This window comes from Flavobacterium endophyticum, assembly GCF_003634455.1.
GTDB classification, from domain to species: domain Bacteria; phylum Bacteroidota; class Bacteroidia; order Flavobacteriales; family Flavobacteriaceae; genus Flavobacterium; species Flavobacterium endophyticum.
Window position 1 is genome coordinate 1,692,417 of sequence record NZ_RBLC01000001.1, and the last position, 447,913, is coordinate 2,140,329.

Annotated in this window: 362 protein-coding genes, 7 tRNA genes, 3 pseudogenes and 1 riboswitch; of the genes and pseudogenes, 187 read left to right on the plus strand and 185 right to left on the minus strand. The window is 38.6% G+C overall.

Going from position 1 to position 447,913, the window contains the following annotated elements:
* From CLV94_RS07745 to CLV94_RS07755, 3 genes are all read right to left on the minus strand, one after another.
* The coding region (locus CLV94_RS07745; protein ID WP_121375829.1) for a beta strand repeat-containing protein at positions 1 to 10,386 on the minus strand (10,386 nt) is incomplete at its 3' end.
* A gap of 36 nt (positions 10,387 to 10,422) precedes the next feature.
* The gene (locus CLV94_RS07750) at positions 10,423 to 12,333 is read right to left on the minus strand and encodes a PorP/SprF family type IX secretion system membrane protein (RefSeq protein ID WP_121375830.1); all 1,911 of its coding nucleotides are present in this window, start codon (positions 12,331 to 12,333) and stop codon (positions 10,423 to 10,425) included.
* 4 nt (positions 12,334 to 12,337) lie between these two features.
* Positions 12,338 to 17,608, minus strand: a complete 5,271-nt coding sequence (locus CLV94_RS07755; RefSeq protein WP_121375831.1) for a T9SS type B sorting domain-containing protein — start codon at positions 17,606 to 17,608, stop codon at positions 12,338 to 12,340.
* Between the two features lie 434 nt (positions 17,609 to 18,042).
* On the opposite strand from CLV94_RS07755, the gene CLV94_RS07760 reads away from it, so the two are divergent.
* Entirely contained in the window at positions 18,043 to 19,917 is a 1,875-nt protein-coding gene (locus CLV94_RS07760; protein ID WP_121375832.1) for an ATP-binding protein, read from the plus strand.
* A gap of 36 nt (positions 19,918 to 19,953) precedes the next feature.
* On the opposite strand, the gene pdeM is transcribed toward CLV94_RS07760, so the two are convergent.
* The 5 genes from pdeM to CLV94_RS07785 all read right to left on the minus strand — a co-directional run bounded on the left by pdeM (position 19,954) and on the right by CLV94_RS07785 (position 25,963).
* Positions 19,954 to 20,598 carry a ligase-associated DNA damage response endonuclease PdeM gene (gene pdeM, locus CLV94_RS07765; protein ID WP_121375833.1) on the minus strand — a complete coding sequence of 215 codons (645 nt, stop codon included), beginning with the start codon at positions 20,596 to 20,598 and terminating at the stop codon, positions 19,954 to 19,956.
* A gap of 25 nt (positions 20,599 to 20,623) precedes the next feature.
* Positions 20,624 to 23,083 carry a ligase-associated DNA damage response DEXH box helicase gene (locus tag CLV94_RS07770; RefSeq protein WP_121375834.1) on the minus strand — a complete coding sequence of 820 codons (2,460 nt, stop codon included), beginning with the start codon at positions 23,081 to 23,083 and terminating at the stop codon, positions 20,624 to 20,626.
* A 14-nt stretch (positions 23,084 to 23,097) separates the two neighbouring features.
* Positions 23,098 to 24,702 (minus strand): ATP-dependent DNA ligase, encoded by a 1,605-nt coding sequence (locus CLV94_RS07775; protein WP_121375835.1) that lies wholly within the window; start codon positions 24,700 to 24,702, stop codon positions 23,098 to 23,100.
* Entirely contained in the window at positions 24,699 to 25,736 is a 1,038-nt protein-coding gene (locus tag CLV94_RS07780; protein WP_121375836.1) for a ligase-associated DNA damage response exonuclease, read from the minus strand. Before CLV94_RS07780 ends, CLV94_RS07775 begins: the two co-directional genes overlap by 4 nt.
* Positions 25,737 to 25,891: 155 nt before the next feature.
* Positions 25,892 to 25,963: transfer RNA gene (locus CLV94_RS07785), tRNA-Arg, on the minus strand.
* A gap of 176 nt (positions 25,964 to 26,139) precedes the next feature.
* Here CLV94_RS07785 and CLV94_RS07790 point away from each other — a divergent pair.
* Positions 26,140 to 26,697, plus strand: coding sequence for a helix-turn-helix domain-containing protein (locus CLV94_RS07790; RefSeq protein ID WP_121375837.1), 558 nt, complete (start codon positions 26,140 to 26,142; stop codon positions 26,695 to 26,697).
* An 18-nt stretch (positions 26,698 to 26,715) separates the two neighbouring features.
* Positions 26,716 to 27,168, plus strand: coding sequence for a response regulator (locus tag CLV94_RS07795; protein WP_121375838.1), 453 nt, complete (start codon positions 26,716 to 26,718; stop codon positions 27,166 to 27,168).
* 21 nt (positions 27,169 to 27,189) lie between these two features.
* On the opposite strand, the gene CLV94_RS07800 is transcribed toward CLV94_RS07795, so the two are convergent.
* From CLV94_RS07800 to CLV94_RS07825, 6 genes are all read right to left on the minus strand, one after another.
* Complete coding sequence (locus CLV94_RS07800; RefSeq protein WP_121376266.1) at positions 27,190 to 27,849, minus strand: DUF6766 family protein; 660 nt, start codon at positions 27,847 to 27,849, stop codon at positions 27,190 to 27,192.
* A gap of 139 nt (positions 27,850 to 27,988) precedes the next feature.
* On the minus strand, positions 27,989 to 28,270 hold the full coding sequence (locus tag CLV94_RS07805) for a hypothetical protein (protein WP_121375839.1): 282 nt from the start codon (positions 28,268 to 28,270) through the stop codon (positions 27,989 to 27,991).
* An 83-nt stretch (positions 28,271 to 28,353) separates the two neighbouring features.
* Positions 28,354 to 29,097: a hypothetical protein gene (locus tag CLV94_RS07810; RefSeq protein WP_245982490.1), complete on the minus strand. Its 744-nt coding sequence runs from the start codon at positions 29,095 to 29,097 to the stop codon at positions 28,354 to 28,356.
* 73 nt (positions 29,098 to 29,170) lie between these two features.
* Positions 29,171 to 30,100 carry a T9SS-dependent choice-of-anchor J family protein gene (locus CLV94_RS07815; RefSeq protein WP_121375841.1) on the minus strand — a complete coding sequence of 310 codons (930 nt, stop codon included), beginning with the start codon at positions 30,098 to 30,100 and terminating at the stop codon, positions 29,171 to 29,173.
* Positions 30,101 to 30,235: 135 nt separating this feature from the next.
* The gene (locus tag CLV94_RS07820; protein ID WP_121375842.1) at positions 30,236 to 33,517 is read right to left on the minus strand and encodes a TonB-dependent receptor; all 3,282 of its coding nucleotides are present in this window, start codon (positions 33,515 to 33,517) and stop codon (positions 30,236 to 30,238) included.
* A gap of 27 nt (positions 33,518 to 33,544) precedes the next feature.
* Entirely contained in the window at positions 33,545 to 34,573 is a 1,029-nt protein-coding gene (locus CLV94_RS07825) for a FecR family protein (RefSeq protein ID WP_121375843.1), read from the minus strand.
* 181 nt (positions 34,574 to 34,754) lie between these two features.
* Here CLV94_RS07825 and CLV94_RS07830 point away from each other — a divergent pair, with 181 nt between their 5' ends.
* Positions 34,755 to 35,384, plus strand: a complete 630-nt coding sequence (locus CLV94_RS07830) for an RNA polymerase sigma factor (RefSeq protein ID WP_121375844.1) — start codon at positions 34,755 to 34,757, stop codon at positions 35,382 to 35,384.
* A gap of 73 nt (positions 35,385 to 35,457) precedes the next feature.
* Here the strand turns inward: CLV94_RS07830 and CLV94_RS07835 are convergent, their stop codons facing one another.
* Positions 35,458 to 36,192, minus strand: coding sequence for a DUF6261 family protein (locus CLV94_RS07835; protein WP_121375845.1), 735 nt, complete (start codon positions 36,190 to 36,192; stop codon positions 35,458 to 35,460).
* Positions 36,193 to 37,130: 938 nt separating this feature from the next.
* Between CLV94_RS07835 and CLV94_RS07840 the strand changes: the two genes are divergently transcribed.
* Entirely contained in the window at positions 37,131 to 37,337 is a 207-nt protein-coding gene (locus CLV94_RS07840) for a helix-turn-helix domain-containing protein (protein WP_121375846.1), read from the plus strand.
* Positions 37,330 to 39,309 (plus strand): DUF2075 domain-containing protein, encoded by a 1,980-nt coding sequence (locus CLV94_RS07845; protein WP_121375847.1) that lies wholly within the window; start codon positions 37,330 to 37,332, stop codon positions 39,307 to 39,309. The genes CLV94_RS07840 and CLV94_RS07845 overlap by 8 nt, the downstream gene beginning before the upstream one ends.
* A 111-nt stretch (positions 39,310 to 39,420) precedes the next feature.
* Here CLV94_RS07845 and CLV94_RS07850 read toward each other — a convergent pair whose 3' ends face one another.
* The 3 genes from CLV94_RS07850 to rseP form a co-directional block, all read right to left on the minus strand.
* Complete coding sequence (locus CLV94_RS07850; protein ID WP_211331182.1) at positions 39,421 to 42,600, minus strand: T9SS type A sorting domain-containing protein; 3,180 nt, start codon at positions 42,598 to 42,600, stop codon at positions 39,421 to 39,423.
* Positions 42,601 to 42,749: 149 nt separating this feature from the next.
* Positions 42,750 to 42,823 (minus strand) — tRNA-Asn (locus tag CLV94_RS07855).
* A gap of 86 nt (positions 42,824 to 42,909) precedes the next feature.
* Positions 42,910 to 44,247, minus strand: coding sequence for an RIP metalloprotease RseP (rseP, locus tag CLV94_RS07860; protein WP_121375849.1), 1,338 nt, complete (start codon positions 44,245 to 44,247; stop codon positions 42,910 to 42,912).
* A gap of 224 nt (positions 44,248 to 44,471) precedes the next feature.
* On the opposite strand from rseP, the gene CLV94_RS07865 reads away from it, so the two are divergent.
* From CLV94_RS07865 to CLV94_RS07880, 4 genes are all read left to right on the plus strand, one after another.
* Entirely contained in the window at positions 44,472 to 45,515 is a 1,044-nt protein-coding gene (locus CLV94_RS07865; RefSeq protein ID WP_121375850.1) for a Gfo/Idh/MocA family oxidoreductase, read from the plus strand.
* Positions 45,516 to 45,580: 65 nt separating this feature from the next.
* Entirely contained in the window at positions 45,581 to 46,531 is a 951-nt protein-coding gene (locus CLV94_RS07870; RefSeq protein WP_121375851.1) for an aldo/keto reductase, read from the plus strand.
* A 126-nt stretch (positions 46,532 to 46,657) separates the two neighbouring features.
* Positions 46,658 to 47,644 carry a 2-hydroxyacid dehydrogenase gene (locus CLV94_RS07875; RefSeq protein ID WP_121375852.1) on the plus strand — a complete coding sequence of 329 codons (987 nt, stop codon included), beginning with the start codon at positions 46,658 to 46,660 and terminating at the stop codon, positions 47,642 to 47,644.
* Between the two features lie 72 nt (positions 47,645 to 47,716).
* A complete protein-coding gene (locus CLV94_RS07880; RefSeq protein WP_121375853.1) occupies positions 47,717 to 48,922 on the plus strand; it encodes an MFS transporter in 1,206 nt (401 codons plus the stop codon).
* Between the two features lie 72 nt (positions 48,923 to 48,994).
* Here the strand turns inward: CLV94_RS07880 and CLV94_RS07885 are convergent, their stop codons facing one another.
* Complete coding sequence (locus tag CLV94_RS07885) at positions 48,995 to 50,914, minus strand: M1 family aminopeptidase (RefSeq protein ID WP_121375854.1); 1,920 nt, start codon at positions 50,912 to 50,914, stop codon at positions 48,995 to 48,997.
* A gap of 160 nt (positions 50,915 to 51,074) precedes the next feature.
* Between CLV94_RS07885 and serS the strand changes: the two genes are divergently transcribed.
* The 8 genes and pseudogenes from serS (at position 51,075) to CLV94_RS07920 (ending at position 58,671) form a co-directional block, all read left to right on the plus strand.
* Positions 51,075 to 52,346: a serine--tRNA ligase gene (gene serS, locus CLV94_RS07890; protein ID WP_121375855.1), complete on the plus strand. Its 1,272-nt coding sequence runs from the start codon at positions 51,075 to 51,077 to the stop codon at positions 52,344 to 52,346.
* Positions 52,347 to 52,442: 96 nt separating this feature from the next.
* On the plus strand, positions 52,443 to 54,221 hold the full coding sequence (locus CLV94_RS07895) for a tetratricopeptide repeat protein (protein ID WP_121375856.1): 1,779 nt from the start codon (positions 52,443 to 52,445) through the stop codon (positions 54,219 to 54,221).
* A gap of 95 nt (positions 54,222 to 54,316) precedes the next feature.
* Entirely contained in the window at positions 54,317 to 54,637 is a 321-nt protein-coding gene (locus tag CLV94_RS07900; RefSeq protein ID WP_121375857.1) for a DUF4286 family protein, read from the plus strand.
* A gap of 36 nt (positions 54,638 to 54,673) precedes the next feature.
* Positions 54,674 to 55,453, plus strand: a complete 780-nt coding sequence (gene rsmA, locus CLV94_RS07905; protein ID WP_121375858.1) for a 16S rRNA (adenine(1518)-N(6)/adenine(1519)-N(6))-dimethyltransferase RsmA — start codon at positions 54,674 to 54,676, stop codon at positions 55,451 to 55,453.
* Entirely contained in the window at positions 55,443 to 56,795 is a 1,353-nt protein-coding gene (gene mgtE / locus CLV94_RS07910) for a magnesium transporter (protein ID WP_121375859.1), read from the plus strand. Before rsmA ends, mgtE begins: the two co-directional genes overlap by 11 nt.
* Positions 56,796 to 56,935: 140 nt before the next feature.
* Positions 56,936 to 57,892, plus strand: a pseudogene (locus CLV94_RS07915) (2-hydroxyacid dehydrogenase); the annotation flags it as partial.
* A 36-nt stretch (positions 57,893 to 57,928) separates the two neighbouring features.
* On the plus strand, positions 57,929 to 58,294 hold the full coding sequence (locus CLV94_RS17255) for a VOC family protein (RefSeq protein WP_394345738.1): 366 nt from the start codon (positions 57,929 to 57,931) through the stop codon (positions 58,292 to 58,294).
* 74 nt (positions 58,295 to 58,368) lie between these two features.
* On the plus strand, positions 58,369 to 58,671 hold the full coding sequence (locus CLV94_RS07920; RefSeq protein ID WP_121375860.1) for a TM2 domain-containing protein: 303 nt from the start codon (positions 58,369 to 58,371) through the stop codon (positions 58,669 to 58,671).
* 57 nt (positions 58,672 to 58,728) lie between these two features.
* On the opposite strand, the gene CLV94_RS07925 is transcribed toward CLV94_RS07920, so the two are convergent.
* Complete coding sequence (locus CLV94_RS07925) at positions 58,729 to 60,537, minus strand: GNAT family N-acyltransferase (RefSeq protein ID WP_121375861.1); 1,809 nt, start codon at positions 60,535 to 60,537, stop codon at positions 58,729 to 58,731.
* A gap of 147 nt (positions 60,538 to 60,684) precedes the next feature.
* Here CLV94_RS07925 and CLV94_RS07930 point away from each other — a divergent pair, with 147 nt between their 5' ends.
* From CLV94_RS07930 to CLV94_RS07940, 3 genes are all read left to right on the plus strand, one after another.
* Positions 60,685 to 61,446 (plus strand): exodeoxyribonuclease III, encoded by a 762-nt coding sequence (locus CLV94_RS07930; protein ID WP_121375862.1) that lies wholly within the window; start codon positions 60,685 to 60,687, stop codon positions 61,444 to 61,446.
* A gap of 42 nt (positions 61,447 to 61,488) precedes the next feature.
* Positions 61,489 to 62,448: an OmpA family protein gene (locus CLV94_RS07935; protein WP_121375863.1), complete on the plus strand. Its 960-nt coding sequence runs from the start codon at positions 61,489 to 61,491 to the stop codon at positions 62,446 to 62,448.
* A gap of 226 nt (positions 62,449 to 62,674) precedes the next feature.
* A complete protein-coding gene (locus tag CLV94_RS07940; RefSeq protein ID WP_121375864.1) occupies positions 62,675 to 63,712 on the plus strand; it encodes an NADP(H)-dependent aldo-keto reductase in 1,038 nt (345 codons plus the stop codon).
* Positions 63,713 to 63,784: 72 nt separating this feature from the next.
* Here CLV94_RS07940 and CLV94_RS07945 read toward each other — a convergent pair whose 3' ends face one another.
* From CLV94_RS07945 to CLV94_RS07960, 4 genes are all read right to left on the minus strand, one after another.
* Entirely contained in the window at positions 63,785 to 65,155 is a 1,371-nt protein-coding gene (locus tag CLV94_RS07945; protein WP_121375865.1) for a PQQ-dependent sugar dehydrogenase, read from the minus strand.
* Between the two features lie 133 nt (positions 65,156 to 65,288).
* Positions 65,289 to 66,899 (minus strand): DUF4139 domain-containing protein, encoded by a 1,611-nt coding sequence (locus tag CLV94_RS07950; protein WP_121375866.1) that lies wholly within the window; start codon positions 66,897 to 66,899, stop codon positions 65,289 to 65,291.
* Between the two features lie 122 nt (positions 66,900 to 67,021).
* A complete protein-coding gene (locus CLV94_RS07955; RefSeq protein WP_121375867.1) occupies positions 67,022 to 68,218 on the minus strand; it encodes a vWA domain-containing protein in 1,197 nt (398 codons plus the stop codon).
* A gap of 17 nt (positions 68,219 to 68,235) precedes the next feature.
* The gene (locus tag CLV94_RS07960) at positions 68,236 to 69,564 is read right to left on the minus strand and encodes a prenyltransferase/squalene oxidase repeat-containing protein (RefSeq protein ID WP_121375868.1); all 1,329 of its coding nucleotides are present in this window, start codon (positions 69,562 to 69,564) and stop codon (positions 68,236 to 68,238) included.
* Positions 69,565 to 69,711: 147 nt separating this feature from the next.
* On the opposite strand from CLV94_RS07960, the gene CLV94_RS07965 reads away from it, so the two are divergent.
* A complete protein-coding gene (locus CLV94_RS07965; RefSeq protein WP_245982497.1) occupies positions 69,712 to 71,532 on the plus strand; it encodes a tetratricopeptide repeat-containing sensor histidine kinase in 1,821 nt (606 codons plus the stop codon).
* Complete coding sequence (locus CLV94_RS07970) at positions 71,532 to 72,284, plus strand: LytR/AlgR family response regulator transcription factor (protein WP_211331183.1); 753 nt, start codon at positions 71,532 to 71,534, stop codon at positions 72,282 to 72,284. Before CLV94_RS07965 ends, CLV94_RS07970 begins: the two co-directional genes overlap by 1 nt.
* On the opposite strand, the gene CLV94_RS07975 is transcribed toward CLV94_RS07970, so the two are convergent.
* The 6 genes from CLV94_RS07975 to panC all read right to left on the minus strand — a co-directional run bounded on the left by CLV94_RS07975 (position 72,285) and on the right by panC (position 79,117).
* On the minus strand, positions 72,285 to 74,255 hold the full coding sequence (locus tag CLV94_RS07975; protein ID WP_121375871.1) for a transglycosylase domain-containing protein: 1,971 nt from the start codon (positions 74,253 to 74,255) through the stop codon (positions 72,285 to 72,287).
* A gap of 94 nt (positions 74,256 to 74,349) precedes the next feature.
* Positions 74,350 to 75,714 carry a DNA repair protein RadA gene (gene radA, locus CLV94_RS07980; protein WP_121375872.1) on the minus strand — a complete coding sequence of 455 codons (1,365 nt, stop codon included), beginning with the start codon at positions 75,712 to 75,714 and terminating at the stop codon, positions 74,350 to 74,352.
* Between the two features lie 4 nt (positions 75,715 to 75,718).
* Positions 75,719 to 76,861 (minus strand): alpha/beta hydrolase, encoded by a 1,143-nt coding sequence (locus CLV94_RS07985; protein WP_121375873.1) that lies wholly within the window; start codon positions 76,859 to 76,861, stop codon positions 75,719 to 75,721.
* Positions 76,862 to 76,927: 66 nt separating this feature from the next.
* Positions 76,928 to 77,890 (minus strand): lysylphosphatidylglycerol synthase transmembrane domain-containing protein, encoded by a 963-nt coding sequence (locus tag CLV94_RS07990; protein ID WP_121375874.1) that lies wholly within the window; start codon positions 77,888 to 77,890, stop codon positions 76,928 to 76,930.
* Positions 77,891 to 77,897: 7 nt separating this feature from the next.
* Positions 77,898 to 78,248, minus strand: a complete 351-nt coding sequence (gene panD / locus CLV94_RS07995) for an aspartate 1-decarboxylase (protein WP_121375875.1) — start codon at positions 78,246 to 78,248, stop codon at positions 77,898 to 77,900.
* A 20-nt stretch (positions 78,249 to 78,268) separates the two neighbouring features.
* Positions 78,269 to 79,117, minus strand: a complete 849-nt coding sequence (gene panC / locus CLV94_RS08000) for a pantoate--beta-alanine ligase (protein ID WP_121375876.1) — start codon at positions 79,115 to 79,117, stop codon at positions 78,269 to 78,271.
* A gap of 106 nt (positions 79,118 to 79,223) precedes the next feature.
* Between panC and CLV94_RS08005 the strand changes: the two genes are divergently transcribed.
* The 8 genes from CLV94_RS08005 to CLV94_RS08040 all read left to right on the plus strand — a co-directional run bounded on the left by CLV94_RS08005 (position 79,224) and on the right by CLV94_RS08040 (position 91,301).
* The gene (locus tag CLV94_RS08005) at positions 79,224 to 80,030 is read left to right on the plus strand and encodes a glycogen/starch synthase (RefSeq protein WP_121376267.1); all 807 of its coding nucleotides are present in this window, start codon (positions 79,224 to 79,226) and stop codon (positions 80,028 to 80,030) included.
* A gap of 18 nt (positions 80,031 to 80,048) precedes the next feature.
* Entirely contained in the window at positions 80,049 to 81,665 is a 1,617-nt protein-coding gene (locus tag CLV94_RS08010; protein ID WP_121375877.1) for a DUF4270 domain-containing protein, read from the plus strand.
* Between the two features lie 12 nt (positions 81,666 to 81,677).
* Positions 81,678 to 83,522, plus strand: a complete 1,845-nt coding sequence (glmS, locus tag CLV94_RS08015; RefSeq protein WP_121375878.1) for a glutamine--fructose-6-phosphate transaminase (isomerizing) — start codon at positions 81,678 to 81,680, stop codon at positions 83,520 to 83,522.
* Positions 83,523 to 83,628: 106 nt separating this feature from the next.
* Positions 83,629 to 86,436: a carboxypeptidase-like regulatory domain-containing protein gene (locus CLV94_RS08020; protein ID WP_121375879.1), complete on the plus strand. Its 2,808-nt coding sequence runs from the start codon at positions 83,629 to 83,631 to the stop codon at positions 86,434 to 86,436.
* 29 nt (positions 86,437 to 86,465) lie between these two features.
* Entirely contained in the window at positions 86,466 to 87,977 is a 1,512-nt protein-coding gene (locus CLV94_RS08025; RefSeq protein WP_121375880.1) for an SGNH/GDSL hydrolase family protein, read from the plus strand.
* Positions 87,978 to 88,205: 228 nt separating this feature from the next.
* Positions 88,206 to 89,717, plus strand: a complete 1,512-nt coding sequence (gene atpD / locus CLV94_RS08030; protein ID WP_121375881.1) for a F0F1 ATP synthase subunit beta — start codon at positions 88,206 to 88,208, stop codon at positions 89,715 to 89,717.
* Positions 89,718 to 89,764: 47 nt separating this feature from the next.
* Positions 89,765 to 90,046, plus strand: coding sequence for a FoF1 ATP synthase subunit delta/epsilon (locus CLV94_RS08035; RefSeq protein ID WP_121375882.1), 282 nt, complete (start codon positions 89,765 to 89,767; stop codon positions 90,044 to 90,046).
* Between the two features lie 109 nt (positions 90,047 to 90,155).
* The gene (locus CLV94_RS08040) at positions 90,156 to 91,301 is read left to right on the plus strand and encodes an aminotransferase class I/II-fold pyridoxal phosphate-dependent enzyme (RefSeq protein ID WP_121375883.1); all 1,146 of its coding nucleotides are present in this window, start codon (positions 90,156 to 90,158) and stop codon (positions 91,299 to 91,301) included.
* Here CLV94_RS08040 and CLV94_RS08045 read toward each other — a convergent pair.
* A complete protein-coding gene (locus CLV94_RS08045) occupies positions 91,285 to 92,376 on the minus strand; it encodes an AI-2E family transporter (protein ID WP_121375884.1) in 1,092 nt (363 codons plus the stop codon). The two genes, CLV94_RS08040 and CLV94_RS08045, sit on opposite strands and share 17 nt — an antisense overlap.
* Before the next feature lie 219 nt (positions 92,377 to 92,595).
* Between CLV94_RS08045 and bioD the strand changes: the two genes are divergently transcribed.
* From bioD to CLV94_RS08060, 3 genes are read left to right on the plus strand one after another with little or no spacing between them, the layout of a single operon-like run.
* Positions 92,596 to 93,213, plus strand: a complete 618-nt coding sequence (gene bioD / locus CLV94_RS08050; RefSeq protein ID WP_121375885.1) for a dethiobiotin synthase — start codon at positions 92,596 to 92,598, stop codon at positions 93,211 to 93,213.
* 18 nt (positions 93,214 to 93,231) lie between these two features.
* On the plus strand, positions 93,232 to 94,503 hold the full coding sequence (bioA, locus tag CLV94_RS08055; RefSeq protein WP_121375886.1) for an adenosylmethionine--8-amino-7-oxononanoate transaminase: 1,272 nt from the start codon (positions 93,232 to 93,234) through the stop codon (positions 94,501 to 94,503).
* Positions 94,504 to 94,563: 60 nt separating this feature from the next.
* A complete protein-coding gene (locus CLV94_RS08060) occupies positions 94,564 to 95,721 on the plus strand; it encodes a beta-ketoacyl synthase N-terminal-like domain-containing protein (RefSeq protein ID WP_121375887.1) in 1,158 nt (385 codons plus the stop codon).
* Positions 95,722 to 95,783: 62 nt separating this feature from the next.
* Here CLV94_RS08060 and CLV94_RS08065 read toward each other — a convergent pair whose 3' ends face one another.
* Positions 95,784 to 99,539 (minus strand): Ig-like domain-containing protein, encoded by a 3,756-nt coding sequence (locus CLV94_RS08065; RefSeq protein ID WP_121375888.1) that lies wholly within the window; start codon positions 99,537 to 99,539, stop codon positions 95,784 to 95,786.
* A gap of 209 nt (positions 99,540 to 99,748) precedes the next feature.
* The gene (locus CLV94_RS08070; RefSeq protein ID WP_121375889.1) at positions 99,749 to 100,234 is read right to left on the minus strand and encodes a regulatory protein RecX; all 486 of its coding nucleotides are present in this window, start codon (positions 100,232 to 100,234) and stop codon (positions 99,749 to 99,751) included.
* A 748-nt stretch (positions 100,235 to 100,982) separates the two neighbouring features.
* On the opposite strand from CLV94_RS08070, the gene CLV94_RS08080 reads away from it, so the two are divergent.
* The 13 genes and pseudogenes from CLV94_RS08080 (at position 100,983) to CLV94_RS08135 (ending at position 109,211) form a co-directional block, all read left to right on the plus strand.
* Positions 100,983 to 101,591, plus strand: coding sequence for a fibronectin type III domain-containing protein (locus CLV94_RS08080; RefSeq protein WP_121375891.1), 609 nt, complete (start codon positions 100,983 to 100,985; stop codon positions 101,589 to 101,591).
* Between the two features lie 254 nt (positions 101,592 to 101,845).
* Complete coding sequence (locus CLV94_RS08085) at positions 101,846 to 102,274, plus strand: helix-turn-helix domain-containing protein (protein ID WP_121375892.1); 429 nt, start codon at positions 101,846 to 101,848, stop codon at positions 102,272 to 102,274.
* 82 nt (positions 102,275 to 102,356) lie between these two features.
* On the plus strand, positions 102,357 to 103,034 hold the full coding sequence (locus tag CLV94_RS08090) for a DUF433 domain-containing protein (protein ID WP_121375893.1): 678 nt from the start codon (positions 102,357 to 102,359) through the stop codon (positions 103,032 to 103,034).
* A complete protein-coding gene (locus tag CLV94_RS08095) occupies positions 103,034 to 103,438 on the plus strand; it encodes a PIN-like domain-containing protein (RefSeq protein WP_121375894.1) in 405 nt (134 codons plus the stop codon). The genes CLV94_RS08090 and CLV94_RS08095 overlap by 1 nt, the downstream gene beginning before the upstream one ends.
* 153 nt (positions 103,439 to 103,591) lie before the next feature.
* Positions 103,592 to 104,260, plus strand: a complete 669-nt coding sequence (locus CLV94_RS17240; RefSeq protein ID WP_317125111.1) for a hypothetical protein — start codon at positions 103,592 to 103,594, stop codon at positions 104,258 to 104,260.
* Positions 104,261 to 104,339: 79 nt separating this feature from the next.
* Positions 104,340 to 104,429, plus strand: a pseudogene (locus CLV94_RS17155) (XRE family transcriptional regulator); the annotation flags it as partial.
* A gap of 78 nt (positions 104,430 to 104,507) precedes the next feature.
* Positions 104,508 to 105,386, plus strand: coding sequence for a T9SS type A sorting domain-containing protein (locus CLV94_RS08110; protein WP_121375895.1), 879 nt, complete (start codon positions 104,508 to 104,510; stop codon positions 105,384 to 105,386).
* 76 nt (positions 105,387 to 105,462) lie between these two features.
* The gene (locus tag CLV94_RS08115; RefSeq protein ID WP_121375896.1) at positions 105,463 to 107,025 is read left to right on the plus strand and encodes a T9SS type A sorting domain-containing protein; all 1,563 of its coding nucleotides are present in this window, start codon (positions 105,463 to 105,465) and stop codon (positions 107,023 to 107,025) included.
* A gap of 143 nt (positions 107,026 to 107,168) precedes the next feature.
* On the plus strand, positions 107,169 to 107,402 hold the full coding sequence (locus CLV94_RS08120; RefSeq protein WP_121375897.1) for a hypothetical protein: 234 nt from the start codon (positions 107,169 to 107,171) through the stop codon (positions 107,400 to 107,402).
* 264 nt (positions 107,403 to 107,666) lie between these two features.
* Positions 107,667 to 107,915: pseudogene (locus tag CLV94_RS17160) on the plus strand (DUF3667 domain-containing protein); the annotation flags it as partial.
* 27 nt (positions 107,916 to 107,942) lie between these two features.
* Entirely contained in the window at positions 107,943 to 108,296 is a 354-nt protein-coding gene (locus tag CLV94_RS17165; protein ID WP_245982510.1) for a hypothetical protein, read from the plus strand.
* Positions 108,297 to 108,503: 207 nt separating this feature from the next.
* Entirely contained in the window at positions 108,504 to 108,818 is a 315-nt protein-coding gene (locus CLV94_RS08130; RefSeq protein WP_121375899.1) for an aminoacyl-tRNA hydrolase, read from the plus strand.
* Between the two features lie 3 nt (positions 108,819 to 108,821).
* Positions 108,822 to 109,211, plus strand: coding sequence for a hypothetical protein (locus tag CLV94_RS08135; RefSeq protein WP_121375900.1), 390 nt, complete (start codon positions 108,822 to 108,824; stop codon positions 109,209 to 109,211).
* A gap of 107 nt (positions 109,212 to 109,318) precedes the next feature.
* Here the strand turns inward: CLV94_RS08135 and CLV94_RS08140 are convergent, their stop codons facing one another.
* The 7 genes from CLV94_RS08140 to CLV94_RS08170 all read right to left on the minus strand — a co-directional run bounded on the left by CLV94_RS08140 (position 109,319) and on the right by CLV94_RS08170 (position 118,675).
* Positions 109,319 to 110,191 (minus strand): cupin-like domain-containing protein, encoded by an 873-nt coding sequence (locus CLV94_RS08140; protein WP_121375901.1) that lies wholly within the window; start codon positions 110,189 to 110,191, stop codon positions 109,319 to 109,321.
* A gap of 147 nt (positions 110,192 to 110,338) precedes the next feature.
* On the minus strand, positions 110,339 to 112,642 hold the full coding sequence (locus CLV94_RS08145) for a VPS10 domain-containing protein (protein ID WP_170148765.1): 2,304 nt from the start codon (positions 112,640 to 112,642) through the stop codon (positions 110,339 to 110,341).
* Between the two features lie 107 nt (positions 112,643 to 112,749).
* On the minus strand, positions 112,750 to 114,414 hold the full coding sequence (locus CLV94_RS08150; RefSeq protein ID WP_121375903.1) for a tetratricopeptide repeat protein: 1,665 nt from the start codon (positions 114,412 to 114,414) through the stop codon (positions 112,750 to 112,752).
* Positions 114,415 to 114,544: 130 nt separating this feature from the next.
* Positions 114,545 to 115,630 carry a biotin synthase BioB gene (gene bioB / locus CLV94_RS08155; protein WP_121375904.1) on the minus strand — a complete coding sequence of 362 codons (1,086 nt, stop codon included), beginning with the start codon at positions 115,628 to 115,630 and terminating at the stop codon, positions 114,545 to 114,547.
* A gap of 155 nt (positions 115,631 to 115,785) precedes the next feature.
* On the minus strand, positions 115,786 to 116,238 hold the full coding sequence (locus CLV94_RS08160) for a hypothetical protein (protein WP_121375905.1): 453 nt from the start codon (positions 116,236 to 116,238) through the stop codon (positions 115,786 to 115,788).
* A gap of 185 nt (positions 116,239 to 116,423) precedes the next feature.
* Positions 116,424 to 117,746 (minus strand): HTTM domain-containing protein, encoded by a 1,323-nt coding sequence (locus tag CLV94_RS08165; protein WP_121375906.1) that lies wholly within the window; start codon positions 117,744 to 117,746, stop codon positions 116,424 to 116,426.
* Positions 117,743 to 118,675, minus strand: coding sequence for a bifunctional riboflavin kinase/FAD synthetase (locus CLV94_RS08170; protein WP_121375907.1), 933 nt, complete (start codon positions 118,673 to 118,675; stop codon positions 117,743 to 117,745). Before CLV94_RS08170 ends, CLV94_RS08165 begins: the two co-directional genes overlap by 4 nt.
* A 167-nt stretch (positions 118,676 to 118,842) precedes the next feature.
* On the opposite strand from CLV94_RS08170, the gene CLV94_RS08175 reads away from it, so the two are divergent.
* From CLV94_RS08175 to CLV94_RS08185, 3 genes are all read left to right on the plus strand, one after another.
* Positions 118,843 to 121,497, plus strand: a complete 2,655-nt coding sequence (locus CLV94_RS08175; RefSeq protein ID WP_121375908.1) for a zinc-dependent metalloprotease — start codon at positions 118,843 to 118,845, stop codon at positions 121,495 to 121,497.
* 116 nt (positions 121,498 to 121,613) lie between these two features.
* Complete coding sequence (locus tag CLV94_RS08180; protein ID WP_121375909.1) at positions 121,614 to 124,349, plus strand: reprolysin-like metallopeptidase; 2,736 nt, start codon at positions 121,614 to 121,616, stop codon at positions 124,347 to 124,349.
* A 115-nt stretch (positions 124,350 to 124,464) separates the two neighbouring features.
* Positions 124,465 to 127,131, plus strand: coding sequence for a zinc-dependent metalloprotease (locus CLV94_RS08185; protein ID WP_121375910.1), 2,667 nt, complete (start codon positions 124,465 to 124,467; stop codon positions 127,129 to 127,131).
* Between the two features lie 51 nt (positions 127,132 to 127,182).
* Here the strand turns inward: CLV94_RS08185 and CLV94_RS08190 are convergent, their stop codons facing one another.
* The 4 genes from CLV94_RS08190 to CLV94_RS08205 all read right to left on the minus strand — a co-directional run bounded on the left by CLV94_RS08190 (position 127,183) and on the right by CLV94_RS08205 (position 130,040).
* Positions 127,183 to 127,698, minus strand: coding sequence for a hypothetical protein (locus CLV94_RS08190; RefSeq protein ID WP_147406604.1), 516 nt, complete (start codon positions 127,696 to 127,698; stop codon positions 127,183 to 127,185).
* A 44-nt stretch (positions 127,699 to 127,742) separates the two neighbouring features.
* Positions 127,743 to 128,366 carry an aminoacyl-tRNA hydrolase gene (gene pth, locus CLV94_RS08195; protein ID WP_121375912.1) on the minus strand — a complete coding sequence of 208 codons (624 nt, stop codon included), beginning with the start codon at positions 128,364 to 128,366 and terminating at the stop codon, positions 127,743 to 127,745.
* 91 nt (positions 128,367 to 128,457) lie between these two features.
* Positions 128,458 to 129,069 carry a 50S ribosomal protein L25/general stress protein Ctc gene (locus CLV94_RS08200; RefSeq protein WP_121375913.1) on the minus strand — a complete coding sequence of 204 codons (612 nt, stop codon included), beginning with the start codon at positions 129,067 to 129,069 and terminating at the stop codon, positions 128,458 to 128,460.
* A gap of 29 nt (positions 129,070 to 129,098) precedes the next feature.
* Entirely contained in the window at positions 129,099 to 130,040 is a 942-nt protein-coding gene (locus CLV94_RS08205; RefSeq protein ID WP_121375914.1) for a ribose-phosphate pyrophosphokinase, read from the minus strand.
* Positions 130,041 to 130,198: 158 nt separating this feature from the next.
* Between CLV94_RS08205 and CLV94_RS08210 the strand changes: the two genes are divergently transcribed.
* Positions 130,199 to 130,278 (plus strand) — tRNA-Leu (locus CLV94_RS08210).
* A 36-nt stretch (positions 130,279 to 130,314) separates the two neighbouring features.
* Here CLV94_RS08210 and CLV94_RS08215 read toward each other — a convergent pair.
* From CLV94_RS08215 to CLV94_RS08320, 22 genes are all read right to left on the minus strand, one after another.
* The gene (locus tag CLV94_RS08215) at positions 130,315 to 130,764 is read right to left on the minus strand and encodes a LexA family protein (protein ID WP_121375915.1); all 450 of its coding nucleotides are present in this window, start codon (positions 130,762 to 130,764) and stop codon (positions 130,315 to 130,317) included.
* Positions 130,755 to 132,023, minus strand: a complete 1,269-nt coding sequence (locus tag CLV94_RS08220) for a Y-family DNA polymerase (RefSeq protein ID WP_121375916.1) — start codon at positions 132,021 to 132,023, stop codon at positions 130,755 to 130,757. Before CLV94_RS08220 ends, CLV94_RS08215 begins: the two co-directional genes overlap by 10 nt.
* Positions 132,024 to 132,159: 136 nt before the next feature.
* Positions 132,160 to 133,530, minus strand: a complete 1,371-nt coding sequence (locus CLV94_RS08225; RefSeq protein ID WP_121375917.1) for an NADH-quinone oxidoreductase subunit N — start codon at positions 133,528 to 133,530, stop codon at positions 132,160 to 132,162.
* A 16-nt stretch (positions 133,531 to 133,546) separates the two neighbouring features.
* A complete protein-coding gene (locus CLV94_RS08230; RefSeq protein ID WP_121375918.1) occupies positions 133,547 to 134,986 on the minus strand; it encodes a complex I subunit 4 family protein in 1,440 nt (479 codons plus the stop codon).
* Positions 134,987 to 134,996: 10 nt separating this feature from the next.
* A complete protein-coding gene (nuoL, locus tag CLV94_RS08235; protein ID WP_121375919.1) occupies positions 134,997 to 136,877 on the minus strand; it encodes an NADH-quinone oxidoreductase subunit L in 1,881 nt (626 codons plus the stop codon).
* 6 nt (positions 136,878 to 136,883) lie between these two features.
* Complete coding sequence (gene nuoK, locus CLV94_RS08240; RefSeq protein ID WP_121375920.1) at positions 136,884 to 137,204, minus strand: NADH-quinone oxidoreductase subunit NuoK; 321 nt, start codon at positions 137,202 to 137,204, stop codon at positions 136,884 to 136,886.
* A gap of 2 nt (positions 137,205 to 137,206) precedes the next feature.
* Positions 137,207 to 137,725: an NADH-quinone oxidoreductase subunit J family protein gene (locus CLV94_RS08245; RefSeq protein WP_121375921.1), complete on the minus strand. Its 519-nt coding sequence runs from the start codon at positions 137,723 to 137,725 to the stop codon at positions 137,207 to 137,209.
* A 1-nt stretch (position 137,726) separates the two neighbouring features.
* A complete protein-coding gene (gene nuoI, locus CLV94_RS08250; RefSeq protein WP_121375922.1) occupies positions 137,727 to 138,272 on the minus strand; it encodes an NADH-quinone oxidoreductase subunit NuoI in 546 nt (181 codons plus the stop codon).
* A 66-nt stretch (positions 138,273 to 138,338) separates the two neighbouring features.
* Positions 138,339 to 139,373 carry an NADH-quinone oxidoreductase subunit NuoH gene (gene nuoH, locus CLV94_RS08255; protein WP_121375923.1) on the minus strand — a complete coding sequence of 345 codons (1,035 nt, stop codon included), beginning with the start codon at positions 139,371 to 139,373 and terminating at the stop codon, positions 138,339 to 138,341.
* 5 nt (positions 139,374 to 139,378) lie between these two features.
* Complete coding sequence (locus tag CLV94_RS08260) at positions 139,379 to 140,428, minus strand: 2Fe-2S iron-sulfur cluster-binding protein (protein ID WP_121375924.1); 1,050 nt, start codon at positions 140,426 to 140,428, stop codon at positions 139,379 to 139,381.
* A 91-nt stretch (positions 140,429 to 140,519) separates the two neighbouring features.
* Entirely contained in the window at positions 140,520 to 141,887 is a 1,368-nt protein-coding gene (gene nuoF, locus CLV94_RS08265; protein ID WP_121375925.1) for an NADH-quinone oxidoreductase subunit NuoF, read from the minus strand.
* 1 nt (position 141,888) lies between these two features.
* The gene (locus CLV94_RS08270) at positions 141,889 to 142,419 is read right to left on the minus strand and encodes a complex I 24 kDa subunit family protein (RefSeq protein ID WP_121375926.1); all 531 of its coding nucleotides are present in this window, start codon (positions 142,417 to 142,419) and stop codon (positions 141,889 to 141,891) included.
* Positions 142,420 to 142,540: 121 nt separating this feature from the next.
* The gene (locus tag CLV94_RS08275; protein ID WP_121375927.1) at positions 142,541 to 143,776 is read right to left on the minus strand and encodes an NADH-quinone oxidoreductase subunit D; all 1,236 of its coding nucleotides are present in this window, start codon (positions 143,774 to 143,776) and stop codon (positions 142,541 to 142,543) included.
* A 25-nt stretch (positions 143,777 to 143,801) separates the two neighbouring features.
* The gene (locus CLV94_RS08280; RefSeq protein ID WP_121375928.1) at positions 143,802 to 144,323 is read right to left on the minus strand and encodes an NADH-quinone oxidoreductase subunit C; all 522 of its coding nucleotides are present in this window, start codon (positions 144,321 to 144,323) and stop codon (positions 143,802 to 143,804) included.
* A gap of 8 nt (positions 144,324 to 144,331) precedes the next feature.
* A complete protein-coding gene (locus CLV94_RS08285) occupies positions 144,332 to 144,880 on the minus strand; it encodes an NADH-quinone oxidoreductase subunit B (RefSeq protein WP_121375929.1) in 549 nt (182 codons plus the stop codon).
* Between the two features lie 118 nt (positions 144,881 to 144,998).
* A complete protein-coding gene (locus tag CLV94_RS08290) occupies positions 144,999 to 145,364 on the minus strand; it encodes an NADH-quinone oxidoreductase subunit A (RefSeq protein ID WP_121375930.1) in 366 nt (121 codons plus the stop codon).
* Positions 145,365 to 145,666: 302 nt separating this feature from the next.
* Complete coding sequence (locus tag CLV94_RS08295; protein ID WP_027310289.1) at positions 145,667 to 145,867, minus strand: cold-shock protein; 201 nt, start codon at positions 145,865 to 145,867, stop codon at positions 145,667 to 145,669.
* A 217-nt stretch (positions 145,868 to 146,084) separates the two neighbouring features.
* The gene (locus tag CLV94_RS08300; RefSeq protein WP_121375931.1) at positions 146,085 to 147,221 is read right to left on the minus strand and encodes a hypothetical protein; all 1,137 of its coding nucleotides are present in this window, start codon (positions 147,219 to 147,221) and stop codon (positions 146,085 to 146,087) included.
* Positions 147,222 to 147,241: 20 nt separating this feature from the next.
* Positions 147,242 to 147,691: a hypothetical protein gene (locus tag CLV94_RS08305; RefSeq protein ID WP_147406605.1), complete on the minus strand. Its 450-nt coding sequence runs from the start codon at positions 147,689 to 147,691 to the stop codon at positions 147,242 to 147,244.
* A 371-nt stretch (positions 147,692 to 148,062) separates the two neighbouring features.
* Positions 148,063 to 148,914, minus strand: a complete 852-nt coding sequence (locus CLV94_RS08310; RefSeq protein WP_147406606.1) for an HTTM domain-containing protein — start codon at positions 148,912 to 148,914, stop codon at positions 148,063 to 148,065.
* Positions 148,915 to 149,040: 126 nt separating this feature from the next.
* Positions 149,041 to 149,505, minus strand: coding sequence for a hypothetical protein (locus CLV94_RS08315; protein WP_147406607.1), 465 nt, complete (start codon positions 149,503 to 149,505; stop codon positions 149,041 to 149,043).
* 223 nt (positions 149,506 to 149,728) lie between these two features.
* Positions 149,729 to 150,454: a hypothetical protein gene (locus tag CLV94_RS08320; RefSeq protein ID WP_121375935.1), complete on the minus strand. Its 726-nt coding sequence runs from the start codon at positions 150,452 to 150,454 to the stop codon at positions 149,729 to 149,731.
* Positions 150,455 to 150,853: 399 nt separating this feature from the next.
* Here CLV94_RS08320 and CLV94_RS08325 point away from each other — a divergent pair, with 399 nt between their 5' ends.
* Positions 150,854 to 152,566 (plus strand): AraC family transcriptional regulator, encoded by a 1,713-nt coding sequence (locus CLV94_RS08325; RefSeq protein ID WP_170148766.1) that lies wholly within the window; start codon positions 150,854 to 150,856, stop codon positions 152,564 to 152,566.
* 30 nt (positions 152,567 to 152,596) lie between these two features.
* On the opposite strand, the gene aspS is transcribed toward CLV94_RS08325, so the two are convergent.
* Positions 152,597 to 154,342, minus strand: a complete 1,746-nt coding sequence (gene aspS / locus CLV94_RS08330; RefSeq protein WP_121375937.1) for an aspartate--tRNA ligase — start codon at positions 154,340 to 154,342, stop codon at positions 152,597 to 152,599.
* 293 nt (positions 154,343 to 154,635) lie between these two features.
* Here aspS and CLV94_RS08335 point away from each other — a divergent pair, with 293 nt between their 5' ends.
* Positions 154,636 to 154,983, plus strand: a complete 348-nt coding sequence (locus CLV94_RS08335) for a toxin-antitoxin system YwqK family antitoxin (protein WP_121375938.1) — start codon at positions 154,636 to 154,638, stop codon at positions 154,981 to 154,983.
* A 61-nt stretch (positions 154,984 to 155,044) separates the two neighbouring features.
* Here CLV94_RS08335 and CLV94_RS08340 read toward each other — a convergent pair whose 3' ends face one another.
* The 5 genes from CLV94_RS08340 to CLV94_RS08360 all read right to left on the minus strand — a co-directional run bounded on the left by CLV94_RS08340 (position 155,045) and on the right by CLV94_RS08360 (position 162,065).
* A complete protein-coding gene (locus CLV94_RS08340; protein ID WP_121375939.1) occupies positions 155,045 to 155,602 on the minus strand; it encodes a hypothetical protein in 558 nt (185 codons plus the stop codon).
* A 138-nt stretch (positions 155,603 to 155,740) separates the two neighbouring features.
* Positions 155,741 to 158,914, minus strand: coding sequence for an efflux RND transporter permease subunit (locus CLV94_RS08345; RefSeq protein ID WP_121375940.1), 3,174 nt, complete (start codon positions 158,912 to 158,914; stop codon positions 155,741 to 155,743).
* An 80-nt stretch (positions 158,915 to 158,994) separates the two neighbouring features.
* Positions 158,995 to 160,056 (minus strand): efflux RND transporter periplasmic adaptor subunit, encoded by a 1,062-nt coding sequence (locus CLV94_RS08350; protein ID WP_121375941.1) that lies wholly within the window; start codon positions 160,054 to 160,056, stop codon positions 158,995 to 158,997.
* A gap of 18 nt (positions 160,057 to 160,074) precedes the next feature.
* On the minus strand, positions 160,075 to 161,439 hold the full coding sequence (locus CLV94_RS08355; RefSeq protein ID WP_121375942.1) for a TolC family protein: 1,365 nt from the start codon (positions 161,437 to 161,439) through the stop codon (positions 160,075 to 160,077).
* Positions 161,440 to 161,468: 29 nt separating this feature from the next.
* Positions 161,469 to 162,065, minus strand: a complete 597-nt coding sequence (locus CLV94_RS08360) for a TetR/AcrR family transcriptional regulator (protein WP_121375943.1) — start codon at positions 162,063 to 162,065, stop codon at positions 161,469 to 161,471.
* A 170-nt stretch (positions 162,066 to 162,235) separates the two neighbouring features.
* Between CLV94_RS08360 and CLV94_RS08365 the strand changes: the two genes are divergently transcribed.
* Both CLV94_RS08365 and CLV94_RS08370 read left to right on the plus strand, forming a co-directional pair.
* On the plus strand, positions 162,236 to 163,210 hold the full coding sequence (locus tag CLV94_RS08365) for a polyprenyl synthetase family protein (protein WP_121375944.1): 975 nt from the start codon (positions 162,236 to 162,238) through the stop codon (positions 163,208 to 163,210).
* A gap of 61 nt (positions 163,211 to 163,271) precedes the next feature.
* Positions 163,272 to 163,628 (plus strand): hypothetical protein, encoded by a 357-nt coding sequence (locus tag CLV94_RS08370; protein WP_121375945.1) that lies wholly within the window; start codon positions 163,272 to 163,274, stop codon positions 163,626 to 163,628.
* A 413-nt stretch (positions 163,629 to 164,041) separates the two neighbouring features.
* Here CLV94_RS08370 and CLV94_RS08375 read toward each other — a convergent pair whose 3' ends face one another.
* The gene (locus tag CLV94_RS08375; protein WP_121375946.1) at positions 164,042 to 165,271 is read right to left on the minus strand and encodes a cation:dicarboxylate symporter family transporter; all 1,230 of its coding nucleotides are present in this window, start codon (positions 165,269 to 165,271) and stop codon (positions 164,042 to 164,044) included.
* A 175-nt stretch (positions 165,272 to 165,446) separates the two neighbouring features.
* The gene (locus tag CLV94_RS08380) at positions 165,447 to 165,980 is read right to left on the minus strand and encodes a hypothetical protein (protein WP_121375947.1); all 534 of its coding nucleotides are present in this window, start codon (positions 165,978 to 165,980) and stop codon (positions 165,447 to 165,449) included.
* A gap of 114 nt (positions 165,981 to 166,094) precedes the next feature.
* Here CLV94_RS08380 and CLV94_RS08385 point away from each other — a divergent pair, with 114 nt between their 5' ends.
* Complete coding sequence (locus CLV94_RS08385) at positions 166,095 to 168,878, plus strand: 2-oxoglutarate dehydrogenase E1 component (RefSeq protein ID WP_121375948.1); 2,784 nt, start codon at positions 166,095 to 166,097, stop codon at positions 168,876 to 168,878.
* A gap of 88 nt (positions 168,879 to 168,966) precedes the next feature.
* A complete protein-coding gene (gene odhB, locus CLV94_RS08390) occupies positions 168,967 to 170,208 on the plus strand; it encodes a 2-oxoglutarate dehydrogenase complex dihydrolipoyllysine-residue succinyltransferase (protein ID WP_121375949.1) in 1,242 nt (413 codons plus the stop codon).
* 68 nt (positions 170,209 to 170,276) lie between these two features.
* On the opposite strand, the gene CLV94_RS08395 is transcribed toward odhB, so the two are convergent.
* Positions 170,277 to 170,717: a retropepsin-like aspartic protease gene (locus tag CLV94_RS08395; protein ID WP_121375950.1), complete on the minus strand. Its 441-nt coding sequence runs from the start codon at positions 170,715 to 170,717 to the stop codon at positions 170,277 to 170,279.
* 146 nt (positions 170,718 to 170,863) lie between these two features.
* Here CLV94_RS08395 and CLV94_RS08400 point away from each other — a divergent pair, with 146 nt between their 5' ends.
* The 5 genes from CLV94_RS08400 (at position 170,864) to CLV94_RS08420 (ending at position 174,890) form a co-directional block, all read left to right on the plus strand.
* Positions 170,864 to 171,631, plus strand: a complete 768-nt coding sequence (locus CLV94_RS08400) for a TatD family hydrolase (RefSeq protein WP_121375951.1) — start codon at positions 170,864 to 170,866, stop codon at positions 171,629 to 171,631.
* Positions 171,632 to 171,697: 66 nt separating this feature from the next.
* Positions 171,698 to 172,834 (plus strand): 1-acyl-sn-glycerol-3-phosphate acyltransferase, encoded by a 1,137-nt coding sequence (locus CLV94_RS08405; protein WP_121375952.1) that lies wholly within the window; start codon positions 171,698 to 171,700, stop codon positions 172,832 to 172,834.
* Positions 172,824 to 173,852 (plus strand): asparaginase, encoded by a 1,029-nt coding sequence (locus tag CLV94_RS08410; protein ID WP_121375953.1) that lies wholly within the window; start codon positions 172,824 to 172,826, stop codon positions 173,850 to 173,852. Before CLV94_RS08405 ends, CLV94_RS08410 begins: the two co-directional genes overlap by 11 nt.
* 63 nt (positions 173,853 to 173,915) lie before the next feature.
* Positions 173,916 to 174,002 (plus strand) — tRNA-Ser (locus tag CLV94_RS08415).
* 63 nt (positions 174,003 to 174,065) lie between these two features.
* Positions 174,066 to 174,890, plus strand: coding sequence for a porin family protein (locus tag CLV94_RS08420; RefSeq protein WP_121375954.1), 825 nt, complete (start codon positions 174,066 to 174,068; stop codon positions 174,888 to 174,890).
* On the opposite strand, the gene CLV94_RS08425 is transcribed toward CLV94_RS08420, so the two are convergent.
* The 3 genes from CLV94_RS08425 to asnS all read right to left on the minus strand — a co-directional run bounded on the left by CLV94_RS08425 (position 174,885) and on the right by asnS (position 178,507).
* The gene (locus CLV94_RS08425) at positions 174,885 to 175,490 is read right to left on the minus strand and encodes a hypothetical protein (RefSeq protein ID WP_121375955.1); all 606 of its coding nucleotides are present in this window, start codon (positions 175,488 to 175,490) and stop codon (positions 174,885 to 174,887) included. The two genes, CLV94_RS08420 and CLV94_RS08425, sit on opposite strands and share 6 nt — an antisense overlap.
* Before the next feature lie 3 nt (positions 175,491 to 175,493).
* Positions 175,494 to 176,960 (minus strand): RNA polymerase factor sigma-54, encoded by a 1,467-nt coding sequence (gene rpoN / locus CLV94_RS08430; RefSeq protein WP_121375956.1) that lies wholly within the window; start codon positions 176,958 to 176,960, stop codon positions 175,494 to 175,496.
* 113 nt (positions 176,961 to 177,073) lie between these two features.
* Complete coding sequence (gene asnS / locus CLV94_RS08435; protein WP_121375957.1) at positions 177,074 to 178,507, minus strand: asparagine--tRNA ligase; 1,434 nt, start codon at positions 178,505 to 178,507, stop codon at positions 177,074 to 177,076.
* 187 nt (positions 178,508 to 178,694) lie between these two features.
* On the opposite strand from asnS, the gene CLV94_RS08440 reads away from it, so the two are divergent.
* From CLV94_RS08440 to CLV94_RS08450, 3 genes are all read left to right on the plus strand, one after another.
* Complete coding sequence (locus CLV94_RS08440) at positions 178,695 to 179,468, plus strand: sensor histidine kinase (protein WP_121375958.1); 774 nt, start codon at positions 178,695 to 178,697, stop codon at positions 179,466 to 179,468.
* Positions 179,431 to 180,150, plus strand: a complete 720-nt coding sequence (locus tag CLV94_RS08445) for a LytR/AlgR family response regulator transcription factor (protein WP_121375959.1) — start codon at positions 179,431 to 179,433, stop codon at positions 180,148 to 180,150. Before CLV94_RS08440 ends, CLV94_RS08445 begins: the two co-directional genes overlap by 38 nt.
* A 111-nt stretch (positions 180,151 to 180,261) precedes the next feature.
* Positions 180,262 to 182,532, plus strand: coding sequence for a cation:proton antiporter (locus CLV94_RS08450; RefSeq protein ID WP_121375960.1), 2,271 nt, complete (start codon positions 180,262 to 180,264; stop codon positions 182,530 to 182,532).
* Positions 182,533 to 182,659: 127 nt separating this feature from the next.
* Here CLV94_RS08450 and CLV94_RS08455 read toward each other — a convergent pair whose 3' ends face one another.
* The 3 genes from CLV94_RS08455 to pyrH form a co-directional block, all read right to left on the minus strand.
* Complete coding sequence (locus tag CLV94_RS08455) at positions 182,660 to 185,158, minus strand: DUF5686 and carboxypeptidase-like regulatory domain-containing protein (RefSeq protein WP_121375961.1); 2,499 nt, start codon at positions 185,156 to 185,158, stop codon at positions 182,660 to 182,662.
* Between the two features lie 177 nt (positions 185,159 to 185,335).
* Positions 185,336 to 185,899 (minus strand): ribosome recycling factor, encoded by a 564-nt coding sequence (frr, locus tag CLV94_RS08460; protein ID WP_121375962.1) that lies wholly within the window; start codon positions 185,897 to 185,899, stop codon positions 185,336 to 185,338.
* A 70-nt stretch (positions 185,900 to 185,969) separates the two neighbouring features.
* Complete coding sequence (gene pyrH / locus CLV94_RS08465) at positions 185,970 to 186,677, minus strand: UMP kinase (protein WP_121375963.1); 708 nt, start codon at positions 186,675 to 186,677, stop codon at positions 185,970 to 185,972.
* Positions 186,678 to 186,801: 124 nt separating this feature from the next.
* Here pyrH and CLV94_RS08470 point away from each other — a divergent pair, with 124 nt between their 5' ends.
* Together CLV94_RS08470 and CLV94_RS08475 are read left to right on the plus strand one after the other, a co-directional pair.
* Entirely contained in the window at positions 186,802 to 187,413 is a 612-nt protein-coding gene (locus tag CLV94_RS08470; protein WP_121375964.1) for a thioredoxin family protein, read from the plus strand.
* Positions 187,413 to 188,147, plus strand: coding sequence for a phytanoyl-CoA dioxygenase family protein (locus CLV94_RS08475; RefSeq protein WP_121375965.1), 735 nt, complete (start codon positions 187,413 to 187,415; stop codon positions 188,145 to 188,147). Before CLV94_RS08470 ends, CLV94_RS08475 begins: the two co-directional genes overlap by 1 nt.
* A gap of 1 nt (position 188,148) precedes the next feature.
* Here CLV94_RS08475 and CLV94_RS08480 read toward each other — a convergent pair whose 3' ends face one another.
* From CLV94_RS08480 to CLV94_RS08500, 5 genes are all read right to left on the minus strand, one after another.
* Positions 188,149 to 188,778, minus strand: coding sequence for a YiiX/YebB-like N1pC/P60 family cysteine hydrolase (locus CLV94_RS08480; protein ID WP_121375966.1), 630 nt, complete (start codon positions 188,776 to 188,778; stop codon positions 188,149 to 188,151).
* 3 nt (positions 188,779 to 188,781) lie between these two features.
* Entirely contained in the window at positions 188,782 to 189,480 is a 699-nt protein-coding gene (gene truB, locus CLV94_RS08485) for a tRNA pseudouridine(55) synthase TruB (protein WP_121375967.1), read from the minus strand.
* Between the two features lie 7 nt (positions 189,481 to 189,487).
* Entirely contained in the window at positions 189,488 to 190,297 is an 810-nt protein-coding gene (locus CLV94_RS08490; protein ID WP_121375968.1) for an undecaprenyl-diphosphate phosphatase, read from the minus strand.
* A gap of 61 nt (positions 190,298 to 190,358) precedes the next feature.
* Positions 190,359 to 190,607 carry a DUF3098 domain-containing protein gene (locus tag CLV94_RS08495; protein ID WP_121375969.1) on the minus strand — a complete coding sequence of 83 codons (249 nt, stop codon included), beginning with the start codon at positions 190,605 to 190,607 and terminating at the stop codon, positions 190,359 to 190,361.
* 51 nt (positions 190,608 to 190,658) lie between these two features.
* Positions 190,659 to 191,534, minus strand: a complete 876-nt coding sequence (locus CLV94_RS08500; protein WP_121375970.1) for a cell division protein FtsX — start codon at positions 191,532 to 191,534, stop codon at positions 190,659 to 190,661.
* A gap of 239 nt (positions 191,535 to 191,773) precedes the next feature.
* Here CLV94_RS08500 and leuS point away from each other — a divergent pair, with 239 nt between their 5' ends.
* Both leuS and CLV94_RS08510 read left to right on the plus strand, forming a co-directional pair.
* Positions 191,774 to 194,638, plus strand: coding sequence for a leucine--tRNA ligase (gene leuS, locus CLV94_RS08505; RefSeq protein WP_121375971.1), 2,865 nt, complete (start codon positions 191,774 to 191,776; stop codon positions 194,636 to 194,638).
* Positions 194,639 to 194,738: 100 nt separating this feature from the next.
* On the plus strand, positions 194,739 to 195,437 hold the full coding sequence (locus CLV94_RS08510; protein ID WP_121375972.1) for a zinc metallopeptidase: 699 nt from the start codon (positions 194,739 to 194,741) through the stop codon (positions 195,435 to 195,437).
* Positions 195,438 to 195,611: 174 nt separating this feature from the next.
* On the opposite strand, the gene CLV94_RS08515 is transcribed toward CLV94_RS08510, so the two are convergent.
* The gene (locus CLV94_RS08515; protein ID WP_121375973.1) at positions 195,612 to 196,082 is read right to left on the minus strand and encodes an Lrp/AsnC family transcriptional regulator; all 471 of its coding nucleotides are present in this window, start codon (positions 196,080 to 196,082) and stop codon (positions 195,612 to 195,614) included.
* Between the two features lie 118 nt (positions 196,083 to 196,200).
* Positions 196,201 to 197,571 carry a saccharopine dehydrogenase family protein gene (locus tag CLV94_RS08520; protein WP_121375974.1) on the minus strand — a complete coding sequence of 457 codons (1,371 nt, stop codon included), beginning with the start codon at positions 197,569 to 197,571 and terminating at the stop codon, positions 196,201 to 196,203.
* 123 nt (positions 197,572 to 197,694) lie between these two features.
* Here CLV94_RS08520 and CLV94_RS08525 point away from each other — a divergent pair, with 123 nt between their 5' ends.
* Both CLV94_RS08525 and pckA read left to right on the plus strand, forming a co-directional pair.
* A complete protein-coding gene (locus CLV94_RS08525) occupies positions 197,695 to 198,081 on the plus strand; it encodes a DUF423 domain-containing protein (protein ID WP_121375975.1) in 387 nt (128 codons plus the stop codon).
* Between the two features lie 78 nt (positions 198,082 to 198,159).
* The gene (gene pckA / locus CLV94_RS08530; protein ID WP_121375976.1) at positions 198,160 to 199,788 is read left to right on the plus strand and encodes a phosphoenolpyruvate carboxykinase (ATP); all 1,629 of its coding nucleotides are present in this window, start codon (positions 198,160 to 198,162) and stop codon (positions 199,786 to 199,788) included.
* Between the two features lie 68 nt (positions 199,789 to 199,856).
* On the opposite strand, the gene CLV94_RS08535 is transcribed toward pckA, so the two are convergent.
* The gene (locus tag CLV94_RS08535; RefSeq protein ID WP_121376268.1) at positions 199,857 to 200,615 is read right to left on the minus strand and encodes a uroporphyrinogen-III synthase; all 759 of its coding nucleotides are present in this window, start codon (positions 200,613 to 200,615) and stop codon (positions 199,857 to 199,859) included.
* Positions 200,616 to 200,635: 20 nt separating this feature from the next.
* Positions 200,636 to 201,301, minus strand: a complete 666-nt coding sequence (locus CLV94_RS08540) for a DUF4271 domain-containing protein (RefSeq protein ID WP_121375977.1) — start codon at positions 201,299 to 201,301, stop codon at positions 200,636 to 200,638.
* A 149-nt stretch (positions 201,302 to 201,450) separates the two neighbouring features.
* Here CLV94_RS08540 and CLV94_RS08545 point away from each other — a divergent pair, with 149 nt between their 5' ends.
* Genes CLV94_RS08545 through CLV94_RS08555 form a run of 3 tightly spaced genes read left to right on the plus strand, consistent with a single transcriptional unit; the run spans position 201,451 to position 203,952 of the window.
* On the plus strand, positions 201,451 to 202,176 hold the full coding sequence (locus CLV94_RS08545) for a polyprenol monophosphomannose synthase (RefSeq protein ID WP_121375978.1): 726 nt from the start codon (positions 201,451 to 201,453) through the stop codon (positions 202,174 to 202,176).
* Positions 202,177 to 202,227: 51 nt separating this feature from the next.
* The gene (locus CLV94_RS08550) at positions 202,228 to 203,568 is read left to right on the plus strand and encodes a dihydroorotase (RefSeq protein WP_121375979.1); all 1,341 of its coding nucleotides are present in this window, start codon (positions 202,228 to 202,230) and stop codon (positions 203,566 to 203,568) included.
* A gap of 9 nt (positions 203,569 to 203,577) precedes the next feature.
* A complete protein-coding gene (locus tag CLV94_RS08555; RefSeq protein WP_121375980.1) occupies positions 203,578 to 203,952 on the plus strand; it encodes a DUF4296 domain-containing protein in 375 nt (124 codons plus the stop codon).
* On the opposite strand, the gene CLV94_RS08560 is transcribed toward CLV94_RS08555, so the two are convergent.
* A complete protein-coding gene (locus tag CLV94_RS08560) occupies positions 203,945 to 204,937 on the minus strand; it encodes an NAD-dependent epimerase/dehydratase family protein (protein WP_121375981.1) in 993 nt (330 codons plus the stop codon). The genes CLV94_RS08555 and CLV94_RS08560 overlap by 8 nt on opposite strands.
* A 130-nt stretch (positions 204,938 to 205,067) precedes the next feature.
* Here CLV94_RS08560 and tyrS point away from each other — a divergent pair, with 130 nt between their 5' ends.
* On the plus strand, positions 205,068 to 206,363 hold the full coding sequence (gene tyrS, locus CLV94_RS08565; protein ID WP_121375982.1) for a tyrosine--tRNA ligase: 1,296 nt from the start codon (positions 205,068 to 205,070) through the stop codon (positions 206,361 to 206,363).
* 8 nt (positions 206,364 to 206,371) lie between these two features.
* Here tyrS and CLV94_RS08570 read toward each other — a convergent pair whose 3' ends face one another.
* From CLV94_RS08570 to CLV94_RS08590, 5 genes are all read right to left on the minus strand, one after another.
* Positions 206,372 to 207,352 (minus strand): LuxE/PaaK family acyltransferase, encoded by a 981-nt coding sequence (locus CLV94_RS08570; protein ID WP_121375983.1) that lies wholly within the window; start codon positions 207,350 to 207,352, stop codon positions 206,372 to 206,374.
* Positions 207,353 to 207,490: 138 nt separating this feature from the next.
* The gene (locus CLV94_RS17170; RefSeq protein ID WP_121375984.1) at positions 207,491 to 208,384 is read right to left on the minus strand and encodes a lamin tail domain-containing protein; all 894 of its coding nucleotides are present in this window, start codon (positions 208,382 to 208,384) and stop codon (positions 207,491 to 207,493) included.
* A 113-nt stretch (positions 208,385 to 208,497) separates the two neighbouring features.
* The gene (locus CLV94_RS08580) at positions 208,498 to 208,839 is read right to left on the minus strand and encodes a T9SS type A sorting domain-containing protein (protein WP_121375985.1); all 342 of its coding nucleotides are present in this window, start codon (positions 208,837 to 208,839) and stop codon (positions 208,498 to 208,500) included.
* A 103-nt stretch (positions 208,840 to 208,942) separates the two neighbouring features.
* Positions 208,943 to 210,076, minus strand: a complete 1,134-nt coding sequence (locus tag CLV94_RS08585) for a hypothetical protein (RefSeq protein WP_121375986.1) — start codon at positions 210,074 to 210,076, stop codon at positions 208,943 to 208,945.
* Between the two features lie 208 nt (positions 210,077 to 210,284).
* Positions 210,285 to 213,029, minus strand: coding sequence for a TonB-dependent receptor (locus CLV94_RS08590; RefSeq protein WP_121375987.1), 2,745 nt, complete (start codon positions 213,027 to 213,029; stop codon positions 210,285 to 210,287).
* 184 nt (positions 213,030 to 213,213) lie between these two features.
* Here CLV94_RS08590 and CLV94_RS08595 point away from each other — a divergent pair, with 184 nt between their 5' ends.
* Positions 213,214 to 213,897, plus strand: a complete 684-nt coding sequence (locus CLV94_RS08595) for a response regulator transcription factor (protein ID WP_121375988.1) — start codon at positions 213,214 to 213,216, stop codon at positions 213,895 to 213,897.
* Positions 213,898 to 213,900: 3 nt separating this feature from the next.
* On the plus strand, positions 213,901 to 214,944 hold the full coding sequence (locus CLV94_RS08600; protein WP_121375989.1) for a sensor histidine kinase: 1,044 nt from the start codon (positions 213,901 to 213,903) through the stop codon (positions 214,942 to 214,944).
* Here the strand turns inward: CLV94_RS08600 and CLV94_RS08605 are convergent.
* A complete protein-coding gene (locus CLV94_RS08605; RefSeq protein ID WP_121375990.1) occupies positions 214,918 to 215,976 on the minus strand; it encodes a glycosyltransferase in 1,059 nt (352 codons plus the stop codon). The two genes, CLV94_RS08600 and CLV94_RS08605, sit on opposite strands and share 27 nt — an antisense overlap.
* A 213-nt stretch (positions 215,977 to 216,189) precedes the next feature.
* Here CLV94_RS08605 and trmB point away from each other — a divergent pair, with 213 nt between their 5' ends.
* The 3 genes from trmB to CLV94_RS08620 are packed head-to-tail and all read left to right on the plus strand — an operon-like array spanning position 216,190 to position 217,832.
* The gene (trmB, locus tag CLV94_RS08610) at positions 216,190 to 216,864 is read left to right on the plus strand and encodes a tRNA (guanosine(46)-N7)-methyltransferase TrmB (protein ID WP_121375991.1); all 675 of its coding nucleotides are present in this window, start codon (positions 216,190 to 216,192) and stop codon (positions 216,862 to 216,864) included.
* Position 216,865: 1 nt separating this feature from the next.
* Positions 216,866 to 217,492 (plus strand): LysE family transporter, encoded by a 627-nt coding sequence (locus CLV94_RS08615; protein WP_121375992.1) that lies wholly within the window; start codon positions 216,866 to 216,868, stop codon positions 217,490 to 217,492.
* 10 nt (positions 217,493 to 217,502) lie between these two features.
* On the plus strand, positions 217,503 to 217,832 hold the full coding sequence (locus CLV94_RS08620) for an MGMT family protein (protein WP_121375993.1): 330 nt from the start codon (positions 217,503 to 217,505) through the stop codon (positions 217,830 to 217,832).
* A 37-nt stretch (positions 217,833 to 217,869) separates the two neighbouring features.
* Here the strand turns inward: CLV94_RS08620 and aqpZ are convergent, their stop codons facing one another.
* The 3 genes from aqpZ to CLV94_RS08635 form a co-directional block, all read right to left on the minus strand.
* Positions 217,870 to 218,574, minus strand: a complete 705-nt coding sequence (gene aqpZ, locus CLV94_RS08625; RefSeq protein ID WP_121375994.1) for an aquaporin Z — start codon at positions 218,572 to 218,574, stop codon at positions 217,870 to 217,872.
* Between the two features lie 102 nt (positions 218,575 to 218,676).
* A complete protein-coding gene (locus CLV94_RS08630) occupies positions 218,677 to 219,999 on the minus strand; it encodes a sensor histidine kinase (protein WP_121376269.1) in 1,323 nt (440 codons plus the stop codon).
* A gap of 1 nt (position 220,000) precedes the next feature.
* Positions 220,001 to 221,344, minus strand: coding sequence for a sigma-54-dependent transcriptional regulator (locus CLV94_RS08635; RefSeq protein WP_121376270.1), 1,344 nt, complete (start codon positions 221,342 to 221,344; stop codon positions 220,001 to 220,003).
* A gap of 142 nt (positions 221,345 to 221,486) precedes the next feature.
* Here CLV94_RS08635 and CLV94_RS08640 point away from each other — a divergent pair, with 142 nt between their 5' ends.
* From CLV94_RS08640 to CLV94_RS08685, 10 genes are all read left to right on the plus strand, one after another.
* Complete coding sequence (locus CLV94_RS08640; RefSeq protein ID WP_121375995.1) at positions 221,487 to 222,725, plus strand: efflux RND transporter periplasmic adaptor subunit; 1,239 nt, start codon at positions 221,487 to 221,489, stop codon at positions 222,723 to 222,725.
* A gap of 2 nt (positions 222,726 to 222,727) precedes the next feature.
* Positions 222,728 to 223,165: a hypothetical protein gene (locus CLV94_RS08645; RefSeq protein WP_121375996.1), complete on the plus strand. Its 438-nt coding sequence runs from the start codon at positions 222,728 to 222,730 to the stop codon at positions 223,163 to 223,165.
* A gap of 51 nt (positions 223,166 to 223,216) precedes the next feature.
* Positions 223,217 to 223,915 (plus strand): ABC transporter ATP-binding protein, encoded by a 699-nt coding sequence (locus CLV94_RS08650; protein ID WP_121375997.1) that lies wholly within the window; start codon positions 223,217 to 223,219, stop codon positions 223,913 to 223,915.
* An 89-nt stretch (positions 223,916 to 224,004) separates the two neighbouring features.
* A complete protein-coding gene (locus CLV94_RS08655; RefSeq protein ID WP_121375998.1) occupies positions 224,005 to 226,428 on the plus strand; it encodes an ABC transporter permease in 2,424 nt (807 codons plus the stop codon).
* A gap of 45 nt (positions 226,429 to 226,473) precedes the next feature.
* Positions 226,474 to 228,903, plus strand: coding sequence for an ABC transporter permease (locus tag CLV94_RS08660; protein WP_121375999.1), 2,430 nt, complete (start codon positions 226,474 to 226,476; stop codon positions 228,901 to 228,903).
* Entirely contained in the window at positions 228,896 to 230,200 is a 1,305-nt protein-coding gene (locus CLV94_RS08665) for a TolC family protein (RefSeq protein WP_121376000.1), read from the plus strand. The genes CLV94_RS08660 and CLV94_RS08665 overlap by 8 nt, the downstream gene beginning before the upstream one ends.
* A gap of 156 nt (positions 230,201 to 230,356) precedes the next feature.
* Positions 230,357 to 231,484: an Mrp/NBP35 family ATP-binding protein gene (locus CLV94_RS08670; protein WP_121376001.1), complete on the plus strand. Its 1,128-nt coding sequence runs from the start codon at positions 230,357 to 230,359 to the stop codon at positions 231,482 to 231,484.
* Positions 231,485 to 231,563: 79 nt separating this feature from the next.
* On the plus strand, positions 231,564 to 231,803 hold the full coding sequence (locus tag CLV94_RS08675) for a NifU family protein (protein WP_056071984.1): 240 nt from the start codon (positions 231,564 to 231,566) through the stop codon (positions 231,801 to 231,803).
* A 231-nt stretch (positions 231,804 to 232,034) separates the two neighbouring features.
* Complete coding sequence (locus CLV94_RS08680; RefSeq protein ID WP_121376271.1) at positions 232,035 to 233,087, plus strand: NAD(P)/FAD-dependent oxidoreductase; 1,053 nt, start codon at positions 232,035 to 232,037, stop codon at positions 233,085 to 233,087.
* Positions 233,088 to 233,090: 3 nt separating this feature from the next.
* Complete coding sequence (locus CLV94_RS08685) at positions 233,091 to 233,423, plus strand: 2Fe-2S iron-sulfur cluster-binding family protein (RefSeq protein ID WP_121376002.1); 333 nt, start codon at positions 233,091 to 233,093, stop codon at positions 233,421 to 233,423.
* A 49-nt stretch (positions 233,424 to 233,472) separates the two neighbouring features.
* On the opposite strand, the gene CLV94_RS08690 is transcribed toward CLV94_RS08685, so the two are convergent.
* The 3 genes from CLV94_RS08690 to CLV94_RS08700 form a co-directional block, all read right to left on the minus strand.
* Complete coding sequence (locus CLV94_RS08690; protein ID WP_121376003.1) at positions 233,473 to 234,867, minus strand: T9SS type A sorting domain-containing protein; 1,395 nt, start codon at positions 234,865 to 234,867, stop codon at positions 233,473 to 233,475.
* 344 nt (positions 234,868 to 235,211) lie between these two features.
* Entirely contained in the window at positions 235,212 to 235,994 is a 783-nt protein-coding gene (locus CLV94_RS08695) for a DUF3050 domain-containing protein (protein ID WP_121376004.1), read from the minus strand.
* 75 nt (positions 235,995 to 236,069) lie between these two features.
* Positions 236,070 to 237,248, minus strand: coding sequence for an acyl-CoA dehydrogenase family protein (locus tag CLV94_RS08700; protein ID WP_121376272.1), 1,179 nt, complete (start codon positions 237,246 to 237,248; stop codon positions 236,070 to 236,072).
* Between the two features lie 356 nt (positions 237,249 to 237,604).
* Here CLV94_RS08700 and CLV94_RS08705 point away from each other — a divergent pair, with 356 nt between their 5' ends.
* A complete protein-coding gene (locus CLV94_RS08705; protein ID WP_121376005.1) occupies positions 237,605 to 237,808 on the plus strand; it encodes a hypothetical protein in 204 nt (67 codons plus the stop codon).
* 73 nt (positions 237,809 to 237,881) lie between these two features.
* Here the strand turns inward: CLV94_RS08705 and CLV94_RS08710 are convergent, their stop codons facing one another.
* From CLV94_RS08710 to CLV94_RS08720, 3 genes are read right to left on the minus strand one after another with little or no spacing between them, the layout of a single operon-like run.
* On the minus strand, positions 237,882 to 238,589 hold the full coding sequence (locus CLV94_RS08710) for a tRNA1(Val) (adenine(37)-N6)-methyltransferase (protein ID WP_121376006.1): 708 nt from the start codon (positions 238,587 to 238,589) through the stop codon (positions 237,882 to 237,884).
* 38 nt (positions 238,590 to 238,627) lie between these two features.
* Entirely contained in the window at positions 238,628 to 239,152 is a 525-nt protein-coding gene (gene rimM, locus CLV94_RS08715) for a ribosome maturation factor RimM (protein ID WP_121376007.1), read from the minus strand.
* A gap of 13 nt (positions 239,153 to 239,165) precedes the next feature.
* Entirely contained in the window at positions 239,166 to 239,738 is a 573-nt protein-coding gene (locus CLV94_RS08720) for a 30S ribosomal protein S16 (protein WP_121376008.1), read from the minus strand.
* Between the two features lie 229 nt (positions 239,739 to 239,967).
* Here CLV94_RS08720 and CLV94_RS08725 point away from each other — a divergent pair, with 229 nt between their 5' ends.
* The 4 genes from CLV94_RS08725 (at position 239,968) to trxA (ending at position 246,133) form a co-directional block, all read left to right on the plus strand.
* Positions 239,968 to 240,435, plus strand: a complete 468-nt coding sequence (locus CLV94_RS08725) for a DUF6252 family protein (RefSeq protein WP_121376009.1) — start codon at positions 239,968 to 239,970, stop codon at positions 240,433 to 240,435.
* A gap of 203 nt (positions 240,436 to 240,638) precedes the next feature.
* On the plus strand, positions 240,639 to 241,022 hold the full coding sequence (locus tag CLV94_RS08730; RefSeq protein WP_121376010.1) for an RNA recognition motif domain-containing protein: 384 nt from the start codon (positions 240,639 to 240,641) through the stop codon (positions 241,020 to 241,022).
* A 175-nt stretch (positions 241,023 to 241,197) separates the two neighbouring features.
* The gene (gene dnaE / locus CLV94_RS08735; protein ID WP_121376011.1) at positions 241,198 to 245,697 is read left to right on the plus strand and encodes a DNA polymerase III subunit alpha; all 4,500 of its coding nucleotides are present in this window, start codon (positions 241,198 to 241,200) and stop codon (positions 245,695 to 245,697) included.
* A gap of 118 nt (positions 245,698 to 245,815) precedes the next feature.
* Positions 245,816 to 246,133: a thioredoxin gene (gene trxA, locus CLV94_RS08740; protein ID WP_121376012.1), complete on the plus strand. Its 318-nt coding sequence runs from the start codon at positions 245,816 to 245,818 to the stop codon at positions 246,131 to 246,133.
* A 54-nt stretch (positions 246,134 to 246,187) separates the two neighbouring features.
* Here trxA and CLV94_RS08745 read toward each other — a convergent pair whose 3' ends face one another.
* Both CLV94_RS08745 and CLV94_RS08750 read right to left on the minus strand, forming a co-directional pair.
* Entirely contained in the window at positions 246,188 to 248,173 is a 1,986-nt protein-coding gene (locus tag CLV94_RS08745; RefSeq protein ID WP_121376013.1) for a tetratricopeptide repeat-containing sensor histidine kinase, read from the minus strand.
* Positions 248,170 to 248,877: a LytR/AlgR family response regulator transcription factor gene (locus tag CLV94_RS08750; RefSeq protein ID WP_121376014.1), complete on the minus strand. Its 708-nt coding sequence runs from the start codon at positions 248,875 to 248,877 to the stop codon at positions 248,170 to 248,172. Before CLV94_RS08750 ends, CLV94_RS08745 begins: the two co-directional genes overlap by 4 nt.
* 167 nt (positions 248,878 to 249,044) lie before the next feature.
* Between CLV94_RS08750 and CLV94_RS08755 the strand changes: the two genes are divergently transcribed.
* The 3 genes from CLV94_RS08755 to CLV94_RS08765 all read left to right on the plus strand — a co-directional run bounded on the left by CLV94_RS08755 (position 249,045) and on the right by CLV94_RS08765 (position 251,068).
* Positions 249,045 to 249,617 carry a DUF4082 domain-containing protein gene (locus CLV94_RS08755; RefSeq protein ID WP_121376015.1) on the plus strand — a complete coding sequence of 191 codons (573 nt, stop codon included), beginning with the start codon at positions 249,045 to 249,047 and terminating at the stop codon, positions 249,615 to 249,617.
* Positions 249,618 to 249,981: 364 nt separating this feature from the next.
* Positions 249,982 to 250,908, plus strand: a complete 927-nt coding sequence (locus CLV94_RS08760) for a DUF58 domain-containing protein (protein ID WP_121376016.1) — start codon at positions 249,982 to 249,984, stop codon at positions 250,906 to 250,908.
* Between the two features lie 86 nt (positions 250,909 to 250,994).
* Positions 250,995 to 251,068 (plus strand) — tRNA-Asp (locus CLV94_RS08765).
* A 185-nt stretch (positions 251,069 to 251,253) separates the two neighbouring features.
* Here CLV94_RS08765 and CLV94_RS08770 read toward each other — a convergent pair.
* Complete coding sequence (locus CLV94_RS08770) at positions 251,254 to 251,754, minus strand: DUF456 domain-containing protein (RefSeq protein WP_121376017.1); 501 nt, start codon at positions 251,752 to 251,754, stop codon at positions 251,254 to 251,256.
* Between the two features lie 58 nt (positions 251,755 to 251,812).
* Here CLV94_RS08770 and CLV94_RS08775 point away from each other — a divergent pair, with 58 nt between their 5' ends.
* The gene (locus CLV94_RS08775) at positions 251,813 to 252,292 is read left to right on the plus strand and encodes a hypothetical protein (RefSeq protein WP_121376273.1); all 480 of its coding nucleotides are present in this window, start codon (positions 251,813 to 251,815) and stop codon (positions 252,290 to 252,292) included.
* A 5-nt stretch (positions 252,293 to 252,297) separates the two neighbouring features.
* Here CLV94_RS08775 and CLV94_RS08780 read toward each other — a convergent pair whose 3' ends face one another.
* Positions 252,298 to 253,419: a glycosyltransferase family 2 protein gene (locus CLV94_RS08780; protein ID WP_121376018.1), complete on the minus strand. Its 1,122-nt coding sequence runs from the start codon at positions 253,417 to 253,419 to the stop codon at positions 252,298 to 252,300.
* Entirely contained in the window at positions 253,407 to 254,351 is a 945-nt protein-coding gene (locus CLV94_RS08785; RefSeq protein WP_121376019.1) for a lysylphosphatidylglycerol synthase domain-containing protein, read from the minus strand. Before CLV94_RS08785 ends, CLV94_RS08780 begins: the two co-directional genes overlap by 13 nt.
* 22 nt (positions 254,352 to 254,373) lie before the next feature.
* Here CLV94_RS08785 and ruvC point away from each other — a divergent pair, with 22 nt between their 5' ends.
* Genes ruvC through CLV94_RS08810 form a run of 5 tightly spaced genes read left to right on the plus strand, consistent with a single transcriptional unit; the run spans position 254,374 to position 258,087 of the window.
* Entirely contained in the window at positions 254,374 to 254,928 is a 555-nt protein-coding gene (gene ruvC, locus CLV94_RS08790; RefSeq protein ID WP_121376020.1) for a crossover junction endodeoxyribonuclease RuvC, read from the plus strand.
* Between the two features lie 40 nt (positions 254,929 to 254,968).
* Complete coding sequence (gene hemW / locus CLV94_RS08795) at positions 254,969 to 256,108, plus strand: radical SAM family heme chaperone HemW (RefSeq protein WP_121376021.1); 1,140 nt, start codon at positions 254,969 to 254,971, stop codon at positions 256,106 to 256,108.
* A gap of 32 nt (positions 256,109 to 256,140) precedes the next feature.
* The gene (locus CLV94_RS08800) at positions 256,141 to 256,905 is read left to right on the plus strand and encodes a cyclase family protein (RefSeq protein WP_121376022.1); all 765 of its coding nucleotides are present in this window, start codon (positions 256,141 to 256,143) and stop codon (positions 256,903 to 256,905) included.
* Positions 256,906 to 256,910: 5 nt separating this feature from the next.
* The gene (locus tag CLV94_RS08805) at positions 256,911 to 257,282 is read left to right on the plus strand and encodes an MmcQ/YjbR family DNA-binding protein (RefSeq protein ID WP_121376023.1); all 372 of its coding nucleotides are present in this window, start codon (positions 256,911 to 256,913) and stop codon (positions 257,280 to 257,282) included.
* A 52-nt stretch (positions 257,283 to 257,334) separates the two neighbouring features.
* Positions 257,335 to 258,087 (plus strand): PH domain-containing protein, encoded by a 753-nt coding sequence (locus tag CLV94_RS08810; RefSeq protein WP_121376024.1) that lies wholly within the window; start codon positions 257,335 to 257,337, stop codon positions 258,085 to 258,087.
* Positions 258,088 to 258,209: 122 nt separating this feature from the next.
* On the opposite strand, the gene CLV94_RS08815 is transcribed toward CLV94_RS08810, so the two are convergent.
* From CLV94_RS08815 to CLV94_RS08835, 6 genes are all read right to left on the minus strand, one after another.
* Complete coding sequence (locus tag CLV94_RS08815) at positions 258,210 to 259,310, minus strand: DUF4407 domain-containing protein (protein WP_121376025.1); 1,101 nt, start codon at positions 259,308 to 259,310, stop codon at positions 258,210 to 258,212.
* A gap of 184 nt (positions 259,311 to 259,494) precedes the next feature.
* Positions 259,495 to 260,967, minus strand: coding sequence for a M56 family metallopeptidase (locus tag CLV94_RS08820; RefSeq protein WP_121376026.1), 1,473 nt, complete (start codon positions 260,965 to 260,967; stop codon positions 259,495 to 259,497).
* Complete coding sequence (locus tag CLV94_RS08825) at positions 260,964 to 261,335, minus strand: BlaI/MecI/CopY family transcriptional regulator (RefSeq protein ID WP_121376027.1); 372 nt, start codon at positions 261,333 to 261,335, stop codon at positions 260,964 to 260,966. Before CLV94_RS08825 ends, CLV94_RS08820 begins: the two co-directional genes overlap by 4 nt.
* Before the next feature lie 3 nt (positions 261,336 to 261,338).
* Positions 261,339 to 261,467, minus strand: coding sequence for a hypothetical protein (locus CLV94_RS17230; protein ID WP_262671878.1), 129 nt, complete (start codon positions 261,465 to 261,467; stop codon positions 261,339 to 261,341).
* A gap of 148 nt (positions 261,468 to 261,615) precedes the next feature.
* The gene (locus CLV94_RS08830) at positions 261,616 to 262,029 is read right to left on the minus strand and encodes an energy transducer TonB (RefSeq protein WP_121376028.1); all 414 of its coding nucleotides are present in this window, start codon (positions 262,027 to 262,029) and stop codon (positions 261,616 to 261,618) included.
* Complete coding sequence (locus CLV94_RS08835; protein ID WP_121376029.1) at positions 262,029 to 263,423, minus strand: dipeptidase; 1,395 nt, start codon at positions 263,421 to 263,423, stop codon at positions 262,029 to 262,031. The genes CLV94_RS08830 and CLV94_RS08835 overlap by 1 nt, the downstream gene beginning before the upstream one ends.
* A 138-nt stretch (positions 263,424 to 263,561) precedes the next feature.
* Here CLV94_RS08835 and CLV94_RS08840 point away from each other — a divergent pair.
* A tRNA-Leu gene (locus tag CLV94_RS08840) sits at positions 263,562 to 263,643 on the plus strand.
* Positions 263,644 to 263,774: 131 nt separating this feature from the next.
* Entirely contained in the window at positions 263,775 to 265,916 is a 2,142-nt protein-coding gene (locus tag CLV94_RS08845) for a M3 family metallopeptidase (RefSeq protein WP_121376030.1), read from the plus strand.
* 36 nt (positions 265,917 to 265,952) lie between these two features.
* Here the strand turns inward: CLV94_RS08845 and CLV94_RS08850 are convergent, their stop codons facing one another.
* The 5 genes from CLV94_RS08850 to CLV94_RS08870 all read right to left on the minus strand — a co-directional run bounded on the left by CLV94_RS08850 (position 265,953) and on the right by CLV94_RS08870 (position 270,532).
* Positions 265,953 to 266,315 carry a nuclear transport factor 2 family protein gene (locus tag CLV94_RS08850; RefSeq protein ID WP_121376031.1) on the minus strand — a complete coding sequence of 121 codons (363 nt, stop codon included), beginning with the start codon at positions 266,313 to 266,315 and terminating at the stop codon, positions 265,953 to 265,955.
* A gap of 100 nt (positions 266,316 to 266,415) precedes the next feature.
* Positions 266,416 to 267,327 (minus strand): pseudouridine synthase, encoded by a 912-nt coding sequence (locus tag CLV94_RS08855; RefSeq protein WP_121376032.1) that lies wholly within the window; start codon positions 267,325 to 267,327, stop codon positions 266,416 to 266,418.
* A 104-nt stretch (positions 267,328 to 267,431) separates the two neighbouring features.
* Complete coding sequence (locus tag CLV94_RS08860) at positions 267,432 to 268,391, minus strand: geranylgeranylglycerol-phosphate geranylgeranyltransferase (RefSeq protein ID WP_121376033.1); 960 nt, start codon at positions 268,389 to 268,391, stop codon at positions 267,432 to 267,434.
* Positions 268,392 to 268,486: 95 nt separating this feature from the next.
* Positions 268,487 to 269,425 carry a mevalonate kinase family protein gene (locus CLV94_RS08865; RefSeq protein WP_121376034.1) on the minus strand — a complete coding sequence of 313 codons (939 nt, stop codon included), beginning with the start codon at positions 269,423 to 269,425 and terminating at the stop codon, positions 268,487 to 268,489.
* A 24-nt stretch (positions 269,426 to 269,449) separates the two neighbouring features.
* Complete coding sequence (locus CLV94_RS08870) at positions 269,450 to 270,532, minus strand: diphosphomevalonate/mevalonate 3,5-bisphosphate decarboxylase family protein (RefSeq protein WP_121376035.1); 1,083 nt, start codon at positions 270,530 to 270,532, stop codon at positions 269,450 to 269,452.
* Between the two features lie 99 nt (positions 270,533 to 270,631).
* Here CLV94_RS08870 and CLV94_RS08875 point away from each other — a divergent pair, with 99 nt between their 5' ends.
* Positions 270,632 to 271,111 (plus strand): TspO/MBR family protein, encoded by a 480-nt coding sequence (locus CLV94_RS08875; RefSeq protein ID WP_121376274.1) that lies wholly within the window; start codon positions 270,632 to 270,634, stop codon positions 271,109 to 271,111.
* Position 271,112: 1 nt separating this feature from the next.
* Here the strand turns inward: CLV94_RS08875 and CLV94_RS08880 are convergent, their stop codons facing one another.
* The 9 genes from CLV94_RS08880 to CLV94_RS08920 form a co-directional block, all read right to left on the minus strand.
* Positions 271,113 to 272,333, minus strand: coding sequence for a BaiN/RdsA family NAD(P)/FAD-dependent oxidoreductase (locus CLV94_RS08880; protein WP_121376036.1), 1,221 nt, complete (start codon positions 272,331 to 272,333; stop codon positions 271,113 to 271,115).
* Positions 272,330 to 273,016, minus strand: coding sequence for a glycerophosphodiester phosphodiesterase (locus tag CLV94_RS08885; protein ID WP_121376037.1), 687 nt, complete (start codon positions 273,014 to 273,016; stop codon positions 272,330 to 272,332). The genes CLV94_RS08880 and CLV94_RS08885 overlap by 4 nt, the downstream gene beginning before the upstream one ends.
* A gap of 113 nt (positions 273,017 to 273,129) precedes the next feature.
* Entirely contained in the window at positions 273,130 to 273,993 is an 864-nt protein-coding gene (locus tag CLV94_RS08890) for a cupin-like domain-containing protein (protein WP_121376038.1), read from the minus strand.
* Between the two features lie 77 nt (positions 273,994 to 274,070).
* On the minus strand, positions 274,071 to 275,504 hold the full coding sequence (locus CLV94_RS08895) for an alpha-amylase family glycosyl hydrolase (RefSeq protein WP_121376039.1): 1,434 nt from the start codon (positions 275,502 to 275,504) through the stop codon (positions 274,071 to 274,073).
* A gap of 16 nt (positions 275,505 to 275,520) precedes the next feature.
* Positions 275,521 to 277,359: a glycoside hydrolase family 13 protein gene (locus tag CLV94_RS08900; protein ID WP_121376040.1), complete on the minus strand. Its 1,839-nt coding sequence runs from the start codon at positions 277,357 to 277,359 to the stop codon at positions 275,521 to 275,523.
* A gap of 61 nt (positions 277,360 to 277,420) precedes the next feature.
* On the minus strand, positions 277,421 to 279,730 hold the full coding sequence (locus tag CLV94_RS08905) for a glycoside hydrolase family 65 protein (protein ID WP_121376041.1): 2,310 nt from the start codon (positions 279,728 to 279,730) through the stop codon (positions 277,421 to 277,423).
* Between the two features lies 1 nt (position 279,731).
* Positions 279,732 to 280,388: a beta-phosphoglucomutase gene (gene pgmB, locus CLV94_RS08910; protein WP_121376042.1), complete on the minus strand. Its 657-nt coding sequence runs from the start codon at positions 280,386 to 280,388 to the stop codon at positions 279,732 to 279,734.
* Positions 280,389 to 280,392: 4 nt separating this feature from the next.
* Complete coding sequence (locus tag CLV94_RS08915) at positions 280,393 to 281,739, minus strand: MFS transporter (RefSeq protein WP_121376043.1); 1,347 nt, start codon at positions 281,737 to 281,739, stop codon at positions 280,393 to 280,395.
* A 203-nt stretch (positions 281,740 to 281,942) separates the two neighbouring features.
* Entirely contained in the window at positions 281,943 to 282,968 is a 1,026-nt protein-coding gene (locus tag CLV94_RS08920) for a LacI family DNA-binding transcriptional regulator (protein ID WP_121376044.1), read from the minus strand.
* 226 nt (positions 282,969 to 283,194) lie between these two features.
* On the opposite strand from CLV94_RS08920, the gene CLV94_RS08925 reads away from it, so the two are divergent.
* The 5 genes from CLV94_RS08925 (at position 283,195) to CLV94_RS08945 (ending at position 294,732) form a co-directional block, all read left to right on the plus strand.
* The gene (locus CLV94_RS08925; RefSeq protein WP_121376045.1) at positions 283,195 to 286,143 is read left to right on the plus strand and encodes a SusC/RagA family TonB-linked outer membrane protein; all 2,949 of its coding nucleotides are present in this window, start codon (positions 283,195 to 283,197) and stop codon (positions 286,141 to 286,143) included.
* A 12-nt stretch (positions 286,144 to 286,155) separates the two neighbouring features.
* Complete coding sequence (locus CLV94_RS08930; RefSeq protein WP_121376046.1) at positions 286,156 to 287,757, plus strand: RagB/SusD family nutrient uptake outer membrane protein; 1,602 nt, start codon at positions 286,156 to 286,158, stop codon at positions 287,755 to 287,757.
* Between the two features lie 19 nt (positions 287,758 to 287,776).
* A complete protein-coding gene (locus CLV94_RS08935) occupies positions 287,777 to 288,892 on the plus strand; it encodes a SusE domain-containing protein (protein ID WP_121376047.1) in 1,116 nt (371 codons plus the stop codon).
* A gap of 55 nt (positions 288,893 to 288,947) precedes the next feature.
* Complete coding sequence (locus CLV94_RS08940; protein WP_121376048.1) at positions 288,948 to 291,851, plus strand: alpha-amylase family glycosyl hydrolase; 2,904 nt, start codon at positions 288,948 to 288,950, stop codon at positions 291,849 to 291,851.
* A gap of 127 nt (positions 291,852 to 291,978) precedes the next feature.
* Positions 291,979 to 294,732 (plus strand): AsmA-like C-terminal region-containing protein, encoded by a 2,754-nt coding sequence (locus tag CLV94_RS08945; RefSeq protein WP_245982501.1) that lies wholly within the window; start codon positions 291,979 to 291,981, stop codon positions 294,730 to 294,732.
* A 1-nt stretch (position 294,733) separates the two neighbouring features.
* On the opposite strand, the gene CLV94_RS08950 is transcribed toward CLV94_RS08945, so the two are convergent.
* From CLV94_RS08950 to CLV94_RS09005, 12 genes are all read right to left on the minus strand, one after another.
* Positions 294,734 to 296,296, minus strand: coding sequence for a hypothetical protein (locus CLV94_RS08950; protein WP_121376049.1), 1,563 nt, complete (start codon positions 296,294 to 296,296; stop codon positions 294,734 to 294,736).
* A gap of 149 nt (positions 296,297 to 296,445) precedes the next feature.
* Positions 296,446 to 297,348 carry a hypothetical protein gene (locus CLV94_RS08955; protein WP_121376050.1) on the minus strand — a complete coding sequence of 301 codons (903 nt, stop codon included), beginning with the start codon at positions 297,346 to 297,348 and terminating at the stop codon, positions 296,446 to 296,448.
* Positions 297,335 to 298,432: an RNA polymerase sigma factor gene (locus CLV94_RS08960; protein WP_121376051.1), complete on the minus strand. Its 1,098-nt coding sequence runs from the start codon at positions 298,430 to 298,432 to the stop codon at positions 297,335 to 297,337. Before CLV94_RS08960 ends, CLV94_RS08955 begins: the two co-directional genes overlap by 14 nt.
* A 3-nt stretch (positions 298,433 to 298,435) precedes the next feature.
* Positions 298,436 to 299,428 (minus strand): hypothetical protein, encoded by a 993-nt coding sequence (locus CLV94_RS08965; RefSeq protein ID WP_121376052.1) that lies wholly within the window; start codon positions 299,426 to 299,428, stop codon positions 298,436 to 298,438.
* A gap of 177 nt (positions 299,429 to 299,605) precedes the next feature.
* Positions 299,606 to 300,214 carry a MarR family winged helix-turn-helix transcriptional regulator gene (locus tag CLV94_RS08970; RefSeq protein WP_121376053.1) on the minus strand — a complete coding sequence of 203 codons (609 nt, stop codon included), beginning with the start codon at positions 300,212 to 300,214 and terminating at the stop codon, positions 299,606 to 299,608.
* 167 nt (positions 300,215 to 300,381) lie between these two features.
* Complete coding sequence (locus CLV94_RS08975; protein ID WP_121376054.1) at positions 300,382 to 300,642, minus strand: DUF2024 family protein; 261 nt, start codon at positions 300,640 to 300,642, stop codon at positions 300,382 to 300,384.
* Positions 300,643 to 300,661: 19 nt separating this feature from the next.
* Positions 300,662 to 301,402 carry a hypothetical protein gene (locus CLV94_RS08980; protein ID WP_121376055.1) on the minus strand — a complete coding sequence of 247 codons (741 nt, stop codon included), beginning with the start codon at positions 301,400 to 301,402 and terminating at the stop codon, positions 300,662 to 300,664.
* 258 nt (positions 301,403 to 301,660) lie between these two features.
* The gene (locus CLV94_RS08985; protein ID WP_121376056.1) at positions 301,661 to 304,201 is read right to left on the minus strand and encodes a T9SS type A sorting domain-containing protein; all 2,541 of its coding nucleotides are present in this window, start codon (positions 304,199 to 304,201) and stop codon (positions 301,661 to 301,663) included.
* A 48-nt stretch (positions 304,202 to 304,249) separates the two neighbouring features.
* The gene (locus tag CLV94_RS08990) at positions 304,250 to 305,503 is read right to left on the minus strand and encodes a Ca2+-dependent phosphoinositide-specific phospholipase C (RefSeq protein ID WP_121376057.1); all 1,254 of its coding nucleotides are present in this window, start codon (positions 305,501 to 305,503) and stop codon (positions 304,250 to 304,252) included.
* Between the two features lie 97 nt (positions 305,504 to 305,600).
* Positions 305,601 to 306,251 (minus strand): response regulator transcription factor, encoded by a 651-nt coding sequence (locus CLV94_RS08995; RefSeq protein WP_121376058.1) that lies wholly within the window; start codon positions 306,249 to 306,251, stop codon positions 305,601 to 305,603.
* Positions 306,244 to 307,875: a sensor histidine kinase gene (locus CLV94_RS09000; RefSeq protein ID WP_147406608.1), complete on the minus strand. Its 1,632-nt coding sequence runs from the start codon at positions 307,873 to 307,875 to the stop codon at positions 306,244 to 306,246. The genes CLV94_RS08995 and CLV94_RS09000 overlap by 8 nt, the downstream gene beginning before the upstream one ends.
* Positions 307,876 to 308,234: 359 nt before the next feature.
* Positions 308,235 to 308,307 (minus strand) — tRNA-Phe (locus tag CLV94_RS09005).
* Positions 308,308 to 308,406: 99 nt separating this feature from the next.
* Here CLV94_RS09005 and CLV94_RS09010 point away from each other — a divergent pair.
* The 5 genes from CLV94_RS09010 to CLV94_RS09035 all read left to right on the plus strand — a co-directional run bounded on the left by CLV94_RS09010 (position 308,407) and on the right by CLV94_RS09035 (position 314,779).
* Entirely contained in the window at positions 308,407 to 309,141 is a 735-nt protein-coding gene (locus CLV94_RS09010) for a type III pantothenate kinase (protein WP_121376060.1), read from the plus strand.
* On the plus strand, positions 309,134 to 310,375 hold the full coding sequence (locus CLV94_RS09015) for a hypothetical protein (RefSeq protein WP_121376061.1): 1,242 nt from the start codon (positions 309,134 to 309,136) through the stop codon (positions 310,373 to 310,375). Before CLV94_RS09010 ends, CLV94_RS09015 begins: the two co-directional genes overlap by 8 nt.
* On the plus strand, positions 310,368 to 311,759 hold the full coding sequence (locus tag CLV94_RS09020; RefSeq protein WP_121376062.1) for a hypothetical protein: 1,392 nt from the start codon (positions 310,368 to 310,370) through the stop codon (positions 311,757 to 311,759). The genes CLV94_RS09015 and CLV94_RS09020 overlap by 8 nt, the downstream gene beginning before the upstream one ends.
* A gap of 1 nt (position 311,760) precedes the next feature.
* Positions 311,761 to 312,318, plus strand: a complete 558-nt coding sequence (gene lptC / locus CLV94_RS09025; RefSeq protein WP_121376063.1) for an LPS export ABC transporter periplasmic protein LptC — start codon at positions 311,761 to 311,763, stop codon at positions 312,316 to 312,318.
* Between the two features lie 367 nt (positions 312,319 to 312,685).
* Positions 312,686 to 314,779 (plus strand): peptidylprolyl isomerase, encoded by a 2,094-nt coding sequence (locus CLV94_RS09035; RefSeq protein ID WP_121376065.1) that lies wholly within the window; start codon positions 312,686 to 312,688, stop codon positions 314,777 to 314,779.
* A 50-nt stretch (positions 314,780 to 314,829) separates the two neighbouring features.
* On the opposite strand, the gene CLV94_RS09040 is transcribed toward CLV94_RS09035, so the two are convergent.
* The 3 genes from CLV94_RS09040 to CLV94_RS09050 form a co-directional block, all read right to left on the minus strand.
* Positions 314,830 to 315,744, minus strand: a complete 915-nt coding sequence (locus tag CLV94_RS09040; protein WP_121376066.1) for a GYDIA family GHMP kinase — start codon at positions 315,742 to 315,744, stop codon at positions 314,830 to 314,832.
* A 4-nt stretch (positions 315,745 to 315,748) separates the two neighbouring features.
* Positions 315,749 to 317,074 carry a hydroxymethylglutaryl-CoA reductase, degradative gene (locus tag CLV94_RS09045; protein ID WP_121376067.1) on the minus strand — a complete coding sequence of 442 codons (1,326 nt, stop codon included), beginning with the start codon at positions 317,072 to 317,074 and terminating at the stop codon, positions 315,749 to 315,751.
* Positions 317,075 to 317,171: 97 nt separating this feature from the next.
* Complete coding sequence (locus tag CLV94_RS09050) at positions 317,172 to 318,125, minus strand: YARHG domain-containing protein (protein WP_121376068.1); 954 nt, start codon at positions 318,123 to 318,125, stop codon at positions 317,172 to 317,174.
* A gap of 213 nt (positions 318,126 to 318,338) precedes the next feature.
* Here CLV94_RS09050 and CLV94_RS09055 point away from each other — a divergent pair, with 213 nt between their 5' ends.
* From CLV94_RS09055 to CLV94_RS09075, 5 genes are read left to right on the plus strand one after another with little or no spacing between them, the layout of a single operon-like run.
* Positions 318,339 to 320,507, plus strand: coding sequence for a S9 family peptidase (locus CLV94_RS09055; RefSeq protein ID WP_121376276.1), 2,169 nt, complete (start codon positions 318,339 to 318,341; stop codon positions 320,505 to 320,507).
* Positions 320,508 to 322,019, plus strand: a complete 1,512-nt coding sequence (locus CLV94_RS09060) for a peptide MFS transporter (protein WP_245982503.1) — start codon at positions 320,508 to 320,510, stop codon at positions 322,017 to 322,019. It abuts the gene before it with no gap.
* Positions 322,020 to 322,043: 24 nt separating this feature from the next.
* Entirely contained in the window at positions 322,044 to 324,188 is a 2,145-nt protein-coding gene (locus CLV94_RS09065) for a peptide MFS transporter (protein WP_121376069.1), read from the plus strand.
* 22 nt (positions 324,189 to 324,210) lie between these two features.
* Positions 324,211 to 325,926 (plus strand): peptide MFS transporter, encoded by a 1,716-nt coding sequence (locus CLV94_RS09070; RefSeq protein ID WP_121376070.1) that lies wholly within the window; start codon positions 324,211 to 324,213, stop codon positions 325,924 to 325,926.
* Between the two features lie 41 nt (positions 325,927 to 325,967).
* A complete protein-coding gene (locus CLV94_RS09075; protein ID WP_121376071.1) occupies positions 325,968 to 326,429 on the plus strand; it encodes a thioredoxin family protein in 462 nt (153 codons plus the stop codon).
* Between the two features lie 3 nt (positions 326,430 to 326,432).
* On the opposite strand, the gene CLV94_RS09080 is transcribed toward CLV94_RS09075, so the two are convergent.
* The 4 genes from CLV94_RS09080 to surE all read right to left on the minus strand — a co-directional run bounded on the left by CLV94_RS09080 (position 326,433) and on the right by surE (position 331,385).
* Positions 326,433 to 328,463: a ComEC/Rec2 family competence protein gene (locus CLV94_RS09080; RefSeq protein ID WP_121376072.1), complete on the minus strand. Its 2,031-nt coding sequence runs from the start codon at positions 328,461 to 328,463 to the stop codon at positions 326,433 to 326,435.
* Positions 328,464 to 328,499: 36 nt separating this feature from the next.
* On the minus strand, positions 328,500 to 329,165 hold the full coding sequence (locus CLV94_RS09085) for a C40 family peptidase (RefSeq protein ID WP_121376073.1): 666 nt from the start codon (positions 329,163 to 329,165) through the stop codon (positions 328,500 to 328,502).
* 293 nt (positions 329,166 to 329,458) lie between these two features.
* Positions 329,459 to 330,574 carry a lipid-A-disaccharide synthase gene (gene lpxB / locus CLV94_RS09090; protein ID WP_121376074.1) on the minus strand — a complete coding sequence of 372 codons (1,116 nt, stop codon included), beginning with the start codon at positions 330,572 to 330,574 and terminating at the stop codon, positions 329,459 to 329,461.
* Between the two features lie 28 nt (positions 330,575 to 330,602).
* Positions 330,603 to 331,385, minus strand: coding sequence for a 5'/3'-nucleotidase SurE (gene surE / locus CLV94_RS09095; RefSeq protein WP_121376075.1), 783 nt, complete (start codon positions 331,383 to 331,385; stop codon positions 330,603 to 330,605).
* 273 nt (positions 331,386 to 331,658) lie between these two features.
* Here surE and CLV94_RS09100 point away from each other — a divergent pair, with 273 nt between their 5' ends.
* The 5 genes from CLV94_RS09100 (at position 331,659) to CLV94_RS09120 (ending at position 340,763) form a co-directional block, all read left to right on the plus strand.
* On the plus strand, positions 331,659 to 333,899 hold the full coding sequence (locus tag CLV94_RS09100; RefSeq protein WP_121376076.1) for a carboxy terminal-processing peptidase: 2,241 nt from the start codon (positions 331,659 to 331,661) through the stop codon (positions 333,897 to 333,899).
* A gap of 19 nt (positions 333,900 to 333,918) precedes the next feature.
* A complete protein-coding gene (locus CLV94_RS09105; protein ID WP_121376077.1) occupies positions 333,919 to 335,025 on the plus strand; it encodes an ABC transporter permease in 1,107 nt (368 codons plus the stop codon).
* A 90-nt stretch (positions 335,026 to 335,115) separates the two neighbouring features.
* Complete coding sequence (locus CLV94_RS09110) at positions 335,116 to 337,755, plus strand: gliding motility-associated C-terminal domain-containing protein (RefSeq protein WP_121376078.1); 2,640 nt, start codon at positions 335,116 to 335,118, stop codon at positions 337,753 to 337,755.
* 25 nt (positions 337,756 to 337,780) lie between these two features.
* A complete protein-coding gene (locus CLV94_RS09115) occupies positions 337,781 to 338,716 on the plus strand; it encodes a PorP/SprF family type IX secretion system membrane protein (RefSeq protein ID WP_121376079.1) in 936 nt (311 codons plus the stop codon).
* A 10-nt stretch (positions 338,717 to 338,726) separates the two neighbouring features.
* Positions 338,727 to 340,763 carry an OmpA family protein gene (locus tag CLV94_RS09120; RefSeq protein WP_121376278.1) on the plus strand — a complete coding sequence of 679 codons (2,037 nt, stop codon included), beginning with the start codon at positions 338,727 to 338,729 and terminating at the stop codon, positions 340,761 to 340,763.
* Positions 340,764 to 340,796: 33 nt separating this feature from the next.
* On the opposite strand, the gene CLV94_RS09125 is transcribed toward CLV94_RS09120, so the two are convergent.
* Positions 340,797 to 341,174: a hypothetical protein gene (locus tag CLV94_RS09125; RefSeq protein ID WP_147406609.1), complete on the minus strand. Its 378-nt coding sequence runs from the start codon at positions 341,172 to 341,174 to the stop codon at positions 340,797 to 340,799.
* 239 nt (positions 341,175 to 341,413) lie between these two features.
* Here CLV94_RS09125 and CLV94_RS09130 point away from each other — a divergent pair, with 239 nt between their 5' ends.
* Complete coding sequence (locus tag CLV94_RS09130) at positions 341,414 to 342,250, plus strand: DNA/RNA non-specific endonuclease (protein WP_121376081.1); 837 nt, start codon at positions 341,414 to 341,416, stop codon at positions 342,248 to 342,250.
* A gap of 4 nt (positions 342,251 to 342,254) precedes the next feature.
* Here the strand turns inward: CLV94_RS09130 and rodA are convergent, their stop codons facing one another.
* From rodA to purH, 6 genes are read right to left on the minus strand one after another with little or no spacing between them, the layout of a single operon-like run.
* Positions 342,255 to 343,508 carry a rod shape-determining protein RodA gene (gene rodA / locus CLV94_RS09135; RefSeq protein WP_121376082.1) on the minus strand — a complete coding sequence of 418 codons (1,254 nt, stop codon included), beginning with the start codon at positions 343,506 to 343,508 and terminating at the stop codon, positions 342,255 to 342,257.
* Between the two features lie 4 nt (positions 343,509 to 343,512).
* On the minus strand, positions 343,513 to 345,369 hold the full coding sequence (mrdA, locus tag CLV94_RS09140) for a penicillin-binding protein 2 (protein WP_121376083.1): 1,857 nt from the start codon (positions 345,367 to 345,369) through the stop codon (positions 343,513 to 343,515).
* Positions 345,366 to 345,875: a rod shape-determining protein MreD gene (locus tag CLV94_RS09145; protein WP_121376084.1), complete on the minus strand. Its 510-nt coding sequence runs from the start codon at positions 345,873 to 345,875 to the stop codon at positions 345,366 to 345,368. Before CLV94_RS09145 ends, mrdA begins: the two co-directional genes overlap by 4 nt.
* A complete protein-coding gene (gene mreC / locus CLV94_RS09150; protein WP_121376085.1) occupies positions 345,868 to 346,698 on the minus strand; it encodes a rod shape-determining protein MreC in 831 nt (276 codons plus the stop codon). The genes CLV94_RS09145 and mreC overlap by 8 nt, the downstream gene beginning before the upstream one ends.
* 11 nt (positions 346,699 to 346,709) lie before the next feature.
* Entirely contained in the window at positions 346,710 to 347,738 is a 1,029-nt protein-coding gene (locus tag CLV94_RS09155; RefSeq protein ID WP_056072239.1) for a rod shape-determining protein, read from the minus strand.
* Between the two features lie 57 nt (positions 347,739 to 347,795).
* Positions 347,796 to 349,322 carry a bifunctional phosphoribosylaminoimidazolecarboxamide formyltransferase/IMP cyclohydrolase gene (gene purH / locus CLV94_RS09160; protein WP_121376086.1) on the minus strand — a complete coding sequence of 509 codons (1,527 nt, stop codon included), beginning with the start codon at positions 349,320 to 349,322 and terminating at the stop codon, positions 347,796 to 347,798.
* Positions 349,323 to 349,596: 274 nt separating this feature from the next.
* Between purH and CLV94_RS09165 the strand changes: the two genes are divergently transcribed.
* Complete coding sequence (locus CLV94_RS09165; protein ID WP_121376087.1) at positions 349,597 to 350,847, plus strand: ABC transporter permease; 1,251 nt, start codon at positions 349,597 to 349,599, stop codon at positions 350,845 to 350,847.
* Between the two features lie 56 nt (positions 350,848 to 350,903).
* Here the strand turns inward: CLV94_RS09165 and accD are convergent, their stop codons facing one another.
* The 3 genes from accD to tamL form a co-directional block, all read right to left on the minus strand.
* Complete coding sequence (gene accD / locus CLV94_RS09170) at positions 350,904 to 351,758, minus strand: acetyl-CoA carboxylase, carboxyltransferase subunit beta (RefSeq protein WP_121376088.1); 855 nt, start codon at positions 351,756 to 351,758, stop codon at positions 350,904 to 350,906.
* Positions 351,759 to 351,829: 71 nt separating this feature from the next.
* Complete coding sequence (gene fbaA, locus CLV94_RS09175) at positions 351,830 to 352,897, minus strand: class II fructose-bisphosphate aldolase (RefSeq protein WP_121376089.1); 1,068 nt, start codon at positions 352,895 to 352,897, stop codon at positions 351,830 to 351,832.
* Positions 352,898 to 352,946: 49 nt separating this feature from the next.
* The gene (gene tamL / locus CLV94_RS09180; RefSeq protein WP_121376279.1) at positions 352,947 to 355,511 is read right to left on the minus strand and encodes a translocation and assembly module lipoprotein TamL; all 2,565 of its coding nucleotides are present in this window, start codon (positions 355,509 to 355,511) and stop codon (positions 352,947 to 352,949) included.
* A gap of 36 nt (positions 355,512 to 355,547) precedes the next feature.
* On the opposite strand from tamL, the gene CLV94_RS09185 reads away from it, so the two are divergent.
* A complete protein-coding gene (locus tag CLV94_RS09185; RefSeq protein WP_121376090.1) occupies positions 355,548 to 356,273 on the plus strand; it encodes a TrmH family RNA methyltransferase in 726 nt (241 codons plus the stop codon).
* Positions 356,274 to 356,276: 3 nt separating this feature from the next.
* Here the strand turns inward: CLV94_RS09185 and porT are convergent, their stop codons facing one another.
* Both porT and ubiE read right to left on the minus strand, forming a co-directional pair.
* Positions 356,277 to 356,981 carry a type IX secretion/gliding motility protein PorT/SprT gene (gene porT / locus CLV94_RS09190; protein ID WP_121376091.1) on the minus strand — a complete coding sequence of 235 codons (705 nt, stop codon included), beginning with the start codon at positions 356,979 to 356,981 and terminating at the stop codon, positions 356,277 to 356,279.
* A 2-nt stretch (positions 356,982 to 356,983) separates the two neighbouring features.
* Complete coding sequence (ubiE, locus tag CLV94_RS09195) at positions 356,984 to 357,715, minus strand: bifunctional demethylmenaquinone methyltransferase/2-methoxy-6-polyprenyl-1,4-benzoquinol methylase UbiE (RefSeq protein ID WP_121376092.1); 732 nt, start codon at positions 357,713 to 357,715, stop codon at positions 356,984 to 356,986.
* Positions 357,716 to 357,914: 199 nt separating this feature from the next.
* On the opposite strand from ubiE, the gene CLV94_RS09200 reads away from it, so the two are divergent.
* Positions 357,915 to 358,232: a hypothetical protein gene (locus tag CLV94_RS09200; protein WP_220477633.1), complete on the plus strand. Its 318-nt coding sequence runs from the start codon at positions 357,915 to 357,917 to the stop codon at positions 358,230 to 358,232.
* A 70-nt stretch (positions 358,233 to 358,302) separates the two neighbouring features.
* Here CLV94_RS09200 and CLV94_RS09205 read toward each other — a convergent pair whose 3' ends face one another.
* The 7 genes from CLV94_RS09205 to CLV94_RS09235 form a co-directional block, all read right to left on the minus strand.
* Positions 358,303 to 358,785 carry a dihydrofolate reductase gene (locus CLV94_RS09205; RefSeq protein WP_121376093.1) on the minus strand — a complete coding sequence of 161 codons (483 nt, stop codon included), beginning with the start codon at positions 358,783 to 358,785 and terminating at the stop codon, positions 358,303 to 358,305.
* A 14-nt stretch (positions 358,786 to 358,799) separates the two neighbouring features.
* The gene (locus CLV94_RS09210; RefSeq protein WP_121376094.1) at positions 358,800 to 359,138 is read right to left on the minus strand and encodes a 2TM domain-containing protein; all 339 of its coding nucleotides are present in this window, start codon (positions 359,136 to 359,138) and stop codon (positions 358,800 to 358,802) included.
* 73 nt (positions 359,139 to 359,211) lie between these two features.
* Positions 359,212 to 360,150, minus strand: a complete 939-nt coding sequence (locus tag CLV94_RS09215) for an energy transducer TonB (protein ID WP_170148768.1) — start codon at positions 360,148 to 360,150, stop codon at positions 359,212 to 359,214.
* A gap of 19 nt (positions 360,151 to 360,169) precedes the next feature.
* On the minus strand, positions 360,170 to 360,994 hold the full coding sequence (locus CLV94_RS09220; protein WP_121376096.1) for a thymidylate synthase: 825 nt from the start codon (positions 360,992 to 360,994) through the stop codon (positions 360,170 to 360,172).
* 48 nt (positions 360,995 to 361,042) lie between these two features.
* The gene (locus CLV94_RS09225; RefSeq protein WP_121376097.1) at positions 361,043 to 361,669 is read right to left on the minus strand and encodes a bifunctional nuclease family protein; all 627 of its coding nucleotides are present in this window, start codon (positions 361,667 to 361,669) and stop codon (positions 361,043 to 361,045) included.
* A 154-nt stretch (positions 361,670 to 361,823) separates the two neighbouring features.
* Positions 361,824 to 362,792 (minus strand): electron transfer flavoprotein subunit alpha/FixB family protein, encoded by a 969-nt coding sequence (locus tag CLV94_RS09230; protein WP_121376098.1) that lies wholly within the window; start codon positions 362,790 to 362,792, stop codon positions 361,824 to 361,826.
* 105 nt (positions 362,793 to 362,897) lie between these two features.
* Positions 362,898 to 363,644 carry an electron transfer flavoprotein subunit beta/FixA family protein gene (locus CLV94_RS09235; protein ID WP_121376099.1) on the minus strand — a complete coding sequence of 249 codons (747 nt, stop codon included), beginning with the start codon at positions 363,642 to 363,644 and terminating at the stop codon, positions 362,898 to 362,900.
* Positions 363,645 to 363,852: 208 nt separating this feature from the next.
* Here CLV94_RS09235 and CLV94_RS09240 point away from each other — a divergent pair, with 208 nt between their 5' ends.
* Positions 363,853 to 365,037, plus strand: a complete 1,185-nt coding sequence (locus CLV94_RS09240) for an MFS transporter (protein WP_121376100.1) — start codon at positions 363,853 to 363,855, stop codon at positions 365,035 to 365,037.
* Positions 365,038 to 365,078: 41 nt separating this feature from the next.
* On the opposite strand, the gene CLV94_RS09245 is transcribed toward CLV94_RS09240, so the two are convergent.
* Positions 365,079 to 366,860 (minus strand): chondroitinase-B domain-containing protein, encoded by a 1,782-nt coding sequence (locus tag CLV94_RS09245; RefSeq protein ID WP_121376101.1) that lies wholly within the window; start codon positions 366,858 to 366,860, stop codon positions 365,079 to 365,081.
* Positions 366,861 to 367,250: 390 nt separating this feature from the next.
* Between CLV94_RS09245 and CLV94_RS09250 the strand changes: the two genes are divergently transcribed.
* The 4 genes from CLV94_RS09250 to CLV94_RS09265 all read left to right on the plus strand — a co-directional run bounded on the left by CLV94_RS09250 (position 367,251) and on the right by CLV94_RS09265 (position 374,055).
* Entirely contained in the window at positions 367,251 to 368,228 is a 978-nt protein-coding gene (locus tag CLV94_RS09250) for a pyruvate dehydrogenase complex E1 component subunit beta (protein ID WP_121376102.1), read from the plus strand.
* A 135-nt stretch (positions 368,229 to 368,363) separates the two neighbouring features.
* Positions 368,364 to 370,871, plus strand: coding sequence for a DUF5686 and carboxypeptidase-like regulatory domain-containing protein (locus tag CLV94_RS09255; RefSeq protein ID WP_121376103.1), 2,508 nt, complete (start codon positions 368,364 to 368,366; stop codon positions 370,869 to 370,871).
* A gap of 104 nt (positions 370,872 to 370,975) precedes the next feature.
* Entirely contained in the window at positions 370,976 to 371,506 is a 531-nt protein-coding gene (locus tag CLV94_RS09260) for an inorganic diphosphatase (RefSeq protein ID WP_121376104.1), read from the plus strand.
* Positions 371,507 to 371,619: 113 nt separating this feature from the next.
* The gene (locus tag CLV94_RS09265; RefSeq protein ID WP_121376105.1) at positions 371,620 to 374,055 is read left to right on the plus strand and encodes a sodium-translocating pyrophosphatase; all 2,436 of its coding nucleotides are present in this window, start codon (positions 371,620 to 371,622) and stop codon (positions 374,053 to 374,055) included.
* Positions 374,056 to 374,117: 62 nt separating this feature from the next.
* Here CLV94_RS09265 and CLV94_RS09270 read toward each other — a convergent pair whose 3' ends face one another.
* Both CLV94_RS09270 and CLV94_RS09275 read right to left on the minus strand, forming a co-directional pair.
* Positions 374,118 to 374,732, minus strand: coding sequence for a deoxynucleoside kinase (locus tag CLV94_RS09270; RefSeq protein ID WP_121376106.1), 615 nt, complete (start codon positions 374,730 to 374,732; stop codon positions 374,118 to 374,120).
* Positions 374,732 to 375,523: a hypothetical protein gene (locus CLV94_RS09275; RefSeq protein ID WP_121376107.1), complete on the minus strand. Its 792-nt coding sequence runs from the start codon at positions 375,521 to 375,523 to the stop codon at positions 374,732 to 374,734. The genes CLV94_RS09270 and CLV94_RS09275 overlap by 1 nt, the downstream gene beginning before the upstream one ends.
* Before the next feature lie 158 nt (positions 375,524 to 375,681).
* Here CLV94_RS09275 and CLV94_RS09280 point away from each other — a divergent pair, with 158 nt between their 5' ends.
* Positions 375,682 to 376,602, plus strand: coding sequence for a GLPGLI family protein (locus CLV94_RS09280; RefSeq protein ID WP_121376108.1), 921 nt, complete (start codon positions 375,682 to 375,684; stop codon positions 376,600 to 376,602).
* Between the two features lie 19 nt (positions 376,603 to 376,621).
* On the opposite strand, the gene CLV94_RS09285 is transcribed toward CLV94_RS09280, so the two are convergent.
* Complete coding sequence (locus CLV94_RS09285) at positions 376,622 to 377,302, minus strand: response regulator transcription factor (RefSeq protein ID WP_121376109.1); 681 nt, start codon at positions 377,300 to 377,302, stop codon at positions 376,622 to 376,624.
* The gene (locus tag CLV94_RS09290) at positions 377,295 to 378,893 is read right to left on the minus strand and encodes a sensor histidine kinase (protein WP_121376110.1); all 1,599 of its coding nucleotides are present in this window, start codon (positions 378,891 to 378,893) and stop codon (positions 377,295 to 377,297) included. The genes CLV94_RS09285 and CLV94_RS09290 overlap by 8 nt, the downstream gene beginning before the upstream one ends.
* A 123-nt stretch (positions 378,894 to 379,016) precedes the next feature.
* On the opposite strand from CLV94_RS09290, the gene CLV94_RS09295 reads away from it, so the two are divergent.
* From CLV94_RS09295 to CLV94_RS09305, 3 genes are all read left to right on the plus strand, one after another.
* Positions 379,017 to 379,862 carry a GLPGLI family protein gene (locus CLV94_RS09295; RefSeq protein ID WP_121376111.1) on the plus strand — a complete coding sequence of 282 codons (846 nt, stop codon included), beginning with the start codon at positions 379,017 to 379,019 and terminating at the stop codon, positions 379,860 to 379,862.
* 32 nt (positions 379,863 to 379,894) lie between these two features.
* Positions 379,895 to 382,579 (plus strand): carboxypeptidase-like regulatory domain-containing protein, encoded by a 2,685-nt coding sequence (locus CLV94_RS09300; protein ID WP_121376112.1) that lies wholly within the window; start codon positions 379,895 to 379,897, stop codon positions 382,577 to 382,579.
* A gap of 182 nt (positions 382,580 to 382,761) precedes the next feature.
* Positions 382,762 to 385,047 (plus strand): tetratricopeptide repeat protein, encoded by a 2,286-nt coding sequence (locus tag CLV94_RS09305; protein ID WP_121376113.1) that lies wholly within the window; start codon positions 382,762 to 382,764, stop codon positions 385,045 to 385,047.
* Between the two features lie 54 nt (positions 385,048 to 385,101).
* On the opposite strand, the gene metK is transcribed toward CLV94_RS09305, so the two are convergent.
* Entirely contained in the window at positions 385,102 to 386,352 is a 1,251-nt protein-coding gene (gene metK / locus CLV94_RS09310; RefSeq protein ID WP_121376114.1) for a methionine adenosyltransferase, read from the minus strand.
* A 307-nt stretch (positions 386,353 to 386,659) separates the two neighbouring features.
* On the opposite strand from metK, the gene CLV94_RS09315 reads away from it, so the two are divergent.
* The 10 genes from CLV94_RS09315 to CLV94_RS09360 all read left to right on the plus strand — a co-directional run bounded on the left by CLV94_RS09315 (position 386,660) and on the right by CLV94_RS09360 (position 398,819).
* The gene (locus CLV94_RS09315) at positions 386,660 to 387,559 is read left to right on the plus strand and encodes a T9SS-dependent choice-of-anchor J family protein (RefSeq protein ID WP_121376115.1); all 900 of its coding nucleotides are present in this window, start codon (positions 386,660 to 386,662) and stop codon (positions 387,557 to 387,559) included.
* A gap of 564 nt (positions 387,560 to 388,123) precedes the next feature.
* Positions 388,124 to 389,080: a T9SS-dependent choice-of-anchor J family protein gene (locus CLV94_RS09320; RefSeq protein WP_121376116.1), complete on the plus strand. Its 957-nt coding sequence runs from the start codon at positions 388,124 to 388,126 to the stop codon at positions 389,078 to 389,080.
* Between the two features lie 567 nt (positions 389,081 to 389,647).
* Entirely contained in the window at positions 389,648 to 390,070 is a 423-nt protein-coding gene (locus tag CLV94_RS09325; RefSeq protein ID WP_147406610.1) for an OsmC family protein, read from the plus strand.
* A gap of 109 nt (positions 390,071 to 390,179) precedes the next feature.
* The gene (locus tag CLV94_RS09330; RefSeq protein WP_121376118.1) at positions 390,180 to 390,707 is read left to right on the plus strand and encodes a hypothetical protein; all 528 of its coding nucleotides are present in this window, start codon (positions 390,180 to 390,182) and stop codon (positions 390,705 to 390,707) included.
* A 66-nt stretch (positions 390,708 to 390,773) separates the two neighbouring features.
* Positions 390,774 to 390,877: riboswitch (SAM riboswitch) on the plus strand.
* Positions 390,878 to 391,042: 165 nt separating this feature from the next.
* On the plus strand, positions 391,043 to 392,041 hold the full coding sequence (locus CLV94_RS09335) for a homocysteine S-methyltransferase family protein (RefSeq protein WP_121376281.1): 999 nt from the start codon (positions 391,043 to 391,045) through the stop codon (positions 392,039 to 392,041).
* 26 nt (positions 392,042 to 392,067) lie between these two features.
* Entirely contained in the window at positions 392,068 to 394,752 is a 2,685-nt protein-coding gene (gene metH, locus CLV94_RS09340) for a methionine synthase (RefSeq protein WP_121376119.1), read from the plus strand.
* An 80-nt stretch (positions 394,753 to 394,832) separates the two neighbouring features.
* Positions 394,833 to 395,789, plus strand: a complete 957-nt coding sequence (gene metF, locus CLV94_RS09345) for a methylenetetrahydrofolate reductase [NAD(P)H] (protein WP_121376120.1) — start codon at positions 394,833 to 394,835, stop codon at positions 395,787 to 395,789.
* 60 nt (positions 395,790 to 395,849) lie between these two features.
* Entirely contained in the window at positions 395,850 to 396,953 is a 1,104-nt protein-coding gene (locus CLV94_RS09350; protein WP_317125112.1) for an acyloxyacyl hydrolase, read from the plus strand.
* A gap of 15 nt (positions 396,954 to 396,968) precedes the next feature.
* Positions 396,969 to 398,057: an acyloxyacyl hydrolase gene (locus tag CLV94_RS09355; protein WP_121376121.1), complete on the plus strand. Its 1,089-nt coding sequence runs from the start codon at positions 396,969 to 396,971 to the stop codon at positions 398,055 to 398,057.
* Between the two features lie 12 nt (positions 398,058 to 398,069).
* On the plus strand, positions 398,070 to 398,819 hold the full coding sequence (locus CLV94_RS09360; protein WP_121376122.1) for a head GIN domain-containing protein: 750 nt from the start codon (positions 398,070 to 398,072) through the stop codon (positions 398,817 to 398,819).
* 1 nt (position 398,820) lies between these two features.
* On the opposite strand, the gene gldA is transcribed toward CLV94_RS09360, so the two are convergent.
* The gene (gene gldA / locus CLV94_RS09365) at positions 398,821 to 399,717 is read right to left on the minus strand and encodes a gliding motility-associated ABC transporter ATP-binding subunit GldA (RefSeq protein WP_121376123.1); all 897 of its coding nucleotides are present in this window, start codon (positions 399,715 to 399,717) and stop codon (positions 398,821 to 398,823) included.
* Between the two features lie 331 nt (positions 399,718 to 400,048).
* Between gldA and CLV94_RS09370 the strand changes: the two genes are divergently transcribed.
* From CLV94_RS09370 to CLV94_RS09430, 13 genes are all read left to right on the plus strand, one after another.
* The gene (locus CLV94_RS09370; protein WP_121376124.1) at positions 400,049 to 400,879 is read left to right on the plus strand and encodes a prephenate dehydratase; all 831 of its coding nucleotides are present in this window, start codon (positions 400,049 to 400,051) and stop codon (positions 400,877 to 400,879) included.
* Between the two features lie 11 nt (positions 400,880 to 400,890).
* On the plus strand, positions 400,891 to 402,060 hold the full coding sequence (locus CLV94_RS09375) for a pyridoxal phosphate-dependent aminotransferase (protein WP_121376125.1): 1,170 nt from the start codon (positions 400,891 to 400,893) through the stop codon (positions 402,058 to 402,060).
* Positions 402,061 to 402,118: 58 nt separating this feature from the next.
* Positions 402,119 to 403,201, plus strand: a complete 1,083-nt coding sequence (locus CLV94_RS09380) for a bifunctional 3-deoxy-7-phosphoheptulonate synthase/chorismate mutase type II (RefSeq protein WP_121376126.1) — start codon at positions 402,119 to 402,121, stop codon at positions 403,199 to 403,201.
* A 131-nt stretch (positions 403,202 to 403,332) separates the two neighbouring features.
* Entirely contained in the window at positions 403,333 to 404,316 is a 984-nt protein-coding gene (rsgA, locus tag CLV94_RS09385) for a ribosome small subunit-dependent GTPase A (protein ID WP_121376127.1), read from the plus strand.
* Positions 404,317 to 404,405: 89 nt separating this feature from the next.
* Positions 404,406 to 404,858 (plus strand): D-aminoacyl-tRNA deacylase, encoded by a 453-nt coding sequence (gene dtd / locus CLV94_RS09390; protein ID WP_121376128.1) that lies wholly within the window; start codon positions 404,406 to 404,408, stop codon positions 404,856 to 404,858.
* 50 nt (positions 404,859 to 404,908) lie between these two features.
* Positions 404,909 to 406,819 carry a DUF3857 domain-containing protein gene (locus CLV94_RS09395; protein ID WP_121376129.1) on the plus strand — a complete coding sequence of 637 codons (1,911 nt, stop codon included), beginning with the start codon at positions 404,909 to 404,911 and terminating at the stop codon, positions 406,817 to 406,819.
* A 12-nt stretch (positions 406,820 to 406,831) separates the two neighbouring features.
* The gene (locus CLV94_RS09400) at positions 406,832 to 408,781 is read left to right on the plus strand and encodes a DUF3857 domain-containing protein (RefSeq protein ID WP_121376130.1); all 1,950 of its coding nucleotides are present in this window, start codon (positions 406,832 to 406,834) and stop codon (positions 408,779 to 408,781) included.
* Between the two features lie 2 nt (positions 408,782 to 408,783).
* Entirely contained in the window at positions 408,784 to 409,110 is a 327-nt protein-coding gene (locus tag CLV94_RS09405; protein ID WP_121376131.1) for a nucleotide pyrophosphohydrolase, read from the plus strand.
* 56 nt (positions 409,111 to 409,166) lie between these two features.
* Entirely contained in the window at positions 409,167 to 411,113 is a 1,947-nt protein-coding gene (locus CLV94_RS09410; protein ID WP_121376132.1) for a transglutaminase domain-containing protein, read from the plus strand.
* A 42-nt stretch (positions 411,114 to 411,155) separates the two neighbouring features.
* Positions 411,156 to 412,385, plus strand: coding sequence for a 3-phosphoshikimate 1-carboxyvinyltransferase (gene aroA, locus CLV94_RS09415; RefSeq protein ID WP_121376133.1), 1,230 nt, complete (start codon positions 411,156 to 411,158; stop codon positions 412,383 to 412,385).
* Between the two features lie 177 nt (positions 412,386 to 412,562).
* Positions 412,563 to 413,612, plus strand: a complete 1,050-nt coding sequence (gene queA / locus CLV94_RS09420; protein WP_121376134.1) for a tRNA preQ1(34) S-adenosylmethionine ribosyltransferase-isomerase QueA — start codon at positions 412,563 to 412,565, stop codon at positions 413,610 to 413,612.
* A gap of 177 nt (positions 413,613 to 413,789) precedes the next feature.
* A complete protein-coding gene (kynU, locus tag CLV94_RS09425; protein WP_121376135.1) occupies positions 413,790 to 415,070 on the plus strand; it encodes a kynureninase in 1,281 nt (426 codons plus the stop codon).
* A gap of 61 nt (positions 415,071 to 415,131) precedes the next feature.
* A complete protein-coding gene (locus CLV94_RS09430) occupies positions 415,132 to 416,223 on the plus strand; it encodes an agmatinase family protein (RefSeq protein ID WP_121376136.1) in 1,092 nt (363 codons plus the stop codon).
* Between the two features lie 49 nt (positions 416,224 to 416,272).
* Here the strand turns inward: CLV94_RS09430 and CLV94_RS09435 are convergent, their stop codons facing one another.
* Positions 416,273 to 416,920 (minus strand): NAD(P)-dependent oxidoreductase, encoded by a 648-nt coding sequence (locus CLV94_RS09435; RefSeq protein WP_121376137.1) that lies wholly within the window; start codon positions 416,918 to 416,920, stop codon positions 416,273 to 416,275.
* Between the two features lie 190 nt (positions 416,921 to 417,110).
* Between CLV94_RS09435 and CLV94_RS09440 the strand changes: the two genes are divergently transcribed.
* The 10 genes from CLV94_RS09440 (at position 417,111) to CLV94_RS17050 (ending at position 427,577) form a co-directional block, all read left to right on the plus strand.
* The gene (locus CLV94_RS09440; protein ID WP_121376138.1) at positions 417,111 to 417,665 is read left to right on the plus strand and encodes a Crp/Fnr family transcriptional regulator; all 555 of its coding nucleotides are present in this window, start codon (positions 417,111 to 417,113) and stop codon (positions 417,663 to 417,665) included.
* Between the two features lie 50 nt (positions 417,666 to 417,715).
* Positions 417,716 to 418,270, plus strand: coding sequence for a DinB family protein (locus tag CLV94_RS09445; protein WP_121376139.1), 555 nt, complete (start codon positions 417,716 to 417,718; stop codon positions 418,268 to 418,270).
* Positions 418,271 to 418,431: 161 nt separating this feature from the next.
* Entirely contained in the window at positions 418,432 to 419,151 is a 720-nt protein-coding gene (locus CLV94_RS09450; protein WP_121376140.1) for a DUF4377 domain-containing protein, read from the plus strand.
* Between the two features lie 247 nt (positions 419,152 to 419,398).
* Entirely contained in the window at positions 419,399 to 420,118 is a 720-nt protein-coding gene (locus CLV94_RS09455) for a hypothetical protein (RefSeq protein WP_121376141.1), read from the plus strand.
* 207 nt (positions 420,119 to 420,325) lie between these two features.
* Complete coding sequence (locus CLV94_RS09460; RefSeq protein ID WP_121376142.1) at positions 420,326 to 420,895, plus strand: helix-turn-helix domain-containing protein; 570 nt, start codon at positions 420,326 to 420,328, stop codon at positions 420,893 to 420,895.
* Between the two features lie 87 nt (positions 420,896 to 420,982).
* Positions 420,983 to 422,482, plus strand: coding sequence for a serine hydrolase (locus tag CLV94_RS09465; protein WP_121376143.1), 1,500 nt, complete (start codon positions 420,983 to 420,985; stop codon positions 422,480 to 422,482).
* 835 nt (positions 422,483 to 423,317) lie between these two features.
* Complete coding sequence (locus tag CLV94_RS09470) at positions 423,318 to 426,371, plus strand: S8 family serine peptidase (protein WP_121376144.1); 3,054 nt, start codon at positions 423,318 to 423,320, stop codon at positions 426,369 to 426,371.
* 72 nt (positions 426,372 to 426,443) lie between these two features.
* Positions 426,444 to 426,890, plus strand: a complete 447-nt coding sequence (locus CLV94_RS09475) for a protease complex subunit PrcB family protein (RefSeq protein WP_121376145.1) — start codon at positions 426,444 to 426,446, stop codon at positions 426,888 to 426,890.
* Positions 426,891 to 426,921: 31 nt separating this feature from the next.
* Complete coding sequence (locus CLV94_RS09480; RefSeq protein WP_121376146.1) at positions 426,922 to 427,182, plus strand: hypothetical protein; 261 nt, start codon at positions 426,922 to 426,924, stop codon at positions 427,180 to 427,182.
* Positions 427,183 to 427,382: 200 nt separating this feature from the next.
* The gene (locus CLV94_RS17050; RefSeq protein ID WP_170148769.1) at positions 427,383 to 427,577 is read left to right on the plus strand and encodes a hypothetical protein; all 195 of its coding nucleotides are present in this window, start codon (positions 427,383 to 427,385) and stop codon (positions 427,575 to 427,577) included.
* 52 nt (positions 427,578 to 427,629) lie between these two features.
* Here the strand turns inward: CLV94_RS17050 and CLV94_RS09490 are convergent, their stop codons facing one another.
* Complete coding sequence (locus tag CLV94_RS09490; protein WP_121376148.1) at positions 427,630 to 428,508, minus strand: T9SS type A sorting domain-containing protein; 879 nt, start codon at positions 428,506 to 428,508, stop codon at positions 427,630 to 427,632.
* A 300-nt stretch (positions 428,509 to 428,808) separates the two neighbouring features.
* Here CLV94_RS09490 and CLV94_RS09495 point away from each other — a divergent pair, with 300 nt between their 5' ends.
* A complete protein-coding gene (locus CLV94_RS09495) occupies positions 428,809 to 430,152 on the plus strand; it encodes an FAD-dependent oxidoreductase (protein ID WP_121376149.1) in 1,344 nt (447 codons plus the stop codon).
* 76 nt (positions 430,153 to 430,228) lie between these two features.
* Here CLV94_RS09495 and CLV94_RS09500 read toward each other — a convergent pair whose 3' ends face one another.
* Genes CLV94_RS09500 through CLV94_RS09515 form a run of 4 tightly spaced genes read right to left on the minus strand, consistent with a single transcriptional unit; the run spans position 430,229 to position 433,794 of the window.
* Positions 430,229 to 431,497, minus strand: a complete 1,269-nt coding sequence (locus tag CLV94_RS09500; protein WP_121376150.1) for an NAD(P)/FAD-dependent oxidoreductase — start codon at positions 431,495 to 431,497, stop codon at positions 430,229 to 430,231.
* 41 nt (positions 431,498 to 431,538) lie between these two features.
* The gene (locus CLV94_RS09505; protein WP_121376151.1) at positions 431,539 to 431,901 is read right to left on the minus strand and encodes a cupin domain-containing protein; all 363 of its coding nucleotides are present in this window, start codon (positions 431,899 to 431,901) and stop codon (positions 431,539 to 431,541) included.
* Positions 431,901 to 432,269 carry a DMT family protein gene (locus CLV94_RS09510; RefSeq protein WP_121376152.1) on the minus strand — a complete coding sequence of 123 codons (369 nt, stop codon included), beginning with the start codon at positions 432,267 to 432,269 and terminating at the stop codon, positions 431,901 to 431,903. Before CLV94_RS09510 ends, CLV94_RS09505 begins: the two co-directional genes overlap by 1 nt.
* A 1-nt stretch (position 432,270) precedes the next feature.
* The gene (locus CLV94_RS09515) at positions 432,271 to 433,794 is read right to left on the minus strand and encodes a helicase HerA-like domain-containing protein (protein ID WP_121376153.1); all 1,524 of its coding nucleotides are present in this window, start codon (positions 433,792 to 433,794) and stop codon (positions 432,271 to 432,273) included.
* A 450-nt stretch (positions 433,795 to 434,244) separates the two neighbouring features.
* On the opposite strand from CLV94_RS09515, the gene CLV94_RS09520 reads away from it, so the two are divergent.
* From CLV94_RS09520 to CLV94_RS09570, 10 genes are all read left to right on the plus strand, one after another.
* Positions 434,245 to 435,075, plus strand: coding sequence for a MotA/TolQ/ExbB proton channel family protein (locus CLV94_RS09520; RefSeq protein ID WP_121376154.1), 831 nt, complete (start codon positions 434,245 to 434,247; stop codon positions 435,073 to 435,075).
* An 80-nt stretch (positions 435,076 to 435,155) separates the two neighbouring features.
* Positions 435,156 to 435,770 (plus strand): ExbD/TolR family protein, encoded by a 615-nt coding sequence (locus CLV94_RS09525; protein WP_121376155.1) that lies wholly within the window; start codon positions 435,156 to 435,158, stop codon positions 435,768 to 435,770.
* Positions 435,771 to 435,792: 22 nt separating this feature from the next.
* Complete coding sequence (locus CLV94_RS09530) at positions 435,793 to 436,365, plus strand: ExbD/TolR family protein (RefSeq protein ID WP_121376156.1); 573 nt, start codon at positions 435,793 to 435,795, stop codon at positions 436,363 to 436,365.
* Positions 436,366 to 436,397: 32 nt separating this feature from the next.
* Positions 436,398 to 437,216 carry an energy transducer TonB gene (locus CLV94_RS09535; RefSeq protein WP_121376157.1) on the plus strand — a complete coding sequence of 273 codons (819 nt, stop codon included), beginning with the start codon at positions 436,398 to 436,400 and terminating at the stop codon, positions 437,214 to 437,216.
* Between the two features lie 258 nt (positions 437,217 to 437,474).
* Entirely contained in the window at positions 437,475 to 438,392 is a 918-nt protein-coding gene (locus CLV94_RS09545; protein WP_121376159.1) for a PstS family phosphate ABC transporter substrate-binding protein, read from the plus strand.
* A 20-nt stretch (positions 438,393 to 438,412) separates the two neighbouring features.
* Positions 438,413 to 440,116 (plus strand): tetratricopeptide repeat protein, encoded by a 1,704-nt coding sequence (locus CLV94_RS09550; RefSeq protein ID WP_121376160.1) that lies wholly within the window; start codon positions 438,413 to 438,415, stop codon positions 440,114 to 440,116.
* 157 nt (positions 440,117 to 440,273) lie between these two features.
* Entirely contained in the window at positions 440,274 to 440,906 is a 633-nt protein-coding gene (locus tag CLV94_RS09555) for a 7-carboxy-7-deazaguanine synthase QueE (RefSeq protein WP_121376161.1), read from the plus strand.
* Positions 440,907 to 440,909: 3 nt separating this feature from the next.
* Positions 440,910 to 441,311 (plus strand): energy transducer TonB, encoded by a 402-nt coding sequence (locus tag CLV94_RS09560; RefSeq protein WP_121376162.1) that lies wholly within the window; start codon positions 440,910 to 440,912, stop codon positions 441,309 to 441,311.
* A gap of 27 nt (positions 441,312 to 441,338) precedes the next feature.
* Positions 441,339 to 441,743 (plus strand): DUF2059 domain-containing protein, encoded by a 405-nt coding sequence (locus CLV94_RS09565; protein WP_121376163.1) that lies wholly within the window; start codon positions 441,339 to 441,341, stop codon positions 441,741 to 441,743.
* Between the two features lie 65 nt (positions 441,744 to 441,808).
* Positions 441,809 to 442,966 (plus strand): aminotransferase class V-fold PLP-dependent enzyme, encoded by a 1,158-nt coding sequence (locus CLV94_RS09570; protein WP_121376164.1) that lies wholly within the window; start codon positions 441,809 to 441,811, stop codon positions 442,964 to 442,966.
* Positions 442,967 to 442,969: 3 nt separating this feature from the next.
* Here CLV94_RS09570 and CLV94_RS09575 read toward each other — a convergent pair whose 3' ends face one another.
* Positions 442,970 to 443,689: a class I SAM-dependent methyltransferase gene (locus CLV94_RS09575; RefSeq protein ID WP_121376165.1), complete on the minus strand. Its 720-nt coding sequence runs from the start codon at positions 443,687 to 443,689 to the stop codon at positions 442,970 to 442,972.
* 63 nt (positions 443,690 to 443,752) lie between these two features.
* Between CLV94_RS09575 and CLV94_RS09580 the strand changes: the two genes are divergently transcribed.
* Positions 443,753 to 444,247 carry a YkgJ family cysteine cluster protein gene (locus tag CLV94_RS09580; RefSeq protein WP_121376166.1) on the plus strand — a complete coding sequence of 165 codons (495 nt, stop codon included), beginning with the start codon at positions 443,753 to 443,755 and terminating at the stop codon, positions 444,245 to 444,247.
* An 11-nt stretch (positions 444,248 to 444,258) separates the two neighbouring features.
* Complete coding sequence (locus CLV94_RS09585) at positions 444,259 to 444,495, plus strand: hypothetical protein (protein ID WP_121376167.1); 237 nt, start codon at positions 444,259 to 444,261, stop codon at positions 444,493 to 444,495.
* An 11-nt stretch (positions 444,496 to 444,506) separates the two neighbouring features.
* On the opposite strand, the gene CLV94_RS09590 is transcribed toward CLV94_RS09585, so the two are convergent.
* Both CLV94_RS09590 and CLV94_RS09595 read right to left on the minus strand, forming a co-directional pair.
* The gene (locus CLV94_RS09590; protein ID WP_121376168.1) at positions 444,507 to 444,731 is read right to left on the minus strand and encodes a hypothetical protein; all 225 of its coding nucleotides are present in this window, start codon (positions 444,729 to 444,731) and stop codon (positions 444,507 to 444,509) included.
* Between the two features lie 78 nt (positions 444,732 to 444,809).
* Positions 444,810 to 446,039, minus strand: a complete 1,230-nt coding sequence (locus tag CLV94_RS09595; RefSeq protein WP_121376169.1) for an exo-beta-N-acetylmuramidase NamZ family protein — start codon at positions 446,037 to 446,039, stop codon at positions 444,810 to 444,812.
* Positions 446,040 to 446,045: 6 nt separating this feature from the next.
* Between CLV94_RS09595 and CLV94_RS09600 the strand changes: the two genes are divergently transcribed.
* Positions 446,046 to 447,299 carry an ABC transporter permease gene (locus tag CLV94_RS09600; protein ID WP_121376170.1) on the plus strand — a complete coding sequence of 418 codons (1,254 nt, stop codon included), beginning with the start codon at positions 446,046 to 446,048 and terminating at the stop codon, positions 447,297 to 447,299.
* Positions 447,300 to 447,913 lie beyond the last annotated feature (614 nt).

The window sequence follows — 447,913 nt, forward strand, 5'->3', positions numbered from 1 at the left end:
CGGCTGTGTTACGGTGATGTTCGACAATACGATTTCGCATCCTATCGCGTCCCTTACATTTATGGTATAAGTTCCGGCCGCAAGATTGCTGAAAGTGTCCGAAGTTCCATAAACAAAGGCTGGCGATATCGCATATTCTATCGTTCCGGTTCCTCCAGTCGCGGCTACTTCGATGCTTCCTGTCGATTGTCCGAAGCACAATACGTTTGCAGTCACATTTGCGGTTGCTGCGATCGGCTGCAGGTTATTGATGGTAAACGGAGCCGTTTTGGTACAGGTATTCTGGTGCTGTACGTAGGCGGTATAGTTTCCAGGCGCCAGATTGGTAAAGGTATTCGAAGCCACATAGGTTATTCCGTCCAAAGAGTACTGGACTTGTCCTATAACAGATGGGTCTACATTGATTGTTACCGTATTTCCAGGGACATTATTGGTACAGTTCGGCACCACCGTCGCGGTAGGCTGGATGTCTACGCCAGGATTTATCGTGAAAGTCAGCGGAGTTATAGAACATCCGTTGGCATCTTTTACGTAGATGGTGTAGGTCTGTCCTCCGTTCAGGTTCTGGTAGACAAAAAGGTCCTGTACAAAATCTGCAGCGTTGTTGGAATCGAGGCTCGTAAAATACGGAGCCGTTCCTCCTGCAGGCGTAATGGTAATCGTTCCGTCATTATTTCCAAGACAGGTCTCTGGCGTTCCGTTTACCGTTGCAGAAAGAGCCGCTGCCGGTTGTGTTACGGTGATGTTTGTAAGCTCGACTTCACATCCAATCGCATCTTTTACCCGTACAGAATAGATTCCTGCTGGAAGATTGCTGAAAGTGTTTGCCGTTCCATAAACGAAGGCTGGTGAGATGGCATATTCTATAGTTCCAGTTCCCCCGGTAGCAGTTACTTCGATGCTTCCAGTCGATTGGCCGAAGCACAATACATTTGCTGTTACAGTAGGCGTCGCCGTGATTGGCAGCAAATTATCAATCGTGAAAGTAGCCGTTTTGGTACATCCGTTTTGATGTTGGACGTAAGCGGTATAGTTGCCAGGCGCAAGGTTGGTAAATGTATTTGAAGTAACATAAGTTATTCCGTCCAACGAATATTGGACATCGCTTACGACTTCTGCATTTACGGTTACCGTTGCCACAGTTCCAGGAAGGTTATTCGTACAATTCGCTTGTACTGTAACGGCAGGGATTACTTCTACAGCAGGATCCATATATTGCTCCAACGGAGGATTTACGTTACAACCGTTAGAATCTCTTACATAAATCAGATATAAGGTATCGCCTACCAAATTGGTAAACGTATGCTGGTTGCCGATTACAGGCACGAATGTCACATTGTCAAGACTTACCAAATAGTCTCCAGTTCCTCCCGTGATGCTTATCGAAATCGAACCGTCGGCATCGTGAAGGCAGAGTTCTTGGCTTACGACATCTATTGTTGCTACGAGCGGAGCGGGTTCTAAAATATCAATCTCTAACAATTCAAAACAGCCTTTTTGGTCTTGTACGACAACTTCGTAGCTTCCCGGAGGCAATCCGTCGAATAGATTGTCTGTTACAAATTGGTTGAGGTTAGGGGAGATCGCATATTGAATGATTCCGGTTCCTCCTGTAGTATGAATTTCAATGCTTCCGTTGGCATCACCAAAGCATAATACGTCTCTTTTGGTATAAGTTACCGTCAGCTGCGCTGGATCGGTAATAGTAATGACTGAAGACGTTGCCGTACAATCACCGCTTACTACACGGACATAGTAATTTCCTGCCGGAAGGCCTGTAAAGCTATTTCCTACCTGAGGTCCGGTTAAGACATTGCTTGCTCCATCTAGCAGTTCATACATATAATTGCCCAATCCTCCGGTTGTATTAGCCGTAATAGCCGCAGTGGATTCACCTGAACAATTGATATTGGCACTGCTAAGATCTAAATTCAGCTGTAAAGCCGGAACAGGCAAAATGGTTACTTGGTTGGTCAATACGGCTTGGCAGCCATTGGCATCTCTGACATAGTATTGATACGTACCAGGCCCTACATTAAATACGGCTGTGTTTGAGTAGGCTGTTCCGTTTGTGCTAAATTGGTAAGGTGGCGTTCCTCCAGAACCTGAAACGGTAATCTCTGCCTGTGTCAAGCAGGTTATGTTGCTGGTTATAGACAAGAATCCTTGTACTGGTGTCGGTTCTGTTATGGTTATTGTTGGCGTTGTCAGGTCGCAATTCCAACCGTCTGTTATCGTAATGCTGTAAATTCCTGCTCCAAGTCCTGTGAATTGAGGATTTGTCTGAGGACCAGAACTTAATACTATGGTTGTTCCAGTGGCATCATAGTGGTTCAGGATATATTGATAACTTCCTTGTCCGCCTATTACATTTAGAACTTCGACTGTGGCCGTGTTGTCGCCAAAGCAAAGCACTTGTGTCGTTGAAGCGTTGATGTTTGCCGTGATAAGTGCAGGCTGCACTAATACAACCGTTTGGCTTACGATACATCCTCCCGAGTCTCTTACTGAAACAGTATAATTTCCTGCAGACAATCCTGTGAAAGTGCTATTTGCCGCATAAGCTTGTAGGGTTGTACTCGTAGTGGTATTTACCAATTCATACAAATACGTTCCCCAACCGCCAGTGGCAGAGGCTGTGATTTCTCCTTGGTTGTTATCGCAATTAACGTTAGCAGTCGGATTTGCTGTCAGGACCAAAGGACTGTCAGGCGAAGTCACGGTTACTGAATTAGAATCTTCGGTACAGAAAGGCGTGTCGGTTGCCGTAACAACTACATGAAGATTTCCTGCCGATAATCCTGTTATCGTAAATGGATTTACAGTCGTATTGCCAGTTCCTGTGGCTACTGTCGTTCCAGCCGCATTAAGGACTGTATACGAATACGCTCCGGTATATCCTGTTACGTTTATAACCAAACTTCCGTCAGAATCTCCGAAACACGTTACAGGAGTAGGGCTTGATGCGATTACTTCTATAGTATCAAAAGGAAGAATTTCATAAGGTACAGAAAGCATATAGCATCCTGTGACATTATCGGTTACTTGGAACGTATAACTTCCAGGCTGCGTAAGCGGCAATGTTGCTGTGTAGGTTCCTGCTCCTGGAGCTATGGAAGCCTGTGATCCTAATGGCAAGACATCGAAAGTAAAATCTCCCGATCCTCCGGTTACGGTTATCTGTACGGCTTCATCGTTTGTACAAGTAATTGCGGTTCCTTGAACAGCTGCAACTACCGTTATTTCTGGTAGCGGATTGATGGTTACTGTTGTCGTCTGCGTGCAATTATTGCTGTCTTTTACTGTTACGGTTATGTTCTGAATACTTCCGTTGTCTACAATGTCGAAGGCATTTGTAGGGAAGAAATTCGTTCCGTCAATGCTATACGAATATGGAGCCGTTCCTGAAGGATTTCCTGTTCCGTCATTCTCAACCGTTACCGTAAGTGTTGAAGTGGTTACCGTATTAGAAGCATTACAAGCAAAGGCTGTTGCCGTAGCGCTGATGTCTAAAAGTGATGGTTCTGTAATGATTACGGTTTGAGTATCCGAACAATTTTTGCCAGATGTTACCGTCACAGTATAAGTTCCTGCCGACAGTCCTGTAAATAGTGGATTGTTCTGCGTTATGGCAGGATCGGTTCCATTATTGACAGTATAAGTATACGGTGGATTGTCGTTTGATACAGGCAATGTTATGGTAATGACTCCATCTGAACCTGCGTTACAGCTTACGTTTTCTGAAGCTGTCGTAAAGGTTACTGGCGTTGGAACTTCTAGCGAAATTGTTGCTTGTTCGGTACATGTTGAAACGGTGTCATGGATTACTACAATATAGCTTCCTGCCGCCAAACCTGTAAAATTATTTGCTGTTTGGGAAGCGACAATCGTCGTACCGGTGCTATCCTGTAGTTCGTATTCATAAGTTCCAGAACCTCCAAAAGGCGTTACGGTAATTTCTCCGTCGTTGTTAGCACAGCTTGGCTGTACAGCTGCAACAGGAGTAAGATTCAGTGGCGCAAAAATCTGTAGGGTTACTGTGTTTCCGCAGCCATTGGCGTCTTTTATTTGTACTGTATAGCTTCCTGAGGCTAAATTGCTATAAGTAAACGATGCCGCAGCTTGGCTTTGGAAGGCTCCTCCGTTTAGGCTATAGGAATACGGTGCAATTCCGTCAACCGTTCTGTCTACTTGAATGGTGAAACTTCCTTCTGCCGTGTTACATTGATTGGCTACACTTGCAGTGATGATAGGAGCTGTGTCTGTTGGCAACGCAATCGGCGCTGCTTGGATACAGTTGTTAGCATCTTTGATATACACGGTGTAATTTCCTCCTTCAACATTGAAAACATTGGTAGCTGCTCCTGCCCAAGTGGCTACTGTAGGTGCTGGGTTTCCTCCAGCCACTAATTGGTATTGGTAAGGAGCGGTTCCGTATTGCCCTGTTGCTGTAATCTGCCCTGCATTTGCAGTACAATTGTCATTTTTAGTCACGGTAGCTGTGACTTGCAACAGATTAGTCGATTGGCTTATGGCAAAAGAAGGAGAGGCGTTCGTACATCCTGAAAACGCACCGCCTACTTCTGTAAACAGTATGTAATAATTTCCAGGGGCAAGCATACCAAAATTATTTACCGTCACGGGATTGCCAGATGCTGGTAATGGCGAGGTGCTACCTGTTATTCCTGTGCTCGTATTAGACTGTGCATTGAAAATTTCATAATTTACCTGCGATGCTCCAGTATCGTAGTTGCTAAAGGTAAATGAAACACTTCCGTTTCCACTTCCTGTACAAGAAACGTTGCTTACGACATTAAGCGCAGCCGTTAGGTTGGAAGGCGAATCGATCGGAAGGTCTGCGGATTTGAAATAGTAGCATTGCGTCACTACGTCATAAACCACAAAAGTATAAGTTACACCCGGAGTCAGTCCTGTGAAGGTTGAAGTTTCTGGAGTTCCCGGGTTGGCAGGTTGGTAATTGTTGGAATACGGAATCGTATTGTATTCTAAAATTGCAAACTGGAAGTTACCGCTGCTCACTGCCGAAGTCACTGTAATTTGTGCAGTTCCTCCGTTCAAACAGTCTGCCGTAACAGCAGAAACGTCTATGACTAAATCGTCTGGAGGCGAAGCGATTATGATATGGCTTCTCACTACAGAACATCCATTAGCATCGATCACATCGACCTGATAAATACCAAAGGCCAAAATCTGGAAAGAATGGTCTTCTCCTGCGGTAGTCACATAAGTGTCAGAATAGCCGAAGTTGTTGCTTACATGATACGTATATTGTCCGGTTCCTCCTGTAACATTTTGTACGATAATTTCACCGTACGATGTGCCACCAGGATTGTTACACGTAATATCTACAGTTGAAACGTTGTAGGTGATGGCAGCTGGCTGTGCCAAAGTAATGGTTGCTGTATCCGAACACGAATTGCTGTCGGTTATAGTGATTGTATAATTTCCTGCCGGTAAGCCTGAAGTCTGAGAACCGTAATTGGTTCCCGTTGTTGTATTTACCACAGAAATGGCTATAGGAGCCGTACCGACAGTAGTATCGATCACAACTGCAATCGCACCGCTATTGTCGCCGTTGCACAAGATATTCTGTGTTTGTGTTACAGAGGTTATTACAGGATTGGTTATTGGCGATATGGTCACTATGTTCGTCCCAATAATACATCCGATGTTATCTGTAATTTGGAATTGGTATGTTCCTGGTGCTGCTGTTGAATAGTTTATGGTTGATCCGGTTACTGCTGTAGCCGTGCCGTACGTTCCTCCGTTTACAGAAGTTTGGTAAGAATAAGGAGCCTGTCCGCCACTAATTGCAATATCAATCACGGCATTCGGACTCGCCGTACAATCCAAATCTTTATTCAATACAGAGATAGCCACAAGCTGCTGCCCGATGATTTGGGTGATAGTATCGGTACAGCCATTTGAATCGGTTACTTCAATAGTATACGTGCCCGGTGTCAGATTGGCAAACGTATTAGAAGCTTGACTTCCTGCTCCGTTTAAGGTATAAGAAAAAGGAGCCAGTCCGCCAGTTACGCTTACGGTTATAGAAGCACTGTTTGTAGTATCATAACAGATATCCGAAGTAGCTGCTATCGAAAGCGTAGGGCTTGTGACGGCACTTAGCGAGAATGTTTCGGTAACGGTACAATTGTTTGCGTCTTTTACCGAAATCGTATACGTTCCAGGTAATGTCAGGTTGTTAAAAACGGAGCTGGATTGAGGTCCAACAATCGTTCCGTTTGGCAATTGCAATTGGTATTGATAGCTTCCCCATCCGCCCACGGCCGGAGCAGTGACGTTTCCGGATCCAACACACGTAATCGGATTTACTGTTGGTGTCAAATCTAACGCTGCTGTCGGGCCATTGATTGCGACTACAGCTGTTGCCGTACAATTTGTTGCCGAATCAGTTACCGTAATCGTATAATTTCCAACAGGAAGATTATTGACTGGGATTGCCGTTGCTGTCGTGTTTGTTCCAGAAGCTACTGTTGTTCCTGAACCGTTTACGACAGTATAGCTGTATGTTGTTCCAAAACCGCTCACGGTATAATTTGCCGAGCCGTTTGCTTGGCCGAAACAAATAACATTGCTTACAGGCTGTCCGGTAACGGTAATCGGAGTCACCAGATTGATCGTGTAATTTTTAGTGAATGAACATCCATTGGCATCGGTTACTTCAAAAGTATATGTTCCTGGAGCCAATCCAGAAAATACAGGATTGCTTCCGTTGTTTGCTATGGCAGCCGCAGGAGCTGTTATTTCATAGACAAACGGACCTGTTCCGCCAGTCACTGTCAAGGTAACATTCGATGTCAGGGCTGGACAGCTCGGAGCAGTTGCCGCAAACTGAATGTTGGTAGGTGGAGACAATGGATTGATCGTGATGGCATTGGTGCTGAACGTACAGCCTTCAGCATCTCTTACTGTTACCGTATAGGTTCCAGCTGTCAGGCCGCTAAAAGAAGTGGCGCCGCCAAAATTGATACCGTCGATGCTGTATTGATACGGAGGCGTTCCCCCTGTTACGCTTCCTGCCGTCACGCTTATGGTTGCTCCTCCAGTGGTACAGTTATAAGGCTGTGTCTGGGTTACTGCTCCTGTTAGCGGTGCAGGCTGTGTTAGCGTGAATGTAGCTGGAAAAGAACAGCTTCCAGTAGTATTATTTTGTATGAAGTTGACGGTATAATTACCCGGAGCCAATCCGTTGAAGATACCAGAAGTGTTCGTGCGAATTACAGTGCCTGTTGCATCCAGCAATTCAAAAGAGTACGAAAAGCCATTAGCGTTGGTCACCGTATAGGTTATGCTTCCGTTGTTGGCACCGTTGCAGCTTATGTTTTCAAAACTGGTCGTGAATACCACATCTGGAAGATTCTGGATGGTTACCGGATTTGACAATACCGTACAGTTATTGTTGTCTACCATAATAAACACATATGTTCCTTGCTGGCCTATCGGGATTTCGAAGGTATCGATGTCTGTATAATCGCCAGCCGTTGGATTAAGTAGTGTTCCATTAAAGCTGTAGATAGCGAATACATATGGCGCTTCGCCACCTGACGGAGTCAATCGGATGCTGCCTGGCGTACAAGAGATGTTTTGGACAATCGTAGCATTTAAGCTTAAATTACTATTGTCTAAAATGGTTGTAGTGCTTGTGTACGTACATCCGTCATCTGTCCTCACCGTAACGGTGTACGTTCCTGGATTTAGATTTTGGAAGATATAATCGTTATCTGTCAGCGGTCCTACGTTTATCGTACTTGGTCCGGAAATAGAATAATAGTACTGCGGTCTTACATTTGAAGCTTGCAGCCTGATGCTTCCGAATCCGTTGCAGGAAGTATTTTTAGTAATGACGTTTACTTGGAAGTCCAAATCAGAAACTCCAATATCTGGAATCGTGAAAACGCAACCGTCTGTAACACCTTGCTGCCTGATCTGTACCAGATAAGAACCAGCTTGGCTTATCGGAAAGATGGGACTGCTCTGGTACCCTACCAAAACGGCGCCTGTGTTTTGATTGACCAATTGGAACTCATAAGTCGAAGGCACGTTGGTGACCGTAATCTGTCCCGCCGTGTTACAAGTAATATTTTGTACAATATACTGCGCATCCAAAAGGTTAGTGTAGACATTGAAATAATATCTGTTGAAACAGCCGTTCTGGTAGTTGATGACCACACGGTACTGTCCTGCAAGCGTCACATTGAAATTAGTTCCGGTTCCGAACTGATTCCAAGTACAGGCAAGATTTTTATTCGGACAGTCATCAATACCAACTGCTGGACAGCTGGCCTCATCCAGTTTTTCCCAGATGATGCTCACGGCGTCTGTAATGTTGGTTTGTATAAAACGACTGTCGTTCAATCCGCATAAGAAGATGTTCGGCAGCTGTTCCCCGTCATTCGGACAGATTACGATCTCGTCTGCGAATGGCAGTACCGGATTGGTCTGGTTGGTTCCGAATAGGGTTACGTTGATGTATTCCGTAATTCCGATACACGGCGGAGTCGGTGTATTGATTACATAATAGCTTCCTGGCGAAGTTACTGTAATGCTCTGCGTATTTCCAATAACGGCACCGCTGGCATTATGCCATTCATAAGAAGCATAACCAGAACCGGCAGTCAGGACAACGGAAGCACCACAAAGAATTTCGCTTCTGGTGAAAGCACATTCGTCAATATCGACAAGGAAATTTGCCGGTCCAGGAATTCCTAATCCGCAAGAATCCAATCCTGCATAACTTGGATCGTCTGAAATTGTATTGCTGTTCAATTCTCCTCGATACGTAGTATAAGCTAAATTCTGGATAATATTAGAACAGGCGTTTGTCAATTCGCTACAAGTGTTGACTACTTGGACGCGAATTTTTATCGTATATACAGGATCGCCAATTTCAACCAAGTTGTTAGGCACAGTAAACACCAATTGTCCTGTTCCGGCATTATAGGTATAGGTTGTTCCAGGAGCACCGCTTAAATCTACAGAGCCTGGACCATTAGTAAAGATGGTATTTTCTGGAAGGATATCTCGGATGCTGAGCGCTCTCGTGTTATCATTTCCAATATTTTGAAACGTAATTACATAGTCTAAAACCTGCCCTAGATTCACATCTGCACCGCCAATATCATTACCGCTGATGTCTCTAACAGTCTTGACCAGCTTGATTTCTGGCTCGATTACTTCTACTGCAAAGGAGGTAAGGAATGCACCATATCCGTCTCCTGATGTCAGCAGTCTTAGGGTTGCCCCTGTTTCATTATTGGGTATAATTCCATTCAATGGATTGGACAAGTTGAGCATGTCCAAATCAAGACCCAAGGTATTGGTTCCATAAGGACTCCTGTTCGGGACTTGCGCATTGTTATTGGTAATGGAAGAGTTGAAAAAGTTGTTAGCTGGATTCAGGGTATTGGAAACATCTGTAAAAGTAGCTACCGTATTTGCTTTGATTCTAAGCCTGTCATTCGTGATTCCAACGTCGCCTTCTAAAGCACCTACTCCTAGTTTTGCACGAACTGGGAAAGGGGCAGGAAGTGTTACAAAGCCGTTGATGTTGATGTCTGCCGTCACGTTTCCTTGTACACCGGCATATCCGTCAAAAGTAGAGATGAATTTTCCAGGCATGGTCGGGTTTTCATAAATGATGACCATTACCCAGCCTGCAGAACTCGCCCCGTCTCTTCGGCCTTTGGCAGCACGGAGGTTGGCCAGCGTATAGGTTCCGTTTGGATTTGCTAGTCCTCTCACGAGGCTGGTCACGTTTTTGTAGCACACAATCGGTGAATCCTTGAAAGAGGCAGAAATGTTTGCGGCATTGTATCCGTCAAAAATTATGGCATCTTCATCGCCTGCCGGATCGGCATTGTTGTCTGCCGACAGGTTTAGATAGGCGCCTCCAGGGAGCTTGAATTTGACTTGATTCCAGTCGTTAAACCTCGGCGTTCCTTGCCATTGCGAGTTTTGGTTCGTGCTTCGTTCATACGGATAGGTCGAAGCCCAATACAATCCGGCATAGATTACTTTGGAACAGCTGCTTCCCAAGGACAGATCTGCCGAACTGGAGCTGAATGTAGATGGGTCGCCGTCAATATCGATATATTCCATATTGAAGGAGTTGTTGTCGCTCGTGCCATTGTAAGGCGTGTTTGCTTCCGCTACATTGTTTGCAGCGGCCCTGTTAAGGATATTGTTTCCGACAAAAAGAATATCCCCTTTTACTTTTAAGCTCCCGTTCTGGAGCCTGGGTGAAAAAGGGACGGGTACTTGTGCCTGAGCGCTAAAACAGGCGAGGATAAGACATCCGAGCAGAACGATTGTCTTATGAACGTGATTTGGGAGCTGGTGCATTGTGTTTGTTTTTAGTGGTATTTGTTGTTTTGTTTTTTAATTGGTGTTAATGCTCATGATCCAGATGGGGTCAAAGTAGGTGTTGTCCGCATTTGAATAATAAGATACGAGGGCTTCTTTCCATGATGAATGCTTTCTCAAGTAGACATATCTGAAATTGTTTTTAGGGTTTATAAAATAGCTTGTTTCGACTCCCCGGCTCTTCATTTTTCGCATGAATTTTTCGGTGTTTTCCTGCTCGGCGAAGACATTGGCAATGATATAATAGCCTGTTTCAAGTCCTGCAACCGAGAGCTTGTTTCCTTTTTTAGGGGATTCTCTGATCTTGGCGGTTTTCTTGGAATAGAATTCCTTGATTTCTTCTTCTGTCTTGGCGCTTATTTCTCGTTGCGCTTTTTCGTCTTTCAGGATGTCCTCTACGGAGCCTTCCGTGCTTTTTTGTTGTTCATCGTTTTTGTTTTTGGAATTACTATCTGCGTTCTTGTGGTTCTCGTCCAGCCCGAGCTCGTCGGGATTGTCTACATGGATGATGTAGATGTCTTTTTCTTTGCCTGATGCTTTTTTCTTTTCGTAGGATTTCAAGGCTTCAGGAAGTGATTCGTATCGTTCTATGATAGGCGAACCGTCTTCTGATTTGGAAACGATATAGTATCCGTTTTCGGCATCTTTCAAGTCTTCCATCGTTTTTGGGACTATTTTCTTTCCAGGTTTCGACTTGCGAAGCACAATCGGCTTGGCATTGGCTTCCTTGGCGCTGTTCTCTCTTTTTACATAGTCCATCAGGTTTTTTACCTTCTGCTCGAATTCTGCCTTGCGGATAGTTTCGATAGAGTCTTCTTGCATCAGCATGTCCAACAGGTGCATGTTGCTATCGTCCATCTGTAGTTTCAGTTTTTCTAATTCAAGATCTTTATCGAAATCAGGTTTTCCTTTTTTGGACGCTTTTTTAGACGCCAGTTTTTTGTCTATGGCTTCAATTTGGTCTAAAGTATCTTTCGCAGTAAGGACTTTCTTTTTTGCCAAAAGCCTATCTTGGAACGAAAAGGCCATGGTGATTTCATGCGTAGGACCTAGATTAACGAGGCCTTCCTTAATGGTCCTTTCGTAAGTATAGCCTAAAGAAAGTCTTCTCGTAAAATGAAATCCGATGCCTACGCCTACGCCAAAAAAATCATCGATGCCAGTCTGTATCCATCCGAATTTTGGAAAATCGACCAGCAAGGAACCGCTCAATCCCAAATCACTTTCTTGGTTGACCTTGCCTCGGGCCGCAAGCCTGAAACTGCTGCCTTCGAATAGGTCTGTCAAGGAACTCATCTCATGCGAATACATGATATGGGCCGAAAAAGTCTTGTCGGAATAATCTTTAGCCAGCTTGCTCGATTTGAAATCGTAATCGATAAAATTTTCTGCATAAATTCCAAAATCGATATTGCCGTAGCTGAGGTTGAATCCGGGTTTGATGCTTAACAGCGAATTGTTTCTCATGGCTAGCAATATCGGATCGGGCTCTTCGGTAACGGTCCTATTGCGGTCAACGCCGCTGTTGTAATAGGCGAGGTTAAACCCGAAAGTCAGGTCCATTTTTTCGCTTAGCTTGACGTTGTACGAGTAGTTGGCAATTCCTCCAAAACTTACGATTACGCCTAGATTCTGTTGGTATAAACCAAAACCGAGTCCTGATCTGTCGGAGAATTTTCCTGTATAGGCCAGCATATATACTTTTGGAGAATCGTCAAACTGTATCCATTGGTTCCTGTGGTATAAGGAGATATAGGTATTGTCTTCGCGTACAAAAGAAAACGCAGGATTCTGCAAAAAGCGGTTAAACTTGAGATTGTTCTGCGACGGTAGGTTAAACGTGAGCACAGGGGCGTCCTGCGCGCTTAATTTCATAAAAGAAGCACTAAAAATAAAAAACGATAAGACAAGGTAGTTTTTTATCATCTAGTTATTTTACGATTGTTATTGAGCCACGTTTGGTAATCTTATTGCCTTCCATAATGGTATAATAGTACACGGGATTTTTTAGGGAATAGGTAAACGAGCTTTCCGGCCAGTTGTTCAGGTATCTGTTGGACCTAAAAACGATTGCCCCGTCGGGACCATAAATCACTACTTCCACATTTTCGTTATTGACGAATTTGGTCGGTAGGTTCCATGTGTCATTTACGCCGTCGTTATTTGGCGTTACTACATTGGGTATGGCCATCATGTTGTTTTCCATTCCGGTCACGATAAACTCTTTGGTCACTCGGCATTCTCCGACCTTGGCTATCAGCGTATAGGTTCCAGGTTCTTCTATTTCTATAGACGGACTGTTGGAAACCAGCTCTCCGTTGAAATACCATTCATACGATTGGGCACCGCTTGCTGTCAGCGTTATGGATGTTCCGATAATCAGTGTGATTTCTCTAGGAGAATCTACCGTTATCTGAGCCATGTCAAACGGTATGATTTCAAGCGAATTGGATGTAACGGTACAGTTTTCGTAGCTTACTACTAAGAAATAACTTCCTGCGCTGTTTACCGTCAGAGTACTTTCTGTCCCGATGATGGTCGAGCTTCCTTGCTTGTACCATTTGTAAGTGTATTCCGGATTGTTGATATTGCTTCTTATCGTAACATTGCTCTCAGAAGAACAAAGGATATCGTTCGTAGAAATCACCACTTCATTAGCAAAACTTAAGTTGATGGCAATGGTGTTAGACAGTATAATAGCATAACCAGGAATCGTAACCTGCAAGCTATAAGTACCGCTGTCATTAGGATTGCTTATGGCCAGAGTTGTAGAAGTAGCTCCCGCAATTGGCTGTCCGTTTTTAAGCCATTGGTATTGATAATTGAACGTATTGTTTAAAAGATTTACAGGACCTGATGGCACTACTGCGTTGAATGCGCTTATGCTCAGTTGGGCTGTCGTGCTGCCGCATTGCTGAAAATCGCCGTTTGCCGCAATAGTAACGGTCATCTCGCTCGGATAGTTTATGCGGAAGGCAACTTCTTTTGTGATGACACATCCTTGGGTTTGCCTTACGACGGCCTTGTACAATCCGTCTAGATTTACGGCAAAAGAACTGCTGTTGGAGTTGCTGATTAGTATATCGTTTCTGAACCAGTCAATCGTAGGCTGTAGCGCATCGGTAGTGACAGAAAGCGTTTTTATTTCCCCTGGGATAATAGTGTCAATCAGCGGACTGTTGGGCGTAAGCATAAAATCGCTTTCTCTGATTTCGAGCACGTTTGAGTTGAAAGTACATGTTCCAGTAGCTACAGTCAGCGTATAAGTTCCTGTTTCTGTCGCTGTATAATTGGGGTTGTTTCCACTGCTGATTTCGATACCGTTCTTTAGCCAAGTATAGGTGTATGAACTGTCTGAAATACTACTGCTGATGACCACCTGAGGGTTTTCTGGACACAGCTGTCCGACTGCAGTTATGGCCAATGGCTGTCCGGAAATTAAATTTACAATTATTTCATTCGAGAATACCGGCGCAAAATCAGGCAATGTAGTTCTCAGCTTATAGGTGTCGCTTTCTGTCGGACTGCTAAGTATTATGGTAGATGAAACGGCTCCAGACACTGGATTCCCATTCTTGAACCATTGGTAAGAATAGCTCGAAGTATTGGCAACGGTAATGTTTCCTGCCGGCGTAATTGCTGTCAGAGTTGAAAGGCTTAAAGTAATCGAAGTACTAGAGCATTGCTGATAATCCGAGTTGGCGGCGATAGTGCTTTCGAAGCCCGTCGGATATTCCAAGACAAATATTTTTTCTGCTATAGCATTACATCCTTGCATCTGGGTCACGACTACCTTATACGTGCCATTCTGAGTGGCTGCATAACTATTTTGGTTGGCTCCTGCAATAAGAATGTCGTTTCGGTACCATTGAAATTGAGGCTGAACAGCATCAGTAGTGACAGTTATTATTTTAGTTTCTCCTGGAAGGATAATATCTGTCAAAGGGGAAGTACTTGTTATATTGATTTGTCCGATTTCAAGAGTGATGGCGTCTGATTGTCTCGTACAGCCGCTATGGCTGATGATCAAGTAGTAGCTGCCTTCAGCATCGGCAGTATACGTGCTGGCGGTTGCTCCCGAAATAGGCAAGGTATTTTTATACCATTGATAAGAATAAACAGCATCGGTTATGCTAGAAGAAAGCAAGACAGTCGAGCCTTCGCAAAGCACTCCAGAACTGCTAATTGTTGGGTTTTCTGGCGTCAATTTTATAGCCACAGTATTAGAAAACACAGGAGCAAAATCAGGAAAGGTAATGCTTATCTTGTAGTCCCCGTTCTGCGTCGCGCTGCTTATAATGTGACTATTGCTTACGGCTCCTGCTACTGGACTATTGTCCTTATACCATTGGTAAGCATAAGCACTGTTGGAAGTATTGGTCAAGTCGATAACTCCTTGCGAAGTATTTGCAGTGAAGCTGGTTATTGCAAGTGCCAGAGGACCGTTACTGCAAGGCGTGTAAGAAGCATCCGGAGCGATGGTTATCTGGAAGCTGGTAGGATATTCCAGTACAAATATTTTTTCGGCTACAGCATTACATCCTTGGGTTTGAGTTACGACCACTTTGTAAGTTCCATTCTGAGTAGCGGCATAACTGCTCTGGTTGGCTCCGACAATCAAGATATCATTTCGGTACCATACAAATTGAGGTTGTACAGCATCTGTCGTGACAGAAAGCAATTTGGTTTCTCCAGGCAAGATAATGTCTGTAGCTGGAGAAGTACTGCTGATGCTGATCTGAGCTATGACAAGAGAAATCGGGTCAGACTGTCTTGTACAGTTGCTATTGCTAATTACAAGATAGTAGCTGCCTTCCGCATTTGCGGTATATGTACTGGATACCGCTCCGGGAATCGGCAGGCTATTTTTATGCCATTGATACGAATAAGCTGGATCGGTTATGCTGGAAGAAAGTAAGACAGTCGAGCCTTCGCATAGCACTCCCGAACTGCTGATGGTTACATTCTGCGGCGCCAGCTTTATGTCTATACTGTTCGAAAATACAGGAGCAAAGTCAGGCAGCGTAATGCTGATTTTGTAGCTTCCGTTCTGTGTCGCACTGTTTACGGTATGACTTCTGCCTACGGCTCCTGCCACAGGAATATCATTCTTATGCCATTGGTAAGAATAGGTGTTTGATCTGTTGGTCAGGTCAATGATTCCTTGAGAGGTGTGTGCAATGAAACTGGTTATCGCAAGAATTGCAGGCGCGCTGCCACAAGCGGCATAAGAGGCATCTGGAGCGATAGTTACTTCGAAACTCGTAGGATATTCCAGTACGAATATTTTTTCTTTCTGGACAAGACAGCCTTGGTTTTGAGTCACGACGACCTTGTATGTCCCATTCTGCACAGCATTATAGCTGTTTTGGTTGGCTCCAGCAATCAGGATATCATTTCTGTACCAAGCAAATTGCGGAGTTACGGCGTCTGTGGAAATAGAAAGTGTTTTCTGCTCGCCAGGAATCAATATGTCAAGACTTGGCGTTGTTGTAGTTATATTGAAAGTAGCTATCTGCAAAGCAAGCGTATTGGACTGTCGGGTACATGCGCCGCTCGTGATGACAAGATGATAGTTGCCTTCTGCGGAAGCAGTATAAGTATTCGAAACTGCGCCTGCAATCGCAATATCGTTTTTAAACCATTGGTAAGCGTAAGCTGGATTTGTTATGTTCGATGAAAGCAGGACCGTGCCATTTTCACAAAGGCTGCCTCCGCTGCTTATGACAGCATTTTCAATCGCCAGATTTACATCCAAAGCATTAGAAGTGACCACGCCAAAATCAGGAATGGTAATTTTAAGCACATAGCTTCCGTTTTGTGCGGGACTGTTAATAAGCAGCGATGGCGTTACTGCCCCTGCTACGGCGATGCTATTTTTGTACCATTGATACGTATAATTGTTGGTGCGTCCGATAAGATTTATAGGGTCATCTTCGGTAATGGCGTCAAACTGTGCTATAGACAGCGTTGTCGAGGAACTTACGCAAGAACTGTATCCGGCAGCTGCCTGAATTTCTACATCAAAGCCAAGAGGATAAACTACCGATACGGTGCTTTCTTTAACGATGTTGCAAGGCATGGCTTCGGTCACGACCACTTTGTAAGTCCCTGCCTGCGTAATGTTTAAAGAAGATTGGATAGCGCCTGGAATAGCAGGCCCGTTTTTATGCCACTGGAATTGCGGATTCTGCGCATCGGTTACAGTATTAACAGTTATGGTTTCTCCGGGAATCAATACTATCTCAGACGGAGTGCTGAGCGATAGATTGAAATCGATTATTTCTAACGTAATTGGATTCGATTCAAAAGTACAGCCGCCGACCGTGATTTCAAGATGGTAGACGCCTCCTTCTGATGCTTCATACGTAGAGGCATTGGCTCCGGGGATAAGGATGTTGTTCTTGTACCACTTATAAGAATAGCTGGCATTTTGAAGAACGCTTGTCAAAGTCCGCGTATCGTTAGGGCAGATAGCGGTCGAGTTGTCTTCGGCTTGGATGGTTGGCGACAGCACGCTCTGGGCTTGTACCTGTACGATATTAGAATACGAATTCATCACGCAGGTCCCGTAATCCACAACAACATAGTATGATCCTGGCTGGGTGACTCTAAGCGACGGCCCGTCTTCTCCCGGTATTTCGATAAAATTTTTATACCATATGTAATTCAGTGCTGGATAATACACAGGAGAGGCCGGAGTTCCGTTATTGTCAATCTGCAAAAGATAATCTTCGGCTCCGCACAAAGTCACGGTGCCATTGTTTCCATTAATCGAGAAAGGCTGGTTGTGCACAGCGTAGTAGGCCGCAAAGGCATTGCTGTTTGGGCTGACTTTTACAGGATTTGTACTTCTGACGCGGATACGGTAGCCTTCTCCATACGTATCTGGCGGCAGGCTAAAATTGCTGGTTACGGGTGAAGTGGTATTGGTGAGCGTCTTTACGATAACGGGACTTGCAAAACTTCCGTTTCTGTCGGAAAGCTCAACGATGAACTGGTTAGAGGCGCCCAGATTCTGTACCGGAAAGAAAGAGAATGAAAAATTGTAAGTATTGAAACTTGCCGAAGCACAGGCCTGCGTGAAAGCGATAGAAGGCGTCGAGATAGTTATCTGCGAATAACTAAAGCCTGCAAAGCCCAGCCCAACAAGGAAGCAGTAAAGCAAACACAGTTTTTTCCGCTGATTATATGTTTTCATGGCAAACCTTAAGTTATCAATACTCTGGCAATGCTATTAAATATACAGTTCCCCCAAATTGTATACTAATAACTATTAATGTTTCCCTTTTGTCTTATAATCACTTCTTCATTAAAAAATTTAAATAGCTTAAATTTTATCAAATATGAATTCCTACAATCCATCTCTTGTTTTAAGAGGTCTCAAAAATAGTAAAAAAATGTATTTAATCGATAAAAATTACACTTAATCGATTAAATTTTTTTTATTGAAATTTTAATCTTAGGAGAGCCGAGATAAAAAGAAGAAGATTTTTAAAGATTTGGCTCTTAAAGTAAAAATCATGTAATTACGGCGTCATTTTGGTTTTTAGAAACTCTGATTCCTGAAATAATGGTTTTGCTTTTGCATGCTTTTAATTGCTATTTTTACGTCAAATAAACTACCACAAAAAGATGCCCAGATTAGTACCCCTAAAATACGTTTTGCTTGCTACTTCATTCGTTTTATTTTCTCTTTCTTCTTATTCACAGACTCAAGAAATCAGATCGATACAAAAAAAACTACCTCATGTAAAGGACAGTATTTCCTATGTCAACAGTATCAACCGTATCGGGATGCTGATGCATCTCAAGAGTCCCGACAGCAGTTTGGTGTATGCCATGAATGCGCGTGCCGTTGCCGGAAGAATCGGCTATAAAAAAGGAGCCGTTGATGCCGAAAACGTAATCGGTATTGCGCTAGCCCTAAAAGGACTGAACAGAGAAGCTAATAAGATTTTTGGTGAAGTGCTTGCTTCTTATGAGGCGATGGGCGACAGGCCCAATACGGCCCAATTGTACATGAATTTCGCCAGCATCCAGATGCAGCTCGGAAATCCAAAGCGTGCTATCGAGTACAGCAGGAAAGCTTTGGAGATCGGTAGGGAAATCCCGAACGACAGTATCATGTCAAAAGTCTACGCCAATTACTGCATCGCCAATCCGGAGCTTTTTGAAGACAGCGTGCAATATTATCTAGGAAGATCCAATAAGATAGCAGAAAGATTAAAAGACGAGCAAGTGCTTATCGGAAATAAGCAAATTCTCGCGCTCTTTTATCTTCGAAGAGGATTGGGCACTATAGCGCTTCCGTTACTTGAAAGCTCTCTTGCAGAAGCCAGGGCTGTCAAATTGGAAAGACTGCAGTTGGTAAGCCTTAATTTTTTGGGTGAATACTATGCTGGCAATGGCAATCCAACACTTGCCCTGCATTATATGGAAGAGCAATTAAAGCTGGCAGAAGCGAATGGTTATGATGAATTGAAAGCTCCTGTACTGATGTCGGTGCTCCGTTTTGCCAAGATGCTCGGGAATTCTGAAAAAGAAAAAGAAATCACCGAGAAAATCATTGCGGCTCAGATGCAGCGCATGGTCAGCTTGGAAAAGTTTGTCGGCGATTACGTCCACTACAACCAAATACAGGAAAATAACAGAAATCTAGAACGATCGCAGAAAATATCCCGACAGACTATTGCAATTCTCGGCGGTTTTTCTCTTTTGTGTGCCGCCCTGTCGCTGCTTTTATGGCGTGCTTTTAGAAAAATCAGGCGCGATTCTAAAAAGAAGGCAGCGCTTTACGATATTATCGATAAAAAGAATGCTTCTCTTGAAGAAGCAGACAGCATGAAATCAAACCTGGTCTCCATCTTGGCGCACGACTTCCGTTCGCCTCTTATCTCTACCCTTTACATGGTGCGACTGCTTGAGCGTGATACGGAACTTACCCAAGCGGATAAAGATACTTTCTATCGCACGATTAGTGACGACATCAACGGCATCCTCGAAAATTTTGATGCTACGCTTCAGTGGATCAAGCGCCAGCTCGGCGAATTCAAGATCAATCCGGAGCCAGTCAATATGCGTGAGCTTCTTGATGAGGCCATCAGCGGCTATAGCATGCAGTTCAAGGAAAAAAACATTACCGTAATCAATAATGCTCCAGAAGCCATCTTGGCGGAATCGGACAAAGAAATGCTCCAATTTGTCAATCGAAATCTGCTGTCGAATGCCTTAAAATTCTCTCCCGAAAACAAGACCATCATCTTGGACGCGGCGAAGCAGGATTCTGAAATCGTCATTTCTGTAGAGGATGAAGGTACGGGTCTTTCTAATGCCCAATTGGAGAAGCTTTTTTCCATCAGCAGCAAAGGTGGAACGATGCACGATGGTGCAGGTATAGCCCTATCTTTCAGCAAGGACTTTATCGTCAAATTAGGCGGCAGGATATGGGCCGAAAACAGGGAAGCTGGAGGCAGTCTTTTCTCTTATGCCGTTCCGTCTAAAAATTAACTGTTGGCCTAAATCTCAGTAACTAGGGATACGTATTTAAAGTGCCTTTGAGATTTTTATTACTTCTTCTTTCGTGATGACATACGCCACATCGTCAGGCTTGAGTTCCATGACAGAAGTTCCCGTAAATTCGCCAAAAGCAGGCAAGATCATCTGTTCTCTCGATCGGAAAAAGCAAGGCAGTTTTAAAAACTGACGTCCTTGTCCTGTCAGCATAACCGAGGGATGGATGTGTCCCGAAAAGGTAAAAGCGCCTTCGCGTTCTTCTGGGAAATGAGTCAGCAGGAAACCATCTAGCAGCCATTCGCTTACTATAGGAATATGCAATTCTTCATATTTCTGCGGACTCACAATATCGTGGTTGCCGGCTATCAGGATAATAGGCAGCGCTGTACGGGCTACCCATTCTTCAAAGAAATGCCATTCCTTGTTTAAAGCACTGTGAAACAGGTCGCCCAAGAAGCAGATTTTTTCAGGAACAAAATACGCTACAAGTTCGTCGAGCCTGCTAAAATTCATAAAGATTGCCTTGGCAGGTAATGCCGATCCGTGTTTCCTGAAATGCGAGATCTTTCCCAGATGCGCATCCGAGATGAGGAGCATTTTCTTGCCAACCCAATAGAGCGCCCCGCTGTTGTGGAGCACAAAGGTTTGTCCGTTAATTTCTATTTCTAATGTCATGCAAGAATTTTTTAGTGGTAGCTCGTTATTTCATATAGCTGGCGGTCATCTTTTTTATGCGTTCTGCCAGCGTTTCGGTAGACAATCGTTCCCTCAGCCTGTCCGTGATTATTGGAAAGCTAAAGGGCGTCGGCTTCTCGCATGGCTTCCATACAATCTGCTGGTTTTGTATGCGCTCCAAGGCTTCAATGAGACGGCCTTCTTCCAGCTGGTGCTCAAATGTTTCCCGATAAGCTTGTTGCAATAATAAATTATCCGGTTCATAATCCCTGAACACTTCAAAAATTAGCTGGGACCCGCTTTGCAGGTGTTTGGTTTTTATAATCCTGCCGGGATATCCACTAAAAACCAGTCCTGCTATGACGGATATGTCCCTGAATTTTCTTCTGGCAATCTCAGTAGCATTCAAGCTTTTCTGAAGATCGTGATGCAAGTGCTCGGGCGTGAAAAGATTATTGTCTAATACCTGCTGTATGTCGATTTCAGTATCGCTCAAGAGTTCAAAGCCGTAATCATTATACGCAAGCGAAAAGGTAATCGGCGAAAGCAGGCTGATCCGATACGCCATCAGGCTTGCCAATGCCTCATGCACAAAACGGCCCTCAAAAGGATAAAACAAGGCATGATAGCCTTCGCGGGTCTTGAATGTTTCTATGAGGAATTCGTCTGCATCGGGCACAATAGATTCCTTGCGTTGGCGGGCAAAGAGAGGTGCAAGCGCATGCAGTTCTGGCGACCTGGCATGCGCATTGGCCGCATAAAGTTCCTGCCGCAAGAGCTCGCTCATCTGGGACGAAAGTGTCATCCTGCTTCCCATCCAACTCGCGTGCTGTGCTTTTGCAGACGGATTGGCCCTGCGGACCAAGACTTCCATGTTTTTTGTGCGGTACAGTTCTAGCTTGCGTCCGGCAAAAATAAAAACGTCTCCGGGATACAGTTTGGAGGCAAACGATTCTTCGATGCTGCCGATATAACCGCCGCCGAGAAATTTGACATTCATGACCGCATCGCCTACAATAGTGCCCATCTGCATGCGATGACGAAGCGCGACACTTCGACTGTTTACCTTAAAAAGCCCGTCGGATTCTATATCTACTTTTTTGTATTCGTCATAGGCTTCGAGGCTTTGGCTTCCTTTGGTAATAAAATTAAGCACCCACGTCCAATTTTCTTCTGTCATGGCTTGGTAACAGAAGGTGCTTTTTACCTCTTTATAAATCTCAGAAGGATAAAATCCGTCCGATACCGCTAAGGTCACGAGGTATTGTACCAAGACATCCCAGCTGTTCAGATAGGGAATGCGGTCTTCTACTACTGTTTCTTTGACAGCGCGCTTCAAGGCCGATGCTTCTACGAGCTCTATGGCATGCGTTGCCAGAAAATAAATGACGCTCTGCTGCCCGGGACGGTGACCGCTGCGTCCGGCACGCTGCAGGAACCGCGCCACGCTTTTGGGCCCGCCAATCTGTATGACGGTTTCGACAGGCGCAAAATCTACTCCGAGGTCAAGGCTGGAGGTGCAGATGACGGCCTTGAGCTGTTCATCGCGTACCGCCTGTTCTACCCACTGCCTTGTTTCGCGGCTGATGCTTCCGTGGTGCATGGCCATGTCGCCTGCAAATTCAGGATATTTTTCTAACAGGGCCTGAAACCAGATTTCGCATTGGGCCCTTACGTTGGTAAACACAAGGGTTGTCTTGCTGGCCTTGATGATTTTGGCCACTTCATCGATAAGATGGAGTCCCATGTGGCCTCTCCACGGATACGTGTCCATTTTTTCAGGGATGATCGACTGGACTTTTATCTTTTTATGGATATGCGCCTTGACAAGTGTCGAATTTTGGAACGCTTCAGATTCCGGCCCGAGCAATACTTCCCGCGCCTGATCAAGATTGCCGATGGTTGCCGATATTCCCCAAATGCGGAGCTTGGGTGCTATCGTCTTTAGCCTCGACAGCGCCAATTCGGTCTGTACGCCGCGCTTGGTACCTAAGAGCTCATGCCATTCGTCTATGATGATGGCAGCACAGCCTTTAAAAATAGTATCATAGCCTTTGGAAGCCAACATGAGCTGCAGGCTTTCGGGCGTGGTAACGAGCAGGTCGGGCATCTTGGTTTTCTGTTTGCTTTTTTCAGACGATGAGGTATCGCCGGTACGGATGCCTACTGTCAGGCCGGTTTCTAAATCGTAGGCAGCTCTTTCGGCGGCCTGTTTTATTTCGACAGACAAGGCTCGGAGCGGCGTCACCCATATCGCTTTTAGGCCTGGCGCGTGTTTTGTCTTGTACTGAGGGTTCTTTTTGATATAGTCGAGCATGATCGGTATCCACAGGGCATAGGTCTTGCCGCTGCCTGTCGGGGCATTGAGCAGGCCGTTCTTTCCTTGGAGGAAAGCTTCCCATGCCTGCAGCTGGAAGGCATAGGGTTTCCAACCTTTGCTAGCAAACCAGCCTTTGGCTATGTCAAAAAGTTCGTGCCTGTTCATGGTGTTTCTGACGTTTATTTCGGGATCATACTCTTTAAGTCTTCAATCGTGTTGGCGTCTTCTATTTTTTTATCGGTACGCCATCTCAATATACGCGGAAAACGCGTGGCTATGCCGCTTTTGTGTCGAGAGGAAAGCGCGATGCCTTCAAAACCGATTTCAAAAACCAGCTTGGGTGTCACGCTCCGCACGGGACCAAAACGTTCCAACGTGTTTTTCTTTATAAAATCGTCTACCATCCTGAACTCGGCGTCGGTCAGGCCGGAATAGGCCTTAGCAAAAGTGACGAGCTCTCGGGTTCCGTCTTCCTTATCTTGCCAAAGCGCAAAGGTATAATCGGTAAACAGGGTAGCCCTGCGGCCGCTGCCTCGCATGGCGTAGGTGAGCACTGCATCGATAGAGAAGGGCTCGAGCTTCCATTTCCACCAGTCGCCTTTTTTGCGGCCTACGAGATAAGGCGATGTCTTGCGTTTCAGCATTAGGCCTTCGCTGTTCAGTTCCCGGGCTCGCGCTCTTTCTTCGGCAACGGCTTTCCAATTGTCCAGTTCGATGCGTTCCGAAAGTTGCAAAGGGAGTCCATATCCTTTTATAGTGTCATACAGCTGTTCGAGCAGACGCCTTCTTTCTTCAAACGGGCGTTCCCGTAGGTCTTCGCCCTGCCATTCCAAAAGGTCGTATGCTTTAATGATAACTGGCGTTTTGAGAAGCAGCGCCTTGGATAGTGCCTTGCGCCCAATCCGTGTCTGAAGCTCGCTAAAGGAGCCTATCTTGCCTTCTTTATACGGCAGGATTTCACCGTCGATAACGGTACCGTCGGGAATGCTGCCGAGGAAGCTCTGGAACTCCGGATATTTGTCGGTAATCAATTCTTCGCCTCGACTCCAGAGATAGAGCTCTCCATTTCGGACAATGGTCTGCGACCGTATGCCGTCCCATTTGTGCTCAATGCTCCAGTCATTGCAGTCGCCCAAGTTTTCAGGTTCCGACTCTAGCGCATAGGCGAGGTAGAACGGGTAGGGCTTGGAGAGATAGTCTTGGCTTTTTTCTTCGAGTATCAGCTTTTGGAAAGTAATCTTTTTGGGATTCCAGTCGCCCATTAGTTTATAGGCCAATATGTCTTCATCAATAGCTACGGCTTTGGAAAGGGCACGCGTCATCAGTTTCTGGCTTACGCCGATACGGAAGCTGCCGGTAATTAATTTCGTAAAGACAAAGCGTTCGTAATAGTTGAGCATAAGCCAGTTTTCGTGGAGGTACTCCCGTTTTTCTGTATCGCTTTTTGTTTTTAGGGCAATCATTTCGCCTACGTATTCGCTCAGGCTTTTTTCGGAGTGTTCTTTAGCATCGGGTATGATGAGGGCTATGGTTTCGGCCAGATCGCCTACGATATGATAGGATTCTTCAAAGAGCCATAGCGGAATATGAGCAAGTTCAGAAGCCCACAGCCTGAGCAGGGTAGTATTGACCGGTCTCGGCGGACGCCGGTGCGATAGCAGTGCGATGGTCCATACCTTGTCAGGATCGCTGGCATTGCGGAAGTATTCCGTCAGGGCATCTACCTTGACGGATGTCTTGTTGGAGCTGTCCAGTGCTTTTATGAGTGCTGCAAAATTTCTCATAGCGCTTCTGGGTTTTCGGCTTCGTTTTCTTTGGCATCGCTTGGCTCTTCTTCATCACCTTGGTATTGGGTGTTTTCCGTAACGGCATCGTAGCCGATCTCGCGGAGGTAGGCACTGAATATCTCGCTGTAGCCATGCGTGCAAATTATTCTTTCGGCTCCGGTTGCCTGTACGCTTTCCAGCAATCCCTGCCAGTCGCAGTGGTCGCTGAGCGCAAAACCTTTATCAATCGCCCTGCGTCTTCGGGCACCGCGAAAGGCCATCCATCCGCTTGCGGAAGCGGTAACATAAGGTGCCATCTTCCGGATCCAGACGGTACCATGCGCACTCGGTGGTGCCAGCACCATGCTTCCAGGGAAGGCTTCTTTTTTGGTTTCTGGAGTAATGCGTATCGTAGCAGGAAAATCGACCATAGTCCGCAATACTTCGGTCATGTTTTCGACTGCTCCGTGGGTATAGATCGGGCCTATGTGCGGATCAAGATATTTCAGCAGGCGCTGTGCCTTGCCCAAGGTATATCCAAAAAGCACAGAGGTCTTGCCTTCTGCCTTGTTTTGCGCCCACCATTTGTTGATGTCGTCCATAACTTCGGCTTGCGGGAGCCATCTAAAGGCGGGAAGGCCAAAAGTATTTTCGGTAATCAGCGTATGGCATTTGATGGCTTCATAGGGTGTAGAAATGCCGTCGTCTTCGGTCTTATAATCTCCCGTGAATACCCATACTTCTCCTTTGTATTCTACTCGAACCTGCGAACTGCCAATGATATGGCCTGCTGGATGCAGCGAGAATTTGACGCCGTTTATCGTAAAGGTTTCTCCCCATTCTTTGCCTGTCACCACGATACTGCCCAAACGGTGCTTGATGATGGGCACGTTCATGTGGTGGGTAATATAGTGCTGGTGTCCCCATCGCGAGTGGTCGGCATGTCCGTGGGTGATGATGGCGTTCTTTACGGGCCGCCATGGATCAAGATATACATCAGCCTGCGGGCAATAGATGCCCTTGTCGTTAAATAGGAGCAACTTTTGTTTCATAGCAAAAGGGACAATAGCTAATGGAAGCCTTGTCTTATAAAGTTACAATCGTGAAGATGATTTTGAAAGCTGTTTCTGAGAAGTTTAACTTTTGTGGAAGGAAAAAAGGCTTCTCTATTTTGAGAAGCCTTTTTTTATTTAGGAATTATCGTTTGTAGCCTCGGCGGGGATCGAACCTGCATCAAAAGTTTAGGAAACTCCCATTCTATCCATTGAACTACGAGGCCATGGTGCAAAAATAAAACAATTAGCGGTTTATTAAAAAGTCTTCGTGCTTTTGTGGCTGTTTTTTTGCTTTTCGGTTTTTAACGGAATGGACTCACATGCTAAGGGTTTCCCAAAATTGTAGTTCGAAACCTTTTTATTATTATATTTATACGACCATTAAACCAAGCACTTATTTATGAAGAAGACCTACATTAAATATGATATTAATGCGGCCTGCCGTGCGATTATGCAAGAACAGCTGACAGGCCTGGGGATTGATTATGAGCTTGAAGAACTGGGCGAAATCGTAATCAAGAAAAAGGTACCTCCTGCCATTTTCATGACATTGCAGGCTAACTTGAAGCGCTACGGCATCGATATTCTCGATGACCAAAAGAGCCAGCTGATCCAGCGGATCAAGAATACGATTATCGATATGGTAGGGCGAGACAAGCTGCCAAGCTCCAAGATATCGCATTATCTGGCAGAACGGCTGCAGATGAACTACAATTATATATCTGCCGTATTTTCGGAGCATACGCATACGTCGATCGAGAATTATATCATACTCCAAAAAATAGAACGGGCCAAAAAGCTGCTGCTGCACGATTTGTCACTGACGGAAATATCGCACCTGCTCAGCTACAGCAGCGTTGCCCACCTGTCGGGACAGTTTAAAAAAATGACGGGGCTTTCGCCTTCCGCATTCAAGAAAATTATCAGTGAACGAAAAAAAATCGCACATACAAACTAACTTAATTAACTATTATCTATGGCAAAAGAAGGGAAAATGCATATCGTGCTGGCGGACGATGACCAAGATGACCGCGAGCTTTTTAGGGAGGCTATTGAGGAACTAAATCTGGATGTGGAATTAACTCTTTTCAAAAATGGGGATGAACTCCTGGATTACCTCCACGATCCAGGAAACGAAAAGTTGCCTCATATCTTGTTCCTCGACCTGAACATGTTATGTACAAAGTATGACGACTGCCTGACGGAAATACGTCGCCATAGTCGTTTCAAAGACTTGTCTATCGCCATTTATTCGTCTTCGAGTTCCGAAACCGACGTGCACGCTACTTTTGTTGGGGGTGCTAATATCTATATCAAAAAGCCCAACGATTTCGAAGTGCTAAAACAATCGCTACGCGAGGTGCTCAAGATCAACTGGCAGTTCCATACTTCGGGACTGGACAAGGGTACTTTCCTTTTCCGGATTTAGACGGAAAAGACCTTGTATTTTTTACGATCCTCCTGTTTCGCTATTCGGAGCATCTACAGGCTTAGACTGTGGCGATCCTTTCTGGCGCAAGAAGATGGAGAGGACGATGATTGCCAATACCGAAAGAAATTCGCTCTGCCAGTTCTGGAAGGATTCAAACCAGAATCTGGAATCGCCAAGATAGGCAAGCGGTGTTTGTTGTGGCAGTCCTTGTAAAGCCAGCTGTTCGTTTTCGTCTTTCAGGCTTCCGTAAAAATGCAGGACAAATGAGGCCAAAAAGAGCAGGAACAGGGCAATCGTCAGCGAGTTTTTGTAGAGTCCCATGATCCACCCGCCTGCCTTGACAGGCCAAGGTGCGTCTTTTCTTCTTTTTGAGGGCTCTCGGTCTACTTCTTCGGTCTTGTCAAAATCTTTGGATTCTGAAGAACCTTTCTGTTGCAGAAAGATGGCCAAGACTACAAATAGCGCCATCTGCAGGAATTCGCTTTCCCAGTTTTCGAAAGTCGCTTGGATAAAATGGCCTGTATGGAGGTATTCTGAGAGCGGTATTGGTGCGACACCGTCTTCGTGAAGTTCTTTGTTGTGTTCTCGATATCCAGTTAGCGTCTGCCCGACAAGCGATACTATAAAGAGGAGCAGGAACACTAAGGAGAGGCTGTTGTTACGTATGAATTTTTTCATAAGTATGTTTTTGTACGTATAAATGTCCGTTACTTTTTTGGATTGTGTCTTATACTTTTTTGGATAAATCTTATACAAACAAAAATCCAGACATTGCTGTCTGGATTAATTTTCTATGGGTGTATGTAAGAATACAAAACTATTTCTTCTTTCTGTTTATAGTATTCATTTTTCGAGCAGGCGGATATATCTTTGACTTTAAGGAGTTTCGGATGGAATGGTAGCTGCCGATGCACTTTTCAAGTTCCAGCACTAATATTTTGTAATAATCGTAGGTTCCTTGGAGCTCTGTCGCCTTATTTCTGATGGCTTGATCTTGTTCTTCAGAAATAGTACTATCTCCATATAGGTTGTGATATTCTTTATATCTGCCGTAAATCTCTACCAATTGTTCGTGGTCTTTGGTATCTATTTTTATCATTTGTACACTATTTGAACCGTGGCCGCCGGTTGTCTAGACAATTATTTTGTTTCTAAAAGCTGGCTTGCAATCCAGCCCACAGATTAATTCAAATAATCTGCAATATCGATATCCCCTTTGACCACCAGATTGCCGTTCTCTATTTTTTCCTGTAGCACAATCATATTGGCCCCAACGGTCTGGATGAGCTGCACTCGTATCGGAGCAGTACCCGCATAAGGCTCGGTCGTTCCTGGTTTATACAATTCTAAATACACCGGTGCCGTGGCGCTAAAAAAACTATAGACTTTTAGTTCCGAAAAATTCTCTTTCCCGATGTTCTCAAATTGTGCTAGCACCGTTCCGTTTTCTCTTTTCAGTACTCCCTTTACCGTTTCCAATCCGGAGCCCGAGAATTCTCCCAAATTCGGAAAAATAAATACAAAGCCTACTCTTCCGATATTTACGGTTGGCTTGACGGCATACGTCTCCAGAAAAATATCAGGCAGGTTAAAGAAATACAGCTCCTTGTAATCGTCAATGTTGTCATACGTGATGTCATACTTCGCCAATTCATTGCCCGTCTCGTTATCATAAATGCCCAACAGATCTCTTTCACCCCTGTCTAAAACAAACTGCAAGGTAGTTTCAATATTATTGGCATAGCTGCTCTGCTGGTTGATTATCACCGGCTCTCCGTTAAACCTGAACTGTACGGCATGAGGGCTCGAATAGCCTTTTATTTTTACCGTTCCTGGTTTTTGAGCGGCATCAACAGCATCGGTAAGCTCGCCTTCACAAGAAGCCAGAACCAACAATCCCATTATAAATACTAATGTCTTTTTCATTTAATTATGATTACATTTTATATTTCCCGCACCTGTTCGTTCCGGTGCGGGATATGTTTTTTGGCGTTGTTGCCTATTTCTTGATAAACTTAAGCCTATCTACCGTAGTGCCGTCAGTAATCGTAATCAGGTAGGTGCCATTTGCTAAAGACGCCACATCTGTGCGGGCCGCATACGGCATTGCCATTACTTTCTGACCTAACATCGTATATATCGTAACTGTTGTCTGTTCTGGTGCCAATGCCGGATTAAGCTCCAATACCAATTCTGATGCAGCAGGGTTTTGCAGTATCTTGGTAGCCGCGCCATTTTGGATATCTTTTGTGCCTAATGCCGTAGCATAAATGCCGATTTCGTCGATATTAATGTTCTGCACGTTTCTGCCGCCTGTCGTACCCGAACTGATTCTGTTTGACCATAGGCCGATGTAGATCTTTTTTCCAGCGAAGACCGAAATATCCTCAAGACTTTCCGCAAATTCTGTCAGGTCTTTAGGAAACGGAGTAGCACCCTGGCCCGCAACCATCTCATACGGGTAGTTTACTTGATTGCCATCGGCATCTACCGCCAGTGCTTGAAAATCGGATAGTTCAGGAACTTGTTTTTCTGGCGTGCTTACATAAATGTATACATACCTTCCCAACGAAACGTGGGTCGTTCTTTGTCTTCCGATATAGGCCGCAAGCGTTATCGTACCCGAAGCCGATGTCAGGTCGATTTCAGGAGAAATTACCCAGTCATTTTCGGTAGCAAAACCGGTTGCATTGCCAGAAGGCACGTTGCTGATAGAAAAACGAAGCACGCCCGATTCGCCATAGGCTAGCGATGTGCCGTTATAGTATATGTTTGGTCCCTGCATCCATTTATTTCCGTTGGCATTCAGGTCGTGAAAGGTCCAGCCCGCCATATCATCGGCAGAATCAAAGGAATTGACCCAGACCGGAAGTTGTCCATAAAATAGGTTTGAAAGCAATAAAGCTGCTACTAGTAATAGATTTTTCATTTTTTAATATTTTTTGTTGTGTTTCTCCGGCTGTGTTTCTTTTTGCTGTTTCATGCCTAGCGGAGTAAAGGCAGGGGACAGATTTATTTTTTGATGGGAGGTCTTGCGTATCGGGCTTATATCATAGGCATAGGTTTAAAAAGTTAGGCTGATGCTCATTCCGAAAGTTCTTCCGGTACGGGCACGGAAAATAATCTTGTCAATATCCTTATCATACTTGTCTGTTGCGCCAGGCAAGAGTCCTAAGCTTTCTCGTATCGTTCCGAACTCGCTCCCTACGCCTCGCGAAACCGTATAGGAATTGAAATTGTTATAGTATTCCTTTACGCGGTCAAAAAGGTTTTTGGCATTGAATTTTATCTCCAAGTTTTTCTTCTTTAAAAACTTAAAGGCAATCTGTGCGTCTGCTACGGCATAAGGGCGCTGTATTTCCTCGGCATTATAGGCGTAGCCTACCGTGATGTATTGGTCGCCTTTGGCATTGTATAAAAAGCTGGCTCCCAAACGGTCTCCTTCATACACCATTCCCAAGTTATACGCATAAGGCGTCTGCCCATACAAAGGCCTGTCCACTTTATATGTCTCTCCCTTATTGGTCGTATCATAGCGGTTTTTAAAAGCCGTAACTTGCGTTTCGTTATAGGTGAAATTCCCGCTGACAAAAAGATTTTCAAGAAAAGTGTTAGGATAAATAAAACCCAAGTTCTTTCTTACCTCTATCTCAAAGCCTTTTAGCCGTGCATTTTTTGAATTCCCGTTATAGAGGTACAGGTTTCCTTCGTTCGAAATATAGCCTTCGCGTTCAATCGGACGCTCGATATCTTTATAGTAGATCCCTGCCGAAAGGATTTCGCCCAGACCTGGAAACCACTCAAATTTAAAATCATAGTTGTTGATGACCGATGAGGTCATTTCTGTATTGTAGATCATCGCATTGGCAACAGGATCAATATACGGCAGGCCCGTTCGTTCATTAAATTGTGGACGTATGACCGATTTGTTGTATGCCAGCCTTACGTTCATGCTGTTGATTGGGTTGTACGTAAAATTAACCGACGGCATAAACTGCCACACCTTATCCTTAATAGGTTCTTTTAGTAAATTTCTAGAGTCGTTCGGGTCTAGTTGCTGCGAAATCAGGTCATACTTAAAATACTCTGCCCTTGCGCCCCACACCAGACGAAACTTGTTTTTCCAGCGGTTGTCAAACATGATATAAGGGGCATGCTGTTTTACTTCTCCCTCATATTTGGAATCCTTATACAGCGGCAGAGTCTGCCAGCCGATGCCTCCTTGCACATATTTTGAGCCGTCAAACCATTCGCTAAGCGGACCGACCATAAACAGGGAGTTCCTGTCGCTTGGCAGCACATCGGGCCTATTTTCGTCTACCCTCAAGAAAAACTTTTCTTGCTGGTTCGTATTGCTTTTCATCGTACCTGCATAACCCACTTTTATACCATTCTTAAACTCTCCCGCATCTAGGTTCCATTTGAAAGAAGCACCATAATTATAATCCGTTTCCATGCTCTCTATATAGGCTCTCGTAAAGTTATTTCCCGAGTTATAGATCTGGTGGTATTCCATGATCTCGCGGCCAATAAAACTATAATACGTCAGGTTCTGTGTCAGGTCTTTCGTATCCGAAGCCACGCTGGTTCGGGCAGCAAACCAGTCCAGCTCTATATCGCCTAGCTTATGGCTGCCTTCCAGCTTGTTCTGCAGCAAGGTCTGGTAGACCGGATAATTCACATTATCTGTATACGGCCTGTCTAATGAAGGGATGGTAGCCGGATCGTTGTTCGGGACTACGCCGTTATAAAAATAATCATAGGCCGCTTCTGCTGCTCCAGGCTGTCCGCTGCCTCCCGTATATTCATTCCAGCCGGTAATGGTGGTCAGCGTGTTGTCATACAGGTGCGTATACGAATTGCGAAACGACAGGCGGCTGTTGCCCAATTGTACCCCCGTATTAAACATCGCAGCCAGCGTCGAATTGTAGGTATACGACGCGCCTTTGTTTTTAAAGTCAAAGAAGCTTACGGGCGCTACGCCTGCTTCTTCCCAATTGCTTACGAAAGCGGCAGTATCTAGCCAGTTTCCTCTTCCGGTATGCTCTATATCTAGTTTGGTCTGCTCGTTTCGTAACGTAACGGCGGCGGCAAAACCCCATTTGTTGTTGTTTTTCATCTCAAAGCTTCGTCCCATAGCCAGCTGAAAGCTAGAGCCGGGATCGGCCTTTGAGTTGTAGGTGGTGAAATTATCGTTCGTAAAGCGTTTGGACTGTTCAAAAAACAGCGGATTGTCCCAACTGGTAGCGACCAGCCCTTTCGGAAAAGACCGCGTGCCGTCGTCGTACCCAAAATAATCCGCTTCGCCTCTTTGCCGCGATAAGAAATTTTTGAAAGTGGCCTCGGTATTGTACGAGGTGCCCCAGCTAAAAGAGAAAAAATCTTTTTCTGGAATATCTTTGGTGCGCACTTCTACATAGCCTCCTGCAAAGCTGGCATTCATGTCGGGAGTAGCGGTCTTGCTGACCACGACGCTCTCTACCATGGCAGTCGGAATAATATCAAACGAAAAGTTCTGGTTGTAGGCTTCCGTACTCGGCAGGTTGATGCCGTCCATGGCAGCGGTATTCCAGCGTTCTCCCATAGATCGAACGACTACATATTTGTTGTCTACTGTGGTAATTCCGGTAATTCTTTTTAATGTGGCCCCTACGTCGCTGTCGGGTGTTTTGGCAATCTGTTCGGCCGAAATACCGTCGCTCATCTGTGCGGCTCTCTTTTGCTGCATCAGCAGTCCTTGCGTAGAAGCAGCGTTATAGTCTACCGTGATGACTACTTCGTTCAATCCCATGGCATCGGATTTCAGGACTGCGTTAAGGTCTGTCACTTCGCCCGCTTTTACCTTCACTCCCGTGATGCGCTGCGTCTGGTATGAAATATAGCTTATCTCTAGATTGTGGATGCCTTCTTCTAGCGACAGCGAAAAACTTCCATTGTTGTCGGTCTGTACGCCTTGGGTTGTTCCTGCTACGGTGATGTTGGCTCCGGGAAGGGCAAGTCCGAAATCATCGACTACTTTTCCCTTTACCGTGCCGTTTTTTTTAGAAGCAGGAGCTGTTTTTGGCACAACGGCATAGTTGTTTCCGCTCTTTTTAAGCATAAAGTTGGTGCCGGAAAGGGAGGCTTCGAGGGCTTTTTCCCACGTTTGGTTTTTGGCGGCATAGGCAGGCACTTTTACGGCTCCTGTCTGCTTGTGGTCAAACGCAATGCTGATGTTGCTTAGTTTTTCGATACGCAGTATGCGCGATTCCAAAGTTTCTTCGGGAAAGGAGATGTCTTGCTGGGCATGTAAAGAGGGGGCAAAAAATAAGAGCACTAGTGCTGTAAATAGGAACCAATTTTTCATAATGTTCGTGCGAGCTGTTCGCTGCGTTTATTTGTATAGGGTTACGGTGTTGTTTTTAATTGTATAGCGCACGCTGTAGATGTCTGAGATCACATCGAGCATCGTTGGCAGGGAGGTTTCTTTTTCAAAAGAGGCGCTGAAATTGATGTCTTGCAAGAGGCCCGGCTGCATCTTGATGTCGATGTCAAAATGCTGTTCCATTCTAAGGAGCAGCTCGTCGGCATCAGAATGGTTGAGCGTCAGGTCGCCCGCTCGCCACGTCGCAATGTTTGAGGTTTCTATCTGGGATAGGCTGACAGCGTCTTTCTTTTTATCGATGATTGCTTTTTGTGATGGAAGGAGCGTGTGGATCTGGTTGTCTTTTCGCACTTCTACTTTTCCGGTGCGTACCGCCACGCTGCTTTTGTGCAGTTCGCCATAGGCCGTTACGCTGAAGGAGGTTCCTCTCACCACCACATCGGCCTCTTGCGTATGGATGATAAAGGGCTTGTGCGGATTCTTGGCTACTTCAAAAAAGACTTCGCCGTCTTCGAGCCAGATTTCTCTTTCCTTGCTGTTGAATTCGTCTTTTACAAAGGCGAGGGAAGTACTTCCGTTTAGCGTAATGATGGAGCCGTCGGGAAGGGTAAACTTTTTGACATCGCCTTTATCGGTCTGGTACCCCATCTTGTCCGAAAACAGATAGCCTAAGCTCTGCACCGTATCATAGGTGTTGTATTGATAAGCGGTGGCAGAAGCCATCAGCAGGACTACAATAGCGGCAGCATACGGCAGCAGCTGGCGGAGCCTGAATACTTTTACTGGCTGACGTTCTGGCGCGGCAAATCCGTATTGGGCCGATATCGTTTCCCATACCTTTTCGATTCCTTTTTTGACTTGGCTTTCGGAGGCTTCAAATGAAGAGCCGGTCAGCTTTTCGGGATTCCAGTTTTTAATGATCTCGATTTCTTTTTCGGTGGCCTGCTTGGTATAGTATCTGTGGAAGTAATCGTGCAGCCACAAAAACCAGAGGAGCTTTTTTTTGTCTTGTTCTTCTTGATTCAGCTTCTTATTCATGTGTTTTGTTCTTCTCTATAGATAATCGTAAGCAGTGCCTCCGATTTCTTATCGAAACTCATTATGAAAACATTAAGAATGCGTTAAGCCTTTTTTTATAAAATCAAGGGGGTCTTTTTTGTGATACATTTGCGCTGTTCTTCTTATTCAGCGTCTACAAAACTGTAGAAAATTGGACCAAATGAAAACTCCAGACCAAGTCCTTATCGAGAGGATTACGAATAAAGACAACGCGGCCTTTTATGAATTTTATAATCGCTACGCCGCCTTGCTTTATAGATGGGCCTATAATCGGGTAGGCAGTGAAGAGATCACCGAAGAGATTACTCAGGAATTCTGGGCGCAGTTTTGGCTGCATCCCCAGCAGATCAAAACGGATGCGTCGGGCAATGCGAAGAATTATCTGCTGCATTTTTTTACGTACCGCGTGCTGGATTACATCCGCGCGCATCTGAGCAAAAAGATAGTTTCCAATAGCGGGGATGATTTCGACCTGCTTTCGCGCACCTTGATCTATACGCATATTTCGGAAGAGATAGAGGAAAAGGAAATCTACACGCTTATTGACGAAATCATTGCTACGCTGCCCGACTTGACCCAAAAGGTGTTTAACCACCGGTGGAGGGATGACCTGTCGACCGAAGAGACGGCCAAATTGCTGGATATTGACGAAAAGGCGGTCTACAATAGAATGTATGTGGCCATTGGCGCGATACGAGAAAAGGTGTCCTTGATGCTTCAGGAAGGGGATAACATGAACAAGATAAAAACGATCAATGCGCTTGCCATTTGGTATAGCTTGATGCGCTAGCAGAAAAACAGGAAAGGTGATAAAACAGACAATCCCGGCATTATGTCGGGATTGTTTGTTGATTTATAGTTCGTTATATTCTCGGATCGGTACCCGCAGCCGTGCCTTTTCGGCGGGCGATCAGGTCAGAAAAATAGCTTCTTCCGGTGTTCAAGATCGTAAGCAGTTCTGCATAAAACGGCGTGTTTTTTCTTTTTGCCATCACTAGCACATATTCGGCCAGGTCTTTATAGGTTTCCAATATCTTTTTGCGGAGCGCCTTGGTATCAAAAACCTCGGTGGTGTTGATGTTGGTCGAACGGTTGCTGAACAGCGTCTTGAAGTTGGTATTCGCCATTTCCAGATTCATCAGGTGTTTTTCGAGTCCAAGCTTTGTGGCGGCCGCCGAAAACCGCGTGCTTCGTATTTCGGCGATAAAGTTGTCTAGTGCCAGGCTTTCGGCTTCAAAATTCATGTGTTCTACACGTTTATAGGTCCTGAGCAGGGTCATGAGGAGGTCGTAGGCTTTCTTTTCGTCTTCATCATCGGTGTGTCGGAACGTGCTGACCACAGTGCGTACCGTCGTCATCTTTCTGTCTCGGATGTAATCCAGATCCATCAGTTTTTTAGATTCGGCCCAGCTTTGGATCTGCATCAGTGCGCGGTCATAAATAGGGGATTGTTGCAGGAGGCTCTGGTAGAGGGCATTGAATTCGGCATCTTCTGTCGGTACCAGAGTAGAGTTCTTAAAGTCAGTCAGGAATCGGATGATAAATTGTCCGGATTCTACATACTGTAAATGACTTGTGTTTAATTTGTGAAGTTTCATGGCTATTATGTTTAAATTGTTAATAATACCGCTATAACGTATATAAAAACAAAATATTTTATTTTAATGTTATTTTTTATAATAAAATATAACAAATAATGTTGTTTTATATTAAAAATGATGGTTGATGGCTTCTTTCGGCTTAAAAAAAGCCGTCTAACATAGTTGACAGGCTAAAGTGAGGTCATTTTGAGGTGTCTAACACAGTTGACAGCTTCTTTCAGCTCGGGAGAAGCCGTCTAACAGAGTTGACAGGCTAAAGTGAGGTCGTTTTGAGGTGTCTAACACAGTTGACAGCTTCTTTCAGCTCGGGAGAAGCCGTCTAACACAGTTGACAGGCTAAAGTGAGGTCATTTTAAGGTGTCTAACACAGTTGACAGCTTCTTTCAACTCGGGAGAAGCCGTCTAACACAGTTGACAGGCTAAAGTGAGGTCGTTTTAAGATGTCTAACACAGTTGACAGCTTCTTTCAACTCGGGAGAAGCCGTCTAACACAGTTGACAGGCTAAAGTGAGGTCATTTTGAGGTGTCCAACACAGTTGACAGCTATAGTAAATTTGTTTTTAGGGGGTCATCGCGTTGAGTCTTGGAATTGAAATTTCCTTAAAACGATTCTGTAGTATATCGGAACGAATTAATGACAGAAGCTGACGGATATTCATTGTCCAAAATTTCCATTTTGTTTTGATGTATGTTTGGACTGAAATTTAAGATTACGACGCATAGCGGCGTAAATACCTTGAAGTGGTTAAGGGGTAAATATAGATTGGTTAATGAAAAGCCTGATATGAAAGTATTGGGCTTTTTTTTGTTAATCGTATGTTGTTGTTAAGGAAGGTTGGTGGAATGTCAGCTATTGATTTGATCAGTTTTATTTTTATAAAAAAGCAGACTGGACTCCGTTGTTTTATAGTCATCATTTTCCAATTTTTGTTAGTATGGATATAAAGCAAAAATTTGGGCTTAAGATAAAAGAACTTAGAAAACTAAGAGGACTGTCGCAAGAAAAGCTAGCTAATCTCGCGGAAATTGATAGAACCTATTTGCCAACTATTGAAAAGGGCGAAAGAAATGTTTCAATTGAGATTATTGAAAGGTTAGCTATTGCTCTTGGTGTTAAAATAAAAGACTTATTCGATGAATAGGGCTTTTTATTCAAATTTTGCAGACAAGTTTGTCTTAGAAAATTCTGATTCTATTTTTGGACAAATTACACGTAATTATGATTTGCACAAACTAAACATCCAACAAGCAAATGCGTGGAAAGAGCAAATTGTTATTTTAAAAAATTCCTTAGACAATTTATCAGGTAAAATATATTTTGAGTTTACTATCCCTAGAATGGGAAAGAGAGTTGATAATATATTGATTGTAGACAATTGCATTTTTATTTTAGAATTTAAAATAGGATCAAAGCTTTATGATAAATATGCAAAAGACCAAGTTTTTGATTATGGTCTAGATTTGAATAATTTTCATGAGGGAAGTCATAATAAGATAATTCTACCAATTCTAATATCGGATAAAGCGGTACCTATTGAACCACAGTTTAATCCAATCTATGAAAACTTATACGACACAATTGTTGCGAACTCCAATAACTTAAATAAGATTTTAAAACAATGTATTGTATATTTTAAGGATAAGGATAAAAAAATAGATATTTCGAATTGGGAAAATTCTATTTATAAACCAACCCCAACTATTATAGAGGCGGCGACAATATTATTCAAAAACCATTCTGTAGAAGATATTTCACGAAATGATGCTGGGGAAAATCTTACGGTAACTTCATCGAGGATTTCGGAAATTATAGATTCTTCTAAATTAAATAAGAAAAAATCAATTTGTTTCATAACCGGTGTTCCCGGAGCTGGGAAAACTTTGGCAGGTTTGAATATTGCGAATCTACGACTAAGTCATGAAGACGAAGAACATGCGGTTTTTCTTTCTGGGAATGTTCCTTTAGTTGAGGTTTTAAAAGCCGCATTAATTCAAGACAAATTTAAAAATCCTAAAGAAGAAGGTTTGCTTTCTAGAAAAAGTATCGAAAGTCAGCCAGTAAAAAAGCTTATACAAAACATACATCATTTTAGAGACGCTTATATCAAGGAAAAAAAAGCTCCGATTGAAAAAGTAGCCATTTTTGATGAAGCACAAAGAGCATGGACAAAAGAACAAGCCTCAAAATTCATGCGTACAAATAAAAATAATTTTGAGTTCAATATGTCTGAGCCGGAATTTCTTATTAAAGTAATGGATAGGCATGAGGATTGGTGTACTATTGTTTGTTTAGTTGGTGGAGGTCAAGAAATCAATACGGGCGAAATAGGTCTTGAAGGGTGGATTTTACCTTTCAAGAATAAGTTTCAAAATTGGAATATATATTATTCTTCAGAAATTGAAAAAGATACTACCTATATCAAGGATGAAAAAGTTTTAGAGATATTAAAGGAAAGAAAAGCAAAAAAAGAATCAGCGCTACATTTATCAGTTTCTCTACGATCGTTTAGAAGCGCCCAATTGTCAAATTTTGTTCATCAAATTGTAGCAAATGATTTAGATGAGGCCAAAAGAATTTATAAACAATCTATAGAAAAAGACTATCCTATAAAAATAACGAGAAATTTGGCTACTGCTAAAAATTGGCTTAAAGGTAAAGCCAAAGGTTCTGATAGGATAGGTATAGTAGCATCTTCTGGAGCACATAGATTAAAACCATTTGGTATTAATGCTAAAACAAAGATTTCTGCACCGCATTGGTTTTTAAATGGTAAAGAAGATGTCCGTTCTTCTTTTTTTCTAGAAGAAATTGCTACCGAGTTTTTTGTTCAAGGTCTTGAGCTGGATTACGTTTGTATTGCTTGGGATGGAAATTTCTTTTATAATGAAAATAAGTGGAATTTTAAGAAGTTTATAGGGACTCAATGGAATAACATAAATAATGAAGAAAAGAAAGGCTACTTGCTTAATTCTTATAGGGTCTTATTAACTAGAGCGAGACAAGGAATGGTAATTTTTATTCCCGAAGGAGATCGTGAAGATCATACTAGACCTTCAACAATATATGATGGGACTTTTGAATTTTTTAAAAATATTGGTATTGAGGAGATTTAGATGAAAAGTAAAAAATGATATTTACGAGATATCCTAAATCTAATGAAATAAAAAAGACGACCATTTCCGGTCGTCTTTTCTTTTACTCCCTCCCAGGCTCAAATCTATAAATTATTTAATAATGACTTTCTTCGTAAAAACTACGTTTTGTGAATTTACTGCTTTTAATATATAAACACCCTTTTGAATCCCCTTTATGTCTATAGTGGTGATTCCTTCGTTTAATTGAATGTTTTTTATGATTAGTTTTCCAGTTAAATCGAATAAGTTTCCTTCCAGAATACTGTTTTCTTGTGAAGAATAGACGTTTAGAAAATTATCGGCTGGATTTGGGAATACAGTAATGGTTTCTTTTGGAGTTTCTTTTGTAACCTTTGAGTTATTTCTTTCTTGATCAAGTTCTGAAAGCAATAAAATGGGTGCAGAATCAATCATGATCGTATTTGTAGAAACTACTTCTGTATTTCCATATAAATCTTTTTTGAAGCCAATTCCCCAATCCTGATTTATACTATATGAATTTGCTTGGTTTTTTTCATTCCATAAAATGTATTCGGAACTGTTGGTGGAAGGATTAAAAATTTTCACTACCCAGTTTCCGAGATGATCTATTGATTTATCCTGTATGCTTTTTCCAACAAGCCAATCGGTAAGATGGGCATAAGCAGTTCCTGCAATTGTTAAGACAGAATTTGTGCCGGAATTTGATACGCTTAGTGTAGTGCCGGAATTGACCCAATTTTCAGTAGAGGATATATACGGTTCCCAAAAATACCAATTGAAATTTTTGACATCATAAAGCCATTGAACAATATAGGCTCTTGAAACGGCGCCAATTCTTCTTTTTTGGCAAGCTACATCGCCGCTAGCGCAAGGACCGTCAAAGCCTTCGGTATTTGAACCTTCTGTATTCCAGATAGGGATGTTGTTGAGTCCGTAATTATCTAATAAATTTCTATAGCCAAAAAATATTCCGATATCGCTTTCGGGATTAGCCCCTGTATATTTATGAAATGAAAACACATCAAAATAATAATTGCCGTTACATTTAAAAAGAAAATCGCTAGCTCCGGTAGATGTAGTGAAATTAGGCGATAATATGATATTGTTTGGGTTTATTTCTTTTAAAATAGTATATGCCGATTCAGCAAGTTTGTTTAATGTTATTCCGCTATTGTCATTACCATTACCTTGATTAAAAAACACTTCAACCTCATTCCAAATTTCCCAGTACTTAATTTTGTTATTATACCTTTCCCCGATTTTCTGGACGTAGTCCTCCCATTGATATAGCATATTTCCCGATACCGATTGATACGCTGAAGGAATATAATCAGCAAAAGGAATGGTACTATTTGAAGCCCAATTAGGAGACATTCCAAGAGTATAAATAATTTCACAGCCAGGATCATTGTCGTTTCTCTTGTTAACATATAAATCAAGTCTGTCCCAATTTAATTGATCATCGGAAGGCTCAAGGTCAGACCATTTTGTACCGGTATCCCACATTCTTAGCATGCCAAAATTTACTGGAGGCCATACTTGATGTGCATTTGGATTATGTATCACATCTTCATCTGAACCTAATTTATTAATGTGCATGCCGAAAAATGATCGAGGGATAGCATGGCCTAATGTAGAAGCGGAAACATTTTTTTGTTTAATAATGTCAGTGACATCTACTACGCTAGCGTTATCAACATATAAGGTGCCCGTGTTTCTGAAGTCCACAAAAAAATCTACAGAATACACTTGATCTTCATCAACATTGCTTCCTAGGCCGCCAATTATTTCAATTTTTTGCCATTGATCGGAAACTCTTAAAGTTTTTGCTGAAGAAATTCGTGGAGTATGAAGTAATGTTGATCTTAACGTAAAATCAATTTCGACATTATCTGGAGATTTTACCCAAATTGAAGCTTTGTATATCTTGCTTCCTTTTGCTTCAAATCTCTGAAAATAATGAAAAATGGAAGGTTTAGAACTGAGAGTAATCTTTTGACAACTTAAGCCGTTATACGGACTGCAATTATCTTCTGAAAAGATTACAGAAGTTGAACCACCCCAATTTACAGTATAGTCGTAGTTTTGAGAAATGCCTATATTATTATAATCGTATTCAAAATCACCATTTTTTAAAATATTTTCTAATCCATTTTCAATATTTTCTAATGTTAAGTCTGTAATGTCTGTAACACTCGCATTTTCTAAATAAACGGTGCCGGTAGATTTAAAATTTATAAAAAAATCAAGGTTGTGTGAATGACTTAAGGAAACCAAATTTTTTGTGTCTCCAAAAATTTCAATTTTTTGCCATTCGTTAGGAACGACATTAAAGATTTTATTCGCGATAAATGGATTATATAGGCTTCTTGATCTTAAAGCAAATTCTACCTCAAAGTTATTGCTTGTGGGCTTAATCCAGATACTTGCTTTCAGCTTCCTGTTGGGTTGAACATATAGTCCTTGAGCAAAGTAACAGTATTCATTTATGGAGTTTATGACGACCTTTTGACAAGCTCGTCCTGATATCGAATTATCAGTGTCTTTTGAGAAAACTATATCTGATGCTGGGTTAACGCCCCAATTAGGATTGAAAAAATAAGGAGAAGCACAACCAAGAAATTCACCAGAGGTACCATAGTTTCCTTCAAAATTTGGATTTGAGATTAGATTTGTTGTGCTGTCTATTAAATTGGTTTCGTCAGTAACACTGGCGTCATCTAAATATAGGGTGCCAGATGTTTTAAAGTTTAAGAAGAAATAAAATTTATTTTCGTTATTTCCATTGATTAAACAATTTGTATTGCCAACTACTTCTATCTTTTGCCATTGATTGTTGTTTTCTAGTTCAAATTCTTTAGAAACGATATGCTGGAAACTAGGTACATCAGATCGTATAATTAAATCTACTTTTTGTTTTGGAGATCCTGTGGGCACTATTTCTGGTTTTATCCAAATACTTGCTTTTAATGTTCTCTCGCCTTTTACCATAAATTCTTGAGCAAAATAGGAATATCCCGAAATAGTCTGGATTACTACTTTTTGACTGCTTGGAGCGGTTCTTGAGACAGACGTGCTTTTAGAAAAATTGATAACAGAAGAAGGATTGCCATTCCAGTTAGGATTGTAAAAATAATTGGGAGCACAGCCAGCATATTCCCCATTAATGCCATATGTGCCATCAAAACTTGGATTTAACAATAAGTTTTGTGAAAAAGAATTGGCATTCGCTAATAACAAGATGTAAAAAAGAATTTTTTTTAGAATCTTTAGATTGTTTTTCTTCATATTTTCTATAAAAGTTTTCATGTAACGATATGAATCAAAAGTATCGAAAATATATGTTCTTTGGATATCTAGTTTTAGCTAAGAACAATTTTATAGAAAATATAGAAAACAAAAAAGACGACCATTTCTGATCGTCTTTTCTTTTTCTGCTCCCCCTCTTGGGCTCGAACCAAGGACCCTCTGATTAACAGTCAGATGCTCTAACCAACTGAGCTAAGGAGGAAGGCGTATTGCCTTTTAAAGCGGTGCAAATATAAGGCGAAATTTATTTCTTGCAAATAAAAACGAAGAAATTTTTCAATTTTTTTTCTATTTCACGATGGCCTTATAAATGTCGTTGCCATTAGCAAACAGTACCAGTGCTATAAGTATAAAGAAGCCAACCACTTGGGCGCGCTCTAGGAATTTTTCGCTCGGTTTTCTTCTGGTAATCATTTCAAACAATAAAAACATCACGTGGCCGCCATCCAGTGCCGGAATCGGCAGCAGGTTCATTACGCCCAGCATGATCGATAAGAACGCCGTGATGGTCCAGAAATACTCCCAGCTCCATACGCTCGGAAAAACATTAAAGATGGCATAGAAGCCGCCCACGCCCTTATAAGCGCCCGTATCTGGATTGACGATCGCCTTTAGCTGCGTAAAGTAGCGTCCCAGCTCGTCTTTGCTTCTTTGGATTCCCGCCGGAAACGATTCTGCAAAAGAAAACGTCTCGCGGCTGATTTTATAGTAGCCTAATTTCTCTAAGTTTTCTGCCTTAAGGCCGCCTTGCACAACGCCCAGTTTGCCGTCTTTGCCAACCGTCAGCTTGACGTGCTCTTCCTTTTCTTTTCTAAAAATAACCGCGTCAAACGTCTTTCCAGGGTTTGCCTCGTTAAAGGCCACAATCTCGTCGGCATAACGCATCTTTTGGCCGTTGATGCTCAAGATCACGTCCCCTTTTTCAAGCGTATTTATATTGGGCGAATTCTCTGCAATGCTGCTTACCGTAAACGGAATGCGCAATTTCAGATAGCTCTTTTCCTCTTTCATCACCGTAGCCAATAAGTCTACCGGAAGCTTGAGTTCCTGCGTCACGCCATCTCTATTGATCGTCGCTGTCTTCGCAAAATTTACGTTGTACTGTACGTCGTCAAATTTCTCGACCTTCTTGCCGTCGATCGCCAAGATCTTGTCGCCTGTCTTGAATCCGATTTTTTCTCCGACAGGGCTGGTTACCCAGATGCCGTCTTTTACTTCAGAATTCGCGATATACGTATTGCCATAAACATAGGCCATGCCGATGTAGATGATGATAGCCAAGACAAAATTTACGGTAACGCCGCCCAGCATGATAATCAAACGCTGCCAAGCCGGCTTAGAACGGAATTCCCACGGCTGCGGCGGGAGGGCCATCTGCTCCTTGTCCATGCTTTCGTCGATCATGCCCGAGATCTTGACGTAGCCGCCCAGCGGCAGCCAGCCGATCCCGTATTCCGTTTCGCCGATTTTTTTCTTCAGAAGCGAAAATTTGACGTCAAAGAAAAGATAGAATTTCTCTACCCTTGTCTTGAATAATTTGGCCGGGATAAAATGCCCCATTTCATGAAGCACGATCAGCAAGGATAAACTCAACAAAAACTGCGAGAGCTTAATAACTATTTCCATTTTGTAGTTTTAGATTCAATAATTGCGAACAAAAATAGTGTTTTCTATTTACTTACGGCGGGATTATTCATTTTTCAATATTTTAAATGTTTGTTAATCTTTCCAATCCCGATTCCTACTTTATAAGATGTCCGTAACTTTACTTTTTCGAATCCCGAGGCACCCTGCCGACGGCCGAAACCAAAAACAGCGCTCCGGCGCCCTTCGCACCAAAACCACTACGGATGAAAAAGATAAAAACCGCCCTGCTTTCCTATGGAATGTCAGGCAAAGTATTCCATGCGCCCTTCCTCGCGCTGCACCCGGGCTTTGAATTGGCCGGCTCGTGGGAGCGCAGCAAAAAGCTCGTGCACGAAGACTATCCCGAAGCCCGAAGCTACGATTCGCTCGAAGCCCTGCTGCAAGACGCTACCCTCGACCTTGTGATTGTCAACACCCCTGTAGAAACCCACTTCGACTATGCCAAGCAGGCCCTGCTGGCCGGAAAGAACGTGCTGGTCGAAAAAGCCTTTACGACCACGGTAGCCGAAGCCGAAGAACTCAAGGCTCTTGCCAAAGAACACGGACTAAAGCTGGCCGTTTTCCAGAACCGCCGATGGGACAGCGACTTCAAGACCGTCAAGCAGGTCTTGGACCGCGACATCTTGGGAGAGATCGTAGAAGCAGAAATTCATTTTGACCGCTATAATCCCAACCTGAGTCCTAAGATCCATAAAGAAACTGCCAATGCCGGAGCCGGAATACTGAAAGACCTAGGCTCGCACATCATCGACCAGGCGCTGACCCTGTTTGGCTTTCCGGAAGCGCTCTATGCCGATATCCGCGTGACAAGAGACCATTCTATCGTAGACGATTATTTCGACCTGCTGCTCTATTACCCGCGCTTCCGCGTACGGTTGAAAGCCGGCTTTTTTGTGCGCGAAGCCCTGCCGTCGTATATCATTCACGGCAAGAAAGGCTCTTTCTTGAAAAGCCGCGGCGACGTACAAGAAGACGAGCTGAAGCTTGGCAAAAAGCCGAACCGCGAGCAATGGGGCATCGAGCCCGACTATAAGGCCGGACTGCTGCATACCGAAGTCAACAGCGTAGTCATCCGCGAGATCGTACCGACGCTGCACGGCAACTACTTTGAGTTTTTTGACGGATTGTACGAAGCCATTGCCAACGGTGCCGAAGAACCCGTTACCGCCCAAGACGGCGTAAATGTGATGCGGATTATTGAAGCGGCGGTGGAGAGTGATGGAGGGAAGAAGCTAGTAGCATTTTGAATTAAGAACTATCAACTAAGAACTAAGAACTATCAACTATCAATTATCAATTATCAACTATAACCATGAAAAAACAACAACTAGGAAACACAGATCTCTATATCTACCCGATTGCGTTTGGAGGAAACGTTTTTGGATGGACGCTGGATGAGAAAAAATCATTCGAGATACTGAACGGCTTTACCGAAGCTGGATTTAATTTTATAGATACGGCCGATGTCTATTCGCGCTGGGCTCCCGGAAATACGGGCGGCGAATCCGAACGCATTATCGGCAAATGGCTCAAGGAAAAGAAAAACCGCCACGACATTGTCCTGACCACCAAAGTAGGTTCCGATATGGGCGATGGCAAAAAGGGATTGAAAAAAGCCTATATCCTTAAAGCCATTGAAGACTCGCTGCAGCGGCTCAAGACCGACTATCTCGACCTGTACCAGACGCACTTTGACGATGTAGAAACGCCCGTTGAAGAAACGCTCGAAGCCTATGCCCAATTAGAAAAAGACGGAAAGATCCGCTGGATCGGAACTTCTAACATGGCGCCAGAACGCATCAAGGCCTCGCTCGAAGCCAGTGCCGCCAAAGGACTGCCGCGCTACCAGACCCTGCAGCCCCATTATAACCTTTATGCCAGAGAAAAATACGAAACCAATTACGAAGCCCTTGCTTTAGAAAACAACCTCGGCGTGATTACCTATTTCTCGCTCGAAAGCGGCTTCCTGACCGGAAAGTACAGAACCAAGGCCGATCTAGCTAAAAGCCCTAGAGGCGGCGATATGGACAAGTATTTTGACGAACGCGGCCTGAAAATACTAGCCGCCCTCGACGAAGTGTCCAAACACCACAAAGCCACGCCTGCCGCTGTAGCCCTCGCTTGGCTGCTTCACAAGCCTTCGGTTACCGCGCCTATCGTGAGCGCGACGAGCACGAGCCAGTTGGAGAGCATTATCTTGGCGCCGAACCTTACCCTCGATGCAGAAGCGATGCAGTTGTTGGATGATGCGAGCAGTTGGTAATTTAGGATTGTTGATTTGGGATTTTAGATTTAGGATAAGACCTAACGAAAGATCTTGATAAACAAATTTGTTAATCGTAAAGTTGCCGAAGCCGAGAACACAGAACCACACCCAAAACCATAAGAAATGAAAGTCTTTATCACCAGAATAATTCCCGAGGCCGGACTGCGCCTTTTCCGCGAGGCGGGAATTGAGATTACACAATGGGAAGAAAAGCGCGAGCTGACCCAGCAGGAACTTATCGACCATTGTAAGCAGGCCGATGCGTTGCTCACGGCGGGCCGCTCTACCATCAACGCCGCTTTCTTGAAAGAATGCAGCCACCTGAAAGCCGTTTCGCTATTTGCCGTAGGCTATGACAATGTAGACGTTCCCGAAGCCACGCGGCTCGGCATTCCGATCGGGCACACGCCAGACGTATTGAGCAAGGCGACTGCCGATATCGCTTTCCTGCTGATGCAGAACACGGCGCGCAAGGCTTTTTTCCACCACAAGAGAATCCTGAACGGCGACTGGAACTTTTTCGAGCCTATGGCCAACATCGGGCTCGACCTGCAAGGAAAGACTTTGGGCGTTTTCGGGCTCGGCAAGATCGGCTTTGAGATGGCCAAGTCGTGCAAGGGTGCTTTTGAGATGGACATTCTCTATCATAACCGCAGCCAGAATGCGGAAGCCGAAGAAAAGCTGCAGGCCAAAAAAGTATCGTTTGAAGAATTGCTCGCACAGAGCGACGTGATTTCGGTGCACGCCAATCTTACCGAAGAGACCAAAGGACTTTTTAATAAGGAGACTTTTGGCAAGATGAAGCCCAATGCTATTTTCGTAAACACGGCCCGAGGCGCCATCCACAACGAAGAAGACTTGCTGGAAGCCCTGCAGCAAAAGACCATCTGGGGAGCCGGACTTGACGTGACCAATCCGGAACCGATGGACAAAGACAATGTGCTGTTGAGCCTGCCGAACGTGGCGGTGCTGCCGCACATCGGCTCGTCTACCGAAGAAACCCGCAACAACATGGCCATCTTGGCAGCGAAAAACGCGATTGCAGGAATCCGCAACGAACGCCTGCCGAAAGTGGTGAATCCGGAAGTGTACGAAAGCAAAAAAAGCTAGAACAGTTTCTTGCCTAATAGAAATATCGGACATTTGCTGCTTTATTGCATGCCGCGCTAATTATTGCCTTTTATGGAATTCAGATTTATCAACAGATTCAATACCCGCCCGAAGCTCAAGGGCTACAAACACGCCAAGGAGTCGTACCTAAAAAGGATACGCTGGGCGGTCTCGCTTTTTTATTTTGCAATGGGACTGTGCTTTGCCACTTGGGCAAGCCGTATCCCAGACATCAAGGCTTCGCTGCACTTGAGCGAAAGCGACTTGGGTTCTATTCTGTTTGCGCTGCCTTTCGGTCAGCTCGTTATCATGCCTTTTTCGGGCAAGCTCGTCACCAAATACGGCAGCCATAGGATATTGCTCTTTTCGCTGGCCTTTTATGCGCTTGCGCTTACCAACCTAGGACTGGCGACAAAGCCGTGGCATCTTTCGGCCGGGCTTTTCTTATTCGGCATCTTCGGAAACCTGAGCAATATTGCCGTGAACACGCAGGGCGTTTATACCGAAGAGCTTTTTAAAAGGACAATCATGTCGTCTTTTCATGGTGCATGGAGCACGGCAGGCTTTACGGGTGCCTTGATTGGTATTGCCATGCTGGCCTTGAAGCTGACGCCGTTGCAGCATTTTGCGATCACGGCTGTTATCGTTTTTGTGCTGATGGGCGCCAATTATAAATTCCTCATCAAGGCGAAAGAAAAGAAAAACAAGGAGAAGAAAAAGCTTTTTGCCAAGCCCGACAGCGTGCTGATCTGGCTGGGCGTCATCGGTTTCTGCTGTATGGCAAGCGAGGGCGTAATGTTTGACTGGAGTGGCGTCTATTTTAAAGAAGTCGTGAAAGCGCCCGGTCCGTTGGTGATTTTGGGCTATACATCTTTCATGATCATGATGGCTTCGGGCCGATTCTTGGGCGACAGGCTGATTTTTAAGTACGGAAGAAAAAGAGTATTGCAGGTGAGCGGCTTATTGATTTCGATCGGGCTGTTTACTTCGGTCTTTTTGCCGTACTTGGTTCCGTCGACGCTGGCTTTTATGCTCGTGGGACTTGGCGTTTCGACCATCGTGCCGACCGTCTACAGCATCGCCGGAAAAAACACGACGGTGGCTCCGGGCGAGGCGCTTACGATTGTTTCGAGCGTGAGCTTTTTAGGCTTTTTGATGGGGCCGCCTGTCATCGGTTATATTGCCGAAGCCTACGGACTGCAGTTTTCGTTTGCGTTTATCGGAATCTTTGGAGTATTGATTGCCTTTATGGTCAGCCGCATCAAAGCCATTGCCTAACGTATTTTTCTACAATAAAAAAAGCAGAAGCGTTTTGACGACTTCTGCTTTTTTATATCCATGATTGGCGGATTACGCCTTGATGAACTTCATCTGTTTTGTGCCGGCATCTGTCACTATCTTGATAAAATTGACGCCTGTTGGCAGGCTAGAAACATCCCAAGACATTTCAGAAGCCCCTTCTTTTACAACCTGACCTAAGGCATTGTAGAAAATGGCTTTTTCAAGAACAACATTATCAGGAAGTTGCAATTGCAAGGTATGAGACGTAGGGTTCGGGTATAATTTTACGCCTTCCGCCAAAGCAAATTCTCCATTGCCTAACGTCATCGTGCTGTTTCTGGCAATGATATCCACATTTGGATTAAAGGAAACGCCTGTAATGGCAAACGGTACTAATTTGTCGATCGTTTGATTGTTGGCAGTATTGTCTAATACCAAATCTAACGACTGTCCTCCAGCGCCTGTTACTCTTACCGGAACTGGCATTTCAAAGAAGGAAACAGAAGGATGCGATTGTGTCTGGTTGACTACAAAACGTGCTACGCCAGGAGAAAAGTTTCTGGCAGTAATCGTATAGGTAGGATAGCCTTGTCCGTAGACCCAGTCATTAAAGAACTCGTCCAGATTCATTCCAGAAGCGGCGGCCAGATGGGCCTTTAAATCGTTGGTGGTTGCATAGCCATACGCCAAGTTTGGGTCGGCCAAGTAATTTTTTACGCCTTGGAAAAAGGCAGCATCACCCAGTTTAAAGCGAAGCATGTGAACGACCATGCCTCCTTTGTCATACGACAATCGGCTGCTGAAAATTCGGTCGCCGTCTTCGGCTTCGTCATCCGTAAGATATACGGCACCTCCTGGCGCCGAAGTAATATTATTTACCAGGCCGCTTTTCCATGATCTGAAGGCGCCAGCACCATCCATGTTTTGGATGACAAGCCCAGACAGATAGGTCGCGAATCCTTCGTTCAGCCAGATGTCTTTCCAGCTGCCGCAGGTAATCTTGTCTCCGAACCATTGGTGGCCTAATTCGTGGGCAATCAGTCCTCGGTCAAAGCCTCCCATGAAGGAAACGGTCGTGTGTTCCATTCCGCCGCCAAGAGCACATTGGGCATGCCCATATTTTTCATTGGCAAAAGGATAGGTCTCGAACAGTTGCTCAAATAGGTTCATGATCGGTACCGTTACGGCCAAGTCGTTCTGCGTTGCCGTCTGGCCTTCGGGATAGATATAGTTTACGATAGGAAAGGTGTGCGGTGCGGTTCCTGCCTGTTGCGTAAAAATTGTATAGTTTGTCACTGCAATAGCAATAAGATAAGCCGGAATCGGGTAGCTGTGGTGGAAGTGCGTCGTTTTTGAACCGTCGCCGTTATTTACCGCACTGACTTGTAGTCCGTTTGAAACGCTTGTGTATTGTGTGGCTGATTTTATATACACATCAAGGCTTTCGACCTTGTCGTTCAAGTCCTGCTTGCAAGGCCACCAGTCTCTGGCGCCGAAAGGCTCAGATAATGTGTAAAGCCCAGGATTTCCGGCATGCGTATAGGTGTTGAAGCCATCGCTGTCGGCAGGCGGCGCGCCTTCATAAACGATTGTTAGCGAATCTAAGACGTTCGTGTTTTGTACGGCAGGAAGGTTGATGACCAATTCATTGGTTCCGCTTTGCGTAAAAGTCAGTGGAACATTACGCTGCTTTACAGAACTTACGACCAGTTCGTCTGACAGGTCAAAAGTTACCGTGCTCATATTTTGTTTTGCTCTAAAATAAGTCGTCACGTCGCCAATAACGTAATAGGCATCAGGATATACTTCAAACTTGAGCCTGTGATAGGTCACGTCGTAATTCTCTGTATTCGGATTGGTCCTAAAATTTATTTTCTTAGCGGCGGCTTTGCGCTCAGCTTCAGCAATATGGCTGTTGGGAGAGGAAGTGTTTTGGGCAAAGCCAAAAGCGGACAAAAATAGTGCGAATAGCAAGTAGATTTTTTTCATAATCAAGAAAAATTTTCCAAATGTAATTAATAAAATAACACACGAAATGTTAATTTATTAGGGTCTAGCCTCTTTTTGAAACTTTATGCTTTGTTAATTGCCAACATTGCAACTGTCAACCTTTTTTCATTAAATTTGCTACCTTATAAAAACCAAGATAATGTTACAGATAGCGTTTATTAGAGAAAACCAGGAGAAAGTCCTCAAAGCTTTGGCAAAAAGAAACATGGATGCCAAGAGTATTGTTGAACTAGCCGTGCAGCTCGATGAAAAAAGAAGAGCGACACAGGCTGAAATGGACAATGTTTTGTCGGAATCGAACAAGCTATCCAAAGACATCGGCGAATTAATGAAAAGCGGCGAAAAAGCCAAGGCTGAAATACTGAAAGCCAAAACCGTTTCATTAAAAGAAAAAAGCAAAGAACTGTCTGATAAGCTGGATGTATATACCGAAGAGCTTACCGAGCAGCTGTATCTGTTGCCAAATCTTCCTGCCGATCTTGTACCAGAAGGAAAAACGCCGGAAGACAACGTAACGACCCTGCAGGAAGGAGAGATCCCAGACTTGCACGGCGAGGCATTACCGCACTGGGAACTGGTGAAAAAATATGATATCATTGATTTTGAATTAGGAAATAAGATTACCGGTGCCGGTTTTCCTGTCTACAAAGGAAAAGGAGCCAAATTGCAGCGCGCCCTGATTACTTATTTCTTAGATAAAAATACTGAAGCAGGCTACCAAGAATTTCAAGTGCCGCATTTTGTGAACGAAGCTTCGGCTTACGGAACGGGACAGCTGCCAGACAAAGAAGGACAGATGTACCATGATGCGACAGACAACTTATATATGATCCCGACGGCTGAGGTTCCGGTAACGAACTTATTCCGTGACGTGCTGTTGCAGGAAAACGAACTTCCGATCCTGGCAACAGCGTATACGCCTTGCTTTAGGAGAGAAGCCGGTTCTTACGGAGCACACGTGCGCGGCTTGAACCGTCTGCACCAATTCGACAAGGTGGAAATCGTGAGAGTAGAACACCCAGACAAATCGTATGAAGCTTTAGAAGGCATGGTTGAGCATGTGAGAACCATCTTGAATGAATTAAAGCTTCCGTACCGAATCCTTCGCCTTTGTGGCGGCGATATGGGCTTTGCTTCTGCGATGACCTATGATTTTGAAGTGTTCTCTACGGCACAAGACCGCTGGTTGGAAATCAGCTCGGTGTCTAATTTCGAGACCTTCCAGTCCAACCGATTGAAATTGCGTTTCAAAGACAAGGACGGCAAAAACCATCTGGCGCATACCTTGAACGGAAGCTCGCTGGCATTGCCGCGCGTTTTGGCAGGCATCCTTGAAAACTACCAGACTCCAGAAGGTATCGTGATTCCAGAAGTGTTGCGTCCGTATACTGGATTTGATATTATAAATTAAGGAACAATTAACCAATAGTTTACTGTAGCAATGTACTAATTCAGTTCTAAAATTGTTATATTAGTACATTGTTATATCCTTTTGCATTACACTAAGATGAAAAAGATTTTCCTCGTATTGAATTTATTCCTGTCGCTGTTTGTTTTTGGACAAAACGAGCAGCTGGCTATGAATTATTTTGATAAAGGAGAATTTGAGAAAGCCATCATCAGTTTTGACGACCTGCTGAAAAACCAGCCGGGGAATAGCTTCTATTTTCAAAAGATAGTCGAATCCTACCAGCAGCTGCAGCAATATGACAATGCCGAAAAGCGCATCCAAGAACGTTTTGAAAAGTTCAAGCAGCCGTCGCTTTTGGTCGAGCTTGGCTACAACTATCAACTGCGAAAGGATGCGGCAAAAGCTAAAAAATACTACGAGCAGGCCATTGACAAGATTAATGAGAATCCGTCCAATGTGTATACGATAGCCAATACTTTTGAGAAAAAGGTCTTGCTGGATTATGCGCTCGAAGCCTATAAGCTAGGAATAAAGCTCGAGCCGAAATTCAATTTCAACTACCAGATGGCCGTGCTTTACGGACAGCAGGGCAATACCGACCAGATGATCGAAATGTTTTTGGATGAAGCCTTTGCCAACCCAAATAGCACGATTATGATTCAAAACCAGCTGTCGCGTTTTATGACCGAAGAGGCCGAAGAATCATTCAACACCTCATTGCGCAAAGCACTTTTGGTACGTGCCCAGAAGAACCAAGATATTTTTTGGAACCAGTTCCTGAGTTGGTTTTTTGTACAGCAAAAAGACTATTCTAAAGCCTTTATACAAGAAAAAGCAATCTACAGGCGCGATCCGGAATCTTTTTCGAACATCGTAAACCTTGCCGAATTGGCGATGGAAGAAAACGAAGAAGAAACCGCAAGGGAGATTTTTGCCTTTGTTTTGGAAAACACGCAGGATCTGGATTTGCAGATTACGGCGCATTACTACCTGATGGAAGCGAAGATAAAAAAGGCACCCGAAAAAGACTATCCTGCCTTAAAAAGCGAATTGGATTTGCTTGTAAAAAAATACGGCGTGAGTCCGTATACGCTGTCGCTGCAATTGCTACAGGCGCATTTCGCAACCTTTAATCTGAAAAATCCAGAAGAAGGAAAAGCCATATTGAAACGTACGCTCGAACTGCCCTTGAGCAAATACCAGACGGCCGACGTAAAGATGGAGCTGGCGGATATTTTATTGTATGAAGAAAAATTTAACCAAGCGTTGATTTACTATTCGCAAATTGAAGAAGATTTGAAAAACGACGCGGTCGGACACGAAGCCAGCTTAAAAGCTGCCAAGACCAGCTATTTCAAGACCGATTTTGAATGGGCCTTAAAGCAGTTTCGAGAGCTCAAATCAGCTTCGACACAATTGATTGCTAACGATGCTTTAGAATTATTCCTTTTGATTAATGATAATACCGTAGCCGATTCGACCCAAGTAGGATTAAAGAAATTTGCGAGAGGCGATTATCTGCTGTACCAAAACAAAAATAAAGAAGCGTTGGAGCAATTCCAATCCATCTTAAAAGAATACAAAGGCCAAGATATTGAGGATGAAACCTTGCTCCGCATCGGCCAAACCTATGAAAAGCTTGGAGACTTTAATGCCGCCCTAAGCCAATACCAGATTATAATCGACAATTATAAGGACGGAATCTATATTGACGAGGCGCTTTATTTCTCGGCTGAAATCTATAACAAGCAACTAAAAGACATAGAAAAAGCCAAAGCACTTTATGAGCAGGTGCTCTTTAATCATGAAGACAGCATTTATTTTGTAGAAGCAAGGAAAAAATTCAGGCAGCTGCGCGGTGATGCTAATTTGTAATTGTTGAATTACGAATTACGAATTACGAATTACGAATTACGAATTTTCTAATCTATTCGTCGAATAAGAAGTCTAAAATCTAATACTCCAAAGAAATGATCATATACAACGTAACTACAAATATTCACGAATCAGTTCATGACGAATGGCTGAACTGGATGCAGCGCACTCATATTCCGGCCGTTTTGGCGACAGGCAAATTTGTGTCGGCTCATCTTGTGAAAGTCTTGGTGGAAGAAGAAATGGGTGGGAAGACCTATTCGGTTCAGTTTTGGACAGACTCACGAGAAAAACTAGAGAAATACTATCTGGAAGATGCACCCATACTGCGCCAAGAAAGCCAGAAACTATTCGGCGACAAGATGCTTTCTTTCAGAACCGAACTGGAATTCATCAGCGAGCACAAGACCGTTTAGTCGGCCTAAATCATAAATCCAAAATCACAAATCAAAATGGATAAAGTAAAAGCCAAGAAACATCTTGGACAGCATTTCCTTACGGATGAAAATATAGCAAAGAAAATTGCAGATACCCTCCATTTTGAAGGATATGAAGATGTTTTGGAAATCGGTCCGGGAATGGGCGTGCTGACCAAATACCTGCTCGAAAAGCCGATAAATACGTACGTAATTGAAATAGACACCGAATCGGTAGACTATCTTAATGCCAATTACCCGAAGCTTCACAACCATATCATTTCTAAAGACTTCCTGAAATACAACATCAATGAGGTTTTTGAAGGAAAGCAGTTCGCGATAATCGGGAACTTTCCGTATAATATCTCGTCGCAGATTGTGTTTAGGGCTTTGGAGCTGCGCAACCAGATTCCCGAGTTTTCCGGCATGTTCCAAAAAGAAGTAGCCGAAAGAATCTGTGAGAAAAAAGGCTCGAAAACCTACGGCATACTGTCTGTTTTGGTGCAAGCGTTTTATGATGCCGAATACCTTTTTACGGTACATGAAAACGTATTCAATCCGCCGCCGAAAGTCAAATCAGGCGTGTTACGATTAAAAAGAAAAGAAAACTTCACCTTGCCGTGCAGCGAAAAGCTCTTTTTTAATGTAGTAAAAACAGGTTTCCAGCAGCGAAGAAAAACATTGCGAAACAGCTTAAAATCTCTAAATCTTTCGGATAATTTGAGAGAAGATACTATCTTTGACCTCCGTCCGGAACAGCTGGATGTACAGCAATTTATAGCAATAACCCAAAAAATAGAAGCCGATGCAGTTTAAAATCAGTAAGGAGCTTATTCTTCAGATTGAAGAATTAATCTTGAGCAAAAACGACCAGCAACTGGAAACCCTGCTCAACGATATGCACCACGCTGATATTGCCGAAATCCTTGACGAATTGGATTTTGATGAGGCTACCTATATCTTCAAGATTCTTGATAGTGAAAAAACCGCAGAGATTCTTCTGGAACTGGAAGACGACCTGCGAGAAAATATCCTAAGCAGGCTTTCGCCTAAAGAAATCGCCGAAGAGCTCGATGAGCTGGATACCGATGATGCGGCAGACATCATCGCCGAGCTTTCTACCGACATCAAAAATGAGGTAATCTCAGAACTTATCGATGTCGAGCATGCCAAAGACATCGTCGACCTTTTGCGCTATGATGAAGATACTGCCGGGGGTTTGATGGGGAAAGAGCTCGTAAAAGTAAACGAAAACTGGAACGTACTCACCTGCGTCAAAGAAATGCGCATACAGGCAGAAAATATTTCCAGAGTACACTCTATTTATGTAGTTGACGACGAAAACCGACTAAAAGGAAGACTGTCGCTCAAAGACCTTTTGACGACTTCTACCAAAACACCGATCAGTGAAGTATACATTCCTAAAGTAGATTATGTCCGTGTCGATACCGAAGACGTTGAGGTAGCCCGTATCATGCAAAAATATGACTTGGAAGCCATTCCTGTAGTCGATGAGCTGGGGCGCTTGGTCGGAAGAATTACCATCGACGATATCGTCGATGTTATCAAGGACGAAGCCGACAAAGATTACCAGTTAGCGGCCGGTATCTCACAAGACGTTGAAGCGGATGACAGCATCATAGAACTGACCAAAGCCCGACTTCCGTGGCTTGTCCTGGCACTTTTGGGCGGTTTTATAACCGTAAGGGTGCTCGGTCTTTTTGAAGGCGCGATGCTGGAACACGGCAACCTCTTTTTCTTTACGCCGCTGATTGCCGCGATGGCAGGAAACGTAGGCGTGCAATCTTCTGCGATTATCGTACAGGGTCTTGCCAATAACACCTTGAGCGGTTCGCTTTTCAACCGACTTATCAAAGAAATTTCCTTGAGCCTTTTGAACGGTGTTATTCTCGCTTCGATACTATTCATCGGAAGCCACTTTCTCTTAAACGTAGAATTCATCATCGGTATTATCGTGACGATTGCGCTGATTTCCGTAATCATTATCGCTTCGCTTATCGGGACATTCATCCCTTTATTGCTGAACAAATTCGGAATCGATCCCGCTTTGGCAACAGGCCCTTTTATTACCACCAGCAATGATATTTGCGGAATATTGATTTATTTCTCCATAGCAAAACTTATCCTCGGATTTTAGATTTGGGCATTCCCCAAGGGTCGCGCTTTCCGCTCTATCTTTCCAAACTCAAAGAGTTTGAAAAGGATGCCGCTTCAATCGCTAATGCGAGCGTCGGGTCGCGAATTATTTTTTAACTTTGAAAGAAATTCCATCAAAGCATGATACCGAAAGACATAAAAATACTGCACATCGATAGCAATAATCCATTGCTCATGAATCAGCTTCAAGAATCAGGTTTCACCAACCATGAAGATTTCAAATCCTCAAAAGAAGAAATCGAAGCCAAGATTCAAGACTATCACGGAATCGTAATCCGAAGCCGGTTTAAGATCGACAAGAACTTTCTAGACAAAGCCGCCAATCTGCAATTTATTGCCAGAGTCGGTGCCGGACTCGAAAGCATTGATTGCAATTATGCCGCAACAAAAAATATAAATCTCATCGCTGCTCCCGAAGGAAACCGAAATGCCGTAGCGGAACATTCTTTAGGGATGTTACTCTCACTTTTTAATAAGCTGAACCAAGCCGATCAAGAAATTCGTTCCGGACATTGGAACCGTGAGAAAAATCGCGGACACGAGCTAGACGGAAAAACCGTAGGAATCATCGGTTACGGAAACATGGGCAAATCCTTCGCCAAAAAGCTACGTGGCTTTGATGTGGAAGTACTGTGTTATGATATCTTGGAAAATGTAGGCGATGCCAATGCAAAACAAGTTTCTCTGCAAGAACTCCAAGAAAAAGCAGATGTCTTGAGCCTGCACATTCCGTGGACTCCAGAAACGGACAAGTTGGTCAATACAGCCTTTATCGACGCTTTTGAAAAACCATTTTGGCTGATTAATACCTCAAGAGGGAAAAATGTTGTCACAGCCGATTTGGTCGAAGCCTTAAAATCTGACAAGATATTAGGAGCCGGACTCGATGTCTTGGAATATGAAAAGCTATCTTTTGAGACGCTGTTTGAAGAAGACAAAGTTCCAGATGCGTTCCAGTATCTTTTGGAATCGGATAAAGTTATCTTGTCGCCTCATATTGCCGGATGGACTTTTGAAAGCCATGAAAAGCTGGCGCAGACTATCGTAGACAAAATCAACCAACTGTATTTTGGCGAAACTCCAGAAGTAAAAGAGCAGAAGCGCGTTACGGGAATTGGAGGTTTTTTCTTTAAATCAGAAGACCCGAAAGCACTAAGAGATTGGTATAGAAAACACTTGGGATTAGACACGAACGATTATGGATGTACCTTCCGATGGAAAAACGAGAAAGGAGAAGATTGTTCGACCCAATGGTCGCCGTTTAAAAGCGATACCAACTATTTTAGCCCTTCTGAAAAACAGTTTATGCAGAATTTCAGGGTAGAAAAGCTAGAAGAATTATTGGCAAAATTAAAAGAAGAAGGCGTTCAAGTAATTGGCGAGATGGAAAGCTATGATTATGGAAATTTTGGCTGGATTTTGGACTTGGAAGGGAACAAGATTGAGTTGTGGGAGCCTATGGACGAGACGGTTTTGTAAATTTTAAAAATTTGTACTTCTATTTCAATTATTTTGTTAATTTTACTACATAAACCAACAAATACCAAAAAAACATGTCAGAAATTGAAAATGAATTTAAAGAAACTGCTAGAGAATTTTCTCAAGGAGCTCAAGACGCTTTAGGACAAGATAATAAAAAAATCGTTGCGGGCATTTTGGCTTTGCTTATAGGCTCTTTAGGAATCCATAAATTTATTTTAGGATACACCAAAGAGGGAATCATCCAAATCGTAATCTCAATCGTAACTTGCGGTATTGCAGGTATCATTCCTTTTATCGAAGGAATCATCTACTTGACAAAATCAGATGCTGATTTTTACAATACATACCAAGTAGGAAGAAGACCTTGGTTTTAAGATAATTCCAGTTTTTACAAGATAAAAAAACCAAGACATTGTCTTGGTTTTTTGTTTTTATATGTTTTCTCCTTTTTCAGCGAGTTTCCTTTCGAGCTCTGCCTGGAATTCTTCCATAACAGGCTTCATGGTGCTTTCCGGTATATCGGCAATTCGGATGTACATTAATCCGTCGACAGCATTATTAAACAGCGGATCGACATTAAAAGCGACCACTCGCGCATTCTGCTTGATGTATTTTTTGATCAATACCGGCAAGCGAAGGCTGCCTGGTTCTAATTCGTCAATTATCTTATCGAATTTGATTAGGTCGGCTTCGGCTTCGTCGAAGATAAAATCTTTGTCGGCATCTTTCAGTTTTACCTTAAATTCTTTTTTAGGATGTACGTATTGCGCAATATACGGATCGTAATAATGCGATTTCATAAATTCGATCATTAGCGATTTTGAGAAATCAGAAAACTGGTTGCTGATGCTCACGCCTCCAATCAAGAATTTATGTTCCGGATAACGTAAGGTCGTATGAACAATCCCTTTCCACAATAAGAACAAAGGCATTGGTTTTTGTTGGTATTCTTTAGTGATGAAAGCACGACCCATTTCAATGGACTTGCTCATCATGTCGTACAATTCTGGTTCAAATCGGAAAAGCTCCTGAAGGTAGAAACCGTCAATGCCGTACTTCGGAAAGATTTCAGCACCCAATCCCATTCGGTAGGCACCGGCAATTTGCTTGGTCTCATCATCCCACAAAAACATGTGGTGGTAGTATTTGTCGAATTGGTCTAAGTCTAAGGACTGGTTGGTTCCTTCCCCGACTTCCCGAAACGTAATTTCTCTCAAACGTCCTAATTCATGCAGAATGTTTGGGATATTATTGGCTTCGGTAAAAAACACTTCATAATTTTTGCTTTGCAACAGTCGACAGTCTGTCTTTCTTAAAGCATTTACTTCATTGACAATCTGCTCATGGTTGGCAGGCATCGCAATCTGTTTCGGGCTTCTCGGAATCTTTAAGTTTGACGTATCCAGCAACTTGGTTTCCTTTTCAAAAGGATTGGCCAGCATATAGGTCTTTTTTCTCAAGAACTCTGAGTATTCTTCTATTTTTTCGTATTCGTTCTGCTCGGTTACTGAAATTGGCTTTCCGATTCTAACCTTGATTACGCGGTCTTTCTGCGTAAGCAATTCGGAGGGAAGCTTTGCCGTTCGTAACGTATCATCAAGCTTGGACAGGAAGTAAAAAAGTTTGCTGTTTTTGGCATGAAAATAAATCGGGATTACAGGAACTTTCGCTTTTTTGATTAGCTTGATAGCGCCTTCTTCCCAAGGTTTGTCTACGACTAATTTTCCGTCTTTGTATGTGGAAACTTCTCCGGCAGGAAACATTCCCAACGGTTTTCCGTCACTTAGATGGCGCAAGGTTTCCTTGATTCCAATTACGCTCGATTTGGCATCCTTATGGGTTTCAAAAGGATTAACGGGCATGATATACGGTTTCATTGGGTCGATCCTGTGCAAAAGGAAATTCGCAATAATCTTAAAATTCGGTTCTCTTTCGAGCATCAATTTCAAAAGCAGTATTCCGTCGATGCCGCCAAGCGGATGGTTTGAAATCGTAATGTAAGCGCCGTCTTTCGGAAGGCGTTTCAAATCTTCTTCAGGAATCTCAAACTTAATCTGAAACTCGTCCAATATAGCATTCAGGAACTCTACATCTCTTAAATGCTTGTTCCTGTCGTAAATTTTATTTAAAGTGGAAATCTTGAGTATTTTCATTAGCAGCCAGCCTGAAAAAGTTCCCAAAACCCCATATTTATCAGTGTTTATTGCTTTTGCAACTTCTTTAGCGGTAACTAAACCCATTTATTGTTTGTTTTTGTGCGTAAAAAAACAAAGATAGCAAAATTGCTTTAACACGTTCATTTTTTTCGCCATACTATCGCAGAGATTTTGCCCGCGGATATAATCTTTTTTTACTTACTTTTGAAAAAGTCAAAACACAAAGCAACCATGAGAATTATCTCCTACAATGTCAATGGAATAAGGGCAGCCATTGCAAAAGGCTTCCTCGAATGGCTGGAACATGCGAGTCCGGACATTATTTGTCTTCAAGAAATTAAAGCAACGCCAGACCAGATTCCGTTAGACGAATTTGAAAAAGCAGGCTATCCTTATAATTATTGGTTTCCGGCACAAAAGAAAGGCTATAGCGGCGTGGCCGTTTTATGCAAGACAAAGCCGAACAATGTAGTCTTTGGCACAGGAATCGAGCACATGGATTTTGAAGGCAGGAATCTTCGTGTTGACTACGATGATTTTTCAGTGATGAGCCTGTATCTTCCTTCGGGCACGAATATTTTGAGGCTCGATCATAAATTTATGTATATGGATGATTTCCAGAATTATATCAACGAGCTCAAAAAAGAAGTTCCCAATCTTTTGATCTGCGGCGATTATAATATCTGCCACGAAGCCATTGATATCCATGATCCGATTCGAAATGCAAAAGTGTCAGGATTTCTTCCAGAAGAGCGTTCTTGGTTGGATCTTTTTATGAAAAACGGATTCATCGATTCGTTCCGCCACTTCAATAAAGATCCGCATCATTACACGTGGTGGAGCTACAGGGCCAATGCCAGAAACAATAACAAAGGTTGGAGAATCGATTATATTCTTGCCAGCCGTGCTATAGAAAACAGGCTAAAGCGATCTGTAATCTTGCCCGATGCCAAACATTCGGACCACTGTCCTGTTTTAGTAGAAATAGAGTAGATTCCCTAAAAACTAGAAATAAATAAAAACCAATTCAAAATCATGATTAAAAAAGTAACGTTAGGAGTATTAGCCCTGGCATTAACCACTTCGTGTGTTTCGTCGAAAGTTTACAAAGAACTGGAAGACAAATACGCCAACCTGAAAAAAGAAAACCGAAATCTTTCTGACGAGAACCAAGATCTTACGAAAGCAAAAAACCAGCTAGACATCGAAAGCAAAGACTTGAAGGCGCAATTAGAAAAGCTGAAAGCAGAAAGAGACAAACTAGCAGCAGATTATGCAGCGGCCAGCGCAAACTTGAATACGTTGAAATCATCGTACGCTGCTCTTGAAAAAAACAGCGGTGATGCTTTAGATACCAACATGAAGAAAAATCGTGAACTATTGGCGCAGCTGGAAGCTAAAGAAAAAGCATTGGCAGCCGAGCAAGAAAGATTAAACAAATTACAAGCCGAATTGAAGGAACGTTCTTCTAGAGTTGATGAACTAGAAGGAATGATTGCTGCCAAAGAAGAAAGCATGAGAAAGCTGAAAGAAACACTTTCGAAAGCATTGAACAGCTTTGAAGGAAAAGGCTTGACAGTGGAACAAAAGAACGGAAAAGTATATGTTTCTATGGAAAACAAACTCCTTTTTGGTTCAGGAAGTTGGTCTGTTGGAACTGAAGGTAGAAGAGCTGTTGTAGAAGTAGGTAAAGTGTTGGGCGTAAATCCAGACATTTCTGTCTTGATTGAAGGCCACACCGATAACGTTCCGTATGGCGGAACCGGACAGATTACAGATAACTGGGATTTGTCTACAAAACGTGCTACGGCTATCGTGAATATCCTGGCCGAAAATAAAGCCATCGACAAAAAGAACCTTACAGCTGCAGGACGTGGCGAATATGCTCCGTTAGCTTCTAATGAAACAGCAGAAGGAAAAGCGAAGAACAGAAGAATCGAGATTATCTTGACTCCAAAATTGGACGAGATTTCTAAGATGTTGAATGAATTGTAGAAATTAGGTGCTAAGTTGCTGAGGTACTAAGTTGCTAAGACTTTAGGTATTTAAGCGATAAAGTTTTTTGTTTATAATATAAAGACTCAGGACATTTGTTTTGGGTCTTTTTTAATTTAACGGACAACCCAAACCTTAGCACCTCAGAACCTTAGCACCTCGATCTCTTAATCCCTCAAAACTTTGTACCTTAGCGCCTCAAAAACCTAGCAACTTAGTACCTTAAATGAACTATAATACTCTTCCCAATACCGACCTAAAAGTCAGCGAAATCTGTCTCGGAACCATGACTTTTGGGCAACAAAATACAGAAGCAGACGGACATTCTCAACTGAATTTTGCACTTGACAAAGGCATTAATTTTATTGATACAGCCGAAATGTACCCTGTTCCCGCACGCGAAAAAACGACAGGCGAGACAGAACGAATTATCGGGAGCTGGCTACAGAAATCAGGAAGAAGAAACGATATAGTTCTGGCTACAAAAATTGCAGGCCCGAATAGAGGAATGCCTTATGTGCGAGAAGACATGGCCTATACGCATGAAACATTAAAGCTCTCTGTTGAAAAAAGCCTAAAACGACTCCATACGGATTATATCGATTTATACCAATTGCATTGGCCGGAACGCAAATCAAACATGTTCGGACAGCGCGGATTCAAGATCCAAGAAGATGCGTGGGAAGATAACATACAATCTGTTTTGGAAGCCTTACAAGAATTAATCCAAGGAGGAAAAATTCGAGCAATAGGTGTTTCTAATGAGACGCCTTGGGGCGTAATGCGTTTTTTGGAAGAAAGCAAAAAGCATAATCTGCCGAGAATTTCTACCATCCAAAATCCGTATTCTTTGCTCAACCGTACTTTTGAAGTTGGGCTTTCGGAAACGGCCTATCGTGAAAATGTCGGTCTTTTGGCCTATTCGCCATTGGCTTTTGGTACCCTGTCTGGAAAATTCCTTACGGGAGAAGAACATCCGCAAGCCCGATTGAATTTGTTTCCGAATTTTACGCGATACAATTCACAACAAACAAAAGAAGCTACAAAGCTCTATCAAGAAACCGCTACACGATTCGGACTGACCTTGACTGAAATGTCTTTGGCCTTTATCCGTCAGCAGCAGTTTGTGACCGCTACAATTATCGGAGCGACTAATTTAAAACAGCTGGAAGAAAATATTAATTCTGCAGCTACCGTACTTTCTGAGGAAGTGCTAAAAGCTATTGACGAAATCCAAGCCATTTGGCCGAATCCAGCACCTTAGGCAAAAATAAAATCGTGGCTTCTTGTTTTTAAGAAGAAGCCACGATTTTGCTAATATAGGTTAAGTCACAGATTATTTTTTCCCCAATTTTGAAGTGAATCGGTTTCCAGAAACATCTTCTATAGTAACAACATAAATACCTGTTTTTAGCGAAGCTATATTGATCGTATTGATAGGCGTATTTTCTAATTTCTGTTCCAACAAAAGCTTTCCTGATAAATCGATAATCGAGATTTTCTGAAGGATGTTTTCGTTAGCACTAGACAAGAAAAGCTCTGAATCCGCAGGATTTGGATACATAGAGAATCCATGTTGTGCGAAATCATCGTTGCTCAATGCTGTGTCAATAACTCTATATACAATGTCTTGAGACGTTCCGGTCACGAACAATTCGCCACTTGAATTTTCTCCAAAAGAAGTAAAAGAGTTCGATCCAGAAAAATTGGCAGAATAGGTTATTGTTCCTGTGGTACTCACCATTCCAATTCTATTTACACAGTAATCAGCAAAGAAATATTTGTTCTGCATGGCAGGATAGGTACTTCCCGTATATACATAACCACCAGTGATCGAACAGCCTCCTGTGGATGCATGCGTATATTGAGCCACAGGAAAAGTCATCGTTGACATGGCAGCACAGCCAGCTGTATTGTACGGACTGTTGCCTTCATAGCATCTCCAGCCGTAGTTTAGTCCAGCAGCTGTAGGACTTACTTTGTTTATTTCCTCAACTTGATCCTGTCCTACATCGGCAATCCATAAATCACCGTTAAGTCTATTGAACGAAAATTTCCAAGGATTACGAAGTCCGATGGCCCAGATTTCATCTGCTCCAGCTGTCGCTCCGGCATAAGGATTTGTAGGAGGGATTCCGTAAGGGGACCCAGAATTCACATCGATTCTCAACATTTTTCCTAAAAGTTCGTTGATATTTTGCGCTCTGTTTCCAGGATCGCCACCGCTTCCGCCATCACCCATACCGATATACAAATAGCCGTCAGGACCAAATTTTATGGTACCTCCGTTATGATTGGAAAAAGGCTGAGCAATTGTCATCAGGATAGTTCCTGTCGTATTCGCGACATCAGGATTAGCACTTACAGAATATCTGGCGATTACGGTACTTCCGCCAGTATTAGTATAATTGACATAAAAAAAGCCGTTTGTAGCATAATTAGGATGGAACGCCAAACCCAAAAGTCCTCTTTCTCCGCAACAGCTCACTAGGCTCGAAATATTAAGAAAAGGAGTCGCGTTTATGGTTCCGGTTGAACTGACGATTTTGATAATTCCGGCCTGTTCTACGACAAACAATCTGGAATCTCCAGCATGGGCAATTTCAATAGGATTCGTGAATCCTGTTGCAAAAGGAACTATTCCTATAGTCTGCGAGAATGCTAGGCTTGAGAATAGTAATACTAATGATTGTAAAGTTGTTTTCATTTTATAGCAATTAGGTTAGGAAGTAAATTTATAAAATAATTTTTGAAAATACTCATAATGAAATGTTTACATTTTTGAATTATAAGTATTTTTTTAATAAAAAAGCCTCATTATTGAAATGAGGCTTCCTTTTTTAAAGATTGTCGATGATTTTATTTTTAGGGTATTTGACGGTATAGCTGATTCGTATTTTCTTGGTTTCGTTCGGCTTCAGATTTAAATCCCAAGTAAGAATTCCAGTTTCGGCGTTGACTTTTGCATTGTCGCTCTGCTTTAATTCGATTTCGATTTCCTTGTCGGTGCTTAGCGGATATTGATCCTTGAGCATCAATTGGACAGCTTCTTTTTTGTTGTTTCTTACGGTCGTTTCAAACGTAAAGGTCTGCATCTTGTTTGAAGACAGAAATTTTGTCCCCGATTTGTCTACTACTTTTTCGCGTTTGATGGAAATCTTCTTATCTCTTCCCATGCTCAAGTTCAAGGTGTCAGAAGTCTGGTTCGGATCAACAAACGTTTTTCCGACATACATTCCTTCAAAAATAATATTGGCTTCACCTTTCAGCAGGTTGTATTTTGAATAGTCGCTGATTTCTGCCAGCAAGAAAGCTTCTTTGTCCACTGTCGGAGCCGCATAATATTTATACGTCGCTGGTAATTTTATTTCTTTTAAAGCGACGCTGTGTTTTTTGCCGTTGGATAAGATATCGTACGGAATGTCAATATCAAACGAAATATTCAATTGGTTTTCTGAAATGGTCGTAAAGTTTGAAATTGATGCTTTAGCTAATGCTTTATCTTTTCGGGTATTAATAGCTTGTACGACTACTTCCTGCAATTCATTGCTTCTGACGTCATCATTTTGCTTATATTCTTGCTCATATCCATATCTCAAGAACCAGGCTTGTAATAACGGAGCTTGATTGTTTTGATTCGGAACTCCCGATGATAAAGTCAGTTTTACGTTTTTCCAATCAATTCCTGTGCTTTGTACTACTTGTGCTTTGTACATCATTTCAATCGGCGATGCAACGCTGTTAGCTCTCAAGTCATAAAAAGGAGACCAAGTCGCGCTGTTGGTCAGATACGAAATTTCTAAAGGCACATTTCCTGCAACTTCGTTCATGACCTGCAAGACTAATTTTCCAGAGGATATTTTTTCTTCATTTTTGTTGTTGACTTCCAGTTTGTCATTCAATTTCTGTAGCGTTTCGTTAAGTTTCTGTTCTTTTTCTGCCAAGAGATTGATGCTGTTGCTCAGTTCTGTTCTTTTTGCTTTGTAGTAGTCTACCATTTTCATCAATTCCGTTACATTCAGTCCAGAATTTTGCCCGGAAACCTGCTGGTTTTTGTCCAATAAGTCGATGGTTTTTCCTTCGGAGACTTTAGCATTAACAATTTTCACAATTTCTTTTTTAACGATAAGGATGCTGTCTTTTACTTTTTTTACCGAAGGAGAATTGGTGTCGATTTCATATTCAGAGATATAATTGTCTGTGAATTGAACAGACAGCACCGTTAATGTAGGCGACGTTCCAATCTGGATTGAATTTTCATTGACCCAGTTGGCCACGTTTTTCACCACGATTTCATGAGTTCCAGCCGGAAGGTTTACGCTGGCCGTTTGGGAGATTTCTGCCGCATTGAAGTAAACCGTCGCCGCTTTTACTTTTGCTGTCGTGAATACAGGCTTTTGGGCGTATAATGATGCTTGGAACATAAATAACAAAATGAGAAACTTTTTCATAATAAAAATTTAAAGATTAGTCTTTTCTTTATAAGAGAGTGAAAAGAAGCAAAAGGTTGGGACGAAAGGAAAATAAGTAAGCCTCACAGAGAAATTTCTATGAGGCTTACTGGGATTAAAGCCTATTTTTCAGCGGTATAGCCTTTTATTTTTGCAAAGTCTAAAATCGATGAAGCAATAGCATTTCCTAAATCATCTTGTTTTTTGCCTTTTTTATTTTCGGTATCGATATAGTCTTGGCGTTGTTTTGCCAACTGTGCCATTTCTTTCTGTATCGTTTCTCTTTCTTTGGTTTTTTGGTCTACGATTGTTTTTAGTTCTGCTGCCGATTTGTTCTGTAATTCTTTTGGAAGCTCCTCTTTTTTGATTTTCTGCAAAGCCGTTTTGTCCTCTTTCACACGGTCGACCAAATCCCAAGAGTCGTTTTTATAAACGGCTTTCGATTTGCTGACAGCACGTTCTGCATAATTAGAAGAAGAAACCGATTCCGCATTTTTGTCTTGCATAGCCTGCATTTCTTTCTTTTCATAACCTTGTTTTCCATAGCCCACATAGGTCGAATTCAAGCGCTCGTTGCATTTGTAGATCCTGTCGTCATAAGGAGTCACGATATAGCGTACTTTCTCGTCAGAATCAATATTGAAGTATTTTCCTTGTCCTCGCTCGGCTCCGTCTTTCCACATGGTGTTGATGCCTTCCATCGATCCGCCGCAGAAAATCGTATTGACATAAATGTCATTCTTCAAAGCGTCGCTGATGGCTTCCTTATAGCTAATATCGCCTTGGTTGAAAGGTTCGTTTCCGGCAATATAAAGCAATTTCATGTTTACTTTTCCTTTTCCCCATTCCAGTTGTTTGGTAGCATCTTGAATTACGGCACCGCAATATTCAGAACCTCCGTTGGTTCGCAATGAAAATAATTTTTCCGAGATAAGGTCTAAATCGGTAGAAAGCGGTGTTACTTGGCGGATATAATTTGAAGATGAAGACAATCCGTCGTTTCCGTATTCATAAAGCGCAATTTCTATTTTTGGATTTTTCCCTTCATATTTTAGCGTTGTCAAGGTATTGACGATATTCCAAAGCCTTGATTTTGCTTGGTCAATCAAACCGTCCATGCTGTTGGAAGTATCTAGCAGCAAGGCCACTTGAATTTTTGTATTGCCGTCGTCTTCTGGAGCGACCATAGCCAATTCAGGTCCAGGTTCAGTACCCGTTTCTGGGTCTTGCTCTTTCGGATTTTTTTTAAAGAAATCGCAGCTTCCAAAACAGAATGAGGTAGCCAAAAGAAGCGATGCAAAAAGGATTTTCGTTTTCATGATTTGTTGTTTTTAGATTATTGTAAGTTTTTGATGTCGTTTTCAATAGTAAGAATCATCAGGCAGGCTGCAGTACAAAACACAGGACTGGTGATGCAGTGATGTCCGTTCCAGCTTCCGTCGTTGTTTTGGATGCTGATGATTCTGCCGCTCACGTCGTCATACCATTTTTTCCATTCGTCGTCTTGATTGACAATCATGGATTCTCCGGTTTGCAAGAAGCTCAAGAATTCTTCTCCACCGTTATTCCCGAAACCGCTGATGACGTTTTTGTCCATCGCTTTTACTTTTGCGGATTTATAAACCTTATCAGCAACATCATATACTTCAGCTTGTTCTTCAGAAACGCCTGCTTTTTTGAGATTTTCTTTATTCAATACAGCATTACGGTCTAGTTTTCCTTCGCTTTTGGCTTTATTGATAATGGCCTTGGCTTCTTGTGATTCTTTGGCACTGCCACGTACAGAACTGCTCACGGCATATAACATGACTCCTGCGCCGTCTTCCGTTTTTACGCTTTCGCTTTCGGCATTGTAATTGCTTTTTTGGTATTCACGGGATTTTTTCAGCTTATCAGAATCTACTTTTACGTCTTTATTTTTTGCTGCATTTTCAAGGCTCGAACTGGCAAAAGAAGATTGCAATACGCCAGCCCAACCGGCACCTTTTACTTTTCCGTTCTCGTCATACGATTTCTCGATTTTGTTGACGCAGATTTGGATGGCCTCTTTTACCTGAGTTTTTAAAGTTTTCTCTTTTAATAAAGGATACACCTGATTCAGAAATTGAAGCGTCAGCACAGCATCAATGTTTTCTCCTAGTTTGCTTTGGATTTGCGTGCCGCGGACTTCGGTTATGAAATTGGGATTGTTTTTCGTCTTTTCGATTTCGGAAAGAAGATAATTCAGGCTCTTTCTTAAGGTTTCACTGTATTTACCTGATTCTAGGTTGTAGCCACAACGATACAATGCCATAGCCGTCATTGCTGTTGTTGCCGGATCAGAACTCACCGCATGTGGATCCATTACATTTTGTCTTGCATGCGAACCCGCGCCCCACCCGCCGTCTTTGTTTTGGGCTTTGATGAGCCACAATTCGCCTTGTACAATCTTGTCGTCGATTTTTGTATCTCGTTTTACTTTTGCAAATCCGTCTGACGGTTGTTCGCCCATAACCGTCATAAAGACACACGGTTTTTCTTCCTCTTCTTTTCCTTCTGGAAGCGAAGCCAGTTTTTTTGTTTCAGGAGTTTTATCGTTCTCTACTATAGAACGGTTATTTATAATTCCCACAGAGATATAACATCCTGCGAGAAAGACTGCAACGGAAATAATTCTTGTTTTCATAATAAAGGTTTTTATTGATTTGTAGGGTAAAATTATCTCTTACGACAATTCAGTTTTTCCACAAATGGTGAAACGGGCTTTTCAATTGGTGAAAGGAATAGGATAAGAGGTTAGAATTATTTTACTTTACATTGCAGAAAATACGTAATGATGAAAATAAGAGAAGCCTTATTCTTTTTGGTCTTGCTGTTCGGTATCCAAACCGTTACGGCACAAGATACTATTAAAAAGAAAGGCAAGGTGGACAAGAAGATGTATGATGTCAATCAGGCGGCTGCCGAAGTGAAAAAATCATTGTCAGAAGATGAAAACGACTTGCAGACTGCCCAAAAATATGAAGCGTTAGCCAAACAACTTTCGGCAAAAGGCGAGTATGCAAAGGCTGAAGAATATCTGAAAAAAGCCCGCGATATCTATGCCAAACGCAACAAGAAAAAAGAAACAGCGAATGCTAATCGCGGTATCGCTAAAGTCCAAGAATCGCAAAACAAGACCCAAGATGCTATCGTCAGTTATGAATCGGCCAGCCAGATTGCTACAGACAAGGTAGCTGAAAGGATAAATTATAATGATGCGGAACGGTTAAAAAATAGCACGCCAGAACAAAAGTCCGATTATATTTTATCTAATATTGATTTGTTAGAAAAAGAAGGCAAAAAAGAAGAAACGGCCGAGGCCTATCAGCAAATGGCTAAAAATAGTATTGACAGGAATGATGCCAAAGGAGCGGTTGAAAATTATAAGAAAGCATTAGAAAACGTAAAGCACAAGCCTGAAGAAGCCATCAAGATCAAGAGTGAAATTGCCAAGGTATATGCTTCGGAAAATGAATTTGACAAAGCCATAGAAATCAACAAAAAGCTTATCAACGAAGCCAAAGAGAAGAATGATTCCGAAACACAGATTGTTCAGATGCAAGAACTGGCGACAGTCTATTTTAAGCAGCAGGATGCCGAAAAAGGAATTTCGGTATTAAAAAATGCATATGAACTTGCGATCCAAAATGGCAAGACGCTCTTGGCTAAAAACAGTCTGGAGCAGTTGATAAAAGAATACAATGCCAAAGGGAACGGCGATAAAAGCATCGAATTGTATGAGAATTTCTTTGAGAACTTTGAAACCCTCATCAAATCAGATAATTCCTTAGTTGATTCTAAAGTTTTTCAAGTAACAGAAGACCGGATCAAACATCTTGAAAAAGAAAAGGCTTTAAAAGATGAATTAATCAGCAAGAAAAATACGTTTAATTATTTTCTCTTGGGTTCTGTTTTGCTGATGATTTTGCTTTTTGTTTTTATCGTAAAAGCCTTGTATTCCATCAAGACCAAAAACAAGAAAATTGCCTTGCAGTCGTTACGAAGAGAAATGAATCCACATTTTATTTTTAACAGCCTTAATTCTGTTAATCAGTTTATTTCCGAAAATAACGAGCTCGAAGCCAATAAATACCTGACGTCTTATTCCAATCTGATGCGAAATATGATGGAGAATTCCAATAAAGATTTTGTTTCGCTGAATAACGAGGTAGAGCAACTAAAAAAATATTTAGACTTAGAACATTTGCGCTTCAATGAAAAATTTGATTATGAAATTACCATCGATGAAGCGTTAGATGGAGATGCGGTTTTTGTTCCCAACATGCTGTTGCAGCCGCATCTGGAAAATGCAATTTGGCATGGCCTCCGCTATAAGGAAGGAAAAGGATTTTTAAAACTAGATTTCAAGCTCAAGAACAATTTGATCAAAGTAACGATTGACGATAACGGAATCGGACTAAAGAAAAGCCAGGAACTAAAAACTACGAATCAAAAAGTGCATGAATCCCGTGGCGTGACCAATACGCGAGAACGAATCAGCCTTTTGAACGAGCTGTATAAAAAGAACATCACTTTCGAAATTTCAGAGAAAGAAAGCCCAGAGACAGGAACACGAGTCGAAATTAATTTTCCATTAATAGACAGAATCTGATGGTATTGCAAAAAATAAAAAGTGTCATCGTAGAAGATGAAACCGCAGCACGGGAAGTCTTGAAAAACTACCTGCAGAAATATTGCCCGCAGATTGAGGTTGTTGGCGAAGCTCAAAATTTTAATGAAGCCGTTCCATTGCTTCATGAAGTGCAGCCGCAATTGGTTTTTCTCGATGTGGAAATGCCGTTTGGAAATGCGTTTGATGTTTTAGAAGCCTGTAAAGACTTACAGTTTGAAACCATTTTTGTGACCGCTTTTTCAGAATATTCCCTAAAAGCTTTGAACCAAAGTGCAGCTTATTATCTGTTAAAGCCCATCAGCATTGAAGAATTGATTACCGCGGTAAACAAAGTACAGCAACATATCGTAAACCATGAGATTTTTAACCGGAATAAGATTATCGTAGAGAATTTCAGAGAAACCAAACCCGAGAAACAGCAAGTGATTCTTCCTACCTTAGAAGGCTTTGAAGTCGTAAAGATGGAAGAAATCGTAAGGCTTCGCGGCAACGGAAATTTCACCGATTTGTATCTGGCAAACGGACAGAAAAAAATGGTCTGTCGCTTTCTGAAACACTTTACCGAAATCCTTCCTTTTCCGTTTGTACGTGTCCATAAGTCGCACATCATCAACATCAACGCTGTGAAATCCTATCATAAAGGGACAGGCGGTTATGTGACGCTGGAAGACGGTTCGGAAATCGAAATTTCACCAAGCTACAAAGAAGAATTTCTAAAAGCTTTTAAATAGCTAAAAATCAAATTCCTCATCAATAGCCATAGAATCTACAGCGGTAGAATCTGGCGCTTTTATTCTTAAGAAAGAACGGGCCGGACCTGTAATTTCTACAGGGAAGTGCTTCTGGAGCGTATCGTCTTGCGTCAGCAGTCCGCGGCGAATCATCAAGCTGGTCATGTATTCGTTTCGCTTTTCGGCAAAAGATTTTAACTTTCCTTGGTTGTTAAATTGCCACATAAATCCTCGTGGCCTTGGAACGATGCTTGCCAAAAACAAGGATTCGTTCAAGTTCAGTTGCGACGGATGTTTTCCAAAATAAAAATAAGCCGCTTCTCCGATTCCATATACATTCGGTCCCCATTCGATAATGTTGAAATAAACTTCCAGCATTCTTTCTTTGCTGGCAATTCGATTGTTTTCCAAGATATACACCAACAGAATTTCTTCCAGCTTGCGCGAAAGCGTTTTTTCTCTTGTCAAGAAAACATTTTTAATCAGCTGCATGCTGATGGTACTAGCACCGCGTGAAAAACGTTTGGTCTTGATATTTTTGATAATCGACTGCTTGAATGCTTCATTGATAAAACCGCGATGTGAGAAAAAGGACGGATCTTCCGAAGTCAGCACTGCTTTTCGGATATAAGGCGAAATCTGGTCCAAAGGTGTGTAGTTTGGATTTGACATTCCAACTTCTATCTGTCGCTGACGGACTCCATTTATGATAGCACGATAGGCGAAATCGCTATTCAACTTGTTGAGGTTGGCTTCGCCGTATTTGGTGATTTTCAAATCTTCTTTTTTCAGCTGGCTGTCAAAAACCAATTCTCTTGGCTTGTTTTTGTTGTACAGGAATTCTAGGTTGTAACTGAAGTTTCCTTCGGCTTCCATGCCTTCAAAATTAGTAAAAAGTCCTTCGGGAAGCGAAACGATAAAATCCTGCGCTTTCATTTTCGGAATTTTCACTTTCAAGGCATAAATCTGATTTTTGTCTTCTTTTACTTTCTGATAAAAAACATACGGCGTGAATTTCATCTTGTTCAGCGTAACCGAAGAAGTGCTGTCAATCGCTATAAAATCTTCTCCAAAAAGCAGATTGTAATTGAAATTTGCCTTTTTAATAACAACATCCTTATTGGCAATTTTTGGATGATTTACGGTAAAGTTTGCGATAGAAGTAAAGCCGTCAATATGCAATTCGTCCCCGTCCATTTCGATATTAGAAACATTAAGGCGAATCGAATCGAAGCCCGCTTTCATGTTGAAACGTTCATCGACATAAGGAATTCGAATTTTGCCCGTGTCTACATTAAAAAATCGCAAGTCTGTTTTTTTATTTCTAGGATCGGCAAAACCCTTGATTTTCCAGTTCTGCTTAAAATTATCTGCCGTGACGCCGATAGTCGTTTCTAGTTCTTTGTCTTCCAGATGTAGTTTTTTCAAATCTAGTTTTACCTTTCTGCCCATGTCGTCCATTCGAAGTGAAATGTTTTCCAGATTCATGTCGGTGGGAATCAGATTCAAGGCTTGGTTTAAGAGTCGGTAGGCTTTTTCGGCATAATTTGTCTCTACATTAGTGGTGTCTTCGTTGGATTTACGTTTCAAGAAAGCGTCGAAATTGCGGCCTTTTTCGTTTTTGACCAGCTGAACAAAACCATTTTTGACATGGAGCGTTCCTAATTGCACATCGCCAGTCAGTAGGCGCCAGAAGTTGATATTGGTCTTGATGCTTTCAACATTCAGCAAAGTGTCCGCGTTTTTCGGAACCAGAAGTACATTCTCTAGAGCAACTCCCGAAAAACCTTCGAACGATGCTTTTTTAATGGAAAAATTGCTGTCGTAATCTCGTTCCATCTTGTCAGAAACTTTTGCGACAGCTTTTTGCAGTATGGAATTTCTAAAAATAAAAAATGTGCCTATGGAAAGCACAAAAAGCACGCCTATGATTTTTGCAGCGAGGATTGCTTTTTGTTTTCTGGATCTCATTGAGGATTTGTGGTTGGTTTAAAAAACAAATATAACGATTAATGGAAAACCAATAGTTAAATAGCGGTAATTAACAGCATTCCTCACTACTACGCTAGCCAAATAATTCGCTTACTACATCTTCGATTTTTGAAACTAGACGGATTTTTATAAACGTATTTTTGAGCGTAATCTTATTGTATTTTGAAACGAAAATGGTAGAAAAGCCTAATTTTTCTGCTTCTTGGATTCTTTGGTCGACACGATTGACGGGACGAATTTCTCCTGAAAGTCCTACTTCGCCAGCAAAGCAGAAATCTTTTCCGACAGGAATATCTTCATTGGAAGAAAGAATCGCGGCCACGACAGCCAAGTCAATAGCAGGATCATCTACAGAAATACCTCCGGTAACGTTCAAGAAAACATCTTTGGCGCCTAAGCGGAAGCCAGCTCTTTTTTCCAATACGGCCAAAATCATGTTCAATCGCTTGGCATTGTAGCCTGTGGTGCTTCGTTGTGGCGTTCCATAAACGGCGGTGCTGACTAGCGCTTGAATTTCAATCATCAATGGACGCATGCCTTCAAGCGTTGTTGCAATTGCAGTTCCCGAAAGCTCTTCTTCTTTATGAGAAATCAAGATTTCAGACGGATTTGAGACTTCTCTCAAGCCAGAGCCTTGCATTTCGTAGATTCCTAATTCTGCCGTAGAACCGAAACGGTTTTTTAGCGAACGCAAGATTCTGTAGATATGATTCCTGTCGCCTTCAAACTGCAAGACAGTATCGACCATATGTTCTAAGATTTTTGGTCCCGCAATGTTTCCGTCTTTCGTAATGTGTCCGATCAAGATGACCGGAATATTGGTTTCTTTGGCGAATTTTATCAGTTCGGCAGTGGTTTCCCGAATCTGTGAAATGCTTCCGGCAGAAGACTCAATATAATCGGTATGGAGCGTTTGTATGGAATCGATAATGACGATTTCTGGATCTATGGCTTCAATCTGCTTGAAAATATTTTGCGTTTTTGTTTCGGTAAGGATATAGCAGTTGTCGCTTAACGGATTGATTCTTTCGGCACGCATTTTTATTTGCTTCTGGCTTTCTTCGCCGGAAACGTACAATGTTCGATAAGGTAATTTTAGAGAAATTTGCAAAAGCAACGTACTTTTTCCAATTCCAGGTTCGCCTCCTAAAAGAATTAAAGAACCAGGAACAATACCGCCACCTAGAACACGGTTTAATTCTCCGTCTCTAGTGTCCATGCGGACTTCTTCGGTGCTGTCGATTTCATGGATTTTTAACGGCTTCGTGACTCTTTTTGAATCAGGCGAAGGCGTGCTTTTCCAATCTTTCTTGTCTTCTTTTTGGATTATTTCTTCGGCAATCGTATTCCATTCCTTGCAGGAATTGCATTGGCCTTGCCACTTCGAATATTGGGCGCCACAGTTTTGGCAGAAAAAAGTCGTTTTTATTTTTGACATATATTTATTTGCTCTTCATTTCATCTGCTTTTTCAAGCATCATGTCTTTTGTCAAGTCGCCAATTTCATTTTTTGTGTAAGCGTTTTGGTACGATTTGAAAGCACGTTTGAAATCTCCAGTGTGCTCATACATCATGCCCATCTCATAATCGGCAAGCATTGCTTTAGGGTAGCTTTTTCTAGCCATGGCAGATAATTTTTCAAACTCAGCATACGCCTTATTTTTTAGAATAGCGGCTTCAATTGCCTTAAAGTCATTAACACGAATCGGCATCTTTATTCCTAAAGATTTTTCGATGATTTCATATTTATTAGCCAAATAATCAGCGTAACCGCTTGGAAGCGTTGCAATTTTTTCTTGGAATTCTACAGTAGAAATAGGTTGGTAGGCAGAGAATATCTGGTACAGCGCATTTGGAACTGCAGGAAGCACTAAAGAATAATGTGTAGCATTTTTGAATTCGTCAAAGCGATAATTGACGTTCGGGTTGCTCATCTTTCTGATGTTTTCATCAAGTTCTTTGATTTTTTTTTGCATTTTTTTTAAATCGCCATCGGCTGTTGCTTGATAATAGAAAATCGGCTGTTTGAATGTAGCAAGGCGTTCCGCAATTCGGGTTTCCATTTCTGGAGCAAATTCAGGGCTTAATGAAATATAGGCATTAAAAACAGGCTGGTCTTTGTAAAGATAAAAATTCAAAAATCCAGCGGTAGTGTCATGTCCGGCAATAACCCTGAAAGGAGCGATCCTGTATTTTTTTTCTAATGCAGGAATCAATTCAGAGCCAATAAATTCGTAGAAACGGGAACCGCCTTCTTCTGGCAATCCAGTTTCTTTATCGAATTGACTGTCGTTGAAACGTTCGCCGTTTTTATTTTGGCTGATTCCGACGATGATTACCGGCGGCAGATCGTCCCAATAATTAGCATAGGACAAAGCACCTGAGAAGGCATCAAAAAGATATTCTCCATCGAGGAGTATTAGGAGCGGAAATTTTCTATCAGGTTCTTTTTCATAAGCAGGCGGAAGGGAAATCATGATCTGGCGCGTGCCGTTTAGTTTTTCGGATTTTACTTCTTCAACACTTTTTTGGGCGAATAAGCTAAAAGAAAAAATGCAAAAAGCAGCAGTTATGAAGTTTTTCATTGCGAGGGTTTTTGGTTAGTTAGCATAGAGACAAGAGGTCTCTAAATAGGAAAGCAAGATAATAATTTATTTTTTCCTATTGAGGATCGGCAAAAGCAAAAACGAAAGTCCGCCTAAAATAATTATTTGCACGGTTTGTGACGTCCAGATAATCCAGCCGAAAGCAGTTCCCGCTTCTTTTGGGATTCCGTATAGCGCTAAAATTCCAGCAATTAGCACAGGAAAAACGCCAAAGCCTCCGTTTGAGAAAGAAATGGCCAAGCTTCCGATTACGAAAGCGGTTACCACAACGCCAAAACTGATGTCGCTTGTTTCTTGTAAAGCAAAAATAGCGGTATAGAAAGTCAATACATACCCAATCCAGATGATAGCGGTATAAAACAGAAAGGACCATTTTTTTTCCATTCTCCAAACGCTCAAGAGACCTTCTGTCAATCCAGAAATTTTTCCTTTGATTATCAGGATCCATTTGGATTTTGAGTAGACAAAAAGAAGAATGGCGGAAAGGAAAATCACAAAAGCCACAATTCCGTAAATCAATAATTTTTCTACAGGAATCGTATTTAAAAGGAAGGTTTTTAAGACTTCAAACTGCAATAAGACGGCCGTCGCGATGAATAACAAAAGGATAATGAAATCGACAACTCTTTCGGCAATAATGCTTCCGAAAGCCTTGTCAAAGGGAATGTCTTCGTATTTTTTTAATACCAAAGCTCTGGAAACTTCTCCTGATCTTGGTATCGTCATGTTCATAAAGTAAGCAATCCAAACGGCCATGAAATTATTCTTGAACGGAGAATGGTATCCCATGTGTTCTAGCATAAATCTCCAGCGATAGGCTCTGGCAGCATGGCTAATGAATCCGAAAATCAGGGCGATAAAAATATAAGTGTAATCGGCATTTCGGAAGTAGCTCTTCATTTCCTCCAATTGTTCGGGAGTAAATGAATTATAGGTATATATAGTCAAAAAAACTCCCAATAGAATTGGGAGCAGGATGGATAGTATTTTGCTGATTTTTTTCTTCAAAAGACTTTTAGGTTAAGGAGTTATCCTTTTCATTAGGGAAAACAAGCGTCGGTTTGAAAGTCTTGGCTTCTTCAAAATCTAAAATTCCGTAGGAAATGATGATGATGATGTCGCCTTTTTGTACCATTCTCGCCGCAGGGCCATTTAGGGTAATCTCGCCGCTGTTTCTGTTTCCTTTGATCGCGTAAGTTTCTAGTCGCGCGCCATTATTGATGTTTACAATAGAAACTTTTTCTCCTTCAACAATATTGGAGGCTTCCATCAACGCTTCGTCGATCGTGATACTTCCAATGTAGTTTAAATCTGCTCCAGTTACCGTAACACGGTGAATCTTGGACTTAACAACTTGAATTTGCATGGTGCAAAGGTAATTATTTTTTAATTTAATGAAATATTATCTATCAAGCGGATACTGTTAATAAAAACAGCGATGAAAGCGCGGTATTTTTTACTGTTATTTTTTTCTTGTATCGGTAGTAATTGGTCTTCGTCTGCAATCTGAAAATACTCCAGCTTGAACTCTGGATTTTTTTTAAAAACGCTTTCAACCCAGCTGGTAACTTCTTTTGCACTTTCCGTGCCAAACTTTTCTTTGGCAGTTTTTAAGGTCTTGTATATCAGGGAAGCATCTTCTCTTTGTTGTGCAGAAAGCCTTTCATTTCGAGAGCTCATGGCTAGTCCGTTTTGTTCTCTGAATATAGGGCAACCTATAACATTCACGGGCATTTGATGCTTTTCGACCATTTTTTTTACGATCTGCAGTTGCTGAAAATCTTTTTCTCCAAAATAGGCATTGGTAGGATGTACGATTTCAAAAAGGCGCTTGACAATTGTGCCGACACCGTCAAAATGTCCTGGTCGGTGTTCGCCTTCCATCTGGTTTTCTAATCCGTCGAAATTGAAAGAGGCAGATACGGTATTCCCGTTGTAGATATCCTCAACGCTAGGAGCAAAAACCAAAACCTCTTTGCTGACGTTTTCGATTTTTTGAGTGTCTTTTTCTAAAGTCCTAGGATATTTTTCTAAATCTTCAGCATTATTGAATTGAGTAGGATTTACAAAAATACTGACCACCGTTACTTGGTTTTCGCCAAGTGATTTTTCAATCAGTGACAAGTGTCCTTGGTGCAGTGCGCCCATTGTTGGAACAAACCCGATTGTCGTATTTTCTTTGGCAACCGACTTTAAATGGTTTTTGAGATCTTCTTGTCTGTTGAAAATGAGCATCAGCTTAAGATTAAATTGAGTGCAAACTTACCATTTTTGTTAATAACTGCATAAATTTTTGTAATTTTGCATGTTTTTATATGCAATAAATAAAGTTCAAAACAATATGGAGGATAAGAGGATATTGTATGTATCATCTGAGGTAGTACCTTACTTGGCTGAAAATGAAGTATCTATAATGTCATATGACGTTCCGAAAATGATCAATGATCAAGGGGGGCAGATTAGGATTTTTATGCCACGATATGGAAACATAAATGAAAGAAGGCATCAGCTGCATGAAGTTATACGTCTTTCTGGAATGAATCTGGTGGTAAATGATTTGGACATGCCGCTGATTATTAAGGTAGCTTCTATACCGAAAGAAAGAATCCAGGTTTATTTTATCGATAATGACGAGTATTTCAAGCGCAAAGCTACTTTTACGGACGAAGAAGGAGTTTTGTATCCGGATAACGACGAAAGAGCGATCTTTTTTGCAAAAGGAGTGGTTGAGACGGTAAAAAAACTAAACTGGGTTCCAGATATTATCCACGTTCATGGCTGGCTAGCTGGAATGCTTCCGATTTATATGAAGCACTATTATAAAGATGAGGCTTTGTTTTCTGAAACAAAAATAGTCACATCGGTTTACAGCCAAGGTTTTGAAGGAAACTTGGACATGGAAATGATGAAAAAAGTAGCTTTTGACGGTATTCCAAATGAATCGATCGAGCACTTGGCGGAGCCAAATTATGAAAACATAATCAAGGCTTCTGTTATGCACTCAGACGCTGTCATTATTGCTTCGGATGACCTGTCTCCAAGTTTAACAAAATTTATAGAATCATCGGGAAAACCTTTTTTACCTTTCGCCCCGAAAGATAAGTTTGCAGAAGCTTATACTAATTTCTATAGAAATCAAGTTTTATAAAAAACATTACTAAAAAATATGCTTAATAATTCAATCTTTAAGAAGGTTCTTTTTCTTGTCATAGGCCTTGGATTTCTGCTTTCTTGCGACAGCGAATACAATTCCATAGGTGCGGACATTGTGGATGATAATGATCATTTTGGATTCATAAAAAATGACGCTTCTTCAATTGTTGCATTCAACCAAAAAACAGGCGCTGTCCAAACAAATAATCTTTCTGTAAATCCATTAGGTGTATTTGACAGCGGTATTTTCGGAAAAACTACAGCAAATTTTGTTACGCAAGTAGAGCTAAAAAGCGAAAACCCTAAATTTAGGGATGTACCTTCCTCGGCAAAGATAAAATCAGTAGTCTTGAACATACCTTATTATACTACTTTCCTTAAGACAGAAACTGATGGTAGCAACAAGTATGAGCTTGATTCTGTTTACGGGAACATCGCCAATAAAATAAAACTTGGCGTTTATGAAAACGGCTATTATTTAAGAGATTTTGATCCAAACGGCGGTTTCGTCGATGCGCAGAAATTCTATTCTGACCAAAATGCTGTTTTTAACAGTGTCAAAGGAGCAAGATTAAACGACTCTTCAGATTTAAGCCAGAACGATCAATTTGCTTTCAGTCCGTTAGAACATGTGATCCAGCCAGAAGAAGAAGGCGGTGATATAGTAAGAGAACTTCCGAGCATGAAGCTGAACTTAAACAAAGATTTTTTCTATAATAAATTGATTGCGTCTAGCGGCAACTTGGTAAACAATAACGTTTTTAAAAACCATTTTAAAGGATTGTATTTCCAAGTAGAAGAAATTTCAGGCAGCGCTTTGGCTTTGTTGGATTTTTCAAAAGGAACCATCACCATGACGTATGAAGATAAGAAAATAAAAATCGTAAACGGTGAAGAAGTTGATGATGGTGTTGAAGAAAAAACACTTGTTCTTAACTTAAAAGGAAACACGGTAAGCTTGTTGGATAATGCCTCTACAGGCGCCAGCCAAACGTATGATAATATAGTAGGTAATCCGGTAACAGGAGATCAAAAATTATATTTGAAAGGCGGAAATGGTTCTGTAGCGATGATTGATTTGTTCGGAGGTGGCGAATCTGCTGAATTAGAAGCGCTGAGAACTGAAGCAATTTCGAATAACTGGCTTATCAATGAAGCCAACCTGGTTTTTTATGTTGATCAGCCTACAATGACGAATAATACGGATCCGAATAGGATTTATGTGTATAACGCAAAAGATAACATTCCATTGGTAGATTATCTTTTTGATACGTCAAATGGCGGAGGAAAAACTAAATATTCGAAAGTAACTTTTGGCGGAATTGTCAAGCTGACAGGAAATGCTGACGATACGAATAGAAAAGGAATTCAATATAAGGTCAGAATTACAGAACATATTAAAAGAGTATTGCTTAAAGACTCTACCAATGTAAGATTGGGTGTTTCTGTAACCGAAGATATTGTTAAATCAACTAGCGTGGCATTGCGAACGCCTTCACCGGCTTTCAAAAAAGTGCCTTTCTCTTCAGTAATGAGTCCGCTTGGAACAGTTCTTTTTGGAAGTGCTCCAGTACCATCTAATGAAAACAAGAGATTAAAGCTTGAAATTTATTACACTAAGCCTAACTAATACGATAAAATTATGTGTGGAATCGTTGGATATATTGGTCATAGAGATGCATATCCTATTATCATAAAAGGACTAAAAAGATTAGAATACAGAGGTTACGATAGTGCAGGGATTATGCTATATGATGGCGAGTCCATGAAAGTATCGAAGACAAAAGGAAAAGTGTCTGACCTTGAAGAAAAAGCAAAAGAAATTTCCACAAACGGAAATATCGGAATAGGCCATACGCGTTGGGCGACACATGGTGTCCCGAATGATGTGAATTCACATCCGCATCTTTCCAATTCAGGAGATTTGGCAATCATCCACAACGGAATCATCGAAAATTATGAGCCGTTAAAAAAAGAGCTGATCAAGAGAGGCTATGTTTTCAAATCGGATACCGATACCGAAGTCTTGGTAAATCTTATTGAAGACGTTCAGAAAAAAGACAAACTAAAATTAGGAAAAGCAGTTCAGATTGCCTTGAACCAGGTAGTAGGAGCCTATGCGATAGCTGTTTTTGATGTAAAAAAACCAGACGAAATCGTAGTGGCGCGCTTGGGAAGCCCTTTGGCTATCGGAATAGGGGAAGATGAATTCTTTATCGCTTCTGATGCTTCTCCATTTATCGAATATACTTCCAATGCTATTTATTTGGAAGATGAAGAGATGGCAATTGTTAGAAAAAACAAATCCATCAAAGTAAGAAAAATCAAAGATGATTCTTTGGTAGATCCTTATGTTCAAGAGCTTCAGATGAATCTTGAGCAGATTGAAAAAGGAGGCTACGAGCATTTTATGTTGAAAGAAATCTATGAGCAGCCAAGCGTAATCAAGGATACCTATAGAGGAAGACTTTTGGCCAACAAAGGAATTATCCAGATGGCCGGTATTGAAGATAATCTTGAAAAATTCCTCAATGCAGAAAGAATTATCATTGTGGCTTGTGGAACTTCATGGCATGCTGGTTTAGTTGCAGAGTATATTTTTGAAGAATTTGCAAGAATCCCAGTTGAAGTAGAATATGCCTCAGAATTTAGATACAGAAACCCAATCATCAACCCAAAAGATGTAGTTATCGCTATTTCGCAATCAGGTGAAACGGCAGATACGCTTGCAGCGATTAAGTTGGCGAAAGAAAGAGGAGCTTTTGTCTTTGGAGTATGTAACGTAGTGGGTTCGTCTATTTCGCGCGAGACACATGCAGGTGCTTATACGCACGCTGGTCCAGAAATCGGAGTAGCATCAACAAAAGCATTTACGACTCAAATTACAATTCTGACATTGATATCGCTTCGTTTGGCTAAAGCAAAAGGAACTTTATCTAATTCAGATTTCCACAGATACCTTCAAGAATTAGAGGTTATTCCTGAAAAAGTAGCCGAAGCGCTTGCTACAAATGATATTGCAAAAACTATTGCTTCTATTTATAAAGACGCTCCAAACTGTCTTTATCTAGGAAGAGGTTATAATTTCCCAGTGGCATTAGAAGGCGCGTTAAAACTAAAAGAGATATCATATATCCATGCTGAAGGCTATCCTGCGGCAGAAATGAAACACGGTCCAATTGCCTTGATTGACGAAAAGATGCCAGTTATTGTAATTGCTCCAAAACAAGGGCACTATGATAAAGTTGTCAGCAATATTCAGGAAATTAAATCTAGAAGCGGTAAAATTATCGCTGTGGTAACAAAAGGCGATACGCAAGTAAGAGAATTAGCCGATCATGTTATCGAAATTCCAGATACTGCAGAAGCGCTGACTCCGTTATTGACTACAATTCCGTTGCAGCTATTATCTTACCACATTGCTGTCATGAGAGGATGTAATGTCGACCAGCCTAGGAACTTAGCAAAATCTGTGACTGTAGAATAGACAGTATTTTATAAAAAATATTATTAAAAGCGAGAAATTTTCTCGCTTTTTTTATTGATATCAAATTTATTTGTACTTTGGCTATATAAACTAACAAATTCAAACCATGAGAGTGTATTTTATTATTTTGTCATTGCTATTCTGTGGAGCCACCTTTGCCCAGAATTCAATTTCAGGAGTCGTTACTGATGAAACGAATCAGCCCCTTCCTGGAGTAAGCGTTAAGGTAGTTGGAGAGTCGACATCTACAGTGACAGATGTTGAAGGAAAGTTCCTTCTGAAGCCAACAAAGCAACCCCCGTACAATGTTGAGATTTCAAGCGTTGGTTATGCTACGCAATCGATTGAAGTCAAAACATCAGGACAAAAATTAGAAGTACAGCTTTTAAGCCAAGATATTAATCTTGACGAAATCGTAGTGTCGGCTTCTAGAACACCGGAAAGAATTCTTGAATCTCCCGTGACCATTGAAAGAATGGGAATCAAGGATGTAAAGAACACTTCTTCGGCAACTTTCTATGATGGTTTGGAAAACCTTAAAGAGGTTCACTTCAACACCAGCAGCTTGTCATTCAAATCTATCAATACTAGAGGATTTGCTACGGTGGCTAACACGCGTTTCATGCAGCTGGTTGATGGAATGGACAACTCTTCGCCAGCATTGAATTTTGTTTTAGGAAACTTGATCGGACTTTCTGAGCTGGATGTTCAGAGTGTTGAGTTGCTTCCAGGAGCTTCTTCAGCTTTGTATGGTGCCAATGCCTTCAACGGAATCTTATTTATGAACAGTAGAAGCCCTTTTGACCATGAAGGCATCAGTTTCTATGCAAGATATGGTAAGACCAACCAAAAGCTAGCCGGAACAAATGATTATTATGACTTTGGTATTCGCGTGGCTCACAAATTCTCTGATGTTTTTGCAGCCAAAGCGAATTTTACATATTTAAAAGCGACCGAATGGATTGCTGGTGATGAAAGAAGTATGACCAATGGCGGACTTGGCCATGGAATCAACCAAAACTATGACGGTTTGAATATTTATGGTGATGAGGTGACTACGTTTATTCCAAACGTAGGACAAGTGAGCAGAACAGGTTATTATGAAGAAGATATCAATGATAACTCTATCGAAAGTGTAAAAGCCGATTTCTCTTTGCATTTCAAGCCAATGAAAGATGATTTCGAAGTAATCCTGCAACATAAAGTAGGTATCGGAAGCACCATCTACCAAGGAGCGAACAGATACAGGCTGGAAGACTTTATCATGCAACAAAGCAAAATAGAAATTAAAAACAGAAACTTCTTTGTACGTGCTTACATGACAACTGAAGATGCTGGTAATTCTTATGATATGCGTTTTGCAGCGTGGAATGTTAACAGAGCATGGAAAACTGACCAAGAATGGTTTACAAACTATGCAACAGCTTATCAGCTTTCAAGTGCTGTTATGGGCGCAAATACAACCCAAGCAGCTGGAATTGCAAGACAATTTGCAGACTATAATCAATTGCCTGCTGCGCTTGCTGGCTTGCCGCAATTTGCAGTTCAGCCAACAGGAGGTCCACGATTTATGCCAGGTTCGCCTGAATTCAACAATGCTTTGGCAACAGTTATTCAAAATCCTGACTTGACTAAAGGAGCAAGATTTATTGACCAATCACAATTATACCATGCGGATGCAAACTATAACTTCAAAGAGCTTATTGATATTGCAGAAATCCAAGTAGGTGGATCTTTCAGAAAATATAAGTTAGATTCTCAAGGAACAATCTTTACAGATTTTGACGGACCTATCAAATACGACGAATACGGTATCTATACTCAAGTTCAAAAGAAATTCATGGAAGACAGGTTGAAATTTACAGGATCTATCCGTTATGATAAATCACAAAACTTCGACGGACAGTATTCTCCAAGAATATCATTTGTGTATTCTGCTGGCGAAAGAAAAAATCACAATTTCAGAGTGTCATTCCAAACAGGTTTCAGAAACCCAACCACTCAAGATCAATACATTGGTTTGGATTTAGGGCCATTTGCTTTAGTAGGTTCTGCTGAAGACAACCTTGACCGTTACGTAGAGACGATGAACGTAAGTGTGGCGGGACAAGCTTTAGGAGCTCCAGCTACTGTTACTTTATCAGGAAGAGATGCATACAATTCTGCTGTATATTCTGTACCTTCAGTTCAAGCGTTCTCATTATCTCAAAATCCTGCCGATTTAGAAATCGTGAATATCAAGCTAGTAAAACCGGAACAAGTTAAGGCTTTCGAGGTAGGATATAAATCAGTTACGGAAAATGGAATTGCAGTCGATTTGAATGCGTATTACAACATTTATAATGATTTCATGAGCACTTCTCGTGTAATCAGACCTTATTATGGAGAAGTTGGAGCTGATTTGGCAAATCCAAACGTTCTTTTAGGATTACAAGCTTTATCAAACGGAGACCGTAGAGTATACCAAGTTTACACGAACACGACTGAAGATGTAACTTCTTTCGGATTCGGTGTAGGATTGTCTAAAAAAATCTACAAAGATTTCGAATTCGGAATCAACTACAACCATGCACAATTTGATTTTGACCAAGCAAAAGATCCTTCTTTCATAGCAGGTTTCAATACGCCTAAACATAGAGTGAAAGCATCTCTTGGTAACCAAAATTTGTTCAAGAATTTTGGATTCAACTTTAATGCAAGATGGAGCGACGAATACCTATGGCAGTCTTCTTTTGCCGACGGTATGATTCCAGCAGTAACTGTTTTTGATGCTCAGATGAATTATGCAGTTCCGTCTATGAAATCAGTATTCAAAATAAGCGCATCGAATCTTTTCGGAAACGATTACCTTCAAGTTATCGGAGCAGGAAGAATTGGACAGCAATATCTAGTTTCTTGGATTATCAATCCTTAAATTAAGACTAACGTTATAAAAATAATATTATGATAAAAAATTTCAAATGGTTGCTCTTTGCTTCTTTAAGCTTGAGTATTGCCTGTTCAGATGATGATTCGGAGTCTGCAGAAATTCCGGTATCGCCAGGATCTGCTGATTTTTCAAAATATGTTGCCCTAGGAGATTCATTTGCGGCTGGTTATAGTGATAACGCTCTTTTCAAAAGAGGTCAAGAAAATTCATATCCTAGCTTTTTAGCACAGCAATTCGCATTAGTAGGAGGTGGAGATTTCACCGTGCCTTACATGGTTGATAATGTTGGAGGATTTTCATTAGGCGGAAACCAAGTGCCTCAATTCCCTACAAGGTTGTATTTTAACGGAGTGGGACCTGTAAATGTTTCAGGTGTTTCGGGCACGGCAATAACAGATCAGTTAACAGGAACGTATAACAATATGGGGGTTCCGGGATCGAAAAGCTTCCACCTGACCATAGCTGGATACGGTGCGGCAAATCCTTATTTTGGAAGATTTGATTCCTCAGCAGCAGCTTCTGTTATAGGCGATGCGGTTGCTCAGAATCCGACATTTTTCTCCTTATGGATTGGAGGAAATGATGTCTTGAGCTATGCTATTTCTGGAGGTGTTGGTGTTAATCGCACAGGAAACATGGATCCTTCTACGTATGGTTCTAATGATATCACAGACCCTACGGTTTTTGATAATGTATATAATGGTCTTGTTACAGCTTTGACAGCGAATGGTGCTAAAGGAGTTGTTGCTAATCTTCCTTATATCAATACGCTTCCATATTTCACGACAGTTCCTTACAATCCGGTTCCGCTTGATGCGGCTACTGCAAATCAATTGAATACGCAATTGTTAGGTCCGGTAAAACAAATATTGACGGCTCTTGGGCAAGGAGATCGTTTGACAACTTTAGCAGCAGGAACTTCAAATCCGTTGCTAATCAAAGACGAATCTTTAGTAGACTATTCTGCTCAAATCACGGGCGCTTTAATTGGTGCTGGTGTTCCGGCTCCACAGGCAGGCCTAATGGGCAGCTTGTACGGACAAGCACGACATGCCAAAAAATTAGCCAACGGAAGCTTTGTAGATTACATCTTATTGCCAACGCGTACAATTATCGGAACGCCACAAGCAGGAGTTCCAACTCCTTTTAATACAATTGGAGTTACCTATCCACTGCAAGATGGTTCTGTGTTGACGAATGCTGAAGTAGGAGAAGTAAGAGTAGCTACTGATGCTTACAATATTACGATCCAAAACGCAGCAAATGCAAAAGGCTTGGCATTGGTAGATACAAAAGCAATAATGAGCCAGTTGTTGAACGGAGGAATCCGTTTCGGCAACCACCATTTAACGGCTACTTATGTGACCGGTGGTGCTTTCTCTCTAGATGGTATCCATCCTTCAGCAAGAGGTTATGCTTTTATAGCGAATGAATTCCTAAAATCAATAAGCGCGACCTATGGTTCTTCTATGCCCGCTATTAATATAGGAAACTACCCGATCCAATATCCACAATCTTTAAATTAAGATTATACTCATAAAAAAAGCCATTATGTGAAAGCATAATGGCTTTTTTTGTTTTTAATAATTCTGCATACTTATTGTCTTGCTGCTCATTAAACAGACAATCCTATATTTTTTTCGTATTTTTTTATAAAAACATTATTAAATTTTCATTTTTAAAACTATCTTTGCGCTCTGAAAAAAGAGGTGTTTTTCATAAACCTAAATAGCTATTTAATAAATACATAAGTAATGTCAAAAGTAATAGGAAAAGTTGCTCAAATCATTGGTCCAGTAGTTGACGTAGTTTTCAACGGTAAGGATGTTGAACTTCCAAAAATTTATGATTCATTAGAAATCACTAAAAAAGACGGTACATTATTAGTACTTGAAGTACAATCTCACATTGGAGAAAACACTGTTCGTACAATCTCAATGGACTCTACAGATGGTTTAAGCAGAGGCTATGAAGTTGTTGGTACAGGAAACCCAATCAAAATGCCAATCGGTCCAGATGTTTACGGTCGTTTATTCAACGTAATCGGAGATGCTATCGATGGTTTGGGAGATTTGCCAAAAACTGGTGAAAACGGATTGTCTATTCACCGTCAAGCACCAAAATTCGAAGATTTATCTACATCTTCTGAAGTTTTATTCACAGGTATCAAAGTAATCGATTTGATCGAGCCTTATGCAAAAGGAGGAAAAATTGGATTATTCGGTGGTGCTGGTGTTGGTAAAACAGTATTGATTCAGGAGTTGATTAACAATATTGCAAAAGGTCACGGTGGTCTTTCTGTATTCGCAGGAGTAGGTGAAAGAACACGTGAAGGAAATGACTTGCTTCGTGAGATGTTAGAGTCAGGAATTATCAAATACGGAGAAGAATTCATGCACTCTATGGAAAATGGAGGATGGGATTTGTCTAAAGTTGATAAATTAGGAATGAGAGAGTCTAAAGCTACTTTCGTTTTCGGTCAGATGAATGAGCCACCAGGAGCTCGTGCTCGTGTAGCACTTTCTGGACTTTCTATCGCTGAATACTTCCGTGATGGAGCGGGTTCTGATCAAGGAAAAGACGTTCTTTTCTTCGTTGATAACATCTTCCGTTTTACACAAGCTGGTTCTGAGGTGTCTGCACTTTTAGGACGTATGCCATCTGCGGTAGGTTACCAACCAACATTAGCAACAGAAATGGGTGCGATGCAAGAGCGTATCACATCAACAAATAAAGGATCTATTACATCGGTACAGGCGGTTTACGTTCCTGCGGATGACTTAACGGATCCAGCACCGGCAACAACATTTGCTCACTTAGATGCAACAACAGTATTGTCTCGTAAAATTGCTGAGTTGGGTATCTATCCTGCAGTAGATCCATTGGATTCTACTTCAAGAATCTTGACACCGCATATCTTAGGTGATGAGCACTACAACTGTGCACAAAGAGTAAAAGAAATTCTTCAAAAATACAAACAATTACAAGATATCATCGCGATTCTTGGTATGGAAGAGCTTTCTGAAGAAGATAAACTATCAGTTTCTAGAGCTCGTCGTGTACAACGTTTCTTGTCTCAGCCATTCCACGTAGCAGAGCAGTTTACAGGTATTCCTGGAGTTTTGGTTGATATTAAAGATACTATCAAAGGATTCAACATGATCATTGATGGAGAATTAGACCACCTTCCAGAAGCGGCTTTCAACTTGAAAGGAACTATCGAAGATGCTATCGAAGCTGGACAAAAAATGTTAGCTGAAGCTTAATATTTAATAGCTTTAAGCCTAAAGCTTAAAGCCTAAAGCAAAAAAAAATGTATTTAGAAATTATATCGCCAGAAGCAAAATTATTTTCAGGACCTGTAACTTCGGTTACTGTTCCAGGAATTGACGGAGAATTCCAAATGCTGAACCATCACGCCGCAATTATTTCCATCTTGGCAAAAGGGGATATCAAGATTGCTGCTGACAGCTTTACTTTTCCAAAAGAAGCAGAAGGCAAGTTCTTTTTAGGAGATGACAAAAAATATCATTTGCCTATCGAATCGGGAACTTTAGAAATGAACGACAATAAAATCAACATTCTAGTAGAGTAGTCTGATTTTATTCCAATAAAAAAAGCCTAGCAGTAATGCTGGGCTTTTTTATTTTGTATTAGAAAAGCCTTCTTCCAAACAAAAACAAAAGTTGCTTACATTTGCCCATATGAAACGATTTCCACCCTCTTTATCACACAAAATCGAGCAGCGAGTACAAAGCAATTCGTTTAGGATATTGCCAGAACCAAACGATTTAGTTGATTTTGCCTCAAATGATTATTTAGGATTCTCAAAATCAGAGGCCATCTTTAATCAGACGCATCAATACCTTTTGAATCATGGAATAATCAAAAACGGCGCTACAGGTTCTCGTCTCTTATCTGGAAATCATATCGTTTACAAAGAATCTGAAGAATATATTGCCCAATTCCATGAAGCAGAAACAGCGCTCCTGTTTAATTCTGGATACGATGCCAATGTCGGCTTTTTTAGTGCTGTGCCGCAACGCAACGATATTATCTTGTATGACGAATACAGCCATGCTTCCATCCGTGATGGCATTCGGCTTTCTAATGCGAAATCCTTTAAATTCCAGCATAACGATCTAGAAGATTTAGAAGCCTTGGTTTTTAAATACAAATCCGAAAAATCCGAAATTTATATTGTCACGGAATCTGTTTTTTCTATGGACGGCGATTCGCCTGATCTCGAAAAGCTCGCTGCACTATCAGAAAATAATGGCTGTTATTTGGTTATTGATGAAGCTCATGCCTTAGGCGTTTTCGGAGAAAAAGGACAAGGACTCATTCAGGATCTCAACCTACAAGACAAAGTTTTTGCCAGACTTATGACTTTCGGAAAAGGATTGGGCTGCCATGGCGCCGCCATTTTAGGGACACAGGATTTGAAAGACTATCTTGTCAACTTTGCCAGAAGTTTTATTTATACGACAGCTCTATCGCCGCATTCTGTTGCAGGGATTTTAATCGCCTATAAAAATCTAGAAGCCCAGAAATCAGAAATCCAAAATCTGAAAGAAAACATTCTTCATTTCAATCAAGAAAAACAGCGGATAGGATTAAAGCAAATCTTTGTCCGGAATAAATCAGCGATCCAATCCGCTATACTGCCCGGTAATGAAAAAGTAAAAGCAATTGCTAAAAAACTGCAAGAAAATGGATTTGACGTAAAGGCAATCCTTTCGCCGACAGTTCCAGAAAATCAAGAACGACTGCGTTTCTGCCTGCATAGTTTTAATTCCAAAGAAGAAATCACCAATGTTTTAGAAATGCTTGCTAGGTTTTTATTCTAGGCCTTCGAGGCTTGAACCAATGCGTATCCTCTTCACCGAACAAATAAGCGTAGGGCTCCGTATCGGGACTCAATTCAAATAGCTTTTTCAAGATCGCAATTGTCGGGATGATTAAGATCATTCCTACTACTCCCCAAATGGCACCTCCGATCAATAATCCTAAAAAGGTAACGAAAGCATTCAGGTTTACATTCGCTCCCGTAATTTTTGGTGTCAGAAAACTGCTTTCCATAAACTGAATCAGCGTAAAGGCGACGACTACCGCAAGAGGATAGAACAGACTGTCTTTGGTCAGCAAAGCAAAAGTAAAAGGCATCAGCGCCCCTACAAAAGGACCTACATACGGAATGATGTTCAAAAGTCCGGCAATCATGCCAAAAAAGATAGCATGCTTGATTCCCAAAGCAAACAATACGGCCGTATTCACGATTCCTAAAATAATCATTACTTTTCCGGCCCCGATAATATAAGCATGAACAATCCTTCGGATCGAAACCATATGTTCTATAAGCACTTTATTTCGTTGTTTTTCGAATACTTTCGTGACAAAAACAGCCAGATGATCTCTATAGATCAATAAGAAAAAGATAAAAACAGGCAGAAGGATAATGTTAGATAACGTACCGATTGTCGTAAAAAGCATTTCAGAGATATTCGTATTTCCTGATTGAATGAGCGCCATTATTTTCTTTATTTCAAAACCATTTCCCATACCTATATCAAGCCCTATGAATTGCTCGATGCTCGTATTTATTTTTATGGCAAACTTGTTCAGGCTTTCTTCCATATTCATCTCCACATCGTTTGTGAAGGTCTGCAGCTGCGTGACAATAAAGTATATGAGCCCCAGCGTCAGCAAAATAATAATAAGAAGCGCAATAAAAGCACTCAATGATCTTGGGATTTTCCATTGTTCTAAGCGATTGCAGAAAGAAGTCATCAGCATAGCGATATAACCCGAAACAAGCAGAGGGACTAATATTGCCTTAGCCATGATCATAAAAAAGATGATAATGATAATAAGCAATGAGATATAAACGGCCTTCATGTAAGATGGTACTTTTGCTATTGTCATTTGGTCTAGAGTGTTAAATTAAAGGGATGGTTCTATCAAATTTAGCAATTAAAACAACGGTTACGTTCAAAGACTACAATAAAATCTTACGAAATTCACATGTTTTTAAGCGTTAGGGCAGTATTCATGAGACTTCCATAAAAATTATAATTCAACGGCTCCTGCAGTATCAATTCCAAATCGTACCTTTGAAATATTCAATCTGCAGAGTATACAAACATGAAAATTTTCATTACAGGAATAGGAACTGATGTAGGGAAAACAATTGCTTCAGCGATTATTACCGAAAGCCTTGAGGCTGATTACTGGAAACCCATCCAAGCTGGTGATGCCGACAATTCCGACAGCCATAAAATAGCATCGCTGCTTTCTAATCCAAAGACTAAAATCCATCCGAACAGTTACTTGTTGCAAACGCCTGCAAGTCCGCATCTGGCAGCTTCACTTGATGGAATTACGATAGATAGTAAGAAAATAAAAGAACCGAAAACCAAAAACCATCTTGTAATTGAAGGCGCTGGCGGTATTTTCGTGCCTCTCAATGATAAAGATACTATCATCGACTTGATTCAAGACGACTATAAAGTGATTGTAGTTTCCAGACATTATCTGGGAAGCATCAATCATACATTGCTGACGGTTGCTGCCTTGCTAAGCAAGAAATTGGATATTGCAGGAATTGTCTTTAACGGCAACGAAAATAAAGCGACCGAAGAAATCATATTGAGCAAGACCGGATTAAAATGTATAGGAAGAATAGACGACGAGCCGTATTTTGATAAAAATGTGATCCGCGAATATGCCGACCTGTTTGCCGAGAATCTGAAAAGCCTTTAAGAACTAAGAAATAACAACATGACCCTTTCTGAAAGAGACCAAAAACACAACTGGCATCCCTATACACAACATAAACTGGCAAAGCCCGCTATTGCGATTTCAAAAGGCGAAGGCGCTCTGTTATGGGATGAAAACGGAAAAGAATATATTGATGCGATCGCTTCGTGGTGGGTAAATCCGTATGGGCATAGCAATAAATTTATTGCAGATGCCATTTATGCGCAGCTTACTTCCCTAGAACACGTTTTGTTTGGTGGCTTTACGCACGAACCTGCTGTATTGCTTTCAGAAAAATTAATGGAAATCCTGCCAAGCAACCAAAAGAAGCTGTTTTATTCAGACAACGGGTCGACAGCTGTAGAGATTGCATTGAAAGTAGCCCTGCAATATTACTACAACAAAGGAGAGAAACGTACCAAAATCATTGCTTTCGAAAATGCCTTTCACGGCGATACGTTTGCGGCAATGGCGGCCAGCGGAATTTCTTTCTTTACCGAAGCTTTCCGAGGCTCGCTGATTGAAGTGGTGCGTATTCCGGTTCCTACAAAAGGAAAGGAGAAAGAATCTTTTGAAGCTTTAGCACAATTGACCAAGACGAATGAGTTTGCCGCTTTTATTTTTGAACCGCTGGTGCAAGGAGCGGCAGGTATGGTCATGTATGAAACTTTTGCGCTTGACAAGCTTATGGCAATCTGCAAAGAGAATGCTGTCTTTACGATTGCAGACGAAGTCATGACCGGATTTGGAAAGACCGGACAGCATTTTGCCTGTGATTATCTTGAAAACGAACCCGATATGATGTGCCTGTCGAAAGCCTTGACTGGAGGCACGATTCCTATGGCAATCACGACATTTACGCAAGAATTGTTTGAGGGCTTTTATGATGATGATGTCAACAAAGCATTATTCCACGGACATACTTTTACTGCAAACCCAACCGGATGTGCTGCAGCACTTGCCAGCCTGGAACTGCTTCAGACTGTTGAAATGCAAAAGAACATCCAAAGAATACATCAAAACCATCTTCGATTTCAGGAAAAAATCAACAGCCATCCAAGGGTAAAGGAAACCCGAACGCTGGGAGTAATTTTTGCCTTAGAGATACAAAGAGATGCAGCAGAAAGCTACTACGGAGATTTCCGAAACAAGCTCTATGATTTTTTTATTGAAAACGGAATCATCCTCCGCCCGGTTGGAAACATCGTCTATATTTTGCCTCCGTATATCATTTCAGACAAGCAGCTGGAAAAAGTATATGCTGTTGTCGAACAAGCCTTGGAAATAGTTTAAATTTGTTTCGAAAACAATCTTGTAAGGACTCAACTTTTACAAGGTTTTAATGCTTCTATTTTGCTTCAGAAAATTGCCATAACATCTATATCCTCCATTTCGCCCTTAGGGAGTGCCCCAGAACATATTTGGGAGCAGTATCTAAAAGAGGAGACTTTGATTTCTAATACTACTATAGGAGAAACAGCTGCTTTAGCTTCTCGATTGCCCGACAATCTAAAAGATCAGGTCGAAGCCTTGCGGAATTCCGAAAGCAAATACAAGAACCTAGACGATTCTGTCTTATATGCTATTCTTGCTTCCCGAAAGGCGATAGAAAATGCCGGATGGAAAGAGGGAGATGATTTCGGAATCAATATCGGTTCTTCGAGAGGGGCTACCCAGTTATTCGAAAAGCATTTTCAAGAATTTTTAGAAACAGGAAAGACGCATACGCTGGCTTCTCCGACGACTACGTTGGGCAATATCTCATCATGGGTCGCCCACGACTTAAACAGCCAGGGACCAGAAATTTCACATTCCATCACTTGCTCGACTGCTTTGCATGCTTTGCTGAACGGCATTGCATGGCTGCGTTCCGGAATGGCAGCTAAGTTTTTAGTAGGCGGCAGCGAAGCGCCGCTGACTCCTTTTACGATTGCGCAGATGAATGCTTTAAAGATCTATTCCAAAAGCACAGCTCCGTTTCCGTGTCGTGCTTTTGACAGGCAGAAAACTCAAAACTCAATGGTATTGGGAGAAGGAGCTTCTGTGGCTTGTTTAGAGGTAGGCGAAAGCCAAAACGCTTTGGCCTATATTGAAGGAATTGGCTTTGCAACCGAAATTTTAGAACACAGCATTTCTATTTCTGCAGAAGCGCAATGCTTCCAGAAATCTATGAAAATGGCTTTGGGGGAAATAGATTCTAGCGAGATTGATGCTATCGTTATGCATGCGCCGGGAACTATAAAAGGGGATTCGTCGGAACTGAAAGCTATCGAATTGCTGTTCGGCGACAACCTTCCGATGCTGACTACCAACAAATGGAAGATAGGGCATACGTTTGGCGCTTCGGGCATGTTAAATGTAGAGCTGGCCATCTTGATGCTGCAGCATCAGAAATTTATCAAAGTTCCTTTTGCGGAGGCGCAACAAGAACGAAAATCCATCCGCAAGGTATTGATCAATGCTGTCGGTTTTGGCGGCAATGCAGTCAGCATAGTACTGGCAAAATCGTAGGCATAAAAAAAATCCCATAAACAAGATTATTGCTTATGGGATTTGAAGTGAATTAACTAGTCTTAATTCATGATTACTTTTTTAGATACCGTTACATTGTTATCCAAAGTTATTTTTGCTACCACAACTTGAGTTCCTACATTAATTCCTGTAGTTGTGAATTCGTTGCTGTTGATTCCTTTTTTAGTAAAGATTTCTTTTCCAGTCAAGTCAAATACTTGAACGTTGTCGATTGTAAAGTGGTCTGCTTTGATTGCAATCTGACCGCCGTTTTTGTATACTACGATATCATTTGCATCTACAACAGGAGTATCTACACCTAAAGACTCATTAACATAGCGGATTTCAAATCTTGAGTTGAATGTTCCTGCTGCTGTCGTGAATGTATATCTGTCATTCTTGATGTTGTGTACCGTTCCTGTAAGTCTGTCTACTAAGAATACTTTTTGGTCTTCAAACAAACCGTCAACACTTTCGATACCGATGCTGTAATCACCTGCCGCAGCGGCCATGAATCCTAATGGCACTACATCTGTATTGCTGAAAGGCAATGCTCTTCCTTGGATAACCAATTTGTTTGCATCAAGCATAGAGTATAGCGCAGTTCCAGAAGCATACGTCATTCCGTCGTAAGCATCATCAAGGTTGTTTGTAGCTCCGTCGATATAGCCTACCAAAATCTCATTATAAGCACCAGCTGAATTCGTAATGTTCAACCACAATCTGTGTTTTTCGATTGCTGTTGGTTGCTCTTCGCCAGCTTCTTCTTCGCTGCTTTGTGTTACAGGACGTGTTGGGCTGCTCGTTCTTAAGAATTGATCGTTAGTTCCAGTTTGAGCTACTCTCATTGCGTTATTGAAAACGATAGTACCGTTTACTTTTCCTTCAACAAAGAATCCTTGGCCAGAAGCAATGTTTCCTTTGTGTTTGTTTCCAGAATTGTTTCCACAAGTCGTACAGTTGTTTGTTTCTCCAATTCCTGTTGCTCCCGTCGCATTATACGAAATGTAGCTTGCAGGATTGTAGTTGTACACTCCGTTTGCATCTGGAGTAGAGCTTACTGCAATATTATGTGTCCAGAAATAGAATGTTCCTTTAATTACGCCTTTGTTTGCTTCATAAAACTTATCCGCGCTGATAGCTGATGGATATGGATTTCCGATCAAGTTTGATTTTAATGTCGCACCGATCTTGATGTCAAGTGTTTTTTGTCCGTTGTTTGGCGCGCCAGCAAATTGCGTTTGGAAAACAGCAGGAGCTGTAGTTGAATATTGCTGAGGCGCTCTAACGATATAACCTTTTCCAGTCTGCATTTGAGCCGCTCCGTTCATTTCTGTAACCCATCCGTTTCCGGCAGCATTATAGCTTAGGTATTTATCAGCTAATGTGTTTGGAGAAAGATCATGCAATGTCCAGTCTGCAGCAGCAACAGGAGAAGACCAGTACGTAAAGTCATAACGAGTCACAGGAGTCGTGTTTCTTTTTACGATTATCTTTCCACTGTTAGCAGCGTTGTCATTAACTTGAACGATGCTTGCGTTATTTTCTACTACTACATTAGCAGTAGGAGCTACTACTAATTCATTTTTGATGATCAGGTTTACGCCTGAGTTTATTTTCAAGTTTTTGTTTGCGCTAACTGTGCAAGAACAAACCGTTACGCTTTCGCTTAATTGCAAATCGCCGTTGATTACAATTGCAGCACCTTCAGGAGAAGTACTCCAAGAAGTTCCGTTATAGGTTGCATTGACAGCAGTTAAAGATACTTTTACGTTAGCATAACCGCCTACTTCTCTTGTTACTACTTCGATAGTCGAATTGCTGTCAAGAGCAAAGATTCCTACAGATGTTGGAGTAGGGTTTTCACCGCTCCATCCTGCGTTGTAGAAAACAGATGTTCCGTTGATGTATACTCTAGTTTCATCATCCCAATTGTCCATGTTGATTTGGTATTTTCCGCAAGGGAAACCTTTTCTTTTGTGAACCATTGTGAAATCGTCAACTTGAACAGCACATCCTACCCATCCTGAAGAATATGATGGAGAAGTTTCTTTATTCCATCCATTGTTTGCCGTATCTTGTGTGTTTACGCCTAAAGTGTTTTGTACATAGTATCCAGCATAGTAAGATAAAGCGGGAGTCATGCTGCCTGTATTATAACCGTATACGTTCCATGTGTTGTTTCCGAAAGCTGTCGGATCTCCAGAAGGCGTAGTTATTGTTACCGTTGTCGTAGCAGCTGCAGTTGGAGTCGAACATGGCGTTGCATTGATTCTTCTTACCCAGTAGGTTGTTGTAGCCGTTGGAGAAACAGTGATTGAAGCACCAGTTCCAGAAAGTATGTTAGAACCTACAGTTCCAGTTCCCCATTGGTACGTTGATCCTGTACCGCCAGTAGCTGTTAATGTTACCGAACCTCCGCCACATAATGTTGTAGCTCCGCTGATTGATGTTGGAGCTGTTGCTGTTGCAGTAGCTACCGTAATTTGTAATGTGATTCCTGTTGTTGTAAAGTTACATGGAGCAGCACCTACTCTTCTTACCCAGTACGTTGTTGTAGCTGTTGGAGAAACAGTAATTGAAGCCGTAGTTCCAGAGATTACGTTTGAACCTACAACAGTTCCAGTTCCCCACTCGTAGGTACTAGTATTAGCTGAACCACCACCTGCTGTCAAAGTAACAGAATTGCCAGAACAGATTGTATTGTTTGTTGCGTTTGAAGTTAACGTTGTTGGAGCTGTTGGAGAGTTCGCACAAGTGTAATCAAAAGACACTTGAGAATCTGCACCTCTTTCGTAATATTCCAAAACAAAAGTAACATTCGTAGTAGAAGCAAACGTTTTTGTTGTTGATCCTGTTGTATATCCGTGATCTGACCAGTCGCTGATTGAATATCCAGATTCGCCGTTAATTTTTAATCTATAACCGTCGTCACCACCCACTGTAAAAGTATATGTACCTGCTGGGAAGCTTTTGGTCATTTTATAAGAAGTATAGAAATTGTCTGTTGGCTGTTGGCAAAGAACAGTTGTTAGTCCAGATACCGCACCGCTACCTACATTTCTGTTGAATGTTGCATTTTCTGTAACATACCCTAAATACGTTGTAGCTGCTGGTGTTCCAGAATAAGAATACACATAACCTCTCCAGAAATCAGTTGGCGAAAGCGCAGGGTTTCCTTGTGGTGTACAAGCTGTAGTAACTGTTCCTGTAATTATTGGTCCAGAAGCATTGTGAGATGCTGGCGCACTATCGTTGTAACCGTGTCTGATTCTGATTCTAGGTCCAGACCATCCGTTTGTTCTTCCGTAAAATGTTATTCTGATGTATATTGTCTCATTAGCTAATACGCTGATACCCGTTAAAGGAACTGATACGCTGTTGAAGTTGGTATTGCTAGTGTTTAAGTTAGTGTTAGTATAAAGCACTGTTCCGTTAGAAGGAAAGCTTGCGTCTTTTGAGTAGTACACTTGCATTCTTGAAGGACCGCCATTATCATAATTTTGATATTCAAAATTATATTGGCTTAAGTCAACCTTTTGTCCGCTGTTTGCTGTCATTGATACTTGAATGTATCTTGAGTAGTCAGGAGAAGTACTAGTAGGCCATGAATCTGCATTAAAAGCATTTCCATTGCTTCCCCAGTTGTCAACGAAGAAATTTACGTTAGATGATCCGGTAATGTTTCCAGCTGTAATATTAGAAGCAATTAGATAAGGATTGGCTTGTTTATTTGCTCCATCCCAACGCACTAATGATACTTGTGAGAAACCAAAAACAGGTAGTAATAAAACGAGTAACAATAACAATTTTTTCATAGGTTAAGTGTCTTTATTCTGATAGGGTGAGGCAAATGTATGTCCAGCCTATGCATCAAAAGAAGCTTTTAAGTGCCTATTTTTCAGGTTTTCGATGACGTGTATTTTTTCATCGGCGAAATGCAGAAATCAACGAAAACGTTTTCGTAAAAATTGTAGGAAAAATATGTTTTTTTTAAAAAAAAGGTATAGAAATGGTGTGCTAAGCTCTAGCCCAATTTTTCTAATTCGATCGCTTTTTCATAAATCAGATTGCTTTCAAAACCTTTTCGAAGGAAAAAATCGCAGAACTTTTTGCGCTTTTTTAAGGTATTTTTTTCAGAAATCGTATCCCAGAATTTTTCGGCAGCCAAATCAAAAGTGTCGAAATATTCGTCTTGTATTTCTTTAAGTGCCGTATCGATATTGTATTTGGATATGTGTCTTGATTTCAACTCATTAACGATTCTGATTTTCCCCCAATGTTTGATGCGGTGTTTTCCGCGGGCAAAACTGCAGGCAAAACGCTCTTCGTTCAAGAAATTGTTCTCGATCAGGTGTACAATAACGGAGTCGATTACGGTCTGTGAGGTAGTAAACGTTTTTAGCTTTTGGATAACTTCTTCGTGACAGCGCTCCTGATAGGCACAATAAATTTCTGCCTTTTTGGTGATTTCTTCTAGAGAGAAGCTTTTCTGTTCTGGTTTTTGGCGCATTACGAAATAAGTTTAGCTGGCTATAAAAGTATAAAAAAGGCGCTTTAGAAAAGCATAAAAAACCAAGCAGCAGCTCTTATGTGCTGTTTTGGTTTTTAGGCATTCTAACAAATCCTGTCCAAATTTCACCAAATTTTACCCAAGTCAAAAAAACAGTTACACCAAAAAACCGACCACTTACGCCCGTATTTGACCACTTATTACTTTTCGGTTGCGTTTTTAGCATCGAACTTTTAGTATTGTATTAAGAAAACAGAAGTAACCCGACTTTGGTTTGCTTCGCAAAAAAGAAATCGTAGATGGAGCTATTGATCATAACATACAGAAAAATGAGCATTACAGTCTGTCGATTCAGCGTACATAGAACGGATGTTGTCCTGCAATTACAAAATGTCATGTTGCAAAAAGTTGCCGCAATCAACATCAGGCAGATGCTAGCAACAATTGCAAAATGCAATCTAGCAAAGAGCTTTTGTAATACAACATTAGACAAAAGTAAAACAACAACTATAAAACAGCATGCACAAAAGGTTTTGTATGACTACATCTGGCCAATGTAATATAACAATTGCAAAATGTAATCTAGCAAAAATCTTTTGTAAACAGCGCCAAGCAGATGTAATGCTGCAATTGCAAATAGTAGAGAGCAAAAAGCTTTTTTATGCCGTATCAGGCTGATTTTGTGCTGCATTATAAGAGATCATACGGAGTTTCAGAAATTTTATACTAACATTAAAAATTAATCATTATGACGAAGATTAAAATTATCACATCGTTCAGCAGATATAGTGATGCTGACCTAGAACAAAAGGCAGAACTGATTGTAGACAGCATGACCGGCAATGTCAATTTCGCTAATCCGGTGCCTTCTCTTGCCAAACTGCAGGCGGCCACTACCGCTTTTGATACTGCCATCATCAAGGCCAAAGAAGGCGGCAAGACAGAACAGCTGGCCCGAAATCTCAAAAGAGAAGAGCTGACTGGGCTGTTAGAAAAGCTGGCGCTCTATGTACAGATAGAAGCCGATGGCAACGATGCTGTATTGGCCAGCTCTGGCTTCTCGCTTAGTAAGATTCGTAATGTAGTAGGTACTTTGCCGAAACCGCAAAACTTTGCCCTACATGTAGAAAATGTAGGCAAGATAAAGCTAAGCCTAAAGCCTGTTCGCGGCGCAAAAAGCTACCTGTATGAATACCGCAAAAAGGGCGAAGAAGTATGGGACATTATGGTGTATACCAAAACCACACTCGTGCTTACGGAACTCGAAAGCGGCCAGATGTATGAATTTAGGGTTGCTCCCGTGGGCAGTTCGACCGAAAAGACATATAGCGATGTGCTAAGCAGTTATATTTTATAGTTTAGAGTGGATAGTTGGAAGTGGATAGTGGATAGTTTATAGTGGGGAGTGGGTAGTTTATAGAGGGTTGTTGCTTTGAAGATGTTTTTGGTTTTGTAGGTTGCTTATTCTGTTTTGCAGCTTCTAGTTCACTCCTTTATGACTTTTCAACTTTCAACTTCCAACTATAAACTATCCACTATCCACTTCCAACTATCCACTCCCCACTATCAACTAATTTTTCTATATTTAACAAAAATTTTATACATACGATTATGATACACAACGACATGCCACACAAAAAAATACACCAAGGAAGAAACATCAAGCGCTTTCGCGAAATGTTGGGTATCAAGCAAGAAGCTTTGGCTTTTGAGCTTGGTGACGACTGGAACCAAAAGAAAATATCTTTGCTAGAACAGAAAGAAACCGTAGAAGCCAACATACTTGCGCAGGTCGCTAAAATATTAAAAGTGCCTGTAGAAGCTTTTGAGAATTTTGATGAGGAACAGGCTGTGAATATTATTGCGAATACGTTCGGTGAAAATGCGTTCAATAACTCATTTAACTATGGTACAATGCATGTTCATCCTATTGACAAATTGATTCAACTTCATGAAGAAAAGATTGCTTTGTATGAGCGTATGTTGAAGGAAAAGGATGAGATGATGGTGAGGTTGGAGAAATTGTTGGAGAGGAAATAGACGCTATAAGGGTTGATGGGAAGGTTAAATAAGAAGGAGAGATGAGATAAAAACTTTAAATTTGTAGAATATTAATAAACTTATGAAATTCGAAAATAAAATTGACCTAGGAATTGGAATTTATACAATTTCAGATATAGCAAGCATTCTTCATTTGAAGTATTTCAAAGTTGAACGTTTGTTAAATGAATATTGGGATAAGCGTTTTTCGGATGAGTTAGGGAAAAAATATTCTTGGTCAATCGGAAAGTCAAAAGCGGTTAGTTTTCATACATTAGTTGAATTTTATATTTTCTTTCAATTAAGAGAATCTGGTGTTTCAACTCAACAAATAATTAAAGCGCATAGTGAATTATCTAATATGTATGAAACTGCATTTCCTTTCGCCGTTTCTCAAATTATTGAAAGCATTAGGTGCGTTGGAAAACGAATTGTTTTTGAACTTAAGAGTGGTGATATCGTTGATCTTAATGCTACTAAACAACTTAATCTAAAATTTATACAAGAATTTGCAAAAAAAATAGTTTTTGACAAGAACAATCTTGCAGAAAAATTTTATCCAATGGGTAAAAAAAGCAGTATTGTTGTAAATCCTCATAATCAGTTTGGTCAACCTGTTATTGATAAAACAAATATTTTTCCTGAAACCATTTATAATTTATACAAATCAAAAGAAAGTAAAAAATTTATTGCGGCTTCATATGATTTATCCTTAAAACAGGTAGATGATGCGATTGCTTATTGTAAACCAGCAGCTTAATGACAAACATTTACATTGACGAAAATTTCGCCCCACAGCTTGCTAGAGGATTTGATATTTTTCAGCAACACTTAAATTTGAAAGAAACTTCTCCAATAAAAGTACTTTCAATAAGTGATGTTTTTGGGCGGGGCGCAAAAGATGAGGATTGGATTCCGAAAGCAGGAGAAGAAAATGCAATCATAATAACTCAAGATTTAAAGATATTCAGAACGAGGCATCAAAATGAGCTTTTTAAAGAGCATGGTTTAGGTGTTTTCTTTTTTAAACCTCCGTCGACAGGCTACTCATTTTGGCAAATGTTAGAACAGCTAATAAAGTATTGGCCAGAGATAAAGAAAAAAATGAATGCAAAAAGACCTTTCGCTTTTATCGTTACTCCTCGAGGCATTAAACCTCTATAAATTTACTTTGCTGGATAGGATACTACATCCAGATGGTACGAATTTACAATCTCTGCCCAATTAAGTTAAAATTATCCGCACTTTAAATAGATAAATTGATTTAATGCATATTTGAGTTACCTACAAGCTTAAAGAACGACATAACAGTTAAAAATGACAACAGAAGAATTCGCAAAAAATTTTTATTTAGAGAAGATAAATTTACTCAAATCCTCTTTTGACTTTGAAAGTGAGGGAAGAACTTATGTTTCTACAAAAATTCAAGAATTAAATCTTAACCAAGAGCATACAGAAAAATTAAAGCATATTATTTCATCATTGCTAACAGATACATTTTATACCGTTTTGTTAGGGCTCGATGGTTGTACAAGTATTGGAAAGAGTAATCAGGAAGTTTTTAAAATATATGATGAACAAGAAAATTTAATCTCGGACTGTGGAGAGCTTGAAGCAGAAGCTTTTGAATATTTTCACAATCACAAATTTGAGTTTGACAATTCAGAAGCAGATTTTATAGCAACACTAAACTATTTGCCAACCGAAAAAGGTGGACGAACAACACCTGCTATGTCAAAATATAGACCGCAAATAAAATTTGACATTGACGAAATGCAAACATCTGGACAACAAACTTTTATAGATAGAGAAATCGTCTTTCCTGGAGAAACTATAAATGCCGAAATAAAAATTAGCTCGGTAGAACATTTTGCATACAAATTGACAGAAGGAATAACTTTTGAATTTTTAGAAGGTTCAAAATTAATAGGAACAGGGAAAATTAAACTTATAAAGAACGAAATACTGAGAAAAAACAATAGGTAACAAGGGTTTGCGTCAGGTGGTGAAAGTGCTAAATTCAAGTTTTGTGCTTTATTGAAACCAGAAGATGCGGATTTACAATCATGAAGAAAAAATTGCTTTGTATGAGCGTATGTTAAAGGAAAAAGATGAGATGATGGCGCGGTTGGAGAAGTTGATTGAAGGAAAATAATAATAGCCTTTCGCATATTTAAGAGCTGGCAGAATTGCCACAAAAGAAAACTAAAACAGAAAGTTTAATAAACTAACTATGAAAACAAAATTACTTTTTGCATTTGTCTTTTTAATCTTTTTAGTTGAAAACTCTTTTTCTCAAGCGTATATTCCATTGTTAAACAATTCTTCTTGGAATATTGCTAGTGCTAGTTTTGGAGGCAGCCAAAATTTAGTTATTGGTTCAGGAACAGATGTTGTTATAGGTCCTTATACTTATAAAAAATTTACGGATCCAAGTGTTTATAGCTCTGATAATTACATAAGAGAAGATGTTGCTGCCAAAAGAGTATACAGAAATGTTGGAGGTGTAGATCAATTGCTTTATGACTTTAGCCTGCAAGTTTCTGATAATATAATTTTAAGTGATGGCAAGAATTATACGGTTCAGTCTATTACAAACATAAATGTAAATGGCGGAACAAGAAGAATGTTTTATTTAATCCATTATATTGGAACTTTTCCTGGAAATAGCGAAACTTGGATTGAAGGTGTTGGTAGTAACGGACATCCTTTAAAACCGAAATATGAAATGTTTATGAGTGATCCCTATATCTATTTGACTTGTAGTGCACAAAATGGCATAAATATATATAACCACGGAATAGCTAATGGGCAATCAACACCCACCGATTGTTCTATGTTAAGTACAGAGGACATAAACTATTTCACTCATGAAATTAACTTCTATCCTAATCCTTTCAAAACAGAACTTCTAATAGCCACAAAATCTAATTTTGAAAATGCAACGCTAAAACTATTTAATTCAATCGGACAGTTGGCAAAAGAAGTAAATAATTTATATGGAGAAAATATAATTATTAAAAGAGACAACTTAACTAGTGGGATATATTTTGCTCAACTAATGCAAAACGGAAAACTAATTTCAAATCATAAAATCATAATAGCAGACTAAATAAAACACTCGCAGCCTCAAGAACCTAATGCAATTTATTGGACAAAACAATAGAACCTTTTAAAACAGCAGGCTTATGAAACACTTCTATTTTTTTCTATTATTTCCTTTTTTTGGAATTGCGCAAGCGCCAGTTATTGAGTGGCAAAAATCATTGGGCGGCTCTGGTAATGATTATGCCAACTCTGTCTACCAAACGGCAGACGGAGGTTATATTGTTGCGGGATACACTTCTTCTAATGACGGCGATGTTTCGGGCAATCACGGAGGCGATGATATCTGGGTGGTAAAACTCACTGCAGCAGGTAACAAAGAATGGAGCAAAACGTTTGGCGGCTCTCGCAACGAGGTGGCTTCTTATGTTGTGCAAACAGCAGATTTAGGATATGTTATTGCAGGAACTACCTATTCTAATGACGGAGATGTTACAAGAAACCAAGGCAATAGCGATGCCTGGGTAATAAAGCTTGATAATGCAGGTACTATCCAATGGCAGAAAACATTTGGCGGAGGTCATATTGATGCGGCCACTTCTGTGCAGCAAATGCCAGATGGAGGGTATATTGTGGGATGCTATACGATATCTGAAAATACAGGCGATATTATCGGAAACAACGGAGGGACCGATTGCTGGATCGTAAAGCTGACTTCAACGGGCAGCATAGCCTGGAGCCTGTGTTTAGGGGGACGAAGCGAGGAATTTGCCCGCACTGTGCAACAAACAGCAGATGGAGGTTATGTCATGGGCGGCTATACTATGTCTGTTGACGGCGATGTTTCCGGAAATCACGGCAGTTATGATTATTGGGTGGTGAAACTGGATAATATAGAAGAAGTTCAATGGAAAAAAACATTAGGAGGCACCGGTTCGGATATACTTACTTCTATGGTTCAAACCACAGATGGAGGCTATATTATAGCAGGACATGTCTATTCGCAAGACGGAGATATTGCAGGTTCCGGTTTCCATGGGCCTCTTTTTGATGATTATTGGGTAGTGAAGCTATCCAGCACAGGAGCAATACAGTGGAAGAAAGCCTTAGGAGGCTTCGGTAACGATCTTGCCCAATCGGTCCAGCAGACAGCAGATGGAGGCTACATAGTATTTGGATTTGTAACAAGTAATGATGGCAATGTTTCTGGAAATAACGGATATATGAATTATTGGATCGTAAAACTCAACAGCCAGGGAAGTATCGAGTGGCAAAAAGCATTAGGAGGCAGTGGTCAAGAAGGATTTAACGCTATTCCCGATGCAGTAGATGGCGCGCATTCAATCCAGCAAACAACAGATTTGGGATATATATTTGCAGGATATTCAAAATCGAATGATGGCGATGTTTCCGGAAATCATGGCGGTTTTGATTATTGGGTAGTTAAACTCGCAAATCCTTTGGGGACAGATGATTTTTTATCTAAAAGTGTGAGTGTCTATCCTAATCCCGCTTCAGAACGTGTTTTCGTGCGTACCGGTGCAGCTGCCCACCTATCGGAATTATTGCTTTACGACTTGCTTGGACAGCTTTTGCGCACTACAAAAGAAAATTCAATTTCGGTTTCTGGACTTTCTAAAGGTGTTTATTTTCTTCAAGTAAAGACAGATAAAGGAGAGGTGACTAAAAAGATTATGGTAGAATAAATAGTTGAAGTCTAAATTATAAAAGGAAGGTTTAACAAACTCATTAAAGAAGGCACAAGCGTAGCAAACATATGAAATATTTTCTAGTATTCTTTTTTCTAATATTACTTACTTCTTGCGACGGTGTTCAAGAAGCAAGTGGGATGATTGTTGACTTAGAAACAAAAAAACCTTTAGATAAAGTAGCCATAAAAATAGCAGAAGATGATTTGATATATTCAGATAAGAATGGATATTTTGAACTATTCCGCGTCACGGGCTTTGCTTTTAGCAATAATGATTTGACTGTGATATTATCCAAAGACAACTATGAAACCGATACCATCACGATAAAAAATGGAGACGATAAACTTATCAAAATGAGTAGAGTTGAGTAACATTTTTTCTCTACATAAGTATTTAATCGATGTCCATAGAGGTTGCCAAATGATTATGATTATTGATAATAAGCTAGGGATAGTTACGAGTCATTTGTAAGCAATAACAAAAATCACAAAGCCAAATAGTGAGTTCGAACTCAAAAGTGAAAAGGAATTTTGGTAATTTAGTCCCCGTTGGTAAACATACCGCTCGTGCAAAATGAGCACTACCAACAGACGATAACAAAGAATATAAATCTGACTCTCTATTTTAACTGACTAATGACCCATAACTGTTTAAATTGTAATAAAGTAATAACAGGAAAATTTTGTGACAACTGTAGCCAATCAGCATCTACTCATAGATTTTCGTTAACTCACGTTTTTCAACACGATTTTATTCACGGAATATTTCACTTTGACAAAGGCTTTTTCTATACAATAAAAGAATTATTTACCAGACCCGGACACAGTATCAGAGAATATGTACAAGGAAAAAGAGTAAAGCATTTTAATTATTTTTCAACCATAATTATTCTGATAACCATAGGTTATTTTATGAAAAAATGGGCAAAAGTTGATGCTACTGTTTTATATGACGATAAAAAAACAGTAGAAGGACTTTTAAAAGTACTAAAGGATTATTCAAAAATTACAGTTTTTCTGACCGTACCCATTATTTCTATTGTGAGTTACTTGTTTTTTAGAAAAAGCAAGCAGAATTATACAGAAAACCTAGTCCTCAATATGTATTTGTTATGCGGGACATTAACAATAAGTCTTTTATTAACAACTAGTTTGATTCTTACTGATAACAAAGATTTTCTAATTTCTGTAAACTATCTTGCTGCTGTACTAACCTTTTTATATGTACTGATTTTCTATTATCAGTACTTTTCTGTTTTTGGTTAAAAAAAATACAAATTAATTATTCGAGTTATTATTATTGCAATTTTGTATATATTGACAAAACAAATAATAAACAATATCTTGAACCTAATTGGACTTAAATATTTTCATTAATCTGGATGGCGTGGATTTGCGCTCGTGCTAACAACTACATATAGCCACAAGCAGGTGCTTGTGCAGGAATGTTAAATGCAATATTGATAACATCGTATGAAAATGTACATTATCATAAAAGACACTATTCCAGACAAATTAGTTCCGGTAATAAGCGCGCACGCTTCATTGGCATGTTATAAAAGATTTGAAAACAATGAGGATATGATAAAATGGATCAATGGAGTATTTAAAAAAGTAGTTTGTGTTGTTGATGAAATTGATTTTGACAATTATAAAAACGAGGCCGATTCTGTTTTATTGACGGAATCTTCACTTGACAACAAAGAAGTCTGCTTAGCTTTTTGCCCGAGAGAGGAATATCCCAAAAAATTTAAATACCTAAAAATGTGGACACCTCAAAACAACTAAAAAATGGAAAATCAGGTTTATAATTGGTTGGTGAAAAAAGGAACTATTCGTATTCAAAGAAACGGAGATTGTATTGCGTTGCAATTGGACTACGAGAAGAAAGACTGTTGCCTACTAACGCCTTCTGATACAGACGAAATAATTGAATTGTTAACCAATATTTCAAAACAGATTTGGGAAGACCCTGATTATAAAAGAAAACCCTATACCAATCCGCTTTATAAAAAAAACGGAAACGAATATTACTGGGAAATTGAGACTTCACGGCTTCTATTACACTATAATGAAACGGAAGACGCCGTAGAAATTAAATGTAATGGCAATAGCAGGCTGAATTTAGAAATAAATTATGTGGTAGAGATGATTCAAATTTTGGAACATTTGAATAAATAGAAATTTCCGTTTTCAAACGGCTATGATCATAATAATAAGCATTCGTAAAATTGCTCTTCGCTAGTATAAGCGTCAAAAAGCATAAAAAAAACCAGCTCTCTGCTGGTTTAGCTTGAAATATTCAGGTTTTTATGTGTCCTAACAATAGCCTGTTCGTTTTTATAATCAATCCAGGCTTGTCCTTTCCACTTACGCATCAGGTTGTCAAAATTCCTCATGATAAAGATGTTATACGCCGCTTTCCCCAGATTGGTTATTTTTCTTGGGAAGGCGCGCAGGCTCATAGAGAATCCTGGAGTCATATATTTCATATAATGCCAATAACCTTCGGGCATATAGAGCATTTCGCCATGTTCTAGATTGCAGATCAATCCTTTTGCTTTTTTTAACGCTGGCCATTTTTCTAGATCCGGATTATCGAAGTCGATATCTTCTCTAGAGATTAGAGCATGAGGTACTTTATACAGATAAGGAGTCTGGTCGGGCGCAAAAAGAATGCATTGCTTTTTTCCGTGGAAATGGAAATGCAGAATATTGGAATAATCAATGTCGTAATGGATAAATACTTTGGAGTTTTCTCCCCCGAAAAAGAGCATCGGAAGCTGTTTCACCAGCTTAAGCCCAATGTCAGGCCATTTGAAGTCTGATTTTAGAGAAGGTACTTCTTTCATCAGGTTATAAAGAAAGATCCTGTAGTTGGTCGGCTTAGACTGCAATAAGTCAATATAATCTGCCATTTTCATCTTGGCATGTGCCTCATTGAAGCCGTCTTCGTGGTTTACCGGACGGTCATCATACAGCGGTACCGTTTTTTCTCCGGCAATATGCTTAATATAATTGAGCCTCCATTTTTCGTATGCTGGCCAATCTTCCGTTAGCCTTTCAATGACCAAAGGTTTTTGTTTCTTTACATAATTAGTATAAAAATCTTCTTTTGAGATCGTTTTTACTCGCTCAATTTCTGTCAAATGCAACGGCATACAATAGATGGTTTGAGATAATGGTTTATAACAAAGTTACTAAAGGATTATGAAACTGTAAAGGGCAATGTCTTAAATTTTGGCATAAAAAAATGCCGCAGGCCTAAAAGCGACCTGCAGCATCTTAAAATAGGAACATTGAAAAAATTACCTCTTAATCAATTTATGAGAAAATACTGTTCCGTTTTCTACGGCTACGTTTACGACATAAACGCCATTGCTTAGTTTTGATATGTCTAGGGCAGTGCTCGTGCTTTCTAAAACTTTTTGGCCTGTGATAGAATAGATAGAAGTGCTTTTTATTTCGAATTCATTTCCAGAAACTCCAATGTTCAGGATATCTTTTGCCGGATTTGGATAAATAAAAATCGGATTCTGAGCGATTTCTGGCGTATGCGTTCCTAATGATAGATTCAGTATCGGATATTTGATAACGCCTAAATCGGTTGTGGCCAGATAAGCGTTGATCGTTGTGCCATCAAAGTCAAAATCCATAGAATACGACTGGACATAGTTTAATTGCTGTGATGTTACTGGCGTCCAGGTTGTGCCGTTGTCTACCGTATAATAAATAGAAGCATCAGAAAATTGAGCGCTATGTACAGCTGCCACCATCACGCCATTATTTAGAGGAGAATATTTGATTCTTTTGGCATCAACACCGCTTAAGACTTGTGTCCAGTTTTCGCCGGCATCGGGTGTTGTAAACACCCCTAAGTTGGTTGTTACTGTAAAATGATTTGGATCAAGCGGATTTCTAGCCATATCCCAAATCAAATCGTTGCCTTGGGTGATGGTAAGTCCGTTTATCTTTTCAACCCACGTAACTCCGCCGTCTGTAGATTTAAAGAACTTAGATCCTTTTGCGATGTACATTTCGTTTGAATTGGCTGCAGAAACAGAGATTCCTGTAACGACTCCGTAGCCGAATTCGCTTACTTCTGGAGTTGTGATTTCTTCCGTAACAATATTTTCTAAATCGGTAAAGTTGATTTTGGTAAGATTGCCGCCTTCGCCCGATCTCAATGAAACGTAGATAATATTCGTGTTGCTAGGATCAACAATCAAGTCTTGCATGTCGTCTGCAAAAGCACTCATCAAAGAAGTCGCTGTTGCGCCATAATCAGTGCTTACATTTAGAGTGCTTCCAAAAAAGCCCATTGAGGCATAGGTGAAAACACGACCGGCTACTACAGGATCCGCTATCATATAATTTCTTTTTGGATTAAAAGATGTTGGCGGCTCGATATCATAAATAGAAGTCACTCCTGTTCCTAAGTTTTTGTGTAACCTTCCGCCTTGGGAACCATAAAACAGATGTTTGTTGGCAGCATATTTGGCATGCGTAACGCTTATTACATTATAATATGGCGCTCTGATTTGAGTCAAGGTAGTACCGCCGTCATTAGAGAATTGCGGAAACAAATCGGTAGTAATAGCCACTTGGTTTAGGTTGAATGGATTGTACGAAGCATTCAGTCCGTAATAATAAGATGTAGAGCCTTCAGGATAAAAAGTATTCGTCCATGTCAATCCGCCATCTGTAGATTTCACGATTTCGTTTTCTTCCAGCAAGATGATGTAGTTTGGATTTGTCGGGTGGAATGCGATTTTGGTAATATTATTCAACGTCTGATCAGTCCAAGTAATAGGAAGATTTGTCCAAGTAGTTCCGCCGTCCGTTGAACGATAGACACGTTCGGCATGAATTCCGAAGCCGATACTTGTTCCGATTAGGATGTCATTGCCGTTTTGTGGATTGAAAGTGATTTCGCTGAAGGTAAAGCCAGGCAGTCTTTCGGTCCAAGTGGCGCCGAAATCTTCTGTAATATACAAGCCTCCGTTAATTCCGTTCGGCCCAAGCGATCTTCCCATATAAAATTTAGATTTTGAGATAGGGCTGAAGGCAACATTGTTGATATGCACATCGTCGTGATCTGCACTGAAATAAATCATATTCCATGTCGACCCTACGTTGTTCGTGTGAAAAACTTTTGTTCTTGCCGTAAATCCTTCCGAATAGGAAGTATGTACGATCAAATCAGTACCAGTCGTATCATAGAAAGAATACGACATGATTTGCGCATTATCCATCGGATTCGGGATAGGATAAAAACGGGTAATCGCATTTGTAGCAATATCAAAAAGATAAACTCCGTCTTGCGTGCCGCCATTTATGATTACAAAACTCAATGCCGATTGGCCAAATAGTTTCATATCTGTTATTGTAGCGCTTGGGTCAGGGAAAGCATATTTTACGCTCCAAGTCAATCCGTTATCTATAGAAGTTACGATATGGTTTCCTTGCGTAAGGGCATAGATTCTATTTTCGACGGTCGCATCATACGTCAGGTCTTCTAGTTTTCCGAAATTCGTGGAAGCTTCATAACTGATTTGGGCTTGGCCTGCAAAGCTCCAAAGAAGCAGTAAAGCAATGGTAATTTTTTTCATAATAGACATTTTTTGTTTTTCTAAATTTTCAAAAAAACAAATGCTAAATCAAAAAAATCACGCGGACATAGTGTGACACTCTTTAGGACAAAGTGTGATTTAGTATCCTAAAGCGTTGATAAATAATCGTATAGATGAATATCGTGCGGCAGTTCCATACGGGCAGCAATTCGCTCCTTTCTTTTTCTGCAGGCATCGGCGGTGATGTTCAGCATCGAAGAAATTTCTTTGGTGCTGAGGTTCATGTAGATGTAAGTTATAAAGCGGATATCGTTTGAATTCAGCTTCGGATGCTTTTCTTTTAGGTTGTTTAGGAAAGTTTGGTTGACTTCTTCGAAATGCGTGATAAAGCTGTCCCATTCATCATCTGTCTTGAGATGTTCTTTCAAGGTTTTTATATGATTCACCAAAGCGGGGTCTTTGGAAATTTCAGGAAGTTTTGATAAGGACTGTAGCGTTTCTTCTATAAGTTCATTCCGTCCAGAAAGATAAAGTGCTTTTGCCGAAAGCTTCCGGTTCTTTAGCTCGATTTCGTTCTTTAGGCGTTCTTGCTCGAGCAGGGCGCTGGTTTCTTTTTCCTTGAACATTTTTTCGAGCAAAAGATTGTCGCTTTTTTCTTTTTCAAGTTCCAAAAGCACGATTTGTTCGTTTCTTTCGGCAATCAGTTTTCTCTGTTTGTATTTGATGGATAGATTTCTCAATGCCCAAACGATAAACGCCACGATTATAAAGATGACGGCAATTATCGAATAAAAAAGCTTGCGCTCGTCGGCTATCTTCGATTCGTTTTCGGCTATTTTTTTCTTGTAATTTTCAATCTCAAACTTGACTCTGCTGTTTTCGAAAACTTTTCCGTTTTTGATTTCGTTGAGTTCTCCTTCAGTTTTTATGATGGAATCTCTATAATTTAAAGCGAGTCCGTATTTTTCTTTCTTGAAATTGATATCAGACAAAAGCCTGAAAATATTGATTTTTGTTTCGAGGTTGGGCTTTCTTTCAAAAATTTTATTGGCATAATGGCTCGCCATATCGAGGTTGTTTTCGTTCAGATAGCTTTTGGAAATAATCATCAGCAGGGAAATGCCGATGTCGTTATACTCTAAATCTTTGGTTGTTTTGTAGAGTTCTTCGGCTACGGTTCGCGCCTGTTTTGAATTTCCTTGCAGGTTTTCATTTTCTGCAATCGCTATCCTGGCCAAGATATGAAGTTGCGGCTGTGATTCTAATAAAGGCAGCGCTTCGTTAAAATAGGCTCGGGCTTCCTTTAGGTTGTTTGTTTCGTTGGCGACATTCCCGAGATTCATGGCATAGAGACCGACCTTAAGCTTGTCGTTGTTTTCTTGGGCTATATCATAAGCCTTCTTGAAGTATTCGTTCGCTTTCTCGTAATTTTTTTCTTTAGAATATAAGATGGCAATGTTGTTCAAGACGACCATTTCATATTTAGGCTCCAGATGTTTTACGGCAATCGTATAGCTTTCGAGATAATGATTTAAGGCTTCGCCATAATCGAGCATGGTATAATAGTTGGCGCCGATATTATTTGTCGCGAGAAATAGCTGCTTGTACCATCTGTTTTTGTCGGCAAGATTTTTAGCCTGGGTAAGCAATTCAAGAGACTTGACATGGTCTTTTTTCCACATGTAATTAATTCCGGAAACGATAAGAGAATCGCAATGAGCCTGCGTATTGGCCTGAATTTTAGGCATAAAAAGAAGGCATAGCAAGAACGTGAAATAAGCGGACTTGATTCGGCAGACTTTTTTAGGCATCGGGGAAGATTTTTTATTCAAATATAAGAATAAGTATTGCACAAATGGTTGCGTGGCGGGATAGAGAAAAAGGAATAAAAAAAGCTTTTCCGGTTAGGGAAAAGCTTTTGGTCTTGTTTTGTCTTTTTGATTACGCCTTTTTGCCTGAAGCTTCAAGGTTTCTTTCAATTTTATGCGATGGACGCGTCCATTTCGGTTTTTCTCCTAAAGCTTGGTATTGAGAATCTGCCGCTTCAACAGTTTTAGGTTGCGAAACTTTTGTGAATGGCTTTTGCGGATTCAAGCCGAGCATTTCGAACATTTTCATGTCTTCGTTTACGTCTGGATTTGGAGTTGTCAGCAATTTATCGCCTGCAAAGATAGAATTAGCACCCGCAAAAAAGCACATTGCTTGTCCTTCGCGGCTCATATTGGTTCTTCCTGCAGAAAGTCGCACTTGCGTATTTGGCATTACGATTCTTGTCGTAGCAACCATTCGTATCATTTCCCAGATTTCAACTGGCTTTTCTTCTTCTAGAGGAGTACCTTCAACAGCAACTAGCGCATTGATGGGCACTGATTCTGGCTGTGGACTTAAGGAAGCCAAAGCCACAAGCATTCCGGCTCTGTCTTCAACACTTTCGCCCATTCCGATGATTCCGCCGCTGCATACGGTTACGTTGGTCTTGCGGACGTTTTCGATTGTCTGAAGACGATCTTCGTAGCCGCGCGTTGAGATTACTTCTTTATAATATTCTTCAGAAGTGTCTAGATTGTGATTGTAGGCATACAATCCCGCTTCTGCTAGACGATGTGCTTGGTTTTCGGTAATCATCCCTAACGTACAGCATACTTCCATGTCTAGCTTGTTGATGGTTCGTACCATTTCTAAAACTTGGTCGAATTCTGGGCCGTCTTTGACGTTTCTCCAAGCAGCACCCATACAAACTCTAGAAGAACCGCTAGATTTGGCTCTTAAAGCTTGGGCTTTTACTTGTTGAACGGTCATCAGGTCATTGCCTTCGACTCCGGTATGATAGCGTGCGGCTTGCGGACAATAACCGCAATCTTCCGGACATCCGCCTGTTTTTATAGAAAGGAGAGTAGATACTTGGACCACATTGGGATCGTGGTTTTTTCTATGAACCGATGCGGCTTCAAATAACAAGTCCATCATCGGCTTGTTGTATACCGCGATGATTTCTTCTTTGGTCCAATCGTGTCTTATTGTACTCATAATGGTTAGTCTTATTTGTTTTGCTTCAAAAGTAGGTAATTCCGTTATAAGTTGAAAAATCTTTTCTCTAAAGTTAGAAACATATGATTGTTGATTAAATCAAAAAGGGACTGGCAATTTGCTAGTCCCTTTTTCTTAAAAGTTATATTGTAAGGTTAATCTACATGGTTGATTTTTTCTACTTTGTCTTTCCAATACTGCATCATGGCAAAAGAAACAATCATGGATGCTGCCGATCCTTCTATGAATAATCCGAAACAGAATTGATAGAGTGATGGATCGCCACCGCCGAAGATGTAACTGTCTGCAAAAGTTTCCAGATAGGCATTGCCACCTTTGTATTCGACATAGACCATAAATGCGACCAGTCCTAAAATGAGTCCGACCATGGCGGTCAGGAAACCAGAAAGGAGATTGGTCAGATAGCCGTTTATGCCATCATGATAATTGGACTTTATGGTTTTGTTTACGCCATAAATTACAAAGACAAAATTGACGAGTCTTAGATAAATATGGTCTTTTAGGTCTAGTGCTTCGATGAGCAAGAAGTATAATCCTAGCCCTATAAAAATAATCAGTCCGTTGATGAATAATCTGGAAAATTTCATAATATTCGGTTTTGTAGTTTATACTGTTTTGAATGCTATAAAACGATTTGATTGGAATGCCTCAATTCGATTTATATATTAAAATTACAAATATTATCTGAGTTTTCGCAGGCTATTTATTTTATAATTGAATTTTTAGTAAAATTTTAATAAATTAAGTTTTTTCTGATTAATGAAGAAGTTGATTATTTGACGAGATGACCTTCATTGTCATAGAGGAGGATCCAGTCATTATGTGAGAAGTAATTCCATTCTGCAGATGCCATATCCACATCTGGATTGATAAGTTGCTTATACGGTTTTTGGTTGATCGATACATGGCAGTTCACAAAAACGCTGACATCTTTGCCTTGTGTGGCAAATTCTTTTTTGATTCTTTGTGACAATTGCCAAATAGCATCCGGCTTGTCAGCAACCATTTTAAATTGCTTATCCGTCAATTTTGAATTAATATTATAAGGAATAGGCTGCTTTGTTTTTTTGTCAATAATCTTGAAATTAGAATAGCCCGATCTCGAACGAAGCATCATTCTCCAGCTCAAGCGATGGCCTTCTTCCGTCCAAAGCACATCGCCTTTGATGAACCAGTGACGGATCGGCAAGAGAATCTGGATTAGGAAATAAGGAATAAAAAAATAGAACAGGATGGGTCTACTTTGGTAAATCGGCTTACTTTCTTCAAGTACAGGCTTCTTTTTGAAAAACAACGCTCTTATTTTTTCAGGAGGATAAAAGAATACGGCAAAACTCAGGGCAAAGAACGGAAAGATGCCTATCTGTAAGGTTACGGCATTAAAAAGATGAAAAATCAAGGAAGCGATAAATGCGATGGTTCTTGTTTTTTTCCACAACAGCATCGGAACGATAAGCATGTCGAATGCAATTCCAGAATAGGCAATAAAAAGATAAAACCATTTTTGGTTGAAAATTTCCTGAATAAAAGGATAAGGTGATTTGTTGGTCAAAAGATTTTTGGTGAAAGTCCCGTCTAGCCAGTCAGGATAAAACTTAGATAGGGTAGCAAACAAATAGACAATCGCAATCTGAAGGATCATCACTCCCGAACACCACCAAGGCATACTCAAAGTCTTTATTTCAGGATGCTGTTTTGCATCAATCGAAGCATATCTGTTAGCAGGAAGGAAAATCATTATCAAGCAGACCAAAATAAGCATGTAATAATGATTGTTGTAGGATGTTTTTTGCATCCAATAAGTGATCGTCCACAATAACGTAAAGGCAGAAAGGCTCCATCGGTATTTCCAGCCGAGCATCACGAGGATGCCAAGAACTCCCATAGTGGCAAAATAAAAATACATTCCATAACCCGGAAGCGGCTGCAGCCATTCCATTCCGATATGGCTGAAACTAAATTGTGGCTTGATGAAATTTTCTTTTACCCAGCCGGTAAGAATTGCTCCAAAAGTTTCTGCTGCCAGAAGAAATCCGAAAAAAATCCGAAAAATAATCAACGGAGAATTGTCTATTGGCAGGAAAAGCTTTTTCATTTCAAATCTTTTATAAAATTTCGGGTGATGATTTCGTCATTTTTGATTTCCTCTTTTAAAGCATGGAGAGAGTCGAATTTTTCTTCAGGACGAATTCTATGCAGAATGTGGATTCGGATTTCCTTATCGTATAAATCGCCTTCAAAATCTAAAAAGTAGGTTTCTATGGTTCTTTCTTTTCCGTCAACCGTTGGATTCGTGCCGATGTTCATCATCCCAAAAACTTCTTTCCCGTCAAGATCGCTTTTTACGATATAGACGCCATCAAGAGGAATAAGCTTGTAGTTTTCTTCAATTTTAAGATTCGCAGTAGGAAAGCCGATCGTACGTCCTAACTGCCTTCCCTTAACAACAATTCCGGAAAGAAAATAGTTATAGCCCAGATAATCATTCGCCAATTGAATGTCTCCGCTTGCCAAGGCCTTTCTGATTTTTGTAGAACTTATCGAAACTTCGTCAATTTCTTCTGCAGAAATCTGTTCTACTTCAAAGCCGTATTTTTTTCCGTAAGCAATCAGGTCATGGATGTCGGCAGAACGATTTTTTCCAAAGCGATGGTCATGCCCGATGACTATTTTCTTGATGTTGAATCGGTCTACTAAGATGGTCTTGACAAATTCTTCTGCGCTTAATTGCGAAAAGCTTTGGTCGAAAGGATGGATGATGAGGTTTTCTAAGCCGATGCATTCCAATAACTCTGCTTTTTCTTTGATGGTGTTTAAAAGCTGTATTTCGGAATTGCCTTGGAGTACCATTCGCGGATGCGGAAAGAAAGTCAGTACGAGACTTTCATTATTGCTTTTTTTGGCATCTTGAGTCAGTCGTTCAATTATTTTTTTGTGCCCTAAATGAACGCCGTCAAAAGTGCCTAAGGTCGCGATGGTATGTTTGTCAGGGTTGAAATCCTGTATGTTGTGGAAAATATTCAAAATGGTGGGATTATCTTTTCTGCAAAATTAAGGTATATGGGCAATAAAAAAAACTTCTTGGATAGATTGTTTTTATGGTAAAATTTAGAGTATCTGTGATTTAAGTAGAAAAACTTCCATCCTAAAACTTTATATAGTAAATTTGGGAAAATTTACCCAACACAACCATGAAAAGAATACTACTCTTAACACTGACCTTGCTGACAAGCTTAGGCAGTTTTGCCCAGTCCAAAGATTTATGGGCAATTTCAAACGACGCCAGCACGGCGGTATTTAAAAAAGTGCAGCGATCTTCGCTTCCTTCAGAATTCAAAATTTATAAATTAGACTTAGAAGGACTTAGAGCTAAATTGCAAGATGCTCCTTTGCGCAGCGAGTTTAATGGTGTTTCTGCTACTATAGTCTCGTTTCCGGATCATGAAGGAAAGATGGAAGATTATAGAGTTCTTGAAGCTCCCGTGATGGAGAAAGAACTTCAGGCCATGTATCCTGAAATCCGTTCGTATATCGCCAAAGGCATTAAGAATCCTACAAACATTATTCGATTTAGTGTTTCGCCTGAAAAAGGATTGAGCGCCATGATCCGTTCAGGCAGTAATGGAGTAACTATCATTGATCCGTATACTTCAGACAACAATTTTTATCTGGTTTTTAATAAATCCAAATCGATACGAGGCGGCGAAGCATTTACATGTCTTACCGAAGATGAGGTTATGGATTTGGGAAGAAGTTTTTCTGAAGAAAACCAGTTGTTAGACGCTGATGATAATATGTTAAGAACATTCAGATTGGCACTTTCTGTTAGTGGCGAATATTCTACTTTTCACGGAGGAACGCTAGCAATGGTAAATGCTGCCATGAATGCAACGCTGACAAGAGTCAACGGTGTGTTTGAAAATGATTTCAAGCTTAATATGGTATTGGTTGCTAACAATGATTCAGTTGTTTTTTTAAACGCAGCTACAGATCCATACAATGCGCAGAATACTTGGGCAACTGCATTGAGAAATACGTTAAATGCCAACATAGGTCTTGCTAATTATGATATTGGACATTTGATGAGTGCCATTGGAAATAACGGAAATGCAGGATGTATCGGCTGTGTTTGCAACAGCAATAAAGGAACTGGTTTTACTACCAGTGTCACTCCAACAGGAGATAATTTTGATATTGATTTTGTCGTGCATGAGATGGGGCACCAATTTGGAGCTAATCATACGTATTCTATTGCTATAGAAGGAACAAATGTAAATGTGGAGCCTGGAAGCGGAACGACCATAATGGGCTATGCAGGAATTACAGGTCCTGCTACAGATGTTCAGCCACATAGCGATCCGTATTTTCATGCGGCAAGCATTCAGCAAGTGACAGCCAATATAAAGACAAAAACGTGTCCGACGACAACAATAATCAACAATGCCGTACCAACGGCAAATGCTGGTGCGGACATTCCTCTTCCGATTGGAACGGCATTTTATTTGACAGGTGCTGGTACAGATACGGATTCTGATGGACTGACATATGTTTGGGAACAGATGGATTCTGCAACGGATGAAAGCCAGATGTTTCCAGAAGCTACAAGTGTAGAAGGACCAATGTTTAGGTCGTTTTCTCCATCAGCATCTCCGACTACCTATTTCCCGAGTCTTGAATCTGTTGTTCAAAAAGGGATTCAGCGCGATAAATGGCAAAAAGTCCCAGAAGTTTCTCGTGATTTAACTTTCAGGTTTACGGTTAGAGATAACGAGATTGGCGGAGCGGCAAATAAGAGTGATGATATGGTTGTTTCTTTTGACGATTCCATAGGTCCCTTTAAATTTACATCACAAAACACGGTTGGCCAATCTTGGACATTAGGTTCTTCACAAACTATTACTTGGGCAGTAAACAATACGAATACATTGCCGGGAGCCCAAAATGTTAATATAAAACTTTCTACCGACGGTGGATTGACCTTTCCGGTTATTTTGGCATCAAATGTTCCTAATAACGGTACAGCAACTGTTACAGCTCCGTGGACTTCTGCGCCAAAGTGCAGGTTGCTAATCGAGCCTACAAATAATAAATTTTATGCGGTTAATTCGAAGCCGTTTGCAATAGGATATGATGTTACGACTTCATGCCAGACGTATAGTTTTACGACTCCTTTTGCGATTCCAGATAACGGGAACAGCTATACGATAAGACAGTTAAATGTACCTGTTACGGGAGAAATAGCAGACGTTAAAGTTGCAGTGAATGCTACGCATACTTGGCTTTCAGATTTAAATATTGCCGTAGTGAGCCCAGCAGGAACTGTCGTTACTTTGTTCAACCAAGGCTGCTCCAATAACGGAGTTACAGACAACCTCAATGCTGTATTTGACGAAGATGGAGCTAGCGCTGTTTGTTCGACTACCATTCTTGGAAATGTATTGCCAGAAGATGTTTTGTCTTCTTTCAATGGGCAAAACCCGCAAGGAAACTGGATATTAGGAGTTGTTGATTTAGGCGCTCAAGATACAGGTACCATGAATTCATTTTCAGTTACTATATGTACGCAAACCATGATGTTGGGGACTGATCATTTCGGTCTTGCTGATTTCAAGATTTATCCAAATCCAAACAAAGGAAACTTCAACGTTCAGTTTGATTCTGAATCAGGTAATGAGATCAAGATTAGTGTTCATGATATAAGCGGCAGGCAGATTTTTAATAAATCCTACCAAAATACAGGATTGTTTTCTGAAAAGCTTCAATTGAATAACGTCCAATCTGGAGTTTATCTTGTCAATGTAATCGATGGCGACAGAAAAGAAGTGAAAAAAATAGTCATAGAATAAAAATCTAAATTCAACTAGATAAGAAGGAGGTGCTTTTGAGTATCTCCTTTTTTTATTGTTAAATAATTAGAATATGCGCATAAATGATTAATTTTGGATTATAAACTAAATATATTATGAAACGAATTTTACTCTTAATCGTTTTTGTCTTTGCGTTTTCTGCGGGCTATTCGCAGTCATCGCCGCTTTGGACAAAAACATCAGCACAGAGCCTAGACGCTATGAGAAAAGCGACTAGAACCTCTATGCCGAAAGAATATCAGCTTTATCAGCTTGATTATTCTAAATTGAAAACACAACTTGAGTCTGCCCCTTCTAGGGAAAACACACAGTCTTCTGGTGTGGTGATTGCTTTTCCAAATGCTGAAGGAAAATTGGAAAACTACAGAATTTATGAATCTTCTGTAATGGAGCCAGAATTGGCGGCAAAACATCCTGAAATCCAATCTTATATTGGACAAGGAATTGATGACCCGACTGCTAAAATTCATTTTACGACCACGCTTTTTGGTCTGCATACGATGACTTTGTCAGGAAAAGGAACTTCTTTTATAGATCCTTACACCAGCGATTCTAAAAATTATATCGTTTACAATAAGTCTAGTTTGCCTAAAAGACAAGCTTTTGAATGTCATGTAGAGGATAATGATGCAATGGTGCCTCCTCCTTCTACAGCGGCTAGCGATGGAAAATTTAGAACCTATCGTTTGGCAATGGCTTGTACGATTGAATATGCCGCTTTTCATATCAATGCCGCGGTTACAGCAGGAACTTTAAGCCCAACAGCAACACTTGCTCAAAAGAAAGCGGCTGTTTTGGCGGCTATGAACGTGACAGTTGCTCGTGTAAATAGTGTTTATGAAAGAGATATGTCTTTGAGAATGCAACTAGTTGCAAACAATGAAAGTATTATTTTCGTAGATTCAGATTCTTTCAACAATAATAGCGCATCAACTTTAATAACTCAGAGCCAGACGGTTATCAATGCAGCTATTGGCAATGCGAATTATGATATCGGACATACCGTAAGTACAGGCGGTGGAGGTCTTGCAGGATTAGGAGTTGTTTGTGTTACAGGTCAAAAAGCAAGAGGAATCACGGGTTCGCCAGAACCAGTAGCTGATGCTTATGATATTGATTTTGTGGCGCACGAAATGGGTCACCAATTTGGAGCTGCCCACACATTTAACGGCGAAGGAGGAAACTGTACGCTTCCAAATCCAAGTATTGGCGATCCAGGTACTCGTAATGCGGCTACTGCTGTTGAACCAGGTAGTGGAACTACTGTAATGGCATATGCAGGAATTTGCGACGCGGTAAATGTTCAAGATCATTCTGATGATTATTTCCATGCCGTGAGCATAAGTCAAATGGTGGCTCATATAGCAGGAACTGGAAATTGTGTTGCGGGTGTAAATAATGGAAATAATCCGCCGGTAATTAGCCCACTGACAAGTTATACAATTCCAAAAGGGACTGCTTTCGTATTAAAAGGTAACGGAACTGACGTTAATGGTGATGCATTGACATATTGCTGGGAACAGACTACTGTAGGAGCTACTGCTGTAAATCCTAGTGCTACTTCAACAGATTCAAACCCTAACTTTAGATCGGTATCTCCATCTACTTCTCCTAACAGATACATGCCTGCATTGCCAAGCGTGCTTAGCGGAAATTTGACTCCTACATGGGAAGTGATTCCTTCTGTAGCGAGAGTAATGAGCTTTGCATTGACAGTTAGAGATAACAGGACTCCAAATGGAGGACAGACAGCAAGACAAAACATGACGGTTACGTTTAACGACGCAACAGGTCCTTTCAAAGTTACATCTCAAAACACAGATGGAATTTCTTGGACTCAAGGTCAAACAGAAACGATTACGTGGGATGTTGCTGGAACTACAGGAGCTCCGATTAATACATCTAACGTAAATATCTTATTGTCTACTGACGGAGGTCTTACGTTCTCTACATTATTAGCCAATACTCCAAACGATGGAAGCGAGCCTATTACAGTTCCTAATGTTGCGGCTCCTTTCTGTAGAATTATGGTTGAAGCTGCAAACAATATCTATTATGCAGTTAACGCTAAAACTTTTGCTATTGGTTATACAGTAACTACTACATGTAACACATATACAAATAATACTCCTTTTAATGTTGCTGACGGAAGCGGAACTACCGATGCGGGTAATGGTCCTATTTCATCTTCTATAATTAACGTTCCAAGTGCGGTAACGATTTCTGAAGTAACAGTAACTGTAAACGGAACTCATCCAGACGTTTCAGATTGGATTATTGCATTGAACCACCCTGATGCAACACAGTCAATCGTATGGGGATATAACTGCTATGTTCCGACAAATTTTGTTGGCGCTATGAATGTTACATTTAAAGATGGTGCTCCAGCATTAGCTTGTACTAATCCAACGGTTGGAACCTATAAGCCTTTACAGCCTTTGGCTCCATTTATCGGTAAGACTGCTAACGGAAACTGGAGACTGCTTGTAGGTGATGGTTTTGCAACCAAAACAGGAACAATAAACTCATGGTCGATTCAAGTTTGTTCGCAGACTATGGTTTTGAGTACTCAAAACTTTGGCCTTGCTGATTTTAAGATTTATCCGAATCCAAATAAAGGAAACTTTAATGTTCAGTTTAATTCTGAATCCAACAATGAGATCAAGATTGCGATTTATGACATAAGCGGTAGACAGATTTTCAATAAATCCTACCAAAACACTGGATTATTTTCTGAAAACCTTCAGTTGAATAATGTTCAGTCTGGCGTTTATCTTGTCAATGTAATAGATGGTGACAAAAAAGAAGTGAAAAAAATAGTTATAGAGTAGAACTCTAAACTGTTAGATAAAAAGGAGACGCTGTTAAGTGTCTCCTTTTTTTATTGTTAAATAATTAGATTATACATATAAATCATTATTTTTGTTTGATAACCAATAATATATTATGAAAAAAAATCTACTCTTACTCATTTTTGTCTTTGCGTTTTCTGTGGGCTATGCACAGTCACCGCTTTGGACAAAAGCCTCTGCAGGGAGCTTGAATGCTTTAGAAAAGGCTGACAGAAGCACCATGCCAAAAGAATATCAGATCTATAAGTTGGATGTGTCCAGATTGAAAACACAGCTTCAAGCGGCTCCATCTAGAGAAAACATGGGAACATCCGATGTGGTGATTGCTTTTCCAAATGCTGAAGGTAAATTCGAAAATTACAGAATTTATCAATCTTCTGTAATGGAAAAAGAATTAGCAGCAAGACATTCTGAAATCCAATCGTATGTTGGACAAGGAATTGATAATCCTAATGCTACCATTCATTTCAGCACAACAATTTTTGGAGTGCATGCTATGATTATGTCTGATAAAGGAACAAAATATATCGATCCTTATACAAAGGATTTGAATAATTATATTGTTTACAACAGATCTAGTGTTAGCTCAACTAGAAGCTTTGAGTGCGGAACTACAGAGGATGCTTTAGAAGGCAGAGGACATGAGTTTTCGAATGCAGCATTTGCAAACGACGGAACATTTAGAACGTATAGACTTGCTATGGCGTGTACAATCGAGTATGCCGCTTTCCATGTCAATGCAGCAGTAGCAGCAGGAACTTTAAGTCCAACAGCAACATTAGCCCAAAAGAAAGCTGCGGTTTTAGCAGCAATGGCAATTACGGTAACAAGAGTTAACTCTGTTTTTGAGCGTGATATGTCTTTAAAATTAGTCCTAGTGGCAACTAATGAAAATGTGATTTTTGTTGATGCTGATAGTTTTACTAACAATCCTCCTGTAATGATTAATGAAATGCAGGCGATAGTAGATGCAAATATTGGAGCAGCTAATTACGATATCGGTCATGGAGTTTGTACTTCTGATAACGGAATTGCTCAATTAGGTTCTGTTTGTGGTGCTAATAAAGCAAGAGGTGTAACAGGACAACCAAATCCAGTGGGCGATCAATTTGATATTGATTATGTAATCCATGAAATGGGTCACCAATTTGGAGCTACACATACTCAAAATAACGATTGTAATAGAACAGCAACTACTGCGGTTGAACCAGGTAGTGCTAGTACAATCATGGGGTATGCAGGAATTTGTGCTCCTGATGTTCAAAATAACTCTGATGCTTATTTCCATACAGTAAGTTTGACTCAGATGTTTTCTTTTGTGACTACAGGAGGAACATGTTCAGTAAATGTGCCAAATAATAATGCGGCTCCTGTAATTCCAGTTTTGACAAACTATACGATTCCAGCCGGAACTCCTTTCGTTTTGAGAGGATCAGCAACAGATGCTGATGGTGACGCGCTTACTTACTGCTGGGAACAAACAAATGCAGGGTCAACTACAGACGTGCCTAATGCGACTTCAACTGCGAATCCAAACTTTAGGTCATTATCGCCGACCACATCGCCAAACAGGTATTTCCCTTCTTTGTTGAATACTTACGGAACTTGGGAAGTACTTCCGACAGTTGCTAAAACAATGAGTTTTGCATTAACTGTTAGAGATAACAGAACTCCAAATGGAGGACAGACAGCAAGACGTAACATGACTGTTACAACGAGTACGGCATCTGCTCCTTTTACTGTAACATCACAAAATGTAGATGGAGTTTCTTGGACGCAAGGTCAAACACAAACGATTACTTGGAATGTAGGAGCAACTACTGCTGCTCCATTTAATACCGCAAATGTAAATATCTTGCTTTCTACCGATGGCGGACAGACATACTCTACATTATTAGCTAATACTCCTAATGATGGAAGTGAGGCTATTACAGTTCCTAATACTGCAGCCCCTTTCTGTAGAATTATGGTTGAAGCTGTAGGTAATATTTATTATGCACTAAATTCGAGACCTTTTGCTATTGGTTATACGATAGAAAACGTTTGTACAACATATACAAACAGTACTGTAGTGGCAATTCCTGATGGACCAAATCCAAATGTTTCAACGCCTGGACCTACTTTAACTTCAACAATTAATATTCCTGATACAGGAAATATTACAGATGTAAATGTAAGGGTAAATGTAACTCACCAATGGATCAGAGATTTGATTTCTACTGTAAGACACCCTGATGGTACTCAAGTAGCTCTTGGAAGCAGAATATGTAACGATCAAGATGGATACAACATCCTTTTCAATGATGGATCACCAAATATTGTTTGTGCAGCGCCTATTACTTCAGGAACATTCAGACCAACCGGAGCACTTTCTACATTGAATGGGAAAGCTATGGCAGGCGATTGGCAATTGCTAATAAATGATTATTTCCAAGGAGATACAGGAAATCTAAACCTATGGTCTATAGAAGTATGTAGACAAACAGCTGTCTTAAATACTCCAAATTTCGGATTAAAAGATTTCAAAATTTATCCAAATCCAAACAATGGTACTTTCAATATTCAGTTTGATTCAGATTCAAGCAACGAAATTAAAGTAGGAGTACACGATATGAGAGGAAGACAAATCTTTGAAAAATCATATCAAAATTCAGGATTATTCTCTCAAAGCCTTGAGTTGAATAATACACAAGCAGGTATTTATCTTGTAACTGTTCAAGACGGAGATAAAAAAGAAGTTAAGAAAATCGTTATTGAATAATTTTCTTATACTGCTAAAATTAAAAAGGGAACTCATTGAGTTCCCTTTTTTTTATAAACTTATTTTTACGTTTCGAATTATCTGATTATCTACAATTTTCGGCAAATCGATTTGCAATGTAGAATTCTTTTTAGTGAGACTGCCTTCGGTTACTTTGTAATTTCCAGCCTTGCCTTTGCAGAAGCAGAACACCCCAAAAAGCATTTTGGTATTTTGAAGTTCTTTATTTGAGAAAGTAAAATCGGAATAATCTTTATTCATTTCAAAAACAATTTCTTCTCTATAGCCTGCGTCTTGCAACGTGGTGTCTTCTATTTTTTCTCGATACTTGTAAAGAAAAACAACTTTATCTGGATTTTCTACCAGTTCGTAATACGTCTTGCCAATGCCGTCCGTTTTTACATTCATGCTTTTGTTTTGAAGTATCTCAAAAGTACAAATCCCATTTTCGGGACAAGGACTTTCTATTTTTGTCTTTTCATTACCGTTTGCCATAGTCGTGGTAGATTTTGTACTGCAACATGAGATTGTCAGTATCATCATCGGGAAAAGTATGGATTTTTTCATGGTGCTTTGTTTTTATTGTATTAAAGATAGCAAAAAGAAAGCCATTATTTTCCGTTAAAAGAATTCATGGTATTATCGAGCCCTGACAAAGCAAACGATTGAATGATTTCTGCCGCAAGATCAAGTCTTTCCGTGAGCTTTGCTTTTTCTTCCTCGTTCCATTCTCCGAGCACATAATCTACTTGTTTTCCTTTTTTAAATTCGTCGCTAATCCCAAATCGGAATCTTGGATAGTCTGATGAATTTAACGTCTGTTGTATGCTTTTCAGTCCGTTGTGCCCGCCATCGCTTCCTTTAGGCTTGATTCGTACGGTTCCAAATGCAAGATTCAAATCATCGGTGATTACTAAAATATTGGAAGCTGGAATGTTTTCTTTGTCCATCCAATACTTGACAGCCTTGCCGCTGAGGTTCATGTAGGTATTTGGCTTTAAAAGAAAAATCGTCCTTCCTTTGAGTTTGTATTCGGCCATTGCACCAAGTTTTACGGTTTGAAAATCAAGACCTTCCTTTCTGGCCAAATGATCCACTGCTTTAAATCCGATGTTGTGTCTTGTGTTTACGTATTCTGCGCCAATATTACCAAGGCCAACGATTAGAAATTTTTTCATTGGGTCTGAATCTGTTTTGTGTTCTTTTTTAAAGATGTTGAAAATCCAATTTTTCATTTCGTAAAAATAGTTTTTCTATCCGAATTTCTATTACATAAAAAAAGCATCAGTTTTTGGCTGATGCTTTTGATATAATCTAAGGTGAAAATTATTTTTTCTTTCCTTTTGCTGGAGCTTTTGCAGCTTTTGCAGCTTCCTGAGCAGCTTTCATGGCAGCACGTGAGATTCTCACTTGTGCAACTACTGTGTTGTCTGGGTGAAGCAATTTGTAGTTGTCAGAAACTAATTTAGTAACGTATAATTTGTTACCCATTTCAAGACCTGAAATTTCAGCTTCTACGAAATCTGGAAGATTTTTTGGAAGCGCTTTTACTTTCAATCTACGTTGGTTCAAACGCAATACACCCCCTAAAAGTACACCTGGAGAAACACCAGTTACTTTCACTGGAACTTCCATAGTGATTTCTTTGTCATCGTGTAATTGGAAGAAGTCAAGGTGCAAGATTCTGTCAGAAACAGGGTGCACTTGAGTGTCTTGCAATACTGCGTTGAATGTTTTACCACCTTCAAGTTCGATCACAACTGTGTGAGCGTTTGGAGTGTAAATCAAGTTTTTGAATGCTTTTTCTTCTGCAGAAAAATGCACTGGTTGATCTCCTCCGTATAAAACGCAAGGAACCATTCCAGCATTACGTAAGGCTTTAGTAGCTACTTTGCCCACGCTTTCTCTTTCTGATCCTTTAATTGTAATCGATTTCATTGTAAATATATATAATTAATAAAAAAATTCTACATCAAAAATTTACCGCTGATAGAGTTGTTGTGTTGTACCATTTGCATTACTTCTGCAAAAAGAGGCGCACAGCTCACCACTCGGATTTTCTTCGATTCTTTCTTCAACGGAATAGAATCGGTAACAATCAGCTCGCTTAATTGCGAGTTTTCAATTTTCTCATAAGCCTCGCCTGATAAAATAGCGTGAGTACAGATTGCTCTTACGCTCAAGGCTCCTTTTTCAATCATCAAATCCGCAGCTTTTGCCAAAGTTCCTCCGGTATCGATCATGTCGTCTACAAGAATGATATTTCTTCCTGTCACTTCTCCAATCAATTCCATGCTTTCAATCACGTTTGCTGCTTTTCTCTGCTTGTAGCAGATTACGACATCCGATTCTAAAAATTTAGAATAAGCATAGGCTCTTTTTGAGCCTCCCATGTCAGGAGATGCAATCGTAAGATTTTCTAAATTCAAGCTCTTTACATAAGGCAAGAAGATAGTCGATGCAAACAAGTGATCTACTGGTTTTTCAAAGAAACCTTGAATCTGGTCGGCATGCAAATCCATTGTCATGATTCTCGTAGCTCCGGCAGCTTCTAATAGTTTTGCAACTAATTTCGCTCCAATCGGCACACGTGGCTTGTCTTTTCGGTCTTGTCTAGCCCAACCAAAATAAGGAATTACAGCCGTAATATGACGGGCTGAAGCTCTTTTAGCGGCATCAATCATCAACAAAAGCTCCATCAGGTTGTCTGCACTTGGAAAAGTGGAACAAACTAAAAAGACTCTCAATCCTCTGATTGATTCTTCGAAAGACGGCTGGAACTCACCATCGCTATATTTAGAGAACGTTACTTTACCTAGCTCCACGCCATAGCTCTTAGCTATCTGTTCGGCTAAATGTACGCTTTGAGAACATGCAAATATTTTTGCTTCTGGTTCTTGGTGCGGCATTTTAAAATGTTGTTTAGTAGTTAGTTAGTGTTGTGTTGTGTAAACGAGGTGCAAATTTAGGAATAAAATCCAACTCTGAAAGAATATTTTTAACTATTTTTTGTTTTAAATGAAATTATTTTTTTTACATTTGCACCCACAATTGAAACACATCAATTGCCTGGATGGCGGAATTGGTAGACGCGCACGACTCAAACTCGTGTACTTAGGTGTGTGGGTTCGATTCCCACTCCAGGTACTTAAAAGTAAAACCTCTGAGAAATCAGAGGTTTTTTTATATCTTCTTGATTACGTAAGTAACGATGCCCCAGATTATAAAATTATTTTCTTCCGAAACTTTTATGGGTTGGTATTTTTGATTTTCAGGCATCAGATATAAGCAGTCTTTTTCGAGCTTTAATCTTTTTACCGTAAATTCTCCGTCGATAAAACAAATTGCAATTTCTTTGTCCACCGGCTCTAGGCTTCGATCAACGATTAAGATATCCTTGTCATTTATTCCGGCATCTGTCATGGAATGGCCTTCAACTTTTATATAAAATGTGGTCGTTGGATTTTCAATCAGCTCTTTGTTTAAGTCGATAGAAGTTTCTAGGAAATCTAATGCAGGCGAGGGAAATCCAGCTGAAACTCCTTGAGATACATAAGGTATTCTGATGTCGCTTTCGAGATCAGGCTTAAAAAAATTGAGCTTCTTATCTGTATGTTTGGGTTCTAATGGCATTTTACTACTAGAATTTGATCGAATTGGGTCGTATATTTCGGAGAAAGCATATTCTGTTTCATGTTCCATGTTTGGGAATCTTGTATCCCTAGTTTGACTTTGCGACTTCCTATTTTGGTGTTGATGTTGTCAATCGCTTTCATCAACAGGTGGTGTTTTGGGTTTTCTTCTTCAAATAGATGAAGCTGCTTCTCGTTTGTATTAATTAGCTGGGTTACGATTACGCCGGCTTTTTGAAATCGCTGTCCTTTGTTTTCTTCGTATAACTTTTCTAGAATCCTCAGAGCCGCTTGGTTTATTGTGAGCGTAGAATTGGTCCCGAAAGGCAGTGTGACGGCGTGATGGTAGTATTCTTTCGTTGTTGGCGTTTTGTGCTCCATGGTTGAAAGCATAACGATTATAGTATGGCAACACGAATTCTGCTGTCTCAGCTTTTCGGCACAGACTGAAGCAAAAGTCGAAATCCGTTCCCTCAACGAATCAAAATCGGTCAGCTGTTTCGGAAAGCTTCGGGTAATAGCGATACTTTTCTTATCGGAAGGTTCTTCTATCGTTAAGACCGATTCTCCCAATAGTTCTTTTCTAAGGCGGAGGCCTATGACGCCCATTTCTTTTTTTATCCAATTTTCATGAAATGGTTCTGTAAAATCATAAGCAGTCAGTATGTTTTTGGCCTTCATTTTTTTCTTCATCCGATAACCGATGCCCCAAACAGCTTCTATTTTGGTCCATTTTAGTGCTTTGATACGTTTTTCTTCTGTATCTATCACATACACTCCATTGGTTTTTTCTGGATATTTCCGGGCAATTTTGTTGGCGACTTTTGATAATGCCTTAGTTGCAGCAAAACCGATACAGACGGGCAGGCTGAGGCCTTTCAAAAGTTTAGTTTTGATCTGTTTTCCATAATCATCATAGTCAGAGATATTCATCCCCTCGAAATTTAGGAAAGCTTCATCAATACTATATACTTCAACATGCGGAGTAAATTCTCTCATTACATCCATGGCACGCTGGCTCATGTCTCCATATAAGGCATAATTGGAGGAAAATACTTTTACATTATTTTGAGCTAGCATTTCTCGTATCTTAAATTCAGCAGCTGCCATGGGGATACCTAAAGCTTTTGCTTCATCGCTTCGAGATATGATGCACCCGTCATTATTAGACAAGACGACAACTGGCTTTCCATTATATTGTGGCTGGAAAACCCTTTCGCAGGAAGTATAAAAATTATTGCAGTCGACTAATGCATACATAGTACAAAATTAACCTAAACGACTAAGAACTACTGTTTGACAAAAGTTAATGTTGAAAAAATTATCGTAAGAAATTATATAAAAAAAAACCACCAGAACTAACTGATGGTTTTCGGTATAATGTATTGTTAAGCTTCTATGTCAGTAAATCTAGCAAGAAAGAAGGGTAAAGTCCTAATGCGATGTTCAATAAGATAGCAACTGTAGCAACAGCGCTATATACAAAAGGAACAGATTTTGCATTTTCTGTGGCATCTTTAGTATACATGGCAAGAATCAATTTGAAATAGTAGCCCACGCTGATGATAGAGTTTACGACAGCGATGATTACCAAGATGATGTGCCCAGCTTTTAGCATTTGTCCGAACAAGAAAACTTTAGCAAAGAATCCTGAAAAAATCGGAATTCCAGCCATAGAAAGCAAAGCTCCTGTTAGGATTGCTGCTAATAAAGGACTCGTTTTTCCTAGTCCGTTGAAATTGAAAATATCTTCGTTGTCTTTGTCTTTTGTGACATATAGCACTACTGAGAATGCTGCAATTCCTGCCAAGGCATAAGCCGAAGTATAGTAAAGAAGAATTCCTCCAGAAGTGGAAACGGCCAAAAGCGCCATCAACATAAATCCTGCATGTGAAATACCTGAGAAAGCCAGCATTCTTTTCACATTTGTCTGTTTTAATGCCATAATGTTTCCGATAGTCATCGAAAGAATGGAAACAATCATCAAAGCTGTTTGCGAAGATTCTGGAAGGTTGACGTTCATTGCTCGTACCAATTTGAAGAAAGCCGCCATTGCAACCACTTTTGCCAACGTACTCATCAAAGCCGTTGTCAAGGCAGGCGAACCTTCATAAACGTCGGGAGCCCAAAAGTGAAATGGAACTGCTGCGATTTTGAAAAGCATACCAATACTCAATAAAATAGCTCCAATATAAAACCAGTCTTCTACATCAGCAGAAGTTCCTGCTTCTTGAATAACTGTCATGTCAAATGAACCGATAGCGCCATAAATTAGTGCAATTCCGAACAAGATAAAACCTGAAGCGAAGGCTCCCATCAGGAAATATTTCATTCCAGCCTCATTACTTTTTAAGCTCAAGCGATTGCTTGCTGCCAAAACATATAAAGAGATAGAAAGAATTTCAATTCCAAGGAAGAACATTGCGAGATTCCCGAAAGCAACCATAGCAATGGCTCCTGTCAAAAGGAACAATTTTATAGAAACGAAATCGGATATTTTGTGTATTTGTTTCTCGTGAAAGCTTGGTGTCAAGGCTATTAGAAACACTGTCAATAAAATAAATAGGCAAGAAAATGAAGTTGAAAAGTTATCATCAACAATCATATTATTGTAAGTATCTGCTGATCCATTTAATCCAGTCGCTGTCAGTCCCAAGGTAGCAAGCAAGCCAATAATTGTTACAGGAACAATTGCTTTTCTTACGTTGAAAATTTCAGCTATAAGGCATAAAACCCCTAATACGGCAATAGCTATTAATGTATACATTTTATATCTGACTAAATTAAATTCTGTTTATAACTTTTATGACCTCTTGAAGGCTTGGCGTAATCAAATCGATGATTGGTTTTGGGTACAATCCGAAAAATAATAGGACACCGATAATTATTACCATTACAATACCTTCATTGACATTGATATCTGCAAAAAACTTTTCGTTTTTATCTCCCAACATTACCTTTTGGAACATTCTCAGCATATAAAAAGCTCCCAAGATGATTGTTGTTCCACCAATAATACAAATGGTTACACTTCTTTGTGCCAAGCTGTAAAGCAATTCGAATTCTCCGACAAAGTTAAAGGTCCCTGGCAATGCCACAGAAGCCAACACTAATATCATAAACATAGAAGTGAATTTTGGCGCTTGTATTCTGATACCTCCCATTTCGGAAATTTTTCCTGTAGCGTATCTTCTAGAAATAATTTCTGCGGCAAAGAACAAGCCGACTACTCCAAAACCGTGCGCAAGCATCTGAAGGACCGCTCCTCTCAAACCGTCTAAAGTCAAAGTGTACGTTCCGGCTGCAATTAATCCAACGTGAGCTAAAGAAGAATAGGCCAATAGTTTTTTGATGTCTTTTTGTTTAAAAGCAACAATAGAACCATATACTACGCCTGCTACGCTCAACCCTACAAAATAGAATAAATATTCTTTTGCCGCAATTGGAGCAAGAGGCAGTTGCCATCTGATGATACTATACAGTGCCATTTTTAACATAATACCTGATAAAAGCATGGTACCGACGGCTGGTGCTTTTTGGTATACTTTTGCCTGCCATGTATGGAAAGGAATAAGCGGAATCTTTATCGCATATGCTAAAAAGAAGCCTAAGAATATCCATAACTGCTCTTGAGAAGTCAATTTTACGTTGATCAAATCACTCAAAAGGAAGCTTCCCGCTTTTTGATAGAGGTAGATAAATGAAACCAGCATGAACAGAGATCCGGCGAAAGTGTAAATAAAGAACTTCACGACTGCTTTTTTTCTGCTTTGCGGATTGCCGCCTCCCCAAATCAAGGCGATAAAGTAAATAGGAATTAAAGAAAGTTCCCAGAAAATATAGTATAAGAATCCATCAGCACTTAAGAAAGTTCCGACCATGGCAAAAACCATGAACAGGATCAAGGCATAAAAATTCTTAGATTTAGCGTATGAATTTCCAAAAGACGAAAATATAATCAGCGGTGTCAGGGCAGTAGTAAGAAGAACCAAAGCCATAGACAAGCCATCAGAACCAAGTGCCAGATAAATTTTAGGCATTGCTACCCATTGTAGCATCAAGCTGATGTTTTGTCCTGAATTATATAAGGTTAAAAGATAAATTGAAGCACCGAAAGCAGCAAGGCTAAATAGCAAAGCTGTTTTAGAAGCCCATTTGTCTCCGGATAGAAAAGTAGCAATTGCTCCGACTAATAAAATAATTAATAATAAAGATACGTCCATTAGTGATGAATTATTGTGCTAAAAATAAATAAGCGATAATTGAAGCAGTTCCGATTACGAAAGCGAAAAGATAAAACCCAACGCTTCCGTTTTGGAGTACTTTTCCTTGTGTCCCGACCATATTTGTCACTTTTCCTAATCCGAAAATAAATCCAGACAAGGCTGTTTCAATAAAGTTTTTCGAGAAGCTGGCTATAGCATAGATAGGCTTCACGATTACCACCATATAAATTTCATCTACATAAAATTTATTATATAAAACTTTTGAAAATCCAGTGATTTCGCTGTCTTCGCTAGGCACTTGAGATTTTTTGATATAATTTGAATACGCAATTCCGATACCGATCAAGGCACCAACAACTGCGATTCCCATCAACATATAAGTGGTACCGTCTAAATGATGCTCTTCTCTTGCTCCGATAAAAATTGGTTTTAGATATTCGTTCAACCAGCTATGTCCTGGGAAGCTGATAAAACCTCCTACCGTCGAAAGAATAGCCAATACGATTAATGGAAAAGTAATCAGGCTTGGAGATTCATGCAAGTGGTGTTTTTGCTCTTCTGTTCCTCTGAATTCTTTGAAGAAAGTCAAATACAACAAACGGAACATATAGAAAGCCGTCATGATTGAAGCTAAAGAAGCAATTACCCAAAGGGCTTTATTTTCATGGAAAGCAACCATCAAGATTTCGTCTTTAGAGAAGAAACCGGCAAAAATCGGAATACCAGAAATCGCTAATGTCGCAATCAAGAAAGTAATGTAAGTCACTTTCATGTATTTTCTCAAGCCGCCCATTTTTCTCATATCTTGTTCTCCGTGCATGGCATGGATAACAGAACCTGAACCCAAGAACAGACAAGCTTTGAAGAAAGCATGCGTGATTACGTGGAAAACAGCAATTTCATAAGCTCCTAGACCTAAAGCTAAAAACATCAAGCCGAGCTGTGAAACCGTAGAATAAGCTAATACTTTTTTAATATCGTTCTGAACCAAAGCAATAAATGCGGCAACCAAAGAAGTCACGGCACCAATTATAGCAATAACCATCTGGATATCTGGAGTCAGGTTGAATAAGAAGTTTAATCGGGTAATCATGAAAATTCCGGCAGTTACCATGGTTGCTGCGTGGATTAATGCAGAAACTGGTGTAGGTCCGGCCATCGCATCAGGCAACCAAGTGTATAATGGAATTTGCGCTGATTTTCCAGATGCACCAATGAAAAGACATAATGTTCCAAAACCTAACCATCCTAAATCAACTGATTTTCCAGTAGCGACAGCAGTTTTGATTGTAGCGAAATCAACAGAACTGAATAAATATCCAAGCGTAAAGATTCCGATTAAGAATCCTAAATCTCCAATTCTATTCATGATGAATGCTTTTTTAGCTGCATCGTTATAGTCTTGGTTTTTATACCAGAATCCGATTAGGAGGTAAGAGCATAATCCAACGCCTTCCCATCCGATAAACATGATTAATAAGTTAGAGCCTGTAACCAATGTTATCATGAAGAAGATAAATAGGTTAAGGTAAGCAAAGAACTTATGCAGATTTTCATCATCGTGCATATAGCTGATCGAGTAGATGTGGATTAACGTTCCGATTCCTGTTACGAATAGCAACCAAAGAATTGAAAGCTGATCTAATAGGAAGCTGAAATTAACATTGAAATTTCCAAGGGTCATCCAATGAAATAAATCAATTTGTATAGGCTGCTTTGTGTTATTTATTTGAAAGAAAAAGTTTAATGCAACTGCAAAAGAAATGGCAACAGCGATTGTCCCGATTGTTCCAGAAACATTGCGGCTGACCTTTTTTCCTAGAAATACATTAAATAGAAACCCTGCAAATGGGGCCAATAATAAAAGTAAGAGTAAGCTTGTCTCCATTAGGGATTATCCTTTTAAATTTTTTAATTTATCAATATCAATCGAATGAATGTTTCTGTAGATTCCGACCAAAATAGCTAATCCTACAGCAACTTCTGCGGCAGCAACAGCCATAGAGAAAAATACGAACACTTGTCCTGAAGCATCTTGATGATAGGTTGAAAAAACAACCAGCAAAAGATTTACTGCATTCAGCATGATTTCGATTGACATAAACATTACGATGGCATTTCTTCTGAACAAAACACCAAATATCCCGATACAAAATAAGAGTGTAGAAAGATAAATGTAGTTTTCAATACCTATTTGTTGTAAAACATTCTGCATAACTATAAGCTTATTTTTTCTTCTTTTTTAGACAACAATACGGCTCCAATCATGGATACTAGTAATAATACCGAAGCAAATTCAAACGGAATCATAAAGCCATTTTTCTCGTCAAGCAAGACTTGGCCTAAGACTTTGATGGATTGGTAATCTTCGCCTGAAACATAATATTCTTCTATGATCGGCATTGATTTTAAGAAAGCCGCCAAAAGTACAAAGGCTACAAGACAGAAGGAAGCTACTGCAGCAATTATAGTGAGCCCGCTCTTATGCCGTTCATCTTCTTTGTTGAGATTCATCAACATTATCGTAAAGAGCAACAGGATCATGATGGCTCCAGAATATACTATAATATGTACAACCGCCAAGAACTGTGCGTTAAAAAGCAGGTAGTGTCCGGCTATCGAAAAGAAGCAAATTACCAGATAAATGGCGCTATGAATAGGATTCTTTGTCAAAATCGTCAAGAACGCTGTTGCTAAAGTAATCGCGGATAAAATATAAAATACAGTTGTCAACATATTAATTAGCCGTTTTCAATTTAGTGTTATTCAAAGCCTGTTCTAAAGGCATCACCAATTTATCTTTTCCATAAATAAATTCACCTCTGTCGTAGTCTGCTTTTACAATCTTTTTAGATGTAGTCAGGTAAATAGCTTGTTTTGGGCAAGCTTCTTCGCACAGACCGCAGAAAATGCAACGCAACATGTTGATTTCATAGATCGAAGCATATTTCTCTTCTCTATAAAGATGTTTTTCGTCTGGTTTTCTTTCTTCCGCTTTCATCGTAATAGCTTCGGCAGGACAAGAAAGAGCACACAAACCACAAGCAGTACAACGTTCACGGCCTTCGTCATCACGCATCAGCATGTGCTGTCCGCGATACACTGGACTCATTGGACGAACCTGCTCTGGATATTTAATAGTTACTTTTCTCGTGAACAAGTGTTTGATCGTAATAAACAATCCTTTCACGATCGCTACAAGATAAAGGCTTTCCAAAAAGGTCATCTTTTTGTTAGAAACCTCTTTCTTTCTGCCTGATAATGATATAGTCTCTATACTCATTTTGATATATGGTTTCAGATTTTGTGGAAGTAAACTTCCGTCAATCTTTATATTAATCTTAACTAATTAGCTGTCAAATAATAAAATTACAACTCCGGTTACTACAATATTTGCTATGGCTAACGGAATTAAAATTTTCCATCCCAAGCGCATCAACTGGTCATAACGGAATCTCGGTATCGTCCATCTTACCCACATGAAGAAGAAGATGAAGAAACAGATTTTTATGAACAGTACTACGATTCCGATCACATTAGCAGGATTCACACCCCAGTTTTCAACAGCCCATTCCATTCCTGGATAGTTGTAGCCTCCAAAATAAAGGACTGCTAAAATAGTTGATGAGATGAACATACTTGCATATTCCGCAAATAAATAGAATCCCATCCTCATAGATGAATATTCTGTATGGTAACCACCGATCAATTCGGCCTCACATTCTGCTAAGTCGAAAGGTGTTCTGTTGGTTTCTGCAAAAGAACATACCAAGAAAATGATAAAGCCAATCGGCTGATAGAACACATTCCAGTGCATGCCGCTTTGGTTCGCTGAAATTTCTCTTAAGCTCAAGGTACCTTCCATCATCAACAAAGCAATAATTGAAAGTCCCATGGCTACTTCATACGAGATCATCTGCGAAGCCGCACGCATGGCAGACATCAACGAGAATTTGTTGTTAGAAGCCCAGCCTCCAATCATGATTCCGTAAACACCGACTGACAATACTCCAAATATGTATAGGATAGAAACATCAATATCGGTGGCTTGCAGGATAATATCTCTGCCAAATAGATGCAGTTTGTCTCCCCAAGGAATAACGGCACTTGTCATTAAGGCTACGCTCATCGAGATTGCAGGGCCAACAACAAATAGGAACTTGTTTGGCGTGTCTGGCAAGAATTCTTCTTTCGAGAATAGTTTCAGACCATCGGCAAGTGGTTGCAGGATTCCTCCTTTTCCGGCTCTGTTCGGACCGATTCGGTCTTGAAGCCAAGCCGCAACTTTTCTTTCCGCAAGCGTAGAATACATCGCCATCAGCATTGTTATTGCAAAGATGATGACAATGAAAATTCCTTTTTCTATAATTATCGTACTATCCATTTCGATTAAATATTACCTTCCTTAAATGCTTGCTCTTCCTCTTTTTTCAGAGGAACTGCTGGCATACTGATTTTCTTTCTGTCTTGGTCGCGTCCTTTCAAGATTCCTTTTTCTGTTTCGATTACAACCGTATCTAATTTTCTAGTGTAATTGTTTTGGTTGATAACAGAATCTTTCTCGAATTTTCTTGGACCTTCAATAACCCAGTCTTTTGTGTCTTTATGGTCAAAACGGCATTCGTTGCAGATGAATTCTTCTACTTCGTGGAATTCGTCTTTTCTTCCTGTAACTCTTTGGATTTCGTTACCGAACATCCAAACTGTAGTTTTTCCGCAGCATCCTGGAGTCGTACATTCTCTGTGTGCGTTAAAAGGCTTGTTGAACCAAACTCTTGACTTGAAACGGAATGTTTTGTCGGTTAATGCTCCAACAGGACAAACATCGATCATGTTTCCAGAGAATTCATTGTCGATTGCTTTTGAAATACAAGTCGAAATATTAGAATGATCTCCTCTGTCCATAACGCCATGAACACGATTGTCAGTCAATTGATCCGCAACCATCACACATCTGTAGCACAAAATGCAACGGTTCATGTGCAATTGGATATTCGGACCAATATCTTCTGGTTCAAAAGTTCTTTTTTCTTCAATATAACGAGTCTGTGATTTTCCGTGCTTGAAGCTTAAGTTCTGCAAATCGCATTCTCCAGCTTGGTCGCAAACAGGGCAATCCAAAGGGTGATTAATCAGTAAAAACTCCGTAACCGATTTTCTAGCTTCTGTAACTCGGTCTGATTTGATGCTGTTGACTTCCATGCCATCCATAACACCAGTCACGCAAGAAGCCATTAGTTTTGGCATTGGAGTAGGGTTGGCGTCGCTTCCTTTTGAAACTTCAACCAGACAGGCACGGCATTTTCCGCCAGAACCTTTTAGTTTTGAATAATAGCACATCGTTGGCGGAACGGATTCGCCACCAATCATTCGAGCAGCTTGCAGGATAGTGGTTCCTGGTTCTACTTCTATTGTTTGACCGTCTATTGTTACTTTCATTTTTTTATTCTTGATGTCTTAAAGTTGTAAAGCTTTCAAGTCTTCAAGCCTTTGACTTCATGACTTTCGACCTAATGGCTTTCGACTAAATTTAAACTGTTTGCTTTGCTACCAAATGTCTTACCTTTTCAAAAGGCTCGGCCACAAAATGGTCTCTGTTTTTAATTTTTTCAGGGAAACGAACATGATATTCGAATTCCTCTCTAAAATGACGAATTGCTGCTGCAACCGGCCAAGCTGCCGCATCGCCTAACGGACAAATCGTATTTCCTTCAATCTTGCTTTGGATACTCCAGAGCAGATCGATATCTTCTTCGCGGCCGTGGCCGTTTTCAATTCTGTGTAATACTTTTTCAAGCCAGCCAGTTCCTTCACGGCAAGGCGAACACTGTCCACAGCTTTCATGATGGTAGAATCTGGAGAAATTCCATGTGTTTCTAACGATACAAGCGGTGTCATTATACACAATAAATCCGCCTGAACCTAGCATAGATCCTGTGGCAAAACCGCCGTCGCTTAATGATTCATACGACATCAATCGGTCTTCTCCGTTTGCAGTTTTATAAATCAAGTTGGCAGGCAACACAGGAACAGATGAACCACCTGGCACGAATGCCTTTAAAGGTCTGTCATCGATCATTCCGCCAAGATATTCATCAGAATTCATAAATTCATCAACGCTTAAACCGAGCTCAATTTCATAAACTCCAGGGTTTTTGATGTGTCCTGAGGCAGAAATCAATTTAGTTCCAGTTGATCTTCCGATTCCGATTTTTGCATATTCTGCGCCGGTATTGTTGACAATCCATGGCACTGCTGCGATTGATTCTACGTTATTTACTACTGTAGGATTGGCCCAAAGACCAGAAACAGCAGGAAACGGTGGCTTGATACGAGGATTACCTCTTTTTCCTTCAAGAGATTCAATCAAAGCGGTTTCTTCTCCGCAGATATAAGCACCACCACCGCAGTGAACGTATAAATCTAAATTATAACCAGTACCTAAAATATTTTTTCCTAACCATCCAGCGGCATAGGCTTCTTTGATGGCTCTTTCAAGAATTTTATAAATCCACATATATTCTCCGCGAATGTAGATGTAGGATAAATTGGCTTCTAGTGCAAAGCTTGACGTGATCATTCCTTCAATCAAAAGGTGCGGAATGTATTCCATCAAGAAACGGTCTTTAAAAGTTCCCGGTTCCGATTCGTCAGCATTGCAAACCAAATGTCTTGGTTTGCCTGATTTTTTATCGATGAAGCTCCATTTCATTCCAGTAGGGAAACCAGCACCACCACGACCTCTTAATCCAGAGGTTTTCACTTCTTCCACAACTTCGTCCGGCGTCATTGTTTTCAGGGCTTTTTCTACAGAAGCATAACCGCCATTTTGGCGATAAACTTCATAGGTCTTAATCCCAGGAATACTTGCTTTCTCTAATAATATTTTCTTTGACATATTATTTATCGTGTAATGTAACCTTGTTATCTCTACAATCAGCTATCAGCTGGTCGATTTTTTCTTTGGTCAGATTTTCTTGGAAAAAGTCGCCTAGCTGCATCATCGGTGCATAGCCGCAAGCTCCAAGACATTCAACGCCTCTTACTTCGAACATGCCGTCTGCTGTAGGTTCTCCAACTTTTACGCCTAGCTTGTCGCAGGTGTAATCCATCAAGTTTTCAACACCACTCAAGCAGCATGGTGAAGTCTGGCAGAATTCAAACATATATTTTCCAATCGGCCTCTGATTGAACATCGTATAAAACGACACAACTTCATATACTTCGATCGGCTTGATTTCTAATATTTCGGCAACCTTATCCATCAGCTCGATGCTCAGCCAGTTGTCATGGGCATCTTGAACATCGTGCAAAACCGGCAGCAAGGCAGATTTTTTCTTGTCCGCTGGATAATGGCTCAAAAGCTCGTTGATGCGTTCCATCAAAGCTTCCGTGATATTTATTTCTTGTTTAATATGTAAACGTTCCATTTTTTGTTTCGGATTTTAGATTTTAGAACTGGGTCTAAAATTCAAAATTTATACTCCTAAATTATATTTGAGATTTATGATTTTTGTTGTTTTAAATCAGAAATCTAAAATCTTAAATTCTCTATGCGTCTAATTCTCCTGCAATTACATTCAAACTTGACAATGTAGCAATGGCATCAGAGAGCATCTGTCCTTTTACCATTTCATTAAATGCTTGATAATAAATAAAGCAAGGTCTTCTAAAATGCAGCCTGTAAGGCGTTCTACTTCCGTCGGTTATAAGATAAAATCCTAGTTCTCCATTACCGCCTTCAACGGGATGATATACCTCGGTTACCGGAACAGGAATTTCTCCCATTACGATTTTAAAGTGATAAATCAAGGCTTCCATAGTAGTATATACATCTTCTTTTGGAGGAAGGTAATAATCCGGAACATCTGCATGATAAGGACCTTCTGGCATTTTTGCCAAAGCTTGCTTGATGATGCTGATACTTTCCCAAACTTCGGCATTTCTAACGCAGAATCGGTCATAAGTATCTCCAGATTTTCCGACTGGGACGTTGAATTCAAAATCTTCGTAAGAGCTGTATGGTTGCATGACACGGATGTCGTAATCAACACCTGTAGCTCTTAAATTTGGACCTGTAAAACCGTAGCTCATTGCACGTTCTGCAGAAATCGGACCAACGTTTATCGTTCTGTCCATGAAGATTCTGTTTCGCGTCAAAAGTTTTTCAAATTCAGACCAAACCGGCGGAAATTCTTCTAGAAATTCATTAATTTTACGAAATGCAGCAGGGCTCCATTCTCTTTCAAAACCTCCGATTCTTCCCATGTTGGTGGTAAGTCTCGCACCGCAGATTTCTTCGTAGATTTCGTATATTTTTTCCCTGAATTGGAATACGTATAAGAAACCAGTCAAAGCGCCCGTATCTACACCTAAAACCGAGTTGCAAATGATATGGTCAGCAATACGCGCCAATTCCATGATGATAACTCGAAGGTATTGTACTCTTTTCGGGACTTCTATATTTAGTGCTTTTTCCAAGGTCATCCACCATCCCATATTATTGATAGGCGACGAACAGTAATTCATCCTGTCGGTCAATGGCGTAATTTGGTAAAAAGGTCTGTTTTCAGCAATTTTTTCGAATGCGCGGTGGATATAGCCAACGGTACCTTCGCCTTCCACGATTCGCTCTCCATCCATCAGAAGAATGTTCTGGAAAATTCCGTGCGTTGCAGGATGCGTAGGCCCTAAGTTCAGAATGGATAGCTCGCTTCCGTCTTCATTCTGCCTTTGCTTGATGATATCGGCATATCGTAATTCTGGTGGTAATAATAAGTCTGACATTTATATCAATATTATTTCAGTACTATTAGCAATTATCTGTTGTTCTTCCGAAGAAACGGTCGTCTTTATCAGTTCTTCCGCCATCTTCTAATGGGAATTCTTTTCGCATTGGGAAAGAAACCATTTCGTCCATGTTCAAGATTCTTTTCAATTGCGGATGGCCTTTGAAGATAATCCCGAAGAAATCGTAAGTTTCTCTTTCTTGCCAGTTGGCTCCAAGGAAAAGGCTGGTCACAGAATCGATCTCAGGATTTTCGCCATTCAAGAAACATTTGATTTTGATTCGTACATTATCCATCCAGTTGTGCATGTGGTATACGACAGCAAACTGCCTGTCTAATTCCGCGTCTGGGTAGTGGATGCCGCAAACATCTGTAAGGAAGTTAAAACGCAAAGTCTTGTCATCTCTAAGAAATTGCATGACTTCGAGTATTGATTTTGAATCTACTTCAAAAGAAAAAATATCGTGTTGTTGCGTAAAATCGCTAACGATTAATTCGAAATTATCAACAAGCTTATTCTGTATATCGGAGGTTTCTAAAGCCATTTTTTTCTTTAAGAAATATTATATGAAGCTAGTAATTCTTGATATTCTGGAGAACTTCTTCTCCTTACGGATTCAGATTTTACCAAATCCTGCAAACGCATTACGCCATCAAGTATCTGTTCAGGTCTTGGCGGGCAGCCAGGAACATAAACATCAACTGGGATAATTTTATCAATACCCTGCAAAACAGAGTAGGTATCGAAAATACCGCCAGAAGAAGCGCAAGCACCTACGGCTATAACCCATCTTGGCTCTGCCATTTGTTCGTAGACTTGACGTAAAATCGGAGCCATTTTTTTAGCAATCGTCCCCATAACTAGTAGCATATCGGCTTGGCGTGGCGAAAAACTCATACGCTCTGAACCAAAACGTGCAACGTCATAATGCGAGCCCATTGTTGCCATAAATTCAATGCCGCAACAAGAAGTAGCAAATGGCAAAGGCCAAAGAGAATTCGCACGGGCAAGTCCGACTACAGTATCTAGTTTTGTAGCGAAAAATCCGGTTCCTTCCACTCCTTCAGGAGCTTCTACCATTTTTATTTTTGAATCACTCATTTTTTCTTGATTTTAGATTTCAGATTTCGGATTTCAGAAAATCCAAAGCATAAATCTGTTCATCGGTTTTATAAATTTGAGAAAGTCTTATATTGAAATTCTCAAATCAAAAATTTAATTATTCCCACTCTAAACCTTTTTTCTTCATCACGTAGAAAAAGCCTACGACAAGAAGAAACATAAAGATTCCCATTTTTGCTAGTCCGGCAAAGCCCATTTCTCTAAAATTCACTGCCCAAGGATACATGAATATTACTTCGACATCGAATAATACGAATAAGATAGCGACCAAAAAGTATTTTACTGAAAAAGGAATACGGGCGTTTCCGACAGATTCGATACCGCACTCAAAACTTTTATCCTTGTTGACCGACTTTCTTCTCGGGCCTAAAAAACTAGAGCCAATAATTGTCATAACCACAAACCCAACAGCAAGCAAAAATTGCATCAATATTGGGAAATAACTAGCCTGATCTGTATTCATAAAGAATTTATTTTATAAAATAGTTACAAATATACGAGCCAATATTTAAAACACAGCCTAACGATTTCAATACTATATAGTATTGTTGTTAATTTTAATTTAGAATGAATAAAAATAATAACCAGTTCTGTTTTGTGTAAATTGTGCATTTTATAGTTTTTTAATTTAAAAAAAAAGAATAGTGTAGTAATGTTATTAAAATTGTGCTATAAAATATGCAACATAATAAATTTAAGGTAAAAAAAAACCGCTCCAATTGGAGCGGCTTAGTTGTGAGGTAACTAAAAATAGTATGCTATATATTAGTCTTCAAGTACTGCAACTTGTGCAGCGACTTTACCTTTTCTTCCTTCTTCTTCTTCGTAAGATACTCTGTCACCTTCGCGAAGTTCTTCCGCTCTGATTCCTGAAGCATGAACGAAAATGTCTTTTCCTGTTTCTTCGTCTGTAATGAACCCGTAACCTTTAGACTCATTGAAAAATTTAACTGTACCTGTACGCATTGTAATAATAAAAATAATTAATAATAAGCAAATGTAGTATTTAATCTAATACGAAGTATAATTTTATGTTAATAAATTGAAAAAAAATTATTGATTAGAAAATCTTTTTGTGATTATTTGAGAAATACAATAGATTGTTTTTCAGATTTTAAACTAAATTCTGTAATTTTTTTAATTATTTAAGAGAAAGATAAAACTCATAGTATTATCGTGAGAATTATTCAAACTCATTAATTCCGTATAAGATTTCTTTCATCTTAGATCCGTTGACTTCAACCGGCCTGTAGGCCATGTTGAATTTGTTTATTGCCACGTCGATATCATCTTTTAGCTTTTTATATTCAAGAGGAAGCTTGGTTTCGCATTGCTTCTCATTCTCATAGCTATTGAGGATAATCTTGAATTTTTCATAGAATTTTCCTCCCTGATCGATAAAGTTATTGTATTGGGCTATAAATTGTAACAACCTGTCGATTGGAAAAATAATATTGACTTGAGAGGTATAAAGCTGCGGACCTTGTTGTGTTTTCAGATTGGCCAAATAATCGTTTGTTTTTTGCCTTACAGCATCCCAGTCGTCTGATGTTCTACAGCTTTCCAGCGTATTGGCATAACCGATCGGCTTTGTATAATCTTTGAATAGGGTTTCAATATCTGCCCTCATCTTGTCATTACTTTTCTGCAAAAAGGCAGTTTCAAAATAAATAGTATTCAGATCATTTTGCATTCGGAGCGTAAAATCCAGGATACACTCAATATTTGCAATCTCCTTATCTTTTTCTTCTTTTGACAGTGATGAAACCATCAGGTTCGAAAATGTCTGGACAACAGAAACAATAGTATTGGTGCCCAGAATAGACGTGAGATCAAAACCTGCTTTTTTATCCTTTTTGTTTTTTACGAGCTCTTTTAGTTTTTCGTATTCGGGATATTGGTTAGGATTCGACAGTTTATTGATTTCCGAGAATGTCCTCACCGACGCAAAATGATGATCCAGGCTCAATACTTTTTCGTATAAAAGCCGAATAATCTGGAGTCCTTTCAAGTATCTGATTTTGGAAAGATCTTGCATTTCTTCCTTTTTAAGAAGAAGAATTTCTTCCTTCAAGATGTCTTTTTGAATTAAAAAATTGATTTTTGCTTCTGCTTCTTTTGCTTCATAAAGCTTTGCCGTCATGTCTTGAATTCGGGATTCTTTTTCCTTGATTTTCGGAGCATAATAGGCACTTATCTTTTTAAATTCTTTTTGCATTTCCTGAAAAATAGCATTGAACTCGGGATCGGAGCCATTGGCATGAGCCGATGGAATCGTAGTGAGAAAAACGAACGTAACCAATAGGACTAATCGTATCATAATTGTAGTTTTTAGTTCTCTTAAAAGGATAACCTAATGAGGATATACTCGGCATTGATTTCTATTGGATAGCTTCCGGCAGCAATTACAACATTTGGTGAATTGATGTTGATTGCTTTTAGAAAATCTTGCTCGACAGTATAGGGAGTATTTATTCTGAAAGTAAGACTTTCTCCAGAATTGACGTCTTTTAATGCCTTACCCATGATGGCGATCTGTTTTTCTTCAGAAATGGTCGCTTTTCGTATTCCTATGCAAAAAGAGTTTTCTCCGGTTTTGTATGCATTTGCATTCGAAGTTTTGGGATCTTGGTCCGTTGTAAACAACTTGCATACGGAACCGCTCAAGAGGCAGTCAGGAAATTGCCTTCCCAATCCGTTATCGTCAATAGCGACTTTGGGATTTGGACTGCTTTGCGCTAATGAAAGCCCTGAGAATAAGAGTGCCGGGATGTATAATATTTTTTTCATCTTTTGTTGTTTTAGAGCTACAATTAAGGTTGATTTAATCGGAGCTTGGTTAATCATCGTGATCTTGTCTTGCTTGAAAAGATTATGCTTCTCATGAACACAATGCATACAAACAATAGGTTGGTCAAGCTAGTGAATAGAAAGACTAATACGGTTTTTTTGGGACTGCTAATTTTTTCGCCTTCGTTTTTTACATAGCTTATCATTTCGTCATAATTTGATAGGTCAATTATAAAATAGAGATTGACAACATTGACAAGAATGATAAAGATTAGTGGTATTTTAGTGGCTAACTTCATGATTTATGGTGTTATGAAGCAGGATGACTATTTTTCATTTTGATAGCTATTTTAATTTAAATGCCAATGTTATTAATAGGCTAATTGTTCTTCAGATTCTCCATCATTGTCTGGACTGCTCTTTAAAAATGGAATATAATAGGCCGAAATATTAAGAATGATCATCAAGATTCCAAAAAAATAAAACCCTGTAAGACTGACGATACAGACATGCAGTAGAATAGTCATGGCCAGCCATAGTTTTCGAGTCTTGGAATAATTAATAAAAACAGGATAAAATATTTCAATGATTATGACAAAAAAACTAATTCCAGCTGATAGAGCTTCTGGCAAGATAAATCTAGAAAGAGGAATCTGTACATCATAATTGGTTCCAGATAATAGTTGCCAATCGATATTGAGGCTTTTTCCAATTCCTGATAAAAAATAAATGAGGCATAAATGAGCTTGTAATAAATATAAAGACCATTTGAGCAGCGTTTCATTTATTTCAAATTCTTTAATGTAATAATCCATCGAGAATTTTCCTCTTGGAAAAATCACGCAATAAAATAAAGCTGATGTTGCAAAATAGCTTGCCTCATGAAGACCGTCGTTTATTGATTTTGTGATTATCAGATTAAATAGGAACGCAAATAAAGCCGAAATCCTAGTAAATGCTCCCAGACATAACAAGCCCAGCATAAAAAGATAGACGTAAATAACGAGGTAAACAAAATCATCAAAGAGTGTATTGAAACCATATTCCGTTATAAAACTATGTAAGGACGCTAACGCTGAATCATGGGTAAGGTCGCCTTGAATCAGTATTTTGGGAACATCTTCCCAAAAAGAAAACAAGCTTAAAATGCAATAAAATGCGATTGAAAATCTAAAAAAAGAATTCCACTCGACCTTTAGATTGGGATTGTACAAGAATTTCATACTTCCAGTTTTGTCATTTGAACGTATTTTGCCTTTTCTTGATAACTGTAATTAAGTACTAAATTTTGTAAAATGCACTATCTGAATTTTCAGATAGTGCATTTTTAATACAGTACTATCAATATTTTACATAGTTGTCACATAGTTGCCGTTTCCATCAGCTGCCAACGTATATCTTCCAGCTCTGATTGTATAGTCAGATGGTAAACCAAGTTGTTTTGTTACATCTGCAGATAGTTTGTAGTCTTCTTCAACTGTAATTGTGTTAGATCCGAAATGACTTCTTACAGCTTCAAGACCCCTGGCGTTTGCTTCTAGAACTAAATTTCCTCTTTCGTTTGTTGTAGCTAGGAAGAAGTTTAATTCAAGAGTAATTACAACACTGCATACACCAAAACCAGTACAACCTCTAGATCGTCTTCCAAAATCTACTTCTATCGTAAGACGAGGTCTTGGTGTAGTCAAATCTTCAGAATTTGATGAATTCTCGATTTTGTCAATTTTTGCTATTGTATTTTCTTTGATTTCATTAGCGTTAGCGTTGAAGCTGAACAAAGCGATTGCCATTAGGCTGAATAGTAAATTTTTCATAATGTTTAAATTTAAGTGGGTAGTTTCATCGTGGTTGGTTTAAGCGATGGACTTACCATGGTTGATTAATAAATTTTTGTTTGATTATTTGGTTTTTATAGAATCCAAACTAAATTCTATGGGGTTTTTCCGGATTAGGACTGGCTAGGGTGGTCTCTGATATTTTTCATGTTTTTTGGTTGGTTAATTGGTTTGAACTTTATTTACTTAACTACTTTCGAATTTATTCGGCTACGCTGTTTCCGACTGCATTGACGCTTGCAGCGGTAGTTACGGCTTTAGCCATGCTTTCAGTATCGCCTTGGATGCATCCTGTTATTCCGTGGTGGATGTCCCATCTTCTTCCTTTTCTGCGCAGGTAATTGGCATGTCGGGCTATCGAGGTGGAAGTAAGGATTGCTTTTTTATCATTTGCTGTCAAAGCCTGGCTTGATACTATTGTTGCTTCAAAACCAACAATGTGGTCATGGATATTTTTTGCCGAAGCTTCTGCATCTATCAGGAGAGTCAGGTTTGCAGCTAGAATCTCAAGCTGGTTTTTAGCGGCCATGCTCAGTACAGTATTATTGGTAATGGCAATATGATAACTGTCGCTTGTATTCAATATCCAATTGATATTGCTATAAGCAAGAGGCATATAGATATTATTTTTCATCGGTGTAAATTCTGAAAAGCTGTTTGCTATAGTTTCAACATCAGAAATGATTTGCGATGGAGTTGTTGAAGTTGGAGCATTATCATAATATTCTTCCAGAATCTTGCGATATAAGCTTCCGGCTGCATCGTAGGAGTTCGCCGTATTTGCCGGATTCCAGTTATGTGGGTTTTCTTTAAGACTTAAAGAAGTTGATGTTTCGGATTGTAATTCTATGTTTTCAAGATCTTCGTCTGTAGAACATGATAAAAAAGTAAGAGATAAAAACAGCGATAATGATAATAACTTTTTCATAAGGAGGAGGTGTTAGTGTTTGTTGTTAAACTCATCTTATTCTTCAGTTCATTTTTGTCCGGACATTGAACCTTTGAAATTTTAATCCCATCCAATTGCTTCAGGATTTCATTGACAAAGCTATCTTGGGAATTTGCCGTTTGCAAGTGTATACAATACGAATTCGCGAAAAACGCGCTACGAATTCATGAATTCGTAGCGCGTTTTTTAATAATTAATACATTGTAAATCAGTTAATTAAAGTCTTTTGTGATTTATTGTTTGATCTGTTTTTTGCAAGGCATTTCTAAAGATTAAAAAACAGGGATTTTTACGGTTTTTTATATTTTTTATGCTACATTTATAACCCTCCATGTTTAAAAGTTAATGATGCAAAATCAAAAACAGCAGAAATTTCTTATGATAAACAAGTTCAACATTTTTTACTTACTCTGTTTGGTAATAGCGATTCCTGTTTTTTCTCAACAAAAGGGATTTCAGCTGCCCGATTCTTTAAAAGATAAGTCTTATGATTATCTTAATAATAGGATAGATCTTTATGAAGAGGATACCATAAAGGCACTTTTTTATCTGGATTCTTATTTGTCAAAAGCAAAATCGGAGAAAAATTTAAACGAAATGGTCAATGCCTATTCCAACGCGATCTTCTTCGTTCCCGAAAATTTAAAGCTTGCTTATGCCGATAGTATAGTCGCAACGGCAAAAATGACGAACGATCCTCCTGTTATAGGCTCCGCTTATATTTCTAAAGGGAATTTTTACTATTCTATTAAGAATTATGCTCAAGCCCTGAATTTTTATCTCTTGGCAAGCGACTACATCTCTAATTCCGATGATGCCTACTTGAAATATGAGCTTAAATATCATATTGCTGGAATCAAAATACATTTAGGGTTTAATGATGAGGCTTTGGTGTTGCTAAAAGAATGTGTCGATTATTTCAAGCAATACGATGAATATGATTATCAAAGAGGTTATCTGAACTCTTTGCATTCGCTGGGATTAGTCTATAACCGACTTGGCAAATACGATTTAAGTACAGAAACAAATGAATTCGCCCTAAAAGAAGCCAAACGCCTGAATATAGACCTGACACAAAACTATATTATCCATTCTGAAGGGATTAATCAATATTTTAAAAAAAATTATACAAAAGCTGTCCATGATATACAGCAAGCTTTGCCAGCAATCATAAAGAATAATGACTTTGCTAATGAGGCAGTCGGGTATTTCTATATCGGAAAATGTTATTGGGATCAAAAACAACAGGAAAAGGCACTGCCTTATTTTAAAAAAGTAGACCGCACTTTTGCGGAGAAAAATTATATACGCCCTGATTTAAGAGAAAACTATGAGCTCCTCGTAGGCTATTACAAAGAAAAAGGAGATGTGAAAAACCAGCTGTATTACATCAACAGGCTGATGAAGGCAGACAGTGTGCTTAATGCGAATTTTAAATATATGTCGGGAAAGATTCACAAAGAATATGATACGAAGGCACTTCGTCAAGCCAAGCAAGAAATCGAAAAACAGCTAGCCGGCAAAGAAAAAACTACCTTATTATTGTATTTTTCGCTGGCCGTTTTTTTCTTCTTGACATTGTATTTTTTCTATCGTTATTATAGCAACCAGAAGCTATACCGCCAGAAGTTTGAAGAATTGATGGATGCAAAAAAGGAGGAACCGCAAGATCCTATCTCGATACACAAAGAGGATACCGAGAAAAAAGGACTTGATATCAATCCAGACGTCGTGACTGCGATATTAAAAGAGCTGGAAAAATTTGAAAGCCGGAAAAAGTTTTTAGAAAAAGACCTGACGCTGGTCAACCTTGCTTCGGCATTTAACACGAATTCAAATTATCTTTCCAAGGTGATAAATCATTATCGAAACAAGAATTATAATAACTATTTGAACGACCTGCGTATCGATTATATCGTCGACCTGCTGAAAAGCCAATCTAAATATAGAAACTATACGATTAAGGCTCTTGCGGATGAATCGGGTTTCAGTACGCCCCAGCATTTTTCAAAAGCATTTTTTGCCTCTACCGGAATTTATCCTTCTTATTTCCTTAATGAATTGAACAAAGAGAGAGATAACGTTGCATAAAAAAGCCTCGATTTTTCGAGGCCTTTTGTATTATTTAAGTCGGATATGGAGTTCTTCTAATTGCTTGTCATCGATTACAGATGGCGCGTCAATCATAACGTCTCGTCCTGAGTTGTTTTTCGGGAAAGCGATAAAATCACGAATAGTTTCTTGCCCTCCTAAGATGGCTACCAGTCGATCCAACCCGAAAGCCAGTCCTCCGTGTGGTGGTGCTCCAAATTGGAAAGCATCCATCAAGAATCCGAATTGTGCTTTGGCTTCTTCTTCAGTAAACCCTAGATATTTGAACATCAATTGTTGTGTCGCTTTATCATGGATACGAATAGAACCGCCTCCAATTTCATTACCGTTCAATACCATATCATAAGCATTCGCTCTTACTTTGCCTGGTTCGGTTTCCAGCAAGGCAATATCTTCTGGCTTAGGCGAGGTAAACGGATGGTGCATTGCGTGGTATCTGCCGCTTTCTTCATCAAATTCCAATAAAGGAAAATCGACTACCCATAATGGAGCAAAAACTTCTGGATTTCTCAATCCCAGACGTGTAGCCATTTCCATTCTCAAGGCGCTCAGTTGCGTTCTTGTTTTATGTGCAGGGCCTGAGAGAACCAAGATCAAGTCGCCAGGTTTTGCGCCTGTAACTTTTGCCCAATTCAACAAATCTTCTTGGTCGTAAAATTTATCTACAGATGATTTGATCGTTCCATCCAATTCGTATTTGGCATACACCATTCCTGATGCGCCTATTTGCGGACGTTTTACCCAATCAATTAAATTGTCTATTTCTTTTCTAGTGTACGAAGCACAGCCTGGAGCTGCAATTCCTACGACAAGTTCGGCAGTATTAAAAACCGAAAATTCTTTATGTTGCGCTACTTCATTCAACTCACCGAACTCCATTCCGAAACGGATGTCTGGTTTATCGTTTCCGTAGGTCTTCATCGCATAATCATACGTGATTCTTGGGAATTTATCTACTTCGATTCCTTTGATTTCTTTTAGCAAATGTCTTGTCAGTCCTTCAAAAACGTTCAAGATATCTTCCTGCTCTACAAAAGCCATCTCGCAGTCGATCTGCGTAAACTCAGGCTGTCTGTCGGCTCTTAAGTCTTCATCACGGAAACATTTCACGATTTGGAAGTACTTATCCATGCCGCCTACCATTAGCAATTGCTTGAATGTCTGCGGCGATTGCGGCAACGCATAGAATTGGCCTTCGTTCATCCTTGACGGAACAACGAAATCTCTTGCTCCTTCTGGTGTTGATTTAATCAAGTAAGGAGTTTCGACTTCGCAGAAATCCAAATCAGAAAGGTATTTTCTCACTTCCATCGTCACTTTATGACGGAAAAGTAAGCTGTTTTTTACGGGATTTCTTCTGATATCCAAGTAACGGTATTTCATTCGGATGTCTTCACCGCCGTCTGTTTCGTCTTCAATCGTAAACGGAGGCGTCAGTGCAGCATTTAAGATAGTCAGTTCTGAAACTAAAATTTCAATATCGCCTGTCGCCATATTTTTATTTTTGGATTCCCGTTCTATAACGGTTCCTTTTACCTGGATGACGAACTCGCGGCCTAATGTCTTAGCCATTTCAAAAACAGCAGTATCTGTTCTTTCAGAATCAAAAATCAGTTGTGTAATTCCATAACGGTCACGCAGGTCTACCCAAATCATGAAACCTTTATCACGTGATTTTTGAACCCATCCGGCGAGAGTAACTTCTGTAGCAATATGTGAAGCGTTTAATGCGCCACAATTATGACTTCTATACATTATTAAAATTTTAGATGGCAAATTTAGTGATAATTGTCAATTATGAATTATGAATTTTAAATTATAAAGAGGAGATTTTTTATTCTTTTTTAGAATTATTGTTATTTATGACCCGACTTTAATTTTGAATGGTTTTAAAACGACTTTTGTAAATAGCCAATGTTTACTGGGTTTTCAGCAATTCCAATGTTAAGCTTTTGCTTAATGTTACCAAATTGTTAAGTTAAAGTTTTTTTATTGTAAACTAATATTTATATTTGTTAGAGAATTGTAAATAACTAAAAAGACAGATTATGAAAAAGTTTATGATTATGGCAGTTATGCTAGTTTCTGGAGTTGTTTTTGCACAAGATGTAAACCACAAATATGAAGTTGTAGATAATATGGTAAAAGCTACTTATTTTTATGATAATGGGAAGGTGATGCAAGAAGGATTCTATAAAGATGGGAAAGTCCACGGAAAATGGGTTTCTTATGATGTTGAAGGAAACAAAAAATCTCTTGGAGAATATAACAACGGTGCAAAAACCGGGAAATGGTTTTTTTGGACAGATAATAATTTAAGTGAAGTTGATTATTCTGATAGCAGAGTCGCTTTGGTAAAAAACTGGAAGCAAGATGCTCTTGCAAACAGAAATTAAATCTGATTATCTTTCAAAAGAAAAATCCATTAGAACCTTCTAATGGATTTTTTTTTTATTTCTATTTTTTGCTTCTGTCGCTTTTTCTTCCCGAACCGATTTCCTTAAACGAAGAAATAATCTTGTCCATTGGTTCATTAAATTTTTCCTTGCTTCCTTTTAAGGTCCAGATTACGACTTGGTAAAAAGTTTCTTTTCCTTCGATATATGCAATGTCATAAAAAATCGGGAGGTTGTCTATCTCTCCTGTGAAGGAAAATGTTTTGGCTTTCAGTCCATTAATCTGTATGTCTTTTGTCGGAGTAAACTGGGTATCGCTAATAGATTCTTCAAGACTGCTTTTTAAGATTTGATAATATCCGTTGAGGTCGGGAGTAAAGTCGGTTGTTGTATTCGCGACATCATAAAACTCTTGTTTCGGCTCATCGATAACGACCACGTAAAATTCTTTAAAAGCATTTTGATATTGCAGTGAAGCATCATTATGCAGGTCTCTTGCTTTTGAAAGAAAGGAAGGGAGTTCCAAAGAAAACTTATTCTTAACAGTCACGGTTTCTACTTTATTTGAATCACAAGAAAGCAAAAAAGCAAAAAGGCAGAGTACGATTATCTTCTTCATAAGATTGAATTTTACTGCAATATAAAAAATACGTTCAAGATAGGGCAGAAAGATTTTCCAATAAAGCAAAAAAAATCCCGACTGATAGATTCAATCGGGAAATTTTCCAAGGGTCAACTTGTTTTTTGAGACAATTTTTTAAGAGTGCTTTGCGGTAAAGCCATCGTCGCTCAATTCTTTGTGCTCATAATCAGCAATCATTAATTCTTCATATTTTGTAACTTCTTTGCCTTTGTTGAAGCGGGCAATTAAGCTGTCAAAAATAGCATACACCACAGGAACGATAATCAAGGTCAGGAATAACGAACTGATCAATCCTCCGATAATTACCCAAGCCAAACCATTGTTCATTTCGGCAGCAGCTCCTGAAGCTAGGGCAATAGGTACCATCCCGAAAACCATCGCAATGGTTGTCATCAAGATTGGACGAAGCCTAGCATGGTTCGCTTGAATCAACGCCATATAAGTCGTTTCACCTTCGGCTTTCCTGTGATTCGCGAAATCCACCAGAAGGATCGCATTTTTACATACCAGACCAATAAGCATGATAACCCCCAAAATTGTAAAGATGTTCAGTGAGTTATTCGTCAATGCCAAGGCTAATAATGCCCCGATGAACGATAGCGGTATCGAGAACAATACCACGAACGGATATATAAAACTGTTATACAATGCTACCATTACTAAGTAAACCAAGATAATAGCGGCCAATAAGGCGATTCCTAATGTACCAAAACCTTCTTCTTGGTTTTCCATATCTCCACCCCAAACATAGCCTACACCAGTTGGTTTTTTTAGTTGTGAAAACTGAGCTTCCCATTCTGCCGCAACGTCCCCAGAAGGTCTACCGATGGTTTGTGCTTTAATAGAAACAGAAGTCGCTTTGTCACGACGTTCCAATAAACTTGGACCAGAACTTTCTTTTACGCTTGCAAATTGCGAAAGTTTGATTTGCTGTCCGGCATCATTGATGAATACCAAGTCGCTTACGTTGTTGATATTAGAACGGTCGTATTCGTTGAAACGCACGTTAATATCATATTCATATTCTCCTGCACGGAATTTGGCGTCTGTATTTCCGTTGAAGGCTGTCTGCATCGTCATTCCGACAGTTTGCAAGGTCAAGCCAAGTGCGGCCATCTTGTCTCTGTCTACCTGAACGGCAATTTCTGGACTTCCTTCTTCTACAGATAATTTGATTTCTGTCGCACCTTTGATTTTCATCAACTGTGCTTCCGCTTTTTTAGCAAACGCTGTTGCGCTTTCTAAGTCAGGACCTGTAACGGTCAAGAAGATTGGTGCTTCATCGGCACCACCCATGATACTTACTGGAACGGTCTTGATTTTAGCGCCTACCAGGATCTTTTCTAATTCTCGTTTCATTTTGGCTGCATAGATGTACGTTCCGTCTTCGCGAAGCGATTTGTCAATCAACTTCACGTCAATTTCAGCTTTGTAGACGGTAGCCTGTGTTGATCCAAAACCTTCGCTGGTTTGTCCAACAGTTGTTACGATTTCTTCGATTTCTTTTTTGTCTCGAAGGTATTTCTCTGCTTTTTGGGCTATAAAATTCGATTGCTCGATAGAAGCATCTTTCGGCAATTCGATTTGTACCAAGAACTGTCCACGGTCAATTTTCGGGAAAAATTCTCCTCCAATAAACCCAGCACCTACTAATGCAATTGAGCTAAAGAATAATACGACAACAATTAAAAGTGTTGATTTTTTATATTTCAAAGACCATTTTAAGATATCGGTTACTTTGTGCGTAAATTTATCAAGTCCTCTTTCAAAGCTCAAGATGATTCTTCCAAACAGATTTTTGTTTGTCACATGTTCTAGTTTTCCATATCGAGAAGAAAGCCAAGGCACAATAGTAAATGACGATAGTAAGGAAAGCAACGTAGCGATAATTACGGTAACACAGAATTGCGTAATAATATTCGCTACCAATCCTGTACTCATCGCAATCGGCAAGAACACGACCACGATAACCAAGGTAATCGCTGTTACTGTAAATCCGATTTCTGCGGTTCCGTCAAAGGCAGCACGAACTTTGTTTTTGCCCATTTCCATGTGACGGTAAATGTTTTCCAATACAACGATTGCATCATCGACCAAGATACCAACCACGAGTGAAAGACCTAACAAACTCATCAAGTTTAGGGTATAACCCATAAGATAGATTCCGATGAAAGTCGCAATCAATGAAGCCGGAATCGAAACCATTACGATGAACGCATTTCGGATACTGTGCAGGAAGAAGAGCATTACGAATGCTACTAAGAATACCGCCAAGAATAAATCGTGGATTACCGAATCGGCCGCAGCCAAAGTAAATTCAGAACTATCGTTCGCAACTTTTAGCTTCAGTCCTTGTGCAGCATAATCTTTTTCGATTTTGGCAATTGCAGCATAGGTTTCTTCACTTACTGTTACGGCATTCGCGTCTGTCTGTTTGATAACTTGCAATACGATTGCATTGTTAGAGTTGACACGGGCAATTTTCTCTACTTCTTTTTGTGAATCCTGAACATCGGCAACATCACCAAGACGAACTTGGATTCCGTTTTTAGAGGAAATTACCAAATTCCTCATTTCTTCAACGTTTTTATATTTTCCGGCAAGACGAACTAGCATCGTAGTTTCTCTGGTCTGGATGTTTCCCGTAGGGAAATCCAAGTTGGAAGATAAAATCATTTGTTGTACTTGAGGAACAGATAATCCGTAACCTTTCAGTTTATTCTGGTCAAGGCTTACTTGAATTTCTCTTTCTTCACCACCGACTAAGTTTACTTGTGCTACACCTTTTACACGCGAAAGAATCGGCTGGATTTTTTTATCCAATAAGTCATAAAAGGCAACCTCGTCCATTTTTGCGGTAGCTCCAATTGTGATTACCGGCAAATCGCTCAAAGAGAATTTGGTCAAAGATGGCGGATCGACATCTTCTGGTAAATCTTTTTCGATAGCGTTGATTTTTCTTTGGGCATCATTAAGAGAGTAATCAGCATCGGCTTCTGGTTCCAAAGTCACCATTACGATAGACAAGCTTTCGATGGATTTCGATTCTACTTTCTTTACGTTTTCCAGAGAAGAAACGGCGTCTTCGATTTTCTTGGTTACCGTATTTTCTACCTCGCCTGGAGAAGCTCCCGGATAGACTGTAGAAATCGTTACCACGTTTATTTCAAACTTTGGGATCAATTCATAGCTCAATTGGCTGTAACTGAAGAGCCCACCGAGCGTTAGAATGATAAACAACACAATCACTAGGGTTGGTCGTTTGATTGATATTTCTGCTATTTTCATTTTTTAAGTTTAAAGTCTTGAAGTTTTAAAGTCTAAAGTCAAAAGCTACTAACGATCGACTATCAACTGTAAACTAAGAACTATTTAATAGGATTTACTTTTGTTCCGTCAGTCAAGTTGATTTGGCCGCTCGTAACAACGATTTCACCATCATTCAAGCCCTCTAAAACTTCTACTTTTTCTCCGAATACTCGTCCTGCAACGATTTTTTTCAATTTCGCAACATTGTCTTGGATTACAAAAACTTGATTGCTGCTGACACTTCCTACAAAAGCATTCCTTGGAATGATTCGCAATGGTTTTTGTTGCGTTGCTTTTGAAGCAAATTCTGCAGTTCCATACATTCCTGCCTTAATTTCATTAGCAGGATTATTTGTGATTTCGATTTCGACAGGAAAGTTCAATGATTCATCTGCTTTTGGAGCGATAAAAGTGATTTTTCCAGAGAATTCTTTATCAGGAAAAACGCTGGCTTTGACTTTTACGACTGAACCTACTTTCAGGTCAGGAATTTGGTTTTCGCTTACGGCAACCTTCAGTTTTAATTTTGAAACATTAACCAATTCAAATAATTCTGTTCCTGGAGCAACTACAGAACCTGGCTCTATGCTTTTCTTGTTTACGATTCCGTTAATAGACGATTTGATAGTCGCATCTCCATACGTAATCTTGGCTTGATCCAATTTTGCTTTTGCATTTACAAGACTCAGTTTTGCTTGATCTAACTGTTGTTGCGTTACACCTCCAGTTTTGTATGCATTTTCATAACGTCTGCTGTCTGTCAAAGCATTTTGATAAGCTGCGTTTGCATTTTGTACATCTATAGAAAGCTGGTCGCCTTTGATGATTGCTAAAGTCTGTCCGATTCTTACGGTACTTCCTTCATCCACCAAAACTTTGATTACTCTTCCAGAGTTTTCTGCTGAGAATTTCAATTCTTGCGACGGAATGAAATTTCCGTTCGCAACAAAATCAGACTTTATAGCTTCTGTTTTTACTGTATCAATTCGTACCGCAACTGCGCTGTTTTTTTCTGAAACGATTGCTGTTTCTGCTTCGTTCTTTTTCTTGTTGTTCATTAACGTGAATCCTATCAGTCCCAGGACTCCTATTCCGATACCTATATATATTAATTTTTTCATTTTTGTATGATTGATTTTTTAATTGATTAATGTTCTTAATTCTCCTTTAGCTTTGATCAGCTGAATTTCTGCTAATTTGTAATCCAATAGGGCAGAAGTGTAATTGTTTTGTGCTTCAACAAGTGAGTTTTCCGCATCCAGCAAATCAGTTAATGAGGCCAATCCGTTGTAATAATTGTTTTTAGTATCGCTCAACACTTCTTGAGCCAGCCTAACATTCTCTTTTTGATCATTGATCGTAATGATGCTATTGTTGATTTGTGTTTTAGAATTTTCGAAGTCCAAATCAAGAGAAAGTTTCTTTTCTATCATATCTTCTTTCAGTTGTCGTATTTCAACATCTGCCTGACGAACTTTTGCTCTTGTTCCAAAACCGGTGAAGATTGGGACTTTCAGATTCAATCCGATAGTTGAATAATCGGACCAGTACACTTGATCTCTAGATTTCGCAAACAATGGCATTTCAGGACCTTGTCCGATATAATTATAGCTTCCAACTAAAGATAATTTCGGGTAATATTCGGCGATAACAGATTTCTTTTGGTAATCCAAAAGCTCTTCTTGTTTTTTCAGCAAAAGATAATCGGTTCTTTGTGTCGCATCTGGAGTTTCTGAAATTGCTTGCGGACTTACTGCAAATTCTGTTTGAGGAATGTAGATTGAAGTCTGAATTGGCATTCCCATATAGAATTTCAAAGAATTTTCCTGTAGTTGTACCTCGTTAATTAATTGCTGACGTTGTGTATTGATGTTATACAATTTTACGGTGATACGGTCCAAATCGATTTTTTTAGCCAAACCATTGTCGAATTGACCTTTGATGACATCCTTAACTTTAGAAGTATTCACATAATTGCTATCGACTACGGCAAGCTTTTGTCTTTTGACGAAAACCTGATAATAATTGTTAGCCACTCTTTCAATAACCTGCTCTTCGGTAAGTTGTTGATTGATTTGGTAGAATTCTCTTGTTGATCTGGCCGCTTTTAAACCTGTAAAAACAGCTTGGTCAAAAATATTTTGTGTCAAAGTAACACCTCCAGTAGCGCTCCATTTTTGTCCCAAAGGCGCTAAGACTGTAGTTCCTGGAGATCCAAAGAAGTCACCAGGTAGTGCATTCAGCTGTAAAATAGGATTGTGAGTTAGATTTCCATCAGCGCTGATTTGTGGCAATGCTCTGGAGCGAACTTCTTGAATCTGATATTCGCTGTTTTCTACTTGGAGCTTGGCTTTTTTAGCGTCTGCTTTATTTTCCAAGGCATATTGAATAGCATCTTTCAGTGTAAGCGTCTTGGTTTGTGCCAAAGCGCTTTGTGAAAAAATGAATCCAATCAGTAGGATTGCGAGTCCCTTGACTTTCGCAAGGCTATAAATACTCTTCATTTGATATAATTATTTATTATTGATTGATTTTATTTTCCAAATAAGGTGTTCATGATGATTTCTTTCCTGTCGTCCAGAATCTTTTCATATTCTGCGTCTGTCAGGCGCATGGTTCTCTGAAAGAGCGGACGCATAGAAATAGGGAAGGAGATAAGCGAAACCATATTGATTATAAATTGTATCGGCTCCATTTTTTCGATAGTTCCTTTGCTCATCTCGATGTTTAATTCTTCATAAAATTTTTTGAGCATTCGTTCCATTCCTTCTTCATCTTTAAAATAGCAACCTTGGTTGAATTGGGTTACCAAATAGATTTCCATGTAAGGATATTCTTTCGCCATGACAAAAGAATCGTCTATAAACTCTTCAATTTTCGCTTTAAAAGGCAGTTCAGAGAAAATAATTGATTCGGTTCTTTGCTGCTCTTTATCTTGGGCATCGCTAAAAACAATTTCAAATAATTTGTCTCTAGAGCGGAAATAATAATTTATCAATGTCCTGTTAACTCCCGCCGCATCAGCAATCTCTTGAGTCGTTGCATTAAATTTACCTTCTCCAAAGAATAATCTCTTGGCGGTATTTTTAATCAATTCCTCAGTTGCTTCATCTTTATTTTTGATATACATAGTGTTTAACATTTTTGTTAAACAAAATTATTAAATAATTTATTTTGACAAATTTGTCAAATGTATCTTAACATTAATTTAACAAATAACGTTTTAGAAGGAGATGAAAAATTTTAAAAAAGGAAAGTTTCTGTTGGTAAGAATACTGTAAATTAGCCAAAATTATTTTTATGCATTCCATTAGCGAATACCAACAAAGTTTTCTGAACTATTTAGAAAGCCAGACGATTATTAAAGAACCCAAATCACTTTACGAACCTATTCATTATATTTTATCGCTTGGAGGAAAAAGAATCCGTCCAGTACTGACATTAATGACGACTGAAATTTTTAACCAAGAGTATAAAAAAGCCTTGCCGGCTGCCTTGGCGGTTGAAGTCTTTCATAACTTTTCGCTTGTGCATGACGACATAATGGATGATGCGCCATTGCGTAGAGGAAAGGAAACGGTACATGAAAAGTGGAATATTAACACGGGAATACTTTCTGGCGATGCGATGTTGATTTTAGCCTATCAGTATTTTGAAAAATACGAACCAGTGATTTTCCAGTCGTTGGCAAAATTGTTCAGCAAAACGGCTCTTGAAGTTTGCGAAGGCCAGCAATGGGATGTGGATTTTGAAAACCGCGACGATGTGGCCATTTCAGAATACTTGAAAATGATCGAATATAAGACAGCGGTGCTGGTTGCTGCGGCAATGAAAATGGGGGCGATAATTGCGGAAACTTCTGCCGAAAATTGCGACGCGATTTATGATTTCGGACTAAACCTTGGAATTGCTTTCCAGCTTCAAGATGATTATTTAGATGCTTTTGGAGATCCTGAAACTTTCGGAAAACAGGTCGGTGGCGATATTATAGAAAATAAAAAGACCTATCTTTATTTGAAAGCGCTTGAGTTTTCAACATCGGACGAAAAAGAGCAATTGCTCCATTTGTATTCTATCCAGCCTACAGATAATTCGGAAAAAATAAATTCTGTAAAAGATATCTTTACTGCTACAGGCGCTTCAAAAGCAACTCAGGAAGCGATTAAGGAATATACTTTTAAAGCTTTTGAGACCTTAGAAAAACTGCACATTGAAGACGATAAAAAAGCAATATTAAAAGCTTTTGGTGAGAATTTGATGGGAAGGAAAGTATAAAGTAATAACTATCTAACAACCCTGACAGGGTTTCAAACCCTGTCAGGGTCAAAAGAACACTATGAATTTTATCGCGCCAATAAATACAGACAATTTACTTTCTGAAGCAGAAAAAGAAAATCTATACTTGAAACTGCTAGAGCAGATCAATAAGGATTTTAATTTTGCAAACGAACCGATCGATTTTCCATTAAGCACAAAGCCCGTGGAATTAAAAATCCAGCTGCATGAAAAAATCTACCGCTTGATTCAGCACAAGTTTGCCGAATATTTAAACCTGCTTTATATTATTGATGTGCCCGAAGCAGAAGTCAAAAAACTGGACGGTTCTGATTTGGTCGAACTTTCTGAACAAGTCGCTTTTTTGATTTTAAAAAGAGAATGGCAAAAAGTTTGGTTTCGTAATAAGTTTTCATAGGGCAACTGTTTAATTAGAACAGACGAATGTTCAAGTTGAAATTGCTAATGTTGAGGTTTTAATCACGTATGCTTAAGTTGTATAGGCGTATGTTCGAGTTGGAATAGCTAATGTTTAAGTTGAACAGGCTCATGTTCTAGTTGGGATCTCTCTTGTTAGGTTGAATAAGGCTAATGTTCAAGTTGGAATAGCTAATGCTTAAGTTGAATAGGCTTTTGTTCAAGTTAAAATCTCTCTTGTTAAGTTGGACAGGGGTAATGTTCGAGTTGAAGCAGCCCATGTTTAAGTTAAAATTACTCATGTTTAAGTTGAAATTGCTAATGTTGAGGTTTTAATCACTTATGCTTAAGTTGAAATTGCTCTTGTTTAACTTGAATAGGTAGATTCTCTACAATTATGATCTTAAAATGCTGCTACGGCTCTAAAGTGTCTTCTTTTATCGCCACAAATTCTTTTTCGCTTTTAGAAATCACGATAGTAGCCACCCCATTTCCAATAAAATTAGTAATAGCTCTGGCTTCACTCATGAATTTATCTACACCCAATAGAAAAGCCAATCCTTCTAGCGGAATTTTGTGTATGGCTGTTAATGTTGAAGCCAAGACAATAAAACCGCTCCCAGTAACTCCTGCAGCACCTTTTGAAGTAATCATTAATAGGCCAATTACAGTCAGAATCTCTCCAAAAGTTAAATGGACATTATACAACTGTGCCAAAAAGATTATCGCCATAGAAAGATAGATGGAGGTTCCGTCAAGATTAAACGAATATCCTGTTGGAACGACTAATCCTACCACGGATTTGCTGCATCCCATGTTCTCTAGCTTTTTCATCAAGTTTGGTAATGCGGCTTCTGATGAAGAAGTTCCTAATACGATCAGCAATTCTGCCTTGATGTATTTTATAAACGACCAGATGCTGACCTTGAAATATCTCAAGATGCTTCCTAAGATGAGGAAAATAAAAATAAACATGGTGACATACACCGTAAGCATCAGTTTTCCTAATGGCATTAAAGTATTAAGTCCAAATTTTCCAACGGTGTAGGCCATTCCTCCAAAAGCGCCCAGCGGTGCCAGATACATGACAAATTTTAATGCCTTGAAAACGATATTCGAGCATTTGTAAAGCACGGCTACTACTTCTTCTCTTTTAGAATAATAGTTGAGCAGGATTCCCACAATTATCGCTACCAACAAAACTTGAAGCGTAAGGTTTTCCATGAAAAAATGAAGCCAGTTGAATTCCTTTTGCGGCGCATTTGTATATTGGCTTGCATCTTGAATATTGAGTCCTGTTTTGTCAATTTTTCCTGGCTGTATCAGGTAGGCAACGATAACACCAATGGCAAGCGCAAAAGTGGTGACGATCTCAAAATAGACCAAGGATTTTATTCCGATACGTCCCACTTTTTTCAAATCTCCCATCCCGCTGATGCCCAAGACTATCGTCAAGAAAATAATTGGCGCTATAAAAACTTTGATAATGCTGATGAACGTATCGCCAACAATCTTCATTTTTACGCCAGTGTCAGGAGCATAGTGGCCAACGAGCACACCAACAACAATGGCGATCAATACCCAAAAAGTAAGATTGGTTATGATTTTAAGGAATAGGCTTTTTTCGTTTAGGGTAGTGTTCATTAGTGTTGTATTAATTTGTATCTGAATTTTTTAGAAAACTACTTGAACCAGCAATTGTGCCGAAAAAGTGTTTCCAGTTGCCGCTTGCAATCAGATGAAAGTGCATGGATTGATACTGACAATTATCTCGGGACTGATAATTACTGTTATGATGTGTTATTGGGAAAGTTATGTTTTAGAAATAAACTCTGACAAACGGCATAAGTGCGTCGTTATACACATTTTTATCACTGTCGTGCAATACGTTATATCGAGCTCCGATTGTGACGTTTTCCATACGATATCCAGCGCCTAGAAATAACGCAGTATTCCAAAAGTTGTCTGAACCGCCACCAAACTCATCATCATATTCTAAATTTACTCTCAACTGTTCCAGTTCCGCAGAAAGCTGGATTTCTGGAATCGGATTTCCTAACAATATCAAGCTAGGACCGTAAATATACGATTCATAAAAATCTTTATCCCTAACGTAGCTTCCCTGCAATCCTAGTCCTGCAGAAAAATAAGGATTGAAGTCATAAAGCGCGCTTGGAGCAACTGTAACATTCGTATATCCAGAGCCAAAACTGAGTCCTAATCCGCCGCCGAAACGTATCCTGCTTTCGAAATCAGCACCTTGATTTTGCTGCGCTACAGCATCAGCAGAAACAGTCAAGAAAATAACTGCTATCAAGGTTTTTGTTATATGGTTTAGATTAAGTATTTTCATGCGCAAATTTTAAGTTAAGTTTAAGACATAAAAGTATGAAATAATTATTAGATTGTTCTAATTGTCGTACTTTTGCAAAAATATTTTTAACAAATTAGGACATTCAATTATATTATGGATAGGTTTTCCTTTTTAAACGCGGCACATACTGAATTTTTTGCTCAATTATACGATCAATATCTTGAAAACCCAGATAGCGTAGAACCAAGCTGGAGAAGTTTTTTCCAAGGTTTTGACTTCGGGATGGAAACATACAATGAAGAATATCAGGCTCCTGCACAGCAGCTAGCGAATTACGCAACATCAAACAATGTTGACGTAAGCCAGATTTCTGAAAAATTACAAAAAGAATTTAATGTTTTAAAGCTGATCGATGCTTACAGAACGCGCGGTCACTTATTCACTAAGACCAATCCGGTTCGTGAAAGAAGAATTTTTAGTCCAAATTTAGAACTTGAAAACTTCGGACTTTCAAAAGCAGATTTGACTACCGTTTTTGATGCGGCAAAAGCAATCAAGATTGCGCCTTGCAGTTTGCAAGAAATTATTGGCCATTTGGATAATATTTACTGCCAGCATATCGGTGTGGAATATATGTATATCCGTAAACCAGAAGTAATCCAATGGATTCAGGATAAGATCGGTTATAACGATAATCATCCTAGATTTTCTGCTGACGAAAAGAAAAACATCTTAAATAAATTAAACGAGGCGGTTTCTTTCGAAAACTTTCTTCATACAAAATATGTTGGACAAAAACGTTTCTCTCTTGAAGGCGGTGAAACTTTAATCCCGGCTTTAGATGCCTTGATTGAGGCTGCTGCTGAAAAAGGTGTAGAGCAGTTTGTCATGGGAATGGCTCACCGTGGTCGTTTGAACGTTTTGGCAAACATTTTCGGAAAAAATACCCAAGACATCTTCTCTGAATTTGACGGAAAAGATTATGATGATGATGCGCTTTTTGATGGTGACGTAAAATACCACTTAGGCTTGACGGCTGACAAAAAGACAAAATCAGGAAAAAATATAAACATCAATTTAGCGCCAAATCCATCGCACTTGGAAACGGTTGGTGCCGTGATTGAAGGAATCACAAGAGCAAAACAGGACCGTCATTTCCCAGACGATTTCTCAAAAGTATTGCCAATCGCACTTCATGGTGACGCGGCAATTGCTGGACAAGGAATTGTGTATGAAATCGTTCAGATGGCACAATTGGATGGTTATAAAACAGGAGGAACAATCCATTTGGTAATTAACAACCAAGTTGGATTTACGACGAATTATCTAGATGCTCGTTCTTCTACCTATTGTACCGATGTTGCAAAAGTGACGCTTTCTCCGGTTTTGCACGTAAATGCGGATGATGCAGAAGCAGTTGTTCATGCTATGCTTTTTGCATTAGACTACAGAATGCAATTCGGAAGCGATGTTTTCATCGACTTGTTAGGATATAGAAAATACGGCCACAACGAAGGTGATGAGCCTCGTTTCACACAGCCTAAATTATATAAGATTATTGCAAAACACGAAAATCCGAGAGACATCTATGCTGCTAAATTAATTGCAGAAGGTGTTATTGACGATACGTATGTTGGCAAATTAGAAAAAGAATACAAAGCCGTTTTAGATGAAAATCTTGAAGCGTCTCGTAAAAAAGACTTGACAATCATCACGCCATTCATGCAAAACGAATGGGGAGGATATGTTCAGGCAGATGAAACAGAAATGCTTCAAAAAGTAAATACGACTTTCTCAAAAGAGATACTTACAGAAATTGCTCAGACCATCACGACATTGCCAAGCGACAAGAAGTTTATCAGCAAAATCCAAAAGCTGATCAACGACAGAAAAGTAATGTTTGAAACAGACAAACTAGATTGGGCTATGGCCGAATTGCTAGCGTATGGTTCTTTGATGACAGAAGGTTATGATGTTCGTATTTCAGGACAAGACGTTGAAAGAGGAACTTTCTCTCACCGTCATGCAGTCGTGAAAGTAGAAGATTCTGAAGAAGAAGTAATCCTTTTACAGCAGTTGAAAAACCAAAAAGGGAAATTCAACATCTTCAATTCATTGTTGTCTGAATATGGCGTTGTTGGTTTTGATTACGGATACGCTTTGGCGAGCCCAAAAACATTGACCATCTGGGAAGCACAATTTGGAGATTTCTCTAACGGTGCCCAAATCATGATTGACCAATATATTTCTGCAGCAGAAGACAAATGGAACAATCAAAACGGTTTGGTGATGTTATTGCCTCACGGTTATGAAGGCCAAGGAGCAGAACACTCTTCAGCTAGAATGGAACGATATTTACAGCTTTGCGCTAACCATAATATGTTTGTGGCAGACTGTACGACGCCAGCCAACTTCTTCCACTTATTGAGAAGACAGATGAAAACGACGTTCAGAAAACCTTTGATTGTATTTACTCCAAAGAGTTTATTGCGTCATCCGTCAGTAGTTTCTTCAGTAGATGAGTTTGCAAACGGAAGCTTCCAAGAAGTTTTGGACGATCCAAATGTAAATGCAAAAGACGTTAAGACATTGGTATTCTGTACAGGTAAATTCTACTACGATTTAGTGGCAGAAAGAGAAGCTAACGGAAGAAAAGACGTTGCATTCGTGAGAATCGAACAACTTTTCCCATTGCCAGTAGAACAATTAAAAGCGATTATTGAAAAATATCCAAACGCTGATGATTATGTTTGGGCACAAGAAGAACCTAAAAACATGGGAGCTTACAGCTACATGCTGATGAACTTTGATTTAGTGAAATTGAGAGTGGCTTCATTAAAAGCCTACAGTGCGCCTGCAGCAGGAAGCTATGCTCGTTCTAAAAAACGTCATGCAGCTGCGATAGCAATGGTTTTTGATAAAAATCTGTTCAGCTAATAAAGATTTTTAGCGCGAGTCAAGGCTAAAAAACGTAATTTTGAAATAATAAGTAGTATACAATAACACACCATAAAATTATATACAGATGATTTTAGAAATGAAAGTTCCTTCACCAGGGGAATCAATCACCGAAGTTGAAATCGCAACTTGGTTAGTAAAAGACGGAGATTACGTAGAAAAAGATCAAGCGATTGCTGAAGTAGATTCAGACAAAGCAACTTTGGAATTGCCAGCTGAAGCTAGTGGAATTATTACGCTAAAAGCCGAAGAAGGCGATGCTGTAGCAGTTGGTCAAGTAGTTTGCTTAATCGATACAGATGCAGCAAAACCAGAAGGTAGCGCTCCAGCAAAAGAAGAAAAGAAAGAAGAAGCTCCAAAAGCGGAAGCTAAAAAAGAAGAACCTAAAGCAGAAGCTCCAAAAGCGGCTCCGGCAGCTGAAAAGACGTATGCATCAGGAACTCCTTCGCCAGCGGCAAGAAAAATTTTGGATGAAAAAAATATTGAGCCTGCTTCAGTTTCTGGAACTGGAAAAGGAGGAAGAATCACGAAAGATGATGCTGTAAATGCAACACCTTCAATGGGAACTCCAACGGGAGGAAACCGTGGTTCTGAAAGAACAAAATTGTCAATGCTTCGTAGAAAAGTAGCAGAACGTCTTGTTGCTGCTAAAAACGAAACAGCAATGTTGACTACGTTTAACGAAGTGAACATGACACCTATCAATACGATCCGTAACGAATATAAGGATGCGTTCAAAGCAAAACACGGCGGTTTAGGATTAGGCTATATGTCTTTCTTTACAAAAGCAGTGACAAGAGCGTTGCAATTATATCCAGATGTGAACTCTATGATCGACGGACAAGAGAAAATTTCATACGATTTCTGTGATATCTCTGTAGCAGTTTCTGGACCAAAAGGATTGATGGTTCCTGTAGTTAGAAATGCAGAAAACCTGACTTTCCGCGGAATTGAATCTGAAATCAAGAGATTAGCAATCAAAGCACGTGACGGACAGATTACTGTTGACGATATGACTGGTGGAACGTTCACTATTTCTAATGGTGGTGTTTTCGGAAGTATGCTTTCAACACCAATCATCAACCCACCACAATCTGGAATCTTGGGAATGCACAACATTATCGAGCGTCCAATCGCTGTAAATGGTAAAGTAGAAATCCACCCGATGATGTATGTAGCACTTTCTTATGATCACAGAATTATCGACGGACGTGAGTCAGTTGGTTTCTTGGTTGCCGTAAAAGAAGGCTTAGAAAATCCAGCAGAATTATTGATGGACAACAATCCTAAAAAAGCGTTGGAACTATAGTTTCAAGTTTTGTATAAATAAAAAATCCCGTTCAAAAGAGCGGGATTTTTTATTATAACGAATTGCGGTTACTGTTTCAAATAAAAATACTCTCCATGATAATCAATAATTCCTTTGCCTTTCATCAAGATATCAGCTCCGATAATGCCGTGAACAGGCTTTGCTTTATATTGCTCTAAAGCGAGGTTTACATGCGACATATTGAAAATGACTAATGAAAAATCATCTGTTTTCCAACGTCCCAATTGCAACGTGTTGTTAGAAGACATCTGAGTGTCCATTCCAACAGCTCCAGCTCCGGCTGCTTTTGTGAGCGATTCCTCTGCCCTGAGGTTAAAATGCTCAACATCTCCAAAACCTACACAGCTGCTAGAAGCTCCCGTGTCTAGAATGAAACTGCCGCTGATACCATTAACTTTGGCCTTGATGACTAAATGATGCGTCTTCGAAATTTTTAATTTTATTTTTTTATAGCCTTTGCTTTTTAAGGCATCGAAAATTTTGTCCATTTTTAAGATATGAGTAAATCAAAAATAACCATTTATAGCTAAAGAGATTAAAATCAAAACATAATATTTTATTAAGATTTCCTGATTAAGAGGGCTTCTTTCGCATTATATTTTGCAACTCCTTTCATTGTTCCTATTTTTGCAAAATGATTTTAACAGACACACATTCGCACATCTATAGCGAAGAATTCGATCAAGATAGAAAAGAAATGATGCAGCGTGCCTTTGATGCCGGAGTACAAAGAATTTTTGTTCCGTCAATCGATTCCACTTATACACAGAAAATGTACGATTTGGAGCAGCAATATCCTGAAAATGTCTTTTTGATGATGGGATTGCATCCTACGTATGTCAAAGAAAATTATGAGGAAGAACTGGCTTTTGTGGAAGCAGAATTGTCGAAAAGAAAGTTTTATGCTGTTGGCGAAATAGGCATCGATCTTTTTTGGGACAAGACTCGATTGGAAGAGCAAAAAATAGCCTTTAAAAGACAGATTCAATTAGCCAAAAAATACAAGTTGCCGATCAATATTCATTGCCGCGATGCTTTTGACGAAGTTTTTGAAGTTTTGGAATCCGAAAAAAGCGAAGAGCTTTTCGGTATTTTCCATTGCTTTACAGGTGATTATAATCAAGCCTTACAAGCAATTTCATACAATATGAAACTTGGAATTGGCGGTGTTGCAACCTTCAAAAACGGAAAAATCGACCAGTTTTTAAACCAGATCGATATAAAACATATCGTTTTAGAAACAGACTCTCCTTATTTGGCTCCCGTGCCTTATAGAGGCAAGCGTAATGAAAGCAGTTATACGAAACTGGTAGCAGAGAAATTAGCTTTAATTTATGGAATTCCTGTCGAAGAAATTGCGAAAATTACGACAGAAAATGCCAAAGCTGTTTTTGGTATTTAACAAAGAAATCATACCAAATTCATAAAATTTTTGTTCATTTGTAGATTGTTAAAAAAACTAAAGTAAATGTCAAAATTCGATAAAATTCGACCGTTTTATGATAGTGAAGTAAACGAAGCCTTGTGCAAGGTTGCCGATCATCCGATGATGAAAGCCATGATGAGCTTTACGTTTCCTGACGCCGATGAAAAAGATTGGATAGAACAGCTGAAAAGAACGCATTCGATAAGAGATTTCCAATGCAATTTTATTTACCATGCTGTGATGAAGGTTGTCGAAAAAAGTTCGGATGGACTGACTACTTCTGGTTTTGAAAAATTAGAAAAACATACGCCTTACCTTTTTATTTCTAACCATAGAGATATCATTTTGGATACTTCTCTTCTGAACACTTGTCTTTTTGACCACGGATTGGTCATGACCGCTTCGGCAATTGGAGATAATTTGGTTAAAAAATCTTTCCTGCATACGTTATCCAAATTAAACAGAAATTTTTTAGTACAGCGAGGCTTGGCGCCTAGAGAACTGCTTCAAAGCTCAAAACTAATGTCGGAATATATTTGCCAGCTTATTTTGAGAGAAAATCGTTCGGTTTGGATTGCCCAGCGCGAAGGAAGAACAAAAGATGGCAATGACGCTACACATCCGGGTGTTTTAAAAATGCTTTCGATGGGTTCTGAAGAAGAAAATCTGATGGACTATTTCAAAAAATTAAAGATTGTTCCCGTATCGATTTCATATGAATACGATCCGACGGATGCGCTAAAAATGCCGCAACTGATGGCTGAAGCAAATGATGAGGTATATATAAAAGAAAAGAATGAAGATTTCATGACGCTCTTGAGCGGAATTATGGGCCAGAAAAAAAGAATACATATCCATGTCGGAGATGTTTTAGAAGAAGAATTAGATGAAATCGCTTCTAAATTCGATAACTCAAACAAACAAATACAGGCATTAGCACAAGTAATAGATGATTCTATTTTGGCAAGCTATAAGCTTTGGCCGACGAATTACATCGCTTACGATTTAATCAACAATACAGACAAATATTCCCACCTCTATACTGAAAAAGAAAAATCGCTTTTCGAAAGAAGATTAGAAATAAGAATTGACGAAAATAATCCAGTAGAACTGCAAGGATTTTTGGCCATGTATGCCAATCCAGTAGTCAATAAATCAAAATACGAGAATGCTGTCTAAAGCAAAAATACTTTTAATCTACACGGGTGGTACCATCGGTATGATGAAAGATTTTGAGACAGGTGCCTTGAAAGCTTTCAACTTTAGCAAATTACTGCAAAGAATTCCAGAGCTGAAACAATTGGACTGTGAAATAGAAACGATTTCTTTTGACACTCCGATAGATTCTTCGAACATGAATCCCCAAAAATGGATCCAGATTGCATCCATCATTGAAGAAAACTATGCTTCTTTTGACGGATTTGTAGTGCTTCACGGTTCTGATACGATGTCGTATTCGGCTTCGGCACTAAGCTTCATGCTTGAAAATCTTGCCAAACCGGTTGTTTTTACAGGCTCGCAATTGCCGATTGGAGATTTAAGAACTGACGCAAAAGAAAATCTGATCACGGCTATACAAATTGCTTCATTGCAGCACAAGAATAAGCCAGTCATCAATGAAGTCTGCCTTTATTTCGAATATAAATTATACAGAGGAAATCGTACCACAAAAATTAATGCAGAACATTTTAATGCATTTTTGTCGCCAAATTATTCTCCATTAGCAGAATCAGGCGTTCATCTAAAAGTAAATAACGATTTATTGTTGCCAAAATCAGGAAGCAAGAAATTCCAAGTGCATAAGGAATTGGATGATAATGTAGCCGTCGTAAAAATGTTTCCTGGAATCAGCGAAAATGTATTGGCCGCCATCTTTAACATTCCAAACCTAAAAGGAATTGTCTTGGAAACGTATGGCGCTGGAAATGCTCCAACAGACGAATGGTTTATTTCCTTATTAAAAAAAGCCATTAAAAACGGACTGCATGTTATCAATGTGACTCAATGTACGGCCGGAAGTGTTAGTATGGGACACTATGAAACCAGTACATCGCTGAAAAAAATAGGCGTGATTTCTGGGAAAGACATTACAACGGAATCCGCTATCACCAAGCTGATGTATCTTATTGGGCAGAAAGTTTCTCCAAATGTTTTCAAGACTATTTATGAAACGGCTTTGAGAGGTGAATTGACCTAAATTTTTAAGCTATAAATTTTCTTTAGTCGGAATTTTTGCAGTTCTTTGCAACCGCAAATAAATAGAGAGGTGTCCGAGTGGTTGAAGGAGCAAGCCTGGAAAGCTTGTATATGGGTAACTGTATCGTGGGTTCGAATCCCATCCTCTCTGCAAAAAGACAACTTTTTTAGGTTGTCTTTTTTTTATTACTTTTATTAGCATAACTTTCTACTTATGAAAAAGTACTTCAGTATTCTTATATGCATCATTTCTCTACATGCTCTTGCCCAAGATCCTGTGAAGGATAAGCAGATTAAGGAAGCACAAGAGAAGGAAGAGCAAGAACGCATCAAGGAAGTGTTGAGTAATGAAAAAGCGACTGAAACACGCGAGTTAGAAGAAGTAAGAAGAAAAAAAGATTCGGTGCAAAGTACCGTAACTGTTGTCGATTCTTTGTATAGAGAAGACCAGTTTTATATAGGCCTGACGTATGATCTATTGCAGAAAAGGCCAGATGGTGTCAGCCAAAACTCTTTTTCATCCGGATTCCATATCGGTTTTTTAAGAGATATTCCGCTTAACAAGCGACGAAATGTTGCTATCGCAATTGGCTTGGGATATTCTATGAATGATTATAGGCAGAATATCAAGATTACAGAAGTTGACGGAAAACCTTTTTATGAGGTGGTCAATGAAAGTGAAGTGAATTTCGACAAAAATAAATTCTCCTTGCATTATGTAGATATTCCATTTGAATTTAGATGGAGGACCTCGACCATACAAAGCCATCGTTTTTGGAGAGTATATACCGGTTTTAAACTGAGCTATTTGTTGCTAAACAAATCGAAATATGTTGAAGGGAATGAAAAAATCAGGATTTTTGGCAATGACGATTTCAATAAGCTGCAATATGGAGCCTACATTTCTTTTGGCTACAACACATGGAATTTCCATGCCTATTATGGTCTCAATTCGTTATTCAAATCTGATGCAAAAATTGACGGCAAGTCAATTGACATGAATACCGTAAATATCGGACTGATGTTTTATATTCTATAGCCAGAAATAGAGAAGTCCTATCTGCGGTAAAATTCCTGATAAGAAGCCTACAATCAATTCTTTAGTATTATGTGCTTTCATAGATAGCCTTGATGTGGCCACAATTCCTGTAAGCAACAAACAAAAAGCAACGAGATAGATGTGGTTTGTCTGCGTATGAAGGCTAAATCCAATTGCGAAAACCGTCAGCGAACTTATTCCGATCATGTGGATGCTGGCTTTCAAGTTGATAAAAGTAAACAAGAAAGCTAAAATCGTACTCACTAAAGCACCAAAGAAAAAGTAATACAATTCAGGAATCAGTTCAATTCGAATACTTTCCGTAATCAAAATATAAAGCAATATGGCATTTGCCGCTAAAGGAATTTTTCGCTGTGAAATTTCCGAAAGCATAAAAGAATTTGCCCTGCCCAAAGTCATCAAGAAATAAAATATCGAAATCGGAATCAAGATCGTCAAGATAATGACTTGTATTGTCACTAAAAAAAGTTCTTGATACGTATGATATCGGTCTGTCAAGAAAAAATACAGCAGAACCGCATAGACCGAGATAAACATCGGGTGGAAAATATAGGAGAATATAGAAAGGATTTTTTTCACTACCTATATTTTCTTCCTCATTCTCGCCACAGGAATATCAAGCTGCTCTCTATATTTTGCGATTGTCCTTCTAGCAATCGGATAGCCTTTTTCTTTTAATATTTCAGCCAATTGGTCGTCTGGAAGCGGCTTTTGCTTGTCTTCTTCCTCAATTACATTCTGCAATATTTTCTTGATTTCTAGCGTAGAAACGTCTTCGCCTTGGTCATTTTTCATGGCTTCCGAAAAGAATTCCTTGATTAATTTTGTGCCGTAAGGTGTTTCGACATATTTGCTATTTGCTACACGAGAAACCGTTGAAATATCCAAGCCGATCATGTCTGCAATGTCTTTTAAGATCATTGGTTTCAGCTTGGTTTCATCACCATCCAAGAAATATTCTTGTTGGTAGTGCATAATGGCATTCATGGTTACGAACAACGTTTCCTGGCGCTGGCGGATGGCATCAATGAACCATTTGGCAGAATCTAGCTTTTGCTTGATAAACTGTACGGCTTCTTTCTGTTGGTTCGACTTATCACGAGAGGCTTTGTACGTCTGCATCATTTCCTGATAATCTTTAGAAATGTGAAGCTCCGGGGCATTTCGTCCGTTCAAGGTCAGTTCTAATTCACCGTCGACAATTCTGATGGTAAAATCAGGAACGACGTGCTCAATCATTTTATTGTTTCCGGTAAAAGCACCTCCTGGTTTCGGGTTGAGCTTTTCAATTTCGTCAATAGCTTTTTTAAGCTGGTCTTGAGAGATGCCGTATTTCTGTAGCAGCTTATCGTAATGCTTTTTAGTAAAAGCTTCAAAATGATTCTCTATAACATCAATGGCCAAGTCGACAGATTCGGTTGGTGTTTTATGTTTTAGCTGTAGCAAAAGACATTCTTGCAAATCACGTGCGCCGACTCCGGAAGGCTCTAATTCATGGATGATGTGCAGTATTCGTTCTACATTTTTTTCATCCGTGTAAATACCTTGCGTAAATGCCATGTCATCTACAATATCAGGAACGCTTCTTCGGATGTAACCCATATCATCAATGCTTCCGACTAGAAATTCTGCAATTTCACGTTCTTCGTCATTTAAGATAAAAGTATTCAGCTGGTTGATGAGGTCTTGATGAAAACTTACCGGCGCAGCAAAAGGCATGCTTCGATCTTCGTCGTCATCACTATAATTATTTGCCTGAAGTTTATAGTCTGGTGTTTCGTCGTTGCTTAAATATTCGTCGATGTTGATGTCTTCGGCATCGATTCTGTCGTTTTCGAATTCATCGTAATCATCATATTCTTCGGTCTCGAATTCGTCTTTTTCGTATTCATCCTCTTCTTTTCCAGCTTCCAATGCTGGATTTTCGACCATTTCTTCTTTTAATCGTTGTTCAAAAGCTTGCGTAGGCAATTGGATTAGCTTCATCAGCTGGATTTGCTGTGGAGATAATTTCTGTGATAATTTAAGTTGTAAAAACTGCTTGAGCATCTATTGAGTTATTTGGTATTTATAGTTCAAATTTAATCATTTTCAACTAAAAATGGCACACGTTAAGATAAACTTGTGCCATTTTTGATATGATTTATATAGTGTCTTGATTCCTAAAACTCGGCATTTCCAGGAGTTCTTGGGAACGGAATTACGTCCCTGATGTTGGTCATTCCAGTTACGAACAAAACCAATCTTTCAAATCCAAGTCCGAAGCCGCTATGGACAGCAGAACCGAAACGACGAGTGTCAAGGTACCACCAAAGTTCTTCTTCGTCGATTCCTAAAACTTTCATCTTTTCTACTAAAACGTCATAACGTTCCTCTCGCTGAGAGCCTCCAACAATCTCTCCGATGCCTGGGAAAAGGATATCCATTGCGCGGACAGTTTTGCCGTCTTCGTTCAACCGCATGTAAAATGCTTTGATGTTTGCTGGATAATCATATAAAATTACCGGACATTTAAAGTGCTTTTCTACCAAAAAACGCTCGTGCTCTGATTGCAAATCAGCACCCCATTCTTCAATGATATATTGGAACTTTTTCTTTTTGTTTGGTGTCGAATTCTTTAAAATATCGATCGCTTCGGTATAAGAAACACGTTTGAAATTGTTTTCTAAAACGAAATTTAGTTTTTCTAACAAAGTCATTTCGCTTCTTTCCGCTTGCGGTTTTGTTTTTTCTTCTTCCAATAAACGGCCTTCCAAAAACTTCAAATCATCGGCACATTTATCCATGGTGTATTTGATCACGTATTGGATAAAATCTTCTGCCAAATCCATGTTATCGTCTAAATCATTAAAAGCGACTTCTGGCTCAATCATCCAGAATTCAGCCAAATGGCGCGATGTATTAGAATTTTCTGCTCTAAAAGTTGGTCCGAAAGTATAAATCTGACCCAACGCCATAGCAAAAGTTTCTCCTTCTAATTGTCCAGAAACCGTCAGGTTGGTGTGTTTTCCGAAGAAATCTTTTTTATAATCGATATGACCTTCTTCTGTTTTTGGTAAGTTGTCTAAAGGCAGGGAAGTCACTTGGAACATTTCTCCAGCGCCTTCTGCATCAGCTCCAGTGATTACTGGCGTGTTTACATACACAAAACCTTTTTCTTGGAAATATTGATGTACTGCAAAAGACAATACAGAACGTACTCTCATGATTGCCCCAAAAGCATTCGTTCTTACACGTAAATGCGCATTGGCACGCAAAAACTCAAGGGTATGTTTTTTCGGCTGCATCGGGAATTTTTCTGGATCAGAATCACCCAAGATTTCCAAACTGCTTACTTGAATTTCATATTTCTGTCCTGCACCTTTGCTTTCTGTCAAAGCACCTTTCAGGGCCACGGCTGCACCAGTCGTTATTCGCTTCAAGGTATCTGCAGGAGTATTTTCAAAATCAACCACACATTGGATATTATTAATAGTCGAGCCGTCATTTAAAGCAATAAATTGATTATTCCTAAATGTTCTAACCCATCCTTTTACATAAACTTCCTGCATTGTCTGAGCGCTGTTCAATAGCTCTTTAACTTTTGTGTGTTTCATTTTTAATTGTTATAAAATATTCTTGAATTGTTCTTCTGTGAGACAAAAAGAGGTCTTTTCGCAAAACAGAACGCAAAGATAGTAAAAAATTCAGTCCACAGATTTTAGATTTCAGATGCTAAACGCAATGGCAACATAAGTAGAGAGGGTATTTCATTTTTTTATCTAATTTTACAAAAAAAATAAAATGAAAACCAATGTCCTGATCTCGAACACGCTTTATGTTATTGGGATTATTTTCATCATAATTCTTATCACTGTAGCTGTCGTGCTGTTGTACAAATTAAAGAAGGCAAAAGCTCAAAAGCAAGAATTTGAAGAAAAATACAATTCGCTCGAATTGAAGGTCAACGGTTTGAAATTAGAAACGCTCGAATCAAAATTAAATCCGCATCTTTTTAAAAACATATTGAATTCGATACAATCGCATGCTTACCAGACCTATCATGCGCTTGATAAGTTGGCGAATGTGCTCGATTATATTTTATACGAAAGCCAAAAGAAATTTGTGTCTCCTAGAGAAGAAATCGAATTTGCCTTAAACCTGATTGAAATCAACAAGATTAAAGTCAGTCCGCTTTTTGGATTGAAGGTAAAAACCAAAATCAAGGAAGATGAATTGCTATACGAACAGCCGATTTTAGCGCCGATGGTTTCTATTGATTTGATAGAAAATGCTTTTAAGCATGCAGATCTAAAAAGTCCGGATGCTTTTATTTCCATTGTTTTTGAATTTAAGGATAGCTGTTTTTATCTTACGGTTTCGAATAAGATATCCGACCATAAGACCTTGAAAAAAGACAATAGCGGTTTGGGTTCTAATACGTTAGACCAGCGATTGAAAATAATTTACAATAATAATTACAAGCTCGATAAATTTATCGAAGATGATGTTTATATTGCTCACCTAAAAATAAACTTACTTGAATACAAAGCTCAAATGCTTGCTGCTGGACGATGAATTGCCAGGATTGACGTATCTCAAAATGCTTTGCGAGCAGATTCCTGAACTGGATGTCGTGAAGGCATTTGACAATCCCGAAAAATTGCTTGCCGAAATGTCAAGCCTTGATTTCGATCTCTGTATTACGGATATTGAAATGCCAAGGATAGACGGGCTTAGTGTGGCCAATCTTTTAAAAGACAAAATGGTAATTTTTACGACAGCCTATAAAGAATATGCTGCGGATGCTTTTGATATTGAAGCAGTCGATTATATTACAAAACCTGTAAAAAAAGAACGTCTGCAGAAAGCGGTTGTCAAGGCTTTGGAAAAGATGAACAAGAAATCGTCCAACAAAAAGTTTACGCAACTGAATACAGACAAGGGAAAAGCCTTGCTGTTTTTCGACCAGATTATTTACATACAACCTTCTGAAACCGACAGCCGCGATAAGGAAGTTTTGATGAAAGATGGAAATATAATTCTGCTCAAAAACATAACTTTTGCCAAGTTGCTCTCGCAGTTGCCGAAAGCCGATTTTTGCAGGATCAACAAAAAAGAAATTATAGCAATGAAAGCTGTGAAATTCTTTGCCCATGATGAAATCACGACAACTATCCTAGATAAGAACGGGAAAAGTCTTGTCTTGTTTTTGAGTGATATTTACCGTTCGGATTTTCTTTGCAAAGTCAATATTTAAGTTTCGTTACAAATTTTTTCCTTCTTATTACAATTGCCCTAAACTATTTTACAAAATCAAATTGTAAGAAATTTTCAATGCAGATATTTGTGCCTACAAACGACTTACCCAATGCAAAAACACAAAAACTCTATTTTCTATGTTGTCCTCATAGTTGTTTTCTCTGGTATCATTTATTGGTTTTTAGACCAAGGAAAACACCTGCAACACGGAAAAACAATAATCGAAAAAACTTCTGACAAATCACAATGGGCAGAATTTGTTGATTCGATGCAGCATAGCTTGCAACATCCTTTGGCCATTTTACTAGCCCAAATCTTGACGATTATTTTAGTGGCACGGTTTTTTGGATGGATTTGCAGGAAAATCGGACAGCCTTCGGTTGTCGGAGAAATCATTGCCGGAATTGTGCTCGGACCTTCCTTATTAGGATTGTATTTTCCAGAATTTAAAGAAACTCTTTTTCCAGCAGCGTCTCTTGGGAATTTACAATTCTTGAGCCAAATCGGATTAATCCTTTTCATGTTTGTTATCGGAATGGAGCTGGATTTGAAAGTCTTACGAAATAAAGCCCATGAAGCAGTAGTTATAAGCCATGCCAGCATCATTTTCCCCTTTACATTAGGAATCGGATTGGCTTATTTTATGTATGATACTTTCGCTCCTGAAGGCGTAGCTTTTTTATCTTTTGCTCTTTTTTGCGGTATCGCGATGAGCATCACGGCTTTCCCGGTTTTGGCGAGAATCGTGCAAGAACGAGGCATACACAAGACGAAATTAGGAAGCATCGTTATTACTTGTGCTGCAGCAGATGATATCACGGCTTGGTGCATTTTAGCGGCGGTTATTGCTATCGTAAAAGCAGGATCTTTTGTAAGTTCCTTATACATTATTGTTTTGGCTGTGACGTATGTTTTCTTGATGATTATGATCGTAAAGCCTTTCTTGAAAAGAGTTGGCGATTTATATTCTTCTCGAAAAACATTAAGCAAGCCGGTTGTTGCTATTTTCTTTCTAACGTTGATCATTTCTTCGTATGTGACAGAAGTCATCGGAATCCATGCTTTATTTGGAGCTTTTATGGCAGGCGTAATTATGCCTGAAAGTGCCAAGTTTAGAAGTATTTTCATTGAGAAAGTAGAAGATATTGCTCTGATTGTATTGCTGCCATTGTTTTTTGTATTCACGGGCTTAAGAACCGAAATCGGACTTTTGGACGATCCGTATCTGTGGAAAATCACGGCTTTAATTATTGCAGTAGCAGTCGTTGGAAAATTCTTGGGAAGTACATTGGCGGCAAAATTTGTCGGGCAGAATTGGAGAGACAGTCTTTATATCGGAGCCTTGATGAATACTCGTGGCTTGATGGAATTAATCGTATTAAACATTGGCTACGAGCTAGGCGTGCTTTCTCCGATGATCTTCACGATGATGGTCATCATGGCTTTAGTGACGACATTTATGACTGGGCCTGCTTTGGACCTGATTAATTTTATTTTCAAGACTAAAAACTCGATTATTCCTGAAACTATCAGCAGTAAGATAAAATATAAGATATTGCTTTCTTTCGCTATTCCAGATAGAGGAATTGCCTTGCTGAAAGTAGCCAATAGCTTGGTGCGAAAACAAAACGGGAATGCCATTGTAACAGCCATGCATTTGTCGTCAAGTAACGAATTGCACGGATTTGATGCGAGTCATTATGAACAAGAGGTCTTCAAGCCAATCGTCAATGAAGCTGAAAATCTCGACCAGAAAATCATCACGCTTTTCAAAGCTTCGGTAGATATCGATTCAGATATTACTGAAATCGCAAACCAAGGCGAATTTGACTTATTGTTAATCGGATTGGGACAGTCTATTTTTGAAGGCACGTTGCTGGGAAGAGTTCTAGGATATACGACTCGAATCATAAATCCCGATAGGCTGATTGATAAATTTACTGGAAAGGAAGGTTTGTTTGAAAACTCTCCTTTCGATGAAAGGACGCGTCATATCGTTGCTTACAGCAAAATGCCGGTAGGTATTTTAGTAGATAAAAACCTAGAAGAAATCGACCAGGTCTTTATGCCATTATTTTGTGCCGAAGATCGATTTTTGATAGAATATGCCCAAAAGTTAATCCATAACAATGGTTGTCAAGTTACCATCTTGGATCCTACGGGAGAAATAAAAAACAATTCAGAAATTAAGGAAAGCATCCGTTCTATCGAGCAGATTGCTCCAAATCATATTGCCATGTCAGGCGAGAAAACCATGAAAAAAGAATTTCTTGAAAGACAAGACCTGATGATTATCAGTCTTGAAAGTTGGAAGAAATTGGTTGACTCACAGAGCGTTTGGTTAAATAATACGCCTTCTGTGTTAATTATTAAACCATAAATTTTAAAAGTCCTAACTTTTGTATCGGATTAAATACTTATAAAGATTACGTTGTTATTAATTCTAAAAACCTGCCCAGCTAAACTCGGCAGGTTTTATATTTATAAGAAGTTTATGAAACAGCACCTTAAAAACCTAAATTTAGGATAAAGGTCAATTTGATAGAAAGATTATCTTCAAATTTGGCCAATTGATTCGGACCATAACGGTAAAATCCAGACAATCCGAAGGCTTTGTAGATTTGATTCAGCTCGATTCCCGATTCAAAATAGCCATCTCTTAAGGTTTTGTAATTAAGTCCGATATGCTGTTCTGGTTTTTCCATATCACCCCAAGCCATTCTTGAAACCAAAACTAGAGAAGGCTTGATTCCTTTGAAAACGGTGACTCTTTTAAAGCCGTGTTTGAATTGGAACATCACATATTTGCTAGAGAAAAATTCGTTGAAATACATCGTCTCAAAACTGTTCTTTCCTGCAATCGTGATTCGTTCAATTAGTTTTTCTTTCGTAAGGCTGTTCGGAGAGGTATTGTAAAGATGTGAAATCGGCACATCGCCTATCGCATAACCAGCTTCCATTAAAAGTGCTGTCCTTTGTCCGTTTAGATAGCGTTTTTCATATTCTGCTCTCAAATCTATTTTAGAGAAAGTAAAATCATTTTCAAAAACCTTTGGCAATGATTGCGTGAATTGGAATGTGAATTTCGGATAGCGTTTTTCTATTTCTAGCTTCCCTGTAGGCGTCTGCATATAATCGCTAAAAGGATTCCATTGCAGCGAAACCATTGCAGTTGTCATGTCGTAGTTAGTATACGATTTTCCATCTACAGTATAGAGGTAGTCAAACTTAGGCTCAATCCTGCTATGCGTAAGCTGCCAGATACTTTCCGTTTTAGGAAGGATTTTAGTTTCAATATAACCTCGCCACGTTTTGTGGTTATAGAAAGTACTTAAGTTGATCGGACGAGGATCATAAATTTTAAAAACCCTCTTGTCGATGGCAAAAGAGGTACTCGCAATCTCTCGCACATCATCCGTATAGCCTCCTCCAATCCATGAATTTGAAAAGATACCCACGCGAACCGCTCCGCCAATGCTGTATTTGAAATCGCCATCCTTGGTTCCGTAAGCCGTATAACCGTCTAGGCGGTACTTATTTGAAAATCGCTCGTTCGTAATACCTCCCAAGCCAACTCTGAAGCCTTCGTAGTTGTTATAGCTTAAAAGATAACGCAGATCCATATCCACTGGCCCAATAGGAACGTATCCATTTAATATTTTTCGACCGAAGCGAAGTTTTTTCTCCAAACGTTCTTTTTGGGCGATGCTATCCAGAGCAATGTAAGTTCTTTCGCTTCGAGTATCGAGGCTGTCTTTTCTGTAGCTGTTCCAGAAAGAATCGTCTTTTTTTATGGCGTCATCCTTTACTTCGATATAAATGGCAGGATGTTTTATTTTTACAGGAATGTTCTGTTGCCTGTCGAAATTATAAGATTTAGAAACCAGGTACGTAAAATCGGAAGCGTCTTTTTTTCTTGTCGTATTGTTACTGTCAAGATCGCCTTCAAACTTGATTGTACCGCCTAAGATACGGATGTCGTCGTCGTTTTTTCCTTTTACGATTTTAAACTCTTTTTGCGTTGGGAACCAGATTTTTTCATTTTCGAGATATTCAAACTCGTGTGTTGCCGAAATATCCAATACGCCACGGATTCTCATGATGGCTTTGGCAATAGCAAAGTTTTCTTTATCGATGTAGACAACACCTTCTAATCCCGATGATTTTCTTTTCTTTCTCGGCTTGAAATAAATCATGTAAGTGTCGCGGTTTTCGACTTTCACGGTGTCTAATATTCTAAAACGGTAATCTGCAAAAGCATCTGGCGCTATAGGGCTATTGTATTTGGTCTCAAATAATTCGTATTTAGGATCGTAAACCGAAAAAGATTGGAGGTTAAAAGCAATGATTTCGTAAATTGGATTTTTAAGTCCCGCCATTTTTGTTCCCAAGATCGTTTCTTTCAGCTTTTTGTTGCTGAATTGGAATTGAGATACTTTTTCGGTCTGGAATAAATGCTGGCGGTCGATAATCTTCTTGAATTTATAATTCGTAGAATCGACTTCCTTGAATTCTTTTCCGTAATACCTTTCTACAAAGACAGAATCAATACTTCCGTCGATAGAATCTGGATTGGCAGAAACAATTAATTTGTTATAAGACTTGAACTGGAAGCTTTGTAACTTTTGTTGCGGATCGTTATCTTTTTTATTTTTTATGGCTTGGCGAATAATTGCATTCGCAGGATTTTCTTCCGAAGAAAGTACAATTTCGCTTAAGTTTTCTGATTTTGGAGAAAGCAGAATTTCATAATACTTTTTGTTGCGATCTCCTAGTATCGTCTTAGGGCTATATCCGATGTAAGAAATCGTGAAAAAGGTAATCTGATTTTCATCTTGAAGCAAGAATTTTCCGTCTACATCAGTCACTGTAGCTCTATTATTGCTGGATATTGTAGCAAAAGGAAGCGGTTTTTTGGTGCTTTCATCCTTCACGATTCCAGAAATCTGAAATTGTGCTTGCACGGAAACAGAAAGAAGGAAAAATAAAAAAGTTAAATGCTTCATAGGGTTATGTAACAGACGAATAGATGGTAGTTTTGTTACACGTTGCAAAAGTAAGTGACTTCTGTAAAAAAATCCACTATTTAAGGGGATTTTAATATTTGGCAGCATAAAATAAACGTTCAGATATAAAAAAGCCGGATAATTATCCGGCTCGTATATTTTAGAATGTAAAAAGAATTAAACTTTCATAATTTCAGCTTCTTTAACGGCTAAAAGCTCGTCTACTTTTTTAATAAAAGCATTGGTCAGGTTTTGAACTTTATCTTCAGCTGTTTTGCACATGTCTTCTGAAGTTCCTTCTTTTTCTAATTTTTTGATGTCTGTATTAGCATCTTTACGTACGTTTCTGATTCCGATTTTTGCATCTTCGGCTTCTGATTTGGCTTGTTTTACCAAGTCACGACGGCGCTCTTCTGTTAAAGGCGGCACGCTGATGATGATTACATCGCCATTGTTCATCGGATTAAAGCCGATGTTTGCAATTTGAATTGCTTTTTCGATTGGCTGCAACATGCTTTTTTCGTAAGGCTGAATCGTAATCGTTCTTGCATCGGGAACGTTGATGTTCGATACTTGGCTAAGCGGAGTCGCAGCGCCATAATAATCAACAAATACGCTTCCTAACATAGCAGGACTTGCCTTACCAGCACGGATATTCAAGAATTCTTTTTCAAGATGAGCAATTGAACCTGACATCGATTCTTCAGTGCTATCTAATATAAAATCAATTTCTTCAGTCATTTTTATCTAGAATTTCAGATTTCAGATTCAGATTCAGCCATTCGACTGCTATCTTGATTCTGTTTTCTAATTATACATTAACTACTGTTCCTATATTTTCGCCTTCGCAGATTTTCAAAAGATTTCCTTTTTTGTTCATGTCGAAAACAACAATCGGTAGGGCATTTTCTTGGCTCAGCGTAAATGCTGTCGTATCCATTACGTTCAGTCCCTTTTTTAAGACGTCTTCAAATGAAATAGTATCGAATTTCACAGCATCTGCGTTTTTCTCCGGATCAGAAGTATATACTCCATCGACGCGAGTACCTTTCAAGATTACATCGGCATGAACTTCAACACCTCTTAATACGGCGGCTGTATCTGTCGTGAAATAAGGATTTCCTGTTCCCGCTCCGAAAATTACGATTCTTCCTTTCTCCAAATGGCGAACCGCTCTTCTTTTGATATACGGTTCAGCAATAGCTTCAATTTTCAAGGCAGTCTGTAGACGAGTCAGCATTCCTTTGTCTTCAAGAGCTCCTTGAAGCGCCATTCCGTTGATTACGGTAGCTAGCATTCCCATATAATCACCTTGAACTCTGTCCATTCCATTGCTGGCTCCGGCTACACCGCGAAAAATATTTCCTCCTCCGATTACAATTGCAATCTCAACGCCTCTGTCATGAATTTCCTTGATTTCATCTGCATATTCGGCTAATCTTTGCGGATCGATACCGTATTGTCTGTCGCCCATCAAGGCTTCTCCACTTAATTTTAGGAGTATTCTTTTATATTTCATGCGCTGATTTTGTTTTTCGCTTAAGTTGTGCAAATATAGTCATAATCTGTTTTTTTGGAATAAGTTGGCAAAAAAAAAGTATTTTGGGTTTTTAGAATTAATTTTGCAGTACTAAATCGAGAATATGGAAGAGATTATCAAGGCCAGTCTGCCTAAAAGCTTGACTTATTTTGAATATAGAAAACTGGTTACAGATTTGCTTTTAGAGGGAAAATCTACAGGTCCAATCCAGACAGATGATCTGTTGCATTATAGCAAGCTGAACGAAACGAGAATGAATCGCTTGGAAAAGACGATTGTTATTTCTCCAGAAAATACGGAAAGAATTAATCTCTTAAGAAGAAAATATATCTGGCTTGTAATTTCGGAAAGTTGGTGTGGCGATGCGGCACAGTTGCTTCCGATCATGCACAAAATGAAGGTGTTGTCAGATAACATCGATTTTAAGATTGTCCTTCGTGATGAAAATCCTGCATTGATGGATAAATTTTTGACGAATGGCGGAAGATCTATTCCAAAATTAATTGTCTTGGATAAAGAAACATTGGAAGTTTTGGCAGATTGGGGTCCAAGGCCGAAAGAAGCATTCGATTTGATTAAAAATTATAAGGAAGAGCATGGCGTTATCGATGAAAAAATTAAGACCGAACTGCAAATGTGGTACTTGCATGATAAAGGCTTAAGTACTCAAAATGAATTAATCGAACTTATGCGATTGCTTGAAATTCAAGAATAATGAGCTACAAAGAAAATGGTTATCTGCTTTTAGAGAATTTCTTTACGGAAACGAACCTGTATGCTATTGAAAAAATCCTATATAAATTTCACGAAAAGTGGATGGTAGATAATGCCTCAAGTTTTGAAAAAGGAGTTTTAAATAGCCATAGCCTGACTTCAGGAAATTATTTGGATATGGAAGAAAAAACAGCGCTTTTCCAATTTATTTCTCAACAAAGCATTCAAGAAATCATTGATACAATTTATACCGATACCCCCGTTTTCTTAAATACGCAGCTTTTTTTCGACCCGAAAGATAATAGCCAGAAAAATTATTGGCATCGCGATATCCAATACACTGGGCTGACAGTGGAAGAGCAAAAACAGGCCATAAAACATCAAGATGTAGTTCATTTCAGGATTCCGATGAAAGCGGAATTAGGGATCGAATTAATACCAAAAACACATCGCGAATGGGACTTGCCTCACGAATTTGATGTCAGGAATTCATTAAATAATTCGAAACCAAGCGATGATTTGGAAAGAGGAAAGACAATCCAGCTAAATCGTGGCGACTTGCTTGTTTTTTCTGCCAATATGATCCATCGAGGAATTTATGGAAAAGATCGCTTTTCTTTTGACGTAATTTTTTGCAACAATATTCCTGAAATCAAGCGCTTTATCGACCAAAGCAATTATCCGTCAGAAGGAATTTTGAAAAAGCTGAAAAATAAAGAACTATTCCGTTCGTAGGCTATTTTAAAGTTCCGAGGATATAAATCTTGTCAGAAGTAGACATTCCGCCTGGATTACAGCCTGGTTTTCCTTCAGGAATCTCGCTTCCAATTTGCTTGTAATACTCTACCCAAGCCGGGAAAAAGTCATTGGTTCCAGGTTCTTTGTAGGTCATCGGAAACAATTGAAAAAAAGGTTTTTCTTTGTTCGCCTTTTTAAAAGCATCGTAGATTAATTCTGAACAATAATATTTCCCATTATCGTAAACATAATCATCGTCATACGGAACCCCGACTTGCTTTAAAGAAAAAGAAATCGCTTCAGGAATCAACTTGCTGTATTTCTTTTTGACCCTGCCGATGTACATTGGTTTGGAAGTGTTTTTAGAAAATTTTTCTAAGGTGTTCAATCGCACGGCAGCACCAGCGGCTTCAATGATATATATCGTGTCATTTTTCTTGTAGACCAATCCCATATGGCTGAAATCGTTTCCTTTATAACCTTCGGTCACAGCTTCAATAGCATCGCAAAGCGGACCACAATCCATATCTTGAAAAATAAAATCGCCTGTTTTTAAGTCAGAAGGCTTTATTTGAGAATAAGAAATAAAAGAGAAAAAAAGGACGGATAATAAGAGCAACTTTTTCATAATCTATTCCGTTTTTTCAGAAAGTGAATCTACAAAAGCTTCTAAGCCGTAACCGTTTTTTACATCATAGTCACCGATTTTTGTTCTTCGCAGCGCGGTAAGATGTCCGCCAGAATGCAGTGCTTTTCCAAAATCAAAGGCTAGCGAACGGATATAAGTCCCTTTGCTGCAAACCACTCTAAAGTCAATTTCGGGCAAAGCAATTCGTGTAATTTCAAATTCGTGGATTGTTGTTTTTCTAGTCGGAATTTCAACTTCTTCTCCATTTCGGGCATGCTCGTACAAGCGAATTCCGTCTTTTTTCAGGGCAGAAAAAATAGGAGGACGCTGGTCGATTTCGCCTAGAAACTGCTTTACCGTTTCATGAATCAGCTCTTCTGTGATATGTTCTGTCAGGAAAGTTTCGTTGGTTTCAGTCTCTAAATCATACGAAGGCGTGGTTGCGCCAACGGTAATCGTTCCAGTATATTCTTTAGCCTGGCCTTGCAGTTCGGTAATTCTTTTGGTGAATTTTCCGGTACAGACCAAAAGCAATCCAGAAGCCAAAGGATCTAAAGTCCCAGCATGACCAATCTTGATTTTTTTCAAGCCGAGTTTGCTCTTCAAGGCCCATTTTAATTTGTTCACCGCTTGAAACGATGTCCAATTCAAAGGCTTGTCAATTAATAAAACTTGGCCGTCTTGAAAATCTTGTGCTGTCAATGCTAAATTATTTTATGTAGATGAAATAAATCAAGAGTAAGGCTCCAGCAATAATTCTGTAATAGCCCCAAGGCTTGAAACCGTATTTTTTAATGACTCCGATAAAGAATTTGATGGCAATAATCGAAACAATAAAAGCTACGATATTTCCGATTGCAAATAACTTTAGGTTGTCTCCAGATTGCATCAATAATTCATATCCTTTTAATCCTGAAACTTTATAAGTTTTCAAAAACACAGAATAGCAAGTTACGGCTAGCATGGTCGGAACGGCTAAAAAGAAAGAAAACTCAGCAGCAGTCTGACGTGTCAAGCCTTGCTGCATTCCGCCAATAATTGAAGCGGCAGAACGGCTTGTTCCTGGCATCATGGCCAGACATTGCCAAAAACCGATAGTTACTGCTTTTTTGATAGAGATATCCTCTTCATGTGCAATAGTGGGGTTTTTGAAATAATTGTCAATAAATAATAAGATAAAACCGCCGATGATGAGCACAATTGCAATCGGAATCGGATCGCCCAATACGGCATCAATATAATCGTCAAACAGATAGCCTAATATTAAGGCCGGAACTACGGCTAAAGCTAATTTGATGTAAAAATTGAACTTGCTGAAGTTGAAAAACTTTCTCCAATATAAAGCTACTACAGCCAAGATAGCTCCGAACTGAATCGAAACCTGAAATAATTTTGTAAAATCATCTTCTTGAATTCCAAAATAAGAACTCGTAAAAATCATATGTCCTGTAGAAGAAACGGGCAGATATTCTGTTAAGCCTTCGACGATGGCTATTAAGATTGCTTCAATTAAATCCATTTATTTTTTTAGATTGTTTTGTTTGTTGAGAAAGTCATGCAAAAGGCAAAACAAGCCCAATCTATTTTTTAGGATTTTTTAGAATAGCATAAATCGTAATCCCAAAACCAATCAAAACGGTTGTTGGAGCTAAGCGAATTCTTCTGAAATCAAAAATTTTATCGCTAAAAACAGCAGGATTATCTGTTCCGCCACCAGACATCAAGATAAAGCCAAGCGCAATAACCCCAATTCCAATCAATAAGAATTTATAATTTACCTTGTCAAAAAGGAATTCGTTTTTTTGTGTATTCGTTTCTTTAGTACTCATAATTTCAAGTCAAAAGTTAATATTCTAAAATCTTAAATCAAAAATCCAAGATTAATAAAGATCGTCTGTGCGCAAATTCAAAAATCGTTGCGTCGCAAAAAATGTGCTGAACCAAGTAATCAAGATTCCCACAATCAAAACGCCGATCAATACTAGACCAATCATCAACTGATCTCGCATGATTCCCAGATTTGGGAAATTAGTATCTACATAATACAATACGCCCATTAAAGCGAAAATTGCCAAAAGAGAACCTATAACGCCTAGCTTGATACTTCTCCAGATAAATGGCTTTCTGATAAATGATTTTGTTGCGCCAACCATCTGCATCGTCTTGATGATAAAACGGTTCGAATAAATCGACAGGCGCATAGAACTGTTGATTAGCAAAACCGCTACCAAGGCCAAAAATCCGCTGGCAATTAAAATCCAGAAACTGATTCTTTGTATGTTGTCGTTTACTAAATTTACTAAAACTTTGTCGTAAACGATATCAGAAACCATAGGGTTTTCCATGATTTTCGTTTCGAATTTTTTGATACTGTCCGTTACGATATAATCCGCTTTTAAGTGGATGTCAAATGAATTTTCTAAAGGATTTTCGCCTAAAAAAGCCATGAAATCCTCGCCGATAATATCCGTATGTTGTTTGGCCGCTTTTTCTTTGGTTACGAAATCATATGATTTTACGAATTTCGAAGTCTTTAATTGCGTATCGAAAGCATTGATAATACTGTCGTTTGCCTCGTTTTTGAAATAAACAGACATGGCAATTTCTTCCTTGAAATCATCCGATAATTTCTTCGAATTGATTACGAATAACCCTAATATTCCCAATAAAAAAAGTACCAAGAAAACACTCAATACCACAGAAAAATAAGAAGAAATAAGTCGTCGCTTTTGAAATTTTTCGAATGATGAAGCCATAGTTTTAATTTAATGCCGTAAAAATAATAAAGAATTTCTTTAAACACAGTTTATAACGCTCAAAGTTTTGACTTTCGTACAATAAACGTAAATTTGCTTCCTCGAATTGATTTTTTTTGTATAGAACTGTCATTACGAGGAATTATCAAAATCACATTTCAACAGAAACATAAACAGCAAAAACGAGGTTCCTATTAGAAACTTTGAATCTTTGCAACTTAGAACCTTAGCAACTTAAGATGAAATACAATCCTAACGAAATTGAAGCCAGATGGCAAAAGTATTGGGCTGAAAACGGAACTTTTCATGCAGAAAATAATTCTGATAAACCAAAATATTATGTTTTGGACATGTTTCCTTATCCTTCTGGAGCCGGACTCCATGTTGGGCATCCGCTAGGCTATATCGCTTCAGATATTTACGCAAGATTTAAAAGGCACCAAGGATTTAATGTTTTGCATCCGCAGGGTTATGACAGTTTCGGACTTCCGGCAGAACAATATGCTATCCAAACCGGACAGCACCCAGATAAGACAACCAAAGAAAATATTGCTCGCTATAGGGAGCAGTTGGATAAAATCGGATTTTCGTTTGATTGGAGTCGCGAAGTAAGAACGTCAAGTCCTGATTATTACAAATGGACCCAGTGGATTTTTATCCAGCTGTTCAATTCATGGTATGATAAAGATGCGGACCAAGCACGAGATATCAAAACGCTTGTTTTAGAATTTGAAGAAAACGGAAACGCAAAAGTAAATGCTGTTTCTGATGACAATATTCCTGTTTTTTCTGCTAACGATTGGAAATCCTATTCAAAAGAAGAGCAAGAACGAATTTTATTGAAATACCGCTTGACGTTTTTGGCTGAGACCGAAGTAAACTGGTGTCCGGCATTAGGAACCGTTTTGGCAAATGACGAAATCATAAATGGCGTTTCAGAACGCGGAGGCTATCCGGTAATCCGTAAAAAAATGACGCAATGGAGCATGCGAATTTCGGCGTATGCTGAACGCTTGCTGACAGGATTGGAAACGATCGATTGGACAGAATCTTTGAAAGAAAGCCAAAGAAACTGGATCGGAAAATCGGTTGGGGCTTCTGTGACTTTCAAAGTAAAAGATTCAGAATTTGAAAGAAATGCTGTCGATTATATCTTAAGTGGCGACGAAACGAATGACCATGTTATTGAGGTTTTTACGACCCGTCCCGATACAATTTTTGGAGTGACGTTTATGACGTTGGCGCCAGAACACGATTTGGTTGCGAAAATTACGACCCCAGAACAAAAGAAAGCCGTGGACGCTTATGTGGAAGCAACTGCAAAACGCAGCGAACGTGAAAGAATGGCTGATGTAAAAACCATTTCTGGAGTTTTCACCGGAGCTTATGCAGAGCATCCATTCACCAAAGAAGCCATTCCGGTTTGGATTGGCGATTACGTTTTAGCAGGCTATGGAACTGGAGCCGTCATGGCAGTTCCTTGCGGTGACGAACGCGATTATGCTTTCGCTAAACATTTCAATATTCCGATTAAAAATATATTTGAGAACGTAGATATTTCAGAAGAAGCGTACGGCTCGAAAGACAATGTCGTGATTGATAATTCCGATTTCCTAAATGGATTGGATTACAAACAAGCGACTAAAAAAGCTATCGAAGCTTTAGAAGAATTAGGACAAGGAAAAGGAAAGACCAATTACCGTTTGCGTGATGCTGTTTTCTCCCGTCAAAGATATTGGGGAGAACCTTTCCCGGTATATTATGTGAACGGATTGCCACAGATGATAGAAACACAGCATCTGCCGATTCGTCTTCCAGAAGTAGAAAAATATTTGCCAACCGAAGACGGACAACCGCCTTTAGGAAATGCAACAGAATGGGCTTGGGATACAAAAGAATTGCGAATTACGAATTGTGAATTAATTGATAATGTGACAATTTTTCCTTTGGAATTGAATACGATGCCAGGCTGGGCAGGAAGTTCTTGGTATTGGTTGCGTTATATGGATGCGCATAACGAAGATGAATTTGTTTCTGACGAGGCTCAAAACTATTGGCAGAATGTCGATTTGTATATTGGAGGAAGCGAACATGCCACAGGACACTTGTTGTATTCTCGTTTTTGGAACAAATTTTTGAAAGATAGAGGTTTTGTCAATCAAGAAGAACCGTTCAAGAAATTGATCAATCAAGGAATGATTTTGGGGATGAGTGCTTTGGTGTACAGAGTTTCTGGAACAAACACGTATGTTTCTAAAAACATTAAAAATAATTACGAAACAGAGGAGATTCATATCGATATAAGTCTTGTAAATGCTTCGGATGAGATAAATACAGAAAAACTAAAAGGATGGCAGCCGCAGTTTCAGGATGCTGAATTTATAACTGAAAATGGAAGATTTTTTGTTGGCCGCGAGGTTGAAAAAATGTCGAAATCGAAATACAATGTTGTAAATCCAGACAATATTTGCGAAGAATACGGAGCCGATACGTTACGTCTGTACGAAATGTTTCTCGGTCCTTTAGAACAAGCCAAGCCATGGAATACAGCTGGAATCACGGGTGTATTCGGATTCTTAAAAAAACTTTGGAAATTGTATTTTGATGAAAACGGACTCATCGTAACTTCAAGCCCTGCATCGCCAGAAGCCTTGAAGACGTTGCACAAGACCATCAAAAAAGTTCAGGAAGATATCGAGAATTTCTCTTTCAATACTTCCGTGAGTTCTTTTATGATTGCCGTAAACGAATTGACTGCAATGAACTGTCACGAACGTTCTGTTTTAGAACCATTAGTTGTACTGATTTCGCCTTATGCACCGCATATTGCTGAAGAACTATGGGAAAGACTGGGCCATAAGGAAAGTATTTCAGAAGTTCCTTTTCCAAGATTCAACCCAGAATATTTGGTAGAAAGCAATAAAGAATATCCGGTTTCTTTCAACGGAAAAATGCGTTTTACGATAAATCTTCCGCTTAATCTGACAGTCCAAGAAATTGAAAAGATTGTTATGGCCGACGAAAGAACGATCAAACAATTAGATGGCAAAACTCCGAACAAAGTCATTATTGTTCCAGGAAAGATCATCAATTTGGTAGGATAATTTTAAGAAATTTTTATTACTGACAAACTTTCAGTATCTTTAAAACCTCGTCAAATTGGCGAGGTTTTTGCATTTCATTACTAAATCAAAAAACAAAAAAATGATAGGGTATTATATCTTACTAGGTGTTATCGCTTTGGTTAGCTGGGCTGTAAGTGCCAAGCTCCAAAGCAAGTTCGAATTTTATTCAAAAGTACATTTGCGCAACGGAATGAGCGGCGCTGAGATTGCAGAAAAAATGCTTCAAGATCATGGTATTTCGGGAGTCAGAGTAATTTCCACTCCAGGTCGTTTGACCGACCACTATAATCCGTCCGATAAGACGGTCAACTTGAGCGAAGCAGTATACAACCAAAGAAACGCTGCATCTGCCGCAGTTGCTGCTCACGAAGTAGGCCATGCGGTGCAACATGCTCAAGCGTATCAATGGCTGACAATGCGTTCTAAATTAGTTCCGATGGTGAATGTCGCTGCGCCAATTTCGCAATGGGTGATTATAATCGGTCTTGTTTTAGGAGCCGCCGCAGGAGTAGGAGCCGGATTTTATATTGCCGTTGCCGGTTTAGTTTTGATGTCAATTGCAACGTTATTCAGCGTCATTACGCTTCCTGTAGAATATGATGCTAGCCACCGTGCTTTGGCTTGGCTGAAAAATAAAAATATGCTAAGCCAGCAAGAATATGCCGGAGCCGAAGATTCCCTAAAATGGGCTGCAAGAACGTATCTAGTAGCAGCGTTGGGTGCTATTGCGTCTTTGCTATATTGGGCATTGCAGGTTTTTGGAGGAAGAAGAAACTAAGGGGGATTTTAGATTTCTGATTTTAGACTTAAGATTTGGAAAAAAATATAATAGTTAAAAATCCGTGTTTAAAAAGCACGGATTTTTTGTTTGCATTTTTGTCAAGTTCTGTATAGTACAACTATTTCTATCCGAAGCATTTTATCCTACCCTCAAAAATCCAAAATCAGAAATCTACAGCTGAATCTGTCTCTCAATCTGCTGATCCAGAGAAATAAAAGTTTCGGTTCTCGAAACACCTTCAATAGCTTGGATTTTAGTATTCAGCAATTGCATCAAGTGTTCGTTATCGCGGCAGATAATCTTGATGAGAATCGACCAGTTTCCTGTGGTATAATGACATTCTAAAACTTCGGGAATTTTTCTTAGTTCACGAACCGCTTCAGGATTTCGTGCGGCCTTGTCCAAATACACGCCTACAAAAGCCATCGTGCTGTAGCCTAAGACTTTTACGTTTACTACAAACTTTGAACCTGAAATTACGCCCGACTGTTCCAGCTTTCTAAGACGCTGATGAATCGCTGCACCAGAAATACCAATCTTATTAGCAATCTGAAGAATTGGCTTTCGGGCATCTTCCATTAAATCCCGAAGAATTTCTTTGTCGATACCGTCAATTTCTATTTGTAGGGAATTTATTTTCATTGGTTGCAATTTATAACTGAATTTAAACTTTCAGTTTTATTTACAAACAAATATACTGAATTTTGCTTTTCAGTTAAGCTGAAAAAAAACCTACATCTTTCGATATAGGTTTCTAATATTATCCTGCAACGTTCTTTGGATTGTAACCCATATAAGGAACCTGCTTTTCATTAAAGACGACTCCGTAGCTTTCCAATTCTTTTAAAATCGGCAGGTATACTTCTTTGTTTATCGGCAATTGCACGCCTGGCGTCTTGATATTTCCATTTAAAATCTGCAAGGTCGCCATAGCAACAGGAAGGCCGACAGTTTTGGCCATAGCAGTATACGTTTGGTCATCGCCCAAACAAACCATTGTCGAGTCAATCTGTTTTTCTTGGCCGTCTAGCTGGTAGCCAAATTTATGATACATTACGATCATATCTTTGTCATGCTCCTCAAGCGTCCAGCTTTCTGTCAATATCTTTTCAAGGATTTGAGCAGGCGTTGCATTTTTTAGCCCTACGATTTTGTTGTTATTGAATAAATCCAATTCCAATAGCTTGTCCCATTTGATATCGTCTTGATCCATTTTTAGACTCAAGCGCAATTTGATTTCTACAGAATCTGTCGGGTGATACGGCAAGAAAGAATTCGTGAATTCACGATAGGTCATCGTTTCAGAATCTTCCATCGTATAACTATCATCCGTCATCCCCAACTGCACGAACATATTCCATGCTTTCGAAAAACCAACACGACGGATGGTTCCTCTATATAAGGTCAAGGCATCATCCAGTCCATAAACACTTTTGTATTTTAAAGAATCTCGGTTGGCATAGCCTTCAAATCGGCCATAGCCTTCGACCTCCATAAATTCTGTCCTTCTGAATAACTTGTGATACGGAATGTATTTGTATGTTCCTTCTTGGATAAATTTCGCAGCACCACCTTGTCCGGCCAAGACTACATTCCTTGGATTCCAAGTAAATTTATAGTTCCAAAGATTGGTATCCGATTCTGGTGCTACCAAGCCGCCGCAAAACGATTCAAAGAGAATTATTTTGCCACCTTGTTCGCGAATTTCATCAATTACTTTCATGGCGCTCATGTGGTCGATTCCAGGATCAAGTCCTATTTCGTTCATGAACACCAAGTTGTTTTCTTTCGCTTGAGCATCGAGATTCTGCATCGCTTCGCTGACATAAGAGGCGGTGACCATATGTTTTTTATAAGTAATGCAATCTTTTGCCACTTCAATGTGCATGTAAGCAGGAAGCATCGAAATCACAATGTCTGCTTTTTGAATTTCTTCCTTTCTTTGAGTTTCGTTGAAGATATCAAAAGCAATTGCCGTCGCATTTTTATGATTCTTGGTTTTTCTTTGTGCCAATTCTAAAGAAAGGTCTCCGATAGTAAGATGCAGCTTTTCTTCTTCTGATTTGTTTAGAAGGTATTGAATTAGTGAAGAAGCAGACCTTCCGGCCCCGATTATTAGAATATGTCTCATGAAAACCGTAATTTTTAATAATAACACAAAAGTAATTATTTGTTATATTTAAAAAAACTTAAAGGCGTTTGATTATCATAAAGTTTTCAAGATGCTTAACTTTGTGCTTCAAATTAAACAACAATGGACAGAAAAATAATTTCTACTGCAGCAATTTTAGGCTTTATTGCAATTATCTTAGGTGCTTTTGGCGCCCATGCCTTGAAAAAAGTCTTAACCATTGAACAGCTTACTTCTTTTGAAACAGGTGTAAAATATCAGATATATCATGCGCTGTTTCTCTTGTTTGCCGGGAGCACAAATCTGATCTCAGAAAAAGCAAAAAAGACCCTATATTATTTAGTCGTATTTGGCGTTATACTTTTTTCGGGTTCTATTTATCTTTTAGCGACAAAAAACGTAACAAACGTGGATTTCAGCGTTATAGGATTTATAACGCCGATTGGAGGATTGCTAATGATTATGGCTTGGGGGCTTCTTTTTTTGAATATTCTTAAGAGAAAAGCATAAAGTTTTACCAAATATATCCAATCTGAAATTTAATTTTTACTTTTGCGAAATAATTAAACACAACTCAATTAGAATTCTATGGATAATTACACCCAATTTACGAAATCGATTTCGTTAGAAAAATATGGAATCAAGAATGTCGAAGAAGTGATCTATAATCCTTCTTATGAATTGCTTTATGCCGAAGAGTTAAATCCTAGTCTTATAGGATTTGAAAAAGGACAATTGACAGAGCTTGGAGCAGTGAATGTAATGACGGGTGATTTTACAGGTCGTTCTCCAAAAGATAAATATATTGTTCAAGATGATGTTACTAAAGATACGATCTGGTGGACATCAGACAAAGCGGTTAACGATAATAAGCCGATCAGCCAAAATACTTGGGAAGCTTTAAAGAAAACTACAGTCGAGCAGCTTTCAAATAAAAAATTATATGTTGTGGATGCTTTTTGCGGCGCCAACGAGAACACCAGGCTGAAAGTACGTTTTATCGTTGAGGTAGCTTGGCAGGCACATTTCGTAAAAAATATGTTCATCCGTCCGACAGAAGAAGAGCTTGAAAACTATGGAGAGCCTGATTTTGTGGTAATGAACGCATCAAAAACAGAATTTGCCGATTATAAAAATCATGGATTGAATTCTGAAGTGTATATCGCTTTCAACCTTACTGAAAAAGTCCAAATTATTGGAGGAACTTGGTATGGAGGTGAAATGAAAAAAGGACTTTTCGCGATGATGAACTATTACCTTCCGTTGCAAGGAATAGCTTCAATGCACTGTTCTGCCAATAAAGGAAAAGATGGCGATGTTGCTGTTTTCTTCGGATTGTCTGGAACAGGAAAAACGACGCTTTCTACAGATCCTAAACGCGAATTGATTGGCGATGATGAGCACGGTTGGGACAATGACGGTGTTTTCAATTTCGAAGGCGGCTGTTATGCAAAAACAATCGACTTAAGCAAAGAAAACGAGCCGGATATCTATAATGCAATCCGAAAAGATGCTTTGCTAGAAAACGTAACTGTTGATGCAGACGGCAAGATTGATTTCAAAGACGGTTCAGTGACTCAAAATACAAGAGTTTCTTATCCTATTTACCATATCGATAATATCGTAAAACCGGTTTCTAAGGCTGGCCATGCTTCAAAAGTAATTTTCTTGACTGCTGATGCGTTCGGAGTTATGCCTCCAGTTGCAAAACTTTCGCCAGAGCAAACTAAATACCATTTCCTTTCAGGATTTACTGCAAAATTAGCAGGAACTGAAAGAGGAGTAACAGAACCACAGCCTACTTTCTCAGCTTGCTTCGGTAAAGCTTTCCTTTCGCTTCATCCTACACAATATGGTGAAGAATTGGTTAAAAAGATGGAAGAGCACAACGCAACCGCTTATATCGTAAATACAGGTTGGAACGGTACTGGAAAAAGAATTTCGATTAAAAATACAAGAGCGATTATCGACAGAATCTTAGATGGTTCTTTGGAAAACGCAGCAACTACGACTTTGCCGATTTTCAATTTTGAAATCCCGACAGCTTTAGAAGGAGTAGACTCTGATATTCTTGATCCAAGAAAAACCTATTCAAACGAATCAGAATGGGAAACTAAGGCCAAAGATTTAGGAAGGCTTTTCGTAAAGAACTTTGTACAATATGCAACTAATGAAGAAGGCAAAAACCTTGTGAAAGCAGGGCCGCAAGTTGACTAATTATGATGCTATAAATAAAAAACCCTGCAATTGCAGGGTTTTTTTATGTTTAAAAAGAAACAAAAGAATTATTTTCCTTTGTCTTCTTTGTTTGCTTTTGCAATATATTTTTCCAAAGCCATTGTCATGGATGGTGCTTCAGGAGACGGAGCCATGATATCGACTCTTAATCCGTGATCTAAAGCTTCTTTTTGTGTAGTGCTCCCGAAAACAGCAATTCTAGTATTGTTTTGCTCGAAGTCAGGGAAGTTCATGAATAATGATTTGATTCCTGTCGGGCTGAAAAAAGCCAATACATCATAATACACATCTGCTAAATCAGACAAATCGCTCATTACAGTTTTGTAAAAAGTAGCCTGTGTCCAATTAACTTTCAAATTATTCAAAGTCTGCGGCGCATCAGCATTCAATTGGTCTGAAGCCGGCAAAAGGAATTTCTCGTCTTTGTACTTTTTGATCAGTGGCGATAGATCAGCAAAGTCTTTCTGGCCCACATAAATCTTACGTTTTCTGTAAACTACATATTTTTGAAGATAAAAAGCAATAGCTTCAGACTGGCAGAAATATTTTAAATCTTCTGGAATCTTATATCTCATTTCCTCAGCTACTCTGAAAAAGTGATCGATAGAATTTTTGCTAGTTAAGATGATGGCTGTAAAATTGTTCAAGTCAATTTTTTGCTGTCTCACGTCTTTTGCACTAACGCCTTCAACGTGGATAAAAGGCCTGAAATCAATTTTGACTTTGTGCTTTTGCTGCAACTCAAAATATGGAGAATTTTCTACTTTAGGCTCTGGTTGCGAAACCAAAATTGTTTTCACTTTCATAGTTGACATTTTCTTGTGTGCTACCTTTTTGTAAACCAATAATACATGAAATAATAAGGTGCTATTTCAAGTGCGCAAAGATACAAAATAAAATAAAACAACTTGCCAATAATCAAATTTTGATAAATTTTTAAAGAAAGAAGATAAGTAAGGATATTTATTAACAAAATGATAGCAATAAGAAAATATATTAATAAATCTATTGGCGTATCGTTATAAAATAAAATGACATTAATAGGAAGAATGCAAAGTCCTATATAGGTTCTGTAGCTCACTTTTTGTAAATTAAACTGCTCGTTAAATTCTTCGACATTAAAAGAAGTGGCTATTATCTTCTCTATCAGATATTTAGAAAGTATAAAAACGCTCAAAAGCGTAACGATTTGTATGTAGGTAATCCAGTCGGTTTTTGAAGCATATCCAAAATAACTAAGCATTATCTGAATAAAAAATGCAAAAGAAATCACTTGGACTACAAACAATGAAATCGTAAACCAGTTCATTAAGTTGCCGCTGTCTCTATAAATCTTGATATATTTATCGCTATAGGCCAATCTGGAAAAATCAGAAAAACGGCTTTCAAAAACACCTTTCGTTGCAGCAATAAGTACAAAGCAAAGCACAAAAAGAACGGTTGCCCAATCCTTGCTTTCCAAAATTCTCGGCTGTAAAACGATTTCTAACATGAGGCAAAATTAGTGATTTTTTATTGCTTTCATTTTTATTTTTTAAGCAGCTTGTAGGTAATAAAAATTCAAAAAGGATTCGATTATTATAATTTTATTATGAATCAGCAACCATAAAAAGTTTACTTTTGTCATGAAATTATGCAAATATGAACGACGGCATTGTTATAATTCCCACTTATAACGAAATTGAAAATATCGAGAGCATCATCAGGACTGTGTTTTCTCTGCAGAAGCCGTTTCACGTTTTGATAATTGATGACAATTCCCCAGATCATACCGCAAAAAAAGTAATAGCGCTTCAGGAAGAATATCCTGATAGGCTATTTTTGGAACAACGCAGTAAAAAATCAGGCTTAGGTACAGCCTATGTTCATGGATTCAAATGGGCTTTGGAGCGTGAATACGAATACATTTTTGAAATGGATGCCGATTTTTCGCATAATCCGCATGATTTAGAGAGGCTTTATGATTCCTGCCGTTTTGGAATCTATGATGTCGCAATCGGTTCCCGATATGTCACAGGCGTAAATGTAGTCAACTGGCCTTTGAGTCGCGTATTGCTTTCTTATTTTGCCTCGGTCTATGTTCGGATGATTACAGGAATGGAAATCCAAGATACCACTGCTGGATTTGTATGCTATAAAAAAAATGTCTTGAAAAGTATCAATCTTGATAAGATTAAATTTATCGGATATGCTTTCCAGATAGAAATGAAATACAGGGCTTACGCCAAAAAATTTAAAATTGTTGAAGTGCCAATTATTTTCACCGACCGGACGAAAGGACAGTCAAAAATGAGCAACTCTATTATCAAAGAAGCCATTTTCGGTGTAATTGTCTTAAGGATAAAGAAAATATTCAACAGTTTGTAGGTAACTTTGCTTGCTGTTCTAGCAATGCGAAAATAACAAAGAAAAGAAGAGATGAAAAGTGTTTTGATTAAGAATGCCAAAATAGTAAACGAAGGAACTATTTTTGAAGGAGACGTTTTAATTGAAAACGAATTTATTGTTGAAATTGCAGAAACGATTAGCGCAAAATCATCGTCAACAAAAATCATCAATGCCGAAGGGAGCTACTTGATTCCAGGTGCTATTGACGATCAAGTGCATTTTCGCGAACCAGGCTTGACGCATAAAGGAGATATCGCTTCAGAATCACGTGCGGCTGTTGCTGGAGGAATTACGTCTTTTATAGAGATGCCGAATACCAATCCTCAATCCACTACGATTGAATTGCTGGAGGAAAAATTTAAGATCGCTTCTGAAAAATCGGTGGCAAATTATTCTTTTATGTTTGGTGGCACTAACGACAATCTGGAAGAAATTCTGAAAGTAAACCCAAAAACTGTTGCTGGACTGAAATTGTTTTTAGGTTCTTCAACTGGAAACATGCTGGTTGACAATGAAGAAGTTTTAGAAAAAATATTCGCGAGTACGCCATTGCTGATTGCAGTGCATTGCGAAGATGAGGAAACCATCAAAAACAATCTGGCTAAATATAAGGAAGAATATGGAGACGATATTCCGATGAAATTCCATCATCTGATCCGAAGCGAAGAAGCGTGTTATATTTCCTCGTCAAAAGCAATCGAATTGGCGAAGAAGACTGGTGCACGCCTGCACGTTTTCCATCTTTCGACAGCAAAAGAAATGAAGCTGTTTACGAATAAGATTCCTTTAGAAGAAAAGAAAATTACTGCCGAAGCTTGTATCCATCATTTGTGGTTTACTAATGAAGATTATGATAAAAAAGGTACATTGATCAAATGGAATCCCGCTGTCAAAACCCAAGCAGATAAAGATGCGCTTTGGGAAGCTTTGCTCGATGACAGGATTGATGTGATTGCTACTGACCATGCGCCACATACGTTAGAAGAAAAGAAAAATCCATATACTTCTGCGCCATCAGGAGGACCGCTAGTACAGCATGCTGTTGTGGCTATGTTCGAGGCCTTCCATCAAGGAAAGATTTCTGTTGAGAAAATCGTTGAAAAAATGGCCCATAATCCAGCCAAGATTTTCAAGATTGAAAAGCGAGGCTTTATCAAAGAAGGGTATTATGCCGATTTGGCTATTGTCAATGCTGGATTGCCTTGGAGCGTGAAAAAAGAAAATATTCTTTACAAATGCGGTTGGTCGCCTTTCGAAGGATTTACCTTTAAATCAAGGATAACGCATACCTTTGTGAACGGCGAATTGGTTTATAATAATTTCAAGGTAAAAGATGTTCGTGCTGGAATGCGTTTGGAATTTGATCGTTAAAAGAAGATTATGAAAAAATATTTTTTAGTACTGACTTTGGTGTTCCTCGCGGCATGTAAAAAAGAAGCTGTTGAAAAACCAGAAAATCTTATCCCTAGAGATAAGATGAAAGATATTATCTATGATCTTTCCTTGCTTCAAGCTATAAAAGGCGTCAATCAAGCTGTTTTAGATTCAAACCAGATTGATGCGACTACCTATGTCTACAAAAAATATAAAGTCGATAGCCTTCAGTTTGCCAAAAGCGATCAGTACTATGCCATTGAAAATGTAAAGAATTACAAGAAAATGTATGAAGAGATCAATGATAGGGTCAGAAAAGAAAAGACTCATGCCGATAGTTTGCTTGCCAAAGAAAATGTAACTAAAGAGCTTCCTAAATAGTATCGGAAATCTTCAAGATATACTTACCAATGTCCTCAAATTCAAAATTGAGGGCATTTTTTATTTTAGAATTATCAAATTGAGATTGCGTATGCAATGCAATGGCAGTAGCCTTAGATAATTGTCTTTTCCTAAAAAAAAGCGTAGCAATCAGCCAGTCTACACGCCATGCTAGTCCAGTAACCCATGGTTTTAAATAGACCGATGGCTTTTTCTTGCCCAATGATGTGGCAATAAGATCTGATAAATCGTGATAGGTAATGCTTTTCGTGACTAAAACGAAGCGTTCTTTTTGAATAGGGCTTTTCATCAAGCCGTACATCGACCTAGCCACGTCTTCAGCTGTTACAAATCCAGTAGCGCCTTCTGTATAATAGTTAAGTCCCTTTTTTATTCTATGGAAAATTTCACTGCTGCCGCTATTCCAAAATCCTGGGCCAAGAATGACTCCCGGATTTACGATAACTACGCTCAGGCCTTCTTGCTGACCTCTCCAGACTTCCATTTCGGCTCCGAATTTTGAGATTGCATAATCGCTGCGTGATATTTCCGGATTCCATTCGGTTTCTTCCGTGATAATGGTTTCATGCTCCTGCAGATCTCCGAGCGCAGCAATAGAGCTGACATGGCAGAGTTTTTTTACTTGTTTTGCCAAGCAAAAGTTGACGATGTTCGCTGTGCCTTCAATGTTTGTCTTTCGCATCTGTTCCTCATCATCAGGGGCGAAAGAAATAAATGCGGCACAATGATAAACATAGTCTATAGTTTCAAATGCCCTTTCTAGAGAAGGAATATCGGTTATGTCGCCTTTTGCCCAATTTATTTTCTCGAAAAGAGAAGACTGCTTTTTCCATTCAAAAAAAGACTTCGTATTTTGGATGTTTTCTTTATTCCGATATAAGGCGCGAACTTCTTCTCCATTTTCAAGGAGATGAAGCACTAGGTGTGAACCTACTAATCCGGTAGCGCCTGTTACTAAAACCATAAATGCAAATATAAGGAGATTGTCCGATTTTAAGTCAGAATAAATTTTTGCAGCTAAATTAGAATTGAAGCCCTTTCTAATTTTCTAATTATCTCAATACCCTTATCTTTGCGCAAATTAGTAGAAAAAAATGAAAAATTTAGTTGAAGAATTAAAGTGGAGAGGGTTGTACCATGACAGCATGCCGGGAACCGAAGAACAATTGCTTAAAGAAGTTACGACGGCTTATATTGGATTTGACCCGACCGCTGACTCACTGCATATCGGCAGCATGGTTCAGATTATCCTTTTAGTTCATCTAAAGAATTTTGGACATCAGCCTATCGCATTGGTAGGAGGTGCTACGGGAATGATTGGAGATCCTTCAGGGAAATCAGACGAAAGGAATTTGCTGAATGAAGAAACGCTGGCTAAGAATGTAGCGGGAATCAAAAGTGTCTTGTCTCGTTTTCTAGACTTTAATGCTACGGATAAAAACGCTCCGGTAATGGTGAATAACTATGACTGGATGAAAGACTTTTCATTTATCGATTTTGCTCGTGAAGTTGGAAAGCGTATCACAGTCAATTATATGATGGCAAAGGATTCCGTGAAAAAAAGATTCAGCGGTGAAGGCGAGGGAATGTCATTTACAGAGTTTACCTACCAGCTAATCCAAGGGTATGATTTCTATCACTTATATAAAAATTACAATTGCCTTTTGCAGATGGGAGGCTCTGACCAATGGGGAAATATCACCACTGGAACAGAACTCGTTCGAAGAATGGGTGGCGAAAATGCTAAAGCTTATGCTTTGACGACTCCGTTGATTACCAAAACAGATGGTTCTAAATTCGGAAAATCAGAAGGAGGCAATATCTGGCTGGATGCCGATAAGACTTCGGTATATAAATTCTACCAATTCTGGGTCAATACGACTGATGTTGATGCGGAAAAATACATCAAGATTTTTACGTTTTTAGATAAAGATACGATTGAAGCGTTAATCGAAGAACACAGACAAGCGCCGCATTTGAGAGTCCTTCAGAAAAAACTAGCAGAAGAAATCACAATTTTTGTACACAGCAAAGATGAATTAGAAAAAGCAATCCAAGCCTCAAATATTTTGTTTGGAAATGCTACTTCTGAAGACTTAAAGCAATTGGACGGGGCTACTTTCTTAGAAGTTTTTGATGGCGTTCCTCAAGCTGAAGTAGCCAAAGAAGACATCGAAAAAGGAATTGATATCGTTTCCGTATTGAATGAGAAAACAGGCTTTTTGAAGTCAAATGGTGAAGCAAGAAGAGCTTTGTCAGAGAATTCAATTTCTGTAAATAGAGAAAAAGTGACGGAAGAATTCAGCCTTTCGACAAAAGATTTGATTAATGATCAATTTGTGTTATTACAACGCGGAAAGAAAAATTATTTTATCGTAAGAGCGGTTTAAGTAAGTTTTTACAGCACCATCAGGTTGCAACCTCGAATATCAGAATTATCAAAACGGCCCAATACTTCGAACGAATTGTTGGGCTGTTTTTTGCCCAAATCTTGCGTGGCGATAAAAGAGCAAGAATTGATATTGGCCAGATCAATTACGTTGATTCCTCCTGTTTTTCCATTTCCAACATACGATAAGGCATCTTCGGTATCGCGAATGAGTATCTGCATCCAGTTCGGGCATTCAAAAACTCCGTTTCCGAGCGAATAAGCTTGCGAAAGAAGTTCTGTCATTCCGTATTCTGAATGGATGGCTTCTACTCCAAAACCTTTGCAGAGCAGCTCGTGGAGTTCTTCACGGATCATTTCCTTGCGTTTTCCTTTCATGCCTCCAGTTTCCATGATAATCGTATTTTTTAACTGGAAATTCTGCTTTTCAATTAAATCTAATAAGGCATAGGTCACTCCGATCAAAATAATATTTTCTCCGGCAGCATCTAATTCGAGTAGCTTTTGAATCAATTCGTCATAGTTGTTGAGGTAAAAACCGCTTTCCGGATGATTGGATAATTTGATGAGGTCGTCGACCATGTAAATCAAAGAAGAACCTTCTCGGTCCAAATAGGAAGGAAGCAGAGCCAGTACAGCATAATTTTCAATATTTCCGTAGAATTGCGAAAAGCCTTTTCTGTAGCTTTCTTCGTATAATGAGATATCCGTAACCAAATGTCTGCTGGTTGTCATTCCGGTCGTGCCAGAGCTGGTGAAGGTTTCCTGGATTTTCTCTTGGGAAGAAAGAACCTCATGGCTTTTGAAAAACTGTATCGGTAAAAAAGGAATCTGCTCGATTGATTTTACCTGCTGTTTTTCTACATTCAGAAACTGGCAGAATTCGCGATAGACGCTGTTATTTTCATATTGGAATCGGAATACTTTTAAGGCTATTTTTTCAAACTGCTTGTTGTTGGAAATGCTGAATATGTCGAATGCTGGAATCAAAAGGAAATTATTTTTAGCAAAGGTAATTCATTTTTAAAAAATAATCCGATACGTTTTATTGCTGATTGAACTTGCCAAAAAGCTGAAAATAAAAAAGCATCCCAATTGGGATGCTCTTAAATATTTTGAAAGAACTAATTACTTGATAACTAATTTTCTAGTAGCAGTTTTTCCTTCTTCTGTAATCTTAACGATATAAACACCACCTTTTAGGTTAGAAACATTTACTGATTCTGTAGCTGTAGTGTTTACTACTTGTTTTCCTAAAACATCGTAGATAGCAACTGTTTTTTCAATATTTGAATCTGTAGTGATGAATAATTTTCCGTTAGTTACTGGGTTTGGATATACTTTTAGGCCAGCGATAGTATTTTCGTTAACACCTAATGAACATGTGTTAGTTGCAGATGCAGAGTTTCTAGGAGTTGGTGCAGCAACTGTGAAATCAGCAGCATTATCATTTGTGTCTGTACAACCATTGTTGTTTCTGATTGCAGCTGTAGAATTTGTTAATGCAGCAGTCGCAGCAGATCCTTCAAAACCAGTTGCACTACCATATCCTACTTTGTCAATTATTTGAGCACCAGTTGGATTAGCAGTAGTTTCAGCAACTGTTGTGTTTACTAAGATAACTTTACCGTTAGTACCAGACATTGCAAAGCCAGCCTGTGGAGTCGGGCTTGCCCCACCAGAAACAGTACAGCCACATGTAACACCATCTAAATCTGGCGTTGGCAAAGCTAAAACCGGAGTTGTTCCAGCAGCTTGCTGAATTAAATAATATTTTCCAGGTTGTATTGTAACGTTTGGAAGAGTTTGAACGGCCCATGATGTACCTGCAGCCGAAGCATACTGAACAGACCAACCGTTTAAACTTTGAGCAGCTGTTCCTCTGTTGTATAATTCAATAAAATCGTTTGTGTACGTTGCTCCATTATTTCCGCCTCCACCATAAACTTGGCTAATAACTACTTGTGCAGAAGCCGAAACTGATACAAAAGCAACAGATAATAAAATGTAAAGTTTTTTCATGTTAACTTGTTTTTTTGTTATAAAAATATAGTGCAAAGATAGGAACTATTTGTCAGAGACAAAAATATCTGTGTAAATTTATGGTTAAATGTAAGAAATCAGGAATAAGGCAACTATTTGACTATTAGTTTTCTAGTGGCAGTAGCTTCGCCTTCCTTTATTTTTATGATATAAACTCCTGGAGAAAGAGAAGAAACATTCAACTCTTTTGAGGTCATGACAGCCTGCAAAACTTTCTTGCCTAATACGTCATAAATGGCAATTTCTTTGTTTGAGGTTGACTTTGAAGTAATATAAATCTTACCATTGCTCACCGGGTTTGGATAGAAGTTCAAACCTTCAATGGCTGTCTCCTGCATTCTCCCGTTAGCGGAAGTTCTTGTTTCCTGAGCTGAAAGGCTTGCAGGGAAAAGGAACAGGAAGAAAATGATAGTATAAAAGTATTTTTTTGTCATTGCCTAGATTTGGTAGTGTAAATATATAAAAGATATTTCAATTATTATACCAAAAAAAATGCCTTTCGTTAGAAAGGCATTTTTGTCATATTTTTTTATTGGATTATAGACCCATCCAGTTCATCCAGCTTGGCTTAGTAGCACCATTTCCAGCTCCTGTAGCAGTAGTAGTAGCGTTGAAACCTGCTGCCATGTTGCTAGGTGTAGTTACATCAGTGATTGTGATGTTCGCTAACGGATGTGCTGTGAAATAATTTTGAGAGTCAGTACCGTCAAAGTTAATTCCAAAACCAGATCCTGAAGCAGTACTGTTAAAGTTAGCAATATAAGCGTTAGTGATTGTAGCGTGAGTTCCTCTTCTCAACCACATTCCTGCTTCTTTAGCAACATCTGCAGTACCTCTACCAATAAGCGTAATGTTGCTGATTGTTGGGTTAGAGATTGGAGCCAAAAGCGGGTTAGTTTGGTTGTTATCAGCTTCTAAACCACGGCTGTCAGCTGAAAGACCTGTAGCAGAAGATTGGTCAGAGTATAGGTTAGAAACAGTTCCGTTCCATCCTTCAGTCCAGTCAAAAGAATCATCTTGACATCCGATTGCAGCTAAGTTTGTAGCGTTTACAGAACCACCAAACCACTCAAAACCGTCATCAGAACCTTGGTACACTAAAATGTTGTTTACAGTTGTTCCTGAACCAACAGCATAGAAAGTAACTCCGTTGAATTCTGCATCCTCGTTGATCAAGTTTCCAGAATATTCTACAATAATGTGAGAAAGAATACCAGAGTTATCAGCAGGATTAGAACCTCCGTAAGTCAAACCTGTAACCTCTGCAGTTACGTTTGTTCCTAAATTTGTTATTGCATTACCACAAATTACAATTCCTCCCCAATCTTGTGGTGCTGGATTTGCACTGTTAGAAGTAAATAAGATTGGATTAGCAGCAGTTCCTTGAGCAATGATTTTAGCTCCTTTTTCAATTCCTAAGAAAGCAACTTCTTCGAATGCAGCATCAGCCTCGATTCTTGTTCCAGCTGGTATTGTTAATGTAACACCTGGCTTAACATAAGTAGAACCTCTTAGAGTATAAACTGTCTCTGCATTAAGTGTCATGTCTTGCGTAATGTTGCCACTCAAGACGCCTGTTGCTGGAACATCTGGTCCGTCGTTGCTGTCATCGCTTGAACAACTTGTAAAAAGTGTACCTAAAATAGCTAGGCTAAATACTAATTTTTTCATTTTCTAAAGTAATTATGTTGTTTATATTTAGTAGTGCAAATATGGCGAGAGGGATTATTAATCCGGTTAAGTGAGTATTATCTAATCTTTATTTTAAGATGGCGTTATTGTAAATTTAATGTTACTCAATATTCAGGGAATCAGATATTCTAAACTAAAAAAGGCAGCCCGTAGAAGGACTGCCTTTTTTTATGATGAAGATTCTTTTTTAGAATAAATTGTATTTGATTCCCAAGCTGAAATCAAGGCCTGTTTTATAAGAATATGTAGTAACATCTCCTTCGGCATTTTCTTGGTATCTTTCAATTTTACTGTCTAAAAGGTTTTTGACATTGAAGCTAATGTTCAAACGATCGCCAATAGCAGCACTTGAAATTAAATTAAGAGTCGGGATGCCTTTCTCCATTACGTTTCCTCCCGTTTGGATATTTCCTAGAGAGTAAATCCTGTCATGGAAATAGTTTCCAACCAATGAGATTGTCGGTTTGAATGTGCCGCCTTCAATTCTATAAGTAATATCTGCATTTACCAAAAGAGGAGATGCGCCTTGCAGTCCGTCTTTTGTATCGTTAAAGCTAACACTGATTGTATTATTGGTTTCAGCAGCAACTTTATCTGAATCTAGTTTTTGCTCAGAATACATATACGTGAAATTGAAACCAGCTGACAGGTTTTGTTTGTCTTCAACATTCCAGATGTTTTTTCTGACTTCAAATTCAGCTCCAACGACAAAAGCATTGTCACCAGCATTCACGAAAGTATTGTCATTCAAAGCAGAATTCAATCTCGCTTTACTGATAGGATCGATTATGTATTTTCCAAAACCGGTAATAGAAAACAATTCATCTTTGCTAGGGAACATTTCCCATTTGATATCAAAATTGTAATTGTCTGACGGATTCAAGAAGGCATTACCTACGGTGCTTTCTCCAACTACTTCAAATCTGAAAGGTGCTTTTTCGATAAATTGTGGCAATGTGTATGTTTTGCTTACCGCAGCACGAAGATTTTGTTTGTCGTTTAAGCTGTATTTCAAAGTAGCTACAGGAAGAATATACAATTCGTCGATTTTCGCATCATTGAAATTTACGTTTGGCAATGAGATATTAGTATCCCATTCCATTTCTTGCAATACTTTTTCAGCTCTAACGCCAATAGTATACGTCAGTTTTTCTGATGGAGAATATTCAAAATTAACCAATCCAGAATGAACGTCTAAGTCTGCTGAATACGTAAAAGGCTTAAGGCTTCCTGCATTTCTTGAAGTCAAAATTTTGAAAGTATTGTTGATGTTTGTTGAGTTAGACTGATTGTCTGCATTCAAGAAATCATCAATTGTATTCGCTGTTGTAGGAACGCTTCCGTTGATTCTGAAGTTGAACTGTGTTGCTTCAAAATCTCTGGTTTTCATTTTTCCGTTATACCCAAAAGAAAGTTTTCCTTTGTAGTCTTCGCCTTCGCCTTTGAAAAGTTTGTATGAAAAAACAGCTTTTGCCGCAATTTCATTTTCTTCAAGCGATTGGAAATATCGGTTATTTGTTGATTGTGAATTCGTGTTGAATGTAAATCCGTTAGCTCCTTCAAGCAAAGTACTTGTAATCCTGTCTGGCATGTCAGAATTTACCATTCCATAAGATCCGCCCCAGTTTAGCTCTAGCCTTTCAGTAAGAACATCTCTTCCTAAAAGCTGGTTTACAAATAATTTATTTTGTTCGGTGATAGTCTGTCTTGTGAAACTGTTTGTGCCATTTTCATTAAAAAAGTCATATTCATTCACGTCACTTTTAGATGAGTTGACAAAAACACTGTTTAATTTTAAGTTGTGGTTTGAATTTATCTTGTAGGCAAGATTTACCATTCCGGTTGTCTTTGTGCCATATTCAAACTTGTTCACGTTATAGAAATCTTCAATTACGTTATCATTGGTATTTCCTATGTTTTTTTGAGATCCTTTTTTAAGGCCATAACCATTTTCAAAAGAAGCGGTTGCAAAAATGCTCAATTTGCTCTCTTCTCCAATATCAAAACTTGTTCCTCCAGAAATTCCAAAGTTTATGTCAGCAGGATGATTTTCTGAATTCGGAACCCATTTGTTTTGGAATTGGTATGCATTGATGTTGTTCGGTTTTCTTACATTATAAAAACCAGTTTTTTCAATTCCGTCTGCCACTTTAAAATTAGAATTGAATGCATTGTTGTTTAAGCCGCTTCCAATTTCAATATTTAATTTTCCTTTTCCGTTGTGTTCCTTTGAAACGATGTTGATGTTCGCACCTCCAACATCTCCATAAGAATCTGTATAATAGGTTTTGCTAACTCCTACCGATTGGATTACATCTGTAGAGAATAAGTCTAATGCCACGTTTTTGTTTGTCGGCTCGTTTGAAGGTAATGGAAGTCCGTTTAAAGTCGTACTGTTATATCTGTCACCCAATCCACGTACAAAAATACCGCTGCTTCCTTCTTGTTTAGAAATTCCGGTAACTTTGGTTACTGCAGCAGCAGCGTCACTTACACCTTTACGGGCTAATTCCTGAGCCCCGATGCTTTGAGTGATGGTTACTGCTTTTTGCTGCTCTAAAAGCAAGGCCGCTTCTTTTTCGCGACTTTGTACCGACTCAATCACAACGTCTTCAAGCGTTACGCTTCCAGAACTTAGCGCTTTGTTTATTGTTTTTGTTTCTCCTTCTTTGATGCTTACGCTTTCTTCTTGCGAATCATACCCTAAAAAAGCAAAAACCAAAACATAATTTCCCGGTTTTACAGTTAAGGTATACTTTCCGTCGATGTTTGTCTGGGCTGAAGTAGTAGTTCCTTTAACCGTGACTGTTGCGAAAGGCAACGTTTCGTTATTCAAATCTTTATCAGTAATTACTCCTGAAATCGTACCTTTGCTTTGTGCAAAACCAAGAGTGCTAAGCAATAAAGTGATGAATAATAGTTTAATTTTCATTTGTGTGATGTTTAAATTTGGCGCAAAGGAACGCTCGTTTTGTAAAGATGATGTTACTGACTTGTTACTATTAAGTTTCAAGAACTTTACTAAATTGTTACGATATTAAATTACCGTTAACACATATAATCCTTTTGTTTTATATTTACATTTACAACCGCTAAACGCATAATTTTTCCCAAACATGAAAAAGAAAGACATTAAGATTTTATTGGTTGACGATGAGCAAGATATCCTAGAAATTGTAGGCTATAATCTTTCGCAAGAAGGCTATCAGATTGTAACGGCAAGCAATGGAAAAGAGGCAATATTGAAAGCAAAAAAGGAATTGCCGCACCTGATTATCATGGATGTTATGATGCCCGAGATGGATGGAATGGAAGCTTGCGAGAATATCAGGAAATTGCCTGAATTGAGTAACGTAATCATTACGTTCCTGACGGCAAGAAGCGAAGATTATTCTCAAGTGGCAGGATTGGATGCCGGAGCAGACGATTATATTTCAAAACCAATCAAGCCGAAATTGTTGGTGAGCAAAGTAAAATCGTTGTTACGAAGACTAAAAGAAGAAGAGCAAAACTCAGAAACCTTGAATGTTGGCGGTATCGAAATCAACAGAGAAGAATACAAGATTATCCAAGACGGAAAAGAAATCATATTGCCGAGAAAAGAATTCGAACTTTTCTATTTGTTGGCATCAAAACCAGGAAAAGTCTTCAAGAGAGAAGAAATTTTAGACAAGGTTTGGGGCAACGAAGTCATTGTTGGCGGAAGAACAATCGATGTTCACATTAGAAAATTAAGAGAAAAAATCGGAGAAGAATTGTTCAAGACAATCAAAGGAGTTGGCTATAAATTAGAAGTATAATTAATGTCCGTAAGTTTCAAGAAAACATACCGGTTCGCGGTAAAATCATCGTTATATATCACTTTTTTCTCGACCGGACTGGCGGGAATCCTTACCAGCCTATTTTTTACTTTTTCTTGGAAATTCTGTCTTGTTTTTGCGATATGCATCGTCATTTTTTCTTTCTTCGTACTGCAATACCGTGTCGAAAGATTTATTTATAGGAGAGTGAAAAAAATCTATGACGATGTTTCGCTCCTTGAATCCACCAATTTTAGATCACAGCCCATTACTACTGATATGGCGACGCTGACGAAGCAAGTTAAAAAATTTGCGACCGACAAAAAATTAGAAATTGAAACCCTGAAAGTCCGTGAGGAATACCGACGAGAATTCATCGGAAATGTTTCCCACGAATTAAAAACGCCGCTTTTTACCGTACAAGGTTATCTTTCAACATTGCTGGATGGTGCCATGAAAGACAAGACCATTCGCAAAAAATACCTGCAGCGAGCTGAAAAAGGAGTCGAAAGACTGATTTATATTGTCCAAGATTTGGACATGATTACAAAATTAGAAGCGGGAGAATTGAATCTAGTCAACACCAGGTTTGATATTTTAGAAGTCATTCAGAATGTTTTTGACTTGCTTGAAATGAAAGCTTCTGAAAAGAATATCATGCTCATGTTCGACTTGAAATACCTGAAGCCGATTTTTGTATATGGCGATAAGGAAAAAATTCAGCAAGTTGTCACGAATCTTGTCGTTAACTCCATAAAATATGGGAAAGAAGACGGAACGACAGAAGTCAGCGTGGAAGATCTAGTCAACAATAAAGTCATCGTCCGAATTATGGACAATGGCGAAGGAATCGAAAAGCACCATATCCCAAGACTTTTTGAACGTTTCTATCGCGTGGACAAAAGCGGTGCCCGAAGCGAAGGCGGTTCTGGACTCGGGCTTTCAATCGTGAAGCATATTATTGAAGCTCATGACGAAAAAATCTATGTGGAAAGCACGGTAGGAAAAGGCTCAGAATTCTCATTTACCCTCGAAAAGACAAAATAACTTATTCCAAGTTATTGCCGTTCCAAAGTTTTTTAATCCTTTAAACAAGTCGATTTCTAAAAGATTGTCAATCTTAAAATCTTCCTGCTTCGCAAAAGGAACCAATCCTTCTTTCTTTAGTTTTTTGGCCAAATATTCTTGTTCGTATTGGCCTGGAGTCGGTATAAAGAAAGCCTTCTTGCCCAGCTGTGCCAAATCCATTATTGTAGTATAGCCAGAGCGGCAGAGTACCATTTCGCTTTCGTTAAACGTATTTTCCAGCTGTTCGGTATTCATGAAGTTGTAATAAGTCACATTGCCGACCTGCTCGACTTTTTGTTCCGGCTCAATCTTTCCTTTGATAAAAATTACCTTCCCTTTAAACAGATCCATTTCGGTAGTCAATTGCGTTTCCAGCATGCCGCGCTGCGGTTCTGGTCCCGAAAGAATTACCATCAAATCATACTTTTTATCGACAGGTCTTTTGTGCAAGCGGCTTAATGGTCCGATGTATTTTATGTTGCTTTCCGGATTTTCAAGATGGCCGAGCTTACCCGAAAGATTTGGCTTTGTTTCTACGTCTGGAATCCAGCACTGGCTGAATTTTTTGATGATACGCTGATGTACTTTGCTAGAAATCCAAGTCGTATTTCCAGTCAGCACGTTCAATTGGTGGGTAATAAAAACAGAAGGTATTTTTTTAGAATAGACGCCAAGTCGGTTGTCCGAAATAATTCCAGAAATATCATACTCATCAATCCATTGTCGGATTGTTTTTTTCTCCTGAAGTATGGCTTCGATCATTTTTGGAGAGTTCTTGATCATTTTCCATTTGAAGAAAGCCCCATTTTTGGCATATTCTATATGGTAAGACGGAAGCTCGAGGCTCTGCAAGTGCGGAAATTCTTTTTGGAGCATCTGCAGCGCGACTCCATCGGATGCTATAATGGGTGTATAGCCGTTATTTTCAAGAGCTTCTATGATGGGAATGCATCTTGTGGCATGGCCTAGGCCCCAGTTTAGCGGAGCAACTAATATTTTTTTTGAAGACATAGCGTTTCGGTCCTGCTTTTAAAAGTTTAAAAATAATCAATACTGTTTGGTTTTGCCGCGCTACATGCCCGAAAAAAATAGGCAGGAGAGCAGGATACAATGGTTCATAAAGCCCGAATTTTAGCTCCAAATCTCTAATTAAATCTTAAGCAAGATAAAAGTAATTCAGTTCTTATATATTTCCTTAATTTTACCAAAATTTTAAATTAAGCCGTGGGAAGTAAAAATAAATTAAAACGTTTTAAGGAAAATGCCACATTTGGCAATGTTTTTCAGCCAACTAGAGAAGAAGTGGTAAGCGGAGAATTTCCATTAAAAGGGAAATGGAATGCTTCTTTTTTTAAGAATGACAATCCTTTAGTTTTGGAATTAGGCTGTGGGAAAGGAGAATATTCCGTTGGACTGGCAGAAAAATATCCGAATAAAAATTTTATCGGGATTGATATAAAAGGAGCTCGTTTTTGGCGCGGCGCCAAGACTGCTGTAGAAGATGGGCTGCATAACGTAGCATTTGTCAGAACACAGATCGAATTGATTGACCATATTTTTGCAGAAAATGAAGTAGACGAAATCTGGATTACTTTTCCGGATCCGCAGATCAAATACAAAAGAACAAAGCACAGGATGACCAATTCTGAATTTTTGCAATTGTATAAAAAAATATTGAAGCTAGATGGCGTAATGAATTTAAAAACCGATAGCGAATTCATGCACGGCTATACGCTCGGATTGCTTCATGGCGAAGGGCACGAGGTTTTGTATGCGAATCATAATGTGTATAAAAACGAAGGAAGTCCGGAAGAAGTAACAAGCATCCAGACATTTTATGAGAAACAATATTTGGAAATTAACAAGGCAATTACCTATATTAGATTTAAAATAAAGTAATATGGCAATTGCGATGGCGCTGTTGTGGGGAATTTTTCTATCGGCTGTTGGAATTGCTCTTCCCGGTTTGATAAACATGACGGCTGCTAAAATCAGTGTCCGCGATGGACGTTCACGTGCTGTTTATTTCGCACTGGGTGCCACTGTCATTGTTTTCTTCCAGACGTATATTGCTGTTGCTTTTGCAAAATTTATAAACAGCAGGCCTGATATTATCCATTTGCTACAAGAAATCGGACTAGGATTATTTACGTTGCTGACTGTTTATTTTTTCTTTATTGCCAAGAAGCCAAAACTTAAAGAAGAAGTCAGCAAGATCAGGACCAAAGTCGGAAGGTTTTTCTTAGGAATGTTGCTTTCGGCATTAAATTTTTTTCCGATTCCCTACTATGTTTTTGTGAGCATTACCTTGGCGAATAATGGTCATCTGGAATTCACGCCAATCTTAATCTGGATGTTTGTCACAGGAGTCGTGATCGGATCGTTTTCTATTTTCTATTTATATATTATTTTCTTCAAGAAAATTGAGCACAAGACCAACTGGATGATGGAAAACATGAATTATTTCTTAGGTTCTGTCACAGGTTTGGTTGCCATTATAAATTTAATCAAGATTCTGAGGAATTAAGCTTTTGAAGATGGAAGAAGATAATTTTTTTCAAAGAGTTTATGAAGTCGCAAGCCAGATTCCTTATGGACGAGTAACTTCCTATGGAGCTATTGCCAACTATTTGGCATCTAGAGGTTCGGCTAGAATGGTAGGCTGGGCGATGAATGCTTCTCATGGAAGAGATGATATTCCGGCGCATAGAGTCGTAAATCGCAACGGACTTTTATCTGGAAAGCACCATTTTGAAGGAACAAACCTAATGCAGCAGCTTTTGGAAAATGAAGGTATCGAAGTTGAAAATAATCAGGTCGTGGATTTTGAAAAACATTTTTGGGATCCAGGAATTGAATTGAGATAATAAAAAAGGCGGGATAATTTCCCGCCTTTTTTATGTCTTATTCATCGTTTTTCTGCAAAAGAAATTTATAGGCAAATCCGGCCAACAAAGCACCTAAAATAGGAGCGGCCCAAAACAGCCAAAGCTGAGGGATATACTCTCCGCCAGCAAATAAAGCTTGCGAAGTAGATCTCGCTGGATTCACAGAAGTATTCGTAATAGGAATACTGATTAAGTGAATCAAGGTCAATCCTAATCCAATAGCGACTCCCGCAAATTTACCGTTAGCAAATCTGTCTGTAGCTCCAAGTATGATAATCAAGAAGAAAAATGTCAAAAGGAATTCTGCAATAAAGGCTGCTTCTAAAGAATAACCTTCAGGCGATAAGGTTCCAAAACCATTGGCGGCAAAAGCACCTGCCTTTGTAGGGTCAATCGCAAAACCTTCTTTTCCAGAAGCAATCAAATATAAAACTCCGGCCGCTGCAATTCCTCCGACTACTTGTGAAAGAATATAAGGCACTAGCTCTTTTCCAGAAAATCTTCCGCCAGCCCAAAGTCCAAAAGAGACAGCTGGATTAAAATGTCCTCCAGAGATATGACCAACAGCATAAGCCATTGTGAGTACGGTAAGTCCAAAAGCTAAAGCCACTCCAGCAAAACCAATTCCCAAATTTGGAATTCCGGCCGCAAATAATGCGCTGCCGCAACCGCCAAATACCAACCAAAATGTTCCAAAAAACTCTGCGAATAATTTTTTCATAAGTATAAATTATTAGGTTAATTAACACAAATTTATACTAAAAAATAAGACAATATTATTTTTGTTATATAATTGTAATTATTTTTTATAAAATAACAGGGTTTATAATAAACAGATAGTGAAACTAGTTTTGCCGTTTTCGGAGCTAAAACTCAAATAACCGCCATGAGCCTCAATAATATTTTTTGACAGCGTGAGCCCGATTCCAGCGCCTTCTTTTCGAGTGGTAAAAAAAGGAAGAAAGATTTTTTCTTCAATGGCAGGATCAATGCCGCTCCCAGAATCGGATATGGTGATGAAGATTCGATTGTTTCGTTCCTCAGAAGCAATCTCGATATTTTTTTCTGTTCTTTCTTCAAGAGCATAGAGGCTATTTGTAAGCAGGTTGATCAGAACCTGTTCCATCTGAAACTTATCTGCAGTGATACGTCTGTTTGATTCGATTATATTTTTTACGGTAATTTTCTCTTTTTTGAAAAGAGGTTCCATCACCTGCAATGTACTTTCAACTAACAAATTGAGTTCAATGTATTCTTTATTTGGAGTCGGGAGCATGGCCAGCTTGCGGTAGCTTTCCACAAAATTTTGAAGGTGATCGCTTCTGTGAAGTATGGTGGTGACGCTCTGCCTAATATCTTCCAAATCTTCTTTTGATAATGTTTCTTGGCGCATCACTTCATTGAGGTTTTGCGTCAGCGAGCGGATTGGCGTGATGGAATTCATCAGTTCATGCGAGATGACTTTCATCAGGTTGATCCAGGCTTCTTTTTCTTTTTTCTCGATTACTTTTTGGATCGAGTCAAGCAGGATGATATAATATTCCGTATCGTAAGTTTTTGTTTTGGAAGCTTGCAGTATAAAGGTCTGAGCAGCCTGTTTGTCTACGCTAATCTGCAAGGAAGTCTTGATTTCCTCGAAATTACGTTCTTCAATAATCGTGCACAGCGAAGGCAATTGGTTTTTTAGGTAATGCCATTTTGAAACTTTCGGAACCTGAAAATGTTTTGAGAAATAGTCATTCATTAGAAAAATGTTCCAAGTATTTTCTTCTTTCTGCAGAATCAGGACGCCAGTTTCGATGTTGTTGAGAATAGAACGATACACCAAATCTTTTGAAACCTGCTCGTTCTGTTTTGCTTTCAGATTGTCGTACAGCCTGAAAAGCACCTTGTAATTGTCATACGAAGCATATTTTGAAAAGTCGGCAGCGAAGTCGTTATTGAGTATAGCATGAATTGTCTTGTCATAAAACAAAAACATGCTTCGTATGGCTGAAAATAATTCCAGTATTAAAAGAAACATGATGAAAAACAGAAAAAAGGAAGTATAAATCAAGCCTTTTTGAAGCAAGAAAAATCCAAAGGCGGTTCCTGCCAAGATAAGGCAGAATCGCAATAGCAATGCCGTATTTCTATTTGAGATCATCTTAATTGTCAATTTTATATTTCTCCATCCTTCGGTATAAAGAAGCTCTTGAAAGTCCTAATTCTTCAGCAGATTTGCTGATGTTGAAATTGTTTTTCTGCAATACTTTTTCAATGGTAGATTTTTCAATATCCGAAAGGTGCAGGTCATCATTATTTTCTGCTTTTGAGATTGTGTCCAAGTCAAGGTCAGAAACTGTAATGGTATTGTTTTCACATAGAATCACTGCACGCTCAATCCTGTTTTCCATCTCGCGTATGTTTCCGTTCCAAGAATGTTTTTCCATCTGCGACAGAGCATTATTATCAAAGACGATTTCTTCACGATCGTATTTTTCGATGATCCGATCCAATAAAAACTCGGCCATCGGTATAATATCTTGTCGTTGTTCTCGTAAAGGCGGCAGTAGGATTTCCATAGTGTTGATCCTGTAATACAAATCTTCCCTGAAATTCTTGTGATTGACTTCTTGTTTTAGGTCGATGTTGGTTGCCGTAATGATCCGGACATCTAATTGCCTTGGCTTTGCTTCTCCTAATCTTGTTACTGATTTGTTTTGTATGACCTGCAATAATTTTGCCTGCAGGTGCAAAGGAACATTTCCAATCTCATCCAAAAAAATGGTTCCGTTTTGCGCTAACTCGAACCTTCCAGGCGTATCGTTTTTGGCATCCGTAAAAGCACCTTTGGCATAGCCAAAAAGCTCGCTTTCAAAAATATTGTCGTTGAGCGAACCCAAATCGACATGAACAAAAGGCTGGGCATTTCGGTTAGAATTTTGGTGGATGTAATTTGCGAGTACATATTTTCCAGTCCCGTTTTCACCTAAGATCAATACGTTCGCGTCGGTTTTGGCTACTTTTTCTGCTAAGGAATAGGCCTTCTGTATGCTGGAAGAATTCCCGATAAAAAAAGATTCTTTTTTTGGCGCTTTCGAGGCTTTCTTCTTTTCCTTCCTGCTTTCTTCTACAGCTGTTTTTACGATGGACAGCAGCTTTTCATTGTCCCAAGGTTTTAAGATATAATCGAGTGCGCCGGCTTTTAGCCCTTCAACGGCGGTTTCTACTTTTCCGAAAGCTGTCATCAAGATTACAGAAGTTTGGGGCGAAAATGTTTTTATTTCTTTCAGAAGATAAATTCCTTCGCGTCCGTCTTCAAATCCAATTCTGTAATTCATGTCCAAAAGAACTACATCAATCTGGTTTCCTGACAACGTATCGAGTATGTTTTTTGGATTGTTTAAGGTATGAATCGTCTCAAAATGTTTCTTCAAGACCATTTTAGAAGCAAATAAAATGTCTTCCTGGTCATCAATCACTAAAATAGTAGCTTGCGTTTTTTTCATAGACTGTTCGCTTTTGGACAAATACTGTTCATTTTCGGACACTTATGGTTTTATCTAAAAATAAAAAGTGCTGAAATATAGGGTCTTGTAGTTTTTAAAATCGTGGCACAAAATTGCTATATAGTATCACAAATAATTTAATATGGACACTATCGTTCCTCGTAAAAATAGAAAAAATAAATACCTGTTAATTGGTTTGCCTCTTTTTTTATTGGCGGCTTATGTTGTATTTTCATCAGTCACTAAAAAAAGAGGATTGGATGTAAAAAAGGCAGAAGTTACAATCAAAACTGTGGAAAATGATTATTTTGAAGATTTCATTGTTTTCCAAGCGAAAGTGGAACCTTTAAATTCGATGCTCTTGAATGTTATTGAAGGCGGATCAATCCAAGAAATTTTTGTCGGCAATGGAGATTTCGTCGAAAAAGGACAGCCGCTAGCAAGATTGTATAATCCGAACACAGAACTAGGTTATATGACTCAGGAAACATCGATGATCGAACAAATCAACAATCTTAATAAAGTAAAGCTGGATTTAAGAAATCAGGAACTGAATCTAGCAAAAGACTTAGTTGCTATTGAGCATGATTATCTAGACGCTAAGAGCCTGTATGAACTAAACGAGAAGTTATTCAAGGAACAGATCCTTTCAAAAAACGAATGGGAGAAGACGCAGGAAAATTTCAGATTCCAAAAAGAACGAAAAAACATAATCCAGCAAAGCATACAAAAAGAAAAGCAGGCCAATAAAATACAGATTTCTCAAATCAACCAATCGCAGGCAATCATGCAGAAAAGCTTGGAGATTTTAAGAACTAACAAGAAGAATTTTTTGGTTACGGCACCACTGTCGGGAAGGCTTTCCTCTTTTGAGCCTGTCTTAGGTAAAAATTATCAGGCTGGAGAAAGTATCGGAAAAATTGACGTCATGAAAGGCTATAAATTACTAGCAGATGTCGATGAATTCTATCTTGAAAAGGTTTCAGTAGGCCAAAAAGCAGAGATTGAATACAAGGGAGAAACTATTCAAGTGGTTGTTTCGAAAGTGATTCCAGAAGTAAAAAGCGGAAGATTTCAAGTGGAGCTTAATTTCTTGAGCACAGAAAAACTAGATTTAAGGCAAGGCTTGAGCTTTGGAGTACGATTGATGCTTTCTGAAAAGTCAAAAAGCATGGTACTGTCAAAAGGAAGTTTTTATGAAGACACATCAGGAAAATGGATTTTTGTAGTAGACGGCGACAAGGCTGTGCGAAAAGAAATCAAATTAGGAAGAGAAAACCCTTTGTATTATGAAGTTTTGGGTGGCCTGAAACAAGGCGACAAAGTAGTGACGTCTACTTATAAAGATTATAAAGACATAGAAATTTTAAATTTTAAATAATCATGCAAAAATTTTTATTACTAATAGCATTCCTGATATTGAGTTCATTTAGTCTTTTTGCCCAATCGGACGTTAAGAATGTACACATTGAAGCTCACGGAACACATTTCACACAGCCTGTCAAGGACAAAAAGTGGAGAAACGAAAACGGGAGGTCTTTTACAAAAGCAAAATATACCGAATACGACGGAGAGACCTATGTCAAGATCAATACTTCTAAAGATGTTATTGTTGTATTGAAATACGAAATCAAAGTAGGCAAAGGCGAGTTAGAAATGGTTGTTGCCGACAGTCAAGACAAAGTACTTTTTCAAAAGACATTTTCAGAAGACGTCAAAAACGAGACAGAAGTTTCGTTTCAAAAGGACCAAGAATACAGAATCAAATTTATAGGAAAACAGACCGGCGGCTCTTATTTCTGCCAATGGATCGAAAAATAATCATCGTCAATCATCAATCAAAAAACGAATAATCATTAAAAAAATCAAATCATGATCAAAATTCAAAATCTTTCAAAAGTTTTCAGAACAGAAGAAGTAGAAACTAAAGCGCTGAACGAAATTTCACTAGAAGTAAAACAAGGCGAGTTTGTAACCATTATGGGAGCATCCGGCTGCGGGAAATCAACCTTGTTGAATATCGTCGGACTTTTAGATGATGTTTCTTCAGGAAGCTATAAGTTGCTGGGGCAAGAAATCAAAGGCCTAAAAGAAAGCGAAAAATCAAAAATAAGGAAACAGAACATCGGTTTTGTTTTTCAAAACTTTAATCTAATCGATGAGCTTTCGGTCTATGACAATATCGAATTGCCTCTGATTTATAACAATGTAGGTGCTTCCGAAAGAAAGAAAAAAGTTGAGGCTATGGCAGAACGATTGGCGATTTCTCACCGATTGAGGCATTTTCCGCAACAGCTTTCAGGCGGACAACAGCAAAGGGTTGCGGTCGCAAGAGCTTTGATCAACGATCCAAAAATTATTCTTGCCGATGAGCCTACAGGGAACTTGGACAGTAAAAACGGAAATGAAGTAATGGAACTTTTAACCGACCTTCATGCCAACGGTGCCACTATTTTAATGGTGACCCACTCCGATTATGATGCTTCCTTTTCTCAAAAGACCATCTTTATGAAAGACGGAATCATACTTTCGGAGAAATTGAACAGCAGAAACGTGAATGTTTTAGCATAGTTTGTCAATAAGAATTGAAAGCAGAGGTATCAAGAACCATCTTGATACCTAATGCTGGATTTAATCTATGAATCTCAAATAACAATCTTATGCTGACAAACTGGCTAAAAATATTTTTGTACCAAATCAAGAAGAATAAATTCTTCACGATCCTGAACATTTTGGGATTGAGCATAGCCATTGCTGGTTTGATATTCTCCATTCTGTATTGGAATGATGAACAGTCTTATAATAGCTGGAATCCTGAAAAAGAAAATGTCTTTCAAGTGGTAAATAATCAGCCACGATCAGGATTTTTAGCGTACAATGTGATGCCTCTAGGTGCACGTTTGAAACAGATTTCGCCTGAAGTAGAAGAATACTGCCATTTTAATCCAGGTTATAATGGAGCGCTTATCGAATACAAAGGCAAGACGGAATTAGTAAAGAAAATCTTAAGATCAGAAGGCAATTTTTTCTCTTTTTTTCCTTTCCAATTTGTAAAAGGAAACATAAAAACAGCCCTGAAAGAAAAAAACAATGTTGCGATTTCTGAAGAAACGGCCCAACGAATATTCGGCAATGAAGACCCGATGGGCGAACTGATAAAAGTAGGCGAAAAAAATTGCGTTGTCGGAGGCGTGTATCGAATTACAGGGAAATCCTCAGTAGAACCGACAGCTGTCTTACGAGAAGAATACGAAGAAGAAATTAAAAGGAATGCCGACAATTGGGGAAGCCATACGAGTTTTTTAGTCGTAAAATTAAAAGACCCATCGGCCAAAGAAGCAGTCGAAAAACAGATTTATCAAATTTATATTGACAAGCAGGCCAAGGGCAACGCTAAAGCAAAAGGGATTTCGGTAGAGGCTTTCCTTAAAAATTATGGAGTGGATATTCCGTATCTAGAGCAGCTAAAAACGGCTCGACTGCATTCCAAAGTCAGCAATGGTTATCCAGAAGGAAACGGCAATTATCAATTTCTGCTGATTATGCTAGGATTATCAATCTTGATCTTGGTGCTTTCCATCGTAAATTATGTGAATCTGGCGACCGCAAATGCAATCAGACGTGCAAAAGAAGTCGGTGTTCGCAAGATTATTGGCGCAACAAAAGCACAAATCGTGAGGCAGTTTTTATTTGAAACTGTAATTATCACAGTATTCTCAATACTTTTTGCCTTGGTGATTGTAGAACTTTTATTGCCGTATTACAACGAATTTTTGTCAAAAAACATGGCGATGCACAGCGGCCAGTTTTACCTTCAGTTGTTTTTGGTTTTTGTAATTACGGTTGTTTTTGCAGGCATTTTTCCAGCGCTCTATATCGCCAATTTTGATGTGCTGAAAGTGCTGAAAGGAAATTTTAGTCGAAGCAAAAAAGGAACCTGGCTCAGGAATGGCATGCTGATTTTCCAATTTGCGATTGCCTCTTTTTTTATCGTTGGTTCCTATATCGTCCATCAGCAGGTAAATTTCATGATGGATAAGGATTTAGGTTTTAATGGCAGTCAAGTTTTGGATATCAATCTCAATGAAATAAGAAAGGAAGATACTTACGAAATGATTCATAACGAATTATTGAAAATAAAAGGAGTAAAAGAGGTCTCATCTGGTAATTTTTCTTTTGGAAGTGGAGGCTATTTTACGACTGTTTTTGATTACAAAGGCAAAGATGTCGAAATAGAAAACATGTCGATGCAATTTGGAATGCTGGATATGATGCAAATCAAAATAGCAGAAGGGAGAAATCTTTCACCTGCCTATGCTTCAGACACGATCAGTTCAGTGCTTATCAATAGGGCTACTGCCGAAATGATGGGCGAAAAAGACCCTATCGGAAAAGAATTTCGTTTTGAAGATGAAGGCGATAATCCAGGTATACGAATCCTGAAGATTGTCGGTATTGTCGAAGATTTCAATACTTATGGACCGCAGCGAAAGATTCCTCCGATACTGATCTATCACATGAAAACCATTTCGGAAAGTAATTTTTTAAGCAGGATGTATATAAAGATTGCCCCAGAAAATATGGAAGAAACCATAGCAGCAATAGAACGATTTTGGACGGCAAAAGTGGATACCAAATACCCGTTCTCTTATGATTTTGTAGATAAAAATTTTGCACGCACTTATGAAGGCTATATCAGCCAGCGAAATTTGTTTTCGCTATTAAATCTGGTAGTTATCCTGATTGCTCTTTTCGGATTGTTTGCACTGGCTTCGTATTCGATTCAAAGCCGGATGAAAGAAATTGCCATCAGAAAAACATTAGGAGCTGATACAAAAACATTATTGTCCACGCTATCTAGGCAATATGTAGTTTTCTGCATCATTGGCTTTTTGATTGCGCTTTTTCCAGTCTATTATTTGTTAAACGGCTGGCTGGAGAATTTTGCCTACAGGATTGATATTTCATTACTCCCTTTTGTAATAGGCTTCTTTTTGTTGATGCTGCTTACGCTGACAGTGGTGATTTCAAGGGCCTATCAGGCAACACGAATCCATGTCTTGAAATATTTGAAATACGAATAATCTCAAGACCCAATAATAGAGTTAACTAATTTAAAAAAGTATAAAATGCTGAAAAACTGGCTAAAAATATTTTTCTATCAAATTAAAGACAATAAGATTTTCACGACTTTAAACGTCTTGGGACTAAGTATGGGAATCGCAGGTTTGATTTTTGCCATTCTCTATTGGAATGATGAACATTCTTATAACGATTGGAATCCTGATAAAGAAAGAATATTCCTTTCTATTTCTAACCTTGGCGAAGACATGATGTGGTCTACCAATGTTGCAGGTTATGAACCTTACCTTAAAAATTATGACGAACTAGAATCCTATTGCTATTTTGATAATGAATACACAGAAGATATCGTTCGCTATAAGAACAAAAAGGAAATCCTGAAAATTACCGATGCTCAGAAAAACTTTTTCGAATTCTTCCCCTTTGAATTTATAAAAGGCAATGCAAAAAATGCCTTGCCAGATAAAGGCAGCATTGTTTTGTCTGAAGAGACGGCCCATAAATTATTCGGAAATGAAGACCCAATAGGAAAAGAAGTGGCTTGTTCTGACAAGAAGTTTGTGGTAAGAGGAGTTTATAAGATTCAAGGCAGATCTTCTATGGCTCCAGACGTTGTCATCAGTACAATCGATAGCAGGCTAGAGGGAGACAGAACACAATGGGGAAATTTTAATTACGCATTGATGCTGAAATTAAAAGATCCAGAACAGGCGAAATCTGTACAGTTAAAATTAGAAAGACTGCTTTATGAAAACAGAGATCTGAAATGGGCCAAGCAAGAAGGCTTAAGTCCTGAAGAATGGCGAAAAAAGAACGGCGATCATGGCTCTAAAATCATCCTAGAATCCTTAACAGAGGCAAGACTTCATTCCGTTGTAGAAAATTACGCAGAAGGAAGAGGGAATTACCAGTTTTTGCTAATCATGATGGGACTGTCTCTTTTAATTTTGACGCTTTCCATTGTAAACTATGTAAATCTGGCGACCGCAAATGCAATCAAAAGAGCCAAAGAAGTCGGTGTTCGGAAAATAGTAGGAGCCTCCAGAAGCAACATTGTCAAGCAATTTATTTTTGAAACGATACTGACGGCCGGTTTTTCTATACTGATTTCGCTGGTAATCGTAGAACTTTCATTGCCGTATTATAATGAGTTTTTAGGAAAAGACCTGCTTATTCATAGCGGACAGTTTTACCTTCAGATCCTATTGATATTTGGATTGGTAGTAGTACTCGCAGGGATTTTTCCAGCGCTATACGTGTCAAACTTTGAAACTTTAAAAGTTTTAAAAGGCAATTTCGGAAGAAGCAAAAACGGAATCTGGCTTAGAAACGGAATGCTTATCCTGCAATTTGCAATCGCTTCTTTCTTTATCGTCGGCTCCTATATTGTTTATCAGCAGGTTTCCTATATGACTTCCAAAGATTTAGGATTTCAAGGAGATCAGGTCGTGCAGGTGAGCTATAGAAACCCGTATGATTATCGCGAAAAAGGTTATCTGGAAAATATAGTACATCGTTATGAAACGATCCGACAAGAATTATTAAAGATAAAAGGAGTACAGCAAGTTTCTATCGGGTCGTTTGATTTTGGAAGCGGCGCTCAGGCTTCTTCTGGATTTGACTACAAAGGCATAGGCGTTCAAGGAAAAAATATGGCAATTGATTTTGGGATGCTGGATATGATGAAAATAAAAATAGCAGAAGGCAGGGACTTGTCTGCTTCGTTTTCATCTGATACCGTAAATTCTATCATCCTCAACGAAACAGCCATAAGGCTGATGAAAGAAAAGGCTCCTCTTGGAAAAGAAATCAATTGGAATGACAAAAAATTAAAAATTGTGGGTGTCGCCAAAGATTTTCATATCAGCGGCCCGCAAGATGAAATTCCGCCAATGACGATTTTCCATTATAAAACGATCAATTGGATGATTCAAAATGCAAACAAGGTTTTTGTAAAAATAGAAGCACAGCACATGGAAAGTGCCCTCAAGGAAATTGAGAGTTTTTGGATCAAGAAAGTCGATACCGAATACCCTTTCAAATACGATTTTGTAAACAAAAGCTATGCAAGATCTTATCAAGCTTATGTAAACCAACGAAACTTGTTTTCATTGCTGAACATTGTCGTGATACTCATTGCGCTTTCCGGCTTGTTTGCTTTGGCATCCTATTCGATCCAGCGACGAATGAAGGAAATAGCCATCCGAAAAACGTTAGGAGCAGAAACAAAAATACTGTTGAAAGAGCTTTCCAAGCAGTATGTGCTTTTCTGTATCATCGGATTCCTGATTGCTCTGTTTCCTGTTTATTTCCTGTTAAACAAATGGCTGGAGAACTTTGCCTACCGTATTGATATTTCTGTTGTTCCTTTTATAATTGGTTTTATTGCCCTTCTATGCTTGATGCTGCTAGTCGTATTGTCAAGAGCGTATCAAGCCACAAGAGTCAATGTTTTAAAATATTTAAAATATGAATAAGAGACTAATTTTGAGCTTGCTCCTAATTACTTCGAGCATTTTTGTTAATGGCCAAGAAAATTCTTGGTCATTGCAAAAGTGTTTTGCCATTGCTTTAGAAAACAACATCGATATAAAAATCAAGCAGCTCGAAATCAACAAAGCCAAGAAGCTCTATACGCATCCGCTCTTGGAATTATTCCCAACGGTAAACTTGTCGGGCAATCACAACTATAATTTTGGTTCTACTATCGATCCGAGCACCAATAATAGAGTGAGTTCTGATATCCAATACGATAACTTGAATCTTGGAGCAGACATAAGTCTTTTAAATTTTGGAAACTTAGCCGTTGCCCAAAGAAATAAGATAAACATTGAACTGGCCAAAGCAGACAAAGAAGTAATCGAATATGAATACAAGCTGCAGCTTCTGGAAAAATATTTCGATGCTTTGTTTTCGCAGGAATTAGTCAAAATTCAAAAAGAGCAGATTCAAAACACGACTTTCAACTTAGACCGAATCAAGAAAGAAGTAGAAATCGGCAATAAGCCGGAAAGTGATTTGTATGACATCCAATTGAGCTTTTCTCTAGATGAAAAACGCTTGCTTGAAGCACAGCAATTGTTTGAAACTCAAAAACTGCAGCTTTTTCAGCTGATGAATTTTCCTGTAGAAAACCTCGAAGCCATTACCTTTGAAGTTTATCTTGCTAAAGAAACGGAGGTCGAAAGCGAATCGCCTTTTAAAAATCCAAAAATCGAATATGCCGATTTGGCGTATAAAAGCTCCAAAAAAGAAATTTCAATTCTTAGATCCGAAAACCTTCCTTCTATTTCAGGATTTTATAGCCTTTCTACGTTTTATTCCTCACCGATAAACCAGCCTAATACTACTGTGCCCAGCTTTAAATCCCAATTTGATGACAACAAAAACCATGAAGTAGGGCTTAGGCTCAATGTTCCCGTATTCACAGGATTCCGCAAAAACAGACAGATTACCGCTTTTAAAATTGAAGCAGAAAAAGTAAAGTTGATTTCAGAACAAGAAAAAATCAAGATCGAACAGCAAGTCGAACTAGAAACTGCCCGAAAAAAACAATACCTGCAATTGGCTTCAAACCTGCAAAATACGTTGAAATATGCCAAAGAATCATTTAGAACGACACAGGCAAAATTCACTAGCGGAAAAGTTGATGCAGTAATTTATACTTCAGTAAAAAACCAATTGCTTTCTTCAGAATACGATTACTTGAAAAATAATTTATTAGTACAGTACGCTTCGCTAAAGATTAATTTGATCCAAAAAAACGAACTGTAACTGCTATCTAAATCGGCAAAATTCACAAACCCAATTTCCTCTATCAGACCATAAACTTTTTCAATCTATTAACTTTACATTACGAAGTTTTCATGCTATCTTTGCAATTTAAAATCAGTCTAATTTAAAGGCTTGAAAAAGAGAGCTATACCCAAAATGAAAATAGATAGAAAAGAAGTTCTTAAAGCATTGGAAACTATTACCATTGCTGGAGAAGGTAAAAATATGGTTGAAAGCGGCGCAGTCCAAAATGTACTTACTTTCGGAGAAGAAGTCGTAGTCGAGTTGACCCTTTCAACACCGGCATTGCATATCAAAAAACGTGCAGAAGCCGATATCATCAAAACCATTCAGGAAAAAATTTCGGCGGAAGCTAAAATAAAAGTCAATATCAAAGTTGAAGCACCTGAAAAACCTGAAATCAAAGGAAAGTCAATTCCTGGAATCAAAAATATTATTGCGGTCGCTTCTGGAAAAGGAGGCGTAGGCAAATCGACAGTTACGGCAAACTTGGCGGTAACTTTAGCAAAAATGGGCTTTAGCGTCGGAATATTAGACGCAGATATTTATGGCCCGTCCATGCCGATTATGTTCGACGTTGAATCTGAAAAGCCAATTTCAGTTACCGTTGACGGAAAATCAAAAATGAAACCGATCGAAAGCTATGAGGTGAAAATCCTTTCAATAGGATTTTTTACAGCTCCTAGCCAGGCGGTAATCTGGAGAGGCCCGATGGCTTCAAAAGCCTTGAACCAAATGATTTTTGATGCAGATTGGGGCGAATTAGATTTCATGCTGATTGACTTGCCGCCAGGAACAGGCGATATCCATTTGTCTATCGTACAATCATTGCCAATTACTGGAGCTGTCGTTGTGAGCACGCCGCAGGCTGTAGCTTTGGCAGATGCCAAAAAAGGAGTAGCAATGTTCCAATCCGATTCAATTAATGTTCCTGTATTGGGAATTATTGAGAATATGGCTTACTTTACGCCAGAAGAACTTCCAGAAAATAAATATTATATCTTTGGAAAAGAAGGAGCTAAAAACTTGTCTGAAGATCTTGAGGTTCCATTTTTAGGAGAAATTCCAATCGTTCAGTCCATCCGTGAGGCTGGAGATTATGGTCGTCCAGCGGCTTTGCAGACAGCTTCTCCATTAGAAAAAGTTTTTGAAGAAATTGCTAGAAACGTCGTTCAGGAAACCGTAAGCAGAAACGAAAACCTGCCGCCGTCAGAAGCCGTGAAAATCACGACAATGGCTGGATGTTCTGCAGTAAAAAAATAAGATTTTTTAGATTTAGAAAATCCGTTAGATCGTATTTATCTAACGCTTGAAAAATCCGAATAATCCAAAAAACAAAATTATGACAACAGAAGAAATCAAATTAAACGTAGAGAAAGCATTGGACGAGATTCGTCCTTTTCTTGAATCAGACGGTGGAAATATTTCGCTTATCGAGATTGAAGACGACAAACATGTCAAAGTTCGTCTCGAAGGAGCATGCGTCGGATGCAGCGTGAACCAGATGACGCTGAAAGCTGGTGTTGAGACTACCATAAAAAAATATGCGCCGCAGATTGAAACTGTGGTCAATGTAGCTTAAATTTTTTTTGGCGTGACCCCATGAAAAAGCCTGATGGCATTTTCCTGCGGTCGTGCTTTTCGCTACAATCTTTTGTCAAGATTGCTTCGTTGCCTTGCAATCTAATGGACAAAAGGATTTTCGCTGCAATCACTCACGCGGTCCAGCGACATGATATTTATCATAGAAAAATACTTCTGGTTTTCTGAATTTTGTATCTCAGAAAGCCAAAAACTTCAGAATCGTAAAGAAATGATTGAAACAGATATACTAATAATCGGCGCCGGACCCACTGGATTATTCGCCGTTTTTGAAGCAGGACTGCTAAAATTAAAATGCCATATTATCGATGCTCTGCCACAGCCAGGCGGCCAATTGTCAGAGCTTTATCCTAAGAAACCAATTTTTGACATTCCCGGATATCCTTCTGTGTTGGCAGGGGATTTAGTAGACAATCTTATGGAACAAATCAAACAGTTCCAGCCAGGGTTTACGCTGAACGAAAAAGCAGACACAATTGAAAAACAAGCTGATGGTACTTTTATCGTTACTACAGACAAAGGAACAAAACATTTGTGCAAAGCTGTTGCTATTGCAGGCGGATTGGGAAGTTTTGAGCCAAGAAAACCTTTGATCGAAGACATCGAATTTTATGAAGATAAAGGAATCGAATATTTCGTAAAAGATCCAGAATTATTCCGCAATAAGAAAATAGTAATTGCAGGAGGAGGAGATTCGGCGCTAGATTGGAGTATTTTCCTTTCCAATGTAGCTTCAGAAGTAACTTTGATCCACAGAAGAAATGAATTCCGAGGAGCCTTAGATTCGGTAGAAAAAGTACAAGAATTGAAACATGCCGGAAAAATCCATCTGATAACTCCAGCGGAAGTCATAGGATTAAACGGAGCCGAACATTTAGAATCGATCGATATAGATGAAAACGGAGCACACAGGACTATCAAGACGGATTATTTTATTCCGCTTTTCGGATTGTCTCCAAAATTAGGAGCCATAGCCAATTGGGGCCTCGAAATCGAAAAAAATGCAATCAAGGTAAATAATGCACTAGATTATCAGACGAATATCGAGGGCATTTATGCTATTGGAGACGTGAACACTTATCCAGGGAAACTGAAATTGATTCTTTGCGGATTCCACGAAGCGACATTGATGTGCCAAAGTGTTTATAACAAATTGAATCCAGGCAAGAAATATGTGTTGAAATACACTACAGTTTCCGGTGTTGATGGCTTTGATGGAACAAGAAAGGAAGCCGAAAAAGCAGTTGTCAAATCAATAGATTAAAAAATGTCTCAAGACGTTACTATAAAAATAACGGACCGCGAAGGAGTTTCGCATGAAGTTCAAGCACCAACAGACATGAACATGAATATCATGGAGCTGGTTCGTGCTTATGAATTAGCGCCCGAAGGAACGATTGGTGTCTGTGGAGGCATGGCAATGTGTGCTTCTTGCCAGTGTTATGTCTTAAACGATATTGTATTGCCAGAAATGGGCGATGATGAAGAAGCTATGCTTTCAGAAGCTTTTTTTGTCAAATCAAACAGTCGTCTAGGATGTCAGATTCATATTACGGAAGAGCTGGATGGCTTAGAAATAGAATTAGCACCAGAATATTAAAAAATAAAAAAGCCTCCAATTTGGAGGCTTTTTTTATTAGTAGGACTTATTAGTTTTTAACGAACTGTAAAGTCTTGCTTTGATTGTCTTTTGTAAAACGTATCATGTAGATTCCAGTAGCGTAATTTGAAGTATTTACTTTCAAATTAGATTCTGAAACAGTAGTAACCTGCATAACAGTTTGTCCTAAGCTGTTATAAATAGTATAACTGTCTGGAGTCATATTGTCTGAAACAGCAATGTTTAAAACCTCATTAGCTGGGTTTGGATATAGTTTTATTCCTTGCAACAATTCAAATGATGGATTGCTTAAAGGTGGCTGGCATACAGTAGAAGCTGGCAATGTACTTCTTCTTGGAGAATTTTGTAGTACGGCCATCATCCTTGCTTTTTGATCTAAAGTAAAGATATTCATACAGGTGTCATTCGTATAATCCATATAGTTTTCGGTCATGTCGTTTCCTTCTTCTGGACATGAATCATAAACATCATCACAGTCATAGTTTTCCCAGCCGGCATTTGGAGTATCCGCGCAGTAATCAGTACCGCCACAGTTAAGGCCGTCTTCTTGATTTCCAGCATCTCCCCAGATATGTCTTAGTCCGAAATAATGTCCTACTTCGTGAGTAGTAGTTCTTCCTTTGTCTATTTGTTGAAAGTAATTTCCAGGGGCATAATCTGAAGAACCAAAGGCTCTCCAATCGATTACTACTCCGTCAGTATTAGCAGTAAATGGTCCTTGTAATCCTTCTAGGCCTGAGCCGCTTGGGAATTGGGCATATCCAAGAACACCGTCTAAATCTCCTCCAAACTGACATACCCAAATATTAAGATATTTTGTAGGATCCCATTGCGTTTGTGGCTTCAAAATCGTTTGAATATTATTATAGCTCCAAGTTGTGCTTCTGTTAATACGATCGATTCCAGTAGTTGCATTTCCGCTTGGATCTACTTTTGCCAAACAGAATTCGATTTCAACATCGGCACCTATTGGGTTAGTGTTGTGCCCTGGCGTTCCTAGCATTTTTCTAAAATCTTGATTTAGGACTGTAATTTGTGATAGTACCCTAGCATCTGAAATATTTCTGCTAGTACCAACTGCTTGACCAGTATGAATAACATGTATTACAACAGGTATAGTAACTACAGCAGCAGTTCCTTGTGTGCCTCTACTTGCTAATAATTTTGATTTGATAGCTTCTACTTTTGGAGCGATCCATTCCTCGAATTGTTGATTTGTTGCTCTTTTAGGATCTTGTTCTTGCAAGAATAATTCGTATTCAGAAGAGACACATCTGATTAATCCTGATTTTGGATTGATGCTTTGGACTTTTCTTCCAAAGACAGTTCTTTCTTTTTGAGGTACATTTTGTGCAATAGCATCAATGCTTACTACGCTAAGGCACACTGCTATTAAAAATTTAAAGAGGGTAATTTTTTTCATTGAATATGAAAGTTGGGTAATTAATAATTATTTAAATAGGATTTGTTATTTTTCTATTGTAAAAAGTGCGCTAAGTTATAAATATCTAGGAATTAAAAGCATGTTTTAATAAAAATAATTTAAAACTAATCTAAATAGTAAGAAAAAAACTGTTTATTTATATACAATCGCTTTTTCGACATCCTATATACATACAAATTTGAGCCTAAAATAGGCTCTATTATTTCGTTTATTTACTTTAATATACGAATAAGAATATTTTGTAGATTGATAAGAAGAAATTGCCGATAGATAAAATGCAATGCAAAATGCATAAAAAAAACGGCAGATTTGCCGTTTTTATTTTAAGCCATTTCGGCTTTCATTGAAATCTGTTCTTCAATGGCATCCCAAAGACCGATTCTTTTTTCTAGAGCCTGAATCGAAACTTCTTTTACTTCATGCCATCTATGGTCGTCATTGTTGCATAATTCTTCAATCATTTGCATGGCCATCGGGCCATGTTCGTCTGCATCCAGTTCGATGTGTCTTTCAAAATAATAGATCAGTTTTCTCAAGTCGGTATTTGGGAAATTTTCTTGAAAATTCTTTAATATTTCCGTAAACATCGAAGGAATCAAATCTTCTCTTCCAAAAGTGAAAGCTGCGGCAATCTCATGCGGCTTTCCTTCGTCAATAACGCGGAAAGTGAAATCTAAGAATGCTTTTATTTTAGGGTGCAGTTCGCTCTGTTTAATAGAGACATAAATATTTTGCGTTGTGATGACATTCTCTAAAAATTTTTGGATTTCAGAAATATCAGCACCGCAGTCTTTCATGGCGTCGATATACATCTCATAATGGCTTTGTCTTTTTCCATCGAGAGTTAAGTCGGTTTCTTCTGCCAAGACAATTTCATTGATCAAATAGCGGATTTCTGGATTTCCGACAGGTAGCCAAGGTGTTGTTGTCGAAGTTAATTTGGACTGTAATGCTTTCAATAGCGACATGAAGTCCCAAACAGCATATACGTGACTTTCCAAAAATCGACGTAAATCTTCAAGGTTTTGTACTTTTTTGTACAACGGGTGATTTAATAAAATATCTTTTTGTGGCTGGATACTGGCGTTAATGTTTTCAATTTTCATGACGAGGGATTTTTACAAATGTAAAAAAGCTTCCCATTATAGAGAAGCTTTTTATGATACTTTAATATTTGTTTATTATTTAAATGCAGGAATTCCAGTAATATCCAATCCAGTAATTAATAGGTGGATATCGTGTGTTCCTTCATATGTAATTACAGATTCTAAGTTCATCATGTGTCGCATGATTGAATATTCGCCCGTAATTCCCATTCCTCCAAGAATTTGTCTTGCTTCTCTAGCAATATTGATAGCCATATCAACATTGTTCCTTTTAGCCATAGAAATTTGAGCAGAAGTTGCTTTTCCTTCATTTCTCAAGACACCCAGCCTCCAAGTCAGCAATTGCGCCTTTGTGATTTCAGTAATCATTTCGGCTAATTTTTTCTGTTGTAGCTGAGTTCCAGCAATTGGCTTATCAAACTGGATTCTTTCTTTAGCATAACGCAGCGCTGTATCATAGCAATCCATTGCAGCACCGATAGCGCCCCAAGCAATTCCGTAACGAGCCGAATCTAAACATCCAAGCGGAGCTCCGAGACCTGATTTGTTTGGCAATAAATTTTCTTTTGGAACTTTAACATTGTCAAAAATAAGCTCTCCAGTTGCCGAAGCACGAAGCGACCATTTGTTGTGCGTTTCAGGAGTCGTGAAGCCTTCCATACCTCTTTCTACAATCAGTCCGTGGATTCTTCCTGTTTCATCTTTTGCCCAAACTACAGCAATATCTGCGAAAGGAGCATTTGAAATCCACATTTTGGCACCGTTCAATAAATAGTGGTCGCCTTTATCTTTAAAATTAGTGACCATTCCTCCAGGGTTAGAACCATGGTCTGGTTCTGTCAGTCCGAAACATCCAATGAACTCGCCAGAAGCTAGTTTTGGAAGGTATTTCATTCGTTGTTCTTCGTTACCGTATTTCCAAATCGGATACATAACTAAGGAAGACTGAACAGAAGCTGTAGAACGCACGCCTGAATCGCCTCTTTCAATTTCTTGCATGATCAAGCCATACGAAATTTGGTCTAAGCCAGCACCGCCATATTCTTCTGGGATATAAGGTCCAAAAGCGCCTATTTCTGCCAAACCATTAATGATTTGTTTTGGAAATTCTGCTTTTTGAGCATAGTCCTCGATAATCGGAGATACTTCGCGCTTTACCCATTCGCGGGCCGCATCACGTACCATTTTATGTTCGTCTGACAATAATTCGTCTAAAAGGTAATAATCTGGAGCTTGAAAAAGATCGGGTCTCATTTTTTTATCATTTGGAAGGCTTTGCGTAAGTATCGCCTTCATGTTTTATACTAGTTTTTGTTTCCTGCGAAAACGTTTGCAAACTTACATAAAGAATTGCAACAAAACAATTAGCAAATGTTAGAAACGACTAATATATTTTCGGTAATAGCTTCAATAATTGCGTTTTTGATAAAAAATCACTTATAAAATTGAAGGAAGCCTATTCAGCGTAACTATTTTTTTGTTACATTTATCTTACAATTTTATAAAACCAAAATTTCAGAAAATAAAAATGAATATTTTAAAGTAGTCCAGACATAAAACCTAAGTGTCTTTAAATGATTGGGTTATTCATAATTTTTAAAACCTACAGTATGTTAGAAAACATTTTAAAATTAGAAGGTGTTCACGAATTAAGCAATGGTGAGCAAAAATCAATTAAAGGTAATGGTGTAATTAGAGGCGGTGGAGGAGATCCGATCATTGCTTGTATTTGCCCGGGGTCAGGTACTCTTGTTGTTGGACATGCCGACAATTGTGAAATATTGACAAAACTGCTTTGCGGAACAGATTCTTAGATTTACGACACAAAAAAGTATCAATTCTATTGCTTGAAGTTTCTTTGGGCAATAGAATTTTTATTTAAAAGAGTTACATCTTCAAATAAAAGTCTTTGGTCAATTCAATATATTCGGGAGTATAAATATGCCTGGACGTTTCAATGACTAATTCGTCAACTGGAAAGTTTTCAGCAGAATTTCTACTAAAAGCCAAAAGGCTACGCTTGATTTCGGCAGAAGGTGTTCCTTTGACACGCGTGATTTTCATCGGAAACAAGTCGAAATCTTTTGCCAAGGCTATAAATTTTTCTTCTTCTTTAAAAGGTATAATTACCGCAAAGATTCCATTTTCAGAAAGCAATAAATCAGCGGCTTCCACCAAATCTTCAAAAGGCAAGGCGTCCGAAAAACGGGCTAAGTCGCGTTGTTCGTTTCCGGATTGGTAATCTTCGGTATAAAATGGCGGATTAGAAACGATCAAGTCGTATTCGTCTTCTGGCTCGTCCATAAATTCGTCCAATCCGGCATGAAAGCAAAACAGCCTGTCGCCCCACGGAGAATTTTCAAAATTTTCTACAGCCTGTTCGTACGCATCTTCGTCGATTTCAAGCGCATCAATTTGTTCCGCATTGCTTCTTTGGGCAATCATCAACGAAATAATTCCGGTTCCTGCCCCGATATCCAAAACGCTAAAAGGATTGTTTAGAGGCGCCCAAGCACCTAGCAATACGCCGTCTGTTCCAATTTTCATAGCGCAACGGTCTTGTTCTACAGAGAATTGCTTGAATTGGAAAGGCATGAGTATAATTGAAATTAGAGAATAAAAGAAAAAATGGACTAAAGATACATCTCGATCAATCCTTCAGGAAGATCCATGAGTACTTTTTTGTTTTCGCGGTCAATTTTTACCAAGAAATGATCAATCATGGGAATTAGGATTTCCGCTTCGCCATTCAAGACTTCAAATAAAGGCTGGGCCGTAGAATCATTTATGGATTGAATTTTTCCGACTACGCCTAGACGCTTGTCTTCTACTTCAAAACCAATGACTTCATGGAAATAAAACTTGTTGCCTTCCAGTTTCGGCAGCATGTTTAAAGGTAAGTAAACAGCATTCCCGATAAGCGTGTCTGCTTCATCTTCGGTGGCTACATCTTCAAAACGAACTCGGAGAAAGTCGTTTTTGTGAAGCGAACTGTTTTCAATAAAAAAAGGAACCAAGTGTTTGCCGCATTCGACAAACACTGATTCCAAATTTTCGTATAACTCAGGCTCATCAGTGTCAAGATAGACAAGGACTTCACCTTTAAAACTAAATTTTTTCGCGATTTTACCTAAATAGAAACACTCTTCTTTACGCATTATCGCATCAAAATTAAGCTTGAGTCTCTTCGTTGTTTTCTTCTGCAGCAGGAGTTTCTTCAGTTGAAACTTCAGCCTCAACATCAGCAACTTCTTCTTCAACAGCAGGCTCATCAGCTTTAGCAGCATCTAGCTCAGCTTGTTTAGCAGCAGCGATACGATCCTCATTTACTTTTTTCTCAGCAGCAAGAGCTTTCGCTTTTGCATCTGCTTTAGAAGTAGAAAGACCTTCTTTTTTAGCGTTAACTTTTCCAGCTTTCTCATCAAGCCATTTTGCTAATTTTTCATCAGCTTGCTCTTGAGTCAAAGCACCTTTACGAACTCCTCCATCAAGGTGGTGTTTCAATAAAGCACCTTTGTAAGAAAGAATTGCTCTAGCTGTATCAGTTGGCTGAGCACCATTGTGCAACCATTGAACAGCACTATCAAGGTTCAAGTCGATAGTCGCAGGGTTAGTGTTTGGATTGTAAGTTCCGATTTTTTCTAAGAATTTACCATCTCTTTTTGAGCGAGCATCAGCCGCTACAACCCAGTAAAAAGGTTTTCCTTTTTTACCGTGTCTTTGTAATCTAATTTTTACAGACATAATCTAGTGATTAAATTTTGAGGTACACGACCTCTGTTAATTAAGGGTGCAAATATACAAAACTTTGTAATACAAACTATTCTGCATGCAATTTTTGTCATTTTTTGCAGTTTATGATTGTATTATTTTGCGATTTTGATGTTATTTTTTCAAAATTCATTAGCATATATTCTATAAAAAACTATTTTTGTCGATGTAAAAATTTGATTACCCATATCCATAACCATATATGAAAAAGATTTTATCACTTTTAGTGCTTGTGGCCGTTTTCGCTTCTTGTGAAGATGATGCTAGTTTTAATAACCCATCCGTTCAAGGTAAAAAAGACAACGTTTTGTGGAGAGCATCTAGCTCGACAGCAACTATTACTGGCGGCGTTATGACCATTAATGCATACACTCCTTTTGAAACGTTGACCCTGATTACGGCTTCGACTGCACCAGGAACGTATACTTTGGGTGTAAATAATTCAAACAAAGCGTCCTATAGTTTTGAAGCTGACGGAATTACTTCTATCTATTCAACGGGAACAGGTATAGGAGATGGACAGATTAAAATTGAAGCAAGCCCAGAAGGAACTGTAACGGGTACTTTTTATTTTAATGCGCCATCAACAATCGCTGATCCGATAGGAGCGCCATCTGTAAATTACCAAGAAGGACATTTTTATAGAGTTCCGATTCAAGCGGCTCAATAACAGTTTGATATTATAAATTAGAAATCCCGACCAAATGGTTGGGATTTTTGTTTTTATCGAATGCCGAGTTCGAAAAAGCAGTAAAATCAGGCGCCATTGCTAGCAATCCCTTTGATGAAAAGATTTAATGATAAAATATTCTAATATATAGTGCTTTACGGAAAAATTAAAGTACATTTGTTGTAATTATAATTATCGTACATATGAATATTTTCGTTGGAAGCCTTCCGTTCAGTATTGAGGAAGCAGATTTAAGAGAGTCTTTTGAGGCTTATGGTGCAGTTGATTCTGTAAAAATTATTACAGATAAATTTACTGGAAGAAGTAAAGGCTTTGGTTTCGTAGAGATGCCAAATGACGAAGAAGGTCAAAAAGCAATTGATGAGTTAAACGGTGCTACTGTTCAAGGACGTGCTATCGTTGTTAACAAATCAGAGCCAAAACCTGAAGGAGAAAGAAGAAGTTTCAACAACAACCGTAGTGGTGGTGACTCTCGTGGTGGAAGCCGTGGCGGTTATGGAAACGATCGCAATAGCGGTGGTGGATATGGAAACAACCGTGGAGGTGGAAACAGAGGAGGTTACTAAGCCTTACAATATATTGAATCAAAAGCTGCCGATTGGCAGCTTTTTTTATGCTCAAAAAGCACTCAGATATTATATTCCTGTTGATAACTTAAACAGATATTTTCGCTTAAAAAAGCTTATTTTTGTAAACTACATTTTTTGATTTTTCAAAAACATAAAACCTTATTAATTAGCGATGTACTTAATTTTCGATACAGAAACAACCGGATTACCAAAACGTTGGGACGCGCCTATAACCGATACAAATAACTGGCCGCGCTGTATTCAGATTGCTTGGCAGCTGCACGATGCCATGGGAAATCTGATAGAAAGTCAGGATTATTTGGTAAGGCCGGAAGGTTTTAATATTCCCTATGATGCCGAAAGGATTCACGGAATTTCTACCGAATTGGCTACAGAGCAAGGCGTAGCACTTTCAGAAGTTTTAGAAAAATTCAATATAGCGCTTTCAAAATCCAAATTCATCGTTGGCCAGAATGTCGGCTTTGACGTGAATATTATGGGTTGCGAATTTTACAGATTTGGAGTGGATTCCAAAATGGCCGAAATGCCAGTGCTGGATACTTGTACCGAATATACGGCAGAGCTTTTAAAATTGCCTGGAGGTAGGGGTGGAAAATTCAAATTGCCAACATTAACAGAACTACACCAGTTTCTGTTCAATCAGCCTTTTGCAGAAGCGCACAACGCAACTGCCGACGTTGAAGCGACGACCCGCTGTTTTTTAGAGCTGATTCGTCGCGAGGCTTTCACGAAAGAACAGCTTGATGTTCCTGCGGATTATTTCAGGGAGTTTAACGAAAACAATCCGAAAGAAATCCAGCTTATCGGATTGAAGCATATCAATCTGAAACAAGCTTCAGATGAGATTCGTGCCCGATTACAAAAAGCAACCGACGATACCGCTAAAAAGCAGACAGAAGAAAGCAATATTTCTTTAGCCGATGTCGATTTTGTACATCTGCACAACCACACGCAGTTTTCGGTATTGCAATCAACGATCAGTATTGGAGATTTGGTCAAAGCTGCGGCAAAGCATAAAATGCCCGCTGTTGCCATGACAGACCATGCTAATTTGATGGGTGCTTTTCACTTTGTGCGCGATGTCCTAAATCATAATAAAGCGGCCAAGGCAAAAAATCAAGCCCTGATCGATAATGGAGAAGAGCCGACAGAAGTTCCGATGAAACCCATTGTTGGTTGCGAATTTTTTGTCTGCGAAGACCATTTAGACCGTTCCAGAAAAGACAACGGTTATCAGATTGTCTTGTTGGCAAAAAATAAAAACGGCTATCACAATTTAGCCAAAATGTCTTCCATCGCCTATACTAAAGGATTTTACTATGTTCCAAGAATAGACAAAGAAGTCATTAAAAAATACAAAGAAGATATTATCGTTTTGTCGGGAAACCTTTATGGAGAAATTCCCAACAAGATTTTAAATATTGGCGAAAACCAAGCAGAAGAAGCATTGCTTTGGTGGAAACAGGAATTCGGCGAAGATTGCTACATCGAATTGATGCGCCACAACCAAGAAGATGAAAATCGTGTCAATACTTCTCTTATTTCATTGGCGAGAAAACACGATTTGAAACTAGTTGCGACGAATAACATTTTCTATATAAACAAAGAAGACGCGAATGCCCATGATATTCTTTTGTGTGTTCGTGACGGAGAAAAGCAGTCTACACCCGTAGGCCGTGGTCGCGGCTATCGCTACGGAATGCCAAACAAAGAATATTATTTCAAGTCTGGAGACGAGATGAAAGCTCTCTTTTCTGATTTGCCAGAAGCAATTTCGAATGTCCAAGAAATTGTAGAAAAAATAGAAATCTTTGACTTGGCACGCGAAGTATTGCTTCCAAAATTCGACATCCCAGAGCAGTTTATTGTTCCCGAAGATGAAGCAGACGGAGGTAAAAGAGGTGAAAACTTATATTTAAAGCACCTTACTTTCGAAGGCGCCAAAAGAAGATACAAAGAAATTACGCCAGAAATCCAAGAACGATTGGATTTTGAATTGCAGACTATTGAAAAAACGGGCTACCCCGGTTACTTTTTGATTGTTCAGGATTTCATCGCCGAAGCTAGGAATTTAGATGTTTCCGTTGGTCCCGGTCGTGGTTCTGCGGCGGGTTCTGTTGTTGCCTATTGTTTGGGAATTACAAATATTGACCCGATGCTCTACGATTTGCTTTTTGAGCGTTTCTTGAATCCGGATCGTGTGTCCATGCCCGATATCGATATCGATTTTGATGATGAAGGTCGTGGTCGCGTAATGGATTATGTAATCAAAAAATACGGTTCTAACCAGGTAGCGCAGATTATAACGTATGGTACTATGGCAGCAAAATCTTCGATCAGAGATACTGCCCGTGTTTTGGATCTGCCGTTGTTTGAAGCCGACAAGATTGCCAAGCTCATTCCGATGAACTTGAATTTGGCCAAGATTTTTACCTACGATAACGAACAGCTAAAAAAAGCCCTTCGAGCCGAAGAATTTGACAAGGTTCAAGAGCTAATCGCTTTAGCTAATGCAGGCGATTTAGGCGGAGAAGCAATTACCCAAGCAAAACTGTTAGAAGGTAACCTTCGTAATACAGGTATCCATGCTTGCGGCGTGATTATTACGCCAGACGATATCACGAATTTCGTTCCTGTAGCTACGGCAAAGGATTCGGATTTATATGTGACGCAATTTGACAACTCGGTCGTTGAAAGCGCCGGATTGCTAAAAATGGACTTCTTGGGTCTGAAGACCCTCACGCTGATTAAAGATACGGTCAAGCTGGTAAAATATAGAACAGGCATTCAATTGGATCCTGATGCATTCCCTATCGATGATGTCAAGACGTATGAGCTTTTCCAGAGAGGAGAGACCGTCGGGATTTTCCAATACGAGTCTGTCGGGATGCAGAAATACATGAAAGACCTGAAGCCTACCGTTTTTGGAGATTTGATTGCAATGAATGCCTTATATCGTCCAGGTCCGTTGGAATATATTCCGAGTTTCGTCCGAAGAAAAAATGGCGAAGAAGAAATTGTCTATGACCTTGAAGCTTGCGAAGAATACCTAAAAGATACCTACGGAATTACGGTGTACCAAGAGCAGGTAATGTTGCTGTCGCAAAAACTGGCAAGCTTCTCGAAAGGTGATGCCGATGTCTTGCGTAAGGCTATGGGTAAGAAGCAAAAAGATGTCTTGGATAAGATGAAATCTAAGTTTATCGACCAGGCCGTAGCAAACGGCCATGCTGCCGATAAGCTCGAAAAAATATGGAAAGACTGGGAAGCATTTGCCCAATACGCATTCAACAAGTCGCACTCGACCTGCTATGCTTGGATTGCCTACCAGACAGCCTATTTAAAAGCGCATTATCCTGCCGAATATATGGCTGCGGTACTTTCGAACAACATGAACGATATCAAGCAGGTTTCGTTTTTTATGGAAGAATGTAAGCGAATGGGACTTCAGGTTCTCGGACCAGATGTCAATGAATCGTTCTATAAATTTACAGTAAACGAAAATTATGCCGTGCGTTTCGGAATGGGAGCGGTTAAAGGAGTCGGTTCTGGAGCGGTGCAAACGATTGTGGAAAACAGAAAGGAAGCAAAATACAAATCGATTTTTGATTTGGCAAAACGCATTGACCTGCGTGCCGCAAACAAGAAAGCATTCGAGAACTTGGCTTTGGCAGGAGGTTTCGATTGTTTTACGGCGCACCGCGCTCAATATTTCCATGATGAAGGAGACGGAATTACGTTTTTAGAAAAAGCAGTACGCTACGGTTCTAAATTCCAAGAAAACGAAAATTCGTCTCAAGTAAGCTTGTTTGGCGAATCGAGCGACGTTCAGATTCCTGAGCCGGTCGTACCGCCCTGCGAAGATTGGAGTACGATGGAAAAACTGGCTAAAGAAAAAGAAGTCGTCGGGATCTATATTTCTGGACATCCTTTAGATGATTTTAAATTCGAGATGAAATATTTCTGCAACGCGAAGTTGGAAGCATTGAAGAATTTAGAAATGCATGTTGGAAAAAATTTGACGATTGCCGGAATTATTACGAACGTTCAATACCGAACTGCGAAAAACGGAAAAGACTGGGCAATGTTTACGCTCGAAGGTTATGACGAAAGTTTCGAGTTCAGAATGTTCAATGAAGAATATCTAAAGTTTCGTCACTTTTTGGTCAACAATCAATTTATTTATTTCAAATTGAGTGTAAAAGAAGGCTGGGTAAACAGAGAGACGGGAAAGAAATCGGAAGCAAGAATTCAGTTTTTAGAAGCCAAGCAATTACAAGATGTTTTAGCAAGCTTTGCTAAAAAGCTGATTATTACGATGAACATAAAGGAGCTGCAGTCAGAAATGATTACGAAACTAAGCCGTATCTTTCAAGCGAACAGCGGAGATAATAACGTGACTTTTGAAGTCATGGAAGTAGAAAAAGTCACTAAAGAAATTGCTCCTGCTGTAGTTGAAGCAGTAGCTCCTGAAGCAACTTCAGATGAAGAAAATCTTGAAGAAGAAATGGAGTTGGCTGTTCCTACAGTTGTTGAAGAAACAAAAGTGATTACCTATCTTTCCATGCCAAGCCGTAAATTAAAGGTCAATATTTCGGGAGAATTGCTCCGTGAATTGGAGAGTTTAGATTTGAAATTCAAGCTGAATTAGGCGAAATATACACGGATAGTATTTGTTAATACGTTTATAATCAAAAGTGATTTCCAATTAACAAAAAATTACAGATTAAATGACTAATTTTGTACTGTTAAACTAAAGAACAAAAAATATGGCACAAGCAATAACAGATGCAACTTTCGAAGAAATTGTATTGAAATCAGATAAACCCGTTTTAGTAGATTTTTGGGCAGCATGGTGTGGACCTTGTAGAATGGTAGGTCCGATCATCGACCAAATCAGTACTGAATATAGTGGAAAAGCTGTCGTTGGAAAAGTTGACGTGGATGCAAACCAAGAATTTGCAGCAAAATATGGCGTGAGAAATATTCCAACCGTATTGGTTTTTCAAAATGGTGAGGTTGTAGGAAGACAAGTTGGTGTTGCACCAAAACAAAACTACACAGACGCAATTGACGCATTGTTATAATCGAAAGATTATATCTTAATATGCCCTTCTAGAGCTTGGCTTTGGAAGGGTTTTTTAATTTAGGGTCAAGATAAAAGTGGTGCCTTCTCTGGGCTGTGCCTTGATATCGATCCTGCAATCGATGGCTTTTGCCAAATCTCGGATGAGGTGCAATCCTAATCCGGTCTTGATTCCCACAACTTCTTTGTCGTCGTATAAAGCCTTGAACTGTTCCTGGGTGCCGCCTGGTCCATTATCTGAAACAGAGAGGTATTTCTGGTTGTTTTCCTGCCATGCTTTCCATATAATGGTAGCGTTTTCTGTTTTTGCCAAAGCTTTTATAGCATTTCCCGTAAGGTTCCTGATAATGGTTTTCAGATAGTTTTCGTCTGTATTCAGCATGATATTCTCTGGGTTTTCGAATGTCATCTGGATGGCTTCTCCTGAAAAATGCTTTTGAGTGTCTTCAAACAAAGAAGTAACGCTAATTGTTTTGGGTTGAGGCTTAAAATTTTCCATCTGTCCTTTACTCCATAAAAGCAGGTCTTCCATAGAATTTAATAGGTTTTCGGCAGACATGATCGTTTTATCTTCCATCCTTTTTTTGCTCTCGGTATCAAGCAGTTCAGGATTTTCTTTTTGGAGGTGCAGGAAGTGAATGAGACTGGCGACAGGGCTTCGGAGATCGTGGTTGAGGATGCTGAAAAAACGAGATTTGGTCTTATTAGCCTGATCTAATTCATTGTTTAGCAGCTGCAATTTTTCATTAATTCTTTTGCGGTTTCTGCTTTGATAGAATAATAAAATCCCAATAGTTCCCAGTAAAATGATACCTAAGATAAAATACCATTTTTGTCTTTCTTTGTTTTCGATTTTTAGCTTATTGAGCTGGATTTCCTTGTTTTTTAACTCGATGGTTCGCTGATCCTCCAGATTCTTTACGGTTTCTTTTGTGGTGCTTTGGTAGATGGAATCTTTATAAGAGTTGAATTCTTTGAAATAAAGCAATGCATTTTTTGAATCTCCTTTTTCTTCATAAATCTCTGCAATTTCCATAAAATCTTTCGATAGCGATTTGATGTCATTGCTTTCTTTGTCGTAGTTTACAGCTTCTCTCAGCATCAGTAAGGAAGTGTCTAATACAGTCTCGTTTTTATAATATGACTTGTCTTTAGGATTGTTGTATTTGTATCTGTAGATAATGGAAAGATTTTGCAGGTTATACGACATGATTCTGCTTATCTTTAATTCTTTGCTGATTTTTAAGGCTTCTTTGGTATGGCTTTCTGCCAGGTCATATTTTTTTAATTCGAGATAGCTGCTGCCTAAGGTTCCCAGATTTGTAGCGACAAAATTCAGGTTGTTGTTTTTTCTATTGATAGCCAGCGCTTGGTTGAGATAGGAAACAGCCAATTCATTTTTTTCTTGATTGTTGTAGAGAACGCCTATATTCTCCAAGATTACCGCCTTCATCGTTGGATTGTTGAACTTTTTATTTATTTCCAACGCTTTTTTGAAATATTCCAGTGCTTTTTTCGTGTCTTTGAGGTCGTTGTAGATGAATCCGATATTAATGTAAGTCCCTGCAATTTCTTCATGTTTGTTTAATTCTTCGCTTAATTTTAGGGATTTAAAACTATAGTCGAGTCCGTTTTTGTAATCGTTCCTGTAAATGTAATATACTGCTATGTTTCGGTACAAGACGCTCAATACCTGCTTATCTTTAGTCTCTTTTGCAATTTCAAGTCCTTTTCGGTAAAAATTTATTGCTGTCGAATCGGTAGTATTGATTCCTAAGCATCGATAGCCTTCCGCCAGTCCGTTTTTAAAATCGATTGTTTCCGCCATTGCTATGGCGCTTTTAGCCAGCGATTTTCCTTTTTCAGGATCTACTCTAGAATATTCTTGGCTGAGCTTGTTTTTTATGATAACTATCTTCTTTTTGTCTTTGGTGCTCTTTAGTGAAGTTTCTAAAGAATCGATCAGCATTTGCCCCTGTTTTTGGGCGTTTACGGTTATTGAAAATAGGCATAGCGCTAAAAAGAAGATGGCTTTTTTCATAATAGGAGCATATTGATATTTTCTTTGAAGCTTCTTCCAACAGGAATCATAGCACCATTGTTGAGAAGTACTTCTTGAGGATTGATCTTTTCTATAAACTGTTTTTGAACGGCAAAGCTTCTGTGGACCCTGATGAAAGATTGGAAGTGGTCTTCCTTTAAAAGCAGTCCAATACTCGACAATACGCAATGTCTTTTTTTAGAAGTAATGATCAGCGTATAATCTTTCAAAGCTTCAAGATATAAAATGTCGTGCAGCTTTACTTTCGTCTGCTCGTGCCCTTCTTTTATATAAATTACGTCACCACCTATGCTGGATTCAAAAAGCAGTGCTTTATGTTTTATTTCTAAAAATTCTTCAATACGCCTCATGGTTTGGGCGAAACGGTCAAATTTTAGAGGTTTTACGATAAAGTCGAGAGTATCTAATTCAAAGCTTTCTACAGCAAATTCAGGATGCGAAGTTATAAAGATACAAGCGGGTACCGCAGATGCTCTTTTTCGAAGTTCCACGCCGCTCAAGCCAGGCATGTCGATATCTAGAAATAAGATATCTATTGTAGTGTTTTCTATGGCATCAAGAGCTTCTTCTGCATTGTCAAAAGCCCCAACTATGGCAAGATTTTCAAATCTTTTTGCAAATGAAACTACAGTAAGTCTGTCTATTTCATCATCATCGACTATAATGCATTTGAGCTTTTCCATATTTTAAGCATTTACTCAAATATAAGTAAAAAATTAACATTTAACAGAAAAAATGTTATTGGTCTATTTAAAATGTTATTGGTCTATTACTGGTTTTTTTAGCTTAATGATGAGTGCACCTTTGTCTAACCAAATGATTAAAAGAATTAACAACAAAAAATTACATCATGAAAACGATTAAAATTTTATCGGGAGCTTTATTAGCCATTTTTGCCATTTCTTGCAGTAGCGATGACAGCGGTCCTTCTTATGCTGTTGAAAATCCATTAGAGTCCTACCATCAGCAGGCTGGGTTTACGACAACTTCCAATTTTATAAATGCAGGCAGTTATGAGTTTGGGCTAGCATTTTCTCCAAACGTCAAAGGGGTTATTAAAGCGATAACGTTAAAGCTACCAGAAGCAAACCCTGAGGTAAGAGTAACCATTTGGGATTACGATACCAAGGCGGTTTTAAAATCAGAAAACATGAATGTGGCAACAGCAGATGTGCTTGTTACGAAAACTATTTCTGACTTGGCTTTAGAAAAAGACAAGAAATACTTGATAACCATGAATTCTAATGATTGGTACAAAAGAAGTAAAGCAGACAATACAAATGCGACCTATCCTATCACGGCTGGAAATATTAAATTTTTAGAATACAGATGGGTGTCTGGTGCAACACAGACGTATCCAACAAACGTATCCTTAAATTATAACGGTGGGGATTTGAGCTTTGACTTTAAGCAGACAGAATAGATGTTTCTAGGGTTAGTTAGAAAAAGACTTGACAGTTCATCTGTCAAGTCTTTTTTGTGTCGTAAATTATTATAATCTCAAAATTACCTTATTGATTGTATTTATAACATTGAAAAACAGATTGAATTGGTTAAAGCAAGGTTGCTTCGCGGTGTCAACCACAGTTGACGGGTCAAAGTGAGGTCGTTTCAGGGTGTCAACCGGAGTTGACAGGTCAAAGTGAAGTCATTTCAGGGTGTCAACCACAGTTGACAGGTTAAAGTGAAGTCATTTCAAGGCGTCAACTGCAGTTGCTACGGAGAGCAGAAAGCAGAATACCGTTTTTTAATTTTTAAATCAATCAATCTTTCAATATATTTGAGGTATGAAGATTGAATCGCAAATAGAAAAAATATCCAGCTTTCAGCATCTGGAATTGCTAGCCAACCAAATCGTCGAAGGATTTATCTCTGGAATGCATAAGAGTCCGTTTCATGGATTTTCTGCAGAATTTGCAGAGCATAAAGTGTATAATGCAGGCGAAAGTACCAAACACATCGACTGGAAGCTTTTTGCGAAAACCGATAGGCTATACACCAAGCGTTTTGAAGAAGAAACCAATCTCCGCTGCCATCTGATTATCGACAATTCGTCTTCGATGCATTATCCGAAACTAAGCGAAGGCCAGCAGTTTTACGAAAGCAAAATAGGCTTTTCTGTTTTGGCATCTGCTGTATTAATGAACCTGCTCAAGAAACAGCGAGATGCTGTGGGATTGAGCGTCTATTCGGATACGTATGAATATTATGCTCCAGAAAAAGGCAGTGACCGCCACCACCGGATGATTTTGAACAAGCTGGAGAATCTGCTGGCCGAACCAAAACAATCCCGAAATACCGATACGGTTACGTTTCTGCACCAGATTGCCGAAAAAATGCACCGCCGTTCGATGATTATTCTGTTTACGGATATGTTCCAGCCTGGAAACGAAGAAGCATTGCTGAATGCCTTGCAGCATCTAAAACACAACAAGCACAAAGTCGTCCTTTTTCATGTCATTGACAATAAAACAGAATTAAACTTTGATTTCGACAATACGCCGAGGAAATTTATCGATCTCGAATCGGGAGAAGAAGTAAATCTTTTTGCTGATAACATCAAAGAAGAATATGAAAAGCGAGCCGAAAGCTATTTCAAGAAGCTATCGTTGACCTGCGCGCAAAACAAAATCAAATATGTTCCTGTCGCGGCAGGCAAAAATTTCGAAAAAATCTTGACAACATACTTGATTGAAAAACAAATGTTTGGATAAGTTCTTAAAAAAAAGTTTAATTTTTTTTGCGAAAACGCTTGCAGAAGTAAAAAACTGTGGTATATTTGCACTCGCAATTAAGCGCTGGTTTGGTAGTTCAGTTGGTTAGAATACATGCCTGTCACGCATGGGGTCGCGGGTTCGAGTCCCGTCCAGACCGCTAAATTGGGAGAAGCCTTTCGAAAGAAAGGCTTTTTTGCCCAAAAAGGTTTTTAAGATTAGTTGTGTTGTTTAGGTACGAAAGTACCAGGTTTAGTAGTTAGACCAATGAAAAGCTTTCCATTCACTTGGAGGGCTTTTTTGATTTAGATAGCCCGTGTACTGCTGCTAATGGAACAGCTCTGACTAAAACCAGATTTCCCGATACTGCCATACTTTGTAAAGGAAAAGCCCCAAAAAGCCCATACATACCACAAACTTTATAAAAGTAGAAGCCAGAAATCCTATAAACGATCCTGTAGCTGCTTTTAGCGCACGTGCGTGATCTTTAGAGTCATACATTATTTCTCCTATAAAAGCGCCCAGAAAAGGACCGATAATAAAGCCAAACGGAATCGGAGCAAGCAGTCCTACGACCAGTCCGATGTTGGTTCCCCAGATTCCATAGGAACTTCCGCCAAACCGCTTTGTTCCCTTTGCTGGAATTACATAATCTAAAATACCTGAAATGATTGCCAATACAAGCGTGATTCCTAATGTCCAATACTCCGTTTCAATTCCATCACAGAAATACAGCAGGAGCAGTCCTATCCACGAGAGCGGCGCATCTGGAAGCACGGGAAGAAAACTGCCAAGAATTCCTCCAATCATGCAAATAAATCCGGCAATCAATAAAAAGTATTCCATAAATTAAATTTAGTATTTTTGAAATGTGTAATATTACAAAATGCCTGCCAATCATAGTATGAGAAAACTCACAGCAATTCTTTTTTTAGGGCTTTTATGCGCTTCTTGCCAGAATCTTCAAAAACAGGAGATTTCTGAAGAAGAACTGCTCAAACAGGAGCTCCAAAAAATTAATTGGAACCAAGTAGACGAATTTCCGTCTGTGGCAACCTGTGACTCCATCAAAGATGAGGCGACTCGAAAACAATGCTTTTTTGACTTCCTTACCGTTACGATCCAGCAGAAATTGGATCTGGACACGTTGTCCATTCTTTATCCACAGATTGATACCATACAAGTCAAAGTTACGGTTTATCCCGATTCCAGATTAGAATTTGAACCGCAATTTCCTGTGGATAGCTTGGCGTATGATAAGATAAAAATCGACAGCATACTGCATGCTAGGCTGACGGACTTCCCAAAGATAAATCCAGCATTGAAAAGAGGAATTCCAGTAAAAACACAATTTATCTTGCCGGTAATCTTGAATGTAGAATAAGTGCCCTAGAATTTTCTTCCCTTCCACTCATACCTTCCAAACAAAGAATACAAAGCGACAGCTACGCTAAAGAAAGGATAGACCAGATTGCTAATCAGAAAGAATTTGACCGATTTTGGTTGTAAGAACTTTCCGGTTTGGTATAATAGAGAAAAGTCGACGAATATTTTTACCGCAAAGAGCAAATACCACGTCCAAAACGAAAAGAGATGCGCCAAAGTCAGTAGCAATCCTAAAACAATAGCCAGATTGCCTCCAAAAACAACCAATGCCAGTATTTTTCCGAAAAGACTTTGGTACGAAGTAGCTTTTGAAGCCCAGCGTACTCGTTGGTGAAAAACTAACTTCCATTCGTCTAAGGGTTTTGTAAGCACGATGTTTGCTTCCGATTTCAAATAATGTACTTTCTCAGGGTGTTTTGCTACGGCTTTCTGCAATAAGAACACATCGTCGCCGCTGGCAATGCCATTATTGCCGTCAAAACCATTTAGGTCAAGAAATAATTCTTTCTTATATGCCAGATTTGCGCCATTGCACATAAACGCTTTCCCAATTCCGAAACTTCCGATGGTAGCTCCCTGCAGACTCATGAGGTCTATCTGCTGAAACTGATGCAGGAAAGAATCTTCTGCGCTAAAAGCTACAGCTCCGGCAATCATTGATAGTTCATGATTCTGGATATAACTGTCGATGGCTGTCAGCCAGTCTGGATTCACAAAACAATCAGCATCCGTCGTAATGATCCATTCGTTATTGATACTATTTATAGCGGTTGAAATGGCATCTTTTTTCGGCGAGCCGGATTTTCGTAGGTTGTCAATGATTTGGAAGTGAAAGCTTAATGCCGGAAAGTTTTGGATGACCGAAACAGAATCGTCTGTAGAAGAATCATTGACGAAAATAATTTCAAATTGCGTTCTCGGGTAATTAAGTTGCGTAAAAGAATGCAGCAGTTCTGGAAGACGATCGGCTTCATTTCGAAAAGGAACGATGATAGAAAAATTGGTCTTTGGCTCAGGAGCCTGATTTTTAGAAACCGTGACTCTTCTAAACCAGTAGGCCAGCCACAGAATAAAAATAGAATAGATTCCGACGATTCCGAAAAATACAAACGCTATGATTTCCATTTCGATTTAAAATTAAAAACATAATAACTTCCCAAAAGGACGGGAAGGACTACGTTCAAAAACCACATCAAGGTACTAATAAAAACAACAATCCATTCATTCACGCCCAACAATCCGAAGAAATACACGGCCACGCTTCCTTTAACAGCAAAATCTAAAAACTGAAATGTAGGCAGGGAAGAAGCCAGAAAGTAAACGCTCGTAATCGCTGCCATTAATAGAAAATAAGGCAATTCGACATCAAAAGCTAGAAATAGAAAGTAGTATTGGTGTGAAAAAATCAGGTAGCGGCAGATGGCCAGGACTATATTTTTTTGATGAATCGGTCTTGGGATTTCATTGATCTTTTCAAATAAAAGAGCTAAGGAATACCCTTTGATGGTAATTTTTTTTAAGCCGAACAGCAAGCCGCAGACCAAAGCCAATAGGCCAAATAGCAATAGGATGTTTTTAGTTGAAACGATTGGGAATTTGTAATTAAAATAAAGCAATCCCAGAGTGCCAAAAACAATCGTCAAGATCATTTGGATTCCGTTGCAGATCAGGTTTAAGAAGATGACTTTCTTAGCCTCCTTCTTCTTAAAATATAAAGTTTTGGCTCCGTATTCGCCTATGCCGTTTGGCGTAAAAATAGAAGCTGTCAAGGCACTAAGAACTTGTTCTGTTGCTTTGCCGATAGAAATTCTTTCGATAACCTGAGCCAAGTTTTGCCATTTTAAGATTTCAAAATAGCGATTAAAAAAACTAAATGACAAAAGGAATAAAATGCCCCAAAACGATTTCTTACGGTCTAATAAATCCAGAAATTTCTGCCAGTCCAATTGCTCGTTATGAGCCAATTGATTCCATATAAAATAAAATGCGCCGCCAACAATCAAAAGTTTGGTCAGAAACACTAGGAATTGTTTAGCTTTGTGAGGAATTGCAATCATTCGGCAAAATAACAAATTAAAATTGGCAAACGAACGTATCATATTAGGAATTGACCCCGGAACGACCATTATGGGTTTCGGATTGATAAAAGTCATCAACAAAAAGATGGAATTCCTCCAGCTGAACGAATTGATCTTGAGCAAATACGACGACCATTATACCAAGCTGAAAGTTATTTTTGAACGGACTATCGAATTGATAGAAACCCATCATCCTGATGAAATTGCAATCGAAGCGCCTTTCTTTGGCAAAAACGTACAGTCGATGCTCAAGCTGGGCAGGGCACAAGGCGTTGCCATGGCAGCGGGACTTTCGCGACAGATTCCGATTACCGAATACGAGCCAAAAAAGATAAAGATGGCGATTACCGGAAACGGAAATGCCACAAAGGAACAGGTGGCCAAAATGCTCCAGCAGCTTTTAGGCTTAAAAGAATTGCCTAAAAATCTAGACAGTACAGACGGACTGGCCGCAGCAGTATGTCATTTTTTTAATTCAGGGAAAGTAATAGGCACAAAAAGCTATTCGGGTTGGGATGCTTTTGTGAAACAAAATGAAGATAGAGTAAAAAAATAGCCGGTTTTTCCGTAAGATAAAATCGGGCTTAAGACGAAACATGAGCGGCATATACATCCATATACCTTTTTGCAAGCAGGCCTGCCATTACTGCGACTTTCACTTTTCGACTTCCATGAAAAAGAAAGACGAGATGGTGCTGGCTTTGGCGAAAGAAATGCGTTTGCGAAAATCAGAATTTGATAATGAAATTGTAGAAACGATTTATTTTGGAGGTGGAACACCTTCGGTATTGTCGATTTCGGAATTGCGATTTTTGATTAACGCGGTGTATGAGAATTTCAATGTAGCAGAAAATCCAGAAATTACATTAGAAGCCAATCCAGATGATTTGTCTGAAGACCAAATAATCGAATTTTCGAAGAATCGAATCAATCGTCTCAGCATCGGCATCCAATCTTTTTTTGAAGAAGATTTGAAAATGATGAATCGGGCGCACAATGCAGAAGAAGCCAAGAAATCATTAGAAATTGCGACGCAATATTTCGACAACATTTCTATCGACCTGATTTATGGAATTCCAGGAATGACTAATGAAATGTGGAAACAGAATATTGAAACGGCCTTATGCTATGGCGTTCCACATATTTCAAGTTATGCGTTGACAGTAGAGCCAAAAACGGCCTTGAAAAAACTAATCCAGACCGGAAAAATCTCTGAGCCAAAAGACGACGTTGCTCAAGAGCATTTTATGATTTTGGTTGACACGCTTCAAGAGAACGGTTTTATCCATTATGAACTGTCCAATTTTGGAAAGGAAAACTATTTTTCTAAAAATAACTCGGCCTATTGGCTGGGGAAAAAATACATCGGCATCGGACCTTCGGCCCATAGTTATGACGGCATTTCGAGAAGCTGGAATATGGCAAACAATGCACTGTATCTAAAAGAAATAGAAGCGAATAATCTGCCGAATGAAATCGAGATTTTATCGCAAACAGACCGCTACAACGAGTATATTATGACAGGACTGCGCACGATTTGGGGCGTTTCGCTGAATCGGATTGAAAAAGAATTTGGAGAAAGCAAACTGCGCTATCTGCAAAAGCAATCGGAGAAATTTCTTTCCGACGGACTGCTTTCTATTGAAAATAAAATCCTCAAGACGACTCCAAAAGGAAAGTTTTTGGCAGATGGAATTGCAAGTGATTTGTTTTTGATAAATTTGGATGATAATTAAAGCCTAATGCAACAACCAAAATTTTGCTTTGAATGATAGCTAGAATCCAACATAAAGACCAAAATTTCGAAGTAGATTTATCAAAGCCGATAGATATTTCACTGCCGTTGACAAATACAGATGAAAATCCGATTGCTTGGTATATTGAAAAACCGGTAATCGAACCCGTTCGTTTTGGCCATTGGGTAGGAAAAGTTTCGGAAGGAAGTTCTTCCACGAATTTTAATAATATTTTCTTTAATCCGCACGGACACGGGACGCATACGGAATGTCTGGGGCATATTACCACAGAATTCTACAGTATCAATCAGCACTTGGAGACATTTTTCTTTACGGCTGAAGTCGTTTCGGTAGAGCCAGAAATCCGCGGCGAAGATTTAGTCATAACCAGAAGCCAAATTGAAAAAGCATTGGACGGAAAGCTTCCAGAAGCCATCGTTATCAGGACATTGCCGAATTTACAAGAAAAGCGTTCTAAAAAATATTCCGATACCAATCCGCCTTATCTTGAAGAAAAAGCGGCGGTTTTTATCCGAGAAAAAAGAATCAAGCATTTGCTGATTGATTTGCCAAGCGTTGACAAAGAAAAAGACCAAGGAAAATTGCTGGCACACAAAGCTTTTTGGAACGTAAAAAATACCCAAGAACTAAATGACGATGCCAGGCTGGATGCGACGATTACAGAATTAATTTTCGTTCGCGATGAGGTAGAAGACGGAAGTTATTTGCTTAATCTCCAGATTGCTTCTTTTGAAAATGATGCGAGCCCGAGCAAGCCAGTACTGTATAAAATATAAGACAAATGGATATACAAGCTTATTTTGAATACTGCCTTTCCAAAAAAGGAGTAACCGAACACTTTCCGTTTGATGAAGACACGCTGGTGTTTAAAATTGGAGGGAAAATGTTTGCGCTATCGTCTTTAAGCGGGTGGGAAAAAGGAACGCCGTCCGTCAACTTAAAATGCGATCCGGAACGCGCAGAAGAGCTTCGTGCCGAGTTTGATGACATAAAACCAGGCTACCACATGAGCAAAGTGCATTGGAATACGGTTTCATTGAATGGCGATGTTTCTGATAAATTTGTGAGAGAATTGATTGACCATTCCTATGATTTGGTTTTCAAAAGCTTAACAAAGAAAATCCAAACCGAAATTATTGAATTAAAAAATTAGGTATTACTTTTGTTGTATAAAAAGTCTACCAATACAGTAACGTAACTGAAAGATGAAAGAACAAATAAAAAAATTTTTAAACGAAGAACAAGATCCTAAAGCGATTGAAAAAATCACTTCAAAACTGACAGATTTGCTCATGAAAAATGAGGAGATTGGTTATATCGGTGTTCAGAAAAAACCGGCAATCACTGTTTTTCCAGATAGTATTGTTCTGACGAATAAGAGAATCATTATCTGTAAGCCTAAGAATTTAGGACTGTCTATGGATTTTACAGATTATACGTGGGATGATATTGCTGGCACTTTTGTGAAAGAGAATATTCTAGGTTCTGAGTTTTCGTTTACGACTAAAACAGACTTGACGATTTCGATCGACTATATTCCTAAAACGCAGGCTAGAAAGATTTATACGTTTGCCAAAGAACAATTGGATATCTTAAAAAATGGCGCAGCTCCAGTAGCTGAATCTTTTGTAAATGAACCAAAGGTTGAAGCTTTCGAAGAAGAAGCAATTATTCCTGAAACTTTCGCAGAAGTAGAAGAACCGGAAGTCATCGAAGAAATGGAAACCGAAGAAGTGACCGATTTTGCAGAGATAATTCCAGTTTCACAGTCGGGCTATCGCGATGAAAAGCAATATCCGGATGAAAAACCAGAAGCTACAAAAGAAAAGACGTTAGGCGAATTGTCTCAAGATGAATTGTTTGATAAATTACAGAATTATAAAAAACTGCTAGACAACGGACTGATCATGCAAGGCGAATATGATACTTTGAAAAAAGAAATCTTGAGCCATATGTAGTTTTGAGTCGAAAGCCATAAAGTCATAAAGTTAAAAAGTCGAAGAGCATCTGCTCTTCGACTTTTTTATTGATTGTAATCTAATCTTTATGACTTTCGACTTTACAACTTTAATCTTTTCAACTAAAAAGTTCTCTTTTGTTTTTCTACGAAATTATGAGCTTGCAGTTCCAATAATTCTTTCGCTTTCTTGCGCTGCAGGTTAAACAGTTCTTTATCGGAAGCAATATCTTCATACACCTTGTCGTGCATCTGAGCGCTAGTTTTTACAAGCAGCTCTCTTTGGTATTTATCTTGATTGATTGTGGCTTTCAGGGCCGTTTCTAGATCTTCCAGCTTAAAGTCATATTCGCCTTTAGGAGACAATAATTTTGCAATAATTGGAGAAGTCTCGATTGCTAGAAATAGCAACATGATAAAGAAAGAAGGCAACCACGGCAGTTTGTTCAAAGCGTTAATTCTTGCCATCAATCCATCGAATCCATCAATGATAGGCTGTGTTTCGGTTACTTTTTTGTCTTGATCGGCTTCGAGCTTTTTAGAAAGTTTTTCTGTTGCCGCAATTTTCGCCAGATTGTTTTTTCGTAAAGTATCGAGTTCTGTTTTTGCCAGATCGTGCTTTGCAATCTTTTCTTTGAAAACAGGTCCTTTTCCGAGTTTTTTAGTTCCGGCAGTTCCTTCGGCTTCGGCGATGTATGTTTCATACAATGTATTGACCTCTTTTTCTTTTTTTGCAATTTCAGATTTTAGGCTATCGACCGAAGCTTTGTTTTTCTCCAAATCGGATTTGAAATAATTGGCGACTTCTTTTTTGTTATTGAGTGCCATTGCATTTTTCTCTTTCAACAATACCGTATCGATTTCCTTTTCAAAAATTTTGATTTCTAAAGGTTTTGAGATTACGATTGCAATAATTATCGCTAGAGCAATCCTGGGAGTCGCCTGTATAAATTCATTTGAAAAACTATCTCTTTTTCGGATAGTCGAAACAATAAACCGGTCTAGGTTAAAGATAAGCAAGCCCCAGATTAGTCCAAAAAAGACAGAAGCATAAACGTTATCAAAAACGGTATAAAGCGCATAGCTGCTGGCAATAAACGCCATGACTGCCGTAAAAAAAACGGTTGCCCCGATTCCGGCATACTTGTTCTGTTCGCCATTGGAACAGCCTTCGATGATTTTTTTGTCCACTCCAGAGCAGACAATGAAGAAGTGTTTTAACATAATGATTGATGATTAGCATATTGAAAACGTGTCCAATATGTGATTGATGATGATATCTACAAAAGTAACGCCAAATTTTAAATAATGTTATAAAACGTTGATATGTTTTGGCTTAGAGATAAAAAAATCCGCTGATTTAGCGGATTTTATGTTGGAAATTATAGTCTTCTATTTATTAAGATAATTAGCTTCCTGTTTTTATTTTTGGAGGCGTTGCCATTCCTGCTTTCTTTTGAAGCTTGCTTTCCACTTCAACCATCGTGATTGCCTCTCCGGGATATTTAGGTGTTTTTCCCATATCTTTCTTGTCGAAATAATCATTTGTATATAGGCGGAATTGATAAGGCTGCGGATGTTGTTGGCTTCGTGCATTTTTATGGACAAAACTTCCCGAGAAATGAACGATATCTGATCGGTCAAATTTGTTCAATTCGGTATTACTTACATAAGTGTCATTTAACCAAATCCCATATTTTTTAGAATCTTTAAAATCCTCAAATTCTTTTTGGGTAGGATTCTTCTTTACGTTGGCTTTAGGAACCCTTAACCATATTTCAAAACGTTTTTTGTCTTCTGGAGTCAATTCTTCATATACTTTGTCAAAGAGGATGTCTTTGCCCTCATAACCATTTTTGGTTCGTACCATTGTTCTGTACATAATAAACCTGACACCGGCAAAATAACTAGCTTCAGTAGCTTCGCTTGTTTGATCTTTATGCCAATGGCTAATAGGCTTGTTCATGTCGTTTTCATTGACTTGTTTTCCGTTAATCCAAACCTCGGGTTCTTTTTCTGAAGCAGTTGTTTTTAAGCATACAAGGAATATCAATCCAGCCAAGACTGGCAAGAATACTAATTTTTTGAGCAATGCTCTTGATTTTGATGTGGTTTTTGTCATCATAATTAATCGTTTTTTTGTTACTGAAAAATTCAAGTTACTGGCCAAGTAAAAGTTGCTGTTCCACGATGCCTTTTCCAAAAGCAGGTTTTGGTAGAATGGAACATTTTTATGAGATTTCACCACGTTTTCATCTGCAAGAAATTCGTGGTTGAGTTGTATCGCTTTTTTATAAAGAAGTAATAGAGGATTGAACCAGAATACTGTCTTTATGATTTCAATGAACAGGATATCATAGCTGTGTCTTTGCCTTACATGAGTCAATTCGTGAGTGTATAATTCTTCTTGTATGTTTCGGTTGTTATAATCATCGCCATTTATGAAAATGTACTGCAGGAAAGTATGAGGTAGCGACTTTTCTCTTACCAATACTAATGTGGAATAGAAGAAAGAGACTGTCCTGTTTTTTCTCACTTTTGAAAGCAAGGCATATATGTTTTTGCCAAATCGAACAATAAAGAAAATCGTTACCACAGCATATAAGCTCCAAAGCAAGATTGGAATATAATTTACATCTTCTTGTTTGATAAAAGCTACAGTTTCATTTTTTGTCTGAATCGGATTTGGAAGAAGTAACGGTTTTGAAATGGATTCGAATGCTATTTCAATCGTTATGAAAGGAAGAGCAAAAGAAAACAATAAGCTGAATAAAAGATAAAATCTATTGAAGGTATGCATCTTCTCCTTTTCTAGAAAAAGATGGTATAAGCCTAAGAGCAGTGTCAAGCTTATGGTCGATTTGATTAAAAAGTCGATCATTTTTTCTTTTTTTGGATTTCTTTGTCGATAATCTTTTGAAGTTCTTCCAATTCGGTTTTGGTCAAATCGGTTTCCGTCGTAAAAAATGAGGCAAATTGTGAAGCTGAATTATTAAAGAAATTCTTGATCAAGCCGTTCACGTGTTTTGAGAAATAGTCTGTTTTTTTGACTAGCGGATAATATTCTCTGGAGTTGCCTATTTCAGTATATGTTACAAATTTTTTGTCAATCATTCTTTTCAGCAGTGTAGCCACAGTTGTGGTTGCTGGTTTTGGCTCGGGATAGCATTCCAGTAAATCTTTCATGAAAGCCTTTTCAAGCTTCCACAGGTGTTGCATTAACTGTTCTTCTGAATTGGATAGTTGCATTTTTTATTGTTTTATTTCTGTTTCATTAAGTATAGCACCGTTTTCATACGTTCTGATGCCTATAAGTTGGCCGCTTTCGTCATAAAATTTCCAGTCGCCATTATAAAACCAGTGCATTTCATTTTCTGTCAAGACTTAGATACTGTTTTTGTAAATTTCATTCTACAAAATTAGAATTTACTCTACAAATGTAGAAATAAAATTCAATTCTACAAGTGTAGAGCAAAGTTTTTTTTGGAAATAAAAAAATCCGTTCGATAATGAACGGATTTGTATGAATTTATTCGAAACGTAATGTCACCGGAAAATGATAAAGAGTTTTGACAGGTTTTCCTTTTTGATAACCCGGTTTCCATTTTGGCGATTTGCTCAAGACTCGTACTACTTCGTCAGCAACGCCGTAGCCTGGATCTTTCAGGAGTTTAATATTGCTTAAAGTTCCGTCTCTTTCGACCACAAAAGTGACATTTATACGGATATTTTCCGTGATTCCTTCCGGAAAGCGAAAATTAGTATAGACAAATTGCCCAAACTTATTAATGCCTCCAGGGAATTCAGGAGATTGTTCTACGACATCGTATACGTCGTCAATACTTGGCTCCAGCTGGTTTGCATTTACTGTTGTGGTTTGCGCTTTACTTTCAATACTCAATAAGTTGAAGGTCAAAGCAAATACAATAAAAGCCTTTTTCATTATTTAACTTTAAAAAGCTCCACAAAATATTTATAAAACAACGGAATAGTTTCGATTCCCTTTAAGTAATTGAAAACTCCGAAATGTTCGTTAGGCGAGTGGATAGCATCGCTGTCTAAACCAAACCCCATCAAGATAGTTTTGCTCTTTAATTCTTTTTCAAACAATGCTACGATAGGAATACTTCCTCCAGAACGAACCGGAATCGGCTGTACTCCAAAGCTTTCATTATAGGCTTTGGCAGCGGCTTGGTAACCAATACTGTCAATTGGAGTGACATAGCCTTGTCCTCCATGATGCGGTTTTACTTTTACGGTAACGCCGCTTGGAGCAATGCTTTCAAAATGTTTTGTAAACAATTCTGTAATCTCATGCCAGTCTTGATTCGGAACTAAACGCATCGATATTTTTGCATACGCTTTGCTCGCTATAACCGTTTTAGCGCCTTCGCCCGTATAACCGCCCCAGATTCCGTTAACATCTAAAGTTGGACGGATAGAGTTTCTTTCGTTGGTAGTATAGCCTTTTTCGCCATAGATATCGTTTAGGTCTAAGGCCTTTTTGTAAGCTTCTAAAGAAAAAGGTGCTTTCGCCATTTCAGCTCTTTCCGCATCAGAAAGTTCTTCTACTTTGTCGTAAAATCCTGGAATGGTGATATGGTTGTTTTCGTCATGAAGCGAAGCAATCATTTTGGCCAAAACGTTTATCGGGTTGGCAACAGCACCGCCATATAAGCCAGAATGCAAGTCGCGGTTCGGTCCCGTAACTTCCACTTCTACATAGCTTAGTCCGCGTAATCCTGTTGTGATTGACGGCTGTGTATTTGAGATCATTCCCGTATCAGAAATCAAGATGACATCATTTTTTAATTTCTCTTGGTTTCTTTCTACAAACCAGCTCAAGCTGGCAGAGCCGACTTCTTCTTCGCCTTCGATCATGAATTTCACATTGCAAGGAAGGTTATTCGTTTGTACCATGTATTCCAAGGCCTTCACATGCATGTACATTTGGCCTTTATCATCGCATGCTCCACGGGCAAAGATAGCACCGTCAGGATGCAGGTCCGTTTTTTTGATTACAGGCTCAAAAGGAGGCGATGTCCACAAATCCAACGGATCTGGCGGCTGTACGTCATAATGTCCATAAACCAAAACTGTAGGCAGGTTTTTATCGATTATTTTCTCCCCATACACAATAGGATAGCCTGGAGTATCGCAAATTTCGACAAAATCACAGCCCGCTTTTTCTAAGCTTGCTTTAACAGCATTTGCTGTGTCAATAACATCTTGAGAATAGGCAGAATCTGCGCTGACAGATGGAATCTTCAGTAAATCAATAAGTTCGTTGAGGAAACGTTCTTTGTTTTTTTGAACGTAGTCTTTTATAGTATCCATTAATGGTAAATTGATATGTTGTCTGCCAAAAATACGAAAAAGAATATTTTAATTTTTTTTAATTTTTTATTTGAAAGTTCAAAACTATGACTATATTTGCACCTCGATTGAGACAATAGTCAAAATCAAAAGTCTACTGCGGGTATGGTGAAATTGGTAGACACGCCAGACTTAGGATCTGGTGCCGCAAGGTGTGTAGGTTCGAGTCCTATTACCCGCACTGAAAAGTCTCTCTTAGTCGAGGGACTTTTTTTTTGGAATAAACTCTCCTTTCCAAATCTTATTAATTAACATTCCTAAGTAGTTTTAAAAATCAATTTCCTCTAAATTTACATTTCAATATAATTTTAGATGAGAAAAAAATCCTTTTTCATTTTGTTGGCAATCGGAAATATGCTGACAATTGAAGCGCAAGAAAACAAGCAAACTATGAATCCATTTTTTCAGGCCTACGCTACGCCATTTGAAGTTCCGCCTTTTGACAAGATAAAAAACGAGCACTTCAAGCCGGCAATTTTAGAAGGTATCAAAAGACATGAAGCCGAAATTAATACCATAGCCAATAATCCCGAAGCTCCAACTTTTGAGAATACGATTCTTGCCATGGAGAATGCAGGAGAACTATTGTCAAACGTAAATGTGGTCTTTTCGAATATAAATGGCGCTAACACAAACGAAGAGCTCCAAAAAATAGCAAAAGAAGTTTCTCCTAATCTTGCTGCTCACAATGATAATATCTATTTAAATGAGAAATTATTTGCAAGAGTAAAAGCAATCTGGAACAAAAAAGAGTCGCTGAATCTAAACCTAGAACAGGCAAAAATTCTAGAGAATCTGCACAAAGCATTTGTCAGAAGTGGTGCTAATTTAGCCGATGCTGATAAAGACAAGCTTCGTAAAATAAATGCAGAACTTTCACTTACTTCTTTAAAATACGGACAAAATATTCTAGCAGAAACCAATAAATTTGAATTGGTAATTGATGATAAAAAAGATTTGGCAGGATTGCCGCAAGAGCTAATCAATGCAGCAGCAGAAGATGCTAAAACAAAAGGCAAAGAAGGGAAATGGATTTTTACGCTTTCGAATTCTAGCGTGATGCCATTCTTGCAATACAGTTCGAATAGAAAATTACGCCAGCAGATTTGGGAGGCCTATCAGACACGAGGCAATCATGATGATGAATTTGATAATAAGGAAAATGCGGTTAAGCTCGCCAATCTTCGAGGCGAAAAAGCTCGATTGTTAGGGTATAAGTCACATTCCGCATACGTGCTGGAAGAATCGATGGCCAAAACTCCTGAAAATGTAGCCAAGCTTCTGAATGATTTGTGGAAGCCAGCTTTGGCAATTGCCAAGACGGAAGCTGCAGATATCCAAAAAATGATGGACAAAGAAGGTGTCAAGGACAAAGTCAAACCGTATGATTGGAGGTATTATACTGAAAAAATCAGAAAGCAGCGTTTTGATCTAGACGAACAAGAATTGAGACCTTATTTTAGTTTGGACAATGTCAGGAAAGGCGTTTTTCAAGTCACAGAAAAGCTATATGGCCTAAAATTCAAGCAACTCAATGATGTTCCAAAATACCATGAAGAAGTTACGACCTGGGAAGTCACGGAAGCTGACGGAACACATGTAGGGATTCTATACATGGATTTCTTTCCGAGAGCTTCCAAAAGAGGCGGTGCTTGGATGACATCGTACCGAAGCCAAAAAACAGTTGACGGTAAAAGAAAAGCTCCGGTAATTTCAATTGTCTGCAATTTTACAAAACCAACCGGCGATACGCCAGCATTGCTGACTTTTGATGAAGTAACGACTTTCTTCCATGAATTTGGACATGCATTGCACGGATTATTATCTAATGTAACCTATAAAAGCCTTTCGGGAACAAGCGTTCCGAGAGATTTTGTAGAACTGCCATCGCAGATTATGGAAAACTGGGCGGCCGAACCCGAAGTATTGAAAATGTATGCCAAGCATTATAAAACGGGCGAAGTAATTCCTGATGCGCTAATTCAAAAGCTTCAAAAATCTGGTACTTTTGATCAAGGATTTGCGACAGTAGAATATCTAGCAGCTTCGTTCCTGGATATGGATTATCATACGCAGACAGCGCCTATAAAACTAGATGCTAATTCGTTTGAAAAGAATTCCATGAAAAAGATTGGCTTGATCGATGCGATTATTCCAAGATACAGAAGTACCTATTTCAGCCATATTTTTGCTGGCGGCTATTCTTCAGGATACTACAGCTATATTTGGTCAGGAGTTTTGGATACAGATGCTTTTGAGGCCTTCAAGACAACAAATCTTTTCAATCCAGAAAAAGCAAAATTATTCCGAAAAAATGTCCTTGAAAAAGGAGGTACAGAAGACCCAATGGTTTTGTATAAAAGATTCCGAGGTGCAGAGCCTAGCGTGGAACCGTTATTAAGAAAACGCGGTCTCGACAAAAAAGAAGAAACTTCTAAAAAGATTAAAGGTTAAAATAAAAGCCCTTGGGAAACCAAGGGCTTTTTTGTTTTATCCGTGATAAACACGAGAAGCAATAATTTTTCCGTTTTTGACGTCCAAAACTTCTGCAACGAGCATATCATCTTCGCCATCGACATTTCTTATGTATTCCATAAAAACCCTGTCGCCGTTGGCGGTTAGTGAAGTAACCTTATAATGTAAAGAGGGCAGGCGTTCAAAAGCATCTTGCCACCATTCGCGTAATGCTTGTTTTCCTTCTACAAAACCGTTTGTTTCTGGCTTTCTGATTTTCAGTTTCGGACTAAAATGCCTGGCTTCGTCATCATAAAGGCTTAAGAGCTGTTCTAGTTGATGTGAATTAAAAGCATCAAACCATTTGAAAGCTATAGATTGTAATGTTTCTGGTGTCATAAGTTTGTTTTGTGTACTACGCAAAGCTACAAAAGCAAAAATCCCGAAAGCTTATTTCTCGGGATTTTTTTATGTTTCAAACTTTGTAGAATTCGTTTGATTAAACGTTTTTCAAGTTGATAATTTCTTGTTCGGTCAAAAATCTCCAATTTCCTCTTGGAAGATTCTTTTTTGTAAGTCCGGCAAAAGCAACGCGGTCAATTCTCAATACATCATAGCTGAAATGCTCAAAAATATGGCGTACTACTTTTACGTTAGCTGTGCGTAATTTTAATCCGATTTCGCTTTTAGGCTGATCGTCGATATAGCTGATTTCTTCAACACTTACGCGATGGCCTTCAATCGTAAGACCTTTTTGGATTTTCTCAAGATCTTCAAATTTCAAATTTTTGTCTAATGAAACTTGGTAGATTTTAGACGATTTTTGGTTCGGAATCGTGAATTTACGAATCATATCGGTATCATTCGTAAACAACAACAAACCTGTCGTGTTTTTGTCCATACGGCCCACAGGTGATAAGATCGATTTTGTGGCACCTTTCACCAATTCTGAAACATTTCTGTGCTCAAAACCTTCGTCTAATGCTGTCGTAAAGTTCTTTGGCTTGTTCAGTAAAATATATTCTTTTTTCTCTGGAGTCAAAATCGCCCCGTCAAAATTGACAACATCTGTAGGTTTTACAAGATATCCCATTTCAGTAACAGGAATCCCATTAACCTTTACATTGCCTGATTGGATATAGATATCGGCGTCACGACGGGAACATATTCCCGAGTTTGAGATGTATTTATTAAGACGTATTTCGTCTGCTGCTTTTTGTCTTTTTGGAGCTTGGTTCGCTTTTTTAACAGGCTTTTCAGGATTTGCACTGGCTGCTTTTGCTGGAGCAGGCTTGTCTTTTTTAGGGCCTTGGGCTCTTTTTGGCAATGGTGGTTTTGATTTCCCAAAACTGCTTTTCCCTCTAGGTCGATTTGAGGCACTACGTCTGTTGCCTCCTTCATTCTTGTTCATTAGTGTCTAATTTGTGCAAAGATAGCGATTTGAACGTTAAATCGCTCAACTATCGGGAGATTAGATTTTTTCGGGACGGACTGGTTCTGCTTCAGGAGCAGAAATTAGCAGAAGTTGATGGCCAATAAGATTTTTTTCCCATGCCATAAAACGGCAGGCTCAATCAATACGATGCAGAAAACCCCCGCAACAATAATAAATTTAAGAAGATTGTGGAGCTTTAAAAATTCTTCTCTTGTGTTCGATTTCCAAAGTTTCAATAGAAAGAAAATCAGCAACATGAGGCAGATGTAAAAATAAATGACCATATAGCCTACTTCATAGACATCAACTAAAATATAGACCGGAAGAATTGTCAGTAGGGTCAGTGCTGTAATGACTTTCTTTGAAATAGACTCTCCGTAAACTACTGGAATGGTTTTGTAATCGCTTACAAAATCACCTTTCATATTTTCCAAATCCTTGACCATTTCTCGGATAAGAATCAATAAAAACAGGAAGCTTGCATGTCCAAAAATAATTCCGATTTTTTGCCAATCGTACTCTTCGTATTGGCCTTTGAAAAAATAAAGAAGAATCCCGAAGAAAGGAAAAATGGCCAAGATGGAAGCGGTCAGGTTTCCGATAATAGGATATTTTTTGAGCTTGTGCGAATAAAACCAAATCAGGAAAATATACGCAGAATAAAAGATACTAACTCTCCAAGAAACAAAATAGGCTAGAAAAACTGCTAAAAAGTTCAGTCCGAAATAAACATAGAGCTTGGTCTTCTGGCTTACGAGTCGGTCCAACATTGATTTGTTTGGACGATTGATCAAGTCTTTTTGCGCATCATAGAAGTTATTGATGATGTAGCCTGAAGCAATACAAAAACTGGAAACCAAAACCAAGATAAAAAGATTGATGTCCAAAATAACATCCAAAGCCCGAGTGTTTTCTGGAGCTAAGATAAATATAGCAGAAAGGTATTGCGCTAAAACAATCACGGGAATATTATATCCTCGAACGACAGAAAACAAACTGATAATTTTCATTACTAGAAGCTTGTTCTTTCTGCTTAACATTTCTGATACAGGATTTTGGGTTTGAAGTAAAAAGTTTTATGCCTAGTTTATAACGGCTGACCTTTGACTTTATGATTTTTGATTAAGACTCTTGACTAAAACTGGTAGACAACCTCTAGTTTGTAATCTTTCAAAGATTCTTTGGCTTTTTCGTAATCATGCGTAAATCCAAGAATATAACCGCCACCGCCAGAACCACAAAGTTTCAAGTAGTAGTCGTTTGAATCCAATCCTTTCTGCCAAACTCCATGAAATTGCTCTGGAATCATTGGCTTGAAATTGTTCAAGACCACTTTGGAAAGTTTTTTAGTATTAGACAGCAATGATTTGATATCGCCGTGTAGAAAATCATCAATACTGGCATCGGTATATTTTACGAATTGGTTTTTCACCATAGCCCTGAATCCTTTGTCCTTCAGGCTTTCCATAAAAATGCTTACCATTGGAGCAGTTTCTTTTACCATTCCAGAATCCAGCAAAAATACGGCTCCTTTTCCTTGAAGGCTTTGAGTAGGAATGCCTGTAGCTTCGATATTGTCGTGCGAATTAATCAATATAGGAATGCTCAAATAGCTGTTCAACGGATCCAATCCAGAGCTTGTTCCGTGGAAAAACGATTCCATTTTTGAAAAAATCTGCTTTAATTTCAATAATTTCTCACGAGTCAAGTTTTCAAGAACCGTGATTTTATTTTCGGCATATTGGTCGTAGATAGCCGCCACTAAGGCGCCGCTGCTTCCAATACCATAACCTTGTGGAATGCTGGAATCAAAATACATTCCGGCTTCAACATTCAATTTTAGCAATTCAATATTAAAAGTCACCAATTCTGGATTTTCTTGTTGCATTGTTTCCAAATAAGCAACAAAACGTTTCAGGCTGGCGTTTGATTTTTGGGCTTCATCGGAAAGATTATTGTCAACTTTCAATCCACCGTTGAAAAAATTATAAGGAATGGACAAACCTCGGGAACCTTTGTTGATTGCATGTTCGCCGAAGAGTAATATTTTGGAGTAAAATAATGGTCCTTTCATGTCGTGTCTGGAATTTTGTTAAAATTACAACTTTTTTGCGCCAAATCCAATTTCGTCGCAAATATATTGCGAGTTTTGGCAAAAGCCAACTAATTCATTCTTAATTAATTCTAAAACTTCTTCTCTAACGTTTTCGGGATATAAAACATGGACGTTGGCTCCAGCATCTAACGTAAAACATACCGGAATATTGGTCTCGTTCCTAAATTTCCAGATACGATTGATAATTTCCAGCGTATTCGGCTTCATCAAGATATAATACGGCATTGATGTTAGCATCATGGCATGTAAGGTCAAAGCCTCGCTTTCTACAATCTTGATGAATTCTTGAAGGTTTCCAGATTCAAGGATTGCTTTTATTTTAGAAAGATTCTCATGGGCCTGCTTAAATCGTCTTTCGGCATACGGATGATGGTGCATCAAATCGTGTCCGACTGTGCTCGAAACTTGTTTCTCGCCCTTGTCAACTAATAAAATAGTGTCTTGGTAGTTCTTGAAATTTTCATGAATTTTGTTTGGGAATTCTACTCCAAATAAATCAGAGCTTCCGTCAATATCGTTGTGATTTCCCCAAATGACCACATTTCCTTTTACGCTTCTGCAGGCACTGCCAGAACCTAATCTTGCTAAAAATGAGGCTTTTTGAAAGAAATACTCTTCGGTCATTTCTGAATTGAGCTCTTTTTCAAGGCTCATCAAATTAACAGCCAAGGCGGCCATTCCAGACGCGGAAGAGGCAATTCCGGAGCTGTGCGGAAACGTATTTTCAGTATTTATCGTAAAATGATATTCTTTTAGGAAAGGAAGGTATTGTTCTATTCGTTCAAAAAATTTCTGGATTTTTGGTTTGAAATCTTCTTTCGGTTTACCTTCAAACAATAAGTCAAATGAAAAATTGTCATTTCCTTCTTTTTTTTCAAAAGCTAAAGAAGTCAAGGTCTTGCAGTTGTTTAATGTAAAACTGATGGAGGGATTGGCAGGGATCTGATGGTCTTTTTTACCCCAATATTTCACCAAAGCAATGTTGCTCGGAGCGCTCCATTTATAAAGTCCTTTTTCTATTGAATGCGTATAGTTTGACGGAATAAAATCCTTTTCAGAAATCATAGTCATGAATTTGCGCAAAGATACTTTTTTTAGCCAAATAGCAGATTGGCATTAGGGCTAATCTGTGAAAATAACTTAATTTTGATAAAAAAAGGAAAGATGAATAAATACACACGAATTTTAGTTTTGGTCGTAACCTGTCTGGCTGTAGGCTACTTTTCAAGTCTTGTAACGCGTACGGCTGTTGAAAGCTGGTTTCCAACGATTCAAAAACCAAGCTTTAATCCGCCAAACTGGCTTTTTGCACCTGTTTGGACAACGCTATATATCATGATGGGAATTGCCGGAGGCCTTGTTTGGCATGAAATCGATTCCTCAAGAAAAGAAGAAGTCAAAAAAGCAATGAAATTTTTTGCCATCCAATTAGCACTGAATGCCTTGTGGTCGTATTTGTTTTTCGGATTAAAAAACCCACTGTTGGCTTTAGTCGAGATTGTCTTGCTTTGGTTGATGATTTATGAAACGTATATAAAGTTCGTGAGAATCAATAAATTTTCAGGGTATTTATTTGTTCCTTATCTGCTTTGGGTAAGTTTTGCGACGGTTTTGAATGCGAGTATTTGGTGGCTGAATCAGTAATCTAAATTGAATTGGCAACGATAAAGCCGCTTGTCCAAGCATTTTGGAAATTAAACCCGCCTGTAATCGCATCGATATTCGTGATTTCTCCAGCGAAATAAAGATTTTGATGGATTTTACTTTCCATCGTCTTAAAATTAATTTCTTTTAGATCAATTCCGCCTGCAGTAACAAATTCTTCTTTAAAAGTACTTTTTCCATTGACTTGAAATTGCGCATTTGTAAGTTGGTTTGTTAGATTTTGTAGTTGATTTTTAGATAAATCAGCCCATTTTGTTTCTTCGGAAATTCCTGAGGCCAAAACCAAGCTTTCCCATAAACGATTCGGAAACTCAAAAGGTGATTTCTTTGAAACTGTTTTTTTGGAATGTTCTTGTTTTAAATCTTTCAGGATAATTTCTGCATCTTCAGCATCAATATCATTCAACCAGTTGACGAAAATGGTAAACTGGTAATTTTTCTCAAACAAGATTCGGGCTCCCCATGCAGATAATTTCAAGATGGCCGGACCGCTCATTCCCCAATGCGTGACTAATAATGGTCCGGTTGAAGTCAATTTAGTGTCTTTGACTTTTACGGAAACTTGTGCCGAAACGCCTGGCAATTCTTTGATGCGAGGATCTTTGATGTTAAACGTAAATAGAGATGGCACCGGACTTACGACGGAATGTCCAAATTCTTGGAGCATTTCCCACATTTTCGGATTGCTTCCTGTAGCCAAAACTAATTTTTCGCAGAGGTATTTTTCGTTCTGGGTTTCGACTTTCCAAAAATTTCCATCAGGAGTTTCGGATTTATAAATAGATTGCACGCTTTGTCCAGTCAAGACTTGAATGCCTAATTTTTTTGTGGCTGTCGTAAAACAATCAATAATGGTCTGAGACGAATTGGAAACGGGAAACATGCGTCCGTCGTCTTCAGTTTTTAATTCCACGCCGTGTTTTTGAAACCATTCAATCGTATCACCAGAACAAAACTGATGAAACGGGCCGCGAAGCTCTTTTTCGCCACGGGGATAAAACTTTACCAATTCGTTAGGTTCAAAACAAGCATGTGTTACATTGCATCTTCCCCCGCCAGAAATCCTGACTTTTGTCAACACTTCTTTGCCGCGTTCTAGTATGGCAATCTTTAATTTCGGATTCTTTTCTGCACAGTTTATGGCTGTAAAAAAACCTCCGGCTCCGCCGCCTACGATGATTATGTCAAAATTTTGGCTCATATTCTTTCTGGGAAATCAGTGATGATTCCGTCAATGTTATAGGTTTTTATTCTCTCGATATCTTCAGTTTCATTGATGGTCCAAGTATAGATTTTGAAACCTTGCTCTTGCGTTTTTTGTACGTTTTCTTCTGTCAAAAGGCTAAAATGTGGATGAATGGCTTTGGCTGAAAACGCTGTCGCCCATTCTAAAGCTTGTGTGACACTCGCTTGAGATAAAACGCCTAGATGAATTTTTGGATTGATGAGATACATCATTTCTAGTTCTTCTCTTTGGAAGCTGGAAACGATAAAATCTTCGTATTTGTACTCTTTTTCAAGAATATATTTTTCAATAAGGTGTGAAACGGGTTTAGCTGTGTGGCGACCTTTCAATTCAATATTAATCAGGCATTTTTTGCCGACTAATTCCAAAACTTCTTCTAAAGTAGGCACTTCAATATGGTCGTTAATACGTAACGCTTTTATCTCAGAAAGGGTTAACTCTGATACGGTTCCAGAACCATTTGTAGTCCTGTCGACAGTGAAATCATGGATAACGATAAGCTCGCCGGTCTTGCAGACATGAACGTCCAATTCAATTCCATCAACATTCAGATCTAATGCTTTTTGGAAAGAAGGAAGCGTGTTTTCAGGCTCATGGCCTTTGGCACCGCGATGTCCGATGTTGAGTGTTTTTTTCAAGAGCCGGTTTTATTTGGTAAAAGTAACGCTTTTGGAAATGTTGGGCAAAGTTTAAGGATGGATTGCCATGGTCTAAAATAAAAATGCCCAGCAAATTTTGCTGGGCATTTAAATTATTTGAGAAGTTCGTTTGTCCTGCGTATGGCTTCGGCATCTTTATAATCCAGCCAAGCCTGACCCTTGCGTTTCCGCATCCAGTTATCATAGTAGCGTATGACGGCTACATTTGCTAAGCCTTTTAGCAAATTGCTCGGTCTTCCTGCCAATGAACGCAAACTTAGCGAAAATCCTGGCGTTAGGTATTTCATGTAATGCCACCAGCCTTCGGGCATATAGAGCATTTCGCCGTGCTGCAGATTCGTGATGTAAGGCTTTACCATCTTGAGTGCCGGAAATTTCTCGAAATCAGGATTGTCAAAGTCGATATCTTCATTGCAGATCCAAGAATAGGGAAGGCGGTACATGTATTTAGTTTCTTTTGGATCTACGAGTACGCACTGTTTTTTCCCTTCGAAATGGATATGAAAAATATTCGGGAAATCAATATCATAATGCATGAAAACTTTGGCATTCTCGCCTCCAAAAAACACTAACGGCAAACTTTTTATCAATCGGAGTCCCAATTGCGGCCATTTCATATCGTCTTTCATTGAAGGAACGTCTTTCATGAGGTTGTATAGAAAAATACGCAAATCAGTCGGGCCTTTTTCAAGAATATCAATATACTCTGACATAGTCATCGTGAAATCGGGCTCGTTTACTTTTTTGGTATAATCCGTCTTTCGGCTATCGTACAGCGGAACTGTCTTATCTCCGGCAACCTCTCTCAAGAATTTGAAATTCCACTTAGAAAAAGCGGGCCAATCTTCAATCTGATTCGTGATTACTACAGGTTTTTGAGGCTTATAATAGTTTTCGATAAACTCTTTTTTGGTAAGTCTTTCAACCCTTTCTATTTCTATATATTCAAAGGCCATATCTAAAAATGCTAAGTTATTTTACGGAGATACTAAATTAGCATTTTTAAACATTCTAAATAATAATTAACGCTTTTTTATTTAACCAAAATATAATATTGCCAAGGTTTGAAATTGAACTTCTGATCTTTTGCCAAAGTTACCTTTTCGCCTGTCATGTAATTGGTATAAGTTCCTTCAACTGGAGCCGTAAATTCTTGGTCTTTTTTAGATAAATTGCCTATAAAGAACACTTTTTCATTTTCTTTCCCTCTTTCAAAAGCAAGAATATTGGTGTCTGCTGAAGTCGCCAGACGTTTGTAAGAAGCGGCATTTTTTCCTCCGTTCAGCGCAATGTTGCTGTTTTTTAAAGCACCTAATTTTTCGTAGATAGAAAACATTTTTGTTTTTGCTTTCGGAATTGAGTCTTTTTCGAAGAATTTCAACCTGCGGTTCAGGTCATATTCTTGGCCTGTGTAGATCAAAGGCATTCCAGGCAGCAGATAGGTCAAAGCGGTAAAAGCTTCTACGCCGTCTCCCATTCTTTCGTATTCGGTTCCGTTCCAAGAATTTTCGTCGTGATTGGACGTAAAGTTCATGAAGAAGTCGTTTTTCTCGTATTCTTTGCCAATTTTCGCAATTACGTTATCTAAATCTTTTACGGTTTTTGTGCCTTTGTTGATATCGTTCATCACGTGATGCGCTTCCCAACCATAACCCATATCGAAAAGTCCGTCTTTTAGAAGATAATTTTTGTTAGATTCCATCAGCATGAAAACAGGTTTTACCTTTTTTAATTCTGGAATTGTTTTTTGCCAAAATTCGGCTGGCACATTATCGGCAACATCACAACGGAAACCGTCGATATTTTCATTTTTAACCCAATAGAGCATTTCATTCTTCATGGCTTCGTGCAATTCTTTGCTGGCATAATTCAAATGCGCCACGTCTGTCCAGCCCCATGATTTTCCTGTCTCAGGATTTAGCGGATCGGTCACTTCGCCTTTGGCATTTTTATGGTAATATTCCGGATGTTCGGTAATCCACTTGTGGTCCCATCCAGTGTGGTTGGCCACCCAGTCCAAAATAACATACATACCATTTTCATGGGCTGTTTTTACCAGATTTCTGAAATCTTCTTTAGTACCGTAATCTGGATTTATGGCTGTATAATCAGAAATGGCATAAGCGCTTCCTAAATATTTTGCTTTTTTTTTCGGGTCTTTGATGTCTTCGACGGAAAGATCTCCAGTGGCTTTCCTATTTTTCATAGAAATAGGATAGATGGGCATCAACCAGATGACTTTTACACCTAATTTTTTCAGTTCAGGGATGTCTTTCGTGAAAGCATTAAACGTCCCTTCTGGAGAATATTGGCGAATGTTGGCTTCATAAATAACGGCATTTTCAGCTGTCGCATCAGATATAGGAGCGATAGTTTCTGTTTTTTCAGCTGTTGTTTCTTCTGCTTTTTTGTCGTCTTTACAGCTGATGAAAGCTAGCGTCAGCGCTAAAAAGAATATTCTTTTCATGAGTATGTTTTTAAAATTAATTTAATTCTAAGATCAAGACCGATTTTCCTTCTAAAGAAATCTCATTCTTTATATCGATTGATTTTCCTGTCAAGATATCTTTTCCAGCAGTGAAATTTTTGATGTTTTCTTGGAAACGCTTTGTCTTAAATGTTTTGGTTTCCACAGTATTATTGATGACCACCATTACAGTTTCTTTGTCGTCATATCTGAAATACACATATATGTTGTCTTCTGGAATATAGTGTGTCATTTTTCCAGAATGAATAACGGTTTTGTTCTTTCTCCATTGGAATAACTTAGACGTAAAATCAAAAAACTTGTTTTGCTCTTCTGTTCTTCCAGATTTGACAAACGCATTGTTTTTATCGCCATTCCAGCCACCTGGGAAATCTTGTCGGATGTCTGCATCGCCTTTTCCTTTGTCGCCTGCCATGCCAATTTCAGAGCCGTAATACGTCTGCGGAATTCCACGAACAGTAGCAATCAAGGCCATGGCCATCTGGTATTTCTTGAAATCGTTTTTATAGATTTGGTTGAATCTTCCAGTGTCGTGATTTTCAATAAATGTCAACAGATTATTTGTGTTTGCATACAAGAAATCATTAGCAAAATTGTCATACACTTTAATCATACCGTCGTTCCAAGAAGCTTTGTCTTCGTTGAAAACACTTCCGAAAGCATCATGCAGCGTAAAATCCATGACGCTTGGCAGATAAGAATTGTAACTTTGGATAGCGCTTATCGGACTGTCTTTTTGCCAATAGGACATCTGGGCTTGGTCATGCATCCAGACTTCGCCAACAATGTTGAAATAAGGATATTCGTCGGTGATAGCTTTGGTCCATTTTGCAATTCCGACTTTATCGTTATACGAATAGGTATCTACTCTAAAACCATCTAAATCGGCATATTCGATCCACCAGATTGCGTTTTGAATTAGATAATTTAAGACTAAAGGATTCGACTGATTTAGATCGGGCATTGACGGAACAAACCAACCGTCCATGCAATTTTTAGCATCTATAGCCGAAGCATTAGTGTCGAATTGTGTTGTCATTCGATAGTTCGACTGCGAAAATCCTGGAAATTGATGTACCCAGTCATAAGTCGGCAAATCTTTATACATCCAATGCTCAGCACCCCAATGGTTTGTCACATAATCTTTGATTAATTTCATGTTTCGCTTTTTCAATTCTGCCGAAAGGCGAGCATAATCTTCATTCGTTCCATAACGAGGGTCAATTCTATAGACATCCGATTGTCCATAAGTATGGTAGGAATGCGTTTTATCATTGTCTTCGCAAAGCGGCGTGCTCCAAAGTGCTGTGACTCCTAATTCTTCCAGATAGTCTAGATGTTTTATGATTCCTTCGATATCTCCGCCATGACGCCCTCCAGGAGTATTTCTGTCGGCTTTTTCGTTAAGCGATTTGTCGGTGTCGTTATTTGGGTTTCCATTGGCAAAGCGATCCGGCATGATCAAGTAGATCATATCAGATGAGTCAAAACTTTTGCGTTGTGCCGAATTTGGGCGTCTTGCTTTCAGCGTGTATTTTTTTGTAAAAGCTACCTTGTTTTTGAAAGAAAAGACAAAATCAGAAGCAGGAGTATTTTTTGTGTCGATGGTGATGAAAATGTAGTTAGGATTTTCAGTTTTTACCACGTTTTTGATTACTACATTATTGGAAACAGAGGCCTCGTATTGTGCGATGTTTTTTCCGTAAAACATAATCTGAAGTTCTGGATTATGCATTCCGGCATACCAAAAAGGAGGTTCCATTTTATCAATTTGAGCGAAGGCAGAAACAGATAAAAACAGTACCAGCAGGCTTAGGTTTTTTTTGAAGTTCATACTTTTTTATTTAAAAACCCTTTCAGAGTCTGAAACTCTGAAAGGGTGGGTGGTGATTTATTTATACGGTAACCAAAGTATTCGGTTGTACCAATACTGCTTTTCCGTTGACATAAACGGTAAGTTCTTGGGTTCCTTCTAATGTGAATTTAGTTTCATTCGCATTGACAAAAACTTGCAATATCTGGTTTCTGAAATTGATTTTAAATGAATAGCCTTGCCATTGTTCTGGTATTTTTGGCTCGAAATGCAATGCATCGTTTTTGACACGCATTCCTCCGAAACCTTCGACAATGCTCATCCACGTTCCGGCCATGCTTGTGATGTGACAGCCTTCTTCGACTTCTTTGTTATAATCATCTAAATCTAGACGCGAAGTTCTCAAGTAGAAGGTATAGGCTTGCTCCATTCTGCCCAAATTTGCCGCTTGGATCGAATGTACGCAAGGCGAAAGCGAAGATTCATGCACTGTAAAAGGTTCATAAAAATCAAAATGTTTTTCCAATTGTTCTTTTGAAAAATGGTCTTCGAAAAAATAAAAACCTTGCAATACGTCTGCTTGTTTGATGTATGGAGAACGAAGGATTCGGTCCCACGACCATTTTTGATTGATTGGTCTTTGGCTTTTATCCAAATCATGGACTTTTACGAGTTCTTTATCCAAAAAGCCGTCCTGTTGCAAATAAACATCGTGTTCTTCTGAAAAAGGGAGGTACATTTTGTCTGCTACTTTTTTCCAATGAACTATTTCGGCAGCATCTAGATTTACTTTCGAAAGGATTCTGGAATAGTCGGAAGCATATTCTTTTTCTACTTTTTCAATCTGTTCGATGGTATAATTGATGCACCATTTGGCAAGATAGTTGGTGTAGAAATTGTTATTGACGTTGTTTTCGTATTCGTTTGGTCCTGTAACACCAAGGATGACAAATTGGTCTTTATGTGTTGAAAAAGTCGCTCTTTGGTGCCAAAAGCGGGCAATAGCGATTAAAACTTCTAATCCTTTTTCCGGAATGTAGCTGTAATCTCCAGTAAATCTGAAATAGTTGAAAATAGCAAAAGCAATCGCGCCATTTCTGTGGATTTCTTCAAAGGTAATTTCCCATTCGTTGTGGCATTCTTCACCATTCATGGTTACCATCGGATATAGAGCAGCACCGTTGGTAAAGCCTAATTTTTCAGCATTTTCAATCGCTTTGTCCAATTGGTTGTATCGGTACGTCAGTAGATTTCGAGCGACCTGCTGGTCTTTGGTCGCCATATAAAACGGGATGCAATAGGCCTCAGTGTCCCAATAGGTGGAACCGCCATATTTTTCTCCTGTAAAACCTTTAGGCCCTATATTTAGACGGGAATCCTTGCCTAAGTACGTCTGGTTCAATTGGAAAATATTAAAACGGATGCCTTGTTGTGCTTTTACATCGCCGTCGATGGTAATGTCTGACATTTCCCAGATTTTTGACCAGGCTTCAATCTGTTCTTGCAATAACGCTTCATAGCCTTTTGCTTTAGCGGCAGCAATTACTTTAGCGGCAGCGGAGATTAATTCTGAATTTCCATGATTTAAGGAAACCGTATATCCTCCAAATTTCTGAATGGATGATTTTTGGCCGCTAGCAACTTCTACTTCATAGGCAAACTGAATTTTATCTGCTGAAGCATCTACTTTTACAGGAGAACTATTTAAATTTTTATGATTTAAAAAGATGCTGTTCGACATGTAGGTCGCCACATTAAAATGCGTTTTGAATGTTCTGGCAACAACGAATGCTTCATTATCAGAATGTTTTGTTTCTAACGGTTCCCAGAATTTTTCTTCCCAGTTCGCATCTTCATTTTTGACGCCGGCATCAATGTAAGGTTTGTAGACAATTTTGGCATCTTTGTTCAACGGCGTGATTTCATAATTGATGACGCCTAATTCATCAGAATCTAAAGAAAGAAAACGGCGCACGTCTACTTTTATTTCTGTTCCGTTTTTTAAGGTGGCTTCAAAAGAACGGTGATACCAGCCTTCTTTCATGTTTAATTCGCGCTCGAAATTTTTAACTTCAAGGCAAGTATTTAGGTCGAAATCTTCTCCATTAATTTCAATTTCAATTCCGATCCAGTTTGGAGCGTTCAATACTTTTGCGAAATATTCCGGATAGCCATTTTTCCACCAGCCTACTTTTGTCTTGTCTGGATAATAGATCCCGGCAATATAGCTTCCTTGGAAAGTCTCGCCGGAATAATTTTCTTCGAAATTGGCGCGTTGGCCCATAGCGCCGTTTCCGATGCTGAATAAACTTTCTGATGATTTTACTCTTTCGGCATCAAATCCTTCTTCTATGACGGACCAATTATTTGGTACTATATAATCTTGGTTCATTTTATTTATTCACTAAAGTTTCTATGAAATTTGTTTCTATGTGCGCAAAATCAGGGAAGATATATGCAGCTTCATGCAGGATGTTAGCATCTCCAATTCCTACGCTTGTCATGTGCGCAATATTTGCGGCTTGAATTCCGGCTACTGAATCTTCAAAAACAATAGCATTTTCCGGCGCCATATTCAATAAAGCTGCGGCTCTTAAGAAAACCTCAGGGTCGGGCTTAGCATTTGAGACATCGTTGCCGTCTACAATAACGTCAAAATAGTGGATGATTCCGGTTTTTTCTAGAATAGGCCTTGCATTTTTACTTGCCGAGCCTAAAGCTATCAGCTGCTTATTCTCTTTTAGATAATGAAGGACGGGCACCACTCCTATTAGAATTTCGCTTTCGTCCATATCTACTAAATAAGAGAGATAGTCTTCGTTTTTTTCCACAAGCCATTTGTCTTTATTCTCTTGGCTGGCTTCGATTTTTCCTAATTCAAGGATAAGATCTAAGGAGCGAACTCGGCTCACGCCTTTTAGTCCTTCGTTATGTTCTGGTGTAAATTCGATTCCGAGCTGGTTTGCAATTTTCTGCCAAGCCAGATAGTGGTATTTGGCGGTGTCGACGATTACTCCGTCAAGATCGAATATAAATGCTTTTGTTTTCAAGGTATTATAATTTTACGGTGTCGTCTTCATCTTTTACGCGGAAGGCAAATAAGGCTGCAATGATAAAGGCAACTCCACTGGTTACGATGGCATAGATAGGGTTTCCACCATAAATGTATTTAACGATAGGACCGCCGATGATGGCGTTGATGATTTGAGGAACTACAATAAAGAAATTGAAAATTCCCATGTAGACGCCCATTTTTTTGGCCGGAATGGAACCCGAAAGAATAGCATAAGGCATGGCCAAAATGCTGGCCCAAGCGATTCCGACACCAATCATTGAAACAATCAACCAATTAGGATTCGGAACAAAATAGACTGAAATCAGTCCGATTCCTCCTACGATTAATGAAAAAGCATGTGTAGATTTTCGTCCAATCTTTTTCGCAATTGCTGGCAAAAAGAAGGCGAAGACAGCAGAAACGGCATTGTAGACTCCAAATATAATTCCAACCCAATCGCCAGCTTCTTGGTAGGTTTTGCTGTGCGTGTCTTCGAGCGGGAGGTTATAGACATGATGCGCTATGGCTGGAGTGGTAAAAACCCACATTCCAAATAAGGCAAACCACGAAAAGAATTGCACCCAACCTAATTGTCTCATGGTTTGAGGCATGTTCCTGAAGTCGTCAAAAATATTCAGCAGGCTGGCTTTTTCTTCTTTTTCATGGACAATTCCTTCGGCTTTGTCAAAAGCTTCTAGTTCTTCGGGAGAATACTCTCTAGTTGTAGAAACGGTCAATAATACAGCTCCTACCAAAACAAAAGCTCCAATAATAAAGGATAAAATAAGATGGTACGGGACTTCGCCAGGATTAGCTTCACTAGAAACACCAAACCAGTTGCTCAATGCGTATGGAAGCCAAGAACCAATGACTGCGCCAAAACCAATTAAAGCTGTTTGAACACTAAATCCTAACGTTCTTTGATCGGCAGGAAGCAGGTCGGCTACTAAAGCTCGGAAAGGTTCCATTGCAATATTAAATGAAGCATCCATGATCATTAGCATTCCGGCACCGACCCAAAGAGCAGGCATGAAAGCGGTAAGCATAGCAGATTGCGGCATCAGGATTAATCCTATAGCTGCTAAAATTGATCCGATTAAAAAGTAAGGTTTTCTTCTGCCGAAACGCGTCCAAGTTCTGTCGCTATAATGTCCGATAATCGGCTGGACAATCAGTCCCATCAAAGGGGCTACAATCCAAAACCACGATAGACTATGTACGTCGGCTCCGAAGATCTGCAGAATTCTACTGGCATTTGCATTTTGCAAGGCAAATCCCATTTGTATTCCCAAATATCCAAAACTCATGTTCCAGATATCGAAGAAACTTAATTTACGCTTTTTCATTATCGTAATTTGTTGATTTATATACGATAAGCGTTATTGCTTATCAAGACTTAATCTTTCGTTCGAAGTAAAAATATAAGCGTTGATAATTGATACAAATATATAATTTTTTTATGCCTAAAATTAATTTTCAGATATTTAACAATTAGCAGAAATGAAAAATACTGTTTTTATTTATTTGATTTTCAGTTTGTTAATATGAACTACAACGATGGCGTAGATTCTCTCAAAACCAAGTGAGTTTCTATAACTTCTGTTTTGTAATGCTCGTCTTCTTCCTCTTCAGATTCTAGCCTTTCGATAAGCATTTTGGCTGCTTTTCCGCCCATTTTTATTCCGTTTTGGCTTACCGTGGTAATGCTTGGCGATGAATATTTGGAAATAATACCATCTGTGAATCCGATAACCGATATGTCGTCTGGCACTTTTAGGTTTATTTTTTTGGCTGCCTTGATAGCTGTTACGGCGAACAATTCGTTTACGGCAAATACAGCGTCGATTTCATTATTAGCTATCAGTTCTTCTATCTGATGGTCGCAGATGTCGATATCTTCGATTTTGAGAATCAATTTAGGATCGACAACTATATTGTTTGTCTTTAACGCTTTGATGTATCCGTCAGTCCTTAATTTTCCGACACTCACATAATCGACTGTAGTAATCAACGCTATTTTTTTGAATCCTTTATCTATTAAGTTTTGTACTGCTTCATAAGCGGCCAGATTATCATCTATAATAACCTTGTCGCACAAGATGTCATTGGTCACGCGGTCGAACATAACAACAGGCATTCCTTGGTTGATGACTTCGGTAATGTGGTGGAAGTCTTTTTTGTGTTGGGTCTCTTTAGAAAGCGACATGATAAATCCATCAATGCTACCGTTCGCGAGCATTTCCATATTGATGACTTCTTTATCAAAAGATTCATCAGATAAGGTTACGATAACATTATAACCATGTTCGTTGGCAACATGCTCGATACCGCTAATTACGGTGGCAAAAAAGTGATGGACAATCTCAGGAATAATGATGCCGATTGTCTTGGTTTTTTTGTTCTTTAAGCTTAAGGCAATCAGGTTAGGTTTGTAGTTGTACAATTTGGCAAAAGCCTGCACTTTTTGACGCGTATCTTCGCTGATTTCGGGGCTGTCTCTGAGGGATTTTGAGACAGTAGAAATAGAGACATCTAACTCTTTGGCAATTTGCTTTAGCGTGACTTTTCTTCGCATGGTATTTAATATCAAGTAAATATTTCTGAATAAAGATAAATTTAATTTTTATTAATAGCGTTTTTTAGCCGAAAAATCTACGCATTCAATAAAGTTTTCAACACGCAAACGTTTTCGGTAGGTGCTTTTACGAAAACGATTTTTTTCTCTTAAATATTTACATAAATTTAACATTCGAAGTAAAAATATAAGGTAAACAAACTCAATTTTAACCTAAACAAAATGTATGAAAACAATTTATAAAAAGTTGTTGCTTTTAGTACTGCTGCTTCCGTTTAGTGTGCTGGCACAGAACACATTAAATGGTAATGTCAGGGATGAAGTTTCAGGATTGCCGTTACCGGGAGTCAGTGTGACTGTCCAAGGCGGAACGAACGGAGCTACAACAGATTTTGACGGAAATTTCACGCTTTCAGGAGTGAAGGCTGGGGACGTAATTTCTTTCTCTTTTTTAGGATACAAATCCACTACGATTACCTATTCTTCACAAAACACTATTAGTGTTGTTTTGCAAGAAGATGCTTCACAATTGGATGAGGTTGTAGTTGTAGGATATGGATCTGTTAAGAAGAAAGATGCTACAGGTGCTGTAGAAGTAATTTCTTCAAAAGATTTTAACCGCGGGTTAAATGCGACAGCCGAAAATCTACTAAACGGTAGAGTTGCTGGTTTGACTATTTCAACGGGCGGTGCACCGGGTTCGGGCTCTACAATCAGAATTCGTGGAGGATCTTCATTGAATGCTAAAAATGACCCATTAATTGTAATTGACGGTCTTCCTCTTGACAATGAAGATAGTGGTGGAGCAACGAGCAAGCTTTCTTCAATTAACCCAAATGATATTGAATCTTTCTCTATCTTAAAAGATGCTTCTGCTACCGCAATCTACGGTTCTCGTGCCTCTAATGGGGTTATCATTATTACGACTAAAAAAGGTAGTCAAGGTGAAATGCAAGTATCTTTCAACTCGGTAACAACTGTAAATACGTTAGCCAAAAAAGTTGATGTTTTGTCGGCCGACCAATTTAGAGCATTAGTAAATCAAGTTGGGAATCCGACACAGATTGGTTTGCTAGGAACTGCTAATACTGATTGGCAAGATGAAATTTTCCAAACAAGCATGTCGGTAGACAACAATCTTTCTATCCGAGGAAACTTATTTGGAGTAATGCCAGCTAGGTTATCTATTGGTTATACTTCAATTCCGGGTTTATTAAGAACAGGAGAATTTAAAAGAACAACGACTTCGATAGCGTTAAACCCTTCTTTCTTTGACAATCATTTAAAAATTAATTTGAATGCCAATATTTCTTGGCAAGATAACCGCTTTGCAGAAGAAGGAGCCATCGGAAATGCGTTAAGTTTCGATCCTACACAATCAGTTTATGATCCTACTTCTTATTTTGGAGGCTATTTCGAATGGCTTGAACCAGATGGAGATAGAGTTGTGACAGGTGCACAGCAAAATCCAGTGTCTTTATTAAACCAAAGAAGAAACGTTACAGACAACCGTAAAATGTATGGTAATTTTCAAGTAGATTATAAACTACATTTCTTTGAAGATATCAGGGCTGTCGTAAATGTTGGTTTCGACAAACAGGATGGTAACGGAACAAATACGTTGGCGCCTTTCAGCCCGGCAGGTTTCCAAACAGGAAGTTATAGTGGTGGAACTTACCAAAATTTTGGTTCTCATACCTACTTTAATGAGAACAAAGAGAATAAATTATTAGATGCTTATTTAGTTTATACTAAAGAAATTGGCAAATTCAATTTAGATGTTACAGGAGGTTACTCGTACCAAAACTTCAAATGGGTGGGTTTCTCTACAGGAAACGTATACGATCCAAATGCGCAACCTGACGTATTCACAAGACCAACCGTAAACTTACAGTCTTATTTCGGAAGAATGAACTTAGGATACGATGATAAATACTTATTGACGCTTAACTACAGAAGAGACGGAACGTCTAGATTTTCTAAAGAAAACAGATGGGGTAACTTCCCAGGAGCAGCATTTGCTTGGAAAATCTCTCAAGAAAGTTTCTTGAAAGACGTAAGCGTTATCTCTGACTTGAAATTAAGGTTAGGTTGGGGTATTACAGGACAACAAGACATTAATGATGGTTTCGCTTATATTGAAAGATATACAACAGGAACTACACAGGCACAATATCAGTTTGGAAATGTTTTCGTTCCAGTAGGAAGACCTGAAGGTTATAACAAAGGTTTGAAATGGGAAGAAACTGAAACCAGAAACATTGGTATCGATTATGGCTTTTTCAACAACAGCCTAAGAGGTTCTTTGGATTTGTATGAAAAGAAATCAACAGACCTTCTGGCAAGAGTTCCTTTTCCTGATGGCGCCAACTTGGCCAACGAAGGATTCAGAAATTATGGAGACTTTACTACAAAAGGTATCGAGTTTAGTGTAAGCTATGATATTTTTAGAGGAGAAGGCTTTAATTGGACTTCAACATTCAATGCTACTTATAACGACCAAGAAATTACAGACATTCCTTCTGACAATGCTGTAGGTGATATCGATGGTGGTGGCGGTAATAAAATCCAAATTAACTCAGTAGGATACAATCCAAACGCATTTTATGTATACGAACAGGTTTACGATTCAAACGGAAAACCGGTAGAAGGTGTTTATGTAGATAGAAACCAAGATGGTGTTATCTCAACAGCCGATCAATACAGATATAAAAAACCAAATGCAGACTTTACGTTTGGTATGATGAACAACATGAGCTATAAGCAATTTGATCTTTCTTTTGCATGGAGAGCTAGCTTAGGCAACTACATGTATAACAACGTTGCTTCTAATAAAGGCGTATTACAGGCAGGAGTTCGTTATAATGACGTAATCAGTAACATTAATTCAGATTATTTAAACTCTGGCTTCCTATTAGAAGGAAACAATAGACTTTTCTCAGACTACTATGTCCAAAATGCTTCATGGTTTAAATTAGACAACATCACATTAGGATATACGGTACGAAACCCGTTTGCAACAGAGAAATCAAAACTTCGAATCTATGGAGCCGTTCAAAACGTATTTACGATTACGGATTATGACGGAGTAGATCCTGAAATTTTTGGAGGTATTGATAAGACAATTTATCCAAGACCAAGAATGTTTATGTTAGGATTTAATTTAGATTTTTAAAAAAATATGAAAATGAAAAAAATGTTAGATTTATTAGGGAAGAAAGCCTTGTTGTTGCTGATTATTTTGGCAATAGGCATTTCTTGTACGGATGATTTAGATGTGACGCCAGAAGACGATGACGATTTCACAGCTGAAAAATTCTACGAAAATCCTCAAGCATATAGAATGTTCTTGGCAAAACTTTACCTAGGCTTAGCAAAAGCCGGAAACGGTGAAGGAGATGGCGGAGAAGATTTGGCAGGAATTAGAAATGACTTTAGTCCATATTTGAGAGCTTTCTATACTTTGCAGCAATTGCCAACAGACGAATCTGTAATTGCATGGCAGGATGGTAATTTGCCTTCGATGAATACTCATACATGGACAAGTAACAATGAATTCATTTATGTGATGTACTCTAGAACTTTTTACCAAATCAGTTTGGCCAATGAGTTTCTAAGACAGTCAACTCCAGAAAAAATAGGAAGCAGAAATGTAGATCCGGCCATTTTAAGCGATATGCCATCATACAGAGCAGAAGCTAGATTCCTGAGAGCATTATCACTGTATCATGCTATGGATTTATTTGGTAAAGTTCCGATCGTTACAGAAAATGATCCTGTTGGTTTCTTCTATCCGCAGCAGAGAGAGAAGCTTGAAGTTTTCAATTACATAAAAGATGAGTTGATTGCTATTGATGCCGATTTGAAAGAATCAAGAACCAACGAATATGGCAGGGTAGACAAAATTGCAGCAAAAATGCTTTTGGCTAAATTGTATTTGAATGCAGAAGTATATATCGGACAAGATAAATATGCGGAAGCAGCAACTGCGCTAGAGCCAGTTTTAAATTCAAGCTATCAGATTGCAAATGTTCCTTACAAATACCTCTTCATGGCAGATAATGACGTGAATGGTGCACAAAATGAATTTATTTTCCCTGTGCGTTTTGACGGACAATATACTACAAGTGGTGGGACTAATTATTTAGTTCATGCTTCTATCCTAAGCTCAATGAATGCCAGCGACTTCGGTGTCGATGGTGGATGGAAAGGACTAAGAGCTAGAAGAGAGTTGGTAAACAAGTTTGCCGATGTAACTGGAGCTTCAGACAACAGGGCGATGTTCCACACCACGGGTCAGAGTTTGGACATCGCAAGTATTGCAGATGAGACTCAAGGCTATGGCGTAACAAAATGGACAAATAAAAAATCAGACGGTTCAAATGGTTCTAACCCTTCAGGAGCATTTGTAGATACAGATTTTCCACTATTCCGTTTGGGAGATGCTTACTTAATGTATGCTGAATTAGCAGCCAGAGGCCATGGTTCATTATCGCAAGCTGTAACTTATGTGAATGCTTTGAGAACCAGAGCGAATGCCGGAACTGTAGGTCAAGCCGATCTTACTTTAGATTTTATCCTAGCAGAAAGATCAAGAGAATTGTATTGGGAATGCCACAGACGTCAAGATTTGATTCGCTTTGGAAAATTCACAGGAGGTTCTTATCTGTGGCAATGGAAAGGCAACTCTGCCAATGGAGCGCCTATTTCAGATCACTTGAAATTGTTCCCAATTCCGGATAGAGCAAAAGCAGCTAATCCAACTTTAGTACAAAATACAGGATATTAATAAAATAAAACTCATAAATATGAAAAATATAACAAAATCACTAATTGCATTATTCGCTGTCTTGGCTGTTTCTTGTAGCTCAGACGATGTGGAAGACAGGCCGGTAATTACGGCAAAAGATGCACCAGTACTTGTTGCCCCAGAAGGAGCTAATTCCTATACACTTCTTTTAGAAAATGCTGCAAACCAAGCAGAACGTTTCGTGTGGACATCAGCAAACTTTGATCAAAGTGTTGCGATTAATTATGAACTTCAGTTAGATGCAGCAGGAAATGAATTTGCAAATCCACGTTCCTTAGGCTCTGTAATTGGAGCAAATCAATTATCTGTATCTGTTGAAACTCTAAACGCAGCAGTAATGGGTGCCGGAGGTGAAGCCTTTGTACAAGGAAATTATGAAGTTAGGGTAAAAGCTAGCGTTAATGCTACTTTTGAACCCTTATATAGTAATGTTGCCGTTATATCAGTAACTCCGTATGTTGCACTTGATCCAGTTTTATTTTTTGTTGGTAACTCACAGCAATATTACGGACTGAACCAATGGGATAATACAACAGCAATTCCTATGAGATATATTGGTAATGGAACTACAAAGATATTTGAAGCCTATGTAAAAGTAGGTCTGAATGACGATGGCTCTCCAGCTGGCTTCAAGTTTATCGGAGAACAAGGAACCTGGGATAATGGTAATTATGGAACCATCGGAGGTGTTCAAGATGGAAATCTTAAGAATGGAGGCGACAGTGGAGATATTAAAGTTGCAGAAACAGATGGAGTAGGTTTGTATTATGTTTGGGTTGATATCGATAACCTAAAATACAAATCGGTTAAGATGAATTGGGGAATCATTGGTTCAGCAACTGCAGGAGCATGGGACAATGAAACCGCTATGACTTATAATTTCGCAGCTAATAAATTTACAATCTCTGCTCCGCTTAGCGCTGGAGAAATGAAATTCAGAGCAGCAAACGCAGGAAATTATATTGCAAGCAATGCTTGGAAATTTAATGTCGGTAACAGCGATCCGAAAGTAGCTTACAATCCTGATGCGCCAAACTTTACGGTAGCAGGAGGAACAGCCAACCTAGAACTGACCATTAATTTTGATGGTACAGCTATTGTAGGAGGCTTATAAAAACAAAAAATAAAGGCTGCCCGATTTCAGGCGGCCTTTTTTTAATTAAGATAAGATGAAAAAAATTACGCTATTATTTTTATTGATGGTTTCCTCTGCGTGGTCGCAACAACAAACAGTTACTTATACTGTGGCTCCGACAACCTTTGAAGAAAACCAATCAATCACTTTAACCTTCAACGGAAGCAGTATCAATGAAGCAACGTGGGGAGTGACAGGCAATGCGCTTTACCTTTGGTCGTGGTCTTTCGATCTCAATGATCAAAACAATGCCGATTGCCCTACGAATGGATCTTGGGATAATTCAAACGAAGCCAATAGGCTGACTTATAATGCTGGAACCGATAGATATTCCATAACTTTTGTGCCTAATACATTTTACAACAGGACAGGCATCGGAAGAATAGGATTTCTGATCAAAGCTAAAAACGGCAACGGAGATAAAAAATCTCAAGACATTTTAGTAGAAGTTGGAACTTTTCAAGTCAACTTGACGGCCCCAGTTCAAAACAGCAGTACGATACTTGCATCGGGTAGCAATTTTACGATTTCAGCAACCAATACAGGCGGTAATGCCAGCTATGTGCTAAAATCCAATGGAGCGACGATTAATACAAACGCAAGCACGGCAAGTTATTCATTTAATCACACAGGAATTACTTCCAACCAAAACTATTCCCTGGAAGTGACCCAAGCAGGCACTACGATTATAAAAAACTTTTCAGTTATTGTAAATCCTGGCGCCATTAGCGAAGCCCTGCCCTCGGGAATGAACGACGGAGTCAATTATAATCCTGCAGATCCGACAAAGGCTACGCTGGTTTTAAATGCTCCAAACAAAGATTTCGTATATGTAGCGGGAAGTTTTAATAACTGGCAACCTTCTGGAGCTTATGCCATGAAAAAAGATCCAACATCCGGAAAATTTTGGCTTGAAGTAACAGGACTGACTTCTGGAACAGCATACACCTATCAATATTGGGTTTGTGATCAGACTGATCTTCCTGCGAATTCACCTGCTTTGGTAAAGACGGCAGATCCGTTTTCTACATTGGTCTTGAGTCCGTTTGATGATCCAGAAATAGCTACTTTGGGCGTTTATCCAAACTTGCCGATATATCCTGCCGGCCAAGAAAGAGAAGTTACCGTTCTGCAAACCGGACCTACAGCATTCTATAATTACAATTGGAGTCCAGCGACAACTAATTTTGTGAAACCAAGCAAAAAGGACTTAGTAATCTATGAAGTTTTGGTAAGAGACTTTGATGCTAACAGAACCTACCAAAACCTAATCGACAAGATTGATTATTTTAAGAACCTTAAGATAAACGCAATCCAGCTCATGCCGGTTATGGAATTTGAAGGCAACGAAAGCTGGGGTTATAATACAGTTTATCATCTGGCTTTGGATAAAAGATATGGAACCGAAGCAAAGCTGAAAGAATTTATTGACTTATGCCACCAAAACGGTATTGCCGTAATTTTTGACGTTGCTCTTAATCACGTATATGGACGTTCACCATTAGAAAGAATGTGGATGCTCGATACAGACAACGACGGCTGGGCAAATGGAGTTACGCCTGAAAATCCATATTGCAATCAAAACGCAATGCATTCGTACAGCGTAGGAAGAGACTTGGATCATTTTAACGAGCCGAACAATCTTACAAGCTATTATGTCCAAAGAACAATACAGCATTGGATCAACGATTTCAAAATAGATGGCTTCCGATGGGATTTGACCAAAGGATTTACGCAAAATTGTCCGTACACTGGAAGTGCTTCCGCTCAAGATGCGTGTACCAATAATTACCAAGCAGACCGTGTTGCAAAATTGAAATACTATGCAGATTTGCAATGGGCTATCGACCCAAATTTCTATGTAATCTTTGAACATTTAGGAACTGGCGGCTCTTACAATGAAGAAGTAGAATGGGCCAATTATAGAAAAACAGGCGATGCTGACGGAATTTCCAAAGGAATCATGCAATGGAGAAAAATGACCGACCCATATGCCAATTTCTTAAAAGGAAACAGTACAAATCTTGCCGGTGTTGCAGATGCTACTGACAGATTTATCGGTTATGCCGAAAGCCATGACGAAGAAAGAGTAGTGTATAAAGCACTTACAGAATCAGGTCAGACTAACGGAAACTTGCCAAAAATATTGACAAGATTGTCTGCAATGGGCGCTCTTCATTTGCTAGTGCCTGGACCTAAGATGATCTATCATTTTGGAGACTTGGGCTACAACAGCTCTATTTTTACATGCAATAACGGAACAGTAAATACGCCTTCTGACGCAACGGCTGGCGATTGCAAGCTAGATACAAAACCGCAACCTCAATGGACAAGCAATTGGCTTGCTGATGTGGCCAGAAAAAAAGTATATGACGATTGGACAAAAATGATCGCTTTCAAAAAGAATGAAAATGTTTTTGAAAACGGAACGCATGCTTGGAACTTTTCTCAGACCGGAAGACCAAGACTTGATATTTGGACAAGCACTTCGCAAACAGAGAATTTGAGTTATGTTTTTGTCCTGACCAATGCTACAAATACAATATATAATGCTTCTGCTGGATTTCCTTATGCAGGAACATGGTACAATTTGATGGATGGCACGCCGATAACGGTGACCGATGTAAATATGGCTATTCCAATTGAGATTGACGGGTTTAGAATTTTTGGAAACAAACAGGCCTTGTTGGAAAGAACTGATTTCAACACAAAAACTGTAGCGCTATATCCAAATCCGTCGAGAGGACTTTTCAGCATCAGTGCCGAGACCAAACAAGTGTCGATTTATTCGATTGCCGGACAATTAATTAAAGAATTTAAAGGAGATTTCAATAAAGAATATCAGTATTCAATTGAAAATCTGAATCAAGGAATATACATCGTTAAAGTAGTAGATGCTCAAGACAGAGAAGCTACGCTGAAACTGATGAAACAATAATTTTTTGAGTTAGTTTTAAAGTTAGGTTTTTAAAAATGCCTTTTCGAGAAATTGAAAAGGCATTTTTTTATTTAGATGCAGAAAATTCTTGTTAGGAAATAAACTTTCATCCCATTACTTTTGTAGTATGAAAATGTCATTAAAAAAAATTGGGATTAAAGTTCTCAAGATAACGGGTATAACTATCGCAAGCATTCTCTTGCTGATGTTTCTTTTGCCGTTGCTTTTCCCTGGAAGGATTGCCGAACAAGTGAAAGCTTTCGCCAATAAAAAACTGGATGGAGAATTGAGTTTCTCAGAATCCAACCTGTCTTTTTTTAAGCATTTTCCTTCCCTTACGGTTACCTTGGATGATTTTTCGCTCAAAGGTTCCGCTCCCTATAAAAATGATACTCTAGTTGCCGCCAAAGATGTGTCTTTTGGTATAAATCTGAAAAACCTGATTTTTGATGGTATTGTCAATATTGACGAAATTTATGTTTCTAAAGGCCTTATCAATGTAAAAGTAAACGAAAAAGGACAGGCCAATTACAACGTATATATCTCTGATACCAAAGAAGTTTCAAAAGATACAACAGGGACCTCAATACGCTTGGAAAGAATCGATATTCACAACGTATTACTGAAATACGAGGATATTTCTGCAAAAATAAACCTAGAAGCCAGAGGGTTTAATTATTTGGGAAAAGGCAATCTCGACAAATCGATTTTCGACCTCTACACAGAAGCAAAAATAGAATCCTTAGATTTTGCTTTTGATGGAGAAAAGTACTTAGAAAACAAAAAGATTGATGCCGATCTGGTTACCAAAATCAATACGAATTCCCTGTCTTTTGTTTTTCAGCAGAACGACCTGCTCATCAATAAGCTGCCGATAAGCTTTATAGGAAAGATGAATTTCCTGAAAGACGGGTATGACATCGACATAAAGATTGAATCGACGAACAGCAGGTTGAATGACCTTTTTACAGCTTTGCCCCCAAAATACGTGACCTGGCTTGAAAAGACAAAAGTAAAAGGCAGAACAGACCTGTTGCTAACTTTCAAAGGAAATTATAACGCCTCGCTGAATCGCAAGCCCGACCTAGCATTTGGAATGAATATCAGGGAAGGAAATATAGCGTACAAAGATGCACCATTTGAAACATCCAATATCGCTTTAAAGTTTTACACAAAATTACCTTCGTTAGAAACAGAAAAACTCGAAGTAAGTCTCGATACGCTGCATTTTAATATAGGCGATGATTATTTAAGCGCCAAGATAAAATCGAAAGGCATAAAGAATATTGATTTGTCGGCTAACTTGAAATCAAAATTAGACCTTTCAAAAGCAATCAATGCTTTAGGAATAAATAATATAGAATTGAAAGGAAAACTTTTGGCCGACATCAATTCAAAAGGAGAATACAATAGCGAGAAAAAACTGTTTCCGGTCACGGACGGAACGATCAATCTTCAGGAGGGTTTCTTGAAAACGGAATACTATCCAAATCCGATTACCGACATCAAATTTATCGCTTCGGTTAAAAATCCGACGGGCAAATACAAAGACTTAAAAGTAAATGTAACACCTGCGTCCTTTATTTTTGAACAGAATCCAATTTATGTAAAAGCGATTTTGTCTGATTTTGATGATGTCAGCTATGATATCGTGGCAAAAGGAGAACTTGATATTGCCAAGATTTATAAAGTCTTTAGGCAAGAAGGTTTAGATGTGAGAGGCTATGCAAAAGCAAATCTGTCACTAAAAGGAAAACAAAGCTATGCTACGACAGGACAATATAGCAAGCTAAACAATAAAGGAAGCTTGTTGCTAAGAGACATAAAAGCAACGTCAGAATTATTTCCGAAGTCGTTTTTTATTAAAGAAGGACTGTTTACGTTTCACCAAGACAAGATGAATTTTGACAAGTTCAGCGCTAATTATGGCAAATCAGATTTTGCTATGAAAGGCCGATTGGATAACGTAATTAATTTTGTCCTTGAGAAAAATGCCGTATTGAAAGGCAATTTTGAAGTGAATTCTGCTTTTATTGCAGCGGACGAATTCATGGCCCAAGAACCTGCCAAAACCGAAAAAGTATCAGTGCCTGATGCTGAAAAAAACACAAAAACAGCGGAAGCATCTGGAGTGATCCTTTTGCCGGAAAATTTAAATGTTTCGTTATTGGCCAACGTAAAAAAATTAGAATACGACGGGCTGGTTTTAGATAATGTTACGGGAAGTACGGCCCTGAACAAAGGCAAACTCTTTTTCCAGAAGATTGGTTTCGAGATTATAGGCTGTAGGGTAGGAATCGATGGTTTTTATGACGACCAAAATATGAAACAGGCTAATTTTGATGTGCATTTTGTGGCCAAAAACTTCAATGTCAAGAAAGCCTATAATGAAATCGAGATGTTCAGGAAATTAGCCACAGCCGCCGAAAAAGCAGAAGGTATTATTTCGCTAGATTATACCGTGAAAGGTCAATTAAATGAAGAAATGAAGCCAGTTTATCCAACATTGGTTGGAAAAGGCGTTGTTTCGCTCAGCAAAGTCAAAGTCAATGGATTGAGGCTTTTTAACCAATTGAGCAGCAAGACCGATTTTGAGAGTATTGACAATCCAGATTTGAGCCAAGTAGATATCAAATCGACTATTAAAAATAATATAATCAGAATCGAGCAGACCAAGATGAAGGTCGCGCTTTTCAGGCTGCGCCTTCAAGGAGAAACCAGTTTTGATGGCAAGTTGAACCTTAAAATACGTGTCGGATTGCCTCCATTTGGATTAATCGGAATACCAGTAGTCGTTACTGGAACACAGGATAATCCAAAAATCAAAGTATTCAGCAAAACAGGAGAAGAAATCCAAGAAACGAAGCCAAATCAGCAATAAATTATAGCAAGGTCTTTTTCAAGCCTTCGCCAATATTTCTCCAGAAAAAATTGTAGAAAGATTTTTCTTGAATTCGTTCTACTTCAACTTCTGTCTCGACGATTTTTTCATTAGAGTCGTTTTTCACAAAAAGATTACCAACCGCAGAAAGGAATTTGTTTTTCTTCTGCGGATTTTTTTTCTGATAAACCGTAACTTTTATATCATCGTATTTGATAGCAAAATCTCCTTTGGATTTCACGTCGTTCCCCGTAAAATTGAAATAGACTTCATTGAGCTTGCCTTCAACCGCTACATTCATATACGGTTTTGTAAAAGGCCTCAGTTTATGTGCAGGAAACTGGAAAATACTGCCTTTGATGTTAAATCCGTCAGATTTATCCAATACATTAAAGCGCCAGTTTACTTTCATAGGCGAGACGTTCATGAATTTGCAATTAATGGTGATTTTTACGTCAGGAAGCTTTTTTTGATTATAGCCGCTGTTGATGTCGGTTACAAACATGTTGAATTTGTTGAAAGAGAGCAATCCTGCTCCTTTTTCAAACGTTTTTTCTTCCTCATATTCCAACGTTGATTCCCGAATCGCAAGCGTATCGACATGCAGCGGGAATTTGATTTCACGGAGCAATTTATTATACAAAGGCTTTTTTGAAAGATCATCAGGCGGCATTTTCGGACGGTAGATGCTGGCAAAAACCTTTTCTAAGAAGATGTTGGTCGAATTGAAATAAAAAACGTCGTCCTTAAATCCCCAATCCATATTGTTGATGCTTATTTCTTGTGCATTTACGGTAAAAATATCTTTTTCTTTCGGAATCTTTCTAACGAATTCCGGACGGTTGTATTCCGGTATCATGCTGAAATCGGCTATTTTCAAGTCCGATTTGTCGGTATGTATTTTTTTAGCAGTCAAATGATAGAATTCGCTGGCTCGATAATAAATACTGTCGCAATCAATTTCAAAATTTTTATAACTGAAAGGAATTTTTTCTTTTAGCGTTGTGTCGTCCAAAGTGATGCCGTCAAGCTGCATAGAAAGATTATGTACAATCAACGAAGCCTTATTGTTGACTGTAGAAATAATCTGCAGGCCGGAATTAAAAAGATAAATGTCGGATACGGAAATCGTATTCTTAAAAGGAGCAATGACCTTATCGCGAATGCTTTTAGGATCGTTTAAAGCCTTGTCGTTATCCTTAAAAAGAATAATTTCGGACTTGTTTATGACGATTTTATCAGCTACAATCCTTTTGCTAAAAACGATCGACCAAGCACTGATTCCTTCTACTTTAATACTTTGAATTGTAGCGTAAATTCCAGATTTTACATCTTTTTTTTGCAAAGATGATTTGGGCACAACAGTAATGTCTTTAGCAACTGCGTTTCCGTCCCACAAAGCAACTTCTAGCGTTTTATAAGTAATCTGATAAGGAGAATTATTGTTTTCGTTAATGATGACAGGAAGTTGCTTCCTGATCCAATAGTTTAGGCCTATGTTCAAGACAAGGGTTAAAATGAGCAAGCATCCAATTCCGATCACTACTTTTTTCCACCAAACCATAGAATTTCTTTTAGTATTTCATTTAAATATACCTATAAAAATGGAGGGTCGGAAACTAAGAAGGATTTATTATAAGAAAATTATGATTTGTTCATGCCTGTTTTGAGGAGCTAACTATCAACTATCTACTGTCAACTATAAACTGTCAATTATAAACTATAAACCAGTTGCAATACAAATCTTTTCTCCGAAAAATCATTTTTAGTCTTGAAAGATTCATTCTTATCCTGCTTATTAGTGAAAACCAAATTGTTTGCTTTTCCGGAACTAAAATGCACCGCAACAGAAAGATGTCTTGAAAGAGAATACTGCACTTCGGCTAAATAGCCTATCTGTAAGGCTTCGGCTTTAAATGTTTGTGTTTCATTTAGAGTAGAAGGCAGTTCTTTAGACGATCCTAAAAAGTAGGATTTATAGTTGCTTGTACTGAAAAACCCACCTATGGAAGGCATAAACTTATTTATTTTGTAGTAGAATTGAATTGGAACTTGAAACTGAAAATGTTTGTTTTCAATAGACTGAAATAATTTAGGCTTGTTGTTTGTAAAATAATAACCATTGAGATCGCTGTCCTTTTGTAATGCGTCAAACGAAAACGGACTTGCCCAATACAACGCATCGACTCCAATTCCTACAGAAAAATTAGAATTGAAAAGTTCTTTTCGTGTCCAAATTCCTAAGCCAAATCCGATGGCATTCGAAGCATCCATCTTTTTAAACAAACTGTTGCTAGACAGACCAAGATGCAATTTGCCTCCAAAAAACCAGGTTTGTTTTTCTTCTTTTTTAATACTTTTTTTATTGGTGATAAGAACAAGAGTGTCAATAGGAATTTGGATTTTTTTTCCGTTTTGAGTCAGTTCTAATTTGTCTTTTTTATTGTCTTCCGAAGTAAAAATTGCTTTATCTATTTTAATTACCGGCTTTTCGATAAAAATAGTATCGTGAATGATAATTTCCTCATAGACAAAAATTGTATCGACTTTTTTTTCTTGAGAAAAAGCAAAAGAAGTTATGGTTAAAAAAAGAAATAGGAATTTATTCTGAAACATAAATGGTATCTTTTTTTATAATTTGTTTTTTGATGATCACTACTTTTTGAGATTCGTTTTTTGCTGAATCTTTTGCAGAAACATGAGTTGATTCTTCTGAAGTTTTTTGAGAATTATTCTTTGAAAGCGTAGTTTTTTCTTGCTTGAAAATGGTTTTGAGTTTTTTGGGTTCTATTGCCGTTTTTTCATTTATTACAACATCTTCAGGGCTTATCACAAGTTGATTTTTAGGCATACTATCTGTAGTCTCAACATTCAATTGATGTTCTTTTTTTTGCACCACTTTTTTTAGATTAAAATTATAGGCATAAAAAGCAACACCTATTGCACATATCAAACAGATGCTTATGGTTGTAATTTTTGATGCTGGAGCTATTTTAGCCAAGCCTATAAATTGATTTGGAATTGCTGTCTTTTTTGGAGTTAATTCGAAAGCTTTTAAAGGTTTTATTTCAAAATCTTGAAGTTGTTTTTTATAAAAATTAGCGAACATTTGGTTTTCAAAACCTAAAAAGAGCAAGAAGGCAATACGACGTTTCTTTTTCTCATCAACTGGTTTTTCTTTTATTCTTTCCAATAGAAAAAGCTGGATTGTTTTTCTAGCCCTGGATAAATGCGATTTTGAAGTGCCAGTCGAGATATGAAGTATTTTGCCAATTTCGCTATGTGAAAATTGATCAACCACATACATGTTAAAAACAGATTTATGATGTTCAGGCAAATGATCTATGGCTTCTAATATATCATTTCTTTCTAAATCGGCAGAGAGAAGTACGCTTTTGGTGTCTATTTCAAGGGTATTCATAATAGTAGTTGAATCAACAATTTCATAATCTTGATGCGTTGAAAAGTTTATTTTTTTTACCTCTTTCAAATGATGGATGGCCATGTTTATGACAATTCTGCTCAACCAACCCTGTAAGGCATTTTTATCCTTTAAGGTATCTTCTTTTTGGATTGCTACAATAAAAGAATCTTGGACGATATCCTCGGCTGTGGCAACATCCTTTATATATCTGCGACAAATCCCCAAGAGTTTTGGGGATGTCTTTGTATAAATATCATTCCAGTTGATGCTATTCATGGTTTAGTTTTGGACTACAAAAAGCGATAAGAATGTGCCTTGGGAATCTGGAAGTTCTGCTGCCTCAACTCCGTTTATGGTCAGGTAGCTAATATAGCTATCAATCCCTACCTGTGTGATTTTGTAGGTGTTGTTATTTAGAATTTTAAAATCCATAATTCCGCCCAATTGAGGTTGTCCTGCATCATGTAATACGCCATTTTTATAGATGCTGGCAACATCAGTAAGATATACGTTGTTATTCTCAAAAAACATAGATGAAATTGCAGCGACAGCTGGAAAAGAAGTTTCTGTACCAGTAGTTATGTTTTTATAATAGCCACCACTGTTTGCAGTTCCGTAGGCATATACTTCGTTATTATTTTTAGCTAAGCCAGTTAGTGTAGCAAATGGGATTTCTGTAAAAACATTGTTTGTATAATAGCCATTTAAAGTTAAAGCGCCAGTATTGGAAGCAGCTATATAAACAGTATTGTTTACGGCTTTTATTTTAGGATAGTTCTGAACGTAAGCACCATAATCACGAACTACCGTCTTGACGCCATTTTTCCAATACGCAAGGCTATAATCTTCAAAAGTGATTATCCTTCTTTTGGTGTAGCCTACAAAATAAACATCATTTCCAACTACTTCAAAATCAGTTATAGCCATGACTTCCTCACCATCAGTGCTTAGGCTGGTTTTTAAATTGGTTAGCACGCCATTTTTCCAAAACATAGGGAAAGTTTCAGTTGTAGTTGTTCCAACACCGATTCCTAAGACATACACGTCATTGTTTGCTACTATAATTTTGTTTGCTGTTGGAGCCGTGATTCCTCCAGAATCTAGCAATACAAGCTGGTTGTTTTTCCAATAACAAGCCTGGCTATTTTTCTGGCCAGCAACATAAACGTCTACAGAGTTGTTAGTCTGAGTATCAGTATCCACTAAATCCTCACTGCAGGAAATTTGTAATAAGCCAGTAAATACCATCAGGGTAAGTAAAATCTTTTTCATAATAAAAATAAATTGGAGTTAATATACTTTAATTTTATGATAAGAGCGAAAAATCTGAAAAGGTTGCAGTAAAAAAGTAAAATAAATGCAAAAAGAATAAATTTTTGCATCGGATGAAGTTGTTGCAACGGCTGTAATAACAACCATTGACACGATATAAAAGATTGGTTTTTGAGGCTAGTAAGCCATGGATTTATCATGAAACTCAGGACAGTCGATACGAATGTCTCTGTCTTCTAATTTCATTACGAGCAAATCGCAAAAATGTTCAGAACCAACTTGAGAATAAAACTTGCAGTTATAGCAAGTCCTCTGGATATCAACAATCTGCGATTTATTCAGCCCTATAATAAGATCTGAAATGCTTTTCCAGATAATTTCTTTGTCTGATTCGCTGGTTTGGGAAATGATTTTAGTGACTGGGCTTGGAAAGTCTTCCGTTTCGAGAACGATTCTCTTTCCGAATTGAGTAAGTAGGATAGTATAGCTTCGTGAATCATTCAGGTCGATTGATTTTTCAATCATATTCTTCGCCTCTAGAATTCGGACGGCATCGCTTATAGTTGGTTTGGTGACGTTAAATTCTTTTGCCAAATAACTTACTGTTGATTTTTCCTGCGTATGATTGTGGATGAAAATGAGCAGCTGAATCTGAATCGGGCTTAGTGAATGTTCCTTGGCTTTTTCCCATAAGAGCACCTTAAAAACTTGCGACAGCCGTTCAAGGCCTGCAACTATTTTGTTGTCAAGATTTTCGTTTTGCGTAATAAGGTTAAAAACCGACATAATATAAATTTTAAAGCATGTTACCTGTTCTTGCTGTCGTCTCTTGCCAAAAATAACTATTTTTAGCTAGCTATATTCTCTTCTGTAAACTTTTAGGATTCTTAAATGGTTAAAGTTTCACACCCAATATTTTAGATGTGAAACTTAATAAACCGTGTGCTAATTTTCTAGCAACCTTCCATTTCGATTATAAAATAGCCTTTTTGTTCGATACTGGTCACGATTTCTTCGGTTGCCTTTTCGATATGACAAAAGTTACATTCTTTAGAGGTCAATGTTGAATCTTCCTCGTTTTTTGATTTCAGATACTTTTTTCCAAAATCGTATATAGTTTCTAAATCTGAAATTTCATTCGGAGCCAAGATGTCAAAATGCATGATGCTTCCGTCTTTTTTAGTGACATAAGTGTCCCAAACAGCTACTTTCATAAGTGTGTCTTTAGAGTTATTATTTTACGTTGTAAGGCAATGACAAATTTCCGCTGGCTACAGCATATACTTTATAAACGCCTAACATAGGTTTCTCTCCAGTTTCTGTATGAGCGCTGTTTCCGCCAGTATTTACTTCCATAAAACAGGCTACAGCATCAAATTTAAAATTAGTTTGGTTGTTTATGCGGTAATCTGGAACAATTACTTTAATAGAGCTCCCTTCTGTCACTACATTAAATCCAGGGCTGTCCATATACATTGGCATATTAGGCGCCGTTTTTGGTAGGATAACCGACTTGTCCTCTTTCTTAAATTCTTTTACAGACAAGCCACCTGGAACTCTTTTATCTTCTGTGAGAATTACCCAATGCGGATGCCAGATAATACCGTCATTGTCGAATATACCGTCTGCGTTTTCGTCCCAAATAGGAGTGTCGTCAAAATCAGGATGTGAAGTTAATGCCAAAGCCACGATGCCTTCTGTTTTGTTGAATCCAACATCTGTAGACTTTAATGTTGTAGGGAAAACATATCCTAGAACGGGAGCTCCGTTCAGTTGTCCAGCTTTTTTAGGAGTTGTAGCGCCAGCTTGGCCAGCCACTTTTATTTCCCAAATCGTTACGCCCAATTTTTTATCGTGTTTGACAGAAGCCGATTTGATTTTAAAATCTTCATTATTGTAATTGACACATTTGTCGCATGCGCTAGCTGTATAATAGCTTAATAAAGTGATGAGTAGGAGTGCTAAATTTTTCATGTTGTTATTTTAAATATTAATTGCAAAATCGCAGTACAAATTTAGTAAGGAATCCTAACTAAAAACAATGTTTAACATTTATTTAAGAATTATTGAATGTATAATGTTTCAATAATTAGGGATTTATTGCATATATGAAAAGCCTAAGTATTAAGATTACTTAGGCTTTTCAAGATATTTCCCCAGTTTTTTGGAAATGGTGAAGTGTAGGTGGTAGAAATTTTATTAGGACTTTGAAAAATCAAAAAATTAAGGTTGTCAATCTTTAATAAATAAAAGGGTTTCAAATTTATTTTCTGCAAAAACCTGAGTCAGATAAGCTCCTTTTGCTAAAGAATGTACATCAATTTTAGTATCTCCGTTGAGTCGCTGTTCCATTATTTTTCTTCCGTTCATATCATATATAATAACCTTCTCAATAACAGTTTCTGAAATTAAATTCAAAATATCTTTTGTTGGGTTGGGATACAATATCAAATTGGATTTCACATTTTCGCAAATAGCCAAAGCAGGATTAAAAGCTCTAACAGCTAAAGAGGCTGAAGCTTCGCAATTGCTGATTGTTTGTGTGGCATAATATACCGTATCATTTATTAATACAGTATTGATTGGCAATTCATCAGTATGATTGGCAGCTGTTTCGGCTGTAGCATACCATTTAATGTTTTGGCCATTAATGACTAAAACGCTCAGATCATCACCAGCATTAAAACTTTGGACAGGGTCTCCTGTCGGAGCGGTTATCGGAGCTTCTTCGGTAATTGTAAACGATCGGGTCGTACTGCAATTGTTGGAATCTCTTACAGTCACTACGTAAGTTCCGGCTGCCAATCCAGTCGCTGTGCTAGTCGTTTGTACTGGAGTAGTATCCCAAGAATACGAATAGGAGCCAGTTCCGCCAGTAACGTTTACCGTAGCAGATCCTGTGGCATGGCCATTACAATCTACATTGTTTTGTGACGCCGCCGCAGATAAGGCAGTCGGTTCTGCAATAGATGCTGAAACAATACCGGTACATCCATTAGCATCTGTTATGGTTACGGTATAATTTCCGGCGGGAAGATCTGTCCTGTCCTCTGTAGTAATACCACCGCCCCAATCGAAGGTGTAAGGAGAAGTTCCTCCAGATGGTGTCAGGTTTATGCTTCCAGTAGATGCTCCATTGCAAGTCACATTACTTACAATCAAAGTACAGCTTATAGTCGGAACCGTTAAAGTAGCATTGTTTGATGTCGCAGAAGGAGAACAATTTCCAGTTGCAGTTAGTCGATACAAGTAGCCATTCATGGTTGCTGTCACTCCGGTAACGGTTAAAGTTGCTGTTGTCGTTCCAGAATAAGGAGGTGTGTTAGACAAATTTGTAAAGCCAGAACCGGTATTCACTTGCCATTGATAAGCTGTAGCATTGTTAACTGTTGCAGAAAAAGTGGTGTTGGCTCCTACGCAGATTGTTTTTGACAAAGGCTGGGCCGAAATTCTAGGAGAAGGATTTACAGTAATTGTAAACGTAATAGGTATTCCTGAACAAGTAGTGCCTAAATTGGTATATCTAGGAGTAACCGTTATAGTAGCCGTAATAGGTGCATTGGTTGTATTGGTTGCCGTAAAAGAAGGAATATTTCCTGTGCCAGATGAAGCAAGTCCAATTGAAGGCTGATTGTTTGTCCAGGAATACGTAACCGGAGTGCTGTAATTCAATTGAACTTTTAGGTTTTTCGGAGTACCAGAACAAGGATCTCCAAAATTGTCATTCGTAGCGTTAAGACGAAAAGAATTCTGTCCCAAAGCAATTGCAGATACAACGCTAACGCTGCTTGACGAATGGCAAGATCCTAAAGCAAAACTGCCGCAGTTTCCTGTCGGATTTCCATAACTAGCAAACAATACATTGGTGAATGTAGAACCTGGAGGAGCTTTTAGGTTTAGGGTGCCTCCTTCGAGTACTGAGCCACATAACACTCCTATAGTATTGCTGCTAAAATTTACCGCATTAGTCATACTGCTGTTACATACAGTCTGATTACTAACATTATTTACTGTCGGTATTGGATTGACATAAACCTCTTGTGTTTGAGAAGCGGTTATCGTACCATTACTTGCGGTTACGGTATACGTACCTGCATTAGCAGTAGAAGCATTATTGATACTTGGGCTTTGAAGCGTTGAAGTAAATCCATTCGGCCCCGTCCAATTGTAAGTGACCCCGTTCGTGAGTCCTCCGAAATCGGATGCCAGGTTTAATGTACTTCCTAAACAGGGAGCGTTGGCGGTGGTAAGAAGAGGTAAAATGTCAACATTGAATATCCATTCGCCACTTGGATTGCCTCCTGCATTGTCAATTTCAATGGCAGTAATGCCAAGTTGAATAATCGTAAGTACCCCATCTCCATTGATGAGCTTACCTCCCGATATTGCTCCTGAACCCCAAGAACATATTCCTGTGTAGGCAGAAAAGTTGGAGTTTTGCAATGCATAAGGACTTCCATTTACAGAAACCGAAATTATATTGTTGACGGCAGTAGAAACAAAACCGTAAATTTTGACACCAGCAATAGGTTTGTTGAAAGTATAACTGACTTTACCGTTATTACGAATTCCTTGAAAGTAGGGCAAAGGATTTCCAAAACAAGTAAAGGTACCGGCATCTCCTTGTCGAGTAACAGAAACTATAACGTTTCCCACATTAAAGTTTCCATTACCAGTAGCCGGTACTGTATAGTAAGGTTGTTGTGCATATATGCTATCTGAAAAAAAGATAAAAAATAGCATTATTAAAATAGAAGTGTAGTGTTTTTTCATGATAAAGAATTTGAATTTTGGCCTGTTTTAATTTAAATGGAAAGCAGATTATCTCGGTACTAATTCGTAAATTTCATTACTGCCATTATTTTCTGATAATTGAGAGGCTCTCTTGGTCATATATTTAAGATTACCAAGATTCTGAATATAGTATTGGTTTTCCTTACCTTCAATTTTAATCAATTTCCATTTTTGGTTAATGCTCTTGACTTCACTCTGCATAGTGGTAATATGATCAGAGAAATACTTTTTGTTTTTGGTGTTTTTAATGGCAAAAATAGTAGGTCCGTCATATTGGCTTTCAAATTCGAACTTGCAAGTTGAGCTGTCGTAATTTTTTGTCATTTTTGTCGCATGATCGGTTCTGTACTCATTGTTGGCAATATTCTTCATCGACTTAAATTCGGAGGGAGGCAACGGTGGCAAATCAATCATTTTTTTAACGTAAGGCTGACCTTCATTGCTCACGTATGCCCATTTGTTGTTTCGGATTTTATTTGTTGCAATGGCACTAAAAGTGCAATTCAGCGCTTTTTCCCAAAGGTCTGCATCGTTTACTTCGTATACTCGGGTAATTAAGTTTTTCTTACTGTATTTCTTGACTATATCCTGCCACTTGTCTTTCTTTTTAGTATCGAAGTTGAAAAATACCCGATTGCCTTTTTCAGGGGGATTTTCTTCTTCCGAGCCATTATCACTAAAACAAAGTCTTTTGGTGAGCAGATCGGCAGCATCAGCATACTCCCTTTTCCAATCGGGATTGCCAGTTAAACAGAAGATAACTTTTCCACGCATTTGGTCAATCTGCGGCCAGCCTTTCTCAACCACAAACGAACACAGGTCGTTATAGGTGTCGCTTTCCGTTTTTGGTTGAGATGCATACAACATTCCCGGCGTATAGATAATCGATTTGTCAAAATATTTAGTCAAATACTGGTCAATTCGATCTCCAAAATGCAAATAGCCGTCTTTTTCGCTTTTTATATCTATATATACTACAATCGGCAAATGATTTGGGTTGCTATTGTGCCAGCCAAATATATAACCTAGCCATTCGTCAAGATGGGAAGCGGCCGATGCTCCTAACGTATGAGATACTTTAAAATACCCACTAGTGATTTCTCCATCTTTATAATCTTTGGATTGTCTGATGATATCAAGTTCTATGGCCATACAGCCGCTTTGGTAAGGCGCAGTTGGGTCAAAATCCAATTGCTCAGAAATGGTTTCATTGCGCTGATAGGAGTTGTGAGAAGCTTTAAAAGAAATAGCCCCAAATGTTAAAGAATCTGTATTTTTCATAATGTATTGTGTTGTTTTCGAGTCTAAATTTAGATCCAACCAATACAATCACTTGAAAAAATGTTCTGAAACCCCTTCTTTTTGTTCTGAAGCTAAATCAGAAATTTTTGGAGATTTTGAAAACTTTGTCCTCAATAAACAATTTATCGTTTATGACCTTTGAAACATGATATGGGTTCACGGCAACGCTTCTGTTGATTCTTTTGAAATATTTGGGAGGAAAGACATTTTCTAGATACGACAGGGTTGTTCTCAAAACTTGGTCTTTGCCTGATTTCAAATATATTTCCACATAGATATGGTCGGCTTGCGCAAAAAGGAAATCTTTCGACTGAAAATAGTAGATCTGCTTCCCGATTTCAATTTTAATAATCGCATCCTGATTAGCCAATGCCAGATTGATGGCTGTAATTAAGTTGACACTTTCTACAGGCTTGGAAAGATAAGCTGCCGGCTTCAGATTTGTCACTTTCTCCAAAGTGCTGGGATCTGTCAATGCGGTTGTAAAAATAAAAGGAAGCGATAGGGTAGTATTAATGAAATTGGCCAGATCAAGACCTGTTTTTTCTCCCGAAAGAGAAATATCAATTAAGACGAGATCGAATACTTTGTGAGATAACAGGATCCGCGCTTCTTCATAATCGTTGGCAATCTCAGCTGAGAAAAAGGGATCTAGCATTTTCTTTAGCGAAAAAGCAATTAAAACTTCGTCCTCTACAATCAATATCCTGCTTTTATGCTCAGTCATTTGGAAATACGATTTTGTAATTCGCTTTTTCCCTAGTATAGCTCCCTTTTAGTTGTTTTACCATACCTTCGATAATAAAAATTCCAAGCGAATCATTTTTAATATCAAAACTAAATTCTGTTCCGTTGTCATTGTAATCCATCACAATTTCGCCTTTTTCTGTTTTTTCCAGTTTGAAAAAAAGTGAAAGCAGGTCAGATTCTGGCTTTGCGTGTTTGATCGAATTGGTAATCAATTCGTTGATAATTAATCCTAAAGGTAATGTTTTATCTACTTTTAGTTGAATATCATTCATGTCTATGTCATAACTAAAGTTACGATTACCGCTTGAAAAATGGGTTTCAAAAATTTTGCGGGTATATCTTTTGATCTCGATATACGAATCGTCATTGTGATTGACATTGTACGAATACAGCTCGTGAGCAATCGTAATGGTTTTGATACGCTGATAAAGTTCGTCAAATCGTTTTTTATAATCTTCGTTGTCGGCTTGATCTTTCTGAAATCCGATAAGACTGAGAATCACGGCGAGGTTGTTTTTTACGCGATGATTGAGTTCTTGTACAAGAAATTGTTTTTCTTCCAGATTTTTCTGTAATGCCTCATTCTTTTGGGCAATTTTCTTCCTCTGATTTTCTATTTTTTTCCGGTATTTGTTTTGCATCCAAAGGAAGAAAAGTAGCCCAAAAAGCAGTATAAGCAAGCTGATAGTGAATCTTCGGGTGTTGCTGATGTTTTTTTGCAGTTGTTTTTTTTCAGACCGTTCTTTTTCAAAATTATATTGCAATCCGAGTTCTTTTACTTTCAGGTCTCGCTGTTCATTATTGAATTCCTTGTAAATTTCTGATGCTGTTTTGTAATAATATAAAGCAGAATCCGATTTATTTTGTTTTTCCATAATGTCACTTTTCATCTGGAAAATATCAGCCTTATAATTCAAGACATTCGATTTTGATGCCATAGCGAGTGCAGAATCGATATAAATATTGGACATTCTGTAGTCTTTCTCCGAGAAATAGAAAAAACTCAAATTATGATACATCGATATAATGGCTTCATTGTGATTTAGCTTTTTGTACAGATAAAGCGCACGCTGGTAATGTTGGAGCTCTTTTTGCGGATTGGTCTTTCTGTTTCCAAGTCCTAAAATTAACTCTACCACAGGCATATTCACTTGATCGTTTACAGATTCCGCATATTCTTTTGCTTCATTTGCCAAATCGTAAGCTTTTTTAGAGAAACCGTTGACTCTGTAATACGAAGATTTCCGAATCAGGAAATTAGTGTAGTTTTTTAGCTTAAGTTCAGGGTGGACCAGAAAAATGTTCGCCGCTTTTTCCAATTCTTGCAGGCAGGACTTGGCATCATCATTAATCTCAAAAATAAGTGCCCTTTCCACATGGATTTTCAGTTTTTGTTCCGCCGTAAGTTTAGGATTAGAAATAAGATTTTGAGATAGCTTGAAAGCTTCATCATAAAGTCCAAACTCAGTAAGAATCTTGGTCTTCATTACATCCAAATCAGCTTTTTCACTATCAGTATAGCGCTCCCTGTTTTTGTTGATGAGGTCCAAAGCAGTTTTGAAATCTGAATACAACATTCTTTGCTCGAGATCCTTTTTCAAAGCTTGAAAGGAATCTTGACCAAAACAAAAAAAATGTAAAAAAAACAGAAAAAAACTAAAATAAATTCTCACCTTTTACTAAAATAAGATACAATATAATTCTTATTTTCATAAGAATGGAGTTTGTTTTGTGTAAGATCAAATGTAGGAGTTTCAAGAAGCCCTTAGCTAAAAATGTTCTGAAACATTCTTTCTGTGTTCTGAATTTTGATTTGCTTGATTCAGAATCGACCTAAGCAGTGCATTTCAATAGGAAGAATTTATAAAGTTTTTCTAGGGATAGCTGTCGAAAAGAAGTTCTTCTGTACAAACCTTGTAAAAACAAAAAACCCTTGAATCGTATGAATCAAGGGTTGTTGTGGTACCTCCAGGAATCGAACCAGGGACACATGGATTTTCAGTCCATTGCTCTACCAACTGAGCTAAGGTACCGTTGCTAATGCGGGTGCAAATATAGAACGATTTTTAATTTATCCAAAACAAATTTTAAAAAAAATCAATTCGTAACTTCGCCAAAACAAATAAATAGATATGCTTTTAGCAATTGATGTTGGGAATACTCGAATTAAAGGTGCTGTCTTTGAGAGTAATACTCTTTTAGGGCATTTCGTTTTTCTCAAAAAAGATTTTAAAAAAAATATTGAAAATATTTTAAAAGAATTTCCAAAAGTGGCACATTTGGTTGTTGCTTCTGTCGGAGATCTCGAAAAAAATGATTTTTCTAGCTTTAACGAAAGAGTAAAAATCCATTTTATTTCTCATGAGAATCACTTTCCTTTCACAAATTTGTACGAAACGCCTAAAACTCTTGGAATCGATAGGATGGTTTTGGCATCAGGAGCTGTGTTGCGTTTTCCGAAACAGCATCGACTGATCATCGATGCGGGTACTTGCATAACCTATGATTTCGTAGATCAAGAAGATAATTATCTTGGAGGAGCGATTTCACCAGGACTGCGCTTAAGGTATGAAGCATTACATAATTTTACGGCAAAACTGCCGTTATTAGAGCTAGGAAGCCCTAAAAATATTATAGGGAATTCGACTAGCGAATCTATCCACTCCGGAGTTGTAAATGGAGCGGTTAATGAAATAGACGGCTTTATAAATGACTATAAACAGTATTATTCAAAATTTACGATAATTTTAACGGGCGGTGACGCAGTTTTTTTGGCTAAACGATTAAAAAATACCATATTTGCCAATTCAAATTTTCTTTTAGAGAGCTTGAGCCATTTATTTCAATACAAAATCAAAAATGATTAAAAAAATTATAGTAAGCCTTAGTTTACTTTTTTCGTTAGCCTCTGTAGCACAAGAAGGATCAGCATCGCCGTATTCATTTTATGGAATTGGAGATGCAAGGTTTAAAGGTACAACCGAAAATAGGTCGATGGGAGGCTTAGGGATTTTGCCTGACAGTATTCACATGAATCTTCAGAATCCTGCTACGTTTGCTTCTTTAAAATTGACTAGTTTTACGGTGGGTGGAAGTCATAATATGACGAATCTTAGAACGAGCAGTGCAAAAGGTGATACTCAAAGAACAACGATTGATTATTTGGCAGTGGCATTTCCTACAGGGAAATTAGGTTTCGGATTCGGATTGATGCCTTATACCTCTGTTGGATATAAAATAAACTCATTTTCAGACCAAGAAGACGGTCCGAATAGGGCATACAGCGGAAAAGGAGGTTTGAATAAAGTTTTTTTAGGAGCAGGATATCAATTGACATCTAAATTTAGCCTTGGAGTTGATTTTAGCTATAATTTCGGAAATATAGAAACCAAAAGCCTTCTTTCTCAGAATGTTCAATACGGAACTCGTGAAATGAATACGTCTGATTTAAGTGGCTTTAGCATGAATGCCGGATTGGTATTTGCGACAAAAATCAAGAAATACGATTTTGTTTCTAGTGTGACCTATAGCCCGCAAGGCAATCTTAAGTCAGAGAATGAAAGAAAAATTGCTACGTTGGCCGGTACTGGAGGCTCAGAAATTGTAGTAGAAGAAAAAGATATTGTTGTTGCAGATTCGGATCTGAAATTACCAAGCAAGCTTGCCTTTGGCGCTGGTTTTGGGAAAAAGACGAACTGGTTTGTTGGAGCAGAAGTTACGCTTCAAGAAAGCAGTAAATTCGGAAACCGCTATAACGACATAACGAACGTTAGTTATGAAGATGCTAAGAAATTCAGCATCGGTGGTTATTTCATCCCAGATTATGATTCTTTTACCAGCTATTGGAAAAGAGTTACTTATAGAGCAGGTCTTCGATATGAAAATACAGGATTGGTCGTAGGCGATACTTCGATCAAAGATTACGGAATGACAATGGGACTTGGGCTGCCAGTTGGCGGATCAATCTCAAACCTTAATGTTGGCTTTGAATACGGCAGAAGAGGAACAACTCATGCAGGTCTTATTAAAGAAACATATGCCAACATATTTGTAAGCTTATCTCTGAATGATAGATGGTTTGTAAAAAGAAAGTATGAATAAAAAAATCTCAAGCAGTAATAGGTCTGTTGCTTTTGTTTTTGCACTACTGGGTTTCAGTTTTGTAGCAATAGCACAGAATTCAGAATGCAAAAACAAGATTGTTGCATTTGAAGAATTTGTTCAGTCAAACAGTTATGACCAGACACTATACAGCCGCTGGAAGGAGTTAAAGCAGCAATGCCCAACCGAAAGCGAATCGGTTTATCTGATAGGAGAAAAGATTCTTAACCAGAAAATCGATCAGGCAAATACTGCTGAAGAGAAAAATCCGATGATTTCGGAACTTATGAGTGTTTATGATGAACACGACAAGGCTTTTCCAAACAATAAAAAAGGAAATAGAATCAGTAAAGCCCTTCTGCTTTACGATAATAAGACGGGAAGTTCAAAAGAGATTTTCGCCTTTTTGGATAAAGCTTTCAAGATGGATAATTCTGAATTTACCAATCCAAACGTACTAAATATCTATTCTGAATTGCTTGTTTCGCAATACCAGAAAAAAGAAACAGAACTTACTTTAGAGCAGGTTTTGGAGAAATTAGACGAGATATCAGAAAAGGCACAATCCGAATTGAAAAAATCAAGTTTGGTAAAAGAGAATCTGTCGTTAAAAGCACAGACGGAAAAATTGACGTCTCAAGAACAAGGCAACTTGCAGAATGCCAAAGTAAGCGCCAATGAATTGACTCTGGTTATGGAAAACTTGAGTGCAAGAACTGATAAGCTAGCAAATTGTGAAATCCTTGTGTCTTTTTATCAAAAGAATTTCGACAAAAATGCTGAAAATGCTTTGTGGCTCGAAAGAGTTTCCGATAGACTGGATGCTAAAAAATGCAAGTCGGATTTCTACATTAAGGTTTCTGAAAAACTATACGCGTTGAGCCCGTCGGCTAAAGCAGCTTACAACATGGGAATTATTTCCAGAAACGCAAAAAATAAGCCTCAGACCATCGAATATTTTACTAAATCGGCACAATTGCAGACCGACATTAATAAAAAAGCGGAGTTGTACTATCTGGTAGCAACGACGTATGGTTATGGCGATAAAGTAAAAGCAAGAGAATTTGCCAAAAAAGCTTTAGAAGTAAAACCTGCATTCGGGAAATCGTATATTTTTATTTCTCAGTTATATGCCAATAGCATGAAAGACTGCGTTGGCGATAATGCATTCGAAAGCAAAGCGCTTTATTGGCTTGCTGCCGAAACAGCTAAAAAAGCAGGGACAGTAGAGCCGATCTTGAAAAAATCTGCCGACGATCTTGCTGCAAACTACACTAAAAAAGCACCGTCAAAAGAGGAAATTTCCCAAGCAAAAAGAAAATCTGGAGAACAGATATCCTTTAAATGCTGGATTGGCGAAACAGTGAGCATCCCAAAATTATAATATGATTTCTACGAAAAAGATATTGCTCAATGCTATTTTTATTGCAGTTTTTGGGATCCTGTTTTCATGCGAAAGCAATTTCAAGGATGTCCAGAAAATCAATGTTTCCACTTTTGCACCTATAGGAGAAGCAGATACCGTAAACCTGAAATATACAGATTCTGGAAAAATAAAAGCTATTTTGGTGAGCCCTAAAATGCTTGATTTCTCCAATGCCTCTTTTCCGTATACAGAATTTCCTAAAGGAATTGACGTCACGCTTTACGACAACAATCAAAAAAAGAGCTTTGTATCTTCTGATTATGCCATTACTTATAAAGGCACTGATATTATCGATCTGCAAGGAAATGTAAAAATTACTTCCGAAGACGGCAAAATACTCGAAACCACCCAGCTCTATTATGATCAGAAAAGGGAGTGGTTTTTTACAGAAAAAAAATGCAAGCTTACTTTAGGTCCTGGAAATGAATTTTATACCAAAGGATTCGATGCCAGCCGTGATTTTAAAGATATAAATGGGCAGGTCTTCTTTGGAGAAGGACAAGCAGATGAATTCTAAATTTCAAATTACATTATAATGGTATATCTTAAATACATACAGTATTTTTATCTAGTGGCTGCTGTTCTTTTCGCAGTAGACGGCTTTATGCAGTTAAATTCTACAGAAAGAAGTCCTTGGCTTAGTTTTTTCTTTGCCGCAATCGCGCTTTTTATGTTTTTCTTTCGCAGAAGATTTGCAAAGAAATATGAAGACCAAAATAAAAACAGGCAACAGTAGTTTCCTTATTTTCTAGGCTTTTTGCGAATCTTCCGCATCACATTCAAAAAAAACTTCATCTTTATCAGAAAATATAGGTTTACTCCTTTTATTATTAAATAGATAATTGTATTTTCGCCCTCTGAATTTAAAAATTAACAATAAAAAAATGGCAGTTTTATCAAAAATTAGACAACGATCATTGCTTCTTATATTTGTTATTGGTTTTTGCTTATTAGCATTTGTTGTAGGCGACCTTATCAATAGCGGTGGTTTCAAGCAAACTTCAAAATACGTTGGAAGTATCAACGGAGAAGATATTTCATTTGAAGATTTTAGAAGTAAAGTCGATGCAGTTGAAAAAGGCGGTCAAGGAATCACGGCTTCTCAAGCAGCAAACAACGTTTGGGAACAAGAAGTTTCTATAGCTTTGCTTACAGAACAATTTGAGAAATTAGGAATCAGAGTAGGTGAGAACCAAATCCTTGATATTCTTAAACAAAGCCAAGATATTGGTCAGAATCCTCAATTCCAAAATGCTGCTGGCCAATTTGATTATCAAAAATTCAAAGAATTTTTCCAAGCCAATCCAGAACTAGCTCCTCAATTACAGCAAAGAGAAACGCAAGCGGCTCTTTCTGCAAAATACCAAATCTACAGCACAATGCTAAGAGCTGGTTTGGTAGCTACTGAGGCTGAAGGAAAATTGCAATATGAAATGGAATCTGACAAAGTTACTTTTGACTATGTTGCTTTTCCTTTTTCAAACATAAAAGATAGTGAGGTTCCAGTTTCTGATGACGAGATTGTAGCGTACATGAGAAAAAACGAGAAGAAATTCAAAGCTGACGAAACACGCGAATTGCAATTTGTCGTAATTGAAGACAAGCCTTCTAAAGAAGATGAAGAAGAAGTAAAGAAAAATATTACTGAGTTATTATCTCCTAGAGTAGTCTTCAATGAAGCAACTGGAAAAAACGATACAGTTAAAGGTTTCAGAGAAGTAACGAACAACCAAGAGTTTGTGGATGCAAATTCTGATGTTAAGTTTGACTCTACTTATGTAACTAAGAAAAATCTTCCAGCTCAATATGCAGAGCAACTATACAACTTGCAGACAGGCGAGGTTTTCGGACCTTATATCTTTAACGGATATTATGCTATAAGCAAGTCATTAGGTAAAAAAGCTGGAGCAAGCGCAAAAGCAAGCCATATCTTGATTAGCTATGCTGGAAGCAAAGCTCCAAATCCTGCTATTACAAGAACTAAAGAAGAAGCTAAAGCGAAAGCTGACGATCTTTTCAAACAAGTTCAAGCAAATCCAGCTGTTTTAGAATCTTTAGTTGCTGGAAACTCTGATGATCCAGGGTCTGCTCAAACTAGAGGAGAATATGATATGACTCCTGGGCAAATGGTAAAACCTTTCAACGATTTCGTATTCAACAGCCCTATTGGAAAAGTGGGTCTTGTTGAAACAGAATTCGGTTACCACATTATTAAAGTAATCGATAAGCAAGATGCTATTCGTTTGGCAACTATTGCGCAAAGAATAGAGCCATCTGAAACAACTAGCGATGATATCTTCAGAAAAGCAACTAAGTTTGAAATGGAGGCTTCTGAAAAAGATTTCGCTACTGTAGCGAAATCTCTTGGATTGACTGTAATGCCATCAGCAAACGTAAAAGCACTTGACGAAAACTTTGGAAGCTTTACAAACCAAAGACAAGTAGTACGATGGGCTTACGAGAAAAAAACTTCTGAAGGTGATGTGAAAAGATTCAATGTTCCAAACGGAAACTTGATCGTAAAACTTAAAAAAGTCAATAAAGAAGGATTGATGCCAATCTCTGATGCAAAACCAATGGTTGAGCCAATCTTGAAAAATGAGAAAAAGACTGAAAAGATAAAAGCAATCATGAAAGGCGCTACGTTAGAAGAAGCTGCTAAAGCTGCTAAAGTTGCTGTAGCTTCTGCAACAGACCTTACTTTGCAAAGTCCAAACCTTATGGGATTCGGATCTGAGCCAAGAGTTGTAGGTACTGCATTCGCAACGGCTCCTAACAAAGTATCTGAATTGATCGAAGGTAGATCTGGAGTTTTCAAATTGAAAACTAAAAGTGTTGCAAAAGCACCAGCTATTAAAAACTTCGATACTTACACAGCAAGACTTAAAGCACAAAGCGCTGCTGCAGCTGGAAGAATCGTTCCTGCTTTAAAAGAGAAAGCAGATATCGAAGACAACAGACTTGATTTCGGATTCTAAGAATCAAATATAATAGAAATAAAAAATCCCGACTATCTAGTCGGGATTTTTTATTTTAAGATCATTTCATCAAAGGTAAGAAGAGTCGGAAATCCTTTTTCTTTGAAATAAGCCGCGGGATTTTCTTTCGAAATGGCCATGACAAAATCGCCTCCCCATGCTCCGAGGCTTTTTACGACGCCTTTGAAATCGCTAAAATAAGCTTCTTGTATGGTTTGCATTTCCAAAACATCGCTCATGATCATTTCATGTTTTTCGATTTGGTAGGCGAAAGCTTTTAGGTTATCGGCGACTAAAACAGCTTCAGTAATCTTGTCGATTTTTTTGACGACTTCCGATATGTTATTCTGCTTGCTATAATACGACGCGATTGCGGCCTTGCTGCTCTGTTTTTTATTTAGATATACAAAATAGAGGTTGCTGGTAAATTCAGGATTAAAAGATACCTTATGGATTATAGGCTTGCCATTTTCTAGTTGATACAAGATAGGGACATCTTTTTGGGCGCATGCAATATCATAGCCACTTCCTCCAAAACTCGTGCGTAACAGTTCAAAAGCATCAATGTTGAGCCATTGTGCTATATTGTTTATTAAAGTCGAAGAGGTGCCGAGGCCCCAAAATTTAGGAAAAGTCAGTTCGGTTGTAATATTATAGCCTTCGGATTCTTCAATAAATTTAGGGTTTAGAAGATAGGCTTCATGCAAGATTTCGACTAATGTATTTTTGATCTTGTCTGAAAGAAATGTTTCTTTTTTTATAATACTTTCAAAAGGGATAGAATCTTCAAACCAGATGCTTCCATCCTTGTCAAAGCTTTTCCATTCAATCTGCTTCTTATTGCCGCTTTCAATAATAAGATTTTGCCCGAACTTTGTCGGCAATGCCAATGCCTTTGCGCCATCTAAAACGACATATTCGCCTGTGATAAGGAGCTTTCCGTTGCTGTAAAATGTCTTTTTCAAGTAATCAAGATTTAACTTTTCTCAAATCGCTAAAATATTCTACGACCGCAGCATGAGAAACTGGATTATGCTGGAAATAATCTACGATTAAGACTCTTTCTTCATCTGTTGCTTCAAGTTGGTTGATGATATTCCCCAAGTGCATTTTCATATGGCCTTCTTGTATCCCTGTTGTCGTCAAAGAGCGCAATGCGGCAAAGTTCTGCGCCAGGCCGGCAACAGCTACGATCTGCATTAATTCTTGAGCAGAAGGCTTCTCAAGCATCTCTAAAGCGAGCTTAACCAAAGGATGCAATGATGTCAAGCCGCCAACTGTTCCTAAAGCCAATGGAATTTCCATCCAGAAATGAAACATTCCATTTTCGATTTTAGCATGCGAAAGACTTTGGTAGCGTCCAGATTTAGAAGCATAGGCATGAATTCCAGCTTCTACAGCACGAAAATCATTTCCGGTCGCCAAAACAACAGCATCAATTCCGTTCATGATTCCCTTGTTATGGGTTACCGCTCTGTAGGGCTCGACTTCTGCAATTTGGACCGCCCTGACAAATTTTTCAGCAAAGTTTTGCGGGTCGATGTTTTTATTTTCGTTTAATTCCTCCACCTTACAAGAAACTTCAGCTCTGACGATGCAATTAGGAACATAATTCGACAAAATGCTCATCACGACTTGAATATTTTTTTCTTCTGAAGAAAATAATTCGAAGGATTGGGCTTCTTTCTGTAATGTTTTTGCAAACTGTTCCAAGCAAGAATTTATAAAATTCGCACCCATGGAATCTTTTGTCTCAAAAGAGGCATGAAGTTGAAAATAATTCGGAAGCAAATCGGTTTTGTCTTTTAGAATAATGTCTAAAATTCCTCCACCTCGCTTTTGCATATTTTTGGTGATGCTTTCTGTTTCTTCAAAAAACTTGTTTTTCTTTTCTTCAAAGAATCGTTCTAGTTTTGAAGTTTCTCCTGTATAGATAAAATGGACTTGGCCGATTTTTTCAGTATTCAAGACTGTTGCTTTGAAGCCGCCTCTTTCAGACCAAAACTTTGCTGCTTTTGCCGCTGCTGCAACTACCGAACTTTCTTCGATAGCCATCGGAACCGTGTAGAATTTTCCGTTGATTAAAAAGTTGGGAGCAATTCCTAACGGAAGGTAAAAGTTAGTTATGGTATTTTCGATAAAATCATCGTGCAGTTTTTGGAGCTTGGCATCAGAATTCCAATAATTCTTTAAGATAGCAATGGCTTCATCTGGATTCGAAAAATATTCTTTAGCAATCCAGCTTATTTTTTCTTCTTTGGATAATTTTGAAAATCCCGAAATGGCTTTATTCATTATCTATCAATTATGTCTTACAATAGTCCTGCAAAGATACGGTTTCAGGCTATTCTTTTTACGAATTTAAAAAGCGTTTTTATTTGTAATTTTTCGACTATTCTTCAATGAAAGTGATCTTTTTTGCCATCTTTTTCTGCCAGCCGTACGGCAAGATAGAATGATTGTTTTCAACCATCAAGTTCATTTGCGAAACGATTTTGTCTTGAAGGTTTTTAGGCAGGTTGTAAAACTCAGCATCAACATTGAAATTCCGTTGGTCGTCTAGTATTCCATTTTGGATTCTGAGTCCGATCTTTTTTCCTTTGTAATAGAGCAGTATTTTTATTCTTCCATCATCATAGCCATTATATCCGTTTGTGCCATAAATAACTATGGGTTCGATGATTCCGTCGTTGTCAAAATCTTCTACATAAATATATTTTGTCCAAAACCATATGCTCTCCTCTTCTGGTTGCTTAAAATCATTAGTCTCAAATGTTTTGGTCCAAGTATCATTTTCAACCTTAAAATTAAAAGCCTTGATCGAATTGTTGAAGTAATTCCCATCTTTTGGCTCTTTAAATTTTTCTTCTGTCAAGACCAGATAGTAGTTTCCAGTTTTATCTTGATAATCGTAAACTTTCCAGATAGAGAAATTGATTCCCAGTTCTTTTTTCTTTTTAGCTGTAAATAGCTCTTTGATTTTTTCTTCGGAAAGAGTCTTGTATTTGCTGTTTTGCTCGTTTGCGACATATTGAGAAATCTCGCTGATCTTTTGCGCAAGCAGACTGATATTCTTCTGTTCGATGTCAGAAAATTCAATAGCATCGTTGTTGTTTAGCGGTTTATACCAAGATTTGTTTTTGAAATATGCGGCATATTCAGGATTAGAAAAAACATAACCTTTACGAGCATAAATCTCATTTTTTAAAAGCTTTAAGGCATAAATGTCTAAGTTTTCAATGGTATTCTCGCTGATTATTTCTGAAGAACATTTAGAACAATCTTTAAGATTTTGCGCGGTAACTGAAACAGAGGCAACTAGTAAGCACAGCAGATAATTTTTCATTTTGGGTTGGGTTTACTCAAATATAAACTAAAATAATAATAAGAAAAGGCATTTGTTTCGATTGAAAGGAAATTTCTTTCTTCATTCAAAATAAGGAGCATTTCAAATATAAATGCAAATTGAAATTCCGGAAATTGCATTTAACACAAAAAATCAAGGTTTATTGCAAATTTTTCACTAAAATTGACAGTTTTTTTACCTTAACAAAATATGATGAATTCACGAAAGATTACCGCATTGCTATTATTCTTGTGCATGTCGGTTTTTGGCCAGCAGAAATTAACTCTTGAGGAAATCTGGGGAGGAGCATTTAGGGCCGAAGGAATGGAAGAATTACAATCCTTAAAAAACACCAATCAATATACTGTTTTAAATTTTGATCGACCGTCAAGAAGCATGCAGATTGACTTGTACGACTATGCAACTTTGAAGAAAGTCTCGACCTTAATTGATACGAAAAATCATAAAGATCTTCCGATGATTGACAGTTATACTTTCAATTCAAAAGAAAATATGATTTTGATTGCTTGCGAATCGGACCAGATTTTCCGCCATTCTTTTGTGGCCGACTATTATTTGTATGATATCCAAACCAAGCAATTGACAAAATTGTTTGATTTTAAGATTCAGGAGCCTACTTTTTCTCCAGACGGAACCCAGATTGCGTATGCAAAAGACAATAATTTGTTTGTCTATAATCTTCAATCTAAGACTTCAAAACAGATTACGACTGATGGAAAGAAAAACGCAGTCATCAATGGTATTACGGACTGGGTTTATGAAGAAGAATTCTCTTTCGTAAAAGCATTTGACTGGAATGCCTCAAGCGACAAAATAGCTTTTATCCGATTTGATGAAACTGAAGTGCCTGAGTTTTCAATGGATCTTTTTAATCAGGGTCTTTATCCAGTGCAGCAGGTTTTCAAATATCCGAAAGCAGGAGAAAAGAACGCGCTGGTTTCGTTGCATATTTATGATGTTAAGGCCAATGCTGCAAAACAAATCAACTTAGGAAGTTATACTGATTTTTACATTCCAAGAATAAAATGGACGAATGAAGCGAATGTCTTGAGTGCTCAAGTCATCAACAGGCACCAGAATAATTTAGACCTGCTTTTTGTGGATGGAACATCAGGTGTAGCAAATGTTATCTTGAATGAAAAAGACAAAGCGTATGTTGATATCACCGACAATCTTACGTTTCTAAAAGATAACAGTTTTATCTGGACAAGCGAGAAAGACGGTTTCAACCATATTTACCACTACGACAAAACTGGAAAGCTGAAAAATCAAATCACAAAAGGAAACTGGGAAGTCACTGCTTATTATGGTTTGGATGAAAAAACAGCAACTATTTTCTACCAATCAGTCGAAAACGGTTCCATCAACAGAGATGTATATTCTATAAAAGTAAGCGGAAAAGACAAGAAAAGACTTTCTTCTGCAACCGGAACCAATTCGGCAACCTTCAGCCCAAACTTTCAGTTCTATATTAATACATTCTCTAATGCCACGACTCCGGCGCAATATTCTTTGAATGATGCAAAAACAGGCAAAGAAGTACAATCTATCAAAAAGAACGAGGCCTTACAATCAAAGTTGAAAGCCTACGATTTGCCTTCAAAAGAATTTTTTGAACTTACTACAGAAAAAGGACATAAGCTGAATGCTTGGATGATCAAGCCGAAGAATTTTGATGCCTCTAAAAAATATCCAGTTTTGATGTTCCAATATTCAGGTCCAGGTTCACAAGAAGTGGCAAATAATTGGATCGATACGAACGACTTGTGGTATATGATGCTTTCGCAGCAAGGTTATATCGTAGCTTGCGTTGACGGAAGAGGTACAGGTTTCAAAGGTGCTGATTTTAAAAAAGTAACTTATAAAGAATTAGGAAAATTCGAAGTTGAAGACCAAATTGATGCTGCAAAAGTACTCGGAAAATACAATTATGTTGACAACAGCAGAATTGGAATCTGGGGATGGAGTTATGGCGGTTTTATGTCTTCCAACTGTATCTTAAAAGGGAACGACGTTTTCAAAATGGCTATCGCCGTTGCGCCGGTAACAAACTGGAGATTCTATGATTCAGTTTATACAGAAAGATACATGCAGACGCCACAAGAAAATGCTTCTGGATATGACCAAAACTCACCGATCAATCATGTCAGCAAGCTAAAAGGGAAATACCTTTTAATTCACGGAAGTGCCGATGACAACGTACATGTGCAAAACACAATGCTGATGATCGAAGCTTTAGTACAAGCCAACAAACAATTTGATTGGGCGATCTACCCTGACAAAAACCACGGAATCTATGGTGGAAAAACCAGATTGCAGCTATATACAAAAATGACAAACTTTATTAAAGAGAACCTATAAATGGAAATGACCGACCCGAATACCCCCGCAGTCCAAGTACCAACAATTGAAGATATCCAAAACTTTGAAGGAAAATATCCAAGACAGTTATGGTATCTGTTTTTAGTAGAAATGTGGGAACGTTTCTGTTTTTATGGAATGCGAGGCGTCTTGACTTTTTTTATGGTCGACCAGCTTTTATTAAAAGATGATGCTGCCAACTTGCAATACGGAGCGATTCAAGCATTTGTTTATGCCTTTACTTTTATCGGTGGTATTTTTGCCGACAAAATATTAGGATTTAGAAAATCGCTTTTCTTTGGCGGAATCGTAATGATCTTAGGGAATTTGCTGATAGCATTTTCTCCTCAAACTATGTTTTATTATGGAATAGCCTTTTCTATAATCGGTACCGGTTTCTTTAAGCCGAATATTTCCTCGATGGTTGGAGAGTTGTACCATGAAAAAGACCCAAGAAGAGATGCAGGTTATGGAATGTTTTATGCCGGAATCAATATCGGTGGACTTTTTGGTGGAGCATTGTGTATTTATTTAGGAAAATACCATTCATGGACATTGTGCTTCCTTTCAGCGGCAATCGTAATGGCTTTAGGGCTGATCACTTTCCTTGTTACAAAAAAACACTTAGGTCCGATTGGAGATTCTCCACTCTTGAACTTATCCGTAAGCAAAAGAAAATTCAGGGAAATTGCGGTATATGTATGCTCATTGCTTAGCATCCCCTTTATTTTTATAATGGTAAAAAATACAGACTATACAGATTATTTCATGTATACGATTGGCGCAATTGCGGTATTGTATTTTACATATGAACTGTTTAACCTGAAAAATGCCAGCCTACAGAAAAAATTATTTGCAGCATTCCTGTTTATTTTCTTTTACTTCTTATTTAATGCAATTTATGAGCAAAGCGGAGGATCACTGTCTCTTTTTGCAAAAGATAACTTGAGCCACAGTTTATTGTTTTTCAACATTGACCCTAATATTGTAAACAACAGTTCTAACACTTTATTCGTAATTATTTTAAGCCCAATTATTGGTCTTTTATGGCTTTGGCTGGCGAAGAAGAAAATCGAGCCGAATACGATTATAAAATTTGGAATTGGTTTCTTGTTCCTTTCAGCATCATTCTACCTTTTCTATTACACAAGATTTTTCGCGAATTCTGAAGGTATAACTTCTTTGAATTTGTTCACTTTTGCCTATTTAATCACTACAATCGGAGAGCTTTGTCTTGGTCCGATTGGAATGTCAATCATTACTAAACTATCGCCAAAAAGACTTTTCGGAATGATGATGGGATTGTGGTTCTTGGCAAGTGCTTTCGGCCAATTAGCTGCAGGAAAATTAGGTGCGGCAATGTCGAAATCAAATACAGGCGATGATTTGGTGTCAAAATTACAATCATACACAGATGGATATTATACTTTAGCAATATATTCTCTAATTGCAGGAGTGTTCCTAATCGTAGCAACTCCATTGATTAAAAAATTGATGCAAGAAGTCAAATAACAAAATAGAATAAATAAATTTAGAATGTCAGAAATCTCATCCAATAACGATTTTTTCAAATCAAAAGTTTTAGGCCATCCATCAGGATTATTCGTTTTGTTTTTTACTGAAATGTGGGAACGATTCTCTTTCTACGGAATGAGAGTCTTGTTGATTAATTTTTTGACCATGGCCGCTATCGGAACCAATCCGGGCTGGGAATGGTCTTCAGAAAATGCCGGAGCTTTATTCGGAACCTATGCCGGACTTTTATACCTGACCCCAATTGCGGGTGGTATCATTGCCGATAAATTCACAGGCTATCGCTGGGCAGTTGTTATCGGGGCAATAATCATGACTTTAGGTCATGCTTCTATGGCGCTTGAAACCGAATTTTCACTTTATTTTGGACTAGTTTTGCTGGTTATCGGTACGGGTTTCTTTAAGCCGAATATGACTTCTATTATCTCTGAAATGTACAAAGACCTGCCTGAGAAAAAAGACGGCGCGTATACTATCTTTTACATGGGAGTGAACGCAGGAGCTTTCTTCGGAATGATGCTGTGCGGTTATCTTGCCGAAAAAGTTGGCTGGAGCTGGGGCTTTGGATTAGCTGGAATTTTTATGCTTTTGGGCTCTTTGCAATTCTGGTTGGCAAAACCTTTGTTCGGAACTATTGGAGATGTTCCTAAAAAATCTAAACTTGTTGAAGCGATTTCGCCAGACGGACAGATTGACATTACAAAACCACAGGCTGAAGTTAAGCCAGAAGACAAAAGAAATCCTTTTACGATGCTGGATAAGGTGTTGATAGTAATCACTTCCATAATCGGATTGTTGTATTTGATTGATGATCCTGCTTCTAAAATTGCAAACATTCATCTTCTGCCTCAGGAATTTTTAATTTCAAAAGATATTTTGCCAGGCTCTTTAGTCATAACAATAATCGGATTGGTCTTATTCTTGTTCTTGGTAATTTCTAGAATTGCGCGTTATACAAGAATAGTCCGTGACAGAATGATTGCGGTTATTATCTTTGCTTTCTTCACCGTTTTCTTTTGGCTGTCGTTTGAGCAAGGAGCAACTTCATTAGTACTTTTTGCAAGAGATTTTACAGACCGAACTTTGATGGGGAACCAAGCGATTATTTTTAATATCGTAAATACGCTTCTGACCATAATTCCATTGATTCTGATTTCTTGGGTATTGTTCCTGCTGTTCAAGCAGACTTATAAAAGAATATCAACTTCAAATATTATTCTAGCCATAAGTTTTCTAGGCGTTTGGGGAATTGTCATCTGGATGTTGAATAACGATTACAATTCAAAAGCGTACGAACTGAAATATCAAGCGATTAAGACCGCTCAAATTGATGAAAAGACCAAAAAGCAAAATGTCGATGAAAACGGAGACTTGGTTTTTGATTTTAATCCAGTAACAGAAACTACGGTATTAAAGCCGACAGACGAAGTTGTTGACAAGACTGTTACGATTTCGAGCAAAGAACTGCTGAAAGTGAATGACAAAGTAGCACTTCATAATGAAATCGGGAATTTTGTTTACCTGACAAAAGATTTAGAAGCGAAGATCAGAAACGATTATAAAAAAGCAACCAAAGATTCTCAGATTATAAAGGCCGAAATAACCCAGCTTAAAGAAAATCAAGTGGAAGTCACGACTTCTTGGTTCAGTATCCTAAATTCATTCTTTATTATTGCTTTTGCTTCCATGTTTTCTAAATGGTGGGACAGCAAATACAATCCTAGTGCAGCAGTTAAATACGGCCTAGGACTGATTATTATGGGCTTAGGATTTGCCATATTGGCGTACGGAGCAAAAGTTATTCCTTCTGGCGCTGAAGCTGGAGCAGTAAGAGTTAGCATGATTTGGCTTATATTCGCATATATATTCCATACACTAGGAGAATTATGCCTATCGCCAGTTGGTTTGTCATATGTCAGCAAATTGGTGCCTGGAAGAATGATTGCATTTATGTTCGGGATGTGGTATCTTGCGATTGCAATCGGAAATAAATTGGCAGGTTCGCTAGGCGGAATGATTGAAGGCATTACTAAAGAATACGATATGAGTACATTCTTCCTGATTTTTACGATAGTCCCTATTGTAGCCGGATTGATTGTTACAGCATTAAATCCCGTATTGAAGAAATTAATGCACGGAGTACGATAATAACTAAACTAAACTATAATAAATGGAAACAACAGTAAAGCAATCACACCCGAAAGGCCTTTGGTATCTATTCGGAACAGAAATGTGGGAAAGATTTGGATATTATTTGATGTTAGGGATATTCTCCCTTTACATGCTTGACGGATGGAATAATGGTGGTATGGGCTTTGACCCTGCTAAAAAATCCGATATCTACGGGACGTATCTAGGTCTTGTGTATCTGACTCCTTTTATCGGAGGATTGCTTGCTGATAGAGTTTTAGGCTATAGAAGATCGATCGTCATGGGAGGCTTGATGATGGCAGCAGGTTATTTCTTGCTTTCTATTCATAGCGAGATGACTTTCTATATAGCATTATTCTGTATTATCTTAGGAAACGGATTCTTTAAGCCGAATATCTCAACGCTGGTTGGAAATTTATACAGCAGCGATGAAATGAAAGATAAAAAAGATGCAGGTTATAATATCTTTTACATGGGAATCAACGTAGGAGCTTTTATCTGTAATTTCGTTGCCGCATACATGAGAATCAACTACGGATGGGGGCACGCGTTTGCTGCTGCTGGAGTCGGAATGTTGATTGGTGTAGTTGTATTCTTGATCGGAACAAAACACATAAAACATGTAGATGTTATTAAACCAGTCGAAAAAGGGGATATGTCAACTGGAAAAATTCTTGGTTTGACAGTTCTTCCAATGTTTATTTTCGGAATAATCGGGTATTTGATTCCTGGAAATTTCTTAGGTTCTGATACTAACGATGCCTTTATTATTGGATGTTTGCCAGTTATCGGGTTCTTCATTTACTTGGCATTTAAAGCTGAGGCGAAAGAAAGTCGAGCGATTAAAGCACTTTTGGCTGTGTTTACTTGTGTGATTTTGTTCTTTGCAATTTTTCACCAAAATGGAGACGCACTAACCGTTTGGGCAGAAGATCATACAGACAGAAGCATGCCGACTGCAGTTTCTAATGTAGCCGATGAATTAGGAATGGCACAAGTTGTTGTAAACAATGATATCGTTTCGGCTGACCAAGCTACATTTGATAAAACAATTGCCGAAATGAGAGCTAAAGAAGAAGCAATGCCAGCTGTTTCTAAAGAAGAATTAAAAGCAAAAGCAGATTATTCAAGCGAAATCGGACAGCTAGAAAAATCAAGAAAATATTTTGCAACCTTGCCTGGAGATCAAGTTCCGGCCAAAGGAACAAACTTAAAATTGTATTCAACAGAATTGTACCAATCTATTAACCCATTCTGGGTAGTAGTCTTGACGCCATTGGTGGTAGGTGTATTTGGTTTTATGAGAAGAAGAAAAAAAGAACCTAGCACGCCAACAAAAATCTTTATCGGTTTGGTAATTACAGCTCTTTCGGCTTTAGTAATGGTAGGTGCTGTTTTTGCAACAAACGATATGACTTTAAAAGCAAGTTCTTGGTGGCTGATTGCTTCGTATGGTGTAATTACCATTGGAGAATTATGCCTTTCTCCAATGGGACTGTCACTTGTTTCAAAACTTTCTCCTCCAAGGATAACCGCTTTGATGATGGGTGGTTTCTTTTTGGCGATTTCTGTCGGAAATAAACTTTCAGGAATGCTATCATCACTTTGGGAAAAAATACCTCAAAAAGAAAACTTCTTTTTCCTTAACTTCGGTTTAGTTTTAGCTGCGGCAATAGTATTGCTGTTGATGTTAAAATGGTTAAATCGAGTAATGAAAGAGAATAATGTAGCCTAAACGGCATTATTTTTGAAACCAATATTCAAAACTATAAAAAAATGAAAAAACTACTTTTAGTACTATTTTTAGCTGTAGGCTCAATAGCTGCAGTTCAAGCTCAGGAAGTAAAATGGCTTACATTAGATCAAGCCCTTGCTGCGCAAAAGAAAAAGCCGAAACCAATTTTTATGGACGTGTACACGGATTGGTGTGGACCATGTAAGATGTTAGACAAGAATACTTTTCAGTCTAAAGAAGTAGCAGAATACATCAATGCTAATTATTATGCTGTGAAATTTAATGCTGAAGGCGATTCTGAAGTGACCTACAAAGGGAAAAAATATACAAATCCAAAATACGATGCGGCACGTAAAGGCCGTAATGCGGTACATGATTTTACAATGTTCCTGAAAGTGCAAGGATATCCGTCAATGTATATTTTTGATAGCAAAGGAGAGGTAAAAAGCCCAATTGTAGGCTATCATACTCCTGAGCAGTTAATGCCCCTAATCAAAGTTTAAATTCTATTTAGATAAGCTATAAAATCCCTTTTCAACAGTTGAGTGAAAAGGGATTTTTTCTTTTTCACAAGTTGCTTTCCATCTCTGTGTATCCGTTCTGTAGTTTGAAGCATCTGCCACAATCATTTTGGGTCTGGATTCCTGAAGGACTCTTTCAAGGTTTATTTTAGGCGATTGTGTCATGATTACGATATCAGGATGTAGGCCTTTTGGAAAAACACCAAGACTGTCAACAATTAAAATCCTGTTTTTATTAAAATAGGCTAGATTTTGTATTCTTTCTGTTTTGCTGATATGACTGAAATTCCCAACTAGATAAGGTCTGATAATAAAATTTAGATTCGCTTCGGATAAATTGTTGTTCGTATAAACAACAATATTCTCTCCATTTCTTTCTACAAGAATTGTATTTCTTTTTGAATTAAATACAATTAATTCTTCTTGACTTTGGTTGAAGTACTTATTTCCAAAATAAGCCAGCTGTAATAAAATTAGACTACTCAGAGCAAAAGATAATCTCTGAAAATTAGGTTGTTTTACCCAAAGCACAAAGGCCAATATAAGCACATAACAAGCCACTAACATTTGCCAGCTAAAAGAAATATCTTGGAATATAAAAGATTCAAAGGAAGCTACCCAATTGATGATTTTGTTTAGTAGCGAGATGCTCCATTCTAAACTCTTAGCAAGAAAAGTCGGAACAATATCAAAAAAGGCCCATACTAGTACAAAAACGCCCAAGGCCAGAATAAAGCCGAGCAACGGAAGCACCAATAAATTCGTTATGAAGAACAATCCCGGGAATTGATGAAAATAGTATGTGCTTAATGGAAAAGTTCCGATCTGCGCTGCGAATGAAACCGTCAGGATGTCCCAGAAATATTTCAAAATCCAAGTTTTAGGTAGCCACACAGAAGAGAACAAAGGTTGCATCCATACGATAAAAAATAAGGCACAATAGCTAAGCTGGAAGCCAATGTCGAAAATAAAGGAAGGCTCAAAGAGCAAAATAAACAGCATCGACACAATTAGTGTATGGAAGATGTTTGTTTTTCTACGAGCATATTTTCCGACAGCGACAAAACTGAACATTACTACGGAACGCGTAACAGAAGGAGAAAACCCAGCGATTATCGCGAAAGCCCACAAAAAGGATAGAAGTATTGCAATTTTTATAAAATTACCCCATCTGGTTTTTGGCAATCCGCCCAAAAGAAATCCGATGAAAATCATGATGCAGCCTACATGGAGTCCGGAAACGGATAAAATGTGCACAGCACCTGCAAGTTGATAATCTTTCAGCAATTCAGGAGAAATGTCTTGCTGCTGTCCTAAGATCAAGGCTATGACAACATTGAGTTCTTCATTTTTAAAACCTGAACTTTTAAGATTTTTGATGATAGTGTTTCGAAATTCAGAGGCGTAATACCAAATGTTTTTATCAATCTTTTGGCTTACCTTGATCTCTGAAACATTCGCATATAGCTGACCATAAATTGATTTGTTGGCTAGATATTTCCTATAATCAAATTGGTTGGGATTGCTTGGCGCTCGGGGTTCCGATATCGTGCCGTATACATAAAGTCTGGAACCAATAGTAAAATCTTGTTTTAGCCCTTCTTTACTTATGCTCAACAAGATTTTTCCTTTGGCATTAGAAGTATCTATAGAACAAACCTTAGCAATATAACGTTCATTAGAAGCATTGCTTCTTAATTTCTCATGAAGGGCAACTTCTACATGATGGTCATCCTGGTCAATTTTGTGACTATAATGGTTTTTGAAAAATCGTTCGTTGTGAATAGCTTGCGTTGAGACGCCAATGCTGAAAAATACCAGATAAGCCGCTATTCCAAAATAGATTTTTTGCAAGAAATCTTTCTTGGAGAAATAATAGGCTATTCCAAAAATAATCAAGGAGGTGCTACAAAATAGTAAAGAAAATTTTGGGCTTGGTTCAGTGTAAAATGCGGCGAGTACTCCTAGAATAAACCAAATGGCGATTCTAGCTAACGGGAATTTCAGTATTTTCATAAAAACGAAAATACGAAAAATTAACAAAAAATGTAGTTATTGTTGGATAATTCTGTTAACCTGAGCAAATGTTCTTTTGTAGTACGGCTCATTTGTTGAAGAAACAACAACGCCTTTGCTGGTAGAAGAATGGATGAACTTTATCTCATCGCCTATTTTTTCAATGACAACTCCAACATGATTGATTACTCTTCTTCCATTAGTTCGAAAGAAAATTAGATCACCCTTTTTGATGTCGTTGGTATCAACTTTTTCGCCAACCATAGCCATGTCATGTGAGCTTCTAGGTAGTTTTATGTCAAAAAGATTAAAAACGGCAGTAACCATTCCTGAACAATCCATTCCTGCAGTTGTAGTACCGCCTCCGCGATATCTCACGCCTAGGAAATTCATGGCATTGTTAATTAATTGTAAGGAGATATAACTTTCAGTAGGTGTCGAAACAACAAGATCCGGATCTTCTTGTTCAACAATTACAGATTTTTTATTTTTAAGAGGTTTTGTGTTTTTTGAAACTTTTGCCTTTTCGGCAACTACCGGTGCTGGTTTTTCGGCAACGATAGTGTTTTTCTTTTCTGCAGGCTTTTCGTAAACTCCTTTTTTAAGAGCTTCCTTTTTAGTGGTAATAATTTGTGAGTGGCCTAATGTCGATACTAATAAAAGCAGCGGTAAGAACAGAAATAAGATTTTTTTTGCAGACATATTTTATTTTTTATTTTTCAGCAAAAACAAAGACTTAGGGGCGTATTTGCTTTAGATTTATTAATAAAATTCCGTAGAATTACTTGTTTTTCAAATGCTATAGTTTTAAATATAAACGAACAGATGACATGATTATTATATAACAGATTCCAAATATAATGTAAATTCTCTTAAATGGACAAAAATCTTATCAAGAAATTGTTAGTAACTATTTTATTAAAAGAATTTTTGACTTGAAATTAAGTTTCAATTGGTTGATTTTTAGCTTATTATTTTCGTGTGTTAAGTAAGTGTTATTTTTTAAGCTTATCAACAATCAATTGAGCTGTTTTCTCGCTGGCTCCAATGCCTCCCAGCTTTTTTTCTAAAATTTCATAGTCTTGGAGAAGCTTCTCTCTTTGGCTGGTTTCTAAGATTTTATGCAATTCCTTTTTAATCCTTTTTGGATTGCAGTCGTTCTGAATTAATTCGGTAACAACTTCTTTGTCCATTATCAAATTGACCAGCGATATGTATTTTAATGTGATGATTCGTTTGGCTATCTGGTAAGAAATCCAATTTCCTTTATAACAAACTACTTCAGGAACTTTAAACAAAGCTGTTTCTAAAGTAGCAGTTCCAGAAGTCACAAGAGCTGCAGAAGAAATGCTTAGCAGATCGTAAGTCCTGTTCGAAATAAAATGTACATTTTTGTTCTTTAAAAATTGCTCATAAAAAGAATATTCTTGGCTTGGAGCACCCGCAATTACAAACTGATACGCTGGAAAATCTTTAGCTACAGCAAGCATTTCCGATAGCATTTTAGCAATTTCTTGTTTTCGGCTGCCCGGCAAAAGTGCAATTATTGGTTTTTCATCTAGGCTAAACTCTTTTCTGAATGATTCTTCATCCACATGTTTTCTGTTGTGGATGGCATCAATCAAGGGATGGCCGACAAATGCTACAGGGAAATTATGTTTCTTCTCGTAAAAATCTTTTTCAAAAGGAAGAATGACATACATGAAATCAACATCTCGCTTGATCGCTTTGATACGATTTTCTTTCCAGGCCCAAATTTGAGGAGAGATATAATAGTGAGTCGGGATTCCGATTTCTTTTGCCCATTTGGCAATTCGCATATTGAATCCCGGGTAATCAATAAAAATGATAGCGTCTGGCTTAAATTCGGAAATGTCGGCTTTGCAACGTTTTATGTTGTTCAGAATCGTTTTTAGATTCATGACAACTTCTGCAAATCCCATAAAGGCTAGGTCGCGGTAGTGTTTTACTAAGGTTCCGCCCGCTTGCTGCATGAGATCGCCTCCCCAAAAACGAATTTCAGCTTGTGGGTCTTTTTTAAAAATGGCTTTCATCAAATTAGAACCGTGAAGGTCGCCTGATGCTTCTCCTGCAATAATGTAGTATTTCATATCTTGAACAATTTAAAACTGAACTGAATCAATTTTTGTCGTTTAATTTCCATGTGTTTAATGTCTGTATGGCATGGTGGGCTGTCAGGTCAAATTGTACAGGTACTAAAGAAATATAGCCGTGTTTTAAAGCCCATTCGTCGGTGTCTTCACCATTGTCTTGATTGATGAATTTTCCAGTCAGCCAGTAGTAATCACGCCCCATCGGAGAAGTTCTTTTGTCAAATTTTTCTGCCCACATCGCTTTTGCTTGCCTGCAGACTTTTATTCCTTTTATTTCTTTTTCCTGCAATTTTGGGAAATTTACATTTAGGATGACACCTTCTGGAAGACCGTTTTCTAAAACTTCTAAGGCAATCTTCTTGATGAACTTTTTGGTAGGCTCGAAATCAGCATTCCAGTCATAATTAAGTAGTGAAAAACCAATAGCAGGGATTCCTTCAATTCCAGCTTCAACAGCGGCGCTCATGGTTCCAGAATAAATTACGTTGATAGAAGAATTAGAGCCGTGGTTTATGCCCGAAACGCAAAGGTCTGGCTTTCTTTTCAAGACCTCATTCACGGCAAATTTTACGCAGTCTACCGGAGTTCCGGAACACGAATATTCGATATCGACATCATTTCCGACAGTTATTTTGTTGAGATATAAAGTATTGTTGATGGTGATGGCATGGCCTGTAGCGGATTGCGGGCTATCAGGAGCAACCACAACCACTTCGCCAATTTCTTTCATTACGCTGATCAAGGTACGGATTCCTGGAGCAGAAATTCCATCGTCGTTGGTAACTAAAATTAAAGGTTTCTTTCCCATTTTAAAGTTTTTGCCTGATTGTTTATCTTGAAAATAAAGACTTTATTGTTTTTTATGATGTAAAATTCGGACATGAAAATGACCTTCGCCGATTACAAAAATAACCTTTTTTAAAGTTTCTCAATGTTACAAAATTATATAACTTTGAAACTTGTAGAAATAGCCCTTCTGCAATGATTTAGACTTTTGACCCATCCAAATCATCTTTAACAAAAAATTATGCGGTTTAAAAAATCGTGGCATAATTTTTTCAGTAATTTAGAACAAAATTTGATGAATGCTATAATGGAGTTTATGAAAAGAAATTATAAGATATTATTGGTTGTAGTTGCACTTTCTGCAGCCTTATGGAGTTTCGTTCCAAGAGAAGTAAAAAATGACCCTGAAAAAGACAAGCTGCTTCTGGAGCTTTTGACATTTGTTATTGAGCGCGGTCATTATGATCCGGCAAAAATTGATGATACTTTTTCAAAAGGAGTTTACAAAGATTATTTGGAAGCAATTGATCCTTCAAAAAGATTTTTCCTTCAGTCGGATATTGACGAGTTCTCAAAATATGAGACAAAACTTGACGACCAGATTTTAGGCCGAGATTTGTCGTTTTTTGACTTGACGTATAATCGTCTGCTTCAAAGAATCGACGAAAGCAAAAAATATTATAAAGATATTTTATCAAAACCTTTTGATTATAAAAAGGATGAGACTTTCAATACCGATTACGAAGAACATTCTTATGCAAAGAATTCTAGTGAGTTGAGAGAAAGATGGTACAAGCAAATCAAGCTTTCTACCTTGTCTTCTCTTACGAATAAGCTAGAAATTCAAGAAGGTAAAAAAGCTTCTGACACTGACGAATTTTCAGATTTGACAGAAAAAGAAAAAGCGGATAAAGAGAAAAAACAAAAAGAAGAGAAGAAGGAAATCGAGAAAAAACCTTTTGATGTTCTCGAAAAAGAAACCAGAGAAAGCCAGCTGAAATCATTAGATGAATATTTCGGATTTATCAAAGACTTGGATAGAGACGATTGGTTTTCGGTTTATATCAATTCGATTGCTACACGATTTGACCCACATACTTCCTATTTCGCCCCAGACGACAAAGAGCGTTTTGACGTTAGCATGAGCGGAAAATTAGAAGGTATTGGAGCGCGTCTTCAAAAGAAAAATGATTTTACCGAAATTACAGAATTGATTTCTGGCGGTCCGGCTTGGAGAGGAAAACAATTAGAGCCTGGAGACGTAGTCTTGAAAGTGGGACAAGGTGACAAAGAGCCTGTAGATGTGGTAGGAATGAGAATTGATGATGTCGTTAAAAAAATCAAAGGACCAAAAGGAACTGAAGTTAGGCTTACGATAAAGAAAACAGACGGAACGATCAAAGTGATTTCTATCATTAGAGATGAAGTTGAGATTGAAGAAACGTATGCAAAATCAAGCGTTGTAGAAAAAGACGGAAAGAAATACGGAATTATCTATCTGCCAAAATTCTATATCGATTTTGAAAACGAAGATAGCCGCGATGCAGGAAAAGATATCGCCCTTGAAGTCGAAAGACTAAAACAAGCTGGAGTACAAGGAATTGTGATGGATGTCCGCGATAATGGTGGAGGTTCTTTAAAAACAGTTGTTGATATTGCAGGATTGTTTATCGATCAAGGACCGATTGTGCAAATCAAATCTGCAGGCAAGAAAAAAGAAATCCTATACGATAAAGATCCTAAAATTCAATGGGATGGTCCATTGGTAGTGATGGTAAATAGTTTCTCGGCTTCGGCTTCAGAAATATTAGCAGCAGCAATCCAAGATTACAAAAGAGGTGTAATCATAGGAAGCACGCAGACTTACGGTAAAGGAACGGTACAGAATGTTATCGATTTGAATCAGTTTGTACGCAGCAATTCTATGGGCGACTTAGGAGCTTTAAAAACTACGACGCAAAAATTCTATAGAATCAACGGAGGTTCAACCCAATTGAATGGTGTTTCAAGTGATGTTGCTTTGCCAGACCGTTATTCATATATCAAAATGGGCGAACGCGATATTGACAATGCGATGCCTTGGGATAAAATCGATGCGGCTGACTATAAAGTTTGGAACAAACAAAGCAATTTTGATCTAGCTGTAGAAAACAGTAAGAGAAGAATGGAACAAAGCGACCAATTCAAGTTGATTGAAGAAAACGCAAGATGGATCAAAGAAAGACAAGAAGAGAAAAATTTCAGTTTAAATATTGATAAATTCAAGCAAGAACAAGCCTCTCTTGAAGAAAAAGCTAAAAAATACAAAGCCATCACAGATTATAAAAACAGCTTGAAATTCACTTCATTGCCTTACGAAAATGAAATGATCAAGAATGATAATCTGCTAAAGGAAAAAAGAGATCGTTGGCACGAAAGCCTTTCCAAAGATGTTTATGTAGAAGAAGCGTTAAATGTTCTTGACGACTTGCAACCGAAAACAGCGATTAAAGGAACTGTAAATGTTAAAAAGAAAGATAAATTAGTGAAGTCGTAATTGGCTCAAGGATATTTTAATGAGTAGATCCACACAATCATTATCAAGAATAGCGCTCCAGAAGTTCAAAAAGAATTTCTGGGGCGTTTTCAGTTTTGGATTTATTCTACTGCTGATGCTCTTTTCGATATTTGCTTATGTCTTGGCGCCAGATAATTCCGAAAATGCGAATTGGGGTGACCTGACAATTCGCTCAAAAAAACCTGGCTTTGAAGTCAAGATGCTTTCCATTCCCCTAAAAGAAAAGATACAGTCTGGTTTTTGGGATTATTTTTTCGGACACGAACAAAAATTTTCAAAAGAACCAATTTCTAGCTTTATCATAGAAAAGGATAAGATTGTTTATACGCTCTATAGCGACGATCCAAAAGTTATCATACAAAAAGAAACAACTCTGAAAGATTTCCCAGGATATACTAATCTAGAAGACGTCTCAAAGGAATATATAAAAACTCAAAAATTTTATTTAGGAACCGACAAAGCCGGAAGGGATTACCTAAGCCGAATGCTTGTAGGATCAAGAGTTTCAATTTCTATTGGATTCGTAGCCGTATTCATCTCACTTGTTGTCGGCCTATTTTTTGGCGCCATTGGCGGTTATTATGGAGGAAAAGTAGACGCGTTTGTCATGTGGTTGGTCAATATTATATGGTCAATTCCCACATTGTTGCTTGTTATAGCAATCACTTTAAGTCTTGGGAAAGGCTTCTGGCAGGTTTTTGTCGCCGTTGGCCTTACGATGTGGGTAGAAGTAGCCAGGGTTGTGAGAGGCCAAATTATTTCTGTAAAAGAAATGCAATATGTTACTGCAGCAAAAGCATTAGGTTATAATAATTTGAGAATAATAGTACATCATATTCTTCCAAATATCATGGCGCCAGTCATTGTTATTTCTGCGGCTAATTTTGCTTCGGCGATCCTAGTAGAAAGTGGACTCAGCTTTTTAGGACTTGGCGCACAACCTCCTGTTCCAAGCTGGGGAGGAATGATAAAAGATTATTATGGCGATATCATTTTAGACAAGCCTTATTTAGCCATGGTTCCAGGAACCGCTATAATGTTACTTACATTAGCTTTTATGATGATGGGAAATGCACTTCGAGATGCGCTGGATGTTAAGAATTGATTACCATGTCTGCATTTTAACGTTTTTTTAATGTTATTTGGGTCTAGTGAAAAAAAATAATATATTTTTACTACACCTAAACTTAACAATATGAACCTGAAAAATAGTTGCCTTCCCCTAAAGGCTAGATTTTTTCGACTCCTGCTTTTTCTTTTTTTCTTTTTTTCTTATAATTCTATTAATGCCCAATGTGCCGGAGAAGATGCTTCTATAACGATTTGCAATATTCCAGATACGTCCACTCAAAGCATTAATCTTTTTAATCTTCTTGGCGGTACTCCTACAGCAGGTGGTACTTGGACTGATATTCAGCAATCAGGAGGGCTAAATACTTCGACAGGAATTCTTAACGTTTGGGGCGTTAATGAAAGTGACACCTATGTTTTTATATATACTGTAAACGACGCTTCTTGCGCTGATAATGTCGCTACAGTTACAGTGACTATCGGAGGCTATGCGGGAGTTGACAATCCAAATGCTTCTGCTTGTGATGATAACAGCAGCGTAAACTTATTTCAATTCTTAGGAAATTTTCCCAATCCGCAATTAAATGGCTTTTGGACCGATAACAGCGGAAGCGGTGCCTTAAGAAATCATCTTCTAGATGCAACGGTTTCCGGATTAGGAACTTTTTCTTTTACCTATACGATGCCAGCTATCGGATCTTGCCCTGCCGTTTCAGCAACGGTTGATGTAACGGTACATCCAGCTCCAGAGCCCGGTGAAACATCAGATTTGATTCTGTGTGATTCTGATGATATGTCTCCTTATACCAATCTCAATCTGCTAGACTATATTTTCGGACAAGATCCAGGTGGGAAATGGTCTGAATCAGGAACATCTGAATTATCAGGCCCGCAAGATACTTTTATCAATGTCCAAAATATCTATAATACCTTTGGCCCGGGAGAATACGGATTTACTTATACAGTTCAGCCTTCACATCCGGTCTGCAATCCTAAATCTTCAACGGTAAGAATAATCATAGAAGAGCAGCTAGATTTTACAGGCTCGACATTAGTAGTTGCATCAGATATTTGCGAAGATGAGATAGGAAGAGCAACTTTTGTGGCAACGCTAACTCAAGGGGCTGAAGACATACCTGACGGGAGTTACAATCTGCAGTACCAAATTACCGGTCCGATTCCTTCAGGAAATACGATATTGGTACGATTTATTGATGGTGTTGTGACATTTCCAATACCAGCTATCTCCTTTCCGCTTGTAGGCGCCTATACTGTCAGTATCGTAAATATCCATGAAACTACAGGTTATAATGCCTGTGACCATATCATAGGGGACATTTCAGATATTTTGAATGTATATCCATTGCCTAAAATTAATGCAGGCACTTTGACGATAGACAATGCCTGCGAAGATTCCGATGTTGAAGTACAGCTTTCTGGGAATACAAACTTAGCAGATGGAACTTATCGCATTACATATAACCTAAACGGAAGCAATTCGGCTACAGCACAGCAAGTCATCATGACCGTCGTTGGAGGAATAGGCACTTTTATTATTCCGTCTAACCTGCTTACAGTCCAAGGCAACACTACAATTATCATAACTCATATTATAAATCTTCAGACGCTTTGTGAAAATACAGCTTCTTTATCTCAAGGGTTTTTGATATTGCCAAAACCAGACGTTGCAAATGTCAGAGTTGTCATTAATGATGTTTGCGAAAATCAGCCTGTCATTGCTACTCTTTCTGGATTTGTAAACCTGTCCAGCGTCCAAATAACCTATTCTTTAAGCGGAGCCAATACGGCTACAGCAACTGCGGTATTTTCAGTGGTAAGCGGAACTGGAAGCTTTACCATACCAAGTAACTTGCTTTTGAATACGGGAACGACAACTTTTACAGTTTCTGAAATAATCAACACCGAAACCACATGTGGCGTTTCAAATCTGTCTATTACCGACAGCTTTGTCATCTACAAGCTTCCAGAAATTCCAACTACGAGCAATAGGGAATTCTGTATCAGTGAAAATGCTACAGTAGCAAACCTTGTTCCTAACGGACCACAGTATGCTTGGTATGCAGAAAACGGAACATCGCCATTGAGCAGTACGACTGTTTTGACATCAGGAAATTATTATGTTGCTGTAATTTCTTCTTTTGGATGTGTTTCCCAGAAAGCGCTGGCCGTAGTTACAATAAACGATATTCCAGCACCAACATTGGATGCGGGAGGAGAAAATTTCTGCGGATTGGATTCACCAGCACCGACTCTTTCTGATTTGGCCGCCAATGTAAACGGCTCAGGAACGATACTTTGGTTTGATGCGTTGCAGAACGGCAACCAGCTTCCAAATTCGCAAGCATTACAAGACGGAATGACTTATTATGGATTTGATTCCTCAACAGCTTCAGGTTGTGTTTCAGAAAATGCCTTGGCTGTCACAGTTTCATTATCAGATTGCGATGGAGAAGAATACGAATTGATGATTCCCGATGGTTTTTCGCCTAATGGAGACGGAACAAACGACACATTTAATATTCCGAATATCGAATTTTTGTTTCCAAATTTCACCTTAGAAATCTACAACCGCTACGGCAATGTCATGTATAAGGGAAATCGAGATACCCCCGATTGGGATGGAAGAAGTAGTCAGTCAGCAATAATTGATGGCGTTGCTCCAAATGGAGTCTATTTCTATATTGTTAATTTCAATAAGGATAATAAGCCTCCACAACAAGGACGACTTTATTTAAATCGATAATATACTCATCAATAATCTGAACCAGATGAAACAAATACTACTTCTTATATTTCTTATAAGCTTTTTAAATAAAGTAGCAGCACAGCAAGATCCGCAGTATACTCATTATATGTACAATATGAGCGTGGTGAATCCTGCGTATGCAACTGCAACGCCCGAAGTCCTAAATTTAGGAGGACTATACAGAACGCAGTGGGTCGGAGCAGTCGGAGCGCCAAAAACATTTACCTTTTTTGCCCATGCTCCCGCCAGCAAGAATGTCGAATTGGGTCTTTCCTTTATTTCTGACGATATTGGGGATGGAGCTAAAAAAGAAAACAACATTTTTGGCGATTTTGCTTATGTCCTGCAGTTGAATGACAAGCACAGACTTTCGCTTGGATTAAAAGGCGGAGTAACTATCTTCGAGACTAATTTTAATGGTTTTGTACTGGAAAGCGGCTCAAATAGCACAGATCCTGCCTTCGATCAAAATATCAATAGTGTTTTTCCAAACCTAGGCGCGGGAGCTTTTTATTTTACAGATAAATATTATATAGGCTTGTCTGCACCAAATCTTTTAGCAACCAAACATCTGGAAGAAAAACAGGGAATCAATAGGTTCGGTTCCGAAAATGTTCATGTTTTCTTTACGGGAGGCTATGTTTTTCAGATAAATCCTGACTTGAAATTAAAGCCGTCATTTATGGCAAAAGGCGTAAAAGGTGCTCCGGGAGTTGTTGATGTTTCAGCGAATGTCTTACTGTACGACAAATTCGAATTCGGACTTTCCTATCGACTGGATGATGCTGTCAGCGGCTTGTTTAATATCAACGTCACGCCAAGCCTTAGGGTCGGCTATGCTTACGATTACACCGTAACCAATTTAGGAGATTTCAATTCAGGAACCCATGAAGTGTTTTTGCTGTTTGATATCAACTTTATGAAAAAAGGCTATGACAAATCTCCAAGATTCTTCTAAAATGCAACGTATGAAAAGACTATTACTTATACTCGCCGTCATTCTCTGCATTCAGAATAGCAATGCACAGTCGCAAGATTTGAAACGAGCAAACGCTTATTTCGAAAGAACTTTCTATAGCGAGGCCATTCCGCTATATGAAGATATAATCAAAGACGAGCGCACTTATGATATTGTCAAGAATCTGGCAGACTCTTATTATTATACCAACGATCTCAAAAATGCCGAAAGATGGTATCGTTTTCTGCTTAAGAATCATGAAAAAATGATTGACGAAGAGTTTTATTTTAGATATGTCCATGCCTTAAAAGCGGTTCGAAATTATGATGAAGCAAACGCCCTTTCAAGAAGCAGGGATGTTGAGGTTGCAGAATTTGATAAGCAAGTTGCCGTTTTAGAAAATATTGCGGCATTAGGAAATCGATTTGAAATCAAAAACTTGGCAATTAATACACCATATTCTGATTTTGGAGCCATAAAAAGAGGAACAGACTTAATTTATGCTTCCCCTAAAAAGGACAGCAAAGTCTACAAATGGAATAACGAAAATTATCTGGATTTGTTTAGCATTCCGATTGAGAGTGTCAAAAAAGGCGATTCCATAGCGATTGATTTTTCCAGTTCAGTAAATACGAAAATGCACGAATCAAATGCTGTTTTTACAAAAGATGGCAAAAAGATGTATTTCACCAGAAATAACTTCAACAACGGAAAAAAAGGCAAGGACAAGAAAAAGGTTTCACACCTTCAGATTTTCAGTGCCGATTTTGAAAATGGCGAGTGGAAAAATATAAAAGCATTGCCTTTCAACAGTGATGATTTTTCTACAGAGCACCCTGCCTTGAGTCCCGATGAGAAGACACTTTATTTTGCTTCTGATATGCCCGGAAGCTTAGGCTCTTTCGATATTTTTTCTGTAGCTATTAACGAAGCAAGTTTTGGCACGCCGAAAAATCTCGGGCCAAATATAAACACGAAACACAAAGAACAGTTTCCGTTCGTTGCGAAAGACGGAAAACTTTACTTTTCATCTAACGGTCATTTGGGTTTTGGATCTTTAGATGTATTTGTAGCGGAAAGCAAAAATGGCGAATTTTCAAAAGCAGTAAATATTGGACTTCCAGTCAATTCTGGGTATGATGATTTTGCCTTTACCATTGACCCCGAAACAAAAGAAGGCTATTTTTCTTCAAATAGGCTAGAAGGAAAGGGCAATGACGATATTTACCAATTTAATGAAACCAAGCCATTGATAATAGAAGACTGCAAGCAGCTCATTTCCGGAATTATCACGGATGAAATTACAAAGCTTCCATTGACAGAAGCCTTAGTCATCATGCAGGATTCAAATAAAAAAGAAGTTGAAAGAAGAAGTACTGCTGCAGACGGAAAATTTGTCTTTGAAGCGGCTTGTGAAACCAGCTATACGATTCTAGCTTCTAAAGAAAAATACACCGATAATTTTAGAAGCCTAAAGCTATTAAAAGAGAGGAATAAAAATAATGATGCCTCAATGCCTTTAAAATCGTTAGCCGTTATCAAACAAGAACAAGAAGATGCAGTGCAACAGCAGAAAAAAGAGGAAGAAGCTAAAAAAGTAAAGGAAAAACAAATAGCTGAAACTGAAAAAAAGAAACGAGTTGAAAAGCTTTTAGCAGACGAAAAAGATGTGGTAAGAGACAAAGACAGATTGCTCATCAAAACAGAGCCTATCTATTTTGATTACGATTTATGGTATATCCGTAAAGAATCAAAACCGATTTTGAATAAGGTAATCGGCCTAATGAAAAAATATCCAGACATGGTGGTTGAAATTGGCTCTCATACAGATGTCCGGGGCAATAACAAATACAATCTCGATTTGTCCGATAAAAGAGCGGCGTCAACCAGAGAATATTTTATTGAACAAGGCATTCCTGCGAGCAGGATATCTTCTCGCGGTTATGGTGAAACCGTACAAATTGTAAAATGTGTACCAGAAGAATCGTGCAGTGAAGAACAACATGAGTTGAACCGCCGAAGTGAGTTTGTCATTAAAAATATATAGCTTAAAAAACCGCCAATTGGCGGTTTTTGTTTTTTAGGATCTTACCTTAATTAAGTTGCTTTCCTCGTTTTGAACTTTTAATTCAAGTTCCTGTATTTTGACTTCCTGTTTGCTAATCTTGATATTTTCTTCTTGAATTTCAATAGCTGTGAGTTTGCCTTTGGCTTTCTTTTTATTGAGTTTTGCTTTATTCTTTTCTAAGGATTTTTTTTCATCTGCTAGTCTTGATTTTGCTTTAGAAACACTTTTTTCTGCAGAAAGAATTTTGCTTTGTCTTTTTTCAAATGCTTTCTTCTCACTGTCCATTTCTTTTTGAGCCTTTTCGAGCTTGCGTTGCTCTTTTTTGAATTCTGCTGCTTTTTTCTCGACATCTTTAAGAGCTTTTTTTTCGGCTTTAGCTTTTTCTTCCAACAATTTCTGTGTTTGGACTGATTGTACGGAAGTGATGGATATGGAATCGTTCGCTAGCGTCGAAACTTCTTTGTTTTGTTGTGCGGATACTGCATTAATCCCTACGAAAAAAATTGAGGTTAAAATAATTTTGGCTTTCATAATTAATTGTAATTTAGTTATGGAATAATTTAATGTTAATAAAAATAATTATAACAAATAGCATTCCATTTTTTAAATTTTATAACATTTTATTAAAAATGAGTAAAAAAGCCATACTGTATCTTCTATTATCAATAGGTGTTATAATTACCTATTTCTTCAGTAAGAATGAATCTAAAGAAATAATAGAAAAAAAGCCTGCTGATGTTGCTGTTTCTGAAATTAAAAAAGATTCAATTTATGAGGATGTTCAAAATGCTGGTGAAAAATACCTTCCGACATCTACAACTCATCAGCTTGTTACTCATGAAAATTATGTCTTATCTTACAATGAAAAATATGAGCAGGCAGAATGGGTTTTTTATGAAGCCAAGGTTTCAGCGAGCAGAGGTGGTGATTTTAAAAGACCTTATTTTGTTAAAGATCCTAAAGTAAAAACGGGTTCTGCCGATTGGAAAAATTATAGAAAATCAGGTTATGATAAAGGACATCTCTGTCCGGCAGGCGATATGAAATTTTCCAAACAAGCTTTTGAAGATACTTTTTATACTTCGAATATATCTCCGCAGAAAAAAGATTTCAATGCAGGTGTATGGAATAGGTTGGAACAAAAGGTACGGTATTGGGCTGACAAATATGACGGTATTTATGTCGTAACGGGCGGTATCTTATCCGATGGACTAAAAACAATCGGAAATGAAAGTGTAGCCGTGCCCAATTATTTTTATAAAGTATTGTTGGATGTTGATAATGGCCATTACAGAATGATTGGCTTTTTAGTGCCACACGAAAACAGCCAGAAGCCGTTATACGAATTTGTAGTTCCCGTTGATGAAATTGAAAAAAAGACAGGCATTGATTTCTTTCCGATTTTGCCGGATTCTGTAGAAAACAAATTAGAAAAAAGCGGCGACTATAAAGCTTGGAGCTTTTAAGAGCTTACCATTCATTCACTTTGTTGGCATCCATCTTGATAAAGATGAACAACAGTATGCTGAAGGCAAAAAGACTCGAGCCTCCATACGAAAAGAAAGGAAGCGGTACCCCGATTGTTGGGAAGAGTCGGATAAGCATTGAGATATTTACAATAAAGTGGGCAAATAAGAATGTAGCGACACAATAGCCATAAACTCGGCTGAATTTGGTCTTTTGGTTTTCCGCTAGATAAATAATCCGAAGGAAAAGCGATATGAATAAGGCAATAACTACAATGGCTCCAACAAAGCCCCATTCTTCACCAACTGTCGTAAAAATGTAATCGGTATGCTGTTCAGGAACGAAGCCTCCTTTGGTCTGTGTGCCTTCGAGAAAGCCTTTTCCGAACCAACCGCCCGAACCAATCGCAATCATGGACTGATTCAAATTGTATCCTTCGTTTTTTAAATCGACATTCTCTCCAAATAATACATTAATCCTATCTTTCTGATGGGCTTCTAGGACATTGTCATAGACAAAGTCTACAGAATACGTAAATCCAGCGATTAGGACAAAAATCACGGCTGAAGCAATAGGATTTCGATTAATCCTTTTCGATAGCAAAAACTGAATCGAAATAATAGCAAATGCTATAATTAATACGAAATGTGGTTCAATAAGCAATGCCATAAAAAACAAGAGAATGGCAGAAAAGCCAGTCCATAAATACCAAGAAGGCAATCCTTCGCGATATAGAACAAAAATCAAGGCCACAAAAATCATTGCAGTTCCTGTATCATGTACTAGAATCAGCAACAATGGGACTCCCATGATTACAAAAGCCTTTAGTTGGTCATTGAAATTCTTTAAGTTGACTTGAACATCACTCAGATATTTTGCTAAAAGTAGCGCTGTTGAGGTTTTGACGAATTCCGAAGGTTGCAAAGTAAAACCACCAATGCTGTACCAATTGGTCTGCCCTTTGATGGTCTTTCCAAACACGAAGAGCCCTAGCAAGGATACCAAGCCGATAATATAAAAGACGAAGGCATACTTTTCATAAATTTTGGCATCAACCGTAAGCACTACTAAAACCAGTGGAATCGTGAGGCAGATAAAAAGAATCTGTTTTCCGTAAATCTGATCGATGTCAAAAATTGAGGTTTCTTCAAGAGGCAGAGAAGCAGAATAAATATTCAGCCAACCCATTATTACCAAAATGATAAATAGGAGAATTGTAATCCAGTCGATATTATTTGTTACGCTTTGGTTTTTCATAATATCATTGATTTATTTTGAATGGCTGTCCGCTTGTTACTTTCGCGTATTCGCTTTGTAGGCTTCCTTCTAACATTCTTTTTTCCAAATCTGTTCGGGTAATTTTGCCTCGAAGATATTTCTCGATCATCAAGCTGGCAATTGGTCCAGCCCAACGAGCTCCCCAATATCCATTTTCAATAAAAACGGCAATTGCTATTTTTGGATTGTCCTTTGGTGCAAAAGCAACAAAGATGGAGTGATCCTGCAATTGTGTTCGCACGCCATTAATTTTTGTAAAGTTTTCTGCCGTTCCAGTCTTGCCGCAAATATCGATTCCTTCGACTTTAAGCGAGCGTGCAGTTCCTTCGTTATATACTCCGAAAAGACCTTCAATTACAGGTTTAAAATACTGCTTGTCAACTGTAGTAACATGTTTCGTTGTATATTTTTTATCAATTGTATGACTTTTTATTTTTTTGATGATATGAGGCGTATAATAATAACCTTCATTTGCAACAGCCGCCATCATATTTGCTAATTGGATTGGCGTTGTCGAAACCTCACCTTGGCCGATTGAATTTGAAATAATAGTTGTGCTTCTCCAGCCACCATTCGGATACCATCTTGTATAATACCTTGAATCTGGAATGTGTCCTTTTCTTCCTGCCGGAAGATCGTAGCCCATAAAATTCCCTAATCCGAAACTTTTCAAGTGATTGCTCCAGGCATCAACTCCGTAGCCAGGCTTCGGATATTTATCAATCGTTCTCTTGAATACGTTGGCAAAATAGGTATTGCAAGAATGCGCAATTCCTGTATGAAGATTATTGTCTCCAGAATCGTGGCATTTCATAAAAGCACCGCGACCATACGAAAAACCATGACTGCAATGAAAAGTAGTGTTTTCGTCGATAACTTCTTCCTGAAGACCAATCAATCCTGTCATGATCTTAAAAGGCGAGCCAGGAGGATATTCAGCCAAAAGCCCTCTGTCAAACAAGGGCATTGCCAAGGTATCTTTACTTAGTTTGGTATAATTTTTAGAACGGTCTCTTCCTACCAAAATAGCAGGATCATAAGATGGAGCTGATACTAGTGCCAAGATTTCGCCAGTTTTTGGCTCCAGCGCAACAATACCGCCTCGTTTGTTGATCATCAAGGCTTCGCCATATTTCTGCAGTTCGATATCCAAAGAAAGCGTCACATCTTCACCTTGAATGGCAATCGTATCGTAAATGCCTTCTTTGTAAGAACCGATATCCCTGTTAAAACGGTCTTTTTGGATATACTTTACGCCTTTCGTTCCGCGAAGGAATTCTTCGTATACTTCTTCAACGCCTTGCTTTCCAATCAAATCACCGCTTTTGTAGTAAGGATTTTTCTTGATAATGGCATCGTTTACTTGTGCGATATACCCGAAAACATTGGCAGCGGCATTGACCTGATAGTCTCTAAGCGAACGTTTTTGGATATAAAATCCTTGATATTTCCTGATTTTTTCTTGAAAGCCAGCGTATTCTTTTTTGTTCAATTGAGGTAAGAATACAGAAGGAAGCCTCGGGCTATACACTGTCGCCTTTTCTATTTTGGTTCTATATTCTTCTTCTGTAATCTTTAAAAGCTTGCAAAATTCTGGAACATCGATTTCCTTAACGTCTTTTGGAATGACCATAACATCATACGATGGCTGGTTGGCAACCAAAAGCACGCCATTTCGGTCAAACATATAACCGCGTTCAGGATAATCGTATTTTATCTTGATGGCGTTATTGTCAGACTTTTTGATGAAAGAGTCGTCGATAATTTGAAGATAAAAAAGCCTGGCCACAATTAAAATTGCAGACACAATTATTAAAGAGGGAAGAAGAATTTTTCTCATCTTTTGGTGTTAGGCTTAAATATATAGATAATTACGATACAAAGTATGAGGGTGAAAATCGAGCTGAAAAGTGTTCTTAGCAAAATGTTGAATATAAAACTCAACTTGAATATTTCAAGTAAGAACAATATGATATGGTGCGTGAATACTGAAATCAAGAGGAATGAAAATCGTTCCGGAGTCAGCTTATCATTGATTTTTACGGTTTGGTATTCATAACTTACTCCAAAAGAAAATTTGAAAAAAGTTGGCCTTACGTAAGCCAAGATAACACAGGCCGTGGCATGTACGCCTCCAGAATCACAAAACATGTCCATTATAATTCCTAAAAGAAAGCTGGCTAAAAGCAGTCCGGATCTGTTACCATTTACAGGATAAAGAATGATAAACAAGATGTAAGGATACGGATTTACATAGCCCCAGAAATCGATTTCATTAAAAATCAATACCTGTGCGGCAAGCAAAAGTACAAATCGAGCGATATTTAATAATAAGGTGCTATTCATTTTCTGCTTCCGTTTTAGCCTCTAATTCTTCAATTTCTTTTCGCTCATAGTTTTCAAGGACATATACATGGCCAAGATTGGTCATGTCGTTGAATAATCTTACGTTCAATGTAAAATAGTTCGTTTCCTTGTCGGTGTAAATTTTGTCGATTACGCCGATATTTATATTTGGTGGAAAGGTCACAGATTCGTTTCCTGTAACAATCGTATCTCCTTTTCGAACATTTGCTAATCTAGGTACGTCAATCAACTGAACAAAGCCCGTGCTTTTTCCGTCCCAGCGTAAAGTACCAAAATGGTTGGATTTTTTTATTCGGGCATTGATTTCTGATTTGATATTCAGTATGCTGATTACGGTAGCGTAGTTCTTTGAAGTATGCTCAACAATTCCTATAATCCCAAGGCTATTAACAACGCCCATATCGGGTTTAATACCGGCTTTGCTTCCAGCATCTAATGTCAGGTAATTTTCTTTTACGTTATAGGAATTTTTGGTAACCTTTGCTTGGATGATATTGATTTTTCCATAACCTTTCAAGCTATCTCTGACTACAATTCCAGTTGAATCTTTTGCATTGAAAAGCATTTTTTTAAGAATAGCATTCTCTTTTGCAAGTTGTTCGTTCTGGGTTTTTAAATTCAGATATTCTTGAACGTTATGAATTCTTTCATAGACACCGCCACTAATAAAATTGGCAGAGGTCACAGCTTTGCTTCGGTGGTAGGAGTGGGACTGTATCGTAAGCACTAACGAAATGCCCAAAAGCAGCAAAAACAGCAACTTGTTGCTGTTTTTAAATATAAAATTAAATATTTGCTGCATGAACTATGCTGTTATTTTATTAATATGCTTCTGAATTTTGGTATGTTTTTAAGTGCCATTCCCGTTCCTCGAACTACAGCTCTCAAAGGATCTTCGGCAATATAAACCGGCAGGTCAGTTTTTTGTGAAATTCGTTTGTCTAATCCTCTCAACATTGAACCTCCTCCGGCTAAATAAATCCCTGTGTTGTAAATATCGGCTGCTAATTCTGGAGGGGTTTGAGATAAAGTTTCCATTACAGCATCTTCAATTCTTTGGATGGACTTGTCTAAGGCTTTTGCTATTTCTCTGAAAGAAACCTCGACTTGTTTTGGTTTTCCGGTCAACAAATCTCGACCTTGAACCGACATGTCGTCTGGCGGACTTTCTAAGTCTTCGATAGCGGCGCCGATTTCGATTTTTATTTTTTCAGCAGTACTTTCTCCAACGAAAAGGTTATGCTGTGTTCTCATATAATAAACGATGTCATTCGTGAAAACATCACCTGCAATTTTGACTGATTTATCGCAGACAATTCCTCCAAGAGCAATAACTGCAATTTCGGTAGTTCCACCACCGATATCTACAATCATGTTTCCTTTTGGTTGCATGATGTCAACTCCAATACCGATAGCAGCAGCCATTGGTTCATGGATCAAATAGACTTCTTTTCCGTTAACGCGTTCTGCTGATTCTTTTACCGCTCTCATCTCCACTTCTGTAATTCCAGACGGAATACAGATGACCATTCTCAAAGCAGGCGTAAACAATCTTTTCTTTAAAGCAGGAATGCTTTTTATAAACATGCTGATCATCTTTTCGGATGCGTCAAAATCAGCAATTACCCCATCTTTCAGTGGCCTTATCGTCTTTATGTTTTCATGGGTTTTACCTTGCATCATGCTCGCTTCCTTACCAACAGCAATGATCTTGCCGGATACTCTGTCGCGAGCTACAATTGATGGACTGTCAATCACAACTTTGTCGTTGTGAATAATCAGGGTGTTAGCGGTACCAAGGTCTATCGCAATATCCTCAGTCATGAAATCAAAAAATCCCATAAGTAGTTTTAGGGTTTAAAAATGTTTATAAAATTTTAACATGCAAAGTTACGTAAATTAATGTTTGAAATGACGAGTTCCTGTAAATACCATTGCAACTTTATTTTCGTTGCAGTAATTGATACTCAATTCATCTTTTATTGAGCCTCCTGGCTGAATTACGGCAGTAATTCCGGCATGATGAGCGATTTCCACACAATCTGGGAATGGGAAAAAAGCATCACTTGCCATTACGGCACCTTTCAAATCAAAATTAAAACTGTTCGCTTTTTCTATAGCTTGTTTTAAAGCATCTACGCGAGACGTCTGTCCGGTTCCTGATGCGATAAGCTGTCTGTTTTTTGCAAATACAATTGTATTCGACTTTGTGTTCTTGCAGATTTTTGATGCAAATAACAAATCTTCAATTTCCTCTGAAGATGGGGGAGTTGTAGTAACGGTCTTTAAGTGTTCTTTATTGTCCGTCACATTGTTTTTATCTTGAACCAATAATCCATTCAAGCAAGTACGAACTTGTCTTTGAGGTAACTCCACTTCATTTTGTACTAAAATAATCCTGTTTTTCTTTTCAGAAAGTATTTCGATAGCAGACTCGTCGTAGCTTGGAGCGATTACAACCTCGCAGAAAAGCTGGTTGATTTCTCTTGCCGTGTCTGCATCAATTTTTCCGTTAGCAATTAAAACACCTCCAAAAGCAGAAGTCGGGTCACCAGCCAAAGCATCTAGATATGCCTCTCTCATGGTGCTTCTTGTAGCCAGTCCGCAAGCATTATTGTGCTTTAAGATAGCAAAGGTAGGTTCATTGTTTTTGAATTCTAATATCAAGTTAACTGCTGCATCGACATCTAAAAGATTGTTATATGATAATTCTTTTCCGTGAAGTTTTTTGAACATAGCGTCAAAATCTCCAAAGAAGAATCCTTTTTGGTGTGGGTTTTCACCATAACGTAAAACCTGTCCGTTTGGCACGCTTTCTTTGTAAAAAGTATCGTCGGTATTGAAATAATTAAAAATAGCTGTGTCATAATGAGACGAAACATGGAAGGCTTTGGTTGCAAAAAGCTTTCGGTCTTCTAATGTCAATTCGCCATTTTGTTTTGTAATCAATTCTAAGAAATCGGCATATTGATCTACAGAAGCCACAATCACCGTGTCTTTGAAATTTTTTGCAGCAGCACGGATCAAAGAAATACCGCCAATATCGATTTTTTCGATAATATCAGCTTCTGATGCTCCTGAAGCAACTGTTTTTTCAAACGGATACAAGTCAACAATTACCAAATCAATCTGTGGAATTTCGAATTCTACCATTTGCTGAACATCGCCTTCGTGATCTTGACGGTTTAAGATGCCGCCGAAAATTTTTGGATGCAAAGTTTTTACTCTTCCTCCAAGGATTGACGGATAGGAAGTTACGTCTTCAACAGGAACTACAGGAATTCCTAAAGCCTTGATGAAATCTTCTGTTCCTCCAGTAGAATAAAAAGTTACGTTTTGCTCGTGTAATTTTCTCACGATTGGCTCCAATCCGTCTTTTGAAAAGACTGAAATCAAGGCCGATTTGATAGTTTTTGAAGTACTCATTGTGTAGTTGTGTTTAAAGGTGCAAAAGTAGTTATTGTAACTTTAACTGTAAAACAATAAAGCCATGTTTTTTAGGTTTTTTTCAAGATTTATTTAGAGCGTGAGTTTAGGCATTTTTAGCTGCTGATTTTGCTGTCAAATAAGATTGTAGCAAAATATTTTGCAAGAGATAAGCTTAGTTTTTTGAAGTTTTCTTCTTTCTAAATAAATCTGGAAGTTTTTTAGGAAATTGTATTAAAATTACTGAATTTTACGGGAACACAAATTCTGCTCTATGGTTGTTTATTTGCGCTTGCTGCGAGAAAGTTTTGGCTTTGCCTTGAATGCCTTGCGTAATAATAAATTACGTACCATTCTTTCGCTTCTTGGCGTAACCATTGGAATTTTCTCCATTATTGCTGTGTTGACAGCCGTTGATTCTTTGGATAGGAAGATTAAGAGCGATATGAGTACGCTTGATAAAAATACAATGTACCTGAAACGTTTTTCTTTTGGGCCTTCAGAAGTGCCGCGTTGGAAAAGAGAGCAATATCCTGATGTTACTTACGATGAATTCCAATACCTGAAAAATTCAGTAAATGGAATGGATAAGTCTACGTATCAGTTATTTACCAAACGCGAGATTATCAAATACGAAACAAAGGTTGTCAGCGATGTCAATGTCGTGCCTGCTACTTATGAATTTGTTGAAATACAGCCTCAAAAAATTAAAGAAGGACGTTTTTTTAATGAATCGGAGTCAAATTCAGGAACTACGGTTGTCATTATAGGATATGAAATTGCCAACAGTTTGTTTGGAAATACGGATCCGATTGGCAAGAAACTCAGGTTGTACGGACAACGCTTCACGGTTATTGGAGTTTTAGAAAAACAAGGCCAGGGAATGTTTGGTGAAAGCAATGATACTTCGGCATTTATTCCGGTCAATTTCTTGAGAAATAAGTTTGGAGACCATAATGATTCCATGACGCCAATTATCGTCATCAAGCCAGATGCGGGAATTGATATTGATGCATTTAAAGGTGAAATCATTCAGAAATTACGCAACAAGCGAGGCTTGAAAGTTGGGCAGGACGATAACTTTTTTATAGACGTTTTATCTGGATTTACAGATTTGATTGACGGAATTGTGGGAACTATGAATATGATAGGTTGGCTTATCAGTGGATTCTCGCTTTTAGTAGGAGGTTTTGGAGTAGCCAACATTATGTTTGTGTCTGTAAAAGAACGTACTAATTTGATCGGAATCCAAAAATCACTTGGAGCTAAAAATAGATTTATTTTGTTGCAATTTTTATTTGAAGCAATAATCTTATGCCTTATCGGCGGCTTGATTGGGTTACTTCTGGTATGGGGAATTGCGGCAATTCTAACTAGTATACTCGAATTTGAATTTGTTTTAGGTCTTGGGAATATTGTGTTAGGCACGAGCTTAGCCGCTTTTATCGGACTCATATCAGGAATTCTGCCGGCTATTTCTGCTTCTCGATTGGATCCTGTTGAAGCGATTCGAACAGGAATGTAAGAATGAAATATTTTGATATAAAAAAAATCCCGATAAGCATCGGGATTTTTTATTTTTTATCGGATAGGATTGTTTAAGATCAGATCCAGATATAAATTAATTTTGTTTTTTAATTCTTTCCTTGGAGTGATAAAATCCAAGAATCCATGTTCTAAGACGAACTCTGCGGTTTGGAAACCTTCTGGTAAGTCTTTCCCAGTAGTGTCTTTAACAACGCGAGGTCCTGCAAATCCAATTAATGCTCCTGGTTCAGAAATATTCACGTCGCCTAACATAGCGTATGAAGCCGTTGTTCCACCTGTCGTTGGATCGGTACATAAGGAGATATATGGAATTTTAGCTTCAGCCAATTGTGCTAATTTAGCCGAAGTTTTTGCCAACTGCATTAATGAATAAGCAGCTTCCATCATCCTTGCTCCTCCTGATTTTGAAATCATGACGAAAGGAATGTTATTTTTGATAGAATGGTCGATTCCTCTTGCGATTTTTTCTCCAACAACAGCACCCATAGAACCTCCAATGAAGGCAAAATCCATACAGCATACTACCAAATCTTTTCCTTTTGATTTTCCTACAGCTGTCCTTACCGCATCTTTTAATTTGGTCTTGTCCATTGCGTCTTTTAATCGATCAGAATATTTTTTAGTATCCACGAAGTGAAGCGGATCTTTTGAAGTCATCTTGGCATCCAATTCCTTGAATTCGTTATTGTCGAACAAGATTTCAAAGTATTCCTTACTTCCAATTCTAACGTGAAAACCATCTTCTGGGCTCACATATAAATTTCTTGCTAGCTCATCTGCATCAACGATTTTTCCTGTCGGAGACTTATACCAAAGTCCTTTTGGAACATCTTTTTTGTCTTCTGTAGCGGTTGTGATTCCTTTTTCTGTTCTTTTAAACCAAGCCATAATATTTTTTAATTATGAATTATAAATTATGAATTAGGCGGTAACGCAATTCGTAATTTGCAATTTTGAATTTATAATGTATTTACGTTGTTCAGGTCTTTGAAAGCCTGCTCTAATCTTGTGTTGAAAGTAACCTCTCCTTCACGCATCCATTTTCTTGGATCATAGTATTTTTTGTTTGGCGCTTCAGGGCCTTCTGGGTTTCCAATCTGTGTTTTAAGGTAATCGATGTTTTTAACGATATAATCTCTGATTCCTTCTGTGAAAGCAAATTGCAAGTCGGTATCGATATTCATTTTAATGACTCCGTATCCGATTGCTTCTCTGATTTCTTCTAACGTCGATCCAGAACCTCCGTGGAAAACGAAATCAACAGGATTGTGTCCGGTATTGAATTTGTTTTGTACAAAGTCTTGGGAATTTTTAAGGATTTTCGGCGTAAGCTTAACGTTTCCTGGCTTGTATACGCCGTGTACGTTTCCGAAAGCCGCAGCAATTGTAAAACGCGGGCTGATTTTTAGAAGTTCTTCATACGCAAAAGCGACTTCTTCCGGCTGTGTGTATAATTTTGAGCTGTCAACATCAGAATTGTCTACCCCATCTTCTTCTCCGCCTGTAATTCCAAGCTCGATTTCGAGAGTCATTCCAATTTTGCTCATTCTTTTTAAGTATTCTTTACAGATCTCGATGTTTTCTTCGATCGGCTCTTCCGATAAATCGATCATGTGCGAGCTGAAAAGAGATTTTCCAGTTTCTGCGAAATGTTTTTCAGAAGCATCTAGAAGCCCGTCAATCCAAGGCAATAATTTTTTTGCACAATGGTCAGTATGAAGGATAACAGTCGCTCCATAGGCTTCTGCTAAAGTATGTATGTGTTTTGCGCCAGCGATAGCTCCTGCAATTGCCGCTTTCTCATTTTCGTTAGACAAACCTTTTCCAGCGTTATAGATAGCACCACCGTTTGAGAACTGAATGATAACTGGAGCTTTTAATTTTGCCGCCGTTTCTAGAACGCCATTGATTGTGCTTGACCCGGTTACGTTTACTGCTGGCAATGCAAATCCTTTTTCTTTTGCATAGTTAAAAATCTCTTGAACTTGATCGCCCGTTGCAACGCCTGGTTTTATATTATGAGCCATTGTGTTTTTTGTTTATAGTTAAAGACTACAAAAATAATAATTTCTGAAATTAGAATGGGTAATTAATTCCAATATTTAATACAGAGTGTCCTAAATTGTAATCTTTGAACCATCGATCTCCGACTTCTTTAGCAGGATCATAGGTCTTAAAGCCTATGTCCAGACGAATCACGAAGAAGTTAAAATCATATCGGAATCCAAATCCAGAACCTACCGCAATATTTTCTAGAGAGCGTATTCCCGTAAAGGTTGATTTAGGGTCTTTGACATTATCTAGGACGTTCCAGATGTTGCCTACATCTCCAAAAATGGCACCGTTTAATTTGCCCAGCATCTTAAATCGGAGTTCGACGCTGTATAAAAGTTTTAAGTTGGCTTCGTTAAAATCATTGATGCTACCGCTGCTTCCTGGACCTAATCCGTAGGATTGCCAAGCTCTATTGTCGTTAGAACCACCTGCAAAATAGCTTCGCGAAAAAGGAATGTTATCTGAATTACCATAAGGTATGGCGATACCCATAAAAGCTCTCATGGCCAAGACTCTGTTACTTGATAAATCCCAATGTTTTATAAAATCGAGTTCTCCTTTAATGTATTGGGAATATTCAATTTCGAGGATAGTTTTGTTACCAAGTGAGTTTTTTGGCTGATTTGCTAGATCCGAAAGCAGTCCCAAAAAGTTACCAGCAGATTCGATTTTCGTCTTGAAAATCCAAAAATTATTATCTAGAAGATCCGTTTTCGTGTTTTTTGTAAAAGTATAGCTGGAAGCAAAAATCAGGTTGTTTTCTGTCAGCCTTTCTTTTCTTTCAGAAATACTTTCAATAACTCTTAAATCTTCTGGTGTTGTTGTAATTGTAGGATTAGGGCCGATTACATCTTGGAGGAAGCCATTTGTTCCCGACTCAATAATTAAGTTTCCGTTGCTGAAATAGTCAGGGTCAACCTGGCCTGAATAATCATTTGCCAATTGATTTAACCTTCCATACGACGAACGGTATACATTGAAATAATTCGCCTTGTTGATGTTTTTTACATATTGGATATTGAACAAGTCAAAACGTGAAGTCGTATTTCTTTTCGGAGTCCAGGTGTAATACATAGAGGCGGTCAGATTTTCTTTGTCCAGACCGATATTCTGCTGTTTTGCAAATCCGACACTGAAAATCGTGTTCGGAATCATATTCTTAGCAATGATTTTGTCGGTATTGAATGGCGAAAAAAAGCGAGGCACATTCAGCTTTATATCAGCACCGTATTCTGATAAATTGAAAAATACGTTATTGGGATTGGCGATTCCCAAATCTGTTGAAGAACCAATATTTCCCCTAAGAGAAAGTTCCAAGGTTTCGGCACCGCGGAAAAGATTTCGAAAGGTTCCCGTCATGCTTCCCGAAATACCAAAATTTTGGATGTTAGAGTGGGTGACATCCGCAGAAGCGCCAAAACTAAATTTCTTTCTCGGAGTCAAGTAGATGTTGGCAATCAAGGATGACTCGTTGACGTCTGTAGAATCTTCCACAAACTGGATATTTGGATAGTTGAAAACACGAAGGTTGTTCAAAGATCTTGATGTTGCAGTTCTTCTGAAATCAGCATAATTGCTTCCTTTGGAAATAAAAATAGCATCAGTCAGCGCTTTTGGACGGTAACGAAGTTTGTCTTTGCTGTAAATGTTGAAATTATTATAGGTAGCGCTATCTGCTACTTTCACCTTGTTGTTGCTTGAAGGGCTATCGGTAAAGATATTTACTTCGCTTATCTTATAGAGCTTGAAAGGTTTTACAACTGTCGTATCTCCAACTCTGACGCTTCTGTCTGTTATCTTTAAATTGACATTCGTCTTATGGTTAGTATCAATCGAATCGCAGATAAAATTAATATTTGTCGGCTGAAAATAATAGGCCCCGTTATTTCTGAAGTTGGTTGTAATTCGTTCACGTTCTGCCTCAAAATTTACAGATCGGAATTGTTCCCCTGAAATGATTAAAGATTTGTTTTTATTTTTTTCATACAAAGAATCCAATGCTGGTGTTGCAATCTGTCTTGATAACGAGTCGATGATATAAGGCTTTCCTGTAATTACGGTATATTGTATCTGTCCTTTCTTATTAGGAAGCGTATCTATCTTATATGAAGTTTTTACGTTAAAAAATCCATTGTTGAAATAATAGGCACGTAACCTTGCCGTCGATTTTTTTGCCCTTGCTTCGTCAATGATAACAGGAGGCTCTCCGGTTCTTTTAAGAAAATTATGGATACCCGAGTAGAAAAAAGATTTTCCCAGACGTTCTACCTGCTTTTTAGAAAGTAATTTAGACAGCCTTTCGTATTTTTTTGGATTGGCCGCCATTTTTGCCTTGAAAGAAGAATCTGGATTTTGCTTTGCAAGATTATATAAATTCAATCGCAAATTATATCCCAAAATCGTACTATTGGGCTTTTGATACAGAAGATTGCCGATGGCCTCATCTTTTGTTATCTCATCGTTTACGATGATTTCATTCTTTTTTAAAAGCCTTTTTCCTTCTGGAACTCTTTTTACAGTGTTGCAGGCAGTCAATATAATTCCTATTAGAAATAATAGTGATATTTTTGTACTTATCTTTTTCAAGTGTCGCGGCATATTTAATTCAAAAATACATTTTTTATGGTTAGTAAAAACCAAATAAAACTAATAACGAGCTTACAGCAAAAAAAATTCAGGAAGGAACATAAATTATTTTTTGCCGAAGGGAAAAAAGTGATTCAAGAATTGATCCATTCTAATTTTTCTCTGGAATATTTGTTTTCTACTGCTGCTGTTTTCCCTGGAATTGACCCTAAAAAGATACTCACTATTTCGGAAACTGAGTTAAAAAAAATAAGCGCGCTGACCACTCCGAATGATTGCCTTGCCGTTTTCAAGCAACCGGAATCCAAAAGTATAAATCCATCCGGATTGATTGTAGCTTTGGATGACATCCGCGATCCTGGGAATTTAGGGACGATAATACGATTATGTGATTGGTTTGGCATTACAGAATTGGTTTGTTCGGAAGAGACGGCAGATATTTATAATCCTAAAGTGGTTCAAGCTACCATGGGTTCTATCGCACGAGTAAATGTGAATTATGTAAACCTTGAAAAATTCATAAACGAAACCCAGCTGCCTGTTTTTGGTACTTTTATGGACGGTGAGAATATTTATAAATCCACACTTCCAAAAGAAGGAATCATTATCATGGGCAATGAAGCCAACGGAATTTCACCTGAGATTGAGAAAGTAGTTAAAAATAGACTTACGATTCCAAGATTTGGCGATTTACAGCAGACAGAAAGCTTGAATGTGGCTACAGCAACCGCAATTATCTTAAGCGAATTTAAAAGAAATTAAACTTTATTGGAAAGTAAAATTCACGAAAACGCCTCTCGTTCTCATCGCTTCGATGTTGCTTGTCCAAGGGCTGTTCGGGTCGTTGTCACGGATTAACTCGTCATTTAGCCCGAAAACGCCTCTAATAGAAGGAGAAAACTTGAAGTACTCTAAGTATAAGTCCACACCAAATCCTAATTCGTAGTTATTTGTCCATTGCTTCATTCGGAATCGGTTGTTCACGTTATCTTCTTTAGATTTCGAATTACTTCCTAAGTTTAGAGAAGTTGAAACACCGCCAACTAAGAAAGGACGGACATTTCCTGTTCGTAAAGCAGAAAATTTTACCAGCAAGGGGAAATGGATATACGTTGATTTTACTTGTCTCAAGGCATCGCTTTCATTGGCAAAGCCAGGGAAAAGCAAATCCCTCTGAGTATAATATAGTCCTGGTTCAAATCGTAGGTCGATATGTTCATGCAGTCTTAAGTTTCCAATAAGCCCTACATTGAAACCGGTAGTTCCTTTTACTTGGATGTCTTTTCCAGGCTCTTTATAGTCAAATTTGAAATCATAAGCGTTAAATCCAAGGAAATATCCCCAGTGGACGCGCTGCTTATCCCAGTTTTCCAAATTGATGATCGGATCCTTGCTGAATAGGTTGGTGCCGAACTGCGCTTGGCTATTCAGTGATAGGGATAGAAGAAGAATGGCAAATATTTTTTTCATACTTATTTCTTAGATGCAGAATAAATTGTTGCGACTCCAAAAGTTTGTGGCTGATCTGCAACTTCTATAAACCCAATTTTTCTCAAAATATTGTTCAAGGCTTCTCCATAAGGAAAAACTGAGGCTGATTCTGATAGATAGCCATAGGCGGCATTGTCTTTAGAGAATAGCTTTCCTATTAATGGGAGAATATTTTTTGTGTAGAAATTATATAACTGCTTGTAAGGTGATTTTGTCGGATTTGAAGTTTCTAAAATAACAAAAACTCCGTCTGGTTTCAAGACACGCAGGATTTCTGAAAGTCCTTTTTCGAGATGCTCAAAATTTCGAACTCCGAAAGCAACGGTGATAGCATCGAAGGAATTGTCTTCAAAAGGCATGTTTTCTGAATCTGCCTGAATCATTTCGATTTTGTCAGAAAGGTTTTTTGCTGCGATTTTTTTTCTCCCTACCTCCAGCATTCCGGCCGAAATATCAAGGCCGATAATTTTTGCAGCATTGGTCTGAGAAAGTAAAATGGCCAAGTCTCCAGTTCCTGTGGCAATATCTAGAATTGTATCTGGCTTTTTTGTAGCTACGATTTTCAATACTTTTTTACGCCATTTGATATCAATACCAAAAGAGATGACGCGGTTCAATCCATCATATTTTCCAGAAATCGTGTCGAACATTTGTTCAACCTGTTCTTTTTTTCCTAACGACGAATCTTTATAGGGAGTGATATTCTCTGACATTTTCAATAGTTTGCGCAAAGATAAACTATTCTTATGCGATTACAAAAACATCGTTCGATATGCGTTTAGGGTATTGCAAAATCAAATGAACAAAAGGTCACTAAATTAGGTTAGATAAAAATTTACCAGAATTAGGCGATTGTGCCGCATTTATATATTATGCAATTTTACACCATGTTAAACAATTAAATTCAATAGCATGTTTTCAAGACTATTAATAGCGGAACTGAAATGGATACTACTGGCACTAGCTATCTCATTTTTTCTTGTGAACAGTATCAACGGCGGAGTTTTTAGGAATGACGCTGAAATTGGGGTGCCACAAACGTTCTTAGGGTTAAATTTGTTTTTGGAAATTTTAGTTTTTTTCGTTTTTAGTACCTTTGTGGTATTTGGTATTAAAGGCTTTTTTGAGATGTATTCTCGAAAATTTGCCAATGTCATTATCTTCATCTCTGGAGTTTTGATGGCGGCACTAATATTTATTTTAAGTTATCAGATACTGTCTATAGAATAAGCTATTATCTAGAGAACCTATTGAAAGTTTAACTAGACATCCTGAAATTTTTTTCAGGATGTTTTTTTTGCTATTTTCTGGCGTAAGTCTGGTAGCTGAAATCAACTAAATGTTTTTCATCGGTAGGATGATATTCTTCCGAAATCAGTTCCCATTCATTTCTGTCTATTTCTGGGAAAAAAGCATCGGCCTCAAAAGATTCGTGGACTCTCGTAAGTTCGATAATATCTGTGAAAGGCATTCCCAAGTTGTAAATCTCGCCGCCTCCAATGATAAACACATCTTCCTCTTTAGGGCAGGCTTCGATGGCGTTTTCCATACTGTCGACCACAATGCATCCGGCAGGATTGTATCCTTTTTGACGGGTTATGATGACATGTGTACGGTTGGGTAATGGTTTCGGGAAGCTTTCAAACGTTTTTCTTCCCATGATGATATAATGTCCTGAAGTAATTTCTTTAAATCTTTTAAAATCGTCTGGCAAATGCCAAAGTAGGTTGTTGTCTTTGCCTAAAGCATTATTTTCTGCAGCAGCAGCAATTATAGTAATCATTAGGATTGCGTATTTTAAGATTGGGTATTATTGTCCACTTTAGACTGCAATTGCTGTATTTTTCGTTCTTGTTTGGCGACAAGCTTGTCAATTTGGGCTCTTTCCCAGTTTTTATTCATGAAGCTGTCGGTAATAAACACGCGGATAAAGTGAAGAATAAAAATAAATGCCCAAATGAGTATGGCCCATACATCCCAATTCGAGCCAGGATAGATATCAAGGTCTAAAACTCTGTGAATGATGACGAAAAAAATGCTTCCGACAAAAAATAAGACAAAGTGAAAATACAAGCGCTTTTTCTGCTTCATCCTGCCGCGGGCATATTCGTAGAGTTCATGTTGGTTATTTTCCATACAATAGAAATTTGATTTTAAAGATAGGATTTATTTTTAAAATTAAAAAATAGGGTGTGGAAAGAATGTTTTATTATTCAAAGCTGAGCGCAATCGGAAGGGCGAAGGAAACTCTAGCAAACATTCCTCTAACTTTTCCTGGTTTCCAATCTTTATACGCTTTTACAACACGAATTCCTTCACGGTCTAATTTTTCGTCTAGACTTTTCACTACCTTTATGTCGGCAACGGAACCGTCTTTTTCAATGACAAAACTTAGCATTATCTTGCCTTTAAGCGTACCGTTTATTCTTCCGGGATTATAATTTTTAGAGACAAACTTATAGAAATCTTGTATTCCTTTATAAGGTTGGGGAGTTTCTATGATTTTTGTGTACGGATATTTTTTATGGTCTGCGTCGGTAGTTTCGCCCGAAACAAAATTTCCTTCTTCATAAATTTCTACAAATGAAATTTTAGCATCTGGGTTACTGCCTTTCCATTCGCCTTCTTTCAGGCCGTTTTTTATTGCGCCGCTAAATTTTGCTCCGTAAGATTCGTCTTCATAAGTTCCATTTCCATCTTTGACGGTCTGTTTTCCCTTAGCATCATAAAATTGGTTGATTCTTAAATTGCCGACTGATTTTTCGGTTTCAAAATATTCGCCATCCATTTCCAATTTTCCGTTTTCATGCCAAGTTTTGTGAGGGCCGGTTGGAGTTGATTTATTATAGCTTCCTTCGCTTTTCTTGTTGCCGTTTTCATAATAGGTGGTGAATTTGCCTATTTTGTTGAAACCAAGACTATCGACAGTTTTTCCTTCGCCGTATAATTTTCCTGAGCGGTAATAATTTTTTACATCGTAGGTTTCGCTCGGGATATTGTAATTTTTTACGATTTTAAAATATTTATAATCTTCTTTGTCCGTTGAACGCTCCAAAGAATCTAAAAAAATCTTTTTATCGCTTCCGTTTTGGGCCAATAGAAAAACAGGCATCATTAAAAATAATGCTGAAAGTAGAGTCGATTTCATGAAAAAATAGGAATTAATTTTAAACAGCAACTGCGCCTTTGATGTGTGGGTGCGGTTCATAACCTTCCAAAGTAAAATCTTCAAATTTAAAGTCGAAAATATTTTTGACTTCCGGATTTAGAATCATTTTTGGAAGCGGTTTCGGGTCGCGGGAAAGCTGTAACTCTAATTGTTCGATATGATTGTTGTAAATGTGCGCATCACCAAAAGTATGGATGAAGTCTCCTGGTTTCAAATCACATACTTGTGCAATCATCAAGGTCAACAGTGCGTAAGAAGCAATGTTGAACGGAACGCCCAAAAAGATATCAGCGCTTCTTTGGTATAATTGGCAGGATAATTTTCCGTCGGCTACATAAAATTGGAAAAAAGCATGGCATGGCGGAAGCGCAACTTTTCCGTTGGCTACATTTTCTGCGAAAGATTTTGAAGTATCAGGCAAAACAGAAGGGTTCCATGCTGAAACTAGCATTCTCCTGCTATTCGGATTTGTTTTTAGTATTTCGATCAACTCAGTAATTTGGTCGATTTCTTCGCTGTTCCAGTTTCGCCATTGGTGTCCATAAACAGGTCCTAGCTCTCCATCTTCGTTTGCCCAATCATCCCAGATTTTTACTCCGTTTTCTTTTAGGTAAGCAATATTGGTTTCGCCTTTTAAAAACCACAATAATTCGTGGACAATAGACTTGAGATGTAATTTTTTGGTAGTAACCATAGGAAAGCCTTCGGCCAAATCAAAACGCATCTGATAGCCAAAAACACTTTTTGTACCGGTTCCGGTTCTGTCTCCTTTTTGCGTTCCTGTTTCAAGAACGTGTTTTACTAGGTCTAAATATTGTTGCATCTTTTCTGACTTTAGGCTTGAGTTTTACTGGGTTCTTTGCGAAATTATTTAAGATTCTCTTTTGCTAATTTCGTCTCGAATTTTCGCGGCTTTTTCATAATCTTCATTTTGGACGGCTGTTTCTAGCTGTTCATGAAGTTCTGATAAGCTGAATTTGGTGTATGCTTCTCCCGCTTCGTTTGATTCTTCCATTCCAAAGGTTTCGGGGTTTGAAAGCACATCGTCTAATTCTTGGCTTTGGTTTTCGGTTTCTTGCGGATTCGTTTTCAAGAAAATTCCAGCTTTGTCCAAAATGTTCTTGTAAGTGAAAATCGGAGCGCTGAAACGCAGTGCCAAAGCTATGGCGTCTGAAGTTCGGGCATCAATGATTTCCTCAATTTTATCTCTTTCACAAATAATACTGGAATAAAAAACGCCGTCGACAAGCTTGTGGATGATTACCTGCTTGACGACAATATCAAATCTTTCAGCGAAATTTTTGAATAAGTCATGAGTCAGCGGCCTTGGCGGTTTTATTTCTTTTTCTAAGGCAATAGCAATTGATTGAGCCTCAAAAGCACCAATAACAATCGGTAGTTTTCGCTCTCCGTCCACTTCATTTAAAATCAGCGCATAGGCGCCATTCTGTGTTTGGCTGTATGAAATTCCTTTTATGGTTAGTTTTACTAAACTCATTATTAAGGTCTATGTTTGTTTTTTGTTGTTTTCTAAAATGAATGGCTTTTAGTGATTGTAAAAAGCTTTAAAAAAATGAAAAAGGGCTATCTAAACTCGGATATTCCTATCTAAATTTAGATAGCCCTAATATGGGCACAATTTAAAAAATTATTTACGAATTATTCGCCTTGAATTCTTTTAATTTTTCTGTCAGCTTTGGAACGATTTCAAATGCATCTCCAACAACGCCATAATCGGCTACTTTAAAGAACGGTGCATCTGGATCTTGATTGATAACAACTTTTACTTTTGAAGAGTTGATCCCCGCGATATGCTGGATAGCACCAGAAATACCAATAGCAATATAAAGGTTGGTAGCTACGGGTTTTCCTGTTTGCCCAACGTGCTCGCTATGAGGTCTCCATCCTAAATCTGAAACTGGTTTTGAACAAGCGGTAGCAGCTCCTAAAACAGTAGCAAGATCTTCCAGCATTCCCCAGTTTTCAGGTCCTTTTAGGCCTCTTCCTCCAGAAACTACAACTTCTGCATCGGCAATAGTTACTTTTCCAGTTACTTTTTCAACATTTTCTACTTTTACTCCGAAGTCAGCGTCACCGATAGATGGCGAGAAATCTTCTTTAGTCAAAGAAGAAGCGCTTTCAAATACACCATATGAGTTTTTAGCCAATCCTAAGACTTTTACTTCTGTGTTGATTTCTGTAATATTGAATGCTTTATTTGAAAATGCATTTCTTTTTACTTGGAAAGGAGAAGTGCTCACCGGCAATCCTACTACATTTGAAGCATAACCTGCATTAAGCGAAACGGCAACAAGCGGAGCCAAATATAGACTGTCTGTTGTTGAAGAAAGCAGGATTACTTTTGTGTTTTCTTTTTGAGCAGCTTGCTTGATCACATCAGCATAAGCTTTAGCCGTAAATTTTGATAATTTATCGTCACTTACTTTTAAGACTTTGTCTACTCCGTATTTTGATAGTTCAGAAACATCGCCAGCATTGATTGTAACGGCTGTAACAGTTGTTCCTAAAGATTCTGCTACTTTTTTACCGTATGAAGCCAATTCGAAAGCAACTTTCTTGAATTTTCCTTCTGCAGATTCTGCGTATATTAATATTGACATGATACTTTATGATTTGTGATTTAGGATTTATGAAAGCAAATCTTAAATCGTTATTTTTTAATTTTACTGTTTTTACAACTAAAATTTGAAATCTAAAATCTCAAATTATATAACTTTTGCTTCGTTATGCAATAGGTTGATAAGCTCGTCTAAGTTGTCTGGGCTGATTAGTTTTACCGCTGATTTTGGAGCTGGTTTTTCAAATTTTACCGCTTTCGTGTTAGAATCAGCTGCAACTGGCTCAAGAATAGTCAAGGCTTTTGTCCTTGCTGTCATGATTCCTCTCATGTTTGGAATACGCAAGTCTTTTTCTTCTACCAAGCCTTTTTGTCCACCAATGATTAATGGCAATGTTGTAGCAACAGTTTCTTTTCCTCCATCGATTTCACGAACTGCTTTTACGTTGTTTCCGTCAACAGTTAAACTGATGCATGAGTTTACGAAATTTGAGTTTGTCAATCCTGCAATCATTCCTGGAACCATTCCTCCGTTATAATCTAGAGATTCTTTTCCGGCAATTACCAAATCATAGTTGCCGCTTTTGATTACTTCTGCTAATTGTTTAGCAACAAAGAAACCGTCAGTTGGATTCGCATTCACACGGATAGCTTCGTTAGCTCCGATTGCTAATGCTTTTCTTAAAGTTGCTTCTGTTTCTGGGCCTCCAACGTTGACTACAGTAACATTAGCGCCTTGTTGCTCTTGGAACCAGATCGCTCTTGTCAAGCCGAATTCATCGTTAGGATTGATTACAAATTGTACTCCGTTTGTGTCAAATTCTGAATCGCCATTCGTAAAGTTGATTTTTGAAGTAGTATCAGGAACGTGACTGATGCAAACTAATATTTTCATTTTATATAAAATTATAGTGTTGATATTTAGGCTCCGAAATTAAACATTATAATTGAAATAAAAAACTATGCATGCATAATATTTTGATAATTCCTTTAGAACTATTTCGTTTTCGTTGTGGATTTGAGAATATTGTGAGAAAATTGAAAAGTTATATCGATAGTAACTGCGTTTAAGTTTGGTATCTTTGCACTTTTAAAAGTTCCCAATGAATACCTCTGCCCTAAAGCCTAATCCTATATATAATGTTCATTTCGGATTAGTATGCTTAAGCTCCTTGTTGTTTTCTGCAAGTTTTAATATGCTGATTCCGGAATTGCCAGAATATTTGAGCAGTATGGGTGGCGCGGAATACAAAGGATTGATTATCGCGCTTTTTACATTAACTGCAGGGATTTCTCGTCCGTTCAGCGGAAGGCTGACAGATACTTTGGGAAGGGTTCCGGTAATGGCGGTGGGTTCAATCGTATGTTTTGTTTGTGGTATTCTTTATCCGGTATTGGGAACTGTTTCAGGATTTTTATTCTTGAGATTGGTTCACGGATTTTCTACGGGTTTTAAACCCACGGCAACTGCGGCTTATGTTGCCGATATCATTCCGCGAGAGCGCTGGGGCGAAGCTTTGGGCATCCACGGGCTTTGCTTTAGTACGGGGATGGCTATCGGCCCAGCCATCGGAAGTACGATCAAATTGCACTTTTCAATGGACATGTTGTTTTACGCGTCTTCTGCCTTTGCACTTTTGTCTATCATTATTTTAATGAACATGAAGGAAACCTTGCAACACAAACATCGTTTTAGCCTTCATGTTTTGAAAATTTCACGAAAAGATATCATTGCTAAAGAAGTATTGCCTGCGGCAGTCGTTACTTTTCTGGCTTATATGGCTTATGGGGTAATCTTGACGCTGATTCCAGATTGGAGTCAGTTTTTGGGGATTGCCAACAAAGGGATGTTTTTTATGGTTTTCACGATTACGTCGTTGCTGATTCGTTTTGGTGCCGGAAAAGCTTCAGATAAGTACGGACGCCTGAAACCGATGAGTATAGGACTAGGAATCTTAATTATTTCCTTAATTGTTGTCGCTTTTTCTGATTCTATTGCTGGCCTTCTGACGGGAGCGGCTTTGTATGGAATCGCAACGGGAATTGTTTCGCCTGCTTTAAATGCATGGACGGTCGATATGAGCTATCCGGAGCATCGAGGTAAGGCTATGGCTACGATGTATATTGCTCTTGAAGCTGGGATTGGCCTTGGAGCTTTATTTGCAGGCTGGGTATACCAAGATGTAATTGCTAAAATTCCGATGATAATGTATTTGAGTGCCGGAACGACTTTCTTGGCTCTGGCTTATGTTTGGTTTTTCATTAGAAAAAACAAAGCCACAGTTTAGTGTGGCTTTTGCTTTCGATATTATAATTTGGTTAACCAATATTACTGTTTCATGATTTTATAAATTCCTGATTTATTTGCTGTTTTTATTTTGGCAAAGTACAATCCTGCTGGCTGCTTTTCTAAGCTTATTTTAATCGTTCCAGAAATAGGAATATAAGTTTCTTCAGAAATTAATCGAGAATGTACGTCGTATATCGCTACAGTAGTTTCTTCCTGTGAGTCAAGGCTGATTTCAAAATTTCTTTTTGTTGGATTAGGATAGATGATTGCTTTCAGGATTTCTTGTTTATTTACTGAAAGCGCTTCTTCGTAAGCATTCGGACCGACGTCATTAATAGTCACAGGAAGATAAGCAACTGCTGCAGTACTATAATGATCTGCTCCGGCATTGCTTGTCGAAGGTCTTGCCTGGCCGTCGATGTCTTCGTTGATATTTAGCGTTGGGACGGCATTGCCAATAGTAGGAGACGAGCTGGTAGATTTCCATATTCCTCCGTTAATAGCAAGATTTGGATTTTGGACTACTGCTTGGCTCGTCGTAAAAGCTGGCCCTCCTTCGATTAACTGTGCGCTTCCGGTCGGATATAAAATGTTATTGAGCCAAGTTACTTCTCCGAGCTGGTCGTTAAATATTTTAACTAGACTGTTTTGCGAGCCTGTTACCAGATTGTTTGCTATGGTTATGTCTTCAAGTTTGATATTATAAGAGCCGTTTGATTTTGCGTAGCCAATCTGAATTCCGTAGGCGTTGTTGACTAGCGTATTATAAGCGACTGTTATTCGTTCTCCTCTAAAGTGCAAGCTAAAATCGGTGTCGATTCCAGTTCTTGCATCGCCTTGCGTGAGTGCAATCGGTGCGTCGAAAAGCGTTCCTTGAAGTCCTTCCAAATAGTTATTTTTAATCACATGGTCAGCACCATAAGCTCGAATTCCTCCAGTGTATATTGGTGTTGTTCCAAACATGCCATTAGGTTTGCCTCCGCCAAAAAAATAATTCCCTTCAGCAATATTCCGGTTGCCTTGACGCAAGGTCAATGAACCGTAATTTCTGTTGAATGTATTGTGTCGTACAATGTTGTCGCATGATTTGACCGAAACAATTTCAGGATCTCCATCGCATTCCTCAAACAGGTTAAATTCTACGGTAGTAAAACCGCTCGAATTACATAATTGGCTGTTTCCGATTCGAATAGCTTCTTTTTCATTTTCAAGTCTAGGACCATTGTTGTAGAAGTAATTGTGGTCAATTCGGTCGTATTGCGACTGCTGATTCACGGTCTGATCTTGATTATAAGTCCCGTCAATAGTAATGTAATTGCCTGCGGTAGTCTTGTTTTTAAAGATATTGTGATCGATCCTGTTGTGGTGGCTTAGAAACTGGAAGGTATAATCGTTGTAATAGCCTGCAACGACAAGCCATTTTATAGAATTTGTTGTCGTAAGCTCGAAGACATTCCGTGTAATTCTAATATTATTTGAGGCTTCAAGCTTGACTAATGTGTTATTGCTTTGGCAATTGAAGATAAATCCTTCCAGTATAATATGGGCTGATTTCTTAAAAACAAAATGAGAATCGCCAGTAAAAGTAACGCCACCTACCGTTGCCGCTTTGATAGTAATTGGATTTTCTGCAGTTGCAATTTTGGTAAAGCTGCAGTAAAAGTCAGTATAAGTTCCGTTTGGAATTATAAATGTAGTTCCTGGCGCAGCGGCATTAACTTGCGTTTGCAGGCTGGTGTCGGTAGTGACATAGGTTTGTGAATGTAGAGCGCTGCTCAATAGGAGTGCACAGAGGGTTGTAAAAAAGTATTTGACATGCATAGTGGTTGCGGTTTTTGGTTAAAATTTCCGTGTCTTCTTTTTATCCAAAAGTTGATTTTTGGATAAATTGGTTAACCAAATATAGAATTTTTTTATATTGATAATTATTTAGTGTTATTTTTTAACATATTTTATTTTTAGGGATATTTTATTGTGTATTTATTGTTTTAAGTGTTTTCTTATTGAAGTTATGGTTGTCTAGTTGTTGTGTGTTTAAACTAAGCTAGCAATCACTTCGTTTCTTCGGGAAGGCTAGGGCTATATCGTTTTCGTTGAAATCTGCCCGTTCAAAAAGAATAATTAAGAACTTATTAATTATAATTTATTCGATTTAGTTGTTTAAAATAATTATTTTTGCCTTTCAATTTTTAGAAGATAATAAAACATAATATGAGAACAATCCAATTTAGAGAAGCAATCTGCGAGGCGATGAGCGAAGAGATGCGTCGTGATGAATCTATATATTTAATGGGTGAAGAAGTAGCCGAGTATAACGGTGCTTACAAAGCCTCAAAAGGAATGTTGGACGAATTTGGACCAAAAAGAGTAATCGATACTCCAATTGCTGAGCTTGGTTTTGCAGGTATTGCAGTAGGTTCTGCTATGAACGGCAACCGTCCGATTGTAGAATTCATGACCTTCAACTTTTCATTGGTTGGTATCGATCAGATCATTAACAATGCGGCAAAGATGCGCCAGATGTCTGCAGGACAGTTCCCAATGCCAATGGTTTTTAGAGGGCCGACGGCTTCTGCAGGACAATTAGGAGCAACGCACTCGCAAGCTTTTGAAAACTGGTTTGCCAATACGCCTGGATTAAAAGTGGTAGTTCCATCTAGCGTATACGATGCAAAAGGATTGTTGAAATCGGCTATTCGTGACAACGATCCGGTTATCTTCATGGAATCAGAGCAGATGTACGGAGACAAAGGTGAAGTTCCTGAAGGAGAATATACAATTCCGCTTGGCGTAGCCGATATCAAAAGAGAAGGTACTGATGTGACTATCGTTTCTTTTGGTAAAATCATCAAAGAGGCATATGCTGCGGCAGAAGAATTGCAAAAAGAAGGAATCTCTTGTGAAATCGTTGACTTGAGAACAGTTCGTCCGATGGATCATGAGACTATCTTGAAATCTGTGAAAAAAACCAACAGATTAGTTGTTTTAGAAGAAGCTTGGCCGTTTGCCAGCGTTGCTTCAGAGATCACCTATATCGTTCAAGAAAGAGCTTTTGATTATCTAGATGCGCCTATCCAAAGAATCACGACAGCTGATACTCCAGCGCCTTACTCACCAACACTTTTAAAAGAGTGGTTGCCAAATGCTGCCGATGTTATCAAAGCCGTAAAAAAAGTAATGTATAAATAAGTTTTTGAGCTCTTTTAGATGTCAGATTTTTCGAATAATCAAAAAATCTAAATATCAAGAAATCAAACACTCAAATTAACTATATTTGAAACTTCATCAGAATAATTTTGATGAAGTTTTTTTTTGCAATAAAATATGAACAAGAAAACTTTTGTAAGCCTAAGCTTTTTCTTTTTATTTATAAACTTTCTTGCTGCCCAGACCAAAGTAAGCGGTATCGTTTATGATGAATTCAAGCAGCCACTTCCTTATGCGAATGTCGTTTTTAAAGGAACTACCGAAGGTATCATTACCAATGAAGAAGGCAAGTTTTATTTAGAATCCAAAACAACCCAGAATGCTATCGTGGTGTCGTTTGTGGGGATGGAGCCAAAAGAAATTCGTTTGGAAAAGCCGGTTACCTATAATATGGAAGTTAATCTGGGCGCTGGTAAAATGCTGAACGAAGTTGTAATCTATACCGGAAAAACTTCAAAAAAGAACAATCCTGCGATAGATATCCTACGAAAAATATGGGAACGCAAGAAGAAAAACGGATTGCGCCAGTTCAAGCAATACGAGTACGATAAGTATGAAAAAGTTGAATTTGACCTAAACACGATTGATAGCGCCTTGATGAAAAGCAAGCTTTTCAGAGGAATGGAATTTGTTTTTGAACAAGTCGATACTTCTGACGTGACGGGAAAATCGTATTTGCCGATTTTTATAAACGAAGCGTTAAGCCAAGTATATGGTGATAATACAACGGGAAGGATAAAAGAAGTTGCCAAAGCGAATAAAAACTCAGGATTCAGCAATAATCAGCAGTTAATTGCTTTTATAAAGGACCTTTATGCTGACTACGATATTTACGATAATTACCTTAAATTTTTCGACAAAGATTTTGTGAGCCCGCTTTCCAGAACGGGAATCAATGTTTATAATTATGTGCTGCATGATAGTACTTACATCGATAACAAATGGTGCTATAATATCGTGTTTTACCCAAGAAGGAAAAATGAGCTTACCTTCAAAGGAGATTTTTGGGTAAATGATACGACCTTCGCGATTAAAAAAATAAACCTTACGGCAAGCCGTGGTGCTAATATCAACTGGGTCAAGGAGATTTATATCGAGCAAGAATTCGAAGTACTAAATGATTCTGTCTTTTTGCTGACCAGAGATCATATGATGTCTGATTTCGCTTTCTCTAAAAAAGATAAATCCAGAGGTGTCTACGGAAAAAGAACCACGCTCTTCAAGAATCACAAATTCGATATCAAAAAAGACGACAAATTCTATAAGCAGGATGTCAACTCCTATGACCCCGAAATTTATGCTAAATCAGACGAATTTTGGAACGAGAATCGCTTTGAAAGCTTAAACAAGGACGAAAAGGGAGTTTATAAAATGCTGGATACGCTAAAGACGGTCAAGAAGTTTAAGCGACTCTATAATCTCGTCTCCATACTGGGCAGTGGCTATATCGAAATGGATAATTTTGACTATGGCCCCATATTTTCGACCTTCGGATATAACGACGTAGAAGGAATCCGAATCAGGACAGGAGGAAGGACTTATTTCGGGCCTAATGATCCGTGGCGTATACAAGCCTATACCGCTTATGGATTCGACGACAACCAATTCAAATACGGTATTTCTGGAAAAGTACTTTTGAACAAGAAAAACCGATTTATCATATCCGGAGGAAATAGGCGTGATATCGAACAAATAGGAGTCAGCCTTACGACATCGAATGATCTTCTCGGGAGAAGCTTTGCTTCCTCTTCACTTTTTGCCAGCGGAGATAACAGTAAACTGACCTCGGTCAATTTGACTAACTTTTCGGCAGAAATCGAGCCGTTGAAAAATCTGGTGTTCCAAGCAGGAGTGTCTTACAGGACTTTAAAATCTGCTTCTCCAAATACATTTAGTCTAGATTATTATAAAGTTTTGCCGACCTTGGAAAATCCGCAAGGAGTTATTGAAAGCGAGGTAAAACAGTACGAATTTAATGCTTCGATCGATTATATGCCAGGCAGAAGGCCTATCGGTTTTGGAGTAGAACGTACCAATGTCGATTCAAATTATGCAAGACTCTTCCTTAGCTTCAGCCAAGGAGTCAAAGGACTTTTCGGAAGTGATTTCGATTACGAAAAAGTACAATTCTATTACAGACAGCCTGTTTTGGTAGGCGGTTTCGGAAGGCTTTTTACCACGTTTGAAGCCGGTAAAATCTTCGGAGCTGTACCTCTTGGTTTGATGGGCGTTGTGCCAGGTAACCAGTCTTTTTTCATAATCGATAATACCTACAATCTAATGAATTACTACGAATTTATGGCCGACGAATATGTCTCGCTTCATTTTGAGCATAATTTCAACGGAAGATTGTTTGCCAGAGTTCCTTTCCTTCGCAAGCTAAACTGGAGGGAAATTATCGGTATAAAAGGAGTCTATGGAACAATCTCTGATGAAAATAGAGCCATAAATGCCCAAACAGCAATTCCTTATACAGCACCCGATGATTTATATTGGGAATACCATGCAGGAGTGGGCAATATATTCAAAGTGTTGCGAATTGATTTTGCTTGGAGAGGAAGTTACTTGAACCTCCCTGATGCCAATAAATTTGCCGTAAAAGCATCTTTCGGTTTCTATTTTTAAGAAATCTTTATTTTTAGATTGTTTGTGCGAGTTTTTATTGTTTCAATGTTTCTTAATGCTTACTTTTGCACCCGCTAAATTAGTATATAGAAACAAATTAGAATATGAGTGCAGCTAAGCAAAAATCTTTTGACGTATTGATTGAAATACCAAAAGGAAGCAGAAATAAATACGAATACGATTTCAAACTGAGAAAAATACGTTACGACAGAATGCTTTTCTCTTCTATGATGTATCCTGCAGATTACGGATTCATTCCAGAAACTTTAGCATTAGACGGCGATCCGCTAGATGTATTGGTTTTGGTAACCGAGCCTACTTTCCCAGGTTGCGTGATGGAAGTGAAGCCGATTGGTGTTTTCCACATGGCAGATGAAAAAGGACCAGACGAGAAAATTATCTGTGTTCCGGTTTCTGACCCGATTTGGAATAAGTTGAATGATTTGACCGATATGAATCCTCACTTGCTAAAAGAAATCGAGCATTTCTTCCAAGTATATAAAGATTTAGAGCAGAAAAAAGTTGATGTAGAAGGATGGGGCGATGTAAACGAAGCAAAAGAAATTATCGAGCAATGTGTAGATCGTTTCGAATCTTTAGAAAATAGGCCAGAAGAGTTATTTAGCATTAGATAATCAAAATCCTAAAAAATTATTAAAAAAGCAATATTCAATACAGAATATTGCTTTTTTATTTATGTTGGTTTCGTTACATTTACAACTTATTAACCAAAACCAACAAACTTTTTATGGAGTCAATAATGATTTACGTACCGGCAATACTTGCAGTAGTCGGACTTCTTTTTATGGTAATTAAAAGATCTTGGGTTTTAAAACAAGATCCGGGAGATGGAAAGATGAAAGAAATTTCAGAATACATCTACGAGGGAGCTTTGGCCTTTCTTAAAGCAGAATACAAATTATTAACCTTATTCGTTATTGGTGCTAGTATCGCATTAGCAGCAATTACATTTTTACCTGGAGCAACCACACACTTATCTATCGTGATTGCTTTTGTCTTCGGAGCCGTATTTTCTGCATTGGCAGGAAACATGGGGATGAAGATTGCTACAAAAACAAATGTCAGAACAACTCAAGCAGCGCGCACAAGCCTGCCGCAAGCACTGAAAGTTTCTTTTGGAGGCGGAACAGTAATGGGTCTTGGCGTTGCGGGTCTTGCCGTTTTAGGACTGACCGCATTTTTTATCTTCTTTTTCCATTTCTTCATGAACGGACAGTGGGTTGAAGGACTTTACAATGGAGAAACAAGAACAGCTAACGAATTAATGACTATCCTTTTGGAAACATTGGCAGGATTCTCTCTTGGAGCCGAATCGATTGCTTTGTTTGCACGTGTGGGTGGCGGAATTTATACAAAAGCAGCCGACGTTGGAGCCGATTTAGTTGGAAAAGTAGAAGCTGGTATTCCAGAAGATGATCCACGTAATCCTGCTACAATTGCAGATAACGTTGGAGATAACGTTGGAGACGTTGCAGGTATGGGAGCCGATTTGTTCGGTTCGTATGTAGCAACTGTCTTGGCAGCAATGGTTTTAGGAAATTACGTGATTAAAGATATGGGCGGAAGCATTGCTGATGCTTTCGGAGGAATCGGTCCGATTCTTTTGCCGATGGCAATTGCTGGTGTAGGAATTATCATCTCAATCATCGGAACTATGCTGGTTAAGATCAGCAATAATGATGCAAAAGAAGCCCAAGTTCAAGGAGCGCTAAACGTTGGAAACTGGGTTTCTATCGGTTTGACAGCAGTTGCATGTTATGTTTTGGTGACCTGGATGTTGCCTGCAACAATGAAAATGAAATTTTACGGGGAAGGCTATATGGACATCTCTTCGATGAGAGTTTTTTATGCGACATTGGTCGGATTATTTGTAGGAGCTGTAATTTCTTCTGTTACGGAATACTATACCGGATTAGGTAAAAAACCAATCTTGGCAATCGTTCAAAAATCAAGTACTGGAGCTGGAACAAATATCATTGCTGGTTTGGCAACAGGTATGATTTCAACCTTCCCGACCGTATTGTTGTTCGCTTCTGCAATTTGGGCCTCTTACGCCTTTGCAGGTTTCTATGGAGTGGCATTGGCAGCTTCTGCGATGATGGCGACAACAGCAATGCAGTTAGCAATCGATGCTTTTGGTCCAATTTCAGATAATGCCGGAGGTATTGCCGAAATGAGCGAATTGCCAAAAGAAGTGCGTCAGCGTACCGATATTTTAGATTCTGTAGGAAATACGACAGCAGCAACCGGAAAAGGTTTTGCTATTGCTTCTGCAGCCTTGACTTCATTGGCCTTGTTTGCAGCTTATGTGACTTTCACAGGCATCGATGGAATTAATATTTTTAAAGCTCCTGTATTAGCGATGCTTTTTGTGGGAGGTATGATTCCTGTAGTATTCTCGGCTTTGGCGATGAATTCTGTCGGGAAGGCAGCTATGGACATGGTATATGAAGTAAGAAGACAGTTCCGTGAAATTCCTGGAATTATGGAAGGTACAGGAAAACCAGAATATGCAAAATGCGTAGACATTTCTACAAAAGCAGCTTTGAGAGAAATGATGCTTCCTGGAATATTGACGATTGGATTTCCAATTGCTATCGTTCTTTTAGGAAAATTAGTCTATCCAGAAAACAATCAGCTGATTGCAGAAATGCTTGGAGGTTATATGGCAGGAGTTACCGTTTCAGGCGTACTTTGGGCTGTTTTCCAAAACAATGCTGGAGGTGCTTGGGACAATGCTAAAAAATCTTTTGAAGCAGGCGTTATGATCAATGGAGAAATGACATACAAAGGCTCTGATGCCCACAAAGCAGCTGTAACGGGTGATACGGTCGGAGATCCATTTAAAGATACTTCTGGACCGTCTATGAACATCTTGATTAAATTGACTTGCCTTATCGGTTTGGTAATCGCTCCAATTTTAGGAGGACATGATGCAAAAGCAGTAGTTCAAGAAGTAGAAGCGGTTGAAGTTGTTGTTGAAGCGCCAGCGCCTGAAGTAAAACAATCGACTAAAGAAATCAGAATAGAATCAGTAAAAAGTGCAGACGGAAAAGTAAAAGCTACGGTTACGACTGTTACAGATTCTGCTGAATCGGTTGAAGTTTTTGAAGGAACTGAAGCTGAAGTCAATGCAAAGCTTGAAGCTTTTAAAAAGAAATAAAGTGTTCAGGATACAAAAAAGCCTTCCAATTCGGAAGGCTTTTTTTATGTTGTCTCGTAAGCTTAAAACAATCCGTTGATCTCGGCATTGATTCTGTTAATGATGGCACCTAAATCCTCTGGGTTGTCCACGAAATTGATATTGTCTACATCAATAATTAAAAGCTTTCCATTCGTGTAGCTTTGGATCCAAGCCTCGTATCTTTCATTCAGACGGCTGAGGTAATCGATAGAAATTGAATTTTCATATTCCCTTCCTCTCTTATGGATTTGATTCACCAAATTCGGAATGGAACTTCTCAAGTAAATCAGCAAATCCGGACCTTCAACCAAAGATTCCATCAATTCGAAAAGCGATTTATAATTGTTGAAATCACGATTCGTCATCAATCCCATAGCGTGAAGGTTGGGCGCAAAAATATGTGCATCTTCATAAATCGTTCGGTCTTGGATGATGTTCTTGCCGCTTTCGCGTATCTGGAGCACCTGCCTGAAACGGCTGTTCAAGAAATAAATCTGAAGGTTAAACGACCAACGTTCCATCTGATGGTAAAAATCATCCAAGTATGGATTGTCTACGACATCTTCAAAATGCGGTTCCCATTTAAAATGTTTTGCTAACAACCTCGTCAGCGTTGTTTTTCCTGCCCCGATATTCCCTGCTACTGCTATGTGCATTATGGTAATGTAATTTTATATTGACTGATTTCGTTTTCGGTAAAAATAGATAAAATTTGGTCTTTAAATGAAAAACGGATAAAGCTTTTTTCATTTAAAGTTATCGGCAATAAGGACTGGTCTTCTAAATTATAGAGAAACAATCCGTTATCGTTTTTGAGTAAAATCTGCTTTGGCGATACGACCTGCGCTTGGCTGTATTCTGGAACTTGCCCAAGAAAATTGACCTTTCCAAAGAGATTCGACACATATAAATTTTGCTTGGTGTCTATCCAATAAAAATAATTGTAATCCGATTGGTAAAATTTCAAGTTTTCTTTAAACGGTGGCGTTATGGATTGAAAAGCACTTTTCTGGACATCAAACAATCCCAGTTTTTGTGAAAGAATATCATAAACCCACAGTCTGTTTTGAGAAGCCAAGCTCACAGCTTCTGGATTTAAAGGCTGTGAAAGTTCCGAAAAATTGATTTTTACAGTTTCATTCAGCTGATTGTCTAATAATACAGCCGTAGTGAACTGTTTGTAAAACAAGACCAACTGTAGCGGATTTTGCAAATCAACTTGATGAATTTTTCCTAAAGAGACATTTTTATAAAAGAAAACTTGGGTAGGACTCGTCTTTTTAAATTCGTTTTCATTAATAGAATACAAATTGCCAAAATTATCCTTACCGATATAGTACCCTTTTCCCCATTTTTCTGCATTAGAAAAAAACGGAATAATACTTGGCTGCTGTGAAAAGCTCAGCACGGGAATCAAGCCCAAGAGTATAAAAATGAGTTTCTTCATATAGGTGCCAATTTACGAATATCCTTTCAGATGCGTGTCTAAATTAAAATATTTAAATGTTGTCTTATCCGCTTATTTGATGCTAAAAATTATTTAACAAAAGCTTTGTAGCAAATATTGTCCAAATCCGTCATATTTGTATATTAAATTCTTGATTTATGAAAAGATACCTCTTATCCGTAGTTTTTTTAGTTTCAATTTCCAATTTGCAAGCCCAAAAATTGCAAGGAACTTCATCGACAGGTTCACAGACCCAGCAATTTCAAGGCATGGCGGTTTATGAATCTAAAACAAGTACAGCTGATATGAAGTCAAGGCTGTCGGGTAATAAAGAGATCACGCCAGAAATGCAGAAGTCTATAGAAGAAAGGATGAAAAAAATGTTGGAAAAGACATTTATTCTCAATTTCGACAAGACTGCATCTATTTATAAAGAAGAAGAAAAGCTGGAAGCACCTGGCCAAAATAATGGAGGATTCAGAATGATGTCGTCCATGATGGGCGGCGGCGGTACTTATTATAAAAATGTAAAGGAGAAAACATTTGCTGTTGATAAAGAATTTATGGGAAAGGAATTTTTAGTAAAAGATTCATTGCCAAAACTAGAGTGGAAATTGGAAGGCGAGACCAAACAAATCGGAGGCTATACCTGCTATAAGGCAACGGCGTTAAAACCCGTGAGTCAGTCGGATTTTAGGAATTTTAGGCCTAAGAAAGAAGAAGCTAAAAAAGAGAAACCAGCGGAAAAAGAAAAGAAAACTAATTTTATGGATGATTTCGAAATTCCGAAAGAAATCAACATTACTGCTTGGTATGCTCCAGAAATTCCTGTCAACCAAGGGCCAGAAGGTTATTGGGGACTCCCAGGATTAATTTTAGAAGTAAGCGATGATAAGACCGTAATTCTTTGTTCAAAAATTGTACTCAATTCTAAAGAAAAAGCAGAAATCAAGGCACCGTCAAAAGGCAAAGTGGTTACCCAAAAAGAATACGATGAAATTGTCATAAAAAAAATGGAGGAAATGCGGGAGCAGTTTCAAAAAGGGGGCGGAAGACCAACAATGAGAATCGGAAATTAGCCTGCAAAACTTCCAAGAATTATAAAATCAATTTATAGCCTTGACTCCGAACATTTATAATCTGAATGTTAGGGTCGAGGCTTAATTTTTTTCTCAATTTTGTAATAAAAACATCCATGCTTCGACCGTTGAAGAAATCATCATCGCCCCAGATTTTTTTCAAAACAAGGGAACGGTCTAAGATATCATTTTTGTTCTCAACCAAAAGATGAAGAAGCGAAGCTTCGCGATGCGTAAGAAAGAGCATGTTTCCAGAATGGTTCAGTGTCTGCTTTGTCAGATTAAAGAGATAGCTGCCGATTACAATGTCTTCCTCATTCTTTTCAGGCTGAATCCTGCCCAAAAGCGAATGAATCCTGACAATCAATTCTTCCATGCTGAAAGGTTTTTTTAAGTAATCATTACCGCCGAGTTGAAATCCGTCCACAACATCTTGCGTTTGCGATTTTGCGGTAAGAAAAACAATCGGCGTTTTTTTGTCCAGCTTGCGAATTTCTTTCGCTAGCGTAAATCCGTCTTTTTTGGGCATCATGACATCCAAGACCAAAAGTTCCGGTTTTTCTTTAGTATAGGCATCAAAAGCTTCTTCGCCGTTTTTGCACAAGACAACTTCAAAGTTTCGGGTCTCGAGACTTTCTTTGATGATCTGGGCCAATGCAGGCTCATCTTCTGCCAGAATTATTTTAGTTTTGCTAGACATCGGATAGTTTTATTTTGAATACGGTCAGTTCTTGATTGGGAAGCAATTCTAATGTTCCTCCATGTTTCTCAACAATCTTTTTGGAATAATAGAGCCCGATACCGAAACCTTTCACGTCATGAGTATTTCCTTTAGGAATCCTGTAAAACTTGTCGAAAATCTTCTCTTTTTGGCTTTTGTCTATTCCAGAGCCGTTGTCTTCGACCGTAATTTTCAGATTGTTTTGAACATAGTTCAAGTGAAGATTTATAGTAGTACCGCCATATTTGACAGCATTGTCGATGAGATTCGAAAGAGCATTTTCAAAATGGAAAGGATCGATATTTATAATTAGCTGCTCCATGTTGGTATCGAAAGAAATCGTCTTGTCTGGGCTGATCATTTTATGCTTTTCGATAAGTGTCTTGATGGCAGAAACAATATTTACAGATTCTTTATGAAGCAAAAGCTTGTCCGTATCCAGCGAAGCCGTTTCCAAAAGTTTCTCGACCATCACTTCTAATTTTTTTAATTGCTGGTTTGAAATATCAAGATAACGCTTCGTCTTTTCGGGATCATTTACGTCATTAAAATTCCGAATGCCTTCAATAGCAGTAGCGACTGTCGTAATCGGTGTCTTGAATTCATGAGTAATATTGCTGATCAGGTCGTTTTTGATCTCATCTACCTTTTTTTGCTTGTTGATGGTTCTGAGCAAATACAAAAGACAGCCGATAATTGAAAGCGAAAGCAGCAACGAAAGAATAATTTCAACCATACTTCGCTTCACGATTAATAGCACCGGATTCGAGAATAATAACTTTAATTTCTGATGTTGCGGAAGAAATGTAGAATTAGAAATCGTACTCAAAGCAAGATCACTGTTTTTATCAATCTTATAATTCTGAAATACAGTATCTGCTTTCAAATGCTGAATTCCATATCGAATAGGAATGCCTTTTCGTGCCAATTCCTTATCTAAAGCATTGCCCACTTTGTCGAACTGTATCGAATCGCGCGTCAAAGAAACAAGAATCTTGTTGGTGAAATTCTGGATTTTTGAAACACTGTCCATGGCTCGTTTTCCGCTCAAGACTTTTATTTCAGTTTTATGAGGCAGGCTAACGTCAGTATTTATTTGAAATTGAGTTCCTTTTTTCTTTGAAGATAGTGTTTTCTCACTAGACATACTATCTGGAAAACCTTTTAAGATTCGTTTGTTCGTCTTTTCAGACGGATTCTTGATCGTAATAAACGTAGTCGTTTTAGGCGATTTGTCTTCAGTAAATGTTCCGACCGCTATTCTTTCTTTTGTCGGGGCTGCTTTTTTCTTCTCCTTAAAACTATTGATAAACACAGAATCAGAAATAACATTATCCACAAAATGCGGGTCTTTAAAGGTAGCGTTGCCAATAAAAGTCATGTAATCACTTTTTACATCTTCGGCATAATAATGCTCGACGCTGTTGTCAAACGCAATCTGCACATCATTAATCAGCCGTCGTTTGTTTTCAGCATAGTTTTTTATATTCCAATAAATCTGCAAACCAATTGTGGCAAGGATAGTTATCGAAATAAAAAATAAAATGTATTTGTAATTCTTTGATTTCATTTTTCAAAAGTATAAACAAATTCCATTGAAAAAATGCCGTTAACAATCGTTAACGTTGGTTAACTGAAAAAGAGATTTCTTGTCGTTTAATTTGTACCATTACTAACATAAAAAACAAATAAAATGATAAAGTCAACAGTTACATTAGCGTTTATGGTAACGGTGTTTTCGGCAAGTTTAATGAAAGCCCAAGATTTCCAAGGACAGGCGACTTATGAGTCAAAAACAATAATCAAAGACGATATAAAAATTGATGGCCCGAACATGACTCCAGACATGAAAGCCATGTTTGCAGAAAAAATGAAAAAAGCTTTTGAAAAAACCTATGTGCTGAATTTTAATAAGACCGAATCTATTTACGAAGAACCTCAAAAGCTAGAAGCTCCAGGTGCGTCTTCAGGAGGAGTGGTTATCAAAACTGCATCGGCAAGCGATGGAAAAATCTATAAAAATATAAAGAGCAAGATGATGCTTTCTGAAGAAGATTTCTTCGGAAAAGAATTCCTAATTACCGATTCGCTGCCTAACTGGAATTGGCAACTGTTGAACGAGACAAAAAAAATAGGCAATTATACCTGCTACAAAGCCGTATCCGTAATTCCTGTTACCAAGGAAGATATGGAGGAGTATGAAAAAATGAAAAAGAAAAAAAGCGAGGGCACAACGCAACTATTTACTGTAAGTGAGCCTAAGGAAAGAACAATAACCGTTTGGTATACGCCAGAAATTCCGATTAGCCAAGGACCCGGCGAATATTGGGGACTTCCTGGGTTGATCATGGAAGTAAGTGATGCAAGAACTGTAGTATTGTGCTCTAAAATCATATTGAATCCAAAGGATAAAATAACGATCAAAGTGCCAAAAAGCGGGAAAAAAGTAACGAAGAAGGAATATGATATACTAATCGAAAAACAGATGGAACAGATGAAGGATTCCAAAGGAAATATTCAGATCAGGATCGGCAATTAATTACTAGTTTTACACCCAACAACTTATCTCAAATGAAAAAGATACTTTTTCTCGCATTTTTTTTCTTGTCCCTTTATAGTTATTCCCAAAATATACGATTTGAAGGCCTTATAACCGATTCAAATGCTGTTGGTTTGGAAATGGCAAACGTCATGGCTGTAAACCAAAATACAAAGGCAATGGATTCTTATGCGATTACGAATGACAAAGGAAAATTTCTATTGTCGCTGAAGCCGAATGCGACCTACAAAATAAAGGTCAGCTATATTGGCTATCAAGCTAAGGAAATTGATCTTGTGACGGAATCAGAAAATATGATTCAGACTATAGTTTTACAAGAAGGAGTAGATTTGGACCAAGTTGAGATCGTGCACGAAATGCCCGTTTCAATCAAAGGAGATACGATTGTTTATAATGCCGATTCCTTTAAGACCGGAACAGAAAGAAAATTAGAAGATGTATTGAAAAAGCTTCCAGGTGTTGAGGTAAATGCAGATGGTGAGATAGAGGTTGAAGGAAAAAAAGTCCAAAAATTAATGGTAGAAGGAAAGGACTTTTTTGATGGTGATACTAAATTAGGAGTAAAAAATATTCCAGCCGATGCTGTCGATAAAGTTCAGGTATTGAGAAATTACAATGAAGTTGGTGCTCTGAAAGGTCTCGAAAACAACGAAGAAAACGTCGCGATGAATATCAAGCTGAAAGACGGCAAAAAGAACTTTTGGTTTGGGGACATGAACGCCGGAATTGGAGTCGGGCATGAAGATAGTCGGTATGTCGTAAATCCGAAATTGTTCTACTATAATCCGAAATACAGCATCAACGTGATTGCTAATTTTAATAATATCGGAGAACTGCCTTTGACCATACAGGATTATTTTAAGTTCACAGGAGGCTTTAGAGGCATGATGCAAAAAGGAGGAAGCTCTTTCAGTGTTTCGTCGAACGACTTAGGAATTGCGATGCTCAGAAATAATCGCGCGAAGGAAATCGAGACACAGTTTGGAGCCACGAATTTCTCTTACAATGTTACTAAAGAATGGAGCTTGAGCGGTTTTGCAATCCTTTCTTCATCGGAAACGGACTTGGAAACGAAATCGAGAAGCACAATTCTAGAGACTGGAGTAAGACAGCAAAACGAAGAAATCGCCCACCAAAAAAGCAATCTCGGATTGTTTAAGTTCAGCTCGAGCTACAAGCCAAATACAAAGTTGCAGTTTGATTACGATGTTTTGATGAAACAGTCGAAACAAGATGAGAATAACAATTTGCTTCGAGAATATACCGTTAACGATATTACGACTGCAGAAGATATTTATACGACTAAAAAGCAAAATCCGACATCGATAAACCAAAATGCAAGCCTCTATTATACGTTGGACGACAAAAATGTTTTTGCTTTCGAGGCGCAGCATTTATATCAAGACGAAGACCCTTTCTATAATGCAAATCTGCTCAACCAGCCTTTCGCCTTGTCAGGATATGTAGAAAACCAAAATAGGAATGATTTAAGCCAAAGCCGATTCGTAAAAACAAATAAGCTCGATGCCAAGTTAGATTATTACTATATGCTTACGCCAAAAAGCAACATTAATGTTACGTTAGGAAATACAAATTCGCACCAGAATTTTAACTCGAGCATTTTCCAGATTTTAGACAATGGGACGAGAAATGACCTTGAAGCTCCAGAAAACAATAATAAAGTAAGGTATGATTTTAACGATGCTTTTATCGGATTGCATTATAAGTTCCTGACGGGCAAATTTACCTTTACGCCTGGATTTAGCCTGCATTCTTACCAAATGAATAACGAGCAATTAGGAACAAGCTACAAGCAAGATTTCTTTAAATTATTGCCAGATTTTTACGCCTTGTACCAAATTAAAAAGTCGGAAACACTGACCTATAATTTTGCTTTGACCAATACTTTTACTGATATCAACAATCTAGCAATGGGGAATGTGCTTTCTGGATATAGCAGCTTATACAACGGAAACCGATTTCTTGAAAATTCAACTTCACAGATACATTCCTTGAGATATTTCAAGTATAACATGTATAATTTTGAAAATATATTTGCCAACATTTCCTATAGCAAAGCAACCGATGCCGTAAAAAGCAGAATTGTTTTTGAAAATGTAAACCAAACATTGACGCCTTATAATTCTAACTTGGCTGACGAGACGATTAATGCTAATGGAGCTTATGGACGTTCGTTTCTTAGAGATTATAAAGCCTCTGCCGGAGTGGGCCTAAACTGGTCGAAATTCAACAACATCCAAAACGGAAGCGTAAGAACACAAGAAAGTTTTATGCAGAATTATACTCTGAAAGCTGCAACCAACTACAAGTCGCTCCCAAATCTGGAAATAGGCTATAATTTTATGGTGAACGACTATGCCGGCTCAAAATTCTATACCGACAAGCCTTTTGCTAAATTGGATTATTATTTCCTAGACAGCTTTTCTTTTGTAGCCGAGTACGAGTTCTATCATTATTACAACAGCAGCAAGACTGTAGAAAACGAATATGATTTTCTAGACGCAAGCCTAATTTACCAAAAGAAAGACAGCAAATTTGAGTATAAAATAAGCGCGACAAACCTGTTAGTTACCAAAACCCTGAATGACGACAGTTTTAATCAATATCGAACTACAACTTCGCAATACAGGATACAGCCGAGATATTTGATACTGTCATTGAAATATAATTTATAGAGAAGGAAAATTTGAGATTTTCAGCCAAGCTATTTGCTCAACGGTTAAGGCGTTTTTGGTTAGTTGCTTCTTAATCCTGCCTATAGCTTGGCTGAATACTATTCAAGACGGCTTTTGTTTTTTGAATTATTTGCTGAAAAATAAGTTACATTTGTCAGATAAATAACCTAAAAAGCCACAATATGAAGAAGTATTCTGTTGGATTGCTGCTGTTTCTTTCTGCAATTTCCTATGCTCAAAATAAGATTGAAAAGACGACCTATATTTCAAATTCCTATGGACAGGATATCAAGCTGAACCTGCATGAAAACAATCAGTACGAGCTTGTTGTTTTTTATGGGAATTATGAAATTAAGAACGATACGCTACACCTAAATAACAATCATTCTGAAGGATCCGATTTTTCGGTCGCATTTTCGTCTGATTCTAATCCGAGTTTAGGAAAAGTAAAAGTAAATCTTAAAGGTGTTTCTTCTTATTATTCAGGACTACATATCGGAACCCAGACAGGTAATTCTGAGCCTACATACAAAAGCATTTCGGATTTGGGAGGCGAGATGAATTTTGACGAAACCGAACTGAATTTCGAAATTAACAAATCAGACTATTTTTATTTGGCTAAAGAAGATTATAATGGCGAAACCACATTGTATAAATATGCCTTGCCAAGAGGTACAAATAAAATAGAAATTGAATACAATGCTAACTACTTAGGACAAATAAAACTTCAAGGCTATCTTAATGAAAAAAACGAATTGGTTGTTTCCGAAAAAAACAAAAAGAGCCCGATAACTTTTGTCCCAGAAAGCAGGAAACCAAAAGCTGTAGAATCGCAAGTAAAGCCTTTGGAGACTAAAAAAGAGGCCAACTGGACCTATCCGGGGAAAGCTGACTTATATGGTCTTGCTGCTGACACTACAGCGATGGTAGCATCAGATTTTAAATTGGTAGTGCAAGACAATCTACAAAAAGCCCTAGAAGCCACTAAGAAAACTCCACAGAAATTTCTAGTAGTTTCTTATGAGCCTGATGATAAAAATGCGAAAACAGCATTCGACGCATTTATCCAGAACCAGCAATATGCTATAGGAGGCTATTCCTATGAATACAATGCCGATTATGATAAATACAATTATTACCTAGCTACTGCAAAAGACAAATCTTGGGCGTCTAAAAATAAGATTACCGATAATCCATCGACAATTATTATGGATGCCGACGGAACTATCTTAGGACAGATAAAAGGAAGTCTTTCTAAAAACGAGCCCCTTTTTAGTGTGTATTACAGCTCGATCGGCGACCAGCTGAAATTAGTTAAAGCTAAGATCGACCTAAATAAGGCTTTGAATTCAAAGAAGACCAAAGATTCCGAAATCGTAAAAAAAATGGTGCCGCTTTCAGAAAATAATTCAGCATGGGCTATTAGTCCGCCAATGGTAACAACAGCTGTAGCCGTTCCTGCTGAAAAAGTAGTTGAAGAAGAAGTTCCGGTTGAAGTCGCAGAAGTTGCAGTCGATACCGTTGCCGCTTATCCAGCTTATTATGACCAAAACGAAGCCGTTTATACAAAAGTAGATTTTGACAAAAAGAAACTGCTTGCTGCTTGGAGCAGGATAGTCGACAGCCATTCAAAAGATGCAGCGCCCGACATGGATTTTGTAAAAGTTGCTTTAGCAGAAATTCAAAATAGCGGATTTTATTATAGTCTATTTAATGAAGGAAGACCATTTGACGAGACTAATTTCAAGGCAATTGACTATCTTTTGAAACATTATGATGCTATCCTGCAAGAACAAAAAACAGCTTCTGGCCAAGGAGAAATGGTTGATTATTATGGCGACTATGCTTCAACAATAGAAACGCAGCTTCCGACAGCTATTTCTAATGGTATCTCGCAACTTTCGGAGAAAACGACCGATGAATATCAAAATAGGATGATGGCTGTTTATAAAAAAACAGTAGAAAAAAAATCAGATGATTATAACGCAACTATCGAGTACCTAAGAGTACTTCAGGGTTTTGCAGAATCTACGAATAAAGAGAGTCAGTTTATAGAAGAATATGATGCCTTCTATAAAAAGACCTTTAAAGGACGCCAAAACGAAATCGAAATTTTAGATGAAATGTACAGCACTCCAGGAAAAGGATACCAGACCTATAACGATTGGAGCAGTTTTAAAAACTCTTTCTCAAATGCCTCTAACGAAGCTGCTTGGTTTGTGGTTCAAAAGGCTAAAAACCCAGAGTCGATCAAAAAAGCAATCCAATGGTCGGAATCTAGCTTAAGAATTGAAAAAAATAATCCGTATTATCTAGACACTTTAGCGCAGCTTTATTATAAAAATGGCGAAAAGCAAAAAGCAATCGCTACACAAGAACAAGCCTTGAAATTCTCTCAAGATATGGGAGATGAGACTAAAGCAGATTTACAATCCGTCTTAGAGAAAATGAAAAACGGAACTTACTAAAAATAAAAAACCATCCAATAACGGATGGTTTTTTTATGTCTAAAACAGCAGGATTTATAATCCGAAAGCTGTTTTTACTTTATCAACGAAATCTAATTTCTCCCAAGTAAACAATTCAACAGTAACTGTTTTCTCTTCACCATTTGGCGTTTTAAAAGTTTTGGTTACGGTTTCAGGTTTTCTTCCCATGTGGCCGTAAGCCGCAGTTTCACTATAAATTGGGTTTCTCAGTTTTAATCTTTGCTCGATAAAATAAGGTCTCATATCGAAAAGCTCTTCTACTTTTTTAGCAATCTCTCCATCTGTAAGATTTACTTTAGAAGTACCGTACGTATTGATGTAGATTCCCATTGGTTTTGCAACACCAATCGCATACGAAACCTGAACCAAAATTTCTTCAGCAACGCCAGCTGCAACTAGATTTTTGGCAATGTGACGGGTAGCGTAAGCCGCACTTCGGTCTACCTTGCTCGGATCCTTTCCAGAAAAAGCACCACCACCGTGAGCTCCTTTTCCACCATATGTATCAACAATAATTTTCCTTCCAGTTAATCCTGTATCGCCATGTGGGCCTCCAATTACGAATTTTCCAGTAGGATTGATATGGTATTGGATTTTATCATTGAACAAATGCGCATACTGCGGATTATTTTTGATAATTCTTGGAATCAAGATTTCTACCAAATCTTTTTTGATTTTTTCAAGCATTTTCGCTTCCTCGTCAAAATCATCATGCTGTGTAGAAATTACGATAGCATCAATCCTTACAGGCTTGTTGTTGTCGTCGTATTCTAATGTTACTTGTGATTTTGCATCCGGGCGAAGATATTTGATCTCGTTGTTTTCACGACGCAAAACCGCTAATTCTTGCAATAATTTATGAGAAAGATTCAACGCCAAAGGCATAAAATCTTCAGTTTCATTAGTTGCATAACCGAACATCATTCCTTGGTCACCAGCACCTTGATCTTCTTTACTGGCTCTATCTACACCTTGGTTAATGTCTTGCGATTGTTCGTGGATAGCAGATAAGACACCACACGAATTAGCCTCGAACATATATTCGCTTTTGGTATAGCCAATTTTTTTGATGACATCGCGTGCAATTTGCTGAACGTCTAGATATGTTTTTGATTTAACTTCTCCCGCCAGAATTACCTGTCCAGTTGTAACCAAAGTTTCACAAGCAACTTTTGAATCGGCGTCAAAAGCCAAAAAGTTATCGATTAATGCATCTGAAATTTGATCCGCAATTTTATCTGGATGTCCTTCACTCACAGACTCTGACGTAAATAAATAAGCCATATTTTTAAATTTTTAGGAATCGGAAAAATTGCAGAGAAGGCTAAAGGAGAGTTTTCTGCTTTAGCATTTTTATGATACTCTATTTGTTTAGTATCAGAGGTTGCAATCAGTACAAATTTTTCCTCTTCTCGATTTTGACTGCAAATGTATGAAAGCATATTTAATTGACAAAGGAGTTATGCCAGAAAGGAAGAAAGTGAGAAGACAGATTTTTTTTATTAATTTTTAAAATGTGTTAATGAAATTGATTATATTTGAGTTATGATGATTGAATTTAAATTATGTATAACGTTTTAATTAAAAAATTATGAAAAAAACTTTACTTTCTTTGTTTTTATTGGCTTCAACACTAAGCCAAGCTCAAAACCTGTTTACTGAAAATTTTGATACCTACGCCAATTTGGCGACAGCTGGATGGACTTCTACAAATCAGAGTACACCTGCCGGAGCCTCAACTTGGGCTCAAGGAGGCGGAACGGCTTTCGCTACTGGCGCATACAATGGTGCTGCAACTTCCTTCACTTTATGTAACTTTAATAGTACAACTGGTGGTACAGGTACAATTAGTAACTGGTTAATAACTCCTGTGGTTAGCTTGCAGAATGGTGATGTAGTGACATTTTACAGTAGAGCAGGCGGAACAGGCGTAGGTACAGTTTACGCTGACCGTTTGGAATTAAGACTTAGTACAAATGGTGCAGCTACAGTAAATCCAACAGGCGGATCTGCAGGTCTTGGCGACTTTACTACCTTGGCGTTAACAATTAACCCTACTCTGACGCCGACAGGTTACCCTTTCACTTGGACACAATATTCTTATACCGTATCAGGCTTAACAGGAGTTGTACCATGTAAATTGGCGTTTAGATATTTTGTTACAAATGGTGGCCCAGATGGTGCAAATTCAAATATCATTGGAGTCGATGCTTTATCTATTGATAGAGCTTTGAGTACAGATGATTTCTTTTCGAACAATTTCTCAATGTATCCAAATCCGTCAACTGGTTTGGTAAATTTGGCTAGCAAAAATAATGTTGCCATTAATACTATACAAATTACAGATTTGAACGGACGCGTTGTTAGAAATATTAATGCAAACAGCGTTTCAGAAACTCAAATCAATATATCAGACCTGACTGCCGGAATGTATTTTTTAAATGTCCAAACCGATTCGGGCTCAGGGACTACAAAAATTATAAGAAGCTAAATCATAGCAGTTTTATAAAAAATCAAACCCACTTCTTTTAGGAGTGGGTTTTTTAGTTGAAGCAAGAGCTATTGTTGAAATCTCTCGATTTTATCACCCTTTAATATGACCGTATGTATCTCGATTGGCACAAGGTTTAAGGCTTCTTAAGAATTTTACAATTGCTGATGGATTCTATTAGATGCCGTATAGAAATTTTTTTTTCGTTTGAATTTATAAAATTCTATACTTAACTTTAGTAATTCCATGCAGAAAAAACTTTTCCATACAGAACTTCCGCATGCCTTTTGTAAATTGCGAGCTACTATGAAACACTCTTGCTTCGTGTAGTGAATCATTTTCAGGTTATTTTTATAAAAAGCAAGCTTAATCAGTTGTTTTCGATGTTATAAAAATCCAACCAAGTGATAGTTTTAATAAGTGGTTTGTTCTGTTTGTGATTTAACGTTAAATCTAACTGTATATAGGTGTTTTTTATTTGAAAAATTGTTAAATGGAGTATTTTATTACAAAACAAATTAAAAAGCATCTATATTTGCCGGCGTATTAACTTTTTAATTTATTATGAAAAAAACTTTACTTTCTCTTTTTATGCTGACAGCTTTGTCTGCAGCAAATGCACAAAATGTTTTCTCTTATGGTTTTGATGGTACTACAGAATCATTAGATGCAGCAGGTTGGATAAGAACGAATCAGAGTACTCCAGCTACGACAACTTTATGGACAAATGCTGATTATGAAGGACCACTTGAAGACCCAATCTTTGGAAGTGATTCTCCAGTTGGACATGCAGGAGGTACAAATTCATTTGCACTTGTTAACTTTACAAGTACAGGAACTATAAATCCAGTAACAGGAGCTGCTTCTGGATCTGGAAACATCAGCAACTGGTTAATAACTCCGGTTATAACAGTACAAAATGGTGATATAGTAAGTTTCTACACAAGAAAAGGAACAGATGGAACGGAAGATTATCCGGATAGATTAGAGCTTAGAATGAGTTCTGCAACTACACATACAACACCTACTGGAGGAGCTACAAATGTAGGTTCATTTACAACTGTTGGTGTTACAGTTAACCCAACTTTAGTAGCTGGATTTGTTTATCCAAAAACATGGACACAGTATACTTTCACAGTAAGTGGTTTAGCAGCTCCAACTGCAGTTAAATTTGCATTCAGATATTTCGTAAATAATGGAGGTGCTGCAGGTGCAAATTCTGATATTATCGGAATTGATACTTTTTCTGTTGACAGAACATTAAGTACAAACGATTTCTTTGCTGCTAATTTTGCTGTTTATCCAAATCCATCAAACGGCTTGGTAAACTTGGCTAGCAAAAACAACATGGCAATCAATGCTATTCAAATTACAGATTTGAACGGACGTGTAGTTAGAAATATTAATACAAATGGTGTTTCTGAAACTCAAATCAACATTTCTGATTTGACTACAGGATTGTATTTCTTAAATGTTCAAACTGATTCTGGATCAGGAACAACAAAAATCGTAAAGAACTAATTACTAGTAGTTTATATTTTAAAAACCCGCTTTGTGAACAGCGGGTTTTTTTATGTAGAAAAATAAAATAAATGTTAAAGTTTGTTTCTTTGTATTGCTAATTGAAAAATAGTTCTCAAGTTTGCATCATCAAAAAGAAATAAAAATGAAAACTATTATTTGTCATATGTACTGTAAGATCTGGAAAAATTCCGCAGAGCGTACTATTGCCAAATTTTAAATTTCTTAAAATATAAAGCAAAAAAACCTCTGCATTTCGCAGAGGTTTTTTTTTGGAACAAAACAAAATTTATAAAAGATACGATTGAAATTCTTATTAACTAACTCAAATAAATTTCAATCCTCCTCCTCGAATTTTTGAGGAGGAACAAAAAATTAAAAAAGATGAACACGACAATGATGATTTGCTGTAAAAAACATATGTGGATTTATTGCCACCTCAAACTCCATTGCCAAAAGCGAACGACTTAATCTCTGTTTATATTCAAGTGTAAAGTCCTTTTGGTAAGCCAGCCAAAAGGACTTTTTGTTTTTTATCAAATAATTATCAATCTCAATAAAAAAATTATGAAAGCAATAAATGTTTTAGGATACTCCAGAAATAACGAACAATTCGTTGTAAAGACACAGAATTCTGATGTAAGAATCAGCAACAATAAAAAATTTCCAGAACTCGAAGGACCTAGTCCGTTTGAATATATCCTTGCCGGTTTTGCAGGATGCGTCAATGCGGTTAGCCAAAAAGTAGCCGAAGAATTGGGCATAAACCTAAAATCGCTACAGGTAGAAATCACGGGAACCATAAGCCAAGAAGAAAGAGTCGGTTTCAGCAAAATTGAAATTGTACTGAAACCAACGACTGATGCTTCGCTGCAAGTGCTCCAAAAATGGTTAAAATTAGTACAGCAAAAAAGTCCGGTTTATGACAACTTGGTCAATACAACTCCGGTCGAATTAATTTTGTACAAAGAATATAATTATGCCGCATAAAGCATAAATCACAAAATTGTTTAGTTTGTTTTATTTGTTTGTTTGTTGAAAAGGCTGCTTTTGATTGCCAGTCAAAAGCAGCTCTTTTTAAACCTAAAGCCTCAAAATCATGTCAGTTAAAAAAATAAATATTATTCTTTTCGGAATAGAAACCGTCGGAAGTTCTTTGATAAACCAAATACTTGCCAGCCAAAAAGCACCTTTGGAAAATAGAAAATTTGAATTAAGATTGCCGATAATAACCAATTCTACAGTAGCTTTTTTTGAAAAACCAACTGTAAAAAATGCTTGGGAAGCCAATTTTATTCAGTTTGCAATTCCCTTTAAGGTAGAAGATATCATCAGTTTTGTTCAAGAAAATGAACTTGAAAATCTTATCGCTGTCGATACCACCGAAACCGACGATTTGCTTTCTGAATATTTCGAATTATTGCAAAACGACTTCGATGTTATCAGCACGAATCCAGTCATAGAAAAGCTTCCTGCGGATTTTAATGCATCTATAAATGCTAGCCTGAAGAAATTCGGAAAAGAATTTTTCTTCATAAATCCAATAAAAAAAGAAGCTGTTTCTGAAACCCTACTTAAGAAAATCATCCAAATTGCAGAAAAGCAAGATTTGAAGTTAGCAGTATAATTTCCTTTCGGCTATTGCAAAAACCAAACATATTGCATTACTTTGCAGTGTTCATACAAATATTGACAGTTATCACGAAAGGCAGAGGGATTAGACCCGGTGAAGCCTTAGCAACCCTTTAAGCTTTAAAGAAGGTGCTACATTCTACCACGAAAGTGGATAGATAACACACAGAAAAACCTTGGTTTTCTCTCCCTTTTCCTGACAACATATTGATATTTAATTTTTAAGAAGCAAATGGCCTTGGTTTTTTCAATACTCCATTTCCTGCTTTCTGAAAAATAATGAACTTTTGGATTCAACAGAATCGTTGCATAACCATTAGTATCGAAAAAATGTCAGACATACACAAAGCTATTAAAGAAAGAATCCTTGTTCTCGACGGAGCAATGGGAACAATGCTTCAGCGCTACAATTTCTCTGAAGAAGATTTCCGTGGCGAAAGATTTAAAGATTTTCCACATCCTCTGAAAGGAAATAATGATTTATTGTCATTGACCCAGCCCCAAGCCATTCGCGATGTACACCGTCAGTATTTTGAAGCAGGCGCAGATATTGTCGAAACCAATACATTTTCAGGAACTACAATTGGCATGGCGGATTATCATCTCGAAGATCTCGTCTATGAATTAAACTACGAATCGGCAAAACTAGCTCGCGAAGTAGCCGATGAGTTTACTAAAAAAGACCCAAGCAAGCCTCGTTTTGTTGCAGGCTCTATCGGTCCGACGAACAGGACAGCCAGTATGTCACCCGATGTAAACGACCCAGGGTATAGAGCCGTTACTTTTGATGATTTGAGAATCGCCTACAAACAACAAGTCGAAGCATTGATTGACGGAGGCTCAGACATCTTGTTGGTAGAAACGATCTTCGATACTCTAAATGCCAAAGCGGCCTTATTTGCTATCGAAGAAGTCAAAGAAGAAAGAAATCTTGATATTCCGATTATGGTTTCTGGAACAATTACAGATGCTTCTGGAAGGACACTTTCAGGCCAAACAGTCGAAGCCTTTCTGATTTCAATCTCGCATATTCCTTTATTAAGTGTCGGATTTAACTGTGCTTTGGGTGCCGACCAATTGAAGCCTTACTTGCAGAGATTGTCACACAATACGTCGTTTAATATTTCAGCCCATCCCAATGCAGGATTGCCGAATGCTTTTGGACAATACGACCAGACTCCAGAAGAAATGCAGGCTTTGATTCGGGAATATCTCCAAGATAATCTTATCAATATAATAGGAGGATGCTGTGGTACTAATCCAGAACACATCCGCCTGATTGCAGAAGCCGCAAAAGAATATGCACCAAGAATTGTAGAACCAGTTTAAAAACTACAGCTAAAGAAAAACAGAAAATGGCAGATGTTGATTGTAAGAAACACCTAAAATTATCAGGCCTTGAGCCTTTAATCATAACTCCCGAAAGTATTTTTGTGAACGTGGGCGAACGGACAAACGTTACCGGTTCTCGAAAATTCTTGCGTCTCATAAAAGAAGAAAAGTACGAAGAAGCTTTAGATATTGCCAGAGCCCAAGTAGAAGGCGGTGCCCAAATCATCGATATCAATATGGATGAAGGAATGCTTGATGGTGTTCATGCCATGACGACTTTCCTGAACCTGATTGCTGCAGAACCCGATATTTCTCGAGTTCCTGTGATGATTGATAGTTCCAAATGGGAAATCATCGAAGCAGGCTTGAAAGTCGCACAAGGAAAAAGCGTCGTCAATTCGATCAGTTTAAAAGAAGGTGAAGACAATTTTATCCGTCAGGCAAAATTGATAAAAAAGTATGGAGCTGCAGTAATCATAATGGCCTTTGATGAAGTCGGTCAAGCCGATACTTACGAGAGAAGGATTGAAATCTGCAAGCGTTCCTACGATGTTTTAGTAGACCAAGTCGGTTTTCCAGCAGAAGATATCATTTTCGATCCTAATATTTTTCCCGTGGCGACAGGTATGGAAGAACACCGTCAAAACGCTGTAGATTTTTTCCGAGCTACAAAATGGATCAAAGAGAATCTTCAGTATGCAAGTGTCAGTGGAGGCGTGAGTAATGTTTCTTTTTCTTTTCGAGGAAATGACCGTGTTCGCGAAGCCATGCATTCTGCCTTTTTATACCATGCCGTAAATAACGGAATGACGATGGGAATCGTAAACCCAGAAATGCTGGAAATTTACGACCAGATACCAAAAGATTTATTAGAGCATGTCGAAGATGTCTTGCTTGACAGAAGAGATGATGCAACGGAAAGGCTTTTATCTTTTGCCGAAAACATAAAAGGCGATACCAAAGAAGTAACAGAAAAACAAGCCCAAGAATGGCGCTCGCTTCTAATTCAGGAGAGGCTTACGCATGCTTTAGTGAGAGGGATTGATGAATTTATTGAGGCCGATATCGAAGAAGCAAGACAGCTTGCAGCAAAACCGATCGAGGTCATTGAAATCAATTTGATGGCCGGAATGAATGTCGTTGGAGATTTATTCGGAAGCGGAAAAATGTTCCTGCCCCAAGTAGTCAAATCAGCAAGAGTTATGAAAAAAGCAGTTGCGTATCTGCTACCTTATATAGAAGCTGAAAAAGACGGGACTTCAAGTTCTGCTGGAAAAGTACTGATGGCAACAGTTAAGGGCGACGTTCATGATATTGGAAAAAATATCGTAGCGGTGGTTCTGGGATGTAATAATTATGAAATTATCGACCTTGGTGTCATGGTGCCGCCAGAAAAAATCATCCAGACTGCCATTGAAGAAAAAGTAGATATTATTGGCCTAAGCGGCCTAATTACGCCTTCCTTGGATGAAATGGTCTATTTGGCAAAACAGATGGACAAATTAAATATCAATATTCCAATCATGATTGGTGGAGCGACAACTTCGCGCGCGCATACGGCCGTGAAAATTGCTCCTGAATACAGAGAAACCGTTGTCCATGTAAACGATGCATCGCGAGCGGTTACGGTTGCTGGGAATCTAATCAATAAAAATACCAACCAAGAATATTTCAAAAGCCTTCGTTCAGAATATGACGAATTGCGTGAAGGCTATCTGAACAGAAGCCGCGACAAAAATTTCCTAGATATTGAAGAAGCCAGAAAAAATAAATTAAAACTGGATTGGGACAATTTCTCTCCAGCTAAACCTAATTTTATTGGGGCAAAAACCATCGAAATAAAGCTGGACGAATTAGTTGATTATATCGACTGGACGCCTTTTTTCAGAACTTGGGATTTGCATGGGAAATATCCAAATATTTTGACGGATGAGATAGTAGGGGAACAAGCTACTATTTTATTTTCCGATGCTCAAAAAATGCTAAAGCAGATGTTGTCAGAAAGCTGGCTCGAAGCGAAAGGAATCTATGGGATTTTTCCAGCGAACCAAATTAATGACGACGATATCGAATTATTTGATGAAAGCGGAAAACACCTGCAGACTTTCTTGACCCTAAGACAGCAATCGGCAAAAACAAAAGGAGCTCCAAACATTGCATTAGCCGATTTTATTGCACCGAAGGATTCTGGAAAGACTGATTATATGGGCGCTTTTTGCGTAACGACAGGTTTCGGGGTAGATGAAAAAGCAGCTGAATTTGAGAAAAATCTCGATGATTATAATTCGATCATGGTTAAAGCTTTAGGAGATCGTTTTGCTGAGGCTTTTGCGGAATATTTGCACGAGAAAATCAGAAAAGAAATATGGGGCTACGCTTCGGATGAGGTTTTAAGTAATGAAGAATTAATCAAAGAAAGCTACAAAGGAATACGCCCTGCACCCGGATATCCGGCTTGCCCTGACCATTTAGAAAAACCTACGATTTGGAAATTATTAAATGTTGAAGAAGAGATAGGCGTAACCTTGACCGAAAGTATGGCCATGTGGCCAGCTTCTTCGGTTTCTGGATATTATTTCGGAAATCCGGAGAGCAAGTATTTCGGTCTTGGAAAAATCAAGAAAGACCAAGTCGAAGATTATGCCAAACGCCGAAACGTTTCGTATGAATATGCCGAAAAATGGCTTAACCCAAATATTGCAGATTAGAGAAATTTTGGATGTCTGATTTAGGATTTTTGATTTTAGCTCACCTAAATCAAAAATCCTAAATCCTAAATTATAAATTGATGAAAGTAACCGAACATATAGAAAAAGCGAACGGGAAATCTTTATTTTCCTTTGAAATATTGCCTCCATTAAAAGGCCAAAATATCCAATCCATTTTTGACAGTATTGATCCTTTGATGGAATTCAATCCACCGTTTATTGATGTGACCTACCATCGTGAAGAATACGAATACAAAGAACTGCCTAGCGGTTTGTTAGAGAAAAAGATTGTCAAAAAACGTCCTGGAACGGTCGGTATTTGTTCGGCAATTCAAAACAAATACCAAGTTGATGCGATTCCGCATATTCTTTGTGGTGGTTTTACGAAAGAAGATACCGAAAACTTCTTGATTGATTTGGATTTTCTCGGAATCCAAAATGTAGTGGCTTTGCGCGGCGACGCCGTTAAAAATGAGACCTATTTCAAGCCTGAAAAAGAAGGAAACCATTATGCTACAGAATTGGTTACGCAGATTTCAAATCTGAATAATGGAATTTATTTAGATGACGAATTGCAGAATTCTTCTGCAACCAACTTCTGCATCGGAGTGGCTGGCTATCCAGAAAAACACATGGAAGCACCCAGCTTGGACAGCGATATTTATTTCTTGAAACAAAAAATAAAGAATGGAGCTTCCTATATTATTACGCAGATGTTTTTTGACAATAAAAAGTTTTTCGATTTTGTCGCAAAATGCAGAAAAGAAGGCATTACGGTTCCAATTATTCCGGGACTAAAGCCGATTTCTACAAAAAAACAATTGAACTTGGTACCGCACCGTTTTAAGGTTGATATTCCTGATGAACTGATCATGTCTATTGTTCGTGCCAGCGATTCAGAAGCTGTAAAACAAATAGGAATTGAATGGTGCATCAACCAAAGCAAGGAGCTAATCAAAGAAGGAATTCCTGTTCTCCACTATTATTCTATGGGAAAAGCGGAGAATATCAAGGCAATCGCAAGAGAGGTTTTTTAACATAAGCTTGTAAGCTTACTTTTATTAGTTATTTTTGGCAATGCTAATCCGAAACAAATAGTGTTGCCAAAAAAACTTAATTTTCTAATTCTCCTCATTTCAACCCTCGCTTTCTCGCAAGAGCAGAACGGAAAATTTACGATTGATGCTAATTATTTCTACGGTAATATTTTGCCTCACAACAATACGATCAGGCATTTGATTACAGAACATCCCGAGGGTATCTTAATCAGTTTCAATAAAAAAACGTTTGGAGAAAAAGAATGGCAGTCGGCATATAACTTCCCGGATTATGGTGCTTCCTTTCACTATGAGAATACCAAAAATAAAACTTTAGGAGACTTATACGGATTGTATGGTCATTATAGCTTCTATTTTTTTAACCGAAATCTGATGTTCCGAGTAGGTCAAGGAATTGCTTATAACACAAATCCTTATGACAGAGATACCAACTTTCGCAATTTGGCATACGGTTCAAATTGGATGCCTTCAACCTATTTATTGCTGAATTATAAAAAAGAAAATCTATTCAAGAATATCGGCATTCAAGCCGGGATTAGCTTTTTTCATCATTCAAATGCAAACCTAGCATCGCCAAATACAAGTACGAATACCTTGGCTATGAATCTGGGAGTTAATTATTCTTTTGAAAAAAGCGAACAAAATCAGCGATATACAAGAGTTTATGATACGATTATAAATTATAGACAGCCGATCAAATTCAATATTGCCTTCCGAACCGGATTTAATGAAAGCGATATTATCGGAAGCGGGACATTCCCTTTTTATGTGCTATCTGCTTATGCCGACAAACGTCTTTCCAGAAAAAGCGCTATCCAATTCGGAGCCGATTTTTTCATAATGAAATATCTCGAAGAATATATCAAATTTAAATCAGTCGCGTATCCAAACGAACACGTAGATTCCAATACAGATTATAGAAGAATAGGACTTTACATCGGGCACGAACTTTTTATAAATGATTTATCCGTGGAAGCTCAGGTTGGCTATTACGTTTATTCCCCATTTGATTACTTAGGCCCATTTTACCAGAGAATTGGCTTGAAATATTATATTAGCAATACCATTTTCACATCAATGACATTAAAAACACATGCTGCAAAAGCCGAAGCAGTAGAATTTGGTGTCGGTGTAAGATTATAAATAAATTATAACAGAATGAACAAATTTCTTTTTCTGATTTGTCTTTTGCCCGTGTTGAGCTTTTCACAGGAAAACAACAGCAGATATACTTTTGATATTAATAATTTCTACGGAAAAATTTTAAATCATACCGAAGAAATATCGCAATTTACAGACCATAGTCCGGAAGGATTTCTTATTAGTATCAACAGAAAAACATACGGCGAAAAAGCATGGCAGTCTCGTTATAATTACCCAGATTATGGCCTTTCGTTTGAATATCAAAATATGAAAAATGAAGAGCTAGGTTATTTTTATGGATTGTACGGGCATTATAATTTTTATTTTTTCAAAAGGAATTTGATGCTGAGAATTGCACAAGGAGTTGCGTACAATACAAATCCATACGATGTAAATACCAATCCGGAAAACTTGGCTTATGGAACGCATTGGATGCCGGCGACTTATTTTATGCTGAACTATAAGAAAGAAAGAATTTGGAATGGATTAGGACTTCAAGCGGGAGTTACATTCTTTCATCATTCGAATGCGAATTTGAGATCTCCTAATAAAGGGACAAATACAGTAGCTCTAAATATTGGAGCTGTTTATAATTTTGATAGCAAAGAATCCTTAAATTATATACCGAATAAAGATTCTATTAAGTTTACGGAACCGATACGATATAATCTTGCTTTTAGGACAGGATTTAATGAAAGTGATTTGGTAGGAAGCGGACAATATCCGTTTTATGTATTTTCTGCCTATGCAGATAAAAGGCTGAATCGAAAAAGCGCCATCCATATCGGTGCGGAGTTTTTTATGATGAAATATTTAAAAGGATCGGTGTGGCAGCTATCCCATGCGCCAGGCTCTACGATAAGCCCTGATACGGATTATCGAAAGGCAGGAGTCTTTATCGGGCATGAGCTTTTTGTCAATAGGCTTTCTCTTGAAACGCAGTTTGGCTATTATGCTTATGCTCCGCTGGATTATCTGCCTCCAATTTATCAAAGATTGGGACTTAAGTATTATCTTATGGACGAGATTTTTATGGGAGTTGCCTTAAAGACTCATGCAGCAAAAGCGGAAGCTCTTGAATTTGGAATAGGAGTCCGTTTATAAAATTATATCGCAATGAAAACAAAAATGCTTAAAACAATATTCTTCCTATTTATAATAGCATTTTTATCATGCGATTCAGAGAACGCAAGCGACTGTTTCCAGACATATGGCTCACCGATTGAAAAAGAATTTAGCGTTGAAGATTTTAAGAAAATTAATATTTCTGAAGGAATCGAATTGATCATAAAACAAGGAACGGAAACGAAAGTAGTTGTAAGAACAGGTGAAAACCTAATAAGTGGCATTACGGCCGAAGTTTCGAATAATGAACTTTTTCTCCGAAATTCAAACGGATGCAATTGGGTCAGAGATTACAATACGACAAAAGTGTATGTCACGACTCCCACATTGATAAATGTATATTCTTCTTCCCAATTTGGAGTAAAATCAGATGGCGTATTAAGTTTTCCGAACCTGTCATTACAATCTGGAATGTTTGGAAACACAGCTTCGGGAACCTTTGAACTTGAGGTCAACTGTGTCAACCTAAATATAGAAGACAATAAATCGTCCTATTTTGCTATTTCAGGATTCACTGATGCTTTGAATGTAGCCTTTTATGATGGCGATGCAAGATTTGACGGTTCAGACTTAAGAGCTAAAGAAGTTTCTTTTTTTCATAGAAGCTCAAATAATATGATCATAAATCCGATAAATAAAATTTCAGGAACCATTTACAGTACAGGAAATGTTGTCTTGAAAAATGTGCCTCCGATTATCGAAGTTACGCAATTATACCAAGGTCATTTGGTTTATCCTTGACCTATTCTTTGGTAACGTCTCTAAAAATAGCTTCTAGATTTTTGTTCTTCAGGTTCAGCTGTAATGTTTTTAATCCATTATCATGAGCAAAATCAAAGATAGCAGGACGCATGTCTTTAGAGGTGGAGAAAGTCAATTCCCAAATCTTATCATTTGTGTTGGTCAGAGCAACCAGATTCGGAATTGTTCTCAACAACTGTTCTTCTACTTTGTGATCAAATTCAACCTCTATAACCTGTTCTTTTTCATCTTTCAGGTTATTTAATTTTTTATCAGTGACGATCTTTCCGTGGTTGATAATGATTACACGGTCGCAAATCGCTTCCACTTCCTGCATGATATGTGTAGATAGAAAAACCGTTTTGTCTTTCCCTATATTTTTGATCAATTCTCGGATTTCTACCAACTGATTCGGATCAAGACCTGTTGTGGGTTCGTCCAAAATCAAGACATCCGGATTGTGAAGCAAGGCAGTTGCCAAGCCCACGCGCTGGCGGTATCCTTTAGACAATTGTCCTATTTTTTTATGGCTTTCAGGAGTCAATCCGGTCATTGCAATCACTTCTTCAATTCTGGATTTTGCCACTTTATAAACATCAGCATTAAAAGCTAAATATTCACGTACATACAAATCAAGATATAACGGATTGTGCTCTGGCAAATAGCCAACCGATTTTTGTACTTCTTTCTGAGCACTTGAAACATCATTTCCGTTTACCGAAGCCTTACCTTCATCAGCAGTGATAAAAGTGGTCAGGATTTTCATCAGCGTAGATTTTCCAGCACCATTAGGTCCTAAAAAACCGACAATTTCGCCTTTTTGGATAGAAAAGGAAATATTATCCAAGGCTTTCTGGTTTCCGTAATTTTTTGAGATGGAAGTAACTTCGATTGACATGATTTTTGATTTTGAACAAAAGTAATAAAATGAATAATTAAAACGTATATATGTTATCCGAATTGCATAGCAAGTAAATTAATCGACAATTCAAACGTTGTAGTTAAAAATATTCCTAAAAAACGACTGTTTTATGTAAAGCGTAAAACAAATTTTTCTACTTTAGCCGAATAACAAAACAAAAAATGCAAAACAACCGTTTTTATTTTAGCAATTCTTTTTATTTCTGGAAACAGAAACGGGATTGTCGTGTTGTTATGTAAATAGAATTATATTTAAAAATCAATATAGAAATCCCGATGCAAATCGGGATTTTTTTTTGCCTAAACTTATGGAAACAAAAATTGCAATTCAAGGAATCAGAGGCTCGTTCCATCACCAAGTCGCTAAAGAATATTTCAATGAAACATTGGAATTGGACGAATGCATGTCGTTCGATGCTTTGGTGACAAGCTTGGTAGGAAACAAAACCCAGAAAGCAATTATGGCTTTAGAAAATTCGATAGCAGGCTCGATTATACCTAACTATGCCTTGATTGATAGGAACAATCTTCACATTATTGGAGAACATTATCTGGACATTCACATGAACCTGATGGTGCTGAAAGGCCAAAAAATAGAAGACATCAAAGAAGTGCATTCGCATCCAATTGCCTTATTGCAGTGTGGTGAGTTTTTTAAAAAATATCCGCATATAAAATTAGTAGAAAGCGGCGATACGGCAGAAACAGCCCAAAGAATTCAAGAAAAACAACTAAAGGAAATTGCGGCAGTAGCAAGCCCAATTGCAGCAGAAATGTTCGGGTTAGACATTTTGGCTTCCGGAATCCATACGATAAAAAGCAACAAGACGCGGTTTGTAATCTTGAAAACGCAAAACAAAGTCCTGCCTAAAGAAGAAATCAACAAAGCTTCTATAAAATTTGAATTGGATGATACGCCTGGAAGCCTAGCGACAATTTTAAACGTGATGAACAATTGCAAGCTGAACCTGACGAAAATCCAGTCGATGCCGATTATAGAAACGCCTTTCCAGTATTCTTTTTTTGTGGATGTGACTTTTGAAAAATACAAACACTATGAAAAAGCAAAATCAATTCTAGAACTAATGACGACACATTTTAAGGTTTTAGGAGAATACAAAAGAGGTAATAGAAGCTAAAAAAAAGAAACATGGAAAATGATATTGTAATAGGAAGCAAAGGATTCGCTAATCGATTAAATACGGTCGAAGAGTATTACTTTTCAAGGAAACTAAGAGAAGTACGCCAGATGATTTCGGAAGGAAAGCCGGTAATCAACATGGGAATTGGAAGTCCTGATCTAGCGCCGCCCAAAAGTGCTATCGAGGCTATCAAAAAAGCAATAGATGATGAAAAAGCACATGAATATCAAAGCTATCAGGGATTGCCGGAATTGAGAAAAGGAATTGCGGATTTCTATAATGCCCAGTTTGGCGTTTCACTCGATACCAATTCCGAAATTTTGCCCTTGATGGGTTCAAAAGAAGGCATCATGCATATTTCTTTAGCGTTTTTGAATGAAGGTGATGAGGTCCTGATTCCAAATCCGGGCTATCCGACCTATGCCTCGGTGACTAATTTAGTAGGAGCAAAGCCAATTTTCTACGATTTAAAAGAAAAAAACAATTGGGAACCTGATTTAGACTTATTAGAAAAGCAAGACCTGTCGAAAGTCAAACTGATGTGGATTAATTATCCGCACATGCCGACAGGAGCTAGCGGGAGCTTATCGATGTTTGAAAAATTGGTCAGTTTTGCAAAAAAACATCAGATTGTTCTGGTCAATGATAATCCGTACAGTTTTGTGCTGAATGACAATCCAATTTCTATTTTTCAAGTTGAAGGTGCTAAGGATATTGCTTTGGAATTAAATTCGCTGAGCAAAACCTTTAATATGGCAGGCTGGCGTATCGGAATGGTGTCTGGAAAATCAGAATTCATCGACGCCATCTTACAAGTGAAAAGCAATATGGACAGCGGCATGTTTTATGGAATTCAAAAAGGAGCCATCGAAGCGTTGAAATGTGGAAAAGAATGGTTCGATGTCCAAAACACTATTTATACAAAAAGAAGAGCACTGATCTTTCAATTGGCCGAAAAACTGGGCTGTACATTTGATAAAAAAGCAACAGGAATGTTCGTCTGGGCAAAGCTGCCATTAGCTATAACAGCTTCAGAAGAATTTATTGATACAATTTTAATCGAGAAAAACATCTTTATTACGCCAGGAACTATTTTCGGAAGCAACGGCGAAGGCTATATCCGATTTTCATTGTGTATCAAAGAAGAAAAAATTCAAGAAGCGATCGCTAGGCTTTAGACAATAGATTTAAAAAATAACTAACTTTGGCCTAGGCCGAAGAAATACCAAAATAAAAATGAAAAATTCAAAAGAATTGAGAAGGTGGTTGGACGATTTCAATTTAGCGCATCCGTTAGTAATCGCCGGACCTTGTAGTGCCGAAACAGAAGAACAAGTATTGAAAATTGCCCATGAATTAAAAGACTCAGACGTCAGTATTTACAGAGCAGGAATCTGGAAGCCGAGAACACGTCCAGGCGGTTTTGAAGGTGTTGGGGCCATCGGTTTGAAATGGTTGCAGAAAGCAAAAGCTGAAACGGGACTGCTCATGGCTACCGAAGTAGCAAATGCAGCCCATGTGCAACTGGCTTTAGAACACGATATTGATGTTTTGTGGATTGGAGCGAGGACAACAGTAAATCCTTTTGCCGTTCAAGAAATTGCCGATGCTTTAAAAAATACTGACAAAATTGTATTAGTAAAAAATCCTGTAAATCCAGATTTAGCCTTATGGCTGGGAGGTGTAGAACGTTTATATAATGCAGGAATCAAAAAACTAGGAGTCATCCACAGAGGATTTTCGACTTACGAAAAAACAAAATACAGAAATATACCCGAATGGCAATTGGCTATCGAATTGCAGAATCGTTTCCCGGATCTGCCATTGATTTGCGATCCTTCGCATATTACAGGAAAACGCGAGATGATTCAAGAAGTTTCCCAGCAAGCCTTGGATTTGAACTATGACGGATTGATTATCGAAACGCACACAGATCCTGATAATGCTTGGAGCGATGCCGCGCAGCAAGTCACGCCAACCCGACTAAAACAAATTTTCGAAGATTTAAGAGTCAGAAAAGAAACCGAAGAAGCTTCCGATTACAACCAAAAATTAAATCGCCTTCGTGTAGATATTGATGAATATGACGCCAAGATTATTGAGATTTTAGGAAAAAGGATGGTTGTCGCCGATAAAATCGGTGCACTAAAAAAAGAAAAAAATGTAGCGGTGCTGCAAAACAAAAGGTGGAATGAGATATTAGGCAAGATGATTTTAGAAGGAGAAGAAAAAGGCTTGAGCGAAGAATTCATCTTAAGAATTTTTAAAGCAATACACCAAGAAAGCATCAGCCACCAAGAAAAAATCATTAACGGATAAACAGCAACCTTAAATTTAAATGACGAAATTATATTGTTCGATTGTAAAACAGTAATTTTGTCGTTTAAATTTAACAATACGCTTTCTTGTTTCGGAAAAATCTGAAATCTGAAATCTGAAATCTGAAATGAATGACTGGAACTGTTTATAAATCTACCGGAAGCTGGTATACCGTGAAATCCGAAGACGGAGACTTTATGGAATGCAGGATTAAGGGCAAATTCCGCATGAAAGGAATCAAAAGCACAAATCCCATTGCAGTAGGCGACATCGTGGATTATGAACTCGACAAAACGTCAGACAAAGTCACAGGCACAATTCACAAGATTCATGATCGAAAAAACTATATCGTTCGCAAATCTGTGAATTTGTCAAAACAGGTTCATATCATTGCTTCTAACATAGACCAGGTTTTTCTTCTCATCACGATTAACAATCCACCGACAACGACTAGCTTTATCGATCGATTTTTGGTGACGGCAGAAGCTTATGGAATTGAAGCCGTTTTGGTTTTCAATAAAATAGATACCTATGATGATGCAATGCTAGACGAGCAATTGTACCTTCAATATGTTTACTCCAATATAGGCTACCAATGCCTCCGCGTTTCGTCAACAGAAGGAAAAGGAATCGACAAGCTAAAAGAAATGATGATTGGCAAAGTATCGATGTTTTCCGGACATTCTGGTGTCGGAAAATCAACGTTGGCCAATGCGCTCGAACCGACATTGCATTTAAAGACTACTGTTATTTCCGAACAAAGCAAGCAAGGCCAACACACGACGACTTTTGCCGAAATGTACGATTTGTCTTTTGGCGCTAGGATTATCGACACGCCAGGAATCAAAGGCTTTGGAATTGTTGATATGGAGAAATCAGAAATAAGCGGTTATTTTCCAGAATTTTTTGCCTTGCAAGACCAATGCAAGTTCAACAATTGCTTGCATAAAGAAGAACCGCATTGCGCCGTTAAGGAAGCTTTAGAAAAAGATGAGATCGCTTGGTCGCGCTATAGAAGCTATCTTCAGATTTTAGAGGGCGATGATGAACATTATCGTACCGATGATTATGCTGATGAAAGAGCCGAAAGCGATGAAAATAGAAATCAGAAATAGGCAAAAGTTGTAAAGCCAAAAGTCAGAAAGTCGTAAAGACTGATATGATTGATTTTTGACTTTATGACTTTCGACTTTAAGACTATAAAATGAAAGCCGTCATTCAGAGAGTTTCCCATGCCTCAGTTACTATTGAAGGAAAAAAAGTAAGCGAAATCCAAAATGGATTGCTCGTTTTGCTCGGCATTGAAGATGCTGATGCAAAAGAAGATATCGAATGGCTTTCTGGCAAGATTGCCAATCTTCGGATTTTTGGTGATTCAGAAGGCGTCATGAATTTATCCGTAAAAGATGTCGCAGGAGACATTATTGTCGTCAGTCAATTTACGCTTCATGCTTCTACCAAAAAAGGAAACCGCCCATCTTATATAAAAGCTTCAAAACCAGATATCGCAATTCCTTTATATGAGAGTTTTGTGAGACAAATGGAGGCTGATTTAGGCAAAAAAATCCAGACCGGAGAATTTGGAGCCGACATGAAAGTCGCTTTGCTAAATGACGGTCCGGTGACTATAATTTTTGACACAAAAAACAAAGAATAAGACTTGTAGATTAGTTTTATTATTTTATTTTTGGAAAAATTTAACATTTAATGAAAAAATTGTTACTCCCCCTGGTTATCTTACTATTATTTGCCGAAGTGACTATCGCACAGGATATTGAATATACTGTCGCAAACATTCCAGCAGAACTTAAAGAAAACGCGAATGCCGTGGTGCGCTTGGATCAAAAAGACATTGTCATTGCTTCAAGAAAGTCGATGGTAATAACTACAAAAAGCATTGTAACGGTACTTAATGAAAACGGATTGCAGCATATGGATCTTTCGGAATATTTTTCTGCAAGAAACCGTATTAAGTCTATCGAAGTGCAGATTTATAATTCTTTTGGTAAGGAAATTAAAAAAATCAAAAGAAAAGATTTTAAAGAAAATTCAGTTTCCGAAGGTTCGATCATAACCGATAATAAATTGCTTTATTGCGACTATACGCCTACAGAATATCCTTTTACGGTTGTTTTTCAAAGTGAGATAGAAACTTCGAATACGGCATTTATTCCGTCGTGGTATCCGATTCACGGCTTTTCTGTTAGTGTGGAAAAAGCGATAATGAACGTACAAGCTCCAGCTGATTTAGGCTTTAAGTATAAGGAATTCAACATGCTTAATAATCCTGCTATTTCCAAACAAGAAAAAGCAGGTGGTGTGTCCTTTACAGCAACTAATTTAGTCGCTTACAAACAAGAAGATTATTCGCCTTCATTCAATTCTTATGCACCTAATGTAATTATGGGATTAGACGCTTTCAATTATGAAGGTTTAGATGGTAAGGCAACCAATTGGAAAGAATTTGGAGGCTGGGTCTATTCAAACCTTTTAAAAGGTACCGATGAAATTCCTCAAGAGACCCAAGCTAAAATTAAGGCTTTAGTAGGCGATGAAAAAGACCCGCTGAAAAAAGCAAGAATCATATATAAGTATGTACAAGATAAAACGAGATATGTCAGTATCCAATTAGGAATTGGCGGCTGGAAGCCAATGATGGCAAAGGATGTTGATCGTTTAGGCTATGGAGATTGCAAAGCGTTGACAAATTATACAAGAGCATTACTAGAAGTCGTAAATGTGCCATCTTATTACACCGTTATTTATGGCAATCCTCAAAAACGTGATTTTAACCAGGATTTTGTTTCCATGGAAGGTAATCACGCGATTCTCGCAGTGCCTGTTGACAATAAAATGTATTGGCTTGAATGCACTAGCCAAAAAATGCCTTTTGGTTTCCAAGGTGACTTTACAGATAATCGCTTTGCCCTTGTTATAAAGCCTGAGGGTGGAGAAATAATCAAAACACAAGAATACCAGCCTCAGGATAATACGCAAATATCCAAAGGGAAGTATGTTATCGACGAGCAAGGCAATATTGCAGGAAGTATCTTGATAAAGTCAAAAGGTACCCAATACGACAGCAAGTTTGATTACGAAGACAAGTCCAGCGACAACCTTACTAAAATTTATAAAAGCTACTTTAATAATATAAACAACCTGAAGCTGAAGAAAATCAACTTGCAGAATAATAAAGAAGAAGTTGAATTTTCGGAAGACATCACTATAGAAGCATCAGAATATGCGAAGCCAACAGGGGGCAGAATGATTTTTGCGATAAATGCTTACAATCAGATTTCGGGAGTACCACAAAGATACCGTCAGCGTAATAATCCGTTTGAAATAATAAGAGGATTCTATGATTATGATGAAATTATAATTGATCTTCCGAAAGGCGTAACCATTGAAGCAAAACCTGAAAACGTGGAACTAAAAGGGGCTTTCGGAGAATATAAAACAGAATTAGCTGTGATTAATGAAAATCAACTGCTGTATAAGAGAACTTATAAAACAAACCCAGGCTATTACGACAAAAAGGAATATGAAAACTTCAGGAAATTCCGCGAACAGATTGCCAAAAACGATAATGCAAAAATAGTACTAGTTAAAAACCAATAGAACTTAACAAACATGAAAAAAAACCTCCTAACAATCTGTCTATTCTTATTTGCGTTGTGTGCGTTTGGCCAAGCAAAATATGAACTAGGGAAAGTTACCATCGAAGAACTAAAAGAAAAGAAACATCCAAAAGATACGGCTGCCGTTGCTGCAATTCTGTTTAAGAATGGTAAAACCTATTTTGATGTAGATTCCGAAAGAAACTGGATTCTGGTTACAGAAGTAGAAACAAGAATTAAGATTTATAAAAAAGACGGCTATTCGTTAGCAAATCAACAAGTAGGTTATTATACAGGCGGAAAGCAAGTCAGGCTGTTTTTTGATGATGCAGTGACTTACAATCTGGTTGGCGACAAAATTGAAAAAACCAAACTGAAAAGCGACGGAGAATTTACTGAGAAGGTTACCGAAGATTACAGCTATAAAAAAATAGCATTGCCTAATGTAAAAGAAGGTAGTATCATCGAGTACAAATACACACTTAAAACGCCGTATTTTGCTTTGATGAATGATTGGTATTTTCAATATCCTATTCCAGCAAACCATGTCCAATACAAAACGACAATACCAGAATACTTTTTTTACAATGTTTTCATGAAAGGCTATTTGCCTGTTAATAGCACAGCTCCAATCAAATCTAGGAACAACCAATTAGGTTTTGACGAGGTAATCACTTCATATTCCATAGATGATGTTAAAGCAATCAAACAAGAGCCTTATGTGAATAACATGGACAATTATACTTCCATGATCCAGATGGAGCTTGCTTCGACTTATTATCCTCAAAGAGGATCAGAATCGTATGCTACCGATTGGGAAACTGTGGCCAAAAAAATCTATGAGTACAAAGACTTTGGAGATGAGCTTAAGGCTACTTCCTATTTTGAGAAAGATTTAGATGCTGTATTAAAGGACATTCCTTCAAGAGAAGATAGGGTTAATGCCATCTTTGATTATGTGAAATCTAGAATGAACTGGAACGAGCGATTTGGTTATTATTGCAATGTTGGAGTCAAAAAAGCATATGCCGAAAAAGTAGGAAATGTAGCAGAAATCAATCTGATGCTTGTCGCTATGCTACGCTATGCTGAAATTAAAGCAAATCCTGTTTTGGTAAGTACACGTTCCAATGGAATTGCCTTGTTTCCAAATAGAGGAGCATACAACTACGTGGTTGCGGCTATTGAGCTTGAAAACAAAGAAGTATTATTGCTGGATGCGACTACAAAAAATGCCTTGCCAGATATTTTGCCTGTTAGAGCATTGAATTGGACAGGAAGAATGATAAGAAGAGACAAGACTTCTGTAGAAATTGGGCTTATGCCTAAAATGAAATCTAAGGAAGTTATTAATGTTATAGCTTCTATCGATACTGATGGAAAAGTTACGGGAAAAGTAAGAGAACAGTATTTCGATTACAATGCCTATAGCTTTAGAGAGCACTACTTGACCATGCCAAAAGATAAATATCTTGAGCAGATGGAAAAACGCTATAACGGAATAGAAGTCGAAGATTATTCGACGGCAAATGATAAAGATTTATCAAAACCAATGATGGAAAGTTACAGCTTTGCACATTCAAATGTTGTCGAACATATCGGAAACAAAGCCTATTTCTCGCCAATGCTTCATTACACACAAACTGAAAATCCGTTTAAAGATGAAACAAGAGAATTTCCTATAGATTTTGTTTACCCTTCTCAAGACAAATATTCTTTTGCTATTACCATTCCAGAAGGCTATGAAATTGAATCGCTTCCTACGCCTCTTGCTATTGCAATGGAAGAAAATATTGGCTCTTTCAAATACAATATTTCGCAAGCCGGAAGACAGATTCAAGTATCGGCTGCAATAGAAATTAACTATGCGAATATCCCGGCAGATTTTTATGTTACGCTAAGAGATTTCTACAAAAAGATGTTAGAAAAACAAAACGAAAAAGTAGTGCTTAAAAAAGTATAATTATGGACATAAAAAATGCACAGCTCGAAGTTGACAATTGGATTAAAGAGCATGGAGTCCGTTATTTTAATGAACTTACCAATATGGCGCAGCTCACCGAAGAAGTCGGTGAAGTTGCTCGTATCATAGCACGCCGATATGGTGAGCAGTCTGAAAAAGAATCCGATAAAAATAAAGACTTAGGAGAAGAACTTGCCGATGTCGTTTTTGTTGTGCTTTGCCTTGCCAACCAAACGGGAATCAATCTCCAAGAAGCTTTTGATAAAAAAATGGACTTGAAATCAAATAGAGACAAAGACCGACACAAGAACAACGAGAAACTTAAGTAACAATACTAAATCATAAGACAAAATAGTATAGTTAACCATCAATAGGACGCAACAGAATGAAAAAGAGCTTTCTGATAATCAGTATCTTCTTGTTTGCCGTATGTGCATTTGGTCAAAAAAAATACGAATTAGGGAACGTTACAATTGATGAGCTCAAAGAAAAAGTACATCCTAATGATACAACAGCAGTAGCAGCTATTCTATTTAAAAAGGGGAAAACCTATTTTGATCTTGACTTTTTAAATTGGACTATCACTACCGAAGTTGAGCTGAAAATTAAAATTTACAAAAAAGAAGGCTATGTCTTTGCTGATCAGCAGATACAATACTATAGTGGAGGAAACCAAGTTGAGGTTGATTATGATAATGTAGCGACCTATAATCTGGTTGGCGACAAGATTGAAAAAACCAAATTGAAAAAAGACGGAAAATTCACCGAAGAAGTCAATGGAAGCTATAGCAATAAAAAAATTACATTACCAAAAGTAAAAGAGGGCAGCATAATTGAATATAAGTATACGATCAAAACGCCTAATTTTATCACTTTTGATGATTGGTATTTTCAATATCCAATTCCTGCCAATCATGTTGAATATTTAGTAGCGATGCCCGATTTTTTTTCTTATAATACCTATATAAAAGGAAATTTAACCATTGATAAGACTATTCCAGACATTCCAGCAAGAAAAGGAAAAAGTTTTAGTGAAAAGAGGCGCTTGTATTCTGTAGATAATGTAAAGGCGTTTAAGGCAGAAGCGTATGTGAATAATATTGAAAATTATATTCCGACGTTACAAATGGTGCTGGCTTCGGCAAATATATCAGAAGGAGTAGTTAAGTCCTATTCTACTGATTGGGCTTCCGTTGCCAAGAATATATATGATGCTGAAAGTTTTGGAGGAGAAATAAAATCCACATCTTATTTTCAAAAAGATCTTGATTTATTATTACAAAATGTCACTTCAAATGACATGAAAGTAAACATGATTTTTAATTACGTTCAGGCCAAAATGAATTGGGACAGGACAAATGGCTATTTTAGTCATGTTGGCGTTAGCAAAGCTTATGCTGAAAAAGTTGGGAATGTGGCAGAAATCAACCTGATGTTGATAGCAATGCTACGATATGCTGGGATAGAAACGAATCCTGTTCTAGTCAGTACGCGATCTAACGGCATTGCTTTGTTTCCAAATCCGTCAGCGTATAATTATGTTATTGCTGCCGTTGAACTTGTTAATGATCAATTACTTTTGCTAGATGCGACCACAAAAAGTGCAGTGCCAAATATCTTGCCTGTTGAAGCGCTCAATTGGAAAGGAAGAATGATACGGAAAGATGGAACGTCTATTGAAGTCGACCTTATGCCTAAGATGAGTTCCAAGGAGATTACTAACGTCATGGCTTCTATTGAGGCAGATGGAAAAATAATTGGGAAAACGAGACAGCAATATTATGATTATAATGGGTATGTTTTTCGAGAGCATTTTTTAACCCTGCCGAAAGATAAATATCTTGAAGAAATCGAAAAAATGTACAAAGGAATAGAAATTGAAGAATATTCGACTGCTAATGACATTGATTTGTCTAAACCATTAATAGAAAATTATAACTTTACACATAATAATATTGTTGAGAACATAGGCAGCAAAGTCTATTTCTCGCCCATGCTTTATTATGCAAGGACTGAAAACCCATTTAAGGATGAAGAGCGTGAATTTCCTATCGATTTTAATTATCCTCATCATGACAAACATTTCTTTACGATCAGTATACCTGATGGCTATGAAATAGAATCGCTTCCTGCACCTATTGCTCTTTCGATGGAAGAAAACATAGGGTCTTTCAAATACAATATTTCGCAAGCAGGACGGCAGATTCAGTTAACAACCGTGTTTGAAATTAATTATTCAAATGTCTCGCCCGAGTTTTATGACACGATAAGAGATTTCTACAAAAAAATGATAGAAAAGCAGAACGAAAAAGTAGTGCTTAAAAAAGTATAAGACTCACAAAAACAACGAAAAGCTCAAGTAGCATAGTAACAAATGAATCTAGTTTTAAACCCTGCCATCTGCAATCCGAAATCTGAAATTTCCATAACAGGATCGAAGTCAGAAACCAACAGGCTGTTGCTGTTGCAGGCGTTATTTCCAAATATTGTTCTAGAGAATACGTCAAATTCTGATGATTCCGATGTAATGGCAGAAGCGCTTAACACAAAAGATTCAGTCATCGACATACATCATGCAGGTACCGCCATGCGTTTCCTGACAGCTTATTTTGCAACCCAAGAAAACCGCGAAGTGGTCCTTACAGGTTCTTCAAGAATGAAAGAACGTCCGATCAAAATTCTGGCGGAAGCGTTGCGACAATTAGGAGCTTCGATTTCGTATGAAGAAAAACAAGGCTTTCCGCCGATTCGAATCAAAGGAAGAAAACTCTCCAAAAGCAGAGTCTCACTTCCCGCAGATATCAGCAGCCAATATATTTCTGCACTGCTATTAATCGCACCAAAACTTGAAAATGGACTGGAACTTCTATTGGAAGGAAAAATAACATCGGTGCCTTACATCAAGATGACGCTGGCTCTGTTAGAAGAAATCGGAGTCAAAACTAAATTCCAAGAAAACACAATTACAATACTGCCAAAGTCACCAAATGGCGAACCACATACCTTGACAGTAGAATCCGATTGGAGCTCGGCATCGTATTACTATTCGATAGTGGCTCTCGCCGCAATTGGCACAGAAATAAAACTTTCCAGCTATAAGAAAAATAGTCTTCAAGGCGATTCGGCTCTGGCAGAAATTTATAAAAATTTCGGGGTAAAGACTAGTTTTGAAACGAACTCGGTTACTCTTCAAAAAATTGAAAGCCATAACACAAATACGCTGGAATTAAACCTGAACGATTCTCCCGATATTGCACAGACGATTGCTGTAACCTGCTTCGGACTAGGAATGCCGTGCTATTTGACAGGGCTGCATACTCTTAAGATTAAGGAAACCGACCGACTGGAAGCATTAAAATCAGAATTAGAAAAGCTCGGAGCCAAGATAAAAGTAACAGACGATTCCTTGCAATTAGAAACTTCAACCGAAATAAATCCAAATGTTTCAATAGCAACGTATAACGATCATAGAATGGCAATGGCTTTTGCGCCTTTATCGCTAAAAGTTCCTATAATTATAAAAGAAGCAGAAGTCGTATCAAAATCGTACCCAGACTTTTGGGATGACCTAAAAAGTATTGGTTTTCAAATAAAAGAGTTATAACAATCCCAATGTTTATAGGCCTCAGCACTTTGCAAGTTGGGCGCTTTGCAACTTTCTGATTAAATAAAAGCCAAAACACTTGACAAGGCCTATCGCGCAATCGTATATTTGCACCCGGTCTGAAATTTAGCCTTCAGTAAGAACCTAAGTTTTCATACCTCAAATCTAAATTCTATTATGAAATTATCACACTTCAATTTCAATTTGCCAAAAGAGCTTTTAGCAGAATACCCAGCAGAAAACAGAGACGAGTCTCGCCTGATGGTCGTAAACAGAAAAACTAAAACCATCGAGCACAAGATGTTCAAAGACGTAATCGATTATTTCGAGGAAGGTGACGTGATGGTATTGAACAATACTAAAGTTTTTCCTGCCAGATTGTACGGAAATAAAGAAAAAACAGGAGCCAGAATTGAAGTTTTCTTGTTGAGAGAACTAAATGCAGAACAAAGATTATGGGACGTTTTGGTTGACCCAGCACGTAAAATCAGAATCGGAAATAAATTATATTTCGGAGATGACGATTCATTAGTAGCTGAGGTAATTGATAATACAACATCAAGAGGAAGAACATTGCGTTTCCTTTATGACGGTTCTTATGAAGAATTCAGAAACAAACTGACAGAGCTTGGAGAAACTCCAATCCCAAAATACATCAACCGCGAAGTAACTCCAGAAGATGCGGAGCGTTACCAAACTATCTACGCAAAAGAAGAAGGAGCCGTGGCAGCACCTACAGCGGGACTGCATTTCTCAAAACACCTTTTGAAGAGATTAGAAATCAAAGGAATTGACTTTGCAGAAGTAACACTTCACGTAGGATTGGGAACCTTCAACCCAGTTGAAGTAGAAGATTTGTCAAAACACAAGATGGATTCTGAAGAGTTGAAAATCACTCAAGAAGCTTGCGATATCGTTAACGAAGCCAAAGCGAAAAAGAAAAAGATATGTGCCGTAGGAACAACATCCATGCGTGCTATCGAAAGTTCGGTTTCTTCTGCAAAAACATTGAATCCGTATGATGGTTGGACAAACAAATTTATTTTCCCTCCACACGATTTTAGTATTGCTGACTGCATGATTACCAATTTCCATACGCCAAAATCAACACTTTTGATGATGATTTCAGCGTTTACTGGTCACGACCTGATGAAGAAAGCATACGAAGAAGCGATCAAAGAAGGATACAAATTCTATTCGTATGGTGATGCGATGCTGATCCTATAATCAGTACTTCCTTATACAAATCAAGATCTCGTCAGTAATGGCGAGATTTTTTGTTTTACAGAATTGTTTTGCCTGGCGATAAATCCGCAATATCAGTTCCAATCTGCGCGTCCTATCCCAAAATTTTTCCACACTCAATCTTTTTTCCTATTTTTACGACCATTAAAAAAACAACCAATGACCTTTCAAAATACCCGTGAATTCGCACAAGAACTAGATTCGCAAGACAAACTGCACCACTACAGGAACGAATTTCTTTTCCCACAAGTAAATGGTAGAAAAGTAATTTACTTCACAGGAAACTCCTTAGGACTGCAACCAAAACGAACAAAAGCGTATGTAGACGAAGTGATGGATGATTGGGCAAAGCTGGCTGTCGAAGGCCATTTTTATGCTGAAAAACCTTGGTGGGATTATCACGAAAGATTTGCGGCACCTTTAAGCAAATTAGTAGGCGCGCTTCCTTCCGAAGTCACCGTAATGAACACCTTGACCGTAAACCTCCACCTTTTGATGGTTTCGTTCTACAGGCCTACAGAGAAAAAATATAAGATACTCTGCGAATCAAAAGCCTTTCCGAGCGACCAATACATGTTTCAGAGCCAAGTGCGCTTTCACGGATTAGATCCAGAAGATACCATCGTAGAATTGCATAGAAGAGAAGGAGAACACAACATCCGATTAGAAGATGTCTTAGCCAAGATCGAAGAGATCGGAGACGAATTGGCCTTGGTATTGATCGGAGGCGTAAATTATTATACCGGACAAGTTTTTGACATCAAGACCATCACCGAAGCAGGACACAAGGTCGGCGCTTATGTAGGCTGGGATTTGGCGCATGCTGCCGGAAACATAAAACTTGAATTGCACGATTGGGATGTAGATTTTGCAGCTTGGTGCAGTTATAAGTACATGAACTCCGGACCTGGAAACGCGTCAGGATGTTTTATACACGAAGACCACCACGACAATTATGAGCTGAATCGTTTTGCAGGATGGTGGGGCCACAACAAAGAAAGACGCTTTTTGATGGAACCGAAATTCTCGCCAGAAGCAGGAGCGAATGGCTGGCAGATCAGCAATCTTCCGGTATTGACATTGGCGCCCTATCTCGCATCGGTAGAAATGTTTGCCGAAATCGGAATGGATGCCCTGATTGAAAAAAGAGACAAGATTACCTCGTATCTCGAATTTATCCTGAAAGAAATAGACAAAGAAGTCAGCAGCACTTTTGAGATCATCACGCCTGAAAACCCTGCAGAGAGAGCCTCGCAGCTATCCGTATTCCTGCACGGAGAAGGACGCTCGTTGTTTGACTACCTTATGAAAAACGGAGTCATAACAGACTGGAGAGAGCCGAATGTAATCCGATTGGCTCCTGTGCCATTATACTGTTCTTTCGAAGATATGTATGAATTCGGTCAGATTTTAAAAGAAGGAATCCAGTCACACAAGTAATAGATATAAAATTCGTTGCAGTTAGCGCTACTTCGCCAATTGCACGCCCAAAATATACATCATGACAAAAGAACAAATAATTAAAAACTTTGACCCGAGCCAGCCAGGCTTGGCAGACGCAAGCATTTTCGGCCTTCCTTTTTCGGCAGAAGACAGCGAAATCATTATCATTCCAGTGCCTTGGGAAGTAACCGTAAGTTATGGAGCAGGCGCATCAGAAGGTCCAGAAGCGATTCTTGATGCCTCTTTCCAAGTAGATTTGCACCATCAAGAATTTCCAGAATTATGGAAGCTCGGCATCTATCTTGACCAGAATGAACAGACAGAGAAATGGGCCGCAGATAGCGCCAAATACAAAGGATTGGCACAGCCGATTATCGAAGCTTTAGAAAACGGAGAAGTTATCGAGAGCCTGCCGGCGCTGCAGTCGGATTTAGACAAGATAAACAAAGTCTGCAAAGATCTTAAGGACGAAGTAAAAGAACGCGTGCTTTATTGGACAAAAAAAGGCAAAAAAGTAGCACTTTTGGGCGGCGACCACTCTACACCATTAGGCTATTATGAAGCTTTGGCTACACAGCACAATGAATTTGGACTGCTGCATCTTGATGCCCACATGGACTTACGGATTGCCTATGAAGGATTTAAATATTCTCACGCTTCCATCATGTATAATGCCTTGCAGTTGCCGCAGATTACCAAAATCGTACAAGTTGGTATCCGTGATTTCTGCCAGCAAGAAGTAGAAACGGCTTTCGAGCAAGGAAACAGAGTCTTGGTGCATACTGATATGGATTTGAAAGCAGAAGCCTATGTCGGAAAGACATGGGAACAGCAATGCGACGCTATCATTGCCACGCTGCCACAAAAAGTAGCCATCAGCTTTGATATCGACGGAATGTATCCTTGGTATTGTCCCAATACGGGTACCCCTGTACCGGGCGGATTCTCTTTTGAACAAGCGGCTTATCTTTTGAGCAAGCTAGGCGAAAGCGGTAAAGAAATTATAGGTTTCGATTTGGTAGAAGTTGCGCCAGGCGATGATGATTGGGACGGAAACGTAGGCGCACGCATGCTTTTCCACATGTGCGGCGTTTTGGCCAAGAACAACGGCTTGAACATTGGGCAAAAAATCAAATTCAATAGGCAGTAATCTTCCTAAAATAAAAAAAAACAATGGACCTCAAAGGGCCCATTGCTATTTAATAAGCATTAGCAATAAAAGGTGCTTTCCTGATAAAAGTGCTATCCGATAGCTGGTCTATAAGAAAATGGGCCAGATTGGTAGCGCTGATCTTGTCACCCGGACAATCTTCTAAGCTTACGTTTATCGGACTCCTTTCCTCGGTCTGATCAATTTGCGGTAGCCGTACCAAGGTCCAATCAATTTCGCTGGCCGCCAACATTTCATACTCCAGCTGCTTGTTGGCTGTCGAGACCGGAAAGTTTTGGTACATCCAGTCGGTTGCAAAAGCCGTCTTTTCCCCTTTTTTATCTAAAGGAGTATTCACGTTCAGTCCCGTCGTTACGATATAACGATGGGCGCCTTTTTCCTTCATGGCTCGAATGATGGTATCTGTAGCTTTGCTGAAAAGCGTCGGTTCGCTTGGCGGAATTCCGAGTCCTAATGTGCTTAGTACCGCTTCACATCCTTCTAACAGCTGGCAGACAGCGTTAAAGTTTGTTACGTCTCCCTCGATAATTTCTACAAGAGGATTGCTAGTCTTAAAATGGGCAGGGTTTCTTAGGAGAAGCTTAAACGGAATGCCTTGATGGAGTAATGTACTGACGAGGTATTTGCCAGATTTTCCGGTGCCGCCGATCACGGCAATTTTTATATTGTGTTTCATTTTGTTCTTTATAAAATTATTGAAAATAGTATCTTAGTCCTGATGTATCTGATACAGACAAACAAGACAAGCAGCAGCCTATGGCTTTTGCAGAAACGATTTATTATTTTATAAAGAGATTTTGATGCGGTAAATGTAGGAACTTATACCAACAATTCAAAAAACTTTTTGGCAATAGAAAATACAAGTCATGGAAAATCAAGAAGATGCCATCAAGTCGGTGGCTATAGTGAATAAGATAGCAATCGGCAGCCTGTTTGAAAAAACGATAACGGTCGAAAGAAACCAATTGGTGAAGACAGGCGGCAGTACCGATACTAACATCTATTTTGTTCAAGACGGCAGCCTTCGAATTTTTGTCACAGACGGAGAGGAGGAACGCGTTATCCGTTTCGGCTACCAAAACAACATCATCGTTGCGCTCGATTCTTTTCTCACCGAAAAACCTTCAGATTTCTATATACAAGCTATCAAAAAGACAACCCTAAAAGTCATCTCTAAAAAAACATTCATGGACTTCATCAGCAAAGAACCTGAAAATCTTACGCTTTGGGCCGAAATCCTTGAAGACCTTGTCCTGCAGCAGATCGAAAGAGAAAAAGACCTGCTGACGCATTCGCCAAAAGAACGCTATGAAAGAGTACTGAAACGCAGTCCGCAGCTCTTTCAAGAAATACCCAACAAGCATATTGCAAACTACCTTCGCATGACGCCGGAAACATTGTCGAGGCTTAAAAAATCTTGAGTTCGATCAAGAATTTCTAAACCAAGGCTGCGGAACTTTGCAGAAAAAAGATGAAAATAAAAACACAGCAGCTCCTGCAAGAACTTACGACCCAAGTACAAGAACATCTGGCGTATGCAACGTCGCTCCTCGCACAAACAGACGAAGAACTCAACAACAGGATAGCGCCCGATAGCTGGAGCGCCCTAGAATGCATCGAACACCTCAATCGTTACGGCAATTTCTACCTACCCGAAATCGAAAGGCGGATCTATCAATCGCAATCAAAACCCGAGCCCGAATTCAAGAGCGGCTGGCTGGGCAATTATTTTGCAGAGAGCATGCGTCCGAAAGCAAGACTCAATAAAATGAAGACTTTTGCCAAAATGGATCCTATTTACAGCAAGCTGGACAAGTCGGTTTTAGACACTTTTATCAAGCAGCAGCAACAGCTTTTACGATTGTTGGAGAAGTCGGGGAGTATCAGCCTGAACAAGACCAAAACCAGCATCAGCATCACAAAACTCATCCGGCTAAAATTAGGAGATACCTTTAGATTCCTCATTTACCACAACGAAAGGCACATCCAGCAGGCCAAAAGAGCCGTCGAAAGTACTCGTGCTTAAAAGTGTATAGCTGTTTGGAATTCAGACTCTTAAATAGGTGACGGCAGACGTTCAAAACAAAAAATACTTTCCGTATCTTTATGATAAGAATCAATGGCACAGAGTTTGCAAACCCCTTGCCGATCTTGTGATTTCACGCAAGTCAGTAAAATAACAGCTATATGAATACTTTTAAAAGCACAGAAAAGATGAAAACAATCTTCAACCTAAAAACAGCCGTTTTGCTAATCGGCCTTGTTTTTTTTGCAACCCATGCGAATGCAAAAACTATCCGAATGACAATCAAAGAAGAATTGGCCAGCTGCACAGGAGTAGCCCCGCAAAGCTGCTTTCAGGTCAAATATAAAAAAAGCAAAGATTGGGAACTGTTCTACAGCCAGATTGAAGGATTCGATTATACGCCAGGTTACAGGTATGTGATAGATGTCATCCAGACCAAAAGAAAAAATGTTCCTGCCGATGCCAGCAGCTATACCTACACGCTCAAAAGAGTCGTAGAAAAAAAACAGATTGGGGAAAAAGGAGCAGATGCGTGGACCTTTATCACCAAACACAAATGGAAAGTCATTCAGATCAATGGTGCAGAACCGTCAGACACTTCAGCCTATGTTACTTTTCCGGCTGATATGAAAACGATGAACGGCTTTGGAGGCTGCAACAGGATTTTTGGAGGCTATGAACTCAAAGAGAACACCATAAAGTTTAAAGGAATAGCAAGTACATTGATGGCTTGTGCAGACGAGAACAAAAACAAGCTAGAAGGGACTCTGCTAAAGATGCTAACAGATAATACGTTTACGTATGATGTGGCAGACCAGACGTTGAACTTTTATCAAGATAACAAGTTGGTATTGATGTTTGGAAAAGCGCCTTTAGACTAATAGACTTTAAAATAAAAAATACGATCTCCTATAGCGCTAAGTTGTTATAGGAGATTTTTTATATTAAAGCCGCGTGCTATTATATGACGCTTCCACATTATAGTAGTACAACTCATTGTAAAATTGTTTAAATATTTTAAATTATTTTTTTGTTTTATGGGAAACCGTAAATATCTAGTTTGAATAAGATGTATTTTTGTTGTAAGTACTTGTATTACAGTGTTTAAAAATATAAAATTTCAATCATATGAAAATTAAAATTTTACTTTTTTGTCTTTTCTTATCATTAAAAGGGTCTTCTCAAAAAACAGCTACAAACACTGTTACTCAGACTTATTTTGAAGGCGCGAATATTGTCGTTCTCGCCAGCCAGATTTTGCCATCACAAGTAGACCCAGCTATTAGCGCTTTTGAAGTCAAATTTCTTGATTATGCAGATAATAAAATAAAGTATTATGATGCTCCAATTGTGCCTAAAGGCTATATTTCTATTACAACAGAAAAGCATACATGGCCAATAAAAAATTGCGATTTTATGCCAATTTCAATAATTACTATTCCTTTCAAAGTAAGACCCTCTATTCAAAAACGAGAACTTTATGCAAAAGCTGATATTAAGAACATTGGAATCTATTACCCCTTTCAAATTGCTACTAATAAAAGATTATGGTTTGATGGAAAGACGACAGAGCATAAATTTTCGTATGGTTTGATGATTGCGCCAATGGTTGAAGAGTTAAGTGATAAAAACACAAACAATCATTATCAAGACCCTTTGAAAACTGATTCGACTTTAATGTTGTCAACGTCATTAGCTGGAACATACACATATCAAGCTATAACATTTTCAATTATTCCTTTAGGGGTTGATATGGCGATAAATTCAAATGGAAAAAACTGGGTGTATAATGGTAAATATTGGTGGGGATTTGCGATTGGTTTAGACACTAAATTATTTGGATTTTAAATAAATTCGAACGCAATTTCCAATCCGTGCCTCAAACAAACAAATTCAAACCACAAGCAATAACAAAACCCTTTCCTCAACAAAGGGTTTTTATTTGCATCTTTCCCAAATCCAAAATCTCCCCTCCTAAATCCAAAATCTGCCCTCACAAATTTTATGCTCATTTACCTAAAGTTAATTATATTTAGTGGCGCAATTACACAACAGATGCCAACACTAAAACGTATAAGAGAACAGCAAAACCTGACCCAAGAAGAACTTTCCGAAAAGTCCGGAATTTCCGTTAGGACCATACAGCGAATCGAAGCCGGAACATTACCTAAAGGCTATACGCTCAAAACCTTAGCAAAAGTTCTAGAAATCCCAGAAAGCGAATTGCTGGACAAAAAGACAAAAACAGAAACAATTGGCGGCGAAAAAGCAGAAATCAAACAAGAATCGGTTGCAATCGACTATTCAAAAATCAAGCTGGTCAATCTTTCCTCCCTGCTGTTTGTCGTGCTGCCGCCCTTAAATATTTTGGTGCCGCTTCTTTTGGCCAGTATCCTAAAGCAGAAAAATCCGCTGGTAAAACAGATTGTTTCCGTCCAGATTCTTTGGACGATTTTAGCGCCTATTGTTTTTATGCTCGGTATCTTTCTAAAACTCGGAGGCAAGTTTACTTTAGGGCTGATAATCTGCATCGTACTGTCAAACCTGTTTATCATCCTGCGTAATGCGGCCGAAATCGACAGGCACCAAAAACTCTATTTTAAGTTGAAATTCAATATGTTGTAAGCCTTTCGGGTATTTGTCGGGTTTTTGACGGGTTAATTTTTAGGCGCCTATAGCAGTAAAAACTAATCTTTGCCAAAAACTTTAGCAATGATACGATTCCTTTATTTTTTATTCCTTTTCCTATTCGCTTTGCCGCAAAAGAGCCAAGCCCAGGTCGAAAAAACAAGCGAGCTCTATAAGACGATTATGTCCAAAGACAGCCTGCTGTTTAATATTGGCTTCAATACCTGCGACATCTCCCAGTTTGAAAACTTGATGAGCGAAAACTTAGAATTCTATCATGACATAGGCGGCAGGTCTGACAAAAAGAAATTCCTAAAAGACTTTGAGTCCGGACTATGCAACGATCCCAAAAACTTTCAGGCCCGAAGAGAATTGGTGCCCCAAAGCACAGAAATCTATGCCCTTTATGACAGAGAGAATCAAGGCAAGATATACGGAGCGCTCCAGATAGGCGTGCATCAGTTTTTTGAAAAACAACCCTCACAGCCCGAAAAGTTTGGCAGTTCGGCAAAATTCAGCCATCTCTGGCTTTTAGAAAGCGGCGAATGGAAGCTGTCCAGATCCTACAGCTACGAACATGTCAACAAGCAATTGCAGACGTCGGAAGTACCTGCCTTCGACAACGATGCCGTCATCGAAAAGTGGCTCAAGGAAAATAAGGTACCCGCTCTTGGCCTAGGAATAATCGAAAACGGAAAGCTCAAGCAGGTAAAAGCCTTTGGCGAAATCAAGGCAGGCGTTGCCGCTCCCTACAATACGATTTTTAATGTGGCTTCCGTAACCAAGCCCGTAACGGCCATGGTCGCATTGAGATTGGCCAGCCTAGGGAAATGGGACTTAGACAAGCCAGTCTACCACTACTGGACCGATCCTGATATTGCCAAAGACCCAAGACACAAACAAATCACCACCCGACTCCTCTTGAGCCATCAAGCCGGCTTCCCGAATTGGCGCTTGGCCAATGCCGACAAAAAATTAAGTTTTCTGTCCGACCCCGGAACCCAATACCAATATTCAGGGGAAGGATACGAATACCTGCGCAAAGCCTTAGAAAACAAGTTTCATAAAACCTTGCAGCAATTAGCATCCGAATTGATTTTCCTGCCCCTAAAAATAAGCGAAACCAGCTACGTCTGGACTAAAAATACCGACGCGTCACGATACGCCACCGGCTATGACAAAGAGCTAAAGCCGTATGAGATAGAAAAGAATACAACACCCAACGCGGCCGATAACCTGTTGACGACTATCGAGGAATATGGCCAATTGCTTACCGCTCTAATGGACGGAACGTTGTTACCTGAAAATATTTTTAAAGAAATGGTTACTCCGCAAATCGCAAGCGAAAAAGGCAAGCACTTTGGTCTAGGGTTCGAAATCTACGATCTGGGCCATGGCGACTATGCTCTTGCGCATGGAGGAGCCGATCTAGGCGTCAGGGCCATCGTATTTATCTTGCCGAAAACAAAACAAGGCCTGCTGATTTTTACGAACTCCGATATAGGAGGCAGCTTATACGAAGCTTTGGTAAAACACTATCTTGGCACATCAGGAGAAACGATTGTGAATATTGAGACGAAATAAAGCTGGTTTTAATAAAATCGGTGTCATCTGCGTGCAATAATTACATCCCTTAAGTTCTTATTGGCACATCTCATGTTCTTATTGGCACTGCTCAAGTTCTTATTGCTACATCTTAAGTTCTTATTGGTCCCCTCTTTAACTTTTCAGCGTTCCCAATTTCCTGATTTTGCTTTCTTGTTCTCTGCTTTAGGGATGCTTTTTTATAAACAGCAAACCTTATTGGGATTTCGCCGCTGTTTTTGTAGAAAGTCCCTGTTTGATTTTAATAGGAGAGTTTCGAAAACAGCTGCAAACTACACTTGGGGCAGCATCGTCGTTATTTTAAAACTAAAAAAGCAGCAATTGGTTGTGTTATTTTTGTATTATAACCTATTGTAAAGTAATGGGTTGTGTGTTTTTTTCTTTGAGGAAAAACGTAATTCACTCCTTTTTTTGGAACCGATGCGAAAAAAAATAAAAAAAATTTAGTCCCAAGAAAAGAACCAGCAGAAAAGATAAAAATCTAAAGAAAGACGGGCGTTGCTGCCGGTCTTTTTTTGCTTTTAAAGCCTAAAAAAAGAACACCAATAGCCCTTATTTTTAGAAAAAAACAGCACGATGGGGAAAATCGTAAGGATACGGTTTTTAGCTATTGTAAATTCGGTAAACCTATTGAAGTTTAAATAGTTGCATGTTTTAAACGGTTATATACGGAGCTACCACCTCCACATAACAGTATGGCACACTTATTAAACATACCCACTTTTCTACAGATGAATTTAAAGTCTATTCATCCGCCATGAACTATGGCCCGATTTAGCATGCCTAAACAATTATTAATCTAAACTATGAAATCATGAATAATAAAATTTACATACTACTACTCGCATTTTTCTTGGGCGCTGTTGGAATGAATGCCCAAAACGGCTATTTTTATTATTATAAAGACCAAAAAATTGCCCTCAATCTAGATCGGAAATTCCTGAACATAAATACTTCAGAAGATTTTCAGAAATCCTCCCTCGACGGATTAAAATTTAAAGACGTTACGCTGCAAGACGACAGTTCTACCGGAGAGCGCCAAAAGTTTGGAAAGCTGGAATTCCAGTCGGAACCATCAAGCGCCGACTTTGACAAGGCCATAAGCGACCTAAGAAAAATCAAAGGAATCAAAAGCGTTTCCCTCTTTTTTAAAAGACCTCAGGCAGCGTCTATCGGAACATCCAGCCTTTTTTATGTCAAGCTGAAAGACGATAGAGGTTTTGAACTGCTCAAAAAGACTGCTTCCGAAAACAAAGTGAAGATCGTAGAGCAGATTCAAGGAATGCCTTTATGGTATATCTTGGCAGTAGAACCAGACAACCAAAGCACTTCGCTGCAAATGTCCAACCTGTTTTATGAAACTGGACAGTTTGCCGACATCGATCCTGCCTTTATGTTTAATTTCAGGTCGGTTTGTACCAATGACACCAACTTTGGAAGCCTTTGGGGACTTAGTAACAGCGCCAATCCTAACATCGATATCAATGCCTGCCAGGCTTGGACGATTACACAAGGAAGCGGCGTGAATGTAGCCATCCTTGACCAAGGAATCTACAAGACACACAACGACTTGGCTGCCAATATCTCGCCTTTGAGCTTTGATGCGCAAAGCGGTACCAGCCCTAGTGTTTTTATTTCAGGCAACAATCACGGTACTCACGTAGCAGGAACCGTTGGGGCCGTAAAAGACAACAACCTTCAGGTAGTTGGAGTGGCGCCACAATCGAAATTGATGTCAGTGAGCCACTCGTTAGGATTGGTTCCTAATGTCTCTGCACAGCTTGCTTCTGGAATTAACTGGGCTGTAGCCAACGGAGCTGATGTTATCAATAACTCTTGGGGCGACCAAGGAGGAGCTTATTATGCACAGCTGTATAGTGCGGCTCTAGAAAGTGCGATCCTTAATGCCCTGGCAAACGGAAGAGGAGGCAAAGGAACTGTAGTTGTTTTTGCAGCAGGAAACTTTGGAAGCGGCGGTCCTGTAATGGACTACCCAGGTACTTTTACAGACAATATCTTGACCGTGGGATCGATTACCTCTACAGGAGCACGTTCTAGCTTTTCGGGCTATGGAACCAAGCTTGACGTAGTAGCGCCTGGAAGCAATATTCTTTCTACCATCCCAACCAACAGTACAGGATCTATGAACGGTACGTCTATGGCAAGTCCGCACGTAACGGGACTGGTAGCCTTGATTCTTTCTGTGAATCCATGTCTTACTGGGCAACAAGTACGAGATATCATTGAAGGCACTTCTCAAAAAATTCCAGGCTTTAGCTATTCTACCACAGCCGGAAGAACCAACGGAACATGGAACAACCAAGCAGGTTATGGACTTATAGATGCTTATGCCGCTGTATTGCGTGCACAACAAATGTACTCGCCAACCGTAGACCTCTATGTGAAAGACACTCCTGCAGATCTAGGAATCGAGCCGAATACTATTTCGCCATACATGTGGGCCAGTGAAGACATCTGGGTACGAAACTATAATGACAGTGGTTTGGTGCACCAAAATCCAGATTACAGCCCTACGAATCCTAACTACGTACGCGTACGCGTAAGAAACAAAAGCTGCGTTGCCTCTTTAGGAAACGAAAAGCTGAAACTTTATTGGGCTAAAGCCGGTACTTCATTGAATTGGCCGATGAGCTGGAACGGAACCTACTATGTAGGCGGCGTGCTCATGGGCAAACAAATAGGAGCATTGGCAGGAATTACGATTCCGGTACTCCAGCCGGGACAAGAAGTTATCCTGACGTTTGCATGGAACGTTCCAAATCCTGCCGATTACGCGCCCATCAATCCAGAGCCGTGGCATTTCTGTCTGCTGACCCGAATTGAAGCCGCCAGCGATCCGATGACATTCCCAGAAACAGCAGACCTTAATCTCAATGTCAAGAACAACAACAATATTGCGTGGAAAAACGTTACGGTTGTCGATGTACTTGCTAACGGAAGTGTCGGAGGCGTTGTTGGAGTAGGAAACCCTGTGAAAGCTACTAAGAAATACTTCCTAGAATTTGTAGCCGAAGACATTCCAGACGTAAGGCCGATTTTTGAACAAGCCCAAATAACAGTCAAAATGGACGAACGACTGTACCGAGCCTGGGAAAGAGGAGGAGCTGTAGGTCGAGGATTAGTGGAAGGAAGAGACAGGATGTCAAGAATTGTCAGGGCAAACAATGCTACCCTGAACAATATCGTCTTTGAACCTAACGAATTAGGAACGCTCAACCTGACGTTTGCTTTCTTAAATGATGATATGACTCCGCAGCAGTTTGTCTACAATATTGTGCAGCGAGATGCCGAAACAGGCGATGTTGTAGGAGGCGAAACCTATTTGGTGAACAAAGGTGAAACCCGCGGCAGAAGACTTGTTGCCGATGCTGGTAACGATAAAAAAGCCGATAGAGACGAAGTCATTACATTAAGCGCAGCGCAGCTAAACGAAGCCGTAGTCTATAACTGGTACGATACCGAAGGCAACATGATCTACCAAGGAAAAGACTTTACAGTATCTGTTGAGATGGCTAAAAAATACAAGCTAGAAGTTGTAGCATTGGCAGACGGGCTTAAAGATTATGCCGAAGTTGAGGTAACGATGAATCCAAGCTCTTTAGGAGGCATTGCACCTAACCCAGCTAAAAACAATGTTACGGTATCCTATAAGCTTAATGATGCTGGCTCAGCTTACCTAACCATTATTGGAAGCTATGGCGCTAACAGAGCCTCGAACAACTACATCCTAGATGTGAAAAATTCAGAAATTAATATCGATGTCACAAATTACCCAAGCGGCCTGTATACGGTAGCCTTGGTGTGCAATGGCAAAATAGTCGATACTAAGAAGCTGATTAAGAAATAAAGAATTTTAAAACCCGTGCCCAGCACGGGTTTTTTTATTAAATTTATACCTATCATTTTAAAAATCAGGACTATGAAAATGTTTGCACTACTATTAACCGTTCTGCTTCAAGGCTGCAGCAGCGATGGCAACCAAGAGTCGCGCGTTATTGACGCGGTGCTGATTGGAAAAGGCAATCTCTATGGCAATGGTGATGAAAATATCCCAAGACAGAATGTGGTCATCTACAGCCCAGCCGATTGGAGCCTTCTGATGCAAAAGATGGACACTCGAAATCCTGTCTCGAATAGTTTTTCAGAAACAAATATCGATTTTAACGCTTTCCAAATCATTGCTGTCTTTGATGAAATTAAAGGCAACGGAGGGCATACCATAGACATTACACAAGTTGCAGAAAATGAGGCCACGATTGTTGTAACGTTACAGAATCTAAATACGGGCGGAGGGACATCGGTTAAGACACAGCCTTTTCATATCGTCAAGATTCCAAAATCAAAAAAGCCCGTTCTTTTTAGATAATCCGTTGCCATAAAGACATACCTTTGGCGGGATGAATAAATCACAATCAGCATATTGCAAAAGCCTGCTAAAAACACTACTGGCACTAACCCTGTTGCTTGGCGTTTCCTATGGTTCGGGTTCTGTAAATCTCGAAAAGCAGCCGTTTCATTCCGAAACCTCTTTTTTAAAAAGCAACAGCTCTAAGAAAAAAGCCATTTCTTATAAAAGAGCTCTTGAGCTCGGTACTTTCAATATCGAAGAAAGCAAGCCCCTTTATTCGTTACATTTCACAATGCAGCAGCTAAAGTAAAATGGGTCGAAAAACACAGGCACTATTGCTCTTTCAAATCAAAGATGCAATTCTTTAGTCCGCAAGCCATTTCCAGAAATTCAGGAGAAGATACTCCTATTTCATAATTCGCTAGGTCTCTCTAGGCCCAAATCTCTTTGAATTTTTTAATTGACAAGGCTGTTGCTGCTATTGCAATGGCTCAAAGACACGCGTAAATTATGGAAAGTTTCAAAAAAAAGTTGCGGCTTCTGGCCTATGCCATGCTGATTCTTTTGGCTTCGATGGCGGCAGGTATCGGCGGAGCTCCGCTTCCTAGGCAAGGCAGGAAAGAAGAACGTTATGATATAAAAATAGAAATGATAGATTCGAAAGAAGAAGAAACCGAATCCGAACAAATAGAAGTTAAAAAATAAAAAGCCTGCAGCACTTGTGCTGCAGGCTTTTAAGTTTGGGAGATCAGATTGCTTATTTTTTTGCCAGTTTGATAGCATTTAGCCTTCTTCCGTCAATTTCGGGAACCAGCATGTAGATACCTTGCTGCCATGCCCCAGTTTCGATGCTGATCGTTTGTCCGGCATCATTTGAAGCATAGCTTTTGTTGAAGACTTCTCTTCCGTCTATAGAAAAGATGCGCAATACGGTGCTCGTATTTCCGGCTTCGTTTAGCTTTAAAGTCAATGCCTCATTGAAGGGATTTCCTAAGACTGAAATTCTCTTTGTAAAAAGAAAATCTTGAGTGTTCAGGTCAAATCCTGTAGTGAAAATAATCTGCCAAGCATTAAGGCTTCCGGTATCTTCTTCACCGTTATCATACAAGGTCATCGTCCAGTCGCCATTGACAGCCACGCCATTCAAAAAGGTAGTCAGGTTGCACAGCGGAATATCTGTTGGATACGTTGAAGTCCCTCCAGTAGGAGCATAAGCGCCGGCTGGAATACTTTGTGCTGCGCCAGGCGTAACCACATTGATGGCTGTCGTGTTGGCGGCGTTAAAGCTCAATACGTTTCCTGTAGCAAAATCAGAACTGTCACCACAGCTGGTATCGGTAGCGGCCCCAAGTCTTTTGATTAAGGCACACGATCCTCCGGCGGGAGTTCCGAGCTCGGCCACCACATCACCTAGCCACGTATGAACTAGATCGAGATTAATTGTAACCTTTGTAGGATCTGTAATTGTTGCCGTAATAGGAACATTAAGAGAGACTGAGACGTTTCCTGCTGAATTTCCTGAGCCGCAGCTAGTTCCTGTTCCATCCGGAATCGGCGTTACCGTGTTAAACGTGTACGTCTGCGCATTTGCAATACCGCAGAATAATAAAAACAATAAAGGTAGTTTTGTTTTCATAAATAGAATATTTAAAATTAATAATAAAACTCATACCGTGATAGTTCTCTAATTGGGGTGATTTTATATTATACAGAATTGTGGCTCTTCTGCAGCTAAATATTTATTTTAAGAAATTACGATAAAGATAATGTAATTAATTTAAAATTAACAAATTACATGAATTAAATTCTGTTTATTTGTTATTTAGTGATGTTGTTTTCAATAAAGATGTCTAAAGATTAAATAAAAAATTATTTTTATAACAATTGTTATCATATTTCCCTAAATTTGATATCTTATAATTACATTCTACTCTTAATGCAAAATCCTTTAAATATTGCAATTGTAGGCTCCGGTCTGGTGGGTTCGCTGTTGGCAATATACCTTAAAAAAGCAGGCCATTCCGTTCATGTATATGATAGAAGTCCTGATATCAGAAAAATCCAATTTTCCGGACGTTCCATAAATCTTGCAATGTCGCATCGAGGCTGGAAAGCATTAGACGGTGTCGGAGTTGGGGATGCGGTCCGGGCCATTTCAATCCCTATGGACAAAAGAGCAATCCACTTAAAGGATAAGCTGAATTTTCAGCCCTACGGCAAAGAAGGCGAGAGCATCTATTCTATTTCTAGAGGAACCCTGAATCGAAAAATGATTGACTTGGCCGAAGAAGCGGGAGCCGTATTTTTCTTCGAAAAGAAAATTTGGGACGTCACACTTGCAGATGCCACTTTGCATATTGGAGAGACAGAAAGAGGAGAGTGGGAGTCCGTAAAATATGATATGGTTTTTGGTTCCGACGGAGCTTTTTCTAGGGTTCGCCATAGAATGCAGCGCCAGAGCATGTTTGACTATTCGCAAGAATTTCTTCAGACAGGCTATAAGGAACTTAATATTCCGTCAAATCCAGATGGAACGCACAGGCTTGATAAAAATTCCTTCCACATTTGGCCAAAAGGCGACTATATGCTTATTGCGCTTCCTAATCTTGACGGAAGTTTTACATGCACGCTGTTTATGCCTTTTGAAGGCGAAAATTCGTTTGCATCGCTCAAAGACAGAAAACAAGTGGAAGACTTTTTTGAAAAAAACCTTCCGGATACCATAGACGTAATTCCAAACCTGGCCGAAGATTTTTTTAAGAACCCGACCAGTACTTTAGTGACCATGAAATGCTTTCCGTGGACGTATAGTGATAAGGTAGCTTTAATCGGCGACGCTTGCCATGCTATCGTTCCGTTTTACGGACAAGGCATGAATGCTGGCTTTGAAGATATTACCGTATTGTATGAATTCATGGAAGAATTCGGCAACGATTGGGAGCGAATCTTTAAAGAATATGAAAAAAGCAGAAAGCCTAATACCGATGCCATAGCCGAACTGTCTTACAGGAATTTTATGGAAATGAGTTCCAAGACTGCTGATGAAAAATTCCTATTGCAGAAAAAAATAGAAAAATGGTTTTCAGAAAAGCATCCCGATAAATGGCTGCCGATGTACAGCCGTGTGACCTTTAGCTTGGATCCGTATTCACAAGCTTTAGAAGTAGGAGATTTCCAGAACCGTTTGATGGAAGAAGTCCTGAAAATGGACCATATCGAAGAGAAATGGAACAGCATAGAAGTAGAAGAAAAGATATTAGAATTGCTAGAAAAGAAATAAATACCGCTATAAAATAAAATTGGGATTAAAAGTTATGATAACCTTTAATCCCAAATTTTTTTATATCCTATTTCGACTAGTTTTCTACTTTCTTGGTCACAGGCTTTATCAAGACACGAAGCGTAGAATCGTTGCTGAAATAACTGAAAGCCCAGTTTACGAAAATGGTCAGCTTGTTCTTGACGCTCAAGATCAGCATCAGATGCACAAACATCCAAGTGAACCAAGCAAATCGTCCCTGGAAGCTGAAATTGGGCAGGTCGACTACCGCTTTTCGTTTTCCTATAGTTGCCATAGAGCCTTTATCGTGATATTCGTATTCCTTTCGTGGTTTATTTTTGGTCTGAAGCTTAAAGTTCTTCGCCAAAACCTTTGCCTGTTCGTTGGCAACTGCAGCCAGCTGAGGATGCCCGTTTACATATTTAGGAGTGGTCATGTAAGCAATGTCTCCAATCGCAAATACATCCTTTAAATGCTCTACTTCGTTAAATCGGTTGACGATGAGTCGGTTTCCTCTCGTGATAGACGCTTCCGGAATGCCTTCAATCTGGTTTCCGGTAACTCCTGCCGCCCAGATAACGTTTTTCGCCTCAATGGTCTCGCCGTTTTTTAGGCTGACGGTTCTTCCGTTGTAATTTTCGACTACGGTACCTGTTTTTACGATAACGCCAAGATCTTCAAGGTATTTTCGAGATGCTTTTTTTGAGTCGTCACTCATCGCATTCAAGACATTAGGAGAGCCTTCTAGGAGATAGACGGTAAGTTTGGAGAAATCCTTGTCTGGATAATCTTTCGGAAGGATGTTCTTTTTCATTTCAGACAAAGCGCCGGCCAATTCTACTCCAGTAGGGCCGCCGCCGACAATCACGAAGTTGAGAATATACTGAAGCTCTTCCGGATTTTTTGTAACAACGGCATCTTCAAAAGTCTGGAGTATGCGGTTTCGAAGCTGTATGGCTTCTGGTACAGACTTCATCGGGAAAGCGCAATTTTCGAGATTCTTATTCCCGAAATAATTGGTCTTGCAGCCATAAGCCAAGACAAGGTAGTCGTATGAAAAATCCCCGATGGAGGTTTTCAGGCACTTGTTTTCAGTCTCGACGCTCAAGACGTCTGCGATTCGGATTTTTACATTTTTGGAACGCTGGAAAACTTTCCGAAGCGGAAAGGAAATACTTGCGGGTTCTAGTCTTGCCGTAGCCACTTGATACATGAGTGGCTGGAATTGATGGTAGTTATTTCTATCGATAAGGTATACTTCGTAGTCGGTATTTTCAAGGTCTTCGGCAAGGGTCAGTCCTGCAAATCCAGCGCCTACAATTATGATTCTTTTTTTGGTTTCCATACGGGTTTCATTTGCACGTAAAGTTACCAAATAATAAGGGCTTACGCTTCTCTATTAACTTTTTCTAAAGAAAAAGCGGGCAGGCAAACAGACAGATATTCGCAAGGCTCATCAAATGGATTTGAATATTGCACTTTTGCGTTTTTTTCTATTTTAATCGATTGTCCAGCTTCTAAGATTACGGTTTCGCCTTCAATGATAAATTGCTTTTTGCCTTTTATAATATAGGTGTATTCGTCAAATTCTGGAACTTGAAAAGGCTCGCTCCATTTTGGCGGTGCTATCATGTGCGCGATGGATACTTCGGAGTTTCCATTGGTGGCGTTTCCAAAATGTTCTTTGATTAATTTTCCATCGTCTGTCGGAACGATAAAAGGGGCTTTTTGCAGGGTATATTTTTTCATTATTTTTTAAATATAAAATAGACGGCCAGTATCAGAAACATAAAACCGATAGCATGATTCCATCTGAAAGTTTCGTTTTTGAAAAAGAGCAGAGAGAAGATCACAAAAATAATAAGCGTGATGACTTCCTGGATGACTTTGAGCTGCATAAGCGAGAACGGACCGCCGTTTCCGTTAAATCCGATCTTGTTGGCCGGAACTTGGAAACAGTATTCAAAAAGAGCCAGTCCCCAGCTTATCAACACAATTGTTATCAGCCCTGCATTTTCGAACCATTTGAGTTCTTTAAACTTTAGATGTCCATACCATGCCAGTGTCATAAAGACATTCGATAAAATAAGCAGTCCAATCGTAATAAAGGCTTTCATCTTATTTTTTGAATATTTTTGTCAGTACTCCAAATACGCCTCGAATAAAAGTCGCGCTCGTAAACACCTTGATGATGCTTTTTGTAGTCTGGCTCATCGGCTCGCTCGCTTCCTTTTTTTCTTGTTTCTGTTCTTGCACTTTTTCTTCGGCTTCGGCAGCTTCTTTTTGGATGTCTTGAACTTTTTTGTTCAGCATTTCGTAAGCGCTCTCACGGTCGATTACTTCGTTATATTTTCTTACCAGTTTAGAACTGTTGTTGATTTCGCTGATTTCGTTGTCTGTCAACACGTCCATGCGGCTCATCGGCGCTCGCATCATGGTTGCGGCAAGAGGCGTTGGGATTCCCTTTTCGTTCAGGGCCGTAACCAAAGCTTCTCCAGTTCCGAGTGACGTTAGTACTTCGTCAGTTTTGTAGTATTCTGAAATTGGATAGTTTTCTGAAGTCATCTTGATGGCCTTTCTGTCATTAGCAGTAAAAGCTCTTAGCGCATGCTGGATTTTTAGTCCTAATTGCGCTAAAACAGAACTTGGCACATCCATAGGATTCTGGGTCACAAAATAAAGTCCGATCCCTTTAGAACGGATTAATTTCACGATGCTTTCGATCTGATCTAAAAGTGCTTTGCTGGCTTGGTTAAAAATCAAGTGAGCTTCATCGATAAAAATAACCAATTCAGGCTGTCCAGAGTCGCCTTGTTCAGGCATGGTATTGTATATTTCAGCCAAAAGACTCAGCATAAAGGTGGAGAAAAGCTTCGGCTTATCCTGTATGTCCGTCAAGCGGATGATGTTCACGTAGCCTTTTCCGTTTTCATCAATCCGCATCAAGTCATTGATGTCGAACGACATTTCGCCAAAGAAAAGATCGGCGCCTTGCTGTTCTAATTCGATAATTTTTCTGAGTATGGTTCCTGTGGTTGAGGTAGAAATTTTTCCGTAGTGTTCTTCGATTTCGGCTTTCCCTTCTTCAGTAATATAATTGATGACCTTTTTGATGTCTTTCAGGTCAAGCAATGGCATCTGGTTATCGTCGCAATATTTAAAAATCACAGCCACGACACCTGCCTGAGTATCATTCAAATCTAAAATCCTAGAGAAAAGGACAGGGCCGAATTCAGAAACCGTAGCGCGAAGGCGTACGCCATTCTGCTTTGATAATGTCAGTAATTCTACTGGAAATCCAGAAACTTGGTAAGGTATGTTTATTTTTGCATGGCGTTCCGTGATAAAAGGCTGTTCGATACCTGGTTTAGAGATACCGCTGAAATCACCTTTGATGTCCATCATCAATACAGGTATGCCTAAAAGCGACAGTTGCTCTGAAAGCACCTGAATGGTTTTTGTCTTTCCGGTTCCCGTAGCACCGGCAATCAAGCCGTGACGGTTTAAGGTTTTTAAAGGGATTTTTATATGGGCATCTGGCAGCGCTTCTCCATTGAGCATTGCGCCTCCGAGTATAATGCTTTCGCCTTTTGTAGCATATCCTGTGTTAATATGACTGATGAAATCTTCTTTTGAAGCCATGAGCAAAAAAATGTTTATGGTGAGTAAAAATGAACGAATGTTACAAATTTAGGATTGTTTTTAATTATTGCCACAAATTAAGCCTTAAATAATTAGGATATAGCTTTAATATCATTGAGTGTAATAAAATTATCATTATTGAGTTATAATTCAGCGCAATAAATCTAGGTTTGTTAAGTATAAAACTTAGGCGTTTTTGGTGATAAAAGCAGATAAGTAGTTTTAAACCAGTGCTCTATCCTTGTTTTTCAAACAAATTATTTTAAATTTCTTATTATTTATTCGTTAAGATTGTAATAATATATAGTTAAGACGGAATAAAAAACTGCATTTTATTTTTTTTTATCCACTAAAAATATAAATTTGTCGTTCTTATAAAATAATCAGGTAAATAATTTTATCTATTACCAAAATTAAATTCTAAAAATTAAAAAACTAAAATTAAAAAAAATGGCACAGGCATCAAACGCAAAGGTTCAAAACAACGCAGGCAGCAAAAGCTCTAACGTATTTGCAGGATTGACTATCGTAATTTGTATTCTTATCGGATATTTGGTATGGGAATTTGTAATGGGTTCTCCTTCAAACTTCCAAAATAGTAACCCAGATGGACAGCCTTTACAAGGTAACTACCTAGGGATGGTATACAAAGGAGGTTTTATCGTTCCTGTATTGATGGGATTACTATTGATGACAATCGTATTCTCATTCGAAAGATTTTTTGTTATCACTAAAGCGGCTGGAAAAGGAGATGTTGAAAAATTCGTAAAAAGCGTTCAAGGTCAAATCGCAGCTGGAGATATCCAAGGTGCATTAGATGCTTGTGACAAACAACAAGGTTCTGTTGCAAACGTTGTAAAAGCAGGTTTGATTAAATATCAAGAAGTAAAAAGAGAGAACTTTGATACTGAAAAAGCATCAGAAGTAATCCAAAAAGAAATAGAGCAGGCTACTTCATTAGAAATGCCAATGCTTGAGAAAAACTTGACTATCCTTTCTACATTGGTATCTTTGGGTACATTATTAGGATTGATGGGAACTGTATCGGGGATGATTAAAGCGTTCGCTGGATTGGCAACTTCTGGAACTCCAGACCAAGCTGAATTGGCAAATGGTATCTCTGAAGCACTTATCAACACATTGACAGGTATTACAACGTCAGCTCTTGCAGTTGTTGTTTACAACTACTTTACCTCTAAAATTGATACATTGACTTATTTTATCGATGAGGCTGGTTTTACAATCACTCAAGCTTACAGAAGAGCTACAAACCGTGACTAATTAAAATAAGTTTCATAATATATTAAAGCCATGAGAAGGAAGTTTCTCCTTCTTGGCTTTGATTAAAAAATAAATAAACAATGGCTAAAATAAAATTGTCAAAGAAAAGTTCAAGAATTGACATGACTGCGATGTGTGACATGGCATTCCTTCTTCTGTCCTTTTTCATTATGACAGCTACAGCAAAAGTCCCAGAAGCTTTGCCAGTAGATACTCCAGCCTCAACGGTTCAGACTAAATTGCCAGAAGAAAACCTTGCTACTTTGACTATTGGTAAAGAGAAAGTTTTCTTTGGTGTGACAGGAAGAGAAGTGAGATCGGAGACTCTAGGAAGAATGGGAGAGAAATACGGTGTTAAATTCTCAGAAGCAGACAAAAAGAAATTTGCACTTCTTGATGGTTTTGGAGTTGATATCAGACAAATGAAGCAGTTGATTGATATGAAAAATGAGGATAGGATGAGAGAAGGAACTCAACCAGGAGTGCCTTATGATTCTATCAACAATCAGCTAGCTGACTGGGTAAAGATTTCAAGAGAAGTAACTAAAGATTTAGATGGTAAAGATTTAGATATCGCTATTAAAGGTGATGCTAAAGAAGAATATCCGACGGTAAAAAAAGTTTTAGACATTTTGCAAAAACAAAATAAGAATAACTTTTTCTTGGTTACTGGTCTAAGAAGTGATGATTTTTAATAAAATAATATATTCGTAAGAAATGGCAGAATTAAATACGGGCGACGGCGGTGGTAAAAAAGGCGGTGGCAAAGTAAGAAGTAAAAAATCAAATCCTTCGGTTGACTTAACAGCCATGGTGGATTTGGCATTCTTATTGATTACCTTCTTTATATTAACGACTACGTTGTCAAAGCCTCAATCGATGAATTTGGCTATGCCGGATGAACCTAAAATTGATGATCCAGTTCCACCAGAAACTCCAGCTTGGAGAACTTTAACTTTGGTGTTAGGATCTGGAGATAAATTGGTTTGGTATAGTGGAAGAACAGACGGACCACCTCTTGACGGACCTGTTGTATCTGGATACGGAAAAACAGGTGTTAGAGATTTGATCTTGAACAAAAAAGCTGGCGTTGATGCAAAAAATAAAGCAGATGGCGCAGATCTTGAAAAAAGTGGTATTACCATTATCATAAAACCAAGTAAAAAATCAAATTATAAAAATTTGGTTGATATTCTTGACGAGATGGCAATCACTAAGGTGAAAAAATATGCGATTGTTGACATAACAGATGCAGACATTAAGTTTTTGGAAGACAATAAAATTTATTAGTCTGATTCATTAATCTATTAAAAAATTAAAATATGTCAAATTCAAAATTAGACTTATTCGAACAAAGCTGGATTGAGAATGTCTTTGAAGGCAGAAATAAAAGCTATGGAGCGTATGAGTTACGTACAAATAGCGGAAAGAGAACCTTAAAAGCATTGCTTATTGGAGGTCTTATCTTCTTGTTTTTGGTATGCATTCCAATTATTTCTAAATTTATCTCTGACAATATTGCTAAAAAAGACGAAGTTTTAGACGAACAAGTAGTTTTAGTGAATATTCAAGAGCCTGTAAAAAAAGAAGAGATTATTGTTGAGCCGGTTGTTCAAAAGCAGACTCAAAGTAACGTAGATATTCAAAAATATGTACCGCCAGTTGTTGTAGACAAGCAGGTCGTAAAAGAAGAAGTTGCTGTTGTTGATGAACTTAAAAAAACAGGTTCAGAAACAGTTAAAGCAAAAGAAGGTGGAGAAGTAGTTCTTGATGGTACAGCAAGCGAAATCAAAGTAGACGCTGAAGTTATCGAGGAAGATCCAAACAAAATTTATACATCTGTACAAGTTTTGCCAGAGTTTCCTGGAGGTATTGCAGGTTTCTATGCTTACGTAAAAAAGAACTATAGAGTTCCTGAAGTAGATGACGATGTTAGCGGTAACGTAATCGTAAACTTCGTTGTTGAAAAAGATGGAAGTCTTACCGATATTAAAGTTGTAAGAGACTTAGGCTACGGAACAGGTAAAGAAGCAATCAGAATGTTGAAATCAGCTCCAAAATGGAAGCCTGGTATCCAAAATGGTAAAGCAGTACGTGTTTCCTATAACCTTCCGATTAAGTTAGTGATTAAATCTAACTAATGAACGTCAGTAGGAATATGGCCAATAAAGATCAGAAATCGCTCATTGAGCGATTTCTTCTCATTTTAGGAATCCTGTTTTTTTTGATGTATTTCGTTTTAGGCGTCGCCATTATTTTTTGGCAAAACATGCCTATCGATATGCCTCAATCCTACAGAGTAGCCTTCGGACTGCTGCTGATCGTATACTCTTTTTTTAGATTCGTACGCTTCTTCAGGAAGAACCAATAATAAAAATGAATTTCTAATTAATTCTGATATGCCAAAATATCTAAGATTTCTATTCTTTTTTTTCGCATTTATAATCGCGATTTTTTTTATTGATTCTTGTGCAGATAAGAAAGCAAAAGGAAACGATACAGTAACTTTCTATGTCGATGAAACAGTCATGCCAATAATGGAAGACCAAGTTTCAGTTTTTCATAGCCAAAGACCCGAAAAGGTAAACTTGGTATCGACAACAGAAGGAGCTATTTTAGATCTTTTGAAGAAAGATTCCACACAATTGGTAGTCATGTCTAGAACATTGACAAAGGGCGAAGAAAGAATTTTTGCTGATAAAGGCATAACACCTAGAATAACGCAAATTGCAATTGATGGCATTGCCCTGATTGCAAACAAAAAAGCAAAAGACTCAGTAATTGATTTACAAGACGTAATTGATTTTATGAATGGCAAGCCCGTCGCTTCCATCAAAGGATTGGTATTTGATAATGCAAATTCTAGTACTATTGATGTCTTGAGCAAAAAAGCATCTGTAGCAAAAGTAGATAACAAAAATATTTTTGCTTTAAAATCAAACAATGATGTTATCAAATACATAAGTGAGAATGACGGATATATTGGCGTGATTGGGGTCAATTGGATGACACAGCCCATGCCAGATATGTTGAATTCTACAACCAACGTCAAGGTTTTGGCAGTCAAAAATGTTAAAAGTGAGCCCAACTCTTCGGAGTATTATAAGCCTAGTCAGTCCAATCTGGCAGAGGGATTATATCCATTATCGCGCAAGATTTATATGTTAAATTATGAAGGTGCCGTAGGTTTGGGTATGGGTTTTGCAACTTTTGTTGCAGGAGACGTGGGACAGAGGATAGTTTTGAAATCTGGACTAGCTCCGGTTAGACTAGCTTTACGAGAAGTTAAAGTTAGAAAAGATGTGGAAAATAAATAAAAATTATAAAGAACAGAGAAATGAAAAAAATTAAGTTTATCAGTTTGTCGCTATTCTTTTTTGGAACTGCAGCTTTTGCTCAGGATTTAGACCAAGCCAAAAAAGCAATTGATGCTGAACAATATCAAAAAGCCAAAACAATCCTGAAATCATTAATCGCTTCTAGCCCTGATAAAGGAAAGAATTATTTTCATTTAGGAGAAGTATATCTTGCATTAGATAATGCTGACTCTGCGAAAATTTATTTTGACAAGGGTATTGTTGCTAAAGATAATGGCAATTTTAACTATATAGGACTTGGAGAAATCAGTCTTGATAAAGGCAATGCTGCTGAAGCTGATGCCAATTTTAATAAAGCGACTGCAAACCTAAAAAAGAAAGACGCTGAAGAGTTTTTATATATTGGTAAAGCCTATATCAACTCTGAAAATCACGATTATAAAAAAGCAATAACTTCATTGAAAAAAGCGATTGCTGTGGATCCAAAATATGCTCAAGCTTTCTTGAGTTTAGGAGATGCTCAGTTTGGTGATGCTGACGTAAACAGTGCGTACAGCTCTTACAGAACAGCTTATGATTTAGACAATTCATTAGTACGTGCAAAAATGCAATTGGGTGTTATTACTAAAAATGCAAAAGCATTCCCAGAAGCGATTACTGCTTTTAATGAAGTAATAAAATTAAACGCAAATTACGGTCCTGTGTATCGTGAATTAGCTGAGACGTATTATTTCTGGAGTACTAGCGATACATCTAAGCGTGAAGAATACATCAAAAAAGCGTTAGAGTATTATGAAAAATACATGAGCCTGACAGATTATTCTCTTGACTCAAGAATGCGTCATGCAGATTTCTTGATTTTGGCTAAAGATTATCAAGCATTGCAAAAAGAAGCACAAGCCATGCAGCAATTGGATAAAGTAAATCCTAGAATCTACAGATATTTAGGATATGCTGCATACGAAAACAAAAACTATGATGAAAGTATCAAAGCTTTAAATGATTTCATTGCAAAAGCGGATCCTAAAAGAGTAAGCGGTAGAGACTACCTTTTCTTGGCAAAAGCTAAATTAGGAAAAGCAATTACTGCCGAAGGAACTATAGCTGACAAAGCACAATTCGATAGCGCAATGGTAGATTTGGCTAAAGCTACAGAAATTGATCCTGCAATTGGAGCTGAATTCAGTGACTTAGGAGTTTCATTATACAAGCAAAAATTATATCTAGAATCCGTTAAAGTATTTGAGCCTGCTACAAAAGCACCAAATTCTAAAAATGCACTTCTTGATAATTTCTACCTTGGAAATGCAGTATTGTTCTATGTCGCAAATGACTTGAAAACAGATGCTGAAAGAAATAAGCCTGAAGTACAAGAATTGCTTAAAAAAGCAGACACAGCCTACGGAAATGTAGTAGCTGGTTCTCCAACAACACAAGATGCTCACTTAAACAGAGCTAAAATCAATAGATTCATTGTTGGACAAGAAGCGAAAGATAGCGCCGTTGCTCACTACCAAAAATACATTGAAGTTGTGCATGCAAAAGGTGAAGCTGAATTAGCTAAAGAAAGCGTAAAAGCAGGATTGATCGGAGCTTACTCTTACATCGGTTCTCACTATGCTATCTCTGACAAAGCAAAAGCAAAAGAATATTTTGAAAAAGCTTTGGTTTTAGATCCAAACAGCCAATACATCAAAGAATCTCTTGATGTCTTAAAAAAATAATAGAATGATTTTATAAAACCGGCAGATTAATCTGCCGGTTTTTTTTATGCCTTCTTTTGGCTTAACGTAGCTGAATCTTAAACTTTGCCTAAACCCTTGTTTCAAAAATCGGCAATCCAAAATCAAATCCCTATCTTTGCAGACTATTTTAAAGATGATGTTGAAGAAAGAATTACAGACCGCCGTTGAAAAAGGAGAAATGCTTCCCTTGATGGAAGAATTTTATACTATTCAAGGCGAAGGATATCATACAGGAACTGCCGCATACTTTGTCCGTATTGGAGGCTGTGATGTTGGATGTCATTGGTGCGATGTCAAAGAAAGCTGGAATGCCGAAGTACATCCGCCAACAGCAATAGACGCAATTGTAGAGAATGCAAAGAAATATGCTGATACCGTCGTTGTGACTGGAGGAGAGCCATTGACATGGGATATGGGGCCACTGACGCAAAAACTTAAAGAGAAAAATCTTAGGATCCATATAGAAACTTCCGGTGCTTATCCGCTATCCGGAGACTGGGACTGGATTACGCTTTCTCCAAAGAAAAACAAGCTTCCTACCCAAACTGTCTATGACAATGCAAGCGAACTCAAAGTAATTATCTACAATAAGCATGACTTTATTTTTGCTGAAGAACAAGCAGAAAAAGTAAATAAAAACGCAATCCTTTTCCTGCAGCCAGAATGGAGCAAGAAAGAAGCGATGACACCGCTGATTGTTGATTATGTGATGAACAATCCGAAATGGAGAGTTTCGTTGCAGACTCATAAATATTTAAATATTCCTTAAGCCATGAGCAATATCATAAAAAAGGCATGTATTCTTTTAATTTTGGTATTTTTATCATTCGATGCTCAGTCTCAAGAATTATTAATGGATACAGAAGATGTATATGGAGCCGAGATTTCAGCATATCCTGAGTTTCCGGGAGGAATGAAAGAGTTCTTTGATTTTTTCAATACCGAATTTAAAGCCCAGAATTCAAAAACAGAAAGTAAAAACCTAGTATCATTCAATGTAGAGCCAGATGGAAGCATAAAAAAGATTAAACTTTTACAGTTTTCAGATGCTGAAACTGCCGTAGAAATCATAAGGGTTATGAAAATGTCGCCCAAATGGAAACCCGCAATGAAGAATGGCAAGGCAGTTAGCGTTGAAATGAAAATCCCGATTGTATTTACATCCCGTCAATAAATCAAACCAACATAAAAACAATAAACCATGAAAAAATTAGTAGTAACATTCGCTTTTGTTTTAGCAACTCAAATTGGATTTGCACAAGATGCAGCTTTTAAAAGCGATGTAAAAAAAGTAATCGAGATGACTGGCGCTACAGCTCAAATTGATGTAGCAAAAAAGCAAATTCTCGGAATGATTCCTGAAGCAAAACAAGCAGCATTCCTAAAAGACTTTGAAGCAACGATGCCAGCTTATTTTGATAAGATTGCAGACGCCTACATGAAAGAATACACACATGCAGACGTCAAAGAGATGATAAAATTCTATGAGTCTCCAGTAGGTAAAAAAATTACGGCAAAAGCTGGAGTCTTGACAGAAAAAACAATGGAAGCAGCTCAGGCATGGGGTGTAGAATTGCAAGCTATCATGATGAAATACATGCAGTAATAATTTCTTCTTTAAAAAATCAAAACCCAAATCGTAAATTTGGGTTTTTTTATACCCTAAAAATTATGAAACAGCATTTTCTATTAGATTCCTCCATAACTTTTCTAAATCATGGTTCTTTCGGAGCCTGTCCAAAACCCATATTTGAAGAATATCAAAGATTTCAATCAGAGCTAGAAAACGAGCCCGTCCAGTTTATACAAAAAAAAGCAGGTGGCTATTTGAAAAAAGCAAAAGAAAGACTGTCCAAATACATCGGATGCCAGCCTGAAGATTTCTTTTTTACGCCTAATCCAACAATTGGAATAAATACTATAATGAGAAGCCTGAACCTGCAGCCGGGTGATGAAATTCTTTCAACAAATCATGAATACGGCGCAATGGACAGAACTTGGACTTTTTTCTGTCGAAAATCAGGAGCCAAATACGTCCGACAGGAAATCTCTTTGCCGATCATTTCAAAAGAGCAAATCTTAGAAGACTTTTGGAAAGGCTATAACGCAAATACAAAAGTGGTTTTTATCAATGAAATCTCTAGTGCAACAGCCTTAGTATTCCCTGTCAAGGAAATCTGCAAAAAAGCACAAGAACTCGGACTGATAACAATTGTTGATGGAGCTCATGTTCCTGGACATATCAATTTGAATATACAAGAAATGAATCCTGACTTTTATACCGGAACATTACACAAATGGATGCTTGCTCCAAAAGGAAGCTCGTTTTTATATGTAAAGAAAGAATTCCAAGACGATATCGATCCATTAGTTGTAAGTTGGGGTTATGATAATGAAATGATTAATGATACCCAATTTTTAGATTACCATGAGTATCAAGGGACAAGAGATATTTCTGCCTTTTTGTGTACACCTAAAGTAATTGATTTTCTTGAAGACAACAATTGGAAAGAAGTATCCGAAAAATGTAAAAATACGGTTCTAGAGAATTACCAACGTTTCTGCGATTTGCTACATACCCAGCCTTTGTGTCCAATTTCAAAAGAATTTTTAGGACAGATGGCAAGCAGTCCCGTCAAAACGAAGGAACCTTTACAACTAAAAGAGTTGCTTTTTGAGAAATATAAGATTGAAATACCTGTCATGCCTCTCAATGGCAATTTTTATATCCGATATTCTATAAATGCTTACAATTCCCAAGAAGATTTGGATAGGCTTTATGACGCTTTAAAAGAAATTATTGCTACGACTGACTTAATCCAGATTTAAAAACTAAAGAGTTAGCCTTGCCAGGTAATCATAATGGTCGCCTTCCAAGGCTAATTCACATTGTAAGCCATTTGCGAAAGCGGCATTCTGCAGAGTGTTATAGTCGACATAGAGCCAATCGAAAGGTTCTTCTTTTTCGTTTTTGTAGAATACAGTAAATGTAATTTCCCCATAATAGTCTCTGTCGGTCGGAATCCATTTGCCGCCGTCCTCATCCTCGTCAAACATATAGATGATATCCGATGAATCAATGAGTATTTGTCCATTTGGAGAAAGCAATGATTTTAGCTGACGCAAGAAGTCAGAAATATTTTGCAATTTCCCACATATCCCTGTGCCATTCATCAAAAGCAAAATCGTGTCAAATTTGTTGCCAGGATCGTTCGAATCCATCTTCATTACATCTTGAATCGTTGCATTTTCCAATCCTCTCAAACGACACGCTTCAATCGCATTTGCAGAAATGTCAATAGGAAGAACTTCAAGTTTTTTGTCATTTCGAAGATACAGGCTATGGCTTCCAGCGCCACATCCTACATCCAGTACCTTTCCTTTGGCCAGCTTCAGGGCTTGCTTTTCAATTTTTGGCATGGCCGAAAAGTCCCGAAACAAATAAGCAACGCTCATTTCGTCGGCTTCAGATATAGAAGTTTCAGTAATCAGATTTTCCGGAGCATTATTGGTCTGGTAATCTAATATGGCTTTTCCAAAAAGGTCTTTCATCGATTTAAGGTTTATGTTTAAAGATAAAGTAGAAAGTGTAACTTTGTCCGCAAATAAATTACGTTGGAACAAATAATCAAAAATCTTCCTAAGCAGGCCAAAGATAAGCATAACGAAAACAAGAAGTATTTTGATAAGCTTAAAAAGAAGGCGCCCAAGAATATCGATTATGTAATGCAGGAATTGCATGATAGGGAATTCAAGAAAACGGATTGCCTAAAGTGTGCTAATTGCTGCAAGACAACAGGGCCACTTTTTACGATTGCCGATATAGAAAGAATTTCAAAGCATTTCCGCCAAAAGCCACAACAGTTCATTGACCAGTATTTGCGAATCGATGAAGATAATGATTATGTGCTGCAAAGTGTTCCGTGTACTTTTTTAGATTCGGAAAATTATTGCATGATTTATGATGTACGTCCAAAAGCTTGCAGAGAATTTCCGCATACCGACAGGAAGAAGTTTCAGCAGATTTCAAACTTGACATTGCAGAATGTTGCCATTTGTCCTGCGGCCTATAATATTGTTGAAGAAATGAAAAAAAGAATGCCATTATAAAATATCACTTTATGAAACACAAAAGAAACCTGTTTTATATCTTTTTTGCCTCAGTAGCAATTTCAATTTTACTGGTTTTTGTCAACCAAGGAATAGTCGTAACAAGTCTTTTCGATAAAATAATGGAAGTCACGATAATGGTCGGATTATTTTTTATCGTTTTTGTTGTGGTTTACTTTTTGCTATTTATAACCAAATCTGGCGCTAGCAAGATAACAAAGAAGCAAAAAAAAGACCTTACTAAATAAGGTCTCTTTTTTTATACAAAAATATAATCTTCGGGAAGTTCTATCGTTTCGCTAAATCGGCCGCCGATTGCATCAACTACATAATCAATTCCTTGTTTTATGTATTCCAATATTTTCTCGACCCATTCTTTTGCTCTGTGGAATAATTCGATGGCTTTGTCTACGTAATAATCAATCATTTCGAAAAATTCCTGCAGCTTGTCCATATAGTCTAAAAGTAATTGCGATGTATTCATGGTGGTAAATTTTATAGGTTTAGCGTCGGCATGTTAAATAGCCACATCTAAAAATACACATTTTTAGGAATATCTCCATTAATAAATTTCATATTTTTTTCTTATTTTTCTGAAATCCTCTAATCCTTTTTCCCAGCTTTTTTTAATCTCAGTTTCCGTCATTCCGGTTTCAATCTGTTCTTGCAGTTTCTTTGTTCCAGCCAGTTTTGTAAAGAAAGGAATAAAGAATTTGGTTTTATCCGATGTTGTCGCATACGCTTTTAAAAGCCATTTCAATTCGATACCTTTTACTCTCGGAGCCTTAGAAAGATCTTCTCCATAACAAACCTTTCCGTTGTGCAATGGATCTTTCGACCCAAAATTAGGTTTTGGCGTAAAGCTGAAATTAGTTTTTGGCAAGAAAGGAGAACCATAGATTTGGAATTGTTGCTCCGTTCCTCTTCCCAAGCTGACATTTGTGCCTTCAAAAAAGCACAAGCTGGCGTAAAGATTTATCGCTTGATCGTTTGGAAGATTAGGTGAAGGCTTTACAGGAAGAGGGTAATTCATTTCCTTATTGTAATTCAAGCACGGAATTACGGTCAAGTCACATTGGATGCCATTTTTCAGCCACTTTTCTCCGTTGATCATTTTTCCATACTCGCCGATTGTTAGTCCATGCAAGACAGGAATAGGATGCATTCCTATAAAGCTTGAATTTTCTTTTTCTAAGATTGGCCCGTCAATGGTATTTCCATTCGGATTCGGTCGGTCTAAAATCAAGAGCGGAATTTTATTTTCGGCACAAGCTTCCATTACATAATGTAGCGAAGAGATGTAAGTGTAGAATCGGGCACCCACATCCTGCAAGTCAAAAATTAGGATATCAATACCGGCTAATTGTTCTGGTTTTGGTTTTTTGTTGTCTCCATAAAGAGAAATGATTGCAATTCCAGTTTTGGTATCTTTTCCATCTTTGACCAATTCGCCGGCATCGGCAGTGCCTCGGAAACCATGCTCCGGAGCATAGATTTTTTGGAGGTTGATTTTCTTTTCTAGTAAGAAATCGACAAGATGTGTCTTGTTCGATAAAATTCCGGTTTGGTTGGTGACCACGCCTACTTTTTTGTCCTTTAGTATAGGAAGGTATTTTTCATAATTGTCTGCTCCCGTTTTTATTTCCGCAATTGTAGTTTGCCCAGGCTTGTTAGCCGTATCATGAGCTTTCGGTTTTTCCCTTTTTCCTTTTGCATCAAATGAATTTCCACAGGAAAGAATTGACAAAACCAAGAATAAAACTGTATTTTTGAAAACCGAATTTGATATCATAAAAATTTGAATTTAGAATATTTCATAGCCAAAAGACTGATTGCTGCTAAAAATCATAAAAGTAGTATATCTGCGCCAATTATAAAAATTGCCATTGCCGCTATTGCAATAGGAATGATTATGATGATTGTATCTGTAGCCACAGGAATTGGACTCCAGCAAAAGATACGAGAAAAGGTTGCGGCTTTTAATGGACATATTATTATAACCAATTATGATGACAACCAATCTGAAGTAAGCATCAATCCGATTTCTACCAATCAAGATTTCTACCCTAAATTTAAAAGCGTTGAAGGAATCAGCCATATCCAAGCTGTAGCTACAAAGGCAGGAATCATCAGGACGGAAACCTCTTTCGAGGGAATCATATATAAAGGAGTAGGGAAAGATTATCAATGGAAGAATTTGGAAGAATACCTAATCCAAGGAAAACTTCCCGATGTTTCGAAGAAGCTCAATCCTGATGTTTTGATTTCAAAATACCTTGCCGATAGACTTGACTTAAAAGTAGGAGACAAGTTCAATACTTTCTTCATGAAAGAAAATAGCAACCAGCTGCCTAACCTTAGAGTTTTTGTCGTGGCAGGAATTTATAATTCCGGATTTCAAGAATTTGATGCTACCTATATAATAGGAGACATTCGCCACCTGCAACGAATCAATAAATGGAAACCAGATCAAGTTGGCGCTTTTGAAGTCTTTATTGATGATTTTGATAAGATCGAGCAGAAAGGACAAGAGGTGTATGACAATACCCAAAATAAAGAAGACGCTTCGAAAACTCTCGATACCCAAACGATTTCTGAAAAATACTATAATATATTTGAATGGCTGCAGCTGTTCGACTTCAATATAATAGTCATTCTTGTAATTATGGTTATCGTAGCAACAATTAATATGGTTGTTGCATTGCTCGTCTTGATTCTGGAAAGGACACAGATGATCGGAATCCTTAAAGCAATTGGTGCGAGCAATTGGACAGTCCGTAAAATATTTTTGTATAATGCCTTCTATTTAATAATCCGCGGCCTGCTTTGGGGTAATGTTATCGGAATTGGTTTAATTGTTATCCAGCAGCAATTCGGTATTGTAAAGTTGAATCCAGACAGTTATTATGTAAACGTAGCGCCTGCATATTTAGATTGGCTTTATATTCTTCTATTAAATATAGGAACTCTTATAATTTGTTTGGCGGTTCTTTTGATTCCTTCCTATATAGTAACAAAGATTTCTCCTGTAAAAGCCATGCGTTTCGACTAGTTTTATAAGTAGAAAGCATTTCTCGTAAAATGGTTCTTCAGATTTAAAGACAAATTTTGTCGAAAACCATACTTCAAATCAGTTTTCCCGACGTTTTTCAGTCTCCTTCGGATGCTTCCTGCCTAATATTTCCGCCTTTTCCGCCACAGAATCCGCAGGCCGCCCCGGCTCCTGCCGCCCTTTTTCAAGGAGCGTCCGCGCGGCTTCCCCGATTCCTCCGCCGTCAGCCGAAAAAACTTCCGCTTCCATAAAACTGTGTTCCAGCGCATTGCGAAAAACTTTAAAAAAAAGTGTGCCGAAAGTTTGGAAAAGCGGAAAAAGGGGCTACTTTTGCACCCGCAATCAAGCAACGTTCCTACCGAGTACTGAAACAGAAGGCCTGAAAAAAAATCGGAAAAAGATTTGCAGGAAACGGAAAAGGGTCATATCTTTGCCGTCCGCAAAACACCGATCGGAAGAGGCCGGAAGGGCCGGAGAAAAAAAGATTCAAAATTTTTTTCAAAAGTCTTGCAGGTTCGGAAAATAATCGTACTTTTGCACCCGCTTCGAGAGAGGCGAAAGAATAGAAGAACACGTTCATAGACATATTGGATTGACAGCAGTTTCGGCAGCGA

Excerpts from the sequence above, each read along its gene's own strand:
- CLV94_RS07750 (WP_121375830.1), bottom strand. The coding sequence starts at position 12,333 with ATGATAAAAAACTACCTTGTCTTATCGTTTTTTATTTTTAGTGCTTCT.
- CLV94_RS07755 (WP_121375831.1), bottom strand. The coding sequence starts at position 17,608 with ATGAAAACATATAATCAGCGGAAAAAACTGTGTTTGCTTTACTGCTTC.
- CLV94_RS07760 (WP_121375832.1), top strand. The coding sequence starts at position 18,043 with ATGCCCAGATTAGTACCCCTAAAATACGTTTTGCTTGCTACTTCATTC.
- pdeM (WP_121375833.1), bottom strand. The coding sequence starts at position 20,598 with ATGACATTAGAAATAGAAATTAACGGACAAACCTTTGTGCTCCACAAC.
- CLV94_RS07770 (WP_121375834.1), bottom strand. The coding sequence starts at position 23,083 with ATGAACAGGCACGAACTTTTTGACATAGCCAAAGGCTGGTTTGCTAGC.
- CLV94_RS07775 (WP_121375835.1), bottom strand. The coding sequence starts at position 24,702 with ATGAGAAATTTTGCAGCACTCATAAAAGCACTGGACAGCTCCAACAAG.
- CLV94_RS07780 (WP_121375836.1), bottom strand. The coding sequence starts at position 25,736 with ATGAAACAAAAGTTGCTCCTATTTAACGACAAGGGCATCTATTGCCCG.
- CLV94_RS07790 (WP_121375837.1), top strand. The coding sequence starts at position 26,140 with ATGAAGAAGACCTACATTAAATATGATATTAATGCGGCCTGCCGTGCG.
- CLV94_RS07795 (WP_121375838.1), top strand. The coding sequence starts at position 26,716 with ATGGCAAAAGAAGGGAAAATGCATATCGTGCTGGCGGACGATGACCAA.
- CLV94_RS07800 (WP_121376266.1), bottom strand. The coding sequence starts at position 27,849 with ATGAAAAAATTCATACGTAACAACAGCCTCTCCTTAGTGTTCCTGCTC.
- CLV94_RS07805 (WP_121375839.1), bottom strand. The coding sequence starts at position 28,270 with ATGATAAAAATAGATACCAAAGACCACGAACAATTGGTAGAGATTTAC.
- CLV94_RS07810 (WP_245982490.1), bottom strand. The coding sequence starts at position 29,097 with ATGAAAAAGACATTAGTATTTATAATGGGATTGTTGGTTCTGGCTTCT.
- CLV94_RS07815 (WP_121375841.1), bottom strand. The coding sequence starts at position 30,100 with ATGAAAAATCTATTACTAGTAGCAGCTTTATTGCTTTCAAACCTATTT.
- CLV94_RS07820 (WP_121375842.1), bottom strand. The coding sequence starts at position 33,517 with ATGAAAAATTGGTTCCTATTTACAGCACTAGTGCTCTTATTTTTTGCC.
- CLV94_RS07825 (WP_121375843.1), bottom strand. The coding sequence starts at position 34,573 with ATGAATAAGAAGCTGAATCAAGAAGAACAAGACAAAAAAAAGCTCCTC.
- CLV94_RS07830 (WP_121375844.1), top strand. The coding sequence starts at position 34,755 with ATGAAAACTCCAGACCAAGTCCTTATCGAGAGGATTACGAATAAAGAC.
- CLV94_RS07835 (WP_121375845.1), bottom strand. The coding sequence starts at position 36,192 with ATGAAACTTCACAAATTAAACACAAGTCATTTACAGTATGTAGAATCC.
- CLV94_RS07840 (WP_121375846.1), top strand. The coding sequence starts at position 37,131 with ATGGATATAAAGCAAAAATTTGGGCTTAAGATAAAAGAACTTAGAAAA.
- CLV94_RS07845 (WP_121375847.1), top strand. The coding sequence starts at position 37,330 with ATGAATAGGGCTTTTTATTCAAATTTTGCAGACAAGTTTGTCTTAGAA.
- CLV94_RS07850 (WP_211331182.1), bottom strand. The coding sequence starts at position 42,600 with ATGAAGAAAAACAATCTAAAGATTCTAAAAAAAATTCTTTTTTACATC.
- rseP (WP_121375849.1), bottom strand. The coding sequence starts at position 44,247 with ATGGAAATAGTTATTAAGCTCTCGCAGTTTTTGTTGAGTTTATCCTTG.
- CLV94_RS07865 (WP_121375850.1), top strand. The coding sequence starts at position 44,472 with ATGAAAAAGATAAAAACCGCCCTGCTTTCCTATGGAATGTCAGGCAAA.
- CLV94_RS07870 (WP_121375851.1), top strand. The coding sequence starts at position 45,581 with ATGAAAAAACAACAACTAGGAAACACAGATCTCTATATCTACCCGATT.
- CLV94_RS07875 (WP_121375852.1), top strand. The coding sequence starts at position 46,658 with ATGAAAGTCTTTATCACCAGAATAATTCCCGAGGCCGGACTGCGCCTT.
- CLV94_RS07880 (WP_121375853.1), top strand. The coding sequence starts at position 47,717 with ATGGAATTCAGATTTATCAACAGATTCAATACCCGCCCGAAGCTCAAG.
- CLV94_RS07885 (WP_121375854.1), bottom strand. The coding sequence starts at position 50,914 with ATGAAAAAAATCTACTTGCTATTCGCACTATTTTTGTCCGCTTTTGGC.
- serS (WP_121375855.1), top strand. The coding sequence starts at position 51,075 with ATGTTACAGATAGCGTTTATTAGAGAAAACCAGGAGAAAGTCCTCAAA.
- CLV94_RS07895 (WP_121375856.1), top strand. The coding sequence starts at position 52,443 with ATGAAAAAGATTTTCCTCGTATTGAATTTATTCCTGTCGCTGTTTGTT.
- CLV94_RS07900 (WP_121375857.1), top strand. The coding sequence starts at position 54,317 with ATGATCATATACAACGTAACTACAAATATTCACGAATCAGTTCATGAC.
- rsmA (WP_121375858.1), top strand. The coding sequence starts at position 54,674 with ATGGATAAAGTAAAAGCCAAGAAACATCTTGGACAGCATTTCCTTACG.
- mgtE (WP_121375859.1), top strand. The coding sequence starts at position 55,443 with ATGCAGTTTAAAATCAGTAAGGAGCTTATTCTTCAGATTGAAGAATTA.
- CLV94_RS07920 (WP_121375860.1), top strand. The coding sequence starts at position 58,369 with ATGTCAGAAATTGAAAATGAATTTAAAGAAACTGCTAGAGAATTTTCT.
- CLV94_RS07925 (WP_121375861.1), bottom strand. The coding sequence starts at position 60,537 with ATGGGTTTAGTTACCGCTAAAGAAGTTGCAAAAGCAATAAACACTGAT.
- CLV94_RS07930 (WP_121375862.1), top strand. The coding sequence starts at position 60,685 with ATGAGAATTATCTCCTACAATGTCAATGGAATAAGGGCAGCCATTGCA.
- CLV94_RS07935 (WP_121375863.1), top strand. The coding sequence starts at position 61,489 with ATGATTAAAAAAGTAACGTTAGGAGTATTAGCCCTGGCATTAACCACT.
- CLV94_RS07940 (WP_121375864.1), top strand. The coding sequence starts at position 62,675 with ATGAACTATAATACTCTTCCCAATACCGACCTAAAAGTCAGCGAAATC.
- CLV94_RS07945 (WP_121375865.1), bottom strand. The coding sequence starts at position 65,155 with ATGAAAACAACTTTACAATCATTAGTATTACTATTCTCAAGCCTAGCA.
- CLV94_RS07950 (WP_121375866.1), bottom strand. The coding sequence starts at position 66,899 with ATGAAAAAGTTTCTCATTTTGTTATTTATGTTCCAAGCATCATTATAC.
- CLV94_RS07955 (WP_121375867.1), bottom strand. The coding sequence starts at position 68,218 with ATGAAAACGAAAATCCTTTTTGCATCGCTTCTTTTGGCTACCTCATTC.
- CLV94_RS07960 (WP_121375868.1), bottom strand. The coding sequence starts at position 69,564 with ATGAAAACAAGAATTATTTCCGTTGCAGTCTTTCTCGCAGGATGTTAT.
- CLV94_RS07965 (WP_245982497.1), top strand. The coding sequence starts at position 69,712 with ATGATGAAAATAAGAGAAGCCTTATTCTTTTTGGTCTTGCTGTTCGGT.
- CLV94_RS07970 (WP_211331183.1), top strand. The coding sequence starts at position 71,532 with ATGGTATTGCAAAAAATAAAAAGTGTCATCGTAGAAGATGAAACCGCA.
- CLV94_RS07975 (WP_121375871.1), bottom strand. The coding sequence starts at position 74,255 with ATGAGATCCAGAAAACAAAAAGCAATCCTCGCTGCAAAAATCATAGGC.
- radA (WP_121375872.1), bottom strand. The coding sequence starts at position 75,714 with ATGTCAAAAATAAAAACGACTTTTTTCTGCCAAAACTGTGGCGCCCAA.
- CLV94_RS07985 (WP_121375873.1), bottom strand. The coding sequence starts at position 76,861 with ATGAAAAACTTCATAACTGCTGCTTTTTGCATTTTTTCTTTTAGCTTA.
- panD (WP_121375875.1), bottom strand. The coding sequence starts at position 78,248 with ATGCAAATTCAAGTTGTTAAGTCCAAGATTCACCGTGTTACGGTAACT.
- panC (WP_121375876.1), bottom strand. The coding sequence starts at position 79,117 with ATGCTCATTTTCAACAGACAAGAAGATCTCAAAAACCATTTAAAGTCG.
- CLV94_RS08005 (WP_121376267.1), top strand. The coding sequence starts at position 79,224 with ATGGAGGATAAGAGGATATTGTATGTATCATCTGAGGTAGTACCTTAC.
- CLV94_RS08010 (WP_121375877.1), top strand. The coding sequence starts at position 80,049 with ATGCTTAATAATTCAATCTTTAAGAAGGTTCTTTTTCTTGTCATAGGC.
- glmS (WP_121375878.1), top strand. The coding sequence starts at position 81,678 with ATGTGTGGAATCGTTGGATATATTGGTCATAGAGATGCATATCCTATT.
- CLV94_RS08020 (WP_121375879.1), top strand. The coding sequence starts at position 83,629 with ATGAGAGTGTATTTTATTATTTTGTCATTGCTATTCTGTGGAGCCACC.
- CLV94_RS08025 (WP_121375880.1), top strand. The coding sequence starts at position 86,466 with ATGATAAAAAATTTCAAATGGTTGCTCTTTGCTTCTTTAAGCTTGAGT.
- atpD (WP_121375881.1), top strand. The coding sequence starts at position 88,206 with ATGTCAAAAGTAATAGGAAAAGTTGCTCAAATCATTGGTCCAGTAGTT.
- CLV94_RS08035 (WP_121375882.1), top strand. The coding sequence starts at position 89,765 with ATGTATTTAGAAATTATATCGCCAGAAGCAAAATTATTTTCAGGACCT.
- CLV94_RS08040 (WP_121375883.1), top strand. The coding sequence starts at position 90,156 with ATGAAACGATTTCCACCCTCTTTATCACACAAAATCGAGCAGCGAGTA.
- CLV94_RS08045 (WP_121375884.1), bottom strand. The coding sequence starts at position 92,376 with ATGACAATAGCAAAAGTACCATCTTACATGAAGGCCGTTTATATCTCA.
- bioD (WP_121375885.1), top strand. The coding sequence starts at position 92,596 with ATGAAAATTTTCATTACAGGAATAGGAACTGATGTAGGGAAAACAATT.
- bioA (WP_121375886.1), top strand. The coding sequence starts at position 93,232 with ATGACCCTTTCTGAAAGAGACCAAAAACACAACTGGCATCCCTATACA.
- CLV94_RS08065 (WP_121375888.1), bottom strand. The coding sequence starts at position 99,539 with ATGAAAAAATTGTTATTGTTACTCGTTTTATTACTACCTGTTTTTGGT.
- CLV94_RS08070 (WP_121375889.1), bottom strand. The coding sequence starts at position 100,234 with ATGCGCCAAAAACCAGAACAGAAAAGCTTCTCTCTAGAAGAAATCACC.
- CLV94_RS08080 (WP_121375891.1), top strand. The coding sequence starts at position 100,983 with ATGACGAAGATTAAAATTATCACATCGTTCAGCAGATATAGTGATGCT.
- CLV94_RS08085 (WP_121375892.1), top strand. The coding sequence starts at position 101,846 with ATGATACACAACGACATGCCACACAAAAAAATACACCAAGGAAGAAAC.
- CLV94_RS08090 (WP_121375893.1), top strand. The coding sequence starts at position 102,357 with ATGAAATTCGAAAATAAAATTGACCTAGGAATTGGAATTTATACAATT.
- CLV94_RS08095 (WP_121375894.1), top strand. The coding sequence starts at position 103,034 with ATGACAAACATTTACATTGACGAAAATTTCGCCCCACAGCTTGCTAGA.
- CLV94_RS17240 (WP_317125111.1), top strand. The coding sequence starts at position 103,592 with ATGACAACAGAAGAATTCGCAAAAAATTTTTATTTAGAGAAGATAAAT.
- CLV94_RS08110 (WP_121375895.1), top strand. The coding sequence starts at position 104,508 with ATGAAAACAAAATTACTTTTTGCATTTGTCTTTTTAATCTTTTTAGTT.
- CLV94_RS08115 (WP_121375896.1), top strand. The coding sequence starts at position 105,463 with ATGAAACACTTCTATTTTTTTCTATTATTTCCTTTTTTTGGAATTGCG.
- CLV94_RS08120 (WP_121375897.1), top strand. The coding sequence starts at position 107,169 with ATGATTGTTGACTTAGAAACAAAAAAACCTTTAGATAAAGTAGCCATA.
- CLV94_RS17165 (WP_245982510.1), top strand. The coding sequence starts at position 107,943 with ATGAAAAAATGGGCAAAAGTTGATGCTACTGTTTTATATGACGATAAA.
- CLV94_RS08130 (WP_121375899.1), top strand. The coding sequence starts at position 108,504 with ATGAAAATGTACATTATCATAAAAGACACTATTCCAGACAAATTAGTT.
- CLV94_RS08135 (WP_121375900.1), top strand. The coding sequence starts at position 108,822 with ATGGAAAATCAGGTTTATAATTGGTTGGTGAAAAAAGGAACTATTCGT.
- CLV94_RS08140 (WP_121375901.1), bottom strand. The coding sequence starts at position 110,191 with ATGCCGTTGCATTTGACAGAAATTGAGCGAGTAAAAACGATCTCAAAA.
- CLV94_RS08145 (WP_170148765.1), bottom strand. The coding sequence starts at position 112,642 with ATGAAAAAAATTACCATTGCTTTACTGCTTCTTTGGAGCTTTGCAGGC.
- CLV94_RS08150 (WP_121375903.1), bottom strand. The coding sequence starts at position 114,414 with ATGCCTAAAAAAGTCTGCCGAATCAAGTCCGCTTATTTCACGTTCTTG.
- bioB (WP_121375904.1), bottom strand. The coding sequence starts at position 115,630 with ATGAGTACAATAAGACACGATTGGACCAAAGAAGAAATCATCGCGGTA.
- CLV94_RS08160 (WP_121375905.1), bottom strand. The coding sequence starts at position 116,238 with ATGAAATTTTCCAGATTATTCATCAACGGACTGATTATTTTTATAGGG.
- CLV94_RS08165 (WP_121375906.1), bottom strand. The coding sequence starts at position 117,746 with ATGAAAAAGCTTTTCCTGCCAATAGACAATTCTCCGTTGATTATTTTT.
- CLV94_RS08175 (WP_121375908.1), top strand. The coding sequence starts at position 118,843 with ATGAAAAGAATACTACTCTTAACACTGACCTTGCTGACAAGCTTAGGC.
- CLV94_RS08180 (WP_121375909.1), top strand. The coding sequence starts at position 121,614 with ATGAAACGAATTTTACTCTTAATCGTTTTTGTCTTTGCGTTTTCTGCG.
- CLV94_RS08185 (WP_121375910.1), top strand. The coding sequence starts at position 124,465 with ATGAAAAAAAATCTACTCTTACTCATTTTTGTCTTTGCGTTTTCTGTG.
- CLV94_RS08190 (WP_147406604.1), bottom strand. The coding sequence starts at position 127,698 with ATGAAAAAATCCATACTTTTCCCGATGATGATACTGACAATCTCATGT.
- pth (WP_121375912.1), bottom strand. The coding sequence starts at position 128,366 with ATGAAAAATTGGATTTTCAACATCTTTAAAAAAGAACACAAAACAGAT.
- CLV94_RS08200 (WP_121375913.1), bottom strand. The coding sequence starts at position 129,069 with ATGAAATCGATTACAATTAAAGGATCAGAAAGAGAAAGCGTGGGCAAA.
- CLV94_RS08205 (WP_121375914.1), bottom strand. The coding sequence starts at position 130,040 with ATGCCGCACCAAGAACCAGAAGCAAAAATATTTGCATGTTCTCAAAGC.
- CLV94_RS08215 (WP_121375915.1), bottom strand. The coding sequence starts at position 130,764 with ATGCCATTAGAACCCAAACATACAGATAAGAAGCTCAATTTTTTTAAG.
- CLV94_RS08220 (WP_121375916.1), bottom strand. The coding sequence starts at position 132,023 with ATGTATGCATTAGTCGACTGCAATAATTTTTATACTTCCTGCGAAAGG.
- CLV94_RS08225 (WP_121375917.1), bottom strand. The coding sequence starts at position 133,530 with ATGTATACATTAATAGCTATTGCCGTATTAGGGGTTTTATGCCTTATA.
- CLV94_RS08230 (WP_121375918.1), bottom strand. The coding sequence starts at position 134,986 with ATGGACGTATCTTTATTATTAATTATTTTATTAGTCGGAGCAATTGCT.
- nuoL (WP_121375919.1), bottom strand. The coding sequence starts at position 136,877 with ATGGAGACAAGCTTACTCTTACTTTTATTATTGGCCCCATTTGCAGGG.
- nuoK (WP_121375920.1), bottom strand. The coding sequence starts at position 137,204 with ATGCAGAATGTTTTACAACAAATAGGTATTGAAAACTACATTTATCTT.
- CLV94_RS08245 (WP_121375921.1), bottom strand. The coding sequence starts at position 137,725 with ATGTTGACAACTGTATTTTATATTTTATCCGCGATTACTTTAGCAACA.
- nuoI (WP_121375922.1), bottom strand. The coding sequence starts at position 138,272 with ATGAGTATAGAGACTATATCATTATCAGGCAGAAAGAAAGAGGTTTCT.
- nuoH (WP_121375923.1), bottom strand. The coding sequence starts at position 139,373 with ATGGATAGTACGATAATTATAGAAAAAGGAATTTTCATTGTCATCATC.
- CLV94_RS08260 (WP_121375924.1), bottom strand. The coding sequence starts at position 140,428 with ATGAAAGTAACAATAGACGGTCAAACAATAGAAGTAGAACCAGGAACC.
- nuoF (WP_121375925.1), bottom strand. The coding sequence starts at position 141,887 with ATGTCAAAGAAAATATTATTAGAGAAAGCAAGTATTCCTGGGATTAAG.
- CLV94_RS08270 (WP_121375926.1), bottom strand. The coding sequence starts at position 142,419 with ATGGAACGTTTACATATTAAACAAGAAATAAATATCACGGAAGCTTTG.
- CLV94_RS08275 (WP_121375927.1), bottom strand. The coding sequence starts at position 143,776 with ATGTCAGACTTATTATTACCACCAGAATTACGATATGCCGATATCATC.
- CLV94_RS08280 (WP_121375928.1), bottom strand. The coding sequence starts at position 144,323 with ATGGCTTTAGAAACCTCCGATATACAGAATAAGCTTGTTGATAATTTC.
- CLV94_RS08285 (WP_121375929.1), bottom strand. The coding sequence starts at position 144,880 with ATGAGTGATTCAAAAATAAAAATGGTAGAAGCTCCTGAAGGAGTGGAA.
- CLV94_RS08290 (WP_121375930.1), bottom strand. The coding sequence starts at position 145,364 with ATGAATACAGATCAGGCTAGTTATTTCCCAATATTGATGCAATTTTTG.
- CLV94_RS08295 (WP_027310289.1), bottom strand. The coding sequence starts at position 145,867 with ATGCGTACAGGTACAGTTAAATTTTTCAATGAGTCTAAAGGTTACGGG.
- CLV94_RS08300 (WP_121375931.1), bottom strand. The coding sequence starts at position 147,221 with ATGATACGATTAGTCCTATTGGTTACGTTCGTTTTTCTCACTACGATT.
- CLV94_RS08305 (WP_147406605.1), bottom strand. The coding sequence starts at position 147,691 with ATGAAAAAAATATTATACATCCCGGCACTCTTATTCTCAGGGCTTTCA.
- CLV94_RS08310 (WP_147406606.1), bottom strand. The coding sequence starts at position 148,914 with ATGAAATTCTTGTACAATCCCAATCTAAAGGTCGAGTGGAATTCTTTT.
- CLV94_RS08315 (WP_147406607.1), bottom strand. The coding sequence starts at position 149,505 with ATGAAAAATTTACTATTCAGCCTAATGGCAATCGCTTTGTTCAGCTTC.
- CLV94_RS08320 (WP_121375935.1), bottom strand. The coding sequence starts at position 150,454 with ATGAAAAAGTTATTATCATTATCGCTGTTTTTATCTCTTACTTTTTTA.
- CLV94_RS08325 (WP_170148766.1), top strand. The coding sequence starts at position 150,854 with ATGATAAACAAGTTCAACATTTTTTACTTACTCTGTTTGGTAATAGCG.
- aspS (WP_121375937.1), bottom strand. The coding sequence starts at position 154,342 with ATGTATAGAAGTCATAATTGTGGCGCATTAAACGCTTCACATATTGCT.
- CLV94_RS08335 (WP_121375938.1), top strand. The coding sequence starts at position 154,636 with ATGAAAAAGTTTATGATTATGGCAGTTATGCTAGTTTCTGGAGTTGTT.
- CLV94_RS08340 (WP_121375939.1), bottom strand. The coding sequence starts at position 155,602 with ATGAAGAAGATAATCGTACTCTGCCTTTTTGCTTTTTTGCTTTCTTGT.
- CLV94_RS08345 (WP_121375940.1), bottom strand. The coding sequence starts at position 158,914 with ATGAAAATAGCAGAAATATCAATCAAACGACCAACCCTAGTGATTGTG.
- CLV94_RS08350 (WP_121375941.1), bottom strand. The coding sequence starts at position 160,056 with ATGAAAAAATTAATATATATAGGTATCGGAATAGGAGTCCTGGGACTG.
- CLV94_RS08355 (WP_121375942.1), bottom strand. The coding sequence starts at position 161,439 with ATGAAGAGTATTTATAGCCTTGCGAAAGTCAAGGGACTCGCAATCCTA.
- CLV94_RS08360 (WP_121375943.1), bottom strand. The coding sequence starts at position 162,065 with ATGTATATCAAAAATAAAGATGAAGCAACTGAGGAATTGATTAAAAAT.
- CLV94_RS08365 (WP_121375944.1), top strand. The coding sequence starts at position 162,236 with ATGCATTCCATTAGCGAATACCAACAAAGTTTTCTGAACTATTTAGAA.
- CLV94_RS08370 (WP_121375945.1), top strand. The coding sequence starts at position 163,272 with ATGAATTTTATCGCGCCAATAAATACAGACAATTTACTTTCTGAAGCA.
- CLV94_RS08375 (WP_121375946.1), bottom strand. The coding sequence starts at position 165,271 with ATGAACACTACCCTAAACGAAAAAAGCCTATTCCTTAAAATCATAACC.
- CLV94_RS08380 (WP_121375947.1), bottom strand. The coding sequence starts at position 165,980 with ATGAAAATACTTAATCTAAACCATATAACAAAAACCTTGATAGCAGTT.
- CLV94_RS08385 (WP_121375948.1), top strand. The coding sequence starts at position 166,095 with ATGGATAGGTTTTCCTTTTTAAACGCGGCACATACTGAATTTTTTGCT.
- odhB (WP_121375949.1), top strand. The coding sequence starts at position 168,967 with ATGATTTTAGAAATGAAAGTTCCTTCACCAGGGGAATCAATCACCGAA.
- CLV94_RS08395 (WP_121375950.1), bottom strand. The coding sequence starts at position 170,717 with ATGGACAAAATTTTCGATGCCTTAAAAAGCAAAGGCTATAAAAAAATA.
- CLV94_RS08400 (WP_121375951.1), top strand. The coding sequence starts at position 170,864 with ATGATTTTAACAGACACACATTCGCACATCTATAGCGAAGAATTCGAT.
- CLV94_RS08405 (WP_121375952.1), top strand. The coding sequence starts at position 171,698 with ATGTCAAAATTCGATAAAATTCGACCGTTTTATGATAGTGAAGTAAAC.
- CLV94_RS08410 (WP_121375953.1), top strand. The coding sequence starts at position 172,824 with ATGCTGTCTAAAGCAAAAATACTTTTAATCTACACGGGTGGTACCATC.
- CLV94_RS08420 (WP_121375954.1), top strand. The coding sequence starts at position 174,066 with ATGAAAAAGTACTTCAGTATTCTTATATGCATCATTTCTCTACATGCT.
- rpoN (WP_121375956.1), bottom strand. The coding sequence starts at position 176,960 with ATGCTCAAGCAGTTTTTACAACTTAAATTATCACAGAAATTATCTCCA.
- asnS (WP_121375957.1), bottom strand. The coding sequence starts at position 178,507 with ATGAAACACACAAAAGTTAAAGAGCTATTGAACAGCGCTCAGACAATG.
- CLV94_RS08440 (WP_121375958.1), top strand. The coding sequence starts at position 178,695 with ATGAAAACCAATGTCCTGATCTCGAACACGCTTTATGTTATTGGGATT.
- CLV94_RS08450 (WP_121375960.1), top strand. The coding sequence starts at position 180,262 with ATGCAAAAACACAAAAACTCTATTTTCTATGTTGTCCTCATAGTTGTT.
- CLV94_RS08455 (WP_121375961.1), bottom strand. The coding sequence starts at position 185,158 with ATGAAGCATTTAACTTTTTTATTTTTCCTTCTTTCTGTTTCCGTGCAA.
- frr (WP_121375962.1), bottom strand. The coding sequence starts at position 185,899 with ATGACTGAAGAAATTGATTTTATATTAGATAGCACTGAAGAATCGATG.
- pyrH (WP_121375963.1), bottom strand. The coding sequence starts at position 186,677 with ATGAAATATAAAAGAATACTCCTAAAATTAAGTGGAGAAGCCTTGATG.
- CLV94_RS08470 (WP_121375964.1), top strand. The coding sequence starts at position 186,802 with ATGGAAGAGATTATCAAGGCCAGTCTGCCTAAAAGCTTGACTTATTTT.
- CLV94_RS08475 (WP_121375965.1), top strand. The coding sequence starts at position 187,413 with ATGAGCTACAAAGAAAATGGTTATCTGCTTTTAGAGAATTTCTTTACG.
- CLV94_RS08480 (WP_121375966.1), bottom strand. The coding sequence starts at position 188,778 with ATGAAAAAGTTGCTCTTATTATCCGTCCTTTTTTTCTCTTTTATTTCT.
- CLV94_RS08490 (WP_121375968.1), bottom strand. The coding sequence starts at position 190,297 with ATGGATTTAATTGAAGCAATCTTAATAGCCATCGTCGAAGGCTTAACA.
- CLV94_RS08495 (WP_121375969.1), bottom strand. The coding sequence starts at position 190,607 with ATGAGTACTAAAGAAACGAATACACAAAAAAACGAATTCCTTTTTGAC.
- CLV94_RS08500 (WP_121375970.1), bottom strand. The coding sequence starts at position 191,534 with ATGGCTTCATCATTCGAAAAATTTCAAAAGCGACGACTTATTTCTTCT.
- leuS (WP_121375971.1), top strand. The coding sequence starts at position 191,774 with ATGAAATACAATCCTAACGAAATTGAAGCCAGATGGCAAAAGTATTGG.
- CLV94_RS08510 (WP_121375972.1), top strand. The coding sequence starts at position 194,739 with ATGATAGGGTATTATATCTTACTAGGTGTTATCGCTTTGGTTAGCTGG.
- CLV94_RS08515 (WP_121375973.1), bottom strand. The coding sequence starts at position 196,082 with ATGAAAATAAATTCCCTACAAATAGAAATTGACGGTATCGACAAAGAA.
- CLV94_RS08520 (WP_121375974.1), bottom strand. The coding sequence starts at position 197,571 with ATGAGACATATTCTAATAATCGGGGCCGGAAGGTCTGCTTCTTCACTA.
- CLV94_RS08525 (WP_121375975.1), top strand. The coding sequence starts at position 197,695 with ATGGACAGAAAAATAATTTCTACTGCAGCAATTTTAGGCTTTATTGCA.
- pckA (WP_121375976.1), top strand. The coding sequence starts at position 198,160 with ATGGATAATTACACCCAATTTACGAAATCGATTTCGTTAGAAAAATAT.
- CLV94_RS08535 (WP_121376268.1), bottom strand. The coding sequence starts at position 200,615 with ATGAAAGTGAAAACAATTTTGGTTTCGCAACCAGAGCCTAAAGTAGAA.
- CLV94_RS08540 (WP_121375977.1), bottom strand. The coding sequence starts at position 201,301 with ATGTTAGAAATCGTTTTACAGCCGAGAATTTTGGAAAGCAAGGATTGG.
- CLV94_RS08545 (WP_121375978.1), top strand. The coding sequence starts at position 201,451 with ATGAACGACGGCATTGTTATAATTCCCACTTATAACGAAATTGAAAAT.
- CLV94_RS08550 (WP_121375979.1), top strand. The coding sequence starts at position 202,228 with ATGAAAAGTGTTTTGATTAAGAATGCCAAAATAGTAAACGAAGGAACT.
- CLV94_RS08555 (WP_121375980.1), top strand. The coding sequence starts at position 203,578 with ATGAAAAAATATTTTTTAGTACTGACTTTGGTGTTCCTCGCGGCATGT.
- CLV94_RS08560 (WP_121375981.1), bottom strand. The coding sequence starts at position 204,937 with ATGGTTTTAGTAACAGGCGCTACCGGATTAGTAGGTTCACACCTAGTG.
- tyrS (WP_121375982.1), top strand. The coding sequence starts at position 205,068 with ATGAAAAATTTAGTTGAAGAATTAAAGTGGAGAGGGTTGTACCATGAC.
- CLV94_RS17170 (WP_121375984.1), bottom strand. The coding sequence starts at position 208,384 with ATGAAAAAACTTTACATTTTATTATCTGTTGCTTTTGTATCAGTTTCG.
- CLV94_RS08580 (WP_121375985.1), bottom strand. The coding sequence starts at position 208,839 with ATGACAAAAAAATACTTTTATACTATCATTTTCTTCCTGTTCCTTTTC.
- CLV94_RS08585 (WP_121375986.1), bottom strand. The coding sequence starts at position 210,076 with ATGAAAAAATTAGTATTTAGCCTAGCTATTTTAGGTACACTTTTTACA.
- CLV94_RS08590 (WP_121375987.1), bottom strand. The coding sequence starts at position 213,029 with ATGAAAATTAAACTATTATTCATCACTTTATTGCTTAGCACTCTTGGT.
- CLV94_RS08595 (WP_121375988.1), top strand. The coding sequence starts at position 213,214 with ATGAAAAAGAAAGACATTAAGATTTTATTGGTTGACGATGAGCAAGAT.
- CLV94_RS08600 (WP_121375989.1), top strand. The coding sequence starts at position 213,901 with ATGTCCGTAAGTTTCAAGAAAACATACCGGTTCGCGGTAAAATCATCG.
- CLV94_RS08605 (WP_121375990.1), bottom strand. The coding sequence starts at position 215,976 with ATGTCTTCAAAAAAAATATTAGTTGCTCCGCTAAACTGGGGCCTAGGC.
- CLV94_RS08615 (WP_121375992.1), top strand. The coding sequence starts at position 216,866 with ATGGCAATTGCGATGGCGCTGTTGTGGGGAATTTTTCTATCGGCTGTT.
- CLV94_RS08620 (WP_121375993.1), top strand. The coding sequence starts at position 217,503 with ATGGAAGAAGATAATTTTTTTCAAAGAGTTTATGAAGTCGCAAGCCAG.
- aqpZ (WP_121375994.1), bottom strand. The coding sequence starts at position 218,574 with ATGAAAAAATTATTCGCAGAGTTTTTTGGAACATTTTGGTTGGTATTT.
- CLV94_RS08630 (WP_121376269.1), bottom strand. The coding sequence starts at position 219,999 with ATGATCTCAAATAGAAATACGGCATTGCTATTGCGATTCTGCCTTATC.
- CLV94_RS08635 (WP_121376270.1), bottom strand. The coding sequence starts at position 221,344 with ATGAAAAAAACGCAAGCTACTATTTTAGTGATTGATGACCAGGAAGAC.
- CLV94_RS08640 (WP_121375995.1), top strand. The coding sequence starts at position 221,487 with ATGGACACTATCGTTCCTCGTAAAAATAGAAAAAATAAATACCTGTTA.
- CLV94_RS08645 (WP_121375996.1), top strand. The coding sequence starts at position 222,728 with ATGCAAAAATTTTTATTACTAATAGCATTCCTGATATTGAGTTCATTT.
- CLV94_RS08650 (WP_121375997.1), top strand. The coding sequence starts at position 223,217 with ATGATCAAAATTCAAAATCTTTCAAAAGTTTTCAGAACAGAAGAAGTA.
- CLV94_RS08655 (WP_121375998.1), top strand. The coding sequence starts at position 224,005 with ATGCTGACAAACTGGCTAAAAATATTTTTGTACCAAATCAAGAAGAAT.
- CLV94_RS08660 (WP_121375999.1), top strand. The coding sequence starts at position 226,474 with ATGCTGAAAAACTGGCTAAAAATATTTTTCTATCAAATTAAAGACAAT.
- CLV94_RS08665 (WP_121376000.1), top strand. The coding sequence starts at position 228,896 with ATGAATAAGAGACTAATTTTGAGCTTGCTCCTAATTACTTCGAGCATT.
- CLV94_RS08670 (WP_121376001.1), top strand. The coding sequence starts at position 230,357 with ATGAAAATAGATAGAAAAGAAGTTCTTAAAGCATTGGAAACTATTACC.
- CLV94_RS08675 (WP_056071984.1), top strand. The coding sequence starts at position 231,564 with ATGACAACAGAAGAAATCAAATTAAACGTAGAGAAAGCATTGGACGAG.
- CLV94_RS08680 (WP_121376271.1), top strand. The coding sequence starts at position 232,035 with ATGATTGAAACAGATATACTAATAATCGGCGCCGGACCCACTGGATTA.
- CLV94_RS08685 (WP_121376002.1), top strand. The coding sequence starts at position 233,091 with ATGTCTCAAGACGTTACTATAAAAATAACGGACCGCGAAGGAGTTTCG.
- CLV94_RS08690 (WP_121376003.1), bottom strand. The coding sequence starts at position 234,867 with ATGAAAAAAATTACCCTCTTTAAATTTTTAATAGCAGTGTGCCTTAGC.
- CLV94_RS08695 (WP_121376004.1), bottom strand. The coding sequence starts at position 235,994 with ATGAAAATTGAAAACATTAACGCCAGTATCCAGCCACAAAAAGATATT.
- CLV94_RS08700 (WP_121376272.1), bottom strand. The coding sequence starts at position 237,248 with ATGAGACCCGATCTTTTTCAAGCTCCAGATTATTACCTTTTAGACGAA.
- CLV94_RS08705 (WP_121376005.1), top strand. The coding sequence starts at position 237,605 with ATGTTAGAAAACATTTTAAAATTAGAAGGTGTTCACGAATTAAGCAAT.
- CLV94_RS08710 (WP_121376006.1), bottom strand. The coding sequence starts at position 238,589 with ATGCCTTTCCAATTCAAGCAATTCTCTGTAGAACAAGACCGTTGCGCT.
- rimM (WP_121376007.1), bottom strand. The coding sequence starts at position 239,152 with ATGCGTAAAGAAGAGTGTTTCTATTTAGGTAAAATCGCGAAAAAATTT.
- CLV94_RS08720 (WP_121376008.1), bottom strand. The coding sequence starts at position 239,738 with ATGTCTGTAAAAATTAGATTACAAAGACACGGTAAAAAAGGAAAACCT.
- CLV94_RS08725 (WP_121376009.1), top strand. The coding sequence starts at position 239,968 with ATGAAAAAGATTTTATCACTTTTAGTGCTTGTGGCCGTTTTCGCTTCT.
- CLV94_RS08730 (WP_121376010.1), top strand. The coding sequence starts at position 240,639 with ATGAATATTTTCGTTGGAAGCCTTCCGTTCAGTATTGAGGAAGCAGAT.
- dnaE (WP_121376011.1), top strand. The coding sequence starts at position 241,198 with ATGTACTTAATTTTCGATACAGAAACAACCGGATTACCAAAACGTTGG.
- trxA (WP_121376012.1), top strand. The coding sequence starts at position 245,816 with ATGGCACAAGCAATAACAGATGCAACTTTCGAAGAAATTGTATTGAAA.
- CLV94_RS08745 (WP_121376013.1), bottom strand. The coding sequence starts at position 248,173 with ATGAAAAAAGCCATCTTCTTTTTAGCGCTATGCCTATTTTCAATAACC.
- CLV94_RS08750 (WP_121376014.1), bottom strand. The coding sequence starts at position 248,877 with ATGGAAAAGCTCAAATGCATTATAGTCGATGATGATGAAATAGACAGA.
- CLV94_RS08755 (WP_121376015.1), top strand. The coding sequence starts at position 249,045 with ATGAAAACGATTAAAATTTTATCGGGAGCTTTATTAGCCATTTTTGCC.
- CLV94_RS08760 (WP_121376016.1), top strand. The coding sequence starts at position 249,982 with ATGAAGATTGAATCGCAAATAGAAAAAATATCCAGCTTTCAGCATCTG.
- CLV94_RS08770 (WP_121376017.1), bottom strand. The coding sequence starts at position 251,754 with ATGGAATACTTTTTATTGATTGCCGGATTTATTTGCATGATTGGAGGA.
- CLV94_RS08775 (WP_121376273.1), top strand. The coding sequence starts at position 251,813 with ATGAGAAAACTCACAGCAATTCTTTTTTTAGGGCTTTTATGCGCTTCT.
- CLV94_RS08780 (WP_121376018.1), bottom strand. The coding sequence starts at position 253,419 with ATGGAAATCATAGCGTTTGTATTTTTCGGAATCGTCGGAATCTATTCT.
- CLV94_RS08785 (WP_121376019.1), bottom strand. The coding sequence starts at position 254,351 with ATGATTGCAATTCCTCACAAAGCTAAACAATTCCTAGTGTTTCTGACC.
- hemW (WP_121376021.1), top strand. The coding sequence starts at position 254,969 with ATGAGCGGCATATACATCCATATACCTTTTTGCAAGCAGGCCTGCCAT.
- CLV94_RS08800 (WP_121376022.1), top strand. The coding sequence starts at position 256,141 with ATGATAGCTAGAATCCAACATAAAGACCAAAATTTCGAAGTAGATTTA.
- CLV94_RS08805 (WP_121376023.1), top strand. The coding sequence starts at position 256,911 with ATGGATATACAAGCTTATTTTGAATACTGCCTTTCCAAAAAAGGAGTA.
- CLV94_RS08810 (WP_121376024.1), top strand. The coding sequence starts at position 257,335 with ATGAAAGAACAAATAAAAAAATTTTTAAACGAAGAACAAGATCCTAAA.
- CLV94_RS08815 (WP_121376025.1), bottom strand. The coding sequence starts at position 259,310 with ATGTTAAAACACTTCTTCATTGTCTGCTCTGGAGTGGACAAAAAAATC.
- CLV94_RS08820 (WP_121376026.1), bottom strand. The coding sequence starts at position 260,967 with ATGATCGACTTTTTAATCAAATCGACCATAAGCTTGACACTGCTCTTA.
- CLV94_RS08825 (WP_121376027.1), bottom strand. The coding sequence starts at position 261,335 with ATGCAACTATCCAATTCAGAAGAACAGTTAATGCAACACCTGTGGAAG.
- CLV94_RS08830 (WP_121376028.1), bottom strand. The coding sequence starts at position 262,029 with ATGAAAAAGGCTTTTATTGTATTTGCTTTGACCTTCAACTTATTGAGT.
- CLV94_RS08835 (WP_121376029.1), bottom strand. The coding sequence starts at position 263,423 with ATGGATACTATAAAAGACTACGTTCAAAAAAACAAAGAACGTTTCCTC.
- CLV94_RS08845 (WP_121376030.1), top strand. The coding sequence starts at position 263,775 with ATGAGAAAAAAATCCTTTTTCATTTTGTTGGCAATCGGAAATATGCTG.
- CLV94_RS08850 (WP_121376031.1), bottom strand. The coding sequence starts at position 266,315 with ATGACACCAGAAACATTACAATCTATAGCTTTCAAATGGTTTGATGCT.
- CLV94_RS08855 (WP_121376032.1), bottom strand. The coding sequence starts at position 267,327 with ATGAACAAGAATGAAGGAGGCAACAGACGTAGTGCCTCAAATCGACCT.
- CLV94_RS08860 (WP_121376033.1), bottom strand. The coding sequence starts at position 268,391 with ATGTTAAGCAGAAAGAACAAGCTTCTAGTAATGAAAATTATCAGTTTG.
- CLV94_RS08865 (WP_121376034.1), bottom strand. The coding sequence starts at position 269,425 with ATGAAAGGACCATTATTTTACTCCAAAATATTACTCTTCGGCGAACAT.
- CLV94_RS08870 (WP_121376035.1), bottom strand. The coding sequence starts at position 270,532 with ATGATTTCTGAAAAGGATTTTATTCCGTCAAACTATACGCATTCAATA.
- CLV94_RS08875 (WP_121376274.1), top strand. The coding sequence starts at position 270,632 with ATGAATAAATACACACGAATTTTAGTTTTGGTCGTAACCTGTCTGGCT.
- CLV94_RS08880 (WP_121376036.1), bottom strand. The coding sequence starts at position 272,333 with ATGAGCCAAAATTTTGACATAATCATCGTAGGCGGCGGAGCCGGAGGT.
- CLV94_RS08890 (WP_121376038.1), bottom strand. The coding sequence starts at position 273,993 with ATGGCCTTTGAATATATAGAAATAGAAAGGGTTGAAAGACTTACCAAA.
- CLV94_RS08895 (WP_121376039.1), bottom strand. The coding sequence starts at position 275,504 with ATGAAAAGAATATTCTTTTTAGCGCTGACGCTAGCTTTCATCAGCTGT.
- CLV94_RS08900 (WP_121376040.1), bottom strand. The coding sequence starts at position 277,359 with ATGAACTTCAAAAAAAACCTAAGCCTGCTGGTACTGTTTTTATCTGTT.
- CLV94_RS08905 (WP_121376041.1), bottom strand. The coding sequence starts at position 279,730 with ATGAACCAAGATTATATAGTACCAAATAATTGGTCCGTCATAGAAGAA.
- CLV94_RS08915 (WP_121376043.1), bottom strand. The coding sequence starts at position 281,739 with ATGAAAAAGCGTAAATTAAGTTTCTTCGATATCTGGAACATGAGTTTT.
- CLV94_RS08920 (WP_121376044.1), bottom strand. The coding sequence starts at position 282,968 with ATGCGAAGAAAAGTCACGCTAAAGCAAATTGCCAAAGAGTTAGATGTC.
- CLV94_RS08925 (WP_121376045.1), top strand. The coding sequence starts at position 283,195 with ATGAAAACAATTTATAAAAAGTTGTTGCTTTTAGTACTGCTGCTTCCG.
- CLV94_RS08930 (WP_121376046.1), top strand. The coding sequence starts at position 286,156 with ATGAAAAAAATGTTAGATTTATTAGGGAAGAAAGCCTTGTTGTTGCTG.
- CLV94_RS08935 (WP_121376047.1), top strand. The coding sequence starts at position 287,777 with ATGAAAAATATAACAAAATCACTAATTGCATTATTCGCTGTCTTGGCT.
- CLV94_RS08940 (WP_121376048.1), top strand. The coding sequence starts at position 288,948 with ATGAAAAAAATTACGCTATTATTTTTATTGATGGTTTCCTCTGCGTGG.
- CLV94_RS08945 (WP_245982501.1), top strand. The coding sequence starts at position 291,979 with ATGAAAATGTCATTAAAAAAAATTGGGATTAAAGTTCTCAAGATAACG.
- CLV94_RS08950 (WP_121376049.1), bottom strand. The coding sequence starts at position 296,296 with ATGGTTTGGTGGAAAAAAGTAGTGATCGGAATTGGATGCTTGCTCATT.
- CLV94_RS08955 (WP_121376050.1), bottom strand. The coding sequence starts at position 297,348 with ATGTTTCAGAATAAATTCCTATTTCTTTTTTTAACCATAACTTCTTTT.
- CLV94_RS08960 (WP_121376051.1), bottom strand. The coding sequence starts at position 298,432 with ATGAATAGCATCAACTGGAATGATATTTATACAAAGACATCCCCAAAA.
- CLV94_RS08965 (WP_121376052.1), bottom strand. The coding sequence starts at position 299,428 with ATGAAAAAGATTTTACTTACCCTGATGGTATTTACTGGCTTATTACAA.
- CLV94_RS08970 (WP_121376053.1), bottom strand. The coding sequence starts at position 300,214 with ATGTCGGTTTTTAACCTTATTACGCAAAACGAAAATCTTGACAACAAA.
- CLV94_RS08975 (WP_121376054.1), bottom strand. The coding sequence starts at position 300,642 with ATGAAAGTAGCTGTTTGGGACACTTATGTCACTAAAAAAGACGGAAGC.
- CLV94_RS08980 (WP_121376055.1), bottom strand. The coding sequence starts at position 301,402 with ATGAAAAATTTAGCACTCCTACTCATCACTTTATTAAGCTATTATACA.
- CLV94_RS08985 (WP_121376056.1), bottom strand. The coding sequence starts at position 304,201 with ATGAAAAAACACTACACTTCTATTTTAATAATGCTATTTTTTATCTTT.
- CLV94_RS08990 (WP_121376057.1), bottom strand. The coding sequence starts at position 305,503 with ATGAAAAATACAGATTCTTTAACATTTGGGGCTATTTCTTTTAAAGCT.
- CLV94_RS08995 (WP_121376058.1), bottom strand. The coding sequence starts at position 306,251 with ATGACTGAGCATAAAAGCAGGATATTGATTGTAGAGGACGAAGTTTTA.
- CLV94_RS09010 (WP_121376060.1), top strand. The coding sequence starts at position 308,407 with ATGCTTTTAGCAATTGATGTTGGGAATACTCGAATTAAAGGTGCTGTC.
- CLV94_RS09015 (WP_121376061.1), top strand. The coding sequence starts at position 309,134 with ATGATTAAAAAAATTATAGTAAGCCTTAGTTTACTTTTTTCGTTAGCC.
- CLV94_RS09020 (WP_121376062.1), top strand. The coding sequence starts at position 310,368 with ATGAATAAAAAAATCTCAAGCAGTAATAGGTCTGTTGCTTTTGTTTTT.
- lptC (WP_121376063.1), top strand. The coding sequence starts at position 311,761 with ATGATTTCTACGAAAAAGATATTGCTCAATGCTATTTTTATTGCAGTT.
- CLV94_RS09035 (WP_121376065.1), top strand. The coding sequence starts at position 312,686 with ATGGCAGTTTTATCAAAAATTAGACAACGATCATTGCTTCTTATATTT.
- CLV94_RS09045 (WP_121376067.1), bottom strand. The coding sequence starts at position 317,074 with ATGAATAAAGCCATTTCGGGATTTTCAAAATTATCCAAAGAAGAAAAA.
- CLV94_RS09050 (WP_121376068.1), bottom strand. The coding sequence starts at position 318,125 with ATGAAAAATTATCTGCTGTGCTTACTAGTTGCCTCTGTTTCAGTTACC.
- CLV94_RS09055 (WP_121376276.1), top strand. The coding sequence starts at position 318,339 with ATGAATTCACGAAAGATTACCGCATTGCTATTATTCTTGTGCATGTCG.
- CLV94_RS09060 (WP_245982503.1), top strand. The coding sequence starts at position 320,508 with ATGGAAATGACCGACCCGAATACCCCCGCAGTCCAAGTACCAACAATT.
- CLV94_RS09065 (WP_121376069.1), top strand. The coding sequence starts at position 322,044 with ATGTCAGAAATCTCATCCAATAACGATTTTTTCAAATCAAAAGTTTTA.
- CLV94_RS09070 (WP_121376070.1), top strand. The coding sequence starts at position 324,211 with ATGGAAACAACAGTAAAGCAATCACACCCGAAAGGCCTTTGGTATCTA.
- CLV94_RS09075 (WP_121376071.1), top strand. The coding sequence starts at position 325,968 with ATGAAAAAACTACTTTTAGTACTATTTTTAGCTGTAGGCTCAATAGCT.
- CLV94_RS09080 (WP_121376072.1), bottom strand. The coding sequence starts at position 328,463 with ATGAAAATACTGAAATTCCCGTTAGCTAGAATCGCCATTTGGTTTATT.
- CLV94_RS09085 (WP_121376073.1), bottom strand. The coding sequence starts at position 329,165 with ATGTCTGCAAAAAAAATCTTATTTCTGTTCTTACCGCTGCTTTTATTA.
- lpxB (WP_121376074.1), bottom strand. The coding sequence starts at position 330,574 with ATGAAATACTACATTATTGCAGGAGAAGCATCAGGCGACCTTCACGGT.
- surE (WP_121376075.1), bottom strand. The coding sequence starts at position 331,385 with ATGGGAAAGAAACCTTTAATTTTAGTTACCAACGACGATGGAATTTCT.
- CLV94_RS09100 (WP_121376076.1), top strand. The coding sequence starts at position 331,659 with ATGAATGCTATAATGGAGTTTATGAAAAGAAATTATAAGATATTATTG.
- CLV94_RS09105 (WP_121376077.1), top strand. The coding sequence starts at position 333,919 with ATGAGTAGATCCACACAATCATTATCAAGAATAGCGCTCCAGAAGTTC.
- CLV94_RS09110 (WP_121376078.1), top strand. The coding sequence starts at position 335,116 with ATGAACCTGAAAAATAGTTGCCTTCCCCTAAAGGCTAGATTTTTTCGA.
- CLV94_RS09115 (WP_121376079.1), top strand. The coding sequence starts at position 337,781 with ATGAAACAAATACTACTTCTTATATTTCTTATAAGCTTTTTAAATAAA.
- CLV94_RS09120 (WP_121376278.1), top strand. The coding sequence starts at position 338,727 with ATGAAAAGACTATTACTTATACTCGCCGTCATTCTCTGCATTCAGAAT.
- CLV94_RS09130 (WP_121376081.1), top strand. The coding sequence starts at position 341,414 with ATGAGTAAAAAAGCCATACTGTATCTTCTATTATCAATAGGTGTTATA.
- rodA (WP_121376082.1), bottom strand. The coding sequence starts at position 343,508 with ATGAAAAACCAAAGCGTAACAAATAATATCGACTGGATTACAATTCTC.
- mrdA (WP_121376083.1), bottom strand. The coding sequence starts at position 345,369 with ATGAGAAAAATTCTTCTTCCCTCTTTAATAATTGTGTCTGCAATTTTA.
- CLV94_RS09145 (WP_121376084.1), bottom strand. The coding sequence starts at position 345,875 with ATGAATAGCACCTTATTATTAAATATCGCTCGATTTGTACTTTTGCTT.
- mreC (WP_121376085.1), bottom strand. The coding sequence starts at position 346,698 with ATGCAGCAAATATTTAATTTTATATTTAAAAACAGCAACAAGTTGCTG.
- CLV94_RS09155 (WP_056072239.1), bottom strand. The coding sequence starts at position 347,738 with ATGGGATTTTTTGATTTCATGACTGAGGATATTGCGATAGACCTTGGT.
- purH (WP_121376086.1), bottom strand. The coding sequence starts at position 349,322 with ATGAGTACTTCAAAAACTATCAAATCGGCCTTGATTTCAGTCTTTTCA.
- CLV94_RS09165 (WP_121376087.1), top strand. The coding sequence starts at position 349,597 with ATGGTTGTTTATTTGCGCTTGCTGCGAGAAAGTTTTGGCTTTGCCTTG.
- accD (WP_121376088.1), bottom strand. The coding sequence starts at position 351,758 with ATGGCTTGGTTTAAAAGAACAGAAAAAGGAATCACAACCGCTACAGAA.
- fbaA (WP_121376089.1), bottom strand. The coding sequence starts at position 352,897 with ATGGCTCATAATATAAAACCAGGCGTTGCAACGGGCGATCAAGTTCAA.
- CLV94_RS09185 (WP_121376090.1), top strand. The coding sequence starts at position 355,548 with ATGGTTAGTAAAAACCAAATAAAACTAATAACGAGCTTACAGCAAAAA.
- porT (WP_121376091.1), bottom strand. The coding sequence starts at position 356,981 with ATGAAAAAAATATTTGCCATTCTTCTTCTATCCCTATCACTGAATAGC.
- ubiE (WP_121376092.1), bottom strand. The coding sequence starts at position 357,715 with ATGTCAGAGAATATCACTCCCTATAAAGATTCGTCGTTAGGAAAAAAA.
- CLV94_RS09200 (WP_220477633.1), top strand. The coding sequence starts at position 357,915 with ATGTTTTCAAGACTATTAATAGCGGAACTGAAATGGATACTACTGGCA.
- CLV94_RS09205 (WP_121376093.1), bottom strand. The coding sequence starts at position 358,785 with ATGATTACTATAATTGCTGCTGCTGCAGAAAATAATGCTTTAGGCAAA.
- CLV94_RS09210 (WP_121376094.1), bottom strand. The coding sequence starts at position 359,138 with ATGGAAAATAACCAACATGAACTCTACGAATATGCCCGCGGCAGGATG.
- CLV94_RS09215 (WP_170148768.1), bottom strand. The coding sequence starts at position 360,150 with ATGAAATCGACTCTACTTTCAGCATTATTTTTAATGATGCCTGTTTTT.
- CLV94_RS09220 (WP_121376096.1), bottom strand. The coding sequence starts at position 360,994 with ATGCAACAATATTTAGACCTAGTAAAACACGTTCTTGAAACAGGAACG.
- CLV94_RS09225 (WP_121376097.1), bottom strand. The coding sequence starts at position 361,669 with ATGAGTTTAGTAAAACTAACCATAAAAGGAATTTCATACAGCCAAACA.
- CLV94_RS09230 (WP_121376098.1), bottom strand. The coding sequence starts at position 362,792 with ATGTCAATATTAATATACGCAGAATCTGCAGAAGGAAAATTCAAGAAA.
- CLV94_RS09235 (WP_121376099.1), bottom strand. The coding sequence starts at position 363,644 with ATGAAAATATTAGTTTGCATCAGTCACGTTCCTGATACTACTTCAAAA.
- CLV94_RS09240 (WP_121376100.1), top strand. The coding sequence starts at position 363,853 with ATGAATACCTCTGCCCTAAAGCCTAATCCTATATATAATGTTCATTTC.
- CLV94_RS09245 (WP_121376101.1), bottom strand. The coding sequence starts at position 366,860 with ATGCATGTCAAATACTTTTTTACAACCCTCTGTGCACTCCTATTGAGC.
- CLV94_RS09250 (WP_121376102.1), top strand. The coding sequence starts at position 367,251 with ATGAGAACAATCCAATTTAGAGAAGCAATCTGCGAGGCGATGAGCGAA.
- CLV94_RS09255 (WP_121376103.1), top strand. The coding sequence starts at position 368,364 with ATGAACAAGAAAACTTTTGTAAGCCTAAGCTTTTTCTTTTTATTTATA.
- CLV94_RS09260 (WP_121376104.1), top strand. The coding sequence starts at position 370,976 with ATGAGTGCAGCTAAGCAAAAATCTTTTGACGTATTGATTGAAATACCA.
- CLV94_RS09265 (WP_121376105.1), top strand. The coding sequence starts at position 371,620 with ATGGAGTCAATAATGATTTACGTACCGGCAATACTTGCAGTAGTCGGA.
- CLV94_RS09270 (WP_121376106.1), bottom strand. The coding sequence starts at position 374,732 with ATGCACATAGCAGTAGCAGGGAATATCGGGGCAGGAAAAACAACGCTG.
- CLV94_RS09275 (WP_121376107.1), bottom strand. The coding sequence starts at position 375,523 with ATGAAGAAACTCATTTTTATACTCTTGGGCTTGATTCCCGTGCTGAGC.
- CLV94_RS09280 (WP_121376108.1), top strand. The coding sequence starts at position 375,682 with ATGAAAAGATACCTCTTATCCGTAGTTTTTTTAGTTTCAATTTCCAAT.
- CLV94_RS09285 (WP_121376109.1), bottom strand. The coding sequence starts at position 377,302 with ATGTCTAGCAAAACTAAAATAATTCTGGCAGAAGATGAGCCTGCATTG.
- CLV94_RS09290 (WP_121376110.1), bottom strand. The coding sequence starts at position 378,893 with ATGAAATCAAAGAATTACAAATACATTTTATTTTTTATTTCGATAACT.
- CLV94_RS09295 (WP_121376111.1), top strand. The coding sequence starts at position 379,017 with ATGATAAAGTCAACAGTTACATTAGCGTTTATGGTAACGGTGTTTTCG.
- CLV94_RS09300 (WP_121376112.1), top strand. The coding sequence starts at position 379,895 with ATGAAAAAGATACTTTTTCTCGCATTTTTTTTCTTGTCCCTTTATAGT.
- CLV94_RS09305 (WP_121376113.1), top strand. The coding sequence starts at position 382,762 with ATGAAGAAGTATTCTGTTGGATTGCTGCTGTTTCTTTCTGCAATTTCC.
- metK (WP_121376114.1), bottom strand. The coding sequence starts at position 386,352 with ATGGCTTATTTATTTACGTCAGAGTCTGTGAGTGAAGGACATCCAGAT.
- CLV94_RS09315 (WP_121376115.1), top strand. The coding sequence starts at position 386,660 with ATGAAAAAAACTTTACTTTCTTTGTTTTTATTGGCTTCAACACTAAGC.
- CLV94_RS09320 (WP_121376116.1), top strand. The coding sequence starts at position 388,124 with ATGAAAAAAACTTTACTTTCTCTTTTTATGCTGACAGCTTTGTCTGCA.
- CLV94_RS09325 (WP_147406610.1), top strand. The coding sequence starts at position 389,648 with ATGAAAGCAATAAATGTTTTAGGATACTCCAGAAATAACGAACAATTC.
- CLV94_RS09330 (WP_121376118.1), top strand. The coding sequence starts at position 390,180 with ATGTCAGTTAAAAAAATAAATATTATTCTTTTCGGAATAGAAACCGTC.
- CLV94_RS09335 (WP_121376281.1), top strand. The coding sequence starts at position 391,043 with ATGTCAGACATACACAAAGCTATTAAAGAAAGAATCCTTGTTCTCGAC.
- metH (WP_121376119.1), top strand. The coding sequence starts at position 392,068 with ATGGCAGATGTTGATTGTAAGAAACACCTAAAATTATCAGGCCTTGAG.
- metF (WP_121376120.1), top strand. The coding sequence starts at position 394,833 with ATGAAAGTAACCGAACATATAGAAAAAGCGAACGGGAAATCTTTATTT.
- CLV94_RS09355 (WP_121376121.1), top strand. The coding sequence starts at position 396,969 with ATGAACAAATTTCTTTTTCTGATTTGTCTTTTGCCCGTGTTGAGCTTT.
- CLV94_RS09360 (WP_121376122.1), top strand. The coding sequence starts at position 398,070 with ATGAAAACAAAAATGCTTAAAACAATATTCTTCCTATTTATAATAGCA.
- gldA (WP_121376123.1), bottom strand. The coding sequence starts at position 399,717 with ATGTCAATCGAAGTTACTTCCATCTCAAAAAATTACGGAAACCAGAAA.
- CLV94_RS09370 (WP_121376124.1), top strand. The coding sequence starts at position 400,049 with ATGGAAACAAAAATTGCAATTCAAGGAATCAGAGGCTCGTTCCATCAC.
- CLV94_RS09375 (WP_121376125.1), top strand. The coding sequence starts at position 400,891 with ATGGAAAATGATATTGTAATAGGAAGCAAAGGATTCGCTAATCGATTA.
- CLV94_RS09380 (WP_121376126.1), top strand. The coding sequence starts at position 402,119 with ATGAAAAATTCAAAAGAATTGAGAAGGTGGTTGGACGATTTCAATTTA.
- rsgA (WP_121376127.1), top strand. The coding sequence starts at position 403,333 with ATGACTGGAACTGTTTATAAATCTACCGGAAGCTGGTATACCGTGAAA.
- dtd (WP_121376128.1), top strand. The coding sequence starts at position 404,406 with ATGAAAGCCGTCATTCAGAGAGTTTCCCATGCCTCAGTTACTATTGAA.
- CLV94_RS09395 (WP_121376129.1), top strand. The coding sequence starts at position 404,909 with ATGAAAAAATTGTTACTCCCCCTGGTTATCTTACTATTATTTGCCGAA.
- CLV94_RS09400 (WP_121376130.1), top strand. The coding sequence starts at position 406,832 with ATGAAAAAAAACCTCCTAACAATCTGTCTATTCTTATTTGCGTTGTGT.
- CLV94_RS09405 (WP_121376131.1), top strand. The coding sequence starts at position 408,784 with ATGGACATAAAAAATGCACAGCTCGAAGTTGACAATTGGATTAAAGAG.
- CLV94_RS09410 (WP_121376132.1), top strand. The coding sequence starts at position 409,167 with ATGAAAAAGAGCTTTCTGATAATCAGTATCTTCTTGTTTGCCGTATGT.
- aroA (WP_121376133.1), top strand. The coding sequence starts at position 411,156 with ATGAATCTAGTTTTAAACCCTGCCATCTGCAATCCGAAATCTGAAATT.
- queA (WP_121376134.1), top strand. The coding sequence starts at position 412,563 with ATGAAATTATCACACTTCAATTTCAATTTGCCAAAAGAGCTTTTAGCA.
- kynU (WP_121376135.1), top strand. The coding sequence starts at position 413,790 with ATGACCTTTCAAAATACCCGTGAATTCGCACAAGAACTAGATTCGCAA.
- CLV94_RS09430 (WP_121376136.1), top strand. The coding sequence starts at position 415,132 with ATGACAAAAGAACAAATAATTAAAAACTTTGACCCGAGCCAGCCAGGC.
- CLV94_RS09435 (WP_121376137.1), bottom strand. The coding sequence starts at position 416,920 with ATGAAACACAATATAAAAATTGCCGTGATCGGCGGCACCGGAAAATCT.
- CLV94_RS09440 (WP_121376138.1), top strand. The coding sequence starts at position 417,111 with ATGGAAAATCAAGAAGATGCCATCAAGTCGGTGGCTATAGTGAATAAG.
- CLV94_RS09445 (WP_121376139.1), top strand. The coding sequence starts at position 417,716 with ATGAAAATAAAAACACAGCAGCTCCTGCAAGAACTTACGACCCAAGTA.
- CLV94_RS09450 (WP_121376140.1), top strand. The coding sequence starts at position 418,432 with ATGAATACTTTTAAAAGCACAGAAAAGATGAAAACAATCTTCAACCTA.
- CLV94_RS09455 (WP_121376141.1), top strand. The coding sequence starts at position 419,399 with ATGAAAATTAAAATTTTACTTTTTTGTCTTTTCTTATCATTAAAAGGG.
- CLV94_RS09460 (WP_121376142.1), top strand. The coding sequence starts at position 420,326 with ATGCCAACACTAAAACGTATAAGAGAACAGCAAAACCTGACCCAAGAA.
- CLV94_RS09465 (WP_121376143.1), top strand. The coding sequence starts at position 420,983 with ATGATACGATTCCTTTATTTTTTATTCCTTTTCCTATTCGCTTTGCCG.
- CLV94_RS09470 (WP_121376144.1), top strand. The coding sequence starts at position 423,318 with ATGAATAATAAAATTTACATACTACTACTCGCATTTTTCTTGGGCGCT.
- CLV94_RS09475 (WP_121376145.1), top strand. The coding sequence starts at position 426,444 with ATGAAAATGTTTGCACTACTATTAACCGTTCTGCTTCAAGGCTGCAGC.
- CLV94_RS09480 (WP_121376146.1), top strand. The coding sequence starts at position 426,922 with ATGAATAAATCACAATCAGCATATTGCAAAAGCCTGCTAAAAACACTA.
- CLV94_RS17050 (WP_170148769.1), top strand. The coding sequence starts at position 427,383 with ATGGAAAGTTTCAAAAAAAAGTTGCGGCTTCTGGCCTATGCCATGCTG.
- CLV94_RS09490 (WP_121376148.1), bottom strand. The coding sequence starts at position 428,508 with ATGAAAACAAAACTACCTTTATTGTTTTTATTATTCTGCGGTATTGCA.
- CLV94_RS09495 (WP_121376149.1), top strand. The coding sequence starts at position 428,809 with ATGCAAAATCCTTTAAATATTGCAATTGTAGGCTCCGGTCTGGTGGGT.
- CLV94_RS09500 (WP_121376150.1), bottom strand. The coding sequence starts at position 431,497 with ATGGAAACCAAAAAAAGAATCATAATTGTAGGCGCTGGATTTGCAGGA.
- CLV94_RS09505 (WP_121376151.1), bottom strand. The coding sequence starts at position 431,901 with ATGAAAAAATATACCCTGCAAAAAGCCCCTTTTATCGTTCCGACAGAC.
- CLV94_RS09510 (WP_121376152.1), bottom strand. The coding sequence starts at position 432,269 with ATGAAAGCCTTTATTACGATTGGACTGCTTATTTTATCGAATGTCTTT.
- CLV94_RS09515 (WP_121376153.1), bottom strand. The coding sequence starts at position 433,794 with ATGGCTTCAAAAGAAGATTTCATCAGTCATATTAACACAGGATATGCT.
- CLV94_RS09520 (WP_121376154.1), top strand. The coding sequence starts at position 434,245 with ATGGCACAGGCATCAAACGCAAAGGTTCAAAACAACGCAGGCAGCAAA.
- CLV94_RS09525 (WP_121376155.1), top strand. The coding sequence starts at position 435,156 with ATGGCTAAAATAAAATTGTCAAAGAAAAGTTCAAGAATTGACATGACT.
- CLV94_RS09530 (WP_121376156.1), top strand. The coding sequence starts at position 435,793 with ATGGCAGAATTAAATACGGGCGACGGCGGTGGTAAAAAAGGCGGTGGC.
- CLV94_RS09535 (WP_121376157.1), top strand. The coding sequence starts at position 436,398 with ATGTCAAATTCAAAATTAGACTTATTCGAACAAAGCTGGATTGAGAAT.
- CLV94_RS09545 (WP_121376159.1), top strand. The coding sequence starts at position 437,475 with ATGCCAAAATATCTAAGATTTCTATTCTTTTTTTTCGCATTTATAATC.
- CLV94_RS09550 (WP_121376160.1), top strand. The coding sequence starts at position 438,413 with ATGAAAAAAATTAAGTTTATCAGTTTGTCGCTATTCTTTTTTGGAACT.
- CLV94_RS09555 (WP_121376161.1), top strand. The coding sequence starts at position 440,274 with ATGTTGAAGAAAGAATTACAGACCGCCGTTGAAAAAGGAGAAATGCTT.
- CLV94_RS09560 (WP_121376162.1), top strand. The coding sequence starts at position 440,910 with ATGAGCAATATCATAAAAAAGGCATGTATTCTTTTAATTTTGGTATTT.
- CLV94_RS09565 (WP_121376163.1), top strand. The coding sequence starts at position 441,339 with ATGAAAAAATTAGTAGTAACATTCGCTTTTGTTTTAGCAACTCAAATT.
- CLV94_RS09570 (WP_121376164.1), top strand. The coding sequence starts at position 441,809 with ATGAAACAGCATTTTCTATTAGATTCCTCCATAACTTTTCTAAATCAT.
- CLV94_RS09575 (WP_121376165.1), bottom strand. The coding sequence starts at position 443,689 with ATGAAAGACCTTTTTGGAAAAGCCATATTAGATTACCAGACCAATAAT.
- CLV94_RS09585 (WP_121376167.1), top strand. The coding sequence starts at position 444,259 with ATGAAACACAAAAGAAACCTGTTTTATATCTTTTTTGCCTCAGTAGCA.
- CLV94_RS09590 (WP_121376168.1), bottom strand. The coding sequence starts at position 444,731 with ATGAATACATCGCAATTACTTTTAGACTATATGGACAAGCTGCAGGAA.
- CLV94_RS09595 (WP_121376169.1), bottom strand. The coding sequence starts at position 446,039 with ATGATATCAAATTCGGTTTTCAAAAATACAGTTTTATTCTTGGTTTTG.